The sequence below is a fragment of the Streptomyces sp. NBC_00249 genome, from assembly GCF_026342355.1.
Lineage (GTDB): Bacteria > Actinomycetota > Actinomycetes > Streptomycetales > Streptomycetaceae > Streptomyces.
The window spans coordinates 742,391-1,180,734 of sequence record NZ_JAPEMV010000002.1; the positions used below are offsets into that span (position 1 = coordinate 742,391).

431 protein-coding genes, 4 tRNA genes, 5 pseudogenes and 1 riboswitch are annotated in these 438,344 nt (G+C 71.7%); of the genes and pseudogenes, 185 read left to right on the forward strand and 255 right to left on the reverse strand.

The features are described from left to right. Nucleotides 1-877: 877 nt before the first annotated feature. Together OOK31_RS12125 and OOK31_RS12130 are read left to right on the forward strand one after the other, a co-directional pair. Nucleotides 878-1,099, forward strand: a complete 222-nt coding sequence (locus tag OOK31_RS12125; RefSeq protein ID WP_267012860.1) for a type II toxin-antitoxin system prevent-host-death family antitoxin — start codon at nt 878-880, stop codon at nt 1,097-1,099. Nucleotides 1,100-1,121: 22 nt separating this feature from the next. Continuing rightward, nucleotides 1,122-1,274 (forward strand): annotated as a pseudogene (locus tag OOK31_RS12130) (type II toxin-antitoxin system RelE/ParE family toxin); the annotation flags it as partial. A gap of 229 nt (nt 1,275-1,503) precedes the next feature. On the opposite strand, the gene OOK31_RS12135 reads toward OOK31_RS12130, so the two are convergent. Next, nucleotides 1,504-1,758, reverse strand: coding sequence for a Txe/YoeB family addiction module toxin (locus OOK31_RS12135; protein WP_168530032.1), 255 nt, complete (start codon nt 1,756-1,758; stop codon nt 1,504-1,506). Next, nucleotides 1,755-2,036 carry a type II toxin-antitoxin system Phd/YefM family antitoxin gene (locus OOK31_RS12140; RefSeq protein ID WP_267012447.1) on the reverse strand — a complete coding sequence of 94 codons (282 nt, stop codon included), beginning with the start codon at nt 2,034-2,036 and terminating at the stop codon, nt 1,755-1,757. Before OOK31_RS12140 ends, OOK31_RS12135 begins: the two co-directional genes overlap by 4 nt. 404 nt (nt 2,037-2,440) lie before the next feature. Between OOK31_RS12140 and OOK31_RS12145 the strand changes: the two genes are divergently transcribed. The 4 genes from OOK31_RS12145 to OOK31_RS39530 are packed head-to-tail and all read left to right on the forward strand — an operon-like array spanning nt 2,441 to nt 4,632. Continuing rightward, a complete protein-coding gene (locus tag OOK31_RS12145; RefSeq protein ID WP_267012448.1) occupies nt 2,441-2,827 on the forward strand; it encodes a CPCC family cysteine-rich protein in 387 nt (128 codons plus the stop codon). After that, the gene (locus tag OOK31_RS12150) at nt 2,824-3,555 is read left to right on the forward strand and encodes a HEAT repeat domain-containing protein (RefSeq protein WP_267012449.1); all 732 of its coding nucleotides are present in this window, start codon (nt 2,824-2,826) and stop codon (nt 3,553-3,555) included. Before OOK31_RS12145 ends, OOK31_RS12150 begins: the two co-directional genes overlap by 4 nt. Before the next feature lie 3 nt (nt 3,556-3,558). Continuing rightward, nucleotides 3,559-4,191 (forward strand): DUF6000 family protein, encoded by a 633-nt coding sequence (locus OOK31_RS12155; protein WP_267012450.1) that lies wholly within the window; start codon nt 3,559-3,561, stop codon nt 4,189-4,191. Nucleotides 4,192-4,245: 54 nt separating this feature from the next. After that, nucleotides 4,246-4,632, forward strand: coding sequence for a hypothetical protein (locus OOK31_RS39530; RefSeq protein ID WP_353962690.1), 387 nt, complete (start codon nt 4,246-4,248; stop codon nt 4,630-4,632). Between the two features lie 76 nt (nt 4,633-4,708). Here OOK31_RS39530 and OOK31_RS12160 read toward each other — a convergent pair whose 3' ends face one another. Genes OOK31_RS12160 through OOK31_RS12170 form a run of 3 tightly spaced genes read right to left on the reverse strand, consistent with a single transcriptional unit; the run spans nt 4,709 to nt 6,182 of the window. After that, a complete protein-coding gene (locus OOK31_RS12160; RefSeq protein WP_267012451.1) occupies nt 4,709-5,122 on the reverse strand; it encodes a hypothetical protein in 414 nt (137 codons plus the stop codon). Between the two features lie 47 nt (nt 5,123-5,169). After that, complete coding sequence (locus OOK31_RS12165) at nt 5,170-5,637, reverse strand: hypothetical protein (RefSeq protein WP_267012452.1); 468 nt, start codon at nt 5,635-5,637, stop codon at nt 5,170-5,172. Beyond that, entirely contained in the window at nt 5,634-6,182 is a 549-nt protein-coding gene (locus tag OOK31_RS12170) for an ArsR family transcriptional regulator (RefSeq protein ID WP_267012453.1), read from the reverse strand. Before OOK31_RS12170 ends, OOK31_RS12165 begins: the two co-directional genes overlap by 4 nt. A gap of 237 nt (nt 6,183-6,419) precedes the next feature. Here OOK31_RS12170 and OOK31_RS12175 point away from each other — a divergent pair, with 237 nt between their 5' ends. Beyond that, nucleotides 6,420-7,034, forward strand: a complete 615-nt coding sequence (locus tag OOK31_RS12175) for an antibiotic biosynthesis monooxygenase (protein ID WP_267012454.1) — start codon at nt 6,420-6,422, stop codon at nt 7,032-7,034. 159 nt (nt 7,035-7,193) lie between these two features. Here OOK31_RS12175 and ychF read toward each other — a convergent pair whose 3' ends face one another. Next, on the reverse strand, nt 7,194-8,282 hold the full coding sequence (gene ychF, locus OOK31_RS12180; protein WP_267012455.1) for a redox-regulated ATPase YchF: 1,089 nt from the start codon (nt 8,280-8,282) through the stop codon (nt 7,194-7,196). Nucleotides 8,283-8,431: 149 nt separating this feature from the next. On the opposite strand from ychF, the gene OOK31_RS12185 reads away from it, so the two are divergent. After that, on the forward strand, nt 8,432-8,890 hold the full coding sequence (locus OOK31_RS12185; RefSeq protein WP_267012456.1) for a DUF6542 domain-containing protein: 459 nt from the start codon (nt 8,432-8,434) through the stop codon (nt 8,888-8,890). 5 nt (nt 8,891-8,895) lie between these two features. Here the strand turns inward: OOK31_RS12185 and ppgK are convergent, their stop codons facing one another. Beyond that, entirely contained in the window at nt 8,896-9,642 is a 747-nt protein-coding gene (gene ppgK, locus OOK31_RS12190; protein WP_323188209.1) for a polyphosphate--glucose phosphotransferase, read from the reverse strand. A 21-nt stretch (nt 9,643-9,663) separates the two neighbouring features. Next, nucleotides 9,664-10,668 (reverse strand): 4-hydroxy-3-methylbut-2-enyl diphosphate reductase, encoded by a 1,005-nt coding sequence (locus OOK31_RS12195; RefSeq protein WP_267012458.1) that lies wholly within the window; start codon nt 10,666-10,668, stop codon nt 9,664-9,666. Between the two features lie 86 nt (nt 10,669-10,754). On the opposite strand from OOK31_RS12195, the gene OOK31_RS12200 reads away from it, so the two are divergent. The 4 genes from OOK31_RS12200 to OOK31_RS12215 all read left to right on the forward strand — a co-directional run bounded on the left by OOK31_RS12200 (nt 10,755) and on the right by OOK31_RS12215 (nt 14,418). Next, nucleotides 10,755-12,140 (forward strand): APC family permease, encoded by a 1,386-nt coding sequence (locus OOK31_RS12200; protein WP_267012459.1) that lies wholly within the window; start codon nt 10,755-10,757, stop codon nt 12,138-12,140. A 47-nt stretch (nt 12,141-12,187) separates the two neighbouring features. After that, nucleotides 12,188-13,426: an exodeoxyribonuclease VII large subunit gene (gene xseA, locus OOK31_RS12205; RefSeq protein ID WP_267012460.1), complete on the forward strand. Its 1,239-nt coding sequence runs from the start codon at nt 12,188-12,190 to the stop codon at nt 13,424-13,426. A gap of 61 nt (nt 13,427-13,487) precedes the next feature. Further along, the gene (locus OOK31_RS12210; RefSeq protein ID WP_267012461.1) at nt 13,488-13,727 is read left to right on the forward strand and encodes an exodeoxyribonuclease VII small subunit; all 240 of its coding nucleotides are present in this window, start codon (nt 13,488-13,490) and stop codon (nt 13,725-13,727) included. A 100-nt stretch (nt 13,728-13,827) separates the two neighbouring features. Next, nucleotides 13,828-14,418 (forward strand): malonic semialdehyde reductase, encoded by a 591-nt coding sequence (locus OOK31_RS12215; RefSeq protein WP_267012462.1) that lies wholly within the window; start codon nt 13,828-13,830, stop codon nt 14,416-14,418. Nucleotides 14,419-14,504: 86 nt separating this feature from the next. Here the strand turns inward: OOK31_RS12215 and OOK31_RS12220 are convergent, their stop codons facing one another. Next, complete coding sequence (locus OOK31_RS12220; RefSeq protein ID WP_267012861.1) at nt 14,505-15,032, reverse strand: DUF4245 domain-containing protein; 528 nt, start codon at nt 15,030-15,032, stop codon at nt 14,505-14,507. Nucleotides 15,033-15,270: 238 nt separating this feature from the next. Between OOK31_RS12220 and glpX the strand changes: the two genes are divergently transcribed. Beyond that, the gene (glpX, locus tag OOK31_RS12225) at nt 15,271-16,302 is read left to right on the forward strand and encodes a class II fructose-bisphosphatase (RefSeq protein WP_267012463.1); all 1,032 of its coding nucleotides are present in this window, start codon (nt 15,271-15,273) and stop codon (nt 16,300-16,302) included. Nucleotides 16,303-16,418: 116 nt separating this feature from the next. Here the strand turns inward: glpX and OOK31_RS12230 are convergent, their stop codons facing one another. Both OOK31_RS12230 and OOK31_RS12235 read right to left on the reverse strand, forming a co-directional pair. Beyond that, the gene (locus OOK31_RS12230; protein ID WP_267012862.1) at nt 16,419-16,751 is read right to left on the reverse strand and encodes a WhiB family transcriptional regulator; all 333 of its coding nucleotides are present in this window, start codon (nt 16,749-16,751) and stop codon (nt 16,419-16,421) included. A 241-nt stretch (nt 16,752-16,992) separates the two neighbouring features. Beyond that, nucleotides 16,993-17,664 (reverse strand): DUF1707 domain-containing protein, encoded by a 672-nt coding sequence (locus OOK31_RS12235; protein WP_267012464.1) that lies wholly within the window; start codon nt 17,662-17,664, stop codon nt 16,993-16,995. 159 nt (nt 17,665-17,823) lie between these two features. Between OOK31_RS12235 and OOK31_RS12240 the strand changes: the two genes are divergently transcribed. The 3 genes from OOK31_RS12240 (at nt 17,824) to OOK31_RS12250 (ending at nt 21,110) form a co-directional block, all read left to right on the forward strand. Beyond that, entirely contained in the window at nt 17,824-19,488 is a 1,665-nt protein-coding gene (locus OOK31_RS12240; RefSeq protein WP_267012465.1) for a fumarate hydratase, read from the forward strand. A 145-nt stretch (nt 19,489-19,633) separates the two neighbouring features. Further along, nucleotides 19,634-20,257: a hypothetical protein gene (locus tag OOK31_RS12245; RefSeq protein WP_267012466.1), complete on the forward strand. Its 624-nt coding sequence runs from the start codon at nt 19,634-19,636 to the stop codon at nt 20,255-20,257. Between the two features lie 82 nt (nt 20,258-20,339). Next, entirely contained in the window at nt 20,340-21,110 is a 771-nt protein-coding gene (locus tag OOK31_RS12250) for a glycerophosphodiester phosphodiesterase (RefSeq protein ID WP_267012467.1), read from the forward strand. Between the two features lie 81 nt (nt 21,111-21,191). Here the strand turns inward: OOK31_RS12250 and OOK31_RS12255 are convergent, their stop codons facing one another. Continuing rightward, nucleotides 21,192-22,721 (reverse strand): ricin-type beta-trefoil lectin domain protein, encoded by a 1,530-nt coding sequence (locus OOK31_RS12255; protein WP_267012468.1) that lies wholly within the window; start codon nt 22,719-22,721, stop codon nt 21,192-21,194. A gap of 107 nt (nt 22,722-22,828) precedes the next feature. Here OOK31_RS12255 and OOK31_RS12260 point away from each other — a divergent pair, with 107 nt between their 5' ends. The 3 genes from OOK31_RS12260 to OOK31_RS12270 all read left to right on the forward strand — a co-directional run bounded on the left by OOK31_RS12260 (nt 22,829) and on the right by OOK31_RS12270 (nt 27,394). After that, on the forward strand, nt 22,829-24,232 hold the full coding sequence (locus OOK31_RS12260; protein ID WP_267012469.1) for an aspartate ammonia-lyase: 1,404 nt from the start codon (nt 22,829-22,831) through the stop codon (nt 24,230-24,232). A gap of 103 nt (nt 24,233-24,335) precedes the next feature. Beyond that, on the forward strand, nt 24,336-25,055 hold the full coding sequence (locus OOK31_RS12265) for a DUF402 domain-containing protein (RefSeq protein WP_267012470.1): 720 nt from the start codon (nt 24,336-24,338) through the stop codon (nt 25,053-25,055). Between the two features lie 251 nt (nt 25,056-25,306). Continuing rightward, nucleotides 25,307-27,394 (forward strand): ATP-binding SpoIIE family protein phosphatase, encoded by a 2,088-nt coding sequence (locus OOK31_RS12270; RefSeq protein ID WP_267012471.1) that lies wholly within the window; start codon nt 25,307-25,309, stop codon nt 27,392-27,394. 74 nt (nt 27,395-27,468) lie between these two features. Here OOK31_RS12270 and OOK31_RS12275 read toward each other — a convergent pair whose 3' ends face one another. Beyond that, the gene (locus OOK31_RS12275; protein ID WP_267012472.1) at nt 27,469-29,763 is read right to left on the reverse strand and encodes a transglycosylase domain-containing protein; all 2,295 of its coding nucleotides are present in this window, start codon (nt 29,761-29,763) and stop codon (nt 27,469-27,471) included. A 243-nt stretch (nt 29,764-30,006) separates the two neighbouring features. Here OOK31_RS12275 and OOK31_RS12280 point away from each other — a divergent pair, with 243 nt between their 5' ends. Next, nucleotides 30,007-30,933: an SPFH domain-containing protein gene (locus tag OOK31_RS12280; RefSeq protein WP_267012473.1), complete on the forward strand. Its 927-nt coding sequence runs from the start codon at nt 30,007-30,009 to the stop codon at nt 30,931-30,933. Then, complete coding sequence (locus OOK31_RS12285; protein WP_267012474.1) at nt 30,930-31,208, forward strand: hypothetical protein; 279 nt, start codon at nt 30,930-30,932, stop codon at nt 31,206-31,208. The genes OOK31_RS12280 and OOK31_RS12285 overlap by 4 nt, the downstream gene beginning before the upstream one ends. Nucleotides 31,209-31,220: 12 nt before the next feature. Here OOK31_RS12285 and OOK31_RS12290 read toward each other — a convergent pair whose 3' ends face one another. Next, nucleotides 31,221-32,705, reverse strand: a complete 1,485-nt coding sequence (locus OOK31_RS12290) for a DUF2079 domain-containing protein (RefSeq protein WP_267012475.1) — start codon at nt 32,703-32,705, stop codon at nt 31,221-31,223. A 309-nt stretch (nt 32,706-33,014) separates the two neighbouring features. Here OOK31_RS12290 and OOK31_RS12295 point away from each other — a divergent pair, with 309 nt between their 5' ends. The 3 genes from OOK31_RS12295 to OOK31_RS12305 are packed head-to-tail and all read left to right on the forward strand — an operon-like array spanning nt 33,015 to nt 36,561. Further along, on the forward strand, nt 33,015-33,539 hold the full coding sequence (locus tag OOK31_RS12295; protein ID WP_267012476.1) for a PadR family transcriptional regulator: 525 nt from the start codon (nt 33,015-33,017) through the stop codon (nt 33,537-33,539). Continuing rightward, the gene (locus tag OOK31_RS12300) at nt 33,536-34,222 is read left to right on the forward strand and encodes an ABC transporter ATP-binding protein (RefSeq protein ID WP_267012477.1); all 687 of its coding nucleotides are present in this window, start codon (nt 33,536-33,538) and stop codon (nt 34,220-34,222) included. The genes OOK31_RS12295 and OOK31_RS12300 overlap by 4 nt, the downstream gene beginning before the upstream one ends. Beyond that, nucleotides 34,219-36,561, forward strand: coding sequence for an FtsX-like permease family protein (locus tag OOK31_RS12305; RefSeq protein WP_267012478.1), 2,343 nt, complete (start codon nt 34,219-34,221; stop codon nt 36,559-36,561). Before OOK31_RS12300 ends, OOK31_RS12305 begins: the two co-directional genes overlap by 4 nt. Nucleotides 36,562-36,570: 9 nt before the next feature. Here the strand turns inward: OOK31_RS12305 and OOK31_RS12310 are convergent, their stop codons facing one another. Continuing rightward, entirely contained in the window at nt 36,571-37,518 is a 948-nt protein-coding gene (locus OOK31_RS12310) for a hydrogen peroxide-inducible genes activator (RefSeq protein WP_267012479.1), read from the reverse strand. Nucleotides 37,519-37,653: 135 nt separating this feature from the next. Between OOK31_RS12310 and OOK31_RS12315 the strand changes: the two genes are divergently transcribed. Together OOK31_RS12315 and OOK31_RS12320 are read left to right on the forward strand one after the other, a co-directional pair. After that, nucleotides 37,654-38,208 (forward strand): peroxiredoxin, encoded by a 555-nt coding sequence (locus OOK31_RS12315; protein WP_267012480.1) that lies wholly within the window; start codon nt 37,654-37,656, stop codon nt 38,206-38,208. 3 nt (nt 38,209-38,211) lie between these two features. Further along, nucleotides 38,212-38,751, forward strand: a complete 540-nt coding sequence (locus OOK31_RS12320) for an alkyl hydroperoxide reductase (RefSeq protein WP_267012481.1) — start codon at nt 38,212-38,214, stop codon at nt 38,749-38,751. 73 nt (nt 38,752-38,824) lie between these two features. On the opposite strand, the gene OOK31_RS12325 is transcribed toward OOK31_RS12320, so the two are convergent. The 5 genes from OOK31_RS12325 to OOK31_RS12345 all read right to left on the reverse strand — a co-directional run bounded on the left by OOK31_RS12325 (nt 38,825) and on the right by OOK31_RS12345 (nt 44,533). Then, on the reverse strand, nt 38,825-39,499 hold the full coding sequence (locus OOK31_RS12325) for a hypothetical protein (RefSeq protein ID WP_267012482.1): 675 nt from the start codon (nt 39,497-39,499) through the stop codon (nt 38,825-38,827). Then, nucleotides 39,483-40,826, reverse strand: coding sequence for an AI-2E family transporter (locus OOK31_RS12330; protein WP_267012483.1), 1,344 nt, complete (start codon nt 40,824-40,826; stop codon nt 39,483-39,485). Before OOK31_RS12330 ends, OOK31_RS12325 begins: the two co-directional genes overlap by 17 nt. Before the next feature lie 150 nt (nt 40,827-40,976). Continuing rightward, a complete protein-coding gene (locus tag OOK31_RS12335; protein ID WP_267012484.1) occupies nt 40,977-41,714 on the reverse strand; it encodes a transglycosylase SLT domain-containing protein in 738 nt (245 codons plus the stop codon). Between the two features lie 423 nt (nt 41,715-42,137). After that, a complete protein-coding gene (locus tag OOK31_RS12340) occupies nt 42,138-43,454 on the reverse strand; it encodes a PhoH family protein (RefSeq protein WP_267012485.1) in 1,317 nt (438 codons plus the stop codon). Between the two features lie 317 nt (nt 43,455-43,771). Next, nucleotides 43,772-44,533: an isoprenyl transferase gene (locus OOK31_RS12345; RefSeq protein ID WP_267012486.1), complete on the reverse strand. Its 762-nt coding sequence runs from the start codon at nt 44,531-44,533 to the stop codon at nt 43,772-43,774. A gap of 127 nt (nt 44,534-44,660) precedes the next feature. Between OOK31_RS12345 and mgrA the strand changes: the two genes are divergently transcribed. Continuing rightward, on the forward strand, nt 44,661-45,698 hold the full coding sequence (mgrA, locus tag OOK31_RS12350) for an L-glyceraldehyde 3-phosphate reductase (RefSeq protein WP_267012487.1): 1,038 nt from the start codon (nt 44,661-44,663) through the stop codon (nt 45,696-45,698). Between the two features lie 152 nt (nt 45,699-45,850). Here mgrA and OOK31_RS12355 read toward each other — a convergent pair whose 3' ends face one another. Further along, entirely contained in the window at nt 45,851-46,573 is a 723-nt protein-coding gene (locus tag OOK31_RS12355; protein WP_267012488.1) for an A24 family peptidase, read from the reverse strand. A 91-nt stretch (nt 46,574-46,664) separates the two neighbouring features. Between OOK31_RS12355 and OOK31_RS12360 the strand changes: the two genes are divergently transcribed. The 3 genes from OOK31_RS12360 (at nt 46,665) to OOK31_RS12370 (ending at nt 49,309) form a co-directional block, all read left to right on the forward strand. Next, a complete protein-coding gene (locus tag OOK31_RS12360; RefSeq protein WP_267012489.1) occupies nt 46,665-47,033 on the forward strand; it encodes a DUF192 domain-containing protein in 369 nt (122 codons plus the stop codon). Between the two features lie 59 nt (nt 47,034-47,092). Next, on the forward strand, nt 47,093-47,710 hold the full coding sequence (locus tag OOK31_RS12365) for an SMI1/KNR4 family protein (protein WP_267012490.1): 618 nt from the start codon (nt 47,093-47,095) through the stop codon (nt 47,708-47,710). A 300-nt stretch (nt 47,711-48,010) separates the two neighbouring features. Beyond that, nucleotides 48,011-49,309 carry an extracellular solute-binding protein gene (locus OOK31_RS12370; protein WP_267012863.1) on the forward strand — a complete coding sequence of 433 codons (1,299 nt, stop codon included), beginning with the start codon at nt 48,011-48,013 and terminating at the stop codon, nt 49,307-49,309. Between the two features lie 207 nt (nt 49,310-49,516). Here OOK31_RS12370 and OOK31_RS12375 read toward each other — a convergent pair whose 3' ends face one another. Continuing rightward, a complete protein-coding gene (locus tag OOK31_RS12375) occupies nt 49,517-50,140 on the reverse strand; it encodes a hypothetical protein (RefSeq protein ID WP_267012491.1) in 624 nt (207 codons plus the stop codon). 187 nt (nt 50,141-50,327) lie between these two features. Between OOK31_RS12375 and OOK31_RS12380 the strand changes: the two genes are divergently transcribed. Continuing rightward, nucleotides 50,328-51,461: a serine hydrolase gene (locus OOK31_RS12380; protein WP_267012492.1), complete on the forward strand. Its 1,134-nt coding sequence runs from the start codon at nt 50,328-50,330 to the stop codon at nt 51,459-51,461. 23 nt (nt 51,462-51,484) lie between these two features. On the opposite strand, the gene OOK31_RS12385 is transcribed toward OOK31_RS12380, so the two are convergent. The 3 genes from OOK31_RS12385 to OOK31_RS12395 all read right to left on the reverse strand — a co-directional run bounded on the left by OOK31_RS12385 (nt 51,485) and on the right by OOK31_RS12395 (nt 54,632). Further along, nucleotides 51,485-51,808 (reverse strand): nuclear transport factor 2 family protein, encoded by a 324-nt coding sequence (locus tag OOK31_RS12385; protein WP_267012493.1) that lies wholly within the window; start codon nt 51,806-51,808, stop codon nt 51,485-51,487. 127 nt (nt 51,809-51,935) lie between these two features. Beyond that, nucleotides 51,936-52,823, reverse strand: coding sequence for a polysaccharide deacetylase family protein (locus OOK31_RS12390; protein ID WP_267012494.1), 888 nt, complete (start codon nt 52,821-52,823; stop codon nt 51,936-51,938). Nucleotides 52,824-53,048: 225 nt separating this feature from the next. Beyond that, nucleotides 53,049-54,632 carry an MDR family MFS transporter gene (locus OOK31_RS12395; RefSeq protein WP_267012495.1) on the reverse strand — a complete coding sequence of 528 codons (1,584 nt, stop codon included), beginning with the start codon at nt 54,630-54,632 and terminating at the stop codon, nt 53,049-53,051. Nucleotides 54,633-54,805: 173 nt separating this feature from the next. Between OOK31_RS12395 and OOK31_RS12400 the strand changes: the two genes are divergently transcribed. Both OOK31_RS12400 and OOK31_RS12405 read left to right on the forward strand, forming a co-directional pair. Continuing rightward, entirely contained in the window at nt 54,806-55,408 is a 603-nt protein-coding gene (locus OOK31_RS12400) for a TetR/AcrR family transcriptional regulator (RefSeq protein WP_267012496.1), read from the forward strand. 122 nt (nt 55,409-55,530) lie between these two features. Next, nucleotides 55,531-56,595, forward strand: a complete 1,065-nt coding sequence (locus tag OOK31_RS12405) for an SGNH/GDSL hydrolase family protein (RefSeq protein ID WP_267012497.1) — start codon at nt 55,531-55,533, stop codon at nt 56,593-56,595. Nucleotides 56,596-56,597: 2 nt separating this feature from the next. Here OOK31_RS12405 and OOK31_RS12410 read toward each other — a convergent pair whose 3' ends face one another. Beyond that, nucleotides 56,598-57,467, reverse strand: coding sequence for a serine hydrolase domain-containing protein (locus tag OOK31_RS12410; protein ID WP_323188213.1), 870 nt, complete (start codon nt 57,465-57,467; stop codon nt 56,598-56,600). A gap of 31 nt (nt 57,468-57,498) precedes the next feature. Continuing rightward, on the reverse strand, nt 57,499-58,509 hold the full coding sequence (locus OOK31_RS12415) for a quinone oxidoreductase (RefSeq protein WP_112446335.1): 1,011 nt from the start codon (nt 58,507-58,509) through the stop codon (nt 57,499-57,501). Between the two features lie 91 nt (nt 58,510-58,600). Here OOK31_RS12415 and OOK31_RS12420 point away from each other — a divergent pair. Further along, nucleotides 58,601-59,365: pseudogene (locus OOK31_RS12420) on the forward strand (leucine zipper domain-containing protein). Here OOK31_RS12420 and OOK31_RS12425 read toward each other — a convergent pair. Then, the gene (locus tag OOK31_RS12425) at nt 59,362-59,898 is read right to left on the reverse strand and encodes an ATP-binding protein (protein ID WP_267012498.1); all 537 of its coding nucleotides are present in this window, start codon (nt 59,896-59,898) and stop codon (nt 59,362-59,364) included. The pseudogene OOK31_RS12420 and the gene OOK31_RS12425 sit on opposite strands and share 4 nt — an antisense overlap. Nucleotides 59,899-60,117: 219 nt before the next feature. On the opposite strand from OOK31_RS12425, the gene OOK31_RS12430 reads away from it, so the two are divergent. The 4 genes from OOK31_RS12430 to OOK31_RS12445 all read left to right on the forward strand — a co-directional run bounded on the left by OOK31_RS12430 (nt 60,118) and on the right by OOK31_RS12445 (nt 63,100). After that, nucleotides 60,118-60,969 carry a helix-turn-helix transcriptional regulator gene (locus OOK31_RS12430; protein WP_267012499.1) on the forward strand — a complete coding sequence of 284 codons (852 nt, stop codon included), beginning with the start codon at nt 60,118-60,120 and terminating at the stop codon, nt 60,967-60,969. A gap of 10 nt (nt 60,970-60,979) precedes the next feature. Beyond that, nucleotides 60,980-61,177: a hypothetical protein gene (locus tag OOK31_RS12435; RefSeq protein ID WP_267012500.1), complete on the forward strand. Its 198-nt coding sequence runs from the start codon at nt 60,980-60,982 to the stop codon at nt 61,175-61,177. A gap of 177 nt (nt 61,178-61,354) precedes the next feature. Further along, nucleotides 61,355-62,149 (forward strand): SDR family NAD(P)-dependent oxidoreductase, encoded by a 795-nt coding sequence (locus tag OOK31_RS12440; protein ID WP_267012501.1) that lies wholly within the window; start codon nt 61,355-61,357, stop codon nt 62,147-62,149. A gap of 69 nt (nt 62,150-62,218) precedes the next feature. Continuing rightward, nucleotides 62,219-63,100, forward strand: coding sequence for a helix-turn-helix transcriptional regulator (locus OOK31_RS12445; RefSeq protein ID WP_267012502.1), 882 nt, complete (start codon nt 62,219-62,221; stop codon nt 63,098-63,100). Between the two features lie 153 nt (nt 63,101-63,253). Here OOK31_RS12445 and sigJ read toward each other — a convergent pair whose 3' ends face one another. Further along, nucleotides 63,254-64,195 carry an RNA polymerase sigma factor SigJ gene (sigJ, locus tag OOK31_RS12450; RefSeq protein WP_267012503.1) on the reverse strand — a complete coding sequence of 314 codons (942 nt, stop codon included), beginning with the start codon at nt 64,193-64,195 and terminating at the stop codon, nt 63,254-63,256. Nucleotides 64,196-64,364: 169 nt separating this feature from the next. Here sigJ and OOK31_RS12455 point away from each other — a divergent pair, with 169 nt between their 5' ends. The 4 genes from OOK31_RS12455 to OOK31_RS12470 all read left to right on the forward strand — a co-directional run bounded on the left by OOK31_RS12455 (nt 64,365) and on the right by OOK31_RS12470 (nt 67,723). Then, nucleotides 64,365-64,793 carry a hypothetical protein gene (locus OOK31_RS12455; RefSeq protein WP_267012504.1) on the forward strand — a complete coding sequence of 143 codons (429 nt, stop codon included), beginning with the start codon at nt 64,365-64,367 and terminating at the stop codon, nt 64,791-64,793. Nucleotides 64,794-64,901: 108 nt separating this feature from the next. Next, entirely contained in the window at nt 64,902-66,257 is a 1,356-nt protein-coding gene (locus OOK31_RS12460) for a tetratricopeptide repeat protein (protein WP_267012505.1), read from the forward strand. Then, complete coding sequence (locus OOK31_RS12465) at nt 66,254-66,622, forward strand: hypothetical protein (RefSeq protein WP_267012506.1); 369 nt, start codon at nt 66,254-66,256, stop codon at nt 66,620-66,622. Before OOK31_RS12460 ends, OOK31_RS12465 begins: the two co-directional genes overlap by 4 nt. Then, nucleotides 66,623-67,723, forward strand: coding sequence for a caspase family protein (locus tag OOK31_RS12470; protein ID WP_267012507.1), 1,101 nt, complete (start codon nt 66,623-66,625; stop codon nt 67,721-67,723). Here the strand turns inward: OOK31_RS12470 and OOK31_RS12475 are convergent. Continuing rightward, on the reverse strand, nt 67,720-68,142 hold the full coding sequence (locus tag OOK31_RS12475; protein ID WP_267012508.1) for a nuclear transport factor 2 family protein: 423 nt from the start codon (nt 68,140-68,142) through the stop codon (nt 67,720-67,722). The two genes, OOK31_RS12470 and OOK31_RS12475, sit on opposite strands and share 4 nt — an antisense overlap. A gap of 125 nt (nt 68,143-68,267) precedes the next feature. Between OOK31_RS12475 and OOK31_RS12480 the strand changes: the two genes are divergently transcribed. Then, nucleotides 68,268-68,795 carry a TetR/AcrR family transcriptional regulator gene (locus OOK31_RS12480; protein WP_267012509.1) on the forward strand — a complete coding sequence of 176 codons (528 nt, stop codon included), beginning with the start codon at nt 68,268-68,270 and terminating at the stop codon, nt 68,793-68,795. Here OOK31_RS12480 and OOK31_RS12485 read toward each other — a convergent pair. The 14 genes from OOK31_RS12485 to OOK31_RS12550 all read right to left on the reverse strand — a co-directional run bounded on the left by OOK31_RS12485 (nt 68,784) and on the right by OOK31_RS12550 (nt 79,750). Then, entirely contained in the window at nt 68,784-69,431 is a 648-nt protein-coding gene (locus tag OOK31_RS12485; protein ID WP_267012510.1) for an OmpA family protein, read from the reverse strand. The two genes, OOK31_RS12480 and OOK31_RS12485, sit on opposite strands and share 12 nt — an antisense overlap. Nucleotides 69,432-69,435: 4 nt before the next feature. Next, nucleotides 69,436-70,005 (reverse strand): hypothetical protein, encoded by a 570-nt coding sequence (locus OOK31_RS12490; protein ID WP_267012511.1) that lies wholly within the window; start codon nt 70,003-70,005, stop codon nt 69,436-69,438. Nucleotides 70,006-70,050: 45 nt separating this feature from the next. Continuing rightward, the gene (locus OOK31_RS12495) at nt 70,051-70,692 is read right to left on the reverse strand and encodes a pilus assembly protein TadG-related protein (protein WP_267012512.1); all 642 of its coding nucleotides are present in this window, start codon (nt 70,690-70,692) and stop codon (nt 70,051-70,053) included. Continuing rightward, on the reverse strand, nt 70,689-70,925 hold the full coding sequence (locus OOK31_RS12500) for a hypothetical protein (protein WP_267012865.1): 237 nt from the start codon (nt 70,923-70,925) through the stop codon (nt 70,689-70,691). The genes OOK31_RS12495 and OOK31_RS12500 overlap by 4 nt, the downstream gene beginning before the upstream one ends. Before the next feature lie 125 nt (nt 70,926-71,050). Next, a complete protein-coding gene (locus tag OOK31_RS12505) occupies nt 71,051-71,734 on the reverse strand; it encodes a response regulator transcription factor (protein ID WP_267012513.1) in 684 nt (227 codons plus the stop codon). Continuing rightward, a complete protein-coding gene (locus tag OOK31_RS12510) occupies nt 71,731-72,804 on the reverse strand; it encodes a sensor histidine kinase (protein ID WP_267012514.1) in 1,074 nt (357 codons plus the stop codon). The genes OOK31_RS12505 and OOK31_RS12510 overlap by 4 nt, the downstream gene beginning before the upstream one ends. A gap of 7 nt (nt 72,805-72,811) precedes the next feature. After that, nucleotides 72,812-73,714, reverse strand: a complete 903-nt coding sequence (locus OOK31_RS12515; protein WP_267012515.1) for a DUF5936 domain-containing protein — start codon at nt 73,712-73,714, stop codon at nt 72,812-72,814. 14 nt (nt 73,715-73,728) lie between these two features. After that, nucleotides 73,729-74,667: a type II secretion system F family protein gene (locus OOK31_RS12520; RefSeq protein ID WP_267012516.1), complete on the reverse strand. Its 939-nt coding sequence runs from the start codon at nt 74,665-74,667 to the stop codon at nt 73,729-73,731. After that, the gene (locus OOK31_RS12525; RefSeq protein WP_267012517.1) at nt 74,664-76,019 is read right to left on the reverse strand and encodes a CpaF family protein; all 1,356 of its coding nucleotides are present in this window, start codon (nt 76,017-76,019) and stop codon (nt 74,664-74,666) included. Before OOK31_RS12525 ends, OOK31_RS12520 begins: the two co-directional genes overlap by 4 nt. Then, the gene (locus OOK31_RS12530) at nt 76,016-76,384 is read right to left on the reverse strand and encodes a TadE/TadG family type IV pilus assembly protein (RefSeq protein WP_267012518.1); all 369 of its coding nucleotides are present in this window, start codon (nt 76,382-76,384) and stop codon (nt 76,016-76,018) included. The genes OOK31_RS12525 and OOK31_RS12530 overlap by 4 nt, the downstream gene beginning before the upstream one ends. 4 nt (nt 76,385-76,388) lie before the next feature. Beyond that, complete coding sequence (locus tag OOK31_RS12535; protein WP_267012519.1) at nt 76,389-76,772, reverse strand: TadE/TadG family type IV pilus assembly protein; 384 nt, start codon at nt 76,770-76,772, stop codon at nt 76,389-76,391. A 3-nt stretch (nt 76,773-76,775) separates the two neighbouring features. Continuing rightward, nucleotides 76,776-78,068: an AAA family ATPase gene (locus OOK31_RS12540; protein ID WP_267012520.1), complete on the reverse strand. Its 1,293-nt coding sequence runs from the start codon at nt 78,066-78,068 to the stop codon at nt 76,776-76,778. 8 nt (nt 78,069-78,076) lie between these two features. Then, nucleotides 78,077-78,778 carry a Flp pilus assembly protein CpaB gene (gene cpaB, locus OOK31_RS12545; protein WP_267012521.1) on the reverse strand — a complete coding sequence of 234 codons (702 nt, stop codon included), beginning with the start codon at nt 78,776-78,778 and terminating at the stop codon, nt 78,077-78,079. 39 nt (nt 78,779-78,817) lie between these two features. After that, entirely contained in the window at nt 78,818-79,750 is a 933-nt protein-coding gene (locus tag OOK31_RS12550) for a hypothetical protein (RefSeq protein WP_267012522.1), read from the reverse strand. Nucleotides 79,751-80,125: 375 nt separating this feature from the next. Here OOK31_RS12550 and OOK31_RS12555 point away from each other — a divergent pair, with 375 nt between their 5' ends. Further along, the gene (locus tag OOK31_RS12555; protein ID WP_267012523.1) at nt 80,126-81,820 is read left to right on the forward strand and encodes a chitinase; all 1,695 of its coding nucleotides are present in this window, start codon (nt 80,126-80,128) and stop codon (nt 81,818-81,820) included. A gap of 126 nt (nt 81,821-81,946) precedes the next feature. Further along, entirely contained in the window at nt 81,947-83,281 is a 1,335-nt protein-coding gene (locus tag OOK31_RS12560) for a M14 family metallopeptidase (protein ID WP_267012524.1), read from the forward strand. 58 nt (nt 83,282-83,339) lie between these two features. Here OOK31_RS12560 and OOK31_RS12565 read toward each other — a convergent pair whose 3' ends face one another. Together OOK31_RS12565 and OOK31_RS12570 are read right to left on the reverse strand one after the other, a co-directional pair. Continuing rightward, nucleotides 83,340-83,750 carry a RidA family protein gene (locus tag OOK31_RS12565; protein ID WP_267012525.1) on the reverse strand — a complete coding sequence of 137 codons (411 nt, stop codon included), beginning with the start codon at nt 83,748-83,750 and terminating at the stop codon, nt 83,340-83,342. Beyond that, the gene (locus OOK31_RS12570) at nt 83,747-84,535 is read right to left on the reverse strand and encodes an IclR family transcriptional regulator (RefSeq protein ID WP_267012526.1); all 789 of its coding nucleotides are present in this window, start codon (nt 84,533-84,535) and stop codon (nt 83,747-83,749) included. The genes OOK31_RS12565 and OOK31_RS12570 overlap by 4 nt, the downstream gene beginning before the upstream one ends. Nucleotides 84,536-84,667: 132 nt before the next feature. Here OOK31_RS12570 and OOK31_RS12575 point away from each other — a divergent pair, with 132 nt between their 5' ends. From OOK31_RS12575 to OOK31_RS12600, 6 genes are all read left to right on the forward strand, one after another. Continuing rightward, nucleotides 84,668-85,948, forward strand: coding sequence for an amino acid deaminase (locus OOK31_RS12575; RefSeq protein WP_267012527.1), 1,281 nt, complete (start codon nt 84,668-84,670; stop codon nt 85,946-85,948). Between the two features lie 16 nt (nt 85,949-85,964). Further along, nucleotides 85,965-87,554 carry an amidohydrolase family protein gene (locus OOK31_RS12580; RefSeq protein ID WP_267012528.1) on the forward strand — a complete coding sequence of 530 codons (1,590 nt, stop codon included), beginning with the start codon at nt 85,965-85,967 and terminating at the stop codon, nt 87,552-87,554. 17 nt (nt 87,555-87,571) lie between these two features. Beyond that, the gene (locus OOK31_RS12585) at nt 87,572-88,585 is read left to right on the forward strand and encodes a YdcF family protein (protein WP_267012529.1); all 1,014 of its coding nucleotides are present in this window, start codon (nt 87,572-87,574) and stop codon (nt 88,583-88,585) included. 79 nt (nt 88,586-88,664) lie between these two features. Continuing rightward, entirely contained in the window at nt 88,665-88,850 is a 186-nt protein-coding gene (locus OOK31_RS12590; protein ID WP_267012530.1) for a hypothetical protein, read from the forward strand. 120 nt (nt 88,851-88,970) lie between these two features. Further along, nucleotides 88,971-89,471: a peptidylprolyl isomerase gene (locus OOK31_RS12595; RefSeq protein ID WP_267012531.1), complete on the forward strand. Its 501-nt coding sequence runs from the start codon at nt 88,971-88,973 to the stop codon at nt 89,469-89,471. A 98-nt stretch (nt 89,472-89,569) separates the two neighbouring features. Further along, nucleotides 89,570-90,031, forward strand: a complete 462-nt coding sequence (locus OOK31_RS12600; protein WP_267012532.1) for a nitroreductase family deazaflavin-dependent oxidoreductase — start codon at nt 89,570-89,572, stop codon at nt 90,029-90,031. Between the two features lie 6 nt (nt 90,032-90,037). Here OOK31_RS12600 and OOK31_RS12605 read toward each other — a convergent pair whose 3' ends face one another. Further along, complete coding sequence (locus tag OOK31_RS12605; RefSeq protein ID WP_267012533.1) at nt 90,038-90,403, reverse strand: hypothetical protein; 366 nt, start codon at nt 90,401-90,403, stop codon at nt 90,038-90,040. Between the two features lie 197 nt (nt 90,404-90,600). Between OOK31_RS12605 and OOK31_RS12610 the strand changes: the two genes are divergently transcribed. Beyond that, nucleotides 90,601-90,966 carry a DUF6083 domain-containing protein gene (locus OOK31_RS12610; protein WP_267012534.1) on the forward strand — a complete coding sequence of 122 codons (366 nt, stop codon included), beginning with the start codon at nt 90,601-90,603 and terminating at the stop codon, nt 90,964-90,966. Here OOK31_RS12610 and OOK31_RS12615 read toward each other — a convergent pair. Next, entirely contained in the window at nt 90,939-91,685 is a 747-nt protein-coding gene (locus tag OOK31_RS12615; RefSeq protein ID WP_267012535.1) for a DUF4386 domain-containing protein, read from the reverse strand. The two genes, OOK31_RS12610 and OOK31_RS12615, sit on opposite strands and share 28 nt — an antisense overlap. A gap of 130 nt (nt 91,686-91,815) precedes the next feature. Here OOK31_RS12615 and OOK31_RS12620 point away from each other — a divergent pair, with 130 nt between their 5' ends. Then, nucleotides 91,816-92,577, forward strand: coding sequence for a TetR/AcrR family transcriptional regulator C-terminal domain-containing protein (locus OOK31_RS12620; protein WP_267012866.1), 762 nt, complete (start codon nt 91,816-91,818; stop codon nt 92,575-92,577). A 14-nt stretch (nt 92,578-92,591) separates the two neighbouring features. Here the strand turns inward: OOK31_RS12620 and OOK31_RS12625 are convergent. Next, a pseudogene (locus OOK31_RS12625) lies at nt 92,592-92,744 on the reverse strand (Appr-1-p processing protein); the annotation flags it as partial. A 678-nt stretch (nt 92,745-93,422) separates the two neighbouring features. Here OOK31_RS12625 and OOK31_RS12630 point away from each other — a divergent pair. The 4 genes from OOK31_RS12630 (at nt 93,423) to OOK31_RS12645 (ending at nt 97,459) form a co-directional block, all read left to right on the forward strand. Then, the gene (locus OOK31_RS12630) at nt 93,423-93,980 is read left to right on the forward strand and encodes a hypothetical protein (protein ID WP_267012536.1); all 558 of its coding nucleotides are present in this window, start codon (nt 93,423-93,425) and stop codon (nt 93,978-93,980) included. 737 nt (nt 93,981-94,717) lie between these two features. Beyond that, nucleotides 94,718-95,929 (forward strand): pyridoxal phosphate-dependent aminotransferase, encoded by a 1,212-nt coding sequence (locus tag OOK31_RS12635; RefSeq protein WP_267012537.1) that lies wholly within the window; start codon nt 94,718-94,720, stop codon nt 95,927-95,929. 115 nt (nt 95,930-96,044) lie between these two features. After that, entirely contained in the window at nt 96,045-96,437 is a 393-nt protein-coding gene (locus tag OOK31_RS12640) for a hypothetical protein (RefSeq protein ID WP_267012538.1), read from the forward strand. Nucleotides 96,438-96,937: 500 nt separating this feature from the next. Beyond that, nucleotides 96,938-97,459, forward strand: a complete 522-nt coding sequence (locus OOK31_RS12645; protein WP_267012539.1) for a hypothetical protein — start codon at nt 96,938-96,940, stop codon at nt 97,457-97,459. Here OOK31_RS12645 and OOK31_RS12650 read toward each other — a convergent pair. Beyond that, nucleotides 97,428-97,838, reverse strand: a complete 411-nt coding sequence (locus tag OOK31_RS12650; RefSeq protein WP_267012540.1) for a hypothetical protein — start codon at nt 97,836-97,838, stop codon at nt 97,428-97,430. The two genes, OOK31_RS12645 and OOK31_RS12650, sit on opposite strands and share 32 nt — an antisense overlap. Nucleotides 97,839-97,981: 143 nt before the next feature. Between OOK31_RS12650 and OOK31_RS12655 the strand changes: the two genes are divergently transcribed. From OOK31_RS12655 to OOK31_RS12670, 4 genes are read left to right on the forward strand one after another with little or no spacing between them, the layout of a single operon-like run. Beyond that, nucleotides 97,982-99,082: a substrate-binding domain-containing protein gene (locus OOK31_RS12655; RefSeq protein ID WP_267012541.1), complete on the forward strand. Its 1,101-nt coding sequence runs from the start codon at nt 97,982-97,984 to the stop codon at nt 99,080-99,082. After that, nucleotides 99,079-100,269 (forward strand): toxic anion resistance protein, encoded by a 1,191-nt coding sequence (locus tag OOK31_RS12660; RefSeq protein WP_267012542.1) that lies wholly within the window; start codon nt 99,079-99,081, stop codon nt 100,267-100,269. Before OOK31_RS12655 ends, OOK31_RS12660 begins: the two co-directional genes overlap by 4 nt. Beyond that, a complete protein-coding gene (locus OOK31_RS12665; RefSeq protein WP_267012543.1) occupies nt 100,266-101,909 on the forward strand; it encodes a VWA domain-containing protein in 1,644 nt (547 codons plus the stop codon). The genes OOK31_RS12660 and OOK31_RS12665 overlap by 4 nt, the downstream gene beginning before the upstream one ends. Next, on the forward strand, nt 101,896-102,528 hold the full coding sequence (locus tag OOK31_RS12670; RefSeq protein ID WP_267012544.1) for a hypothetical protein: 633 nt from the start codon (nt 101,896-101,898) through the stop codon (nt 102,526-102,528). The genes OOK31_RS12665 and OOK31_RS12670 overlap by 14 nt, the downstream gene beginning before the upstream one ends. Before the next feature lie 71 nt (nt 102,529-102,599). Here the strand turns inward: OOK31_RS12670 and OOK31_RS12675 are convergent, their stop codons facing one another. Next, the gene (locus OOK31_RS12675) at nt 102,600-104,450 is read right to left on the reverse strand and encodes a phosphoenolpyruvate carboxykinase (GTP) (protein WP_267012545.1); all 1,851 of its coding nucleotides are present in this window, start codon (nt 104,448-104,450) and stop codon (nt 102,600-102,602) included. Between the two features lie 219 nt (nt 104,451-104,669). Between OOK31_RS12675 and OOK31_RS12680 the strand changes: the two genes are divergently transcribed. Then, a complete protein-coding gene (locus OOK31_RS12680; protein WP_267012546.1) occupies nt 104,670-105,359 on the forward strand; it encodes a hemolysin III family protein in 690 nt (229 codons plus the stop codon). 5 nt (nt 105,360-105,364) lie between these two features. Here OOK31_RS12680 and OOK31_RS12685 read toward each other — a convergent pair whose 3' ends face one another. The 8 genes from OOK31_RS12685 to OOK31_RS12720 all read right to left on the reverse strand — a co-directional run bounded on the left by OOK31_RS12685 (nt 105,365) and on the right by OOK31_RS12720 (nt 117,779). Next, nucleotides 105,365-106,441 (reverse strand): hypothetical protein, encoded by a 1,077-nt coding sequence (locus OOK31_RS12685; RefSeq protein ID WP_267012547.1) that lies wholly within the window; start codon nt 106,439-106,441, stop codon nt 105,365-105,367. Between the two features lie 142 nt (nt 106,442-106,583). Beyond that, complete coding sequence (locus tag OOK31_RS12690; protein WP_267012548.1) at nt 106,584-109,001, reverse strand: galactose oxidase-like domain-containing protein; 2,418 nt, start codon at nt 108,999-109,001, stop codon at nt 106,584-106,586. Nucleotides 109,002-109,024: 23 nt separating this feature from the next. After that, nucleotides 109,025-110,209: a glycosyltransferase family 2 protein gene (locus OOK31_RS12695; RefSeq protein ID WP_267012549.1), complete on the reverse strand. Its 1,185-nt coding sequence runs from the start codon at nt 110,207-110,209 to the stop codon at nt 109,025-109,027. Between the two features lie 6 nt (nt 110,210-110,215). Continuing rightward, nucleotides 110,216-111,793, reverse strand: coding sequence for a glycosyltransferase family 39 protein (locus tag OOK31_RS12700; RefSeq protein ID WP_267012867.1), 1,578 nt, complete (start codon nt 111,791-111,793; stop codon nt 110,216-110,218). 197 nt (nt 111,794-111,990) lie between these two features. Further along, entirely contained in the window at nt 111,991-113,301 is a 1,311-nt protein-coding gene (locus OOK31_RS12705; protein WP_267012550.1) for a glycosyltransferase, read from the reverse strand. A gap of 265 nt (nt 113,302-113,566) precedes the next feature. After that, a complete protein-coding gene (locus OOK31_RS12710) occupies nt 113,567-115,621 on the reverse strand; it encodes a thioredoxin domain-containing protein (protein WP_267012551.1) in 2,055 nt (684 codons plus the stop codon). Between the two features lie 48 nt (nt 115,622-115,669). After that, the gene (locus OOK31_RS12715) at nt 115,670-116,998 is read right to left on the reverse strand and encodes a recombinase family protein (RefSeq protein ID WP_267012552.1); all 1,329 of its coding nucleotides are present in this window, start codon (nt 116,996-116,998) and stop codon (nt 115,670-115,672) included. A gap of 91 nt (nt 116,999-117,089) precedes the next feature. Then, a complete protein-coding gene (locus OOK31_RS12720; protein WP_267012553.1) occupies nt 117,090-117,779 on the reverse strand; it encodes a DUF4344 domain-containing metallopeptidase in 690 nt (229 codons plus the stop codon). 124 nt (nt 117,780-117,903) lie between these two features. Here OOK31_RS12720 and OOK31_RS12725 point away from each other — a divergent pair, with 124 nt between their 5' ends. After that, nucleotides 117,904-121,233, forward strand: coding sequence for a tetratricopeptide repeat protein (locus OOK31_RS12725; protein ID WP_267012554.1), 3,330 nt, complete (start codon nt 117,904-117,906; stop codon nt 121,231-121,233). Between the two features lie 81 nt (nt 121,234-121,314). Here the strand turns inward: OOK31_RS12725 and OOK31_RS12730 are convergent, their stop codons facing one another. Together OOK31_RS12730 and mca are read right to left on the reverse strand one after the other, a co-directional pair. Further along, nucleotides 121,315-121,560: a hypothetical protein gene (locus OOK31_RS12730; protein ID WP_267012555.1), complete on the reverse strand. Its 246-nt coding sequence runs from the start codon at nt 121,558-121,560 to the stop codon at nt 121,315-121,317. Next, entirely contained in the window at nt 121,557-122,444 is an 888-nt protein-coding gene (gene mca / locus OOK31_RS12735; RefSeq protein ID WP_267012556.1) for a mycothiol conjugate amidase Mca, read from the reverse strand. The genes OOK31_RS12730 and mca overlap by 4 nt, the downstream gene beginning before the upstream one ends. A 369-nt stretch (nt 122,445-122,813) precedes the next feature. Between mca and OOK31_RS12740 the strand changes: the two genes are divergently transcribed. The 4 genes from OOK31_RS12740 to greA all read left to right on the forward strand — a co-directional run bounded on the left by OOK31_RS12740 (nt 122,814) and on the right by greA (nt 125,726). Continuing rightward, nucleotides 122,814-123,227: a DUF4307 domain-containing protein gene (locus tag OOK31_RS12740; protein ID WP_267012557.1), complete on the forward strand. Its 414-nt coding sequence runs from the start codon at nt 122,814-122,816 to the stop codon at nt 123,225-123,227. 148 nt (nt 123,228-123,375) lie between these two features. Continuing rightward, nucleotides 123,376-124,527: a hypothetical protein gene (locus tag OOK31_RS12745; protein WP_267012558.1), complete on the forward strand. Its 1,152-nt coding sequence runs from the start codon at nt 123,376-123,378 to the stop codon at nt 124,525-124,527. An 82-nt stretch (nt 124,528-124,609) separates the two neighbouring features. Beyond that, the gene (locus tag OOK31_RS12750) at nt 124,610-125,119 is read left to right on the forward strand and encodes a cupin domain-containing protein (RefSeq protein WP_267012559.1); all 510 of its coding nucleotides are present in this window, start codon (nt 124,610-124,612) and stop codon (nt 125,117-125,119) included. Nucleotides 125,120-125,228: 109 nt separating this feature from the next. Continuing rightward, nucleotides 125,229-125,726, forward strand: a complete 498-nt coding sequence (gene greA, locus OOK31_RS12755) for a transcription elongation factor GreA (protein WP_267012560.1) — start codon at nt 125,229-125,231, stop codon at nt 125,724-125,726. Nucleotides 125,727-125,801: 75 nt separating this feature from the next. Here the strand turns inward: greA and OOK31_RS12760 are convergent, their stop codons facing one another. From OOK31_RS12760 to ilvA, 3 genes are all read right to left on the reverse strand, one after another. Further along, entirely contained in the window at nt 125,802-126,653 is an 852-nt protein-coding gene (locus OOK31_RS12760; RefSeq protein ID WP_267012561.1) for an ABC transporter permease, read from the reverse strand. Next, on the reverse strand, nt 126,650-127,618 hold the full coding sequence (locus tag OOK31_RS12765) for an ATP-binding cassette domain-containing protein (protein ID WP_267012562.1): 969 nt from the start codon (nt 127,616-127,618) through the stop codon (nt 126,650-126,652). Before OOK31_RS12765 ends, OOK31_RS12760 begins: the two co-directional genes overlap by 4 nt. Nucleotides 127,619-127,780: 162 nt before the next feature. Then, nucleotides 127,781-129,013 carry a threonine ammonia-lyase gene (gene ilvA / locus OOK31_RS12770; protein WP_267012563.1) on the reverse strand — a complete coding sequence of 411 codons (1,233 nt, stop codon included), beginning with the start codon at nt 129,011-129,013 and terminating at the stop codon, nt 127,781-127,783. 182 nt (nt 129,014-129,195) lie between these two features. On the opposite strand from ilvA, the gene OOK31_RS12775 reads away from it, so the two are divergent. The 3 genes from OOK31_RS12775 to OOK31_RS12785 all read left to right on the forward strand — a co-directional run bounded on the left by OOK31_RS12775 (nt 129,196) and on the right by OOK31_RS12785 (nt 130,505). Continuing rightward, nucleotides 129,196-129,717 carry a MarR family winged helix-turn-helix transcriptional regulator gene (locus tag OOK31_RS12775; protein ID WP_267012564.1) on the forward strand — a complete coding sequence of 174 codons (522 nt, stop codon included), beginning with the start codon at nt 129,196-129,198 and terminating at the stop codon, nt 129,715-129,717. A gap of 72 nt (nt 129,718-129,789) precedes the next feature. Then, a complete protein-coding gene (locus OOK31_RS12780) occupies nt 129,790-130,257 on the forward strand; it encodes a sigma factor-like helix-turn-helix DNA-binding protein (protein ID WP_267012565.1) in 468 nt (155 codons plus the stop codon). Continuing rightward, the gene (locus OOK31_RS12785) at nt 130,254-130,505 is read left to right on the forward strand and encodes a hypothetical protein (RefSeq protein WP_267012566.1); all 252 of its coding nucleotides are present in this window, start codon (nt 130,254-130,256) and stop codon (nt 130,503-130,505) included. Before OOK31_RS12780 ends, OOK31_RS12785 begins: the two co-directional genes overlap by 4 nt. Nucleotides 130,506-130,537: 32 nt before the next feature. Here the strand turns inward: OOK31_RS12785 and OOK31_RS12790 are convergent, their stop codons facing one another. Then, a complete protein-coding gene (locus OOK31_RS12790; RefSeq protein ID WP_267012567.1) occupies nt 130,538-131,695 on the reverse strand; it encodes a cystathionine gamma-synthase in 1,158 nt (385 codons plus the stop codon). Between the two features lie 119 nt (nt 131,696-131,814). Between OOK31_RS12790 and OOK31_RS12795 the strand changes: the two genes are divergently transcribed. From OOK31_RS12795 to msrA, 5 genes are all read left to right on the forward strand, one after another. Then, nucleotides 131,815-132,933: a hypothetical protein gene (locus tag OOK31_RS12795; RefSeq protein ID WP_267012568.1), complete on the forward strand. Its 1,119-nt coding sequence runs from the start codon at nt 131,815-131,817 to the stop codon at nt 132,931-132,933. A 130-nt stretch (nt 132,934-133,063) separates the two neighbouring features. Further along, nucleotides 133,064-134,092 carry a DUF4034 domain-containing protein gene (locus tag OOK31_RS12800; protein ID WP_267012569.1) on the forward strand — a complete coding sequence of 343 codons (1,029 nt, stop codon included), beginning with the start codon at nt 133,064-133,066 and terminating at the stop codon, nt 134,090-134,092. A gap of 43 nt (nt 134,093-134,135) precedes the next feature. After that, nucleotides 134,136-135,734, forward strand: a complete 1,599-nt coding sequence (locus OOK31_RS12805; RefSeq protein WP_267012570.1) for a M48 family metalloprotease — start codon at nt 134,136-134,138, stop codon at nt 135,732-135,734. Next, nucleotides 135,731-136,918 (forward strand): hypothetical protein, encoded by a 1,188-nt coding sequence (locus OOK31_RS12810; RefSeq protein ID WP_267012571.1) that lies wholly within the window; start codon nt 135,731-135,733, stop codon nt 136,916-136,918. Before OOK31_RS12805 ends, OOK31_RS12810 begins: the two co-directional genes overlap by 4 nt. 66 nt (nt 136,919-136,984) lie before the next feature. Beyond that, a complete protein-coding gene (gene msrA / locus OOK31_RS12815) occupies nt 136,985-137,647 on the forward strand; it encodes a peptide-methionine (S)-S-oxide reductase MsrA (protein WP_267012572.1) in 663 nt (220 codons plus the stop codon). Nucleotides 137,648-137,857: 210 nt separating this feature from the next. On the opposite strand, the gene OOK31_RS12820 is transcribed toward msrA, so the two are convergent. Continuing rightward, entirely contained in the window at nt 137,858-138,286 is a 429-nt protein-coding gene (locus OOK31_RS12820; RefSeq protein ID WP_267012573.1) for a MarR family winged helix-turn-helix transcriptional regulator, read from the reverse strand. A 133-nt stretch (nt 138,287-138,419) separates the two neighbouring features. Here OOK31_RS12820 and OOK31_RS12825 point away from each other — a divergent pair, with 133 nt between their 5' ends. The 4 genes from OOK31_RS12825 (at nt 138,420) to OOK31_RS12840 (ending at nt 141,790) form a co-directional block, all read left to right on the forward strand. After that, the gene (locus OOK31_RS12825; RefSeq protein ID WP_267012574.1) at nt 138,420-139,283 is read left to right on the forward strand and encodes an MBL fold metallo-hydrolase; all 864 of its coding nucleotides are present in this window, start codon (nt 138,420-138,422) and stop codon (nt 139,281-139,283) included. 53 nt (nt 139,284-139,336) lie between these two features. After that, nucleotides 139,337-140,107 (forward strand): SDR family NAD(P)-dependent oxidoreductase, encoded by a 771-nt coding sequence (locus OOK31_RS12830; protein ID WP_267012575.1) that lies wholly within the window; start codon nt 139,337-139,339, stop codon nt 140,105-140,107. 12 nt (nt 140,108-140,119) lie between these two features. Beyond that, on the forward strand, nt 140,120-140,488 hold the full coding sequence (locus OOK31_RS12835; RefSeq protein WP_267012576.1) for a MerR family transcriptional regulator: 369 nt from the start codon (nt 140,120-140,122) through the stop codon (nt 140,486-140,488). 237 nt (nt 140,489-140,725) lie between these two features. Further along, nucleotides 140,726-141,790 (forward strand): cobalamin-independent methionine synthase II family protein, encoded by a 1,065-nt coding sequence (locus OOK31_RS12840; RefSeq protein WP_267012577.1) that lies wholly within the window; start codon nt 140,726-140,728, stop codon nt 141,788-141,790. Between the two features lie 61 nt (nt 141,791-141,851). Here OOK31_RS12840 and OOK31_RS12845 read toward each other — a convergent pair whose 3' ends face one another. Then, the gene (locus OOK31_RS12845) at nt 141,852-142,901 is read right to left on the reverse strand and encodes an NAD(P)-dependent alcohol dehydrogenase (protein WP_267012578.1); all 1,050 of its coding nucleotides are present in this window, start codon (nt 142,899-142,901) and stop codon (nt 141,852-141,854) included. A gap of 217 nt (nt 142,902-143,118) precedes the next feature. On the opposite strand from OOK31_RS12845, the gene OOK31_RS12850 reads away from it, so the two are divergent. Beyond that, nucleotides 143,119-144,030: a helix-turn-helix domain-containing protein gene (locus tag OOK31_RS12850; RefSeq protein ID WP_267012579.1), complete on the forward strand. Its 912-nt coding sequence runs from the start codon at nt 143,119-143,121 to the stop codon at nt 144,028-144,030. Nucleotides 144,031-144,049: 19 nt separating this feature from the next. On the opposite strand, the gene OOK31_RS12855 is transcribed toward OOK31_RS12850, so the two are convergent. The 3 genes from OOK31_RS12855 to OOK31_RS12865 form a co-directional block, all read right to left on the reverse strand. Further along, nucleotides 144,050-145,018 carry a GNAT family N-acetyltransferase gene (locus OOK31_RS12855; RefSeq protein WP_267012580.1) on the reverse strand — a complete coding sequence of 323 codons (969 nt, stop codon included), beginning with the start codon at nt 145,016-145,018 and terminating at the stop codon, nt 144,050-144,052. 130 nt (nt 145,019-145,148) lie between these two features. Next, nucleotides 145,149-146,417: an Ig-like domain-containing protein gene (locus OOK31_RS12860; protein WP_267012581.1), complete on the reverse strand. Its 1,269-nt coding sequence runs from the start codon at nt 146,415-146,417 to the stop codon at nt 145,149-145,151. A gap of 144 nt (nt 146,418-146,561) precedes the next feature. Then, the gene (locus OOK31_RS12865; protein ID WP_267012582.1) at nt 146,562-146,846 is read right to left on the reverse strand and encodes a hypothetical protein; all 285 of its coding nucleotides are present in this window, start codon (nt 146,844-146,846) and stop codon (nt 146,562-146,564) included. A 164-nt stretch (nt 146,847-147,010) separates the two neighbouring features. Between OOK31_RS12865 and OOK31_RS12870 the strand changes: the two genes are divergently transcribed. Then, nucleotides 147,011-147,352, forward strand: a complete 342-nt coding sequence (locus OOK31_RS12870) for a hypothetical protein (RefSeq protein WP_267012583.1) — start codon at nt 147,011-147,013, stop codon at nt 147,350-147,352. Between the two features lie 54 nt (nt 147,353-147,406). Here OOK31_RS12870 and hutH read toward each other — a convergent pair whose 3' ends face one another. From hutH to OOK31_RS12895, 5 genes are all read right to left on the reverse strand, one after another. Next, complete coding sequence (gene hutH / locus OOK31_RS12875) at nt 147,407-148,948, reverse strand: histidine ammonia-lyase (RefSeq protein ID WP_267012868.1); 1,542 nt, start codon at nt 148,946-148,948, stop codon at nt 147,407-147,409. A gap of 192 nt (nt 148,949-149,140) precedes the next feature. After that, entirely contained in the window at nt 149,141-150,262 is a 1,122-nt protein-coding gene (locus tag OOK31_RS12880) for a sensor domain-containing diguanylate cyclase (protein WP_267012584.1), read from the reverse strand. Nucleotides 150,263-150,348: 86 nt separating this feature from the next. After that, nucleotides 150,349-151,152: an enoyl-CoA hydratase/isomerase family protein gene (locus tag OOK31_RS12885; protein ID WP_267012869.1), complete on the reverse strand. Its 804-nt coding sequence runs from the start codon at nt 151,150-151,152 to the stop codon at nt 150,349-150,351. A gap of 31 nt (nt 151,153-151,183) precedes the next feature. Continuing rightward, nucleotides 151,184-152,251 (reverse strand): adenylate/guanylate cyclase domain-containing protein, encoded by a 1,068-nt coding sequence (locus OOK31_RS12890; protein ID WP_267012585.1) that lies wholly within the window; start codon nt 152,249-152,251, stop codon nt 151,184-151,186. A 309-nt stretch (nt 152,252-152,560) separates the two neighbouring features. Continuing rightward, nucleotides 152,561-153,424 (reverse strand): biotin--[acetyl-CoA-carboxylase] ligase, encoded by an 864-nt coding sequence (locus OOK31_RS12895; RefSeq protein ID WP_267012586.1) that lies wholly within the window; start codon nt 153,422-153,424, stop codon nt 152,561-152,563. An 81-nt stretch (nt 153,425-153,505) separates the two neighbouring features. On the opposite strand from OOK31_RS12895, the pseudogene OOK31_RS12900 reads away from it, so the two are divergent. The 5 genes and pseudogenes from OOK31_RS12900 to OOK31_RS12920 form a co-directional block, all read left to right on the forward strand. Next, nucleotides 153,506-153,845: pseudogene (locus tag OOK31_RS12900) on the forward strand (helix-turn-helix domain-containing protein); the annotation flags it as partial. A gap of 307 nt (nt 153,846-154,152) precedes the next feature. Then, nucleotides 154,153-155,745: an acyl-CoA carboxylase subunit beta gene (locus OOK31_RS12905; RefSeq protein ID WP_267012587.1), complete on the forward strand. Its 1,593-nt coding sequence runs from the start codon at nt 154,153-154,155 to the stop codon at nt 155,743-155,745. Between the two features lie 29 nt (nt 155,746-155,774). Next, nucleotides 155,775-155,987, forward strand: a complete 213-nt coding sequence (locus OOK31_RS12910) for an acyl-CoA carboxylase epsilon subunit (RefSeq protein ID WP_267012870.1) — start codon at nt 155,775-155,777, stop codon at nt 155,985-155,987. Between the two features lie 104 nt (nt 155,988-156,091). Then, entirely contained in the window at nt 156,092-156,226 is a 135-nt protein-coding gene (gene mmpB, locus OOK31_RS12915) for a morphogenic membrane protein MmpB (protein WP_267012588.1), read from the forward strand. 36 nt (nt 156,227-156,262) lie between these two features. Beyond that, a complete protein-coding gene (locus tag OOK31_RS12920; protein WP_267012589.1) occupies nt 156,263-156,871 on the forward strand; it encodes a nucleoside triphosphate pyrophosphatase in 609 nt (202 codons plus the stop codon). Here the strand turns inward: OOK31_RS12920 and OOK31_RS12925 are convergent. After that, entirely contained in the window at nt 156,852-157,274 is a 423-nt protein-coding gene (locus tag OOK31_RS12925; RefSeq protein WP_267012590.1) for a hypothetical protein, read from the reverse strand. The two genes, OOK31_RS12920 and OOK31_RS12925, sit on opposite strands and share 20 nt — an antisense overlap. Before the next feature lie 383 nt (nt 157,275-157,657). Here OOK31_RS12925 and OOK31_RS12930 point away from each other — a divergent pair, with 383 nt between their 5' ends. Continuing rightward, nucleotides 157,658-159,421, forward strand: a complete 1,764-nt coding sequence (locus OOK31_RS12930) for a biotin carboxylase N-terminal domain-containing protein (RefSeq protein WP_267012591.1) — start codon at nt 157,658-157,660, stop codon at nt 159,419-159,421. 87 nt (nt 159,422-159,508) lie between these two features. On the opposite strand, the gene OOK31_RS12935 is transcribed toward OOK31_RS12930, so the two are convergent. Further along, nucleotides 159,509-160,483: a DeoR/GlpR family DNA-binding transcription regulator gene (locus tag OOK31_RS12935; protein ID WP_267012592.1), complete on the reverse strand. Its 975-nt coding sequence runs from the start codon at nt 160,481-160,483 to the stop codon at nt 159,509-159,511. A 187-nt stretch (nt 160,484-160,670) separates the two neighbouring features. Continuing rightward, nucleotides 160,671-162,110 carry an NAD(P)H-quinone dehydrogenase gene (locus OOK31_RS12940; protein WP_267012593.1) on the reverse strand — a complete coding sequence of 480 codons (1,440 nt, stop codon included), beginning with the start codon at nt 162,108-162,110 and terminating at the stop codon, nt 160,671-160,673. Nucleotides 162,111-162,294: 184 nt separating this feature from the next. Here OOK31_RS12940 and OOK31_RS12945 point away from each other — a divergent pair, with 184 nt between their 5' ends. The 3 genes from OOK31_RS12945 (at nt 162,295) to OOK31_RS12955 (ending at nt 165,348) form a co-directional block, all read left to right on the forward strand. Beyond that, on the forward strand, nt 162,295-162,732 hold the full coding sequence (locus OOK31_RS12945) for a gamma-glutamylcyclotransferase (RefSeq protein WP_267012594.1): 438 nt from the start codon (nt 162,295-162,297) through the stop codon (nt 162,730-162,732). A 119-nt stretch (nt 162,733-162,851) separates the two neighbouring features. Next, nucleotides 162,852-163,658, forward strand: a complete 807-nt coding sequence (locus OOK31_RS12950; protein WP_267012595.1) for a purine-nucleoside phosphorylase — start codon at nt 162,852-162,854, stop codon at nt 163,656-163,658. 28 nt (nt 163,659-163,686) lie between these two features. Further along, nucleotides 163,687-165,348: a phospho-sugar mutase gene (locus OOK31_RS12955; RefSeq protein ID WP_267012596.1), complete on the forward strand. Its 1,662-nt coding sequence runs from the start codon at nt 163,687-163,689 to the stop codon at nt 165,346-165,348. Between the two features lie 95 nt (nt 165,349-165,443). Here OOK31_RS12955 and OOK31_RS12960 read toward each other — a convergent pair whose 3' ends face one another. Genes OOK31_RS12960 through afsQ1 form a run of 3 tightly spaced genes read right to left on the reverse strand, consistent with a single transcriptional unit; the run spans nt 165,444 to nt 168,239 of the window. Continuing rightward, complete coding sequence (locus tag OOK31_RS12960; protein WP_267012597.1) at nt 165,444-166,094, reverse strand: hypothetical protein; 651 nt, start codon at nt 166,092-166,094, stop codon at nt 165,444-165,446. Continuing rightward, nucleotides 166,078-167,565, reverse strand: a complete 1,488-nt coding sequence (locus tag OOK31_RS12965) for a cell wall metabolism sensor histidine kinase WalK (protein ID WP_267012598.1) — start codon at nt 167,563-167,565, stop codon at nt 166,078-166,080. The genes OOK31_RS12960 and OOK31_RS12965 overlap by 17 nt, the downstream gene beginning before the upstream one ends. Then, nucleotides 167,562-168,239: a two-component system response regulator AfsQ1 gene (gene afsQ1 / locus OOK31_RS12970; protein WP_180291024.1), complete on the reverse strand. Its 678-nt coding sequence runs from the start codon at nt 168,237-168,239 to the stop codon at nt 167,562-167,564. The genes OOK31_RS12965 and afsQ1 overlap by 4 nt, the downstream gene beginning before the upstream one ends. Before the next feature lie 175 nt (nt 168,240-168,414). Here afsQ1 and OOK31_RS12975 point away from each other — a divergent pair, with 175 nt between their 5' ends. Continuing rightward, nucleotides 168,415-169,116, forward strand: coding sequence for a SigE family RNA polymerase sigma factor (locus tag OOK31_RS12975; RefSeq protein WP_267012599.1), 702 nt, complete (start codon nt 168,415-168,417; stop codon nt 169,114-169,116). A gap of 156 nt (nt 169,117-169,272) precedes the next feature. Here OOK31_RS12975 and OOK31_RS12980 read toward each other — a convergent pair whose 3' ends face one another. Continuing rightward, nucleotides 169,273-169,914 carry a uridine kinase gene (locus OOK31_RS12980; RefSeq protein ID WP_267012600.1) on the reverse strand — a complete coding sequence of 214 codons (642 nt, stop codon included), beginning with the start codon at nt 169,912-169,914 and terminating at the stop codon, nt 169,273-169,275. A 154-nt stretch (nt 169,915-170,068) separates the two neighbouring features. On the opposite strand from OOK31_RS12980, the gene OOK31_RS12985 reads away from it, so the two are divergent. Beyond that, nucleotides 170,069-170,416, forward strand: a complete 348-nt coding sequence (locus OOK31_RS12985; RefSeq protein ID WP_267012601.1) for a hypothetical protein — start codon at nt 170,069-170,071, stop codon at nt 170,414-170,416. Between the two features lie 69 nt (nt 170,417-170,485). Here OOK31_RS12985 and OOK31_RS12990 read toward each other — a convergent pair whose 3' ends face one another. Genes OOK31_RS12990 through deoC form a run of 3 tightly spaced genes read right to left on the reverse strand, consistent with a single transcriptional unit; the run spans nt 170,486 to nt 173,813 of the window. After that, a complete protein-coding gene (locus OOK31_RS12990; protein ID WP_267012602.1) occupies nt 170,486-171,388 on the reverse strand; it encodes an aldehyde dehydrogenase family protein in 903 nt (300 codons plus the stop codon). Further along, nucleotides 171,388-172,845: an aldehyde dehydrogenase family protein gene (locus tag OOK31_RS12995; protein WP_267012603.1), complete on the reverse strand. Its 1,458-nt coding sequence runs from the start codon at nt 172,843-172,845 to the stop codon at nt 171,388-171,390. Before OOK31_RS12995 ends, OOK31_RS12990 begins: the two co-directional genes overlap by 1 nt. A gap of 5 nt (nt 172,846-172,850) precedes the next feature. Further along, nucleotides 172,851-173,813, reverse strand: coding sequence for a deoxyribose-phosphate aldolase (deoC, locus tag OOK31_RS13000; RefSeq protein ID WP_267012871.1), 963 nt, complete (start codon nt 173,811-173,813; stop codon nt 172,851-172,853). A gap of 148 nt (nt 173,814-173,961) precedes the next feature. Here deoC and OOK31_RS13005 point away from each other — a divergent pair, with 148 nt between their 5' ends. Genes OOK31_RS13005 through OOK31_RS13015 form a run of 3 tightly spaced genes read left to right on the forward strand, consistent with a single transcriptional unit; the run spans nt 173,962 to nt 175,468 of the window. Then, nucleotides 173,962-174,588 (forward strand): PH domain-containing protein, encoded by a 627-nt coding sequence (locus OOK31_RS13005; protein ID WP_267012604.1) that lies wholly within the window; start codon nt 173,962-173,964, stop codon nt 174,586-174,588. Nucleotides 174,589-174,632: 44 nt separating this feature from the next. Continuing rightward, a complete protein-coding gene (locus OOK31_RS13010) occupies nt 174,633-175,199 on the forward strand; it encodes a VanZ family protein (protein WP_267012605.1) in 567 nt (188 codons plus the stop codon). A 53-nt stretch (nt 175,200-175,252) separates the two neighbouring features. Next, the gene (locus OOK31_RS13015) at nt 175,253-175,468 is read left to right on the forward strand and encodes a PspC domain-containing protein (RefSeq protein ID WP_267012606.1); all 216 of its coding nucleotides are present in this window, start codon (nt 175,253-175,255) and stop codon (nt 175,466-175,468) included. A 54-nt stretch (nt 175,469-175,522) separates the two neighbouring features. On the opposite strand, the gene OOK31_RS13020 is transcribed toward OOK31_RS13015, so the two are convergent. The 3 genes from OOK31_RS13020 to OOK31_RS13030 all read right to left on the reverse strand — a co-directional run bounded on the left by OOK31_RS13020 (nt 175,523) and on the right by OOK31_RS13030 (nt 177,968). Beyond that, nucleotides 175,523-176,275 carry a hypothetical protein gene (locus OOK31_RS13020; protein ID WP_267012607.1) on the reverse strand — a complete coding sequence of 251 codons (753 nt, stop codon included), beginning with the start codon at nt 176,273-176,275 and terminating at the stop codon, nt 175,523-175,525. Between the two features lie 132 nt (nt 176,276-176,407). After that, a complete protein-coding gene (locus OOK31_RS13025) occupies nt 176,408-176,680 on the reverse strand; it encodes a hypothetical protein (protein ID WP_267012608.1) in 273 nt (90 codons plus the stop codon). 139 nt (nt 176,681-176,819) lie between these two features. Then, entirely contained in the window at nt 176,820-177,968 is a 1,149-nt protein-coding gene (locus OOK31_RS13030) for an adenosine deaminase (protein WP_267012609.1), read from the reverse strand. Between the two features lie 113 nt (nt 177,969-178,081). Between OOK31_RS13030 and OOK31_RS13035 the strand changes: the two genes are divergently transcribed. Continuing rightward, nucleotides 178,082-178,819 (forward strand): alpha/beta hydrolase, encoded by a 738-nt coding sequence (locus OOK31_RS13035; protein WP_267012610.1) that lies wholly within the window; start codon nt 178,082-178,084, stop codon nt 178,817-178,819. A 102-nt stretch (nt 178,820-178,921) separates the two neighbouring features. Next, on the forward strand, nt 178,922-179,287 hold the full coding sequence (locus tag OOK31_RS13040; RefSeq protein WP_267012611.1) for a cupin domain-containing protein: 366 nt from the start codon (nt 178,922-178,924) through the stop codon (nt 179,285-179,287). A 15-nt stretch (nt 179,288-179,302) separates the two neighbouring features. Here OOK31_RS13040 and OOK31_RS13045 read toward each other — a convergent pair whose 3' ends face one another. After that, nucleotides 179,303-179,464 carry a hypothetical protein gene (locus OOK31_RS13045; protein WP_267012889.1) on the reverse strand — a complete coding sequence of 54 codons (162 nt, stop codon included), beginning with the start codon at nt 179,462-179,464 and terminating at the stop codon, nt 179,303-179,305. Nucleotides 179,465-179,490: 26 nt separating this feature from the next. On the opposite strand from OOK31_RS13045, the gene OOK31_RS13050 reads away from it, so the two are divergent. Continuing rightward, nucleotides 179,491-180,771 carry a transposase gene (locus OOK31_RS13050; RefSeq protein ID WP_267012612.1) on the forward strand — a complete coding sequence of 427 codons (1,281 nt, stop codon included), beginning with the start codon at nt 179,491-179,493 and terminating at the stop codon, nt 180,769-180,771. A gap of 34 nt (nt 180,772-180,805) precedes the next feature. Here the strand turns inward: OOK31_RS13050 and OOK31_RS13055 are convergent, their stop codons facing one another. Further along, the gene (locus OOK31_RS13055; protein WP_267012613.1) at nt 180,806-182,077 is read right to left on the reverse strand and encodes an acetyl-CoA carboxylase biotin carboxylase subunit family protein; all 1,272 of its coding nucleotides are present in this window, start codon (nt 182,075-182,077) and stop codon (nt 180,806-180,808) included. A 138-nt stretch (nt 182,078-182,215) separates the two neighbouring features. Here OOK31_RS13055 and OOK31_RS13060 point away from each other — a divergent pair, with 138 nt between their 5' ends. Beyond that, a complete protein-coding gene (locus OOK31_RS13060) occupies nt 182,216-183,358 on the forward strand; it encodes a helix-turn-helix transcriptional regulator (protein WP_267012614.1) in 1,143 nt (380 codons plus the stop codon). Between the two features lie 3 nt (nt 183,359-183,361). Here the strand turns inward: OOK31_RS13060 and OOK31_RS13065 are convergent, their stop codons facing one another. Then, the gene (locus OOK31_RS13065) at nt 183,362-183,505 is read right to left on the reverse strand and encodes a hypothetical protein (RefSeq protein ID WP_267012615.1); all 144 of its coding nucleotides are present in this window, start codon (nt 183,503-183,505) and stop codon (nt 183,362-183,364) included. Nucleotides 183,506-183,928: 423 nt separating this feature from the next. On the opposite strand from OOK31_RS13065, the gene OOK31_RS13070 reads away from it, so the two are divergent. Together OOK31_RS13070 and OOK31_RS13075 are read left to right on the forward strand one after the other, a co-directional pair. Next, on the forward strand, nt 183,929-185,260 hold the full coding sequence (locus tag OOK31_RS13070) for a tetratricopeptide repeat protein (RefSeq protein ID WP_267012616.1): 1,332 nt from the start codon (nt 183,929-183,931) through the stop codon (nt 185,258-185,260). Between the two features lie 322 nt (nt 185,261-185,582). Next, entirely contained in the window at nt 185,583-186,212 is a 630-nt protein-coding gene (locus tag OOK31_RS13075) for a hypothetical protein (RefSeq protein ID WP_267012617.1), read from the forward strand. Between the two features lie 7 nt (nt 186,213-186,219). Here the strand turns inward: OOK31_RS13075 and OOK31_RS13080 are convergent, their stop codons facing one another. Beyond that, nucleotides 186,220-187,164, reverse strand: coding sequence for a LysR family transcriptional regulator (locus OOK31_RS13080; protein ID WP_267012618.1), 945 nt, complete (start codon nt 187,162-187,164; stop codon nt 186,220-186,222). Between the two features lie 93 nt (nt 187,165-187,257). Between OOK31_RS13080 and OOK31_RS13085 the strand changes: the two genes are divergently transcribed. The 3 genes from OOK31_RS13085 (at nt 187,258) to OOK31_RS13095 (ending at nt 190,577) form a co-directional block, all read left to right on the forward strand. Continuing rightward, on the forward strand, nt 187,258-188,553 hold the full coding sequence (locus OOK31_RS13085; protein ID WP_267012619.1) for an MFS transporter: 1,296 nt from the start codon (nt 187,258-187,260) through the stop codon (nt 188,551-188,553). A 250-nt stretch (nt 188,554-188,803) separates the two neighbouring features. Next, nucleotides 188,804-189,472, forward strand: a complete 669-nt coding sequence (locus OOK31_RS13090; RefSeq protein WP_267012872.1) for a L,D-transpeptidase — start codon at nt 188,804-188,806, stop codon at nt 189,470-189,472. 97 nt (nt 189,473-189,569) lie between these two features. Continuing rightward, nucleotides 189,570-190,577, forward strand: a complete 1,008-nt coding sequence (locus OOK31_RS13095) for a sigma-70 family RNA polymerase sigma factor (RefSeq protein WP_267012620.1) — start codon at nt 189,570-189,572, stop codon at nt 190,575-190,577. Here OOK31_RS13095 and OOK31_RS13100 read toward each other — a convergent pair. The 12 genes and pseudogenes from OOK31_RS13100 to OOK31_RS13155 form a co-directional block, all read right to left on the reverse strand. Further along, entirely contained in the window at nt 190,473-190,805 is a 333-nt protein-coding gene (locus OOK31_RS13100; protein WP_267012621.1) for an STAS domain-containing protein, read from the reverse strand. The genes OOK31_RS13095 and OOK31_RS13100 overlap by 105 nt on opposite strands. A 186-nt stretch (nt 190,806-190,991) precedes the next feature. Further along, entirely contained in the window at nt 190,992-192,269 is a 1,278-nt protein-coding gene (locus tag OOK31_RS13105; protein WP_267012622.1) for a thymidine phosphorylase, read from the reverse strand. A gap of 119 nt (nt 192,270-192,388) precedes the next feature. After that, the gene (locus tag OOK31_RS13110) at nt 192,389-192,793 is read right to left on the reverse strand and encodes a cytidine deaminase (RefSeq protein ID WP_267012623.1); all 405 of its coding nucleotides are present in this window, start codon (nt 192,791-192,793) and stop codon (nt 192,389-192,391) included. Beyond that, a complete protein-coding gene (locus OOK31_RS13115; RefSeq protein WP_267012624.1) occupies nt 192,790-194,055 on the reverse strand; it encodes an ABC transporter permease in 1,266 nt (421 codons plus the stop codon). Before OOK31_RS13115 ends, OOK31_RS13110 begins: the two co-directional genes overlap by 4 nt. Then, on the reverse strand, nt 194,052-195,167 hold the full coding sequence (locus OOK31_RS13120; protein ID WP_267012625.1) for an ABC transporter permease: 1,116 nt from the start codon (nt 195,165-195,167) through the stop codon (nt 194,052-194,054). The genes OOK31_RS13115 and OOK31_RS13120 overlap by 4 nt, the downstream gene beginning before the upstream one ends. Then, entirely contained in the window at nt 195,164-196,804 is a 1,641-nt protein-coding gene (locus tag OOK31_RS13125) for an ABC transporter ATP-binding protein (protein WP_267012873.1), read from the reverse strand. The genes OOK31_RS13120 and OOK31_RS13125 overlap by 4 nt, the downstream gene beginning before the upstream one ends. A 291-nt stretch (nt 196,805-197,095) precedes the next feature. Continuing rightward, nucleotides 197,096-198,157 (reverse strand): BMP family protein, encoded by a 1,062-nt coding sequence (locus OOK31_RS13130; protein ID WP_267012626.1) that lies wholly within the window; start codon nt 198,155-198,157, stop codon nt 197,096-197,098. A gap of 229 nt (nt 198,158-198,386) precedes the next feature. Continuing rightward, nucleotides 198,387-199,631, reverse strand: coding sequence for an amidohydrolase (locus OOK31_RS13135; RefSeq protein WP_267012874.1), 1,245 nt, complete (start codon nt 199,629-199,631; stop codon nt 198,387-198,389). 137 nt (nt 199,632-199,768) lie between these two features. Then, nucleotides 199,769-200,911, reverse strand: coding sequence for a hypothetical protein (locus OOK31_RS13140; protein WP_267012627.1), 1,143 nt, complete (start codon nt 200,909-200,911; stop codon nt 199,769-199,771). A gap of 25 nt (nt 200,912-200,936) precedes the next feature. Beyond that, nucleotides 200,937-201,854 (reverse strand): N-acetylneuraminate synthase family protein, encoded by a 918-nt coding sequence (locus OOK31_RS13145; protein ID WP_267012875.1) that lies wholly within the window; start codon nt 201,852-201,854, stop codon nt 200,937-200,939. A 324-nt stretch (nt 201,855-202,178) separates the two neighbouring features. Continuing rightward, a pseudogene (locus tag OOK31_RS13150) lies at nt 202,179-202,646 on the reverse strand (NTP transferase domain-containing protein); the annotation flags it as partial. After that, nucleotides 202,643-204,115 carry a DUF6716 putative glycosyltransferase gene (locus OOK31_RS13155; protein ID WP_267012628.1) on the reverse strand — a complete coding sequence of 491 codons (1,473 nt, stop codon included), beginning with the start codon at nt 204,113-204,115 and terminating at the stop codon, nt 202,643-202,645. The pseudogene OOK31_RS13150 and the gene OOK31_RS13155, both read right to left, overlap by 4 nt. A 155-nt stretch (nt 204,116-204,270) precedes the next feature. Between OOK31_RS13155 and OOK31_RS13160 the strand changes: the two genes are divergently transcribed. Both OOK31_RS13160 and OOK31_RS13165 read left to right on the forward strand, forming a co-directional pair. Beyond that, nucleotides 204,271-205,275, forward strand: a complete 1,005-nt coding sequence (locus OOK31_RS13160) for a glycosyltransferase family 2 protein (RefSeq protein ID WP_267012629.1) — start codon at nt 204,271-204,273, stop codon at nt 205,273-205,275. Continuing rightward, on the forward strand, nt 205,272-206,615 hold the full coding sequence (locus OOK31_RS13165) for a polysialyltransferase family glycosyltransferase (protein ID WP_267012630.1): 1,344 nt from the start codon (nt 205,272-205,274) through the stop codon (nt 206,613-206,615). Before OOK31_RS13160 ends, OOK31_RS13165 begins: the two co-directional genes overlap by 4 nt. Nucleotides 206,616-206,640: 25 nt before the next feature. Here the strand turns inward: OOK31_RS13165 and leuE are convergent, their stop codons facing one another. After that, nucleotides 206,641-207,291, reverse strand: a complete 651-nt coding sequence (gene leuE / locus OOK31_RS13170) for a leucine efflux protein LeuE (protein ID WP_267012631.1) — start codon at nt 207,289-207,291, stop codon at nt 206,641-206,643. A 190-nt stretch (nt 207,292-207,481) separates the two neighbouring features. Here leuE and OOK31_RS13175 point away from each other — a divergent pair, with 190 nt between their 5' ends. Next, the gene (locus tag OOK31_RS13175) at nt 207,482-208,357 is read left to right on the forward strand and encodes a L,D-transpeptidase family protein (protein WP_267012632.1); all 876 of its coding nucleotides are present in this window, start codon (nt 207,482-207,484) and stop codon (nt 208,355-208,357) included. Nucleotides 208,358-208,581: 224 nt separating this feature from the next. Here OOK31_RS13175 and OOK31_RS13180 read toward each other — a convergent pair whose 3' ends face one another. Continuing rightward, entirely contained in the window at nt 208,582-209,592 is a 1,011-nt protein-coding gene (locus OOK31_RS13180) for a hypothetical protein (protein ID WP_267012633.1), read from the reverse strand. Beyond that, a complete protein-coding gene (locus OOK31_RS13185; protein WP_267012876.1) occupies nt 209,592-210,320 on the reverse strand; it encodes an RNA polymerase sigma factor in 729 nt (242 codons plus the stop codon). Before OOK31_RS13185 ends, OOK31_RS13180 begins: the two co-directional genes overlap by 1 nt. A gap of 329 nt (nt 210,321-210,649) precedes the next feature. Here OOK31_RS13185 and OOK31_RS13190 point away from each other — a divergent pair, with 329 nt between their 5' ends. The 5 genes from OOK31_RS13190 to OOK31_RS13210 all read left to right on the forward strand — a co-directional run bounded on the left by OOK31_RS13190 (nt 210,650) and on the right by OOK31_RS13210 (nt 214,827). Further along, a complete protein-coding gene (locus OOK31_RS13190; protein ID WP_267012634.1) occupies nt 210,650-211,270 on the forward strand; it encodes a 2-oxo-4-hydroxy-4-carboxy-5-ureidoimidazoline decarboxylase in 621 nt (206 codons plus the stop codon). 152 nt (nt 211,271-211,422) lie between these two features. Further along, nucleotides 211,423-211,803 carry a succinate dehydrogenase, cytochrome b556 subunit gene (gene sdhC, locus OOK31_RS13195; RefSeq protein WP_267012635.1) on the forward strand — a complete coding sequence of 127 codons (381 nt, stop codon included), beginning with the start codon at nt 211,423-211,425 and terminating at the stop codon, nt 211,801-211,803. 5 nt (nt 211,804-211,808) lie between these two features. Continuing rightward, a complete protein-coding gene (locus OOK31_RS13200; protein WP_267012636.1) occupies nt 211,809-212,291 on the forward strand; it encodes a succinate dehydrogenase hydrophobic membrane anchor subunit in 483 nt (160 codons plus the stop codon). Between the two features lie 23 nt (nt 212,292-212,314). Continuing rightward, entirely contained in the window at nt 212,315-214,069 is a 1,755-nt protein-coding gene (gene sdhA, locus OOK31_RS13205) for a succinate dehydrogenase flavoprotein subunit (protein ID WP_267012637.1), read from the forward strand. After that, nucleotides 214,069-214,827 (forward strand): succinate dehydrogenase iron-sulfur subunit, encoded by a 759-nt coding sequence (locus tag OOK31_RS13210; protein ID WP_267012638.1) that lies wholly within the window; start codon nt 214,069-214,071, stop codon nt 214,825-214,827. Before sdhA ends, OOK31_RS13210 begins: the two co-directional genes overlap by 1 nt. 160 nt (nt 214,828-214,987) lie before the next feature. Here OOK31_RS13210 and OOK31_RS13215 read toward each other — a convergent pair whose 3' ends face one another. Then, on the reverse strand, nt 214,988-215,365 hold the full coding sequence (locus OOK31_RS13215; RefSeq protein WP_267012639.1) for a hypothetical protein: 378 nt from the start codon (nt 215,363-215,365) through the stop codon (nt 214,988-214,990). After that, entirely contained in the window at nt 215,365-216,552 is a 1,188-nt protein-coding gene (locus OOK31_RS13220) for a helix-turn-helix transcriptional regulator (RefSeq protein WP_267012640.1), read from the reverse strand. Before OOK31_RS13220 ends, OOK31_RS13215 begins: the two co-directional genes overlap by 1 nt. Before the next feature lie 185 nt (nt 216,553-216,737). Between OOK31_RS13220 and OOK31_RS13225 the strand changes: the two genes are divergently transcribed. From OOK31_RS13225 to OOK31_RS13235, 3 genes are all read left to right on the forward strand, one after another. Beyond that, the gene (locus OOK31_RS13225) at nt 216,738-216,971 is read left to right on the forward strand and encodes a hypothetical protein (protein ID WP_267012641.1); all 234 of its coding nucleotides are present in this window, start codon (nt 216,738-216,740) and stop codon (nt 216,969-216,971) included. Nucleotides 216,972-217,074: 103 nt separating this feature from the next. Further along, a complete protein-coding gene (locus OOK31_RS13230; protein WP_267012642.1) occupies nt 217,075-217,218 on the forward strand; it encodes a hypothetical protein in 144 nt (47 codons plus the stop codon). Nucleotides 217,219-217,311: 93 nt separating this feature from the next. Further along, entirely contained in the window at nt 217,312-218,175 is an 864-nt protein-coding gene (locus OOK31_RS13235; RefSeq protein WP_267012643.1) for an HEXXH motif-containing putative peptide modification protein, read from the forward strand. A 3-nt stretch (nt 218,176-218,178) separates the two neighbouring features. Here OOK31_RS13235 and OOK31_RS13240 read toward each other — a convergent pair whose 3' ends face one another. Further along, nucleotides 218,179-218,745: a pentapeptide repeat-containing protein gene (locus tag OOK31_RS13240; RefSeq protein ID WP_267012644.1), complete on the reverse strand. Its 567-nt coding sequence runs from the start codon at nt 218,743-218,745 to the stop codon at nt 218,179-218,181. A gap of 247 nt (nt 218,746-218,992) precedes the next feature. Further along, the gene (locus tag OOK31_RS13245) at nt 218,993-220,816 is read right to left on the reverse strand and encodes a protein kinase (RefSeq protein WP_267012645.1); all 1,824 of its coding nucleotides are present in this window, start codon (nt 220,814-220,816) and stop codon (nt 218,993-218,995) included. Between the two features lie 191 nt (nt 220,817-221,007). Between OOK31_RS13245 and OOK31_RS13250 the strand changes: the two genes are divergently transcribed. The 7 genes from OOK31_RS13250 to OOK31_RS13280 all read left to right on the forward strand — a co-directional run bounded on the left by OOK31_RS13250 (nt 221,008) and on the right by OOK31_RS13280 (nt 226,931). Continuing rightward, nucleotides 221,008-222,132, forward strand: coding sequence for a serine hydrolase (locus OOK31_RS13250; RefSeq protein WP_267012646.1), 1,125 nt, complete (start codon nt 221,008-221,010; stop codon nt 222,130-222,132). Nucleotides 222,133-222,212: 80 nt separating this feature from the next. Continuing rightward, nucleotides 222,213-222,977: an alpha/beta fold hydrolase gene (locus tag OOK31_RS13255; RefSeq protein ID WP_267012647.1), complete on the forward strand. Its 765-nt coding sequence runs from the start codon at nt 222,213-222,215 to the stop codon at nt 222,975-222,977. Between the two features lie 177 nt (nt 222,978-223,154). Next, on the forward strand, nt 223,155-224,132 hold the full coding sequence (locus OOK31_RS13260) for an alpha/beta fold hydrolase (protein WP_267012648.1): 978 nt from the start codon (nt 223,155-223,157) through the stop codon (nt 224,130-224,132). Between the two features lie 76 nt (nt 224,133-224,208). Next, entirely contained in the window at nt 224,209-225,234 is a 1,026-nt protein-coding gene (locus tag OOK31_RS13265; RefSeq protein WP_267012649.1) for a protein kinase family protein, read from the forward strand. Between the two features lie 91 nt (nt 225,235-225,325). Then, on the forward strand, nt 225,326-225,733 hold the full coding sequence (locus OOK31_RS13270; protein WP_267012650.1) for a hypothetical protein: 408 nt from the start codon (nt 225,326-225,328) through the stop codon (nt 225,731-225,733). After that, entirely contained in the window at nt 225,730-226,155 is a 426-nt protein-coding gene (locus OOK31_RS13275; protein ID WP_267012651.1) for a thiol-disulfide oxidoreductase DCC family protein, read from the forward strand. The genes OOK31_RS13270 and OOK31_RS13275 overlap by 4 nt, the downstream gene beginning before the upstream one ends. An 11-nt stretch (nt 226,156-226,166) precedes the next feature. Next, complete coding sequence (locus OOK31_RS13280) at nt 226,167-226,931, forward strand: TetR family transcriptional regulator (RefSeq protein WP_267012652.1); 765 nt, start codon at nt 226,167-226,169, stop codon at nt 226,929-226,931. Here the strand turns inward: OOK31_RS13280 and OOK31_RS13285 are convergent. Continuing rightward, on the reverse strand, nt 226,928-228,157 hold the full coding sequence (locus OOK31_RS13285) for an MFS transporter (protein WP_267012653.1): 1,230 nt from the start codon (nt 228,155-228,157) through the stop codon (nt 226,928-226,930). The two genes, OOK31_RS13280 and OOK31_RS13285, sit on opposite strands and share 4 nt — an antisense overlap. Nucleotides 228,158-228,274: 117 nt before the next feature. Here OOK31_RS13285 and OOK31_RS13290 point away from each other — a divergent pair, with 117 nt between their 5' ends. Then, on the forward strand, nt 228,275-228,838 hold the full coding sequence (locus tag OOK31_RS13290; protein WP_267012654.1) for a MarR family winged helix-turn-helix transcriptional regulator: 564 nt from the start codon (nt 228,275-228,277) through the stop codon (nt 228,836-228,838). Here OOK31_RS13290 and OOK31_RS13295 read toward each other — a convergent pair. The 3 genes from OOK31_RS13295 to OOK31_RS13305 all read right to left on the reverse strand — a co-directional run bounded on the left by OOK31_RS13295 (nt 228,825) and on the right by OOK31_RS13305 (nt 232,128). Continuing rightward, the gene (locus OOK31_RS13295; RefSeq protein WP_267012655.1) at nt 228,825-230,381 is read right to left on the reverse strand and encodes an ABC transporter substrate-binding protein; all 1,557 of its coding nucleotides are present in this window, start codon (nt 230,379-230,381) and stop codon (nt 228,825-228,827) included. The two genes, OOK31_RS13290 and OOK31_RS13295, sit on opposite strands and share 14 nt — an antisense overlap. 107 nt (nt 230,382-230,488) lie before the next feature. Then, a complete protein-coding gene (locus OOK31_RS13300) occupies nt 230,489-231,886 on the reverse strand; it encodes a metallophosphoesterase (protein WP_267012656.1) in 1,398 nt (465 codons plus the stop codon). Further along, complete coding sequence (locus tag OOK31_RS13305) at nt 231,883-232,128, reverse strand: SCO4848 family membrane protein (protein WP_267012658.1); 246 nt, start codon at nt 232,126-232,128, stop codon at nt 231,883-231,885. The genes OOK31_RS13300 and OOK31_RS13305 overlap by 4 nt, the downstream gene beginning before the upstream one ends. 121 nt (nt 232,129-232,249) lie before the next feature. On the opposite strand from OOK31_RS13305, the gene OOK31_RS13310 reads away from it, so the two are divergent. Beyond that, nucleotides 232,250-233,500, forward strand: a complete 1,251-nt coding sequence (locus tag OOK31_RS13310) for a D-alanyl-D-alanine carboxypeptidase family protein (RefSeq protein ID WP_267012659.1) — start codon at nt 232,250-232,252, stop codon at nt 233,498-233,500. Here the strand turns inward: OOK31_RS13310 and OOK31_RS13315 are convergent. The 4 genes from OOK31_RS13315 to glyA form a co-directional block, all read right to left on the reverse strand. After that, nucleotides 233,497-234,414 (reverse strand): YihY/virulence factor BrkB family protein, encoded by a 918-nt coding sequence (locus tag OOK31_RS13315; protein ID WP_267012660.1) that lies wholly within the window; start codon nt 234,412-234,414, stop codon nt 233,497-233,499. The genes OOK31_RS13310 and OOK31_RS13315 overlap by 4 nt on opposite strands. Nucleotides 234,415-234,595: 181 nt before the next feature. Beyond that, nucleotides 234,596-235,207 (reverse strand): 2'-5' RNA ligase family protein, encoded by a 612-nt coding sequence (locus OOK31_RS13320; RefSeq protein ID WP_267012661.1) that lies wholly within the window; start codon nt 235,205-235,207, stop codon nt 234,596-234,598. An 85-nt stretch (nt 235,208-235,292) separates the two neighbouring features. Continuing rightward, a complete protein-coding gene (trpS, locus tag OOK31_RS13325; RefSeq protein ID WP_267012662.1) occupies nt 235,293-236,306 on the reverse strand; it encodes a tryptophan--tRNA ligase in 1,014 nt (337 codons plus the stop codon). A 466-nt stretch (nt 236,307-236,772) separates the two neighbouring features. Then, on the reverse strand, nt 236,773-238,044 hold the full coding sequence (gene glyA, locus OOK31_RS13330; RefSeq protein WP_267012664.1) for a serine hydroxymethyltransferase: 1,272 nt from the start codon (nt 238,042-238,044) through the stop codon (nt 236,773-236,775). 35 nt (nt 238,045-238,079) lie between these two features. After that, nucleotides 238,080-238,170: riboswitch (ZMP/ZTP riboswitch) on the reverse strand. A 100-nt stretch (nt 238,171-238,270) separates the two neighbouring features. Between glyA and rocD the strand changes: the two genes are divergently transcribed. Beyond that, the gene (rocD, locus tag OOK31_RS13335; protein WP_267012665.1) at nt 238,271-239,476 is read left to right on the forward strand and encodes an ornithine--oxo-acid transaminase; all 1,206 of its coding nucleotides are present in this window, start codon (nt 238,271-238,273) and stop codon (nt 239,474-239,476) included. 48 nt (nt 239,477-239,524) lie between these two features. On the opposite strand, the gene OOK31_RS13340 is transcribed toward rocD, so the two are convergent. Together OOK31_RS13340 and OOK31_RS13345 are read right to left on the reverse strand one after the other, a co-directional pair. Next, nucleotides 239,525-240,736: a glutathionylspermidine synthase family protein gene (locus tag OOK31_RS13340; RefSeq protein ID WP_267012666.1), complete on the reverse strand. Its 1,212-nt coding sequence runs from the start codon at nt 240,734-240,736 to the stop codon at nt 239,525-239,527. 14 nt (nt 240,737-240,750) lie between these two features. Further along, nucleotides 240,751-241,077 carry a hypothetical protein gene (locus OOK31_RS13345; RefSeq protein ID WP_267012667.1) on the reverse strand — a complete coding sequence of 109 codons (327 nt, stop codon included), beginning with the start codon at nt 241,075-241,077 and terminating at the stop codon, nt 240,751-240,753. Between the two features lie 140 nt (nt 241,078-241,217). Here OOK31_RS13345 and OOK31_RS13350 point away from each other — a divergent pair, with 140 nt between their 5' ends. Further along, nucleotides 241,218-242,036 carry a hypothetical protein gene (locus OOK31_RS13350; protein WP_267012877.1) on the forward strand — a complete coding sequence of 273 codons (819 nt, stop codon included), beginning with the start codon at nt 241,218-241,220 and terminating at the stop codon, nt 242,034-242,036. Nucleotides 242,037-242,533: 497 nt separating this feature from the next. Here the strand turns inward: OOK31_RS13350 and OOK31_RS13355 are convergent, their stop codons facing one another. Next, nucleotides 242,534-243,946, reverse strand: coding sequence for a PLP-dependent aminotransferase family protein (locus tag OOK31_RS13355; protein WP_267012668.1), 1,413 nt, complete (start codon nt 243,944-243,946; stop codon nt 242,534-242,536). Between the two features lie 46 nt (nt 243,947-243,992). Here OOK31_RS13355 and OOK31_RS13360 point away from each other — a divergent pair, with 46 nt between their 5' ends. Next, the gene (locus OOK31_RS13360) at nt 243,993-244,502 is read left to right on the forward strand and encodes a carboxymuconolactone decarboxylase family protein (RefSeq protein ID WP_267012669.1); all 510 of its coding nucleotides are present in this window, start codon (nt 243,993-243,995) and stop codon (nt 244,500-244,502) included. A gap of 15 nt (nt 244,503-244,517) precedes the next feature. On the opposite strand, the gene OOK31_RS13365 is transcribed toward OOK31_RS13360, so the two are convergent. The 6 genes from OOK31_RS13365 to OOK31_RS13390 all read right to left on the reverse strand — a co-directional run bounded on the left by OOK31_RS13365 (nt 244,518) and on the right by OOK31_RS13390 (nt 250,513). Next, nucleotides 244,518-245,450: a hypothetical protein gene (locus OOK31_RS13365; protein ID WP_267012670.1), complete on the reverse strand. Its 933-nt coding sequence runs from the start codon at nt 245,448-245,450 to the stop codon at nt 244,518-244,520. Nucleotides 245,451-245,453: 3 nt separating this feature from the next. Beyond that, nucleotides 245,454-245,825, reverse strand: coding sequence for a hypothetical protein (locus OOK31_RS13370; RefSeq protein WP_267012671.1), 372 nt, complete (start codon nt 245,823-245,825; stop codon nt 245,454-245,456). Beyond that, nucleotides 245,815-247,614 (reverse strand): hypothetical protein, encoded by a 1,800-nt coding sequence (locus tag OOK31_RS13375; RefSeq protein WP_267012672.1) that lies wholly within the window; start codon nt 247,612-247,614, stop codon nt 245,815-245,817. Before OOK31_RS13375 ends, OOK31_RS13370 begins: the two co-directional genes overlap by 11 nt. 131 nt (nt 247,615-247,745) lie before the next feature. Then, nucleotides 247,746-248,735: a malate dehydrogenase gene (locus tag OOK31_RS13380; protein ID WP_267012673.1), complete on the reverse strand. Its 990-nt coding sequence runs from the start codon at nt 248,733-248,735 to the stop codon at nt 247,746-247,748. 364 nt (nt 248,736-249,099) lie between these two features. Then, nucleotides 249,100-249,663: a DUF3017 domain-containing protein gene (locus tag OOK31_RS13385; RefSeq protein WP_267012674.1), complete on the reverse strand. Its 564-nt coding sequence runs from the start codon at nt 249,661-249,663 to the stop codon at nt 249,100-249,102. After that, nucleotides 249,653-250,513, reverse strand: coding sequence for a bifunctional methylenetetrahydrofolate dehydrogenase/methenyltetrahydrofolate cyclohydrolase (locus tag OOK31_RS13390; RefSeq protein ID WP_267012676.1), 861 nt, complete (start codon nt 250,511-250,513; stop codon nt 249,653-249,655). Before OOK31_RS13390 ends, OOK31_RS13385 begins: the two co-directional genes overlap by 11 nt. Nucleotides 250,514-250,767: 254 nt before the next feature. Between OOK31_RS13390 and OOK31_RS13395 the strand changes: the two genes are divergently transcribed. Then, complete coding sequence (locus tag OOK31_RS13395) at nt 250,768-251,358, forward strand: hypothetical protein (RefSeq protein ID WP_267012677.1); 591 nt, start codon at nt 250,768-250,770, stop codon at nt 251,356-251,358. A gap of 75 nt (nt 251,359-251,433) precedes the next feature. Here OOK31_RS13395 and purH read toward each other — a convergent pair whose 3' ends face one another. Next, nucleotides 251,434-253,008 carry a bifunctional phosphoribosylaminoimidazolecarboxamide formyltransferase/IMP cyclohydrolase gene (gene purH, locus OOK31_RS13400; RefSeq protein WP_267012678.1) on the reverse strand — a complete coding sequence of 525 codons (1,575 nt, stop codon included), beginning with the start codon at nt 253,006-253,008 and terminating at the stop codon, nt 251,434-251,436. Beyond that, entirely contained in the window at nt 253,005-253,628 is a 624-nt protein-coding gene (purN, locus tag OOK31_RS13405; RefSeq protein WP_267012679.1) for a phosphoribosylglycinamide formyltransferase, read from the reverse strand. The genes purH and purN overlap by 4 nt, the downstream gene beginning before the upstream one ends. A 253-nt stretch (nt 253,629-253,881) precedes the next feature. Here purN and OOK31_RS13410 point away from each other — a divergent pair, with 253 nt between their 5' ends. After that, a complete protein-coding gene (locus tag OOK31_RS13410) occupies nt 253,882-254,475 on the forward strand; it encodes a hypothetical protein (protein ID WP_267012680.1) in 594 nt (197 codons plus the stop codon). 386 nt (nt 254,476-254,861) lie between these two features. Here the strand turns inward: OOK31_RS13410 and OOK31_RS13415 are convergent, their stop codons facing one another. Continuing rightward, the gene (locus OOK31_RS13415) at nt 254,862-256,451 is read right to left on the reverse strand and encodes a DUF6350 family protein (RefSeq protein ID WP_267012681.1); all 1,590 of its coding nucleotides are present in this window, start codon (nt 256,449-256,451) and stop codon (nt 254,862-254,864) included. A 119-nt stretch (nt 256,452-256,570) separates the two neighbouring features. On the opposite strand from OOK31_RS13415, the gene OOK31_RS13420 reads away from it, so the two are divergent. Further along, on the forward strand, nt 256,571-258,295 hold the full coding sequence (locus tag OOK31_RS13420; protein ID WP_267012682.1) for a helix-turn-helix domain-containing protein: 1,725 nt from the start codon (nt 256,571-256,573) through the stop codon (nt 258,293-258,295). Between the two features lie 90 nt (nt 258,296-258,385). Here OOK31_RS13420 and sucD read toward each other — a convergent pair whose 3' ends face one another. The 5 genes from sucD to OOK31_RS13445 form a co-directional block, all read right to left on the reverse strand. Further along, nucleotides 258,386-259,273: a succinate--CoA ligase subunit alpha gene (gene sucD / locus OOK31_RS13425; RefSeq protein ID WP_267012683.1), complete on the reverse strand. Its 888-nt coding sequence runs from the start codon at nt 259,271-259,273 to the stop codon at nt 258,386-258,388. Between the two features lie 21 nt (nt 259,274-259,294). Continuing rightward, entirely contained in the window at nt 259,295-260,473 is a 1,179-nt protein-coding gene (sucC, locus tag OOK31_RS13430) for an ADP-forming succinate--CoA ligase subunit beta (protein ID WP_267012684.1), read from the reverse strand. Nucleotides 260,474-260,792: 319 nt separating this feature from the next. Then, nucleotides 260,793-261,899, reverse strand: coding sequence for a VWA domain-containing protein (locus OOK31_RS13435; protein ID WP_267012878.1), 1,107 nt, complete (start codon nt 261,897-261,899; stop codon nt 260,793-260,795). Between the two features lie 431 nt (nt 261,900-262,330). Beyond that, nucleotides 262,331-264,610, reverse strand: coding sequence for a DUF5682 family protein (locus tag OOK31_RS13440; RefSeq protein WP_267012686.1), 2,280 nt, complete (start codon nt 264,608-264,610; stop codon nt 262,331-262,333). Continuing rightward, nucleotides 264,607-265,713, reverse strand: coding sequence for an AAA family ATPase (locus OOK31_RS13445; RefSeq protein WP_267012687.1), 1,107 nt, complete (start codon nt 265,711-265,713; stop codon nt 264,607-264,609). Before OOK31_RS13445 ends, OOK31_RS13440 begins: the two co-directional genes overlap by 4 nt. A 134-nt stretch (nt 265,714-265,847) precedes the next feature. Between OOK31_RS13445 and OOK31_RS13450 the strand changes: the two genes are divergently transcribed. Together OOK31_RS13450 and OOK31_RS13455 are read left to right on the forward strand one after the other, a co-directional pair. Further along, nucleotides 265,848-267,194, forward strand: coding sequence for an SWIM zinc finger family protein (locus OOK31_RS13450; RefSeq protein ID WP_267012689.1), 1,347 nt, complete (start codon nt 265,848-265,850; stop codon nt 267,192-267,194). 353 nt (nt 267,195-267,547) lie between these two features. Next, nucleotides 267,548-269,149 (forward strand): DUF5691 domain-containing protein, encoded by a 1,602-nt coding sequence (locus OOK31_RS13455; protein WP_267012690.1) that lies wholly within the window; start codon nt 267,548-267,550, stop codon nt 269,147-269,149. Nucleotides 269,150-269,316: 167 nt separating this feature from the next. On the opposite strand, the gene OOK31_RS13460 is transcribed toward OOK31_RS13455, so the two are convergent. Further along, nucleotides 269,317-269,721, reverse strand: a complete 405-nt coding sequence (locus OOK31_RS13460) for a cobalamin B12-binding domain-containing protein (RefSeq protein WP_267012692.1) — start codon at nt 269,719-269,721, stop codon at nt 269,317-269,319. A gap of 209 nt (nt 269,722-269,930) precedes the next feature. Here OOK31_RS13460 and OOK31_RS13465 point away from each other — a divergent pair, with 209 nt between their 5' ends. Both OOK31_RS13465 and OOK31_RS13470 read left to right on the forward strand, forming a co-directional pair. Further along, nucleotides 269,931-270,770 (forward strand): triacylglycerol lipase, encoded by an 840-nt coding sequence (locus OOK31_RS13465; protein ID WP_267012693.1) that lies wholly within the window; start codon nt 269,931-269,933, stop codon nt 270,768-270,770. A 286-nt stretch (nt 270,771-271,056) separates the two neighbouring features. Further along, nucleotides 271,057-272,475, forward strand: a complete 1,419-nt coding sequence (locus OOK31_RS13470; protein WP_267012879.1) for a M23 family metallopeptidase — start codon at nt 271,057-271,059, stop codon at nt 272,473-272,475. Nucleotides 272,476-272,530: 55 nt separating this feature from the next. Here OOK31_RS13470 and pcrA read toward each other — a convergent pair whose 3' ends face one another. Beyond that, nucleotides 272,531-275,071, reverse strand: coding sequence for a DNA helicase PcrA (pcrA, locus tag OOK31_RS13475; RefSeq protein ID WP_267012694.1), 2,541 nt, complete (start codon nt 275,069-275,071; stop codon nt 272,531-272,533). A gap of 85 nt (nt 275,072-275,156) precedes the next feature. Here pcrA and OOK31_RS13480 point away from each other — a divergent pair, with 85 nt between their 5' ends. Both OOK31_RS13480 and OOK31_RS13485 read left to right on the forward strand, forming a co-directional pair. Then, the gene (locus tag OOK31_RS13480) at nt 275,157-275,513 is read left to right on the forward strand and encodes a hypothetical protein (RefSeq protein ID WP_267012695.1); all 357 of its coding nucleotides are present in this window, start codon (nt 275,157-275,159) and stop codon (nt 275,511-275,513) included. Between the two features lie 118 nt (nt 275,514-275,631). Continuing rightward, nucleotides 275,632-276,714 carry a C40 family peptidase gene (locus tag OOK31_RS13485; protein ID WP_267012696.1) on the forward strand — a complete coding sequence of 361 codons (1,083 nt, stop codon included), beginning with the start codon at nt 275,632-275,634 and terminating at the stop codon, nt 276,712-276,714. A gap of 35 nt (nt 276,715-276,749) precedes the next feature. On the opposite strand, the gene OOK31_RS13490 is transcribed toward OOK31_RS13485, so the two are convergent. The 3 genes from OOK31_RS13490 to OOK31_RS13500 form a co-directional block, all read right to left on the reverse strand. Beyond that, nucleotides 276,750-277,862 (reverse strand): esterase family protein, encoded by a 1,113-nt coding sequence (locus tag OOK31_RS13490; RefSeq protein ID WP_267012697.1) that lies wholly within the window; start codon nt 277,860-277,862, stop codon nt 276,750-276,752. Nucleotides 277,863-277,949: 87 nt separating this feature from the next. After that, a complete protein-coding gene (locus OOK31_RS13495) occupies nt 277,950-278,663 on the reverse strand; it encodes a response regulator transcription factor (RefSeq protein WP_267012698.1) in 714 nt (237 codons plus the stop codon). Then, nucleotides 278,660-279,949 (reverse strand): ATP-binding protein, encoded by a 1,290-nt coding sequence (locus OOK31_RS13500; protein ID WP_267012699.1) that lies wholly within the window; start codon nt 279,947-279,949, stop codon nt 278,660-278,662. Before OOK31_RS13500 ends, OOK31_RS13495 begins: the two co-directional genes overlap by 4 nt. A 131-nt stretch (nt 279,950-280,080) precedes the next feature. On the opposite strand from OOK31_RS13500, the gene OOK31_RS13505 reads away from it, so the two are divergent. Further along, nucleotides 280,081-281,400 carry a PspC domain-containing protein gene (locus tag OOK31_RS13505; RefSeq protein WP_267012700.1) on the forward strand — a complete coding sequence of 440 codons (1,320 nt, stop codon included), beginning with the start codon at nt 280,081-280,083 and terminating at the stop codon, nt 281,398-281,400. Then, complete coding sequence (locus tag OOK31_RS13510; RefSeq protein WP_267012701.1) at nt 281,387-281,635, forward strand: hypothetical protein; 249 nt, start codon at nt 281,387-281,389, stop codon at nt 281,633-281,635. Before OOK31_RS13505 ends, OOK31_RS13510 begins: the two co-directional genes overlap by 14 nt. Here OOK31_RS13510 and OOK31_RS13515 read toward each other — a convergent pair. From OOK31_RS13515 to guaA, 4 genes are all read right to left on the reverse strand, one after another. Continuing rightward, nucleotides 281,557-282,072, reverse strand: a complete 516-nt coding sequence (locus OOK31_RS13515) for a TQO small subunit DoxD (protein WP_267012702.1) — start codon at nt 282,070-282,072, stop codon at nt 281,557-281,559. The genes OOK31_RS13510 and OOK31_RS13515 overlap by 79 nt on opposite strands. Nucleotides 282,073-282,090: 18 nt before the next feature. Next, the gene (locus tag OOK31_RS13520) at nt 282,091-283,356 is read right to left on the reverse strand and encodes a hypothetical protein (protein WP_267012703.1); all 1,266 of its coding nucleotides are present in this window, start codon (nt 283,354-283,356) and stop codon (nt 282,091-282,093) included. A 102-nt stretch (nt 283,357-283,458) separates the two neighbouring features. After that, nucleotides 283,459-284,313, reverse strand: a complete 855-nt coding sequence (locus OOK31_RS13525; RefSeq protein WP_267012704.1) for a class II aldolase/adducin family protein — start codon at nt 284,311-284,313, stop codon at nt 283,459-283,461. A 137-nt stretch (nt 284,314-284,450) separates the two neighbouring features. After that, a complete protein-coding gene (gene guaA, locus OOK31_RS13530; protein ID WP_267012705.1) occupies nt 284,451-286,025 on the reverse strand; it encodes a glutamine-hydrolyzing GMP synthase in 1,575 nt (524 codons plus the stop codon). A 297-nt stretch (nt 286,026-286,322) separates the two neighbouring features. Between guaA and OOK31_RS13535 the strand changes: the two genes are divergently transcribed. Further along, entirely contained in the window at nt 286,323-286,598 is a 276-nt protein-coding gene (locus OOK31_RS13535) for a chorismate mutase (RefSeq protein ID WP_267012706.1), read from the forward strand. A gap of 280 nt (nt 286,599-286,878) precedes the next feature. Here OOK31_RS13535 and OOK31_RS13540 read toward each other — a convergent pair whose 3' ends face one another. The 7 genes from OOK31_RS13540 to OOK31_RS13570 all read right to left on the reverse strand — a co-directional run bounded on the left by OOK31_RS13540 (nt 286,879) and on the right by OOK31_RS13570 (nt 301,284). After that, nucleotides 286,879-288,627 carry a hypothetical protein gene (locus tag OOK31_RS13540; protein ID WP_267012707.1) on the reverse strand — a complete coding sequence of 583 codons (1,749 nt, stop codon included), beginning with the start codon at nt 288,625-288,627 and terminating at the stop codon, nt 286,879-286,881. Between the two features lie 180 nt (nt 288,628-288,807). Then, complete coding sequence (locus OOK31_RS13545; protein WP_267012708.1) at nt 288,808-290,589, reverse strand: GMC oxidoreductase; 1,782 nt, start codon at nt 290,587-290,589, stop codon at nt 288,808-288,810. 39 nt (nt 290,590-290,628) lie between these two features. After that, nucleotides 290,629-292,260 carry a succinic semialdehyde dehydrogenase gene (locus OOK31_RS13550; RefSeq protein ID WP_267012709.1) on the reverse strand — a complete coding sequence of 544 codons (1,632 nt, stop codon included), beginning with the start codon at nt 292,258-292,260 and terminating at the stop codon, nt 290,629-290,631. A gap of 103 nt (nt 292,261-292,363) precedes the next feature. After that, nucleotides 292,364-293,989, reverse strand: coding sequence for a serine/threonine-protein kinase (locus tag OOK31_RS13555; protein WP_267012710.1), 1,626 nt, complete (start codon nt 293,987-293,989; stop codon nt 292,364-292,366). A gap of 114 nt (nt 293,990-294,103) precedes the next feature. Continuing rightward, entirely contained in the window at nt 294,104-296,839 is a 2,736-nt protein-coding gene (locus OOK31_RS13560) for a serine/threonine protein kinase (RefSeq protein ID WP_267012711.1), read from the reverse strand. 89 nt (nt 296,840-296,928) lie between these two features. Next, nucleotides 296,929-299,427 carry a serine/threonine protein kinase gene (locus tag OOK31_RS13565; RefSeq protein ID WP_267012712.1) on the reverse strand — a complete coding sequence of 833 codons (2,499 nt, stop codon included), beginning with the start codon at nt 299,425-299,427 and terminating at the stop codon, nt 296,929-296,931. 150 nt (nt 299,428-299,577) lie between these two features. Then, complete coding sequence (locus OOK31_RS13570; RefSeq protein ID WP_267012713.1) at nt 299,578-301,284, reverse strand: glycerol-3-phosphate dehydrogenase/oxidase; 1,707 nt, start codon at nt 301,282-301,284, stop codon at nt 299,578-299,580. Nucleotides 301,285-301,569: 285 nt separating this feature from the next. On the opposite strand from OOK31_RS13570, the gene OOK31_RS13575 reads away from it, so the two are divergent. From OOK31_RS13575 to OOK31_RS13590, 4 genes are all read left to right on the forward strand, one after another. Further along, nucleotides 301,570-302,799: a nucleotide sugar dehydrogenase gene (locus OOK31_RS13575; RefSeq protein WP_267012714.1), complete on the forward strand. Its 1,230-nt coding sequence runs from the start codon at nt 301,570-301,572 to the stop codon at nt 302,797-302,799. A 193-nt stretch (nt 302,800-302,992) separates the two neighbouring features. Then, nucleotides 302,993-303,463, forward strand: coding sequence for a hypothetical protein (locus OOK31_RS13580; RefSeq protein WP_267012715.1), 471 nt, complete (start codon nt 302,993-302,995; stop codon nt 303,461-303,463). Nucleotides 303,464-303,576: 113 nt separating this feature from the next. Then, nucleotides 303,577-304,539 (forward strand): hypothetical protein, encoded by a 963-nt coding sequence (locus OOK31_RS13585; protein WP_267012716.1) that lies wholly within the window; start codon nt 303,577-303,579, stop codon nt 304,537-304,539. A 9-nt stretch (nt 304,540-304,548) separates the two neighbouring features. After that, nucleotides 304,549-306,234: a pitrilysin family protein gene (locus OOK31_RS13590; RefSeq protein WP_267012717.1), complete on the forward strand. Its 1,686-nt coding sequence runs from the start codon at nt 304,549-304,551 to the stop codon at nt 306,232-306,234. Between the two features lie 75 nt (nt 306,235-306,309). Here the strand turns inward: OOK31_RS13590 and OOK31_RS13595 are convergent, their stop codons facing one another. From OOK31_RS13595 to OOK31_RS13610, 4 genes are all read right to left on the reverse strand, one after another. Beyond that, a complete protein-coding gene (locus tag OOK31_RS13595; protein WP_030230774.1) occupies nt 306,310-307,434 on the reverse strand; it encodes a GuaB3 family IMP dehydrogenase-related protein in 1,125 nt (374 codons plus the stop codon). A gap of 163 nt (nt 307,435-307,597) precedes the next feature. Beyond that, entirely contained in the window at nt 307,598-309,097 is a 1,500-nt protein-coding gene (guaB, locus tag OOK31_RS13600) for an IMP dehydrogenase (RefSeq protein WP_267012718.1), read from the reverse strand. Nucleotides 309,098-309,282: 185 nt separating this feature from the next. After that, nucleotides 309,283-309,912, reverse strand: coding sequence for a sigma-70 family RNA polymerase sigma factor (locus tag OOK31_RS13605; protein WP_267012719.1), 630 nt, complete (start codon nt 309,910-309,912; stop codon nt 309,283-309,285). A gap of 318 nt (nt 309,913-310,230) precedes the next feature. Beyond that, on the reverse strand, nt 310,231-310,842 hold the full coding sequence (locus OOK31_RS13610; RefSeq protein WP_003948568.1) for a response regulator transcription factor: 612 nt from the start codon (nt 310,840-310,842) through the stop codon (nt 310,231-310,233). A 377-nt stretch (nt 310,843-311,219) separates the two neighbouring features. Between OOK31_RS13610 and OOK31_RS13615 the strand changes: the two genes are divergently transcribed. After that, nucleotides 311,220-311,546 carry a WhiB family transcriptional regulator gene (locus OOK31_RS13615; protein WP_045949016.1) on the forward strand — a complete coding sequence of 109 codons (327 nt, stop codon included), beginning with the start codon at nt 311,220-311,222 and terminating at the stop codon, nt 311,544-311,546. A gap of 104 nt (nt 311,547-311,650) precedes the next feature. On the opposite strand, the gene OOK31_RS13620 is transcribed toward OOK31_RS13615, so the two are convergent. Continuing rightward, nucleotides 311,651-312,559 (reverse strand): LysR family transcriptional regulator, encoded by a 909-nt coding sequence (locus OOK31_RS13620; protein ID WP_267012720.1) that lies wholly within the window; start codon nt 312,557-312,559, stop codon nt 311,651-311,653. 97 nt (nt 312,560-312,656) lie between these two features. On the opposite strand from OOK31_RS13620, the gene OOK31_RS13625 reads away from it, so the two are divergent. The 3 genes from OOK31_RS13625 (at nt 312,657) to OOK31_RS13635 (ending at nt 314,894) form a co-directional block, all read left to right on the forward strand. Further along, the gene (locus OOK31_RS13625; RefSeq protein ID WP_267012721.1) at nt 312,657-313,328 is read left to right on the forward strand and encodes an MOSC domain-containing protein; all 672 of its coding nucleotides are present in this window, start codon (nt 312,657-312,659) and stop codon (nt 313,326-313,328) included. 22 nt (nt 313,329-313,350) lie between these two features. After that, nucleotides 313,351-314,124 (forward strand): SDR family oxidoreductase, encoded by a 774-nt coding sequence (locus OOK31_RS13630; RefSeq protein WP_267012722.1) that lies wholly within the window; start codon nt 313,351-313,353, stop codon nt 314,122-314,124. 80 nt (nt 314,125-314,204) lie between these two features. Then, nucleotides 314,205-314,894, forward strand: coding sequence for an ester cyclase (locus OOK31_RS13635; protein ID WP_267012723.1), 690 nt, complete (start codon nt 314,205-314,207; stop codon nt 314,892-314,894). A 93-nt stretch (nt 314,895-314,987) separates the two neighbouring features. Here the strand turns inward: OOK31_RS13635 and groL are convergent, their stop codons facing one another. Together groL and groES are read right to left on the reverse strand one after the other, a co-directional pair. Next, nucleotides 314,988-316,616 (reverse strand): chaperonin GroEL, encoded by a 1,629-nt coding sequence (groL, locus tag OOK31_RS13640; RefSeq protein ID WP_267012724.1) that lies wholly within the window; start codon nt 316,614-316,616, stop codon nt 314,988-314,990. 133 nt (nt 316,617-316,749) lie between these two features. After that, the gene (gene groES / locus OOK31_RS13645; protein WP_008739621.1) at nt 316,750-317,058 is read right to left on the reverse strand and encodes a co-chaperone GroES; all 309 of its coding nucleotides are present in this window, start codon (nt 317,056-317,058) and stop codon (nt 316,750-316,752) included. A gap of 301 nt (nt 317,059-317,359) precedes the next feature. Between groES and OOK31_RS13650 the strand changes: the two genes are divergently transcribed. The 5 genes from OOK31_RS13650 to OOK31_RS13670 all read left to right on the forward strand — a co-directional run bounded on the left by OOK31_RS13650 (nt 317,360) and on the right by OOK31_RS13670 (nt 322,540). Continuing rightward, nucleotides 317,360-317,749 carry a DUF6234 family protein gene (locus tag OOK31_RS13650; RefSeq protein WP_267012725.1) on the forward strand — a complete coding sequence of 130 codons (390 nt, stop codon included), beginning with the start codon at nt 317,360-317,362 and terminating at the stop codon, nt 317,747-317,749. A 66-nt stretch (nt 317,750-317,815) separates the two neighbouring features. Further along, on the forward strand, nt 317,816-318,496 hold the full coding sequence (locus tag OOK31_RS13655) for a response regulator transcription factor (RefSeq protein ID WP_267012726.1): 681 nt from the start codon (nt 317,816-317,818) through the stop codon (nt 318,494-318,496). A 2-nt stretch (nt 318,497-318,498) separates the two neighbouring features. Then, nucleotides 318,499-319,917 (forward strand): HAMP domain-containing sensor histidine kinase, encoded by a 1,419-nt coding sequence (locus tag OOK31_RS13660; RefSeq protein ID WP_267012727.1) that lies wholly within the window; start codon nt 318,499-318,501, stop codon nt 319,915-319,917. Then, the gene (locus OOK31_RS13665; RefSeq protein ID WP_267012728.1) at nt 319,914-321,155 is read left to right on the forward strand and encodes an LCP family protein; all 1,242 of its coding nucleotides are present in this window, start codon (nt 319,914-319,916) and stop codon (nt 321,153-321,155) included. The genes OOK31_RS13660 and OOK31_RS13665 overlap by 4 nt, the downstream gene beginning before the upstream one ends. Then, complete coding sequence (locus OOK31_RS13670) at nt 321,143-322,540, forward strand: FtsW/RodA/SpoVE family cell cycle protein (RefSeq protein WP_267012729.1); 1,398 nt, start codon at nt 321,143-321,145, stop codon at nt 322,538-322,540. The genes OOK31_RS13665 and OOK31_RS13670 overlap by 13 nt, the downstream gene beginning before the upstream one ends. A gap of 450 nt (nt 322,541-322,990) precedes the next feature. On the opposite strand, the gene OOK31_RS13675 is transcribed toward OOK31_RS13670, so the two are convergent. Next, nucleotides 322,991-323,230 carry a hypothetical protein gene (locus OOK31_RS13675; RefSeq protein WP_267012730.1) on the reverse strand — a complete coding sequence of 80 codons (240 nt, stop codon included), beginning with the start codon at nt 323,228-323,230 and terminating at the stop codon, nt 322,991-322,993. After that, nucleotides 323,223-323,393: a hypothetical protein gene (locus OOK31_RS13680; protein ID WP_267012731.1), complete on the reverse strand. Its 171-nt coding sequence runs from the start codon at nt 323,391-323,393 to the stop codon at nt 323,223-323,225. Before OOK31_RS13680 ends, OOK31_RS13675 begins: the two co-directional genes overlap by 8 nt. 198 nt (nt 323,394-323,591) lie before the next feature. Here OOK31_RS13680 and OOK31_RS13685 point away from each other — a divergent pair, with 198 nt between their 5' ends. Next, a complete protein-coding gene (locus OOK31_RS13685) occupies nt 323,592-324,350 on the forward strand; it encodes a GntR family transcriptional regulator (protein WP_267012732.1) in 759 nt (252 codons plus the stop codon). 506 nt (nt 324,351-324,856) lie between these two features. Here the strand turns inward: OOK31_RS13685 and OOK31_RS13690 are convergent. Both OOK31_RS13690 and OOK31_RS13695 read right to left on the reverse strand, forming a co-directional pair. After that, complete coding sequence (locus tag OOK31_RS13690; RefSeq protein ID WP_323188210.1) at nt 324,857-325,741, reverse strand: polysaccharide deacetylase family protein; 885 nt, start codon at nt 325,739-325,741, stop codon at nt 324,857-324,859. Further along, a complete protein-coding gene (locus tag OOK31_RS13695) occupies nt 325,738-326,610 on the reverse strand; it encodes a polysaccharide deacetylase family protein (RefSeq protein WP_267012733.1) in 873 nt (290 codons plus the stop codon). The genes OOK31_RS13690 and OOK31_RS13695 overlap by 4 nt, the downstream gene beginning before the upstream one ends. 150 nt (nt 326,611-326,760) lie before the next feature. Here OOK31_RS13695 and OOK31_RS13700 point away from each other — a divergent pair, with 150 nt between their 5' ends. Next, entirely contained in the window at nt 326,761-327,966 is a 1,206-nt protein-coding gene (locus tag OOK31_RS13700) for a methyltransferase domain-containing protein (protein WP_267012881.1), read from the forward strand. Here OOK31_RS13700 and OOK31_RS13705 read toward each other — a convergent pair. From OOK31_RS13705 to tsaB, 5 genes are all read right to left on the reverse strand, one after another. Further along, entirely contained in the window at nt 327,963-328,619 is a 657-nt protein-coding gene (locus OOK31_RS13705; RefSeq protein WP_267012734.1) for a hypothetical protein, read from the reverse strand. The two genes, OOK31_RS13700 and OOK31_RS13705, sit on opposite strands and share 4 nt — an antisense overlap. An 80-nt stretch (nt 328,620-328,699) precedes the next feature. Further along, nucleotides 328,700-328,972 (reverse strand): hypothetical protein, encoded by a 273-nt coding sequence (locus OOK31_RS13710; protein ID WP_267012735.1) that lies wholly within the window; start codon nt 328,970-328,972, stop codon nt 328,700-328,702. Next, nucleotides 328,969-330,120 (reverse strand): tRNA (adenosine(37)-N6)-threonylcarbamoyltransferase complex transferase subunit TsaD, encoded by a 1,152-nt coding sequence (gene tsaD / locus OOK31_RS13715; protein WP_267012736.1) that lies wholly within the window; start codon nt 330,118-330,120, stop codon nt 328,969-328,971. Before tsaD ends, OOK31_RS13710 begins: the two co-directional genes overlap by 4 nt. Further along, nucleotides 330,113-330,661: a ribosomal protein S18-alanine N-acetyltransferase gene (gene rimI, locus OOK31_RS13720; RefSeq protein WP_267012882.1), complete on the reverse strand. Its 549-nt coding sequence runs from the start codon at nt 330,659-330,661 to the stop codon at nt 330,113-330,115. Before rimI ends, tsaD begins: the two co-directional genes overlap by 8 nt. Before the next feature lie 35 nt (nt 330,662-330,696). Then, the gene (gene tsaB, locus OOK31_RS13725) at nt 330,697-331,359 is read right to left on the reverse strand and encodes a tRNA (adenosine(37)-N6)-threonylcarbamoyltransferase complex dimerization subunit type 1 TsaB (RefSeq protein ID WP_267012737.1); all 663 of its coding nucleotides are present in this window, start codon (nt 331,357-331,359) and stop codon (nt 330,697-330,699) included. A 133-nt stretch (nt 331,360-331,492) separates the two neighbouring features. Here tsaB and OOK31_RS13730 point away from each other — a divergent pair, with 133 nt between their 5' ends. Then, on the forward strand, nt 331,493-332,050 hold the full coding sequence (locus tag OOK31_RS13730; protein ID WP_267012738.1) for a hypothetical protein: 558 nt from the start codon (nt 331,493-331,495) through the stop codon (nt 332,048-332,050). A gap of 33 nt (nt 332,051-332,083) precedes the next feature. On the opposite strand, the gene OOK31_RS13735 is transcribed toward OOK31_RS13730, so the two are convergent. The 9 genes from OOK31_RS13735 to OOK31_RS13775 form a co-directional block, all read right to left on the reverse strand. Continuing rightward, nucleotides 332,084-332,260, reverse strand: coding sequence for a hypothetical protein (locus OOK31_RS13735; RefSeq protein ID WP_267012739.1), 177 nt, complete (start codon nt 332,258-332,260; stop codon nt 332,084-332,086). A 139-nt stretch (nt 332,261-332,399) separates the two neighbouring features. After that, nucleotides 332,400-332,963, reverse strand: a complete 564-nt coding sequence (gene tsaE / locus OOK31_RS13740; RefSeq protein WP_267012740.1) for a tRNA (adenosine(37)-N6)-threonylcarbamoyltransferase complex ATPase subunit type 1 TsaE — start codon at nt 332,961-332,963, stop codon at nt 332,400-332,402. Beyond that, the gene (locus OOK31_RS13745) at nt 332,920-334,095 is read right to left on the reverse strand and encodes an alpha/beta fold hydrolase (protein ID WP_267012741.1); all 1,176 of its coding nucleotides are present in this window, start codon (nt 334,093-334,095) and stop codon (nt 332,920-332,922) included. The genes tsaE and OOK31_RS13745 overlap by 44 nt, the downstream gene beginning before the upstream one ends. A 17-nt stretch (nt 334,096-334,112) precedes the next feature. Further along, on the reverse strand, nt 334,113-335,249 hold the full coding sequence (alr, locus tag OOK31_RS13750) for an alanine racemase (protein ID WP_267012742.1): 1,137 nt from the start codon (nt 335,247-335,249) through the stop codon (nt 334,113-334,115). A 329-nt stretch (nt 335,250-335,578) separates the two neighbouring features. Next, nucleotides 335,579-336,991: a bifunctional ADP-dependent NAD(P)H-hydrate dehydratase/NAD(P)H-hydrate epimerase gene (locus tag OOK31_RS13755; RefSeq protein WP_267012743.1), complete on the reverse strand. Its 1,413-nt coding sequence runs from the start codon at nt 336,989-336,991 to the stop codon at nt 335,579-335,581. A gap of 21 nt (nt 336,992-337,012) precedes the next feature. Then, the gene (locus tag OOK31_RS13760) at nt 337,013-337,384 is read right to left on the reverse strand and encodes a holo-ACP synthase (RefSeq protein ID WP_267012883.1); all 372 of its coding nucleotides are present in this window, start codon (nt 337,382-337,384) and stop codon (nt 337,013-337,015) included. Between the two features lie 20 nt (nt 337,385-337,404). Further along, nucleotides 337,405-339,285: a glutamine--fructose-6-phosphate transaminase (isomerizing) gene (gene glmS / locus OOK31_RS13765; protein WP_267012744.1), complete on the reverse strand. Its 1,881-nt coding sequence runs from the start codon at nt 339,283-339,285 to the stop codon at nt 337,405-337,407. A gap of 153 nt (nt 339,286-339,438) precedes the next feature. Then, nucleotides 339,439-340,266 carry a hypothetical protein gene (locus OOK31_RS13770; protein ID WP_267012745.1) on the reverse strand — a complete coding sequence of 276 codons (828 nt, stop codon included), beginning with the start codon at nt 340,264-340,266 and terminating at the stop codon, nt 339,439-339,441. Nucleotides 340,267-340,271: 5 nt separating this feature from the next. Then, entirely contained in the window at nt 340,272-341,051 is a 780-nt protein-coding gene (locus OOK31_RS13775) for a hypothetical protein (RefSeq protein ID WP_267012746.1), read from the reverse strand. Nucleotides 341,052-341,317: 266 nt separating this feature from the next. On the opposite strand from OOK31_RS13775, the gene coaA reads away from it, so the two are divergent. Together coaA and OOK31_RS13785 are read left to right on the forward strand one after the other, a co-directional pair. After that, nucleotides 341,318-342,337, forward strand: a complete 1,020-nt coding sequence (gene coaA, locus OOK31_RS13780; RefSeq protein ID WP_267012747.1) for a type I pantothenate kinase — start codon at nt 341,318-341,320, stop codon at nt 342,335-342,337. A gap of 16 nt (nt 342,338-342,353) precedes the next feature. Beyond that, nucleotides 342,354-343,325: a TIGR00341 family protein gene (locus OOK31_RS13785; RefSeq protein WP_267012748.1), complete on the forward strand. Its 972-nt coding sequence runs from the start codon at nt 342,354-342,356 to the stop codon at nt 343,323-343,325. Between the two features lie 37 nt (nt 343,326-343,362). Here OOK31_RS13785 and glmM read toward each other — a convergent pair whose 3' ends face one another. The 41 genes from glmM to rpsL all read right to left on the reverse strand — a co-directional run bounded on the left by glmM (nt 343,363) and on the right by rpsL (nt 372,340). Continuing rightward, a complete protein-coding gene (gene glmM / locus OOK31_RS13790; protein WP_267012749.1) occupies nt 343,363-344,721 on the reverse strand; it encodes a phosphoglucosamine mutase in 1,359 nt (452 codons plus the stop codon). A 136-nt stretch (nt 344,722-344,857) separates the two neighbouring features. Continuing rightward, nucleotides 344,858-345,373 (reverse strand): 30S ribosomal protein S9, encoded by a 516-nt coding sequence (gene rpsI, locus OOK31_RS13795; RefSeq protein ID WP_267012750.1) that lies wholly within the window; start codon nt 345,371-345,373, stop codon nt 344,858-344,860. Nucleotides 345,374-345,415: 42 nt separating this feature from the next. Then, entirely contained in the window at nt 345,416-345,859 is a 444-nt protein-coding gene (rplM, locus tag OOK31_RS13800) for a 50S ribosomal protein L13 (protein WP_073912858.1), read from the reverse strand. Between the two features lie 234 nt (nt 345,860-346,093). Next, the gene (locus OOK31_RS13805; RefSeq protein WP_267012751.1) at nt 346,094-347,347 is read right to left on the reverse strand and encodes a glycosyltransferase family 87 protein; all 1,254 of its coding nucleotides are present in this window, start codon (nt 347,345-347,347) and stop codon (nt 346,094-346,096) included. 74 nt (nt 347,348-347,421) lie between these two features. Next, the gene (locus OOK31_RS13810; protein ID WP_267012752.1) at nt 347,422-349,050 is read right to left on the reverse strand and encodes an ABC-F family ATP-binding cassette domain-containing protein; all 1,629 of its coding nucleotides are present in this window, start codon (nt 349,048-349,050) and stop codon (nt 347,422-347,424) included. A 44-nt stretch (nt 349,051-349,094) separates the two neighbouring features. Further along, nucleotides 349,095-349,946 carry a tRNA pseudouridine(38-40) synthase TruA gene (gene truA, locus OOK31_RS13815; RefSeq protein WP_267012753.1) on the reverse strand — a complete coding sequence of 284 codons (852 nt, stop codon included), beginning with the start codon at nt 349,944-349,946 and terminating at the stop codon, nt 349,095-349,097. Nucleotides 349,947-350,042: 96 nt separating this feature from the next. After that, a complete protein-coding gene (gene rplQ, locus OOK31_RS13820) occupies nt 350,043-350,507 on the reverse strand; it encodes a 50S ribosomal protein L17 (protein ID WP_267012754.1) in 465 nt (154 codons plus the stop codon). Nucleotides 350,508-350,612: 105 nt separating this feature from the next. Further along, on the reverse strand, nt 350,613-351,635 hold the full coding sequence (locus tag OOK31_RS13825; RefSeq protein WP_008739666.1) for a DNA-directed RNA polymerase subunit alpha: 1,023 nt from the start codon (nt 351,633-351,635) through the stop codon (nt 350,613-350,615). A gap of 150 nt (nt 351,636-351,785) precedes the next feature. After that, entirely contained in the window at nt 351,786-352,190 is a 405-nt protein-coding gene (rpsK, locus tag OOK31_RS13830) for a 30S ribosomal protein S11 (RefSeq protein WP_003956432.1), read from the reverse strand. 54 nt (nt 352,191-352,244) lie between these two features. Continuing rightward, nucleotides 352,245-352,625: a 30S ribosomal protein S13 gene (rpsM, locus tag OOK31_RS13835; RefSeq protein WP_267012755.1), complete on the reverse strand. Its 381-nt coding sequence runs from the start codon at nt 352,623-352,625 to the stop codon at nt 352,245-352,247. 200 nt (nt 352,626-352,825) lie between these two features. Continuing rightward, a complete protein-coding gene (gene rpmJ / locus OOK31_RS13840) occupies nt 352,826-352,939 on the reverse strand; it encodes a 50S ribosomal protein L36 (RefSeq protein WP_003956441.1) in 114 nt (37 codons plus the stop codon). A gap of 61 nt (nt 352,940-353,000) precedes the next feature. Then, complete coding sequence (gene infA / locus OOK31_RS13845) at nt 353,001-353,222, reverse strand: translation initiation factor IF-1 (RefSeq protein ID WP_003956442.1); 222 nt, start codon at nt 353,220-353,222, stop codon at nt 353,001-353,003. A 140-nt stretch (nt 353,223-353,362) separates the two neighbouring features. Next, on the reverse strand, nt 353,363-354,214 hold the full coding sequence (gene map / locus OOK31_RS13850; RefSeq protein ID WP_267012756.1) for a type I methionyl aminopeptidase: 852 nt from the start codon (nt 354,212-354,214) through the stop codon (nt 353,363-353,365). Nucleotides 354,215-354,311: 97 nt separating this feature from the next. Further along, nucleotides 354,312-354,959 carry an adenylate kinase gene (locus OOK31_RS13855; protein ID WP_267012757.1) on the reverse strand — a complete coding sequence of 216 codons (648 nt, stop codon included), beginning with the start codon at nt 354,957-354,959 and terminating at the stop codon, nt 354,312-354,314. After that, nucleotides 354,959-356,272, reverse strand: coding sequence for a preprotein translocase subunit SecY (gene secY / locus OOK31_RS13860; protein WP_267012758.1), 1,314 nt, complete (start codon nt 356,270-356,272; stop codon nt 354,959-354,961). The genes OOK31_RS13855 and secY overlap by 1 nt, the downstream gene beginning before the upstream one ends. A 188-nt stretch (nt 356,273-356,460) precedes the next feature. Next, a complete protein-coding gene (gene rplO, locus OOK31_RS13865; protein WP_267012759.1) occupies nt 356,461-356,916 on the reverse strand; it encodes a 50S ribosomal protein L15 in 456 nt (151 codons plus the stop codon). 1 nt (nt 356,917) lies between these two features. Continuing rightward, a complete protein-coding gene (gene rpmD / locus OOK31_RS13870) occupies nt 356,918-357,100 on the reverse strand; it encodes a 50S ribosomal protein L30 (protein ID WP_267012760.1) in 183 nt (60 codons plus the stop codon). Next, nucleotides 357,100-357,702, reverse strand: a complete 603-nt coding sequence (rpsE, locus tag OOK31_RS13875) for a 30S ribosomal protein S5 (RefSeq protein WP_267012761.1) — start codon at nt 357,700-357,702, stop codon at nt 357,100-357,102. Before rpsE ends, rpmD begins: the two co-directional genes overlap by 1 nt. Nucleotides 357,703-357,747: 45 nt before the next feature. Further along, the gene (rplR, locus tag OOK31_RS13880) at nt 357,748-358,131 is read right to left on the reverse strand and encodes a 50S ribosomal protein L18 (RefSeq protein WP_030008471.1); all 384 of its coding nucleotides are present in this window, start codon (nt 358,129-358,131) and stop codon (nt 357,748-357,750) included. Between the two features lie 2 nt (nt 358,132-358,133). Next, nucleotides 358,134-358,673, reverse strand: a complete 540-nt coding sequence (gene rplF / locus OOK31_RS13885; RefSeq protein ID WP_267012762.1) for a 50S ribosomal protein L6 — start codon at nt 358,671-358,673, stop codon at nt 358,134-358,136. Nucleotides 358,674-358,693: 20 nt separating this feature from the next. After that, the gene (rpsH, locus tag OOK31_RS13890; protein ID WP_007265911.1) at nt 358,694-359,092 is read right to left on the reverse strand and encodes a 30S ribosomal protein S8; all 399 of its coding nucleotides are present in this window, start codon (nt 359,090-359,092) and stop codon (nt 358,694-358,696) included. A gap of 223 nt (nt 359,093-359,315) precedes the next feature. Next, nucleotides 359,316-359,501, reverse strand: a complete 186-nt coding sequence (locus tag OOK31_RS13895) for a type Z 30S ribosomal protein S14 (protein WP_003956452.1) — start codon at nt 359,499-359,501, stop codon at nt 359,316-359,318. Nucleotides 359,502-359,506: 5 nt separating this feature from the next. Then, nucleotides 359,507-360,058 (reverse strand): 50S ribosomal protein L5, encoded by a 552-nt coding sequence (gene rplE, locus OOK31_RS13900; RefSeq protein WP_030154702.1) that lies wholly within the window; start codon nt 360,056-360,058, stop codon nt 359,507-359,509. After that, nucleotides 360,058-360,369 (reverse strand): 50S ribosomal protein L24, encoded by a 312-nt coding sequence (gene rplX, locus OOK31_RS13905; protein ID WP_267012763.1) that lies wholly within the window; start codon nt 360,367-360,369, stop codon nt 360,058-360,060. Before rplX ends, rplE begins: the two co-directional genes overlap by 1 nt. A 2-nt stretch (nt 360,370-360,371) precedes the next feature. Next, nucleotides 360,372-360,740: a 50S ribosomal protein L14 gene (gene rplN / locus OOK31_RS13910; protein WP_008739701.1), complete on the reverse strand. Its 369-nt coding sequence runs from the start codon at nt 360,738-360,740 to the stop codon at nt 360,372-360,374. A 108-nt stretch (nt 360,741-360,848) separates the two neighbouring features. After that, a complete protein-coding gene (gene rpsQ / locus OOK31_RS13915; protein ID WP_267012764.1) occupies nt 360,849-361,130 on the reverse strand; it encodes a 30S ribosomal protein S17 in 282 nt (93 codons plus the stop codon). Continuing rightward, nucleotides 361,130-361,354 carry a 50S ribosomal protein L29 gene (gene rpmC / locus OOK31_RS13920; RefSeq protein ID WP_008739703.1) on the reverse strand — a complete coding sequence of 75 codons (225 nt, stop codon included), beginning with the start codon at nt 361,352-361,354 and terminating at the stop codon, nt 361,130-361,132. The genes rpsQ and rpmC overlap by 1 nt, the downstream gene beginning before the upstream one ends. Beyond that, nucleotides 361,354-361,773 (reverse strand): 50S ribosomal protein L16, encoded by a 420-nt coding sequence (rplP, locus tag OOK31_RS13925; RefSeq protein ID WP_030026326.1) that lies wholly within the window; start codon nt 361,771-361,773, stop codon nt 361,354-361,356. The genes rpmC and rplP overlap by 1 nt, the downstream gene beginning before the upstream one ends. A gap of 5 nt (nt 361,774-361,778) precedes the next feature. Continuing rightward, nucleotides 361,779-362,621, reverse strand: a complete 843-nt coding sequence (gene rpsC / locus OOK31_RS13930; RefSeq protein ID WP_008739710.1) for a 30S ribosomal protein S3 — start codon at nt 362,619-362,621, stop codon at nt 361,779-361,781. Then, complete coding sequence (rplV, locus tag OOK31_RS13935; RefSeq protein WP_007265904.1) at nt 362,621-362,968, reverse strand: 50S ribosomal protein L22; 348 nt, start codon at nt 362,966-362,968, stop codon at nt 362,621-362,623. The genes rpsC and rplV overlap by 1 nt, the downstream gene beginning before the upstream one ends. Nucleotides 362,969-363,011: 43 nt before the next feature. Further along, entirely contained in the window at nt 363,012-363,293 is a 282-nt protein-coding gene (rpsS, locus tag OOK31_RS13940) for a 30S ribosomal protein S19 (protein WP_008739713.1), read from the reverse strand. A gap of 12 nt (nt 363,294-363,305) precedes the next feature. Further along, on the reverse strand, nt 363,306-364,142 hold the full coding sequence (rplB, locus tag OOK31_RS13945; protein WP_069921522.1) for a 50S ribosomal protein L2: 837 nt from the start codon (nt 364,140-364,142) through the stop codon (nt 363,306-363,308). A gap of 39 nt (nt 364,143-364,181) precedes the next feature. Further along, a complete protein-coding gene (gene rplW / locus OOK31_RS13950) occupies nt 364,182-364,505 on the reverse strand; it encodes a 50S ribosomal protein L23 (RefSeq protein WP_007265901.1) in 324 nt (107 codons plus the stop codon). Then, nucleotides 364,505-365,155 carry a 50S ribosomal protein L4 gene (gene rplD / locus OOK31_RS13955; protein ID WP_254387363.1) on the reverse strand — a complete coding sequence of 217 codons (651 nt, stop codon included), beginning with the start codon at nt 365,153-365,155 and terminating at the stop codon, nt 364,505-364,507. The genes rplW and rplD overlap by 1 nt, the downstream gene beginning before the upstream one ends. Before the next feature lie 4 nt (nt 365,156-365,159). Then, on the reverse strand, nt 365,160-365,804 hold the full coding sequence (rplC, locus tag OOK31_RS13960; protein WP_007265899.1) for a 50S ribosomal protein L3: 645 nt from the start codon (nt 365,802-365,804) through the stop codon (nt 365,160-365,162). A 14-nt stretch (nt 365,805-365,818) separates the two neighbouring features. After that, complete coding sequence (rpsJ, locus tag OOK31_RS13965; RefSeq protein WP_003948644.1) at nt 365,819-366,127, reverse strand: 30S ribosomal protein S10; 309 nt, start codon at nt 366,125-366,127, stop codon at nt 365,819-365,821. A gap of 467 nt (nt 366,128-366,594) precedes the next feature. After that, on the reverse strand, nt 366,595-367,785 hold the full coding sequence (locus OOK31_RS13970; protein WP_267012765.1) for a hypothetical protein: 1,191 nt from the start codon (nt 367,783-367,785) through the stop codon (nt 366,595-366,597). A gap of 191 nt (nt 367,786-367,976) precedes the next feature. Further along, nucleotides 367,977-369,170, reverse strand: coding sequence for an elongation factor Tu (tuf, locus tag OOK31_RS13975; RefSeq protein WP_267012766.1), 1,194 nt, complete (start codon nt 369,168-369,170; stop codon nt 367,977-367,979). Between the two features lie 153 nt (nt 369,171-369,323). Further along, entirely contained in the window at nt 369,324-371,456 is a 2,133-nt protein-coding gene (fusA, locus tag OOK31_RS13980; protein ID WP_267012767.1) for an elongation factor G, read from the reverse strand. A 39-nt stretch (nt 371,457-371,495) separates the two neighbouring features. After that, the gene (gene rpsG, locus OOK31_RS13985; RefSeq protein ID WP_007265894.1) at nt 371,496-371,966 is read right to left on the reverse strand and encodes a 30S ribosomal protein S7; all 471 of its coding nucleotides are present in this window, start codon (nt 371,964-371,966) and stop codon (nt 371,496-371,498) included. A gap of 2 nt (nt 371,967-371,968) precedes the next feature. After that, complete coding sequence (rpsL, locus tag OOK31_RS13990) at nt 371,969-372,340, reverse strand: 30S ribosomal protein S12 (RefSeq protein ID WP_007265893.1); 372 nt, start codon at nt 372,338-372,340, stop codon at nt 371,969-371,971. A 402-nt stretch (nt 372,341-372,742) separates the two neighbouring features. Between rpsL and OOK31_RS13995 the strand changes: the two genes are divergently transcribed. Continuing rightward, the gene (locus tag OOK31_RS13995; RefSeq protein ID WP_267012768.1) at nt 372,743-375,229 is read left to right on the forward strand and encodes a YfhO family protein; all 2,487 of its coding nucleotides are present in this window, start codon (nt 372,743-372,745) and stop codon (nt 375,227-375,229) included. Here OOK31_RS13995 and OOK31_RS14000 read toward each other — a convergent pair. Genes OOK31_RS14000 through OOK31_RS39380 form a run of 3 tightly spaced genes read right to left on the reverse strand, consistent with a single transcriptional unit; the run spans nt 375,226 to nt 377,995 of the window. After that, nucleotides 375,226-376,338 (reverse strand): tetratricopeptide repeat protein, encoded by a 1,113-nt coding sequence (locus OOK31_RS14000; protein ID WP_267012769.1) that lies wholly within the window; start codon nt 376,336-376,338, stop codon nt 375,226-375,228. The two genes, OOK31_RS13995 and OOK31_RS14000, sit on opposite strands and share 4 nt — an antisense overlap. A 17-nt stretch (nt 376,339-376,355) precedes the next feature. Beyond that, nucleotides 376,356-377,051: a hypothetical protein gene (locus OOK31_RS14005; RefSeq protein ID WP_267012770.1), complete on the reverse strand. Its 696-nt coding sequence runs from the start codon at nt 377,049-377,051 to the stop codon at nt 376,356-376,358. 32 nt (nt 377,052-377,083) lie between these two features. Next, a complete protein-coding gene (locus OOK31_RS39380; RefSeq protein WP_323188211.1) occupies nt 377,084-377,995 on the reverse strand; it encodes a peptidoglycan DD-metalloendopeptidase family protein in 912 nt (303 codons plus the stop codon). A gap of 297 nt (nt 377,996-378,292) precedes the next feature. On the opposite strand from OOK31_RS39380, the gene OOK31_RS14020 reads away from it, so the two are divergent. From OOK31_RS14020 to OOK31_RS14095, 16 genes are all read left to right on the forward strand, one after another. Next, nucleotides 378,293-378,844 (forward strand): DUF6668 family protein, encoded by a 552-nt coding sequence (locus OOK31_RS14020; RefSeq protein WP_267012771.1) that lies wholly within the window; start codon nt 378,293-378,295, stop codon nt 378,842-378,844. 23 nt (nt 378,845-378,867) lie between these two features. Next, on the forward strand, nt 378,868-379,110 hold the full coding sequence (locus OOK31_RS14025) for a hypothetical protein (protein ID WP_267012772.1): 243 nt from the start codon (nt 378,868-378,870) through the stop codon (nt 379,108-379,110). Between the two features lie 163 nt (nt 379,111-379,273). Continuing rightward, nucleotides 379,274-379,561, forward strand: a complete 288-nt coding sequence (locus tag OOK31_RS14030) for a hypothetical protein (protein WP_267012773.1) — start codon at nt 379,274-379,276, stop codon at nt 379,559-379,561. Between the two features lie 17 nt (nt 379,562-379,578). After that, nucleotides 379,579-380,376, forward strand: coding sequence for a hypothetical protein (locus OOK31_RS14035; protein ID WP_267012774.1), 798 nt, complete (start codon nt 379,579-379,581; stop codon nt 380,374-380,376). Continuing rightward, nucleotides 380,366-381,568, forward strand: a complete 1,203-nt coding sequence (locus tag OOK31_RS14040; RefSeq protein WP_267012775.1) for a hypothetical protein — start codon at nt 380,366-380,368, stop codon at nt 381,566-381,568. Before OOK31_RS14035 ends, OOK31_RS14040 begins: the two co-directional genes overlap by 11 nt. A 78-nt stretch (nt 381,569-381,646) precedes the next feature. Then, a complete protein-coding gene (locus OOK31_RS14045; protein WP_267012776.1) occupies nt 381,647-381,889 on the forward strand; it encodes a hypothetical protein in 243 nt (80 codons plus the stop codon). Beyond that, complete coding sequence (locus OOK31_RS14050) at nt 381,882-382,952, forward strand: zeta toxin family protein (RefSeq protein WP_267012777.1); 1,071 nt, start codon at nt 381,882-381,884, stop codon at nt 382,950-382,952. Before OOK31_RS14045 ends, OOK31_RS14050 begins: the two co-directional genes overlap by 8 nt. Before the next feature lie 17 nt (nt 382,953-382,969). Further along, entirely contained in the window at nt 382,970-383,215 is a 246-nt protein-coding gene (locus tag OOK31_RS14055; protein WP_267012778.1) for a hypothetical protein, read from the forward strand. Beyond that, complete coding sequence (locus OOK31_RS14060; protein ID WP_267012779.1) at nt 383,212-384,282, forward strand: zeta toxin family protein; 1,071 nt, start codon at nt 383,212-383,214, stop codon at nt 384,280-384,282. Before OOK31_RS14055 ends, OOK31_RS14060 begins: the two co-directional genes overlap by 4 nt. Nucleotides 384,283-384,321: 39 nt before the next feature. Beyond that, nucleotides 384,322-385,815 carry an SCO6880 family protein gene (locus tag OOK31_RS14065; protein WP_267012780.1) on the forward strand — a complete coding sequence of 498 codons (1,494 nt, stop codon included), beginning with the start codon at nt 384,322-384,324 and terminating at the stop codon, nt 385,813-385,815. A 92-nt stretch (nt 385,816-385,907) separates the two neighbouring features. Then, nucleotides 385,908-387,320: an ATP/GTP-binding protein gene (locus OOK31_RS14070; RefSeq protein WP_267012885.1), complete on the forward strand. Its 1,413-nt coding sequence runs from the start codon at nt 385,908-385,910 to the stop codon at nt 387,318-387,320. A gap of 44 nt (nt 387,321-387,364) precedes the next feature. Beyond that, the gene (locus OOK31_RS14075; protein WP_267012886.1) at nt 387,365-389,086 is read left to right on the forward strand and encodes a type IV secretory system conjugative DNA transfer family protein; all 1,722 of its coding nucleotides are present in this window, start codon (nt 387,365-387,367) and stop codon (nt 389,084-389,086) included. Further along, nucleotides 389,083-389,463, forward strand: coding sequence for a DUF4913 domain-containing protein (locus tag OOK31_RS14080; RefSeq protein WP_267012781.1), 381 nt, complete (start codon nt 389,083-389,085; stop codon nt 389,461-389,463). The genes OOK31_RS14075 and OOK31_RS14080 overlap by 4 nt, the downstream gene beginning before the upstream one ends. A 21-nt stretch (nt 389,464-389,484) precedes the next feature. After that, complete coding sequence (locus tag OOK31_RS14085; RefSeq protein ID WP_267012782.1) at nt 389,485-390,852, forward strand: hypothetical protein; 1,368 nt, start codon at nt 389,485-389,487, stop codon at nt 390,850-390,852. Between the two features lie 28 nt (nt 390,853-390,880). Further along, nucleotides 390,881-391,324: a hypothetical protein gene (locus OOK31_RS14090; protein WP_267012783.1), complete on the forward strand. Its 444-nt coding sequence runs from the start codon at nt 390,881-390,883 to the stop codon at nt 391,322-391,324. Then, nucleotides 391,321-392,451 carry a tetrahydrofolate dehydrogenase/cyclohydrolase catalytic domain-containing protein gene (locus tag OOK31_RS14095; protein ID WP_267012784.1) on the forward strand — a complete coding sequence of 377 codons (1,131 nt, stop codon included), beginning with the start codon at nt 391,321-391,323 and terminating at the stop codon, nt 392,449-392,451. Before OOK31_RS14090 ends, OOK31_RS14095 begins: the two co-directional genes overlap by 4 nt. Nucleotides 392,452-392,534: 83 nt before the next feature. Here the strand turns inward: OOK31_RS14095 and OOK31_RS14100 are convergent, their stop codons facing one another. The 9 genes from OOK31_RS14100 to OOK31_RS14140 all read right to left on the reverse strand — a co-directional run bounded on the left by OOK31_RS14100 (nt 392,535) and on the right by OOK31_RS14140 (nt 405,034). Next, complete coding sequence (locus OOK31_RS14100) at nt 392,535-396,434, reverse strand: DNA-directed RNA polymerase subunit beta' (RefSeq protein WP_267012785.1); 3,900 nt, start codon at nt 396,432-396,434, stop codon at nt 392,535-392,537. Nucleotides 396,435-396,531: 97 nt separating this feature from the next. Beyond that, complete coding sequence (gene rpoB, locus OOK31_RS14105; protein WP_267012786.1) at nt 396,532-400,014, reverse strand: DNA-directed RNA polymerase subunit beta; 3,483 nt, start codon at nt 400,012-400,014, stop codon at nt 396,532-396,534. Nucleotides 400,015-400,611: 597 nt separating this feature from the next. Beyond that, on the reverse strand, nt 400,612-400,995 hold the full coding sequence (gene rplL, locus OOK31_RS14110; RefSeq protein WP_267012787.1) for a 50S ribosomal protein L7/L12: 384 nt from the start codon (nt 400,993-400,995) through the stop codon (nt 400,612-400,614). A gap of 110 nt (nt 400,996-401,105) precedes the next feature. Further along, nucleotides 401,106-401,636: a 50S ribosomal protein L10 gene (gene rplJ, locus OOK31_RS14115; protein WP_267012788.1), complete on the reverse strand. Its 531-nt coding sequence runs from the start codon at nt 401,634-401,636 to the stop codon at nt 401,106-401,108. Nucleotides 401,637-402,118: 482 nt separating this feature from the next. Beyond that, nucleotides 402,119-402,847 (reverse strand): 50S ribosomal protein L1, encoded by a 729-nt coding sequence (gene rplA / locus OOK31_RS14120; RefSeq protein WP_266574562.1) that lies wholly within the window; start codon nt 402,845-402,847, stop codon nt 402,119-402,121. Between the two features lie 88 nt (nt 402,848-402,935). Continuing rightward, nucleotides 402,936-403,370: a 50S ribosomal protein L11 gene (rplK, locus tag OOK31_RS14125; RefSeq protein WP_267012789.1), complete on the reverse strand. Its 435-nt coding sequence runs from the start codon at nt 403,368-403,370 to the stop codon at nt 402,936-402,938. Between the two features lie 169 nt (nt 403,371-403,539). Continuing rightward, nucleotides 403,540-404,490 carry a transcription termination/antitermination protein NusG gene (gene nusG / locus OOK31_RS14130; RefSeq protein WP_267012790.1) on the reverse strand — a complete coding sequence of 317 codons (951 nt, stop codon included), beginning with the start codon at nt 404,488-404,490 and terminating at the stop codon, nt 403,540-403,542. An 84-nt stretch (nt 404,491-404,574) separates the two neighbouring features. Next, a complete protein-coding gene (gene secE, locus OOK31_RS14135) occupies nt 404,575-404,856 on the reverse strand; it encodes a preprotein translocase subunit SecE (protein WP_030298162.1) in 282 nt (93 codons plus the stop codon). 105 nt (nt 404,857-404,961) lie between these two features. Next, nucleotides 404,962-405,034: transfer RNA gene (locus OOK31_RS14140), tRNA-Trp, on the reverse strand. A 192-nt stretch (nt 405,035-405,226) separates the two neighbouring features. On the opposite strand from OOK31_RS14140, the gene OOK31_RS14145 reads away from it, so the two are divergent. Further along, entirely contained in the window at nt 405,227-406,453 is a 1,227-nt protein-coding gene (locus OOK31_RS14145) for a pyridoxal phosphate-dependent aminotransferase (protein WP_267012791.1), read from the forward strand. Nucleotides 406,454-406,809: 356 nt separating this feature from the next. Then, nucleotides 406,810-407,829: an adenosine deaminase gene (locus OOK31_RS14150; RefSeq protein ID WP_267012792.1), complete on the forward strand. Its 1,020-nt coding sequence runs from the start codon at nt 406,810-406,812 to the stop codon at nt 407,827-407,829. Here OOK31_RS14150 and OOK31_RS14155 read toward each other — a convergent pair. From OOK31_RS14155 to OOK31_RS14200, 10 genes are all read right to left on the reverse strand, one after another. Next, nucleotides 407,819-408,235 (reverse strand): hypothetical protein, encoded by a 417-nt coding sequence (locus tag OOK31_RS14155; protein ID WP_267012793.1) that lies wholly within the window; start codon nt 408,233-408,235, stop codon nt 407,819-407,821. The genes OOK31_RS14150 and OOK31_RS14155 overlap by 11 nt on opposite strands. A gap of 1 nt (nt 408,236) precedes the next feature. After that, complete coding sequence (locus OOK31_RS14160) at nt 408,237-409,337, reverse strand: UDP-N-acetylmuramate dehydrogenase (RefSeq protein WP_267012794.1); 1,101 nt, start codon at nt 409,335-409,337, stop codon at nt 408,237-408,239. Beyond that, nucleotides 409,338-409,736 (reverse strand): DUF3291 domain-containing protein, encoded by a 399-nt coding sequence (locus OOK31_RS14165; protein ID WP_267012795.1) that lies wholly within the window; start codon nt 409,734-409,736, stop codon nt 409,338-409,340. It lies immediately after the preceding gene. A 69-nt stretch (nt 409,737-409,805) separates the two neighbouring features. Beyond that, nucleotides 409,806-411,197, reverse strand: coding sequence for a DHA2 family efflux MFS transporter permease subunit (locus OOK31_RS14170; RefSeq protein ID WP_267012887.1), 1,392 nt, complete (start codon nt 411,195-411,197; stop codon nt 409,806-409,808). A gap of 206 nt (nt 411,198-411,403) precedes the next feature. Next, nucleotides 411,404-412,012, reverse strand: a complete 609-nt coding sequence (locus OOK31_RS14175; protein ID WP_267012796.1) for a TetR/AcrR family transcriptional regulator — start codon at nt 412,010-412,012, stop codon at nt 411,404-411,406. A gap of 1,270 nt (nt 412,013-413,282) precedes the next feature. Next, nucleotides 413,283-413,711 carry a MaoC family dehydratase gene (locus OOK31_RS14180; RefSeq protein WP_267012797.1) on the reverse strand — a complete coding sequence of 143 codons (429 nt, stop codon included), beginning with the start codon at nt 413,709-413,711 and terminating at the stop codon, nt 413,283-413,285. A 1-nt stretch (nt 413,712) separates the two neighbouring features. Beyond that, the gene (locus OOK31_RS14185; RefSeq protein ID WP_267012798.1) at nt 413,713-414,165 is read right to left on the reverse strand and encodes a MaoC family dehydratase N-terminal domain-containing protein; all 453 of its coding nucleotides are present in this window, start codon (nt 414,163-414,165) and stop codon (nt 413,713-413,715) included. Between the two features lie 183 nt (nt 414,166-414,348). Beyond that, nucleotides 414,349-414,513, reverse strand: a complete 165-nt coding sequence (gene rpmG, locus OOK31_RS14190) for a 50S ribosomal protein L33 (protein ID WP_007265873.1) — start codon at nt 414,511-414,513, stop codon at nt 414,349-414,351. 88 nt (nt 414,514-414,601) lie between these two features. Continuing rightward, nucleotides 414,602-414,674, reverse strand: a tRNA-Met gene (locus OOK31_RS14195). Between the two features lie 48 nt (nt 414,675-414,722). Beyond that, nucleotides 414,723-414,795, reverse strand: a tRNA-Thr gene (locus tag OOK31_RS14200). Between the two features lie 436 nt (nt 414,796-415,231). On the opposite strand from OOK31_RS14200, the gene OOK31_RS14205 reads away from it, so the two are divergent. Together OOK31_RS14205 and OOK31_RS14210 are read left to right on the forward strand one after the other, a co-directional pair. Then, a complete protein-coding gene (locus OOK31_RS14205) occupies nt 415,232-416,533 on the forward strand; it encodes an amidohydrolase family protein (RefSeq protein ID WP_267012799.1) in 1,302 nt (433 codons plus the stop codon). Nucleotides 416,534-416,588: 55 nt separating this feature from the next. Continuing rightward, nucleotides 416,589-417,245 carry an SDR family oxidoreductase gene (locus OOK31_RS14210; protein WP_267012800.1) on the forward strand — a complete coding sequence of 219 codons (657 nt, stop codon included), beginning with the start codon at nt 416,589-416,591 and terminating at the stop codon, nt 417,243-417,245. Nucleotides 417,246-417,285: 40 nt separating this feature from the next. Here OOK31_RS14210 and OOK31_RS14215 read toward each other — a convergent pair whose 3' ends face one another. Then, nucleotides 417,286-417,726: a DUF3574 domain-containing protein gene (locus tag OOK31_RS14215; protein ID WP_267012801.1), complete on the reverse strand. Its 441-nt coding sequence runs from the start codon at nt 417,724-417,726 to the stop codon at nt 417,286-417,288. Between the two features lie 105 nt (nt 417,727-417,831). On the opposite strand from OOK31_RS14215, the gene OOK31_RS14220 reads away from it, so the two are divergent. Then, nucleotides 417,832-418,335 carry a hypothetical protein gene (locus OOK31_RS14220; protein WP_267012802.1) on the forward strand — a complete coding sequence of 168 codons (504 nt, stop codon included), beginning with the start codon at nt 417,832-417,834 and terminating at the stop codon, nt 418,333-418,335. A gap of 99 nt (nt 418,336-418,434) precedes the next feature. Here the strand turns inward: OOK31_RS14220 and OOK31_RS14225 are convergent. After that, nucleotides 418,435-418,516 (reverse strand) — tRNA-Tyr (locus tag OOK31_RS14225). A gap of 202 nt (nt 418,517-418,718) precedes the next feature. Between OOK31_RS14225 and OOK31_RS14230 the strand changes: the two genes are divergently transcribed. The 3 genes from OOK31_RS14230 to OOK31_RS14240 all read left to right on the forward strand — a co-directional run bounded on the left by OOK31_RS14230 (nt 418,719) and on the right by OOK31_RS14240 (nt 422,140). Beyond that, complete coding sequence (locus OOK31_RS14230; RefSeq protein ID WP_030163016.1) at nt 418,719-419,207, forward strand: YajQ family cyclic di-GMP-binding protein; 489 nt, start codon at nt 418,719-418,721, stop codon at nt 419,205-419,207. 250 nt (nt 419,208-419,457) lie between these two features. Beyond that, a complete protein-coding gene (locus OOK31_RS14235) occupies nt 419,458-420,885 on the forward strand; it encodes a SulP family inorganic anion transporter (protein WP_267012803.1) in 1,428 nt (475 codons plus the stop codon). 19 nt (nt 420,886-420,904) lie between these two features. Then, nucleotides 420,905-422,140, forward strand: a complete 1,236-nt coding sequence (locus OOK31_RS14240; protein ID WP_267012804.1) for an APC family permease — start codon at nt 420,905-420,907, stop codon at nt 422,138-422,140. On the opposite strand, the gene OOK31_RS14245 is transcribed toward OOK31_RS14240, so the two are convergent. From OOK31_RS14245 to OOK31_RS14305, 13 genes are all read right to left on the reverse strand, one after another. Then, nucleotides 422,104-422,649, reverse strand: coding sequence for an SMI1/KNR4 family protein (locus OOK31_RS14245; RefSeq protein ID WP_267012805.1), 546 nt, complete (start codon nt 422,647-422,649; stop codon nt 422,104-422,106). The genes OOK31_RS14240 and OOK31_RS14245 overlap by 37 nt on opposite strands. 64 nt (nt 422,650-422,713) lie before the next feature. Beyond that, on the reverse strand, nt 422,714-423,106 hold the full coding sequence (locus OOK31_RS14250) for a YccF domain-containing protein (protein WP_267012806.1): 393 nt from the start codon (nt 423,104-423,106) through the stop codon (nt 422,714-422,716). Next, nucleotides 423,103-423,966: a zinc metalloprotease HtpX gene (gene htpX / locus OOK31_RS14255; protein WP_267012807.1), complete on the reverse strand. Its 864-nt coding sequence runs from the start codon at nt 423,964-423,966 to the stop codon at nt 423,103-423,105. The genes OOK31_RS14250 and htpX overlap by 4 nt, the downstream gene beginning before the upstream one ends. A gap of 231 nt (nt 423,967-424,197) precedes the next feature. Further along, nucleotides 424,198-425,730 (reverse strand): NADH-quinone oxidoreductase subunit N, encoded by a 1,533-nt coding sequence (locus tag OOK31_RS14260; RefSeq protein ID WP_267012808.1) that lies wholly within the window; start codon nt 425,728-425,730, stop codon nt 424,198-424,200. Then, the gene (locus tag OOK31_RS14265; RefSeq protein ID WP_267012888.1) at nt 425,727-427,280 is read right to left on the reverse strand and encodes a NuoM family protein; all 1,554 of its coding nucleotides are present in this window, start codon (nt 427,278-427,280) and stop codon (nt 425,727-425,729) included. Before OOK31_RS14265 ends, OOK31_RS14260 begins: the two co-directional genes overlap by 4 nt. Nucleotides 427,281-427,318: 38 nt before the next feature. Further along, a complete protein-coding gene (locus tag OOK31_RS14270) occupies nt 427,319-429,349 on the reverse strand; it encodes an NADH-quinone oxidoreductase subunit L (RefSeq protein WP_267012809.1) in 2,031 nt (676 codons plus the stop codon). After that, nucleotides 429,346-429,705 carry an NADH-quinone oxidoreductase subunit NuoK gene (gene nuoK / locus OOK31_RS14275; RefSeq protein WP_267012810.1) on the reverse strand — a complete coding sequence of 120 codons (360 nt, stop codon included), beginning with the start codon at nt 429,703-429,705 and terminating at the stop codon, nt 429,346-429,348. The genes OOK31_RS14270 and nuoK overlap by 4 nt, the downstream gene beginning before the upstream one ends. Beyond that, nucleotides 429,705-430,331, reverse strand: a complete 627-nt coding sequence (locus tag OOK31_RS14280) for an NADH-quinone oxidoreductase subunit J (RefSeq protein ID WP_267012811.1) — start codon at nt 430,329-430,331, stop codon at nt 429,705-429,707. The genes nuoK and OOK31_RS14280 overlap by 1 nt, the downstream gene beginning before the upstream one ends. Further along, the gene (locus tag OOK31_RS14285) at nt 430,331-430,972 is read right to left on the reverse strand and encodes an NADH-quinone oxidoreductase subunit I (RefSeq protein ID WP_267012812.1); all 642 of its coding nucleotides are present in this window, start codon (nt 430,970-430,972) and stop codon (nt 430,331-430,333) included. The genes OOK31_RS14280 and OOK31_RS14285 overlap by 1 nt, the downstream gene beginning before the upstream one ends. Then, nucleotides 430,972-431,940 (reverse strand): complex I subunit 1 family protein, encoded by a 969-nt coding sequence (locus tag OOK31_RS14290; protein ID WP_267012813.1) that lies wholly within the window; start codon nt 431,938-431,940, stop codon nt 430,972-430,974. The genes OOK31_RS14285 and OOK31_RS14290 overlap by 1 nt, the downstream gene beginning before the upstream one ends. Continuing rightward, a complete protein-coding gene (locus tag OOK31_RS14295; RefSeq protein ID WP_267012814.1) occupies nt 431,937-433,118 on the reverse strand; it encodes an NADH-quinone oxidoreductase subunit C in 1,182 nt (393 codons plus the stop codon). Before OOK31_RS14295 ends, OOK31_RS14290 begins: the two co-directional genes overlap by 4 nt. Next, nucleotides 433,115-433,729: an NADH-quinone oxidoreductase subunit B gene (locus tag OOK31_RS14300; RefSeq protein WP_267012815.1), complete on the reverse strand. Its 615-nt coding sequence runs from the start codon at nt 433,727-433,729 to the stop codon at nt 433,115-433,117. The genes OOK31_RS14295 and OOK31_RS14300 overlap by 4 nt, the downstream gene beginning before the upstream one ends. Then, nucleotides 433,720-434,133, reverse strand: coding sequence for an NADH-quinone oxidoreductase subunit A (locus OOK31_RS14305; protein ID WP_267012816.1), 414 nt, complete (start codon nt 434,131-434,133; stop codon nt 433,720-433,722). The genes OOK31_RS14300 and OOK31_RS14305 overlap by 10 nt, the downstream gene beginning before the upstream one ends. Nucleotides 434,134-434,289: 156 nt before the next feature. Here OOK31_RS14305 and OOK31_RS14310 point away from each other — a divergent pair, with 156 nt between their 5' ends. The 3 genes from OOK31_RS14310 (at nt 434,290) to OOK31_RS14320 (ending at nt 438,014) form a co-directional block, all read left to right on the forward strand. Beyond that, a complete protein-coding gene (locus OOK31_RS14310; protein WP_267012817.1) occupies nt 434,290-435,456 on the forward strand; it encodes a sensor domain-containing protein in 1,167 nt (388 codons plus the stop codon). Between the two features lie 448 nt (nt 435,457-435,904). Then, complete coding sequence (locus tag OOK31_RS14315; protein WP_267012818.1) at nt 435,905-437,194, forward strand: sensor histidine kinase; 1,290 nt, start codon at nt 435,905-435,907, stop codon at nt 437,192-437,194. A gap of 160 nt (nt 437,195-437,354) precedes the next feature. Further along, a complete protein-coding gene (locus OOK31_RS14320; protein ID WP_030653505.1) occupies nt 437,355-438,014 on the forward strand; it encodes a response regulator transcription factor in 660 nt (219 codons plus the stop codon). Nucleotides 438,015-438,344 lie beyond the last annotated feature (330 nt).

Sequence of the window (438,344 nt, forward strand, 5' to 3'; positions counted from 1 at the left end):
CGAGCAGGTCTGGCCCGGTGTCCTGGACGACGTACCGCCCGCGCTGCGCCCGCTCCTGGACGAACCCGCCTTCCGGGACGAGGGCATCGACGCACCCCGGGTCACCGCCTGCCTGTGGCGGGAGCCTCACGACACGGCCTGGCGCACCGGCTCGTCCATCGCCTTCCCCGCCGGCAGCGAGGACCCGGACGGCTCCGGCTTCCTCTTCCCCCTCCTCACCGACCGCTCCCCCGAGGCCGTCCAGGCCCACTTCGAGGACTACTACGAGCGCCCCGTCCCCCTCGACGCGATCCGCCACGTCCTCGCCGGCCACCCCCTCACCCCCGCACTCGCCCGGGCCCTCAACCCGGCCGCCCTCTCGGACGAGGCACTGCTCGCCCGGATCGCCTCGCACCCCGAGGTCGCCTCCTACCTGGCCTGCGACGGCGAGTTCGACCTCGACCGCACCGACCCGATCGAGGAGATCGCCCTGCCCAACGGCCTCCCGGTGGAGCCCGTAGCGGGCTGCGGCGCGGGCGGCACCCACTACCTCTGCGGCCCGGCCACCCCCGGCGGCCCCCGCCCGGTCCTCTACACCGACTCCGAGGGCCGGGCCTCCCTCCTCGCCGAGTCCCTCGCCGAGGCCCTGACCCTGGCCGTCGTCCTCCCGTCCTGGCACGACGCCCTGGCGGGCTTCCGCCCCCCGGCCCTCAACGCCGACTACCTCGAGGACAACCCGGACCACCCCGCCACCCGCGACCGCCTCCTCACCGCCCTCCGCCTCCCCCCGGCCACCGACGAGGACGTCCTGACCCGCCTCCTCACCACAGCAGCCCGCACCCTCCCCGACGGCTACCTCCCCCACACCCCCGCCGACGAGGACTCCACCTTCGAGCCGATGCTCGAACCATCAGCCGAGGAGCGAGCCGACCGCAACGACGCACCCTCCGCGATCACCCGGCGGGGCAAGCAGCTCGCCGCCGTGGTATCGATCGAGACGCTCCGCGATTACCGGGAATGGGAAGACCGCGAGATCAACCGAATCATCAACGAGCGCATGGCGAGCCCGGCGGCCGGCATCCCGGCGAGGACGTCATGGGGAAACACCGACACGCAGTGAATGAGCACCACGCAAGTGATTACCGCACGGCCTCAGCACCACGGCTCTCGCATCCCAGCCCGACCGCCGTCGCCTCCGAGTGGGCAATTGCCGCATCAGTTACACGATCGGCAACGGAGAACTGGCGGTGGGGGTCGTCCACGTCGGACACCGATCCACCATCTACGACACGTGAACCGCTCGGTGCCGGACCACGGACCCGGCACTCCAGCACGGGGCAAGGAAACGACGCCGGAGCTCTGCGGGCTGTTGCGGACAGCAGAGGGCCTGACCCGTGCCTTCACAGGTCAGGCCAGCTCTGGGGATGCGATCAGACGTTGAAGCGGAGCGTCGAGCACAGGGCTTCGACCTGCGGAAACGTCATTTTGGAGGGCCCTCTCCCAGCATCATCCCAGCACAGGCGGTCAGTAGTGGTACCGAGCCGCGAGGATGACGATCTCCTTGTCCGTCACCAGGTAGACGAGGCGGTGCTCGTCGTCGATCCGCCGCGACCACGCCCCGGGCAGGTGGTACTTCAAAGGTTCGGGCTTGCCGATCCCTGAGAACGGGTCACGCCTGACGTCCTCGATGAGCTTGTTGATCCGGGCGAGCATCTTGCGGTCGTTCTTGAGCCAGGACGTGTAGTCCTCCCAGCCCTGATCCTCGAAGACAAGCCTCACGCGGCACCCGTACCAGCGTCCGCCGACTCCGGATCGATCAGCTCGCGCTCCGACACGTTGATGTTGGCCAGGGCGTTCTCGTAGGCCTTGAGCAGCCGACGAGCGTTCGCCGGGGATCGCAGCAGGTATGAGCCCTCGCGCAGGGCCGCGTAGTCCTCGGCCGAGACGAGCACGGCGTTGCCGTGCTTCGAGACGATCTCGATGGCCTCGTGGTTCTCGTTGACCTTCTTGATCAGCGGAAAGAGTTCCTTGCGGGCTTCGCTCGCGGTTATGGACATGTCCCGACCTCTTCCATCAAGTGGTACCTAATAACGTACCACTCTCGGCGTCTTTCGGAAGGGGGAACGACTGATGGATGGTCAGCCATGCCGGGCACCGTCCCGGCACGGGAAAAGCCAAGGGCCCACCTCCGAGGAGGTGGGCCCTTCTGGCCTGCGGGTTTACCCAGTGAGCGACGTGGTGCTCATTCACACACTCAGACGTTGAAGCGGAATGTCTGCGGGCTGATCCTGACCTGCGACGGAGCCCTATCCAGGGCCCTGACCTGGGATTTCCTCGTTGGCATGCATTGACTCCCGACGGCTGTTTACGGGTGTCCTGCGGACTGGCTGCGGACTGGATGGGTACGCCGAGGCAGAGAAATCCATGGCACACCGGCGGGACCTGCAACGAGACTGCGCAGGTGAGCGACTCCTACCCCTGTCCCTGCTGCGGGCACTGCGTGCTCGACGACATGCCCGGCTCCTACGAGATCTGCCCCGTCTGCTTCTGGGAGGACGACGGGGTCCAGTTCCGCTGGCCGACCATGGACGGCGGAGCGAACAAGGTCTCTCTGATCGAGGCCCAGCGAAACTACCAGGACTTCGGCGCCTGCGACCAGCACGGCCTCCAGTACGTCCGCCCGCCGGCCGCGGACGAGCCGCTCGACCCCGCCTGGCGCCCCATCGACCTGACGCGCGACTCCTTCGAGGACTGGGACGCGGACGAACGCGCCCCGTGGCCTGACGACCGCTCGGTGCTCTGCTGGTGGCTCCCCACCTTCTGGCGCCGCGACCACCCGGCGTCATGACCTCCCGCATCGAGCAACTCGTCCAGCAGCTCGACGGCGAGGCCGGCGCGTCCTACGACGCCCGCGCGGAACTGATCTGGATGGGCTCGGAAGCCATACCCGCCATCATCGACGGACTCCCCTCCCTCGGTGGCTTCGGTCAGCTGACTGCAATCGAGGTCTTCGAGGAGGTGGGCGACCCCCGCTGCGGCCCCGCGCTCATCGGACTGCTGGACAGCGACAACCCGACCGTCCGCGAGTGGGCTGCGATCGCCCTGGCGAGCCTGGAGATCGACGACGCGGTCGAGCCCCTGCGCCGCGCCTACCGCGCCTGCCTGGACCGGGCCACCCCGCCGGACTGGACCGAGCCCGACGGCATCCGCTGGGCCCTGACGGAACTCGGCGCCCGCAGCCCCGTCGTCCCGCCGCTCACCGCGCGCCTACGAGCCACTGCTGCGGATGACGCCCCCGGCTGGCCCTCGGCCCACTTCACCGAAATCGTCAACGACCTGGCCGACCACGCCCAGGTGATTCTCTACTGCCAGTTCTGGCGGGTGGACGCCGGCCGCACGTACGGCATCTCCGGCACCGCCCTGGACTGGGAACTCGACTGGGCCGCGCCCTGGGAGCACCTGGTCGACGAGGCCCGCACGTGGTCGCTACTGGAGGCCTCCGAAGCCCCCGTCGGCGACGACATCTTCGTCGCCCCCACCTGGATCGACCGTACCGACCTGTACCCGGAGAGGTGACCGATGCCGTCCCAGCACCCCGAGGAAATCGGCTACGGCCATGTGGTCGAGAGCTACGTGACGAGGATGTACGCGGGCCTCCCGCGCTACCTCGTACTGAACGGCGGGCGCTTCCTGAGCCCCCGGTGGTGGCACACCACCCGCTTCACCCGACACCTGCTCGATGACGCCGCCGCGATCACCGACGAGGAACTGGAAGCCCTCCTCGGGTACGAATGGCGCTCGCGCCTCACCGCCGCCTGGCTGATCGGCGTCGACCGCCGCGACCGGTTCCGGGCACGCATCGGCGACCTGCTGCTGGCCAGCGAGGTCTGCTACTCCGGCGGCGCCTACTGCTTCGCCCTGGCCCGCTTCGGCACGCACGCGGACGTCGAGATCCTCACCGCCTACCTCGACCGCTACCTCCCCCGCACCGACCTGTACTACGACCAGCCCGCCGCCCTGGGCGCCCTCCTCCGCCTCGACGCCCTCCTCGGTACCCACCACGCCGACCGCTTCACGGAGCCCGGCGGCCTCTGGGACCACTGGGTCAAAGGCGTGGGACGCCTCGGCTACCCCAGCCACACCCCCGCCGAGCTTCGCCGCTGGACGGACCTCCACTGCGACTTCGCCAACGGCTGGTCATCCCGCCCGTAATCGGGGTGTACCCGCCATTGACCCCCACTCATTCCCCACCAGGTAAGAGCGGTAATGAGCCAAACGCACACCAGGAGACACGCTCTGTCAGACGATGGAGGTGGACGAGAGCGCCAACATGTGGAGGCAGCTGACGAGCTGCGCTCACTGCACAATTGGCTTCAGGCAGACACAGACGTCCGCAGGTCGTCCTCACTGACGCTCCAGGAACACCCTCCCGAGCCCGGGCAGATGGGCGGTCTGCTGGACGTCATCCAATTGGTCTCTGACAACGGCTGGAGTGCTGCCTCCTTCGTGGTGGCACTGGCCGCTTGGAAACGAACAAGGCCCCAGGACCCGCGGATCGAGATCAGGCGGGCACGCTGCGGACTCTGCGCGGACAGCAAAGGCTGCCCAGCCCGCTCCGTCGCAGGTCAGACGGCCTTTCGCCGGACGTATTAGACGTTGAAGCGGAACGTACACTACAACGCTCCCACCTGCGGAAACGCGGTATCCGAGGGGGCCAGTCAGCACCGAATCAGCACGGGAGAACAAGCTCCCCCTGCACTCCCGGAAGTCGGACCTCCAAGATCGACGCCGTCCCGCCGGACACAGCGCACTCGTACAGAGTGATCCGATCACCCGGGGCAAGGTGACTCCACCGCACCGGGTTCAGTGGCAAGAGGCGCACCGGAGCCCGAGCGCCGGGAGGGAGGCCAGGAGCGAACTCGACCCACACCCGGGCGATGTCCAGCTCGGGCGCCCCGTCGTCCTCCCAGAAGCCTGGCGGCGCGGCCCATCCACCGCCCAGCTCCTGGAGCAGGTCGAGCGCCAGCTCCCACTCGTCGTGCGCGAGGTAGTCCCAGACATCGGAGACCGTGATGTCGTTGCCGGTGGCGACGTCTTCGGGCACCAGCAGCGAGGCGGCTTCAAGTATCCCGACGACGTCCATGCGCCGATTGTTCATGCCCTTCGAAGACCGGGCAGCCGATCGGGGCCTCAGTAGCGCGGCATGTTCGGGATCGCCTTCTCCGCGAGCTCGATGAGTGCCTCCACCTTCGCCAGGTCGGCCGCAACCTCCTGCGGCGTCACGGTGGGGGCCTCCGACGACCGGTACTCGACTTCGTTGCGCCGGGCTCGCATGCGGTTGAAGGGACGCAGGATGGACCCGAGCGGCGGGTCGAGCTGCGCTCGTACGGCCTCGTAGATGACGGTATGGCCACCACGACTGGTCGCGCGCAGCCCCTGGTTCTGCAATACCGCGGCCAATGCTCTGCGCCCGGCGTCATAGGCCAGCGTGTACGCGCCCTCCGGGTCCGTGGCCGCCAACTGTCGCGCGGAGCCGACGTGCGTACGCGCCCGGACCAGTTCCGCCTCGGCGGCCTGATGGGAAGCTGGTACGCGTTCGAGCTGGCCACCGCCGATGAGCGCATCGACCGTCGACCGGCCTTGATTCCAGCGCGTCATTGCGACTCCAGGTCAAGGTTCAGCTGGACCAGCGGACGTTCGCGAACGCTGGTGAGGAACGGATCGTCTGTAGGGGCCTCCCACACCTCGACGGAGACCCGGTGGACGTTGACCTCACGACGCAGGCGTCGGGACGCCTCCTCGGCAAGGTCGAAGAGCGCGTCGGCATCGGGGGCACCCACGACGAGGACATCCACATCGGCGGGCGGCGGCCCCGGCTCACCCTTGTACCGAGCGGCCCAAGAGCCGTAGATATAGGCCCGCTTCACACCTTCGAGTCCGGCCAGCGCATCGGTGAGCACGGGCACGGGGCCGAAGGAGACAGACATGAGCTCGCTCAGCGGACGGTACAGCGGAGTATCTGTGCGGGCCCTGACGAGGCGACTGCGCCCCACGCGCCGATCAGCCAGGATGCCCCCGCCGGCCAACCGGTCGACCTCTCGCAGGACAGCCGTGGGCGTCACGCCGACGTCAGCGGCGAGCTCGGTGATGCTGTACTCGCATTCCGGGTGGAGGAGCACGAGCGCGAGGAGCTCGCCTTGCATACGGGATCGGAGGATGGGTAGCAGGCTCGGCGACACTTTCATTGAGCGCAGGATATCAAGCGCCCAATGAAAGTAACAATTCGCATTTGGTTGCTCACCAGGAGGCATGCGCGCCCAGTGACGGCCCGCCTCTTCACCTGAATGCCCCTGCCACGTTGACCCCCATCCGCCCCGGCCATCGCATGGAGTGGGGAACATGAGCCCGCGCGGGGCCACCGGAAGGCAGGAAAGGGCGCTATGTACGTTCGCAGCATCTATGCAACGGGTGATCCGGCCGAGCTCGACGGGGTCGCCGAGGCTCTCCGGACCGACGGGCGGGCGCTGCTGTCGACGCAGCCGGGCTTTCGCGGGATGGGTCTGTTCGCCGACCGCGAGCTCGGCAAGCTCCTGGTGGGATCGTGGTGGGAGGACGAGGCCTCCCGGCAGGCCAGCTACGAGAACCTGAGCAAGCGGCGGGCCGAGATGATGGCGCCCTTCGCGCAGACCGTGACGGTCGACAACTGGGAAGCGGCGGTCGCCCGGCGCGCAGAGGAACTCGGGCCGGGCGCGGGATTCCGGCTGGTCCGCATGGACGTCGAGCCGCCCGACATCGACCTGCTGGTGGACACGTTCCGCGACACGTCACTGCCCAAGGTCCAGAAGATTCCCGGACTGGCCGGCATCTCCCTGCTCATCGACCGCGATCGAGGCAGAGCCGCCGTCGGCGCGCTCTACACCGACCGCGACGCACTCGTGGCATCCCGCGGCGCCGTCGCGGCGGTCCGCGGAGAGGCCGCGACGAAGGCCCACGTGACCACCCGCAGCCTGGAGGAATTCGAGGTGGTCCTCGCCACGGCGGTCCCCCACTCCTGACCCCGCATCCCCTCGCGCGCCGGGCCACTCGGACCGACACCGCGATTCCAAGTCAGCACCAGGTCAGCACGGGAATGCGGAAGGGGTCGGACTCAACAGAGTCCGACCCCTTCCGACCTGCACGTTTGACGAAACTACTAACACATGGTAACGAATCGACTACACGTTGAAGCGGAACTCCACCACGTCGCCGTCCTGCATGACGTACTCCTTGCCCTCCATGCGGGCCTTGCCCTTCGCGCGGGCCTCGGCCACCGAGCCGCAGTCGACCAGGTCGGCGAAGGAGATGACCTCCGCCTTGATGAAGCCGCGCTGGAAGTCGGTGTGGATGACGCCGGCGGCCTCGGGGGCGGTGGCGCCCTGCTTGATCGTCCAGGCGCGGGTTTCCTTCGGGCCGGCCGTCAGGTACGTCTGGAGGCCCAGGGTGGCGAAGCCGACGCGGCCCAGGGTGGCCATGCCCGGCTCGTCCTGGCCGACCGACTGGAGGAGTTCGAGGGCCTCGTCGTCCTCGAGCTCGATGAGCTCCTGCTCCAGCTTCGCGTTCAGGAAGATGGCCTCGGCCGGGGCGACCAGCGCGCGCTGCTCGTCCTTGAAGGCCTCGTCCGTCAGCTCGTCCTCGTCCACATTGAAGACGTACAGGAACGGCTTCGTGGTGAGGAGGTGCAGCTCGTGGAGGAGGTCACCGCGCTCGGTGCCCTTGGTGATGCCCTTCGAGAAGAGGGTGTCGCCCGCTTCGAGGATCTTCTTGGCCTCGACGACGGCCGCCAGGACGGCGACCTTCTCCTTCTGGAGGCGGGACTCCTTCGTCAGGCGGGGCTCCGCCTTCTCGATCGACTGGAGGTCGGCGAGGATCAGCTCGGTGTTGATCGTCTCGATGTCGTCCTTGGGCGAGACCTTGCCGTCGACGTGGACGACGTTCTCGTCCTTGAAGGCACGGATGACCTGGCAGATCGCGTCCGACTCACGGATGTTCGCGAGGAACTTGTTGCCGAGGCCCTCGCCCTCGGAGGCGCCGCGCACGATGCCCGCGATGTCGACGAAGTCCACCGTCGCCGGGAGGACCTTCTGCGAGCCGAAGATGCCCGCGAGGACGGCCAGACGCGAGTCCGGGACACCGACGACGCCGACGTTCGGCTCGATGGTGGCGAACGGGTAGTTGGCCGCCAGCACGTCGTTCTTGGTCAGGGCGTTGAACAGGGTCGACTTGCCGACATTCGGCAGGCCGACGATTCCGATCGTGAGCGACACGTTGGCGACTTCCCGTAGCTGGAGGGGGCGGCGGCCCGGAGTGGGCCGTCGGACAGTTTACTTTCCGATGAGCGGACGTGGTTGTACGCGTGTCCGGGAGGCCCTGAGCGGCGGCGCCCGCCTACTTTGGTCCCGTGGAGCAATACAGGATGCGTTCGGTACCTCACCCACAGGCGCGGCGCCCCCGGCCCCCCGCGGCCCGGCGGCTGCCCCGGCCGCGGCTGACCGGGCTCGGCGGCGGGCTGTTCGCCTGCGCCGCGATGCTGCTGGTCGCGGGGGTCTGCTGGCTGCTGTTCGACTCCTCGCTCTTCGTCTACGGGCTGCTCTTCCTCCCCGTCGCCGCGGCCGCCGCCCTGTGGGTCCGGCCCGCCGACCTGATCACCGCGCCCGTCTCCGCCCCGATCGCCTTCGCCGCCGGGGTGTGGCCCGTCTCGGGCGGCTCCGGCGGCTTCGGCGGGCAGCTCATGGGGGTGGTGTCGGCGCTGTCCCTGCACGCCGGGTGGCTCTACGCCGGCACGCTGGTCGCCGCCCTGATCGCCCTGGTGCGCCGGGCCGCGCTGAGCGGCCGCCGCCGGGCTGCCGCGGCCCGGCGCAGCAGTACCGCGTAGACCGACTAGGACCCGGCGTCCCGCGCCGCCATCGCCGCGCCCACGATGCCCGCGTTGTTCTGGAGCTTCGCGGGGACGACGGGCGCGCGGACGCCCTCGATCAGCGGCAGGAACTTCTCCGGTTTGCGGCTGACGCCGCCGCCGAGGACGAAGAGGTCGGGCGAGAACAGCATCTCCACGTGGGCCAGGTACCTCGACAGCCGGTGCGCCCAGCGCTCCCAGCTGAGGTCCCCGTCCTCCTTGGCCTTGACGGAGGCGCGCGTCTCCGCGTCGTGGCCCTTCAGCTCCAAGTGCCCCAGCTCGGTGTTCGGCACCAGGTGCCCGTCCCGGAAGAGGGCGCTGCCGATGCCGGTGCCCAGGGTGAGCAGCAGGACCGTGCCGGCGACCCCGCGTCCCGCCCCGTAGGTCACCTCGGCGACGCCGGCCGCGTCCGCGTCGTTCAGGACGGTGACGGGTCGGCCGCCGAGCCGGGAGGACAGCAGGGCGGCGGCGTCCAGGCCGACCCATCCCTTGTCCACGTTGGCGGCCGTGCGGGTAACGCCGTTCGTGACCACGCCCGGGAAGGTGACGCCGACCGGGCCCTTCCAGGAGAAGGCCCCGACCACCTCCGCAACGCAGCCGGCCACCCCTTCGGGGGTGGCCGGGTGCGGTGTCAGTACCTTGTGGCGCTCCTGCGCGAGCTCGCCGCGCTCCAGGTCCACAGGAGCGCCCTTGATGCCGGAACCGCCGATGTCCACACCGAAGATCTGCATGGACATACGGTACGAAAGGAGTTACTTCTCGGCGACCAGTTCGGCGGCTTCCGCACGCAGGTCCCGGCGCAGTTCCTTGGGCAGCGAGAAGACGATCGACTCCTCGGCCGTCTTGACGATCTCCACGTCCGCGTAGCCGCGCGCCGCCAGCCACTCCAGGACCTCTTCGACCAGTACCTCCGGCACCGAGGCGCCCGAGGTCAGGCCGACCGTGCCGACGCCCTCCAGCCAGGCCTCGTCGATCTCGCTGGCGAAGTCCACCAGGTACGCGGCGCGGGCGCCGGCGTCGAGGGCGACCTCGACGAGCCGGATGGAGTTCGAGGAGTTCTTCGACCCGACGACGATGACCAGGTCGGAGTCGGCGCCCATGACCTTGACGGCGGCCTGGCGGTTCGAGGTGGCGTAGCAGATGTCGTCGCTCGGCGGGGAGACCAGGAGCGGGAACTTGGTCTTCAGGGCGTCGACGGTCTCCATCGTCTCGTCGACCGAGAGCGTGGTCTGGGAGAGCCAGACGACCTTCGACTCGTCACGGACGGTGACCTTCTCGACGTCGTGGGGGCCGTCCACGATCGTGATGTGGTCGGGGGCCTCGCCGGAGGTGCCGATGACCTCCTCGTGGCCCTCGTGGCCGATGAGGAGGATGTCGAAGTCCTCGTTCGCGTAGCGGATGGCTTCCTTGTGCACCTTGGTGACCAGCGGGCAGGTCGCGTCGATCGTCGCGAGCTTGCCGCGCGCCGCCTCCTCGTGCACCACGGGCGCCACGCCGTGCGCGGAGAACATCACGATGGAGCCCTCGGGAACCTCCTCCGTCCGCTCGACGAAGATGGCGCCCTTCCGCTCCAGCGTCTGGACGACGTACTTGTTGTGCACGATCTCGTGCCGGACGTAGACCGGCGCACCGTACTGCTCAAGGGCCTTCTCGACGGCGATCACGGCTCGGTCCACGCCCGCGCAGTAGCCGCGGGGGGCGGCGAGCAGGACGCGACGGGATGCGGAAGCGGGGGCGGGAGCAGTCATACGCTCCATCGTACGGGGGTCTCCAGCAGGCCGGACGTCCCCCGTACGACACACACTTGGTCGAACGTCCATCCTGGCGATCCCCCGGAGGAACGATGGCATCCGCTACGGATTCCAGTACGGCGCCCTCCTCGGCGCTGCGGCGGAGTCTTGGCTTCCGGGACCTGGTCGTCTACGGCCTGCTCTTCATCGCCCCCATGGCCCCGGTCGGGGTCTTCGGCACCCTCGACGCGAAGTCGCACGGGGCCGTGGCCCTCGTCTACCTCGTCGCGACCGTGGCGATGGCCTTCACGGCCTTCTCCTACGCCCAGATGGTGCGGGTGGCCCCGCAGGCCGGATCGGTCTTCACCTACGCCCGCAAGGGGCTCGGCGAGGGGCCGGGCCTGATCGCCGGGTGGATGGCGATGCTGGACTACCTGCTGATCCCGGCGGTGGCGTACCTGTTCTCGGGGATCGCGATGCACGCACTGGTGCCGTCGGTCTCCCGGTGGGTGTGGACGGCGCTGGCGGTGGTGATCACCACCGCGCTGAACCTGTGGGGCGTACGGGCGGCGGCGCGGGTGGGCTTCGCGGTGCTGGCCCTGGAGATCGTGGTGCTGCTGGTGTTCCTGGTGTCGGCGGTGACCGTGCTGGTCCAGGACGGGGCCCGGCGCGGCTGGCTCTCGCCGCTGACCGGCGACGGCTCGCTGGGGTTCAGCCTGGCGGCGGTGCTGGGCGCGGTGTCGGTGGCGGTCCTGTCCTACCTGGGCTTCGACGCCATCGCCTCCTTCGCGGAGGAGGTCACCGGGGGCTCGGCGCGGGTGGCCCGGGCGGTGCTGTTCTGCCTGGCGCTGACCGGGGTGCTGTTCCTCGCGCAGACCTACCTGGCGGCGCTGCTGACGCCGGTGTCCTCGGCGGAGCTGGCGGCCGACCCGGCGGCGCAGGGCCCGGCCTTCTACGACTCCGTCGAGGCGTCGGTCGGGGTCTGGCTGCACGACCTGGTGGCCGTCAGCAAGGCCATCGGGGCGGCCTTCGCGGCGCTGGCCGGGCAGGCGGCGGCCGGGCGGCTGCTGTTCGCGATGGGCCGGGAGCGGCGGCTGCCGCGCGCCCTGTCCCGCACCTGGGACGGCACTCCGCGCGCGGCCCTGCTGGTGGCGGCCACGGTGACGCTGGTGGCGGCGGTGTGGGCGGCCCGCCGCGACGACGGGCTCGACCACCTGGTCTCCGTCGTGGACGTCGGGGCGCTGGTGGCCTTCACCCTGCTGCACGCCTCGGTGGTCGGCTGGTTCGTGGTGAAGCGGCAGGGGGGCGAGCCGGTGTGGTGGAAGCACCTGGTGGTGCCGGTACTGGGCGCGGCAGTGACGGTCGCGGTGATCGTCGAGGCCTCCCCGGCGGCGCAGATCGTGGGGGCGGTGTGGCTGCTGGTGGGCCTGGGGGTGCTGTTCGCCCAGCGCGGCCGGCCGGCCCCGGCGGACGAGGGCTCCGGCGGACCCCCTCCCTGAGGCCCCGTCCCTGAGACGCTGTCAGCCGCGCCGGTTAGCCTGCGTGCATGGCTCTCAACACGTCGGCGGACGCGCCGCTCCCGGTCGGTCAGGTCTCCCGGCTGATCGGCGGCTGGATCGACCGGCTCGGCCAGGTGTGGGTGGAGGGGCAGATCACGCAGCTGTCCCGGCGGCCGGGCGCCGGTGTGGTCTTCCTGACCCTGCGCGACCCCTCGCACGACATCTCCGTCAGCGTCACCTGCTTCCGCCAGGTCTTCGAGGAGGTCGCGGACGTGGTCACGGAGGGCGCGCGGGTCGTCGTACTGGCCAAGCCGGAGTGGTACGCCCCGCGCGGCCAGCTGTCCCTGCGGGTGACGGAGATCCGCCCGGTCGGCATCGGCGAGCTGCTGGCCCGCCTGGAGCGGCTGAAGCGGTCGCTGGCCGCCGAGGGCCTCTTCGCCCTGGACCGCAAGAAGCCGCTGCCGTTCCTGCCCCAGCTGATCGGGCTGGTCGTCGGACGGGCCTCGGCGGCCGAGCGGGACGTACTGGAGAACGCCCGGCGGCGCTGGCCGGCGGTCCGCTTCGAGGTGCGCAACGTGGCCGTGCAGGGGGTGCACGCGGTGCCGCAGGTGGTGCAGGCCGTCAAGGAGCTGGACGCCCGCCCCGATGTGGACGTGATCATCGTGGCCCGGGGCGGCGGCAGCGTGGAGGACCTGCTGCCCTTCTCCGACGAGGAGGTCGTACGGGCGGTCGCGGCCGCCCGGACCCCGGTGGTCTCGGCGATCGGGCACGAACCGGATTCCCCGCTGCTGGACCTGGTGGCCGACCTGCGGGCCTCCACCCCGACGGACGCGGCGAAGAAGGTGGTCCCGGACGTCGGGGAGGAGCTGGAGCGGGTGCGCCAGCTCCAGGGCCGGGGGCTGCGCGCCCTGCGCGGGCTGCTCGACCGGGAGGAGCGGGGCCTCGCGCACGCGCTCGCCCGGCCCGTGTTCGTCCACCCGCAGCGGATGGTGGAGACCCGGGAGGCCGAGGTGGAGGCGCTGCTGGCGCGCAGCCGGCGCACGCTGGGGCACCTGCTGGACCGGGCCGACTCGGAGCTGGAGCACACCCGCGCCCGGGTGGTGGCGCTGTCCCCGGCGGCCACCCTGGAGCGCGGGTACGCGGTGCTCCAGCGGGCCGACGGGCACGTGGTGCGGGCGCCGGAGGAGGTCACGGCGGGCGAGGTGCTGCGCGCCCGGGTGGCGGCGGGCGAGTTCACGGTCACCGTCACGGAGCCGGAGCCGGAGCCGGAGCCGCAGGCCGGCTGAACCCGACACACTCCCGCAATGAACAAGATCCACTACACCGATACGATGCGAGGGACCGGGAATGGCTGAAACCGATACGGCGCTGGGGTACGAGCAGGCACGCGACGAGCTCGTCGAGGTGGTCCGCAAGCTGGAGGCCGGCGGCACCTCCCTGGAGGAGTCGCTCGCGCTCTGGGAGCGCGGCGAGGAGCTCGCGGCGGTGTGTCGTCGCTGGCTGGAGGGTGCCCGAGCCCGGCTGGACTCGGCGCTGGCCGCCCGGGAGGCCGCGGACGGGGCGGACGGGGGCGGCCGCCCGGAGTGATCCGAGTCACCACCCCCACCATTTTAGTTGAAATTTCATCTACTTCCGCCGTAGAGTTCGAGACATCGCGCTTCACCTCCGTACAGAAGAAGGCTTTCCGATGTCTCTCGTTCTCGACGCCGCTGCTCAGGACCTGCTCTTCCGCGAGGCCCGCACCGCCAACTCGTTCTCCGACGAGCCGGTGACCGAGGAGCAGGTCCAGGCGATCTACGACCTGGTGAAGTACGGCCCCACCGCCTTCAACCAGACCCCGCTGCGCATCACCCTGGTCCGCTCCCCCGAGGCCCGCGAGCGCCTCGTGAAGCACATGGCCGAGGGCAACCAGGCCAAGACCGCCGCCGCCCCGCTGGTCGCGATCCTCTCCGCGGACAACGAGTTCCACGAGGAGCTCCCCCAGCTGCTGCCGCACTTCCCGCAGGCCAAGGACGCCTTCTTCTCCGAGCGCCCGGTCCGCGAGCAGTCCGCCCTGGTCAACGCCTCCCTCCAGGCCGCGTACTTCATCGTCGGCGTCCGCGCCGCCGGCCTGGCCGCGGGCCCGATGACCGGTCTGGACTTCGCCGGCCTCCAGAAGGAGTTCCTGGACGGCGACCACACCCCGCTGATGGTGATCAACATCGGCAAGCCGGGCGAGAACGCCTGGTTCCCGCGCTCCCCGCGCCTGGACTTCGACCAGGTCGTCACCACGGTCTGAGCCCCGCGCACACACGAAGAGGCCGCCCGCCCCGGAACCCCGGGGAGGGCGGCCTCTTCGCGTACGCATGTGCGGACAGTCGGGACCTACGGGGTCTGCGGCCCCTGCTTGAACTCCAGCGCCGCGGCCATCACGCCGAGCTGCTCGAAGGAGGCCGTCCCGGTCACCACCGTGACGTAGCCCTGCTCCCGGCGCACCAGCGCGTCGTACTTCTCGCCGTCCCAGCGCTCCCACACCTGGTCGCCGACCCGCTGGGTCTGCCCGTCGGCGTGCGCCTTCTGGGTGACCCTGGTGAGGTACTTGTCGGAGGTGTCGGTGGACTGCTCCACCGACACGTACTGCTTGTCCGGGTCCTGGAAGCCCAGGTGCCAGGCGCTCGCGTTCTTGCGCTCGTAGGTCACCGAGGTCGCCCGCCACTGCTCGGGGAGCCCCACGGGGGCCGCCACCGGGTACGGCGCCGCGCGCCGGGCCGTGAGGGCCTCCACGCGGTAGTCGACCGTACGGGTCGGGTCGGCGTCCTCGTCATGGGGGACGAAGAGGTAGATCCCCGCCACCACGACGCCGATCACCGCCAGCGACCGGACCATGTCCCAGACCGTCTGCTTGCCCTTCATACCTGCCACGCCACCCATCGTCCCGCATCACCGGCGGGCGATCACCGCCGGGGGGTGGGCGTGGCGGCCGTGTCGTGGACGCCGTACGGGCTCCGGGAGCCGCAAGATGTCCGCTCAGGCCAATCGCCTGACCGATATTCCGCTCATACGTGACCCGCTCTGCTCAATATGTCGACGTACCGATAGAGTTCCAGCACCCTCACATCCCGGCCGTCGTCGTACAGAAAGGTGCGCTCCGATGACCGAGCACAACCTGCCGCCCCAGCTCGAAGTCTCTCCCGAAGCCCCCGACCGCAACCTCGCCCTGGAACTCGTCCGGGTCACCGAGGCCGCCGCACTCGCCGCGGGCCGGTGGGTCGGCCGTGGTGACAAGCTCGGCGCGGACGGCGCCGCGGTCAACGCCATGCGCACCCTGATCTCCACCGTCTCGATGAACGGCGTCGTCGTCATCGGCGAGGGCGAGAAGGACGAAGCCCCGATGCTCTTCAACGGCGAGCGGGTCGGCGACGGCACCGGCGCCGAGGTCGACATCGCCGTCGACCCGATCGACGGCACCACCCTGAACGCCAAGGGCATGCCCAACGCCATCGCGGTGCTGGCCGCCGCCGACCGCGGGACCATGTTCGACCCGTCCGCCGTGTTCTACATGGAGAAGCTGGTCACCGGCCCCGAGGCCGCCGACTTCGTCGACATCAACGCGCCGGTCTCGGTGAACATCCGCCGCGTCGCCAAGGCCAAGAGCATGGCCGTCGAGGACGTCACCGTCGTCATCCTGGACCGCCCCCGTCACGAGGGCATCGTCAAGGAGATCCGCGAGACGGGCGCCCGCATCAAGTTCATCTCGGACGGCGACGTCGCGGGCTCGGTCATGGCGGTGCGCGAGGGCACCGGCGTCGACCTGCTCCTGGGCATCGGCGGCACGCCCGAGGGCATCATCTCGGCCTGCGCCATAAAGTGCCTCGGCGGCACGATCCAGGGCAAGCTGTGGCCGAAGGACGACGCCGAGCGCCAGCGCGCGCTGGACGCCGGCCACGACCTGGACCGCGTCCTGAGCACGAACGACCTGGTGTCCGGCGAGAACGTCTTCTTCGTCGCCACCGGCATCACGGACGGCGAGCTGCTGCGCGGCGTCCACTACCGCGCCGAGACCGCGACCACGTCCTCGCTGGTCATGCGGTCGAAGTCGGGCACCATCCGGCAGATCGACTCCACGCACCGCCTGTCGAAGCTGCGCGCGTACAGCGCGATCGACTTCGACCGCGCCCAGTAGGAGCGGGGCAGCACCGGGCGGGCCGGAGACGGCACGGCCGGGTACGACGAGAGGGGCGGCCCCGTGCGGGGGACCGCCCCTCCGGCGCGTCCGCGGGCGCTGCCCGGGCGGGCCGCTCAGCCCGCCGCTGCGATCGGGCCGGGCGCACCCGCGCCGGGAAGCAGTTCGGCGGCCCTGCGCCGCCTGCGGCCCAGGACCACGCGCCGCTCGGCGGCGGTGAGGCCGCCCCAGACCCCGTAGGGCTCGGGCTGGAGCAGGGCGTGCTCCCGGCAGGCGACCATCACCGGGCAGCGCGCGCAGACCCGCTTGGCGGCCTCCTCGCGGGCGAGCCGGGCCGCGGTGGGCTCCTTGGACGGTGCGAAGAAGAGCCCCGCCTCGTCCCTGCGGCACACCGCCTCGGCATGCCATGGGCCGTCCTCTTCCCTGGCCGGCGTCCGCGGCTTGGGCACGGCGGCCGGGCGCGTCTGAAGGGTCTGGACGGCGGCTGCCTGCAGGGACTGATGCGGCGGATGCGGCACGGTCTACTCCTGACGACGGATACGCGAGCGAGACACGATGCACCGGTCTCTACCCGCTGTACGTGCCCCTATGCACCGTGTGCCGCCGGTGGCGGGAGGTTCGACCGAAATCCGACGTACGCACGAGGCGGACGTGCACCCCGTCCGGTGACGGCCCGCGCACCGCCCGCGCTCAGCCCTCCAGCCGCTTGCGGAGCTTGAGCGCCAGGTCGACCAGACGGGCCCCGAGCTTGGGCCGGGCCTCGATGTTGCCGAGCAGGGCGAAGCCGCGGACGATCACGACGGGCGCCTGCGGGTCGGTCGCGCCGCCCTCGCCGCGCACCTCGAAGTTGCCGAGGACGCCGCTGCCGTAGCCGCGCAGGGTGACGTTCTCGGGTACGAGCACCTCGACGTTGCCCAGGACGCAGGTCACGTTGATCTCGGTGACCTGCTGCTCGAAGACGGCCTCGGTGAGGTCGATGGTGATGTCGCCCATGACCGACACCGCGCGGGTCCGCGGCCCCGGGCGCCAGCGGCCCCTGCGGGCGGAGCTGCTGCACACGGCGACGACGGTCTCCTCGGGGCCCGCGGAGGCCCCCACGGGGGCCTGGGCCGCCGGGGAGGGGGCGGGGGCGCCGGGGGCGGCCGGGAGGTCGCGCACGAGCGTGTCGAGCTCCCCGACCGTCTTGAGGGCGTAGAGGGAGTCCAGCCGCTCGGAGTGCTCCTCGGCGGTGAGCCGGCCCTCGGCGAGGGCGTCGGAGAGGATCTGCGCGATCCGGTCCCGGTCGGCGTCGGAGGCGCGCAGCTCGGCGGGTGCGGGGGCGGCGGCTGCCGCGGGGGCTGCGGGGTGCTTTTCCAGGTCCACGGGAGCCAGCATAGCGAGACACGATAGATCGCGATACTCCCCCGTAGGCGGCGAGTGAGCCTTACCTCACAGACAAAGCCCGCGCACGAGGTCCTACGCTGGACAACCGCGCTGCCAAATCGGTCGTCAGCGCTGTCTGCCGAGTGAGGAATGCCCCCAATGCCGGAGTTCGCGTACACCGACCTGCTGCCCCTGGGCGAGGACACCACCCCCTACCGGCTGGTGACAGCCGAGGGCGTGTCCACCGTCGAGGCCGACGGCCGTACGTTCCTCAAGGTCGAGCCCGAGGCGCTGCGCAAGCTGGCCGAAGAGGCCATCCACGACATCCAGCACTTCCTGCGCCCGGCGCACCTCGCGCAGCTGCGCCGCATCATCGACGACCCCGAGGCCTCCTCGAACGACAAGTTCGTCGCGCTCGACCTGCTGAAGAACGCGAACATCGCCGCGGCCGGCGTCCTGCCGATGTGCCAGGACACGGGCACCGCGATCGTCATGGGCAAGCGCGGCCAGAACGTCCTCACCGAGGGCGGCGACGAGGCGGCCCTCTCGCGCGGCATCTACGACGCCTACACCCGCCTGAACCTGCGCTACTCGCAGATGGCGCCGATCACCATGTGGGAGGAGAAGAACACCGGCTCGAACCTGCCCGCGCAGATCGAGCTGTACGCGACCGACGGCGGCGCGTACAAGTTCCTCTTCATGGCCAAGGGCGGCGGCTCGGCCAACAAGTCCTTCCTCTACCAGGAGACGAAGGCGGTCCTCAACGAGGCCTCCATGATGAAGTTCCTGGAGGAGAAGATCCGCTCGCTGGGCACGGCCGCCTGCCCGCCGTACCACCTGGCGATCGTGGTCGGCGGCACCTCGGCCGAGCACGCCCTCAAGACGGCCAAGTACGCCTCGGCGCACTACCTGGACGAGCTCCCCACCGAGGGCTCCCCCCTGGGCCACGGCTTCCGCGACGAGGCGCTGGAGCAGCAGGTCTTCGAGCTGACCCAGAAGATCGGCATCGGCGCGCAGTTCGGCGGCAAGTACTTCTGCCACGACGTGCGCGTGGTGCGCCTGCCGCGCCACGGCGCCTCGCTCCCCATCGCCATCGCCGTGTCCTGCTCGGCGGACCGCCAGGCCACCGCGAAGATCACCGCCGAGGGCGTCTTCCTGGAGCAGCTGGAGCGGGACCCGGCGCGCTTCCTGCCGGAGACCACGGACGAGCACCTGAGCGAGTCGGCGGACGTGGTCTCGATCGACCTCAACCAGCCGATGGAGACCATCCTCGCCACCCTCACCGAGCACCCGGTCAAGACCCGCCTCAGCCTGACCGGACCGCTGGTCGTGGCGCGCGACATCGCGCACGCCAAGATCAAGGAGCGGCTCGACGCGGGCGAGGGCATGCCGCAGTACCTCAAGGACCACCCGGTCTACTACGCGGGCCCCGCGAAGACCCCCGAGGGCTACGCCTCCGGCTCCTTCGGCCCGACCACGGCCGGCCGCATGGACTCCTACGTCGAGCAGTTCCAGGCGGCGGGCGGCTCCAAGGTCATGCTGGCCAAGGGCAACCGCTCGCAGCAGGTGACGGACGCGTGCGGCGCGCACGGCGGCTTCTACCTCGGCTCGATCGGCGGCCCCGCGGCGCGCCTCGCGCAGGACTGCATCAAGAAGGTCGAGGTCCTGGAGTACGAGGAGCTCGGCATGGAGGCGGTCTGGAAGATCGAGGTCGAGGACTTCCCGGCCTTCATCGTCGTGGACGACAAGGGCAACGACTTCTTCCAGAACCCGGCCCCGGAGCCGACGTTCACCCACATCCCGGTCCGCGGCCCGGGCCTGTAGCCCCGCCCGCTCCCCCCGAGGGGCCCTCTGCCGAACGGCGGAGGGCCCCTCGGGCGTTTGTGCCGAACGGCAGATGGATCACCGGACGCCCGGCGGCGAGGCTGGAGCCGTACCTGAAACGGCCCGCCCTCCAAGGGAGTTCACGATGAAGACCCGTACCCGTACCCGCGTCCTCGCCGGTTCCGTCGCCGCCGGCGCCCTGTTCGCCACCCTGATCGGCGCGGCCCCCGCCCCGGCGGCCCCGGCCGCGCCGGCCAGGCCCGCCGCCGTCCACGGGGGCGCCTCGGTCCTGTACGCCTACTCCCCCCGTGACGACATCCGCTTCACGGTCGAGGCCGTGGCGGCCCCCTTCACCCGGCCGTTCCCGGGCAAGGAGGGCAAGGACGGGTCCCCGACGGACGCCCGGGGCAAGGTGACCGTCTACCACTACTCGCCCGAGTACCAGGTGACGGGCACCTCGGAGGCCGAGGTGGACTGCCTGGTCACCGGCGGCAGGACCGCCACGGTGACGGCCGTGGTCACCAAGTCGACGGTGGGCGACGTGGGCAGGCGGATCGGGATCAGCGTCCAGGACGGCGTCCGCGGCGAGCCGGACCGGCTGGGCTTCTCCTGGGGCGTCGCCAACATCGACCCGCCGAACCTGGACCCCGACGGCAGCGTCGCCAAGCCGTCCGCGGGCACCTGCATGGCCCCGGCCCCCTTCACGGAGGTCACGAAGGGCGGCTTCAAGGTCGTCCCGGCCCCGCTGCCCCCGCTCCCGAAGGCGTAGCCGTAGCCCGGGCGGCTGCCGGTTAACGTCCGGGACACGGGGGCGGGGCCGGTCGTTCACGCGGGTTTGCGAGGATTTCCGCATGACCTTGACGTCCTCCCTCCGCAGCGCCCCCGAGATCCGGGTGGTCGCGCACCGCGGGGCCTCGTACGAGCACCCCGAGCACACCATCGAGGCCTACCGGCAGGCCGTCGCCGACGGGGCCGACGCGCTGGAGTGCGACGTGCGCCTCACCGCCGACCACCAGCTGGTCTGCGTGCACGACCGGCGCGTCGAGCGGACCTCCGACGGGCGCGGGGTGGTCTCCGCCATGACCTACGCGGAGCTGGCCGCACTCGACTTCGGGGCGTGGAAGGGGGCCGCGCACGGCGGGGCCCGGGTGCTGCTCTTCGAGGAGCTGCTGAAGCTGGCGCTGGGCGCGGGGCGGCCGGTCGGGCTGGCGGTGGAGACCAAGCACCCGACCCGCGCCGGGGGCCGGCTGGAGGCGGAGCTGGTGCGCACGCTGCGGGAGTACGGGCTGGCCGACGGCGGCTCGGGCCTCGTCGAGGTGATGAGCTTCTCCCGGACCGCCCTGACCCGGATGCACCGGCTCGCGCCGGGGCTGCCCGCCGTGTACCTGATGGAGCGGCGGCTGCGGCCGGTCCGGCCCCCGTTCGCGACCCACGCGGGCCCGGGGATCGAGCTCGTACGCCGGGATCCGGCCCTGGTGGGGCGGCTGAAGGCGAAGGGGCTCCGGGTGCGGGTGTGGACCGTGGACGAGCCCGAGGACGTGGAGCTGTGCGTACGGCTCGGGGTGGACACGATCATCACCAACCGGCCGCGTGACGTGCGCAAGCTGCTGCACGACATGTGACACCGCGGGCACCCGCTCATGGAGACACCCGGCCGGGGTGCGCCGGCCGGGTGTGGGGGGTCGTAGGGGCGGGGGCGGGGGTTACACGAAGCGCTGGTTCGCCGCGCCGTTGCAGGGCTGGAGGCGCAGCGGGTCCTTCGCCGCGGAGAGCGTCAGGCACATGCCGGGCGCGGCGGCGGGCCGCAGGGTGGCTCCGTCACGGACGAACTGCTGGTTGGCGCCGCCGTGGCAGTTCCAGATGATCAGGGCGGTGCCGGCCCCGTAGGCGGCGCCGGGGGCGTCCAGGCAGCGGTCGTGGGTGAGTTCGACGTGGACGGACTTGCGGGCGGTGTCGTACCACCAGCCCTGGTTGCGCCCGCCGTGGCAGTCCCAGCCCACGACCTTGGTCTCGTTGGCGCTGGAGCCGCCGAAGGTGTCGAGGCAGGTGCCGGTCGCCGCGTTCTTCAGGGGCTTGTACAGGTCGTCCCAGGCGCCGGCCTGGAGGACGGGGGTGCCGGTGCTGGCCGGGTCGGCGCAGGAGGCTTCGCGCAGGCCGGAGTCGTAGAGCTGGGTCAGGCAGGACGCGAAGGCGCCGTGGCCCCGGTAGTTGGGGTGGAAGGACTGGCGGGCGGTGTTCTCGTCCCACGGGAAGTGGTCGCCGAGGTCCAGGTAGAGCCCGCGGGCCCAGGTGTCCTCCATGCAGACCTCGTGGCCGTGGAAGAGCCGCGAGTTGTCCAGGAAGAGGGCGCCGGAGGTGCGGGCGGCCTCGCGCATGCCCTTCTCGAAGGTGGGCACCGCGTAGTTGCGGCCCCAGCTGGCGTCGGAGTCGTAGCCGGCGCAGCCGCCGGGGAGCTTGCCGGGGAAGCTCGGGTTGTCGTTGAAGTCGGGGCCGATGGGGCTGGGGTAGCCCATGACGACGAGCTTGTAGTCGGAGTCGGCGTAGCCGGCGTCGCGCATGACGGTCTTCAGGTCGGCGACGGTGGCCTCGACCTTGGGCTTGAGGCCGTCGACGCGGCTCTGCCAGCCGGGGCCGTACTTGGGCTCGCAGGTGCCCTGGCTGAGCACCCAGCGGGTGACGCAGTCGGTCATGACGGGGCCGAACTGGAGGTCGTCGTTGGCCCCGGCGACCAGCAGCACCATCTTGATCTTCGTGTTGCGGGCCTTCACGGCGAGGCTGTCGCTCTGCACCAGCTCGTCGGCGTACTGCTTGCTGCCGCCGATCCTGATGTTTCCGGTGTAGCCGCCGGAGCAGGCCACGTTGAAGGTCAGGTCGGCGGGGATGCCGGTGCGGTGGATCGCCGCGTCGGGCGAGCGGTGGCACTGGTTGGACGCGGTGTTGGTGGCGGGGTCGTAGTTGCCGACGCCCTCGCCCGAGATCTCGCTGTCGCCGAGCGAGATCAGGCCGGTCTTGCGCTCGGCGAGCGGGCGGATCGCCGGGTCGCCGTAGATCCTGGTGGCCTCGGCGGCCCGGATGGCCTCAAGTTCCGGCGAGAGCGGTGTGATCGAGCCGACCGCGGCGGGGGCCGCCTGCGCCATGGGGGTGACGGCGGTGGCACCCCCGAGGGCGGCCGCGACCGCCACGACCACGGCGAAGGTAGATCTGAGCCTGGGCTTCGTACGCGCACGTGCCATGAACGCCTCCCCGATATCGGTGTTACCCCCGGTATTTACTGGCCGGTAGGGGAGATGGGAACAGTCCGAACAAGACAATTGCTCAAGTTTTTGAGGAGGCTACGAAGATGACTGACGATCAGCAGCCGCAGGAGTTCCGCACCGAGCACGACTCGATGGGCGAGGTACGGGTGCCCGCGCATGCGAAATGGCGCGCCCAGACCCAGCGCGCCGTGGAGAACTTCCCGCTCTCCGGACAGCGTCTGGAGCGCGCCCACATCCAGGCCCTGGCCCGCATCAAGGCGGCCGCCGCCCTGGTGAACGCCCGGCTGGGGGTGGTGGGCGAGGAGGTCGCGGAGGCGATCCGGTCCGCCGCCGCCGAGGTCGCCGAGGGCCGTTGGGACGAGCACTTCCCCGTCGACGTCTTCCAGACCGGCTCGGGGACCTCGTCCAACATGAACACCAACGAGGTGATCGCCACCCTCGCCACCGAGCGGCTCGGGCGCGACGTCCACCCCAACGACCACGTCAACGCCTCGCAGAGCTCCAACGACGTCTTCCCGTCCTCCATCCACATCGCCGCCACCGCCGCCGTCACGCACGAGCTGATCCCGGCCCTGGAGCACCTCGCCGCCGCCCTGGAGCGCAAGTCCGCCGAGTTCGCCGACGTGGTCAAGGCCGGGCGCACGCACCTGATGGACGCCACCCCGGTCACCCTGGGCCAGGAGTTCGGCGGGTACGCCGCCCAGGTCCGCTACGGCGTCGAGCGGCTGCGCGCGGCGCTGCCGAGGCTGGCCGAACTGCCGCTCGGCGGGACGGCCGTGGGCACCGGGATCAACACCCCGCCCGGGTTCTCGGCGGCCGTGATCGCGGAGGTGGCCGCCGCCACCGGGCTGCCGCTGACCGAGGCCCGCGACCACTTCGAGGCCCAGGGGGCCCGGGACGCGCTGGTGGAGACCTCGGGGATGCTCCGTACGATCGCCGTCTCGCTGACGAAGATCTGCAACGACCTGCGCTGGATGGCGTCCGGCCCGCGCACGGGATTGGCCGAAATCAATCTGCCGGATCTCCAGCCCGGGTCCTCGATCATGCCCGGGAAGGTCAATCCGGTCGTCCCCGAAGCCGTGCTGATGATCGCCGCGCAGGTGATGGGGAACGACGCGACGGTCGCCGTGGCGGGCGCCGCCGGCAACTTCGAGCTCAATGTGATGCTCCCCGTCATGGCCCGCAACCTCCTCGAATCCGTCCGCCTGCTCGGCAACGGCAGCCGCCTGCTGGCCGACCGCACCGTGGCCGGGATCACCGCCAATGCCGAGCGGGCCAGGGAGTACGCCGAGTCCTCCCCCTCCGTGGTGACCCCGCTGAACCGGTACATCGGCTACGAGGAGGCCGCCAAGGTGGCGAAGAAGGCCCTCGCCGAACGGAAGACGATCAGGGAGGTCGTCCTGGAGTCCGGCTACGTGGAGCGCGGCGCGCTCACCCTGGAGCAGCTCGACGAGGCCCTCGACGTCCTGCGCATGACCCGGCCCTGAAAGCGGTTCCGGACAGGGGCCGAATCCGGTCGTTTCCCGTCCCCGGCCCCCTCGGTGACCTGCACCGCAGCATCCGCGGGGGCCGCCGCCCTAAGATCTGCGCATGACAGGTACCGACAGGACCGGGAGCGGCGTGACGCGGCCAGACGCGCGGGGTGGGACACAGGACGGCCGCTGGGCGCCCGGGGAGCAGATCCTGTGGCGGTACCGCGACCACGCCCCGGGCATCGACGGCCGGATCCACATCGCCCGGCCGGTGACCGTCGTACGGGACACCGACGAGCTGCTCGCGGTGTGGATGGCGCCGGGCACCGAGTGCGTCAGGCCCGTCCTCGCCGACGGCTCCGCCGTGCACCAGGAGCCGCTGGCCACCCGCTACACCGCGCCGCGCACCACCGCGCGCTCGTACTGGCGAGGCGGCGGCGTGCTGAAGCTGGCCCGGCCCGGGGAGCCGTGGTCGGTGTGGCTGTTCTGGGACCAGGGCTGGCACCTGCGCAACTGGTACGTGAACCTGGAGGAACCGCGCTCGCGCTGGTCGGGCGGGGTGGACTCCGAGGACCACTTCCTCGACATCGCCGTGTACCCGGACCGCAGCTGGAAGTGGCTGGACGAGGACGAGTTCGCCCAGGCGCAGCGCAGCGGGCTGATGGACGCGGAACAGGCGGCGCGGGTCGAGGAGGCGGGGCGTGCGGCGGTGGACGTGATCAAGGCGTGGGGCCCGCCGTTCGGCGACGGCTGGCAGGACTGGAGGCCCGATCCGGCCTGGACGATTCCGGTTCTGCCCGAGGACTGGGACCGCACCCCGGCGCATATGACCTCATGAGACCCTTGATGCGCCCCCGGGGTGCAAACGTAGGATCGTCCTCCGCCGGTCGTCCGCGGTGCGCCTCCTGGGCACCGTAACCGCAAATCACCTGCGGAGACCGGTACTTGACGGAGGTCTACGCAGAACGAGAGGTAACGAGGGGGACGCGGAAACCGGGGGTGATGGTGCCCCGGCCGCTGAGCGGGTATACCGCGACTGACCGAGTTGAGTGCAGCGCACATCGAGCGCAAACGGATGGAATTCCACGCGTGACGGAGTACCCCACCTCCCAGGAGGGCCCGCAGCCCGCCGGTGCCTCCGGCGGAGGTACGGACGAGGCAGGCCACGGCAAGGCCCCGATCGCGGCCGCCGAGGCCGTACGCACGCATGCTCAGGTTCCCGCCGCCGAGGTCCCGCGCCCGCGCGGCGGACCGTCCGGCGAGGCCTCCCCGGCCTCCGGCCACGGCCCGGCCGACGCCGATGCCGGCGCCGCGCGCAGCCGGGACGGCGAGGCCGCCCGCAACGCCGGCCGGCACGACGCCGCCGCCGGCGGTACGGGGATTGCGGGCACCGGTACCGGAGAGGTGAGCGCGGCCCGCCGCGAGGGCGACCGGCTGCGCTTCGTCGGCGCCGCCACCCGCCGGATCGCGCGCGGCATCGACCTCGACGAGATCGTCCTCGGCCTGTGCCGGGCGACCGTGCCGACCTTCTCCGACGCGATCCTCGTCTACCTGCGCGACCCGCTGCCCGTCGGCGACGAGCGGCCCGTCGGGCCCGTCGTCTTAAGGCTGCGGCGCACCGACCGGCTCCGGCCGCTCGACGACCTCACCGACAGCGGCGACGGCTCCGGGGCCACGGGGGCCGCCGGCGAGCTCGACTTCAGCCAGCTGCCGCTGGTCGGACCGCAGGGCGACCTGCCCGCGGCGGAGCTGTGCGAGATCCGGCCCGGCGGGGCCCTCGCCGAGGTGCTGCGCGGCGTCCGGCCCGTCTTCGGCTCGGCCGCGGGGGCCAGGGGCGCCCTGCCCGAACTGCTGGGCGCCGACCATCCCGTGCCACGCGGCCAGCGGGCCATCCTGGCCCCGCTGCGGGGCCGCCGGCGGGTGATCGGCGCGGCGGTGTTCCTGCGCACCCCGGACCGCGACGCCTTCGAGCAGAACGACCTGCTCGTCGCCGCCCAGCTGGCCACCCACACCGCGCTCGGCATCGACAAGGCGGTGCTGTACGGCCGCGAGGCGTACATCGCCGACGAACTCCAGCGCACGATGCTGCCCGACAGCCTCCCCCAGCCCACCGGGGTCCGGCTCGCCTCCCGCTACCTGCCCGCCGCCGAGACGGCCCGGGTGGGCGGCGACTGGTACGACGCCATACCGCTGCCCGGCAGCCGGGTCGCGCTGGTCGTCGGCGACGTCATGGGCCACTCCATGACCTCCGCCGCGATCATGGGGCAGCTGCGCACCACCGCGCAGACCCTGGCCCAGCTCGACCTGCCGCCCGCCGAGGTGCTGCACCACCTGGACGAGCAGGCCCAGCGGCTCGGCTCCGACCGGATGGCCACCTGCCTGTACGCGGTCTACGACCCCGTCTCGCACCGCATCACCATCGCCAACGCCGGCCACCCGCCGCCGGTGCTGCTGCACCTGGGCGGCCGCGCCGAGGTGCTGCGCGTCCCGCCCGGCGCCCCCATTGGGGTCGGCGGCGTGGACTTCGAGGCGGTGGAGCTGGACGCCCCGGCCGGGGCCACCCTGCTGCTGTACACCGACGGCCTCGTGGAGTCCCGGCTGCGGGACGTGTGGACCGGCATCGAGCAGCTCCGCGAGCGGCTCGCCACCACCGCGCAGCTGACCGGGCTGGACCACTCGCCGCCGCTGGAGGCCCTCTGCGACGACGTGCTGGACATGCTCGGCCCCGGCGACCGGGACGACGACATCGCGCTGCTGGCGGCCCGCTTCGAGGGGATCGCGCCCAGCGACGTGGCGTACTGGTTCCTGGACCCGGAGGAGACCGCTCCGGGCCGGGCCCGGCGCTTCGCCCGGCGCGCCCTGGCCCGCTGGGGCCTGGAGGAGCTGAGCGACTCGCTGGAGCTGCTCGTCAGCGAGGTGGTCACCAATGCCGTGCGGTACGCGGAGCGGCCGGTGACCCTGCGCCTGCTGCGCACGGACGTGCTGCGCTGCGAGGTCGGCGACGACTCCCCGCAGCTGCCGCGCCAGCGCCGCGCCCGGGACACCGACGAGGGCGGGCGCGGCCTGTTCCTGGTCAACCGGCTGGCCCGGCGCTGGGGTGCGACGCGCCTGAGCAGCGGCAAGGTGGTCTGGTTCGAGCTGGCGCTGCCGGGTCCGGGGCCGCAGGAGCGGCGCTGACGGCGCACCCCGCACGCACCACCGCCCCGCAGCGTGATCGCTGCGGGGCGGCGTTGTGTGTGCGGTGAGCGCGGTTACCGCTGCTGCGTGTTGGGGTTCGGGGGGAAGAGCGGCGGCGTCGGGTCCTTCGTCGGCGGCGTCGGGTCCTTGGTCGGCGGCGTCGGGTTCTTCGTCGGCGGCGTCGGGTTCTTGGTCGGCGGCGTCGGGTCGGGCTTGCCGGTGCCGCCGCTGCCGGTCGGGTCCGGGGTGCCCGTCGGGCGGGTGCCGGAGCTGGTCGGCGTCGGCGTGGTGCTCGGGGCCGAGGTCGTCGGGGACGCGCTGCGGGTCGGCGGCGGGGGCGGGGTGCCCATCTCGGCGTCCGAGAGGTCGAACTGGCCGGTGGTCTGGCCCTTGAGCGCGGCCAGCGTGTACGCCTGCCAGATCTGCGCGGGGAAGCTGGAGCCGCCCGCGCGGCCCTTGCCGGCGGTACCGGTCAGGGTGACCTGGTTGTGCGAGTTCGGGTCCTCGCCGAACATCGCGACGACGGTGACCAGCTCCGGGGTGTAGCCGGTGAACCAGGCGGCCACGTTGGACTCGGTGGTACCGGTCTTGCCCGCGGCCTCGTAGGCGGAGCTGCGCACGGCCTTGCCGGAGCCCTCCTCGACCACGCCGGTGAGGACCTTGGTGACGGTGTCGGCGGTCTTGCTGGTGAGGACCTGGGAGCCGACCGGGTTGACGGGCTTGAACTCGCCGTCCTTGTGCTCGGCCTTCTTGATGATGGTCGGCGTGACCTTCTTGCCGTGGTTGTCGAGGGTGGCGTAGACGCCGGCCATCTCCACGGTGTTGGCGCTCATGGTGCCGAGCGACATGGCGGGCGAGGCGGCGGGCCAGCCCTCGCGGTCGGCCATGCCGAGGGAGAGCGCGGTCTCCTTCACCTTCGCGGGCTTGGCGTCGACGAACATCTGCGCGTACACCGAGTTCACCGAGGAGTTCGTGGCCTCCTGGACGGTGATCATCGGGTCGCCGTAGTTGATGTCGTCCTGGTTCTGCGGGGCGAAGGCGGTGTCGCTGCCGACCACGGGGCGCTTGCTGGTGCCGTCGTAGAGGGCGTTCGGGGTGATCGGGCGGCCGTCCTGGGTCTTCGCGCCGGTCTCCAGGGCGCTGGCCAGCACGATCGGCTTGAAGGTCGAGCCCGGCTGGTAGTCGGTGCGCAGCGCGTTGCTCTCGGACTTCTCCGTCAGGCCCTGGCCGCCGTACATGGCGACGATGCCGCCGGTCTTGGCGTCGACGGAGGTGGCGCCGGCCTGGACGCTCTGGTCCTGGGGGCGGTCCTTGGTGTTCTTGCGGTCCAGCTTGGACTCCAGCTCGTCCTGGACTGCCTTCTCCAGGGCGGCCTGCTTCTTCTTGTCGATGTTGAGGGTGATCGTCCAGCCGCCGGCGTTGATCTCGGCGTCCTTGATGCCCTGCTTGTTCATCTCCAGCTCGGCGGCCTGGACCAGGTAGCCCTTCTGGCCGTCCATGCCCGGTCGGGTCTTGGGCTTGATGGGCTCCTGGAACTTCAGGGTCGCGCGCTTGGCCTGGTCCAGCTCGCCCATCTCGACCATGTTGTCGAGGACGGCGTTGAAGCGGATCATGACGAGCCGCTTGCCGTTGGGGCCGGCGGTCGCCCAGTCGTACTGGCTGGGGGCCTGGATGACGGCGGCCAGGTAGGCGCCCTGCTCCAGGGTCAGCTTGTCGGAGTCGACGCCGTAGTAGGCCTGGGCGGCGGCCTGGATGCCGTAGGCGTTGCGGCCGTAGAAGTTGGTGTTCAGGTAGCCGATGAGGATGTCGTCCTTGCTCATCCGCTGGTCGACCTTGAGCGAGATGATCAGCTCTCGGAGCTTGCGCGTCGCCGACTGGTCCTGGGTCAGGTAGTAGTTCTTGACGTACTGCTGGGTGATCGTCGAGCCGCCGGCCTTGCCGCGGCCGAGGGCGGTGTTGAAGACGCCTCGGCCGACACCGATCACGTCGACGCCGCTGTCCTTGTAGAAGGTCTTGTTCTCGATCGCGATGAACGCGGTGCGGACGTCCGGCGGGACCTTGTCGAACGGGACGATCGAGCGGTTCATCTTGCCGGTGGTGGCCATGACCGAGCCGTCGGCGTACTTGTAGGTGTTGCTCTGCAGGACCGCACCCTGGTTGGGGTCGGTCGGCTCGTTCACCGAGAAGTACAGGATGACGGCTCCGGCCGTCATGAGGAGGAGCCCCCCGACGAAGGTGCCGAGGATCGTCTTCCAGTTCAGGAAGCGGCGTATGCCACTGCGCTTTCCGGTCGACTTGCCCTGGCGCCCGCTCGGCGCTTTCCGCGCACCGCGCTGCTGCTGCGCCTTTCGCGCTTCTGCTCGGCCCATCGCTCCCGCTCCGCTCGATTACCCCCCCGACGTCAGCTCAGAAAACTAACACCGCAGGCTGTGACAAAGGTTGACTAACTCTGATCAATACCGGTCATTTCGGACGTGAGAATCAGCACCCACACCAATGGAACCGACGCCCATGAGACAGGAAGGGTTGCGGCGAACGCAAAAAGTGATATCACTTTGCTAGGCGTTCCGGTCGGCCACGACCGGACGCGGGACACCAAACGGGGGTAATCCATGACAGCCGCAGTGGACGCACGGCCGAGTGACGTACAGGCAAGTGGCGTACGGGAGTTCACCGCGCGCAGCGTCGGCGGCGGGCCCGCCCTGCTGCTCGGCCTGCTGGGGACGGCGGCCGGGGTCGCGCTCGTCGTCCTGGGCGCCACGGCGGACGGGGTGGCGCTCCAGGCCACGCTGATCCCGCTGGGCATCCTGCTCGTCGTCGCCCAGACGGTCGCCCTGACCGGGCTGAACATGGTGGCGCCCGGCGAGGCCCGGGTGGTCCAGCTGTTCGGCCGCTACCGGGGCACGGTCCGCACGGACGGGCTGCGCTGGGTCAACCCCTTCGCCACCCGCCGCAAGGTCTCCACCCGGGTCCGCCAGCACGAGACCTCCGTCCTGAAGGTCAACGACGCCTACGGCAACCCGATCGAACTGGCCGCGGTCGTGGTGTGGCGGGTCGCCGACACCGCGCGGGCCGTCTTCGAGGTCGAGGACTTCCAGCAGTTCGTCGAGACGCAGACCGAGGCGGCCGTCCGGCACATCGCCATCGAGTACCCCTACGACTCCCACGACGAGGGCGGGCTCTCGCTGCGCGGCAACGCGGAGGAGATCACCGAGAAGCTCGACGCCGAGCTGGCCGCCCGGGTCGAGGCGGCGGGCGTGCAGATCATCGAGTCCCGCTTCACGCATCTCGCGTACGCTCCGGAGATCGCCTCCGCGATGCTCCAGCGCCAGCAGGCGGGCGCCGTGGTGGCGGCGCGCAAGCTGATCGTCGAGGGCGCGGTGGGCATGGTGGAACTGGCCCTGACCCGGCTGGCCGAGGAGGAGATCGTGGACCTGGACCCCGAGCGCAGGGCCGCCATGGTCTCGAACCTGATGGTCGTGCTCTGCGGCGACCGCGCGGCCCAGCCGGTCATCAACACGGGCACCCTGTACCAGTGACCCCCGCAGGCGAGCCGGACGGCGGGGCGCCCCGGCCGGAACCCCGGGCCGCGCGCCCGCCGCGGGCCGCGCGGCAGGAGCGCAAGCAGGTCCTGCTCCGGCTCGACCCGCAGGTCTACGACGCCCTCGCGCGCTGGGCGGGCGAGGAGCTGCGCAGCGCGAACGCGCAGATCGAGTTCCTGCTCCGGCGGGCCCTGTCCGAGTCCGGCCGGCTGCCGGGCGGGGCCGCCCCGATCCCCCCGCGCGGCCGCCCCCGGCGTACGTCCGACTCCTGACCGCCGCCGCCTTCAGGGGCGGCGGCTCAGCAGCACGAAGCCGTCCTGTTCGGCCACGCTCGCGTAGCCGTTCGCTCGGGACCGCGCCAGGGCGATCGACTCGGCCGGAACGGACAGCGGCCAGTGCCGCCACACCGGGACCCGGGTGTCCACGATGATCCACTGCGGGCCGGGACGGCTGTCCTGCCAGCCGTAGACGCTGACGCTCGTACGGTCGGTCAGGTGCGGCACCAGGTTGTCCGAGGCCTGCACCACGGCCCCGTCCGGGATCCGGTCCATCAGCCGCTCGGCGACCGCCGCCCGGGGATCGGCCCGCCAGGTGGCGGGCTGCACCAGCTGCCACCAGGAGTACGCGGGGAGCAGCAGCAGGCAGACCCCGGCCGCGCCGAGGAGATAGCGGCGCAGGCCCGCGGGGCTGCTCCCGCGCCGGTTCAGGGCGTCCACGAAGGCCGCGAAGACGACCGGCATCAGGACCAGCGAGTAGTGGTAGCCGGTCCCCCAGTGCACGGGGTTGTCCGAGGCGAGCCGCCACACCAGCGTGGGCACGGCCACCCACATCAGCGGTGAGCGCACCGCCAGGAACAGGGTCGGCGCCAGCACCAGGACCAGGGTCGCGACCTTCGTCTCGGGGGTGAGCAGCCCGACCGTCATCCGGTACAGGGAATCGCCCGCGCCGCCCGCGGCCCCGCCGGCGGCCTCCGTGCCGTGGGAGGCGACGTAGCCGTCGAACCCCTGCGGGTGGAAGGCGGGCAGCACCACCGTCATGACCAGCAGCGCCCCGGCGGCGCCGGCCAGGGCGACGAGGATGCCGGTGCGGCGCGCGCCCGGCCCGCAGCGCCAGGCGATGACCAGCCCGATCACCGCCACCGTCAGCCCGAGGTCCTCCTTGACCAGGAGCAGCGGCAGCGCCCAGCAGGCCGCCGCCCGCATCCGCCCCTCGCCGAGCGCGGCCAGGGAGGCGGCGAGCAGCGGGACGGCGAAGGCCACCTCGTGGAAGTCGTAGCCGACGCCGCTCGCGAGGCCCCAGGACAGTCCGTAGCAGAGCCCGGTCACCACGGCGGCCGGGGCGCCCAGCGCCCGGTGCGCCCAGCGGGCGAGCGGCAGCACGCTCGCGGCGATCAGCGCCGCCTGGGCGAGGAGCAGGGTGCTCGCGGAGGGCCAGATCCGGTAGAGGGGCGCCAGCAGGGCGATGACCGGGGAGAAGTGGTCCCCGAGGACGGGGAAGTCCGGGCCCTTGATCTCGGAGACGGGCAGCCGGCCCGTCGCGTAGGAGCGGACGGCCTGCTCGAAGATCCCGAGGTCGAAGCTGCGGGAGAGGAACCGCTGGTGGGTGCGCAGGGACAGGGCCGCGTAGACGAGGAAGAGCCCGCCCGCGAGTGCCCAGATCCACCAGGGGGTGCCGGGGCGGGGGGCGGCGGGCGGCCGGTCGCGGGTGCGGGCGTCCGGTCCGGTCTGCTGCGGCGGGAGCGCGGCGGTCTCGGCGGGGGATCCGTGCATGGCGCGCCTTTCGGGATGCGGTGCCGGGCGGGGCCCGTGGGCCCTGGAGACCGGTGGACCCGGAGGCTCGTGGGCCGGCGGGCCGGGAGACCCTGGCGGGGGCGGCTCCCAAGGTGCCAGCCCCGCGGGGGCCCCGCACCGAGCCGCCCCCGGCGCCCGCGAAGTCCCCACGAATGGCCGCAGCCCCGGCTCCCGCCGGAACGGATGCCGGGCGCCGGGCGCGGCCACGGCCCGGCCCCACGACCCCGGCCCCGCCTCGACCCGGCGACCTATACACGGTGCGTATACACCACGTGTATAGTCGCCCGCATGTCCATCGGTCACACCCTGCTCGGCCTCCTGGAGGCCGGCCCGCGCCACGGCTACGACCTCAAGCGCGCCTTCGACGAGAAATTCGGCCACGACCGCCCTCTCGCCTACGGGCAGGTCTACTCGACCATGTCCCGCCTCCTGAAGAACGGCCTCGTCGAGGTCGAGGGCATCGAGTCCGGCGGCGGCCCCGACCGCAAGCGGTACGCCATCACCGACGCCGGGATCACCGACGTCGAGGCCTGGCTCGCGCAGCCCGAGAAGCCCGAGCCGTACCTCCAGTCCACCCTCTACACCAAGGTCGTCCTCGCCCTGCTGACCGGCCGCAGCGCGAACGAGCTGCTGGACACCCAGCGGGCGGAGCACCTGCGGCTGATGCGCATCCTGACCCAGCGCAAGCGCAAGGGCGACCTCACCGACCAGCTGGTCTGCGACCACGCCCTGTTCCACCTGGAGGCCGACCTGCGCTGGCTCGAACTGACCGCCGCCCGCCTCGACCAGCTCGCCCGGGAGGTACGCCCGTGACCCCCGCCGGTACCCTGCTCGCCGCCACGGACCTCCGCAAGGAGTACGGACCCACCACCGCCCTCGACGGCGTCGGCTTCTCCATCCACCCCGGCGAGGTCGTCGCCGTCATGGGCCCCTCCGGCTCCGGCAAGTCGACCCTGCTCCACTGCCTCGCCGGGATCGTCCCGCCCGACTCGGGCACCGTCACCTACGCGGGCCGCGAGCTGACCGCCCTGAACGACGCCGAGCGCAGCGCCCTGCGCCGCACCGAGTTCGGCTTCGTCTTCCAGTTCGGCCGGCTCGTCCCCGAGCTGACCGCGGTGGAGAACGTCGCCCTGCCGCTGCGTCTGAACGGCGTGAAGCGCAAGGAGGCCGAGGCGACGGCCCTGCAGTGGATGGAACGGCTCCAGGTCGAGGACACCCGCACCAAGCGCCCCGGCGAGATCAGCGGCGGCCAGAGCCAGCGCGTGGCCGTCGCCCGCGCCCTGGTCACCCGGCCCCGGGTGGTGTTCGCCGACGAGCCCACCGGAGCCCTCGACTCCCTCAACGGCGAACTGGTGATGCAGCTGCTCACCGAGGCGGCCCGGTCCGCGAACGCCGCCGTCGTCCTGGTCACGCACGAGACCCGCGTGGCCGCGTACTCCGACCGCGAGATCGTCATACGTGACGGCCGGTCCCGTGACATGGAGCGGATCATATGAACGGCCGCGCGGTATGGGCCCGCGACCTCGCCATGGGCGCCCGCTTCGCCTTCGGCGGCCGCGAGGGGTGGATCCGCACCCTGCTCACCGGCGTCGGGGTCGGCCTCGGAGTCGCCCTGCTGCTGATCAGCACCGCGATCCCCGGCGCGTTCGCCGCCCGCATCGACCGCGAGGCGGCCCGCGAGAGCGCGAACAGGTCCATCACCAACGGACCGCGCGGCGACACCCTGCTGGCCGTGAAGGTCAACCAGAACTACCACGGCCTGGACATCGGCGGCCGCCTGGTGGAGGCGGAGAGCCCCCGGGCCCCCCTCCCGCCGGGCCTGACGAAGATCCCCGGCCCCGGCGAGCTGGCCGTCTCCCCCGCGCTGGGCAAGCTGCTGGACTCCGCCGACGGAGCGCTGCTGCGCGAGCGCCTCGACGGGCGGGTCACCGAGACGGTCGGCGACGCCGGCCTGACCGGCCCCGGCGAACTCCTCTTCTACCTGGGCGGCGAGAAGCTGGAGCAGCGCGCCCCGCAGGAGTTCCGCGTCCTCGACCGCATCGGCGTCTTCGGCGCCACGGTGCGGGAGCGGAACCTCGACCCGGTGCTGACGCTCCTGGTCGTCCTGACCTTCGTGGCCCTGCTCACGCCCATCGCCGTGTTCATCGCCGCCGCCGTCCGCCTCGGCGGCGAGGGGCGCGACCAGCGGCTCGCCGCGCTGCGCCTGGTGGGCGCCGACAGCCCCATGGTGCGCCGGATCGCGGCCGGCGAGGCACTGGTCGGGTCCCTGGCCGGGCTGCTGTTCGGCGCCGGGTTCTTCCTGATCGGCCGCGGGCTGGTCGGTTCCGTCACCCTCGGCCAGCGCAGCATCTTCCCGGCGGACCTCGACCCCTCGCCGGGGCTCGTGCTGCTGGTGGCCCTCGCCGTGCCCGCCGCCGCCGTGGCGGTGACCCTGTTCACCCTGCGCGGGGTGGTCGTCGAACCGCTGGGCACGGTCCACCGGCAGACTCCGGGCCGGCGCCGGATCTGGTGGCGGCTGCTGCTGCCCGCCGCCGGGCTCGGGCTGCTGGCGACGATGCCGCGCGGCGCCGGTGAGACCGCGGGGCTCAGCCAGTGGCAGGTCGCGGGCGGTGCGCTGCTGCTGCTGGTCGGCATCACCGCCCTGCTGCCCTGGGTCCTGGAACGCGCCGTCGGGCGGCTCTCCGGCGGCCCGGTCTCCTTCCAGCTGGCCGTCCGCCGGCTCCAGGTGAGCACCGGCACCGCCGCCCGCCTGGTCAACGGCATCGCGGTCGCCGTGGCCGGGGCCATCGCCCTGCAGATGCTCTTCTCGGGCGTCGAGGACTCGTACACCAGGGAGACCGGCCAGGACCCGACGCGGGCCGCCGTCGCGGTCGTGCTGCGCGACGGCGACGGCACCCGGCTCGACACGATCGCCGGGCAGATCTCCGCCGCCCCGGGCGTCGCCAGGACCGTACCGCTGGCCACCTTCCGCGCGGCGCACCAGATCCCGGTCCCCGACATCGGGCAGCGGATCGACGTCACCGTCGGCACCTGCGAGGCGCTCGCCGAGGTCGCGGTGCTCGACTCCTGCAAAGAGGGCGACGCCTTCGTCCTGACCGCCGAGCGGGGCATCTACGGGGCCACGGCCAAGCCGGGCGACGAGCTCTTCACCGGGGACGTCAGCGGCTACGGCACCGACGGGGAACCGGCCGCCAAATGGACCTTCCCGGCAGGCGCCCGCAAGGCCCTCGGCCGCCCCGATCCCACCGGCCTCCTGCGCGAGGGCCTGCTCGTCACCCCGTCCGCCGCGCCGAAGGACCTGGGCGACGGCCGGACCGCGCGGATCTTCGTCCAGCTCGACGACTCCGTGCCCGACGCGCTGGAACTGGTCCGCACGGCCACCTTCAAGGCGGCTCCCTTCGCCACCGCCATGACGCTGAAGGAGACCTACCGGGTCTCCAGTTACGGGGCGATCCGCACCGGTCTGCTCTTCGGCGCGACCGGCGTGCTGGTCCTGATCGGCACGAGCCTGCTCGTCTACCAGCTGGAACAGCTGCGCGAGCGCCGCAAACTGCTGTCCGCGCTGGTCGCCTTCGGTACGAAGCGCTCCACGCTGGGCCTGTCGGTGCTGTGGCAGACGGCCCTGCCCGTCGGGGTGGGCGTGGCCCTCGCGGCCGTGGCGGGGATCGGGCTGGGCTCGCTCCTGCGGGCGATGACGAGCCGCCCGCTCGTCGTCGACTGGACCGTGGTGGCGACGATGACCGGCGCCGGCGCGGGCCTGGTCGTCGCGGTGACCCTGCTCAGCCTGCCGCCGCTGCTGCGCCTGGTCCGCCCCGACGGCCTGCGCACCGAGTAGCCGAAGGGCTCAGTCGGTGGGCCATACCGGGAGCGGGCGCACGGCCTCGCGCAGTGCGCCCGCGATGGCCCGGAACTCCTCCTGCCGGGCCGTGCCGCTCCGCACGGCCAGGGCGATGCGCCGCGAGGGGGCGGGCTCGGCGAAGTACCCGGTGGACAGCTGCTCGTTGCGGGTCGTCTCCAGCCGCAGCGCGGTGCGCGGCAGCAGGGTCACCCCGAGTCCCCCTGCGACGAGCTGGACGAGGGTGGAGAGACCGGCGGCGGTGGTGGTGACGTCCGCCCCGGCGGTGCGGCCGGCCTCCCGGCAGATGTCCAGGGCCTGGTCGCGCAGGCAGTGCCCCTCGTCGAGCAACAGGAGCTGCAGGCCCCGCAGTTCCTCGCGCGGGATGTCCCGGCGTCCGGCGAGCGGGTGCTCGCGGGGCGCGAGGAGGACGAAGTCCTCGTCGAAGAGCGGCAGTTCGGTGACTCCGGGGACTCCGAGCGGGACCGCGAGCAGCAGCAGGTCGAGCCGCCCGCCGGCCAGCCCTTCCAGCAGCGAGGAGGTCTGCTCCTCGTGGACCTGGAGGTCCATGCGGGGGTAGCGCCGCTGGAAGAGCCCGAGCACGGTCGGCAGCAGGTACGGGGCCACGGTGGGGATCACTCCGAGGCGCAGCGCCCCGGTGAAGGGGGCCCGTACGGCCTCGGCCTCCTCCAGCAGTCCGCCGACCGCCTCGAGCACGCCGCGGACCCGCAGGGCGATCCGCTCCCCGGCGGGCGAGAGCAGCACCTTGCGGGTGGTGCGTTCGAGCAGCTGGACGCCGAGGGCCTCCTCCAGTGCGGAGACGGCCCCGGACAGGGCGGGCTGGCTCATGCCGATGGCCGCGGCGGCGTCGCGGAAGTGCAGGTGCTCGGCGACGGCCGCGAAGGCGCGCAGCTGTGCGAGCGTCGGTTGCTTCGTTCCTCTATTACTGACAGCCACTGATAGGTATCTCCGATCGCTCGGCACAAGAGTAGCTATTTCTGTAATCAATGCAGCTGTGTCAGCATGTGAGATCCGTCCAACCCCCTCGGAAAACCCCCAAAAGGGGCACTTTCCATTCCGCAAGGAGAGTTCGTGCTCACTGTCGGTGACAAGTTCCCCAGCTACGACCTGACCGCCTGCGTCTCCCTCGAAGCCGGCAACGAGTTCGCCCAGATCGACCACAAGACCTACGAGGGCAAGTGGAAGGTCGTCTTCGCCTGGCCGCTGGACTTCACCTTCGTGTGCCCGACCGAGATCGCCGCCTTCGGCAAGCTGAACGAGGAGTTCGCCGACCGCGACGCCCAGGTCCTCGGCTTCTCCCTGGACTCGGAGTACGTCCACCACGCCTGGCGCAAGGACCACGCCGACCTGCGTGACCTGCCCTTCCCGATGATGTCCGACATCAAGCGCGAGCTCTCCACCGAGCTGGGCATCCTCGGCGAGGACGGCCTGCCGATGCGCGCCGTCTTCATCGTGGACCCGAACAACGAGATCCAGTTCTCGATGGTGACCGCCGGTTCCGTGGGCCGTAACCCGAAGGAGGTCCTGCGGGTCCTCGACGCCCTGCAGACCGACGAGCTGTGCCCCTGCAACTGGAACAAGGGCGACAGCACCATCGACGCCGGCGCGCTGCTGGCCGGTGAGTGACGGATGTCCCTCGACTCCCTGAAGTCGGCCATACCGGACTTCGCCAAGGACCTGAAGCTGAACCTCGGTTCGGTCATCGGCAACCAGGACAAGCTCTCCGAGCAGCAGCTCTGGGGCACCGTCCTGTCCTGCGCGATCGCCGCCCGCTCCCCGCGCGTCCTGCGTGAGCTGGAGCCGGAGGCGAAGGCGGTCCTGTCGGCGGAGGCGTACACCGCCGCCAAGTCCGCCGCCGCGATCATGGCGATGAACAACGTCTTCTACCGCACGCGGCACCTGCTCTCCGACCCGGAGTACAACACCCTGCGCGCGGGCCTGCGGATGAACGTCATCGGCAACCCGGGCGTGGAGAAGGTCGACTTCGAGCTGTGGTCGCTCGCGGTCTCCGCCGTCAACGGCTGCGGCCAGTGCCTGGACTCGCACGAGCAGGTCCTGCGCAAGGCGGGCGTCGACCGCGAGACGGTCCAGGAGGCCTTCAAGATCGCTTCGGTGATCCAGGCCGTCGCCGTCACCCTCGACGCCGAAGCGGCCCTGGCCGCCGAGTAGTCACCCGTACGTACGGCGACGTACGCACGACGGGGCCCCCGCAGCCGTCACCGGCGGCGGGGGCCCCGCGCGTTCACCTGCGCAGCCGGGCCATCAGGGCCCGCATGTCCTCGATCATCGCGGACTTGACCGCGTCCTCGTCGAGGGCCTCGCTCTCCACGTCGCCCCACCAGGTGACGGTCATCGTGAAGACCGCCCCGCCGTCGAGCACCTGGAGCCGGGGCTTGTCCTGCTGTCCGGTGAACGTCGCCCGCTCGCCGAGTCCGGGAACCTGCTCCGCCGGGACGGACGGCATGCGCAGGTACGGATTGACATCGGGCCCGGAGCCGAACTCCACCTCGGGGTCCGCCTTCTTGTGCAGCTCGACCAGCACCTGCCCCTCGTGGGTGAAGGGGGACTCGCCCTTCCCCCCGGTGGAGAAGCAGTACGACCAGTCCAGCGCGGCACTCTCCGCGTGACTGGGCATCCCCACCCCGAAGCCGCCGGCCACCGCGCCGACCGCCTTCAGCGGGGTCTCCGTGCAGAGCTGCTCGCTGTGCCGGTAGCGGATCGGCGGCCCGGCGTCGGCGGAACGTTCCCGCACCGCCAGCGTCCCGGCCCACACCGCGGAGGCCAGCACCATCCCGCCCAGCGCCCATACCCACGGCGCCCGTCGGCCGCGCGGGGGCGCGGTGGGGGCGTCCGGCCGGGCGTCCTCGGCGGGGCGGCCCGTGGCCCACTCCCCCTCGAGTTCAGGCTCGCTGATCATCCCCGGCCTCCCGCGCCGCCGCCCCGACCGCCGTGGCCCCGTGGGGCGCCGGCCCGGCCAGGGCCGCGGCGTGGTTGCGCTCGCGCGAGTACGCCCGCAGGTACCCGACCACCGTGTTCGTGACGGCGACCAGCGGTACGGCCACCACCGCCCCGCCGATGCCCGCGATCATCCCGCCGGCCGCCACCGACAGCACCACCGCGAGCGGGTGGACCCGTACGGCCCGGCCCAGGATGAAGGGCTGGAGCACGTGCCCCTCGATCTGCTGCACCGCCAGCACCACCAAGAGCACCATCAGCGCGATGAACGGCCCCTGCGTCACCAGCGCCACGACCACCGCGAGGGCGCCGGAGATCACGGCGCCGACCAGCGGGATGAAGGCGAAGAGGAAGATGAACACGGCCAGCGGCACGGCCATCGTCACGTCGAGGAAGTACAGCCCGAGGCCGATGAAGACGGCGTCGATGAGCGCGACGAGCACCGTGCCGCGCACGTACGCGGTCAGGGTGCGCCAGGCGCGCGGACCGGCGCCCGCGACGCCGGGGCGGGCGGCGTTCGGGACCAGGCCGAGCACCCAGCTCCAGATCTTCTTGCCGTCGTAGAGCAGGAACAGCGTCGAGAACATCGCCAGCAGGATGCCCGTCAGCACCTCGACGAGCACCGTCACGCCCTGGAGGCCGGCGGAGGTGATCTGCTCGGTGTTGGTGCCGATGGTCTCGCTGAGGTTCTTCGCGATGTCGTTGATCTGCTTCTCGGTCACGTGGAACGGACTGTCCAGTGCCCAGCTCTTCAGCTCGTTGATGCCCTCGCGGAGCCGGTTGGAGAGGTCGTCGAGGTTCTCCATGACCTGCCAGACCACGAACCAGCCGACCAGCCCGATCACGACGAAGCCCAGGATCGCGGTGACGGCCGTGGCCAGCCCGCGCGGCAGGCCGAGCCGGCGCAGCCGCACCACGAACGGCTGGAGCAGCGCGGTCACCAGCATCGCGGCGGCGAAGGCGAGGACGACCAGGCGGACTTCGCTGATCACCTTCATCAGCACCCAGAGCATCCCGGCGAGCAGCAGCAGCCGCCAGCTGGCCTCGGCGGCCACCCGCACCCCCCACGGGATGACGGTCACCGGGTCGGGCCGCTCGGGGGCGTGCGCCGGCCGCGCGGGCGCGTCCTGCGGCGCGGGGACGGGCTCCTCGACGGCCATGACGGGGGCGGGCGGCGGCGGTTCTGCAGAGGTCTCGGCCTCGACCTCGGCCCGCCGTTCGTCGAGGCGCTCCTCCATCCGGCTCAGTCTGCTGCCGAGCCGGCCGAGCCAGCCTGCCCTCTTCGCCATGTCGTTCCCTTCCCCCCGCCCACCGCGCCCGTTGCGCTCGTACGGTCACACCTCGCAAGACCGTACACGCGAGGAGCCCCGCACCGTATGACGGTGCGGGGCTCTCCGGGGTTGCCGGGGGCACGGGCTTGGGGCCCGGGCCTGGGCGGCCTAGTACCAGTCGTTGGCCTGGTGGAAGCTCCAGGCGCTGCACGGGCTGCCGTAGCGCTCGTTCATGTAGCCGAGGCCCCACTTGATCTGGGTCGCCGGGTTGGTGCGCCAGTCGGAGCCGGCCGAGGCCATCTTCGAACCGGGCAGGGCCTGGACCAGACCGTAGGCTCCCGAGGAGGAGTTCACGGCCTTGTAGTTCCAGGTCGACTCGGCGTCGATGATGTTGGAGAAGCACTGGAGCTGGCCCGCCGGGACCAGCTGCGCGGCGATGGCCTTGACCTGGGCGACCGTGTAGGAGCCCTGGACCGGGATGTCGGCCGCGTCGCGGCTGGCGGACCGGCTCGCGACCTGGCCCTCCTCGTCGCGCTCGGCCTTGGCCTTGGCCTCCAGCTCGGCCTTGGCCTTCTTGGCCTTCTCCTCCTCCGCCTTCTCGGCTTCGGCCTTCTTGGACTTGGCGTCCTCGGCGGCCTGGAGGCGGGCTGCTTCCTCCGTCGAGCGCTTGGCGTCGGCGTCGGCCGCGTGGGCGATGGCGTCGGCCTGCTGCGCGAGGGTCGCGCTCTGGACCTGGGCCTGCTCGCCGGCCGGGGTGTCGGAGAGGAGCGTCGCGCCGGACGCGGCGGTCGTCTCAAGGTCGTTGGAGGTGGAGGAGTCGCCAGTGGCGACGCCGACGACGGCGCCGACGGTGGTGACGGCGGTGGCCGAAGCCACTGCGATCCCCCGGACCGAGATCCGGCTCACACGGTGTCCTTCCAGCAGCGTCCGCAGTGACCGCGCGGGCGCGAGATTGCCCTCGTCACTGGTCTCCGTGGTGGTGCGGTCACTGGAGACGCGGGCCCGTGGGCAACTCCCCTGCGGGGGCTGCCACGTGAAATCCGGGCGGCATACGGTCATCGGCTGTGGAGTTGTGGTGCTGCGCGTATCCCACGGGAGATACAGGTGTGCCGTATGCGGGGCCTGACGGAAACCAGACTCTGCCGGACCGCGACGCCGCAGGGCAATTCCGCGTTGCGTGGGAAAGGTCACACCTGGCATGTCGCGGCTGATTGCGACAAAGGGCTGTGCGGCACGACGCCGCCCGGCTAGGCTCTCGGGCCTTTGCCGGGCGGCGCCAACTCCTCTTCCCGCTATGGGGGTTTTGACCCTTTCAGGACGGGTGTCCGGTCAGAGTGTTTCGAGCATTTCCGTGACCAGCGCGGCGATCGGCGAGCGCTCGGAGCGGGTGAGCGTGATGTGGGCGAAGAGCGGATGCCCCTTCAGCTTCTCGACCACGGCGACGACTCCGTCGTACCGGCCGACCCTCAGGTTGTCCCGCTGGGCCACGTCGTGGGTGAGCACCACCCGCGAGTTGGCCCCGATCCGGGACAGGACGGTCAGCAGGACGTTGCGCTCCAGGGACTGCGCCTCGTCCACGATCACGAAGGCGTCGTGCAGCGAGCGCCCGCGGATGTGCGTGAGCGGCAGGACCTCCAGCATCCCGCGGTTCAGCACCTCCTCGATGACCTCGCGCCCGGCCACCGCCGAGAGGGTGTCGAAGACCGCCTGCGCCCAGGGGCTCATCTTCTCGGAGGCGTCCCCGGGCAGGTAGCCGAGGTCCTGGCCGCCGACCGCGTACAGCGGCCGGAAGACCATCACCTTCTGGTGCTGCCTGCGCTCCAGGACCGCTTCCAGGCCCGCGCACAGCGCCAGCGCCGACTTTCCGGTGCCGGCCCGGCCGCCCATCGAGAGGATCCCGATCTCCGGGTCGAGGAGCAGGTCCAGGGCGATGCGCTGCTCGGCGCTGCGGCCGTGCAGCCCGAAGGCCTCGCGGTCGCCCCGTACGAGCTTCACGTTGCCGTCGGCCGTGACCCGGCCCAGGGCCTTGCCGCGCTCGGACTGGATGACCAGCCCCGTGTGCACGGGCAGTTCCGCGGCCTCCGGTACGTAGAGCCGCTCCTCGGAGTAGAGGAGGTCCACCTGCTCCCCGGAGAGGGAGATCTCGCTCATGCCGGTCCACCCGGCATCGGTGATGGCGAGTTCGGCCCGGTACTCCTCCGCGAGCAGCCCCACGGAGGAGGCCTTGATGCGCAGGGGAAGGTCCTTCGAGACGACCGTGACGTCGTAGCCCTCGGCCTGGAGGTTGCGGGCGACCGCGAGGATCCGCGAGTCGTTGTCCCCCAGCCGGAAGCCGGCGGGCAGGACGCCCGGGTCGGAGTGGTTGAGCTCGACGCGCAGGGTCCCGCCCAGATCGCCCAGCGGGATGGGGGCGTCGAGGCGACCGTAGCGGACCCGGAAGTCGTCGAGCAGGCGCAGGGCCTGGCGCGCGAAGTAGCCGAGTTCGGGATGGTGCCTCTTTGCCTCCAGCTCGGTGATCACCACGATCGGGAGCACGACCTCGTGCTCGTCGAAGCGGGAGATCGCGTTGGGGTCTGCCAGCAGGACGCTGGTGTCGAGGACGTAGGTCCGCCTGTCGGGCAGGCGGCGCTTTGTGCTGGTCACCACGGAAGGACGTACCCCCTCGGAAGAGGTCGGGCCATGAAGACCGGACCGGTCAACGGCGCCAGTGCAGGGGCCGAATTCCGGCCCTCCATTCCGTCCGTGCGAACCGCACGCTCGTCCTGGTGCAAAGGGCCTCCCGGGCGGACGGCCCTGTGCCGTCCGCTGAGACTCGACACCCGTGGATCGGGCGTCGACCTGCCAGGGTTATGCCCTCGAACATGCGCCGCCATGCCATGGCATATGACGGACGCTCGGTGAATCCCTGGTGAAGGCTTTGCGAGGGGGGCGTGCGGGACCGAGGGGGTGTCAGCTCCGCGGGATCAGGTGCCGTAGCGCCGGTGGCGGGCGGCGTAGTCGCGCAGGGCGCGCAGGAAGTCGACCTTGCGGAAGGCCGGCCAGAAGACCTCGCAGAAGTAGTACTCGGAGTGCGCGCTCTGCCACAGCATGAATCCGGACAGCCGCTGCTCCCCGCTGGTGCGGATCACGAGGTCCGGGTCGGGCTGGCCGCGCGTGTAGAGGTGCTCCGCGATGTGGTCGATGTCCAGGACCTCTGCGAGCTCCTCGAAGGAGGTGCCCTTCTCGGCGTGCTCCAGGAGCAGCGAGCGGACCGCGTCGGCGATCTCCTGGCGGCCGCCGTAGCCGACGGCGACGTTGACCGTTATGCCCTTGATGTCGTGCGTGGCCTGCTCGGCCTCCTTGAGCACGGTCTGGGTCCGCGACGGCAGGATGTCCAGGTTGCCGACGTGGTGGACGCGCCAGCGGCCGTCCTCGGCCAGCCCCCTGACCGTGTTCTCGATGATGTTGAGCAGCGGCCGGAGCTCGACCTCCGGCCGGTCCAGGTTGTCCGTGGAGAGCATCCACAGGGTGACGACCTCGACGTCCGTCTCGGTGCACCAGCCCAGCATCTCGGAGATCTTGTCGGCGCCGGCCTGGTGGCCCTGCTCCGTCGTGCCTCCGGACGCCTTGGCCCAGCGCCGGTTCCCGTCCAGGATGACGCCGATGTGCTTGGGCGACGCGTCATGGTCGAGGCGGCCTTCCACCCGGCGTGCATAGAGCCTGTACACCAGGTCGCGCAGCTTCACGATCTTCGAGCCCCTCCGTGCAATGCCCCCGTGCGAATTGCGGTCTCCCCCGAGTCCGCCACATTACTGCGCGGCGGGATGGGGTACCCAACTCGGTCTGTCACAAGTCCGTGATAGGGAGGACATCGTGACTGATAACAATCCCTATCGGGCAGAGCCCGCCCGCTACGACTCCATGGAGTACCGGCGCACCGGCCACAGCGGCCTCAAGCTCCCCGCGATCTCCCTCGGCCTCTGGCACAACTTCGGTGACGACAGGTCCCTGGAGTCCCAGCGCTCGATCCTGCGCCGCGCCTTCGACCTCGGCGTCACGCACTTCGACCTGGCCAACAACTACGGCCCGCCGCCCGGCTCGGCCGAGCTCAACTTCGGCAAGATCTTCGCCCAGGACTTCGCGTCCTACCGCGAGGAGCTGGTGCTCTCCACCAAGGCCGGCTACCTGATGCACCCCGGCCCGTACGGCGAGTGGGGCAGCCGCAAGTACCTGCTCGGCTCGCTCGACGCCTCGCTGAAGCGGATGGGCGTGGACTACGTCGACGTCTTCTACTCGCACCGCTTCGACCCGGAGACCCCGCTGGAGGAGACCATGGGCGCGCTCGCGTCCGCGGTCCAGCAGGGCAAGGCGCTGTACGTCGGCGTCTCCTCGTACACGGCGGAGCAGACGGCCGAGGCCGCGCGGATCCTGCGCGACATGGGGGTGCGCCCCCTGATCCACCAGCCCTCGTACTCCATGATCAACCGCTGGACGGAGGAGGACGGGCTGCTGGACACCCTGGAGGAGGCCGGCATGGGCTGCATCTCCTTCGCACCGCTGGCCCAGGGCCTGCTGACCGGCAAGTACCTCCAGGGCATCCCGGAGGGTTCGCGGGCCAGCCAGGGCAAGTCCCTGAACCCCTCGCTGCTGTCCGAGGACGTGGTGCGGCGGCTGGAGGGGCTGAACGAGATCGCGGCGCGGCGCGGGCAGTCGCTGGCGCAGCTGGCGCTGAACTGGGTGCTCCGGGACGACCGGATGACCTCGGCGCTGATCGGCGCGTCGAGCGTGCGGCAGCTGGAGGAGAACGTGGCCGCGCTGGCCGGCGCGCCGCTCTCGGAAGAGGAACTGAAGGAGATCGACTCCTTCGCCGTGTCCACCCCCGGCACCAACATCTGGGCCCAGCGCGGCTGACCTGCGGCGATGTCCCGGGCTTGAGGAAAGCCTGAGGAAAGGCGCGGAGAAGAAAAAACGGGCCGGTCCGTGGGGGGGATACGGACCGGCCCGAGGGGGGGGTTCCACCATAACCCTTCGTAAAGCCTGATGCGTGCATCGGCGCGAAACGATTACGCTCCGAATCCGCCCAGCAGCACTCCGGTGAGGGCTCCGGCGGCCATGAAGGGTCCGAACGCGAAGCCCGTACGGCGGCCCGCGCGACCCCGAAGGACCAGGCCAAGGCCGTATACGGCCCCGTAGAGGAGGCCGAGGAAGGCCCCCGCCACCCATACCCCCCACCCGTACCACCCAAGAGCGACCCCCAGCGCGAGCGCCAGCTTGACGTCGCCGAGGCCCATCCCGGCCGGGTTGATCAGGAACAGCACGAGGTACGAGGCCCCGAGCGCGCCCCCGCCCAGCAGCGCGAGCCGCCAGGACCCGGCGGCGCCGGGCAGCAGGGCGGCGGCGCCCAGGAGTGCGGCGGTGGCGGCGGCCAGCGGCAGGGTGAGCACGTCGGGCAGCCGGTGCACGGCGAGGTCGACGAGGGCCAGCAGGACGAGCACGGGCGCCAGCGCGGCGAACACGGCGGTCTCGGGGCGCGGCCCGAGACCGGCCGCGAGGGCCCCGCAGGCGGCCGCGCAGGCCGCCCACGCCCCACGGGGGCCGTAGCGGTGGGCGGGGCCGCCGCCCGGGCAGCGGGCCGGGCCGAGCCACCCGGCGACGGGATGCCCGTCGGGGCACCGCCCGCGCCACGGTTCCCCGGCGGGGACGGACAGCCGGTAGGCGGCGCGCGGCAGCGCCAGCCCGGCGGCGGCGCCGTACGCGACGGCGATGACGATCAGGAGTACCCGCACCCGCCGAAGGTAGCCGGGACCCTGCCGGAGATCCGCCGGATCCGGCCGATCGGGCCGCTCCGGCGCCGGGGCGCGGCCTAGGGTGGCCGCCATGACGCGGCGGTGGCGGGACGGCAAGGGGATCCTCAGGGTCGGCGCGGCGGAGCCGGGGGCGGTGGAGGTCCCGCTGGAGGTGGCGGCCTCGTACCGGGCCCGGACGCGCGGGCTGCTCGGCCGGGACGCGGTCGAGGGGGCGCTGCTGCTGACCCCGGCGGCGAGCGTGCACACCTTCGGGATGCGGATCCCGATCGACGTGGCCTACCTGGACCGGAACCTGCGGGTGCTGGCCGTGGTCACCATGCGCCCGGGCCGCCTGGGCCTGCCGCGCCCGCGCTCCCGCCACGTCCTGGAGGCGGCGGCCGGCGCGATGTCCGACTGGGGGCTGCGGGCCGGGAGCCGGGTGGGCGTCGAGACGGCCTAGGTCGACAGGCCCCTGGGCGGTAGGTTGGGGCGGTTGAGCTGGGGTCTCAGGGGAGCGGCATGAGTGAGAACGCGCGGATCAAGGCGCTGGAGCAGATCATGCCCGCGACGCACGGGGCCGACGAGGACATCGACTGGCAGGCGGCGGAGGCCGTCTGGGGTACCCGTTTCCCGGCCGACTACGTGGCCTTCATGGGGCGTTTCGGGGCCGGCTCCATCAACGGCGAGGCCAGCATCCTGCTGCCGCTGCCCAAGCCGGGCCTGCAGTGGGACCCGGCCGAGATGGCCGAGGAGACCGCCAACGCCCGGCAGGCCTGGGAGGCCGAGGGCGGCCGGGCCGCCTTCGACGTGGACCCGGAGTCGATCATCGCCTGGGGCGTCACCGGCGGTTCCGACATCCTGTGCTGGCTGACCACCGATCCCGACCCGGACCGCTGGCCGGTACTCGTCGTCGGGCGGCACACCGCCGACTCCTTCGCCGTCCATCCGTACGGCATGGCCGAATTCCTGCTGCTGCTGTGCTCGGACGAGTTCGACGTGAGCCCCGTCAGCATCACCTTCTGGGACGGCGGCCACCTCAGCTTCGTGCACTGGCGCAAGGCCCAGCGGCGCTGGCAGGAGGGCCGCAACCCCGAGACGGGCGAGCCCGACCCGTACGCGGGCGAGTTCGCCGACTGATCCCGGCCCCTTCCGCGCACCCCGCACCCTGACGCCCGTTTCCCGGCCGGAAACGGGCGTTTCGTCATGTCTACGGAAGTCTACGCGCGTCCGAATTATGGATCACATATCGGAAAACACCATCAGGAAAAGCCGTGGTTGGAGCATTCGACATAACTTCCGACCCAATGGAATCAACCGCCCTACCGGCAGGAGAGAATTCCGGCCAACGGGCCACGGAGGGACACCCCAGCCCGGAGTAACTCATAAGTAATAACGGGAATCAAAGAAAATCAGGGGTACCCACCCGTGCGACGAAGAATGTTCGGCGCGACCGCCACGGCGGCCGTGCTCGGTCTGCTGATACCACTGTCCGGCTGCGGAAGTTCCGAGGCGGGGTCGGGCGGCGACGACACGTTGCGCCTGGTCGCCGCCGAATACGGCGACAGCTCGGGCAACAGCTCCAAGGCTTTCTGGGACAAGGTGACGGGTGATTTCACCGCCGCCAACCCCGGTATCAAGGTCGAGGTGCAGTTGCTCCCCTGGGCCGACATCGACCGCGAGGTCTCCCGTATGGTCCGGGCCGGCAAGGCGCCGGACATGGCCCTCATGGGCTCGTACTCGGACTTCGCGGCCCAGGGGAAGCTGTATTCCGCGGAAGAGCTGCTCTCCATCACCGCCGAGGCGAACTTCCTCCAGCCCCTCGCCGAGGCGGGCTCGGTCGGCAACACCCTCTACGGCCTGCCCTTCGTGGCGAGCAGCCGTCTCCTCTTCTACAACCAGAAGCTGCTCGCCGACGCCGGGGTCATCCCCAAGGACAGCTCCGCCGTCTGGCAGCCGAAGAGCTGGTCGGACCTGAAGGCGGCGTCCAAGGCGCTCAAGGACAAGGGCGTGAAGACCCCCTTCGCCATCCCGCTGGGCCCCGAGGAGGCGCACGCGGAGGCGATGATCTGGGAGCTGGGCAACGGCGGCGGCTACGCCGACAGCAGCGGCAACTACAGCCTGGCCTCCGACCAGAACATCGAGGCCCTGAAGTGGGTCAAGGACAACATGGTCGGTCTCGGCCTGACCGGTCCGGTCCCGCCGTCGCAGCTCAACCGCGCCGACGCCTTCGCCGCCTTCCTGCGCGGCGAGGTCGGGATGCTCAACGGCTACCCCTCGCTCTCGCACGAGGCGAAGGCCAAGGGCATCACCGTCGGGGCCGTCTCCATGCCGGTCTCGGACATGCTGGGCGCCGGCGAGACCCCGCCGACCGTGGGCGTCGCCGACTGGATGATGGCCTTCAAGCAGAACGGCCACCGCGCGGAGATCGGCAAGTTCCTCGACTTCGTCTACTCCGACAAGAACCTGTCGGACTTCGCGGGCCGCTACCACCTGCTGCCCTCGACGGTCACGGCGTCCCGCACCCCGGCGGGCGGCGGCCTCGACAAGACCGACGAGCAGTTCCTGACGGCGCTGCGCGGCGCCCAGCTCTACCCGGTCAACGACCCGTCCTGGGTGACGGTCAGCGACACGATCAAGCGCAGCATCGGGCGTGCCGTGGAGCCGTCCGGCAACCCGAAGGCCGTCCTGGACGACATCGCCGCGAAGGCGACCGAGGCCTCGAAGAAGAAGCACTGACGGCGGACCGACAACCGACAGCAGTACGAAGTTCCGTGGGACACGGGACTTTCGCCTCGCTCCCGCACCCCATCCCGTGCGGCAGAATGACGGTGACGGCTCTTGATCCAAGGCCGTGGCCCAGTCGCCCGACGAGCGCCCACAAGGCGCACGGGGCGGCAGGCCTCCCCCCTCCCCCCCTCTTTCCCTTCCGGCTCTTCTCCCGCCTCAGATCCGGCCGTTGTCCGAGGAGAAGGCCGTCCGGTACTGCTCGCAGCTGGAGTTCCAGCGCAGCGTGCCGCCCACCGTGCCGTAGCCCGGGCGCGTGAGCGACCACTCCACCGTGTACTCGCCGGTGTCGCACGCGATCCGCGTGCCCCCCGCCACCTTCTCGCGCCCCGTCGCGGGCCGGTCCTTGAGCTCCCGGGTCACCTCCCCCGCCTTCGCGCGCTTCGCGTCGCGCAGCACGGCGTGCAGGACGAGCGGGTGCCGGCCGTCCTTGGTGGTCACCCCCTTCTTCACCAGCGTGGAGTCGGACACCGACCAGGCGAACTCGTACGAGGGCAGCCAGGCCAGCGTCTTGGGGTCGGCGACCTGCCGCTCCTCGCGCGGGGCGAACTCCGGGGCGGGCCGGCTGACCGTGTCGTACTGCACTCCCGGGTGGAAGCGGACCTGCCCCTCCACCTTGTGCATCTCGTCCTTGGTCCACATCGATTTCATCGCCTTCTCGCCCCCGGCGGGGTCCTGGAGGTACGTGCCCCCGGCGGCGGTGGCGGCGGCCTGGCCCAGGGCCGGAGCGAGGGCCGCGACGGCGGCGGCGAGGGCCAGGGCGTTGGTACGGGTGCGCTTCATACCCGCACCAACGGGACCCCTCGGCGGGCCGGAACGAGGCCGCCCACGCGTTCACCCGTACGGGAGCGGGCGGCGGACGCACAGGTGACACACTCCCGGTCCGGGCGGGAACGCGGCCGGGGCCCTCTGGTTGGCTCGGGAAGCAACACCACGCACGGTGAACGACGTACGGCTTACGGGGGACGACATGAGCGTGACAGTGAACGGCACGGTGGCGGCGGGCTGGGAGCCGGTCCGGGAGGCCTTCGCGGCCTTCGCGGCGGCCGAACCGCACTCCCCGGAGGCACAGCTGGCGGTACGTCACCACGGCCTGACCGTGGTCGACCTGTGGGCCGGCGAGGACACCGACGGGGACACCCTGAGCGGGGTCTTCTCCGTCACCAAGGGCGCCGCCCACCTGGTCGTGGCGCTGCTGGCGCAGGACGGCGTACTGGACCTGGAGCGGCCGGTGTCCTCGTACTGGCCGGAGTTCACGGGCCACGGCAAGGAGCGGCTGACCGTACGGCAGCTGGTGGCGCACGGGTCCGGGCTGATCGGCGTCCCCGGGGGCTTCTCGTACGAGGAGGTCGCGGACGACGCGGTGCTCGCGGCGCGGCTGGCCGGCGCGGAGCCGTACTGGGAGCCCGGGACGGCGTACGGCTACCACGCCTTCGTGATCGGCGCGCTGACGGGCGAGGTGGTCCGGCGGGCCACCGGCCGCTCCCTCCAGGAGGTCTACGAGGAGCGCGTGCGGGCGCCGTACGGGCTGGACCTGTACATGGGGCTGCCGCCGGAGCTTGAGGGCCGTTGGAAGCCGGTGGAGATGGCGCCGACCCCCGCCCAGCTGGAGGCGCTCGCCTCGGGCGGGCCGCTGCCGGAGCTGCTGAAGGTCGCCTTCAACTGGCACCGCGAGCCCCGGATGGACCTGGTCGCGCACGTCAACCACCCCGCGACCAGGGCGAAGGGCCCCGCGTCGGCGGGCGGAATCGGTACGGCGCGCGCGGTGGCGGCCCTGTACGCGGCGGCCGTCGGCGGGCTGGACGGCCGGCCGGCGCTGCTGAAGCCGGAGACGGTGGCCGACGTCGCCCGGCTGCACACCCCGGGGCAGGACTCGGTCACCGCCGAGCCGGACCACTTCGGGCTGGGCTTCGAGACGCAGCCGCAGGTCGGCCCCGAGGCCTTCGGGCACTCGGGCGCGGCGGGCGGCCAGGGCTTCGCCGACCCGGTCACGGGCATCGCGTACGGGTTCACGCGCCGCCGCTTCGGCCTCCCCGGCGGGCTGGCCCCGGAGAACGGACCTCTGACGGCGGCGGTGCTGGAGGTGGCTCGGGGCCTCGGCTAGGCCAGGGACGGCCTAGGCCGCGCTCAGGCCTGGCCGGTCTCGAAGCGGCTGACGCGGCCGTCGGGGGTGACGTCGAACCGCCAGGCGGTGCGCATCTCGCCCCAGGTGTCGTTGCGGTAGTCGACGACGAGGGCGCGGCCGGCGTCGGCCTCGGACGCGACGGCCATGTGGCCGCCGGAGGAGAAGATCTCCCGCTCGGTCCAGTCGGCGATGTCCCGGTCCGAGCCGTCGTCGGACATGGTGGCGTCAGGGGTGAGGGCCGCCGCGAAGGCATGCTGGTCCCCGGCGTTGACGGCGGTGACGAAGGCGCGGACGGCGGGGTCGGTGAGCTGGGCCGGGTCGATCACGGAACCTCCTGGAGCGGGCGGGCGTACGGTGCTGCGTGCGCGACCAGGGAACACCGTGGGCGGGTCCGGGGCACCGACCGTCACCCGTTCGCCGCCGGACGGCGTGTCCGGCGGGGCGGGGGTGTCGTCAGGAGGGGTCGGGGGCGGTGCGGACCGGGAAGCCGGTCGGACGGCCCTGGTCCTTCAGCCAGGCCAGTACCTGGTCGAGGGCGGTGACGGTCTGCTTGCGGTCGCCGCCGCCGTCGTGGAAGAGGATCGTCGGGCCGTTGCCTATCTCGCGCTTGACGGCGTCGACGATGGCGGCGGCGCCCGGCTTGACGAAGTCCTTGGTGTCGACGTTCCAGCCGAGCGGGCGCATCCCGTTGGCCGCGGCGATGCGCCGGCTGTCGGGGGTGAAGGCCCCGCCCGGGGCCCGGTAGTACTCGACCTTCGCGCCGCCGCCGGCCGCCTCCTCGATGAGCTTCTTCGCGTCGAGGATCTGCGCCTGCTGGTAGGCGACGGGCTTCTTGTCCATGGCGGTGTCGTGGTTCATGGTGTGGTCGCAGAGCCGGTGGCCGGCCGCGACGACCCGCTTGACCAGGTCCGGGTGGGCCTTGGCCTGCGGGCCGATCATGCAGAAGGTGGCCTTGACGCCGTGCTTGGCGAGGACCTCCAGCACCTGCGGGGTCCAGCGGGGGTCGGGGCCGTCGTCGATGGTGATGTTGACGGCGTTCCCGCCGCTCTCCGAGGCGTGGGCGATGCTGTCGGGCAGCTGCGGGCCGGGGGCGGGGGCGGCGGACTTGCCGTCGCCGCCGGGCTTTCCGTCCGCAGGGGTCTTGCCGTCCGTCTTGCCGTCCGTCTTTCCGTCGGTCTTGCCGTCCGTGGGGGTCTGGCGGGCCGCGTTCTCGGGCGGGGCGGTGGGGTGGTCGTCGACGGGGACCAGGGTCGTCACTCCCCAGATGGTCGCGGCGACGGCGGCGGCCGAGGCCCCGACGGCCAGCCGGGCCCGGAGACCGTGCTTCTGCGTACGCGTCATGTGTCCACTCCCCATCCGCCCTTGCAAGGGTTCTGTGGGTCATGACGCCTTCGTCCTCGGCAGGGGTTCCCCTCAATTGCCCCATAAATTCCAGGTAATAAGGAGTTTGAACCTTTATCGTCCCGGGTGCCCCACCCGTCACATCTCCGTCACACACGAACGGCGGGTCCGGTCCGGGAAGTTCTCCCGGTCCGGACCCGCCGTGTCACAGCCGTCCTGCGGTGCTCAGTGCGCCATGGAGTCCTGCGGTGCGGCTGCCGCCTTGGCGCCCGCGTCGCCGCCGGCCGGGGCCGGACCCGCTCCCCGCAGCGGGACCTCCTTGACGAACCAGGCCGCCAGGAAGCCCAGTACGGCGATGGCCGCGCCGAGCAGGAACGCGGAGTGCGTACCGGCGGCCACCGCGTGCTGGTAGGCGTCGCGGACGGCCTCGGGCAGCTTGGCCAGGCTCGCCGCGTCCAGCTGGGCGGAGCCGGCGGCCTGCGCGGCCTGCGGGCCGAGGCGCTCGGACATGGTGTCCGTGACCTGGCTGGTGAAGAGCGAGCCCATCAGGGCGACGCCGAAGGAGCCGCCGAGCGTACGGAAGAGGGTGGCGGAGGAGGATGCGACGCCCATGTCCTTCATGTCGACGCTGTTCTGCGCGACGAGCATGGTGATCTGCATCAGGAAGCCGAGACCGGCGCCGAGGACGGCCATGTAGAGGCCGGAGACCAGGCGCGTGGTGCCGGTGTCCATGGTCGCGAGCAGGAACAGACCGACGACCATGAGCGCGCCGCCGACGATCGGGAAGACCTTGTACTTGCCGCTGCTGGTGGTGATCCGGCCCGCGACGAGCGAGACGGCCATCATCGAGAGCAGCATGGGCAGGAGCAGCAGCCCGGAGTTGGTGGCGGAGGCGCCCTGCACCGACTGCTGGAAGAGCGGCAGGTAGAGCACGCCGCCGAACATCGCGAAGCCGACGAGGAAGCCGATCACGGACATCAGGGTGAAGTTGCGGCTGCGGAAGATGTGCAGCGGCATGACCGGCTCGGCGGCCTTGGTCTCGGCGTAGACGAACGCGGCGGTGGACACGATGCCGACGGCGATCAGGCCGATGATCTCGGCGGAGCCCCAGGCGTACTCGGTGCCGCCCCAGGTGGTGACCAGCACGGTCGAGGTGATCGCGATCGTCAGCAGGGCCGCGCCCAGGTAGTCGATCTTCCCCTGCGCCTTCTTCTTGGGGAGGTGCAGCACGGCGGTGACCATCGCGAGGGCGACGGCACCGAGGGGGAGGTTGATGTAGAAGGACCAGCGCCAGCCCATGTGGTCGGTGATGGTGCCGCCGACCAGCGGGCCGCCGATCATGGCGAGGGCCATCACGCCGGCCATCATGCCCTGGTACTTGCCGCGCTCGCGGGGCGGGATCAGGTCGCCGATGATCGCCATGACACCGACCATCAGGCCGCCGGCGCCGAGGCCCTGGATGGCGCGGAAGCCGATCAGCTGGCCCATGTCCTGGGCCATGCCGCTGAGCGCGGAGCCGATCAGGAAGATGACGATGGAGGTGAGGAAGGAGCCCTTCCGCCCGTACATGTCGCCGATCTTGCCCCAGATCGGGGTGGAGGCGGCGGTGGCGAGGGTGTAGGCGGTGACCACCCAGGAGAGGTGTTCCAGGCCGCCGAGCTCGCCGACGATCGTCGGCATCGCGGTGCCGATGATCATGTTGTCGAGCATGGCCAGCAGCATCGCGATCATGAGGGCCATCAGTACGACGCGGACGCTGCGGGGCTTCACCCCCTCGGAGTTCTCCGGCTTCATGACTGACTCACTCATGTCCACTCCCCTGGAACCGGCACTGCGGTCCTCGCGCGCTCTCGTACTTCTTCGTCGTCTCGCCCGTCGTGCACTCGCGGTCCGGGTCTTACTTGTCGACCGGCTAGTTCACTACACTGGGCAAAGTAGACCCGTAACTAGCCGGGCGTCAAGTAAGTTTTTTGGGGAGAGTCATGTCCAGCAGCTCCAGCCGCTCCGGCGGCAGCGGTCCGCAGCAGAGGCGCGGCAACACGCGCCAGCGCATCCAGGACGTGGCGCTGGAGCTGTTCGCGGAGCAGGGGTACGAGAAGACCTCACTGCGGGAGATCGCGGAGCGGCTGGACGTCACGAAGGCGGCGCTGTACTACCACTTCAAGACCAAGGAAGACATCATCATCAGCGTCTTCGACGACGTGACGCGGCCGATCGACGAGCTGATCGAGTGGGCGCAGGAACAGCCCCGGACGCTGGAGATGAAGCGCGAGGTCCTGCGGCGCTACAGCGAGGCGATGGCGGCCGGCCGCCAGCTGTACCGGTTCATGCAGGAGAACCAGGCGACGATGCGGGAGCTGAGCATCGGGGAGACGGTGAAGCAGCGGCTGTTCCGCCTGGTGGAGCTACTGCGCACCGACGAAGGTCCGCTGACGGACCAAGTGCGGTGCGTGAGCGCCCTGTTCACGCTGCACGCGGGGATGATGTTCCTCCAGCACGTGGAGGGCGACCCGGAGGAGACCCGGCAGGCGGCCCTGGAGGTCGCGACGGACCTCATCACCCAGGCACACCACCACCAGGTGTAGACGCAGGAGCGGTCGGAGTCCCGAGTCACTCCTTGGAGGGGTTTGCGCCTCGGATCGCTACTCTCTGTAATCAATTGCGCTACGTTACGTCATACCCGCCGGTCGCGACAGGTGCCCGGCGCATGACGGAAGGACGTGGCGACATGGCCATGAACGCGCGCGCCCGCACCACCGCCGGGCGGCGGATCGCCCTCGCCGCCGCGGCTACCGCCCTCACCGTGGCGGCCGCGGCCCTCACCCCCGCCTCGGCGGCACCGGGGGCTCCCGCCGCGAGCCTCGACTACGTGGCGCTCGGGGACTCCTACAGCGCCGGGGTGTTCGTCCGGCCCTGGGACGGCGGGGACGGCTGCGGGCGCTCCGAGGTCAACTACCCGCGGCAGGCGGCCCGTCGGCTGAAGGTCCGGCTCACGGACGTAACCTGCTCGGCGGCCGAGGTGAGAGCCGGGCTGCTGGAGCCGCAGACGGAGCTGAAGGGCCCGCCCTCCGTGCCGCCCCCGGGTGGCTGGGGGCCGCGGCCCGCCCAGGTCCGGGCGGTCTCCGCCGACACCGACCTGGTCACCGTCGGCATCGGCGGCAACTCCGTCGGCTTCGCCGACATCGTCCGCACCTGCGTGGAGCGCGGGCTCGGCGCCTTCGGCCTGGGCAGCCCCTGCTCGGCGCACTACTCGCGGGGCGCGGCCGCGACCGCCCTGGAGGAGCGGTTCACCACCCTGCGCACCGACTTCACCGCCCTCCTGGCGGAGATCCGGACCCGCGCCCCGAAGGCCCGGGTGGCGGTGGTCGGATACCCGGCCGTCGTGGACGACGGCGCGGGCTGCGGCTGGGGCTCCTGGCACCAGCTGGGCACCGTCGCCAAGGGGGACATGCCCTGGCTGGACTCGGTGGAGCGGCGGCTCAACGGCCTGCTGCGCGAGCAGGCCGGGCGGTCCGGCGCCGCGTACGTGGACACGTACGCCTCCAGCACCGGGCACGGGGTGTGCGCGAGCGGTGAGCAGCGCTGGATGTACGGCATCAAGGACAGCCTGACCGGCGAAGGCGCCCAGAGTGATCCGCCCGGCGAGCTCTGCCGCTCCATTCCCGCGCCGGGTGAGGCCTGCACGGTCCTCCACCCCAACCTCCGGGGCACCACGCACCAGGCGGAGCTGGTGACGCGGGCCCTGACCGAGCTGGGGGCATCCAGAATCTGAGCTCAGCGGCCGTCGCAGAGGGCCGTGACGAGGGTCTTGGACCGGTCGGCGCCGCTGGTGACGAGGCCGCCACCGGAGATGCCGATGCTCGGCTCGACGCGGTCGGTGATGTCGATCCAGATCAGCCCGAGGTCGAGGTTGCCGCGTACGTGGCCGGGCGGCAGGGTCGGGTCGCCGGGCGTCGGCAGGTAGGTGTCGGTCAGGCCGAGCGGGGTGACGATCCGGTCCCGGACCGCCTGACCGTAGGGGACGCCGCCGGCCTTCTCGATGATCATGCCGAGCAGCATGTAGTTGGTTCCGGAGTAGTGCCAGCCCTGGCCGGGCGCGAAGTACGGGGGTGCCGCCAGGCCCCAGGAGGCCAGCTCGGCGAGGGTGTGGGTGCGGTTCTGCTGGACGACCACGTAGTCCCACAGGTTGCCCTGCTTCGCCTCCAGGTAGTCGTGGATCCCGCTGGTGTGGTTGAGGAGGCGGCGGACGGTGATGGCGTTCCCGTCGTAGCTGTTGCCCTGGACCACGCCGGGGAGGTACGTCTCGACGGAGGCGTCGAGGTCGACCTTCCCCTCAGCGGCCAGCTGCATCACGATCGCCGCGGTGAAGGTCTTGGTCAGGCTGCCGACCTTGACCTTGTGCTGGGGGCCGAAGGGCAGGTTCTGGTTGATCGCGCGGGTCCCGCTGGTGACGCTCCACAGCGCGTCGCCCTCCCGGACCACGGCCGCTGCTCCCGGCGCGTTGTGGCTCGACTTGAGGATGTCGACGGCCGCCTGCGTGACGGGGTGCGGGGCCTCGGCGGCGGCGGCGGTGGCCGTGGGCCCCAGGGCTGACGGTGTCGGGGATCTTGGCGATGACGGTCGGCCATGCCCTCGACATCTCAGTCTCCAAGATCCCCGACCTCGTCACCCGCGATCAGCTCTGCGTCTCCTCGCGGCGTCCAATAGCGGCCGCATCGGGTACGACGAGCAGCTTGCCGGTGGTACGCCGAGCCTCCAGATCGCTGTGGGCCTGGGCGGCCTCGGACAATGCGTAGCGGCCCGTTACGGTGACCTCAAGCGCCTTGGAGCGCACCCACTCGAACACATCGGCGGCCCGCCGGAGCAGTTCGGACCGATCGGCGATGAAGTCCCCGAGGCTGGGCCGGATCAGGGTCAGCGAACCGCCGTGGGCGAGCCGAATCGGATCAAACGGCGGCACGGCACCACTTGCCGCGCCGAAGAGCACGAGATGGCCGCGGGTTCGCAGGCTGGCGAGGCTCGCATCGAAGGTGTGCGCGCCGACGCCGTCGAAGACAACCGGCAGTCCCTGACCGCCGTTGAGCCGCCTCACCTCGGCTGCGAGATCGTCGACTGCGGAGGAAAGGATCACCTCAGCGGCCCCGGCACGCTTCGCCAGCTCGGCCTTCGCCGTGGTCGACGTCGTGCCGATCACCCTGCCGCCGAGATGGGTGATGAGCTGGGTCAAAAGCAGCCCCATGCCACCAGCAGCCGCATGCACGAGCACCGTGTCGCCCCCCTGAACCGGGTAGGCGTCCTTGACGAGATAGTGCGCGGTCATGCCTTGGAGGAGCACGGCGGCGGCTGTCTCGAAGCCGATATCGTCGGGCAGCGGCACCAGCCGGGAGGAGTCCACGACGGCCCGCTCGGCATACGTGCCGGGAATCTCCACCCAACCGACCCGGTCCCCGACTGCGACGTCAGCGACGCCGGGTCCAACTTCGACGACCGTGCCGGCGCCCTCAGCGCCCGGGGTGAAGGGCAGCGGGAGGCTGTACCGGCCTTCGCGGTGGTAGACGTCGAGGAAGTTGACCCCGGATGCGGCGACCTCCACGACCGCCTCGCCCGGACCCGGCCGCGGCTGGTCCACCTCGGCCTCCTGCAGCACCTCGGGACCGCCCACTTCGTACACCTGAATCGCTCGCATGACCCTCCAATAACGGCTCATCCCCCACCAACCCCGTTGATGGCGATCCGATTCCCCGGCAAGCAGACCAGCCCGCCGCCCCCGCCGAGAGCTGAGACGCCTGCTTTGCACCCTGACCGAGACCGGCCGACTGCGTCTGACCCGCTGTGTGGTCGAGGACGGCTGGCCCCTGCGCCGGGCCGCCGAACGCTTCCAGGTCTCACCGACCACCGCCCAGCGATGGGCCGACCGGTACCGCGCCCTGGGCGAAGCGGGCATGGGTGACCGCTCCAGCCGTCCCCATCACACGCCGCGCCGGACACCGACCCGGACCGAGCGCCGGATCATCAAGGTCGACCGTCCACCGCGTCCTGACCCGCTACCGGCTGGCCCGCCTGACCCACCTCGACCGCGCGACCGGGCACGTCATACGCCGCTACGAACGCGAGAAACCCGGCGAGCTCGTGCACGTCGACATCAAGAAGCTCGGCAACATCCCCGACGGCGGCGGACACAAGGTCCTGGGCCGGCAAGCGGGCCGCAAGACCCGCAGGAACGCCGGCCACAGCTACCTGCACACCGCCGTCGACGACCACTCCCGCCTCGCCTACAGCGAGATCCGCGCGGACGAGAAGAAGGAGACCGCCACCGCCTTCCGGCAACGGGCCCACGCCTTCTTCACCGGCGCTGGGATCACCGTCGAACGGGTTCTGACCGACAACGGCTCCTGCTACCGCGCCCCTACCGGTCAGACATCGAACGCCGCGAAGCGTTCCCCGGCTGGCTCCACTCCTACAATCACCACCGCGGACACACCGCACTCGCAGGCAAACCACCCGCAAGCCGCGTCCCCAACCTAACGAGGCAATACACCTAGCCCAGGTACCGGGCGGCGCCGACGCGGGGCAGGCTGGCCCAGGTCCGCGTCCCGCCGCCGGGCTCCCGGGACTCCCCGAACCCCCAGGCCCCGCCGCAGTCCCGTACGACGGCCGCCATCACCCGCAGCGAGGCCCGCCGCCGGGCCTCGCAGTGGGCGGCGAGCCGGGGGTGCGGGTGGAGGGCGTGGCCGTCGTAGACGCTGAGCCGCAGCGCGTCGTCGCGGTAGCGGACGGCCAGGTAGAGGCTCCGCCCGGGATCCAACCGCCATGCGGTGGCGACCAGTTCCCCGGTGACCTGCTCGGCGCAGGGCGCGAGGGGGTCGAGCCGGTAGGCGTGCAGCACGGACCGCACGGCGGCCCGCGCGATCTGAGCACTGGAGGGGGCTCCGGGCACGGTCAGACTGCACGCGAGCGCCTCGGGCGAGGGCGGATCCCCTCCGGTGGACGCGGGTGAGGTCGGGCAGGAGAGGAAGGGGCTGGACATCGCGGACTCCCTGAAGTCGATGGTGACGGCGGTGAGTTCGATGCGCACGGATGGCTGACGCGGGGCGGTACGGGGAGCGTGGCTCGTCGCCGAGGCCCGAGGCATGCTGCGGCGATGCACTTCAACTCCCCTGCGTGAGCGGTGCACTACCCAAAGTAGCGCAGCGGGGAACATTTTTACACCGCCACAGGGAAATGTGGGCTCATTGGTCAGGGCCTGGCCCGACAGGGCAGACTGCGAACGCACAGCCAGAGGGAGGGATGACACATGGGGGCCAGACCATCCCCGACGGAGCGCCAGCGCCGACTGGGAGCAGAGCTGCGGCGGATGCGCCTGTCCGCAGGTGTCTCCGCGGAGAAGGCCGCTGGCCTGCTCGGCATCGACCGGCCGCGACTTTCCCAGATCGAGCAAGGTTCACGGGCCATCACGCTCGACCGGCTGCGCACCCTGGCCTGCAACTGCGACTGCGCGGACGAGGAGTACGTCAACGCCCTCGCGGCGATGGCCGAACCCAACCAGCGTGGCTGGTGGGACCGTTACCGGGGCTCCCTACCCGCCGGCCTGCTGGACATCGCCGAACTCGAAGCGCACTCACCCCACTTGCGGACCGCTCTGGCGGTTCACATTCCCGGGCTGCTCCAGACTTCGGACCACGCCCTCGCTATCTTCCGGGTGGCCGTACCGCCGCTGCCGGAACACGAGGTCGCACTGCGGCTGGCATTTCGCCTGGAGCGCCAGCAGATACTCGATTCCGCCACCCCCGCCAGGTACACCGGAATCGTGCACGAAGCCGCCCTGCGCATGCAGTTCGGCGGTGCGAAGGTGGCGAAGGCGCAGCTCAAGCACCTGCTTGGCAAGTCCGAGCAGGACAACATCACCGTCCTTGCCATTCCCTTCGGCGCGGGCGCCTTCCCCGGTTCCGGGCAGACGCTCGCCTACGCCGAAGGACCCGTCCCACAGCTGGACACCGTCCAGGTGGACAGCACGCACGGGCCGGAATATCTGCACGGGGATGCACAGCTGGCCAAGTACCGGGCACACCTGGACTGGATGACGCAGATCGCGCTGCCCCCACAGGAATCCCGGGACCTGATCCACTCCATCGCAGAGGAACTCTGAGGGAGCAACCATGCCTGACATCGCCTGGGAAGACCCCTACTGCGCAGAAGGGAGTGCCTGCTACCGGATCGGGGTGGACGGGGCGGGGAACAGTTACATCGCGGTCGCGGGAGCAGAGTCGGCGTACGTCACCGACTCCGCGGAGGCCCTGCGGCAGCTGATCCGCGACATCAAGGCCGGAAAGGCCGACCACCTCCTCGCCGACTGAGTGGTCGGCTCCGGAAGTCCTTCGGGGTTGATTCCGGGGCCGGGCGGTGTGTGTCGCATCGTTGGGCGTCCAGGGCGGTGGGTGGAGGCTGTCTCGGCTGCCCGCTGAAGGGGGGCCTGGGAGACCCAGGTTGATCTGGGCCTGGTTGGCCCGAAGGCTGGTGGCGAAGCTGTGGCCATGACCGACAGCAACAGTGATGTGACCGGCTTCCACGACCGTGTCGTCCTGATCACCGGCGGAACCAGCGGAATGGGCCTGGCTACCGCGCGTCTGCTCCTGGAAGCCGGCGCCCATATCGTCATCACCGGCCGCGACGATGCCCGCCTCGACCGCGCAGCCGAACAACTGGACACAGCGTCCGACCAGGGTGCCCGGTTGCTCACGGTCCGGGCCGACTCCGCCAGCCTCACCGATCTCGACCGCCTGGCCGCCCTGATCCGTGAACGGCACGGACGTCTGGACGGAGTGTTCGCCAATGCCGGGGTCGGAGTGTTCCAGCGCAGTGGCGAGGTCACTGAGCAGGACTTCGATCTCAGCGTCGACGTCAACTTCAAGGGGGTGTTCTTCACGGTCCAGAAGGTTCTGCCGCTGCTCGACGCGGCGGGTGGCGGTTCCATCGTGATCAACGCCTCGTGGACACTGCACCGGGGCCTGGCCGTCGCACCGGTGTACGCGGCCACCAAGGCCGCCGTCCACAACCTGGCCCGCACGCTGGGCAGTGATCTCGCAGGGCGCGGCATCCGGGTCAACTCGATCAGCCCGGGCTACATCGTCACCGAGATGTTCGACGCAGCCAACCCGGACCCCGCCTCACACGACGCCATCCGCTCCCAGGTGCCGCTGGGGCGGCTCGGCCAGGCCCAGGACATCGCCGAGACCGTGGCCTTCCTCCTCTCCCCGCGGTCCTCGTACATCACCGCCCAGGACATCGCCGTCGACGGGGGCCTGGTGACTGCCATCCCCGCCTCCTGACGGCGGGCGTGGCTGCCTGGCCCCGGCAGGGCCAGGCAGCCACCCATCACGACCGGCCACAATCGCCGTATGAGCACAGCTATCAACCTGGGCGAGTTCCTCCGCTCCCGCCGCTCCCTCCTGCACCCTGAAGACGTTGCCCTGCCGGACTTCGGAGGCCAGCGCCGGGTCGCGGGCCTGCGCCGCGAGGAGATCGCGCAGCTCGCCGGAGTGAGCGTCGACTACTACACCCGGATGGAACAGGGTCGCGTGCCCAACCCCTCGGGCGCGGTACTCGACGCCCTGGCCCGCGCACTGCGGCTGGACGGGGATGCCACGCGGCACCTGCACCGCCTCGCCCGACCGCAGCCCTCCGCCCGGCACGTTCCCCGGCGCCAGTCCCGGCCGCAACGCGTGCGCCCCATGCTCCAGCGATTGCTGGACGATCTGGTGGACATGCCGGCGATGGTGATGGGCCGACGCATGGACATACTGGCCTGGAACACGGCAGCGGCCGCCCTCTTCGGCGACTACGCGCCCCTGCACCGGACCGAGCGCAACATCGCCCGGATCACCTTCCTCGACGAGACGTCCCGGGAACTGTATGCCGACTGGACCTCCTGCGCCCGCGAGAACGTGGCCTACCTCCACATGGACGCGGGACGGCACCCCGAGGACCCCCGGTTGGCGAGCCTGATCGGCGAACTGTCGATGAAGAGCGAGGACTTCCGTCGCTGGTGGGCCGAGCATCCAGTGCAGGACAAGACCTCGGGAACCAAGCGATTCCACCATCCGGTGGTCGGTGATCTGGAACTGGCCTACGAGACCCTGCGCGCAACGGACGACCCCGATCAGGCCTTGATCACATATGCCGCCGAGCGGGGCAGCCCCTCGCACGACGCCCTGCGGATGCTGCTGGCCTGGGCCACTGAGGCTCCCTCCCCCGTCCCGGACGGCGACCGCGCGCGCTGACCTTCCGGGCGTCCGGGCCTCACCGCCGACGGCCCTGGCCGACCGCAAGCGCTCAGGGCGCCCCGCGGTCATGGTCCGTACCCCCGTGCACGCTTCCACCAAGCGTCCGCGCAACCGCCTCCCCACCCGGGGGAGGCGGCTACGCAGGACCGCCTAGGTCCACGCGCCGAGCTTCTCCGGGTTGCGGATCGCCCAGATGCGGCTGACGCGGCCGTCGACGAAGTCGATCGCGGCCACGGTCACCGCGATGCCCGTGTGCAGGGCGACCAGGCCGGGGCGGCCGTTGACCGTCCGCTCCACGAGCGTGAGCCCCGGCGCCTTGTCGGCGATGTGGATCAGGTACGCCGCGATCTCCTCGGCGCCCTCGACCGGGTGCAGGACGGTGCCGACCATGCCGCCGCCGTCGGCCGTCATCATGGCCTCGGGGTCGAGGAGTCCGACGAGGGCCTCGATGTCCTTCGACTCCCAGGCCTCCTTGAAGTTCCGTACCAGCGCGGCCTGTCCGGCCGCCGGGGCCGCCGTGGTGCGTTCGGCGCTGATGCGCCGGCGGCCCGAGGAGGCCAGCTGCCGGCACGCGGCGGGGCTGCGGCCGACGATCTCGGCGACCTCGGCGAAGGGGTAGCGGAAGACGTCGTGGAGGATGAACGCCACGCGTTCGGCGGGCGTCATGGCCTCCAGGACGACGAGGAAGGCCATGTTCACGGACTCGTCGAGGGTGATCCGGTCGGCCGGGTCGATCGTCTCGGCCCTGCTGTCGTCCGCCCGCCCGTTGATCCACTCCGACCGGTCGGGCAGCGGCTCGGGGATCCATGTGCCGACGTAGCGTTCGCGTCGTGCCCGCGCCGAGCCGAGGACGTCCAGGCAGACGCGGCTGGCCACCGTCGTCAGCCAGGCTCCGGGCGAGTCGATGGCCTCCTGCTGCTTGCGCGACATCGCGTACCAGCGGGTGTACGTCTCCTGCACGGCGTCCTCGGCCTCGGCGAGCGAACCGAGCAGCCGGTAGGCGAGGTTGATCAGCTGACGCCGCTCACCGACGACCACGCTCAGCTCCGGTGCGGACCGGACGCCGTTCCCTGACTCGGACAAGCTGTTCATGATCGGGACCCCCTGGTCGTTCTCGCCCGCCGCCGCTCCCGCCCCCCTCGACGAAAACCCGGCCGCGAACTGTGGGACGCCGCCTGACCTCACATTTCGCGGGCCTGCGTCGTCGGACCGGCGAGAGACTACCGACCCAGCGCCGCAAGGCAGAAGCGAGGACCACATCATGAGCGTGCAGACGACGACAACGCCCCGGGCCACCGGCTTCGTTCAGGTCTCCATAGCCCTCCAGACCCTGACGATCTTCCTCCAGGCGATCAGTGCCGGACTGCTCCTGTCCACGTCCTACGGCGAGACCCTGCACAGCGTCGGGGCGCGCGTGATGTACGGCGCGACGATGCTGTACGTGATCGCCGCGATCGTGGCGTGGAAGCGGGGCGGCGCCTCGCCCCGCCCGATCCTGTACTCGTCGGTCTTCCTCGTCCTCGCCTCGGCGCAGGTGGTGCTGGGCGTGACGCACCAGCCCGCGCTGCACGTCCCGCTGGGCGTCCTGATGTTCGGGCTGAGCGTGCTGGATCTGGGCCGGGTCCTGTTCGGCGCCGCCTCCGGGGCGGCCGGCAGCAGCGTCCGGCGTGACGCCGAACTCCCCGTGTGATCATGCCCGGACCCGGGCAAGCTGCCTCTGCCGACGAGGGACGGGGGGCCCATGGACGAGGCGGAGCAGAGGTTTCGCAAGGCCGCTGAACGCGGCGACCCGAGGGGGATGGTGCCCTTGGGGTGGGTGCTGGAGCAGCGGGGTGATCTGCGCGGGGCCGAGCAGTGGTACGGACGGGCCGCCGAGGCGGGGCACTCCGACGGGATGATCCGGCTGGCCGGGCTGCTGAAGGACCGCGGGGAGGGCGCCGAGGCCGAGAAGTGGACCCGGGCCGCCGCGGCGGCCGGGCACGCCTTCGCCATGGGGGCCCTCGGAGGGATCCTCCAGGAACGCGGCGACCTCGCCGGGGCGCTGGAGTGGTACGAGAAGGCGGCGCAGGCCGGCAGCGTCTTCGGCATGTGGAAGGCCGGGAACCTGCTGGCGCGGCGCAACGACATCGCCGGGGCCCAGCAGCTGTACCGCAGGGCGGTCGAGGCAGAGGGCAGCGCCCTGATCCGGGTCCAGGTGTTACGGGAGCTCGCGCGTCTGGCGCAGCAGCGCAACGACCCGGCCGAGGCGGAGGCGTTGCTGCGGAAGGCCTCGACGATCGTGCCGGAGGCGGAGGCGGAGGGCGTGCCCGCGGAGGAGGCCTTCGTCGTCATGGCCGAGGTGGTCACCCACACCGCGAGCCTCGTACGACAGCGCGGGGCACACGCCGAGGCCGAGGCGATGCTCCGGTGGGCCGCCACGGTCGGGCACGTCCCGGCGGCCTTCGACCTGGGCATGATGCTGGAGCAGCTCGGCAGGACGGGCGACGCCGAGGAGTGGTACCGCAAGGCGGCGGAGACCGGGCACCTGCGCGCGATGACCCTGCTGGGCATGCTGCTCGACGAATCGGGCCGGGCGGCCGAGGCCGAGAGCTGGTTCCGGAAGGCGGCCGAGGCCGGGATGCCGCTGGCGATGGACGCCCTGGGCGGGCTGCTGGAGCGGCGCGGCGAACTCACCGAGGCCGAGCGCTGGTACCGCCAGGGCGCCGACGCCGGGGTCCAGCACGCCACGATGAGGCTGGCCGTCGTCCTGCAGAAACGCGGCGGCGACGCGGAGGCCGACAAGTGGTTCCGCAAGGCGGGCGACGGCGGGGACGCCCTGGCCATGCTCAAGGTGGGAGAGCGGGCCGAGAAGGCCGGGGACCTCGCGGAGGCGGAGCGGTGGTACCTGCGGGCCGCCGAGGCGGGACACGAGTTCGGCATGTTCCACATGGGGCGGCTGCACCAGGACCGCGGTGATCTGGAGGGGGCCGAGTTGTGGCTGCTCAGGTCCGCCACCGCCGGCAGCCACAACGCCATGGCCCTGCTCGGGCTGGTGCTGGACGACATGGGACACCAGGCCGACGCGGAACGGTGGTGCCGGCTGGCGGTCGACGCCGGCAGCCCCACCGCGCTGCTCGACCTGAGGGCCGTACGGAAAGCGAAGGGGCAAGGTTGAGCGGCGAAGAGGAGGGCGCGATGCGGGCACGGGTCCGGCTGACCGGCGACGGGGCGGCCGCGGAGCTGGCCGATCTGGCGGGCTGGCTGTCGCGGGAGGACGAGTTCCGCGGCCGGGCGACGATCGAGCGGCCCTCGCCGCGCCCCGACGAGATGGGCGCGCTGGCCGACGTACTGGTGGTGGCCCTCGGCGCGGGCGGGGCGGGGACGGCCCTGGCCGCCTCGCTGTCGGTGTGGATCAGGCACCGCCGGCCGTCCGCCGAGATCGAGGTCACCGGCCCGGACGGGCGGAGCGTACGGATCACCGTGCGGGACGTGCCGGAGATGGACGTGGAAGCCGTGGTGCGCCGCGCCCTGGAGCGGTGAATGCCGCTGCCCGACCCGGTCAGATCCCGGGCGCTGCTGCTGGGGTCCAGCAGGTACACCGATCCCGATCTGCCCGATCTGCCCGCCGTGCTCAACAACGTCGAGGACCTGGCGAACGTGCTGCGCAGTCCGTGGGGGACGGCCCTGTCGGACCGGCACTGCGTGCCCAGGGTCGACGAGGAGACCCTTCCCGCCGTCGGAGCCCGGCTGGTGGAGGCGGCCGCGGAGGCGGAGGACCTCCTGCTGGTCTACTACGCCGGACACGGACTGGTGGGCCCGGACGGGGAGTTGTACCTGTCGCTGCCCGGAACCTCCAGCGATCCGTCACTGATCGCCTGGACCGGGGTGCCGTTCGGGCTGGTACGCCGCACCCTGGCGACCGCCCGGGCCGCCAGCCGGGTCCTGGTCCTGGACTGCTGCTTCTCCGGGCAGGCCATCGACCTGATGGCCGCAGACACCTCGGTGGTCTCCGGCCAGCTGGCGGTGTCCGGGACGTGCACCCTCGCCTCCTCGCCCGCGAACCGGCCGTCCCACGCCCCGTCGGCCGCGCGGTACACGGCGTACACGGGTGAGCTGCTGGACCTGCTGCACCGCGGGTCGGAGGACGCCGCGGAGTTCCTCACCCTGCTGGGCATCCACGAGCACCTGGCGCGGGCGCTGCCCGCCAAGGGGCATCCGCGCCCCGAGCAGCGCAACACCCGTACCGTCGGCAGGCTCGCGCTGGCCCGGAACCGGGCGTACACGGACACCGTGGACCCGGCCGCGATGGTCAAGGAGGGCACCCGGCTGGAGCGGATCGGCGAGCTCGGGGACGCGGCGCACTGGTACCGGCTGGCCGCCGAGGCCGGGCACACCGACGGCATGCTCCGGCTGGCCCGGCTGCTCAGCCTGCGGGGGGACGGCATACAGGCGGGCCTGTGGCGCCGTAGGGCGGCGGAGTCCGGGGATCCCGCCACGATGAACGCCCTCGGGGTCCAGGCGTGGCACACGGGGGACCTCCCGCAGGCGGAGGAATGGTTCCGCCAGGCCGCCGACGCCGGGTTCGCCGAAGCCCGCGACAACCTGCGGACGCTGCTGCGGCAGCGGGGGCGGTCGGCCTAGCCGAGGCGGCGGTCGGTGGCGGTGATCGGGACGTCGTTGATGCTGGCCTCGCGGCGGCGCATCAGGCCGTCGTCGGCGAACTCCCACTGCTCGTTGCCGTGGCTGCGCCACCACTGGCCGGAGGCGTCGTGCCACTCGTACTCGAAGCGGACGGAGATCCGGTTGCCGGTGTAGGCCCAAAGCTCCTTGCGGAGGCGGTAGTCGAGCTCGCGCTCCCACTTGCCGGTGAGGAACTCGCGGATCTCGGCGCGGCCGGTGAGGAACCGGTCGCGGTTCCTCCACACCGAGTCCTCCGTGTACGCGAGGGCGACGCGCTCGGGGTCGCGGCTGTTCCAGGCGTCCTCGGCGGCCTGCACCTTGGCGCGGGCGGACTCCTCGGTGAAGGGGGGCAGGGGCGGGCGGGTCGTCGGCTCGGACATGGCGTACCTCTCTGCGGCGGGGGGGCGGGGGGGCGGTGGAGCGGAGAACGATCGTTTTCCGCTTGCGCCGAACCCTACGAGAACGACCGTTCTCCACGCAAGGGGAATTCGGCTACGCTGCCTTCATGGACGACGAAGAGGCCCGGACCCGGCTGCTGGACGCGGCGGAGGCGCTGTTCTACTCCGAGGGCGTCCAGGCCGTCGGCATGGACCGCATCCGCACGGAGTCCGGCGTCCCGCTCAAGCGGCTCTACCGGATCTTCCCGGCGAAGGAAGCCCTGGTCACCGCCTACCTGGAGCGGCGGGACCGCCGCTGGACGGCCGGCCTGCGGGACGCCGTCGCCACAGCCCCCGACGCCCCGGTGGCGGCCGTCTTCGACTGGCTCGAGGCGTGGTTCTCGGAGCCGGGCTTCCGGGGCTGCGCGTTCGTGAACGCGTACGGGGAGCTGGGCGCGGGGCCGGCCGGGGTCCTGGACGTCGTACGCCGCCACAAGACGGAGCTGCGCGCACTGCTCGGCACCCTGACCGACTCCCCGGCCGTCGCCGACCAGCTGCTGATCCTCGTCGAGGGCGCGACGGTCGTCGCCGCCCTCACCCCCGGCCCGGACCCGGCCCGCCGGGCCCGGGAGGCGGCGGAGCGGCTAACCGCCTGAGCCGCGCGGGAAGGTGATCTCCACGCGGCGGTTCTTCTTGCGGCCTTCCTCGGTGCCGTTGTCGGCGATCGGGTAGTCCTCGCTGTAGCCGCGCACGTCGTAGGTGACGCCCTGGCTGGTGACGCTCTTCGCCAGCTCCGCCTGCACGGCGTCGGCGCGCTGCTTGGACAGTTCCTTGCCGTGCTCGTAGGTGCCTTGGTCGTCGGTGAAGCCGAAGACGCGGACGCGGGTGGCTTTCTGTTGGTTGATCTCGTTCGCGATGGCCTGTATCCGGGCGGCGGCCTGGGCGTTGAAGACGGCACTGTTCTCGGGGAAGAGGACTTCGGACTGCAGGGCCATCATGACGGTCTGGTTGGTCTCCTGCCGCCGCTGCTCACCCCCGAGATCCTCGACGACCTCCACCAGATCAAGGATCTTCGGCGGGGCGAGCGTGCCGCCCTGCGGGAGTTTCAGCCCTGGAGAGTTGGCGTCAATAGGCAGTGCCGCCGACGCCGACGGCTCGGTGCCCGGAGGAACCGAGGGCTTCACCTCGTCTGCGTAGGCAGAGGTAGCGCCGAGAAGATGTGCTCCAGCTACAACGAGTCCGGCGACCGTGATCGCAGCCGCTCCGCGGTGGTGGCGAGTCTTTCGAATCATGGCGTCACCCGGAAATCTTGATGGTTGCCGTGGCGAACGTGGGGATGGTGAAGTCAACCGTGTTGACGCTTGGCGGCGGCGCCGGGAACTGCGCGAAGAAGGGGACCGATTCCCCAGGACCGATTCGGGTGAGGCCGGTAGTGCAGGAGCACTGGCCCTCCGTGTCTCGAAGCACGTAATAGCGCTTCTTGCCCTGCCTGTCGACCATGGTGGCGCCTGCTACCGACGCCGCGCTCGCACTTGGTTCCTCCCCTCGCCAAGCTGCCGTCTCCACAAACGCTTCAGTGCCGCTGTTCTTGATCTGCCCGCTCACCGTGATGAAGTTCCCGGCGTCACGAACAGCCGAGTTGAGGTCCAAGAGGATCCCGGCCTGCCCCTTCACCGTGGCGATGACTTCCACCGGTGTCGGCGCCTTGCTCCCGTTGGGCACAGGGGCCTGCGAGGATCCCTGCTGTCCTTTACCTTCGGTGGGCTTCGGAGAGTCCCCCGGCTTGTCGCCCCCACCGCACCCGGCCAGCGTGAGGACCATGACCGCCGCAACCGCAACGGTCGCTCCCCCACGAGCCTTCACCATGCGCCGAATGCTCATCTACGCCCTGCCCTTGTCTCTCGTTCCTTTTCAGCCCACGAGTCGCACGCTGAATAGCTTCCTGCTCAGTTCACGCAGCGAACCCGGTTTCAGCGGGTCGAGCCGGACCGGATCCCCGTGGCAGCTGAATGTCACTGCCGGCGAACTCGGCGAAGGCGCGGGCGAAGCGCCCCCCGCAGGTTCCGTGGGGGTGGCACTCGGAGCAGCCACCACGGCTCCCAACACGCACTGAGCCTCGATCAAAGCCGTGGCCATGGCCGTTCCGTGCATGCCCTCCGTGCCCGGGATCACCGATTCCCCCACCGTCCTATCGGTTCTGACCGTGACAGTGAACCGAGGCACATCCGGATTGCACTCCGCCGTCGCCGCGTTCTTGGCTGCGAAGGCCTCGGCCGCCGCGCAGGCACCCTTCGCCTTCAAGAACTTCCCGGCCAAGATCTTGGTCCAGTCGTCGGGCTTCAGTGCCGCGAGATCGAGGTCGAGGAACACACCGTCCCTGGCTTCCCGCCCCGCTGCCAAAGCCGCCGCGTCCGCAGCCCCCTGGGCATCGCTTCGGGTCACCGAGGCCTGGCCGATCACAAAGAAGGCAAGCGCAGCGAAGAGCAGGCCTGCCACCACCACTACGTAGATGGGGAAGGCCTGCCCGTGATCTCGCGGCTTGCCCAATGTCACTTGCCGCCGGCCTTGATGGACTCGACCGCCTTCGCAATCTTGTTGCTGATCGCAGTCCCGATACCGGAGCCCGCGATCGCGCCGATGATGACCACGACCACCAGGATGATGCCCAGGTACTCGAAGGCGGTCTGGCCCCGGTCGAGGTTCGCGTAGCGCTTGCGGATGCGGGTCACCGTCGTGTCCGTCCATCCAGTCAGCCGGATCCTGGCCTCTACGGACGCTTTCAGCAGCGAGTTCTGTGACATGGGGGTTCCCTCCCGGGCCGGTGCCGCTGTTGGTTTGCGGACGGTACGCCGTGTCACCGGTCGTTACCAAGGGTCTCGGGGCCCAAAAGCGGACCCATTGCATGTTCCTTCTAGCCATGGCCGGTTGCTCCCGGACGGGCGGTTCCCAGCCAGTGGGCTATCGCTTCGCTGCGGGTGGTGCTGTGGAGCTTCGCGAAGATGCGGTTGATGTGGTTCTTGACCGTCTTCTCGCTGATGAAGCAGGCGCCGGCGATCTGCTGGTTGTTCATGCCGGACGCGATCAGGTCCATGATCTCCACCTCCCGCGAACTCAGCCCGAAGGCAACAGAGTTGTGCATGCGCTCCGTCGAGGATGGCACAGTTCGTTGCTGTTGCGAAGAGGCCCGGAGTTCCGTCAGGAGGGCGCTGGCCGCCGACGGGGTGAAGTGGGGGCGGCCCTGGTGGGTGTCGCGGACCGCGCGGAGGAGGTCGTCGGCGGTGAACTCGCCGTGGACGAGGTAGCCGCCCGCGCCCAGGAGCAGGGCTTCGCGGACGATGTCGGGCTCCTGGCTGTACGTCAGCATCAGGACCGGGGCCAGCCGCACCAGGTGCGGTAGCGCCGAGATGCCGTCGACGCCCGGCATCCGGACGTCCAGCAGGATCACGTCCGGCGTGTGGAGCCGGGTCAGGTGGAGGGCCTCGTGGCCGTCGCGGGCCTGGGCCACCACCTGGAGGTCCGGGGTCGTGCCGAGCAGGGTGGCGAGGCCTGCGCGGACCACCGGGTTGTCGTCGGCGATCAGGACGCGGAGGGTCATGAGGCGCCGCCGAACGGGAGGACCAGCGAGAGCCGGGTGCCGGGGCCCGCCGGGCGGGGCCCCAGGTGCAGGGCGGCGCCGATCTCCGTCGCGCGTTCGCGCATGCCGAGCAGGCCGAAGTGCCCCGGGCGGTCCGGCCCCCCGGCCGGAAGGCCGATGCCGTCGTCCTCCACCGTGAGGGTGAGGGCGTCCGCGTCGGCGGAGAGGCCGATCGCGATGTGCGCCGCACACGCATGGCGCCGGGCGTTCTCCACCGCCTCGGCGGCGAGGCGGTGGAGGTGGTGGGTCAGGGGCGGGGGAAGGGACGGGAGGCCGGTGCTCAGGGTGAGCGAGGCGCCCGGGGTGGCGGAAGTGAGGGAGCGCAGGGCCGGGACGAGGGCCGGAGCCCGGAGGTCCGTCAGGAGGGCCCGGGATTCCGCCGACGCCGTGCGGGCGGCGTCCGCGACCAGCGCGGCCTGTTCGCGCAGCCGCTCCGGGTCCGGCGTGCGGGTCAGGGCGTCCGCCGCCAGGGCCAGCCCGTGCAGGGTCTTGGACACCGAGTCGTGCATCTCCCGGGCCAGCCGCTCCCGTTCGGCCCGCGCGGCCGCCCCCCGTACGGCCTCCGCGAAGCGCGGCAGCAGCCCCCGTACCGAGGACGCCGCCGCACCGGCCACCCCGCACAGCAGGCACAGCGTGACGCCGCCCCCGAGCGCGGCCACCGCCGCCGCCTGGGCGGCCGCGTACACCGCCGAGCCCCGCCACCCGTGGACCAGCCCGGCCAGCAGCGGGGTGCCGAGCGCGACCAGGCCGACGACAGGGGTCGTGGGGCCGGCCGCCGCGAGCAGGAGTCCGGTCAAGGCCATGTCGGCCACCAGCAGCCACCGGTGGCGCAGCAGCAGCGGGCCGAAGCGCTCCCAGCCCCGGTGGAGGGCGTACGAGAGCACGAAGGTCAGGGCCAGGGCCGCCAACGCCGTGCCGGACGGGGCGAAGGGGGCGCCGACGGCGGTGATCACCAGGCGGAGGGAGAGGACCTGCCGGCAGAGGTTCCGGAGGGCGTTCGTCTCGATCCGCGGGGAGAGAACAGTAGCCATCGTCACCTCACCCGCCCCCGAGCAGCGCGCCGAAGTCCACGTTCGCGCCGTAGACGAAGCCGCAGACCAGCAGGATCAGCGTCCCCGGCAGCATGAACATGGTGACGGCGAAGGTGGCCTTGGGGACGGCCCGCGCCGCCCGCCGCCGCGCGTTCTGCGCGTCGGTGCGCCGCATGTCCTCGGCGATGGCGATGAGGGTCTCCACGATCGGCGAGCCGAGCTCCTCGCCCTGCTGGAGGGCGGTGACGAACTGCGCGACCTGCTCGGAGTCGTTGCGCCGCCGCAGTTCGTCGAAGGCCTGGCGGCGGCTGACGCCCATGTCCATCTGCTGGAGGGTGATCCGGATCTCGTCGGACCAGGGGCCCTCGTACTTGTCCGCGACCCGCTCCAGCGCCTGCCGGAAGCCGAGCCCGGCGCTGACGACGACGGCGAGGACGTCGAGGAAGTCCGGGAGTATCCGCTCGATGTGGTCCCGGCGGACCCGGATCGCCGACCACAGGCCGACCTCGATCCAGAACAGCCCGAACGCCACCATGAACAGGGCGAAGACGAGGCGGCCGTTCATCAGCATGGCGAGCGCCCCGAGCCCGCCCAGGAAGCCGTAGACCGCGCGCCGGGCAGCGTACCGGTCGATGGTGAGGCCCGCCGGGTTGCCCGCCATGTCGATCTGGCGGCGTTTGCGCGCCACCTGCTTGGGGCCCATCAGCCGCAGCACCAGCGGCGCCCAGCGGATGCCGAGGCGGTCGACGACCGAGCCGACCGCCGTCGTACGGGACGCGCCGACCTCCAGGGCCAGGGCGAGGTCCGAGGGCAGGGTGACGTCGGCGCGGTAGAGGCGGATGCCGTACAGGACGCCGAAGACGGACAGGGCGGCGCCGAGCGCGAGGAGCAGCGGTAGGTACGCGGTCATGTGTCCTCGCCCCCTCAGACGTCGATCTTCGACAGGCGGCGGATGAGGACGAAGCCCAGCGCGAACAGGCCGAGCGACACGATGACGGCGACCTGCCCGACGAACGCGCCGGTCATCCGGTCCAGGGCGCCGGGCATCATCGTGTTGACGAGCAGCAGCGAGCCCAGCCCGATGGCGGGCACCAGGTACGCGGTCACCGTCACCTGCGAGAGCTGCGTACGGATCTCCCTGCGGGTCTCCTTGCGCTGCTCCAGCGTCACCGTGAGGTTGCGCAGGCTCCCCACGATGGCCCCGCCCGCCCGCGCGGACAGGACGAGGGTGGACACCAGGACGACCAGTTCGCGCGACGGGAGCCGGTCGACGATCTCCCCGAGGGACTCCTCGATGGAGTGGCCGACGGCGAGCCGGTCGGCGACCCGGGCCAGTTCCTCCCCGGCCGGCGCCTCCAGTTCCTCCGCCGCCATGCCGATGGCCGTACGCAGGGCCAGGCCGGCCTGGGTGGCGTTGGCGAGGATCCGGGCGAGCTCGGGGAGCTGGTTGATGAAGCGTTCGGTGCGCCGGGTGCGCTGCCAGGTGAGGAAGGCGTTGGCGGCCCAGATGCCGATCAGGCCGGCGACCGGCCCGAAGAACGGGGCCAGCAGGGAGGAGGCGATCAGCCAGATCCCGGCGACGGCGAGGAGCATGTAGACGAAGAACTCGCCCGGGGTGAGGTCCAGTCCGGTGGTGGCGAGCTTCAGCTCGATGCGCCGGCCCAGCCTGGTCCGGCGCAGCCTGCGGTCCACGCCCGGGAAGCGGCGCTTGCGCCCCGACGGCGGCGGTTCGCCGCTCGCCGAGAGCCGTTCGACGAGTGCGGCGCGCTGGGCGTGGCCGGAGGAGTACGCGTGCACGCCGAGGATCACGAGCAGGCCGGCCAGCAGGGTGGCGCCGAGGGTGAGGAGGACGGCATTGGTCACAGGACGGTCCGGGAGGTCAGCGGGTCGAAGGGGTCGTACGGGTCGTCCGCCGGCGCGACCCCGAAGGCCTGGGGGATCGGCTGGCTGTGCATGTAGAGGCGCTCGGCGGTCCGGCGCGGCAGCGGGTGGTAGGCGAAGTAGCCCTGCACCCGGCCGTCGGCGCCCATGGGCTGGGCGAGGAAACGGCAGACGGTGGTGATCCGGAAGGGTTCGCGGCCGTGCGAGTCGAGGATGGAGATCTCCGTGACGCGGCGCGAGCCGTCGCCGAAGCGGGTGAGCTGGACGATGACGTTGACGGCGCTGTTGATCTGGTCCTGGAGCGCCTCGAAGGGGATCTCGACCTCCGACATGGAGGCGAGGGTCTGGAGGCGGGTGAGGGCCTCGGCGGAGCTGTTGGCGTGGACGGTGGCGAGGGAGCCGTCGTGGCCGGTGGACATCGCCTGGAGCATGTCGAGGGTCTCGCCGCCGCGGACCTCGCCGACGATGATGCGGTCGGGGCGCATGCGCAGGGAGTTGCGTACGAGGTCGCGGATGGTGATCTGGCCCTTGCCCTCCACGTTCGCCGGGCGGGATTCGAGGCGGATGACGTGTGCCTGCTGGAGCTGGAGTTCGGCCGAGTCCTCGATGGTGATGATGCGTTCGCCCTCCGGGATGAGGGCGGAGAGGGCGTTGAGGAGGGTGGTCTTGCCGGTGCCCGTGGCTCCGGAGACGATCACGTTCAGCTTCGACTGCACCAGCCCGGACAGCAGCAGGAGCATCTGCTCGTCGAGGGAGCCGAGGGCGATCATCTCGGGGAGGGTGAAGGCGCGCGGGAAGCGGCGGATGGTGAGCGTGGCGCCGGTGAGGGACAGCGGCGGGATGATGACGTTGACGCGCTCCCCGCTGGGCAGGCGCGCGTCGACCATCGGATTCGCCTCGTCCACGCGCCGGTTGACGGTGGAGACGATGCGCTCGATGGTCTGCATCAGCTGCTCGTGCGAGGCGAAGCGCAGCGGCAGCTGCTCGACCCGGCCGGCCCGCTCGACGAAGATCTGGTCCGGGCCGTTGACCATGATCTCGGAGATGGAGGCGTCTTCGAGGAGCGGTTCGAGCACGCCGAGTCCGAGGGCCTCGTCGACGACCCGGCGGATCAGCTGGGCGCGCTCGGCGGTGGACAGGACGGGGCCCTCGCGGCTGATGATGTGCCCGAGTACGCGCTCCAGGCGCGCCCGGCGCTCGGCGGGCGCGAGCGCGGACATCTCGGCGAGGTCGATCTCCTCGAGCAGCTTGGCGCGGTACGAGGAGACCAGGCGGCCGTCCTCGCGGGGGCCATGGCGGTCGTCGGGGGTGCTGACCCGGGAACGCAGGCTCACGGTCGGGCTCCGTTCGGGTCGTCGTTGGGCATGACGGCCGTTGCCGTGGCCGGCTTCGGGTCCAGTCCGGGGATGATCGAGTTGATCGGTATGGACACGCGCGCGGTGACGGCGTCGGCGTCCTTGGTCACGTCGACGTCGGCGGTGAGGCCGCCCCGGACGGCCGCCCGGCCCGCCGCCGCCCCGCCCGAGCCCTTGCGGGCCTCCACCCGCGCCGCCGTCCGCGCGGCGGTGTCGGCCTGTTCGTGGACGTAGGCGATCCAGCCGAGCTGGATCCCGCAGAGCGCGACGAACAGCAGGATCGGGACGAAACCGATGTATTCCAGGGCCACTTGGCCCCGGTCGGAGCGGATGCGTCGGCTCATGCCGTCACTCCTCCCTCTCCATCGCGGCGCCGGCCGTGCCGTCGATCTCGCCGAAGCTGAGCCCGGGGAACAGGACGGGGACCTGGAGCTTGACCGTCGCCTTGTAGACGTCGCCTTCCTTCCGGCAGTGAGGGGTCCCCATGTTCCAGGCACCCCCGATGTGTTCCCCCGCCGCCGCCGCGCACGCCCCGTCGCCCTTGACCGCGCCCGCGCGGGCCGCCTCGTCCGCGGCGTTCCCGGCCAGGGAGAAGGCGTAGCCGATCAGTACGCACTCCCACACCGCCGCGACGAGCAGCAGGATGAGGGGGACCATGCCGACGAACTCGACGGCCACCTGGCCCCGGTCCCGGGCTCCCCGGTCCCCGCGTACGGATCCGCGCGCGGCCATCCGTCAGCCCTCCCGGCCGCGCCGCAGGCGGGCCACCGGGCCGGCCGCGCGGACGGCGAGGGCCGATCCGGAGCCGCCGGAGGCGCCGCCTGCGGCGGCCTGGGCCGGGACGGACGGGTCCTGCGCGGCGGTGAGGAGGCCGAGTTCGCCCGCGAGGGTCCACAGGGCCTGCTTGACGGTGGAGCGGTTGTCGAGGTCCTGCACCCGGCCCGCGTCCACGACGGCCTGGAGTTCCTTGAAGGCGGCGGGGACGGGGGTGCGGGTGGCCCGGGTCTTGGTGATCTTCTGGATGAGGGCGGGCTGGATCTCGGTGTGCTTGCTCCAGCGGTTGACCACCATGGTGGTGTCCTCGGCCTTGCGCACCTGGAGCCGCTCCCACATCCGCACCAGCCGCTTCGCCGCGCGGACGGCGACCACGTCCGGGGTGGTGACGAGCACCGCCACGTCGGCCGTCTCCACGGCGGCGGCGTTCGCGCCCGTCACCTGGGTGCCGCAGTCGATGACGACGATCTCGTAGCGGGCGCGCAGGGCGCCGATGACGTGCCGGGCCGCCCGCTCGTCGACCTCCTCGCCCCGCTCGCCCTCGGCCGGGGCCAGCAGCAGGGCGAGGCCGGTGCGGTCGTCGTAGACCGCGTCCTGCAGGACGCGGGGCGAGATGTCCTGGATCCCGGCGAGGTCGGCGATGGAGCGGCGGAACTGCACGTCGAGGTAGGAGCCGACGTCGCCGGCCTGGAGGTCGAGGTCCACCAGCGCGGTGCGCCGCCCGGCGGCGGCCGCCGCGAGCGCGAACTGCACCGCGGTGAAGGTGGTGCCGACGCCGCCCTTGGCCCCGGTGACGGTGACGACCCGCCCGCCCGGGCCGGCCGGGGTGTCCGCTCCCCGGCCCAGGTGGCGGCGTACGCCCACGGACCACTGGGCGGCGGCCTGGACGCGGGCGGCGAGTTCCTCGTAGGCGAGGGGGAGGCTGATCAGGCCGCGCGCGCCGGAGTCCATGGCGGCGGAGAACAGGGCGGGGCCGGTCTCGGAGGAGAGCAGGACCACACCCACCGCGGGGAAGCGCAGGGCGACTTCGCGGATGAGGTCCAGGGCGGGGACGGGCCCGATCCGCTCGTGGACGAGGACCACCTCGGGGAGTTCGTCGATGGACTCCGAGGCGAGGCGGGCGAGGGTGTCGAGGAGGGTGGTGGAGTCGGGTACGGGGCCGGCGGGCTCGGCGTCGGGGAGCTGGCTGAGCAGCGCGAGGACGGCGCGGGCGGCGTCGGGGTCACCGGCGGCGGGGAGGATGCGGGTGGTCATCGGGCGGCTCACCTGTCCCCGTCGAGGGTGTACGTGCGGTCGCCCGGGGTGGGCGCGGAGTCGGTGCCGGGGGCCACCAGGGCCAGGCGGACGTGCTCGGCGAAGGACTCGGCGTAGGCGACGCGCTGGGTGTCCTTGGTGTTCAGGGCGAAGGTGATCGGGACGACCTCGGCGGGGCCCTGCTTGTTGCCGTCCTTGTCGAGGGAGGTCAGTTTGCCGACTCCGAGGACGCGGGCGTTGGGGACGATGATCACCGAGCGCGCCGGGTCGGTGTCCTTGGCGCCCTTGAAGGTGGCGATGATGTTGACCTTCGCGCCGGAGGTGATCTTGCCGGCCACGCCCGTGGCGGCGTCGACCATGATCGCGATCTCCTGCTCCCCGGGCTGGAGCTGCGGCTTGTCGACGAACATGTCCGCCTGGAGCAGCGAGCCCTTCTTCAGGGTGGTCAGCGCGATCTTGTCCTTGAGCGCGCCGAGGTCGGTGACGGCGGTGTCGGAGAGCCACCGCTTGGGGACCGTGATCTGCTCGAACTGGCCTGCGCTGAGCGCGCTGTACGGCGCGATGTCGCCCTTGACCCGGTAGGCGACCGTCTCGGCGCCGACCTTGGAGTTCACGTCGCCGATGACCACGAGGACCCCGCCGAAGGCCGCGAGGGCGCACAGGACCGACAGCAGGAGCAGGATGACGCCGCGGCGCTGGCGTGAGTTCATGGCCGTACTACCTCGCCGTTCTTCGTTCGTTCGGGCCGGTCAGGAGCGGGATCTGGAGCGGGTGCGCGAGCGGGCCGGAAGGGCCGCGGAGGCGGCCTGGGGCGGCGGGGTGGCGGGCGGGGCGGTCAGCGGGGCGGAGCAGAAGCCGCAGCGGTTGCCGATGAGCTCGAACCCGCACCAGCGGCACTCCTCGCGGCGGACCGAGGCGACGAGCTGGTAGAGCACGGACACGTCCGGGATGGCGGCGGCGAACTCGACCAGCTTCGGGGTCGCCCACCAGCCGGCCGAGTCGGCGGGCAGCGGGTTCTCCATGACGCCCTGCACCTGCCAGGCGGGCGCCAGTTCGGCGGCCACCCAGTCGGAGGTGAGCTGGCCGCGCGCGAAGGTGAGGTGCGTGGCGAAGGCCGGCCCGGGCGGCAGCACCCCGGCGGCCGGGGCGGTGGCGGCCCCCGCGCCCGAGGCGGGCGGGAGCTTGGCCAGGTGCGGGGCAGGGTGGGCGAGTACGGCGAACTGGGCGCTGGGCGACCAGGACCGGGCGTGCGCCTTGAGCCCGACGGGGACCCGGTCCAGCTTTGCGACCGTACCCAGCAGCGCGCCCGCGTAGATGTAGTGGGACAGCAGCCGGGCGGCCGAGGCGATCACCCCGGGGCTGAAGTCGCAGACGGTCAGCTGGCGCAGCTGACGGACCAGCACGGCGGTGCCCAGGGGCGGGAGGTCGAGGTCGAGGAGCGCGATCCGGTCGGTCTCCAGGATGGCCCGTACGGTGTGCAGCCGGCGGGTGGTGGCCGGCGGCAGCCAGGACGGTACGACGACGACCAGGTGGCCGTGGCGCTCCAGCAGGGCGGAGGTCTCGGCGAGCGCGCCCTCGAGGTCGGCCTCGCCGGGCGGGCGCAGGACGGCGGCGCCCGGGGTGTGCCGGTCGGGCGCCGGCAGCACCAGGTCGGCGCTGGTGACAGCAATCGCGGTCGGCACGTGAATCCCCCCGTTCACCCGTTACGCCGCGCCTCGTTCACGCGGTCGTCACGTACGCGCTCGTACTGCGCGACCGCAAACGATCGACGCTCTTCCCCCCATGCCCGAGCACCATATCCGCGTCCCCGCTGGCGGGGCAGGGCCTTGGGAATTCCTGTGCCGGAAGCACATGTCACAGGTGATCGGAAACCCGGACAACAGGGATCGGGCGTCCGTTCATTTCAAGCCACTTCGCAAAGACCCTTGACACGGGGATTGGTCTGGACCAACTTGGCCGCACCGGGAGTTGCCCCGGCGTCCGTTCACGGGGGACCCCCACTCCCCCGCTCCCGCAGCCCCGTCCCCCGCCTCCCTTCCTCCCCCCACGGAGCCCACGTGAACCGCATACGCTCCCTCGCCCTGCTGGGCGCGGCCACCTTGACCGCCGGCGGGCTGACCGCCCTCGCGGCGGGCACGGCCCAGGCCGCCGACATCAACGTCGCCCGCAACGGCGGCTTCGAGTCGGGCCTGTCCAACTGGTCCTGTTCGGGCGGCTCCGGCGCCGTCGTCACCTCCCCGGTGTTCGCCGGCGCGGGCGCCCTCAGGGCCACCCCGGCGGGCTCGGACAACGCGCAGTGCAGCCAGACCGTCACGGTCAAGCCGAATTCCACGTACACGCTGAGCACCCAGGTGCAGGGCTCGTACGTCTACCTCGGCGCGACCGGCACCGGCACCCAGGACGTCTCCACCTGGACCCCCGGCTCCGGCTCGGGCTGGCAGAAGCTCTCGACCACCTTCACCACCGGCCCGAACACCACCCAGGTCACCGTCTGGACGCACGGCTGGTACGGCCAGCCGGCGTACACCGTCGACGAGTTCAGCGTCTTCGGCCCGGACGGGGGCGGCGGCACCGATCCCGGCCCGAGCGTCCCGGGCGCCCCGGCGGGGGCCGCCGTTTCCGGCCAGAGCTCCAGCGGGCTCACCCTTTCGTGGAACGCGGTCAGCGGGTCCACCGGCTATTACGTCTATCAGGACGGCGTCCGCGTCCAGACCGTGTCCGGGACCTCCACGCCCGTCACCGGACTGGCCGCCTCCACCTCGTACTCCTTCCAGGTGAGCGCGTACAACGCGGCGGGCGAGGGCCCCAAGTCCGCGCCGGTCACCGGCACCACCACCGGCGGGGGCGGTCCGAACCCGAACCCGGCCGTCCCCAAGCACGCGCTGACCGGCTACTGGCAGAACTTCAACAACGGCGCGACCGTCCAGAAGATCTCCGACGTCTCCGCCCAGTACGACATCATCGCGGTCTCCTTCGCCGACGCCACGACCACGCCCGGCGCCATCACCTTCAACCTCGACTCGGCGGGCCTCGGCGGCTACACGGTGGCCCAGTTCAAGGCGGACGTCGCCGCGAAGAAGGCGGCCGGCAAGTCGGTCATCCTCTCCATCGGCGGCGAGAAGGGCACCATCTCGGTCAACGACTCCGCCTCCGCGAACAACCTGGCGAACTCGGCCTGGGCGCTGATGCAGGAGTACGGCTTCACCGGGATCGACATCGACCTGGAGAACGGCCTCAACCCGACCTACATGACGCAGGCCCTGCGCGCCCTGTCGGCCAAGGCGGGCCCCTCGCTCGTGCTGACGATGGCCCCGCAGACCATCGACATGCAGTCGACGCAGGGGGGCTACTTCAAGACGGCCCTGGCGGTGAAGGACATCCTGACCGTCGTCAACATGCAGTACTACAACAGCGGCGCGATGAACGGGTGCGACGGCAAGGTCTACTCCCAGGGCTCGGTGGACTTCCTGACCGCCCTGGCCTGCATCCAGCTGGAGGGCGGCCTCGACGCCTCGCAGGTGGGCATCGGGGTCCCGGCCTCCACCAGCGGCGCGGGCAGCGGCTACGTCTCCCCGGCGATCGTCAACAACGCCCTGGACTGCCTGACCAAGGGCACGGGCTGCGGCACCTTCAAGCCGTCGAAGACCTACCCGGGCCTGCGCGGCGCGATGACCTGGTCGACCAACTGGGACGCCAAGGCGGGTAGCACCTGGTCCAACACGGTGGGTCCGAAGGTCCACGGCCTGCCGTAGGCGGTAGGGGTGGGGGTGGCCGGTTTCGGCTCGGCGAAGACCACCGAGTCTTGACCAGGACATGCCACAAGAGCACGCTGTGCGCGTCCGCACGGCTACCCCCACACTCCCCACCCAGGAGAACGCATGCGGCTCCACACCCGCCGGAGGGCCGCCGTCACGGCGGCCCTGCTGGCGCTCGCGCTCGGCGCACCCGCCTACGGCATGAGCGCGACGGCAGCACCGCCGCCCGTCCCGTCCACCGCCACCGAGGACGAGGCGATCGTCCAGTACGAGATCCAGGGCCCCTCCACGGCCGCCGAACGCACCACCCTCCTCAGGACCGGCGTCTCGATCGACGAGGTGGACGCCCGCTCGGTCGTGGTCAGCGCCGACACCGCGCAGGCCAGGAAGCTCCGGGCGCTCGGCTACGAGCTGACCGCCCTGCCCGGCCCGCCGGACCGCACCGAACGCGGGGTCGCGGCGAGCCCGATGGACTTCCCGTCGGCGGACTCGCGCTACCACAACTACGCCGAGGCGAGCGCGGAGATCGACCAGCGCATCGCCCAGTACCCCGGGATCATGAGCAAGCAGGTCATCGGGAAGTCGTACCAGGGCCGGGACCTCGTCGCGATCAAGATCAGCGACAACGTGGCCACGGACGAGGCCGAACCCGAGGTGCTCTTCACGGCCCACCAGCACGCCCGTGAGCACCTGACCGTGGAAATGTCCCTGTACCTGCTCAAGGAGTTCGGCTCCAAGTACGGCAGCGACTCCCGCATCACCAACATGGTCAACGGCCGCGAGATCTGGATCATCCCCGACCTCAACCCCGACGGCGGCGAGTACGACATCGCCACCGGCTCCTACCGGTCCTGGCGCAAGAACCGCCAGCCCAACAGCGGCTCCTCCGCCGTCGGCACCGACGAGAACCGCAACTGGAACTACAAGTGGGGCTGCTGCGGCGGCTCCAGCTCCAGCAAGAGCTCCGAGACCTACCGCGGGCCCGCCGCCGAGTCGGCGCCCGAGGTCAAGGCCGTCTCCGACTTCGTGCGCAGCCGCGTCGTCGGCGGCAAGCAGCAGATCAAGGCCGCGATCGACTTCCACACGTACAGCGAGCTCGTCCTCTGGCCCTTCGGCTGGACCTACAACGACACCGCGCCCGGCCTGACCGCCGACGACCTCGCCGCGTACAAGAAGATCGGCACCAGCATGGCGTCGAGCAACGGCTACACGCCCGAGCAGTCGAGCGACCTGTACATCACCGACGGCACGATCGACGACTGGCTGTGGGGCAACCAGAAGATCTTCGCCTACACCTTCGAGATGTACCCGACCGACGCCGGCTCCAGCGGCTTCTACCCGCCCGACGAGGTCATCGACCGCGAGACCGCACGCAACAAGGACGCCGTGCTCCAGCTCCTGGAGAACGCCGACTGCATGTACCGCTCGATCGGCAAGGAAGCCCAGTACTGCTCGTAGGACCGTGTGACACGGGGCGCCCCACCGCCAGGGGGGCACCCCTTCGCCGTCGCCGGTCTCAGTCCAGGACGGCGAGCGCGTCGATCTCGATCAGCAGACCGGCCGGCAGGCCCACGTAGACCGTGGTGCGGGCGGCGGGGGCCTCCTTGAGGCCCTGCTCATCGAAGTAGGCGTTGTAGATCTCGTTCATCTCGGCGAAGTGGCCCGTGTCCGTCAGGTAGACGCGGATCATCATGACGTCGTCCCAGCCCGAGCCGCCGGCCTCCAGGACCGAGCGGACGTTCTCCAGCGTCTGCAGGGTCTGCGCGCGCAGCGTCGGCCCGGCCGGGGTCGGCGGCTGCCCGTCGACGTGCGGGAGGAAGCCGACCTGGCCGGCGACCTGGAGGATGTTGCCCTTGCGCACCCCGTGCGAGAACTTCGCCGGCGGGACGGTGTGGGTGTCGGGGATGACGGCGGTCTTCTCGCTCACGCGCTCTCCTGGTGTTCCGAGGGGGTTGGGGTGGGGGATCCGGCGGGGGTTCCCGAGTAGTCCCGGCCGACCGCGTCGGCCGTACGCCGGACCAGCGGCAGCAGCTCGAGCAGCCCGTCGGCGGTGACCACCACGGTGGGGGCCGACACCGACAGCGCGGCGACGACCCGGCCGTCGGGCCCGCGCACGGGCGCGCCCACGCAGTTGATGAACTCCTCGTGGCCCCCGAGGTCACTGGCCCATCCTTGTTCGCGTACGAGGTCCAGCTCGCGCAGGAACGCGTCGGCGTCCGGGACCGAGCGGGAGGTGTAGCGCGGATAGTCGATCCGCCCGGCCAGCGCGCGGCGGTCGGCCTCGGGCAGGTCCGCGAGCAGCAGTTTCGCGACGGCGGCCACGGTGAGGGGCACCGGCTTGCCCACGCGGGAGTACATCCGCACCGGGTAGCGGCTCTCGACCTTGTCGATGTAGAGGACCTCGTCGTCCTGGTGGACGGCCAGGTGGACGGTGTGCCCGGTGGCCTCGTTCAGCGCGACCAGGTGCGGATGCGCGATCTCGCGGACGTCGAGGCCCTCGACGGCCTCCGCGGCGAGCGCGAACAGCCGCGCGCCCAGCCGGTAGCGCCCGTCGGCCTGCCGGTAGACGAACCCGTGCGCGTGCAGGGTCCGCAGCAGGCGCAGCGCGGTGCTCTTGTGCACGCCCAGCTCCCCGGCGACCTCACCGAGCCCGGCGGGCCCCTTGGCCAGCGCGGGCAGGATCAGCAGCGCCCGCTCCACCGACTGGCTCACGCCGTACCCCTTCCTCGGCCTGCTCGCCGGAACCGCGCCCCGTTGACCGCTCGTCATCCGAGATGTTAGACACCACCTGCACCACCCGCAACGGCCGTTGCGCACATCGCAACGCGACGAGGAGGACCCCTCATGCCCAGCGACCCCGTCCAGGCCCTCGCCGACGAACCGGTCGACCACCGGTTCAAGGGGCTGCCCCCGGACGCCGAAGCCGCCGGGCTCACCGTCGGCGAACTCGCCGCCCAGGCCCGCGACCTCTTCACCGGCGGCTTCACCACCCCGGTCCTGACCCTCGACGCGGACGCGCTGGAGCACAACCTCACCGTCCTCGGCACGTACGCGAGCCGCCATGCCCTCGCCTTCGCGCCCCACGGCAAGACCTGCATGGCCCCCCAGCTGTTCCGCCGCCAGCTGGAGCACGGCGCGTGGGGCATCACCGCCGCCGTCCCCCACCAGGCCCGCGTGTACCGCGCCTTCGGGATCCAGCGCATCTTCCTCGCCAACGAACTCGTCGACCCCGCCGCCCTGCGCTGGGTCGCCGCCGAACTCGCCGCCGACCCCGCCTTCCGGTTCGTCTGCTACGTGGACTCCGTGCGCGGCGTCGAGCTGATGGACCGGGCCCTGACCGGGCAGGGCGCCGTACTCGACGTGGTCGTCGAGCTCGGCGCGGGCGAGGGCGCCCGCACCGGGGCCCGTAGCGACGACGACTGCCGGGCCGTGGCCGACGCCGTCGCCGCCACCGGCACCCTGCGCCTGGTGGGCATCGCCGGGTACGAGGCCGAGGTGCCCGGCGCCGACCCGGACAGCGTCCACGCCTACCTGCGCCGGCTCACCGGCCTCGCCGCCGAGTTCGACAAGGCCGGACGGTTCGCCACGGATCTCGAGGAGATCGTCGTCAGCGCGGGCGGCTCCGCCTGGTTCGACGCCGTCGCCGACGTCTTCGCCGAGATCCCGGAGCTGTCCCGGCCGGTCCTGAAGCTGCTGCGCTCCGGCGCGTACGTCTCCCACGACCACGGCTGGTACACCCGCCTGACCCCCTTCAACCGGATCCCCGAGGAGGGCGGACTGCGCCCCGCCTTCCGGCTGTGGACCCAGGTCGTATCCCGCCCCTCCCCCACCCAGGCCTTCGTCAACGCCGGCAAGCGCGACATCGCCTACGACCTCGGCCTGCCCGAGGCCGAACTCGTCCGCGACGCCCTCACCGGCGAGGAACGCCCCGCCGACGGCATCGGCGTCGTCAAACTCTCCGACCAGCACGCCTGGCTGGAGACCGGCTCCGCCGAGGACCTCCAGGTCGGCGACTGGGTGGCGCTCGGGATGTCGCACCCCTGCACCATCTTCGAGAAGTGGCCGATGATCCCGGTCGTTACCGCCGACGGAACCGTCACCGAATACGTCCGCACCTTCTTCTGAGAACAGGGGCACCGCCGTGGACCTGGTCGTCCGAGGGGCCCGCGTGGCCGACGGCACGGGCGGGCCCTCGTACACCGCCGACGTCGGCGTGCGCGGGGGCCGGATCGCCGAGATCGCCCGGACCGGCCGGATCCGCGGCGGGGCCCGCACCGTCCTCGACGGCGACGGGCTCGTCCTGGCCCCCGGCTTCGTCGACATGCACGCCCACAGCGACCTCGCGCTGCTCCGCGACCCGGACCACAGCGCGAAGGCCGCCCAGGGCGTCACCCTCGAAGTCCTGGGCCAGGACGGCCTGTCGTACGCCCCGGCCGACGAGAAGACCCTCGCCGGGGTGCGGACCGCCATCGCCGGCTGGAACGGCACCGGCGACGACGTCGACTTCGACTGGCGCACCGTCGGCGGCTACCTCGACCGGCTCGACACCGCCCACGGCGGCCGGGGCATCGCCGTCAACGCCGCCTACCTCGTCCCCCAGGGCACCGTCCGCGCGTACGCCCTCGGCTGGGACGACCGGCCCGCCACGCCCGCCGAGCTCGACCGGATGCGCCGGCTCGTCGCCGAGGGCCTGGAGCAGGGCGCCGTCGGCATGTCCTCCGGACTGACCTACACCCCCGGCATGTACGCGTCCGGCTCCGAACTGACCGAACTGTGCAAGGTGGTGGCCCGCCACGGCGGCTACTACTGCCCCCACCACCGCAGTTACGGCCGCGGCGCCCTCCGGGCCTACGCCGAGATGCTCGCCCTGACCCGCGAGGCCGGCTGCGCCCTGCACCTCGCGCACGCCACCATGAACTTCGGCGAGAACGAGGGCCGCGCCCCCGAACTGCTGGCCCTCCTCGACGAGGCCCTCGCCGCGGGCGCCGACCTCACCCTCGACAGCTACCCGTACACCCCCGGCTGCACCACCCTCGCCGCGCTGCTGCCCGGCTGGGCCAGCGCGGGCGGCCCCGAGGCCGTCCTCGCCCGGCTGCGCGACGACGCCACCGCCGAACGGATCCGCCACGCCCTGGAGGTGGAGGGCTCCGACGGCTGCCACGGGGTGCCGGTGGACTGGTCGGCGGTCGAGATCTCCGGCACCACCGATCCCGCGTACTCCGCACACGTGGGGACCCGCCTCGACGGCTGGGACACCGCCCGGCGGCTGCTGCTGGGCGACCGGCTCGGGCCGACGATCCTCATGCACGTCGGCCACGAGGAGAACGTCCGGGCGATCATGCGCCACCGCGTCCACACGGGCGGCTCCGACGGCATCCTGCACGGCGCGAAACCGCATCCGCGCGCCTACGGCACCTTCCCCCACTACCTCGGCCGGTACGTGCGCGAGCTGGGCGTGCTCTCCCTGGAGGAGTGCGTGGCCCACCTCTCGGGCCGCCCGGCGGCCCGGCTGCGGCTGCCCGACCGGGGCCTGGTCCGCGAGGACTTCCGCGCCGACCTGGTCCTCTTCGACCCGGAGACGGTCGCGGCCGGGTCCACGTACGAGCGTCCGCGCGCGCTGCCCACCGGGATCCCGCACGTGCTGATCGACGGGCGTTTCGTCCTGCGGAACGGGCGCAGGACGGAGGTCCTGGCCGGAAGATCGGTACGCCGTACGGGTGTTCACATGTGACATTTACGATGAACGGCATGGTCGCCGCCTTCGCCCTCCCCGCCCTTTTCCTCCTCGTCTTCTGCGTCAGCGCCTACAAGGACCGCCGGCGCTTTCGCAACGCGGTCCTGCTCGGCCTGACCTTCGTCACCTTCTCCTTCGCCCTGCTCGTCCAGCTGACGGCGCTGCCGTCGTGGGCGGCGGTCGCCGTCGTCGGGCTCGTCTTCCTCGTGCCCGCGCTCGGCAGCCTGGCGCTCGGCGTCTTCCTCGTCCGCAACGGCATGACCATGATCCGCAAGGAGGGCCGCCGCCCGGCCAACCTGCTGTCGATGCTCGCGGGGCTCGGCATCTTCGGGATGACCGCCCTGCTGATCACCATCCCGCTCCTGGACTCGGTCCTGCTCAGCGGCCTCGCCGCCACCCTCACGGCCGTCGTCGCCTACGTCTCCTTCATCTTCCTGTGCTTCCTCGGCTACGCCTTCCTCTACGGCCGGATCAAGGTCCGCGGGGACGTCGACCACGTGGTCATGCTGGGCTCCGGCCTGATCGGCGGGGACCGGGTGCCGCCGCTGCTGGCCTCCCGCCTGCGCAAGGGCCAGGAGATCTACGAGGCCCAGCTGGCCCGCGGCAGCCGCCCGCCCGTGCTCCTCACCTCCGGCGGCAAGGGCTCGGACGAGAAGGTCGCCGAGGCCCGGGCCATGGCCGACTGGCTGATCGCGGAGGGCGTCCCGGCGGAGCACATCACCCTGGAGGACCGCTCGCGGACCACCGAGGAGAACATGGAGTTCTCGCGGCAGATCATGCTCGCGCACGACCCGGACTACCGCTGCGTGGTCGTCACCAACAACTTCCACGCCTTCCGGGCGGCGATGATGGCCCGCAAGGCGGGGGTCAACGGCCAGGTCCTGGGCTCGCCCACGGCGCGCTACTTCCTCCCCAGCGCCACCATCCGCGAGTTCGTCGCCGTCTTCTGGGAGCACCGCGTGGTCAACCTGTGGATCTGCGGCGCCCTGACCGCGGCCGGGACCGGAGTCACGCTCCTCGCGCTGTGAGGCGGGCGACGCCCCGAGGTGCGTTCATGGGGCGGGGGCCGCAGGATGGGGGCCTGGGGGGCATTGGAGGAGGTACGCGATGGACAGTGAATCGGACCAGCGGCCCACCCGGTCGGACCGGCTCTTCACCGGCGGTGAGCGGCCGTACGACCCCGAGGACCTCGTGATGGCGACCGGACACGACCCGACTCCGGAGCGGGTCGAGAAGGCCCGCCAGCTGATCGAGAAGGAGGGTCCCCAGGTCATCGAGCGCTACCTGCCGTAGCGCGGCCGGACGGAACCGCTGCGGGCCACGGCCGGGGGTCGCACCCCGGGCCGTGGCCCCTTGGTGACCCTCTGCGAAGCTGAGAGGCACGTTTTCGCCCCAGAAGGGACCGGACCCGACATGCCTCAGGTGAAGCTGACCACCAGCCTCGGCACCATCGTCATCGACCTCTACGAGGAGCAGGCGCCGGCCTCGGTCGCCAATTTCCTCGGGTACGTGGAGAGCGGCCACTACGACGGCACGGTCTTCCACCGGGTGATCCCCGGCTTCATGAACCAGGGCGGCGGATTCACCGCGGACATGCGGCAGAAGCCGGTGCGCGAACCGGTCCGCAACGAGGCCGACAACGGCCTGAAGAACACCCGGTACACGGTCGCGATGGCCCGCACCAGCGTCCCCCACTCGGCGACCTCGCAGTTCTTCGTCAACACCGCCGACAACCCGGCCCTGGACCACACCGCCCCGACGCCGGGCGGATACGGCTACGCGGTGTTCGGCCTGGTCAGCGCCGGCCGGGACGTGGTGGACTCGATCGCCGCCGTCCGCACCGGGCGCGCGGGCGGGCACGGCGACATGCCGCTGGTGCCGGTGGTGATCGAGAAGGCTGCGCTGGTGGCCTGATCGGTTGTGGCGACGGCCGTGGGGTGCGCCACGGATCCGCCGCATCCAGAATCGGTGAAGGCTCGTTAGCCGTCCGGGGGCCGCCCTACGGAGGTCAGATGAACAGCGTCGCCGTCACCGTCGACTGGGACCACCCCACCGACCCGCGCCCCGGCCCCCCGCGCGAGCACGTCCGTACGTACGTCTCCAGCGGGGGCACCGACGGCCACCTGTGGCACGGGGTCCCGACGCTGCTGCTCACCACCGTCGACCGCGCCACCGGCCGGACCGTCCGCACCCCGCTGATCTACGCACGGGACGCGGGCCGACACCTGGTCGTGGCCTCCGGCGCGGGCGGCCCGCGCCACCCCGCCTGGTACGAGAACCTCACCGCCCACCCGGAGGTCAGGCTCCAGGTGGGCGCCGACGTCCTGCACGGCCGGGCGCGCACGGCGGACCCGGCGGAGCGGGAGACGTACTGGGAGGCGATGACCGCCCTGTGGCCGCTCTACGACGACTACCAGGCGCTGGCGTGGCCGCGCGAGATCCCGCTGGTGATCATCGAGGGCGGGGCCGGCTAGGCCCGGCTAGGCCTTCTTGTCGTCGGGGGCGTCGAAGCGCACCGAGCGCACCTCGAGCTTGTCGGTCGCCGCCTTGCCGTGGGCCCTCAGGCGCCACTCCGGACCGTCGCAGCTCGCGCCGAGGTAGACGGTCACGTTGGTGTCGGTCTGGTTGTGGGGGCCGTAGCCGGGCAGCTCCTTGTTGTCGCCGACGGCGTGGAGGTTGATGCACTTGCCACTGTGCGGGTCGTGCAGGGTGACCTTGCGCTCCTGCCCGTAGCCGTCCACGTACTTGTAGCTGAACTCCCCCTGCGCGGCCACGGCCGAGCCCGACAGGGACAGGACCAGGGTGAGGGCGCCGAGGCCGGCGGCGAGGGTGCTGCGGAGCTTCATGACGGGGTGGATCCCTTCTGAAGATGATCAAGGGGTGACGCCGCTCGACCCTAGGAGGGCGGGCGGCGGCGAATCGTTTCTCCCGGACCGCCGGGAGCGGCGCGCCCTCGGATCACCACTCGTTCGGGTCACATCCCGCCCCACGGATGGACCGGACCGCCCGCCATCGGCTACCAACAGGGCCAGAAGGGGGACAGTTGACCACAAACACCCAGGAGCGGGACGGCGGCCACGACGGCGGGCCCTTCCTGCTCGCGAAGGTCCTCGCGGACACGCTCGTCGCCACCATCGGCCGGCCCCGGACCGCCGGGACACCGCCCGCGACCCCCGCGGAACCCCGCCCCGCCACCTGCCGGGACTGCGGCGGGGCGGCGTACTGGCACCGCACGGTCCGGGGCAAGTGGCTCCTCGTCGAGCCCGGGGCCTTCCCCGTCCACACCGTCCCGGCGGGCCAGCGCTGGCGCATCGCCCCGGACGGCACCGCCGTCAACCTCGGCGCGGGCTCCCCGACGGACACCTGCCGGATCAGCCACTTCTACGTGTGCGCGGGGCGCGGGGGGTGAGGGGCGGGGGTGGGTGCGGGTGCGGGTGCCGGTGCGGGGGCGGGTGCGGGCTGGGGGGCCGCCTCGCCGTGGAAGCCCTTGCCGATCAGCCGTACCGCGAGCGCCACCTCCCACGCGAACACCGGGAGGGCCGCCGCCGACCCCGCCGGGGAGACCTGCTCGTAGAGCCCGAACATCACGGCCACCGCCGAGGCGCAGATCAGCGGGCCTCCGATCAGCCCGAGCACGGAGATGTACCGGGGGACGAGGCGGGAGCGGAACATCAGGAACGCCAGGAGCGCGGTGTTCACGCCGAGGGCGACATTGGGCCCGATCAGGAACGCCCAGTCGTGCAGCGCCACCAGGGCCCTGTCCACGGCCCCGGCGGATCCCGGGTCGCCGTCCTGGCGGACCGTCACCAGGGTGAGGACGGCGAGGACTCCGCCGAGGATGACGACCGCCTCCAGGGCGCGGGCGCAGACGTAGCCGAGGGCCAGCCCCTCCCCCCACCGCTTGACGACCGGGAACAGCGCCACCCCGGTACCGACGACGCAGGCCACCAGGACCAGTTCGCACAGGGCGCCCAGGAGGGCCCGGGTGCCGGCGCCGGATCCGGCGGCCAGGCCGTCCCCCGCCGCGCCGAGCAGGGGGCGGTAGAGGAGCAGGCCCGCGATCGCCGACACCTCGGTCATCAGGAACAGCACCCCCGCGACCAGCGCGGTCCTTCGTTCTGAGCTCATCATCTCTTCGCCCTCTCGACCCGCCTCTGGGAGGTGTACGCCGTACACCTCGCGGTCAATGTAGGTGTACGGCGTACACTCGTCAACCGGAAAGGGGAGCAGCCGGATGACGACGGAGCCGATGGAGCCGATGGAGCCGAAGGAAGAGCAGGGCGGGGAGGCCGCACGCCGGACCCCCCTGAACCGGGAGCGGGTACTGCGGGCCGCCGTGGCGCTCGCCGACACCGGCGGCATCGAATCGCTCAGCATGCGCAAGCTCGCGCAGGAGCTGGGCGTCGTACCGATGGCGCTGTACAAGCACGTGGCCAACAAGGACCAGCTGCTCGACGGCATGCTGGACGCCGTCGTCGGCGAGATCGACCCGCCTCAGGACGGCCCCGACTGGCAGGACGTCGTCCGCCGGCGGATCCTCTCCGCCCGGCGCGTGCTCCTGCGCCACCCCTGGACGGCCCGCGTCATCGAGTCCCGCGCCACCCCGACGCCGGCGGTGCTGGCGTACCTGGACTCGACGATCGGAACCCTCCGCGACGGCGGCTTCTCCGCCGACCTCGCCCACCACGCGATGCACGCCATGGGCAGCCGCCTGCTGGGCTTCAGCCAGGAACTCTTCGACACCTCGGGCGGGGACACCGCATCCGACCCCGCGCCCGACCCCGGTATGGCGCAGCGCTACCCGCGCATCGCGGAAATGGCCATGACGGCGGCCCACGACGGCCGGTCGGTGGTGGGCGGCTCCGGCGGCGGCTGCGACGACCAGTCCGAGTTCGAATTCGCCCTGGACCTGCTCCTGGACGGGCTGGAGCGGCTGCGGGGGCGGGGGTGGTCGTCTGCGGCGGGGGCGGGGATGGGGATGGGGATGGGGATGGGTGCGGCAGGTCCCGCTACCGGGTGAGGGGCGGGGTCCGTTCAGGACCGGTCGTAGACGGTCACCTCCACGTCCCGGGTGCACAGCGCGGCGGTGATCAACGGCTCGATGCGCGGCCAGGTCCCGCCCGCGAGCCCGCACCCGATCCGGGGCATGTGCACGCTGGCGCCCAGCTCAACGGCATGCCCGGCCAGCGCCACGAGACACCTGAGCGGCGTCATGACCCAACGGTAGGCGGGAGCACCGACAGGGGGGCGGTGCGGGGGCCGGGGTTGACGGTGCGCCCTGGGGCGGGGCCGGTGGAGTGCCGGGGGCTGCCCGCCAGTCCACTGTCCTTCCGTGTCGGGCCGGCCTGTCAAGGGCGCTCCTTCGTCGCGTCGCTACGCGATGGCCTTCGGCCACCCTTGACAGACCGACCCGCCCCGGAATGCCAAAGACTGTCGGGAAGCCCCCGAAGGAACGGCATGGGGGGAGCGAAGGGAGAGCGGCCGTCTCGGAGAAACACCTCCCGAGTCCCGGCCGGCTGCCTGCGCACACCCGGAACAACCTTCCCCGACCCTGCCGGACAGGCGGCCCCGGCCCAACCGGAGCCGGACGGCGAAAAGACCGACACCAGGACCCGAAAGGCACGCGTCAGATCGCTACGCGCTCCTGCCGTCCCGGCGTCTGCGGCCCGCCCGTGGCCGGACATAAGCCGCCCACGATCGCTACACAGCCGAGACCGTCAGGCGTCTGCGGACTGCCTGTGGCTGGACTCACGGGTCTTGGGGCGTGGACACGCATTGACGATAAGGCGACTTTAGGTAAGCCTTACCTAGCTTTCGCATGGCTGAAAGTCATCGTGCCCGCTTTCCTCTCCGGAGTCCGCCCCCATGTCGTCCCCCGCAGCCAGACTCTCCCCCCGCCCGATCCGCCTCTACGACTCTTGGTGGACGGTGGCGGCGGGGGCCCTGATCGCGCTGCTCGCGCTGGCGGCAGGGGTGTGGTGCTCGCTGCACATGCAGGCGGACGAAACGATGCACACCGTCGCGCTCTTCGCCCACCTCGCGTCGCTCGTGCTCGGCTTCGGCGCGGTGCTGTCCGCCGACTATTACGGGTTGCTCTGGGCGACCGGACGGTGCACGCTCACCGAGGTGCTCGGGGCCACCTCCCGCCTGCACGTGCCCATCTGGGCCGGCCTCGGCGGCCTGGTCTTCAGCGGGCTGATGCTGCACCCGGACGTGACGTCGCCGCTGACCCTCACCAAGCTCGCGCTCGTGGCCGTCCTGACGGTCAACGGCCTCCAGGCAGGACTCCTGGGCCGCCGCCTGGAGGCTGCCACCGACCCGGTCAGCCCCCGCCTCCTGCTGTGGGGAGGCGTCACCGCCCTCGTATCCCAGGCCTGCTGGTGGGGCTCCGTCGTCATCGGCTTCCTCAACACCAATACGTGACACCTCCCGCAGACGCCTGACGGTCTCGGCTGTGTAGCGATCGTGGGCGGCTTATGTCCGGCCACGGGCGGGCCGCAGACGCCGGGACGGCAGGAGCGCGTAGCGATCTGGCGCGTGTCTGTCGGGCTCTGCCGGAGCCTGGTGTCGGTCTTTTCGCCGTCCGGCTCCGGTTGGGCCGGGCCCGTCTCCCCGGCAGGGTCGGGGAAGGTTGTTCCGGGTGTGCGCAGGCAGCCGGCCGGGACTCGGGGGGTGTTTCTCCGAGACGGCCGCTCTCCCTTCGCTCCCCCCATGCCGTTCCTTCGGGGGCTTCCCGACAGTCTTTGGCATTCCGGGGCGGGTCGGTCTGTCAAGGGTGGCCGAAGGCCATCGCGTAGCGACGCGAACGCAGTGAGCGCCCTTGACAGGCCGGCCCGACACGGAAGGACAGTGGACTGGCGGGCAGCCCCCGGCACTCCACCGGCCCCGCCCCAGGGCGCACCGTCAACCCCGGCCCCCGCACCGCCCCCCTGTCGGTGCCCCCGCCCCACCGCCAGCGGCCCCCAAGGTGACGAGCCCCACACCCCCGCCACCCCCGCCCCGCCCCCACCCATTCCGCAGGCCGGAACGCCGGAGGGGCCGCCGTTTCAAAGGGTGGACGGCATTGGCACCCACCCATCGCGCGAAACGGGACATTTCGCTCGCGTGGCTCCCGCCCAAAAGGCTCGGCGGGCGGGCGCGTGGGCCCGTAAGCTCCCGTCATGCAGGTGATCCAGTCAACGAAACTCGCCAATGTCTGCTACGAGATCCGCGGACCCGTCCTCGAAGAGGCGATGCGGCTCGAAGCAGCAGGTCATCGCATCCTCAAGCTCAACACCGGCAACCCCGCGGCCTTCGGCTTCGAGTGCCCGCCGGAGATCCTTGAGGACATGCTCCGCAACCTGGGCACGGCCCACGGTTACGGCGACGCGAAGGGGCTGCTCTCCGCGCGCCGCGCGGTCATGCAGCACTACCAGACCAAGGGCATCGAGCTGGACGTCGAGGACATCTACCTCGGCAACGGGGTCTCCGAGCTGATCCAGATGTCGATGCAGGCGCTGCTCGACGACGGCGACGAGGTCCTCGTCCCCGCCCCGGACTACCCGCTGTGGACCGCCTCGGTCAGCCTCGCGGGCGGTACCGCCGTGCACTACCGCTGCGACGAGCAGTCCGACTGGATGCCGGACCTCGCCGACATCGAGCGCAAGGTCACCGACCGCACCCGCGCGATCGTGATCATCAACCCGAACAACCCGACCGGCGCCGTCTACGACGACGAGATGCTGCGCGGGCTCACGGACATCGCCCGCCGCCACAACCTGGTCGTCTGCTCCGACGAGATCTACGACCGGATCCTCTACGACGGCACCACGCACACCAACACCGCCGCCATCGCGCCGGACCTGCTGACGCTCACCTTCAACGGACTGTCCAAGAACTACCGCGTCGCCGGCTACCGGGCCGGCTGGATGGCGGTCTGCGGCCCCAAGAAGAACGCCTCCTCGTACATCGAGGGGCTGACGATCCTGGCCAACATGCGGCTGTGCGCCAACATGCCCTCGCAGCACGCGGTCGCCACCGCGCTCGGCGGGCGCCAGTCCATCAACGACCTGGTGCTGCCCGGCGGGCGGCTGCTGGAGCAGCGCGACACGGCGTACGACCTGCTGACGCAGATCCCCGGCATCAGCTGTGTGAAGCCGAAGGGTGCGCTGTACCTCTTCCCGAAGCTGGACCCGGCGGTCTACAAGATCAAGGACGACCGGCAGATGGTCCTCGACCTGCTGCGGTCCGAGAAGATCATGGTGGTGCACGGGACGGGCTTCAACTGGACCGAGCCGGACCACTTCCGGATCGTGACCCTGCCGAACGCCAAGGACCTCGCGGACGCGGTGACCCGGATCGGCAACTTCCTGGACGGGTACGGGCAGCCGTAGGGCAAAGCCGTGGGGCGAAGCCGCGGAAGGCTCCGGGCAGCTCGTCCGGATTCAGCTCAACTTTAGAACGGATCCAATGTAGGATGGTCTCCTGACCCACGCAGGAGGCCTCCTCATGTACGAGCCGATCCGCTCCAAGTCGGTCGTCCACCGTGTGGACGGCACCCCGGCCCCATACCCGCACAGCAGCCGCGGCGAAGCCCTCGACATCCAGCTCGCCGGGCACCTCTCGGCGCTGCTCGCCGTCACCGACGAGCTCGGACTCGACGAGAGCGCCGCGCGCATCGCCGACCAGGTGGCGCGGCTGCGCGGGTCGCTGCCGACCCGCGCCCCGCACGGCGGCAGCCCCTCCGACACCCTCGCGCTGCACCGCCGCGCCCACGACCTCGCGGCGCGCGCCCTGCTCGTCGCCGCGTCCCGCGCCGACACCGCCGTGGCGATCCTCGCCGCCGAGCGGATGGACGCACACGCCGCCGCCGACTCCGTCGACCTGGCCGGCGCCCACTGACGGCCCCGGTCCGGGGCCGCGGAGGCTCCGGACCGGGCGCCATGCCCCTGCGGGGGCGTTTTTTGTTTTTACGGGGCCTGCGGCCGGTGCGGGCGCGGTGGCGGGCCGACTTCGGCCGCCGTGTCCGGCATCCGGGCAGCTCACAGCCCCTTTCGGGACCAAGGCCCGGTCCTACCCGCACCAAATGACGACGTGGCGGCCATCAGACCCCTCCAGGCGCCTCAGATCGCTACGCGCTTCGCACGTCTCAGCGTCTGCGGCCCGTCAGGGGCTGAGTCGGCGGTCCGGGCGCCGGCAAGTTCCTGAGGGGGTGGCGGAATTGCTATCGTCGCGGGGATTGTCGGGCTGGGAGTTGGGGAGGCGTCGTGGAGGATCCGTCGGGGCGGGCGGTGCCGCCGCCGCCGTATGGGCCGCCCGGTGGGGTGGCGCCGGTTGCCCCTGGGGTGTCCCGGGTGAAGGTGTGGGCGGCCGCGGCGGCCGTCGTGAGTGCCATCGCGGGGGTGGCCAGTGCCGTTGCCGCGTTCTCGAACGGGTCGCCCTCGCCGGGGGCGGTGGCGGCGCCGCCGGCTTCCGGTGCGGTGACCGTGACCGCGCAGCCGCCGCAGAGTCCGGCCGCGCAGGGGGGCGGGGCCGCTCCCGCGCCCGCTGCCGTGCGGTGGTCGGGGAAGGTGGTGCTCGGGCTGGAGGGCGTCGACCTCACGCAGGTGCCGCCGCGCAGGGGTTCCGGGAACACCCTCGGCTACCGGCCCGCGGCCGGCCGTACCGGGTCCAACGGGATGGAGGTCAAGGGCACCGCCGCCCTGTGGACCGGGGCCGAGGCGCCCACGGCGCAGGGGTGCAAGGACCTGTTGGCCACCCAGTCGCTCTCCTCGGTCGTGGTGACGGAGGGCGACAGTGTGTGTGTCGTCGAGGAGAGTTCGCCCATTGGGGTGTTCAAGGTGAGTGCTACCAAGTACGACGAGGGGTCCTACGGGCTCATCGAGGGTGAGCTCACCGTGTGGAACCTGCGGGCGGCTCGCTGAGGCTGACGGAGGCGACCCCGCACCACGGGGTCGTCGCCGGGGGCCAGACCGGGCCGACGGCTTCCGCCTGGGCGGGGGTGGCCGGGGTGAGGCCCGGGACGCGGACCAGGGACTGGGCCGTGCGGGTGTCCGGGGTGGGGTGCTCGGCGTCGCGGAACTCGACCGTGATCAGGTAGGAGCCTTCGCCGGTGGCCTCCAGTGCGGCCAGGACGCGGTGGCTCGTCGGGTCGATGCGGCAGGACGTGACCCGGGCGGTCGGAACGACCGCCTCCACGGCGGGGCCGCTGGCCCAGACGTAGAGGGTGAGCGGGGCGAACACCAGGAGTCCCGCCAGGGCCATCAGGCCCACCAGCCAGCCCTGCCACTTCAACGCGCTCACGACCATGGGACGATCCTCCTCGGACCCCGCCCCTCCCACCAGCACCCACGGGCCCACACAGCATTTCGAAGTGGGACCGCCTGGACACCTGACGTTCATTCAACGCCGCGCGGAATGTGGGTTTCCGCGAGCACGCTGCACCCGTGAGACGCATCCTGGGAATCGCCCTGGCGGTCCTCCTGATAGGTGGCGTGATCGGCGCCATCGTCATCGGGGGCGACAAGCCCGCAGACACGACAACGAAGATCGTGCGAGGCGTCATCGGATCGGAGAAGGCCGACTTCTTCCGTGATCCCGACGTCGTCAAGGCCCTTCACGACAAGGGCTACACCGTGAAGCCGGAGAGTTCCGGCTCCTGGGCGATGGACAAGCTCCCGCTCAAGGAGTACGACTTCGCCTTCCCCAGCAGCAGTGAACCCGCGCAGGAGATCGAGGCCGCGGCGGGGGTCAAGGGGGCGCAGACCACCAAGCCCTTCTTCTCCCCGCTCGTCGTGATCGCCCGCGCCAACGCGGCCAAGGTGCTCGCCGACAGCGGGCTGGTGCGGATGAACGGGAAGAATTCCGGGACTCTGGTCATGGGGGCCTATCTGAAGGCCGCCGGCGAGGACCGCAAGTGGCAGGAGCTGCCCGGCTCGGCGCCGTACGGCGAGCTGACCGGCACGGTGTTCGTCAAGACCACCGATCCCGCCACCTCCAACTCCGGGGCCCTGTTCATCGCCGCCACCTCCAACGTCGCCAACGGCAACAGCGTGGTGGCCGACGAGGCGGGGATCGGGCGGACCGCTCCTCTGCTGCGCAAGCTGATCTCCGTCCAGGGGGCCCTGGAGCAGAGCACGGACGACCCGTTCCGGGCGTTCATCAGCGGCAGCGGCGAGCCGCTGATCCTGGCCTACGAGTCGCAAGTGGCCTCGCTCCTGATGAAGAAGCAGGCCGCCGGACAGACCGGGGACATGGTCGTGCTCTACCCGGACACGACCGTCAACTCCCCGCACACCTTCGTACCGCTGAACGAGAAGGCCAACGACCTCGGCACCCTGCTCGCCACCGACCCGAAGCTGCGCGAGCTGGCGGTGCGCCACGGGTTCCGCCCGCAGGAGGGCGTCGCCGAGTTCACCGCCGCGACCGCGCCGTTCGCCGGCTACCTCAACCCGGGGCTGACCGGTATCCGGCAGGTCGGCGCACCGACCGTGAAGGTCCTGACGGCGCTCGCGTCCCGCGCCAAGGGCCAGGGGGACACGCCATGACACTGACACCGCCCGAGAACACCCCGCTCGTCCTCACCGCGCCCGAGCCCGTCGCCCCCGTACGGCGGGAGCAGGCTTCCGGCCTGGTGCCGTTGCAGGACGGGGTGCAGGACGAGATGGCCCGCCGGGCCGGGGAGTACGTGGGCCAGCTCGCCGGGATCGACACCCGCTCCCCCGAGTTCGCCACCCGGATCGGGGAGATCGCCGGCCTCGGTTCCGCCGACATGCGCAGCGCCGCCCAGCAGTCGAACCGGATGCTGGAGCGGGCGGTGCGCTCCCTCGGCTCGGACGGGGGCGGGGACGCCCAGGCGCGGGTCGCGGGCTCGCTGGTCGAGCTGCGCCGCACCGTCGAGGACCTGGACCCGCGGGACGCGCCCGCGAAGGGGGCCCGCAGGCTGCTGGCGAAGCTGCCGGGCGGGAACCGCTTCCGGGACCACGTGGCGAAGTACGCCTCCTCGCAGGCCACCCTGAACCGGATCGTGGGCGCGCTGCGCGGCGGTCAGGACGAGCTGCGCCGTGACAACGCGGCGCTGCACACGGAGCGGGCCCGGCTGTGGGAGACGATGGGCAAGCTCCAGGAGTACGCGGTCCTCACCGAGGCGCTGGACGGGGCGGTCGAGCAGCGGATCGCCGAGGCGGAGCACACCGATCCGCAGGCCGCTGACGCGATGCGTGCGGACGTGCTGTTCCCGGTGCGGCAGAAGCACCAGGACCTGCTGACGCAGCTTGCGGTGTGCGCTCAGGGCTACCTGGCGATGGACGTGGTGCGGCGCAACAACGAGGAGCTCATCAAGGGCGTGGACCGGGCGGCGACGACGACCGTGTCGGCGCTGCGGATCGCGGTGATGCTGGCTTCGGCGCTGGACAACCAGCGCAAGGTGATCGAGCAGGTCAACGCGTTGAAGGGGACGACGGAGGAGCTGATCCGGGGGAACGCGGAGATGCTGTCGACGCAGAGCGGGGAGATCCAGCGGATCGCCGCGGACCCGGCGGTCGGTGCGGAGACGCTGCGGACGGCGTTCGCGCAGATCTACAAGACGCTGGACGCGATCGACACCTTCAAGGTGCAGGCCACCGAGAACATGGCGGCGACCGTGGAGTCCCTGACGGGCGAGCTCCGGTCGGCGTCCGAGCACCTGGCGCGGACGCGGACCGCGAGCGCCCTGGAAGGCGGGGACCGGCGATGAGCAGAGCGATGGGGCGGGGACGGCTGGCTGTCGTGGTGGCCGTGGCCGCGAGTCTGCTGGGGGCGGCCGCCTGTACGTCGGAAACACCTTCGGGGTCGTCCGGGGGCTCCGGTACTTCGGGTGGTTCCGGCGGGCAGAAGACGCAGGAGTACAAGGAGGGCCGGCTGCGGGTCCTGGCGTCCAGCGAGCTGGCCGACATGGAGCCGGTGCTGAAGGCCGCGAAGGCGGCGACCGGGGTGTCGGTGGACTTCACCTGGTCGGGGACGCTGGACGCGGCCGAGCAGGTCGCCTCCGGCAAGGCCGACGGGAAGTACGACGCGATCTGGCTGTCCTCCAACGACTACCTGCGGCTGCGCCCCGAGGCGGCGGCGAAGCTGGTGGGCGAGACCCCGGTGATGTCCTCGCCGGTGGCCCTCGGGGTGAAGCCGCAGGCGCTGGCCCGGCTGGGCTGGAAGCCGCAGGAGGTGACCTGGTCGGCGGTCGAGGAGGCCGTCGCCGCCGGGAAGCTGACGTACGGGATGACGGACCCGGTGCGTTCCAACTCCGGTTTCTCCGCGCTGGTGTCGGTGGCCTCGGGCCTGTCGGGGGCGCAGTCGGCGCTGACCGACGCGGACGTACAGAAGGCCCGGCCGCGCCTGAAGGGCTTCTTCAACGGGCAGAAGCTGACGTCCGGTTCCTCGGGCTGGCTGGCGACCGCGTACGCCAGGCGCGACGACGTGGACGCGCTGGTGAACTACGAGTCGGTGCTGAAGTCGATGAACGACCGGGCGAAGAACCCGCTGACGGTGATCCGGCCGAAGGACGGGGTGGTCACCGCCCACTATCCGCTGACGCTGCTGTCCTCGGCCCCGGCCGGGGCGCACGAGTCGGGGCGGCGGCTGACGGACTACCTGCGCGGGGACGCCGCGCAGAAGCTCATCACCGACAAGACGTTCCGGCGGCCGGTGGCGCCCGGGGTGGCGCCGGCGGCGGGGCTGGATGCCGAGAAGCGGCGCGAGCTGCCGTTCCCGGGGTCGCGGTCGGTCGCGGACGGGCTGCTGGCCTCGTACGAGAACGAGCTGCGCCGGCCCTCGCGGACGGTGTACGTGCTGGACACCTCCGGTTCGATGGCGGAGGAGGACCGGATCGGCCGGCTGCGTTCGGCGCTCACCGAGCTGACGGGGACGGGGAGTTCGGGGACGGGGCAGCGGTTCCGGGACCGCGAGGAGGTGACGCTGCTGCCGTTCGGTGACAAGGTGAAGAAGGTGCTGACGCACGTCGTCGAGCCGGGCAATCCCGGGCCGGCCCTGGACGCGATCCGGGGGGACGTGAAGGCGCTGCGCCCGGAGGGGGGTACGGCCGTGTACGGGAGCCTGAAGGCGGCCTACCAGCACCTGGGGCAGGGGAACGCGGACGCGTTCACCTCGATCGTGCTCATGACGGACGGGCAGAGCGGGGACAAGGTGCAGGATTTCGACTCCTTCTACGCCGGGCTTCCGGAGGGGCAGAAGCACACGCCGGTCTTCTCCGTGGTGTTCGGCGACTCGGACCGCAAGGAGCTGTCGCACATCGCCGAGCTGACCGGTGGCCGGCTCTTCGACGCGACCGACGGGAACGGCTCCCTGGACGGGGCCTTCGAGGAGATCCGTGGCTACCAGTAGAGCGCAGGGGCGGGGTGCGGGCGCTGTGGTGCTCGCGTACCTGGAGTCGAGGAAGAACCTGGCGGGCAGTGTGTGCGGGCTCGCCGGGCTGGGGCTGACCCTGGCGGGTGTGGCGGGCGCGTACTGGCCGGTGGTGGTCGCGGGCCTGTACGGGGCGGGCGCGCTGATCGCCCCGCCGGAGCGGGTCGACACCCCGGACTTCCCGGACCCGGCCGAGCAGCTGGGTGTCGTACGGGAGGACCTGGGGCGGCTGCGGGACTACGTCGCGGAGGTGGAGCTGCCGCCGGCCGCCGAAGGCAAGCTGGGCGAACTGCTGGACCTGTACGGGGCGTTGCTGGATCCGGGGTGGGTGGCGGACGTGCTGGCCACCGATCCGGAGGCGGTGCACACGCTGTCGCGGGCGATCCGGCTGGACGTGCCGGAGTGCGTGGACACGTACAACCGTACGCGGTGGTGGACGCGGCTGACGCCGGGCGGGGAGTCCCCGGAGCGGCACCTGGAGCGGCAGTTGTCGCTGCTGCTGGAGGAGGCGGAACGCGTGACGGCGGACCTCCGTGAAACGGAGGCCCGCCGTCAGCAGACGCACACGACCTATTTGGAAGGTCGCAGGGAACCCTAGGTCGGGGAATCCCGCGTCACCCTACGGCCGGGGACAGCCGGCCGCGGGAGTCTTCGGTGGTGCGGGGCGGTTCAGCCCAGGCGCTCGACGAGTGCGTGGTACTGGTCCCACAGCTCCTTGGGGGTGTGGTCGCCGTAGGTGTTGAGGTGCTCGGGGACCAGGGCGGCCTCGTCGCGCCAGATCTCCTTGTCGACGGTGAGCAGGAAGTCGAGGTCCTCGGCCGGCAGGTCGAGGCCGTCGAGGTCGAGGGAGTCCTTGGTCGGCAGGACGCCGATGGGGGTCTCGACGCCTTCGGCGGTGCCGTCGAGGCGGCCGACGATCCACTTCAGGACGCGGCTGTTCTCGCCGAAGCCCGGCCACACGAACTTGCCCGCGTCGTTCTTGCGGAACCAGTTCACGTAGTAGATCTTCGGGAGCTTCGCCTGGTCCTTGTCGGCGGCGACCTTGACCCAGTGGGCCATGTAGTCGCCCATGTTGTAGCCGCAGAACGGCAGCATGGCGAAGGGGTCGCGGCGCAGTTCGCCGACCTTGCCCTCGGCGGCGGCGGTCTTCTCGGAGGCGATGTTCGAGCCGATGAAGACGCCGTGGTTCCAGTCGAAGGACTCGGTGACCAGCGGGACGGCGGAGGCGCGGCGGCCGCCGAAGAGGATCGCGGAGATCGGGACGCCCTTGGGGTCCTCCCACTCGGGGGCGATCGTCGGGCACTGGGAGGCGGGGACGGCGAAGCGGGCGTTGGGGTGGGCCGCCGGGGTGCCGGACTCCGGGGTCCAGGCGTTGCCCTTCCAGTCGATGAGGTGCGCGGGCGCCTCTTCGGTCATGCCCTCCCACCAGACGTCGGAGCCGTCGGGGGTGAGCGCGACGTTGGTGAAGACGGTGTTGGCGTACATGGTCTTCATGGCGTTGGCGTTGGTGTGCTCGCCGGTGCCGGGGGCGACGCCGAAGAAGCCGGCCTCGGGGTTGATCGCGTAGAGGCGGCCGTCCTCGCCGAAGCGCATCCAGGCGATGTCGTCGCCGACGGTCTCGACGCTCCAGCCGGGGATGGTGGGCTCGAGCATGGCGAGGTTGGTCTTGCCGCAGGCGCTCGGGAACGCGGCGGCGATGTACTTCGCGTCGCCCTCGCCCTGCGGCGGGGTGAGCTTGAGGATCAGCATGTGCTCGGCGAGCCAGCCCTCGTCGCGCGCCATGACGGAGGCGATGCGCAGCGCGTAGCACTTCTTGCCGAGGAGGGCGTTGCCGCCGTAGCCGGATCCGTAGGACCAGATCTCGCGGGTCTCGGGGAAGTGCGAGATGTACTTGGTGGTGTTGCAGGGCCACGGGACGTCGGCCTGGCCCTCGGCGAGCGGAGCGCCGAGGGTGTGGACGGCCTTGACGAAGAAGCCGTCGGTGCCGAGCTCGTCGAGGACGGCCTTGCCCATGCGGGTCATGGTGCGCATGGCGACCGCGACGTAGGCGGAGTCGGTGATCTCGACGCCGATCGCGGAGAGCTCGGAGCCGAGGGGGCCCATGCAGAAGGGGACGACGTACATCGTCCGGCCCTTCATGGAGCCGCGGAAGATACCTTCCTGCCCGCTGAAGCCCCCCTCACCAGTGAAAAGGGCCTTCATCTCGGAAGGAGCCTTCCAGTGGTTGGTCGGGCCCGCGTCCTCCTCCTTCTCGGAGCAGATGAAGGTCCGGTCCTCGACGCGCGCGACGTCGGTCGGGTCGGAGGCGGCGTAGTACGAGTTCGGGCGCTTCGTCTCGTCGAGCTTCTTGAAGGTGCCCTTGGCGACGAGCTCTTCGCACAGGCGCTCGTACTCGGCCTCGGAACCGTCGCACCAGACGATGCTGTCCGGCTGGGTGAGGGCAGCGATCTCCTCCACCCAGGTGATCAGCCCCGGGTGGGTCGTCGGGTTGGAAGTGGGAGCCGCGTTGTCGCGCGCCACGATTGCTCCTTGTTGAGGGGTTTGTTTGGTGTATGCCCCGTGGGGGCTGCGACCCGGACGCTTCGCGCTCCGCTCATCCGGTGCCGACCGCACTCATCTGATCATCCGGTGCGTATGCGCATATGTCCAGGGGGCCTCTCACGTGAGCATCGCCACGTCCGTCAATCTTCCGTAAAGAGCACTAACGGAAACCTACGGACCCGTAGGTAGCATGTCGCCATGACTTCTGACGCCGCCGCCGTCGCGGCCGCACCGGCCACTGCGGAGGCGGAGCCCGAGGCCAAGCCGCTGATGCGCGGCTGGCTCCACACCGGAATGTTCCCCGCCGTCGTGATCGCGGGCCTGGTGCTCATGGCCTTCACCGACTCCACGCGCGCGCGGGTCGCCTGCGGGATCTACATCCTCACCGCGTGCCTGCTCTTCGGCGTCAGCGGCGTCTACCACCGCGGTACGTGGGGCCCGCGCGGCGAAGCGATCCTGCGGCGCCTCGACCACGCCAACATCTTCCTGATCATCGCGGGCACCTACACCCCGCTGTCCGTCCTGCTGCTCCCCGACTCCACCGGGCGGACCCTGCTGTGGGCGGTGTGGATCGCGGCCGCCGCCGGCATCGCCTTCCGCGTCTTCTGGGTCGGCGCCCCGCGCTGGCTGTACACCCCGTGCTACATCGCCATGGGCTGGGCGGCGGTCTTCTTCCTGCCCGACTTCCTGCGCGCCGGCGGTATCGCCGTCCTGGTGCTCGTGGTCGTCGGCGGCCTGCTGTACAGCGTGGGAGGGGTCATCTACGGGATGAAGCGACCCAACCCCTCCCCGCGTTTCTTCGGCTTCCACGAGGTGTTCCACTCACTGACGCTGGCCGCCTTCGTGGCCCACTACGTCGGTATCTCGCTGGCCGCCTACCAGCACTGACGGCCTCAGCCGCGCGGCCCTCCGGCCGCGTGGCCGCCGACCTTCACGCGGCCGATCCGGTTGCCGATGAGCTCCGTGAACCACATGTTGCCGTCGGGGCCCGCCGCGATGTGGAAGGGCGTGTTCTCGAGGTTCGGCGTGGGGATGGCGTACTCGGTGATCCTGCCGTGCGTCGTGATCCGGCCGATCTTGTTCTGGTTGGACTCGGTGAACCACAGGGCGCCGTCCGGGCCCTTGGCGATGCCGATCGGGCCGGTGTTGGGGGTCTGCAGCGGGAAGCGCTTGACATGCTTGCCGTCCGGCGAGATCCGCACGATCTCGTTACTGAAGCCGCTTCCGCCGTCGGTGAACCAGAGGTTCCCGTCCGGGCCGGCCACGATGTTGAAGGGCGCGCCGTCCGGGTTCGGCAGCGCGAACTCGGTGACCTGACCGCGCGGGGTGATCCGGCCGAGCTTGTTGCCGAAGGGCATCGTGAACCACAGGTTGCCGTCCGGGCCGGCCGTGATCCGGTACGGGAAGCTGTCGGGGTTCGGGAGCGGGAACTCGGTGATCCGGCCGCGCGGGGTGATCCGGCCGATCTTGTTGCCCCCGTTCTCCGTGAACCACACATTCCCGTCGGGGCCGCGGGTGATGCCGAACGGGTAGGCATCCGCGGTGGACACGGCGAACTCGGTGACCTGACCGCGCGGGGTGATCCTCCCGATCTTGTTGACGCCCGGCTCGGTGAACCACAGGTTCCCGTCGGCGCCCGTGGCGATGTCGTCCGGGAACCGGTTGGGCTCGGGGAGCGGGAACTCGGTGATCCGGCCCTTCGGGGTGATCCGCCCGATCTTGTTGGTGGTCCCCTCGGTGAACCACACGTTGCCGTCCGGCCCGCCGATGATGCCGACCGGGCCGCTGCCCGCGGTGGGGGGCTCGAACTCGGTGATCCGCCCGGTGTCGCCCACCGCCCGCCCGGCGTCGGCCGTTGCCTGCCCGGTGAGGGCGGGCAGGCCGAGGAGGCTGACGGCGAGCAGGACGGCCAGGCGCCGGCCCCGGGTGAGGCGGCGGCTGCGCGGCGGGGGCGGTGCGATCTCGTGCATGGACGCGGGCCTTTCGGGCGGGGGAAGGAGCCGCGACTCAGCGTAGAAGTGCGATCACACAGGGGTACGGGGCGACGGGCGGTCAAACGGGTTCAGTTGGCGCCGTCGCCCCGTACGGTTCAGCGGTGTATCAGCGGGTGTATCAGCAGGTGTAGCCGTCACCGTCCTGGTCGAGGCGGAGCGGGTCGCTGCCGTTGACCTTCATCCGCTTCGGGAACCGGTGCGCGGCCAGCCATTCGCAGCGGTCCTTCGTCGTCGGTTTCACCTCCGCCGGGAAGCGCGTCGGTACGCACACGCTCGCCGTTCCGTAGTGCCGGTCGCAGCCCGCCACGCTGGGCGCGACCGGGGCCGCGTCCCGCTTCGCCGGGTTCGGCTTCGGGGCGGCGAGCTCCTTGGCGAAGGTGTGCTCGTGCGCGGAGGGCTGTTCCTGGGCCGCCGCGAGCGAGGGGGCCCCGCCCAGGTGGACCCAGGTGGCGACCGAGGGGATGCCGTTCGCGTCGACACCGAAGAGCATGTACCAGCCGGGCGGCGCCAGGTTGGGATTGCTGGTGACGTTGAGGTCGATGGTCGTGTTGTTGACCACCGTCATCGGGAGGTCCACGAACCGCTGGTTGGGGTCGGAGGAGTGGGTGACGGCGGCCGGGCGGATCAGCTCCGCCTTGGCGATGGGCCGGTTGACGGTGATGCGCTGGGTGTCGCCGTAGACCCACTCGGTGTCGATGACCGAGGTGAGCTGCGGGCGGGGGCCCTTGAAGAGGTAGGGCGGGGTGTAGATGGACACGGCGTGGTTGTAGGTGCCGTTGCCCGGGTTGTCCCCGACCGACATGACCCGGCCGTCGGGCAGCAGGAACGCGCCCGAGTGGTAGGTGCGCGGGATCGGGTCGGCGGCCAGGCCCGCCTGGTAGGTGTTGCTCGCCGGGTCGAAGAACGAGGCCTCGAAGACCGGGTCGGCCCGGTCGTGGAGGCCGCCGCCGGTCTCCAGCACCTTGCCGTCGGGCAGCAGCACCGCCGAGACGTACATCTTGCCCTCGGCGCCGGTCTGCGGGCGCTTGCCCGCACCGGTGTCGACGAGGCCCTGCGGGAGGTCGGGTCCGGCCGTGTAGGCGGGGCTCGGCTGCTTCAGGTCGATGATGTCGGTGAGCCGGTTCGCGGCCGGGTTGGTCTCGTTGTTGCCGCCGCCGACGGTCAGGACGCGCTGGTCCTGCGCCGGGGGCAGCAGCACGCTCGCCGACTCGTCGCGCTCGTCCTTCTTGCGCAGTCCGGGCACGTCGGTGATCGTGTTGGCGGCGTAGTCGTAGACCGAGGCGCCCGAGCCGGCCGTGCCGTTGCCGAAGGTGTGGCTGCCGGAGTAGAAGAGCCGGCCGTCCTGCATGAGGATCATCGAGGGGTACAGGCCCCAGTACGACCAGGTCTGGTTGACCTCGTTCATCGGCAGCCACTTGCCCTGCGCCGCCGAGAACTTCTCCGCGGTGACGTTGCCCGTGGAGTCCTCCTTGAGGCCGCCGAAGGAGATCACGTCACCGTTGCCGAGGATCGTCGCCGACGGGTACCAGTGCCCGCCGTTCATGTCGTTGGTCTTCGTGTACTTCTCGGTGGCCGGGTCGAAGATGTACGAGTCCTTCAGGCCCTGGTAGCCGATCTTGCCGTCGGCGGAGGGGTAGCCCTTGTTGCCGCTCATCACCAGCACCCGGCCGTCGGCCAGCTGCACGTGCCCGGAGCAGAACATGTCCACGGGCGTCGGGATCGTCTTGACGGAGCCGGCCACCGGGTCGTAGACGGCGGAGGTGAACGTCCCGGCGTTGAACTGGGAGATGTCGTTGCCGGAGCCAGCGATCAGCAGCACCTTGCTGTTCTTGAGGACGACGGCGTGCATGGACCGCACCGGGTTCTGGGCGGCCATCACCTCCCACTTGCCCTTGGCGCACTGCTCGGCGGTACCGGTGCAGGTGGCCTGCGGCGGGGCGGCCCCCACCTCCTCCAGGGCGTAGTCGTCACTGGTGAGGCTGCCCACGCCGTAGACGGAGAGCCCCCACGCGATCTTGTCGGTGTTCGGCGGGACGGCCGGGGTACGCACCTCCGTACGCGCCCACGCGGCGCTGACCGGCGGGTTCTGCAGGTCGGTCCAGTACTGCCAGCCGGCGGTGGTGTCGTGGCGGAACACGGTGACCGACACGTCCGGGGTGTTCGACTTGTACCAGGCGGACAGGTCGTACTGCTTGCCCGGCACGACGGTCGGGGCGCAGGTGGTGTTCTCGGTGACCAGGGCCTTGCGGTCGCCGTCCACGCGGCGCGTGAGGGAGACCTTCATGGCCTTGGTGCCGGTGTGCGCGTCGGGAACGGTGGCGAAGGTGAAGTCGTTGTCGCCCCAGCCGGACTTGGACCAGCAGGAGGGCATGTCGGCGCCGGGAGCCCCGGCGGTCTCGAACCCGGGGTTGGTGAGCAGGTTGGGCGGTCCGGCCGTGGCCTGCTGCGGTGCGCTGAGCAGCAGGCCGGCGGTCATCGCCCCGACGGCTGCCAGGGCGGCCCGGCGCCCTGCCCTCCGTCGGATCTTCCTTCGCATACGGGGTGTCCTTTCGGTGCGGCTCAACTCCTGGTGACGGTCGCCGCACGTGGCCCGCGCGGCAGGTAGACGAGGGCTTCGGTGGCGGCGAAGCGCAGGACGAAGGTGGTGACCAGCGCGAGCGCCGTCGCGGGCAGGACGTCCATGCCGAATCTGCCGACGAACAGCGCGATGAGCGGGATGCGCAGGAGCAGGTCGGCGTTGGCGAGGAGCGCGAAGCGGCCGATGCGGTCCGCCCAGTGGCGGTGGCGGCGGCGGTCGCGGAAGAGGAGGGTCTCGATGAGGAGGAAGTTCCACAGGACCCCGGCCTGGTTGGCGATGACCTCGGCGGCGAGGTACTGCGTCCCGGCGTGGGTGAGCAGCCAGAGCGCGGCCAGGTTGGGGACGAAGCCGGAGAGCCCGATCAGGCCGAAGCCGATCATGCGGGCGAGGGGGGTCGCGGAGCGCAGGGCGGCCAGGTGCGCGAGGAAGCGCAGGCCCTCGCGGGCGGTGGACTTGGACTCGCCGGCGAAGCGGTCCTGGAAGACGAAGGGGACCTCGGCGGTCTTCGCGGGGCGGCAGCGGACGGCCAGCTCCAGCAGGATCTTGTAGCCGAGGGGTTTGAGGGCGTCGGCGGTGACGGCGGAGCGGCGCATCGCGAAGAAGCCGCTCATGGGGTCGCTGATGCCGCGCAGGGCGCGCGGGAAGAGCCCCTTGGCCAGCCAGGTCGCGCCCCGGGAGACGGCGACGCGGTAGCCGCCGGCGAGGCCGGCCCGGCTGCCGCCCGCGATGTAGCGGGAGGCGACGACGAGGTCGGCCCCGGTGCGTTCGCCCTCGCCGACGAGTTCGGGGACCAGGTGCGGGGGGTGCTGGAGGTCGGCGTCCATGACGACGATCCAGTCGGAGCCGGCCCGCGCGATGCCCTCGACGACGGCCCCGCCGAGGCCGCCGGTGGCCTCGGCGCGGTGCAGGACGGCCACCGGGAAGGGGCAGTCGGGGCCGGCCTTCTCGATCAGGGCCGGGGTGTCGTCGGTGGAGTCGTCGACGAAGAGCACCTCGCAGGGGAGGTGGGCGGGGAGGGCGGCGGAGAGGCGGCTCAGCAACTCCCCCACGTTGGCCGCCTCGTTGAAGGTCGGGATGATCAGGGTGACGCTGCCGGACGCGGCCTCTGCCGGAGCAGCGGCTTCCGGATCATCCAGGGCGTGCGGGGGCCACAGGTCCTCGCTCATGGTGGTTCAGCTCCCACTCTCGCGGTCGGTGCGGCGGATCTCGATCCGGTCGTCGCCCGTACCGAAGACGGCCACCACCGTCGAATGCTCCAGTGCAGCCTTCACGTTGGGCAGGTCCGCCGCATCACGACGCACGGTGGGAGAGGAGACGACGTAGTCGATGTCCCGCCAGCCGCGCGGCAGGGTCTTGGTGACGGCCGGGTCGAGGTCCGCCTTGTAGAACCAGATGGCGCCCATCCCGGGTGCAAAACCGCGGTGAACAGCGTCGAGCCAGAGCGCGTCGTCGACGAGGACGCGGGTGTTCGCCGGGTCGGCGACCTCGCTGCCGAGCCAGTCGGCGGCCTGCCGGTAGGGGGCGTTGGCATCGACGGTGAGGGCGGTGCGGTTGCCCTCGTACCAGCGCGGCAGGACGTACGCGGCGGCCGACACGGCGAGTACGCCGACCAGCGCCCAGCGCGCGTACACCAGCGCCCGGCGCTCCCCCGCCGCGCGGCGGCGGCGCAGGACGGCGTGCGTGACGCTGGCCGCGGCGGCGGCGAGGACCAGGGCCAGGAAGGGCAGGGCCTGGATCACGTACATGGCGGGGAGGTACCCGGAGGGCCGCATCGCGACGAGCGCCAGGATCACGGCGGCGAGGGCCGGTCCGGCGAGCGCGCGGGCGGTCACCGACCAGCGGACGGTGGCCAGCAGCAGCACGGCGCCGGCCAGGCCGCCCAGCGGCAGGACGGTGTCGTAGTACAGCCACGACTGGAAGACGCCGTGCGAGCCGGAGCCGGGGTCGAGGATGAAGCCGGAGCCGGGGCGGCCCATCTGGTAGGTGATGCCGTCGATCAGGGAGACGTGCCCGGCGCCGGGCAGCAGCTCGCCGTTGAGCAGGGCGAACAGCGGGTAGGCGAGCCCTATCAGGGCGCAGGCGGTAATGGCTCCGGTGACGGCGAACTTGCGGGTGTCGCGGTGGCTGTGGCGCCACATCGTCACCAGCAGCGCCGGGAGCACCACCAGCATCGTCTCCTTGGTCAGGACGGCGGTGGCGGCCGCCAGTCCCGAACCGAAGTGGTGCCACAGGTGGCGGGAGGGGGACGCGGCGAGGCAGAACGCCAGCAGCATCCACATCACGGCGAGGTTGTCGAGGAAGATCTCCCGCTGGAGGACGACGGAGAGCGGGGAGAGCCCGAAGAGGCCCATCGCGAGTCCGGCCGCCCAGCGCGGCAGCCAGAGCCGGCGCGCGAGGACGTAGATCAGTACGGAGCTGGCGGCGGACACGGCGAGCATCGAGAACCGCATCGGCGCGACCGTCATCCAGTCGGGCACCAGCAGGGACGGCAGGTACGTCAGGGCCGCGACCTGGATCCAGCCGAGCGGCGGATGGTCGTACCAGTAGGTGTAGTGGGCGAGGCCGTCGCCCTGCTGGACGGCCCAGGCCTGGGCGAGGTAGGTGCCCTCGTCGTCGCTCAGGGTCGGGAAGTTGGTGATGTTCCAGCCCTGGACGAGGACGATGACCAGGAGCAGGACCCCGCACAGCAGCAGGTCGGGGCGCGAGGAGCGGAAGCGCACGAGCGGGCGGGCCGGGGCGGGCGGGCGCACGCCGAGGCCGCCGGGGGCGCCGTGGCCGCCGGGGCCGGCGGAGCCGTCGCCGGGCAGGGGCCGGACGGGCAGGAGCTGCGCGCCGGCGGGCGGGGCGGCGGTCGCGGTGTCGGTTGCGGTGGAGGCGGCGGTCGCGGTGTCGGTCGCGGTGGCGGTCGCGCCCGGCTGGGGATCAGTGGCCGTGGGCAGGGTGGCGGTCACTGGTGGCTGTCCTCTCGGATCGCGGTGGACGTGCTGGAGGAGGTCGTCGCCCCGGTGAGGTGGGCGCCGGTGTGGCTGGTCAGTTCCCACTCGTTGCGGCCGCGCTGCTCGCGCCAGACCGCGCGGATCGCGGCGCCGGCCAGCATGACCTGGTAGAACGGGCCGCCGACGACGAGCTTGAGGTAGTGCACGAAGCGCACGCGCAGCCCGTACTGGCGGCCGAAGTCGTGCAGCCCGACGATCTCGAAGACGAAGGTCACCATCGCCGTGATCATGGGCAGGAAGGTGATGATCGCGATGCCGACCGGGACGTCGAGGAAGACGGCCACGGCGAAGTTGACCGGGATGATCACCCCGGAGGCGGCCTGCATGAAGGGCGTCATCAGCGTGTAGCGGGCCAGCCAGCGCTGGCCCCGGCCGGGCAGCTGACGCCAGTCCTTCTTCCGGTAGACCTGGAGGAAGCCCTGGTTCCAGCGGGTGCGCTGCTTGAGCAGGCTCATCAGCGAGCCCGGGGTCTCCTCGCGGGTCACCATGTCGGAGTCGTAGGCGACGACCACCTTCTTGCCGACCGAGGAGAGCCGTACGCCCAGGTCGCAGTCCTCGGCGAGGCAGTTCGCGTCCCAGCCGCCGGCCTCGCGCAGCACCTCGGTGCGGACGAAGACGGTGTTGCCGCCGAGCGGTATGAACCCCTTCTCGGCGTGCAGGTGGAGGCGGGAGCGGAACCAGAAGAAGTACTCCAGGCAGTTGCGCAGGCTGTACCAGCTGGAGTGGAAGTTGATGAGCTGCACCCCGCCCTGGACCACGTCCGCCTCGGTCGCGCGGAAGGCGTGGTCGACGTGGGAGAGCAGCTCGGGGTGGACCTGGTCCTCGGCGTCGAAGACCCCGACTATGTCGCCCCGGCAGTGCGGGAGGGCGGTGTTGAGGGCCTTCGGCTTGTTCTTCGTCTCGTGGTGGTCGACGACCACGCGGACGCGGTCCGGGGCCCCGGCGGCGGCCCGTTCGGCGACGGCGGCGGTCTCGGGGTCGTCGTGGCCGACGATCACGATGATCTCGTAGTCGCGGTGGCTCGATTCGAGCAGCCGGTCGATGGTGTGCTGGAGCACCGCCTGCTCGTGCCGGGCGGGGAGCAGGAGCGAGAACGCCAGCCTGCCGCCGCCGTCGGGGCGGTCGAAGCGGGTCGAGGCGAGCGTCTCGGGTGTGCGCCACGCGTGCATCTGCCACCACAAGGTGAAGGCGGCCACCGCGAAGAGCGCAAGCGAAATGGCAGAAATGAACACGGATGTGAACAAACCGTCCCCCACAGACATGCCGCAACCCCAGGCGGCGATCGGAAAACCCCCCGGAGGCGAGGACGGGCCCCCCGGCCCGCCGCCTCCGCTTCCCCCTTGCACGCACCCCCCAGTGCGCCGACTCGGCTGCTCCTGCTCCCGAAGCAGCCCCTACTCCCGAAGCCGCTCCTACTTCCGAAGACTTGAGCCTAGGCAGGGAACATGAAGATGAGGCGCCACCCGGATAAAAACCACGTTTCCGAGTTGATGTACGACAACCGGAATTGACGGTACTCCGGTACTTTCAGGGACGAAGCGCCCCCAACTGATCGGCGAGCTCGACCAGTTCTGTCGTAGGCCGCGCGCAGACGAAATGGCGGCAGACATACGCCGTCGGAAGGTCGCGAACGAGTGTGCGCTCGGCCAGGAGGGGGAACTCCCCGCCGCTGCCGTCCGCCAAACGCGGCAGTCCCACCGCCACGACCGCCCCGGGAGCCGTCCCCAGCAACGCCGTCCGGTGCAGCGCCGCCCGCGCCGGATCGTCCGGGTGCCCCACGACGGCCACCTCGCGCGGCCCGTCCACGAGGGCCTCCGCGACCGACAGCCCGTGCCCGATGAAGCGCGGGGCGCGCGGCCCGAGCGCGTGCACCACCCCGAGCGCCCGCTCGGCGGCGGTGCGGTGCGGCTCCGAGCCGGTGTGCGCGGCGTACGACAGCAGCGCCCCGGCGGCGGCCGTCCAGCCCGAGGGCGCCGCCGTGTCGGTGGGGTCCTGGGGGCGCCTGATGAGCTGCTCGGCGTCGTGCGCGGTGTCGTAGAGGGAGCCGTCCTCGGCGGTGAAGCGGGCCATGACCAGGTCGACGAGGAAGCCGGCGAACTCCAGCCAGACCCCCTCACCGGTGACGGAGGCCAGCGTCAGGAAGCCCTCGGCGACGTCGCCGTAGTCCTCCAGCACCCCGGCGTTGGGGCCGACACGGCCGTCGCGGCTGGTGCGGGCGAGGCGGGCCGATCCGTCCATGTGGACCCGTACGAGGAGGTCCGCCGCCTCCGTGGCCCGCTCGACCAGGTCGGGCCGCTCGAAGTAGGCCCCGCACTCGGCGAGCGCCGCGATGGCCAGACCGTTCCAGGCGGCCACGACCTTGTCGTCCCGGCCGGGCGCGGGGCGCTCGGCGCGGGCGGCCAGCAGCCGCTCCTTGATCCCGGCGAGCTGCCCGGCGTCGAGGGCGGGACCGTCCTGGGGCAGCTGGAGCACGGACTTGCCGTGCTCGAAGGTCCCCTCCTCGGTCACCCCGAAGTACGCCTGCGCCAGCTCCCCGTCCCGCTCCCCCAGCACCTCGGCGAGCTGCGCGGGCGTCCAGGCGTAGTACGCCCCCTCGACGTGCCTGCCGCTGAGCGGCTCCTCACTGTCGGCGTCCAGGGCGGACGCGAAGCCGCCCTGCTCGGTGCGCAGTTCCCGCACCATGAAGTCGGCGGTCTCCAGCGCCACGCGCCGGGCCAGATCGGAGCCGGTGGCCCGCCACAGGTGCGCGTAGACCCGGCAGAGCAGGGCGTTGTCGTAGAGCATCTTCTCGAAGTGCGGCACGACCCACTCCCGGTCCACGGAGTACCGCGCGAACCCGCCGCCGAGCTGGTCGTAGATCCCGCCCCGGGCCATGGCCTCGCACGTATCGGCGGCCATTTGCAATGCGCCCTCGGAGCCGGTCCGGGCATGGTGGCGCAGCAGGAACTCCAGCACCATGGACGGCGGGAACTTCGGCGCCCCGCCGAAGCCGCCGCGCGTGGCGTCGTACTCCCGCGTCAGCCCGAGCAGCGCCCCGGCCAGCTCCTCGGAGCCGGGCACGCCGGCCTTCCCGTAGTCCAACTGCCGCCCGGCCAGGTCCCGTACGATCCGCTGGGCGACCTCGGCGACCTCCTCGGGCCGCCCGACCCAGGCGGTCCGCACGCCTTCGAGCACCTGCATGAAGGAGGGCATCCCGTGCCGGGGCTCGGGCGGGAAGTAGGTCCCGAAGTAGAAGGGCTCGGCATCCCCGGTCAGGAACACGGTCATGGGCCACCCGCCCTGCCCGGTGGCGGCCTGCACGGCTTCCATGTAGACGGCGTCGATGTCGGGCCGCTCTTCGCGGTCGACCTTGATGTTGACGAAGTGTTCGTTCATGTAGGCGGCGGTCAGCTCGTCCTCGAAGGACTCGATCGCGAGTACATGACACCAATGACAACTGCTGTAACCTACACTCAATAGGATCGGCACACCCCGCTCACGCGCTTCCGCGAACGCCTCCGGGGACCAGGGCCACCAGTCGACCGGGTTGTCGGCATGCTGGAGCAGATACGGTGAGGTCTCGTTCGCGAGGCGGTTCGGCATGAGGTTCATCCTGCCGCACCGCCCGGCGTGCACCTCGTTACCCGGCCGTCAGGCCGCCGGTTCGGCGGCCTTGAGGCGATCGGCCCATTTCCACACCGGAACCACGCGGGAGTGGTCCCAGCCGCTGAAGCCCTTCTTCCCCGGTTTGATCACGAGGTGGGTGAAGACCGAAGCGATCACCTTCCGCTTCTCCTCGAACCCCATCCCACCCGACTGCCACCGCAGCCTCATCGGCTCCGGCAGCCGGAACCGGCCGTGCCTGCCCCCGGGGAAGAGCAGCCTCTCGATGGCCTCCTCCACGAGAGGACCGCTGATGGCGCATCGCCCACAGCCGCGGCCCGAGACGCAGATGTAGTTGTAAGGGCTCTTGCGGCTGCGGGCACTCTTACTGCCCCCCATGAACTGATCGCAACCGGCGCCGCCCGCGAGCCGCGCCCCACAGCGCAGGAATCCGCTGGCGAGATACTTCGGTCCGGTCTTTCGGTCCGTCAGTCGCGGGCCGAGAGGGCCCCGGTGCATGAAGAGGCTCCCGGCCGAGAACGTCGCACAGACAGCCGTCCACTGCTCAGGGGGGACGATGGCCTGCCATACCCCGACAAGGGGCCTCTCCGTCCTCGGGTCGATCAGCAGCTCGCCCCGGTTGGCGCGGAAGCCGCACACCCGCGGAGCGGTGATGATCTGCGTGACCGTCTGCGGATTGGGGCGCCCCCCGCGCGTACCCGTGACGCCCAGGGCGGCCCACTCTCGCGCGACCTGACCCATGGAACCACCGGCGAGACGCGCCTCGATCGCCTTGCGTACGAGCTCCGACTCCATCGGATGCAGCGTCTGCCGGTCCTCCAGCCACCCGAAAGGCCTCGGCCCACTGTGCGGCAGCCCGTCCATGGCCCGCGACCAGTGCCAGTCCTGGACCCGCCGGCTACGCATCTCCCCTTCGGCGACGGCCCCCTGGAGGGATTCGGCACCTTGCAGGAGGCCGGCCTTGCTGTACGGATCACGCAGGCCGTCCCGGCCGACGTACACGCGGCCGGGCTCCGAAGTCAGTGCCGCCATGAACCGGATGAAGTCCTCCGGCCTGCGGTAGAGCCGGTCGTCCGCGACGGCGACGACTCCACGCAGTGGGCCGGCGGCGAAGGCGTGTCCTCGGTGGAGGTCAGCGAGCAGGTGGTCGAAGCCGGGGCGTTCACGGTCGTCCCTCGTGGCGTTGCGGGCGTTGTCCGTGTAGGTGGCGACGACGACGCAGCCGTGCTCACGGGCGGTGCGTTCGTTGATGCGGTGCTGATGCCGCACCCCGCGTGCGTCCTGCTGCCGCGAGTCCTGCGAGGTGCGTGCGTACGAGGCGACCGGTATGAGGCCGTCCTCGGCGATGCGTGACATGCCGCTTTCCCCTTCGAGAGTTCGTCCGATGCTCGCTTCAACAGACGAACCAGCAGTCGGGTTACGCCCGGGCTGACGGGACGCGGGGGGATCAGCGGAGGAGCGGGGTCAGGGCTTCGGGCCAGGGGGTTGGGGGGCAGGGGGTGGTGGTGTGGGCGGCGCAGCGGTGGGAGTGGGCGCGGGCTGCGGGTGGGGCGTGTTCGTCCGTGGGGTCGGGGGGTTCCTCGGCGGCGGTGAGGTCGTAGGCGTGGGCGGCGGTGAGGAGGGCGGCGCGGCCGTCGGGGCCGGTGCGCAGGAGCATGTGCTGGGCGAAGCCGTCGGCGGCGTCCTCCTCGGCGCGGGGTGAGGCGAGGGGGAGGTCCAGGGCGTCGGCGAGGGCGTGGCCGGCCTCGTGGTGGAGGGTCTCGCGGACGAGGGCGGCGAGCTGGTCGTCGGTGAGGGGCTCGGCGGCGCGGGTGAACAGCTCGCGCTGTTCGGTGAGTTCGTCGTAGCAGAGCTCGATGCGGTGGGTGTCCGGGTCGTAGCCGCTGCCGTCGCCGGCGCAGGAGCGGGCGGTGATCGTGACCCGGTGCGGGAGGCGGAGGTAGGCGTTGAGGTCGGCTGCGGCGGATTCGGGGAGGGAACGGTCCTTCAGGAAGCGGGAGTTGGCGGTGTCGGCGGGCGAAGGGGGTTCGTAGGCGACCGCGAAGCCCGGTGCGGGCGGCTGGTGTTGGCAGGCGGTGGTCGCCGCGAGCGACAGGGTCAGCGCGCAGAGTCCGCGGATCCACCGGCTGCTGTTCACCGGGCCACCCTATGTGACCGCTTCTGCGGCAACTCCCTCTGAACTAGCTCAGATTCCCTCGCGCGGGCGTCTGTCCCGCAGGACACTTGGCGCACGTTGCACGGAGCTCTCCGAGGAGGAACCGATGCGGGACAGCCATCGTGTCGAGGCCGAGCGTCTGCTGGCCCGGGCGGTCGAGGAGCAGGCCCGCAGAGGGGCGGCGGCGGGGGCCGGCGCCGTCGACGGGGAGGCGCTGCTGGCGCGCGGCCTGGAGGCCCTGGACGGGCTGGCCTCGGCGGCGGAGGAGGAGTACGCGGCGTACGTGGCGGCCCTGGACGAGGCGGCGGCCGGGGAGCAGTCGCTCGGTGAGGCGTTCCGGCGGGGCAACAGTTCGACGGCGCTGCTGGTGACGGCGGTCGCGGCCGTCGCGGCGGCGGGGGCGGACCTGGCGTTCGGTGTGGCGGCGGGGACGGCGGTCGGTACGGGCATCGTCGTGGGCGTCGCGGGGGCGGCCACCACGGTGGCGAAGGTGACGGCCCTGCACCTGCCGGCGGCGAACCGGCGCGCCGGGGCCGCGGGCCGCCCGGGCGGGGCGGAGCAGCTGAGGTTGCAGTGGCTGACGGCGCTGGAGGTGCGGGGGATACGGCCGTTCCTGGAGCAGCAGCGGCTGGTGGCGACGGCGGTACGCGTCCCCGCGCGCGGCCGGACGGCCGGGGTGAACGGCGTGAACGGCGTGAACGGTGTGGACGCGGGTGCGGGCGGCGGGGTCAACGGGGCCGGGCGCGGCAAGGGTGGCCCTGGCGGGGGGCCGCCGCTGCGCGGGGGCGACCGCAGCGCGGAGGCCCGGCGGCGCAGCGTGCTGGAGCAGTCGTTCGGGCAGCTCCCGGACTCGGGGGCGCTGTTCTCGGGGCGGCGTGCGGAGCTGACGCGGATCGCCCAGTGGGTGCAGGCGGCGCGGGCCAGTACGGAGACCCGGCCGGTGGTCGTGGTGCTGCACGGTGAGCCGGGGGTGGGGCGTACGGCGCTGGCGCTGCGGGCGGCGCAGGCGCTGCGGGACCAGTTCCGCGGGGCGTGCGTGGTGGACCTGCGGGGTGGGACGGCTCCGGGGGAGGCTCCGTTGTCGACCCGGGAGGCGTTGCTGCACCTGCTGAACCGGCTGGGCGCGCCGCGCGAGCAGCTGCTGTTCCGTGAGGGGGCGTCGGCGGAGCAGCAGGTGCGCCGGCTCGGGGAGCTGTACCACCAGCACCTCCAGGGGCTGCCGGTGACGGTGGTGCTGGACGACGCGGTGGACCCGGAGCAGGTGCGGCTGCTGGTGCCGGAGCGGTCCGAGAGTCTGGTGCTGGTCACGGCGCGGGAGCCGCTGGAGCTGCCCGCGGACCTGGGGGCGTGGGTGCACCAGCTGCCGGTGGTGCGGCTGGCGGAGCCGGAGGCGGCGGAGGTGCTGCGGTCCGGGGCGCGGGCGGCGGGTGAGGCGGCGCCGGGGGCCGGGGCGGAGGCGGGGCTGCTGGAGCTGGGTGCAGGGCTGCCGCTGGCGCTGCGGGTGCTGGCGCCGCTGGGTTCGGCGCGGGCGTCGGACGGCGGGGGCGGCGGCGACGGTGCGCTGGAGCACGCCCTGGACCTGGCGTACGCACGGCTGCCCGAGGAGCGGCGCCGGCTGCTGCGGCGCCTGACGCTGGCGGGCCGGGCTTCGCTGGGGGCGGCCGCGGCGGCGGCGCTGGCGGGCGCGGACCGGGTGGAGGCGGGGCGGCTGCTGGGGGACCTGGAGCGGGCGGGCCTGCTGGACCTCGTACGCGGGGAGCGGTACCGGATGCACGACGCGGTGCGCGCGTACGCGGCGGCGCGGCTGGCGGCGGACGAGGACCGGGCGGAGGCGGCGGCGGCCCACGAGCGGCTGATCCGGGACTACGCGAAGCTCGCGGACTCGGTGATCCGGATGGTCGACGGGAAGATGTCGACGCGGGCGGGCCAGTTCGGGGGGCACGGTTTCGCCTCCCTGGACGCGGCGCTGCGCTGGCTGGACGACGAGTCGAGCTTCATCACGGCGGCGCTGCGGCATTCGGAGGGGGTGGACCAGCAGGCGGTGCTGGACCTGCTGGGCGCGCTGTGCGACTTCTGTCTGCTGCGCGGGGACCTGTACCGGCTGGGTGAGATCAACGAGCTGGCGCGGGCCGTGGACCAGGGCAGACTGAACCGTTCGGTGCAGTGGCGTACGGGGATCGCGGCCCGGCAGCTGGGCGAGCTGGACAAGGCCCGTACGACGCTGGCGTCGGTGGTCGACCAGTACCGGGAGGCGGAGCAGGACGCGGGCGCGGGCATGGCGCTGATCTCGCTCGGCATCACCTTGCACCACCAGGGCAACCTGCCGGAGGCGGCGGCCCGGATCCGGGAGGCGCTGGTGCTCCAGGAGCCTCAGGAGCTGGCGGGCGACCGGGCCTGGGGGCTGCACGCGCTGGCGGCGGTGGAGCGCGACCGGGCGCACCTGGCGGAGGCGATGGCGCTGCTGGAGCAGTCCCTCGCCCTGCACCGGGAGAGCGAGAGCGTGCACGGCGAGGCGTGGGCGCACTTCCAGCTGGGGCAGGTGTACCTGCGTACGGGCGAGGTGCCGAGGGCGGAGGCGGAGCTGCGCCGGGCGCTGGAGCTGTACGGGCGCACGCGCGACGACCGGGGCGAGGCGTGGGCGCTGACCCAGCTGGGCCGGGCCCGGGTGGTGGACGGGGATCCGGGTCCGGCGCTGGAGCGGCTGCGGGAGGCGCTGGCCCGGCACCGGCTGGCGGAGGACGCGCGCGGCGAGGCGTGGACCCTGTACTACCTGGGGCAGGCGTTCGAGGAGGGCGGCGAGCGCGACAAGGCGGTGCGGGAGCTGGAGCGGTCCCGGACGATGTTCTCGCGGATGCGGGACGTGTACGGGCTGGCGCACGCCCGCTACCACTCGGGCCGGGTCACCCGTGACCTGCGGGCGGCGCAGACGGGCAACCTGAAGAACTCGGGGTTCGCCCGGCAGCTGCTGGTGGACGCGCGGGCGGACTTCCGGCGCATCGGGCTGGCGCACGGGGAGGCGTGGACCTGCCTGGAGCTGGCGGTGGTGGACGCGGGCAACGGCCGGGTGGCCCAGGCGGTGGGTCTGTGCGAGGACGCGGCGCGGCTGTTCGGCTCGTACCGGGACCGGCGCGGTGAGGACTGGGCGCGGTTCCTGCGGTGCACGCTGCTGCCGTACGCGGCCCCGGCGGGCGGGGCGGGCGGGGCGGGCGCGTGGGACCCGGCCGCGGCCGTGGAGGAGGCACGGGCCGGGCTGTCCGGGCTGGCGGCGGCCGCGCACCCGTTGCGGGACGGTCGGCTGGAGGACTGCCTGGAGACGTACGCGGTGGTCCTGGGGCGCGGGGTGGATCCGGCGGAGGGCTGGCAGGCGTGGCGCCTGGGCCTGATGCCGAACCTGCACTCGCAGGAGATCATGGGCGTCCCGGTCCCCCAGGCCTGACGGTCCGCCCCGGCGCGGGGCGGGCCGCCCGCCCGCAGGGCCCCCGACGGGGCGGACCCTGCGGAGCCGTGCCGGTCGGTCCTACGGGGCCCGGTTGCCGTCGCCCGCCGGAGCGGCGGCGGCCGCGGCCGGGGCGCCCGGCTCGGGGGCCTCCTGGAAGTTCACCCGGCCCATGTGCCGGCTCATCGACTTCATCAGGCCCCACACGCCCAGGGCGAGGGCGGCGAACACGATGAAGCCCAGGATTCCCGGGGTCACCTTGTTCTTGTCGAAGGTGTCGGCGGCCAGCGGAAGGTACTGGGTGATTGCTGCCTGCGTAGCGCTCATAGCGAAGCATTCTCCCGGATGCCCGCGAAGAGGTCGGACTCGGGGAGGGAAGTGTCGACGTGCGACTTCGCGAGCTCGTACTCCTCCGTGGGCCAGACCTCCTTCTGGACCTCCATCGGGACGCGGAACCAGCCGCCGTCCGGGTCGATCTGCGTGGCGTGTGCGATGAGGGCCTTGTCGCGGATCTCGAAGAAGTCGGCGCAGGGCACGTGCGTGGTCAGGGTCCGCTCGGTGCGCTCGAACTCCTTCCAGCGCTGGAGCCACTCCCCGTAGGGGGATTCCAGGCCGCGGGCGAGGAGCGCCTCGTGGAGGGCGACGGTGCGCGGCTTGTTGAAGCCCTGGTTGTAGTAGAGCTTCTGCGGCTGGTAGGCGGCGCCGTACTCGGCCTCGGGGAACTTGTCGGTGTCGGCCGCGCCGTCGAAGGCCACCATCGTGATCTTGTGGGTCATGATGTGGTCGGGGTGCGGGTAGCCGCCGTTCTCGTCGTACGTGGTGATGACCTGCGGCTTGAAGGCGCGGATCTTCTTCACCAGCTCGCCGGCGGCCTCCTCGACGTCCGCGAGCGCGAAGCAGCCCTCGGGCAGCGGCGGCAGCGGGTCGCCCTCGGGCAGGCCGGAGTCGACGTATCCCAGCCACTCCTGCTCGATGCCGAGGATCTGGCGCGCCTCGTCCATCTCCTTGGCGCGCACCTCGTGGATGTTCTCCTCGATGTACGTGTCGCCCTGGAGCTTGGGGTTCAGGACGGAGCCGCGCTCGCCGCCGGTGCAGGTCACGACGAGGACGGGCACCCCCTCGGACACGTACTTGGCCATGGTGGCCGCGCCCTTGCTCGACTCGTCGTCGGGGTGGGCGTGGACGGCCATCAGTCGAAGCTGCTCGGTCAAGACAGGATCCTCTGCGAATCGGGCGCGACGGGTCGGCTTCTATATTGACCCCTCCCCTCGGCAAACGACGAAGGGGATTCCCCGCCCCCGCATCGGGCCCGGCGGGTACGGGGGCACGTGCTGCGGGAACGTCGGCGCGCGGGGCTGCGGCCGTCGGGATCCGGCCAGGCCTCCAGCCGTCTCCGTCCGCCCGCCGACCGGTCCGCGAGGCCCGCACCGCGCGCGGGACGGGCAGGGGTCGGGCACGGGAGGGGCGCGGGAGGGGCGCCGGACACGTGCGCGGTGGGCGGGAAGCCCGGTTCCTCCCCGGCCGGGGCGCCGTGGCATGCTCCAGTGACAGGCTTCCGGCCCCCGCAGAGAGGAACGATCATGAGCGCGGTACGCGAAGGGCTCCCCGAGGGCCGCTACGGCCGGTCGGCCGACGAGCGTGCGGACCGGAAGCTCAAGATCGTCGGCTCGGTGCTCGGGGTCGGGCTGCTGGCCGTGGTCGGCTGGATCGGCTGGGACTACGTCGGCGGGCAGACGGTCAGCGCCGAGGTGATCAAGTTCCAGATCGTCTCGGCCTCCGAGGTCAAGGTGCACCTGGAGGTCCGCAAGGACGCCTCGGTCACCGGTGTCTGCACCCTCAGCTCCCAGGACGAGCAGCACGGCGAGGTGGGCCGCGCGGACTTCACCTTCGACCAGCGCGCGAAGCGGGTGGACGAGATGGTCACCCTGAAGACCACCGGCCGCGCCACGATGATCGAGCTGGTCGGCTGCCAGGCGGCGGGCTCCGCCCGCTGACGCCTCCGCCCGGGCACCCGCGTCCCGGCCGCCCCGGCCCCGGCTCCGCAGCCCCGGGCCGTCTTTGATCACGGCCCCGTCCGCCGCCTAGCATGCACACGCCATCCCCCCGTGCCGTGTCCAGCCGACGGAAGACCCCAGACACCCCATGCGACTCCAGCGGATATTCGCCGCCACCGCCGCCCTCGCCTCGCTCACCGCCCTGGCCACGGCCTGCGAGGACCCCGCCAAGGCGGGCCCGCCCGCCACCGCCCCCACCGCGACCCCCGGAGCCACCGCCGAGGCCTCCCCGGCCGCCCAGGCCTCCCCCGCCGGGAAGGGCGCCGCGCCGGCCTCGCTCGCCGAGGCGCAGGCGTACGTACAGAAGTACACCTCCTGCGAGAACCTGAGCACGGACCCGAACGACAGCCGGGTGAACCTCGCCGGGTACATCCCCGTCGGAACCTGGTCCGTCACCGAGCGCGGCATCTGCTCGGACAAGAACGAGCACGGCGAGATCGTCTTCGACATGGTCTCGGACATGAAGGCCCACCAGCAGGCCTATAAGGACCGCATCGCGCAGCGTCTCGCCGAGGGCTACTGGGACGCCGGCCTCTACGACCAGATCGTCGTCGGCAAGAGCTTCGCGCTCACCGCGACGAAGACCGGGACCACCCTGGCCCTCGTCAAGTCCGACCTGCGCGTCCTGGTCTGCAACCCGGACTTCGCCGTGCCGGAGGGCTACAAGAAGGAGAAGGCCCTGGTCGACGGCTGCGTCCTGACCGACTTCGTCAACAGCCGGGACGGCAAGGGCAGCCCCGTCAAGGGGCCGGGCCTGCCGAGCGCGGGCAGCATCGAAGAGCTGCGCAAGCTCGTCAGCCCGCAGCCGGTCGACTGCACGGACATGCTGGTCACCGACGAGCACGTCGAGTCGATCGACTACTTGCCGGTCGTCGGCCGCGACGGCCGGAGCGCCTGGGGCGTCAAGCAGCGGGCGATCTGCGGCCAGCTCGGCGGGGAGCGGCGCGCGCACAACCTGAACTGGCTGGACACCGTCTCCGACATGAAGACCCTCCAGGCCAGGTCCAAGGCGGCACAGCTGGCCGAGGTGGGGAAGCAGCGGAAGGCCACCCAGAGCAAGCTGCTGGTCGGCACGAACATCGCCGTGGAGACCAACAGCAAGAGCATCCGCCAGGGGCTCTACAAGCTGCGGTTCCTGCGCCTGGACTGCGAGCCCGGCTTCACCGCGCCGGCCGGCGCGCGGGTGGAGAAGGCACAGGTCGAAGGCTGCGTCCTGACCGACTTCGAGCGCCCGAGCTGACAGACGGCCGCCCGGGGCGTGCGCGGCGCGCCCCGGGGGGTGTCGACTGGGGTGATCCGTCATCCGAGCCCCAGGAGCCGACATGTCGCTGTTCATCCCGGATTTCGACGACTCCGTGGTCGTCCGCGCCGCCGAAGCGGAGGAGATCCACTACGGGCCGGACTCCTCCCTGCGCCTGCTGGCCGACAGCTCCACGGGCGGCGGGTTCCTGTCCACCATGCGCGTGAGCCTGCGGGCGGGCTCCGACGGCGCCCGCCCGCACCACCACGGCCGGTCCGCCGAGATGTTCTACATGATCGACGGAACGGCCCAGCTGCTGGCCGGCGACAAGGTGGTCACCGCCGAGGCCGGCGACCTGGTCGTCGTGCCGCCCGGGCAGCAGCACGCCTTCGCCGCCGCGCCCGGGGAGAGCGCCGAGATGCTGGTGGTCATCACGCCGGGGGTGGAGCGGTTCGAGTACTTCCGGCATCTGGAAAGGATCCGGCTCGGAGAGGTGTCGCCGGAGAGCCTGCTGGACATGCAGGAGGTGTACGACACGTACTTCGCGAGCAGCGCGCCCTGGGACTCCGCGCGTGCTCCCCGGACGCAATGACACACTTCATACACATGGTGTCCTCCCCCTTTTCTTCCCGAATTGTTAGGCTCGTGGTTTCGCCCGCCGCTGGCGGCTTTGTAGTCCCCTGTACCGACGAGGAGCACCCGTGACCCAGACGAGCGAGAGCGTCACCTGGCTGACCCAGGCGGCGTACGACCAGCTGAAGGCGGAGCTGGACTACCTCTCTGGTCCCGCACGCACGGAGATCGCGACGAAGATCGCAGCCGCCCGTGAGGAGGGCGACCTGCGTGAGAACGGCGGTTACCACGCGGCCAAGGAGGAGCAGGGCAAGCAGGAGCTCCGGGTGCGCCAGCTCACCCAGCTCCTGGAGAACGCGAAGGTCGGCACCGCGCCCGCGTCCGACGGCGTGGTCGCCCCCGGCACCCTGGTGACGATCGCCTTCGACGGCGACGAGGACGACACGCTGGAGTTCCTGCTGGCCTCCCGCGAGTACGCGTCCTCCGACTTCGAGACCTACTCCCCGCAGTCCCCGCTGGGCAGCGGCGTGAACGGCAAGAAGATCGGCGAGGACGCCCAGTACGAGCTGCCGAACGGCAAGAAGGCCACGGTCAAGATCCTGGCCGTGAAGCCCTTCACCGGCTGACCCCACCCGTACGCGTACCCGTACGCGAGAGCCCCCGCCGGACCCGGTCCGGCGGGGGCTCTCGCGTTCCCGGGCTCAGACGGTCGCCGAGCGGTACTTGCGCACGGCCAGGGTGCGGAACACCACGACGATCAGCAGCGACCAGAGGACCGACGCGGTCACCGGGTGCTCCATGGGCCAGGCGTCCGACGGGGACACCCCCGGGTTGCCGAACAGCTCGCGGCACGCCTGCACCGTCGCGCTGAAGGGGTTCCACTCCGCGATGGGCTGGAGCCAGCCGGCCATGTTCTCGGTGGGTACGAAGGCGTTGGAGATGAACGTGACGGGGAACAGCCAGATCAGCCCGCCCGAGGTGGCGGCCTCCGGGGTGCGGACGGACAGCCCGATCAGCGCCCCGATCCAGGAGAAGGCGTAGCCCAGCAGGAGGAGCAGGACGAAGCCGGCCAGCGCCTTGGGGACGCCCTCGTGGATGCGCCAGCCGACCAGGAGCGCCACGATCGCCAGGACGACCATGGTCAGGGCGGTCTGTACGAGGTCCGCGAGGGTGCGGCCGGTGAGGACGGCGCCGCGGGCCATCGGCAGGGAGCGGAACCGGTCGATCAGGCCCTTGTGCATGTCGTCCGCGATGCCCGCGCCCGCTCCGGCGGTGGCGAAGGTGACGGTCTGGGCGAAGATGCCGGCCATCAGGAAGTTCCGGTAGTCGCTGGCGCTGGTCGAGCCGCCGATCATCATCGAGCCGCCGAAGACGTAGCTGAACAGCACGACGAACATGATCGGCTGGATCAGCCCGAAGATGACCATCTCGGGGATCCGGGACATCCGGATGAGGTTGCGCCTGGCGATGACCAGGGAGTCGGTGACGCTCTGGGCGATGCCGCCGCGCGGGCGGGGGGCGGCGTGTTCCGCGGTCTGCGAGGTGATGGTCACTTCGCCGCCTCCTCGTCCAGGGCCTTCTCGGCGGCGTGGCCGGTGAGGGAGATGAACACGTCGTCGAGGGTGGGGCGGCGCAGGGCGATGTCGTCGATCTCGATGCCCCGGCCGTCCAGTTCGCGGATGACCTCGGCGAGCAGCTTGGCGCCGCCCGTCACCGGGACGGTGAGCTTGCGCGTGTGCTCCTCGACGGCGGTCTCGCCCTTGCCGAAGCCGGCCAGGACGGCGCGGGCGGTGGGGATGTGGTCGCGTTCGTGGACGACGACCTCGACGCGTTCGCCGCCCGTACGGGCCTTGAGCTGGTCGGAGGTGCCGCGGGCGATGACCTTGCCCTGGTCGACGACGCAGATGTCGTGGGCGAGGCGGTCGGCCTCCTCCAGGTACTGGGTGGTGAGCAGCAGGGTGGTGCCGCCCGCGACGAGTTCCTCGATGACGTCCCACAGGGCCTGGCGGTTGCGGGGGTCGAGGCCGGTGGTGGGCTCGTCCATGAACATGACGGGCGGGCGGACGACGAGGGCGGCCGCGAGGTCGAGGCGCCTGCGCATGCCGCCGGAGTAGGTCTTGGCGGTGCGGTCGGCGGCGTCGGCGAGGTTGAAGCGTTCGAGGAGTTCGACGGCGCGGGCCTTGGCCGCCCTGGCGCCCATCTGGTAGAGCCGGCCGACCATCTGGAGGTTCTCGCGGCCGGTGAGGTACTCGTCGACGGCGGCGAACTGGCCGGAGAGGCCTATGGAGCGGCGGACTTCGTTGGGGTGCTTGAGGACGTCGATCCCGGCGACGACGGCCCTGCCGCTGTCGGGCTGGAGGAGGGTGGTCAGGACGCGGACTGTCGTGGTCTTTCCGGCGCCGTTGGGGCCGAGCAGGCCCAGCACGGTGCCTTCGGGGACATCGAGGTCCACGCCGTCCAGAGCCCGTACGTCACCGAAGGCCTTGACCAGGCCTTCGGCGTAGATGGCGCCTGGCATAAGGATGCTCCCAGTGCGAATCGAAAAACGCCTGAATGGGGATGTTCCTCCGCAAATCCTAGGTGCGGCGGGCAGGCCGCGCCCGGTGCTCCGGCACCCTAACGCGTCATATCGCGTCGCGCCACGGGTTTGTTTGTCCGGGGTGTCACCCGTGGGGTGTCCTCAGCTCATGACCCGGTAGCCCGCGGCGTGCAGGGAGCGCGCGACCTGCGCGCAGTGCTCCGGCCCCTTCGTCTCCAGGTGCAGCTCCACCTCGACCTCGGTGAGCCCCAGGCGCGGGTCGGTGCGTACGTGGCTGACGTCCTGCACGTTCGCGTCGACCGTCGACAGCACCCCCAGCAGCCCGGCCAGGGCGCCCGGCCGGTCGGTGACGCGCAGCCGCAGCGACAGGTAGCGGCCGGCCGCCGCCATGCCGTGCCGCAGGATCCGCTGGAGCAGCAGCGGGTCGACGTTCCCGCCGGACAGGACGGCGACCACCGGGCCGCCGCCGTACAGTTCGGGCTCGCTGAGCAGGGCCGCGACGGGGCTGCACCCGGCCGGCTCGACGACCAGCTTGGCCCGCTCCAGGCAGAGCAGCAGGGCGGAGGACAGGGCGTCCTCCGACACCGTCCGTACGTCGTCCAGCAGCTCGGCGATGATCGTGAAGGGCACGTCGCCGGGGCGGCCGACCTTGATGCCGTCCGCCATCGTCGTCGGGTTCTCGATCGACACCGGGTGCCCGACCTTCAGCGAGGGCGGGTACGCGGCCGCGCCCGCCGCCTGCACGCCCACGACCCGTACGTCCGGCCGCAGCGCCTTCACCGCGACGGCGACCCCGGCGGCGAGCCCGCCGCCGCCGATGCCGACGAGGATCGTGCGGACCTCGGGGCACTGCTCCAGGATCTCCAGGCCCACCGTGCCCTGCCCGGCGATGATGTCGCGGTGGTCGAAGGGGTGGATGAACACCGCGCCGGTCCGGTCGGCGTACTCCTGGGCGGCCGCCAGGGTCTCGTCGACGACCTGCCCGTGCAGGCGCACCTCCGCGCCGTACTCCTGGGTCGCGGCCACCTTGGGCAGCGGGGCCCCGACCGGCATGAACACGGTGGAGCGGACCCCCAGCAGGGAGGAGGCCAGGGCCACGCCCTGCGCGTGGTTGCCGGCGCTGGCGGCGACGACGCCCGCCGCGCGCTGCTCGGGGCGCAGGCCCGCGATGCGCACGTAGGCCCCGCGCAGCTTGAAGGAGCCGGTGCGCTGGAGGTTCTCGCACTTGAGGTGGACCGGAGAGCCGGTCAGGGCCGTCAGGTGCCTGCTGCCCTCCATCGCGGTCACCCGGGACACCCCCGACAGCATCTTCTGGGCCCCCCGCACGTCGTCGAGGATGACCTGCGGTACGGGCGTGGGCACGCGGTAGTTCATGCGGCCAGTCTGGCAGCCTGCGGCGATCACGGCTCATGGGCGAAATCACGCCATCCGGGACAGCCCCGGGGCGGCCCCGGCCACGGGCCGTATCAGTTGTCAAACACGGCGTACGTGCCGCCGTACGGCCGCGTACTCTGTCCCCCATCCTTGTCGGCCCCATGCGAAGAGAGCCCACGGCCATGCCCTCCATCCCGGCCAGTTCCGACCTGCCCGCAGCGGCCGAAGCGCCCGCCGGATCCGGTCTCCTCGACGCGCTCCAGCACCAGGTGGCCGTCTTCGCCCGCCGCGCCGAGCAGACCCGCCTGGGGGGTGTCGGCCAGGCCCGCAACTCGATGGACCGCGCCGCCTACCTGCTGCTGAACCGGCTCGACCTGGAAGGCCCGATGGGTGTGAAGGCCCTCGCCGGCGGGATGGGCATCGACTCCTCCACCGTCACCCGGCAGGTCGCCCCGCTCGTCGACGCCGGCCTGGTCAAGCGCACCTCGCACCCCGAGGACGGCCGGGCCGTGGTCCTCGCCCTGTCCCCGCGCGGGCTGGCCCGCCTGGAGGAGGTCCGCTCCTCGCGCCGCGAGCTGATGGCCCGGGTGACGGAGGGCTGGGACGAGCCGGAGCGCGAGGCGTTCACCACCCTGCTGACCCGGTTCAACCTCTCGCTGTCGGAGCTGATGGCGGCCGCCTCCGAGGGCGGCCCCGCCTCCTGACCGACCCGGCCCCTCCCGCGCCGATCCCGCCGTGTCCGACCCCTTGACCCAGGTGGTGCCACCGGCCCCACCATGTGTGCTGTGGACCGGCGTTCGGGGCGCGACCCGGAATTCGAGGCCTTCGTCGCGGGTGCGGCGGGGCGGCTGCTGCATGTCGCCGTCCTGCTGACGGCCGAGCCCGCCGAGGCGGCGCCCGCCGCCCGCCGGATCCTGGCGGGCGCGCTGGCCCGTACGTACGCGCACTGGGAGCGGCTGCGCGGGGACGACCCGTACGACCACACCCGCCAGGAGCTGTGCGCCGCCTACGCCCGGAGCGCGCGGCGGCTGCCCGCCGGTACGGGGGTGCTGGCGCGGCTGAACCCGCTGGAGCGGCTCGTCCTGGTCATGCGGATCTACGAGGGCGTCGCCGAGGAGGTCACGGCCGCCCAGCTGGGGTTGCCGCCGGAGCGGGTCGAGGCCGTGTGCAACCGGGCGGTGGCCACGATGCGCGCCCCGGAACCCGGCTCCGCTCCGGCAGAGGGTGCGCGGGGTGCCGCATGAGCGCCTACGGACGTAAGGAAGCCCAGGTCAGACAGTTGCTGGAGGGTCCGCACCCGGCGGTCCCGGCCGGGCTCGCGGCGAGCGCCGCGCACCACGGCAAGCGGCTGCTGCGCCGCCGCCGGGCGCTGCGCCGCTTCGGCTGGTGCGTGCTGTGGGCGGCGGCGGTGGCCTTCACGGTGTGGGCCGTGCTGACGCAGCCGTGGGTCACGCCGCCGAGCGACGTCTCCCCGCCCCTGGAGGGCTGGTAGGCCGGTCTCCAGGGGCCGGGCGCGGCGGGGTTCTAGCCCAGGGCCTGGGTGAGGTCCGCGATGAGGTCGTCGGCGTTCTCGATGCCGACGGAGACGCGGATCAGGTCCGCCGGGACCTCCAGGGCCGAGCCGGCCACCGAGGCGTGGGTCATGCGGCCCGGGTGCTCGATGAGGGACTCGACGCCGCCGAGGGACTCGGCGAGCGTGAAGATCTTCGTACGGCCGCAGACCGCGACGGCCTCGTCCTCGCCGCCGGCGACCTGGAAGGAGATCATGCCGCCGAAGTTGCGCATCTGCTTGGCGGCGACCTCGTGGCCCGGGTGCTCGGGCAGGCCCGGGTAGAGGACCTTGGTGACCTTCGGGTGGCGCTTGAGCACCTCGACGATCTTCGTGGCGTTCTCCGCGTGCCGGTCCATGCGCACCGCGAGGGTCTTGATGCCGCGCAGGACGACCCAGGAGTCGAAGGGGCCGGCGACGGCGCCCATCGCGTTCTGGTGGTAGGCCAGCTCCTCGCCGAGCGCCTCGTCGGCGGTGACCAGGGCGCCGCCGACGACGTCGGAGTGGCCGCCCATGTACTTGGTCAGGGAGTGCACGACCACGTCGGCGCCGAGCGCCAGGGGCTGCTGGAGGTAGGGGGACGCGAAGGTGTTGTCGACGACCAGCTTGGCGCCGGCGGTGCGCGCGATGTCGGCGACCACCGCGATGTCGGTGATGCCGAGGAGCGGGTTCGAGGGGGTCTCGACCCAGATCAGCTTGGTCTTCGGGGTGAGGGCCGCGCGGACGGAGGCCGCGTCGGAGGTGTCGGCCACCGACCACTCCACGCCCCAGCGGGAGACGACCTTCGCGAAGAGGCGGAAGGTGCCGCCGTAGGCGTCGTTGGGGATGACCACGTGGTCGCCCGGGGACAGCAGCGTGCGCAGCAGGCAGTCCTCGGCGGCGAGCCCGGACGCGAAGGCGAGGCCGCGCCGGCCGCCCTCCAGCGCCGCGAGGTTCTCCTCCAGCGCGGTGCGCGTGGGGTTGCCGCTGCGGCTGTACTCGTAGCCGCCGCGCAGTCCGCCCACGCCGTCCTGCTTGTACGTGGACACCTGGTAGATCGGGGGGACGACCGCACCGGTCTGCGGGTCCGCCGTGTTGCCCGCGTGGATCGCGCGGGTCTCGAAGCTCTGGTGCTCGTGGCTGTCGTCGCTCATGGGCCGATGCTATGCCCCGTCAGAGCCGTGGTCCTCTCCTGGCCGTACGGGGCCCGCGACCAGGGACGGCCCAGGGGTGCATTGGCCTTTCCCCCGCCGCGTCTGGTTCGCTGGGAGGTATGGAAATTCTTGTGGTCCTGACGGGGTCCGCGATTCTCGCGGCCGTGCTCGTCTCGTACATACGGGCCAGGCGGGGCGGCGCCGACGGCGGCATCCGCCGGGCCGCGCCGGGCAGCCCCGACGCCGCGGACCCCGCGAACTACGGGTTCGTCCGCGAGGAGCAGCTCGACGTCCGGCTGCCGGGGCCCGACCAGGACCTGCTGGACGCGCTCGGCAACGTCCAGCGCAGCGGGCAGTGGCAGGCGGCGTCAGGGCTGCTCGCCGGGACCCCGAAGGAGGGCGAGCAGCGCTGGCAGCGGGTGCAGTCCTTCGGCGGGGCGGCGGCGCTGGAGCTGGCGGCGCAGCCCGGGGCGGGCGCGCCCTGGCTGAAGGCCTGGCGGCTGGAGGCGGGGAAGGACGCGGGCGGCGCCCAGGTGCACGCGGAGCTGCTGGTGCAGCAGGCGTGGCGGGCCTCGGGCGGGGTCGGCTCGGCCGACCACCGGATCATGCTGGAGGAGGCGCGGGAGTCCTGCCGCAGGGCGGCGCTGCTGGCGCCGGGCGACCCGGTGCCGTTCATCACGGAACTGGCCATCGCGCGGGCGCTGCACTACCCGGAGGCGGAGTTCGACGCACTGTGGGCGAAGGTCATGGACCTGGCCCCGCAGCACATGGGCGCGCACCTGGCGGCCCTGCAGTACTGGTGCGAGAAGTGGCACGGCTCCCGGGAGAAGGCCGACGCCTTCGCGCACGCGGCGGCGGCCCGCGCCCCGCAGGGTTCGCTGCTGGCGGCGCTGCCGCTGTTCGCGGTGCACGAGCACCTGCCCGAGGTGAACCTCGTCAACAGCTTCTGGCAGAGCGCCGTGGTCACGCGGGCCGTGGAGGGCGCCCTGTTCGCGGTGCACCAGGCGCGGGCGGACGACCCGATGCTGGCGCACGTACGGCACATGCTGCTGGCGTTCCTGGTGAACATGGAGCGCTGGGCGGAGGCCGTCGAGCAGGTGCGGCACGTCGACGGGTACGTGGGCGCCCTGCCGTGGTCGGCGAACACGGAACCGGCGGCGACGTACGCGGTGTACCGGGCGCTGGCCGTGGCCGGGTACGAGGCGAACGGCGGCTCCCCGGCGACGCTGCCGCGCTGACGCGGCGGGGGCGGGGGCGGGGGCCGGGGCCGTCCTGGACCCCGCCCCACCCCGTTCCACCCCGTTCCGCCCCCAGAAGCTCTGGCCAATAAAGTTGCTGTAAGTGACGCTCAGGGCGCATGATCCGCCCGTGATCCTCAACCGTCCCGCCCGCGCGCTCGCCAACCGCTGGGCCCGCACGCGCTTCGACCCCGCCGCCTTCGGGCTCGTCCCCCGCGAGCGGCTCGACCCCCGCGCCGCCGGCCCGGAGACCGACCCCGCCCGGCGCGCCGAACGCCGCCGGGTCGCCGAGGCCGCCCACGAGGGCGAGTGGCGCACCGTCGCCGCCCACGTCCGCGCGGCCGGGGCCGACTGGGACGAGCGCTGGACCCGCCTGGAGATGCTGATCCACGTCGCCGAGGGCGACGACCGCTGGCTCACCGACTGGCGCACCGCGGAGCCCGCCGACGGGGACGCCGGCACGGTGTACGCGTACCTGCTGGTCAGGCGGGCGTGGGCGGTGCGCGGTGCGGCGTACGCGCGGGACGTGCCCGAGCAGGACATGCGGCAGTTCCAGGCGCAGCTGCCGGCCGCGATGGCCGCCGCGCAGCGCGCCGCCGACCTGGCCCCCGGGGACCCGGGCCCCTGGGTCGTCATGATCACGGCCGCGCGGGCCATGTCGTACACGCACAGCCAGTTCTCCGACCTGTGGCGCAACCTCCTGCACCGCGCCCCGCACCACGCCGCCGCGCACTGGCAGGCCCTGCAGTACTGGTGCGCCAAGTGGCACGGCACCGAGGAGCTGATGCTCGACTTCGCCGAGCTCACCGTGGCCGGCGCCCCGCCCGGGAGCATCCTGCCCGGGGTCTACCTGCACGCGCTGGACGAGCTGCGGATGCCGCTGCGCGGCGCCCGCTCCGCGCAGCGCCGCGCCGTCCTCACGGACGTCGCCGCCCGGCTGGAGACCGTACCGGCGGGCCACGAGGACCTCCCGGCGCTGCGCCACCGGCTCGCGCGACGCCTCCTCGAGGCCGGGCTGCACGAGGCCTCGCTCGAACAGTTCCGGCGGATCGGCCCGTACTGCGGCGCCGCGCCCTGGCGGGACGATCCGGCCGGTCCGGCCGTCGCCTTCGACCTCGCCCGCGGCCGCGCCGCCCACGGGGCCCGCAAGAACCGCTGAACCTCCCGTACCGCCTTCTCCGTCCCCTGGGAGATCCGTCCTGATGGGCGCTTCACTTCGCGCACTGCGCGCTCTCGTCCTGCTCTGCGGCTTCTACCTGCTGAGCCTCGTCCTGCTCGCCCTCCTCGGCCTCTTCGACTGGGCCGTGCTGAGCTGGGTGCACCACGCCGTCGCCGCGAAGATCGTCTTCGGTACGCTCCTCCTCGCCGTCCCGATCGTGCGCGGCCTGTTCATGCTCCGCGCCCCCGCGCGGGAGCCGCTGCCCGGCGTCCCCGCCACCGAGGACCAGGAGCCCGGCCTGTGGCGGGCGGTGCGCGAGACCGCCGCCGAGGTCGGCACCCGCGCCCCCGACGAGATCGTGCTGACCGACGAGGTCAACGCGGCCGTCGCCGAGGACGCCCGGCTGCTGGGCCTGCTCCCCGGCACCCGCCGCCTCTACCTGGGCCTGCCCCTGATGGCGGGCCTCGACGAGTTCCAGCTGCGCGCCGTCCTCGCCCACGAGATGGGCCACTACGCCCATCTCGACACCCGCCTGACCCCCCTCGTCGCACGCGGCAGGGACCACCTGGAGCGCACCGTCGAGCACCTCCGCGCCCGGGCCGACGGCAAAGAGGCCAAGGAGCGCGCCCGCCAGGAGAAGCGGGCGGCGAAGCGGATCGCCAAGGGCAAGAAGGCCAGGGCCGTCGACACGGAGGGCGAGGGGTTCACCTACCGCGTCATGGCCTTCGTCTACACGCTCTACGGCGCCTTCTACATGCGGGCCACCCTCGCCGGGGACCGCCGCCAGGAGCTCGCCGCCGACCTGGCCTCCGTACGCGTCGCCGGCCGCGACTCCGCCGCCTCCGCGCTGCGCGAACTGGCCGCCGTCAAGTCCGCGCACGGCTTCTACCTCGGCTCGTACGCCACCCTCGGCGTCCGCGCCGGGCTGCTGCCGCTGCCCGGCCAGTTCCACGGCGGCTTCCGCCTGCTCCTCGACGCCCGCCGCGAGGAACTGGACGAGCTGCGCACCGAACTGCCCACGAAGCCCGTGACCCCCTTCGACTCCCACCCCCCGCTCGCCGAGCGCGTGGCCCGCATCGAAGCCCTCCCGGACGACGGCCGCGCCCCCCGCGCGCCCCGCCCGGCGCTGGCGCTGCTGCACGACGCGGACGCGGCGATGGCCGCGCTGGAGCCCGTCACGCTCAGCCCCGAGGCCCTCGCCCTGGAGCGGCTGGACTGGGCGGACCTGGTCCACACGAGCCTGACCCGCTACGCCGCCCAGGACGCGGCCGGGGCCCGCGAGGCCGTCGCCGCCGAGGGCGCGGGCCCCGACCTGGCCGCCCTGCTCACCGCCCTCGACACCGACCCGCAGCTGCGCGGGCGGCTCGCCGAACGGCTCCCGAAGTCCGCGGAGGCCGCCGCGGCCACCGGCCGCACGGCCCGCGAGTACGCCCGCTCGGCCCTGCGCGCGGCCCTGGAGCTGCTGGTCACCGCCGAACTCACCCAGCGCGGCGCCGCCCGCTGGCAGCTGTCCTGGTCCGGCCCGGCCACCCTGCGCCTGCCCTCCGACGGCTTCGCGGACCGGCTGGAGGCCGCCCTCGACGCCGCCGTCCACGACGCCCCCGACACCGAACCCCTGCGAAAGCTGGTCCTCGCCCCGTGATGATCGTCCTCGCCGTCCTCGGCGTCCTGCTGCTCGCCGGCGCCCTCTACGTCTGCCGCGGCTTCTTCCTCATCGCCGTGGCGAAGTCCCTCAACGCCCGGGCCGAGGCCACCATGGCCGAGACCGCCGAGCTGAACGCCCGCACCGCCGAGCTGGAGGCCGAGACCGCCGACCTGGAGGCCCGGGCGAAGGCCTCGAAGGCCTCGAAGGCCGTCGCGCTGGGCTTCGTACCCGAGGAGGAGCTCGACACCACGCTGTGGGCCCCGCGCACGCCCGAGCGGCAGACCGTCCTCGACGCCCTGCGCGCCGGCGACTGGGAGGCCGGCGCGGCCTACGTCGAAGCCGCCGGACAGGAGTGGGAGGAGCGCTGGCAGCGGGTCGTCGCCCTCGCCGACCTGGCCGCCGAGGACGACGACGCCTGGCTGCTCGCCTGGCGCGCCGCCCGGCCCGCCGACCCGGTGGCGGCGGTCGTCGGCGCGGAGACGGGCGTACGGGTCGCGTGGAACGTCCGCGGCCGCAAGCGGGCCTCGTACACCACCCAGGAACAGTTCCGGCTCTTCGGCGAACTCCTGAACACCGCCCAGCGCGCCGCCCACGAGGCCCAGCACCTCGCCGACCCGGCCGACCCGCTCCCGTACATGGTCGAACAGCACATCGGGCACGGCCTGGGCTACTCCCACGAGCGCTACCGCGCCCTGTGGGAGCAGATCACCGCCCGCGACCCGAAGGTGCTCTCCGCGCACACCAACGCGCTGGAGTACTGGTGCCAGAAGTGGCGCGGCTCGCACGCCCTGGCCCACGCCTTCGCCGCCGAGTCCGCGGCCGCCGGTGCGCCGGGCGACCTGCTGTCCCTGCTGCCGCTGATCGCGTACTTCGAGCAGGAGCAGCACGAGCGGGACCTCCTGCCCGAGACCTGGTACCAGGAGCCGGGGATCACCGCCGCCGTGGACGCCGCCGTCCAGGACCTGGCGGAGGCCGGCCCCGGGCACCCCGGCCTGGCGCGGATGCGGCACATGCTGGCGTACCTGCTGTTCTGGCAGGACCGGGACGCGGACGCCGTCGAGCAGTTCCGGCACGTCGACGGGTACATCGGCACGGTCCCGTGGTCCTACGACCCCTCGCCGCGCCGGCGCTACCTGTACGCCCGCGACTGGGCGATCGACGTGACGACACCGGAGGCCTGATCCGGGGAATCCCGGGAATCCCGGCCCGCTCCCATCCGTTGTCTCCCGTATAAGGAGGGAATCCCCATGTTCTCGTACCGCCGCACGCCCGAGCTCCCCACCCGCGAGGAGGCCCTGAAGGGCCGCACGCAGGCACAGTTCTCCCTGCCCGAGCGCCACACGGTCCTCGGCAACCCCCTGGCCGGCCCCTACCCCGCGCACCTCGAAGTGGCCGACTTCGGCCTGGGCTGTTTCTGGGGCGCGGAGCGCAAGTTCTGGCAGACCCCCGGGGTGTGGACCACCCTGGCCGGCTACCAGGGCGGCTTCACCGAGAACCCGTCGTACGAGGAGGTGTGCTCGGGGCAGACCGGCCACACCGAGGTCGTCCGCGTGGTCTTCGACCCGGCGCAGGTCTCCTACGCCGCCCTCCTGAAGCTCTTCTGGGAGTCCCACGACCCCACCCAGGGCTTCCGCCAGGGCAACGACGTCGGCACCCAGTACCGCTCGGCGGTCTACACCCACTCCCCGGCCCACCAGGCGACGGCGGAAGCCTCCCGCGAGGCCTACCAGCGCAACCTGACCGCCTCGGGCTACGGCGACATCACCACCGCCGTCCTCCCGGCGACGGACCGCCCCTTCTGGCCGGCGGAGCCGTACCACCAGCAGTACCTGGACAAGAACCCGGCGGGCTACTGCGGCATCGGCGGCACGGGCGTCTCCTGCCCGATCGGCGTGGCCCCGGCGCAGTAGCGGCCCCCCACGCACGACCACCCCGGCCCCGGCAGGCCCGCGCCCCTGCCGGGGCCGTTGCGTGGCGCCGGGGCGCCGCCTGCCGATGGCAAGGAGTCGCGGGGCCTCCTCGGCAATACCGTCCTGGTCGGCAACGCACTGCCGTCGAGCCTCCGGCGCTCGCTGGCGTTCACCCCCGGCCAGCAACTGACCCCGGACCGCCCCCGCGCGTCAGGCCGGGGTGACGGCCCGTTCCAGGAGGCCGTGGAGGACGCGCTGTTCCTCCTGGGTGATGCCGGACAGCGGGGAGTCCACCGCGAGGAGTTCGAGCAGGCGGGTGCGCAGTGCGGTGCCTTCGGGGGTGAGGACGAGGTGCTTGGCGCGGCGGTCCGTGGGGTGGGGGTGGCGCTCGACGAGGCCCTGCTTCTCCAGCTTGTCGACCACGAAGGTGGTGTTGGAGGGTTCGCAGCTCATGCGTTCGGCGAGGTCCCGCATGGTCATCGGCCCGGTCATCTCGCGCAGCGCGGTCGCCTGGGAGGCGGTGAGGCCGAGGGTGGCGGCGCGTTCGCGTACGTGCTCGGCGATGCGCTGGGCCAGTCCGTTCACCAGACCGCACAGCTGTCGCTCCGCGATGGCCTGCTGGTCCGGTGACGTCGTCATGGCACCACCCTATCAAATCCATCAAGGCGAAACATTTACAGCTTGAATGATTCGAACTTGATGCTTATGGTTGGCGTCGCCGCCCCGGGACACCCTCAGCAGCGGCCTGACGACCCATCACAATGGAGAACCCATGCCTGAGTTGACGGCACACCAGGACACCCGGCTGAACCGCCCCTCGGGGATCCGCTCGATCCAGCTGGGCGACACGAAGGTGTCGTACGTACCGGACGGCGACGTACGCCTGCGCCCGCTGCCCCTGCTCCCGGACACCACCGACGAGGTGTGGGCCGCGCACCCGGAGTACCTGGACGCGAACGGCCACCTCGTGGCGAGCGTCGGCGCCCTCCTCGTGGAGCACGGCGGCCGCGCCCTGCTCATCGACGCGGGCTTCGGCCCCCAGACGTACGAGGCTCCCGACGGCCCCCTCGGCGTGATCCACGGAGGCGCGCTCCCGCAGAGCCTGGCCGAACTCGGCCGCACGCCCCGGGACATCGAGGCGGTGGCCTTCACCCACCTGCACTCCGACCACCTCGGCTGGGCCTTCCGGCCCGAGTTCGCCCACACCGAGTACCTGGTCGCCGAGCCGGAGTGGGCCGGGCGCGACGACCTGGAGAGCCAGGAGATCGTCGAGCGGGTCGCGGCCCTCGCCCCGCGCGTGCGGACCGTCACGGACGGGCAGGAGGTCTTCCCCGGCGTCACCGTGCGGATCACCCCCGGCCACACCGTCGGGCACGCCGAGTACGTCATCACCGGCGGCGGACGGCGCCTGATCGCCTTCGGTGACGCCGTGCACTCGCCGATCCAGATCGACCGCCCCGACTGGTCCTCGGCCTTCGACCACGACCTCGCCGCGACCGCCGGCCACCGCCGCCGCCTCGTCGCCGAGCTGGCGGAGCCCGGCACCATCGGCTTCGGCATCCACTTCGCCGACGTCGTCTTCGGGCACGTCCGCCACGACGGCGACGGCCCGGCCTGGAAGCCCCTGGACGCCTGAAAGCTCCGTGCCGCTTGACCCTGACACCGGCGGCAGGGTTGTCCGATGGGGTCATGGACACCACGCACAGCAGCGCGAGCGGACAGCGGATCATCCTCGTCACCGGCGGCGGCACCGGCATCGGCCGGGCCACGGCCCGGGCCTTCGCGGAGGGCGGCGACCGGGTGGTCGTCGTAGGACGCCGGCCCGGCCCGCTCGAAGAGACGGCGGCCGGCCACGCGGGCGCGATCCACCCGCTCCCGGACGACGTGAGCGCCCCGGGCGGGCCCGAACGGATCGTCGCGCGGGTGCTGGAGACCCACGGCCGGATCGACGTCCTCGTGAACAACGCCGGGATCGTCCGCGGCGGCCCCCTCGGCTCCCTGACCGCCGAGGACGTCTCCGCGCAGCTGGCCACCAACCTGGTGGCGCCGGTGCTGCTCACCCAGGCCGCCCTGCCCGCCCTGGAGGCCGCCGGGGGCGGGGTCGTCGTGAACATCAGCACCGCCGTGGCGCAGCGCGGCTGGCCGGGCAGCTCCGTGTACGCCGCGTCCAAGGCCGCCCTGGACTGCCTCACCCGCAGCTGGGCGGTGGAGCTGGCCCCGCGCGGGGTCCGGGTCGCGGCGGTGGCGCCCGGCGCGGTGGAGACCCCGATCGGCGAACACCAGGGGCTGAGCCCCGAGCGGCAGGCCGAGGTGCGGGCCTGGCAGGTGGCCCGGACCCCGCTGGGGCGCCTGGGGACGCCCGAGGAGATCGCCTGGGCGGTGTGCCGGCTCGCGGACGCGCGGGCCTCGTTCCTGACGGGGGTGGTGCTGTACGCCGACGGGGGCGCGTCGGTGGCCTGACAGCATGGGGTCATGCTGATCGGCGAACTGGCCCAGGCCACCGGGACCACCGTCCGCGCGCTGCGCCACTACGAGCAGTCCGGGCTGATCTCCTCGTCGCGGGCCGCGAACGGCTACCGCGTCTACGAGGACGGGGCCGCCACCCGCGTCGGGAACATCCGCACGCTCCTCGACGCCGGGCTCACCCTCGCGGACGTGGCGGTGTTCCTGCCGTGCCTGGACGGGGACGTGGCCGCCGGGCCGCCCTCCCCGGGGGCGCTGGAGGTGGCCCGGCGGCGGCTCGCCGTCCTGGAGGCCCGGGTCGCCGCGCAGACTGCGGCCCGCGACCGGCTCCGCGCGGCCCTGGAGGGGGCCGGTCAGCGCACAGACATGCGGACCTGACCGTCCGGGGCCGGGTCCCCCGGGCGAAACCGAACCGGCCGACCTGCCAAAATCGTTCGCGGTCCGCACCTCCCGCTCGACCCCAAAACCCCTGGCCAGAGCTGTCCGTGCCAGGGCGGTGACCTGCGGTGCCGCTCAGGCGGTGGGCGCGGTTCGGGCCGGCCGGGGCGACGGCGGCCGGCCGGCCGGGGCCAGTGCTCCTTGCCGGGGCCCGGCGAAGGCTCCTAGGGTCCGGCCATGAGCATCCCCACCGAGGCGATCGGCAGCATTCCCCGACCGCCCGCCCTGCAGGCCGCCCTCGCCGACCACGCCGAAGGACGCCTGGCCACAGACGAGTTGACGAAGTTGCAGGAGCAGGCGACGGCCGAGACCCTGGAGCGGCTGGAGCGGCTGGGCTCCCCCGTCCTGGTCGACGGCGAGCAGGCCAAGCCGAGCTTCGTCACCTATCCCCTCGCGGGCCTGACCGCCCTCGCCCCCGACGGCGCCGTGATCCCCTTCGCCGACGGGCACACCCGCCAGCTGCCCCGGCTGACGGCCGGCCCCTTCCGCTACGGGGTCCACGCGGACTCCTACCTGCGCAGCGCCCGCCGTCACACCGACATGCCGGTCAAGCAGGCGGTCATCGCCCCGTCCGCCCTGAGCCTGCTGTACCCGGCCGACGGCATCGAGGGCTACCCGCGCGAGGAGTTCCTGCGCGACCTCCGCGACGGGGCCGAGGCCGACATCCGGCGGTGCCTGGAGGCCGGCGCCCACGTGGTGCAGCTGGACTTCACCGAGGGCCGCCTGTCCCTCAAGCTCGACCCCAGCGGCGGCCTCCTCGACGAGTTCGTCGCCCTCAACAACGAGGTGCTCGGCCGGTTCGGGCAGGCGGAGCGCGCCCGTCTGGGCGTGCACACCTGCCCGGGCGGCGACCAGGACTCCACGCACAGCGCGGACGTCGACTACGCGCAGCTGCTGCCGAAGCTGTTCGCGCTGAAGGTCGGGAACTTCTACGTCCAGCTGGCCGGCGAGGCGGACCCGGAGCGGGTGCTGCGCATCATCGCCGACCACCTTCCGCCCGGCGCGCGGGTGTTCGTCGGGGTGACCGACCCGGTCGATCCGGTGGTCGAGACGCCGGAGCAGGTACGCGACCGCGTGCTGGCCGCTGCCCGGCACATCCCGGTCGCGCAGCTGGGCACCTGTGACGACTGCGGCTTCTCACCGTTCGCGGACGACACCTCCACCTCGCGCGAGGTGGCCTTCGCCAAGATCGAAGCCCGCGTCCGGGGCACCGCCCTGGCCTCCGAGGCCCTGGGCCTGTGATCCGCCCCGGCCCCGCCCTTCCCGGGCGGGGCCGGTCCCCCGCGGCCCTGGAGGGGGCCTCTCAGATGGTCGAGGCGTCGATGACGAACCGGTAGCGGACGTCACCGGCCAGGACCCGCTCGTAGGCCTCGTTGACCTGGGCGGCGTCGATCAGCTCGATCTCCGAGCCCAGGCCGTGCGCGGCGCAGAAGTCGAGCATCTCCTGGGTCTCGGCGATCCCGCCGATCATCGAGCCGGCGAGGGTCCTGCGGCCGGTGATGACGGAGAACAGGTTCAGGGAGACCGGCTCCTCGGGGGCGCCGACGTTCACGAGCGCGCCGTCGACCTTCAGCAGGCCCAGGTACCGGTCGAGGCCGATCGGCGCCGAGACGGTGGACAGGATCAGGTCGAAGCGGCCGGCGAGCTCCTCGAAGGTGCGCTCGTCGTTCGTGGCGTAGTAGTGGTCGGCGCCCAGCTTCAGGCCGTCCTCCCGCTTGCGCAGGGTCTGCGACAGGACGGTGACCTCCGCGCCGAGCGCGTGGGCGATCTTGACACCCACGTGGCCGAGGCCGCCGAGGCCGACGACCGCGACCTTCTTGCCGGGGCCCGCCTGCCAGTGCCGCAGCGGCGAGTACAGGGTGATGCCGGCGCACAGCAGCGGCGCGGCGACGTCCAGGGCCAGGGCGTCGGGGATGCGGACGGTGTAGTTCTCGTCGACGACGACGTGGGTGGAGTAACCGCCGTAGGTGGGCTCGCCGTTCCTGTCGTACGCGTTGTACGTGCCGGTCGCGCCCTGGACGCAGAACTGCTCCTGGCCGGCCAGGCACTGCTCACAGGTGCGGCAGGAGTCGACCAGGCAGCCGACGCCCACCCGGTCCCCGACCGCGAACCGGGTGACGCCCGGCCCGGTCTCGGCGACGACACCGGCGATCTCGTGGCCCGGGACCATCGGGAAGATGGCCTCGCCCCAGCCCTCGCGGGCCTGGTGGATGTCGGAGTGGCAGATGCCGGCGTACTTGATCTCGATGAGGACGTCGTGCTCGCCGACCGGGCGGCGCGGAATCATGACCCGCTCCAGCGGGGCCTTGGGGGCGGGGGCGGCGTACGCGGCGGCCTGGGTGATGACGGACATGGGGTGCTCTCCTCCGACGAGGACGCCGGCCTTGCGGCCTCGCGGCCTCGTGGGCCCCGGCGTCCGTTCTGCTGTGCAGCTGGTGCGACGGAGCCCACGATGCCGTGATCCGCGCGGGTCACCCAGGCCCCTGTCGTTCCTAGGACCGCCGGACCTACCACTGGGAGGGTCAGGCTCAGGCCCCCGCCCGAGGGGCCCGCCCGGGGATACTGGCCCCATGGACCAGCTTGATCAGCGAGCCGAGCTCGGCGAGTTCCTGCGCACCCGGCGCGCCCGGCTGCGCCCCGAGGACGTGGGCCTGCCCGACTACGGGCGCCACCGCCGGGTACCCGGCCTGCGCCGGGAGGAGCTGGCGCAGCTGGCCGGGGTGTCGGTGGCGTACTACACCCGCCTGGAACAGGGGCACGGGCAGAACGTGTCGGCGGAGGTCCTCGACGCCATCGCGCGGGCGCTGCGCCTGGACGACACGGAGTCCGCGCACCTGGCCCGCCTGGCGAGCCCGCGCACCCGCCGCCGCGGCGGCACCCGGCGCCCGGAGCAGGTCCGCCCGCAGCTGCGCACGCTGCTGGAGGCGATGGGCGACGTACCGGCGTACCTGGTGGGGCGGCGGCAGGACGTCATCGGCTGGAACCCGCTCGCCGCGGCCGTGTTCGGGGACTTCGGCGCGCTGCCGCCGGCGGAGCGGAACCTGGTCCGGTTGGTGTTCCTGGACCCGGCGACCGCCGAGCTGTACGCGGAGTGGGAGTGCCGGGCGTGCGAGGTGGTCAGCAACCTGCGCCTGTACGCGGGCCGGCACCCGGACGACGAGCAGCTGTCGGCGCTGGTCGGCGAGCTGTCGGTGAAGAGCGAGGAGTTCCGCCGGCTGTGGGCGGCGCACACGGTCGCGGACAGGAAGACGTACGGGGTGAAGCAGCTGCGGCACCCGCTGGTCGGGCGGCTGGCGCTGTCCTTCGAGACGCTGGCGCTGCCCGACGACCCGGCGCAGTCCCTGGTCACCTTCCACGCCGAGCCGGGTTCCCCCTCGGCGGACGCGCTGCGGATGCTGTCGTCGTGGTCGGCGGCCCCGCCGACGCCCGGACCGCAGCAGTCCCGGGCGGCCGCCCGGGGGCCCGCCGGGGAGCCCGCCTGAGCCTGGGCCCCGGGCCGGTTCAGAGCTTCAGCTGGAAGACGGCCGCGCCGCGTTCGCGCCGGTAGCCGAGGGCTTCGTTCACGGCGCGCATCGGGGCGTTCTCGTCGGCGACCGTGGTGCCGATCCGGCGCAGCGCGGGGTGGCGGGCGGCGGCCTCGGCGAGCATGCGCAGTTTGACGGCGCGGCCCAGGCCGTGGCCCCGGTGGGCGGGTACGACGACCGTGTCGTACTGGAGCGCGCGGCTGCCCGCCGGGTCCGGCAGCACCAGCACCGTGTACGCCGCGACCTCCCCGGCGGGGGTGAGCGCGGCGACGGTGGTGAGCTCCCCGCCCCGGTCCACGACCAGCTGCTGCACCGCGCGGACCCGCTCCCCTGTCCAGGGGGTGAACTGCTCGTCGCTGTCGCCGCTCGGCGCGTCCTCCATCGCCCCGTGGGCCGCCGCGGCCGCCGGGGCCCACTCCTCGGGGACGGGGCCGTGCCAGGTGATCAGCTCGTACCCGGGGGTGTCCGGGACCTCCGGGGCGGCCCCGGGCAGCTCCTGGACGTACCAGGCCATCCGCAGGACGTCGGTGAAGCCGAGGGACTCCGCGAAGGCCTGCCCGGGGCTGTCGAGGTCGGCAACGGTGGCCACCGAGGTCCGGCCCTGCGCGAGCAGCTCCTCGCGGACCCGCCGCCACAGGGCCGTGCCGACGCCGCGGCGGCGCGCGTCGGGGCGTACGGTCAGCTCCTCCAGGAACGCCGTGCCGGTGTTGCCGGCTTCGGTGAAGAGCAACAGCGCGGCCTGCCCCTCGCCGTCCTGGGCGGCCCAGTGCGCGAGGCGGCCGCGGACGGGCGGGACGGTGAGCCGTCCGGCGCACTCCACCCGGGCGGGGGCCGGCAGCCCGGGCAGGGCGGCGGCGTCGGCGGCGTGGGCGGCGACCTGCACGGCCCACCAGGCGTCGATCTCGGCCTCGGTCGGGGGCACGGACAGGCTCTTGATCATCGTCATGGACGGGACCCTAGGCGCGGGTCGGCCCGGACGCAACGAACGGCGGGGAGCCCCTTTTTCGGGGGCTCCCCGCCGCATGTCCGTCGCGCGTGCCGGTCAGCGCATGTCCGTCAGCACATGTCCGTCAGCCTCAGGCGGACGGGCCGGCCTTCCACTCCGCCCAGCTCATGTTCCAGCCGTTGAGGCCGTTGTCGGGCTTGATGGTCTTGTCCGGGGAGTTCACCACGGTGACCACGTCGCCGATGAGCGTGTTGTCGAAGAACCAGGCGCCGGGCTGGTCGGGGTCGTTGGCACCCTTGGCGTCGTTCAGGCCCACGCAGCCGTGGCTGGTGTTGACCTTGCCGAAGATCGAGTCCGATCCCCAGTAGTTGCCGTGGATGAAGGTGCCGGACGTGGACAGCCGCATCGCGTGCGGGACGTCCTTGATGTCGTACTCGCCCTTGCCCTCACTGTTCTTGAAGCCCACGGTGGAACCGTCCATCCGGGTCTCCTTGAACTTCTCGGAGATCACCATCTGGCCGTTGTACGTGGGGTTCTCGGGAGAACCGGCGGAGATCGGGATGGTCTTGAGGACCTGCCCGTCACGGGTGACCGTCATCGTCTTCGCCTTCACGTCGACGGTGGAGACCTGGCTCCGGCCGACCTTGAAGGTGACGGTCTTGTTCTGCGCGCCCTGGATGCCCGGGGCGCCCTGCACGCCCTGGAGCGCCAGCTTCAGGGTGATCGTGGAGTTCGCCTGCCAGTACTGCTCCGGACGGAAGTCCAGGCGCTGGTTGCCGAACCAGTGGCCGACGACTTCCTGGCCGCTGCTGGAGGTGACGCTGATGGCCGCCTGGACGGCCTTCTGGTCCTTGATCGGCTTGTTGAAGGTGATCGAGACCGGCATGCCCACGCCGACCGTCTCGCCCTCCTCCGGGACGAACGAGCCGACGAAGCTGTTCTCCGGGGAGAGGGTGGTGAAGGAGGCGTTCTCGTGCGCCTCGCGCCCGGCCTCGTCCTTCGCGGTCGCCGCCAGCGCGTACTTGGTCGAGCGCTTCAGGGCGGTGTCCGGCTTCCAGCTCTTGCCGTCGGCGGCGATCTTGCCCGCCACCACCGCGCCGCCCTCGGTGCTCTTCAGCTCGACCTTGGTCAGCGTCCCGTCGCTGACGGTGACGTTCGCCCCGTCGTTCAGGGCGACGTTGGTGGAACCGTCCTTGGGCGCGATCGCTATTCGGGCCTTGGAAGCGTCCTTGGCCGCCGCGGCGTCCACGTCCGCCTGCGACTTGCCCGTCTCCGAGCTGTTCCCCTGCGACTTTTCGGCACCCCCGCCGTCATTGCAGGCCGAAAGCATCAGTACGCCGCCGAGCACGGCGGACGCGGCCACCAGGGACCTTCGCCGCCGCTTGCTGTACGTCCTCACACGTCACTCCATCGTTGCCGGAAACCCCGAGGCTGCATTCCCGGGATCGGGCCGGGCAGGGGGGATCACCCCCTGCTCGTCCTGACAACGCGTTAACGACGCGGAACGGTTCCACATTCCGTTCGAATGTGTGCAACCCCACGGTCAGGCGTTGTCGGCCTCTTCTTCGAAGGCACCATCTTCCTCGTCGATGTCCCACTCCAAGGACTCGGGGTCGTATTCGACGGGTTCGCTGCTCCAGGAGGCCTGTGCGAGCTCCACCCCGGGCAGCTCCACGACCAGGTCCGTGGGGTCCACCAGGTAGGCCAGGGCCTCCGATTCGTCCTCCCGGACCGCCGCCTCGGCGTGCCCGCGCTCCTCGTCCGGCATGAACTCGTCGGCCTTGATATGGGCGAGAGCGGCCCCGGTGAGCGCGTCGGCGTCGGTCACTTCGAGGACCAAATCCACCCGAAGCCGGACGTATCGTGAGGTGTCAGAAGGGTTCATACGACGGAGAGTAAGCCCGCGACAGCCTCGACTTTCCCACGACCCGCCCCTTTCACTAGCATCTGCGCACACGGCCAATTCGCTGCTTCCGCAAGGGGGATCGCACCGTGCCCGCACGCCGACCGCTGCTCACCGCTCTCGGAGCGACCACCCTCCTCGCCGCCCTGTGGTTCGTCCCCTCGGCGAACGCCACCGCGCCGCAGGACGCGCAGGGCGCCTCCGCCGCGCCCGGCGCCGCCAACACCGGCCCCGACGCCGCCCGCACGGGCACCGTCATCGACGCCGGCGACGGGAACGGCGCCGCCGCGGGCGGCGATCCCGTCGCCACCCTCACGCTCGCCGACACCGGCAGCGTCGACACCACCCCCTACGTCCTGGGCGGCACCCTGTGCCTGGGCCTGGGGGCCGGCTTCGTCACCTTCTCCGTACGCCGCTCCCGCGCCCTGTAGACGCGACGAAGGGCCGCACCCCGACGGGGTGCGGCCCTTCGATGATCCGACGCGTCAGGCGAGGGGACCCGTCACCGGCTCCACCGCCGCGACCAGCCCGCCCGCGCGCACGAACGCGTCGGCTGCGGCCAGGTCAGGGGCGAGGAAACGATCCGGCCCAGGACCCTCGACACCCGCCGCCCGCGCCGCCGCGATGGCGGCCTGGCTGGCCGGGGCCGGGGTGAGCCCGTGGCGCAGCTCGATGGCCCGGGTGGCCGCGTACATCTCGATCGCGATGATCCGCGTCAGGTTGTCGATCGCGGTACGCAGCTTGCGCGCCGCCGACCAGCCCATGGAGACGTGGTCCTCCTGCATGGCGGAGGAGGGGATCGAGTCGGCGGAGGCCGGGACCGCGAGCCGCTTCATCTCGCTGACCAGGGCGGCCTGCGTGTACTGGGCGATCATCAGGCCGGAGTCCACGCCGGCGTCGTCCGCGAGGAACGGCGGCAGGCCGTGCGAGCGGTTCTTGTCGAGCAGGCGGTCGGTGCGCCGCTCGGCGATCGAACCGAGGTCGGCGGCGGCGATGGCCAGGAAGTCCAGGACGTACGCGACGGGCGCGCCGTGGAAGTTGCCGTTGGACTCGACGCGCCCGTCGGGCAGCACCACCGGGTTGTCGACGGCGGCGGCCAGCTCGCGGGAGGCCACCAGGGCGGCGTGCGCCATGGTGTCGCGGCCCGCGCCGGCGACCTGCGGGGCGCAGCGCACGGAGTAGGCGTCCTGCACGCGCGGGGCGGACTCCTCCTGGAAGTGCCCGGTGAGCCCGGACCCCTTCAGCACGGCGGCCATGTTGGCGGCGGAGGCGCCCTGGCCGGGGTGCGGGCGGATGGCGTGCAGCTCGGGCTGGAGGACCTTCTCGGTGCCGAGCAGCGCCTCCAGGGTGAGGGCGGCGGTGATGTCGGCGGAGGTGTACAGCTTGCCGAGGTCGGCGAGGGCCATGACCAGCATGCCGAGCATGCCGTCGGTGCCGTTGAGGAGGGCGAGGCCCTCCTTCTCGCGGAGCTCGACGGGCTCGATGCCGTGCTCGGCGAGCAGCTCGCCGGCGGGGCGGACGGTTCCGTCCGGGCCCTCGGCGTCACCCTCGCCCATCAGCGCGAGGGCGCAGTGGGAGAGCGGCGCGAGGTCGCCGGAGCAGCCGAGGGAGCCGTACTCGTGGACGACGGGGGTGATCCCGGCGTTCAGCACGTCCGCCATGGTCTGGGCGACGGAGGGGCGCACCCCGGTGTGCCCGGAGGCCACCGTCTTCAGGCGCAGGAACATCAGGGCGCGCACGACCTCCCGCTCGACGCGCGGGCCCATGCCGGCGGCGTGCGAACGGACGATGTTGCGCTGGAGCTGCGCGCGCAGCTCGGGGCTGATGTGCCGGGAGGCGAGGGCGCCGAAACCGGTGGAGACCCCGTAGACGGGCTCGGGCTTGGCGGCGAGCGCGTCGACGATCTCACGAGCGCGGCCGAGGGCTTCCAGCGCCTCGGCGGACAGCTCGACCCGCGCGTTGCCGCGGGCGACGGCGATGACGTCCTCGGCGGTGGTCCCGGACGTCCCCACCACGACAGTGTGCATATCCATATTCAGCACCCTACGGACTGAATCCCTTCATGTCACTAGCCGAACTGTCACGATCAAGCAGCCCGCGTACCCCTTACGGCGGAGCGGCAAGATCCAGCCAGATCCAACCCCGTCGGCCAGCTCCAGCCTCGCCGGCGTTTGAGGCGCGGGGGTCCGGGGGCAGAGCCCCCGGCAACGGACCCGCACCTACGACCGCCCCCGGAACCGCCGCCGCTCCCCCTCCACCTCCGCGGCAGCAGCGGCCGCGTCGGCCAGCCGCACCACCGCCGTGTCCCGCCCGGCCACCACCGGCTTCGGCGACCGCGCCGCCTTGGCCTTGTACTGCGCCGCGTCGGCCAGCCGGAACAGCCGCCGGGAGGACTTGACCGGCCCGATCGGGTCCCCGGTCGAGGCGACCCCGCACGCCACCCCGTCCCCGAGCTCCAGCTCGGCGGCCCGTACGCACACCTCCTCGGTCACCCGCACCACCTCGTCGGCGGTCGCCCCGACGCTGACCAGGCAGAACTCGTCCCCGCCGAGGCGCGCCACCAGCGCCCCCGGCAGCATGGCCCCGCACAGGCTCAGCACCGACCCGAACCGTTCCAGCAGCCGGTCGCCGGTGGCGTGGCCCAGGGTGTCGTTGACCTTCTTGAGGCCGTTCAGGTCACAGACGACCAGGCTGACCACCGCCCCGGTCCGCCGGTGCTCCTCCAGGGCCTCGTCGAGCCGCATGTCCACGGCCCGCCGGTTGGCCAGTCCGGTCAGCGGGTCGGTGAAGGCGAGCCGCCGGGCCTCCTCCAGCCGCTCGTTCTGCGCGAGCCCGGCCGCGATGACGGCGGCCAGGACGGTGGCGAACTCGGCGTCGTCCTCGTCGAAGTCGGCCATTCCCTCGTCCCGGGCCACGTACAGCTCGCCCCAGGCGCGCCCGCTCAGCACGATCGGCGCGACCACGCAGGTGCCGCGCCCGCGCCGGCGCAGGGCCTCGCCACGGCGGCCGGGCCGGTCGCCGACGGCGCTCTCCACCCAGGCGTGGGGCCCGCCGCCGCCGGCCCAGCGCTCGTGGAGGAACTCGGTGATCTCGGGGAAGTCGTGCACGGGGTAGGACTCGTCCTCGGGGAACTCCTCCTCCCCGGCCCGCCGCTCGCCCTCGTTCACGAGGACCCGCAGCCGCCCCCGCTCACGCTCCCAGGCGGAGATCGCGGCGAACGACCCGTCCATCGCCACCCGCGCACCGCGCGCGGCCGCCCGGACACTGTCCCGCGGCGCGCACGCCGCCGCCATGGCCTGCGCGAGGCCCACGACGGCCCGAAGCCGTCCGTCAACTCCCATCACCCCAGGTTAGGGAGTTTTGTCCGATTTAGTGACAATCGGCGCGACTTTCGGCGACACCAAGATCACACCAAGTAATCGGACGCCTACTCCCCGGGCCAGTTCGGCCGACGCTTCTCGTTGAACGCCGCCACACCCTCGGCCCGGTCCCCCGAGAAGGCCACCGTCCGCCAGGCCGCGTCCTCGATCTCCAGCCCGGCCGCCAGGTCCATCCCGTGCCCCAGCCGCAGCGCCCGCTTGGCCGCCCGCAGCCCGACCGGGGAGTTCGCCGCCATCGCCGCCGCCAGCTCCAGGGCCTGCGTACGGGCCTCGCCCGCCGGAGCCACCGAGTCCACCAGCCCCAGGGACAGCGCCTCGGCCGCCTCCACCCGGCGCGCCGTGAAGATCAGCTCGGCCGCCCGGGCCGCACCGACCCGGCGCGGCAGCAGCTGCGTACCGCCGCCGCCGGGGATCACCCCGACCGACACCTCGGGCAGCCCCACGACCGCCGTCTCGTCGGCCACGATCACGTCGCAGGACAGCGCCAGCTCGAAGCCACCGCCCAGCGCGAAGCCGTGCACCGCGGCGACCGTCGGCATGGGCAGGTCCAGCACGCCGCCGTACGCCCCCCGGGTGGTCGGCCGCTGGCGCACCAGCTCGGCGTCCGACAGCGAGTTCCGCTCCTTGAGGTCCGCGCCGACGCAGAACGCCCGCTCGGCGGAGGAGGACAGCACCACGGCCCGCACCGAGGCGTCGGCGGCCAGCGCCGCGCAGGCGGCGCCCACGGACCGCGCCATCTCCGTCGACACGGCGTTCATCGCCTTCGGCCGGTCCAGCACCAGCTCGGCGACCACACCGCCCTCGCCGTGGCGCCGCACCACGACGAACTCCCCGAACCGGATCTCGTCCACAGCCACGCCACACCCTCCCGGTTAACGAACGTTACGCCGGGATCTTAGGCTTCCTGCGCGTCAGCGACCAGGGCTCCACGACACCCAGACCGCGCACCGGCCGCTGCCACATCGGCTGGAGCGCGAAACGGTACGAGCCGCCGCCCTCCTCGGACTCGGCCTCCTTCTCCGAGACCGGAGCGGCCCCGGTCCGGCCCAGCTCCTGCGCCATCGCCCCGTCCACCAGCACCGCGTCCTTCGGCGCTATCGACGTCAGCCGGCTGGCCAGGTTCACGGTCGTCCCGAACACGTCGCCCATCCGGGTCGTCACCGTCCCGAAGGCGATGCCCACCCGCAGCTCCGGCATCTGGGGATCGGCCTCCATCGTCTCGATCAGGCGCAGCGCGATCTCCGCCGCCGTCGCCGCGTCGTCCGCGCAGTAGAGGACCTCGTCGCCGAGCGTCTTGATCAGCCGGCCGCCGTGCGCGGCCACCAGGTCCGCCGCCGTCGTCTCGAAGGCCTCGACGAGCTCGCCGAGCTCCTCCTCCTCCAGCCGCCGCGTCAGACGGGTGAAGCCCACCAGGTCCGCGAAGCCCACCGCGAGACGCCGGTCGACCATCTCCTCGTCGTCCGCCACCTGCACCACCCGCCCGGTCGCCGCCGCCAGCTGGCGGCGCCACACGTAGACGAGGAACTCCTCCAGCTCCGGCAGCAGCAGCTCGACCAGCGGGTACGTGACCTCCGTACGGGTCATCCCCGGCTCCGGGGGCTCCGTCAGCCCCTCCAGGAAGGAATCGATCTGCCATTCCGCCAAGCGGGCGGTGGTCTGCCCCGTGGACCGCGCCACCTGCACCGCCATCGGCTCGCTCAGCAGCCCCGCCTCCACCAGACCCGCCAGCCGCCGCAGCGCCAGCACGTCCGCCTCGGTCAGGGCCTTGGCCTGCCCGATGTCCGCGAAGCCCATGGCCCGCCAGAACCGCGAGGCCAGCTCCATCGACACCCCGGCACTCCGGGCCGCCTGGAACGGCGTGTACCGCCGCTCGGCGCCCAGGATCAGCTGCTCCAGCCGGATGGCGAGGGGATCCGCCGTCGGCTGCGCCGTGTGGTCGACCTCGTGCATGGGCGTGTGCTGATCCCGCCCGATCGGGGTACCGGGCCCGCTCACGGAGCCGGACCCGGACGGGCTGGACGTAGAGTCGTCGACGGTCAAGGGCCGCCTCCTGTCCATTCCGTACGCACTTCCGAACCGGGTGATCACCGCGGGACCGCGATCGCCTAAACCATACGGCAGGTGTGCCGTAGCTCACTCCCCCCAATCCAGCCCCGCCGACGTTTGAGGCGCGGGGGTCCGGGGGCTGGCCCCCGGCAACGGCGCCGCACCGGGCAGCGGACGTCACCGTCCACCGCCCGGCCAGGGCAAGGGCAAAGGTCAGTGCACCCCCCTCAGGTGCACCACGTCCCCCGCCCCCACCGACTCCCGCTCGCCCTCCACGGACCGGATCACCAGCCTCCCGTCCGCGTCCACCGCTTCGGCCGTCCCGGTGAGTGCCCGCCCTCCCGGCAGCTCCGCGCGGACGTGCCGGCCGAGCGTCGCGCAGCTCGCCGCGTACGCCTCCTGGAGCCCGCTCTCGGCCGGGTCCCCGCCCGCGTCGCGCCACCTCCCGTACCACTCCTCCAGCGACCGCAGCACCGCCTTGAGCAGCGGTTCCCTGTCCGTGACGGAGGCCTTCGCCAGCAGCAGCGACCCGGCGGCCGGTACGGGCAGCTCGTCCTCGGTGAGGGTGACGTTGAGCCCGATCCCGAGCACGATCCCGTCGGCGACCCGCTCCGCGAGGATGCCGCCGGTCTTGCGCTCCTCGCCCTCGACCCCGACCAGCAGGTCGTTGGGCCATTTGAGCAGCGTGTCCACGCCCGCCGCCCGCGACAGCCCGGACGTCGCGGCCACCCCCGCCAGCAGGGTCAGCCACCCCCACCGCTCCTGCGGGACGCCCGCGCCCGGCTTGAGGAGTACGGAGAAGAACAGCCCGGACCGGGCCGGCGCCGTCCAGGTCCGGTCGAGGCGCCCGCGTCCGGCGGTCTGCTCCTCGGCGACGAGCACGGCCCCCTCGGGCAGCGTCGCGGCCCGCGCCGCGAGATCGGTGTTGGTGGAGCCGGTGGCGGGGACCACCTCCAGGGAGGTCCACAGCCCGCCCTCGACGACGAGGGCCCGCCGCAGGCCCGCGGCATTGAGGGGAGGCCGGTCCAGGCTCGACCAGCGTCCTGCTGAGGCTCCGGCTGCTGCATCTGATGGCATGATCGGATTCCTTATGTCGCCGACTGTGACCCTTTGACCCGGGATTGTGTTCGGATCGTGACTGACCATAGCTTCCGGGCTGTGGGCAATTCAGTCGTTAAGAGGGCATTCAAATTCCGTTTCTACCCGGACGACGCGCAGACGACAGAGCTGTCGCGAACGTTCGGGTGCGTGCGGAAGGTCTACAACCTCGCCCTCTCCGCCCGCGCCGATGCCTGGGCGCGTCAGGAACGGGTGAGCTACGCCCAGACATCCGCGATGCTCACTGCGTGGAAGCAGACCGACGAACTCGCCTATCTGGCCGAGGTGTCCTGCGTACCCCTCCAGCAGGCACTGCGGCATCTCCAGAACGCCTTCACCGCGGGAACCGACCACCGTGACCGTGTCCCGGGACTCGGCCGGCCGCTGGTTCGTCTCGCTCGACCGCGAGGGGAACGCGGCCGTCAACCTTCTGACCGCCGGGCTGGCGGTCACTGCCTGTGGAGCGGGCACAAGACCCCGGCCGGGCTCCTCCCGGCCGGGGCAGCGCGCGGTGAAGCAGGAAGCCCCACCCGCGAGGGTGGGAACCCCCTCCTCTAAGGGCGGGGGCGAGGCCAAGCAAGCCACATTAGGTGTGTCAAACGCCGCACTGCCGAGCGCCATGCCCGCCGATACGCTACGCACCAGTAGCCAGCAGCAGTCAATCAATTGACCAGGCAGTTGACACCACACAGGGAGCCGCGACCCCGATGTCACAACCCTCAGAGCCGACCGACATGCACACGACCGCGGGCAAGCTCGCGGATCTGCGGCGCCGAGTCGAGGAAGCCACCCACGCAGGTTCCGGTAAAGCCGTCGAGAAGCAGCACGCCAAGGGCAAGCTGACGGCGCGTGAGCGGGTGGCCCTGCTGCTGGACGAGGGGTCCTTCGTAGAGCTCGACGAGTTCGCCCGGCACCGTTCCACCAACTTCGGGCTGGAGAAGACCCGGCCCTACGGCGACGGCGTCGTCACCGGCTACGGCACGGTGGACGGCCGGCCGGTGGCCGTGTTCTCGCAGGACTTCACCGTCTTCGGCGGGGCCCTCGGCGAGGTCTACGGCCAGAAGATCATCAAGGTGATGGACTTCGCGCTGAAGACGGGCTGCCCCGTCATCGGCATCAACGACTCCGGCGGCGCCCGCATCCAGGAGGGTGTCAGCGCCCTCGGCATGTACGGCGAGATCTTCCGCCGCAACGTCCACGCCTCCGGTGTGATCCCGCAGATCAGCCTGGTCGTCGGGCCCTGCGCCGGCGGGGCCGTGTACTCCCCGGCCATCACCGACTTCACGGTCATGGTCGACCAGACCTCGCACATGTTCATCACCGGCCCGGACGTCATCAAGACGGTCACCGGCGAGGACGTCGGCTTCGAGGAGCTCGGCGGCGCGCGTACGCACAACAGCACGTCCGGCGTCGCCCACCACATGGCGGGCGACGAGAAGGACGCCATCGAGTACGTGAAGTCCCTCCTCGCGTACCTGCCGTCGAACAACCTCTCCGAGCCGCCCGCCTTCCCCGAGGAGGCGGACACCGAGGTCTCCGACGCCGACCTCGAACTCGACACGCTGATCCCCGACAGCGCGAACCAGCCGTACGACATGCACACCGTGATCGAGCACGTCCTCGACGACGCGGAGTTCCTGGAGACGCAGTCGCTGTTCGCCCCGAACATCCTGACCGGCTTCGGCCGCGTCGAGGGGCACCCGGTGGGCGTCGTCGCCAACCAGCCGATGCAGTTCGCCGGCTGCCTGGACATCGACGCCTCCGAGAAGGCCGCCCGGTTCGTCCGTACGTGCGACGCCTTCAACATCCCCGTGCTGACGTTCGTCGACGTCCCCGGCTTCCTGCCCGGCACCGACCAGGAGTACAACGGAATCATCCGGCGCGGCGCGAAGCTGATCTACGCGTACGCCGAGGCCACCGTCCCCCTGATCACCGTCATCACCCGCAAGGCCTTCGGCGGCGCCTACGACGTCATGGGCTCCAAGCACCTCGGCGCCGACCTGAACCTGGCCTGGCCGACCGCGCAGATCGCCGTCATGGGCGCCCAGGGCGCGGTGAACATCCTGCACCGCAGGACCATCGCCGAGGCCGCCCCCGAGGAGGTGGACGAGGTCCGGGCGCGGCTCATCACCGAGTACGAGGACGCGCTGCTGAACCCGTACACGGCCGCCGAGCGCGGGTACATCGACGCGGTGACCCTGCCGTCCGAGACCCGGGCGCACGTGGTGAAGGGGCTGCGGCAGCTGCGCACCAAGCGGGAGTCGCTCCCGCCGAAGAAGCACGGCAACATCCCCCTCTAGCCTCTCCAGCCCTCCAGGAGGACTCAGTGGTGATCAAGGTCGTCAAGGGCAACCCGACCCCCGAGGAGCTGGCCGCCGCACTGGCGGTGGTCCAAGCGCGCGCGGCGGCGCTGGCCTCCGGCCCGTCGGGCGCGCCCCGGATCCGCGACGAGTGGGCGGCGCCCGGCCGCGTGGCGCGCCGGACCCTGCCGCAGCCGGGGCCCCGCGCGTGGGGCCGTACGTACTGGCCCGGCCAGGGCTGAGGCCCGCGCCGGGGCCGGGTGCCGGCGAAGATGGCGTGAACGGACGGTGGCGCCTGAGTACTCGTACTCAGGCGCCACCGCCGTACCGGGGCAAGGATCGGGGCATGCTCTGGTCAGACCCGAAGAACGAGCCGCCGAAGGACATGCGCGACGTCCAGGCGATGCTCCGGCGGCTGCTCGTGGTGCTCGCCCTCGCCACGGTGGTGTGCGTGTACGTGCTGGGCGTGGCCCCCTTCTAGGGGACGGGCCCAGGCGGTGCTCCGCCGCGCCCTACGATGGCCCGCATGACCGTACGCACGCTCGTCCTCGCCTCCGCCTCCCCCGCCCGGCTGAACCTGCTGCGGCAGGCCGGGCTGGCCCCGCACGTGATCGTCAGCGGCTTCGACGAGGACACGCTGAACCACGACAACCCGGCCGATCTGGCGCTGGCCCTCGCCGAGGCCAAGGCGGGCGTGGTGGCGGCCCTGCCGGAGGCGGCGGGCGCGCTGGTGATCGGCTGCGACTCGGTGCTGGAGCTGGACGGCGAGGCGCTGGGCAAGCCCGCCGACGCCGAGGAGGCCACCGCCCGCTGGAAGTCGATGCGCGGGCGTGCCGGTGTGCTGCGCACCGGGCACTGCGTGATCGACACGGCGGACGGCCGTCAGGTTTCGGCCACCGCCTCCACGACGGTCCGCTTCGGCGAGCCGACGGACGCGGAGGTGGCGGCGTACGTGGCCAGCGGGGAACCGCTGCACGTGGCCGGGGCGTTCACCCTGGACGGCCTGTCCTCGCCGTTCATCGACGGCATCGACGGCGATCACGGCAACGTGATCGGGCTCTCCATGCCGCTGTTGCGCTCCCTGCTGGGGGAACTGGGACTGTCCATCACGGACTTGTGGGCCTGAGCTCCGCGCCCGGGCGGCGCTCGTAGAGCGTCAGGGACAGCACGAGCAGGCAGAAGACCAGCATCGTCGCCGCGAAGGCGCCCCAGCCCACCAGGCCGACGGAGAGGGCGCCGAGCAGTGCGTGGGTGACGGCGGCGGCGGCGAGCACGAAGCGGGCGAAACGGCCCGGCGGACGGTCCCGCAGCCCGGCGACGGCCAGGAGCACGGCGCACAGCAGCAGGAAGGCGCCGATGGCTACCCCGAGGCCGAAAGTCACCCTCGACATGACGACCGGGTCCGAGCCGGCGATGGACATCGACTGGTTCGCGGTGGTCCGCCCCAGGACGACGTGGACGAGGACCAGCACCGCCGCCTCCGCGACGAGCACGGCCGCGGCCAGCCCGGCCACGAGTCTGCGCAGCACGACGCCCCCATCCCCCACACGCCACCAGCGTGGGCGTGTTCGACGCCCTGGAGGCTACTAACGAGTAAACCTGGGGACAAGGGGTCGGGGCGCCTTCGTTGCGGGAGTGCTCCGTGACGGCTCTCACTCAAAGAATGCATAGGCCGTTCGTAGGGACTCGACAAAGAATCAGCGGGGGCCGCTGACCCGGCGAACAGAGACCTTCGATACGCAACGGGGTTACTGTGCAGTCGGGGATCTCCCTGACCTGGGGCGACACAAGGGTTTTCCGACTCGGGCGAGCCCCGCGTCACGCTCTGTGTGGGCAAGCTCACCTCCGGGGAAGGGTCGAAAGGCCGTGTGGCCTGTCCCTAAACTCAGCTTGTTTCAAGGAGGGAGCCATCGTGCGCAAGGTGCTCATCGCCAACCGTGGCGAAATCGCTGTCCGCGTTGCTCGGGCCTGCCGGGATGCCGGGATCGCGAGCGTAGCCGTCTACGCCGATCCGGACCGGGACGCCCTGCACGTCCGCGCGGCAGACGAAGCTTTCGCGTTGGGCGGTGACACCCCGGCAGCCAGCTACCTCGACATCGGCAAGGTCCTCCAGGCAGCGGCCGACTCCGGAGCCGACGCCATCCACCCCGGATACGGATTCCTGTCCGAGAACGCCGACTTCGCCCAGGCCGTCCTCGACGCCGGCCTCACCTGGATCGGCCCGCCCCCGCAGGCCATCCGCGACCTCGGCGACAAGGTCGCCGCCCGCCACATCGCCCAGCGGGCCGGCGCACCCCTCGTCGCGGGCACCCCCGACCCCGTCTCCGGGGCCGACGAGGTCGTCGCCTTCGCCAAGGAACACGGCCTGCCCATCGCCATCAAGGCAGCCTTCGGCGGCGGCGGCCGCGGCCTCAAGGTCGCCCGCACCCTCGAAGAAGTCCCCGAGCTCTACGACTCCGCCGTCCGCGAAGCCGTCGCCGCCTTCGGCCGCGGCGAATGCTTCGTCGAGCGCTACCTCGACAAGCCCCGCCACGTCGAGACCCAGTGCCTCGCCGACAGCCACGGCAACGTCGTCGTCGTCTCCACCCGCGACTGCTCCCTCCAGCGCCGCCACCAGAAACTGGTGGAGGAAGCCCCCGCGCCCTTCCTGACCCAGGCCCAGAACGAGGAGCTCTACGCCGCCTCCAAGGCCATCCTCAAGGAAGCCGGATACGTAGGCGCCGGCACCGTCGAGTTCCTCGTCTCCGCCGACGGCCTCATCTCCTTCCTCGAGGTCAACACCCGCCTCCAGGTCGAACACCCCGTCACCGAGGAGGTCGCCGGAATCGACCTCGTCCGCGAGATGTTCCGCATCGCCGACGGCGAGGAACTCGGCTACGGCGACCCCGTCCTGCGCGGCCACTCCATCGAGTTCCGCATCAACGGCGAAGACCCCGGCCGCGGCTTCCTCCCCGCCCCCGGCACCGTCACCAGGTTCAGCCCGCCCACCGGCCCGGGCGTGCGCCTCGACGCGGGTGTCGAGTCCGGCTCCGTCATCGGACCCGCCTGGGACTCCCTCCTCGCCAAGCTCATCGTCACCGGCGCCACCCGCGAACAGGCCCTCCAGCGCGCCGCCCGCGCCCTGGACGAGTTCGAGATCGAAGGCATGGCCACCGCCATCCCCTTCCACCGCGCCGTCGTCACCGACCCCGCCTTCGCACCCACCGACGGCACCCCCTTCACCGTCTTCACCCGCTGGATCGAGACCGAGTTCGTCAACGAGATCCCCGCGTTCACGGCTCCGGCCGCGGAGGACACCGAGGACGAGCCGGGCCGCGAGACGGTCGTCGTCGAGGTGGGCGGCAAGCGCCTGGAGGTCTCCCTCCCGTCGTCCCTGGGCATGACGCTGGCCCGCACGGCCGCCGCCGGCGGTGCCAAGCCGAAGCGCCGCGCCGCGAAGAAGTCCGGTCCGGCCGCGTCCGGCGACACCCTCGCGTCCCCGATGCAGGGCACGATCGTCAAGGTCGCGGTCGAGGAGGGCCAGCAGGTCAACGAGGGCGACCTGATCGTCGTCCTGGAGGCCATGAAGATGGAGCAGCCGCTCAACGCGCACCGCTCCGGCACGATCACCGGCCTCAAGGCCGAGGTCGGCGCCTCCCTCACCTCGGGCGCCACCATCTGCGAGATCAAGGACTGACCCCGCGTCGTCCGACGACGAGGCCCCGCCCGGTCCACCCGGGCGGGGCCTTCGTCGTAGCGGTACGCCCCGCGGGGCGTAGGCCGTCTATCGCCGCCGCATGTCCGCGACGCGGGCGCGTTCGCCCGCCTGCTGCTCCAGCAGTGACGCGGGCGCGCTGCGCAGCTGGGCGGTGGGGCCGCCGCGCCGCTGTACGGGCAGCGGGGACTCCCGGCGGGGCCTGCGGCCCTGCATGCCGTCCCCGCCCGCGCCGCCGCCGTGGCCCCCGCCGGAGGCCACCGCGGTACCGGCCACGGTGATCTGTACGCCCTGGTCGGCCAGCGCCTGCAACTCGGTGGCGGCCCGGTCGTCGTGCGGCGGCGGCTCGTCGGTCACCAGCCGCGTCATCACGTCCGTCGGCACGGTCTGGAACATGGTGTCGGTGCCGAGCTTGGTGTGGTCGGCGAGGACGACCACCTCCGCCGCGGCCTGCACCAGTGCCCTGTCCACGCTCGCGGAGAGCATGTTGGAGGTGGACAGCCCGCGTTCGGCGGTCAGTCCGCTCCCGGACAGGAAGGCCCGGGAGACCCGCAGCCCCTGGAGGGACTGTTCGGCACCGCTGCCGACGAGGGCGTAGTTGGACCCGCGCAGGGTGCCGCCGGTCATCACCACCTCCACCCGGTTGGCGTGCGCCAGTGCCTGGGCGACGAGCAGCGAGTTGGTGACGACGGTCAGGCCGGGCACCCGGGCGAGCCGGCGGGCCAGCTCCTGGGTGGTGGTACCCGCGCCGACGACGACGGCCTCGCCCTCTTCGACGAGGGAGGCCGCGACATCGGCGATGGCGGTCTTCTCCGCCGTCGCGAGATGGGACTTTTGCGGAAAGCCGGATTCACGGGTGAAACCGCCCGGCAGTACCGCACCGCCGTGCCGGCGGTCGAGGAGTCCTTCTGCCTCCAGTGCCCGCACGTCCCGCCGTACGGTCACTTCGGAGGTCTGGACGACGCGGGCGAGCTCCCGGAGCGATACCGCTCCGTTGGCCCGCACCATTTCGAGGATCAATTGGCGACGTTCTGCAGCGAACACGAAACTGACAGTAACCCGGGCGACCGTCTGCTTTCAGCTCTTTGCGCCGGAATACCGAAGTTGTCCATACGGTGGGGCAACGAGTGGTATACGCGGCGGGACGGACGGGCGAACGCCCGCCCCGTACCCGCTCCCTGACCCGGCCTCCGCCCCAACCCCCGTGGGGGAAGGGGCGGTTGGCCGTAGGTCACGCCTCTCCGGCGGCCTTGCGCGTGTGCAGCTGGCGGGCGACCTCGGCGATCGAACCCGACAGCGAGGGGTACACCGTGAACGCGTTTGCGATCTGCTCGACCGTCAGGTTGTTGTCGACGGCGATCGAGATGGGGTGGATGAGCTCGCTCGCGCGCGGCGAGACGACCACGCCGCCGACCACGATGCCGGTGCCCGGGCGGCAGAACATCTTCACGAAGCCGTCCCGGATGCCCTGCATCTTCGCGCGCGGGTTGCGCAGCAGCGGGAGCTTCACCACGCGGGCGTCGATCTTGCCCGAGTCCACGTCGGCCTGGGTGTAGCCGACGGTGGCGATCTCGGGGTCGGTGAAGACGTTCGAGGAGACCGTCTTGAGGTTCAGCGGGGCCACCGCGTCGCCGAGGAAGTGGTACATCGCGATGCGGCCCTGCATGGCGGCGACGGAGGCCAGCGCGAAGATGCCGGTGACGTCGCCGGCCGCGTACACGCCGGGCGAGGAGGTCCGGGACACCTTGTCGGTCCAGATGTGGCCGGACTCCTTGAGCCGGACCCCGGACTCCTCCAGGTTCATGTTCTGGGTGTTGGGGATGGCGCCGACCGCCATCAGGCAGTGCGTGCCGGTGATGACCCGGCCGTCGGAGAGGGTCACCTCGACGCGGTCGCCGACCCGCTTGGCGGACTCGGCGCGCGAGCGCCCGATGACGTTCATGCCGCGGCGGCGGAAGACGTCCTCCAGGACGGCGGCGGCGTCCGGGTCCTCGCCCGGCAGCACGCGGTCGCGGGAGGACACCAGGGTCACGCGGGAGCCGAGCGCCTGGTACGCGCCGGCGAACTCGGCGCCGGTGACGCCGGAGCCGACCACGATGAGCTCCTCGGGGAGCTCCTCCAGGTCGTAGACCTGGGTCCAGTTCAGGATCCGCTCCCCGTCGGGCATGGCGTCGGGGATCTCGCGGGGGGTGCCGCCGGTGGCGATGAGCACCGCGTCGGCGGTGAGGATCGTCTCCGTGCCGTCGGCGGCGGTGACGATGACGTCCCGGGTGCCGTCGATGCCCTGGGGCCCGCCGAGCTTGCCGCGGCCGCGCAGGACGCGGGCGCCGGCCCGGGTCACGGAGGCGGTGATGTCGTGGGACTGGGCGAGCGCGAGGCGCTTGACGCGCCGGTTCACCTTGCCGAGGTCCACGCCGACGACGCGCGCGGCCTGCTCCAGGGGCGGGGTGTCGTCGGCGACGACGATGCCGAGTTCCTCGTACGACGAGTCGAAGGTCGTCATGACCTCGGCCGTCGCGATGAGGGTCTTGGAGGGGACGCAGTCGGTGAGCACCGACGCACCGCCCAGACCGTCGCAGTCGACGACGGTCACCTCCGCGCCGAGCTGGGCCCCCACCAGGGCTGCCTCATACCCGCCGGGTCCGCCGCCGATGATCACGATCCGGGTCACGAAAAGTCCGCCTCACGTCTACCCGGCCGGCTGCCGCCCCGGCCGGTGTTCCGGGGGGTCTCCCCGGGGGATGCATTCCGTGCTCCATTGTCCCGCACGCTTCAAGGTGCTTCGCGCCCGGTCCCGCCATCCGTGCGCCGTCCGGGCACACGGGCCGGGGCGCCCCTCCCGTACTCTCGACCTCATGTCGCTCTACGCCGCGTACGCCGGCAACCTCGACCCGCGGCTGATGACGCGCCGCGCTCCCCATTCGCCGCTGCGCGGAACGGGCTGGATCAACGACTGGCGGCTGACCTTCGGCGGCGAGCAGATGGGCTGGGAGGGAGCGCTCGCCACCGTCGTGGAGGCTCCCCGCCACCAGGTCTTCGTCGCCCTCTACGACATCGCACCGCTGGACGAGGACTCCATGGACCGGTGGGAGGGTGTCGGGCTGGACATCTACCGCCGGATGCGGATCCGCGTCCACACCCTGGACGGCGAGGAGGCGGCCTGGGTGTACGTGCTGAACGGCTACGAGGGCGGCCTGCCCTCGGCGCGCTACCTCGGCGAGATCGCCGACGCGGCCGAATCGGCCGGTGCCCCGCACGACTACGTGATGGAACTCCGCAAGCGGCCCTGCTGAGCGGCCGGGGCACGTAACGCCCGTCGGGGACCATTCGGCGGAAACGACAAGGCAACGATCCGAACACCGTGAGCTGCGCCATCTACGCGCGTAGGCCGAGAGCGGTTACGCTCGTCCGCGTGAACGCATCTGTTACCGACCCCTTCGCCGCCGCCGACGCCGCCGCCGCCCGCCTCCGCGAGCTCACCGGCGTCGAATCCCACGATGTCGCCCTCGTCATGGGCTCCGGCTGGGCCCCCGCCGCAGAGGCGCTCGGCGCGCCCGAGGCCGAGTTCCCGGTCACCGAACTGCCCGGCTTCCCGCCCCCGGCCGTCGAGGGCCACGGCGGCAAGATCCGCTCGTACAAGATCGGCGACAAGCGCGCGCTGCTCTTCCTCGGCCGGACCCACTACTACGAGGGCCGCGGCGTCGCCGCCGTCGCCCACGGTGTCCGCACCGCCGTCGCCGCCGGCTGCAAGACCGTCGTGCTGACCAACGGCTGCGGCGGTCTGCGCGAGGGCATGAAGCCCGGCCAGCCCGTCCTGATCAGCGACCACCTCAACCTGACGGCCACCTCGCCGATCGTCGGCGCGAACTTCGTGGACCTGACGAACCTGTACTCGCCGCGCCTGCGCGCGATGTGCAAGGAGATCGACGCGTCCCTCGAAGAGGGCGTCTACGTGCAGTTCCCCGGCCCGCACTACGAGACCCCGGCCGAGATCAACATGATCCGCGTCATGGGCGCCGACCTGGTCGGCATGTCCACCGTGCTGGAGGCCATCGCCGCCCGTGAGGCCGGCGCCGAGGTGCTCGGCATCTCGCTGGTCACCAACCTGGCCGCGGGCCTGTCCGGCGAGCCGCTGAACCACGAAGAGGTCCTCCAGGCCGGCCGCGACTCGGCCGCCCGCATGGGCACGCTGCTGACGCAGGTCCTCGCCCGCATCTGATCGACGTACGAGAGGTAAGGCGGAAGCAGTGCAGGAACAGGCACAGGACGACCTGATCACCCGGGCGCAGGCCTGGCTGGCCGAGGACCCGGACCCGGAGACGGCCGCGGAACTGGCCGCGCTCGTCGAGGCGGGCGACACCGCGGAGCTCGCGGACCGCTTCTCCGGCACGCTCCAGTTCGGCACCGCCGGGCTGCGCGGCGAGCTGGGCGCGGGCCCGATGCGGATGAACCGCGCGGTGGTCATCCGGGCCGCGGCGGGCCTCGCGGCCTACCTGAAGGCCCAGGGGCACGACGGCGGCCTGGTCGTCGTCGGCTACGACGCGCGCTACAAGTCGGCGGACTTCGCCCGCGACACCGCCGCCGTGATGACGGGCGCCGGGCTGCGCGCGGCCGTCCTGCCCCGGCCACTGCCGACGCCGGTCCTCGCGTACGCGATAAGGCACCTGGGCGCCGTCGCCGGCGTCGAGGTGACCGCGAGCCACAACCCTCCCCGGGACAACGGCTACAAGGTCTACCTCGGCGACGGCTCGCAGATCGTCTCCCCGGCGGACGCACAGATCGCGGCGGAGATCGAGCGGATCGACACCCTCGCCTCCGTCCCGCGGCCCGCGCAGGGCTGGCAGGACCTCGGTGACGAGGTCCTGGAGGCGTACCTGGCGCGTACGGACGCGGTCCTGACCCCCGGCTCCCCCCGGGGCGTGCGGACCGTCTACACGGCCATGCACGGCGTCGGCAAGGATGTCGTCATGGCGGCCTTCGCCCGGCACGGCTTCCCCACCCCGGAGCTCGTCGCCGAGCAGGCGGAGCCGGACCCGGCCTTCCCGACGGTCGCCTTCCCCAACCCGGAGGAGCCGGGCGCGATGGACCTGTCCTTCGCGAAGGCCGCCGAGGTGAACCCGGACATCGTGATCGCGAACGACCCGGACGCCGACCGCTGCGCGGTGGCCGTCCCGGACGCGTCCTCGCAGTCGGGCTGGCGGATGCTGCGCGGCGACGAGGTCGGCGCGCTGCTGGCCGCCCACCTGGTGCACAAGGGCGCCCGCGGCACCTTCGCGGAGTCGATCGTCTCGTCCTCCCTCCTGGGCCGGATCGCGGAGGCCGCGGGCCTGCCCTACGAGGAGACCCTCACCGGCTTCAAGTGGATCTCCCGGGTCGAGGGCCTGCGCTACGGCTACGAGGAGGCGCTCGGCTACTGCGTGGACCCCGAGGGCGTCCGCGACAAGGACGGCGTCACGGCCGCCCTGCTGGTGGCGGAGCTGGCCTCGGTGCTCAAGGAGCAGGGCCGCACCCTGACCGACCTGCTGGACGACCTGGCGATGGCCCACGGCCTGCACGCCACCGACCAGCTGTCGGTCCGCGTCTCGGACCTGTCGGTGATCGCCTCGGCGATGGCCGCGCTGCGCGCCGAGCCCCCGGTGTCCCTCGCGGGCCTGCGGGTCGTCTCGGCGGAGGACCTGAACCAGGGCACGGAGACCCTCCCGCCCACGGACGGCCTGCGCTACTACCTGGACGGCGACTACAAGGCCCGGGTGATCGTCCGCCCGTCGGGCACGGAGCCGAAGCTGAAGTGCTACCTGGAGGTCGTGGTCCCGGTGGCCGAGGCCTCCGACCTCGCGGCGGCCCGCACCCGCGGCCAGGAGATCCTGGACGCGATCAAGAAGGACCTCTCGGCGGCGGCCGGCATTTAGGCCCCGCCCCGCCCGAAGGCCCCCCGAGCTCCGGCTCGGGGGGCCTTCGGCATGCCGGGGCCGCCTGGCCCGCCGGGCCGCGGACCCCTCGGGGGTCAGGACCGCGACGGGCTCGGTGACGGCGAAGGCGACGGGCGGACCAGTTCGCCCAGGGTCGGGGCCGACTCCGGGCGCGAGCGGACCGCGTCCGTGCACTCCCAGGTGCGCGGCGGGTCGGCGTCCGGCCCGCCCAGCACCACGGGCCCCGGACCGGCCGAGACCGCGTCGCTCGCCGACAGGGTGCACACGATCTGCGCCAGCGCCACCGGCGGCAGGTCCTCCGGCCTGCGGCTGAGCCGCACCGTCCCCGCCGGGTCGCCCGTCCGCGGCGGGGACACCGTCAGCTCGCCCTGGACCCCGGTCGTGAAGCCGGCGTCCCGCTCCTCCTGCGACGGCGTCCGCTCCAGCTGCTCCACCAGCGCCTGCGCCACCAGGACCAGCGGGTCCCGCGCCGGGCGCTTCTCGGGCACCGGGACGAGCCGCTCCACGCCGACCAGCTGCGATCCGCACACCAGTTCAATCGTGGCCCGGAAGCCCTGTACCCCGCTCTGCCCGGCCGGCGGCTGCTCCGGGGTGTCGCAGGACACCCGCGACGGGGCCGGGCCCACGTCCACCGGTACCGTCGTCGCCCGGATCCCGCACCCGGTGCCCGTGAGGGCGACCAGGCCCGCCACGGCCGCCAGCGCCGCCCTACGCGTCCACGTCACCCTCGATCACCTTCCCCACGTCCACCGGCAGCCGCAGCGTGAACACGGCCCCGCCCTCGGGACCGTTCGCGGCCGTGATGTCACCGCCGTGGATGTGCGCGTTCTCCATCGCGATCGACAGGCCCAGCCCGCTGCCGTCCGACTTCGGCCGGGAGGCGCTCGCCTTGTAGAAGCGGTCGAAGACGTGCGGCAGCACCTCTTCGGGGATGCCCGGACCGTTGTCCCTGACCGCGATCACCAGCCACTCCCCCTCCACGCCCACCGACACCCGCACCGGCGAACCGCCGTGCTTGAGCGCGTTGCCGATCAGGTTGGCCAGGATCACGTCCAGCCGGCGCGGGTCCAGGCGCGCCACGATCCCGCGCCCGGCGTCGAGTTCGACGGCGTCCAGCCACGCCCGCGCGTCGATGCAGGCCGTGACCTGGTCGGCGACGTTCACGTCGTCCAGCACCAGCCGGGCCGTCCCCGCGTCGAAGCGGGTGACCTCCATCAGGTTCTCCACCAGGTCGTTCAGCCGCCGGGTCTCGCTCACCACCAGCCCCACGGCCGGCGCGATCATCGGATCGAGGTCGTCGACCTCCTCCTCCAGCACCTCGGCGACCGCCGTCAGCGCCGTCAGCGGGGTGCGCAGCTCGTGCGACATGTCGGCGACGAACCGCCGGCTCGCCTCCTCGCGCGCGCTCATGTCGGCGACCTTCTTCTCCAGCGCCTCCGCCGTCTTGTTGAAGGTGTGCGCCAGGTCGGCGAGTTCGTCCGTCCCCGACACCTCCAGCCGGTGGTCCAGCTCCCCCTCGCCGAGCCTGCGCGCCGCGTCACCGAGCCGCTGCACCGGCTTGAGGACGGTCCGCGCCGCCCCCTGCGCGAGCAGCGCCGAGCCGAGCAGCGCGAGGCCCGTGGCGATGGTCAGCGACCAGCCCAGCGCGTTGAGGTCGTCCCGCTCCGTGGCGAGGGACTTGTACATGTAGCCCGTCGGCCCGCCGCCCACGATCCGCGTGCCGCCGACCAGGTACGGGTTGCCGTTCGGCTTCGTCCGCTGCCAGTACATGTGGTACTCGGCGTCGTTGGCGGCCGTCGTCTTCTGCCGGTCGTTCACCGCGTGCTGCAGGGACCTCGGTACGTCGTCCAGCCCGAAGGAGTCCGCCCCCGCCGCGCCGAACACCTTGCGGCCGTCCTTGCGTTCGTGGACGAGCAGCACGCTGTAGCCGGGGCTGCTGCCCGCCATCAGCTCGGCGGTGCGCTGCATCTCCTCCGGCGTCGGGTCACCGGGCAGCGCCGCGGCCCGGTTCTGCATCTCCTGGCGGAAGTCGCCGAGGGCCGCGTCCTGGGTCCGGGTCAGCACCGCCTCCCGGTTGAGCCAGTACGCGATCCCGGACGCGGAGACCGCGGCCGTCAGCGCGACCAGCGCGAACACCACCAGCAGCCGCAGCCGCAGGCTGGTCCAGCGCCGGCCCGCGAACAGGGCTCTGATCACTGCGGGGAGTCCAGCCGGTAGCCGACGCCCCGGACGGTACGGATCAGCGTCGGCGAGGACGGCACTTCCTCGACCTTCGCGCGCAGCCGCTGCACGCAGGCGTCGACGAGCCGCGAGTCACCGAGGTAGTCGTGCTCCCACACCAGCCGCAGCAGCTGCTGGCGCGACAGCGCCTGCCCGGGCCGGCGGCTGAGCTCCAGCAGCAGCCGCAGCTCGGTCGGGGTGAGCTGGAGGTCCTCCCCGTTCTTCGTCACCGTCATCGCGGCCCGGTCGATGACCAGGGAACCGAAGACGGCGGAGTCGCTCGCCTCCCGCTCGCCGCGGCGCAGCACGGCCCGGATCCGGGCGTCGAGCACCCGGCCCTGGACGGGCTTGACCACGTAGTCGTCCGCGCCGGACTCCAGGCCCACGACGACATCGATGTCGTCGCTGCGCGCGGTCAGCAGGATGATCGGCAGCTGGTCGGTGCGGCGGATCCGCCGGCACACCTCGAAACCGTCGATCCCGGGCAGCATCACATCCAGCACGATCAGGTCCGGCCGCTGCTCGCGCAGCAGTTTCAGGCCGTCCTCACCCGTCGCCGCGGTGGCCACACGGTGGCCCTGGCGTGACAGGGAAAGTTCGAGGGCCGTGCGGATGGCGTCGTCGTCCTCGATCAGCAACAGGAAAGGCACGGGCTCATTCTGTCCCATCGGCCGTCGGGACTTCGACCGTCGGGCGCCACCGATCCGGCCGGGCGTGGCTGTGACAGGCCTGTGACAGTCGAAGGACACCCCGGTTATGTCCGGCGGGCAGTCTTTTGTCATCGAACCAACGGACCGAAGCAGACTCCACGACGGGGGGCGCGAGATGAACACGCTGCACAGCACCACCACCAGCGCGATTGTCACGCGGCTGCACGATGTGAACCGCCGGGCGGGTGTCCGTACGGTGCCGGTCGCCCGTCCGCGACCGGCGCACGTCACAGCCATTGACGCGAACCAGTACCAGGCGGTTCCCAGCGCCGCGCCGAGCACCCCGTCCTCCACCTCGGAGGCGGAGTTCACGGCGTACGTCCAGGAACGGCGCGCCGCGCTCTACGCGACGGCCTTCCACCTCACCGGCGACCGCCACGAGGCCGAGGACCTGCTCCAGAGCGCGCTGTTCTCCACGTACCGCGCCTGGGACCGGATCAGCGACAAGGCCGCCGTCGGCGGGTACCTGCGGCGCACGATGACGAACCTGCACATCAGCGCGTGGCGCCGGCGCAAGCTGAACGAGTACCCGACCGAGGAACTGCCGGAGACGGCCTCCGACACGGACGCGATGCGCGGTACGGAACTGCGCGCGGTCCTGTGGCAGGCGCTGGCCCGCATCCCGGAGCCGCAGCGCACCATGCTGGTGCTGCGCTACTACGAGGGCCGCACCGACCCGGAGATCGCCGAGATCCTGGGCATCAGCGTCGGCACCGTGAAGTCGAGCATCTGGCGGTCGCTGCGGCGGCTGCGGGACGACGAGGTGCTGAGCTTCGGCCGCGACGAGACGGAGTCCTTCGGGGAGCTCGTCGCCTGACAGACCACCGGCCGGGGGGCCGTCCTACGGGGGTGGGACGGTGGCCGTGGGGGAGGGAAGCGCGGGATCGGTCGGCCGGGGGTCCGACTGGTCCCGCGCTTTCATGTGTGCGCACGCCGTCGGCCGTGGGCCGACGGCTGCGTCAGCCCGTGACCGTCAGGGCTGTGCCGCGGCGCTCGCCGAGCGGTGGCGGCCCGCGGCGGCAGCCGCCAGGCGGCCCAGGGCTTCGTCGCGGCCGCAGGCGTGGGCGCCGAGCGCGGTGTGGCGGGCCACGATGCCGCGTTCGGCGCGCATCAGGCGCAGGCCCCTGCGGAGCAGGAACGGGAGGGACTTGCGGCCCTCGCGCAGGTCGCGGGCCAGGCGGCGGCGGAAGGTGGTGGAGGGGCGGCCGCGCAGGCAGATGGCGTCGGCGAGGAGCCCGAGCTCCTGGCAGCGCGCCGCGATGTCGGCGGCGAAGATCCCCTCCGCGATGAACAGCGGGGTCCGGTCGATGTCCAGGGTTTCCGTGCCGGTCCGGGAGGAGGTGGCGATGGAGTACTCGGGGACCTCCGTACGGCCCGTCGCGCACAGTTCCGCGATGGCGGCGACGGCGGCGTCCGCGTCCCAGGAGAGCGGGGAGTCCCAGTCGATGTCGGAGCTGCCCTCGACCAGCGGGAGGGTCGGGTCCGTGCCCTCCTTGTAGAAGTCGTCCAGGCGCAGTACGGGCAGCCCCGAGCGGGCCGCGAGCCTGGACTTGCCGGAGCCCGAGGGGCCGGTCAGCAGGACTACGCGCGTGGGAAGAGGAGATGAACAGCTCACGGGTCACCAGTGTGGGGCATGACCGGCGGTATCGACACACTGGAGACGAGGGCTGCGACAACCCTCACACGGCCCCCGCGGCGCCGGTTGGAAACCGGTGAGCGCACTCCACTACCCTGTGTGGCCACGCGACTACGACCACAGGCGGGAACCCATGGCACGTCACGCATCCCCCACCCCACCGAAGCGGCTCCGCTCCGCGGGCCTGACCCTGTCCATGGCCGGCGCGGCCCTGGCGATGGCCGCCGGCGGGGCGCAGGCCGGTGAGCTCGACATCCCGGCGGCCCTCGCCGGGGTCACCGACCCCATCTCGAACCTCAAGGTGAACCCGCTGGCCCACACCGGGGTGGACCCGCTGGACAACGGCGTCGCCACGAAGGTCGCCGACTTCCCGTCGGTCGGCACGGGGAAGGTCACGGGGATCCTGACGCAGGGGCCGTCGGTCGGTGAACTGCCCATGGCGGCGGCGTCCTCGCTGCTCGGGCCGGTGCTGCCGAAGTAGCGGTCGCGGACACGGGAAGGCCCCGGCAGCACGGGGGACGCTGCCGGGGCCGGTTCGTGGGGCGCCCGTCTAGTACGAGGAGCCGCCCGCGCCGATGGAGCCCGTCGGGTGCCAGACCGTCTTGGTCTCCAGGAAGGCGGTCATCCGCGCCGTGCCCGGGTCGGCGCTCCAGTCGTCCACAGGCTGTGGACGCAGGACGCGCTTGAGGTTGTCGGCGGCCGCGATCTCCAGTTCCTTGGCGAGGGCCACGTCCGCGCCCGCCAGGTCGATCGCGTTGACGTCCTGGTGGGACGCCAGGTGCGGGCCCATCTCGGAGGCCTTGCCGGACAGGATGTTGACGACGCCGCCGGGCAGGTCGGAGGTGGCCAGGACCTCGCCCAGGGACAGGGCGGGGAGCGGGTACTTCTCCGAGGTGATCACGACGGCGGTGTTGCCCGTCGCGATGACCGGGGCGATCACCGAGACCAGGCCCAGGAAGGACGAGTCCTGGGGGGCGACGACCGTGACGACACCGGTCGGCTCCGGGGTGGAGAGGTTGAAGAACGGGCCCGCGACCGGGTTGGCCCCGCCCACGATCTGGGCGATCTTGTCGGTCCAGCCCGCGTACCAGACCCAGCGGTCGATCGCCGCGTCGACGACGGCCGCGGCCTTCGACTTGGACAGGCCCTCGGCCTCGCCGACCTCGCGGACGAACTGCTCGCGGCGGCCCTCCAGCATCTCGGCGACGCGGTAGAGGACCTGGCCGCGGTTGTACGCGGTCGCGCCCGACCAGCCGCCGAAGGCCTTGCGGGCCGCGACGACCGCGTCACGGGCGTCCTTGCGGGAGGACAGCGGGGCGTTGGCCAGCCAGTTGCCCTTGGAGTCGCTCACCTCGTACACCCGGCCGCTCTCGGAGCGGGGGAACTTGCCCCCGACGTACAGCTTGTAGGTCTTGAAGACGCTCAGACGCGTCGACGACTCAACAGCACTCATCAGCGCTCACCCTTCGGGTTCGACGGGGCGAGGTAGCCCTCCAGGCCGTGGCGGCCGCCCTCGCGGCCGAAGCCCGATTCCTTGTAGCCGCCGAAGGGCGAGGTCGGGTCGAACTTGTTGAACGTGTTGGCCCAGACGACACCGGCGCGGAGCTTGTTCGCGACCGCGAGGATGCGCGAGCCCTTCTCCGTCCAGATGCCGGCGGACAGGCCGTACTGGCTGTTGTTGGCCTTGGCGACGGCCTCGTCGGGCGTACGGAAGGTCAGCACGGACAGCACCGGGCCGAAGATCTCGTCGCGGGCGACGGTGTGCGCCTGGGTGACGTTCGTGAAGAGCGTCGGGGCGAACCAGTACCCGGCGGACGGCAGCTCGCACGCCGGGGACCAGCGCTCGGCGCCCTCGGCCTCGCCGGTCTCCGCGAGCGCGGTGATCCGGGCGAGCTGCTCGGCGGAGTTGATCGCGCCGATGTCGGTGTTCTTGTCGAGCGGGTCGCCCAGGCGCAGGGTGCTCAGGCGGCGCTTGAGGCTGTCCAGCAGCTCGTCGTGGATCGACTCCTGGACCAGCAGGCGCGAGCCCGCGCAGCAGACCTGGCCCTGGTTGAAGAAGATGCCGGTGACGATGCCCTCGACGGCCTGGTCGATGGGGGCGTCGTCGAAGACGATGTTGGCGCCCTTGCCGCCCAGCTCCAGGGTGACCTTCTTGTCGGTGCCGGCGATCTGGCGGGCGATGGCCTTGCCGACCGCGGTGGAGCCGGTGAAGGCGACCTTGTTGACGTCCGGGTGCTCGACGAGGGCCGCGCCCGCGTCGCCGTAGCCGGTGAGGATGTTGACGACGCCGCGGGGCAGGCCCGCCTGGCGGCAGATGTCCGCGAAGAACAGGGCGGACAGGGGGGTCGTCTCGGCGGGCTTGAGGACCACCGTGTTGCCGGCGGCGAGCGCCGGGGCGATCTTCCACGCGAGCATCAGCAGCGGGAAGTTCCACGGGATGACCTGGCCGGCCACGCCGAGGGGGCGCGGGTTCGGGCCGTAGCCCGCGTGGTCGAGCTTGTCGGCCCAGCCCGCGTAGTAGAAGAAGTGGGCGGCGACCAGCGGGAGGTCCGCGTCGCGGGTCTCCTTGATCGGCTTGCCGTTGTCCAGGGTCTCCAGGACGGCGAGCTCGCGGCTGCGCTCCTGGATGATCCGGGCGATGCGGAAGAGGTACTTGGCGCGCTCGGAGCCGGGCAGCGCGGACCACTTCTCGAAGGCCTTGCGGGCGGCCTTCACGGCGCGGTCGACATCGGCGGCGCCGGCCTGGGCGACCTCGGAGAGGACCTCCTCGGACGACGGCGAGACGGTCTTGAAGACCTTGCCGTCGGCGGCGTCGGTGAACTCGCCGTCGATGAAGAGCCCGTAGGAGGGGGCGATGTCGACGACCGAGCGGGACTCGGGGGCCGGTGCGTACTCGAAGAGAGAAGACATGGTGATCAGTCCACCGTCACGTAGTCGGGACCGGAGTAACGCCCGGTGCTCAGCTTCTGGCGCTGCATGAGCAGGTCGTTCAGCAGGCTGGAGGCGCCGAAACGGAACCAGTGGTTGGAGAGCCAGTCCTCGCCCGCGGTCTCGTTGACCAGGACCAGGAACTTGATGGCGTCCTTGGTGGTGCGGATGCCGCCGGCCGGCTTCACACCGATCTGGATTCCAGTCTGCGCCTTGAAGTCGCGGACGGCTTCGAGCATGAGCAGCGTGTTGGCGGGGGTGGCGTTGACGCCGACCTTGCCGGTGGAGGTCTTGATGAAGTCGGCGCCCGCGAGCATGCCGATCCAGGAGGCGCGGCGGATGTTGTCGTACGTCGACAGCTCGCCGGTCTCGAAGATGACCTTGAGGCGGGCGGCTGTGCCGTCGGGGCGGACGCACGCCTCCTTCACGGCCTTGATCAGCTCGTACGTGTCGAGGTAGCGGCCGGCGAGGAAGGCGCCACGGTCGATGACCATGTCGATCTCGTCGGCGCCCGCGGCGACGGCGTCACGGGTGTCCGCGAGCTTGACGGGCAGCGCGGCGCGGCCGGCCGGGAAGGCGGTGGCGACGGAGGCGACCTTGACGTCGGCGCCGTTCAGCGCGGCCTTGGCGGTGGCCACCATGTCGGGGTAGACGCAGACCGCGGCGGTCATGGGCGTCGTGCGGTCGGTCGGGTCGGGGTTGACGGCCTTGGCGGAGAGCGCCCGGACCTTGCCCGGGGTGTCCGCACCCTCGAGCGTCGTCAGGTCGATCATCGAGATGGCCAGGTCGATGGCGTACGCCTTGGCCGTCGTCTTGATCGAGCGGGTGCCGAGGGAGGCCGCGCGGGCCTCCAGTCCGACTGCGTCTACGCCGGGCAGCCCGTGCAGGAAGCGGCGCAGCGCGCTGTCGGACGTCGTCACGTCAGCGAATGCGGTGAGGGTGGTGGGCATGGTCACCAGATGAGCATATCTACGCGCGTAGCTGCCTGTCACCCCCCTCGTGCACATCTGCGCGTGAGATCCGTCATCGGTGCGGGGACTCGGCTGGGCCGGGTGCGTGCCGGGGGGTGCCGGCGGGGCATGGTGCAGAATCGGCGCCATGACTACGCCCTCCCCCCACGAGCCGGTCTACGACGACCGGGTCTACCGCTCCCCCATGGCCGTCGTCACCGGGGTGCTGCTGCTCGCGCTCATCGGGTGGCTGTGCGGGGACGCCGTCGTGCGCGGCGAGGGGAGCACCCGGTGGACCGCGCTGGCCATCGCCCTGTTCGCCGTACCGATGACGGTGGCCTTCACCGTCCGCCCGGCCGTCTTCGCCAACGACGACCGGATGCGGGTCCGCAACCCGTTCAGGGTGATCGAACTGCCCTGGGCGGCCGTGGACGCGGTGCGCGCCGGGTACTCGGCGGAGGTGCTGGCGGAGGGGTCGAAGTACCAGCTCTGGTCGGTGCCGGTGTCGCTGCGCGAGCGCAAGAAGGCGAGCCGCAAGTTCAGCCGGCGCGACGCGCTGGGCGGCAAGGGCCTGGGGCAGGAGAACGGGCCCGCGCCCGCCGGGCCGGAGCGGGCGGCGGCCGACAAGGTCGTCGACGAACTGCGCGAGCTCGCCGAGCGCGGGGCCGCGCGGCCCGGCGCGCAGGGCTCGGTGAAGGTGACGTGGTCCTACGAGGTCATCGCGCCGGCCGTGATCGGCGCGGTGGCGCTGATCGTGCTCCTCGCCACTGGCTGAGCACAGCCGGAACCGCCGCCACCGGGGGGTGCGTCCTCGCTGGTGTGCACCGTCATGAGGGCAGCGGCAGCGCCGCCACCGCCACACAGCTCCCCCTCCGGCTCCGGATCCTGGGCGGGGCCCTGCTGGCCGCTCATCTGGTCCTCGTCGGGTGGCTCACCCTGCGGCCCCTGGACGTTCCCTGGGCGGCCGCCTCGAACATGACCTTCCTGGAGGGGATCCGGGCGGACCTCGCCTACGGGCCGCTGGAGGCGGCCCGGCGGATCGGCGAGGGTCTGGCGCTGCTGGCCCCGCTCGGGGTGCTGCTCCCGCTGGCTGGCGGGCGGCTCGCGCCGAGCCCGCTGACGGCGTGGGCCTCGCTGGCCCGGACGGCGGCCGCGGCCGTCCTGCTCTCGCTCAGCATCGAGATGCTGCAGACGGCCGTCCCGGGGCAGGTGGTCGACGTGGACTCGCTGCTGCTGAACACGGCCGGGGTGATGGTCGCGCACGTGGCCGTCGTACCGGCCCTGAGGGCCAGGCTGCGGCGCACTCAGGGGTCCACCCCGAGAATTACCAGGGTCGGCATCGGCCCGTGGACCGAGGTCCTGTCGGCGGTACCGCGCGAGTATTGAGGCATCGCACCGGGCAATTCCCCGGGGGCGATCCCATACGAAGGAGACGGACCATGAGCGCGATTACCCGCCCCCGCGACGGACGGATGATCGGTGGCGTCTGCGCCGGACTCGCGCGGCGCTTCGGGATCAAGGCCAGGACGATGCGGATCATCTTCGTCGCCTCGTGCCTGCTGCCCGGCCCGCAGTTCCTGATCTACCTGGCGCTGTGGCTGCTGCTCCCCAACGAGAAGACCGGCGCGGCCGGCGCGGCGCGGACCGCCTGGTAGCCACCGGCGGTCCCGGCCGGCCTCCGGAGGAGGCCAGCCGGTCTCCGGAGAAGGTCAGCCGGTCTTCCGGACCTTCTCCAGCTGCTTGTCGGTCACTTCCTGCGGGACCTGTGCCTTCTGGCCGGCGCCCGCCACGTTGAGGGCCATCAGCCGTGCGACGGTGTCGCCCTCGCGCACGACGACCACGTGGACCTGGGCGGAGACGCCCTCGGCGGCCACGGTCGTGGTCCAGCTGACGCTCTCGTCACCGGCGGTCTTGTACGGGACCGCCTTCACGTCCCGGTAGCTGCCGGTCTGCTTCTCGACGGTGGCGGTGAAGCCCGGGCCGCAGGCCGCGACCGCCTCGCGCAGCCGGGAGAGGAGCCGCTTGGCGTCGCTCTCGGCGTAGGAGCTGACGGAGGCGGAGACCGCGAGGCCGACCTGCTTCTGGGAGCCGATGCCCCGGTTGACGGTCTCGCGCGCGGCCGGGTCGGGCTTGTCGCCCATGATGTCGGCGAGCGGCTGGCAGGTCTTCTTGTCGGCCTGCGGCTGGCCGTCGGGGGCGTTCGGGTTCTTGCCCTGCGCGGAGACCTGGTAGCCGGGGAGGTCGCCCTGTTCGAGGGCGGCGCGCTGGAGCCCGGTGGGCGCGGGTCCCGGTGTGGCGGAGCCCGCCGGGGCGCCTGGCGCGCCCGGGGCTCCGGAGGAGGCCGCGGCGGACCCCTGGGGGCCCGGGGCCTTGCCGGTCGCGGGAGTGTCCGCGCCGGAGCAGCCCGCCACGGCGAGGAGCAGGGCGGGGATCAGCGCGACTGTCGTCGCTCGTGCCTTCATGCGCATGACCGGATACCTCATACCCCGTGCGTCGGCGGGCAGTTGGTGGTGATCGTGGCACACGGCACGGCAGAGCACACACCTGGTCGAAGGTGTGTGCGGCTGCCGTGCGCGCGTACGCATCCGGCAGCGTCAGCCGCCGAGGCCGTTCAGGGCGCCGGTGGCCGGGGCCAGGCCGCCGAGGAGGCCGGTGACGGGGGCCGCGGGGTCGCTGGCCGGCTGGCCCTCCTCGCCGCTCACGTGCTGCTGGCTGGTGGCGCCCTGGACCGCGCTCGTCACGGAGCCGGCCAGGTCGGTCAGGCCCACGGCCGGGAGGGCGGGGGCGGCGGAGGCGGCACCGGCGGCGGCGACGGCGAAGGCGGCACCGAGGGCGGCGACACCGAGAGTCTTGGCAGACTTCTTCATGAAAGATCGTCCTTGCGACGGGGAATTGAGCGGCTCCGCAAACTAGTCACTTCAAACCCCGGCCCGCAAACATCATCAAATACGAGAAAGCGCCCGGGAATTGCTCCCCCCGGGCGCTTTCAGTCCGTCATGCCGTGGCCTAGGCCGAGACGGATCCGCTGGTCGAAGCGGTCTGCCGGAACAGCCACTCGGACTTCAGCTCCGCGTAGCCGGGCTTGATCACGTCGTTGATCATGGCCAGTCGTTCATCGAAAGGAATGAACGCGGACTTCATCGCATTGACGGTGAACCACTGCATGTCGTCGAGCGAGTAGCCGAAGGTGTCCACCAGGTGCTCGAACTCGCGGCTCATGCTGGTGCCGCTCATCAGGCGGTTGTCGGTGTTGACCGTCAGGCGGAAGTGCAGCTTGCGCAGCAGGCCGATCGGGTGTTCGGCGTACGAGGCGGCCGCGGCCGTCTGCAGGTTCGAGGTCGGGCACATCTCCAGGGGGATGCGCTTGTCCCGGACGTACGAGGCCAGGCGGCCCAGCGTGACCGAGCCGTCCTCGGCGACCTCGATGTCATCGATGATCTTCACGCCGTGGCCGAGGCGGTCCGCGCCGCACCACTGCAGGGCCTGCCAGATCGACGGCAGGCCGAAGGCCTCGCCCGCGTGGATCGTGAAGTGGTTGTTCTCGCGCTTGAGGTACTCGAAGGCGTCGAGGTGGCGGGTGGGAGGGAACCCGGCCTCGGCGCCGGCGATGTCGAAGCCGACGACGCCGTTGTCGCGGTAGCGGTTGGCCAGTTCGGCGATCTCCAGCGCGCGGGCCGCGTGGCGCATCGCCGTCAGCAGGGCGCCGACGCGGATGCGGCGGCCGTTGGCCCTGGCGCGGCGCTCGCCCTCGCGGAAGCCGTCGTTGACCGCCTCGACGACCTCTTCGAGGGTCAGGCCGGCTTCGAGGTGCTGCTCGGGCGCGTAGCGGATCTCCGCGTACACGACGCCGTCCTCGGCGAGGTCCTCGGCGCACTCGGCGGCGACCCGGTACAGGGCCTCCTTCGTCTGCATGACGGCGCAGGTGTGCGCGAACGTCTCCAGGTAGCGCGGGAGGGAGCCGGAGTCGGCGGCTTCGCGGAACCAGATGCCCAGCTTGTCGGCATCGGTCTCGGGAAGGTTCTCGTAGCCGGCGTCGCGGGCCAGCTCGATGATCGTCCCGGGGCGCAGCCCACCGTCGAGGTGGTCGTGGAGGAGCACCTTCGGGGAGCGGCGGATCTGATCCGGGGTGGGCAGGTTGGGGGTCTCGCTCGTCATCTGGGCACTCTAGCTCCTACGCGCGTAGAGCACCGGCTGGCGTCAGGGGTCGATATGTAACAGAGACCGTACGGACGGGTGGCGTACACCTGTCAGTCTGAGACTGTTCCGCCATGGCACAGCATGCGCCGCCGGCGCGCGGGGCCCGCCTGGGGCGGGCAGCCGGCGCGAACGGCTCGGTCTCGACGGTCGGTACGGTCAGCACGGTCAACGGGGTGGTGCTCCTGCTCCCGGGAGCCTCCAGATTCTCCCCCGGTCCGGTGCGTCCGCTCGCGCGGGCGCTCGGCCGGGCGGGCGGGGCGCAGGGGCTGGTCACGCACACGGTCCTGCACGGGGAGGGGTCCCGGGAGGAGGCCGCGGCCTGGGCCGCGGACGAGGCGGTGCGGCGGTACGGGGACGTGCCGGTGTGCCTGGCCGGGTACGGCGCCGGCGGCGGGGCGGCGTTGCGCGCGGCCGGGCACGATGCCGTCAACTCGGTGCTGGCGCTGGCCCCTTGCTTAGCGGAGGCCCCCTCCGACGGCTCCCCTGATCCGGTGAAACAGCTCGCCGGGCGGCAGGTGCTGATCGTGCACGGCACCAACGACGCCCGCAGCGACCCGGAGTCCTCCTTCCGGCTGGCGGCGCGGGCGAAGAAGGCGAATCGTTCTACCTGCCGGTTCGAGGTGCACTCGGACGGTCACGGGCTGCGCGAGCACCAGGCGGAAGTGGTGGCGCTGGCGGTGGACTTCGTCCTCGGTGCGGTGTTCTCGGGGCGGTACTCGCGGCCCGTGACGGACGCGCTGGCGGCGCCCCCACCGCTGGGCCTGCGGATGCCGCTGGCCTCGGGGTTCGGGCGTTCGCTGCGGGGCTGATCCGGGCACCGGCCGGGGGCGGTCCGTGCCCGGCCGGGCGGGGGGTGCGCGCGTAGAGTGAGGAGTGGACTCGGGGCCGTTCTCCACGGGAGGCGATGCACCATGGCCGGACTCGTGCGCAAGAGCTTCGACAGCGCCGACGAGACGCGGCCGTTCCACGACGGCAAGGGCAGGCTGGACCTGCTCCAGACCAGCGGCGGGCCCGTCGGCCGCGCCGTGTTCGAACCGGGCTGGCGCTGGTCGGAGCACATCAAGCCGCTGGTGGGCACGGACAGCTGCAAGTCCGCGCACACCGGGTACGTGGTGAGCGGCCGCATGAAGATCGTGATGGACGACGGGCAGAGCGACGAGTACGGCCCCGGAGACTTCATGGAGGTCGCGCCCGGGCACGACGCGTGGGTGATCGGCGACGAGCAGTGCGTGGCGCTGGACTGGACGGGCTTCGGGGACTACGCGAAGCCCGCGTGAGCAACCGGCGGCCGGTCAGGCCGCCGTCAGGCGGATCGGGTTGGTGAGCGCGGCCGGAGCACCGGGCAGCGGCGGGGCCGCCGCCGGGTGGCGGACCTCGGCGCGTACGTAGGCGGAGCGGGCGGCGGTGGTGGTGGTCCCCTGACGCGGCCGGGGCCACGGTGGCAGTCGGTGCACCCCACGCCGGTGATAGGTTCTCAACTGTGAGCCAAGGCACCTTGGTCAAGCGGCAGTTCGGGCATCGCGCCCGTCTTTCGCTCTCGCGTGCCGAGGTGTCGAGGATGGATGGCCAGGCGCACGCGGCCCGCACCATGTGGAACCTGCTGCATGCCTGGTGGCGGATGATGCCCAGGGAAAAGCGGACTCTTGCGAATGCGGACGCCGCCATACGGCAGGCCCGCAAGGACATCGACTTTCTGGCCGTCCTCCCCGCACAAGCCGCGCAATCGGTGTTGAAGGCGTACTTCCAGGCGTGGAAAAACTGCTGGGAGGGTCGAGCCAACGCCCCGAACTTCAAGGGCCGCATCCGCACGGTAATGTCCGTGGACGTCCCGCAGGGCCGGGACCTGCACATCACCCGCGTGCACCGCCGCTGGGGTATGGCCAACATTCCCAAGGTGGGCCGGGTCCGCTTCCGGTGGACCAAGTGCCTACCTGTGGGCAAGCGCGCCAGTGCTGAGAACCGCATCACCGGGGCGCGGCTGGTCAAGGACGCCCTCGGCTGGCACGTCGCCTTCCGCGTCCAGACCCTGGAGACTGAGCCCAAGCCCCACCGAGGAGCGGAAGTCGGCATCGATTTCGGCATCACCGTGCCCATCGCTCTCTCGGACGGTGAGGCATACGAGCACGGCGAGTGGCTGACCGACAGGGAGAAGTCCAAGCTCCTGCATCTGGAGCGGCGCGCCGCGCGGCGCAAGGCGCACCGCAAGCCTGGCGAGCGCGCCAGTCGCCGGCTGCACCACACCTACGACCAGATCAGAGGGCTCCGCGCGAAAGCCAAGCGCAGGGCACTCGACTGGCAGCATCAGACGACCACCGCCATCGCCCGAACCTACGGCACAGTCGTCGTCGAAGCACTCGCGATCGCGAACATGGTCAAGTCCGCCAAGGGGACCATCGACGAACCGGGGAAGAACGTCGCGCAGAAGGCCGGGCTGAACCGCGCCATCAGCGGAGAGGCGTGGGGCCGGACGGTCACCATGCTGAGGTACAAGACCGCCTGGCACGGCGGCACCTTGCACAGGGTCCCGGCCCCCGACACTTCCCGGCGCTGTTCCGCATGTGGCGTTGTCACGCCCGGGAGCCGGGAGTCACAGGCCGTGTTCGTGTGCAAGAACCCGGACTGCGGGTGGTCGGGCAACTCCGACCACAACGCGGCTCGGAACGTCCTGGACCTGTACCGGAGGGGCCTCGCGCTCATCCCGGCTGCCGGGAGGGCAGTCGTAAGGCGTGGCAAGCGCGTCAAGCCCGCTACCGCAAGGTAAGCGGGAATCTCCCGGCTGCGGCAGGGAGAGCACTTCAATCAGGCCCATCGCGCCAGAATCGGGGAATCACGTGAATCCCGCGTGAATCGGGGATGAGCGGGCCCGGTCGGCCCAGCAGGCCCGCGGCCCGGTCGAGGGCGCGGGTGAGGGCGGCGGCGGTCGGGGCGGCGGCAAGGACGTACGCGTGGTGCAGGCCTCCGGTGGGGGCGCGGCGCACCGTGGCGTCCGGCGGGACCTCCAGGCGGGCGCGCACCACGCCCGGTACGGCGCGGGCCGCCGCGAGCCGGGGTGCGGCCGCCTCGGTCAGGCGCAGGCCGGGCGGGAAGTCCACGTACCGCAGTCCGGCGTGGGCGGTGCGGGGTCTGCGGGGCGGGTCGGGCAGGCCCAACCCGGAGGCGAGGGCCAGGGCGAGCACGTCGGTGCCGTGGGCCAGGGCCAGCAGCTCGGTGAGTTCCTCGCCGCCGGGGCGGGCGTGGGCCTCGACCAGGCGGGGGCCGTGCGGGGTGAGGACGACCTCGGTGTGGGAGGGGCCGTCGTGGTGGCCCGCGAGGTCGAGGACGCCGCGTACGAGGCGGCGTACGGCCTCCGCGGCGGCGGGGTCCAGGGCGACGGGGGCCTGGTGGCCGCTGGTGGTGAGGTCCGGGCCGGGGAGCCGGCGGGTCCAGCCGAGGACGCGGTGGCGGCCCTGCCGGGAGAGGGCTTCGACGGTGAGTTCGGGGCCTTCGAGGTACTCCTCGACGAGGAGGTCGGTGACCTCGGGGTAGGCGCGGGCGGCAGCCAGCGCGCCGGCCTCGTCGGCGATCAGCCGGACGGCCTCCCCGTAGCGGCCGGAGCGGGGTTTGGCCACGCACGGGTAGCCGATGAGGCGGGCGATGAAGGGGAGCAGCGAGGCGCGGCCGCAGCGGGCGAAGGAGACGGGCCGGGCGGGGTGCAGGGCGTTGGCCCGGGCCCGTAAGGAGGCCTTGTCCATCAGGGCGGTGACGGCGGCGGCGGGGGTTCCGGGCAGTCCGAGGGCCTCGTTGGCGCGGGCGGCCGCGAGGGCGGTGGCGGGGGCGAAGCCGAAGACGGCGGCGCGGCCGTCGTGGACGTCCTCCAGCCGGGCGAGTGCCGCGGTCAGGCGGGGGTGGTCGCGCCAGTCCGTCCGTACCGGCCGTACCGCCCCCTTTCGGTCGGACGGCAGCGACGGATCCGGCGCGACCACCACGGTGCGCGCGCCCGCGCGGCGGGCGGCAGCGACCTCGGCGGGGCGCGGGCTCAGCAGGACGGCGACGGGCTGGTGCCGCCGGCCGGTCGTCCCTTGCCGCATCCCGCGCTCCCCCCGTCACGCCGTGCCTCCACTGTGCCTGTTCGGTATAGGGGGAATGAGGTCGGCGACGCGTCGAGTTGTCGCCTTGCGGGAACACGAGGGGTTTATAAACGCGCACAGGCAGGGACGAATAGGCATATGCCAGCCGATGCCGAGGGAGCCGGAGCGGCCGACGGGGCCGGTCGGGCGGACGCAGCCACCTGGTCCGACGCGGCCGCTTGGTCCGACGCGGCCATCTGGTCCGACGGGGCCGCGACCGCGCACGGGGCCGATCTGAGCCCCGCCGCGCGGCGCCTCTACGCGTACGCGGTCGAGCGGCACGCCTTCACCGTGGCCGAGGCCACCGGGGCCCTGGGTGCCCGCGCGGGCGCGGCCGTCACCGAGCTGGCCGCCGCGCACCTGCTCCAGCGGGCCCCCGGCAGCGGTCCGGAGCGGTGGAGCGCGGTGGCACCCCGGGCGGCGGCGGCGCGGGCGCTGGCCCCGCTGGCGCTGCTCGTACGGGAGACGCACGACGAGATGGACCGGCTGCGGGGGCGGCTGGAGGCGCTGGTGCCCGCGTACGAGGCGGGGGCCGCGCACCGGGACCCGGGCGGGACGGGACGGCTGGAGCTGGTCACCGACCTGGGGGCGGTGCGCGGGCTGATCACGGAGCTGGCGGCGGGCTGCGAGCGGGAGCTGCTGACCTCGCAGCCGGGCGGCGGCCGCCCGCAGGAGACCCTGGAGGAGGCGGTCGGGCGGGACGAGTCGCTGCTGACGCGCGGGGTCCGGATGCGGACGATCTACCAGCACACGGCGCGCTACTCGCGGCCCACGGCGGCGTACGTCGAGCGGGTGACGGCGCTCGGCGCGCAGGTACGGACGCTGGGCGACGGGCTGATGCGGATGCTGATCTTCGACCAGCACACGGGCGTGATGGCGGTGCCGGACCGGACCGGGGCGGCGCTCGTGGTGCGGGAACCGAGTGTCGTGCACTTCATGACGGCGGCCTTCGAGCGGTCCTGGCTGGGCGCCCGGCCCTTCCCGACGACGGTCAGCCCGGAGGCGGCCCGGTCGCTCTCGGACGAGCTGCGGCAGACCATCGTCCGGCTGATGTCGGAGGGCCTGGAGGACAAGGTGATCGCCCGCCGCCTGGGCATGTCGGAACGCACCTGCCAGCGGCACATCGCGGAGATCATGCGCGCGATCGGCGCCAAGTCCCGCTTCCAGGCCGGGTACTTGCTCTCCACCGCGGCCACGCCCCGGCGGCCGGACGAGGACCCCGGGGCCGACGGACCTTCCTGAGCGTCAGATCAGGGAGGGCAGGATGCCGCGCGGCCACCGGCCGAGCCAGAACGCTGCCGCCGAGGGCCGCTCCTGGCGTTCGGTGGAGCCGTCGTGCAGCAGGTATGCAGGGCGCGGAACGACGGCGAGCCGGGGCGGGCGAGGCATCGTGCTCCTCTCGACTGCGTGCGAGTGCGGTGGGAGCGGCGTCTTCACCGGTCACCGGCCCGGCGGGGGACGTCGGGGGCGACGATCCACTCCCGCCCCCCCTCCTTCGGGCCGCAAGAACACCGCGCACGGCATGACACGCCTGCTGTACGGGTCCTCGTACGGACCGATGAACTGCACGACGGCTTCGCGATTCTGCCCGGGGTCGAACACCCGGGCACCCTCGTAGAGCCAGTCGGGCAGGTTCTGGTGGGACGTGGGGCGGGGTGGGGAGTTCACTCCTGCTCCTGCCGTTGAGGATTGGGGCCGAACACTGTCGGCCTCGCCGAAGGCCGTGATATTCAGTCAACCGCCGTGCACAGACCGTGAGTACGGTGGTGGCGGCAGCGGACCGTGAAAGCCGTGAAAGTCGGGGGGATCACCATGACGGCAGGCACTCCGAACATCGCCTTGGCCGCGCTCTTCGAGGAGACAGGCTGGTCGCGGGGCCAATTCATCCGGGCCATCGCGCGCGTGGGTGCCGAGAGCGGCATCCCCTTCGGCTACGACGAGTCGGCGGTACCGAAGTGGGTGGCGGGAAGCCTGCCGAGGAAGCAGGTTCGCCCGCTGGTCCTGGAAGCCCTGTCCCGCAGGCTCGGCCGGCCCGTCACCGGGTACGCCGCAGGGTTCACGAATTCGCACGAGCCCTCGGGCCAGTCGCCGGATACCGTGGCAGAACTGGTCGATCTCGGGAGCGCTGACATGGATCCCTCACGCAGAAGCGTCCTCGGCGCCGGGCTGTTCTCGGCCGCGGCGGTGATCCCCGGCTGGCCGGACGTACGCGACCGGTTGGAGCGCGTACAGGAGGAACCGCACACCCGGATCGGTCAGCACGAGGTTGCCGCCGTCATCTCCATGACCGAGTACATAAGCGATCTCGACGACAAGTTCGGCGGACGGATGGCCAGGCCGATGGCAGCCGCCTTCCTGGTGAACACGATCGTGCCCGCGCTCAGAGCGACTGCCGGGGACGAAGTGAAGAACGCCTTGCGCTCTGCAGCGGCCGATCACCTCTACCTGACGGGGTACATGGCCATGGACGAGCGCGAGGACGGGCTGGCACAGCGCTACTACACCAAGGCCCTCGAACTGGCCGGCACGGCGGGCGACCACCTGACCTACTGCACCACCCTGCGGGGAATGAGCGTCCAGGCCGTCGACCTCGGGCACGGCCCCCTCGCGGTGCGCCTGGCCGATGCCGCCGCGTCCGCCTCTCCTCAGGCCGGTCCCCGGATGCTCGCCTTCCTCACCGGCCAGCAGGCCCACGCCGCCGCGCAGACCGGGGACCGGACCGGCGCGCTGCTGCGGATGAAGGAGGCCGAGACGGCCATGGACAAGGCAGAGTCGAAGGCGAAGGCGTTCGGCTCCTACGACCCGTCGGCACTGAATTACCACATCGGTCAGGTGCGGTACGAGCTCGGTGACATCGCCGGTTCCATCAAGTCCATGGAGCTCGCGGACCGGCTGCGCGAGCCCGTCTACCGGCGGACCAGGGTCCGGTACAACGCGATGATCGCCGAGCGGAAGCTGGCGGTGGGCCGCCTGGAGGAGGCCTGCGTCGACTGGAACCGGGTCCTGGACGACTACCCCCTCGTTCAGTCCGGCCGGTGCGACGACCGCGTCCGGATCATGCTCTCCTCGCTCCGGCCCCATCTCGGCAACGCGCACGCCCGCGAGGCGTACGAGCGGGGCAGGACGTTGTTTCGTACTGGCTGACGTCCGCTGGGGCCATAGCCTTCAGGCCACCGCGTCTCGCCGTCCCTGGGGTGGAAGGGCGGGTACGGAGAGCCCCCGCGCAGCGGCACCGGACCACGGCCGGCACAACCGGCCCCGACCGGCGGGTCGACGGCCGGAGGCCGGCGCAGCGGCGCGAAGCCGGGGAGGCGCCCCGGCGCCGAGCCGCGCGAGCGGCGCGTGAAGAAGGCGTCATGCGTGCGATCGGCGCCAAGTCCCGCTTCCAGGCCGGGTACTTGCTCTCCACCGCGCAGGCGGCACCGGAGCGGGATCCCGGCTGAGGGCAGGCTGTTAGCCTGCGGCGATGGGACTGGACATCACCGTGGTCATGGCCGACTGGGAGCACCTGGCCCGGATACCGGCCGACGGGCGCGTGGGCGTCCTGACCGATGCCGTGTACCCGGACTTCTGCTGCGACGCGTGCTGGGACGCCGACCTCGCGGTGCGGGGCGGCTGGGTGTGGCAGCGGGGGGCGGCGTGGTGCGCCGAGTACCGGTTCTTCGGGACCACCGGTTCCTACAGCTGGCACTTCCAGCTCGCCGGGGCCTGGGAGGACATGAGGCCGTCGGCCGCGCCGGAGCTGCGGGAGGCCCTCGACGTCTTCCTGGGCGGCCTGGTGTGGGACGGCCCGGACCACGACGAGCGGGCGGACCCGTACGGGGGCCCCGCGGACGGCTTCCCGGACGACCCGGAGCCGTGGTGCCCGAAGGTGCTGCTGCTGCGCGCGCCGCAGGAGGTGCCGGCGCTCGTGCGGGCCTGGGAGGCGGCCGCGCCGCGGCTGGAGGAGCTCCGGGAGCCCTTCGCCGCCCAGGCCGACCGCCGGCCCTCCTGGCTCGACACCTTCGACGGCGCCGCCGGGCTGCTGCGGGAGTGGGGCGAGGTGGTCACGGGGGCCGGGGCGCGGGGGTGGGGGCTGGTCGGGCTGCCGTGCTGACGGGGTCTCAGAGCAGTGGTTCCAGTTCGGGGATGAGGCGGCCCCTGCGGGACAGCAGGAAGCGTTTGAACTCGGCGACCGGCGGGGTGTCCGGGTGGCCGTCCAGCCAGGCGACGCCGATCTCGCGGACCGCGCGCGGGGCGGTGACCGTCAGCTCGACGACCCCGGGGCGGGGGACGGCGGGCGGGGGCAGCAGGGCCACGCCGAGGCCCGCCGCGACGAGGCCGCGCAGGGTCTCGGCCTCCTCGCCCTCGAAGGCGACCTTGGGGGTGAAGCCGGCTTCCGCGCACAGGTCGTCGGTGATGCGGCGCAGGCCGTAGCCGGCCTCCAGGGTGACGAAGGTTTCCTCGGCGGCCTCGGCGAGCCTGATGCGTTTGCGTACGGCGAGGCGGTGGTCGTCGGGGACGACCAGGCGCAGCCGCTGTTCGTCGAGGCGCCGGGCCACCAGGTCGGGGGCGACGGGCAGCGGGGAGGTGAGGCACAGGTCGAGTTCCCCGGCCCGGAGCTTCTCCAGCATGGCTTCGCCGTAGTTCTGGACGAGGGCGAAGCGTACGCCGGGGTGGTCGGCCCGGAAGGCGCGGATCAGGCCGGGGACGGTCTCGGGGCCCAGGGTGTGCAGGAAGCCGAACGCGACCTTCCCGAAGGCGGGGTCGGCGTCCTGCTGTACGGAGCCGGCGGCGCGGGCGATCTTGTCGAGGGCCTGTTCGGTGGAGGCGAGGAAGGCGCGGCCGGCGGTGGTGAGGGCGACGGTGCGGCCCTTGCGGGCGAACAGCGAGACGCCCAGGTCCTGTTCGAGGCGGACCATGGCCCGGGAGAGGGTGGACTGCGGTACGCCCAGTTCCTGCGCGGCGCGGGTGACGTGCTCGTGCCGGGCGACGGCCGCGAACCAGGCGAGCCGGGGGGCCAGCAAACTTGTCACGGCCATGTCTTCTTCGTAACGGCTTGCCGACATCCATCCCCCTGAGCTGCACTGATGCGTGAGTGGATCGATTATCGCGAATCTGTGCATTGGACGCATGAAAAGGGGCGGGTCTACGGTCTTCGTATGCCTCCCGCTCATACCGGGGCACCCGTCATCCCGGGTGCCTCCACCGCGTCGTTCCCTCAGCCCGAGCTCCGCTCACCCGAGCCCCGCTCCCCCGGCCGCCCCGGCTACCGCCGGATGAGCCTCGCGCTCTTCGCCGCCGGTCTCGCGACCTTCGCCCTCCTCTACTCCACCCAGGCGCTGCTGCCCGCGATCTCCGCCGGTTTCGGCGTGACGGCGGGTCAGGCCAGCTGGACGGTGTCCGCGGCCACCGGCGCGCTCGCGCTGTTCGTCCTGCCGCTCAGCGCGCTGTCCGAGCGGTTCGGGCGGACCCGGATGATGACCTGCTCGATGGTGCTGGCCGTCGGCGTGGGGCTGCTCGTCCCCTTCGCGCCGAGCCTGGAGTGGCTGGTCGTGCTGCGTGCGGTGCAGGGTGCGGCGATCGCCGGGATCCCGGCCTCCGCGATGGCGTACCTGGCGGAGGAGGTCCGGCCCAAGGCGCTGGTCGGGGCGATCGGCCTGTTCGTGGCGGGGAACTCCATCGGCGGCATGAGCGGCCGCGTCGTCACCGGCTGGGCCGCGCAGGCCTGGGGCTGGCGGGCGGGGCTGGCGGCCGTCGGGGTGATGGCGCTGGTGTGCGCGGTGGCGTTCCTGGTGCTGCTGCCCCGGGCGCGGTTCTTCCGGCCTGCCTCGCTGAACCCGCGCGCGGTGGGACGTACCGTCGCCGGGCACCTGCGCGATCCGCTGCTGCTGCGGTTGTACGGGATCGGCGCGCTGTTCATGACCGTCTTCGGGGCGGTGTACACGGTGATCGGCTACCGCCTCGTCGACGAGTTCTCCCTCGGCCAGGGCGTCGTCGGCTCGATCTTCCTGGTCTACCTGGTGGGTACGGCCTCCTCGGCGGCGGCCGGGCAGCTGGTGGCGCGGGCCGGGCGGCGCGGGGCGCTGTACCTGGCCGTGACGACGACCGCGCTGGGGCTGCTGCTGTCCCTCGGGGACTCCCTCGCGGCGATCCTGGTGGGGCTGGTGCTGATCACGGCGGGGTTCTTCGCCGGGCACGCGGTGGCCTCGGCGGCGGTCAGCCGGACCGCGAAGTCGGGCCGGGCGCAGGCCTCCGCGCTGTACCAGTCCGCGTACTACCTGGGTTCCAGCGCGGGCGGCACCCTGGGCGCGCTGGCCTACCACGCCTCGGGGTGGGCGGCCACGGTCGGGATCGCGCTGCTGGCGGTGGTGGGCGTCGCCTCCATCACCCTCTACGGCTCCCACGCGGCCCGCGCCGAGCGGCGGCTCCTCGCCCCGGCGGCGACGGCACGCTGACCGGCCGGGACGTACTGCCACCGAAGGGATCCGGCCGGGTTCCGCCGTCTTTCGGCCGGATCCGGCGCTTGCGGCGATGCGAACCCGTAACGGTTACCCCTTGCCGGACCCCCTGACGAACGGGCCCGCAGACCCTACGCTCGCGTTGGCGACCCGCCGCCGCTCCGACGGCACCGGGCCGGGGGCGCCGGGCGGGGCCGGGGAGGGATCGATGGCGGAGATACGCCGGCGCGCGAGGCGCCGGGCCGCGATGGTGTTCGGCGGGGCGCTCGCACTGGCCGCGCCGATGGTGGTCGCGGGGGGCGGGGCGGCGCAGGCCGCGTCCTGCAACGTGACGACGGGGCCCTACCAGCGGCAGGTGGAACAGTTCCTGGGCCGGCCGGTGGACGGGGTGCAGTCGGCGGCCGACTGCACGGCCATCCAGTCCTTCCAGGCCACCCACGGCATCACCCCGACCATGGGGTACGCGGGCCCGCTGACCTGGCAGACGATGAGCACGATGCTGGCGCAGCGGGCGGCCGGCAAGAATCCGAACGCCGACAAGAAGTGCCCCACCAACCTGGGGCGCATCGCCTGCGTCGACCTGACGCGGCAGCTCAGCTGGATCCAGGACGGCGCGACGCTGAAGTACGGCCCGGTGCCGGTGCGCACCGGCAAGGCGGAGACCCCGACCCGGACCGGCCTGAAGAAGATCTACTACCGCAGCATCAACCACTGGTCGACGATCTACAACGTCCCGATGCCGTATTCGCAGTTCTTCGACGGCGGCATCGCCTTCCACTCCGTCACCAAGAGCATGTGGAACCCTCCGGGCTCGGGCGGTTGCGTGAACATGACGACCACCGACGCGAAGGCGTACTGGAGCATGCTGACCAACGGCGAGGACGTCTACGTGTACGGGCGCAAGCCCGGGACCTGACGGTCCCGGTTTCCGCGGCTCCCGCTCTCTGCAGCTGCCGTTGTCAGTGCCCTCGGGTAGTTTCCGAAGTGACGGAACTACCTGGGGGACGGCAGCCATGAGTGATCTCGCCACGACACCGCCGGAGGCGGACCTCGACGCCGCGCTGGTCCGCTACCGCGTCGAGCTGACCGGCTACTGCTACCGGATGCTCGGCTCTGCCTTCGACGCCGAGGACGCCGTGCAGGACACGTACGTCCGGGCCTGGCGCAGCTTCGAGAAGTTCGAGGGCCGCTCCTCGCTGCGGTCGTGGCTGTACCGGATCGCCACCAACGTGTGCCTGGACCTGCTGAACGCCGGGAACCGGCGGGCCCGCCCCATGGACCTCGGCGCCCCGCAGCACCAGGCCTCCGCCGTGCTGAACGAGCGGCCCGAGGTGACCTGGCTGGAGCCCGTGCCGGACGGCCGGGTGCTGCCGCAGACCGCCGACCCGGCGGAGATGGCGCTGGCCAAGGAGTCCGTCCGGCTGGCCTTCGTCGCGGCGCTCCAGCACCTGCCGGCGAAGCAGCGGGCCGTGCTGATCCTGCGGGAGGTGCTGGCCTGGAAGGCGGACGAGGTCGCGACGCTGCTGGACACCACGGTGGCTTCGGTGAACAGCGCCCTCCAGCGGGCCCGCGCCACCCTCGCCGGGCAGCGCGTGCGCGACAGCGACCCGGCGGACCCCCTGGACGCGGACCAGGCGAAGCTGCTGGAGCAGTACCTGTCCGCCTTCGAGGCGTACGACATCACGCGGCTCACCACCCTGCTCCATGAGGACGCGGTGCTGTCGATGCCGCCGTTCGACCTGTGGCTCCAGGGCCACGCGGACATCGCCGCGTGGCACCTGAACCAGGGCATCGGATGCAAGGGCTCCCGCCTGGTGGCGACCACGGCGAACGGCATGCCGGCCTTCGGCCAGTACCGGCCGCGCGAGGACGGTGCGCCGGGGCACGTCCCGTGGGCGCTCCAGGTGCTGGAGATCTCAGACGGGAAGATCGTCGGCCTCAACGCCTTCCTCGACACCGACCGGTGGTTCCCGCTCTTCGGTCTCCCCGAGCAGCTCGACGAGGCCCACGAGGCGCAGTAGGGCCAGCAGCCGCCCGTCGGCGCCGGTCACCCTGAAGGGGGTGCCGTGCCGGCGGGCGGTGAGCGCCATGCGCGCGAGCGCGTCGACGGTGGCGAGGCCGGGCTCGGTGACGGCCCGCACGTCGCAGACGACGTGGGCGGGGCCGTCGCGGCATGCCTCGCTGACGCGTGCGCAGAGCGCGGGGATGTCGGCCGGGGGCCCTTCCAGGGCCAGGGTTCTGATCTCCACGGGAGGATGACCGTCCCCGGCCCCGGAACTCATCGGCCGGGGGCGGGGGCCCTGTGGGGCTGGTCCCCTACCCGCCCTTCCACCGTTCCCCGGGCGCCGCCCGGCCCCGCTCCCGGGGGCCCGCCCCCAGCCCCCCGCGCCTCAAACGCCGGCGGGGCCGGGGGTGGGGCCGGGGGTGGTCGGCGGTCAGGCGATGCGGTCCAGGACGATCGGGGTGGCGGTGAAGGCGGTGCCCGCGGGGGCCACGTCGTAGCAGCCGTCCAGGGAGGCGAGGGCGTACGCGAACTTCTCCGGGGTGTCCGTGTGCAGGGTCATCAGCGGCTGCCCGGCCGTGACGGTGTCGCCCGGCTTGGCGTGCAGCTCGATGCCCGCGCCCGCCTGGACCGGGTCCTCCTTGCGGGCGCGGCCCGCGCCCAGGCGCCAGGCGCCGACGCCGACCGCGTACGCGTCGAGGCGGGTCAGGACGCCCGAGGCGGAGGCGGTGACCACGTGCTGCTCGCGGGCGACGGGCAGGGTCGCGTCCGGGTCGCCGCCCTGGGCCGCGATCATCCGGCGCCACACGTCCATGGCGGAGCCGTCGGCGAGGGCCTTCGCCGGGTCGGCGTCCTTGATGCCGGCCGCGTCCAGCATCTCGCGGGCCAGGGCGAGGGTCAGCTCGACCACGTCGGAGGGGCCGCCGCCGGCCAGGACCTCGACGGACTCGCGGATCTCCAGGGCGTTGCCGGCGGTGAGGCCGAGCGGGGTGGACATGTCGGTGAGCAGGGCGATCGTCTTGACGCCGCTGTCGGTGCCCAGGGCCACCATCGTGGAGGCCAGTTCGCGGGCGTCCTCGATGTTCTTCATGAAGGCGCCGGTGCCGACCTTGACGTCGAGGACGAGCGAGCCCGTGCCCTCGGCGATCTTCTTCGACATGATCGAGGAGGCGATCAGCGGGATGGCCTCGACGGTGCCGGTGACGTCGCGCAGCGCGTAGAGCTTCTTGTCGGCGGGGGCCAGGCCGTCGCCCGCCGCGCAGATGACGGCGCCGGTGCTGTCGAGGACGCTGAGCATCTCCTCGTTGGACAGCAGGGCGCGCCAGCCGGGGATGGACTCCAGCTTGTCCAGGGTGCCGCCGGTGTGGCCGAGGCCGCGGCCCGACAGCTGCGGCACGGCCGCGCCGCAGGCGGCGACGAGCGGGGCCAGCGGGAGGGTGATCTTGTCGCCGACGCCGCCGGTGGAGTGCTTGTCGGCGGTGGGGCGGGAGAGGGAGTCGAAGTTCATCCGCTCGCCGGAGGCGATCATCGCGGCGGTCCAGCGGGCGATCTCGGCGCGGTTCATGCCGTTGAGGAGGATGGCCATGGCGAGCGCCGACATCTGCTCGTCCGCGACGACCCCGCGGGTGTACGCGTCGATGACCCAGTCGATCTGCTCGGGGCTCAGCTCACCGCGGTCCCGCTTGGTCCGGATGACGGAGATGACGTCCATGAGGTGACTTCCTTCTACGCGCATAGAGATGAGGGAGGAGTTCAGGTTCAGGTTCGGGGGGAGACGGCGGGGAAGACGACGGCCCTCCGCCCGGCAGGGGCGGAGGGCCGTCACCGCGGCTATCTCAGGTGGTCGGGCCCGAAGGCCTGCGGCAGCATCGCGCTCAGCGGCAGGATCCCGGCCGGTGTGTCCACCAGCAGGTCCGGGCCGCCGAACTCGTAGAGCAGCTGGCGGCAGCGCCCGCACGGGACGAGGCTCTCGCCCTTGCCGTCCACGCACGTGAAGTGGGTGAGACGGCCGCCGCCGGTGGCCTGGAGGGAGGAGACCAGGCCGCACTCGGCGCACAGGCCGAGCCCGTAGCTGGCGTTCTCGACGTTGCAGCCGGTCACGACCCGGCCGTCGTCCACCAGCGCGGCGACGCCGACCGGGAAGCCCGAGTAGGGCGCGTAGGCGTGGGACATCGCTTCTCGCGCCGCCACCCGCAGGGCTTCCCAGTCCACGGCTGCCGTGGGGTCCGGGGTCACTTGCCCTGGCCCTTGCGGTACGGCAGGCCGTCCGCCTTCGGCATGCGCAGGCGCTGCGCGGAGAGCGCGAGCACGAGCAGGGTGGTGAGGTACGGGGCCGCGTCCACGAACTGGCTCGGAACCTGGTCCGTCAGGGCGTACCAGACGAAGAGGCCCACGGCGCAGACGCCGGAAATGGCGGCCGGGACGTACTTCTTCTTGTACACCTGCCAGGCCGCGGCGAGCACCAGCAGGATGGCGACCAGCAGCAGCATCGCGTGGACGTTCTCGGCGCCGCCGCGCAGCTTGAGGCTGTCGGTGAAGCCGAAGAGGCCCGCGCCGAGCGCCATGCCGCCCGGCATCCAGTTGCCGAAGATCATCGCGGCGAGACCGATGTAACCGCGGCCGCCGGTCTGGCCCTCCTGGTAGATCGGGCTGGCGACCTCGGAGAGGAACACGCCGCCGAGGCCCGCGAGGGCGCCGGAGACGATCACGGCGATGTACTTGTACTTGTAGACGTTGACGCCGAGGGACTCGGCGGCCGTCGGGTTCTCGCCGCAGGAGCGCAGGCGCAGACCGAAGGCGGTGCGCCACAGGACCCACCAGGTGCCGGGGATCAGCAGCAGCGCGAGGACGGTCAGCAGGGACAGCTCGGTGACCAGGCCGCCGATGACGCCGGCGAGGTCGGAGACGAAGAACCAGTGCTTGCCCTGGAGGGTGGTCATCCAGTCGGACAGCCCCGGCACGGTGATCTTGTAGATCTCCTCGACGCGCGGCGACTGCTTGGAGGAGCCGCCGGGGGCGTCCGCGAAGGTGAAGTTCGACAGGTACTGGGTGAAGCCCAGGGCCAGGATGTTGATGGCCACACCGGAGACGATGTGGTTGACGTTGAAGGTGACCGTGATGATCGCGTGCAGCAGGCCGCCGACGGCGCCGCCGGCGATGCCGACGAGCACACCGGTCCAGGGGCCCCACTGGTAGCCGGCCCAGGCACCGAACCAGGTGCCGAGGATCATCATGCCTTCGAGGCCGATGTTGACGACGCCCGCGCGTTCGGCCCACAGGCCGCCGAGGCCGGCGAGGCCGATCGGCACCGCGAGGGAGAGGGCGCCGGAGACCTGGCCGACGGAGGTCAGGTCCTCGGCGCCACTGATCAGGCGGACCAGCGAGACGAGCGCGAGGCCGCCGGCGACGATCAGCAGGATCATGGGCAGGGTGAGCTTCTTGCGGCCGCCCGGCTTCTGGGGGGCGGCGCTCGTCGCGGAAGCGGTGCTGGTGCTCACGCCGCGACCTCCTTGTCGGTCTTGATGGCGTGGCCCGCGGCCAGTTCCTCGCCGACCTTCTGCTGCTGGCGGCGGATCCCGTAACGGCGGACGAGCTCGTAGGAGATGACGACCGCGATGACGATCAGGCCCTTCATGATCGTGCCGATCTCCTTCGCGTACCCGGCGGTGTCGAGGGAGGCCGAGGCCTTGTCGATGAAGGCCATCAGGAACGCGGCGAAGAGGATGCCGACCGGGCTGTTGCGGCCGAGCAGCGCGATGGTGATGCCGGTGAAGCCGACACCCACCGGGAAGGACAGGTTGTACGTGTGGGTCTCGCCCAGCAGCTGCGGCATGCCCGACAGACCGGCGACGGCGCCCGAGATGAGCATCGAGGTGATGATCATCTTCTTGGCGTCCACACCGGAGGCCTGGGCGGCGGACTCGCTGGCGCCGGTGGCGCGCAGGTCGAAGCCGAAGCGGGTGCGGTTGAGCACGAACCAGTAGACGACGCCGAGGGCGAAGGCCACGAAGGTGAAGCCGTAGATCTCCAGGCCGTCACCGACGGACAGGGCCGGGAACCAGCCCGACTCGGCGATGTCGCCGGTGGTCAGGTCGTTGGAGCCGGGGGGCTGGACGCCGAGGTTCTTCGGCAGGATCAGCCAGGCGATCAGGCTGGTCGCGATGGCGTTCAGCATGATCGTGGAGACGACCTCGCTGACCCCGCGCTTGGCCTTCAGGACGCCCGCGATACCGGCCCAGAAGGCACCGGTGAGCATCGCGACGAGCACGATCAGCAGGATGTGCAGCGGCCCCGGCAGGGTCACGGCGGTGCCGACCACGGCGGAGATCATCGCGGCGAGGCGGTACTGGCCGTCGACGCCGATGTTGAAGAGGTTCATCCGGAAGCCGATGGCCACGGCCAGGGCCGCCAGGTAGTACGTACCGGCCTGGTTCAGGATCAGGACCTGGACGTCCTCGTAGCCGGCGTTCTCCACCATCAGGCGCAGCGGCTCGATCGGGTCCACGCCGGTCGCGGCGAGCACGACCATGGTCAGTACGAAGGCGCTGACCAGCGCGAGCACGGGGCCGGCGAAGGCGAGGAGCAGCCGGTCCTTGTCGAATTTCTTCATCGGGCCTCGTCCTCCGGTGCTGCGGTACCCGTGTCGGTACCGGCGGCGGAGTGGTTGTCGGTTGCTTCCAGGTGCCCGGAGGCGGCGCCCGTCATGGCGGTGCCGAGTTCCTCGGGGGTGACGGTCGCGGGGTCGGCGTCCGCGACCAGGCGGCCGCGGTAGATCACGCGCAGGGTGTCGGACAGGCCGATCAGCTCGTCCAGGTCCGCGGAGATCAGCAGGACGGCCAGACCTTCGCGGCGGGCGTCGCGGATCGCGTCCCAGATCTGCGCCTGCGCACCGACGTCCACACCGCGGGTGGGGTGGGCGGCGATGAGGAACTTCGGGTTGTGGCTCATCTCGCGGCCGACGATCAGCTTCTGCTGGTTGCCGCCGGAGAGGGAGGCCGCGGTGACCTCGATGCCGGGCGTGCGGACGTCGTACTCGCGCACGATCCGCTCGGTGTCCTTGCGGGCGGCCTTCAGGTCGAGGATGCCGCGCTTGGAGTTGGGCGCCTCGGTGACGTGGCCGAGGATGCGGTTCTCCCACAGCGGGGATTCCAGCAGCAGGCCGTGGCGGTGGCGGTCCTCGGGGATGTACCCGATGCCGCCGACGCGGCGCTGGCGCACCGGGGCCTTGGTGATGTCCTTGCCGTCGAGGGTGATGACGCCCGAGTCGGGGGTCAGCATGCCCATGAGGGCCTCGATGAGCTCGGTCTGGCCGTTGCCCTCGACGCCGGCGATGCCGAGGACCTCGCCCTTGTGGATGGTGAGGCTGATGTCGTCGAGCAGCCGGCGGCCCGCCGCGACGTGCTCGTGCAGGTCCGCGTCGGAGGGGGCCAGGGGCTCGGGAGTCAGGGTCTCCGGGGCGGTGGCGACGATGCCGCTCTCGACGACGGTCAGCCGCTCGACCTGGAGCATCGGGACGGTGGTGACCGTGGACTCGCGGGTCTCCGGGGAGGGAAGCTCCGCGCCGACCATCAGCTCGGCGAGCTGCTTGGTGGTCGCCTTCTTCGGGTCGGCGGTGCCGACCGTGGTGCCGCGCCGGATGACGGTGATGTCGTCCGCGACCTTCAGGACCTCGCCCAGCTTGTGCGAGATGAAGATGACGGTGAGGCCTTCGGCCTTGAGCTCGCGCAGGTTGTCGAAGAGGGCGTCCACCTCCTGCGGCACGAGCACGGCGGTCGGCTCGTCGAGGATGAGGGTCTTCGCGCCGCGGTAGAGGACCTTGAGGATCTCCACGCGCTGGCGGTCGGCGACACCGAGGTCCTCGACGAGGGCGTCGGGGCGGATCCCGAGGCCGTACGCGTCCGAGATCTCCATGATCTTCTTGCGGGCCTTGGCCCCGATGCCGTGGAGCTTCTCGCCGCCGAGGACGACGTTCTCCAGGACGGTGAGGTTGTCGGCGAGCATGAAGTGCTGGTGCACCATGCCGATGCCGCGGGCGATGGCGTCGCCGGGGCTGGTGAAGGAGACCTGCTCCCCGTCGATGGCGATGGTGCCCTCGTCCGGCTTCTGCATGCCGTAGAGGATCTTCATCAGGGTCGACTTGCCGGCGCCGTTCTCGCCGATCAAGGCATGGACCGTGCCCTTGCGGACGGTGATCGCGATGTCCTTGTTGGCGACGACGCCGGGGAAGCGCTTGGTGATGCCGTGCAGTTCTACGGCGGGGGGCGGGCTGGACGCGTTGATGACGCACTCTCCTTGGCGCGGAAGGAGCTGGAAAAGCCAGAAGGACCGGCTCGGCAGGGGGGACAGGGCGGGGAGAGAAGGTATCGCGTCCACGATGCCTCTACGCGCGTAGCACTGTCGAAAGTGAAAACTTGCGGCCAACTGACCACAAGTGAACACGGACTGGAGGAGTGAAGGGGGCGGACGCGGTCCGGGGCCCGGGAGCGGTCGAGACCGCTTCCGGACCCCGGAGACCACGACTACCGGTCAGAGACGGCCTTACGGCGCGGTCTTGACGGTGATCTTCTTCGCGATGATGTCGGCCTTGGCCTTCTCCACCGCGGCGATGACGTCGGCCATCTTCTTGTACTCGGGGTTGGAGTCGGCCAGGCCGACGCCGTCCTTGTCCAGGCCGTAGCGGATCTCGCCGACGGTGGGCTTGCCGTCCTTGACCGACTTGACCAGGTTGAAGACGGAGTCGGAGACGTCCTTGGTGACCGAGGTCAGGATGTGCTCCTTGTACTTCGCCAGGCCCGCCTGGTTGTACTGGTCGGAGTCGACACCGATGGCCCACTTGCCCTTGCCGGCAGCGGCCTCGATGGCACCGGAGCCGGCCAGGCCCGCGGCCGCGTAGACCACGTCGGCACCGCCGTCGATGAAGCCGTTCGCGGTGGCCTTGCCGAGGTCGGGCTTGGAGAAGCCCTCGAAGTTCGGCGGCTGGCTCAGGTAGTGCGACAGCACCTTGGCGTTCGGGTTGGTGTCCTTGACACCCTGGGTGAAGCCCGCCTCGAACTTCTTGATCAGCGGAACCTCGACACCGCCGATGAAGCCGACCGTGCCGGTCTTGGACACCTTGGCGGCGGCGACGCCGGCCAGGTAGGAGCCCTGCTCCTCGTTGAAGACGAGGTTGGCGATGTTCGGGCCGGTCACCGAGGTGTCGTCGATGATGCCGAACGTGGTGTTCGGGAACTTCGGCGCGACCTTCTTGATGGCCGGGGCGTAGGAGAAGCCGACGCCGATCACCGGGTTGTTGCCCTTGCGGGCCAGCTCGGTGAGGCGCTGGACCTTGTCGGCCTCACCCTCACCCTCGGTCGGCTCGGCCTCGGAGCCGTCGACCTTGAGCTCCTTCTTGGCCTGCTCGAGACCGGCGTACGCGGCGTCGTTGAACGACTGGTCACCACGACCGCCGACGTCGTAGGCGATGGCGGCGCTGGCGGCGGCCTTCGCGGTGCCGTCAGCGGCGGGGGTGTCCGAGGACTTCTTACCGCCACAGGCGGTGGCCGAGAGGGCCAGCGCCGCGGACGCGATGCCCACGGTGGCGATCCTGGTGATCCGGCGCAAGGGGAGGCTCCTTCAAAACCGACCGAAGCGCCACGACCGGCGCTGGTTTCGCGGCGATCGTAACGCGCGTAGATGTCAGTTAAAGGCCCGTTCATGAGTCGTTATCGGATCGTCGCGAACCGGACAGTGACCGATCGGTAACCGCACATGGGTCCAGCCCTTGTGTATCAAGGGCTGGACACCTTCGACGGCAGCTCCGCCGATGTCGTAAGGACCTTTGCCGGATCTTTTAGGAAACGGGGCTCGAACGCCGTCCGTCGAGCAGTGCGGCGGCCGTGAAGAACTCCACGCCGAAGCCGATCGCGGACTCGTCCACGTCGAAATCGCCCCGGTGCAGGTCCCGCTTGGCGGTGTCACCGGGCTTGCGGACCCCGAGCCGGGCCATCGCGCCGGGGACGTGCTCCAGGTACCAGGAGAAGTCCTCCCCGCCCAGGCTCTGCTCGGTGCCCTCGACCGACTCGGCCCCGCACCGGGCCGCCATCGCCTCGCGCAGCAGCTCGGTGACGACCGGGTCGTTCACGACCGGCGGCACCCCGCGCACGTGGTTGATCTCGAACTTGGCCCCGTGCATCGTGGCGACCTCGTCGATCGCCGCGTGGATCTGGTCGGGGGCCTCGTACCAGGCGTTGAGGTCGAGGCAGCGGATCGTCCCGGACAGTTCCGCGTGCATCGGGATGACGTTGCAGGCGTGCCCGGCCTCGATCCGGCCCCAGGTCACGGACATGCCCGAGCGGGCGTCCATCCGGCGGGTCAGCAGGGCCGGTACGTCGACGGCGACCCGGGCGGCGGCCGTCACCAGGTCGGTGGTCAGGTGCGGGCGGGCGGTGTGCCCGCCGGAGCCCGACAGGCTGACCTCCAGGCGGTCGCAGGCCGAGGTGATCGGGCCGGGCCGCAGACCGAGCCGCCCCGCGTCGACGCGCGGGTCGCAGTGCACCGCAATAATCTTGCCCACGCCGTCCAGCACCCCGGACTCGATGGCCTCGCTCGCCCCGCCCGGCAGCACCTCCTCGGCAGGCTGGAACAGCAGCCGCACCGGCCGGGGCAGCAGCCCCCGGCGGTCGAGGTCGGCGAGGACGAGTCCCGCGCCGAGGACCACGGCGGTGTGGACGTCGTGGCCGCAGGCGTGGGCGCGGTCGGGGAAGGTCGAACGGTAGGAGACGTGCGTCTTGGCGTCCGGGATGGGGAGGGCGTCGATGTCCGCGCGCAGGGCCAGCATGGGACGTACGCCGTCCCATGAGCCGACGTCACAGATCAGCCCCGTCCCCGACTTCAGCACCCGGGGGCGCAGGCCGGCTTTCTCCAGCCGGGCCTTGATCACCGCGGTGGTGCGGAACTCCTGGTGTCCTAGCTCGGGATGCATGTGCAAGTCCCGGCGGAAGGCGATCAGTTCGGCACGCAGGTGGTCCGGAAGCTTGCCGGGCAGCTCGGGCCGGTCGGGCTTGCCGGGCAGGGCGGTCAGGGACTCGCGGGACATCAACTGGTTCACCCGTTGAAGGGTAGGCGTACGAATGGGTCAACTGGCTGGAGATCACCAAAAGTTCATGCCGTTAGGGGAAAGAAACCCGGCCTCTGGACGCATGACCGTATGCGTCCGGGGGTACACTCGCGCGCTCATCCGGCCGCAGGGGCCGCCTGGGCGGGGAGTCTGCGCACATCGCGGGCCGTGTCCGTGACCCCGGCGAGGAAGCTGCGGGCGCGCGGGGAGGCGGCGGCCGTGAGCCACGCCGGGTCGATATCGCATACCGCCACGGTCACGCCAGTACCGGTCAGGGCGTAGGGCAGTGTGTGGACGACCGTGGACGGAAAGCTGACGATCGTACGGCCGATGGGTCCCCGACGGGCGATCAGCTCCAGCGGCAGGTCCGGGCGTACGATCTCCAGCCCCGTGGCCTCGCTGAGCGCGCGCAGCTTCTCCGGGGCCTCCCGGCGGTGCGCGAAGTACCGGGTCACGCCGTGCTCCCGGGTCAGGGCGCACACCGCCTCCAGGTAGCGGGCCGGATCGACCACGCCCGTCTCCACGAGGGAGGTGCCGACCAGGTCGGTGCCCTTGGTCAGGCGGGGCGGGCCGAAGCGGGAGCGGGTCCAGGCGAAGTCGTTGACCCGCAGCTCCGTACCGGGCAGCGGCTCGACGGGCATCGAGGTGAACAGCTCCACCCCGCGCCCGCCGCGCGGGGTCAGCCGGCGCCGGGCGGTGCCCGACACCGGGGCGTACACGAGCTCGCGCACCCGGGCCGCGGCCCCGCCGCCGGAGCGGTGCCAGCGGCGCAGCCGCTCGCCGCGGCCGAGCTGTGCGACGAACTCCATGGTGGCGGTCCCGTCGTCCACGACGACCAGCTCGGCGGCCCGCGCGGGGACCAGCAGCAGCTGCACGAAGCGGGAGAAGGGGTCACCGACCACGATCCGCTCGGCCCGGCGGACCGCGCCACCGAGCGCGGCGAGGGCCTTGAACGGGGCCCCGGAGCCGCCCCGGGCCTCCTGCCAGTGCACGGCGTGGCCCTCGTCGCGGGCGATCCCGGCGATCCGGCGCAGCTGGCCCCGGGACATCGGGTCGACGGGCGGCAGGACGACGATGCGCAGCCGGCCCGATGCCCCGGGGCCGGCGGGCGACCCGTCCCGGCCCGCGAGGGGGCCGGGCTGGGCCGGGACGGCGGTCAGCAGCGGCCCGCGCCCACGGTGGGCGTGCGCCCACTCCAGCACGTTCAGGAGCTGGACCGGACTCTCTACGAAGGCCAGGGTGGAGGCGGGAGGGTTCACCAGGTACTCCGCTCTTGGAGGAGGTTCAGACGGCGGCCGGGACCGGGCCCTGGACGCGGCGGAGCTTCTTCATGGGGCCGAGCTCGGACTCGTAGACGCGCTTGACGCCGTCGCCGAGGGCGGTCTCGATGGTGCGGATGTCGCGCACCAGGCGGGTGAGGCCGCCGGGCTCGACGGAGGCGGCCTGGTCGGAGCCCCACATGGCGCGGTCGAGGGTGATGTGCCGCTCGACGAAGGCGGCGCCGAGGGCGACGGCGGCCAGGGTGGTCTGCAGGCCCGTCTCGTGGCCGGAGTAGCCGATCGGGACGTTCGGGTACTCGTCCTGGAGGGTGTTGATCACCCGCAGGTTGAGCTCCTCGGCCTTGGCCGGGTAGGTGGAAGTGGCGTGGCAGAGCAGGATGTTGTCGCTGCCGAGCACCTCGACGGCGTGCCGGATCTGCTTCGGGGTGGACATGCCGGTGGACAGGACGACGGTGCGGCCGGTGGCGCGCAGGGCGCGCAGGAGTTCGTCGTCGGTGAGGGAGGCGGAGGCCACCTTGTGGGCGGGGACGTCGAACTTCTCCAGGAAGGCGACGGCCTCGGTGTCCCAGGGGGAGGCGAACCAGGCGATGCCGCGCTTGGCGCAGTGCTCGTCGATGGCGAGGTAGTCGGCCTCGCCGAACTCGACGCGGTGGCGGTAGTCGATGTACGTCATCCGGCCCCAGGGGGTGTCGCGCTCGATGTCCCACTGGTCGCGCGGGGTGCAGATCTCCGGGGTGCGCTTCTGGAACTTGACGGCGTCGCAGCCCGCTTCGGCGGCGGCGTCGATGAGGGCGAAGGCGGTGCCGAGGTCGCCGTTGTGGTTGATGCCGATCTCGCCGACCACGTAGACCGGGTGGCCGGGGCCGGCGGTCCGGGAACCGAAGGTGCGCAGGCGGGAGTTGGCGGTGGCGTCGACGCTCATGGCGGGAGGTGTCCTTCGTTCGGTGCGTGGGGTCTGGTCGAACAGGGGGGCGAGGAGGCGGGCGCGGGCCAGGTCGTGGGGGTCGTCGATCTCCAGGACCCGCGCCGGGTCGGCGGTGACGGGCAGGGTCCGCCCGAAGAAGCGGTGCCGGGCGCGGCGGAAGCCGGGGACGGCCATGGCGTAGGCGGCGCCGGTCTCCAGCAGTTCGGCGGGGCGGTCCTGGCGGCGGGGGCGGTACGAGGCCTCGTGGTTGACCCCGCTCCCGGAGCCGTCGGGTGCGGTGCGCCAGAGGAAGCCGTGGAAGGGGGCCGCCGTCAGGGCCGAGTCGGCGGCGCCCGAGGCCACGGCGGCGGCGACGGACTCGACGTCCGAGGGGGTCAGGAAGGGGCTGGTGCACTGGACCAGGAGGACCACGTCCACGGTGAGGGAGTGCAGTTCCTCGAAGGAGGCCAGGGCGTGCAGGACGGCGGCCTCGCTGCTCGCGGTGTCCCCGGAGAGCGCGGCGGGGCGGCGGATCACGTCGGCGCCGGCGGCGCGGGCGGCGGCCGCGACGGACTCGGAGTCGGTGGAGACCACCACGTCGGTGACGGTGGGCGCGGCCCGGCAGGCCCGCACGGCCCGCGCGACGAGCGGCACACCGCCGACGTCCGCCGTGTTCTTCCCGGGCACCCCTTTGGAGCCGCCCCGGGCGGGGATCACGGCCAGCACCCTTGCCCGGGCGGGCGGTACGGGATCGGGTGCGGTGGGATCGGGTGCGGCGGCGTCCCGCGCGGCGGGCCGGCGGGGGGTCACAGTTCGCCCAGGCGGCGGATCGCCGGGGCCACGCGCTGGACCCCGTGCCGGTAGGCGCCCCGGGCGGCTTCGCGCAGGTGGGCGCGGAGCCAGCGGCGGGCCGCCGACTCCCCCGCGCCCCGCCGGACGGCGCCGGGCAGCGGGGTCCCGTCGGGGGCGAGGTGCTGGCGGGCCAGGATGCCGGGGAGGTATCCGGGGGCGGTGGCGAGCGTGTAGTACGGGTCCACGGGCGGCAGCTGCCCGGCCGCGAGCAGCTCGTCGAGCCGCGCGCGGGCGGCGGCGTGGGCGTCGTGGGCGTCATGGGCGGCGTACGGGGGCGCGGCGGCGGGATCGCCCGGGGGCGTGGCCGTCGAGGCCGCGGGGGCGGTCCCCGCCGGGGGCCCGGGGCGTGGCGGGTGGGCGCCCCGGGAGGTGGGCGTCGCCGGCCGGACGCCCTGGGTGGCGAGCCAGCGGGGGGACGGGGTCGGGAGGTGGCCCGTGTCCAGGTGGTCCCAGGAGGTCAGGCAGCCGGAGCCGAGGAAGTGGTGGTTGCCGAGGGTCTCGCGGATGCCGAGGTCGGTCAGGACGGCGGTCGGGATGCCCCGGTGCAGGGATTCGAGGGCCGCCGTGGAGGAGACCGTGACCAGCAGGTCGGCGGTGTCCAGCACCTCGCCCATGTTCCCGTACACCAGGCGGCAGTTGGGCGGGAGCCCGCCGGGGAGGCGGTCGGCGAGGCGCTGGTAGGGGTGTTCCTCGAGGTGCGTGGTGTGTTCCCCGGGGCGGCTGCGCAGCTTGACCAGGACCTCCCGGTCCTGGTGCAGCCGCGCGTGCCCGGCGGCCCGCGCCAGCAGGTACGTACGGTCGGCGCGGCTTTCGGGCACCGAGGGCTGCACCGCGAAGACCACCCGGTGGGCCCGGCCGCCGGCGCTCTCGTACGGGGCTCCGTCCAGGAACGGCAGGGCGGTCTCGGTGACGGCGGCCGCCGCCGCGCCCACCCCCTCGTAGACGGCGCGGAAGCGCTCCGCGTCGTGGCGGGAGTTGGCGAGGACGAGGTCGGCCCCGTGTCTGAGGAGCAGCCCGTCGGCGAGTTTCTCGTAGACGACCCCGACGTAGCCGGTGACGAGGACGGGCCGGGCGGCGGGCTCGGGCCACAGGGCGCGGACCCCGTGCAGGACCGCCTGGACGGCGCCGCCGACGAGGGCGAGCACGACCACGTCGTACCGCTCGCGCCGCAGCTCGGCGAGGAAGTCGGCGCAGGTCACCTCCGTCGCCCCGCCGGCCCCGACCTCGCCGAGCTGGCGCGCGGTGGGGGTGGCCCGGCCGCGCAGCAGGTAGCCGGTGACCTGGTGCGGCCCGGTGTCGGGGGCGAGGCGGCGGGCGGTGAGGGCGCCCCATTTCCAACGCGTGTCGGAATCGGCGAGTACGGCGATACGGAGATCGGCTCGACTGCTGCTGAGTGGCACTGGCACCCGGCAGAAGCTATTCCGCATTTCCGGTGATCGGCCCAACGACCGCACAACGGAGGGTTAACAACCCGTCGACGAAATGCGAAAGCGTACGGGTTAACGCGCCCGCCCCGCGTCGTTCACATGGAATCCTCGTCCGGGCCATGGTGAATGAGTCGCCGCCGCCTAATCTCTCGCGGGTGCTCAAGCTCTCCGTCGTCGTGCCGTTCTACAACGTGCAGACATACGCACCCGATGCCCTGAAGAGTCTCGAACTCAACGCCCGCGAGGATTTCGAGTTCCTGCTCGTCGACGACCGTTCCACGGACGGGACGCCCGGGCTGCTGGAGCGCGCGGCCGCCGCGCTCCCCGGGGCGGTGCACCTCAGACGGGACCGCAACGGCGGGCTGGCCACCGCCCGCAACACCGGCCTCGACGCGGCGCGCGGGGAGTACATCGCCTTCCTGGACGGCGACGACTGGTTCGCGCCGGGCCACCTGGCCCGTACGCTGGCCGCCATCGAGGCCCTGAGCTGCGATTTCGTCCGCACCGACCATGTGCAGGTGACGGGCCGGACCCGGAGCGTGCAGCGTGTGCCGTACGGCCCGCAAGGGGTCGTGGGCGATCCGCGCGCCGGGATCCTGCCGGCCTCGCGGGCCACGGCGGTCGACTATCCGTACGCCTGGGCGGGGATGTACCACCGGCGGCTGCTGGACCGGGGGCTGCTGCACTTCACCGACGGTCTGCGGACGGCCGAGGACCGGCCGTGGATCTGGCGGCTGCACCGCGGGGCCGCGTCCTTCGCGGCGGTGGGAATGCCCGGGATCTTCTACCGGCGGGGGATTTCCACCTCGCTCACGCAGATCGGGGACGAGCGTCAGCTCGATTTCATTCGAGCATTTGATCAAGTAATCGAAGACACGTCCCGGGACCGGGAATCCGAACTCCTGCTCCCCAAGGCCGTCCGTACATATTGCGCGATCATCGCGCACCATATCGGCTCCATCGAAAGGTTCGAACCGGCCGTGGCGAAAAAACTCCGCGTCATGAGCGCGGCCGCGCTCGGGCGCATGCCCCGGCCCGTCCTCGAACAGGCCCTGGACTCGATGGACGCCGAACGCTCCGCGCTGCTGCGCAAACTGCGCCGCCGCACCCCCGCCGCCGGAGCCCCCGGAGCCCCCGGCCCCACCGGAGCCGCCGCGTGAGCACCGGACGCGTCACCCAGGTCTTCCTCGCCTCGACCCTCTACGGGACGGCCACCCTCGCCGCCGCCCTCGACGCGGGCGCCTTCCCGCCCGCCGGCCGCCGGATCCTGCTGACCAGCAACCACTCCCTCACCCCCGAGATCACCCCGGGCATCGAGGCCATGCCGGGCTTCGCCGCGCTGCGCACCCGCTTCGACGAGGTCCTCGACTGGAACGCGGTGACCGCCCCGCAGCACCCGAGCACCTGGGCCCCGCGCCCCGACGACGTCCCGATGTGGGAGCGGCAGCTGCGCGTCCTGTGGGGGCTGGGCGAGGACCGGGTCGAGCTGGTCGTGGAGTCCCTCCAGGTGCCGCCCGCGCAGAGCCTGTGCCAGCTGTTCCCGGGCGCCGCGATCGACGTGTACGCCGACGGACTGATGTCCTACGGCCCCACCCGCTTCCGGCTCGACCCGCAGATCGGCATGCGGGTGCGCCGGGTGCTCCACCTGGACCTGGTACCGGGTCTGGAGCCGCTGCTGCTGACCGAGTTCGGCGTACGCGCGGAACTGGTCCCGGCGCCGGACTTCCTGAAGGTGCTGGCCGAGCTGGCGGGCCTCCCCGACCAGCCCGCCTACGCGCCCGGCGAGCCGGGGACGGCCCCCGCCCTGCTGCTGGGGCAGTACCTGTCGGCGCTGGACCTGATGTCCGCCGTCCAGGAGGAGGAACTGCACGTCGCGATGGTGCGCGGGGCCGTCGGACGGGGCCACCGGGAGCTGGTGTTCAAACCGCACCCGTCCGCCCCCGCCGCGTACTGCCTGCGTGCGGAGGCCGAGGCGGAGCGGCTCGGGGCGCGGCTGACAGTGCTGCGCGAGCCGGTGCTCGCCGAGACCCTCTACCAGCGGCTGCGCCCGGCACTGGTCGTGGGCTGCTTCTCGACGGGGCTGCTGACCGCGCGGGCCCTGTACGGGATCCCGGTGGCGCGGACCGGGACGGCGGACATACTGGCCCGCCTGGCCCCGTACCAGAACAGCAACCGGATCCCGCTGACGCTGGTGGACGCGCTGGTCCCGGAGCTGGCGCGGGAGGAGGCGGCGCACGAGGACCCGGCCGACCTGCCCGGGCTGGTCACCGCCGTCGGCTTCTCGATGCAGCCCCGGATCCTCGCGGAGCGCCGGGCGGAGGCGGAGGGCTACCTGGTCCGGCACCTGACCGAGCGCACCTGGCGGTACTTCAAGCGCCGGCGGCTGACCACGCTGGGCCTGCCGGGCGGGATCCCCGCCCAGCTGTCGTTCCTGCCGCGCAGCCCGGCCGTGCGCCGGGTGGTGCACCGGCTGCGGAGGGGCCTGCGCCGGGTCAGTTAGGCCGTCTCTCGGCCGACGGCCGGGGTCAGCTGACGGCGAGCTTCGCCGCGAAGCCCAGGAAGATCACGCCCGCCGCCGAGGTGGCCCCCGCCGCGAGGCGCTTGCGGCGGCGGAAGGCGGCCGACAGCCGGGTGCCGGTGAATATCAGGGTGGACAGGTACAGGAAGCTGACCAGCTGGGAGACGGTGCCCAGCAGCAGGAAGGACAGCGCCGGGTAGGAGTAGTCGGGGTCCACGAACTGCACGAAGAAGGACAGCAGGAAGAGGATCGCCTTCGGGTTGAGCAGGCTCACCACCAGCGCCCGCCGGAACGGCCGCTCGGCGGTGCCCGCCGGCTCCTCCCCGGCCGGGGCCTCCTCGTGGCGGGACCCGCGCCCGCGCCACATCGTCCAGGCACCGCGCAGCATGCCCACGGCCAGCCAGCCCAGGTATCCGGCGCCGAGCACCTTGACCACGGTGAACAGCAGCGGGCTCGTCTGGAGCAGGGCTCCCGCGCCGACGGCGGCCAGCACCATCAGCACGGTGTCTCCCGTGAACACCCCGGAGGCCGCCTTGTAGCCCTCCTTCACCCCGCGCCGGGAGGCCACGGAGAGCACGTAGAGGGAGTTCGGCCCGGGCAGCAGCACGATCAGCGCCACGGCAGCGAGATAAGTCGGAAGATCTGTCACACCCAGCATGGGCAGGAGTGTCCCACAGGGTCACTCCTGTCACGCCAGTGATTTTCGTCCCGCCGGGCCCTCCCGGGCTGGTAGAACGTCCCCTCGACTGCCTCTGGTCACAGAGACGCAACATCTCGGGTCCGGCCGCAACTCTCCATGGCTCTCAGGCATCACCTAGATACACGACGTTGAATTCGGGGGATACGCCATGCAGCGCCAGAGAGTCATCATCCGCACCTTGGGCCTGGCGACGGCCGTCGCGCTGGCCGCGACCGCCTGCGGGCCGCAGAAGTCCGGTGCCGGGGCGGTCGCTCCGTCCGCCGCGTCACCCAGCGCTCCGGCCTCGGCCTCCCCCTCCTCCGACGGCAAGCCGGGCGAGTCCTCGCCCGCGCCGTCCCCCTCGCAGCCGCAGTCCCCTTCGGCGTCCGCATCGGCCCCGGCTTCCCCCGGCGTCAAGCCGATCATGGCGAACGGCGACGAGAGCGACCAGATCCGCGACCTCCAGGCCCGGCTGCGCCAGCTCAAGCTGATGTCGACGGCCCCGACCGGCTTCTACGGGTCGAAGACCACCTCGGCGGTGAAGACCTTCCAGTCGCAGCACGGGCTGCCCGGCACGGGCTCCGTGGACGAGGCCACCTGGCAGAAGGTGCAGGGCCTCAGCAAGCAGCCGACGGAGGAGGAGCTGCGTCCGCCGACCACCAACGAGGTGGACGCCCCGGACCCGCGCTGCATGCAGGGCCGCGTCATGTGCATCAGCAAGGAGAGCCGCACCCTCGCCTGGATGATCGACGGCAAGGTCGTCTCCACGATGGACGTGCGCTTCGGCTCGGAGAACACCCCGACCCGCGAGGGCGAGTTCAAGGTGGGCTGGAAGGCCAAGGAGTGGACGTCGACGATCTACCACACGTCGATGCCGTACTCGATGTTCTTCAGCGACGGCCAGGCGGTGCACTACTCGTCGGACTTCGCGGCCCGCGGCTACGCGGGTGCCTCGCACGGCTGCGTGAACGTCCGGGACAAGGGGAAGCTGTCGGCGCTGTTCGACCAGGTGCAGGTCGGCGACAAGGTGGTCGTCTACTGGTGATCCACCGGTAGGACGTTGAGGGCGCGGGCAGGGCCGGGGGAACGTGCCCCGCCCGCGCCGGTTGCGCAGAGCCCAGGGGTACGGGGGGAACCCCGGCTCATGCGCGGCCGATGACCAGTCGGCTCGATATGTACTGCGCCGCCGGTTCGAAAAGTGTTACTGGCTCCGCACGGGCATGTTTCCGGGGACCTGCCGGAGCGTCCCGGCCCGGTGCCTAGGGCCCGTCAGCGGGTGCGGAAGCCGAGCCCGCCGCTCTGGGTGACCGGCGACGGGCTGATGACGGCGCTGCCCTGGTCGGCGGATCCGCCCTGCGGGGCGGTGCCCCGGGGGCTGCCGTCGAGCTGGGTGTCGCAGAAGCGGGAGACCTTCGCGAGGGCGCCCGCGAGTTTGACGAGGCGTTCGCGGCGGGAGTCGGTGATCTTGCCCGACTTGTAGTCCCGGCACAGCTCGGCCGGTCTGGCCTGGGCGTCCTTGTCCTTCTCCTGCTGCTGGTCCTGGTCCTTGCCGCCGGTGATGCCCTGGCGGTCGATGGACTTGTCCCGGCTGCCGTCCGTACCCGCGGTCGCGGGCGGCGCCTCCGACACGGAGGCGGCCCCCGACCCCGTGCCGGGAGTGATGCGGATCTCCTCGCCCGGGATCCGCGACGCCCCGGTGCCCGACGGGGCGAACGCCTCCGGACTGCCACTGGCGCCGCCCCCGTACTGGGGGGTGAGGAGCGGCTGCGGGATCAGGGTGGGGCCGGCGGTGTCCCCGGCGGGGGGCTGGTCCGTGTCGGCGCTGACCGAGACGGCCGGAGCGGGACCGGCCGTGTGGTGGGCGCCGCGGTCGAGGAGTCCGCTGCCGGCGACGGCGGCGAACCCGCCGACCGCGACCCCGGCCAGGGCGGCGGCCAGCCCGAACCGTACGGGCGTGCTGCTCCGCCGCTGCGCGGGGATCCGTACGGGCGGTACCGGGGCCAGGTCGATCAGGGGTTCGTGCGCGCGGGCGTCGCCGGCGGGCAGGTCGCGCGTCGGCGCGGGGCCGCGGGCGGCACGGAACGCGGCCAGGGCGGCGGCTTCGCCGGGCAGTTCCCCTCCGGCGTGCCGGGGCGGGGCCAGGGCGTCCAGGGCGGCACGCAGACGGGCGGCCTCGGCCCGGGCCCGGCGGTCGTCGCCCTGTGCGGGGCCGGCCGTCTCTCCGCGCAGCAGGCGGTCCGCCGCGGCGCCGTCCAGCCACCCCTTGTGCTCGTCGGCCATCACATGTCCTTCTGCGTCCGCCAACGTGAATGCGTCACACCGGTTCGTTCCACGAGCTCCGCGGCCCTGGCGCGCTGCGCCGGTACGCCGTCGAGGTCGCCCTCCCGCGTCTGGCCAACGGCATTATGGCCGACCCTCGCGCGGGAATCCGCTTCGTTTCCCGTCCCGTGACCGCCGGCCTCGGCGGCGAGCAGTTCGGCGAGCTTCTTCAGTCCGCGGTGCGCGGCGGTGCGGACGGCGCCGGGACGCTTGCCGAGGGTCTCGGCGGCGCTCTTGGCGTCGAGGCCGACGACGACGCGCAGGACGACGGCCTCGGCCTGGTCCTGCGGGAGCTGGGCTATGAGCGCCATGGTGCGGCCGGTGGAGAGGGCCTCCATGGCCTCGCCGGCGGTGTCGCAGTCGGCGGCGCGCCCGGTGAGCTCGGTCTCGTCGCCGCCGATGGCGGGGCGGCGGCCGCGCATGCGGATGTGGTCGAGGGCCCGGTTGCGGGCGATGCGGGCGGCCCAGCCGCGGAAGCGGTCGGCGTCGCCGGTGAAGGAGTCGAGGTCGCGGGCGATCTGCAGCCAGGCCTCGGAGGTCACGTCTTCCGCGTCGCCGTCACCGACGAGCGTCCGGACATATCCGAGCAGGCGCGGGTGCACGGCGCGGTACACAGTCCGGAACGCACTCTCGTCGCCGTCCTGTGCCGCGAGCACCGCGGCGGTCAGCTCCGCGTCGTCCCCCAGCAAAGTCCCCAACCCGTTCGACGTCCTGTACGTGTGGCGCAAATCCGCACGTTACGGCTTTCACGTACCTCTCGTCCACGAGTTGTACAACCAGCAACCAACCCTGCGCGGAGCGAGGTGTGACACAAAACGCACCCGAGGCGCTGACAGGAGTACGGGCTTGTCGCACGAGTCCGTGACGGATGGCGACCGGGGCCTCTCCTGTGGGGGGTGGCGGCCTCGGTCGCCCTCCCCTCTTCTGCCGGGTCCTACGCGTCCCCCGTCATCCTTTCGGCTCACTTCCGGGTGAAATCCTCACACGGGTACGGCACACGGTGTCGGAGATCGCTAGCGTGGCGGTACACCCGCGCCGCGCCCCGAGGAGACCTCCGCTGTCCAGCCCCCTTCCGGCACAGGTCCGCGGCCCGGCCTCCACCCCCGCCTCCGGGCTGACGCGGCTGAACTCCCTGCCGTACGAGAGCGCCCGCGCCGCCCTGCTGCACTGCTGCGGCAGCCGCCGCTGGGCCCACCGGCTGGCCGCCCACCGCCCCTACCCCGACACCCCGTCGCTGCTGGCCGCGGCGGACGAGGCCGCGTACGACCTCTCCCAGGCCGACCTGACGGAGGCCCTGGCCGGGGAGTCCTCGGCGGAGCTGGGGCACGGCGCCCCGTACGCCGCGCTCCTCGCCCTCGACGCGGCGCGCGCGGAGTACGAGCGGACCTTCGGGCACGCCTTCGTGATCTGCCTGGACGGCCACCCGCCGGAGGAGCAGGTGGACCAGCTGCTGGCGGCGATCCGCCGCAGGATGGCTCACGAGGTGGACGAGGAGCGCTCGATCTCGGCGGACGAACTGCGGCTGGTGGCCCGGTCCCGGCTGGTCCGGCTGCTGGACACGCTGGCCGGTCTGGGCGGCGTAGGGCCCGATGGGGGGCCGTCCGGGGCCGATTTCGGGCTATTCGCCCCTGTGGGATAGTCCGTCCGTGCCTGTTTGATCACACCGATGGACCCGGCGCAAGGGAACCGACAAAGCGTCGCTACGATGTCCGGGGCCGGAGGACCGTACCCGGCCGGGCCCGACCGACAAAGAAGCCGGCTGGCCCCCGCCCCGCTTCCGGAGGGTTTTCCGTGCCGGCTGGAACGTTGTACCGCGGCCGGGAAGGAATGTGGTCCTGGGTGGCTCATCGAGTCACCGGCGTCCTCATTTTCTTCTTCCTGTTCGTACACGTCCTCGACACCGCTCTCGTCCGCGTCTCCCCTGAGGCGTACGACGATGTCGTGGCTACCTACAAGACTCCGATCGTCGCGCTGCTGGAGTACGGCCTCGTCGCCGCCATCCTGTTCCACGCGCTCAACGGTCTCCGTGTCATCGCCGTGGACTTCTGGTCCAAGGGCCCGCGCTACCAGAAGCAGATGCTCTGGTCCGTCGTCGGCGTCTGGGTCGTGCTGATGGCCGGGGCCGTGTACCCCGTGCTGCACCACGCCTACCTCGAACTGTTCGGGAAGTGACACGCATGTCCTCTGACACTTCTTTCGAAAAGGGCATCGGTGACGTGGAGGGCGTGTCCCTCTACGACGTCGACAACCCGGCGCCGTACATCGAGGCCCCGCGCAAGCGGACCGGCAAGACGCCCCGCTCGACCCGCGGGAACTTCGAGATGGTCGCGTGGCTCTTCATGCGCCTCTCGGGCATCGTGCTCGTCGTCCTCGTCATCGGCCACCTGCTGATCCAGCTGGTGCTGGACGGCGGCGTCTCCAAGATCGGCTTCGCCTTCGTGGCCGGCCGCTGGGCGTCCCCGTTCTGGCAGGTCTGGGACCTGCTGATGCTGTGGCTGGCCATGCTGCACGGCGCGAACGGTCTGCGTACCGTCATCAACGACTACGCGGAGCGCGCCAACACGCGGCTGTGGCTGAAGGGCCTGCTCTACACCGCCACGGTGTTCACCATCCTTCTGGGCACGCTGGTGATCTTCACCTTCGACCCGAACATCCGCTAGGCAACGGGGCTGAGGCGAACCAAATGAAGATCCACAAGTACGACACCGTGATCGTCGGCGCCGGTGGCGCGGGCATGCGCGCCGCCATCGAGTCGACGAAGCGCAGCCGCACCGCCGTGCTGACGAAGCTCTACCCCACCCGCTCCCACACGGGCGCCGCGCAGGGCGGCATGGCCGCCGCGCTCGCCAACGTGGAAGAGGACAACTGGGAGTGGCACACCTTCGACACGGTCAAGGGCGGTGACTACCTGGTCGACCAGGACGCCGCCGAGATCCTGGCGAAGGAGGCCATCGACGCGGTCCTCGACCTCGAGAAGATGGGCCTGCCGTTCAACCGCACCCCGGACGGCACCATCGACCAGCGCCGCTTCGGCGGCCACTCCCGCAACCACGGCGAGGCCCCGGTCCGCCGGTCCTGCTACGCCGCGGACCGCACCGGCCACATGATCCTCCAGACGCTGTACCAGAACTGCGTCAAGGAGGGCGTGGAGTTCTTCAACGAGTTCTACGTCCTGGACCAGCTCCTGGTCGAGGTGGACGGCGTCAAGAAGTCGGCCGGCGTGGTCGCGTACGAGCTCGCCACCGGCGAGATCCACGTGTTCCAGGCGAAGTCCGTCATCTACGCCTCCGGCGGCACCGGCAAGTTCTTCAAGGTGACCTCCAACGCGCACACCCTCACGGGTGACGGCCAGGCGGCCTGCTACCGCCGCGGCCTGCCGCTCGAGGACATGGAGTTCTTCCAGTTCCACCCGACGGGCATCTGGCGCATGGGCATCCTGCTGACGGAGGGCGCCCGCGGTGAGGGCGGCATCCTCCGCAACAAGGACGGCGAGCGCTTCATGGAGAAGTACGCGCCGGTCATGAAGGACCTCGCGTCCCGTGACGTCGTCTCGCGCTCCATCTACACCGAGATCCGTGAGGGCCGCGGCTGCGGTCCCGCCGGTGACCACGTGTACCTGGACCTGACGCACCTGCCGCCGGAGCAGCTCGACGCGAAGCTCCCGGACATCACCGAGTTCGCGCGCACCTACCTGGGCATCGAGCCGTACACGGACCCGATCCCGATCCAGCCCACCGCGCACTACGCCATGGGCGGCATCCCGACCAACGTCGAGGGTGAGGTCCTCATGGACAACACCACCGTCGTCCCGGGCCTGTACGCGGCCGGCGAGGTCGCCTGCGTGTCGGTGCACGGCGCGAACCGCCTGGGCACCAACTCGCTGCTCGACATCAACGTCTTCGGCAAGCGCTCCGGCATCGCCGCCGCGAAGTACGCGCACGAGAACGACTACGTCGAGCTGCCGGAGAACCCGGCGCAGCAGGTGATCGACCTGGTCGAGCAGCTGCGCGACTCCACGGGCAACGAGCGGGTCGCCGACCTGCGTCTGGAGCTCCAGGAGACGATGGACGCGAACGTGATGGTCTTCCGTACGGAGCAGACCATCAAGACCGCCGTCGAGAAGATCGCGGAACTGCGCGCGCGCTACAAGAACGTGTCCGTCCAGGACAAGGGCAAGCGCTTCAACACGGACCTGCTGGAAGCCATCGAGCTGGGCAACCTGCTCGACCTGGCCGAGGTCATGGCCGTGTCCGCGCTCGCGCGCAAGGAGTCGCGCGGTGGTCACTACCGCGAGGACTACCCCAACCGCGACGACGTCAACTTCATGCGCCACACCATGGCGTACCGCGAGGTGGACGGCAACGGCACGGACTCGGTCCGGCTCGACTACAAGCCCGTCGTCGTCACCCGCTACCAGCCGATGGAGCGTAAGTACTGATGGCCACCCCCACCCTGGACAAGATGGAGGCGGCGGCCGCCGCCTCGCCGTTCATCACGGTGACCTTCCGGATCCGCCGGTTCAACCCGGAGGTCTCGGAGGAGTCGACCTGGCAGGACTTCCAGGTCGAGATCGACCCGAAGGAGCGCGTGCTCGACGGTCTCCACAAGATCAAGTGGGACCTCGACGGCACGCTGACCTTCCGCCGCTCCTGCGCGCACGGCATCTGCGGCTCCGACGCGATGCGGATCAACGGCAAGAACAGGCTCGCCTGCAAGACGCTGATCAAGGACATCAACCCGGAGAAGCCGATCACCGTCGAGGCCATCAAGGGCCTCACGGTGATGAAGGACCTTGTCGTCGACATGGAGCCCTTCTTCCAGGCGTACCGCGACGTCATGCCGTTCCTGGTCACCAAGGGCAACGAGCCGACGCGTGAGCGCCTGCAGTCCGCCGAGGACCGCGAGCGCTTCGACGACACCACCAAGTGCATCCTGTGCGCCGCGTGCACGTCCTCGTGCCCGGTGTTCTGGAACGACGGCCAGTACTTCGGCCCGGCGGCGATCGTCAACGCGCACCGCTTCATCTTCGACTCGCGCGACGAGGCCGGCGAGCAGCGGCTGGAGATCCTGAACGACAAGGACGGCGTGTGGCGCTGCCGCACGACCTTCAACTGCACCGACGCGTGCCCCCGTGGCATCGAGGTCACGAAGGCCATCCAGGAAGTCAAGCGCGCACTGATCACCCGCCGCTTCTGACCTTCCTGACGCCTCTCTCGCACGGCTCGGCCCTGACGGGCCTCCCCGGCTTCGAGAGGCTGCGCCGGACTCCGTCCGGCGGTCTCGGCTGAGGCCGCCGGACCACCGAAGGCCCCGTACCCGGACACGTTCCGGGGCGGGGCCTTCGGCGTGCTCGCTCTCAGACGGTCTGCTCGATGTGCTCGAAGATATCGGCGTCCGTCTGCTGCTGCCACTCCGGCAGCGCGTCCCAATCGGCCACGTAGCCGGGCTTCGGATCGTCGATGTGCTTGTGGATCTGCGCGGTCCAGCACAGCGCGACGAACCGGCCCTTCTGCTCGCGGCTGAGCTTGTCGGTCCGGCCTCCGCTCACCCGGACGAAATCGCGCACCTGGCCGTACACGGCCGCAGCGGATTCCCGTTCCCACTCCGGAGTTTCGTCCCAGGACGCGATATAGCCCGGCTTTGGCTCACCCGGGTAGTGCTTCTTCACGCCGGCGATCCACGCTTCGCGGAAGGTCCGGCCGTTCTCGACGGTCGTCACGTGATGCTCCTTCATCAGGGGGCGCCGATGTGCTGGGCAAATCGACGCAGGCCCGGGATATCGCCGTTGAGGGTCAGCAGCTCGCTGGCGATGGCACGGACCTTCGGGCGGCGCACCTCCTCCGGCGCGTACTTCTCCATCGCCCGCAGCGCGGAAAATGCGCGCCCCGGCTCGCCTTCGTCCTTGAATACCCGGCAGACGTCCATCATCATCCGGGCCCGGCGCTCCGCGTTCGGCAGCCGCAGCGGATCAACCTGGGACGCGTACCTGAGGGCCTCGCCACCCTCGCCGAGGGCATGGTGGACGCTGATCCGGAAAAGCCTCGTGTGGTCGGGACTGAACACGCCCGGGATGTAGAGCTTCCTGGTCTCGGTCTCCTTCCGGGACGCGGTTTCCTCGGCCTCGCCCAGGAACCCCAGGGCCTGGCCTTTCCAGCCTGCCTGGGCCGAACTGTAGGACGCGGTGAGAAGGAGCACGCCGCGCATGGCCAGGTGATCCGGAGAACGCTCGTCCAGGTTCGAGACAGCGGCCTGGAGTTGGTCCACAGACGCCTCGTACTCACCGGCCCGGCGCATCGAGATGGCCATGGAATGCGCGGCCTCACCCATGATCACCGGGTTCCCCGACATACGGGCATGGGTGCGTGCCCGGTCTGCGGCGATCCAGGCGTACTGCTGATGATTCTTGATCGCCAACTGGGCCAGCAGGACGTGCGCGCGTGCCGTGACGTCATGAGCACCCGAGGCAGAAGCAGCCGAAATGAGGCGAGGCAGGTTCTTCCCGAGCCTCACGTACTGCGCCTCATGAAAGAGATCCCTGGCCTGGGCGAGCCCGGTGACCAGGGCTTCCCGTGAGACTGGCTGTGCTTCGGGGAGATGGAAGATGGAGCGCTCGACCAGGGCGCGGGAATCCCCCTCCGCGAACGCCGGCGAAGGGAGCGCGACGGACAGCCCTGCTCCCAGCCCCAGGGCCAGCATTCGGCGTCTGTGCAGCACGTCATTTCCTCCAAGCCCCACGTCTTCACCGGACAGCCCAAGGAGATCACAGCAGGCGCCGAGCGTGTCGTCATCTGGGCGGACCTTGTTGCTCTCCACTCTCGACACCCATGACGCGGAGTATCCGACGGCCTTGCCGACGGCCCCCTGCGACATCCTCCTGGCATTCCGAGCTTGCCGCAGCACTTCCCCCAGCGAATCGCCCATGCACAGAGTGTGCCGATCCGCGCACAGGCTTTGCAGGCCCTTCGTCAGACATAGTCCGAACGGGCCCGGCCGCGTTGACTGTTCATCACGCCGCCCCCGCTGGGCGGTTGGTCCCGCTGCGTCCCTCCGATGACAGGAGCGAAGAAGTTCATGCACCGCACCGAGACGGAGCCGGAGGACGCGACGTGATCAGTGCTCCCCGCCCCGCCGCGCACCAGAAACTCCCGCCGTGGCTGCAAGAAGGCGCCCGGGTCTTCGACCCCGGCCGGGAACGGGAGGCCATCGTCCAGTTCATCGGCGACTACGAGGACCCGGCCACACGCCGCTTCATGAAGAACGCCGTCTTCCTGCGACCCGAAGGCGGCGGCCGGGAATGGATCGTCGCCCCGGAGGCCCTCCGCCCGGCAGACGCCCGCTGACCCCCACAGACTCCCGCCTCGTGTTCCTACGGCCCGGGGCGGGTCACGACCTCCGGCCGGAGTCCCCGGCGGGAGAACTCAACCAGATCCAGGAGGAATCATCATGAGCGAGAAGAACGAGACAGCGGCCACCGAGACCAACGTCAAGCAGGCGGACACCATCCGTGACAACGTCGCCGCTTTCCGGGGCGAGGACAACGTCTCGATGATGGGCGGCTGGACCGACGCGGCCCCCGCCGCCGAGTAGCCTCCGCCGCGCGCACCTGTCCCATGGCGTGCCCCGGGCGAGCGCAATTCGTCCGGGGCACGTTTCCAGCCTCTCATCGAACAGGAGCATTCCGTGCGCTTCCTCAACGTGCACCACGCCCGCGAGACGATCGGCCGCCTGGCCCATGCCCTGGACGGTGGACACCCCTCGCCCGACGACCTGCCCGCGGCCTACCGCCGCAGCATCGCCGGCATGCGGCCTATCGCGCCGCCGGCCGCCGGTATCCGTCTGTCCTTCAAGAACGACCCGTGGGGCCGCAACCTGGTCGGTAACAAGACCTTCGAGAACATCTTCGAGGGTCTGACCCCCACCCCCGAAGACCAGCGCGTCCAGTGGGGCCGCGACTTCAAACGCGCCGTCGTCTACACACGTGACCTGGTACCGGACCTCGGCGCCCTGGTGGACCTGGTCGTCACAGACGCCGTCCTGTTCAGCTCGGCCAACAAGGGCGGCGGCTCCTCCTCTCACCTGCCCGGCCTGATCAGCATGAGCCCCGGCGACGACTGGACCGTCCACGACTTCGCCGATTCCCTCGTACACGAGGCGGTCCACCTGAACGTGTTCCTCGCGGACATGGCCTACCGCCTCTACACCCGGCCCACGAAGGAGCTCGGGGCCGACGGGTACCAGGTCGTATCAGCGGTGAAGTTCGGGCAGATGCGCCCGCTCGACAAGGCGTTCCATTCCGCTGTGGTGGCCCCGCCTCTGATGTTCATGCAGGCCAAGCGCGGGGAGACGGAGCTGGTCGACAAGTTCCGCGCCTCGCTGCGTGAGTGCACTGACGGCCTTCTGAACAAGATCGAGTACTTCACTCCGTACGGGCAGCTCCTCGTCCAGGAACTGCGAGCGTTCACCGACGACTACGACATGGACCGCGTCGCCGAGTCGATCTCCGGCCAGGACTTCGCGCACTGGGACCTGGCCGGCGCGGCCTGACGGCTACAGCTCCAGGCTGATCCCGGCGTCCCGTGCAAGGGCCAGGGCCAGGTCCAGCGCCCCCGGCCCCTGCACGGCGGCGCCCCTCATGTGTGCGGCACCGCCCACGTCCGTGAGTGTGCAGTCCTCGAACCGCACACGCTGGATCTGGACGTTGCCGAACTGGGCGCCGGTCAGGTCGCACGACCTGAACAGCACGTCGCGCAGCTCGGCGAACTGGAAGTCGGACTGCGACAGATTGCAGCCCTCGAACAGGACGGCCTTGAACTTGGAGTGCCTCCACAGCGACATGTCCGCCCGGGTGCTCTCGAACCTCACGTCGTTGAAGTGCGATTTCGACCAGGAGGCACCGGTCAGCCGACTGGCGGCGACCTCGGCGCGCACCAGTGAGGTGTCCTGGGCCCGCAGCGTCGCGAAATCGCAGGTCTGGAAGACGGTGTCGGAGAACACGACCTGTCGCAGGCCCGCCCCCGTGAACCGTACGCCTTCGAACCGGGACTGCTCGACCTCCACCAGCTCGACCGCGTGGCCGGCGAGCACGTCACCGCTGTACTCCACCCCCCGGATCATCGCGTCCTCCACGAGGGCGTCATCAGGATGCCGGGCAGGACGGAGAGATGCCGGGAGACGCGACTTCTGGGGGTTCCTCGGGCGCACTGCGGTCACGGAGGGCATGGCGCCGGAGCCTAGCAGCGGGAACACGCCCTCGAACCGGAGTCCACCCCCATCGGGTGAGCCGACACCCCGACCGTCCCGATGCCTCTGCGGGCGAGCCCGCACCCGGTCCGTGTTCCGGGGGCGGGGCCTTCGGCGTGTCCTAGACCGGGCTCCAGCGCTGGGAGGCCTCGCCGGCGCACCGCGATGTGTTCAGGCCGCCCGCCATGGGGAGGTCGAGGCAGCCGCCGCCGAGGTCGGAGCGGAGGCTGCCGTCGGGGCCGGTGCGCCAGATCCGGCCGATGTCCTGGGCGCAGTCGCCGACGAAGACGGCCTGGCCGAGGCCGTTGGAGTACAGGCACGCGCCGGACTGCTCGTTGACCAGCTTGAAGCTGCCGTCGCCCCGGCCGCGTACGGTCCAGCGGGCGGAGCCGTCCGAGCAGGAGCCGTGGTCGGAGGAGCCGTAGACCTGGGTGATGCAGTCGCCGTTGTCGCCGTTGCGGTAGCGGTGGGTGCCGGAGGCGGGGGGCGGCGGGGCCGGGGCGGGCGGCGGGGCGGCCGTGGTCTTGCCGCCGCCGGAGCCGGTGGAGGTGGAGGTGGAGGGGCCGCCGGAGCCGCCGCCGTTGCCGGTCGCCGGGCCCGGGTTCGGGCCCGGGGCGGGGGTGTTGCCGGGGCCGCCGGACGCCGCCGGGGGCTGGGGCGTGGCCGAGGCGGCCTGGGCCGGGTCACCGCTCGGGGAGGCCGAGGGGGACGGCGTACCGGACGGGCCGGCGGAGGAGGGGGCCTGGGCCGGTGCCGACGGGTTGGCGGGCGCCGAGACCGAGGCGGGCGGGGAGCCGGCCGGTCCCGCCTGGGGTGAGCCGGTGTGCGGCAGGTACTGGATGGCCAGGGTGGTGCCGCCCGCGACCACGACGACGGGGAACACGGCGAGCAGGACGCGGGTGCGGCGGCGTTCGGGGCGCCGCTTCGGCTGCTCCGTACGCGGCTCGGCCACCACCGGCTCGGGCGCGGGGACCGCCTCCGGCTCCGGCTTCGTGCCCGCGAGCGGGAGGGTCGGTACGTCGACGTCCTGGACGTCCGCCGCGAAGGCGGCCCGCTCGAACAACCGCCCGCTGATGGCGTCCGGCCACAGCGGGGTGGTGAACGGCCCGCGCCGGGAGGCCCGTTCGAGGAGCTGGGCGGCGGTGGGGCGGTCCTCGGGGTCCTTGGCGAGGCAGGTCCCGACGAGCTCGGCGAGGTCCGCGTCCAGCTCGCGCAGGGGCTCCAGATCCGGTTCCTCGTGGACGATGCGGTACAGCACGCCGTGCCCCGACTCGTCGCCGAACGGCGGCTGCCCGGACGCCGCGTACGCGAGCACCGAGCCCAGCGCGAACACGTCGGTGGCGCCGCTCTGGCCCTTCTTGCCCGAGGCCTGTTCGGGCGCCATGTAGGCGGGGGTGCCGACGACCATGCCGGTGCGGGTCAGCTGGCTCTGCTCGGCGGCCCGGGCGATGCCGAAGTCGATGAGGGTGAGCCCGTCCGAGGTCAGCATGACGTTGGACGGCTTGAGGTCCCGGTGCACCATGTCCAGCGCGTGCACCTGCGCCAGGCCCGCCGCGGCCTCCTTGAGCAGCAGCCACAGGGCCCGCGCGGGCAGCGGGCCGCCGTGCAGGTCGACGGCCTCCCGCAGGGTGATCCCGGGGACGTAGGCGGTGGCGAACCACGGGGGCCGCGCGGTGCGGTCGCTGGCCAGCAGCGGGGTGGTGGCGCCGGCGGGCAGCCGGGCGAGGTTGTCCAGCTCGTGCCCGAAGCGGCGTACGAAGTCCGCGTCCTCGCCGACGACGGAGGAGAGCAACTGCTTGACGGCGACGTACCGGCCGTCCTGGACCCCTAGGTACACCCGGCCCATTCCGCCGGCCCCGAGACGTCCCGCCAGCGGTATCGGACCGATCCGGCGCGGATCGTCCGCCTCCAGCGGCTCCGCCCCGCTCCCCGTCAGCTCTAACACGTCAGCCCCGTCAGTATTGGAATCAGTTTCCGGAAATCTACCCGACGCCCGTGCGGGGCCAACGGCCCGCGGCCGTCCGGGATTTGGACTCGTCCCGTCCGGCGGGGGCGGCGCAGGTCAGGGGCGCCTCAGGGTCGGGTGGGGGGCGTCCCCGATGGTGTGGCGATCTTGCCGGCGGCAGGCTTGCGGACATGACGAACCCCGTGAACTCCACCCGCCGCTCCGCCCGTTGGATCTCCCTCGCCGTCGCCGGCGCGGCCGTCGCCTCGCTCGCCGGGGCCGCGCTGCCCGCCTCGGCCGCCTCGGCCGCCGAGCGGCAGCCGGCCCCGCAGGTGGGCGTCGGCACGCTCCACGAGCGCCACCCCGTCGACGCGGCCGCGCTGGCGAAGCTGATGGCCCCGGACGACATCGCGAACGGCACGACGGTGCGGGTGACCGGGCCCGGAGTCCGCTTCAGAGAGACGGCCGGGCCCGTCTCCGCGGACCCGGCCGCCTCGGTCCGGATCGGCAGCATGACGAAGATGTTCACCTCCACCGTGGTCCTCCAGCTGGTCGCCGAGGGCCGGTTCGCCCTCGACACCCCGATCCGCGAGATCCTCCCCGAGACCGTCCCGGCGGACTGGGCCCCGATCACCGTCGGCCAGCTGCTGAGCCACACCAGCGGGCTGCGCGCGCCCTGCGAGCCCCTGGACGACAACACCGGCCTCACCCCGGAGCGCATCGTCCACGCCTGGACGAGCTGCCCGACGAAGCCCGAATTCCCGGTCACCGGCCAGCAGTACAACGGCGGCAACTACTTCCTCCTCGGCCTCGCGATCGAGAAGGCCACCGGGAACTCCTACGCGGACGAGGTGCAGCGGCGCATCGCCCGCCCGCTCGGCCTGCGCCACACCTACGTCCCCCGGTCCGGGGACCAGGCCATGCCGACCCCGTCGCTGGCCGCGCCCGAGCCGAAGGACCCGTGGGCCTGGGCCGAGGGCGGCATGATCTCCAACGCCCCCGACCTGGAACGGTTCATGAAGGCCCTGCTGGGCGGCCGGCTGCTGCCGCCGGCCCAGCAGGCGCAGCTCTTCGTCAAGTCGAAGCTCCCGAAGATGCAGGCGCTGCCGTACAGCGCGGGCGGGCTGGCGTACTACACGCTGAGCGACGGCACCGAGGTCTGGGGCAAGACCGGCAGCATGGCCGCGTACACGAGCGGAGCCTTCGCCACCGCCGACGGGAGCAGGGTCGTCACGTACTCCTTCCTCCCCAAGCCGGGCGTGACGCAGAACGCCGCCATCGGCCGGGTCGTCGGCCTCGTCGAAGCGGCCCTCTGAGCAGGCCCCGGGCGGAGCGCCCGGCCGCCCGTGCCGGAAACGGGCTGGCGGAAGGGGCGCCGCACCGGCAGGATCCGGCCATGATCCTTTCTCATGATGTGGACGGGCCCGCCGACGGTCCCGCGGTCGTCCTGCTGCACTCCTCCGTGTGCGACCGGCGGATGTGGGACCCCCAGTGGGGCCCGCTCGCCGAAGCCGGATTCCGGCTGATCCGGGCCGACTTCAGGACCTGCGGGGACAGCCCCGCCGCCGTGGCCCCGTACAGCGACGGCGGGGACGTCCTCGCGCTGCTGGACTCCCTCGGCATCGGGCGGGCCGCCTTCGTCGGCTCCTCCTACGGCGGCCGGGTCGCGCTGGGGCTCGCCGCCCTGCACCCGGAGCGGGTGTCGCGCCTGGCCCTGCTCTGCCCGGCCCGGCCCGGGCTGCGGCCGGACGGCCCGGAGGTCCGGGCGTTCGGGGAGGCGGAGGACGCCCTGGTGGCCGCCGGTGACCTGGAGGGCGCGGGCGAGCTGACGGCCCGCACCTGGCTCGGCCCGGACGCCGACGGGGCGGCGCGCGCGGCCGTACGGGAGATGGCGGTCGGCAACCTGAGGGGCGCCCTGGCCGCCACCGGGGACCACGAACTCCCGGAGCCCCCGGTCGACCTGACCACCGTCACCGCCCCCACCCTGGCCGTCGGCGGCGCCCACGACCTCCCCGACTACCGCCGCATCCCGGCCGACGTCGCCGCGCTCGTCCCGGGCGCCACCCACCTGGAACTCCCCTGGGCGGGCCACCTGCCGTCCCTGGAGCGCCCGTCGGAGATCACCGCCCTCCTCCTGGACTTCCTCCACCCGATCCGGTGAACCGGGCGCCTTCGGACCAGCTCCTGGAGGCGGGCGGCCCGCCCAGGAAGCAGCCGAAGCCGGCCGGGCCGGAGGCCTGAATCCGCAGGACGGGACCTGGCCGAAAAAAATCGGCTGCGGCTTCGTGAGCCCGCCCCTAGCGTCGTACTCGCCAGTAACTTACGAGGCGGGAGCGACATGAGTGACATCGGCAGCGCCGCAGGGCAGTCACGGCGCAAGGTCCTGAAGGCGGCAGCGGCAGGGGCCGGGACGGTCGCCGCCGTGGGGGCCGGGGCCTCCGCCGCGCGCGCGGACGGGGGCCGGCGCGGCGCCCCGACCTTCGTCCTGGTCCACGGCTCCGGGAGCAACTCCTACGGCTGGGCGCCCACCGCCGCCGAACTGGGCCTGCGCGGGCACCGGGTGGTCGCCGTCGACCTCCCCGGGCACGGCCCCGGCGCCTACTTCCCCGCCTCCTACCAGGCCCCGCAGGACCTTCAGCGGCTGCGCACCGAGCCCTCGCCGCTGGCCGGGGTCACCCTGGCGGACTTCGCGGAGCACGTCACCCGCGTCGTGCGCACCGCGCACCGCAACGGCCCCGTGATCCTGGTCGGCCAGAGCCTCGGCGGGGCGACCATGAGCGCCGTCGCCAATCAGGTTCCCGAGCTGATCGCGCACCTGGTGTACGCCTCGGCGGTCTGCCTGACCCGGCACGTCTCGATGGCGGAGCTGATGACCACCCCGGAGGCGGCCACCAGCGCCATGTTCCGGCTCCCCGTCGTGCCGACACCGCCGGAGCTGGGCGTCGGCCGGGTCAACTGGCGCAGCGCCGACCCCGAGTTCTTCGCCGTGGCCAAGCAGGCCCTCGCCGCCGGCTGGCCGGACGAGCGGGTGCGTACGCTCCTCAACATCCTGGAGCCCGACGAGTCGGCGGCCATCAGCGTCAGCGACGCCCGGGGGCTGCCGGAGCGCTGGGGCAGGGTGCCGCGTACGTTCCTGCGGTTCACCGAGGACCGCGTGATCCCGCCGGCCCTGCAGGACCTGATGATCCGCGAGGCCGACGCGGCCACCCCGGGCAACCGTTTCCGCGTCCGCTCCCTGCCCGCGCCGCACGTCGGCCCGCGCGACGCGGCCGTCTGGGCGGACGAGCTGGAGCTCGTCGCCCGGCTGTGCCGCTAGGCCGTCTCCGCGCGGGACATGAGGACCGCTCGAAAAGGGCGTCGGGCCGGGCGGAACCCGTGGGTAGGGTCCGCGCATGCACAGCGACCGCCTGACGGACCACCTGACCGTCTCCACCGCCCTGTCCCTGCTCAGTGATCACCGGCTCGCCGGCACGGTCGCCGCCGCCACCCCGCTCGGGGCGGGGATCGGCGGCCGGTCGGGGGAGCTGGACGTGGGCGGGACACGGGTGTTCGTGAAGCGGGTGCCGGTGACGGACGCCGAGCTGCTCCCCCGCACCCTGCGCTCGACGGCGAACGTCTTCGGGCTGCCGCTCTTCTACCAGTACGGGGTGGGGTCCGCCGGGTTCGGGGCGTGGCGGGAGCTGGCCGCGCACGTGACGACCACGCACTGGGCGCTCGGGGGCGCGTACGACGGTTTCCCGCTCCTGTACCACTGGCGGCTGCTGCCCGACTCCCCGCCCGCCGGGTTCGTGGACGGCTTCGGCGGGATCGACGGGGCCGTCGCGCACTGGGAGGGTTCGGCGGCGGTGCGGCGGCGGCTGGAGGCGATCGGGGAGGCCTCGTACAGCCTGGTGCTGTTCCTGGAGTACGTGCCGCACCGGCTGTCCGACTGGCTGGCGGGGCGGCGCGATCCGGTGGCCGAGTTCCCGTGGGTGGCGCAGGCGCTGACGCGCGGGGCGGAGTTCATGCGCTCGCGCGGGATGGTGCACTTCGACGCGCACTTCCACAACGTGCTGACCGACGGGCGGATGCTCTACTTCGCGGACTTCGGGCTGGCCCTGAGCGAGGGCTTCGACCTGGCCCCGCAGGAGCGGGAGTTCCTGTCGGCGCACCTGGGCTACGACCGCGCGTACACGGCCGCGCACCTGCTGCGGTACCACCTGCCGGCGGCCGCCCGGGGCGGGCTGGAGCACGAGGCGCTGCTGCGCGCGTGGGTGGCGGGGCGGCGGCCGGGGTCGGTGCCGGCGGGGGCGGCGGGGGTGCTGGACCGGCACGCGGGGGCTTCGGCGGTGCTGGACGAGTTCCACCGGCGGCTGGTGGAGGAGTCGAAGCGGACGCCGTACCCGGCGGGGGCGCTGGCCCGGCACGAGCAGCCGTAGAAGCCACGTCGCCCGTTCGCTTGAACCTGTTCAAAAAGAGGTCTACAGTCAACGACGTCAGCAGTTGAACATGTTCAAGGGGGCTGGGGCAATGGACCTCACCGTGGTCGCGTACGTCATCTACCTGCTCATCAGCATCGGTCTCACCGTCTGGGTGGCCCGCACGCTCAGCCGCAACGGCCGGGTCTTCATCGGCGACGTCCTCCAGGGCAACGAGAAGCTCGCGGACGCGGTCAACCACCTCCTGGTGGTCGGCTTCTACCTCGTGAACATCGGCTTCGTGACCCTCTACCTGCGCTCGGGCGAGACGATCCTCGAAGCGCGCGGCCTCTTCGAGGCGCTGTCGGTCAAGCTCGGCGTCGTCCTGCTGGTCCTCGGCTTCATGCACCTCGGCAACGTCTGGGTGCTCAACAAGATGCGCCGGCGCGGAATCATGGAGCGCCAGCAGACCCCGCCGGTCGCCCCCCAGGGCTTCACCGCTCCGGCCGGGACCTGGTGACGGGGACAGTGACGGCCACCCGGCACCTGACCGTCCTCTACGACGCGAACTGCCCGGTGTGCGTGCACATCCGGCACTGGCTGCTCGCGCAGCGACAGCTCGTACCGCTGCGGCTGGTGCCCGCCGCGTCCGCCGAGGCCTGGCGGCGGTTCCCGGAACTCGCCCACGCCGAGACGCTGAAGCAGATCACCGTGGTCGGGGACCGGGGGCAGGTGTGGACGGGGACGGACGCCTTCATCGTGTGCCTGTGGGCGCTGGCCGAGCACCGGCCGAAGGCCAACTGGCTCGCCACCCCGGCCGGTCGGCCCTTCGCGGCGGCGGCCATGCACACGGCGGCCGCCGTCCGGCACGCGGTACGGACCAATGGTGAAGCGGAGCCCGGAGAACCGGCCTGTGACGACCAGTGCTCCACACCCCGATAAGGTCGGACACCGTGACAGATCAGAAGGCGCCCAAGAGCGAGCAGACCCGCACGCTCATCCTCGAAACCGCGCTCCGGCTCTTCCAGGAGCGCGGCTTCGACAAGACGACCATGCGGGGCATCGCCAAGGAGGCGGGGGTCTCGGTCGGTAACGCGTACTACTACTTCGAGTCGAAGGAACACCTGGTCCAGGGGTTCTACGACCGGATCGGCGCGGCCCACCAGGCGGCGGTCCGGCCGATCCTGGACAACGAGACCGATCTGCAGAAGCGGCTCGCGGGCGTACTGACGAGCTGGCTCGACATCGCGGCCCCGTACCACGAGTTCGCCTCGCAGTTCTTCAAGAACGCGGCGGACCCGGAGAGCCCCCTCAGCCCCTTCTCCCCCGAATCGGAACCGGCGCGGAAGACGGCGATCGACATGCACCGCGAGGTGCTGGCCGGGGCGAAGACCAAGGTGCCGGCGGAACTGGCCGACGTGCTGCCGGAGCTGATGTGGCTCTCGCAGATGGGCCTGGTCCTGTACTGGGTCTTCGACCGCTCGCCGAACAGCGAGAAGACGCGGCGGCTCGCGGAGCGCGGAGCGCAGCTGACGACGCGGGGCATCATCCTGGCGCGGTTCCGGGTGCTGCGGCCGCTGGTGCGCGAGGTGCACGAGCTGTTCGCGGACTTCCTGCCGGGCATGGCCCAGACGGCGGTCTCGCGCGGCAAGCGGGCGTCGGACCCGGACGCGGGGCCGAAGGCGGGCCCCGAGGTGGGTCCGGAGGACACCGTTTAGCCCAGGACCAGCAGGGTCGCGACGGCGGGGCCGAAGGCTCCGCCGAGCTGGTAGCAGAGGGTGAACAGGCCGATGGCGCTGGGCCGCTGGGCCTCCTCGGAGGCGGCGGCGACGGCCTGGGTCGACAGGATGGCGTTGGCGGAGCTCGCGGTGAGGACCCCCGCGGCGGTGGCGGCCAGCAGCAGCGGGCCCCCGTCGGCCAGGATCCCGGTGAGCGCGGCGAGGGTGCCGAGCGCGAGCAGGACCGTACGGATCGTCGCGCGGCTCATCCGGGTGGAGGCGGCGGCGAGCGGCCAGGACAGCGCGGACCCGGCGAGCAGCGCGACGAGCTGGCCGGTGCCGGCGGAGACGGTGTCCCATCCGGCACGGTCGGCGAGCAGCCGGGCCACCGAGAAGAGCAGGGTGAAGTAGGACGCCGACAGCAGCAGCGCGAGGAGCGCCGGGACCACGAAGGCGGGGCGTCGCAGCAGGGCGGCGGGCACGAACCCGTCGGGGCGGCGCCGGATGTGCGCGGCGAGCAGGACACCGGCGGCGAGGGCCCCGCCGAGGGCGGCGAGCGGCGCGGTCGGGAGCAGGACGAGGGCGGTGGCGAGCGCCGTCAGCAGCGCGGCGCCCCGGGCGTCGAAGCGGCCCGGCGCGGGCGGGGTCCCCGGCCCGGCGTGGCGGATGACGGCGGGAATCGCGAGCAGGGAGAGCGCCGAGGCGGCGAGGGCGAGCCGCCAGGAGGCGGCTTCGGCCAGGGCCCGGCCCAGCAGCGGTCCGGCGGCGCCGAGCATGCCGAAGCCGGCGCTGATGACGCCCATCCGGCGGGCGGTGCCCGCCAGGCTGATGGCGACCGCGACCAGCCCGGCCCCTCCGGCGGCCTGCCCGCAGCGGCCGAGGAGGGTGAGCGGCAGCCAGGGCGAGGCGGCGACGAGCAGGGTCCCCGCCACGACGAGGAGCCCGGACAGGCGGAGCACGGCGGGTACGCCCCGGCGGCGCAGCAGGCCCGCGAGGAGCGGGGTGCCGACGGCGGTCGCCCAGCCGAAGGCGGTGAGCATCCAGGCGGCGGCCTTCGCGCCGACACCGAGGGAGGCTGCCATGTCGGGGAGGATCAGCACCGGCGCGTTGGCCCCGGCGGCGAGCGGGGTGGCCAGCAGGGCGAGCCACAGGACGGGGACGGGGCCCCGTACGGCGGCGGCCGCGCCTCGGCTCCCGGTACCGGCGGTGGTGGTGGTGACAGTCATGGATGACCCACTCCCCTTCACGTCTCAACCTTGACAATCTCAACGTTGAGATAAAAACAGGCAGACTGCTTCAACGTCAAGTGTCTTAACGTTGAGACATTCGCGTAGAGTGGCCCCATGAAGAACGACGGCATGAAGAACGACACCGTGGCCACCTTCATCGGCCAGTGGGAGGCGGAACGCCCCGACCTCGCCGAAGCCCTCCGGCCCGTCGAGGTGCTGGCCCGGATCCAGCGGATGACGCGGATCATCGACAAGCAGCTGAAGACCTTCATGGCCGGACACGGCCTGGAGGTCGGCGAGTTCGACGTCCTCGCCAGTCTGCGCCGCTCGGGCCCGCCGTACGCGCTGACGGCCGGGGCCCTGATCCCCGCCGCCATGGTGACCTCGGGCGCGATCACCAACCGGATCGACCGGCTGGAGGCCAAGGGGCTCGTCGAGCGGGTCCGCGACGACGTCGACCGCCGCTCGGTCCGCATCCGCCTCACCGCGGCGGGCCTGGAGACCAGCGGGAAGGTCATGGAGGAGCACCTGCGGCACTACGCCGAGCTGCTCGCCCCCCTGGACCGCGAGAGCGCCGACCGGCTGGCCGACGCCCTGCACGTCCTGCTGCTGGCCCACGGAGACACCTTCGGGGCGGCCGGAGCGGCGGACGCGACCGGGGCCCCTACAGCCAGTTGAGCTCCCACAGGCGCCACACGCCCGTGCCGTCGGAGAGGTACTGCGCGCCGGTGACGGCGTCGCGGGACATGACGTAGTCCTTCTTCTGCCAGATCGGCAGCATCGGGACGTGCTGGGAGACCAGCCGCTGGAGCTCGCGGAAGTCGGCGGCGGCCGCGCCCCGGTCGGAGTAGGACTGGGTACGGGTGATCAGCTCGTCGACGAGCTTGTCGGAGAAGCCGTTGTTCATGCTGGAGTCCGCGCCGACCAGCGGGGCGAGGAAGTTGTCCGCGTCCGGGAAGTCGGCGATCCAGCCGATCGTGTAGGCGTCGAACTCCCCGGCGGCGTACGCCTTCTGGAAGTCCTCCCAGGCCTCGACCGGCTTGATCTTCAGCTGGAACAGGCCGGTCGACTCCAGCTGCCGCTTGATCTCCTCCGCCTCGGCGACGTTCGCGCCGCGCTGGTTGACGCCGAGGGTGACCGGGACCGGGGCGGTGATCCCGGCGTCCTTGAGGAGCTTGCGGGCGGCCTGGCCGTTGGGCGAGGGGTAGGCGTCGAAGAAGGGCGTGCTGTGTGCGGCGACGCCCGCCGGGACCAGGGAGTAGAGCGGGGTGACCGTGCCCTTGTAGATGTCCCCGGAGATCTTGGAGCGGTCCAGCACGGCCGCCACCGCCTGCCGGACGGCCGGCTTCGCCGTCGTGGAGCCGGGGCGGGTGTTGAAGACGACGCTACGGGTCTCCGTGCCGCCGGAGGCCTGGTAGCGGGTGTCCTTCATGCCCGGGTTGAGGCCCGCGAGCACTGCGGGCGGCATGTCCCGGTGCGCCACCTCGACGCCGTGGTCGCGCCAGGCGCGGTCCAGCTGCGCGGAGTCCTTGAAGTACCGGACGGTGACCAGCGCCCGGGCGGGCTTGCCCTGGCCCTTGTAGGCGGGGTTGGGCTTCAGCTCGGCGCTCTTGCCGGTCTCGTACCCGACGAGGGTGTACGGGCCCGAGCCGTCGACCTCGTTCTCCTTGCGCAGCGCCCTGGCCGGGTACTTGTCCCGGTCGACGATCGAGGCGGCGCCCGTGGCGATCTTGAAGGGGAAGGTGGCGTCGCGGGCGGAGAGGTTGAAGGTGACGGTGCGGCCGTCGGCCCTGACCGACTCCAGGGTGTTGAAGAGCGGGGCCGGGCCCTGGTCGGAGTTGATCTGCTTGATGCGGTCGAAGGAGAACTTCACGTCCTCGGCGGTGACCGGGCGGCCGCCGGCGAAGGTCAGGTCCGGGCGGAGCTCGCACTGGTACGTGGTCAGCTTCTGGCCGACGAACTTGCAGGCGGAGGCGGCGTCCGGGACGGGGGTGTCGGAGCCGGGCCGGATGGTCAGCAGCGACTGGTAGACGTTGCTGAACAGGGCCCAGGAACCGGCGTCGTAGGCCCCGGCCGGGTCGAGGGCCGAGACCACGTCCGTGGTGCCGACGCGGATCGGGGACCGGCCCTCGTCGTCGGTCGGCAGGAGCTGCCAGCCGCCGACGGCGGCGACCCCGAGGACCAGTCCGGCCGCGACGATCTTCAAGCGGACAGACCGCATATCAGGAACCCCGCTATCCGAACCGAACCGTCCGACTATCGGACTGTCGGCCACCCAATCACGGAATTTCAGCCACCGGAAGGGTCGTTATGTGCCGTCGGAGCCGGTCACGCCTGGTATGAGGCGAGTTCCACGACGGTGATGTCGGACGGCGCCCCGACCCGCACCGGCGGACCCCACGCGCCCGCGCCACGGGACACGTACAGCTGGGTGTCGCCGTAGCGCTCCAGGCCCGCGACGGTCGGGTTCGCCAGCTCGGCGAGGTACTTGCCGGGCCACAGCTGGCCGCCGTGGGTGTGGCCGGAGAGCTGGAGGTCCACGCCGTGCCGGACGGCCTCGTCGATGACGATGGGCTGGTGCGCGAGCAGTACGGAGGCGCGGGACCGGTCGCGGTCGCCGAGGGCCGCCCCGAAGTCGGGGCCGTGGCCCTCGCTCTCGCCCTGGACGTCGTTGACCCCGGCGAGGTCGAAGTACGGGAGCTCGCGGCGGGCGTTCTCCAGCGGGACCAGACCGAGCTCACGGACGTGGTCCACCCACTGCTGGGCGCCGGAGAAGTACTCGTGGTTGCCGGTGACGAAGTAACTGCCCAGCCGCGAGGACAGTCCGCGCAGCGGTTCGGCGGCGGGGCCGAGGTCGCGGACGTCGCCGTCGACGAGGTCGCCGACGATCGCGACGAGGTCGGGCTGCGTGCGGTTGATCGTGGCCACGATGCGGTCGGTGTGGGCGCGGCCGAGGATCGGGCCGAGGTGGACGTCACTGACGACGGCGATCCGGAACCCGTGCGCGGCACGGGGCAGCCGGGCGAGCGGCACGGTGACCCGCTTGACGCGCGGCCCGCGCAGCACCCCGTACGTCCCGTTGGCGACGACCCCACCGGCCGCGAGCGCCGCCGCCCCGCCGACCACCCGCGAAACGAACACCCGCCGGCTGACTCCGTCGGGGCCCTGCGGGGCCGTTCCCCTCCCCGCCCCTTCCCGCACCTGGGGCTCCGCCCCAGCCCCCGCCACGCCCGCGCCCGCGGCGGGCGAGCCGAATTCCAGCCCCTCCGGCGATTGAGGAGCGGGGCCCGCGGCCGTACCCACCCGGGCAGGGACCTGGCCCGCGCCGCCGCCCTCCCCCGCCGGGGCGGTGCCGCCCGCGGCGGGCGAGCCGGAATCCAGCCCCTCCGGCGATTGAGGAGCGCGGCGGGCGAGACGGCGGAGCCAGAGGTGGCGGGCCGGTTCGGCCACGAGCATGGCCAGGGTCAGGTACAGCAGCACCGCGAGCCACATGTACCCCGGCCACGCCACCAGCCGCTCCAGCCAGAACGGCGCCCCGGCCCGCCCCGCCGTCAGCGCGGCCAGCGCCAGCAGCGGCAGCGCGAAGGCCAGGACGGTGCCCGCCCGGCGGGCCGCGCCGCCCGCGCGGGTCGTGTCACGGACCAGCCGGATCCACAGCCACCGGTGGACGAACCCCACGAGCACCAGGGCGGCCAGGACAGCCGCAATCACCACGAATACGGTCATCGTGATTCACGCCTCAGCGCGCGGACCCCGCGCAACCCGATCACACCAACGGCCGTCCCCAGGAGAAATGACGTCACCGCGAGGAGAAGGTGGACCCAGAAGTAGGCCGTAGGGTCCCCCGCCGTGTCGAAGGCCAGACCACTGCCGTTCTTCCACAGGTTCCGGACGAAGGACACCCAGATGAACCAGCTCCACACGCCGAAGGCGAGCAGGAACCAGGAAGCGGCGCGGCTGAGTTTCATGTCCCCAGTATCGGATTCGTCCCCAGGACGGACGCGCCGGGGTGGGCCGTACCGGGGGTGGTTGTCCCCGGTTGGCCGGTCCACGACGCCGGACAGCCGATCGGGATGTACTTTCACCTGCGTGTCTGCCAAGAAGACCGCGCTGACGGTCCTTTCCGCCGCGCTCCTGGTCCCCGCGATGCTCGTGGCGCCCGCCCACGCCGCCCCGGCCCCGGCCGCCCCGGCGGACGGCAAGGGCCGCCCCCGCAAGGCGCCCGCGCCCCCCGCGTCGATGTCCACCGTCGGCGGCGCCGCCCTCGGGCAGCCCGGCACCCAGGTGAACCTGCTGCCCGGAGCCCCCGCCCTGCCCGCGAACCTGACGGGGCGTTCCTGGATCGTGGCGGACGCCGAGTCCGGGGAGGTCCTGGCGGCCTACAACTCCCACTGGCGGCTGCCCCCGGCGTCGACCATGAAGATGCTCTTCGCGGACACCGTGCTGCCGAGCCTGCCCAAGGACCAGGTCCACAAGGTCACCGACCAGGATATGGACGGTGTGGGTCCCGGCAGCAGCCTCGTCGGGGTGAAGGAGGACCACGAGTACACGGTCCACGACCTGTGGCTCGGCGTGTTCCTGAAGTCCGGCAACGACGCCGTGCACGTTCTTTCGGCCATGAACGGCGGCATCGACAAGACCGTCAAGGACATGCAGGCGCACGCCGAGGAACTCCAGGCCCTCGACACCCACGTGGTCTCCCCGGACGGCTACGACGCCCCCGAGCAGGTGTCGAGCGCCTACGACCTCACCCTGATCGCCCGCTCCGGACTACAGAAGCAGGACTTCCGCGAGTACTGCGGAACGGCGACCGCGCAGTTCCCCGGGCGGCAGGAGGCGGGCAAGCCGCGCGAGTTCTTCGAGATCCAGAACACCAACCGGCTGATGACGGGCGCCGGCGGCATCAGCCCCTACAAGGGCATCGCCGGGGTGAAGAACGGCAACACCACCATGGCCGGCGCCACCTTCACCGGCGCCGCCCAGCAGGGCGACAGGAAGCTGCTGGTCACGGTGATGAACCCGGACGGCGGCGGCGCCAACTCCGTCTACGAGGAGACCGCCGCCCTCCTCGACTGGGGCTTCGCGGCGGCCGGGAAGGTCCGGCCCGTCGGGGAGCTGGTGCCGCCGAAGAGCGCGGACACCACCTCGCACGGCTCCCCCGCCCAGTCCCACGAGAACGGCGGCAACGGCCCCACGGCGGCGGGCGACGACTCGGGCAGCAGCGGCGTCGGCACGGCCCTCGGCATCGCGGGCGGGGCCCTGGCCGTCCTGGCGGGCGGGGCGTTCGTCGTGAACCGCCGCTGGCCGCGCGGCCGCCGCGGCCCGGGCGGCAGGCCCTAGGCAGGCCGGGACTCCGACTCGGGAGCGGGCACCCCGTCCTCCCCCGCCTCCGCCGCCTCGTCCCCCTCGTCGCGGGTGGCCGTCCACGCCGCGCAGTACAGCAGCAGCTTCGCCGTGAAGTTGATCCACAGCAGGAGCGCGATCGGCACGCCGAAGGCCCCGTACATGCTCTTGCCCGCGATCTCCCTCATGTAGCCGCTGAGCAGCAGCTTCAGCAGCTCGAACCCGGCGGCGCCGATCAGCGCGGCCTGGATCAGCCGGAAGCGCGGCGGGTCGACGCCGGGCAGCAGGGTCAGGACGTAGAGGAGCAGCAGGAAGGCGGCCAGTACACCGACGAGGAAGGCTCCGCCGCGCAGGAACACTCCGCCCCAGCCGTCGCGCGGGACGCCGAGGGCCTCGCCGAACTTGCCGACCGCGCTCGACCCGATGATCGAGGCCGCGGCCGAGCCGATGCCGGCGGCGCCGAGCCCGAGCAGGACGAGGGCGTCCTTGCCCTTGCGGACGATCGGGTTGCCCTGGTCCTCGTCGTCCTTGTCCCAGACGGCGCGCAGGCAGTCGCGCATCGAGCCGACCCAGCCGATGCCGGTGAACAGGAGCAGCGCGCCGGCGACGAGGCCGACGGTGCCCGCGTTCGCGACGAGGCCCTCCAGGTCGAGCTGGTCGGAGATGCCGGGGACCTGCTCGGCGAGGTTCTTCTGGAGCCGGTCGAGCTGCTGCTGGCTGAGCAGCGCCGCGCCGACGGCGGCGGCCACGGTGATCAGCGGGAAGAGCGCGAGGAAGCTGATGAAGGTGATCGCGGCGGCGAGCCGGGTCCAGTGGACCCGGTCGAGCCGCTCGTAGGAACGCCACGGATGGGTTCGCGTCGCGGCGCCCACCAGCGGCCCGATCACCGGGAGTTTCTTCAGCCAGTCCATGGGGTCACCGTAAATGAGCTGCCGGAAATAGCCTGGATTGCCGCTTTTGGGCAGTACGGTCGTCGATTGTGACTTTTCGCCCTACGGTTCGTCCCCCGGTCCGTCCCGCGGTCCGCCCGTTCCACGCCCTGGTCCTGCGCAGGCTCCGGTTCCATGCCGCCCGGACCCTGCGACCGCTGCGTCAGGAGCGCCGCACGACCGTGACGGTGGCCGAACCTGACTGCGCGGGCACGCCCGCGGCGCCGACCGGGCCGGCCGGGCCCGTCGGGCCGTTGCCGAAGGGGTACTCGCGCAGTTTGCGCCAGACCCCGTCCGAGCCCTGCTCGTAGAGCGCGAAGCCCTCGCACAGCCACTCGGCGGCGTAGTCGGCGAGCTCGGCGAACGCCCGGTCCATCGCCTCCTCGGGGATCCCGTGGGCGACGGTGACGTGCGGGTGGTACGGGAAGGCCAGCTCACGGCTGAGGGGCCCCTGCGGGTCCCGGACCTGCCCCTGGAGGCGGGTACAGCCCGGGGCGCCCTCGACGAGCTGGACGAAGACGACCGGCGAGAGGGGGCGGAAGGTTCCCGTCCCCTCCAGACGCATCGCGAACGAACGGAAGGCCCCGGCGACCTCGGCCAGGTGCCGGCGGATCCCGGGCAGCCGGTCCGCCTCCACCTCGGTCGGCGGTACGAGGGTGACGTGCGTGGGGATGCCGTGCGCGGCGGCGTCCCCGAAGCCGGCGCGCAGCTCCTGGAGCTGGCTGCCGTACGGCTCCGGGACCGCGATCGAAACGCCGAGCGTTACGGTCCCCACGTGGGTCTCCTCCGTGTCTAGGGGTAGGTGCTGCCGCTTCAGTGTGGCGGCAGCACCCCCTTCGCCGCCAGGGGCCTTCTTTCCGTCAGTGCTTGGCGGGCAGGAAACCGAGGCGGTCGTAGGTCTGCGCCAGGGTCTCGGCGGCGACCGCACGGGCCTTCTCCGCGCCCTTGGCCAGCAGGGAGTCCAGGGTCTCCGGGTCGTCCAGGTACTCCTGGGTGCGCTGCTTGAAGGGTGTGACGAAGTCGACCATCACGCCGGCGAGGTCCGTCTTGAGCGCGCCGTAGCCCTTGCCCTCGTACTTGGCCTCCAGGGCCGGGATCGTCTCGCCCGTGAGGGTGGAGTAGATCGTGAGCAGGTTGCTGACGCCGGGCTTCTTCTCGGTGTCGAAGCGGATCTCCGCCTCGGTGTCGGTGACCGCGCTCTTGATCTTCTTCTCGGTGACCTTGGGCTCGTCGAGGAGGTTGATCAGGCCCTTGGGAGACGGCGCGGACTTCGACATCTTGATCGTCGGGTCCTGGAGGTCGTAGATCTTCGCGACCTCCTTGACGATGTACGCGGCGGGCAGGGTGAAGGTCTCGCCGAAACGCTGGTTGAAGCGCTCCGCCAGGTCACGGGTCAGCTCGATGTGCTGGCGCTGGTCCTCGCCGACCGGGACGGCGTTCGCCTGGTAGAGGAGGATGTCGGCGACCTGCAGGATCGGGTACGTGAACAGGCCGACGGTCGCGTTGTTCGCACCCTGCTTCGCGGACTTGTCCTTGAACTGGGTCATCCGGCTGGCCTCGCCGAAACCGGTGATGCAGTTCATGACCCAGCCCAGCTGGGCGTGCTCCGGGACGTGGCTCTGGATGAAGAGCGTGCAGCGCTCGGGGTCCACGCCGGCCGCGAGGAGCTGCGCGGCGGAGAGACGGGTGTTCGCGCGGAGATCCTTCGGATCCTGCGGCATCGTGATCGCGTGCAGGTCGACGACCATGTAGAAGGCGTCGTGCGTCTCCTGCAGGGCGACGTACTGGCGGATCGCTCCGAGGTAGTTCCCGAGGTGGAACGAACCGGAGGTGGGCTGGATGCCGGAGAGCGCGCGAGGACGATCAGAAGCCATGCCCTCATTCTCTCAGGTGCGGGGGCGGACTCCGGCCCTGCGGTGGCCGGAAACCGGCCGGTCCCGCTGGTGCGGGGGCGGTGGGTGGTGGGCGCGGCCGGTGTACCCGGCGGTAGCGGCCCGACCGGATCTTGCCCCGGCCGAGCGACCGCTTTGGGACGCGCCGCTGCGCCGGCCTCCGGCCGTCGGTGGTGGGGCGGGGCCGGTTCGGGTGGCCGAGGCCCGTCTGTCGTCTGCGGACCGTTGCCGCTGCGCGGAGCGGGGTCCCCTACCCGCCCTTCCACCGTTCCCGCCTCAAACGCCGGCGAGGCTGGAGGTACCCACCGGCACCTGAACGCCCACACCGGCAAAATCCAGCCCCGCCGGCGTTTGAGGCGCGGGGGTCCGGGGGCTGGCCCCCGGCAACGCACCCGCACACGAACAACTACGCCCCGCAAATTCCAGCCCCGCCGGCGGTTGAGGCGGGTCAGGACAGCGGGAGCCCAGGGGCGGGGTGGGCGGACATGAGGGTGGTGACCTCCGACCGGATGACGGTCAGCGCGGCTTCGTCCGAGGCGGCGGCCGCGTCCACCGCGCGGGAGATCCAGTCCGCGACCACCGGCATGTGCGCGGCGGTGAGCCCGCGCGAGGTCAGGGACGGGGTGCCGATGCGGATCCCGGACGGGTCGAACGGCTTGCGCGGGTCGAACGGGACCGTGTTGTAGTTCACGACGATCCCGGCCCGGTCCAGCGCCTTGGCCGCGACCTTCCCCGGCACCCCCCGCGAGGTGAGGTCCATCAGGATCAGGTGGTTGTCGGTGCCGCCCGAGACGAGGTCGAAGCCCCGGCCCAGCAGGGCCTGCGCCAGCGCCTTGGCGTTGGCGACGACCGCGTGGGCGTAGGCGGTGAAGGACGGCTGAGCCGCCTCGTGGAGGGCTACCGCGATGCCGGCGGTCGTCTGGTTGTGGGGGCCGCCCTGGAGGCCCGGGAAGACCGCCTTGTCGATGGCCTTCGCGTGCTCCTCGCGGCACATCAGCATCGCGCCGCGCGGCCCGCGCAGGGTCTTGTGGGTGGTCGTGGAGATCACGTCGACGTGATCGGCCGGGGAGGGGTGCGCCCCGCCGGCGATGAGGCCGGCGATGTGGGCGACGTCCGCGACGAGGATCGACCCGGCTTCGGCGGCGATCGACGCGAAGGCCTCGAAGTCGATGGTGCGCGGCAGGGCCGTACCGCCGCAGAAGAGGATCTTCGGGCGTTCCTTGAGGGCCAGGTCGCGGACCTCGTCGTAGTCGATGCGGCCGTCGTCGGCGCGGACGCCGTACTGGACGCCCCGGAACCAGGAGCCCGTCGCCGAGACGCCCCAGCCGTGGGTGAGGTGCCCGCCCATCGGCAGGGCCATGCCCATGACGGTGTCGCCGGGCTTCGCGAAGGCCAGGTAGACGGCGAGGTTCGCCGGGGAGCCGGAGTACGGCTGGACGTTCGCGTGGTCCACCCCGAACAGGCCCTTGGCCCGTTCGACCGCGAGCGCCTCGACGCGGTCGATGTTCTGCTGGCCCTCGTAGTAGCGGCGGCCCGGGTAGCCCTCGCTGTACTTGTTCTGCAGCACCGTGCCGGAGGCTTCGAGCACGGCCGCGGACACGTAGTTCTCACTGGGGATCAGCCGCAGCGTCTCCGCCTGGAGGGTCTCCTCCGCCGTGACGAAGGACGCCAGTTCGGGGTCGGTGGAGAGCAGGGCGGGGTGACGGTGGTTCGCGCTCATGGCGGTTCCTCCGGGGTCGATGTCAGTTCTCGTCCCCGCGAGGCCCAGGCGAGCGGCCCTGTGTGCGGTCCTGCGCGCACGACTCCCCCGGAGTTGGTTCTCCGTACGCCAGTCGCCGTGCGTACCGCACACCTTAGCGGGCGCGTCGCGCGGAAGGTTTCTCCGCCCACGATCCGAGCGACGATAGGAAGGACGCCACCCACGTCACACGACGATCGGAGACCCCGTGTCGAGAACTGCTGCTGCCATCCGCTCCGCCGACGAACACAGTGCGCACAACTACCATCCCCTCCCGATCGTCGTGGCCTCGGCGGAGGGCGCGTGGATGACGGACGTGGAGGGCCGCCGGTACCTCGACATGCTCGCCGGGTACTCGGCGCTCAACTTCGGGCACGGCAACCGCCGCCTGATCGACGCGGCCCGCGCCCAGCTGGAGCGGGTCACCCTCACCTCGCGCGCCTTCCACCACGACCGCTTCGCCGACTTCTGCACCGAACTGGCCGCGCTGTGCGGCAAGGACATGGTGCTGCCGATGAACACGGGCGCGGAGGCCGTGGAGACGGCGGTGAAGACGGCGCGCAAGTGGGGTTACGAGGTCAAGGGCGTCCCGGACGGGCACGCCAAGATCGTGGTCGCCGCCGACAACTTCCACGGCCGGACCACCACCATCGTGTCGTTCTCCACGGACCACGACGCCCGCGACCACTTCGGGCCGTACACCCCCGGCTTCGAGATCGTCCCGTACGGGGACCTCACCGCCCTCGCCCACGCCGTCACCGAGAACACCGTGGCCGTGCTGCTGGAGCCGATCCAGGGCGAGGCGGGGGTGCTGGTGCCGCCCGCCGGATACCTGGCGGGCGTACGGGAACTGACGCGCGAGCGGAACGTCCTGTTCATGGCGGACGAGATCCAGTCGGGCCTGGGCCGCACCGGGAAGACCTTCGCGTGCGAGCACGAGGAGGTCGTGCCGGACGTGTACATCCTCGGCAAGGCGCTCGGCGGCGGCGTGGTGCCGGTGTCGGCGGTGGTCGCCGACCGGGACGTCCTCGGGGTGTTCCGGCCCGGCGAGCACGGCTCCACCTTCGGCGGGAACCCCCTCGCCTGCGCGGTCGCCCTGGAGGTGATCGCGATGCTGCGCTCCGGCGAGTACCAGCAGCGGGCCACCGAGCTGGGCGACCACCTGCACCGGGAGCTGAACCTGCTGGTCGGCGGGGGCGCGGTGACCGCCGTACGCGGCCGCGGGCTGTGGGCGGGCGTGGACATCGACCCGGCGCGCGGCACGGGCCGGGAGATCTCCGAGAAGCTGATGGAACTGGGGGTGCTGGTGAAGGACACCCACGGGTCGACGATCCGGATCGCGCCGCCGCTGGTGATCAGCAAGGAGGACCTGGACTGGGGCCTGGACCAGCTGCGGTCCGTCCTCGCCGGCTGACGGGAGGGGCGGGGGCCCCGCGCCGGTGGCGCGGGGCCCCTAAGCCGCTTAGAGGATGACGTGGGGCAGGAAGCGGGCGTACTCGTCGGTGACCGGGCCCGCCGATTCGCGGATGCCGAGTCCGGCCGCCTCCTCCTCGACCACCCAGGCGCCGAGCACCACGCGGTTGCCGTCGAAGTCGGGCAGCGGGGCGAGGGCCTGGAAGACGTACGTCTCCCCCTCCTCCGGGGTGAAGGGCTCGCCGGCCTCGCCGTCCTCGCCGGCCCCGTGCAGGGTGACCCCGGCGCCCTCGCGGCCCAGCAGGGGCTTGGCCGCGTAGCCGCTCGCGCCCGGACCGGCCAGTTCGCGCGGGCCGTCGAGGTAGGCGGGCAGCAGGTTCGGGTGGTCCGGGAAGAGTTCCCACAGGATCGCCAGCAGCGCCTTGTTGGCGAGCAGCATCTTCCACAGCGGTTCGATCCAGGCGGTGGTGCCGGAGCCGCCGCCGTGGTCGTAGGTGCCCAGGACCTGCGGGCCGAACTCGTCGGTGGCCAGCCACTCCCACGGGTAGAGCTTGAAGCAGCTGCGGATGAAGCGGAGCTTCTCGTCGACGAACCGGCCGGAGAGGCTGTCCCAGCCGATCTGCTCCACCGACATGGCGTGCGTCTCCAGGCCGGCCTGTTCGGCGGTCTCCTGGAGGTACGCGACCGTCATCAGGTCCTCGCCGAGCTCGTCCGTCTCGGAGTGCGCGAAGTGCAGCGGGCCGGGCGGGAGCAGCTCCGCCTGGCGGCGCCAGGCCTCGACGAGCCGCTCGTGGAGGGAGTTCCACTGGTCGGCGCCGGGGAAGCGCTCCTCCATCCAGAACCACTGCGGGCTCGCCGCCTCCACGAGGGAGGTGGGCGTGTCGGCGTTGTACTCCAGCAGCTTGGCGGGGCTGTCCGGGCCCTCGTAGCGCAGGTCGAAACGGCCGTAGAGGGAGGGCTGTTCGGCGCGGCGGCGCCAGGACTCGGCGATGAGCGCGGCGAGCTTCGGGTCGGTGATGCCGAGGTCGGCGAAGCGGTCGTGCTCGACGATGTGCGCGGCGGCGGCCAGGCACATGGCGTGCAGTTCCTCGACGACGTCCTCCAGCGCCTCGACCTCGGGGAGGGTGAAGGAGTAGTAGGCGCTCTCGTCCCAGTAGGGGCGCAGGGAGTCGTCGGGGTAGCGGGTGAGGGGGTAGATCAGTCCCTGCTCCTCGACGGTCTTCTGCCAGTCGGGGCGGGGCTCGATGGTGTGCCGCTGCATGGGTTCCGGTTTCCTCAGCCGCCGGAGGAGCCGGAGCTGCTGTGGCCGCCGATGCCGCCGCGGGTGACGGCGGACTTGTCGAAGCTGCCGCCGGTCACCTTGCCCTTGGTGACGGAACCGCCGTAGTAGTACGAGCCGGTGCCGCCGCTCTTGCACTCCTTCATGTTCAGGTGGTCGAGGGAGGAGCGGGACGCGCAGCGCTTGTCGGGCTCGTCGCTGCTGCCGCAGGCCACGAGGGTGGCGGCGAGCAGGCCCATGCCGCCGAGGGCGACCGCGCCGGAGCGCATACGGCGTCGGGTGGTGGCTGTGGTGCGGGTGGTGCCGGTGCTGCTGTCGTCCATGGCTGGTTTCGCTCCCCCTGGGTGGCGTGCTGCCGACAGACTAGAGCGGGGGCCCCGGGGTTTGGAATCCGGCCACCGTCACGCCCTTGTCACGGCCGTGACGGGGCTACGGGCCCTAGAGTCGATCCGTGTTGATTGGGATGGTTTGCGCACTCGGTGCGGCGGTCTGCTTCGGTACGGCCTCCGTGCTCCAGGCGGTGGCGGCGCGGGCGGCCGAGCCGGGGACCGGCTCGGGAGTGGACACCGCGCTGTTCCTGCGGGCGCTGCGGCAGTGGCGCTACCTCGCGGGGCTCGGGCTGGACGGCATCGGCTTCGTCCTCCAGATCATCGCCCTGCGGCACATCCCCATCTACGCGGTGGGGGCCGCGCTGGCCGCGAGCCTCGCGGTGACGGCGGTGGTCGCGGCGCGGCTGCTACGGGTACGGCTGTCGCGGCTGGAGTGGGGCGCGGTCTGGGTGGTGTGCGCGGGGCTGCTGATGCTCGGGCTGGCCTCCGGGGAGGAGGGCTCCGGGACGGGGTCGCTCGCGCTGAAGCTGGGACTGCTGGGGGTGGCGGGGCTGGTGCTGGTCGTGGGCGCGGCGGCCGGGCGGCTCCTGGGGCGCTCCCGCGCGCTGGTACTCGGCCTGGCCGCCGGGACGGGCTTCGGGGTGGTGGAGGTGGCCGTACGGCTCATCGACTCCGTCTCGGTGGCGGAACTGCGCAACCCGGCGCTGTACGCGCTGCTGCTGGGCGGGGCGGCGGGGTTCCTGCTGCTCACCTCCGCGCTGCAGCGGGGGTCCGTCACGGCGGCTACCGCCGGGATGGTGCTGGGCGAGACGGTCGGCCCGGCCGTCGTCGGCGTGGCGTGGCTCGGGGACCGGACGCGGGAGGGGCTGGGGTGGCTGGCGATCCTCGGCTTCGCCGTTGCCCTGGCCGGGTCCCTGGCCCTGTCCCGCTTCGGCGAGCCTTCCTCTTCTTGACGCGCCGCTCGCGCGGTGCGGCCCTGGCGGGCCTTACCGGCTTCGCGCCGCTGCGCCGGACTCCGTCCGGCGGTGGGCCGGGCGGGGCCGGTTCGGGTGACCGGGCCCGTCTGTCGTCTGCGGACCGTTGCCCGCTACGCGGGGCGGGGTCCCCTACCCACCCTTCCACCGTTCCCGCCTCAAACGCCGGCGAGGCTGGATGGGCGTGCCTCACTACACGGCGCTCCGCGCCCGCGCCTCAAGCGCCGGCGGGGCTGGGAGTGGACCTGCACCCGAACGGCTACGCCGGCCAAAATCCAGCCCCGCCGGCGTTTGAGGCGCGGGGGTCCGGGGGCTGGCCCCCGGCAACGGGCCCGCACCCGACCAGCGACCCCGGCCAAACCCAGCCCCGCCGGCGTTTGAGGCGCGGGGGTCCGGGGGCTGGCCCCCGGCAACGGACCCGCAGACGGATGGCTGCGCCGGCCCGCATCCAGCCCCGCCGGCGATTGAGGCGGGGGTCAGGGGAGGGTCGACGTCAGGGCCGTCAGGGTGGGGGTCCAGGTGCTCGGGGGTGGGGTGCCGTAGCCGACGACCAGGGCTTCGCGCGGCGGCATCGTCGACGCCGGGTGGCGGTACCGCGCGAGCCCCTCCAGCGCCAGGTCCTGCCACGCGGCGGCCTGGATCACCGACCGCTCCGTCCCGGCCGGAAGGTCCAGCACCGCGTGCAGCCCCGCCGCGATCCCGGACACGGGCACGCGTCCGGCCAGCGCGGCCACGAGTTCGTCCCGGCGGCGCCGGTACCGCAGGCGCATGCCGCGCACGTGCCGGTCGTAGGCCCCGGAGGTGAGGAACTCGGCGAGGGTCAGCTGTTCGACCGCGCTGGACGTCCAGTCGATCCGGCCCTTCGCCTCCAGTACCTCGTCCACGAGGTCCGGCGGAAGCACCATCCAGCCCATCCGCAGCCCGGGGGCGAGGGATTTGCTGGCCGTGCCGAGGTAGACCACGCGGTCGGGGTCCAGGCCCTGGAGCGCGCCGACGGGCTGGCGGTCGTAGCGGAACTCCCCGTCGTAGTCGTCCTCCAGGATCAGGCCGCCCGAGCTGCGCGCCCAGTCCACCGCCGCCGCCCGCCGCTGCGGCGTCAGCGCCACGCCGGTCGGGAACTGGTGCGCCGGCGTCAGCAGCACCGCGCCCGTGCGGGGGCCGAGCGCGGCCAGGTCGCCGGTGCGGGCCCCGGCCTCGTCCAGCGGGAGCGGGCGGGTCCGCAGTCCGGCCCCTTCCAGCAGCTGCCGGTGGATGTCGAGGCCGTACCCCTCGACCGCGACCTCCCGCACCCGGCGCCCCTTCAGGACCTGCCCGAGCAGGGTCAGCGCGTGCACGAAGCCGGCGCACAGCACGATCCGGTCGGGGTCGGTGTACACCCCGCGCGCCCGGGCCAGGTACCCGGCGAGCGCCTCGCGCAGTTCCACCCGGCCGCGCGCGTCCACGGCGTACCCGAAGGCCGCGTCGGGGGCGACGGCCAGGGCCCGGCGGGCGGCCGTGAGCCAGGCGGTGCGCGGGAAGCCGCTCAGGTCGGGGGTGCCGGGCACCAGGCTGTACGCGGGGCCCCGCCGGGCGGGCCGGTGCGCGCGGGCGGTCCCGGCGGGGCGGCGCGGGCGGGCCCGTTCGGCGACCCGGGTGCCGGAGCCCTGCCGGGCCGTCAGCCAGCCTTCGGCGACGAGTTCGGCGTACGCCTCGGCGACGGTGTTGCGGGCGATGCCCAGGTCGGCGGCGAAGGACCGCGAGGACGGCAGTCTGGTCCCGGGCGTCAGCCGCCCGCTGCGCGCGGCCTCCCGCAGGGCCTCGGTGAGCGCGGCCCGCAGCCCGCGGGTGCCCGCCGCGGCCGTGAGGTCCAGGTGCAGGTCGGCGCCGAAAGTGGCCCAAGATCCGGTCATGGACATGGACCATAACGGTGGGCCGCCCTGTTCCTAGGGTGGAGTCATGAGCAACCACACCCACACCCCCGACGGACTCGCCGCCGAACACGCCCCCCGCATGCAGATGGCCAAGCTGGCCCCCGAGTTCTACAAGGCCGTCATCGGCATGGAGATCGCCGCGAAGAAGGGCCTGGACCCGGCGCTCGTCGAGCTCGTCAAGATCCGCGCCTCGCAGATCAACCACTGCGCCTTCTGCCTGGACATGCACACCAAGGACGCCCTCGCGGCGGGCGAGAGCGTCGAGCGGATCGTGCTGCTCGGCGCCTGGGAGGAGTCGCGGCACTTCTACACCGAGAAGGAGCTCGCGGCGATCGAGCTGACGGAGGCCGTCACCGTCCTGACGGACGGCTTCGTGCCCGACGAGGTCTACGAGCGGGCGGCGAAGCAGTTCGAGGAGCGCGAGCTGGCGCAGCTGATCGCCGTCATCGCGACGATCAACGTCTGGAACCGCATCGGCGTCACCACCCGCAGTACCCCGGGGCACTACACCCCGGGGATGTACAAGCAGGGCTGAGCCCCCCGCCCCCGCTCACTCGGGGCGGAAGGTTTCCACCGCCGCCGTCAGGTTCGTGCGGGTGACCGTGCTGTCGGCGGCGGGACCGGCCGCCAGCAGCGCCCAGCGCGTGCCGTCGGCGGTGGGGACGATCCGTTCCATGCCGCGGCGTCGGCCGTGGGACTCGGCGCTGTCGTACTCGTAGACCAGCTCGCAGGCCCCGTCGGGAACCGGGGCGAGGAAGACCTCCCGGTAGGCGGGGGTCCCGTCGGAGAGGCGCTGCGAGGACAGGCGCAGCAGCTCGCAGGAGCCCGTCGACGCGGACTCCGTGATCCGGAAGATCTGGATCAGCGCGCTGCGGTCGCCCGGCCGGCGGTAGAAGGTTCCGTTGCCGGTCTCGTCGTAGCTGCGCTCCCAGCCGGTGGGGACGGCGACGGAGAAGCCGTCGCTACGGACCACCGTGTGGCCGGGGCCGGCGGAGGGGCTCGCGGAGGCGCTGGGGCTGCCGGAGGGCGCGGCGGAGCCCGTACCCGTGCTCGGGACCGGTCCCGGTCCCTGGCCCGACGGGGCCGCCGAGGCGGACGGCGGCTGCGCGGCCGGGGCCGGGGTGTCCTTGCCGCCGAGCAGCATCCAGGCCGCGACGGCGCCCCCGCCGACGACGGCCGCGACGAGCCCCACGAGCAGCGGGGTCCGCCACTCCTGCCGCCCGCCGGGGCCGCCCGGGCCGGGCGGCGGCGGGGGCGGAGGCGGGGTCGGCTCCGGGGGCCACGCGTCGTAGCCGTACGGGGACGGCGGAGTCGGCGGCAGGGGCGGCAGCGGGCCCGGCTGCGGACCGGACTGCGGGCCCGGCTGCGGACCGGACTGCGGGCCCGGCTGCGGACCGGACTGCGGGCCCGGCTGCGGCGCCGGCGGGTGCCATTCCCAGCGCTGCGACTGCGGGTTCCAGCGGGCGCCGTCGGGCGAGGACACCGGTCAGCCCCCCAGCGAGGACAGCAGCCCGGCCAGGGCGGTGGCCGCGCCCACCGTCTCCACCAGCGGGGCCCAGCGCGTCAGCGCCCCGCGCAGCCGCGCGGGCAGGCCGGCCCGGATCTCCTCGGCCCCCTCCAGTTCCGCGTCGGCCTCGTCGAGTTCGGCGTCGAGGGCGGTGCGCCCGTCGCTGCGGGGCAGCCGCAGGAGGGCGGCACGCAGGTCGCGTACGGCCTCCAGCAGCTCCTCGGGACCGGGCGCGGGCGTCCCCGTACCGCCGTGGTGGACGGTGTTGGTGTGTCCGGTGCCGCCGATGCTGAAGGCGCTGCCGCTGACCTCGCCGATCGACACCGAGGGCTCGTCTCCGTCAGTGACCACTGCCGCTCCCCCTGTTGCTCGAACCGCCGCCGGCGGTGTTGTGGTGTCCGGAGCCGCCGACGCTGAAGGCGCTGTCGTTCACGGACTGGATGAAGACCCCGCCGGCGGCGACGGTGACCGCGCGCTGCGCGAACTCCTCGGTGTACCAGCCGGCGTCGTGCAGGGCGACGGTAACGCCCCGGACCACCCGGTCCTGAATGGTTTTCAGGTACCGGTCGATGTCCATGAGGTGGAAGAGCGAGCCGTTGTCCTCGGCTGCGATCTCCCGTACCGACAGACCCGGCCCCTCCGGGCGGGCGCCGCCGTGGCCGCCGGTCGCGATCCGCCACCAGCTGGCGGCGCCCCGGGCGAGGGTGACGACGGAGCCGGAGACCGAGGAGGGGGTGGCCGCGACGGCCTCGGCGGCCTTGCCGAGCCAGTTGTTGTTCAGGTGGCGCTGGGCGTCGGCGTCGGCGTTGTGGAAGGTGGTCCGTACGGGCAGCAGCAGGTGCGGGGCGACTTCCAGCATCAGCATGTGGCCCTGGGTGTGGACCCGGACGAAGACGGTGACGCCGAGGTTCTCGTCCCAGCCGCCGACGCGGACGCGCAGGAAGTACCGGCGGCGCTCGCCGCCCTCCTCGATCGCGCCGGCCAGGTGCTCGGCGAAGTGCGCCTCGGACAGCGGCGCCCCGTCGCGGTGCGGCAGTCCGCCCGCCGGGAGGAACACGCACTGGTCGACGACCAGGGCGCGCAGCCGGTCCAGTACGGCGTCCGCGGCCTGCGGGGAGCCGTGCGGGGACGGGACGCGCAGGTCGTGCAGGAACGGCTCGATGCGCCGCACGATGTCGGCGTTGGTGAGGGGGTCGGGCGTGCGGCCGGGGGCGAGGTCCTCGCGGGGGCGCAGTTCGACGGACAGGTGCCAGGGCCGGTACGCCTCCCCCGACCCGGTGAAGGGGTCGTTGATGTTGTACATGATCAGCGGGGAGTGCTGTTCGCGCCGGATGCGGCCGCTCACCCGGGCGAAGCGGGCGCCCTGGGAGCTCTCGGCGGGGTCGCCCTCCCGCTGGGCGTAGCGGGCCTCGGAGAGGTCGGTGGAGATGATGCGGGCGGCGTGTCCGCGCTGGAGTCCGACGGCGGTGACGACGGCGGCGTACACGGCGGGCACCCACCACACGAGCGCCCGGTCGGCGAGCGTCGGGGAGGAGCCGGAGGAACCGGAGGATCCGTAGTCGTCGTATCCGCCGTAGCCCGAGCCGCTCGAGCCGCTCGAGTCGTCGAGGAGGGAGACGCCGGGGAGGAGGAAGGAGCCGAGGTTGCCCAGTCCGCGCAGGGAGCCGGCCACGGCCACCCAGAAGCCGACGAAGACGACGATCAGCAGCCACCAGGCGTAGATCCGGACGATCAGCGACAGGAAGCGCAGCAGCAGTGCCTCCCGCGCCTTGAGCCATCTGCCGAGGCTCAGGAGCAGGAAGGGGGCGACGACCAGGACGAGGATGCCGCCGGTCAGGACGAAGCCGACGAACCAGGCGCCGAGGACTCCGGCGGCCCAGGCGAGTTCGACGCGGCGGGCGCGCAGGGCGTGGGCGAGGACGCGGGTGGCGTCGAACCCGTAGGAGGGGGCGGCGATCCGCTCCTCGTGGACGAAGAGTTCGTCGATGACCTGGTCGCGGTAGGTGGCGTCGAGGTAGGTGCCCGCGCACAGGAACCGGCCTGCGTCGCTGGTCTGCGGATTCACGGGGGGCCGGCCGTGGAGCGGGTCCGGCCCGCCGCCTCCGCCGGTGGACTGAGGGGGGATCAGGGGCTCGGTCACCGGCCGACCTTATTTTCCACCTACATCATTCGACAGGTGTAAACCCGCCAAAGCGCCCCTGCCTGGTTTGGCAGGGGCGCAAAGGCGTTCGCAGAGATCAGGCGATCCGATCAGACGGTCGGATCAGGTGATCAGATCAGGCCGAGCTCGCGGACCGCGTCGCGCTCCTCGACGAGCTCCGCCACCGACGCGTCGATGCGCGTACGGGAGAACTCGTTGATGTCCAGGCCCTGGACGATCTCGTACTTGCCGTCCTTGGTGGTGACGGGGAAGGAGGAGATGATGCCCTCCGGGACGCCGTAGGAGCCGTCCGACGGGATGCCCATCGAGGTCCAGTCGCCCGCGGCGGTGCCGTTGACCCAGGTGTGCACGTGGTCGATGGCGGCGTTGGCGGCCGAGGCGGCCGAGGACGCGCCACGGGCCTCGATGATCGCGGCGCCGCGCTTGGCGACGGTCGGGATGAAGGTGTCGGCCAGCCACAGCTCGTCGCCCACGACCTCGGCGGCGTTCTTGCCGGCGATCTCCGCGTGGAAGATGTCCGGGTACTGGGTCGCCGAGTGGTTGCCCCAGATGGTGAGGCGCTTGATGTCGGAGACGGCGGCACCGGTCTTGGCGGCCAGCTGCGAGATCGCGCGGTTGTGGTCCAGGCGGGTCATCGCGGTGAAGCGGTCGGCCGGTACGTCCGGGGCGGCGGCCTGCGCGATGAGCGCGTTGGTGTTGGCCGGGTTGCCCACGACCAGGACCTTGATGTCGTCCGCGGCGTGGTCGTTGATGGCCTTGCCCTGCGGCTTGAAGATGCCGCCGTTCGCGGCGAGCAGGTCACCGCGCTCCATGCCCTTGGTACGCGGGCGGGCGCCCACGAGCAGCGCGACGTTGGCGCCCTCGAAGCCCTTGTTCGGGTCGTCGAAGATGTCGATGCCGGCGAGCAGCGGGAAGGCGCAGTCGTCGAGCTCCATGGCGGTGCCCGCGGCGGCGTTCATGCCCTGGGGGATCTCCAGGAGGCGCAGCCTGACCGGCACGTCCGCGCCGAGCAGGTGGCCGGACGCGATGCGGAAGAGCAGGGCGTAGCCGATCTGGCCGGCGGCGCCGGTCACGGTGACATTCACGGGAGTGCGGGTCATGGCCTTCTCCGTTAGACAGCTGGCGGTGGGGCGTACCCGCCCCATGTGCTGAATCCCGTGCGCCGGGACCCGTGTTCCGGGCCCGGGATGCCGGGAGGACGCCGCTTCCCTGTCCTGTGAATCTTGACGTGAAGAGACATCCGCGGTCAGGCTATCCGACCCGCGGGGCCCCGCACCCCCCGGTCCCTGTGGTCCGTCGCACACGGACCCCCCGGATCGAAGGTTCCGCCGCTCCCGCGGCCCTGTTCCGCACGGAAGACCTCACCCGTCCGGCGGCCCCACGGATCTGACGCCGACGTCGCCCGCCGGGCGGGTACGGGGACCCGCCCGGCGGTCGCGGCGGCGCGGGGCGATCTGCCGGAGCTCAGCGGACGGTGAAGCGGACCGCGCTCTCCAGGAAGGGGACCTCCAGCCACGGCTTGGGCTCCATCACCAGCGCGAGCAGCGTGATCGCCACGCCCAGCACCCCGTACGTGAGCATGTCCGTGAAGCGGGAGCGCACCGCGAGCATCCCCACCGAGGGCAGCAGCCGCCGCAGTACCGCCGCCGCGATCAGCGCGACCCCGATGATCAGGCAGCCGACCCGCGGGTGCCCCATAGCCGTGGCCAGCAGCCCCGCCGCGGTGGCGGCGAGGACGCTGAGCATCGGCCACTGGCGGGCGGGCGCGGAGACGGCCCCCGGGATGGCCCGGCCGCCGCCCTCGGGGCGGGCCGTGTCCTGGGTGACGGACGGGAAGCGCCGGGACTTCGCGGCGGCCCGCGGCCCGGCGGCGGTGGCTGCGGCTGCGGCTCCTACGGCTGGGGCTGCGGCCGTCGCGGCTTCCGGCTCCTCCGGCACCCGGGCGGCGGGCTTCGCGGGGGCTTCCGTACCGTCGGTGCCGCCCGTACCGCCCGCCTCCCCGGTGCCCGGGCCCGGTTCAGCCCGCACTGGTGGTCCGTTCCGCCGCCTCGACGACGTTCACCAGCAGCTGAGCCCGGGTCATCGGGCCCACACCGCCCGGGTTCGGGGACATCCAGCCCGCCACCTCGGCGACGCCCGGGTGGACGTCCCCGACGATCTTGCCGTTCTCGTCGCGGCTGACGCCGACGTCGAGCACGGCCGCGCCCGGCTTCACGTCCTCCGGCTTCACCAGGTGCGGGACGCCGGCCGCCGCGACGACGATGTCCGCCTGGCGCAGCAGCCCGGACAGGTCACGCGTACCGGTGTGGCACAGGGTCACGGTGGCGTTCTCGGACTTGCGGGTGAGCAGCAGGCCGATGGACCGGCCGACGGTGATGCCCCGGCCGAGGACGACGACGTGCGCGCCGTTGATCTGGACGTCGTGGTGGCGCAGCAGCTCGACGATCCCGTACGGGGTGCAGGGCAGCGGGCCCGGCTCGTTCAGGACCAGCTTGCCCAGCGACATGGGGTGCAGGCCGTCCGCGTCCTTGGCGGGGTCCATCAGTTCCAGGACGCGGTTGGTGTCGATGCCCTTGGGGAGCGGGAGTTGGACGATGTAGCCGGTGCAGTCGGGGTTCGCGTTCAGCTCCCGCACGACCTCCTCGATGTCCTCCTGGGAGGCGGTGGCGGGCAGTTCGCGCTGGATGGAGGCGATGCCGACCTCGGCGCAGTCCTTGTGCTTGCCGTTGACGTACCAGCGGCTGCCCGGATCGTCGCCGACCAGCAGGGTGCCGAGACCCGGGGTGATGCCCCGGGCCTTCAGCGCCGCCACTCGGACGGTCAGTTCGGACTTGATCGCGGCTGCGGTGGCCTTGCCATCGAGAATCTGGGCGGTCATGCGGGCATCCTCCCGGATGGAGCGGCCCCGGTTCCAGTCGGGTGGACACCGGGCCGGACGGTTGATTGCACTTGCACAACAAGTGTGGCGCGCCCCGTGAACCGGCTGGACAATCCCGGTCCGTCCGGACCACGATGACCGCACAGCACGATGTCGGAAAGAGTGCCGCGGGCAGTGCCGGGGGGCGGACCGCATAACGCAGGTGTCCTCCACGCCTGCCGTGCGTCCCCGCACTTCACGGAGGAAACACCCAGATGAGCTTCGGCGACCCGAACAACCCTTACGGGCAGCAGCCGCAGGCCCCGCAGGGCCAGCCCGGTTACGGCTACCCGCAGCAGGCCCCGCAGGGCGTCCCGGCCCAGGGCGGCTACGGCTACCCGGCCGGCGCGGCGCAGGCGTACCCGGGTGGCTACCCGGGCGGCCCGGTCACGATGCCGGGCGGGGTGAAGGCTGCGCGCGTCATGCTCTGGGTGATCGCCGGTCTCCAGGTCATCGGCATCGGCGTCCTCTTCGCGGCGATCGCGCTGATCCAGAAGCTGAAGGACGAGCCGGAACTCCAGGGCAACGCCCAGTTCGAGGACATGGCCAAGCTCGGCTCCGGCGTGCTGTACGCGCTGATCGCCCTGGCCGTGGTCTACATGATCGCGTCCATCGTGCTGGCGATCCAGATGGGCAAGGGCGGCAACGGTGCCCGTATCGGCACCATCGTGTACGCCTCGCTCGGCCTCGTGCTGAGCCTGTACCCGTTCTTCCCGCTCAGCCTGGTGCACCTGGTCCTGCTGATCCTGATCATCGTCTTCGTGGCGAAGTCGGACGGCGCAGCCTGGTTCAACCGCCAGCGCTGACCCGCTGACGGCAGTACCTACGCGAAGGCCGCGTCCCGCAGTGCGGGACGCGGCCTTCGCCGTGTTCGGGGCCCGTCAGTGGAAGAAGTGGCGGGTACCGGTGAAGTACATCGTCACGCCGGCCTTCTTCGCGGCCTCGACGACCTGCTCGTCACGGACCGAACCGCCCGGCTGGACGACGGCCTTGATGCCCGCGCCGGTCAGGATCTCCAGCCCGTCCGGGAAGGGGAAGAACGCGTCGGAGGCGGCGTACGAGCCCTGCGCGCGCTCGGCGCCCGCCCGCTCGACGGCCAGCTTCGCCGAGTCCACGCGGTTGACCTGGCCCATGCCGACGCCGACCGAGGCGCCGTCCTTGGCGAGCAGGATCGCGTTGGACTTCACGGCGCGGCAGGCCTTCCACGCGAAGGCGAGCTCGGCCAGCTCCTCGGCCGACAGCGCGTCGCCGGTGGCGAGGGTCCAGTTGGCCGGGTCGTCGCCCTCGGCCTGGAACAGGTCGCTCTGCTGGAGCAGCGCGCCGCCGCTGACGGGCTTGAGGTCGCCCGGCTGGTGCGGGGTGCCGTCCACCTTCAGGACGCGGATGTTCTTCTTCTTGGCCAGCACCTCCAGGGCGCCGTCCTCGTAGGCCGGGGCCGCGATGACCTCGGTGAAGATCTCCGCGACCTGCTCGGCCATGGCCACGGTCACCGGGCGGTTGACGGCGATGACGCCGCCGAAGGCCGACAGCGGGTCGCAGGCGTGCGCCTTACGGTGCGCGGCGGCGACGTCGGAGTCCACGGCGATCCCGCACGGGTTGGCGTGCTTGATGATCGCGACGCAGGGCTCTTCGTGGTCGTAGGCGGCCCGGCGGGCGGCCTCGGTGTCCACGTAGTTGTTGAAGGACATTTCCTTGCCGTGCAGCTGCTCGGCGTTGGCGATGCCGCCCGGCTGGCCGTCGGTGTAGAGGGCGGCGGCCTGGTGCGGGTTCTCGCCGTAGCGCAGGATCGACTTGCGCTCCCAGGCTCCGGCCAGGAACTCGGGCAGCGCGCCCTCCTCGCCCTCCGGGGCGTACGCGTTCGTGAACCAGGAGGCCACGGCGACGTCGTACGCGGCGGTGTGCTGGAAGGCCTCGGCCGCGAGCCGCTTGCGGGCCGTCAGGTCGAAGCCGCCGCCCTGGGCGGCCGCGATCACGTCGGCGTAGCGGGCGGGGCTGGTGACGACCGCGACCGAGGGGTGGTTCTTGGCGGCGGCGCGGACCATCGACGGGCCGCCGATGTCGATCTGCTCCACGCACTCGTCCGGGGTGGCACCCGACTGGACGGTCGCGAGGAAGGGGTACAGGTTGACGATCACCAGGTCGAAGGGCTCGACGCCCAGCTCGGCGAGCTGGTTGCGGTGGTCCTCCAGGCGCAGGTCGGCGAGGATGCCGGCGTGCACGCGCGGGTGGAGGGTCTTGACGCGTCCGTCGAGGCACTCGGGGAAGCCGGTGAGCTCCTCGACCTTGGTGACGGGCACACCGGCCGCCGCGATCCTGGAGGCGGTGGACCCGGTGGAGACGAGCGCGACGCCCGCCTCGTGCAGGCCGCGGGCCAGCTCTTCCAGTCCCGTCTTGTCGTAGACGCTGACGAGCGCACGACGGATCGGCCGCTGGGTGGTGGTCTCTACGGCGGTCACTGGATTGTTACCTTTCGTCCCTCAATGCGGTAGCCGTGCCGGGCCAGGCGCCCCACGACGTCGACGAGCAGCTGGCGCTCGACTTCCTTGATGCGCTCATGGAGCGCGGCCTCGTCCTCCCCGTCCCGGATCTCGACCACACCCTGGGCGATGATCGGACCGGTGTCCACGCCGCCGTCCACGAAGTGGACCGTGCAGCCGGTGACCTTCGCCCCGTACGCGAGGGCGTCGCGCACCCCGTGCGCGCCGGGGAAGGCCGGGAGGAGGGCGGGGTGGGTGTTGATGAACCGGCCGCCGAAGCCGTCGATGAAGCTCTTGCCGACGATCTTCATGAAGCCGGCGGAGACGACGAGGTCCGGCGCGTGCGCGGCAGTGGCCGCGGTCAGCGCCGCGTCCCACTCCTCACGGCTCCCGTAGGCCTTGACCGGGCACACGAAGGTCGGGATGCCCGCCTTCTCCGCCCTTTCGAGGCCGGCGATGTTCTCGCGGTCGGCCCCCACGGCGACCACTTCCGCGCCGAAGCCCTCGGCTCCGCCGGGGTGCGCGTCGATGGCGTCGAGCAGGGCCTGGAGGTTGGTGCCGGAGCCGGAGACCAGCACGACCAGGCGGGAGGCGGGCATGGAGGGGCCCTTTCTTACGGGAATGCCGTTGTTCGTCTTGTGTGATCGCATGAAACTTCGGGGTACCGATATACGGGGAACCATACGAAGCCACCGACCGCCTGCAACGATACCGGCACACCGGACCGCCCCCGAGGGACGGGGGGACGGCCGGGCGGTAGCGTCTGGCGTACAAGCCGCACACGACGCGGTACGCGCCGCCGCACGACCGGCGCGCGCCGTGCCCACGAGAGCAGGGGAAGTAACGCACCCGATGCCGGACCGCCGTCAGCCCGACCCCTCGACCGACGACAACCCCTTCGCGGCGCCGCCGGAGGACCGGCCCGACCAGCCGTGGCAGCCCCGGCAGCCGCAGCAGCCCCAGGGCGGCGGCCCCGGCCCGTCGGAGCCCGGCGGCCCCGAGGGGCCGGCCCGGTGGGACCCGATGGACCCGCTCCAGCGGCGGGCGCGGTACGCGCTGCTGGCGGGCATGTGGGGCTTCTTCTTCGGGATCTTCGGCATCCCCTCGGTGGGGCTGCTGCTGGGCGCGCTCGCGATGTACTGGGGCATCAGCGCCCTCCGTGGCCGCCCGGCCACCGAGGCCGACCCGGCCACGGGCACCCCGCCCGGCCCCGGCGGCCTGGCCGCCCTCGGCCCGGCGGCCCGCCCGCAGCGCGCGGCGGCGATCAGCGGCCTGGTCACGGCCTCACTGGCCCTCCTCCTGGCGGGCACCTCGTACGCGGTACAGCTGACGTACAAGGACTTCTACGTCTGCCGCGAGGACGCCCTGACCCGCACGGCGGAACTCCAGTGCAACGACCTCCTCCCGGACAACTTCCTGGGCAAGATCCTCAAGGTCCAGCGCTAACCCACTCAAGCCAAAACCCAGCCCCGTCGGCCCCATCCAGCCCCGCCGCCTCCATCCAGCCCCGTCGGCCCCATCCAGCCCCGCCGGCGTTTGAGGCGCGGGGGTCCGGGGGCTGGCCCCCGGCAACGGCGCCGCACCCGAACGGCTACGCCCGCCCAAACCCAGCCCCGCCGGCGTTTGAGGCGCGGGGGTCCGGGGCGGAGCCCCAGGGTCTTTCAGCCCCGCCGGCGATTGAGGCGCGGGGTCCGGGGCGGAGCCCCAGGGTCTTTCAGCCCCGCCGGCGATTGAGGCGCGGGGTCCGGGGCGGAGCCCCAGGGTCTTTCAGCCCCGCCGGCGATTGAGGCGCGGGGTCCGGGGCAGCGCCCCGGCAGCGGCGCCGCACACGATCACGGCGAGGACCGCCGCCGGGCCAGCACCCGCGCCCCCACCACCGGCGGCAGCAACGGCCCGGCAGGATCCACGGCAGCCGCAGGCTCGGGCACGGGCTCGGGCACGGCCGCCGGAACCGGGGCCGAGACCGGGGCCGGGGCCGGAGCCGAGACCGGAACCGGGGCCGGGGCCGGGGCCGGAGCCGGGGCCGGAGCCGGAGCCGGGGCCGGAGCCGGAGCCGGAGCCGGGGCCGGGGCCGGAGCGACCAGCGGATCGGCGGCCAGCCGAAGCGCCTCCCACCGAAGCTCCCGCACCCCCGGGTCGTGCCACCCGTCCGGCTCGACCCCCCGCACCGGCCGCGTCCGAAACGCGTGCACCCCCACCGCCACCGGCACGGCCAGCGCCAGCGTCCACCCGGCCGCCGCGGCCCCGACGGCCCACCACACCGGCCCGAAGCTCGCCAGCGCCCGCGACCCCAGCGGCCCGGCGGAGGCCGCCGCCAGCCCGGCCACGGCCAGCCCGCACACCACCGAGCCCAGCGCGGCCGTCAGCGCCGTCTCGCCGAGGGTGACCTCCCGCGCCCGCCGCACCGCGAACCACCCCACGACCAGCCCGGCGGCCACCGGCACTCCGGCCGCCGCCCACGTCACCGGCGTCCCCGCCCCTTCCGGCGGCAACGCCGCCAGCAGCGGGAACCCGGGCAGCGCGGCCTGTCCGCCGAAGCCGAGCGGGGTCGCCACCGCCCCCGAGCCCAGCGCGAAGCCGGGCCCGAGCCCGTAGGCCGCGCCCCACACCATCGCGTTCGGGATCAGCGCCAGCGCCAGCAGCAGGACCGCGAACCGTCCGGACCACACCCCGGTCAGCGTCAGGAACGACGACTGGACCTCCCCGGCGTGCCACGCCAGCGAGGCCCCGACGAGCAGTCCTCCGCCGCCCAGCAGGACGAGGACCCCGGCCGCGCCGGAGCGCAGCGCCAGCGCGTAACGGGGGCGCGCGACGGCCTTCCGTACGCCCCCTGGAACCCAGTCCGGCAGCGGCCCCAGCGGGCACCCCTTGGCTTCCCACACCCCGCCCGCGGCGGCCGGCAGCGCCACCAGCGGGACGTGCCAGGCGGCGCTCAGCGGATCGGCCGGCATCGGGCCGCCCGCCGCGTACACCGTGGCCAGCGCCGCCACAGAAAGGTATCCGCAGGTCACGGCGGAGAGGATGACACCGGCCGACAGCACCTCGTCCCCCTCCTCCCCGCCCCCGGACGCGCTGCCCAGCCGGGCCGCCCTGCGCACCAGCAGCACGGGCAGCGCGACCAGCAGCAACGGGATCAGGCCGACGGGCGCCGGCACCCCGGAGAGGGTCTCGTAGCGGATGAGTTCGGTGCCGTGGGCCATCAGCCACAGCCCGGCGGCGAGGTGCAGCGCGCCACCGGGACCGCTGTCCGGGTAGGGGGAGCTGATCCACAGCACGGTCACGAGCACGGCGAGGAAGCCGAGCCCCAGTCCGGCGGCCAGGGCGCCGCCCAGCACACAGGCGGCGGCTGCCGGTGAACGGCGTCGCGCGCCGGCCCGCGGGGCCGTCGGCAACGGGGTCCCGCGTTCGGTCACTTGGGTCACCCCGCCATGGTGCCAACGACACGCGCTATGGGCGGGTAACAGGCGAATGCCCGTGGTGTCGCCCAATATACGTTTATGTACTTTTTCGCCCAGGGCTGCCGGGTCACGGGGAGCGTGGCATGACACAAGACGTCGAGACGGCCTCCGGCTCGGAAGAACTGGGCCTCCCCTCCCCCAAGGAGCGCCGCCGCCTGCGCGAAGCCGGCGGACTGACGCCCGAGGAACTGGCGTCGGAGGTGGGGGTCACCCCGACCACCGTCCGCTCCTGGGAGACGGGCCGCACCGAACCCCGCGGGCGCAAGCGCGAGGCGTACGCGAATCTCCTGGCCCGCATCGAGGACCCCGGCCCCCTGCCCTCCCCGACCCCGCCGCACCGCCCGGCCCAGGCGGACCACCCGGCCCACCCGGACCGCCCCCACCGGACGGCCCACTCCCGCCCGGACCAGGCCGAACTGACCGACCGTCCGAGCCGCACCACCGGCCACCCCGACCCGGGCGCCGAGGCCACCTCCCACCCCCCGGCCGGCCCACGCGCCGCCGCCCCCGGCGGGTCCGCGCGGCCCGGCGGGGCGCACACCCGGCCCGCGCCGGCGGCCGAACGCGCCGCCAAACCACCCGTGAGCATGGTCCGCCACGAGAGCAGAGCCACCGTCAGGACCGGTACGGGCAACGGCCCGTCCGCCCCTGCCTCCCCGGCCCCGCCCGGCCCGGAGCAGCCCCCCGGACCGGACCGGCCGGCCGCCCCCGAGCCGTTCGGGCCCGCGCCCACCACCCAGGCCCCGATCGGCCCCGAGCCGACACCCCGGCCGGACCGGGCCGCCCCACACCCGGAGGTCACCCCCGAACAGCCCGCCCAGGCCCCGACCGGACCCGCCCCCACCGCCGAACAGCCCGCCCGGGCCCCCGCCGCAGCCCCCGCCGAAGCCCCCGCCGAAGCCCCCGCCGAAGCCCCCGCGAGGAACTCCGCCGACCCCGCCGCCGAAACCCCCTCCCCCGAAGGCCCCGCCGAAGCCCCCGCCGCGCCCGCGGTCCTCCGCCCCACCGAGGCCTTCGACGCCCTCTACGCCTACGCCGCCCCCGCCCTCGTCCGCCAGGCCTACCTCCTCACCGGCCGCCGCGTCCTCTCCCAGGAGGCCGTGGAGCGGGCCTTCCAGCGGGCGTGGGAGCAGTGGCCCAGCGTCGCCACCGACCCCGACCCGGTCGGATGGGTGCGCGCGGTCGCCTACGAGTACGCCCTCTCCCCCTGGCACCTGCTCCGGCGGGCCCACAAGCACCCCGACAAGCCCCCGGCCGAGCCCGCCGACCGGATCATGCTCGACGCGATGCTGGCGCTGCCGCCCGTCCACCGCCGCACCGTGCTGCTCTACGACGGCGTCGGCCTCGACCTGCCCGACACCGCCGCGGAGACGGAGGCGAGCACCCCCACCGCGGGCAACCGCCTGCTGGGCGCGCACGCCGAACTCGCCGACCGGGTCCCCGAACTGGCCGGCGTGGCTCCCGGGCAGCGGTCCGCGCTGCTGCGGGAGCGGCTCGGCGCCCTCCGGCCCTCCGTACGCCTGGAGCCGCGCCCGGCGCAAGCCATCCGTACCGGCACCGAACAGCGGGCCCGGCGGTGGACGCGCGCCGCGGTCGGGCTGACGGCGGTGATCGCGGTGGCGACGGGCTACACCGCCTTCACCGCCCCGGACCGGTACGAACCCCCGCGCGCGCCCGGCGCCAGCGTCTCCGGGGTGCCGCCGCACAGCGGCCCCCAGCGGCTGACCGACCAGAGCCGGGAGCTCCAGGACAAGCTGCGCGCCGATCCGGCCGCCGGTCCCGCCAGGCTCTCCCCCGAGGTGGAGTGAGAAAAGGGCGTGGCCCGCACCTCCCGAGGGGTGCGGGCCACGCCCGTGTGCGCTCGCGCGCGTGTCCCCGTACTCGCGTACGGAGTGCGACTACTGGGCGGCGAGGATCTCGCGCGCCAGCTTCGCGGTCTCGGTCGGCGTCTTGCCGACCTTGACGCCGGCGGCCTCGAGGGCCTCCTTCTTGGCCTGTGCGGTGCCAGAAGAGCCGGAGACGATGGCGCCGGCGTGGCCCATGGTCTTGCCCTCGGGGGCGGTGAAGCCCGCGACGTAGCCGACGACCGGCTTGGTGACGTTCTTCGCGATGAAGTCCGCCGCACGCTCCTCGGCGTCGCCGCCGATCTCGCCGATCATGACGATCAGCTCGGTGTCCGGGTCGGCCTCGAAGGCCTCCAGGGCGTCGATGTGCGTGGTGCCGATGACCGGGTCGCCACCGATGCCGACGGCGGAGGTGAAGCCGATGTCGCGCAGCTCGTACATCATCTGGTAGGTCAGCGTGCCCGACTTGGACACGAGACCGATCTTGCCGGGCTTGGTGATGTCGCCCGGGATGATGCCGGCGTTGGACTGGCCGGGGGTGATCAGACCCGGGCAGTTCGGGCCGATGATCCGGGTCTTGTTGCCCTTGGCGGTCGCGTACGCCCAGAAGGCGGCGGAGTCGTGCACCGCGATGCCCTCGGTGATGACGACGGCCAGCGGGATCTCGGCGTCGATGGCCTCGACGACGGCCGCCTTGGCGAACGCCGGCGGGACGAAGAGGACGGAGACGTTGGCGCCCGTCTTCTCCATCGCCTCGGCGACGGAACCGAAGACCGGGACCTCGGTGCCGTCGAAGTCGACGGTGGTGCCGGCCTTGCGCGGGTTCACGCCGCCGACGATGTTGGTGCCGTCAGCCAGCATCAGCTTGGTGTGCTTCATGCCCGTGGCACCGGTCATGCCCTGGACGATGACCTTGCTGTCCTTGTTGAGGAAGATAGCCATGTGAGTCTGTGACCTCTGCCCTTACTTCGCAGCCGCGAGCTCGGCGGCCTTGTCGGCCGCGCCGTCCATGGTGTCCACGCGCTGCACCAGCGGGTGGTTGGCGTCCGAGAGGATCTTGCGACCCAGCTCGGCGTTGTTGCCGTCGAGACGGACGACGAGGGGCTTGGTGACCTCTTCGCCCTTGTCCTTCAGCAGCTGGAGCGCCTGGACGATGCCGTTGGCGACCTCGTCACAGGCGGTGATGCCACCGAAGACGTTGACGAAGACGGACTTGACGTCCGGGTCGCCGAGGATGATCTCGAGACCGTTGGCCATGACGGCGGCGGAGGCGCCACCGCCGATGTCCAGGAAGTTGGCGGGCTTGACGCCGCCGTGGTTCTCGCCGGCGTAGGCGACGACGTCGAGGGTGCTCATGACGAGACCCGCGCCGTTGCCGATGATGCCGACCTCACCGTCGAGCTTGACGTAGTTGAGGTTCTTCGCCTTGGCGGCGGCCTCCAGCGGGTTCGCGGCCGCGTGGTCCACGAACTCCTCGTGGCCCGGCTGGCGGAACTCGGCGTTCTCGTCGAGGGAGACCTTGCCGTCGAGCGCGATGACGTCGCCGTTGGCGACCTTCGCGAGCGGGTTCACCTCGACGAGGAGCGCGTCCTCGGCGATGAAGGTGGCCCACAGGGTCACGAGGACCTCGGCGACCTTCTCGGCGACCTCGGCCGGGAACTTCGCCAGGGCGACGATCTCGCGGGCCTTCTCGATGGTCACGCCCTCGTTGGCGTTCACCGGGACCTTGGCGAGCTTCTCCGGGGTCTCCTCGGCGACCTGCTCGATGTCCATGCCACCCGCGACCGAGGCCATGGCCAGGAAGGTGCGGTTGGTGCGGTCCAGCAGGTACGAGACGTAGTACTCCTCGAGGATCTCGGGAGCCGTCTCGGCGATCATCACCTTGTGGACCGTGTGGCCCTTGATGTCCATGCCGAGGATGTCCGTCGCACGGGCGACGGCCTCGTCCGGGGTCTGCGCCAGCTTGACGCCGCCGGCCTTGCCGCGGCCGCCGACCTTCACCTGGGCCTTGACGACCGACTTGCCGCCCAGCTTCTCGGTGGCCTCGCGAGCCGCCTCAGGCGTGTCGATGACTTCACCGGCCAGCACCGGTACACCGTGCTTGGCGAAGAGGTCCCTCGCCTGGTACTCGAACAGGTCCACGCGCGTCCGTCCCTTGTCTTCAAAGATTCGCAGTGATTCGCGGTTGTCTGCTATCTGCGTGGGCGTGCCGCGAGGGCATCGTGACGGCGCTGTCACAGGGGAGGCGCACACGGTGACCGTGGACGCGGCATGTCCGTCTCGCAGGTTATCCCTGTGGGACGTAGGTCCCTAAATCAGGGATCACACCTGAGCGGTGATACCTGTCACAGATCACCTCACCGTTGAGCTGCGTCTTCGTGTGATCTGCCGATTCCTCCCGGCCCCGCCGACGCGATGCCCCGGGGGTGGCCGGGGGATGGGCGCCGGGTGGGCGGGGCGGTCACGGCACCGGCAGGGGCCGCTTCTCCAGGGCCGCCGCCATCACCTCCGGGAAGAGGTCGGGGGTGCAGGCGAAGGCGGGCGCCCCGAGCGCGGCGAGCGCCGCCGCGTGCTCGCGGTCGTAGGCGGGGGCGCCCTCGTCGGACAGCGCCAGCAGGGTCACGAACTCCACCCCCGCCGCCTTCATCGCGGCCACCCGCTTCAGCATCTCGTCGCGTATGCCGCCCTCGTAGAGGTCGCTGATCAGGACGACGACCGTGTCGGCCGGGCGGGTGATCTTGGACTGGCAGTAGGCGAGGGCGCGGTTGATGTCGGTGCCGCCGCCGAGCTGGGTGCCGAAGAGGACGTCGACGGGGTCGTCGAGCTGGTCGGTCAGGTCCACCACGGCCGTGTCGAAGACGACCAGACGGGTGGCGATCGACCGCATGGAGGCGAGGACCGCCCCGAAGACGGAGGCGTAGACGACGGAGGCCGCCATCGAACCCGACTGGTCGATGCAGAGCACCACCTCCTTCTTCACCGCCCGGGCGGCCCGGCCGTAGCCGACGAGCCGCTCCGGCACGACCGTGCGGTACTCGGGCAGGTAGTTCTTCAGGTTCGCCCGGATGGTCCGGTCCCAGTCGATGTCGTGGTGGCGGGGGCGGCTGATCCGCGCCGAACGGTCCAGCGCGCCCGTCAGGGTGGCCCTGGTGCGGGCCGCGAGGCGCTTCTCCAGCTGCTCGACCACCTTGCGGACCACGGCGCGGGCCGTCTCCTTGGTGGTGTCCGGCATCGCCTTGTTCAGCGACAGCAGCGTGCCGACCAGATGGACGTCGGGCTCGACGGCCTCCAGCATCTCCGGCTCCAGCAGCAGCGCGGCCAGGCCGAGGCGCTCGATGGCGTCCCGCTGCATGACCTGGACGACCGGGCCGGGGAAGTACGTACGGATGTCCCCGAGCCAGCGCGCCACGTGCGGCGCGGACCCGCCGAGCCCGGCGGACCGCTCCCCCGCCGTACGCCGGGAGCCGCCGCCCCCGCCGTAGAGGGACTCCAGCGCCCCGTCCATCGCCGCGTCCCGCCCGGCCGGCGCGTACCCCGTCCCGTCGGCCTCACCCCCACCGAGCACCATCCGCCACCGCCGCAACCTCTCGCCCCCGCCGGCCTCCCCGTGCCGGGCGGCAGCGTCGCCGGCGGACCGGGCTCCCGGCGCGCCGACCACCCCACCGCCGCCCGGGGCGCCCGCGTCGTCCAGCTCCCCGCCGCCCGTGCCCACGGCCACCGTGTCCGCCGCCTCCACCAGCTTGTCCGTACCGCTCATCCGCCCTGTCCCCCCTCAGCTCGTCCTGCTCGTCGTACGGGCCACCCGCCGGCCCTACCCCGCATCCCTTCCGCCCCTGACGGACCTCGTCCCCTCCCCCACCACCCGGCCCAGCTCACGCCCCCCCTCCAGCGGCTCCGCCCCGCAGCCCCTTCCCACCCCGGCGTGCCTCCTGCCCCTTTCCCGGCCGCCCGGCCCAGCTCGCGGGCCCGCCCGACTCCCCTCTCCCGCCCGGCCAGGGCCTAGGCGGCCGTGAGGAGGAGGTGGGCCACCTCCTCGGCCGCCGCCGCGCGGGCCGGGTCCAGGTCCGGGGCGAAGCCTTCGGGGGCTTCGCCGGAGCCGGCCGGGGACGTGCGGCCCGGGCCGCGCCGGACCAGTTCACCCAGGGTCCGTCTCACGCCCGGCTCGTACGCCCCGAACGTGCGCCGCAGCAACGGCAGTACGTCGATGAACGCCTCCTCCGGCACCGCCACCAGCCACGCGTCGATCAGGCCCAGCAGCCGCTCGTCGTGGACCAGCAGGGTGCCGCCGCCCGCGCCGCCGCCCGCGAAGCCTTCGATCCAGCCCGCCGCGTCCGCCGGGGCCGAGGCCCGGGAGAGGGCCAGCCCCATCAGCCTGGCCGTCTCCCCGGCCGGGATCCGGCCCTCGTCCAGCAGCAGCCGGGCGGCCCGGCCGCGTATCGGCCCGGGCACGCTGTCCCGCCCGGCGAGCGTCGCCAGCACCGCCGACCAGCGCTCCCGCAGCCCCCCGGCCTCCTCCGCGTCCGCGAGCAGCCCGATCGCCCCGTGCACCGCGTCCACGTGGCGCCGCAGGTCCGCCGCCCCGTCCGCGTCCAGCCCGGCCGCGCAGGCGGGCGGCAGGGCGACGCAGATCCGCTCGGCGAGCCCGGCCGCGACCGCGCCGAGCGCCGCCGCGTCCGTACCGCGTACGTCGCCGTACCGCAGCGAACGGGCCAGCGCGGGCAGCGCCTTGGCGAGCCCCGCCACATCGGTGTCCAGCGCCGCCCGGTCGGCGAGGGCCCGCAGCACGGCGGGCAGGGCCTGCGACAGCCCGGCCAGCAGGCACCGCTCGGCCAGCGCCGTGACCTCGCCCAGCTCCACGGCCCCGGCGGCGTCCGCCTCCGCCTTGGCGGTGGCGGCCCCCAGGACGGTGGTGCCCCAGATGCCCGCCTCGGCGACCCGCACCGACAGCTCCGGCTCCCAGCACAGCCGCCAGGTCTCCCGGAAGGTGCCGGTACCGCTCCGGGAGGCGGTGGGGACGCCCCAGTCGATCCCGAGCAGTCTCAGCCGGTGCAGCAGCAGGGACTTGGCGGAGTCGGTGTCCTTGCGCAGGTCGAGTTCCAGCTCGCGCCGCTGCGCCTCGGCCTTGAGCCGCAGCGAGCGCTGACAGCGGGCGAGGTCCCGCTGGAGCGGGACGACGGGCGCGCCGTCCGGCACCTCGCCCAGCACGTCCCCGACGACGAGCCGGTCCTCGACCAGCGCGAGCGGCACGTCGGAGCCGTCGCACATCACGGCGCGGACCGCCTCCAGAGTTTCGGTGAGCCCCGGCAGCGGGCGCCCGCGCACCGCCGCGAGGGTCTCGGCGAGCCGGACGGCCTCGATGACGTGCGCCGGGGAGACCTGCCGGTCCTCCTCCCGCAGCAGCCCGGCGACCTTCGTCAGCCACCGCTCGACCGGCCGGTCCCGGGCCGCGAAGAGGTGTGCGTACCAGCCGGGTGAGGTGATGCCGGCGCCGTAGCCGCCGGCCCGGGCGAGCCTGCGGTGGGTCCACGGCACCCAGGTGGTCTCCACCTTGGTCCGCGGCAGCCCCGCGAGGAGCGCCCGGTCCGCCGCGACCGTGGCCTTGGCGCGCAGGGCGGGGACGTGCCAGGCGCCGCACACCACCGCGAAGTCCTCGCCGAACTCCCGGCGGGCGGCGCGCATCTTCTGCCGCATGTGCGCCTCGCGGACCAGGTCCCGGGGCCGGCCGCCGTCCCCGTAGGTCTCGCGCAGGGCGCCCATGGCCTCCGCGAGGGCCTCGAAGGCGGCGAGCGGGTCCGGGACGGCGCCGGTGCCGCGGTGCTCGACCACGTCCTCCCACCAGCGCTCCGGATCGTCGTACCCGGCGGCCTGGGCCAGCACCCCGAGCGGATCGACCCGTACGGAGTCCCCCTCCGCCTCCCCTCCTTCCGCGCCCTCCTCCGCGCCGCGCGCGGCCAGGGTGTGTGCGGCCGGGAGGTCGATGAAGCGGACCGGGACGTCGCGGGCCTGCGCCCAGCGGATGGCCACCCACTCCGGGGAGAAGGAGGCCAGCGGCCAGAAGGCGGCCCGGCCCGGGTCGTCCGCCGCGTGGGCGAGGAGGGCGACGGGCGGGCGCATGCCCGGTTCGGCGGCCAGCGGCAGCAGCGCGTCCCCCTCGGGCGGCCCCTCGATGAGCACGGCCCGCGGCCGGGCCGCGTCCAGCGCGGCCCGGACCGCCCGCGCGGAGCCGGGCCCGTGGTGGCGCACGCCCAGCAGCAGGGGGCCGGTGGCGGCCGGGCTCATGCCGTCACCTCCCGGCAGGCGCGGTAGAAGTCCTTCCAGCCGTCCCGCTCGCGGACCACGGCCTCCAGGTACTCCTGCCAGACCACCCGGTCGGCGGCCGGGTCACGGACGACAGCGCCGAGGATCCCGGCGGCCACGTCGGACGGGCGCAGGACGCCGTCCCCGAAGTGCGCGGCGAGCGCCAGCCCGCCGGTGACCACGGAGATGGCCTCGGCGGTGGAGAGGGTGCCGCTGGGCGATTTCACCTTCGTCCGGCCGTCGTCGGTGACGCCGTCGCGCAGCTCGCGGAAGACGGTGACGACGCGGCGGATCTCCTCCAGCCCCTCGGGCGCGGCCGGCAGGTCCAGGGCGCGGCCCATCTGGTCGACGCGGCGGGCGACGATGTCGACTTCGGCGTCGGCGGTGGCGGGCAGCGGCAGCACCACGGTGTTGAAGCGGCGGCGCAGGGCGCTGGAGAGCTCGTTGACCCCGCGGTCGCGGTCGTTGGCGGTGGCGATGAGGTTGAAGCCGCGTACGGCCTGCACCTCCTGGCCCAGTTCCGGTATGGGCAGGGTCTTCTCGGACAGGACGGTGATGAGGGTGTCCTGGACGTCGGCGGGGATGCGGGTGAGTTCCTCGACGCGGGCGGTCATGCCCTCGGCCATGGCGCGCATGACGGGGCTGGGGACGAGGGCCTCACGGCTGGGGCCGTGGGCGAGGAGGCGGGCGTAGTTCCATCCGTAGCGGATGGCTTCCTCGGGGGTGCCGGCGGTGCCCTGGACGAGGAGGGTGGAGTCCCCGCTGACGGCGGCGGCGAGGTGTTCGGACACCCAGGTCTTGGCGGTGCCGGGGACGCCGAGGAGGAGCAGGGCGCGGTCGGTGGCGAGCGTGGTGACGGCGACCTCGACGATGCGGCGCGGGCCGACGTATTTGGGTGTGATCACGGTTCCGTCGGCGAGGGTGCCGCCGAGCAGATAGGTGGCGACGGCCCACGGGGAGAGCTTCCAGCGGGCCGGCCGGGTCCGGTCGTCGGCGGCGGCCAGGGCTTTCAGTTCGTGCGCGAAGGCGTCTTCGGCGTGCGGTCGCAGCGCCTGGGCGCCGGTGTCGTTCGCGGGCATGGTCATGGTCCCCCTCCAATGCTCGGCAGCCGTTCCCGACTGCTGTGTCCACGGTGCACCATGCCACTGACAACGCCCCTTGCTGGCTCCGTTGTTGCAGGTCAGAGCGATTGTCAGTGGGGGTCTCTACGGTGGTTCACATGACTGAGCAGCAGGTCCGCTGGACGGCGGAACAGGTACTGGCTCTGGCTCCTGACGAGGCGTCACGCAAGGCGGGGGGCAGGCTGGGCGCGGCGGGTCCGTGGTCACAGACCGGAGGTTCCGCTTCCGGTGCGGTGTGGGGGTTGTGCAAGGGCAGCGGCAGCACGCCGTACCGGACGGTCGTGGACCTGACGGGGCCCGCGTACAAGTGCTCCTGCCCGAGCCGGAAGTTCCCGTGCAAGCACGCGCTGGGGCTGCTGCTGCTCTGGGCGGCGGAGGGGGTGGGCGATCCGGCCGAGGCGCCGGACTGGGCGGGGGAATGGCTGTCCGAGCGGGCGGCGAAGGCCGTACGGGCCACCGCGCGGCCGGCCGGCCCGGTCGACGAGCAGGCGGCCCGGCGCCGGGCCGAGCGGCGTGCGGAGCGGATCGGCGCGGGGGTCACCGAGCTGGAGCAGCGGCTCGTGGACCTGATCCGCGGCGGACTCGCGGGGCAGGAGCAGGCGGGGTACGCGGGGTGGGAGGAGACCGCGGCCCGGATGGTCGACGCCCAGGCACCCGGACTGGCGTCCCGGGTAAGGGAGTTGGGGGCAATACCCGGTTGCGGGCCCGGCTGGCCCGCCCGGATGCTTGAGGAGTTCGCGCTGCTGCACCTGCTGGACAGGGCCTGGCTGGGGGTGTCCGGGCTGCCGGAGCCGCTGGCCGCGACCGTCCGGAGCCGGGTCGGGCTGCCGTCCCCGGCGGGGGGCGAATCCGTCCGGGACCGCTGGCTCGTACTGGCCCAGTACGACTCGGTGTCCCCGGACGGCCGCCTGACCACCCGCCGGACATGGCTGTGGGGGCTGGGGAGCGGACGCCCGGCCCTGGTGCTGGACTTCGGCCCGCCCGGGCGGCCGCCGGAGCTGGCGCTGCCCGTCGGGCTGGTGCTGGAGGCGGAAGCTCGCTTCCGGCCCGGATCTGCGGGACTGCGGGCGGACCTCGGGGAACGCTCCGCGGCCGCGGCGCCGGCCACCCGGATCCCGTCCGGGGTGGGTACGGCCGCGGCCCTGGAGGCCTACGGGACCGCGCTGCGGCAGGACCCGTGGCTGGAGTCCTGGCCGGTGGTGCTGGGCCCGGTGATCCCGATACCGGGGGAAGCGGGCGAGGGTCCCTGGCAACTCGCGGACGCGGAGGGGGCGTCCGCGCTGCCGGTGGCGCTCGCCGGGGGCGGTTCGCGGGCCGGACTGTGGCAGCTGGCCGCCCTCTCGGGCGGCGGCCCCGTCACGGTCTTCGGGGAGTGCGGCCACCGCGGCTTCACCCCCCTGACGGCCTGGCATCCGCGCACGGCGGAGGCCGTCCCGCTGGGGTAAGGGGGACGGGGGAGAGAGGGGAGAGGAACGAGAGGAACGAGAGGAACCAGGGGAGACCAGGGGGGACCAAAGGGGGGAACGGGGGGACGCGCGGGGGCGCGTAGCGGGACGACGGGGGTGGACGAAGCCGGTGAGCCGGTGCGGTACGGGCCGGACCCGTCCGCGTACGCCTGCCGTCGGCAGGTCATCGATCGCTTGGAGCGACGGCGCGGGGGCGCCGTCGTGGGGGACGAGTGAGCCGGGGGGCATCCGTGGACGACAACCACGCCAGCTGACGCATGCCCCGGTCCCGCACAGGGGGCGGGACCGGGGCACGGCACCGAGCACGACGAGGACGAGGGAGGGGACCGGTGATGGACGCCGACGAGGGCATACGGAACACGCGGGAGAAGACGGACGGGCAGGCGGCGCCCGGGGACTGGGAGGAGCTGGTCGCCACCGCCCTGCTGGGCACCGCACGCCGGGGCGGCTCCCCGGAGGCACTGCTCGACGCGGCGGCCGTGCGGACCGTGCGCCGCCGCGCCGGGCTGCGGCCCGCCGAGGCAGCGCGGCGGCCGCAGCCGGCGCCGCGCGATCCGCGCCCGGCGCCGCCGGAGGCCGCCCGGCGGCGGCTCGCGCAGCTGCTGGCCGGCCGGACCGCGGCCGGCAGCGGCGGCGGCCGCCGGGGAGGGGCCCCGGATCTGACGGAGCTGCTCCCGCAATGGCTGGCGACGGCCGGGCGGTACGGCTACCGGGCGCCGTCCGCGCTGGTCCCGGCGCTGCTGGACGCCGCCCGGGCCCGGACCGACCTGCGCCCGCAGGCACTGGCCCTGGCCGGGGCGCGCGGGCTGTGGCTGGCCCGGCTGAATCCGGACTGGCGGTTCGCACTGCGGGGCGCGGCGGGCGGCGCGGGGGAACTGCCCGATCCGGCCGACGGGGCCGCGGTGGAACGACTGTGGGAGGAGGGGCTGTTCGCGGAACGGGTCGCGCTGCTGGGCGCCGTACGGGCCCACGACCCGGCGGCGGCGCTCCGGCTGCTGGGCACGACCTGGGCCACCGAGCGGGCCGAGGACCGGCTGATGTTCCTCGACTCCCTGCGGGCGGGGCTGTCCGCGTCGGACGAACCCTTCCTGGAGGCGGCCCTGGCCGACCGGAGCCGCAACGTCCGCTCGACGGCCGCCGAGCTGCTGTCCGCGCTGACCGGTTCGGCGCTGGCCGGGCGCATGGCGGAGCGGGCGCTGGCCTGCGTCGGCCCGGGGGTGGTGGACCCGCCGACGGAGTGCGACGCCGGAATGCTGCGCGACGGGGTGGTCAAACGGCCGCCGGCCGGGCGCGGCGAGCGGGCCTGGTGGCTGGGCCAGCTGGTGGAGGCGGCCCCGCTGTCCTGCTGGCGGGAGCGGTTCGGGGGGCTCGGCCCGGCGGAGATCGTGGCGCTGCCGGTGGCGGAGGGCTGGGCGGAGGAGCTGCACGCGGCGTGGTGCCGGGCGGCGGTGCGCCAGCGTGACGCGCGGTGGTCGAAGGCGCTGCTCGGTCCGGCGTCCGCGCCGCCCGCGGCGGGCCCGGGAACGGCCTCGCTGGCGGAGCGGGCCAAGCTGCTGGAGACCCTGCCCGAGGAGGAACGGGCCGAGTGGGTCGCGGAGTTCGTACGGGCGCACGGGCTGTCGGAGGCGTTCCAGCTGCTCGGCGTGTGCGTGGTCCCGTGGGCGGGGGCGCTGGGCCGGGCGGTGGTGGACGCGCTGGACGCGGCGCGTGAGGCGGGCAGTTACCCGTGGAGCTTCAGCGGGGTGATGGGGCTGGCGGAACGCTGCCTGGATCCGGCGGAGGCGGGGCGTCTGGAGGCCGCGGTGGCCGCCGCCGACGATCCTCCGGAGGGGTCGTCGGGGGCCGCCGCGTATTGGGCGGAGGCCTTTCAGCGGCTGGTGGCCACGCTTCGGCTCCGCGCGGCCATGCTCGAGGAGCTGGCGCCGGCCGTCTGATCCCCTGCCCTGGCCGGGCGGAGCTCAGTACCCCGCTGCGCGGAGCTGCTCCCCGCCCCGCCCTTCCTCCGTTCCCGCCTCAGGCGCCGGCGCGGCTGGAAGGACCTGGGGCTCCGCCCCAGACCCCGCGCCTCAAACGCCGGCGGGGCTGGATTTCGCCGGCGTGGTCAGGGCTGGCGGACGTGGGTGTTGACCCAGTCGACGATGGCGGTCGTCGTGGCGCCCGGGGTGAAGATCTCGGCGACGCCCTTGGCCTTCAGGGGGGCGATGTCGTCCTCCGGGATGATTCCGCCGCCGAAGACCTTGATGTCGGCCGCGTCGCGCTCCTCCAGGAGCTCGATGACGCGCGCGAACAGCGTGTTGTGCGCCCCCGAGAGGATCGAGAGGCCGATGGCGTCCGCGTCCTCCTGGATCGCGGTGTCCACGATCTGCTCGGGCGTCTGGTGGAGGCCGGTGTAGATGACCTCCATGCCCGCGTCCCGCAGCGCACGGGCGATCACCTTGGCGCCGCGGTCGTGGCCGTCGAGACCCGGCTTGGCCACCACCACACGGATCGGACCGGTCACACCCATCGCACTGCCTCCCGAGTGAACGAACGTTAAGTACAGCATCGCGCACCGCACCGTTTCACGGTCAACCACGAGGGGGAAATCACACGTGGGACGCCGTTGATTCACCATCGCCCAGCCGCCCCGTCACCGCGCCGACAGCCGCACGGCACGGTGGCGGGGCTGCGTCGGCAGTGCGGCCCCGCACCCAAGAGGTCCAGGGGAGGCCGTCGATGGGGCTCACGCTCGTGCCGCAGCCCGTGTCCCGTTCGGGGGCCGCGCTGCGGGCCGCCGTCCTGGAGGCGGTGGTGCTCACCGGACACCTGCTCCTCTATCCCACCGGGATACGCGAGGAGCGTCCCACCGCCGCCCGGCACACCGGGCAGCTCCCGCCCGTGCTGCTGCTGCACGGGTTCACCGACAACCGGTCGGTCTTCGTCCTGCTGCGGCGCGCCCTCGGCGCGGGCGGCCGGCGGCGCGTGGAGACGTACAACTACTCGCCCTTCACCCGCGACCTGCGGGTCACCGCCCGCCACCTGGCCCGCCGCGTCGAGGAGCTGTGCGAGCGCAGCGGGCAGGACCGGGTGGACCTCGTCGGCCACAGCCTGGGCGGGCTCGTCGCCCGGTACTACGTCCAGCGGCTCGGCGGCGCCGCGCGCGTGCGGACGCTGGTCACCCTCGGCACCCCGCACTCCGGCACCCGGGCCGCCCCCTTCATGGACGCGCACCCCCTGGTCCGGCAGATGCGGCCGGACTCCGAGGTGATGGCCGAGCTCCGCGCGCCCGCGCCCGGCTGCCGCACCCGCTGCGTGGCGTTCTGGAGCGAGTTCGACGCACTGATGGCCCCGACGGGGACGGCCCGTATCGAGCATCCGGACCTCGACGTGACGAACGTGCAGGTCACCGGTATCGGCCACCTCGCCCTCCCGGTGCACCCCGCCGTCATCACGGCTGTCCGCCGCACCCTGGACGGCCCCCTCGCCGACGCCGCGACCACCGCGCAGGCTTCCCCGCACCCTGCCGGAAGCACCGAAAACGGAACCGGAACCGAGGGCCGGAGCCTGGTCGTCTGAGGCACCGGGGCGACGCGTGCGCCCTACCTCATCCATGACATCGGATCGAACGAATTTCGAACTCAAGGCCAAGGCTCGGTGTTCCGGCGACCGAAAGGCGGCCGAATGCCCGGTTCCCGCAAGTCCGAAACCCTCAGAAGATTGTCGTTGCCAGTAACCGCCGGGTACAGTCACGCCACTGCTCTCCTCCGGTGAACCTCGAGTTCCCCGGCCACCCAGGCCCCACACTGCCGAGGCGAAAGAGAAGTTGGTGAACGACCGCCCGACGTCGGGCCAGTACCCCGATATGGGGTACGACGGCCTTTCCACCACCACTTTCGCTGGTGACCAGTCCTACGTTTCCTACGAAACGCAGGGCCAGGGCTATCAGTACGTCACGGACTACGCCGCTTCCGGCAGTTACGACCCCTACGGTTCGTACCAGTCCACCGGCACGTACGACACCACCGCGTGGACCGCGCAGGAGACCTACCTCTCCACCGTCCCGAGCCAGAGCCTCCCCGCGGACGGCACCGGTTCCTGGGACTCGAGCGCCTGGAACACGCAGGGCACCGACTTCCAGCCGACCTCCTTCGGGTACGAGTCCACGGGCGCCGAGCAGACCGGCCACTGGACCCTCCCCGGCTACGGGCAGGACACCGGCACCTACGACGCCACCGCCTGGAACGGCGGCCTGACGACGGACCAGCCCGAGCAACCGGAACAGCTGGAACAACCGGACCAGGCGTACGCGTACGAGGCCACGACCCTCGTCCCGGTCACCGTCGACGAGGACGGGACGGAGCCGGCCGGGGACACGTTCGACGACGAGTTCGCGGACGGCGTGCACCACATGCTCACGCAGACCATGCCCGTGACACCCGCCGACTCCGGCTCCGAGCCCCGCCCGGAGCCCCGCTCCGCGCGCCGGGCCGGCGGCAAGAACGCCACCGCGAAGAACGCCTCGGCCAAGAACACCGCCGGCAGCCGGCGCCGCAGCCCCGCCAAGCGTTCCGCCCTGCTGACCGTCGCCGTTCCTTCCGTCTGCGTGATGGGCGTCGCGGGAGTCGCCGCCGCCTCCGTCGGCGGACTCACCGGCGCCGAGAAGCCCGCCGACGAGCCGACCACGATGGCCGCCGCCGACCCGGCCTCGGTGAAGCCGGTCGCCGCGAACAACAAGCTCGACACCCAGCTGGCCGCGCTCAGCGCCGACGCCGGGGACTTCGCGGACCGCGCGAGCCGCACCCAGGAACGCATCGACCTCCGCACGCGCCAGGAGGAAGAGAAGAAGAAGCGGGCCGAGGAGGCCGCGGCCAAGGAGGCCGCCCGCCCCAAGTTCGCCGTCCCCGTCGCCCAGCGCGGGCTCAGCGCCTCGTTCGGCCAGGGCGGCGGCATGTGGATGTCCGTCCACACCGGCATCGACTTCCCGGTCTCCTACGGAACCCCGGTCATGGCCGCCACCGACGGCACCGTGCGCACCCAGTGGAACAGCGCCTACGGGAACATGGCCATCGTGACCTCGCCCGAGGGCACCGAGACCTGGTACTGCCACCTCAGCAGCACCAAGATCCGGTCCGGCAAGGTCAAGGCCGGTGAGGTCATCGCCTACTCCGGCAACTCCGGCAACTCCACCGGCCCGCACCTCCACTTCGAGGTGCGGCCGGGCTCCGGTTCCCCGATCGACCCCCAGGCGTGGCTGGGCAGCCACGGCCTGGACGCGTCGTAGGCCAACGGCCTCCCGCTAGGGCCCTTCCGCCAAGGCCTTCCGTTACGGCCTTCCGTTACAGCTTCTGCACGGGCGCGTAGCGCAGCAGCAGCCGCTTCGGCTTGTCGTCCCCGAAGTCGATGGTGGCCTGCGCGTCCGCGCCGGCGCCCCGGACCTCCATGACGGTGCCCAGCCCGAACTGGTCGTGCGTGACACGGTCCCCGACGGTCAGGGCGATGACCGGCTTGTCGGCCGCCCGGCGCGTGGCGAAGCCGGAGGGCCCGGACTTCGTACGGGACGAGGACAGGAAGGCTTCGGGCGAGGTCCCGAACGAGGACTTGCCCGAGCCGCCGCCCGAGGACGACCCGTAGCCCGAAGAGCCGTAGCCCGAGCCGCGCACCGGTCCCGCCGGCTTCTGCGCCGCGCCGGTGCGCTTCCACTGGAGGTACTCGGCCGGGATCTCCTCGAGGAACCGCGACGGCGGGTTGTACGAGGGGGTGCCCCAGGCGCTGCGCATCGAGGACCGGGTCAGGTACAGCCGCTCGCGCGCCCGCGTGATGCCGACGTAGGCGAGGCGGCGCTCCTCCTCCAGTTCCTTGGTCTGGCCCAGCGCGCGCATGTGCGGGAAGACCCCGTCCTCCATGCCCGTCAGGAAGACCACCGGGAACTCCAGGCCCTTGGCGGTGTGCAGGGTCATCAGCGTGATGACCCCGGAGCCGTCCTCGTCCTCGTCGGGGATCTGGTCGGAGTCGGCGACGAGCGCGACCTGTTCCAGGAACTCCGCGAGGGTGCCCGGGCCGGGGGCCGGGGTGCCGTTCTCGGCGGCCTCGGCGGTCGCGGCCTCCCGGGCCTGCTCGAACTCGAGGGCCACGGCGGCGAGTTCCTGGAGGTTCTCGATGCGCGTCTCGTCCTGCGGGTCGGTGGAGGCCTGGAGCTCGGCGAGGTAGCCCGTACGCTCCAGCACCGCCTCCAGCACGACGGCCGGACCGGCGCCGGAGTCGACGATCGTGCGGAGCTCCTCCATCAGGACGTTGAAGCGCTTCACGGCGTTCGTCGAACGGGCGGCCATGCCGAAGGCCTCGTCCACGCGGCGCAGGGCCTGCGGGAAGGTGATCTTCTCGCGCATCGCGAGGGCGTCGATCATCGCTTCGGCGCGCTCACCGATGCCGCGCTTGGGCACGTTCAGGATGCGTCGGAGCGGGACGTTGTCCTCGGGGTTCGCGAGGACGCGCAGGTACGCGAGGACGTCGCGGACCTCCTTGCGCTCGTAGAAGCGGACGCCGCCGACGACCTTGTAGGGCAGTCCGACGCGGATGAAGATCTCTTCGAACACTCGGGACTGGGCGTTGGTCCGGTAGAAGATCGCGACGTCGCCGGCCTTGGCGTCGCCCGCGTCCGTCAGCCGGTCGATCTCGTCGGCGACGAACTGGGCCTCGTCGTGCTCGGTGTCCGCGACGTAGCCGGTGATGACGGCGCCGCTGCCGGCCTCGGTCCACAGGTTCTTGGCGCGGCGGTTCTCGTTGCGCTCGATGACCGCGTTGGCGGCGGAGAGGATCGTCTGCGTGGAGCGGTAGTTCTGCTCCAGCAGGATCGTCTTCGCGTCCTTGTAGTCCTCCTCGAACTGGAGGATGTTGCGGATGGTGGCGCCGCGGAAGGCGTAGATCGACTGGTCGGCGTCACCCACCACGCACAGCTCGGCGGGCGGCAGGTCCGGGTAGCCGGGGCCGACCAGCTCGCGCACGAGCGTGTACTGGGCGTGGTTGGTGTCCTGGTACTCGTCGACCAGCACGTGCCGGAAGCGGCGCCGGTAGTGCTCGGCGACCTCCGGGAAGGCCTGGAGCAGGTGGACGGTGGTCATGATGATGTCGTCGAAGTCGAGGGCGTTGGCCTCGCGCAGCCGCCCCTGGTACATCGCGTACGCCTGGGCGAGGGTCTTCTCGAAGCCGTCGGCGGCCTGTCCCGCGAAGGCGTCCTCGTCGATGAGCTCGTTCTTGAGGTTCGAGATCTTGGCGTTGAAGGCCTTCGGCGGGAACTTCTTCGGGTCGAGGTCCAGGTCGCGGCAGACGAGCGCCATGAGGCGCTTCGAGTCGGCCGCGTCGTAGATCGAGAAGGAGGAGGTGAAGCCGAGGCGCTTGGACTCGCGGCGCAGGATGCGGACGCACGCGCTGTGGAAGGTGGACACCCACATGGCGTTCGCGCGGGGGCCGACGAGGCTCTCGACGCGCTCCTTCATCTCACCGGCGGCCTTGTTGGTGAAGGTGATCGCGAGGATCTGGCCGGGGTGGACGTGACGCGCGGACAGCAGGTGGCCGATGCGGTGGGTGAGCACCCGGGTCTTGCCGGAGCCGGCGCCGGCCACGATGAGCAGCGGGGAGCCGGCGTGGACCACGGCGGCGGCCTGCTGCTCGTTCAGCCCGTCCAGGAGCGTCGCCGGGTCGATGACGGGGCGGGGGGCGCCGTCACGGTAGTAGGCGTCCCCGCTCATGGGTACGTCGAAGTGGCCCCCGAAGAGGTCGTCCGCGCCCGGCTCGGGGGCGGCGTGTTCCTCGGGCGGCGGGGGGACCTCGTCGGAGGGGCTGAGGTCGGCCAGGAAACTGTCGTCAAAGAGGCTGCTCATCGCCTTCCGAGTCTAGAGGGCGGGACCGACAGCCGGTCCCGCCCCCGGAAAATCGGGCTGAGGGGCGGCCCGTACGCTCGACCGCATGACCGTTCTCACCAATGTCTTCGTCGGCCTGCACATCATCGGCATAGCCTCCCTCCTCGGCGGCTTCCTGACCCAGATGAAGGCGATGGGCGCGGGCACCGCCCGCTTCGTGCCCGCGATGCTGCACGGCGCGCTCACCATGCTCGTCACCGGGGTCCTGCTGGTCGGCTTCCGTGAGATGGGCGACGGCGCCCCGCTGAACCACGTCAAGATCGGTGTGAAGCTGGCGGTCCTCTTCGTGGTCCTCGCCCTCGTCTACGTCAAGCGCGACGAGGAGCGCGTCGACAAGGCCCTCTTCGGCGCGGTCGGAGGACTGACCGTGATCAATATCTTTATCGCCGTCCTCTGGCACTGAGCGGTCGGCTCCGGTCATCACCGGTCGGACAAGAGCAGTTCGGGCCAACTCGACATCCTCCCGTTACCTTCAGGTTTAGCGTCCTCCCCCAAGACCGACGGAAGGACGTGAGGCCCCCGTGGCCAGTCATCGAAAGCCCAGGCAGCGCCCGTTCTCCGGCGGCACCGTACGGACCGCCGCCACGCTCGCCCTCGCGGGCGCTGCCACCGCCACCGCCTTCGAAGGCACCTCCCAGGCCGAGCCCCAGCTCAGCCCCGCCCAGGTCAAGGCGGAGGTCGACCGGCTCTACGGGGAGGCCGAGGCGGCGACCGAGCGGTACAACGGGGCGAAGGAGAAGGCCGACGAGGCCGAGCGGGCGCTGACCGGCCTGCGCGACGAGACCGCCCGCAAGGCGGACCGCCTGAACACCGCCCGCGGCGCACTCGGATCGCTCGCCGCCGGCCAGTACCGCAGCGGGGGCCTGGGACCCGCCCTCCAGCTGGCCATGGCCACCGACCCGCAGGACTACCTCGACCGGGCCGCCCTCCTCACCCGGGCCGGCGACCGCACCGCCGCCGAGGTGTCCTCCGTACGCCGTGGCCTCGACGAACTCTCCGGGATGCGCGACAAGGCCGCCGGTCAGCTCGCGGACCTGCGCGCCCGCCAGGGCGAACTCGCCGAGCAGAAGGCGCTCATCGAGGGCAAGCTCGACACCGCCCAGCAGCTGCTCGCCCGGCTCACCGCCGAGGAGCGGGCGGCCTACGAGGCCCAGTCCGGCGGCGGCCCCGCCCCGGCCCCCGGTGCCGGCGCCGGCACCGGCCCCGCCGCCCCGCACGGCCGGCCCGCGCCGGCCCCGCCGCCGCCCGCCGACGGCTCCCGCGCCGCCCGCGCGGTGGCCTTCGCCCACGGGGCGATCGGTGCGCCGTACGTGTGGGGCGCGACGGGCCCCGGCTCCTTCGACTGCTCGGGGCTCACCCAGGCCGCCTGGCGCTCGGCCGGGGTGTCCCTGCCGCGCACCACCTACACCCAGATCAACGCCGGCCGGCGGGTCTCCCGGGACCAGCTGGCCCCCGGTGACCTGGTGTTCTTCTACTCCGGGGTGACCCACGTCGGCATGTACATCGGCAACGGCCAGATGATCCACGCCCCGCGCCCCGGCTCCACGGTCCGGGTGGCGCCGGTCGACTCGATGCCCTGGGCGGGCGCCTCCCGCCCGGCCTGAGCCGGCGCCAGGTCGTCTCTTCCGGAAGAGCCGGCCTACGGCGCCTTGACGGTCTTGGTGAGCCAGTCGAAGGTCTGCGGCAGCTGCTTCGACCAGGACTCGAGGTTGTGGCCGCCGGTGACCTTCTCCGCGTGCACCGTGGTCGGGGCCTGCGCGATGCCCTTGAGGTCGGTGCCGGACAGGTAGCCGTCGTGCTCGGCGCCCGACATCCACAGGGCGACGGCGGGCGGCGTGGGCGCGGTCTTGAGCAGGTGCTTCAGGTTGTGGGTGCGGCGCAGCTCCGGGTCCTGCGCGACCAGCGACGAGGGCTCCTGGCCGGGGTCGTTGTAGCCGGAGAGGGAGACGGCGGCGCTGTAGCGGTCGGGGTGCAGGACCGCCAGCTTGGCGGCGCAGTAGGCGCCGGCCGAGTAGCCGGCCACGCCCCAGGTGCGGGCCTCGTCGGAGGCCCGGAAGTTGTCGGTGACCATCTTGCGGACGTCGACGCTGAACCAGCTGTCCGCGTTGACCTTGCCGGTGATGTTGGCGCAGCCGGTGTCGGCGTTGCCGAGGAGCATGGCGCGCGGCGAGACCAGGATGAAGGGCGCCACCTTGCCCTCCTTCATCAGGGGCTCCAGCACCTCGTGCGCGTGCAGCCCCTGGAACCAGGACTTGCCCGTCCCCGGTATGCCGGGGATCAGCTCGACGACCGGGAACTTCTTGTCCTTGTAGGCCGGGTCGTCGTACTGCGGGGGCAGCCACACCATGACGTCGCCCTTGACCCCGGAGATCTTCCCGTCGAGTTCGGTCTTCTGGACCCGTCCGCCGAGCCCTTCGACGGGCTCGAACTTCTGCCGGACCTTGGGTTCTTCCCTGACCTGCTCGGCCTTCTTCCCGCCGAGCCCGTCCGGGCCGAGGTCGGGGGCGGCGGTGACGTACTTGCCGGTGCCGAACAGGTCGCCCCAGGAGGCGTAGAAGTTCATGTCCCGGTTGACCGCGACGAACACCAGGGCCACGGCCGTGACCTGCGCGAACACCAGCATCAGGCCGCGGGCGGCGACGCGTACGACGGCGGGGCCGCGCACCTTGCTCCACACGAGCAGGGGCAGGACGACGGCGATCGCGGTCAAGGCGACCGCCGTCGCGAAGAGGGGGGTCCCCGTCAGGCTCATCACGCCACCCAAGAGTCCGGGGCGCCCCCGTCCGGTTGCCCCCGGCCCCTGCGTCGTGGATCACACGGGCGGGCGCGCGCGGGAATCTCAGACCAGGCGGCGGGCGGTGGCCCAGCGGGTCAGTTCGTGGCGGTTGGAGAGCTGGAGCTTCCTGAGGACCGCCGAGACGTGCGATTCGACGGTCTTGACCGAGATGAACAGCTGCTTGGCGATCTCCTTGTACGCGTACCCGCGCGCGATCAGCCGCAGCACCTCGCGTTCGCGCTGGGTGAGCCGGTCGAGGTCCTCGTCCACCGGCGGGGCGTCCGTGGAGGCGAAGGCGTCGAGCACGAAGCCGGCCAGGCGCGGCGAGAACACCGCGTCCCCGTCCTGCACCCGGAACACGGAGTCCACCAGGTCGGTGCCGGTGATGGTCTTGGTGACGTAGCCGCGGGCGCCGCCCCGGATGACGCCGATGACGTCCTCGGCGGCGTCCGACACCGACAGGGCGAGGAAGCGCACCGGGTTCTCGACGGCGCCCATCAGCGGGGCGCAGCGGCGCAGCACCTCGACGCCGCCGCCGCCGGGCAGGTGCACGTCGAGGAGCACCACCTCGGGGCGGGTCGCGGTGATCACGGTGACGGCCTGGTCCACGTCGGCGGCCTCGCCGACGACCTCGACCCCGGTCCGCTCCGTCTCCCCGATCTCGGCCTGCACACCGGCGCGGAACATCCGGTGGTCGTCGACGAGCACCACCCGCACACGCCTGGCCTCGGTCCCGGTACCGGTCCCGGTACCGGTCACACCGTTGTCCTCGCTCATGCCGCCCTCTCCATCTCCAGCTCGACTACCGTGCCGCCCTCGGGCGCGGACCGCAGTACGGCGGTCCCGCCGTTGCGCTGCATCCGGCCGATGATCGATTCTCGTACGCCCATGCGGTCGTCCGGAACCGCGTCGAAGTCGAAGCCCGGTCCGCGGTCCCGTACGGACACGAACACCGTGGGTCCGTCGACCTCCGCGTACACCTGGACGGGTCCGCCCTCGCCACCGTACTTGGCGGCGTTGACCATCGCCTCGCGCGCGGCCTGGATCTGTGCTCCCAGCTTGTCGTCGAGGGGGCAGTCCCCGACGACGACCACCTCGATGGGGACTCCGTGGTGGTCCTCCACCTCGGCGGCGGACTTCTTCACCGCCTCCGCGAGGGTGGCGGGCTCCTCGGCCTCGTCCTTGCCGGTGCCCTCGGGCTTGTACAGCCAGTTGCGCAGTTCGCGTTCCTGGGCCCGCGCGAGGCGGCGCACCTCGCCGACGTCCTCGGCGTTGCGCTGGATCAGGGTGAGGGTGTGCAGGACCGAGTCGTGGACGTGGGCGGCGACCTCGGCGCGTTCCTGGGCGCGGATGCGCATGAGGCGCTCCTCGGAGAGGTCCTGGGTCATCCGGATCAGCCAGGGTCCGGCGAGCAGGGCGATCCCGACGAGGACGGCGAGGGTGGCGGTGAGGACGTTGCCGAGCTGGGCGGCGGAGCCCCGTACGACGATGAAGACGGTCAGGCCCACGCCGACGAGGAGGACTCCGGCGAGGGCCCGGACCACCTGGAAGAGGCGGCCGTGCTTGCCGGGGCCGGGCCGCCAGTGGGCGCGGCGGGCGTTGTCGGCCTGGCGCCAGACGAGGACGACGCCGGCGCCGACGAGCAGCGTGGGCCAGATGTAGCGGCCGTTCTCGCCTCCGACGCGCAGCTGGGAGACGAAGATGCCGACGCCGACGGCCAGCGCGATCAGCCCGGACACGGCGCCCTTGTCGGGTTTGCGCAGGCGCCGGGTGCCGTCGGTGAGGGTCTCGAAGAAGGAGTGGTGTCCGGTGCTGCCGCCCACGCCGAGCGGTACGAACACCCAGAACGCCGCGTAGAGCAGCACCCCCAGCCCGTCCCCGAACATGAACATGCCCAGGAAGGCGAGGCGGACCCAGAGCACGGGCAGCCCGAGGTGTCCGGCGAGGCCGCGCGCGACTCCGCCGAGCATCCGGCCGTCGGCGCTGCGGTAGAGCTTGCGCGTCGGGTGGTCGTCGGCGTCCGGTGCGTGCGGGCTGCGGGGAGCGGTGACTGCTGCGGGCATGACACCTAGGGTCACATGCGGGGGCGGGCCCGGACATCAGGGCGTTCCCCCAGTTCGGGCCGGGGGATATCAGGGTTGCGCCAGGGTCGGGCCGGGTGCCGCGCGGCCCGGCGGGCCGTCACCATGGACACATGACCGATGCACACGACGCCCCGCCGGTGGATCCGGGGGCACCCGCTCCGGAGGACGACCGTCCTCCCCTGCGCCGCAGCAAGCACGACAAGGTCCTCGCGGGCGTGTGCGGCGGTCTCGGCCGGTACTTCGACCTCGACCCGCTGGTGTTCCGGATCGTCCTCGGCGTGCTCGCCGTGACCGGCGGCGTCGGTCTGATCTTCTACGGCTTCGCGTGGCTGCTCCTGCCGCAGGACGGCGAGGAGGACAGCGAGGGCAAGAAGCTGCTGACGGGCCGCGTCGAGGGGGCGACCCTCGCGGCGGTGTTCGGCGCGCTCGTGGGCTGCGCCCTGTTCCTGACGATGATGGACAACGGGGTGATGGGCTTCTTCTCGGTCCTGGTCATCCTCGCGCTCGGCGGGGCCTCGTACTGGTCCCAGCGCCACCGTCACGCCGCCGCCCCCGAGGCCGGCTCCCCGGACCCGGAGCGGCCGGCCGCGCCCCGGCCGGCGCCGCCCGAGACCCAGGCCCCGCCCGTGCCCGGCAGCCCGTCCTGGTGGCGGGACCCGCTGGTGAAGGACGGTACGACCGGCCCGGTCGGCTCCACCGGCTACCTGTGGGGGCCGGACGACACGGCCGAGCCGGCGCGGGCGGCGCGGGGCGGGGGCCCGGCGAAGCGGCGTACGGGCGTACCGGCGGCCGTGCGGGGCGCGGGCATCGGCGGCCGGGTGTTCGTCCTGGCCTTCTTGGCGGGCGCGGGCTCGACGGCGGCGGTGTGGGAGGGCAGCAGCCTCTCGCACGCCCTCCAGATCGGCTTCGCGTCGGCGCTGGCGGTCTTCGGACTGGGGCTGGCGGTCAGCTCCGTGAAGGGCCGCACCGGTTTCGGCACGATCCTGCTGGCGCTGATCACGGCGGGCCTGCTCGCGGGGGCGGCGGTCCTGCCGCGCGAGATCTCCACGGACTGGCAGGACGTGAACTGGCGTCCGGCGGCGGTGGCCGACGTACGGCCCGTCTACACGGCGGGCACCGGGCTCGCCACCTTGGACCTGAGCCGCCTGGACGTGCCCAAGGGCACCATCGTGTCCGTCCGCGCCTCCATCGACGCGGGCCGGCTGAAGGTGGTCGTGCCCCGGGAGGTGACCGCGCGGGCCGACATCTCGATCCGCGTGGGCGACATCCAGCTGCCGGGCGACCGCGGCGGCCAGGTCCGGATCAAGGACGGCGGGGAGACCCGCCGGGCGGACCTGCCGCCCACCCCCGGCACCGAGGCCGGCGGGACGATCGAGCTGCGTCTGGAAGCGGGCGTGGGACAGGTGGAGGTGGACCGTGCGGTTTCATGAGTTCCAGCCGGGACGGCTGCTGGCGGGCCTGATCCTGGTCACGGCGGGCGTGCTGTACCTGCTCGACGCGAGCGGGCAGGCCGACCTGCCGTGGTTCCTCGTGGTCCCGATGGCCGTGGGCGGCCTGTGCCTGTCCGCCGTCGTCGGGATGACGACCTACGCCGTACGGCGCGACCGCCGGGACGTCAGCGACGCGTCGGGCGAGCGCCGCAGCAGCGAGTCCAACGACAGGTAGGGCGCCCCGGCGAGGATCAGCGGGGTCCAGGCCATCAGGTAGATCAGGTCGTTGCCGTAGTAGTACGGGGTGACCGCCCAGGAGACCGTGAGCCACAGGCTGAGCGAGATCAGCGCTCCGCCGGTGGCCGCGATCCGGGTCAGCAGTCCGGCGAGGGCGCCGAGGCCCACCAGGATCTCGCCGATCGCCAGGCAGACGGCGAAGCCGACGGGTGCCTTCAGGGCCAGGTCGACCAGGGCGGGGATCGCGGAGGTGTCGCGCACTCCGCGCATCAGCTCGCCGATGGAGCCGTTGCCGGTGGCGGACAGGAACGCGGAGTCGGTCAGCTTGTCGAGACCCGCGTAGACGAAGGTCACGCCGAGGAAGATCCGCAAGGGGAGCAGTGCGTACCGGGCGGCCTGGGCGCGCTTCCCGGCGAGGGCGTCAGTTCGGGTCACGCCCCATGCATACCCCGTTCACTCGGCCACGTCGATGCCGTAGCGGTTGGATTCCACTCCTGCGGCGGTCACCACCTGGATCTCGGTGCGGCCCGGCTCGACCTCCGCGGGCACCGGTACGGTCAGCACCGCGTCCGACGGGTTGCTGAACCCGCCCGCCACCGGCACCAGCGGCACGTGGACGTGCACCGCCCCGATCCGCACCACCAGCCGGGCCAGCATCTCCGGGGTCTGCGCCCCGGGCGGTACGAAGCCCACGCCCCGGATCTCGATGTCGTCCCCCGGCCGGACGGCCGCGTCCAGGTCGCCCGGTTCCCTGCGGCGGACCACCGACAGCACGAGGGGCCGGCTGCCCTCGGCGTACTTCGCCGCCAGGTAGACCACCGCCGACAGCGCCACGAGCAGCGCGAGCGACCACGGCAGCCGCGGCAGCCGGTCGGGGAAGCGGGCCAGCGACACCGCCGCGAAGGCCAGCACCACCGTCGAGACCAGCACGTACTGGGCGTCGGTGAAGCTCCCCCGGCCCGCGTCGTCGGTCAGCAGGTCGGCCCCCGAGGGGCGGTCCGCCGGGAGCTTCTGCAGCCGCTGCCCCATGATGCGTACGGTGACCACCCGGCGCACCAGCACCGCCACGCCCGAGGTCAGCCCGAGCACGGCCAGCAGCGGCAGCGCCCGGCCGAGCGCCAGCCCGGCGTAGAGGGCGTCGCGCTCAGGCCCGGGCGAGGAGGCCGCGAGCCGCAGCGCGGGCAGCAGCGCGGCGAAGGCCACGAGGACCAGCCAGGCCGCCGGGACGGCCTTGGAGGTGGACAGCCGGTTGTCCTCGCCGACCAGCGGGGCCAGCAGCCCGCCGCGCAGCGTCTGCGCGCGGGCGGCCATCGTGAGCAGCCCGGCCAGCACCACGGCGGCCAGCAGCCCGGCGGTGCGGGTGGTGGACCAGCCGGTGCCGAGCGCGGTGCCCACCTGGACGACCAGCAGCACCCCGGCGGCGATCCACAGGGCGAGGACGGCCCGCCGCGACAGCAGGTACAGCCAGGAGTGCCCGGCCTCCCGGCCCCGGTCGGCGACCGTGCGGGCGGACAGGGTCAGCTCGTCGGAGACCCACTGGCGGGAGGCGCCGTGCGAGTGGGCGACGGCGGACGGTACGCCCTGGCCGGCGGCGAACTCGTCGCGTCTCTCCAGGAAGGCGGCGACCGCCCGGCGATGGCCCTCCCGGGCTCCGTGGGGGCAGTCGTCGCAGGTGCAGGCGCCGCCGTGGGTACTTCGGGGGATCTCTTGGACAGCCACGTGCGTGCCGCCTCTCTGAACTCCGGTGCAATGCCAGCGAATTGTGCACCACTGCGGCAGTGCTCCGGATTGCGCACGATGTCAGAGCAGGTGATTAACCGTTCATGATGTTGACGCCACCCCCGGCGCGGCCTCCGGCGAGGTCCCCGGCACCGGCCCCGGCGCGGCCTCCGACGGCGCCCCCGGCGCGACCCCGGACGGAGCCCCCAGGACCGCATCCCGCAGCGGCTGGTAGCTCACCCACGCGGCCAGGTCCGACCCGAACCGCTCGCGCACCGCCACCGCCGCCCGGTGCTCGACCGGCACCGGCTTCCCGGCCGCCCGCGCGAGCAGCTGCGTCCGCGCCGCCCGCTCCGCCGCGTGGAACCACCACAGGGCCGCCTCCACCGAGTCCCCCACCGTCAGCAGCCCGCGCCCCCGCAGGATCAGCGCCTTGTACGGGCCCAGCGCGACCGCGATCCGCCCCGGGTCCCCGTCGCCCACGAACTCGTCCAGCAGCGCGTGGTCCTCGTAGAAGGCGCAGGCCTCCTCGGTGACCGGGGCCAGCAGCTCGCCGAGGCAGGCCAGCGCCGTGCCGTACGGCCCCTGCGCGCGCACCACCGCCACCAGCCCGGGGCGCTGCCGGTGGACGGCCGCGTGCACGCCGAAGGCCAGCTGGTTGACCCGGCGCTCCCCCTGGAGCACCCGCCCCTCCCCGTCAACGAGCAGCAGGTCGGCCGCGGTCAGCCCGCCCGCCGCCCGCCCGAAGGGGTTCACCCAGTAGCAGTCCGCGAACTCCGGGTCCCGTACGGAGACCAGGGCGCCCACCCCGTCCTCGTAGCCGAGCCGCCCCAGCAGCCGCAGCGCTTCGGCGAGGCGCTCCTTGCGGTGCGCGCGCGCCTGCCCGGCGGTGGCGAACACCGGCGGCATCTCGAAGCGCAGCCGCTCCACGGGCACGGGTGCGGGTCGCTCGGCCATGGCCCTCCCTCAAGGTCACCGGTTCGCGGCGCAAGGTACCGGCGGCCGGGCGAAGAGGCCATAGACGCGGCGAAGCCGCCGCTCCCTCGGGGAACGGCGGCTCCGTCACGTACGTACGTACGGCGTGCGGGTGGGGACTACTCCCACTCGATGGTGCCCGGCGGCTTGCTCGTGCAGTCCAGGACCACACGGTTCACGTCCGGCACCTCGTTGGTGATGCGGGTCGAGATCTTCGCGAGCACCTCGTACGGCATGCGCGTCCAGTCCGCGGTCATCGCGTCCTCGGAGGAGACGGGGCGCAGCACGATCGGGTGGCCGTAGGTACGGCCGTCGCCCTGGACGCCGACGCTGCGGACGTCCGCGAGCAGGACGACCGGGCACTGCCAGATCTCCCGGTCCAGGCCGGCCGCGGTCAGCTCGTGGCGGGCGATGGCGTCGGCCTCGCGCAGCAGGTCCAGGCGCTCCTTGGTGACCTCGCCGACGATGCGGATGCCCAGGCCCGGGCCCGGGAAGGGCTGGCGCTGGACGATCTCCTCGGGCAGGCCGAGCTCCTGGCCGACCATCCGGACCTCGTCCTTGAACAGCTGGCGCAGCGGCTCGACGAGCTCGAACTCGATGTCGTCGGGGAGGCCGCCCACGTTGTGGTGCGACTTGATGTTGGCGGTGCCGGTGCCCCCGCCGGACTCGACGACGTCCGGGTACAGGGTGCCCTGGACGAGGAAGGCGACCGCGGGGCCGTCCTCCTGGAGGATCTCCAGCTGCGCCTGCTCGAAGACGCGGATGAACTCACGGCCGATGATCTTGCGCTTGGTCTCCGGGTCGGAGACCCCGGCCAGCGCGTCCAGGAAGCGCTCCTGGGCGTCGACGACCTTCAGCTGCACGCCGGTGGCGGCGACGAAGTCCTTCTCGACCTGCTCGGTCTCGCCCTTGCGCATCAGGCCGTGGTCGACGTACACGCAGGTCAGCTGGGAGCCGATGGCCTTCTGGACGAGGGCCGCGGCGACCGCGGAGTCCACGCCGCCGGACAGGCCGCAGATGGCGCGCTTGTCGCCGACCTGCTCGCGGATGGCCGCGACCTGCTCCTCGACGATGTTGCCGGTGGTCCAGGTGGGGGCGAGGCCCGCGCCGCGGTAGAGGAAGTGCTCCAGGATCTGCTGGCCGTGCGTGGAGTGCATGACCTCGGGGTGGTACTGGACCCCGTACAGCTTCTTCTCGTCGTTCTCGAAGGCCGCGACCGGGACGACGTCCGTCGACGCGGTGACGGTGAAGCCCTCGGGGGCGGCGGAGCAGGCGTCGCCGTGGGACATCCACACCGACTGCTGGTCGGGGGTGCCCTCGAAGAGGGTGGAGCCGGCCTTGGAGACGGCCAGCGGGGTGCGGCCGTACTCGCGGGCGCCGGTGTTGTCGACGGTGCCGCCGAGGGTCACGGCCATCAGCTGGAAGCCGTAGCACATGCCGAAGACGGGGATCCCGGCCTCGAAGAGCGAGCGGTCCAGCTGCGGGGCGTTCTCCTCGTACACGGAGGAAGGACCGCCGGAGAGGATGATCGCCTTGGGGTTCTTGGCCAGCATCTCGGCCACGGGCATCGTGCTGGGGACGATCTCGCTGTAGACCCGGGCCTCACGGACGCGGCGGGCGATGAGCTGGGCGTACTGCGCGCCGAAGTCGACAACGAGGACGACGTCCGGTGCGGCGGAGGGTGCTACTGGCACGGGGCGGCCTTCCGGCGGAAAGAGGGTGTTGTGTTGTCGATTCTAACGGGGGACGGGTACCCGCCTTCGTCTCACCATCCGAACCGGCTTGGCCGGGAGGGGGACGGAAGGTCATAATCCGTCTCATGCGCAAGCAGCTGAGCTTCCTCTTTACCTATGGCACCGGCCGGTCCGGTCGCCATGGGTCCTCGTGATGCTCGCTTGAGCCACTGATTTCCCGGAGCGCCCCGGTCCGACAGGACCGGGGCGCTCCTGCGTTTCCCGCTCCTGTCGGCCACGAACCCACAGGAGAACCCCATGAGCACGACCACCACCACCGCCGCCGTCTCCCCCGAGCAGCTGATCGCCGGATCCCGGGAGCGGATCGACGCCCTCGACGACCGGATCATCGGGCTGATCCAGGAGCGGATGGCCGTCTCCGCCGTCATCCAGGAGGCCCGGATCACCTCGGGCGGGCGGCGGGTGCACCTCTCGCGCGAGATGGAGGTCCTCGCGCACTGGAGCGACGCCCTCGGCAAGCCCGGCACCACGCTCGCGATGACCCTGCTCGAGCTGTGCCGCGGGCGCGTCTGAGGCCTGGGCGCCCGTTCGTCACCCGTCCGGACCGTGACCGGCCCGCGGGAGGCTTCGTTGGGGGGATTGTCCGTGCCAGCCAGGCGCGGATCCGCACCACCACGCGTGGCTCCGCGGGAGCGATGAGACGTGACGCCCGACGGCGCGCGTCGTGGGACCTCGCTCCCTCGTACGACCGGACGGCAGGGGACAGCAGCCCGGTCACCCAAAAAACGGCCGGCCCGGGGGACGCCCCGGGCCGGCCGTTCTGCTGTGCTGCCGTTCTCCGTCCGCTACGCCGCTACGCCGCCCCGCGCGTCCGGCGCCGGAAGGCCAGGTACAGCGCACCGCCCGCCGCCACCAGCGCGGCCCCGGCGCCGCCGACGAGCAGCGCGGTGCTCCCGGTGGAGGCCAGCCGGCCGCCGCCGCTGCCCGTCGAGGAGCCGCCGTTCGGGGTGGCGCCGCCGCTGGGCGTCGTGCTCGGCGAGGGCGAGGCCGTCGCGGAGCCGCTCGGGGTGGGGGTGGCGCCCGTGGGGCCCGGGGTCGGGGTGACGGGGCGGGTGGGGTTCGCCACGAGCAGGCCCAGGTTGTTCACCAGGACCGGGTCGAAGGCGTGCCGCTGGGGCGCGCCCTGCGGGCCGGGGGCGCCGACCGTGACCGCGCCCTTGGCGTCCGGGACCACCTTGTCGATGCGCAGCTCGAAGGGGAACTCGATCCGCTCCGACTCCAGCACCGAGCGGCCCGTGGCGCAGAGGTAGCGGGAGGTGTCCCCGGTGGTGGCGGGGCGGCAGGCGGCAGGCGCCTTCGTCGCCGTCACGCCCTTCGGGAGCAGGACCTCGGCGACGGCCGCGGGGGCCTCGGAGCGGGGGTCGTACACCCAGGCCGGGCCGAGGTTGCGTACGGCGACGGCGGCCTTGACGGTGGTTCCGGCCTTGCCCTTGACGGACAGGACGTCGGCCGCGAAGTCGGCGGTGTTGCGCACCGCGAAGTCGAAGGTGCGCCGGTTGTCGGCCGGGTTGAGGTCCGGGCCGCGCAGGGCGGGGGTGAGCTCCGCCGCGCGCTTGCGGGCGGTCAGCTTGCGGCCGTCGGCCGGCTTCTTGTTCTCGGCGGACCCGCCGGGCGTGGCCTGGCCGGACTGGCCCGACTGGCCGGACTCGGCGGTCTTGGACTCCTCCGGGGTCGCGGCGCCCGCATTCGGGCGGGAGCCGGCGCCCGGGTAGATCCCGTAGCCGAGCTGCTCGGTGAGGGCGTGCCCGGTCGCCTTGAGGTGCAGGGGGCTGTCACCGGCGAGTTCGTAGCTCGACTTCGCCTCGAAATCGCCCTCGACGGTGCAGACCGCCTTGGTCGAGGTGCGGCCGGCGCGGTAGACGCAGTTGTCGTACCGCTCCACGAACTCCATGCCGCGGGTGGCCTCCAGCTCCAGGACCACGCCCTTCGCCGGCTGTGTGCCGTTGTTCCTGAACGCGAGGGGCAGGGGCTGGCTCTCGCCCGGATTCGGGTCGCGCTTGAGGTTCATCGCCCCCATGACCAGGTCGGGGCCGCCGACCTGGATGGCGGTGGCGACCGGCCGGACGGTGGCGCCGGGGGCCGTGCCGGTCACGGTGATCTGTCCGGCGGCTCCGTCCGCAGCGCCGGCGGCGGCGAACGCCTCCAGGTCGATGCCGGGGGCGGCGCCCTGGCGGGGGCCCTTGTCCGTGCAGACGAGGGTGGTGGGGGTGGGGGTCGTGCACCTGTTCGCGGTCGCGGCGCCGTTCGCGGTGGCGGCGGCCTTCTCCCGTACGGTCGCCACCCCCGCGATCCTGGCGAGGTCGACGGTGAAGGTGAACTCTCCCTCGAAGGCGACGGAGCTCGCGGCCGGTCGCTCCAGCCGGTAGGCCAGTGCCACCGTCTGCGGGGAGCCCGTGGCCGGGTGCGGCGTCAGGGCGATGGGGGCAGGTCCGGCCAGGGAGAACACTGGTTCCGTGGGGCCGGTGGCGTGGGCCGGGCCGGCGGTCAGCCCGGCGGCCGCGAGACCACAGGCGGCGGCCAGCAGGGGGATGCGCTGTCTCATGCGTCCTTGACCGCCGGACCGCCGCGACAGTTGCACGGGGCACCATGTGACCGACACCACAGCCCCGGGCAAAGGATTCCGGTACAACCTTCTCCGGCGACCGCCAGTCCACTCATGTACCGCGGTGAGTACCGCGCTCGGAGGGGGAGCGCGGTGCTCACCGGGGTCATGGCCCCGGGGTCAGTGATCGGACTCCGGTTGCCTCGGCGGCACGGGCGGCACCGCCAGGAACGGCAGCCGCAGCGCGCCGAAGGCCTCCTTCGGGACCGCCGGCCGGTTCGGCTCCACCGCCGCGAGGCGCGCGTACGCCGCCCCCTGCTCGGGCCGCGTGTCCGCCTCTCCCTTGTTGGGCCAGTACGACATCGCCCGCTCGGCCTGCGCCGTGATCGTCAGCGACGGGTTGACCCCGAGGTTCGCGGACACCGCCGAGCCGTCGACCACCGAGATGCCCGGGTACCCGTAGAGCCGGTGGTACGGGTCCACGACCCCCTCCGCCGGTGAGGCGCCGATGGGGCAGCCGCCGAGGAAGTGGGCGGTCAGCGGGGTGCCCATCAGCTCGCCGATGTTGCTGCCGGGGAAGCCGTTGATCTCCTCGGCCAGCAGCGTCGCCGCGCGCGTGGCCTCGGCGATCTGCACCGGGTTGGGGGCGCCGTGGCCCTGGCGGGCGGTGAGCAGGCCCTTCCCGGGGCCGCCCGGTCTGCGGTAGGTCGTCAGGGAGTTGTCCAGGGACTGCATGACGAGCCCGATGATGGTCCGCTCCGACCAGCGCCGGTTGGACAGGGAGCGCGCCAGCTGGAGGGGGTGGCGGGCGGTGCGGGTGAACCAGGCCCGTACCCGGTGCGCGCTGTAGGGCACCTGGAGGATCGTCATGAACCCCATGGCGTTGGAGCCCTTGCCGTAGCGGACCGGCTCGATGTGGGTGTCGGCGTCGGGGTGGACCGAGGAGGTGATGGCCACGCCCTTGGTGAAGTCGGCGCGGGCCTGGGCGCCGTGGCGCCTGCGGTAGCGGCGGTCGTCGGTCTGGGCGCCGACCAGGCCCTCGGAGTTGGTCCGGGTCAGCTCGCCGAGCCGGTCCGAGAGGCGGGACAGTTCGCCCCGGTCCTTCATGGTGTGCAGCAGGGTCTGGGTGCCGTACGTGCCCGCCGCGACGACGACGTACCGGGCGCGCAGCACCTTCGCCCGGCCCGTGCGGCGGTGGTCGGTGGGGACGGTGCGGACGCGGTAGCCGCCCTCGGGGTGTTCGGCGAGCGCGGTGACGGTGGTCATGGGGTGGATGACGGCGCCCGCCCGTTCGGCGAGGTGCAGGTAGTTCTCGTTCAGGGTGTTCTTCGCGCCGTGCCGGCAGCCGGTCATGCACTCGCCGCACTCGGTGCAGGCCTTGCGGGAGGGGCCGGCGCCGCCGAAGTACGGGTCGGCGGCCTCCTGCCCGGGCCGGAGGCGGGGCTGGCCTTCGGCGTCGTCGCCGTCGCCGAAGAAGACTCCGACGGGGGCCATGTGGAAGGAGTCGCCGACGCCCATCTTCTCGGCGGCCGCCTTGAGGTGGACGTCGGAGGGGGTCAGCGTCGGGTTGAGCCGGACGCCGAGCATCCGCTTGGCCTGGTCGTAGTACGGGGCGAGTTCGTCCCGCCAGTCGGTGATCGACGCCCACTGCCGGTCCTCGAAGAAGGCGGTGGGCGGCACGTAGAGGGTGTTGGCGTAGTTGAGCGAGCCGCCGCCCACCCCGGCGCCCGCGAGCACCATCACGTTGCCGAGGAGGTGGATGCGCTGGATCCCGTACAGCCCGAGGGCGGGCGCCCACAGGTAGTTGCGCAGGTCCCAGCTGTTCCTGGGCAGGCTGTCGCGGGTGAAGCGGCGCCCTGCCTCCAGGACGCCGACCCGGTAGCCCTTCTCGGTGAGCCGCAGTGCCGAGACCGACCCTCCGAAGCCCGATCCGATGACGATGACGTCGTAGTCGTACGACACTGCGTGTGCCTCCCGGTCGGTCGTGTCTAGGTCACAGCACTAGCGGAACCGCAGTGCCTTCAGGACCTTGAGGCTGCGGGTCATGAACTCGGCGTACTTCGCGTCGTCCATGCCCAGCGAGGGCGCCATCGGCAGCAGCCGCTGGTGGGCGACGGTCTGTGCCTCGGTGTATTTGAGGATGCCCTCGGAGCCGTGCCGGCGGCCGAGGCCGGACTCCTTCATGCCGCCCATGGGGGCCTGGGCGCTGCCGTAGGCGGGGGCGTAGCCGTCGTTGATGTTGACGGTGCCGGTGCGCAGGCGTGCGGCGACGGAGTGGCCCCGGCGGGCGTCCTTGGTCCAGACGCTGGAGTTGAGGCCGTAGGGGGTGGCGTTGGCCAGGGCGACGGCCTCGTCCTCGTCTGTGAAGCGGTAGACGGACACGACCGGGCCGAAGGTCTCCTCGGCGCAGACGGCCATCGGGGCCTCGACCCCGTCGAGGATGGTGGGCTCGTAGAAGAGCGGGCCGATGTCGGGGCGGGCCACGCCCCCGGCGACGAGGGTGGCGCCCTTGGCGACGGCCTCGTCGACGTGCCGCTGTACGGTCTCCAGCTGGCGGGTCCCGACGAGGGAGCCCATGTCGGCCCCGTACGCGAGGGAGTTGCCGAGCCGCATGGCCTTGGTGCGGGCGGCGAAGCGCTCGACGAAGGCGTCGGCGACCGAGGCGTGCACGTAGAGCCGCTCGATGGAGATGCACAGCTGGCCGGCGGAGGAGAAGCAGGCGCGGACGGCTCCGGCGGCGGCCTTCTCCACGTCGGCGTCGGCGAGGACGAGCATGGCGTTCTTGCCGCCGAGTTCGAGGGAGACGCCGACCAGGCGGGCGGCCGCGCCCTGGGCGACCTCGCGGCCGGTGCGGGTGGAGCCGGTGAAGGAGACGTAGTCGGCGTGCCGGACCACCTCGGGGCCGACGACGGGGCCCTCGCCGAGGACGATCTGGAAGACCTCGGCGGGCAGTCCGGCCTCGATGAGCAGGTCGCGGGCCCACAGGGCGGTCAGCGCGGTCTCCGTGTCGGGCTTCATGACGACGGCGTTGCCGGAGACGAAGGCGGGCAGGGCGTCGCCGACGGAGAGTTCGAGGGGGTAGTTCCAGGGGGCGATCTGGCCGACGACCCCGCGCGGCTGGCGCAGTTCGGTGACCTTGGTGAGGGTGGGCATGGCGCCCGTGTGGCCCTTGGGGCGCAGGTAGGCGGGTGCCTTGCGGCCGTAGTGGCGGGCCGCGACGGCGACGGCCTGGACCTCTTCGTGGGCGTGCAGGCGGGCCTTGCCCGTCTCCAGCTGGATGAGGTCGAGGACCTCGGCCTGCCGGGCGAGCACCAGGTCGTGGAAGCGCAGCAGCACGGCCGCGCGGCGGCGTACGGGGACGGCGGCCCAGGCGGTCTGGGCGGCGCGGGCCTTCGCGAAGGCGGCGGCCACGTCCTCGGGACCGGCCTCGGGGAGCTCCGCCAGCTTCTCCCCGGTGAAGGGGGTGTGGTTGGCGGTCCGGCCGGAGCCGATCACTCCGCGGGTCAGCCGGGCGACCAGCCCGGAGGTGACCACGTCGGCGGCGCTGCGGGCACCGGCCGGGGCCGGGGCGACCGGGTTGGTGGGCTGCGGTACGGCGCGGAGAGGGGCGGCGGGGGCCTGCGAGTCCGTCATGGCGGTGAGCGTATTCCGCCCGGAAGCCTTTGGGTACCCGTGGGTAACCGGATTTTGCCAAATCTGCCAGCGATTGCTGGCGCGATCGTGCGACCGGCGTGGCTCAGTTCTTGCGCGGCGGGGGCGCCCAGCCGCTGAGCACCGTGTCGAACTGCTGGCGGATCCGGCTCCACTCCCCCGCCGGCCCCGACATGTACACCGCGTACTCGGCGCCGTCCGGGCCGATGTACATCTGGTCGATGGCCCGGCGAGGCCCGGGGTGGGACACCTTCTCCGTCCAGCTGAACTCCCACAGACCGCTCAGGGGGGTGTCCCGGAAGGTGTTCGGGCGCAGGATCTCCCGCTTGTACTCCATCCGCTCCTTGACCTGCTTCTCCAGGTCCAGGAGGTGCGCGTACGGGTCCTTGTGGTCCGGGGTCGGGTCGACGGCGATCCGGATCAGGTGCTTGCCGTTGTCCGGGGTGTAGTCGATCTGGTTGCCGTCCATCTGGCGGTTCCAGCCCTCCGGGACGAACAGCGTGAAGCCCGCCGGGTCCACGACCCGCTTCCAGCCGGCGGGCACCGCCGTACCGGGCTTGGTGTCGCCGCCCGGGGTCGGCTTGTCGCTGACACCGGCCGGCTTGTCCGCGGAGCCGCCGCCCTCGTCCTTGCCGTCCAGGTACGTCAGTACGCCGAACACCCCGCCGCCGCCGAGCAGCGCCGCGACGAGCGCCACGGCGGCGGCCCGCTTGAGCCGCCCCGGCGGCCGCCCGGCCGGGGCCGGCGCGGACTCGGGCAGGGCGGTGGTCGCGCCGGACGCGGGGGCGGGCGCGGGCGTGGGCGTGGGCTCGGGCTCGACGGGGGCCCGCTCCTCGGCGCTCACCGCGCGCGTGGGCACGTACGCCTGCGCCGCCTTCGGCTCGCGGCCCTCCATCGCCTCGATCAGCATCCGCTCGGCCTCGGCGGCCGACGGCCGCTCCGCCGGGTCCTTGCGCAGCAGCGCGGTGATGACCGGTCCGAGGGCGCCGGACTGGCGCGGGACCGGCGGCTCGTCGTTGACGACGGCCTGGAGGCTGGAGATCGGCGAGGTCCGCCGGAACGGCGAGCGCGCCTCGACGGCCGTGTAGAGGGTGGCGCCGAGCGACCACAGGTCGGAGGAGGGGTCGGGGGCGCCGCCCGTGACCCGTTCCGGGGCCAGGTAGTCGATGGAGCCGACGAGTTCGCCGGTGCGGGTGATCGACGAGTCGCCCTCGATCGCGGCGATGCCGAAGTCGGTGAGCAGCACCCGGCCGTCCTTGGCCAGCAGCACGTTGCCCGGCTTCACGTCCCGGTGCAGGACACCGACCGCGTGCGCGGCGCGCAGGGCGCCCAGGACGTGCAGGCCGATCCGCGCCGCCTCACGGGGCTCGATCCGCCCGGCCGCCTTCGCGGCCTCCGCGAGGGAGGGGCCGTCGATGTACTCCATGACGATCCACGGCCGGTCGTCGTGCTCCAGCACGTCGTGGACGGTGACCACCGCGGGATGCTGGATGCGGGCCGCGGCCCGCGCCTCCTTCTGCGTACGGGCGTGCAGGACGTCCCGGTCGGCCTGGGCGACGTACAACCCCGCCGTCAGCTCCTTGACCGCGACCGTTCTGTGCAGCAGCTCGTCGTGCGCGCGCCACACCTTGCCCATGCCGCCGCTGCCGATGGGCTCGACGAGCCTGTAACGGCCCGCGAGCACCGCGCCCGCGCCTGTCTGCTGTTCCACGAAATCCCGCCGCTCTGTGCACTCCCGGTCAGATTACGGAGCCCGCGGCCGAAGCCGGAACCACGCGGGGCCGCAACGACCGCACTGTGACGCAATCGCCGTAATGACTGCCCGTCAGCCACCCGCCTTGTAACTCGCCGTGGCCTTCTCGAAGACGTCGGTCACCTTGTCCGTCTCGTCCTTCGGGCCGGTCACCATCACCACGTGGTAGGTGCCGCCGAGCGCCACGACGAAGTTACGGGCGAGGACGCTGCGGCCCGTCGAGTCGATCCACGTGTAGCGGCCGGTGACGCGGAGCTGGCCGGCGACCGTGGTGCTCTTGACGTCGCCCGACTCGGCCCAGGTCGAGTTGCGCCACGGCGAGAGCTCCGGCTCCTTGTCCTGCTGGTAGCCCTTCGGGTCCGGGTTGCCCTCGACGCGGTCCCGGCCCGGGACCACGACCAGGGTGAACTGGCCCTGCGTGTAGCGGACCTGGCCCGCCTCGTTGATGCCCCGGCGGTCCCAGCCCTTGGGGACGGCGATCGTGAAGTGCTCCGGGTCCCGCTCCAGGGTGTAGCCCTCGGGGGCCGGGCCCGGGACGTCGGTCTGCGGGGCGGGCTTGGACTGCGGGGTGCCGGACGGGGGCGGGGCCGTGGTCCGGTCGGGGGGCTTCGGGGCCGCGGCGGTCGGCCCGCTCGGGCTCTCCGCGGCCGTGGGCTGCTGGCCCTGGTCCCGGGTGTCGGCCGCGCGCGGCATGAACAGCACCGCGTACGCCACCGCCGCCGCGAGCACGGCCAGCACCCCGACCAGCAGGGTCCGGCCGAGGGAGCGGGGCTTGCGGGGCGCGGCCGGGTTGCGGTGCCGGCCGTGCAGGTCGCCGCGGCGGCGTACGACGGGCAGCCGGGCGGGATCGGGCTCCGGCAGCGGGAGCGCCGCGAAGTCCCCGTCGGGCTCGGGCGCGGAGCGCACCAGCGAACGGAGCCAGCCGCGGAGCTCCTCGAAGTCGGGCCGCTCGGTCGGGTCCTGGCGCAGCAGGGACTCCACCACCGGGCGCAGCGGGCCGCACTCCTCGGCGAAGGCGGGGGGCTCGGCGCAGACCATCTCGACGAGCTCCGCCACGCTGTCCTCGGGGTACGGGGCGTGGCCCTGGACGGCGCGGTAGAGCAGGGCGCCGAGCGCCCACAGGTCGGTGGCCGGGCCGACCGGCGGCGCGAGCTGCCAGTGGCCGTGGACGGGGCCGGCGGCCTGCTCGGGGGCCCAGCGCTCGGTGACGGCCCCGACGACGGCCATCCGGGTCTGCCGGGCCCGCTCGGCGTCGAGTCCGGTACGGGGGCCACTGCCGACGCTCCAGCCGTCGGAGCCCCAGGCGTCGGCGGGCCGGCGGTCGGCGGTCGGGCGGTCGGCGGTCCAGGCGTCGATGGTCCGGCGGTCGGTGGTCCCGCCGGCGGTGCTTCGGCCGTCCGGCGGGGCCGGGGCTCGGGGCGGGGCGGGAGCCGGGGCCTGCGCGCGGGCCTGCGGCAGGGCGGGGGCCGGGGGCGGGGTGTGCGGCGGGGGGTCGGCCTGGTGGTAGCCCTGCGGGAGGGCCAGCTGCGCGGGCAGCACGGGGCGGGCCGGCGCGGACGGGGCCGGCTCGGGGCGGGGCCGCGCGTGCGGATACGGCGGGCCGGGGTGGGGGTCCGGCTCCGGGGCCGGGTCCCCGTGCGGGCCCTGCTGTGCGTGCGGGTCCGGGTCCGGCTGCGGCTCCCGGTGCTGGTCCGGCTGTCCCTGCGGGTCCGGGTCCCCGTGCGGGTCCTGCTGTGCGTCCGGCTCCGGCTCCGGCTCCGGCTCCGGCTGGGGTTCGGACGGGCGGCGGGGGGCGGCCCCGTGCCAGGGCGTGCCGGCGGCGGTGTCCGGTCCGCCGTACGGGAAGGCGTACTCCTGCGGGAGGTTGGCCCCGGTCGGCGGCAGCTGCGGCACCACCACCGGCCCGCGCTCCTGCGCCACCTTGGCGGTGGCGGCCCTGGTCCCGGCCCGGTACGCGGCGACGGTCCTGGCGCGCGCGGTGGCCTCCGCCTCGGCCCGGTCCGTCGCGGGCTGCCGGGGCGGCGGGAGTTCGGCCGGCCCGGCGGAGGGCTCGGCGGGGGACTCGGCGGGCTCCGGGACGATGTGGTCCGCGTAGCGCGGCCCGGTCGGCCCGGTGTCGTACCCCGGTGTCACGAGCGGCGCGTACACGGGCGCGGGCGTCGGCGCGGGCGCCCGCTCCCAGCCGAGCGGGGCGGGCTCCGGCTCGGGCTCGCCGGGGTCGTCGAACTGCTGCGGCGGCACGGGGTCGTACCCGCAGAGGGCTTCCTCGGCGGCGCCCGCGGCCAGCCCGGTCAGGACGACCCGGCCGTCATCGCATATCAACACCGTCCGGACGGTGATGTTCCCGTGTGTCCAGCCGTGCGCGTGCAACACCCGCAGGGCCGTCAGGACGTCGGAGGCCACCTCCGCCGCCCGGTAGGGGCTCAGCGGTTCGTCGGCGATCAGTGCGGCCAGCGGCCTGGCGGGGACGAGTTCGCTCACTATCCACAGTGAACCGCCCTCCGCGAACACGTCGAAGACCTGGTCGAGGCGCGGGTGGTCCGGTACGGACGCGGCGGCCTGCGCGGCCGCGATCGCCCTGCGCACGGCGGGCAGTTCCGCGGCCGGGCGCCCGGCGCCCGACGCCGCCCCGCGGGTCCCGTCCAGCAGCTCCGCGTCCACGACCTCCGGCAACGGCACCTGCCGTACCAGGACTTCCTGCCCGCTGCGGGTGTCGAAGGCCCGGGTCTCGATCAGCTCGTACTCGTCGGACGGGGGCAGCGGCAGACGGTAGCGCTCGGCCAGGATCCGGCCCGCGTAGTCCTCCACATCGCCTCCCCCGAGTGCGGCGGGCCCCCCATGGCCCCGCTACACGATACGACGCCCGGGGCGCGCGTGCCCCGGCCTTGGGAGGACCGTCAGCCCAACGACTGGAAGGTCTGGAACGCCGTGTTGCGCAGCTGCGTGCATTCGGGGCCGTCCCACTGGTCGGCGGGGCAGCTGATCATGATCGCGTAACCGTGCTTGGCGTCCGCCTTGAAGCCGCGGTTGAGCACCCGGACCTTGATGCCCTGCTGCTCCCGCTCGAACTCCCAGTCCGCGACGGTCGGGTAGCCGCGGTAGTCCACCGAGTCGATGCGTATGAGGCGGTAGCCCTTGCTGCTGGCGGCCACGCTCGGCGCGAGTTCGGCCCAGGCGGCGCGGGCGTCCTCGCCCGGGGTCTCGGTGAAGTCGACCTGGACGCGGGGGAAGCCGTCGTCGCGGGTGTATATCGCGCCGGAGTTCTTGCCGGCGGTGCCCGTCTGGTGGAAGCCCTCGGGCATCGCCATCGAGAAGCGGTACCGGAGGTCCGTCACCGTGCTGTACCCGGCGGGCAGTGCGCTGCCGGGGCCGCCACCCGGGCTGGCCCCCTGGCCCTGGCTCTGGCCCTGGGTCTGGCCGCCCTGGGACTGGCCGGGATCGGGGCTCGGGGACGTGCCGCCGCCGGACGCGGACGGGGTGGGGGTGGCACTGGGCGAGGAACCGGCGCTCGCGGCCGGCGAGTTGCCCGGGGCGACGGCGGAGGGGGAACGCCCTGCGGACGCGGACGGGCCGGGGCCGCCCTTGCCCTGGTCCTTGCCGCCCTTGTCCTTGTCGTCACCGTTGACCATGTACGCGATCAGCGAGCCGAGCACCGCGAGGGCCACGACCACGCCGGCTATCGCGAGCACGATGGTGCGGCGCGGCATCACGTCGGTGAGGGGTGCCACGGGCGCGGAGGGCCGCGCCGGCGGGGCCTCGGCGGAGGACGCGGCCGCGGTGGCCGCGGCGGCGGCCGCCGCCTTGCGGGCCGACTTCAGGGCGGCGCGGGTCCGCTCGCGCTGTTCGCGCTCGCGCCGCTCGCGTTCCTTCTTCGCCGCCTTCTCGGCGGCCTTCTCCGCCTCGGCCTCGGCCTTCGTCAGCGAGATGGGCCGGGTCTCCTCCACCGCCGGGACGGGCACGGGGGCGGGCGTCGGCTCGGGCTCGGGGGCGTTGACCACGGCGGTGAGCATCATCCGGGCGCGGTCGTCGTCGATGCGGTGGGCGGGGTCCTTGACCAGCAGGCCGTAGATGACCTCGGTCAGCGGTCCGGCGTTCTTCGGCGGGTCCACCGGCTCGGTCATCACCGCGGTGAGGGTGGCGAGCGCGGAACCCTTGTCGTACGGGGGCACCCCTTCGACGGCGGCGTACAGCAGACCGCCGAGGGACCACATGTCGGCGGGCGGGCCGGGTTTCTGGCCGCGTGCGCGCTCGGGGGAGATGTAGGAGGGGGCGCCGACGAGCATGCCGGTGGAGGTGATGGAGGGGTCGCCCTCGACCTGCGCGATGCCGAAGTCGGTGAGGACGACGCGGCCGCTGCCGGCGATGAGCACGTTGGACGGCTTCACGTCGCGGTGCAGGATCCCCTGGCGGTGCGCGGCACGCAGCACGTCGAGCACGGCGAGGCCGACCTCGGCGGCGCGGCGCGGGGTGAGCGGGCCGTTCTCCCGGACGAACTCGGCGAGCGAGGGGCCCTCGATGAGCTCCATGACGATCCACGGCCGGGCGTCCTCGTCGACCACGTCGAAGACGGTGACGGCACCTTCGCTGCGGATCCGTGCGATGGCCTTGGCCTCGCGGAGGGTACGGGTGATCAGTCGGCGCTTCTCGTCCTCGTCGACGCCGCTACCGAAGCGGAGTTCCTTGACGGCGACCGTCCGGCCGAGGACCTCGTCCTCGGCGCGCCACACGGTGCCCATGCCGCCCTTGCCGAGCACGGCCCCGAGCCGGTACCGCCCGGCGAGCAGCCGCCCGGTCTCCTTGCCGTCCACGCCCTTCCGCTTCGCGGCGGGCTTCGCGTCCTCAGGCGCCGCCTCCGCCGGTACGGCCTTACCGGCCCCGGCCGCAGGCTTCGACCCCGCCGGGTCCTGCGCGGCAGACGCACGGTCAGCAGGCACGGCCTTCGCCGCAGCAGACTTCGAACCGTCGGCAGGCTCCGCGTCCTCAGGCTCCACCGCGGCCTCGGCGGCAGCGGGCACAGCCTTGGCCCCTGCGGGCTTCGCTCCGTCAGCAGTCGCCGCCGTGGCGCCCCGCTTGGACGCGGGCTCGGACTTGCCGCCCCGGGATGCGGGCTTCGGGTCCGCAGCCGAGGGATCGGACTCCTCCGCGGCCGCCGGCTTCGTGTCCTCGGGGACAACGGCCTCGGCGGGCGCGGCCCGCTCCGTGCCCGGCCCGGGTTCCGCCTGCGGCGCCGCAGGCGAACCGGCAGGCGACCCGGCGGCCCGAGACTTCGGTACGGGCATAGCCTCGGCGGTGAGTTCCGCCTCCGGCGACCCCGCCGGGGACGCGGTGGTGCCCGCGCCCTCCGGCTTCGCCGCAGGCGCCCCCGCAGGGGACTCCGTGTGCTCCGGCTTCGACATGCGTCCCCTCTGCGATCGTGCAGCCTGCCCCGGCTGCCCCGGCAGCCGCCGGGGGGCACGGTAACCCACCCCGGCAGAAACCTCATTGTTGCTCACTCCGCATCGGACGGAAGCCCCGGGTCCGACGGTTCCCCCTTCCGCATTGCGGAGTTACAACGGGACGATGTCGGGGGCCCCGAGCCGCGCCGCGTCCGCCGTCTGGTCGTCCGGCTGGCGTTGGGACTCGCGTTCGGCCTGGACCCGCTTCTCGTAGTGCTCGACCTCCTTCTCGATCTGCTGCTTGTCCCACCCCAGCACCGGAGCCATCAGTTCCGCGCATTCCCGCGCCGACCGCGTCCCCCGGTCGAAGGTCTCGATGGAGATCCGGGTCCGCCGCGTCAGCACGTCGTCGAGGTGTCGCGCCCCCTCGTGCGAGGCGGCGTAGACGATCTCGGCGCGCAGGTAGTCGTCCGCACCGGACAGCGGCTCCCCCAGCCCCGGATCGGCCGCGATCAGGTCGAGCAGCTCCTCCGTCAGCGATCCGAACCGGTTCAACAGGTGCTCCACCCGCACCACATGGAGGCCGCTGCGGGCGGCGATCCGGGCCCGGCCGTTCCACAGGGCCCGGTATCCCTCCGCGCCCACCAGCGGGACGTCCTCCGTCACGCACGCCGCGACCCGCTGGTCCAGCCCGTGCACCGCCTCGTCGACCGCGTCCTTGGCCATGACCCGGTACGTCGTGTACTTGCCGCCCGCCACGACCACCAGCCCCGGCACCGGGTGGGCCACGGTGTGCTCGCGCGAGAGCTTGCTCGTCGCGTCCGACTCCCCGGCCAGCAGCGGCCGCAGGCCCGCGTAGACGCCTTGGACGTCGTCGCGCGTCAGCGGTACGGCCAGTACCGAGTTCACGTGTTCGAGCAGGTAGTCGATGTCGGCGCTGGAGGCCGCCGGGTGCGCCTTGTCGAGGTCCCAGTCGGTGTCGGTGGTCCCGACGATCCAGTGCCGGCCCCACGGGATCACGAACAGCACGGACTTCTCGGTGCGCAGGATCAGCCCGGTGCTGGAGTGGATCCGGTCCTTGGGGACGACCAGGTGGATGCCCTTGGAGGCCCGTACGTGGAACTGTCCGCGCTCCCCGATCAGGGCCTGGGTGTCGTCCGTCCACACCCCCGTCGCGTTCACGACCTGCTTCGCGCGGATCTCGTACTCGCCCCCGCCCTCCACGTCGCGCACGCGCGCGCCGACCACCCGCTCGCCCTCGCGCAGGAAGCCGACCACCCTCGCCCGGTTGGCGCAGTGCGCCCCGTACGCGGAGGCCGTGCGCACCAGGGTGGCGACGTAACGGGCGTCGTCCATCTGGGCGTCGTAGTACTGCAGGGCGCCGACCAGCGCGTCCTTGCGCAGCGCCGGGGCGATCCGCAGGGCCCGTTTGCGCGAGAGGTGCCGGTGGGTGGGCAGGCCGCGCCCGTGGCCGCTGGAGACGGACATCGCGTCGTACAGGGCCACGCCCGAGCCGGCGTAGAACCGCTCCCAGCCCTTGTGCTGGAGCGGGTACAGGAAGGGCACCGGCTTCACGAGGTGGGGTGCGAGCCGCTCCAGGAGCAGTCCGCGCTCCTTGAGCGCCTCCCGTACGAGGGCGAAGTCGAGCATTTCCAGGTACCGCAGGCCGCCGTGGATGAGCTTGCTGGAGCGGCTGGAGGTTCCCGACGCCCAGTCACGCGCCTCGACCAGGCCGGTCGACAGGCCTCTGGTCACGGCGTCGAGGGCGGTCCCCGCGCCGACCACGCCGGCGCCGACGACCAGCACGTCCAGTTCCCGTTCGGCCATCCGGGCGAGGGCCTCGGCCCGTTGCGCCGGTCCCAGTGTCGCTGTCCTCACGGCTGCCTCCCGTTGGTGCGGGCCGAACCCGCTCGATGCGGGTGATCGGTGATCCCGCTCACATCTCCCGTTTCATGATTCTGACCGGCCGCACCGACATGGGCCACCGCCTGTGGACAACACAACGGTAGCCACCACCCCACAATGCGACATATCTGTCATATATACGCCTAGTCTGACATTGCGCCAGCTCCGACCGGACCCCGGACACCCCTCCGGACCCCCGGTCCACGGCACCTGCGCGCACCGCCCCCTCATGTCAGGGAAGGGAAGGGACGGCCCCCCATGCCCGCAGATCTCGCCGTCATCGGACTCGGCCACCTCGGCCTCCCCCTCGCCCAGGCGGCCGTCGCCGCCGGAATCGAGACCGTCGGCTACGACAGCGGTCCGGCCACGGACAGCACCCTCACCGCCGCCGAGATCCGCCGCATGTCGGCGGCCGGCTTCCGGGTCACCACCAACCCCGCCGAACTCGGCCGCGTCCGCACCGCCGTCATCTGCGCCCCCACCCAGCTCGGCGCCGACCGCGCCCTCGACCTGTCCGCCGTCGGCGAGGCCGGCCGCACCCTCGCCGCCCGGCTGCGCCCGCACACCACCGTCATCCTCGAGTCCGCCGCTCATCCGGGGGTCACCGAGGACTACCTGCGGCCCGTCCTCGAAGCCGGCTCCGGGCTGCGCGCCGGGCGCGACTTCCACCTGGCCTACTCCCCCAGCCGCCTCGACCCCGGCAACCGCACCCACGGCATCTCCAACACCCCCCGGGTGATCGGCGGCCTCACCCCCGCCTGCACCGAGTCGGCGCACGCCTTCTACGCCCGCCTCACCGAGAAGGTGGTGCGCGCCCGCGGCCTGCGGGAGGCGGAGACCGTGCAGCTCCTGGAGACGAACTACCGGCACGTCAACATCGCCCTCATGAACGAGATGGCGGTGCTGTGCCACGACCTCGGCGTCGACCTCTGGGACGTCATCCGCTGCGCCGAGACCAAGCCCTACGGCTTCCAGGCCTTCCGCCCCGGCCCCGGCGTCGGCGGCCATGGCGTCCCCCTCGACCCCAACTACCTCCCCCACACCACCCGCACCCCCGGCCACCCCCTGCGCATGGTGGGCCTGGCGCAGGAGATCAACAACCGGATGCCGCAGTACGTCATCCAGCGCTCCGCCACCCTGCTGAACGAGCACGGCAAGTCCGCGCGCGGCGCCCGCGTCCTGCTGCTCGGTGTCACGTACAAGCCCGACCTCGCCGACCAGGAGGGCTCCCCGGCCCGCGAGGTCGCCAGCCGGCTGCTCGACCTCGGGGCCCTGATCAGCTATCACGACCCGTACATCGCGGGCTGGCGGGTCCGCGACCAGCCCGTGCCGCGCGCCGATTCGCTCTACGAGGCCGCCGCGAACGCCGATCTGACGATCCTGCTCCAGCACCACCGGACGTACGACCTCCAAGGCCTGGCGGTGAAGGCCCAGTTGCTGCTCGACACCCGCGGGGCCAGCCCGGCCGGCGCCGCCCACCGCCTCTGACCCGCCCGGCCCGGCCGCGACGCAGCAGGTCACGGCCGGATCCCGGTCCGGTCACGGCATGCCCCACAGCCGGTCACTCGACCGAAATCCACCCCGCGGACGACGCACCGCCCTGCTAGCCTGCGGCGTCACTTATCCCGCACTTACGCCCGACGGGCACACGTGCGTCCGCTTTCCCTGGGGGGATTCCCGCATGAGCCAGAACTACCAGCCGCCCGCGCCCTCGCCCTACACCGCGGCGCCCGCCCCGGCCCCGGCCCGCAGCAACGTCGGCCTCGGCATCCTCGCCGGCGTCGTGGCCGCCCTGGTCGCGGCCGGCGCGTACGGCGGCATCATGCACGCCATCGAGCGCCAGGTCGGCTACGCCGCCGTCGGCGTCGGCATCCTCGTCGGCCTCGCCGCCGGCAAGGCGGGCGGCAAGAACCCGGCCCTGCCCTTCGTCAGCGCGATCCTCTCGCTCGGCGCCGTCTACCTCGGCCAGCTGTTCTTCATCGCGCTCGTCGTCGCCGACGTCAACAAGGTCGGCCTGGCGGAGGTCCTCGACAAGACCGGCGTCGCCGGCCTGAACGACATCTGGAAGGAGTCCGTCGAGGCGATGGACTACCTCTTCCTCGCCATCGGCGGCTTCATCGCCTTCGGTGCCGCCAAGAAGGTCAACGACTGACCCTGCGTGCCCCGTACGCGGCACTGAGCAGGCACGACGCGATCCGATGCGTCGTCGGACACAGACGCGAAAGCCTCTGCCGCAACGCATCGGAACGATCATATGATCCGCCCGTGCCTGCCACCCCGCCTCCCGATCGGCCCCTCCTCGACCCCGCCCTCGCCTTCCCTGCCCTCGCGCCGCTGCGCGCGGCCACGGTGGCCGGGGACTGGGACGCCCTCGCCACCGCCTTCGAAGCGATCCCCGACGAGGACGACCGCACCCTCGCCTGCCGGGTCGTCGCCGAGACCACCCGGAGCCAGCTCTTCCTGCGGCTCACCGCCGAACGCCTTCCCCGCGATCCGCTGGCCCGGACCCTGTACGCCGCCCGGCTCACGACGATGGGCTGGGAGGTCCGCACCGGCGCGCGGGCCGCACACGTGGCGGCCGAACGGTTCGAGGAGTTCCACGGCTACCTGCGGCGGGCCGAGCGCCTGCTCATCGAGGTCTGTGCCGAGCACCCCGGGTACGCCCTCGCCTGGCACCTGCGCACGGTCACCGCGCGCGGACTCGAACTCGGCCCGAGCGAGACCCGCCGCCGCTACGACCGGCTCACCGAACACCACCCGCACCACTTCTCCGCCCAGAGCCAGCTGCTCCAGCAGCTGTGCCCCAAGTGGGGCGGCAGCTGGGAGGCCGCCGAGGCCTTCGCCGCCGAGTGCCTCGAGCAGGCCCCGCCCGGCTCTCCCGCCGCCGCGCTCGTCGCGATCGTCCAGCTGGAGCGCTGGCTGGCGCTCGCCGAGACGGATCACGACGACGCCGAGGAGTACGTCGAGGACCGGGCCCGGCACGCCGCGCTGACCCAGGCCGCGGCCGCCTCCGTGCTCCACCCGGACTTCGACTCCGCGCGCCCTCACTCGGTCACCGCGCACGGGGTCTTCGCCGCCGTGCACTGCCTGGCGCGCCGCTGGGACGAGGCGGCTCCGCACTTCCGCGCCCTCGGCAACCGGATGAGCGCGTTCCCGTGGGAGTACCTCGGCAGCGACCCGGTCCGCGAGTTCACGACGCACCGCAAGATCGCACTGCCCGACGGCTGAGGGAGCCCCATGATCACCGAAACCTCCGTCGACGGCGTCCGCACCGTCCTCGCCCACCGGCCCGGCCCCGTCACCGCCGGCCTGCTCTTCCGTGTGGGCCGCGCCGACGAGACCCTCGCCACCAGCGGGATCACCCACCTCGTCGAGCACCTCGCCCTGCACCGCCACGGCCTGAGCGACCTGCACTACAACGGCGCCACCGCCTCCGCCTGGACCCACTTCCACGTCACCGGCACCCCCGCCGACGTCGTCGAGTACCTGGGCGGTGTCTGCGCCTCGCTACGGGACCTGCCCATGGACCGGCTGGAGACCGAGAAGGAAATCCTGCGCACCGAGGCCGCCGGCCGCGGCCGCGGACCGGGCCACCATCCGGCCCTCTGGCGCTACGGCGCCCGGTCGTACGGGCTGACGAGCTACGCGGAAGCAGGCCTGACCGGGCCCTCCGGGCTGACCGGGGAAGCCGTACGCGGCTGGGCCGAACAGTGGTTCACCCGCGAGAACGCCGTCCTGTGGATCACCAGCGACGCGGTCCCCGAAGGCCTCGACCTCACCGCGCTCCCCTCCGGCAGCCGCCGTCCCGCCCCCGCCGCCACCTCGGCACTGCCCCGCACCCCCGCGTACTTCTGCGGAGAGGACGGCGCCGTCGTCCTGACGGCCGTCCTCCCCCGCTCCACCGAGGCCTCGCTCTTCGCCGACGTCCTCGGCAAGGAACTCTTCCGCGCCCTGCGCCAGAAGGGCGGCTACTCCTACGTCGCCACCGCCGACTACTCGGTGCGCGACGGCGGGTCCGCCACGCTCACGGCCTTCGCCGACGCCCTGCCGGAGAAGCAGGACGCCGTGGTCGGCGGATTCGTCGACGTCGTCGCCGCCCTCCGGGCCGGCCGGATCGCGCAGGCCGATCTGGACTCCGTACGGTCCGCCCGGCTCGCCCTGTTCGACGCCCCGGAAGCGGACGCGGCCCTCCTGCCCGCCCACGCCCTGGACCTGCTCCTGGGCAACCCCGGCCAGACGAAGGAGGAACTCCGGGCCGAGATCGAGGCGGTCACCACCGGGGACCTGCGGCGGGTGGCCGAGGAGATGTGGGCGGACGCCCTGATGCAGGTGCCCCGCCGCGGCGTGGAGTGGGCGGGCCTGACCTCCGCGCCGCAGCACTCCGACCACGCGGTCGACGGCCGCCGGCTGTCGATGCGCGGCGACGACCGCTTCGCGCTGGTGGTCGGCGAGGACGGCATCAGCCTGCTCGACAGGGGCCGTCCGACCACCGTCGCCTACGAGGACTGCGTCCTGATGCAGGTCTACCCGGACGGCGGGCGCCACCTCGTCGGAGGGGACGGCTTCACCCTGACCGTCGAACCCACCCTCTTCAAGTTCACCGAAGCCGACCTGGCCCCGCTGGACGCCGGGGTACCTCCGGCCTCGGTGATGCGGATGCCGCCCCGCGCCCCCGAGCTGCTCCCGAAGCCGGTCAAGCGGGTCGAGCTCTCGCCGCTGGCCCCGTACATCGGGCTCTGGGTGATGCTCTCCCTGCTGACCGGGCTGCTCACGTGGGGCGCCCTCATGGCCGAGCTGCACGCCCCGGCGGGCCCCGGGGCGGACCGGGTGCTCATCGGCGGCTTCGCCGCGGTCTGGGCCCTGTGCGTGATCCCGACCGTCCGCACCCTGCTCAACATGCGCGCCTATCGCCGCCAGGGCTGACGCCCGACGCCGCACACGCCGGAAGGCCGGCACCCCACCCGGGGCGCCGGCCTTCCGTACGTCACGTCACACGGTTCAGCGGCGGTGCTGCGAGTCCGCGACGGTGACCTCGACCCGCTGGAACTCCTTGAGCTCGCTGTAGCCGGTGGTGGCCATCGAGCGGCGCAGCGCGCCGAAGATGTTCATCGAGCCGTCCGGGCTGTGCGACGGGCCGGTGAGGATCTCCTCGGTGGTGCCGACCGTACCGAGGTCGACCTTCTTGCCGCGCGGCACGTCCTCGTGGACGGCCTCCATGCCCCAGTGGTTGCCCTTGCCGGGCGCGTCGGTGGCACGGGCCAGCGGGGAGCCCATCATCACGGCGTCGGCGCCGCAGGCGACGGCCTTCGGGATGTCGCCGGACCAGCCCACGCCGCCGTCGGCGATGACGTGGACGTAACGGCCGCCGGACTCGTCCATGTAGTCGCGGCGGGCAGCGGCCACGTCCGCGACGGCGGTGGCCATGGGGACCTGGATGCCGAGCACGTTGCGCGTGGTGTGCGCGGCGCCGCCGCCGAAGCCGACGAGGACACCGGCCGCGCCGGTGCGCATCAGGTGCAGGGCCGCGGTGTACGTGGCGCAGCCGCCGACGATGACCGGGACGTCCAGCTCGTAGATGAACTGCTTGAGGTTCAGCGGCTCGGCCGCGCCGGAGACGTGCTCGGCGGAGACGGTGGTGCCGCGGATCACGAAGATGTCCACGCCCGCGTCGACGACGGCCTTGGAGAACTCGGCGGTGCGCTGCGGGGAGAGCGCGGCGGCGGTGACGACACCGGAGTCGCGCACCTCCTTGATGCGCTGCCGGATCAGGTCCGCCTGGATGGGCGCGGAGTAGATCTCCTGGAGGCGGCGGGTCGCGGTCTCCTCGTCCAGCTCCGCGATCTCGTCGAGCAGCGGCTGCGGGTCCTCGTACCGGGTCCACAGACCTTCGAGGTTCAGCACGCCGAGGCCGCCGAGCTCGCCGATGCGGATCGCGGTCTGCGGGGAGACCACCGAGTCCATGGGGGCGGCCAGGAAGGGGAGCTCGAAGCGGTACGCGTCGATCTGCCAGGCGATCGAGACCTCCTTCGGGTCCCGCGTACGCCGGCTGGGGACGATGGCGATGTCGTCGAAGGCGTACGCCCGGCGGCCGCGCTTGCCGCGCCCGATCTCGATCTCAGTCACGTGTGGTGGCCTTTCCTGTGGGTCTGCCCGTCCAGTATCCCCGAACCCCGGGGACGCGCGTTCCGGTGACCGCTGTACGGACGGCTGCGATGCTCCGAACGACGTGCGCGGGCACGCCGAAGGGGCGGACCCGGCCGGGCCCGCCCCTCAGGTGTCGCGTCGGTCAGCCCTTGCGGGAGTAGTTCGGCGCTTCGACGGTCATCTGGATGTCGTGCGGGTGGCTCTCCTTGAGGCCCGCCGAGGTGATCCGGACGAAGCGGCCGCGGTCCTGGAGCTCGGGGACGGTGCGTCCGCCGACGTAGAACATCGACTGGCGCAGGCCGCCGACCAGCTGGTGCACGACCGCCGACAGCGGGCCGCGGTAGGGCACCTGGCCCTCGATGCCCTCGGGGATGAGCTTGTCGTCGCCGCCCACGCCCTCCTGGAAGTAGCGGTCCTTGGAGAAGGACTTGCGGTCGCCGCGGGACTGCATCGCGCCGAGCGAGCCCATGCCGCGGTACGACTTGAACTGCTTGCCGTTGATGAAGAGCAGCTCGCCCGGGGACTCCTCGCAGCCCGCGAGCAGCGAGCCGAGCATCACCGTGTCGGCGCCCGCGACCAGGGCCTTCGCGATGTCGCCGGAGTACTGGAGGCCGCCGTCGCCGATGACCGGGACGCCCGCGGCCTTGGCGGCCAGGGAGGCCTCGTAGATCGCGGTGACCTGCGGGACGCCGATGCCGGCGACGACGCGGGTGGTGCAGATGGAGCCGGGGCCGACGCCGACCTTGATGCCGTCGCAGCCGGCGTCGATCAGGGCCTGGGCGCCGTCGCGGGTGGCGATGTTGCCGCCGATGACGTCCACCGAGGAGTTCGACTTGATCTTGGAGACCATGTCGCCGACCAGGCGGGAGTGGCCGTGCGCGGTGTCGACGACGATGAAGTCGGCGCCCGCGTCGATCAGGGCCTGGGCGCGCTCGTACGCGTCGCCGGCGACGCCGACGGCCGCGCCGACGAGGAGGCGGCCGTCCTTGTCCTTGGCGGCGTTCGGGTACTTCTCGGCCTTGACGAAGTCCTTGACCGTGATGAGGCCCTTGAGGATGCCCGCCTCGTCGACCAGCGGAAGCTTCTCGATCTTGTGGCGGCGCAGCAGCTCCATGGCGTCCACGCCGGAGATGCCGACCTTGCCCGTGACCAGCGGCATCGGGGTCATGACCTCGCGCACCTGGCGGCTGCGGTCCGACTCGAAGGCCATGTCGCGGTTGGTGACGATGCCGAGCAGCTTGCCCGCCGGGTCGGTGACCGGGACGCCGGAGATGCGGAACTTCGCGCAGAGCTCGTCGGCCTCGCCCAGGGTCGCGTCGGGGTGCACCGTGATCGGGTCGGTGACCATGCCGGACTCGGAGCGCTTGACCAGGTCGACCTGGTTGGCCTGGTCGGCGATGGAGAGGTTGCGGTGCAGAACGCCGACGCCGCCCTGGCGGGCCATCGCGATGGCCATGCGGGCCTCGGTGACCTTGTCCATGGCGGCGGACAGCAGCGGAACGTTCACGCGGACGTTGCGCGAGATGAGGGAGGAGGTGTCGATCGCGTCAGGCGACATGTCCGACGCGCCCGGCAGCAGCAGCACGTCGTCGTAGGTCAGTCCGAGCGTGGCGAATTTGTCGGGCACTCCGTCGGCGGTCATGACACCTTCCCAAATGGTCTTGCTCAGCGGGGATGTCCATGCTAACGGGATACCGACGCGTCTCATTCCACGACCAAGGTCAACCGTGATTTTCGTGGCTTCCTACAAGGTATTCGGCCTACGGAAGCGCGCCCGAGCGACCCCGCGCACCGACAAGGCGCACGGGACGGCCACCGGACCGCCGCTCACTGCTCGGCGAGCGCCCTCAGACGGCTCAGCGCCCGGTGCTGCGCGACCCGCACCGCGCCCGGCGACATCCCGAGCATCTGCCCGGTCTCCTCCGCGGTCAGCCCGACGGCCACCCGCAGGACGAGGAGCTCGCGCTGGTTCTCGGGCAGGTTGGCGAGCAGCTTCTTGGCCCAGGCGGCGTCGCTGCTGAGCAGCGCCCGCTCCTCCGGGCCCAGCGAGTCGTCGGGCCGCTCCGGCATCTCGTCCGAGGGCACGGCCGTGCTCCCGGGGTGCCGCATGGCGGCCCGCTGGAGGTCGGCGACCTTGTGCGCGGCGATGGCGAAGACGAAGGCCTCGAAGGGGCGCCCGGTGTCCCGGTAGCGGGGCAGCGCCATCAGGACGGCGACGCAGACCTCCTGCGCCAGGTCCTCGACGAAGTGACGAGCGTCACCCGGCAGGCGCGACAGCCGCGTGCGGCAGTAGCGGATGGCGAGGGGGTGCACGAAGGCCAGCAGGTCGTGCGTGGCCTGCTCGTCGCCCTCGACCGCGCGGCGTACGAGCGCGCTGACGGCCCCGGCGCCACCGCTCTTGGCGGCGCTGGTGGGGCCTGTGGCCGCGGGGGACCCCGGGGCCTCGTCGTCGCGCATCAATCCATGGTGCCTTGGCGCCGGAGCATTCGCGGCACCGCGGTCCGTGTTGTGCATCGAAGCGTTATGAGCGGGTGCGCCGGAACTCATCATTTGCGCCCTCCCCTCCGCTCGGCCCGAATCGTCGTCCCCGAGGACGCGACCTCTCCAAGAATGCGGCACACCCTCAAGGATGCGGCATCGCGCCCGAAGCGACACGTCCCCCGGATCCTGCCCCGCCAATCCCCGGCGGAAAGCCGGGTGCGGCGGGGCGGCGTGCCGCCCCGCCCGCCGGTGGCGGACGGGACCGCCCGGGGCAGCCGGTCTTCGGTCCCGCCGTCAGCGGACGAGGCCCCAGCGGAAGCCGAGCGCCACGGCGTGCGCCCGGTCCGAGGCGCCGAGCTTCTTGAACAGACGGCGGGCGTGCGTCTTGACCGTGTCCTCGGAGAGGAAGAGCTCGCGCCCGATCTCCGCGTTGGACCGGCCGTGGCTCATGCCCTCCAGCACCTGGATCTCGCGCGCGGTGAGCGTGGGCGCGGCGCCCATCTCGGCCGAGCGGAGCCGGCGCGGGGCCAGCCTCCAGGTCGGGTCGGCGAGGGCCTGGGTGACCGTGGCCCGCAGTTCGGCGCGCGAGGCGTCCTTGTGCAGGTATCCGCGGGCGCCGGCGGCGACCGCGAGGGCCACGCCGTCCAGGTCCTCGGCGACCGTCAGCATGATGATGCGGGCGCCCGGGTCGGCCGACAGGAGGCGGCGGACCGTCTCGACGCCTCCGAGGCCGGGCATCCGGACATCCATCAGGATCAGGTCGGAGCGGTCGGCACCCCAGCGGCGGAGGACTTCCTCGCCGTTGGCAGCCGTCGTCACACGCTCGACGCCGGGCACGGTGGCAACCGCGCGACGGAGCGCCTCTCGGGCAAGCGGGGAGTCGTCGCAGACGAGGACGGATGTCATGACCGCCCTCCGCAGCTGCTGATGCGCGTCACCTTGAGCCTCCAGGCTGGTACGTATCGTCACCTGTGCGGTCGATGCCCTCGGACACCTGTCCGGGAACTTCTTGGTTCAACCGCCTTCGCACTCTCAACGATGGTCACTCGAAAGAGTTACGGGTTGGACGAACACCTTCGGCACTCTACGTGAGGAAGCGATCACCGCGTGGGAGCCACGAGTCATCCGTCCTCCATCTGGAGCTATGCCCTATTTGGCGGCTTTCCTTCCGTTTGCCATGTGTCTGAGGCTAGATTCCCAATGAGTCATATTTACATCTACTACGACAGTAGGTGTGGAGACATGGACCGCAACCGCCTCAGTACCGGCACAGAGGACTACCAATGGCAGATTTCTCCCGCCTCCCCGGACCGAACGCCGACCTCTGGGACTGGCAGCTGCTGGCTGCCTGCCGCGGAGTCGACAGCTCCCTGTTCTTCCACCCGGAAGGCGAGCGCGGAGCGGCCAGGAGCGCGCGCGAGGCCTCGGCTAAAGAGGTCTGCATGAGATGCCCGGTGCGCTCGGAATGCGCCGCGCACGCACTCGCCGTCCGTGAGCCCTACGGGGTGTGGGGCGGCCTCACCGAGGACGAACGCGAAGAGCTGATGGGCCGCGCACGCCACCGCCTGATCCCCGCCTCCAGCACGATCGGCCCCATCACCCCGCACTGACCCGGCCCCGACGCCGGCCGCATGAAGGAACGTTTCTCCTGCTCCAGGTACGACACACCGGCCGGGCGTGTCGCACCTGGGGCAGGGGCCGCGGCCGCGCACCGTCAGCGCGCGGCGGCCCGCACCAGCTCGCCCAGGGTCGCCGCCACCGCCGGTACGCGCGCCAGGTCCGGCAGCGTCAGCGCCACGACCTCCCGCTCCACGGCCGGCTCCACCGCCAGGGTGCTCACGCCCTTGGCCCGTACGGACTCCACCGCCAGCTCCGGCAGCACCGCGACCCCGAGGCCGGCCCCGACCAGCCCGACCACGGCCGGGTAGTCGTCGGTGGCGAAGTCGATGCGCGGGGTGAAGCCCGCGCCCTCGCACACCTCCACCAGGTGGCGGCGGCAGCGCGGGCAGCCCGCGATCCAGGGCTCCTCGGCCAGCTCGGCCATGCCCACCCGCTCCGCGCCCGCCAGCCGGTGCCCCTCGGGGACCAGCCCGACGAGCCGGTCGGTCAGCAGCGGGGTGACCACGAGGTCCTCCCATTCGGCCGCGGTGGCGGACGTACCGCTCTCGCCGCCGTAGCGGAAGGCCAGCGCGAGGTCGCAGTCGCCCTCGCGCAGCATCTCCACCGACCTCGGCGGCTCCGCCTCGACCAGTGAGATCCGGGTGCCGGGGTGCGCGGCGCGCATCGCGGCCAGCGCGGTCGGCACCAGCGTGGAGCTGCCGCTCGGGAAGGACACCAGGCGGACCCGGCCCGCGCGCAGCCCGGCGATGGCCGCGACCTCCTCCTCGGCGGCGACGAGCCCGGCCAGGATCCCGGCGGCGTGCCGCACGAGGGCCTCGCCGGCCTGGGTGAGCCGCATCTCGCGGCCCGTACGGATCAGCAGGGGGGTGCCGGCCGACTGCTCCAGCGCTTTCATCTGCTGGGAGACGGCCGGCTGGGTGCAGCCGAGCTCGCGGGCGGCGGCGGAGAAGGACCCGGTCCCGGCGACAGCGCGCAGAACCCGGAGATGACGTGCCTCGATCACCCTTCGAGTATAAGCCCGGCTTTGACCGCACCGTGAATATCCGACGGCACCTTTGGGTGGGGCTCCGCCAGTCCGGTGACAGCGCTAGCGTGGCGGTATGCACCTGATCTCCGTGAACCTGGGCCGGGCCACGGCCGCCGACTACACCGACGCGGAGGGCGGGGTGACGGGCATCGGCAAGCGGCCCGTACCCGGGCCGGTCCACGTGCGGGCCCCCGGTCCGAAGGCGACCGGCCTCGGCAGCGGGCTCGCGGGCGACGCCGTCTGCGACCGGCGCCACCACGGCGGGGACCACCAGGCGGTGTACGCGTACGCCCGCGAGGACCTCGACTGGTGGCAGCGGGAACTGGGCCGCGAGCTGTCCGGCGGCCTCTTCGGCGAGAACCTCACCACCAGCGGCGTCGACCTGAACGCGGCGCTGCTCGGCGAGCGCTGGCGGGTCGGGGCGGACCTGGTGCTGGAGGTGGCTTCGGCGCGGATCCCCTGCCGGACCTTCCAGGGCGCGCTGGACGAGCCCCGCTGGGTCCGGCGGTTCACGGAGGCGGTCCGTCCGGGCGCGTACCTGCGGGTGGTCGAGGAGGGCGAGGTCTCCCCCGGCGACCGGGTCGAGGTGCTGAGCCGTCCGGACCACGAGGTGTCGGTGGCGTTCTGGTTCCGCGCCTTCACCACGGAGCGGGAGCTGCTGCCGCGGACCCTGGCCGCCGGTGACGCCATGGAGCCGGAGGCTCACGAGACCGTACGGGCCTACCTGCGCAGGCACGGCGGCTGACGCGGGGAGCTAGGTTGCGCCTATGACGACTGCGTTGATCACAGGATCCACGGCGGGCATCGGCGCCGCCTTCGCCCGCCGGCTCGCCGCCCAGGGACACAACCTCGTACTGGTGGCCCGCGACACCGAGCGGCTGGCCGAGCAGGCCACCGAGCTGCACGACCGGCACGGCATCGAGGCCGAGGTGCTGGCCGCCGACCTCTCGACCGACGCGGGCATCGAGTCGGTCGAGGCCCGGCTCGGGGACCGTACGCACCCCGTGGACCTGCTGGTCAACAACGCCGGCTTCGGCAACAAGGGCCGTTACCTCGAGGTGTCGATGGCCGACGAGCTGGCCATGGTCAAGGTGCACGTCGAGGCGGTGCTGCGGCTGACCTCGGCGGCCACCGCCTCGATGCGCGAGCGCGGCCGGGGCGGGGTGGTGAACGTGGCCTCGGTGGCCGCCTTCGTCCCGCGCGGGACCTACGGGGCCAGCAAGGCCTGGGTCGTGCAGTTCACCCAGGGCGCGGCGAAGGACCTGGCGGGTTCCGGGGTGCGGCTGATGGCGCTGTGCCCCGGTTTCGTACGGACCGAGTTCCACCAGCGGGCCGGGATGGGCACCGACAACATCCCGGGCTGGCTGTGGCTGGACGCCGACAAGCTGGTGGCGGCGGCGCTGGCGGACCTGGCGCGGGGCAAGACGGTGTCGATCCCGGACCCGCGGTACAAGGCGTTGATGGGCGTGGTGAAGCTGACGCCGCGCGGGCTGCTCGGCGGGGTGTCCTCCCGTACGGGGCGCAAGTACGGTCCCCAGTAACCCTCGTACTCACCAGTAAACCGGCCGACTGGGCGAAACCTCCCTAAAATGGACTTGCCCCATCCAGCCCGGGAGACACCATGACATTCGTACAGATAATCGATTACAAGACCAGTCGGCAGGATGACCTCAATCAGCTGCTCGACCGGTACGTCTCGCAGAGCCAGGGCAAGCGCACTGTCACCCACAGCATCATGGGCAAGGACCGCGAGAACGAGAACCACTACGTGGAACTGGTCGAATTCCCCTCGTACGAAGAGGCCATGAAGAACTCTCATCTCCCGGAGACGGACAGGATGTTCCAGGAGATGGTGGCCCTCTGTGACGGGATGCCCAGCTTCACCAACCTGGACGTCGTCCGGGACGAGCACCTCAACACGATGCTGGTGAACCGGATGTACGACGAGCTCGCGATGAAGGGCGACATGTCCGTCGCCGAGGAGATCTTCGCGTCGGACTACCGCGACCACGACATCAGCAACCCCGAGGACAAGATCGGGCCCGCGGGCATGCGCGAGGACGTGAAGATGTGGCGGGGCGGCTTCGACTTCACCTTCACGCGGGACGCCCAGATGGCGCAGGACGACTACGTCACCACGCTGTGGACCTGGACCGGCAAGCACAAGGGCGAGTTCATGGGCATCGCCCCGACCGGCAAGTCCTGCACGATGACCGGCACGACGGTCTTCCGGTGCGAGGACGGAATGATCAAGGAAGGCTGGTGGCACTACGACGCCATGGGCCTGATGCGCCAACTGGGTGCCATGTAGCCCCCGCAGACACGCCCTCACACACGCCCTCACACACGGGAAGGCCCCGTTCCGCAGATGCGGAACGGGGCCTTCCTTCAGTGCGGGGCGCGATCAGTGGCTGTGGCCGTGACCGTGGCCGTGACCGGCGTCGGCCTCTTCCTCGGCCGGCTTCTCGACGACCAGGGTCTCGGTCGTGAGCAGCAGGGAGGCGATGGAAGCGGCGTTCTCCAGCGCGGAGCGGGTGACCTTGACCGGGTCGATGACGCCGGCCTTGACCAGGTCGCCGTACTCGCCGGTGGCGGCGTTGAAGCCCTGGCCCTTGTCGAGCTCGGCGACCTTCGAGGTGATGACGTAGCCCTCGAGGCCGGCGTTCTCGGCGATCCAGCGCAGCGGCTCGACCGCGGCGCGGCGGACGACGGAGACGCCGGTGCCCTCGTCGCCGGTCAGGCCGAGGTTGCCCTCGAGGACCTTGACGGCGTGGACGAGCGCGGAGCCACCGCCGGAGACGATGCCCTCCTCGACCGCGGCGCGGGTCGCCGAGATGGCGTCCTCGAGGCGGTGCTTCTTCTCCTTGAGCTCCACCTCGGTGGCGGCGCCGACCTTGATGACGCAGACGCCGCCGGCGAGCTTCGCCAGGCGCTCCTGCAGCTTCTCGCGGTCCCAGTCGGAGTCCGTGGACTCGATCTCGGCCTTGATCTGGTTGACGCGGCCCGCGACGTCACCGGCGTTGCCGCCGCCGTCGACGATGGTCGTGTCGTCCTTGGAGATGGTCACGCGGCGGGCGGAGCCCAGCACGTCCAGACCGGCCTGGTCGAGCTTGAGGCCGACCTCCTCGGCGATGACGGTGGCACCGGTGAGGGTGGCCATGTCCTGGAGCATCGCCTTGCGACGGTCACCGAAGCCGGGGGCCTTGACGGCGACCGCGTTGAAGGTGCCGCGGATCTTGTTGACGACGAGGGTGGAGAGCGCCTCGCCCTCGACGTCCTCGGCGATGATCAGCAGCGGGCGGGAGCCGCCGGCCTGGATGACCTTCTCGAGCAGCGGCAGGAGGTCCTGGATGGAGGAGATCTTGCCCTGGTTGATCAGGATGTACGGCTCGTCGAGGACGGCCTCCATACGCTCCTGGTCGGTCACCATGTACGGCGAGAGGTAGCCCTTGTCGAAGGCCATGCCCTCGGTGAACTCCAGCTCCAGGCCGAAGGTGTTGGACTCCTCGACGGTGATGACACCGTCCTTGCCGACCTTGTCCATCGCCTCGGCGATGAGCTCGCCGACCTGCGAGTCCTGCGCGGAGAGCGCGGCCACGGCGGCGATGTCCGACTTGTCCTCGATCGGGCGGGCGGTCGCGAGGAGCTCCTCGGACACGGCCTTGACCGCGGCGTCGATGCCCTTCTTCAGGGCGGCCGGGGAGGCGCCGGCGGCGACGTTGCGCAGACCCTCGCGGACCAGCGCCTGGGCCAGCACGGTGGCGGTGGTGGTGCCGTCACCCGCGATGTCGTTGGTCTTGGTCGCCACCTCCTTCACGAGCTGCGCGCCGAGGTTCTCGTACGGGTCGTCGAGCTCGACCTCACGGGCGATGGTGACACCGTCGTTGGTGATGGTCGGCGCGCCGAACTTCTTGTCGATGACGACGTTGCGGCCCTTGGGGCCGATCGTCACCTTGACCGTGTCGGCCAGCTTGTTGACGCCGCGCTCGAGGGCGCGACGGGCGTCCTCGTCAAACTTCAGAATCTTCGGCATGGGAGCGGTTCCGCCCTCTCGTTGCGATCCTCGGCCGCTCACCGCGACCGCATGGAAACGAACTACGCCCCTCGCCGCCCGGCATCAGCAGGGGTGACCAGGGGCGTAGCTCAAAGCAAAACTGGAGAAGTGATTACTTCTCGACGATCGCGAGCACGTCGCGGGCCGAGAGGACGAGGTACTCCTCGCCGTTGTACTTCACTTCGGTGCCGCCGTACTTGGAGTACAGGACGACGTCGCCGACGGTGACGTCCAGCGGGAGACGCTGGCCGTCCTCGAAGCGGCCCGGGCCCACGGCAAGGACGACGCCCTCCTGGGGCTTCTCCTTCGCGGTGTCCGGGATGACCAGGCCAGAGGCCGTGGTCTGCTCGGCGTCGAGCGGCTGGACCACAATGCGGTCCTCGAGCGGCTTGATGGCAACCTTGGAGCTGGTGGTCGTCACGATCCGACCTCCCCCTTCGGAGATCCGGGGTTAACTGTCTGAGGTGGCGACCAGGTCGATCCGTCGTCGCGGGTGCCGGATCTGCCTGTCGCTGTGTTGGCACTCACCAGGGGCGAGTGCCAGATGCGACACTATTCCGGCGATTAGCACTCGGTCAAGCGGAGTGCCAATCCTGCTCCTGGCGGGTCGTGATCCCGCCATCGTGTTCCGGCCACCGGCCGCCCCCGATCCCGGTCCGGCGGGCCCGGCCTGAGTACCCGTACTCAGGCGCCCGCGGCGAGCGGCGGCGGACACTGCGGCCATGACAACGCAGACACACGAGGGCGGCGCCCGCACCGGATCCGACTGGGTGGCCGACATCGCGACGGCGCTGATGGTGCTGCTCCTGGAGGCCATGGCCGTGGCCGTCGGCCTCTACGTGGCGCTCGTGGCCGCCTGGGACCCGGACGGCACCGACGAGAACGAGGTCGTGGTCATCAGTTCGCTGATCGGCGGGATCCTGCTGACCGCCCTGGTCTCCGCGCTGGTCTCGCACCGCGCCTTCCGCCGCCGCGCCCCCGTCACGGGCGTCGTCCAGGCGCTGGTCTGCGCGGCACTGGTGGTGGGCGCGGCCGCCATGGTCTTCGCGGTGAACGACACCCCGGAGCCGCGGAAGCCGGCCCTGACGACGTATCTGGACACCGACGGGTAGCGCTCCGACGAGTAGCACTGGGGTAGCTCCGACGGGTGATTGCGGGCGGTATGTCAGAGTTGACCGATGCGCATCCTGGTGGTCGAAGACGAAGAAGGCCTGGCCGAATCCCTGCGGCGCGGCCTCGGCACCGAAGGCCATCTCGTCGAGGTCGCCCACGACGGCCACCGGGGGCTCGACCTCGCCCTCACCGGCGGCCCGTACGACGTGGTCCTGCTGGACCTGATGCTGCCCGGGCTCGGCGGGCACGAGATCTGCGCCCGGATGCGCGCCCACGGCGACCCCACCCCCGTCCTGATGCTGACCGCCCGGGACGGCGAGGGGGACGAGGCCGAGGGGCTCGACGCCGGCGCCGACGACTACCTCACCAAGCCCTTCTCCTTCGTCGTCCTCGGCGCCCGCCTGCGCGCCCTCGCCCGGCGCGCCGCCGCCCCCGAGCCCGCCGTCCTGCGGGCCGGGGACCTCCTCCTCGACCCGCAGGACCGGCGCTGCCGCCGGGGCGGGCAGGACGTCGAGCTCACCGCGCGCGAGGTCGGCGTCCTCGCCTGCCTGATGGCCCGGCCCGGGCGGGCCGTCGCCAAACAGGACATCCTCGACGAGGTCTGGGACGCCCCGCACGGCATCGACCCGAACATCGTCGAGGTGTACGTCTCCTCCCTGCGCAGGAAGATCGACGCCCCCTTCGGCCGGCGCTCCATCCTCACCGTCCACGGGACCGGCTACCGGATGGCGCCCGACGGTGGCTGACCGTGGCTGACGGAATCCACTGGCGCGGCCGTGGCCCGCGCGGGCGGCGCAGCCTGCGCGCCCGGACCGCCGCGGCCGCCGCCCTCGCCATGGCCGCCGTGCTGGCTGCGGGCGGACTGTGGCTGTACGCCCTGCTGCGCGCCAACCTCCTCGACAACACCACCGGCCGCACCGAGCTCGCCGCCCGCAAGGTCGCCGCCCAGCTCGACGCCGGGACCCTGCCGCCCGACGGCCGGCTGCCCGCGCCCGAGGGCGGGGTGGACCTGGTCCTCGTACGGGACGGGCAGGGCCGGACCGTCGCCGCCAGCGGGGACCCCGCCACCACCACCCCCGGCCTCGACGCCGTACGGCCCGGGCCCGGGAACGACTCCCGCTCGGCCGTGCTCCCGCCCGCCGGCCCCGGCGCGCAGCGGCGCGTGGTGGTCGCGGTCGAGGCCCCCGGACCGCCGGGCGCGCACGCCCCCCGCACCGTGTACGGGATGACGGTGCTCGGCGACGTCGACGACGCCACCCGCGCCATCGCGGCCGGCCTGCTCGCCGGAGCGCCCCCGCTGATCGCCTTCGCGGCGGCCCTCGCCTGGTGGGTGACGGGGCACGCGCTGCGCCCCGTCACCGCCATCCGCACCGGGCTGGCCTCGGTCACCGCGAGCGAGCTCGGCCGGCGGGTGCCCGACCCCGGCGGGGCCGACGAGATCGCCCGCCTCGCGCGGACCGTCAACGACACCCTCGACCGGCTGGAGCGCTCCGACGCCCGGCAGCGGCAGTTCACCGCCGACGCCTCGCACGAGCTGCGCAACCCCCTGGCCGCCGTCCGCTCACGGCTGGAAGTCGCCCTCGCCGTGGAGCGGCCCGACCGGGAGTCGGTGGCGGCCGCGCTGGCCGAGACCGAACGGCTCCAGCGCATCGCCGCCGACCTGCTGCTGCTCGCCCGCCTCGACGGCGGACCCGCGCCGGGCCGCGCCGAGCCGGTGGACCTGGCGCTGCTGGCGGCGGAGGACGCCGCCCGGCGGCCCGCGCCCCGGGTGCCGCTACGGCTGGACGCGCCGGCGCCCGTACCGGCGTACGGGGATCCGGCGCGGCTGGAGCGGGCCCTGGCCAACCTCGCGGACAACGCCCTGCGGTACGCCCGGTCCGGGGTCACCGTCCGGGCGCGGGAGCGGGACGGCTGGGCGGTGCTGGAGGTGGCGGACGACGGCCCGGGCATCCCGGAGGCGGACCGCGGCCGGCTCTTCGAGCGGTTCGTACGGCTCGACGCGGACCGGGGCCGGGCGGGCGGCGGCACCGGGCTGGGCCTGGCCATCACCCGGGAGATCGCGCGGGCGCACGGGGGCGACGTACGCGCGCTGGGGGCGCCGGGCGGGGGCGCGCGCCTGGTCCTCAGGATTCCTTCAGCGCGGGTGGGCCAGCATCGACAGGCATGAGCGCGCACCGGAGGAAGACCGTCCGCCGCCGGCCCACGCCCCGCCGTGCCGTCCGGGGGCTCCTGATCGGGGCCTGCGTCCTGACGGTGGTGGCCGGGGGCTCCGCCTGGTACGTCTACCGGGACCTCGCCTCCGGGATCGGCAGCTCCAAGGCCCTGGAGGGCGCCGAGAAATCGGCGTACGGCGATACGAACATCCTGCTCATCGGCCTGGACAGCCGCCGCGACCAGAACGGCGAGCCGCTGCCGGAGGCCGTCCTCGACCAGCTGCACGCGGGCAGTTCCGACATCGGCGGCTACAACGCCAACACGATGATCCTGCTCCACGTACCGGCCGACGGGGGCCGGGCGAAGGCCTTCTCGATCCCGCGCGACGACTTCGTCGACATACGCGGGATACCGGGCGCGCCCGGGCACGGCAAGGACAAGATCAAGAAGGCGTACGGACTGGCGAAGGCGGCCGCGGAGGAGCAGCTGTCGGCGCGGGGGGTGAAGGACCGGCGCGAGCTGGAGCGGGAGGGGCGCGAGGCGGGCCGCAAGGCGCAGATCGAGACGGTGCGCGGCTTCCTGGGCGTCCCGGTCGACCACTTCGCGGAGCTGAACCTCGCCGGTTTCTACCACCTCGCCGAGGCGCTGGACGGCGTACCGGTGTGCCTGAACAAGGCGGTGAAGGACAGGTACTCGGGCGCCGACTTCCCGGCGGGCCGCCAGACCCTGGACGGGCGGCAGTCGCTGGCCTTCGTCCGCCAGCGGCACGGGCTGGACGGGGGCGACCTGGACCGGACGAAGCGGCAGCAGGCCTTCCTGGCGGGCGCGACGCAGAAGCTGAACTCGGCCGGGACCTTCACGGACCCGGTGAAGCTGATCAAGCTGATCGACACGGCGAAACAGGACGTCGTGACGGACGCGGGGTGGGACCTGCTGTCGTTCGTGAAGCAGGCGAAGAACCTGTCGGGCGGGAAAGTGCAATTTTCGACACTCCCCGTCGAGGGGTTCGGAAGGAACCATGGGGAGGACATCAACGTCGTAGATGATATGAAGATAAAGCGCCTCATTGCAGAGCAGATCGGTCCGCACCGTACGCAGACCACTGCGACCCCGAGTGCACCGGGCGCCGACTCCTCATCCCCGCCGCAGACGCCCGAACCGCCGCGGCCCCAGCCGCCCCGGCCCTCACCGCCGCCGGAGCCGGCCCCGCGGAGCACCATCGACGGCGGCGGCGTCCCGTGCGTGGACTGAGGCCCCTGACGGTGGCCGGCGCCAGACGCCGCACCGAAGCATTGCTGCTCGTCCTCGTCATCGGCATCGCTGTTTTCGGCCATGTGAGCGCGGGCCTGGCCATGAACGGCGAGCTGCCGCAGCAGCTCACCAGCTTCGTCATCAGCATGACCCTGCTGTCGCTGGTCGGTCACCTGGGCATCCGCCGGTTCGCGGCGTACGCGGATCCGCTGATCTTCCCGCTGGCCATGCTGCTGACCGGGCTCGGACTCGTCCTGATCCACCGGCTCGACCAGGGGTACATCGAGCGGTACAACTCGGACGCCAACGCCCCCGGCCAGCTCCTGTGGACGGTGGTCGGGGTCGCCGCCTGCATCCTGGTCGTGGCACTGCTGCGCGACCACCGGCTGCTGCAGCGCTTCATCTACATCACGATGGCCCTCGCGCTGGTGCTGCTGATCGCGCCGGCGTTCTTCGGCGCGGACACGTACGGCGCGAAGCGCTGGATCATCCTCTTCGGCTTCTCGCTCCAGCCGGGCGAGTTCGTGAAGATCATGATCGCGATCTTCTTCGCGGGATATCTGGTCATCCACCGGGACTCCCTGGCCCTGACCGGCCGCAGGTTCCTGGGCATGCGCCTGCCTCCGATGCGCCAGCTCGGCCCGATCATCACCGTGTGGATCGTCTCGATGCTCGTGCTGGTCTTCGAGCGCGACCTGGGCACCTCGCTGATCTTCTTCGGCGTCTTCGTGGTGATGCTCTACGTCGCCACCGAACGCACCAGCTGGATCGTGTGCGGTCTGGTCATGGCGGCGGTGGGCGCCTTCGTGGTCGGCTCGACCGAACCGCACGTGAAGGCCCGCGTGGCGGCATGGCTCAACCCCCTCTCCTACTACTGGCAGGACCGCCCGCCGGGCGTCACCTCCGACCAGTCGGCGCAGGCCCTGTTCAGCTTCGGCACGGGCGGCGTCTCGGGCACCGGGCTCGGCATGGGCCACCCGGAACTCATCAAGTTCGCGGGCCGCAGCGACTTCATCCTCACGACGGTCGGCGAGGAACTCGGCCTGGCCGGAGTCATGGCCGTCCTCTTCCTCTACGCCCTCCTCGTCCAGCGGGGGCTGCGCATGGCCCTGGCCGCCCGCGACCCCTTCGGCAAACTCCTCGCGGTGGGCCTGGCCTCGGCGCTGGCCCTCCAGGTCTTCGTGGTGGCGGGCGGCGTCACGGGCCTCATCCCCCTGACCGGCAAGGCCCTCCCCTTCCTGGCGAAGGGCGGCTCCAGCCTCCTGGCCAACTGGATCATGATCGCCCTCCTCCTCCGCATCAGCGACAGCGCAGAACGCCAACGCGAAGCCGACGCCCTCGGGCCGGCGGAAACTACGATCACGCCGGTGCTGGTGGGGCGGTAGGGGGGGGCGGGGGCGGGCTCACGGCGCGGGCACGCCATCTCCCCCTCGACCCCGAGGGGCGGGGCCGGGCTCGGCGGGATGCCGCGGGGCGGTCTCAGGGAGGGGTTGGGGCTTTCCCGTCAGTCTCATCGTCCTTCCGTGTCGGGCCGGCCTGTCAAGGGCGCTCCTTCGTCGCGTCGCTTCGCGATGGCCTTCGGCCACCCTTGACAGACCGTCCCGCCCCGGAAAAACGAAGACTGCCGGGAAACCCCCAAAGAAACGGGACGGGGCAGGAGAGGGGAGGAGCGGGTCAGTCAGGGATGCGGCGGGCGAGCTCCGGCCGGCATCCACCCATCCGGGCAGATCAGAGTCCCTTTCCGGACCAGGGCGCGGCCCTACCTGCACCAAATGACGACCAGAAGACCATCAGCACCCCACAGGCGCGTCAGATCGCTACGCGCTCCTCATCTCTCAGCGTCTGCGACCCGTCTCGGGCTGGTCATAGGCGGACTCCACGTTGCCGACGGCGGTGGTGAATTCGCGACCCGATGCGGCCCGGATGTAGGCCAGTTGCACCCAGTGCTCGCGGGCGAGGGAGTCCGAGACGTTCTCGTTGATCACGGCCATCAGCTCACCCTCGGCGCCGGACGCGATATCGCGGACGCGGTGGCGCAGGAGCTGGTGCGGCACGTACTCGTAGCGCTCACTCATCGGGCACCTCCTCGAAAGTGTCGAGGAAGCGTTCCCAGCCGGCCAGCGCCCGGTCGAGGAGATCGGCGCTCGGCTCGACCGCCGCAGCCACCCTCGACGAGGGGGCGTAGTCGATTTCGACTCTGGGCTCGGAGGCCGCCGTGTCGACGGGAATCTGGCGCATGCAGATCACTCCTCAGTCATGAGACCACTTCGCGAGCAACTTCTCTAGAGATGTCTCCACTACAGCCGATGCCAGCCCGTCCGTCAATGCATCTCTAGAGATGTCTACGGGCGGGGGTAGGTAAGTCCCACCGCTGGTGCATGCAGGGGCGGACCTCTGGCCCTAGGGTGTCTAGAGAGGAGAAGGAGTGATCGGTTCATGACCAGCCAGGGCAGTGCCCGTCAGCCGAAGTACCAGCGGATCGCTGATGCGCTGAGGACGGCTATCCAGTCGGGCGAGTACGGCCCGGGCGACCGCCTGCCAGGCGAGAACGACCTCATGGCCACGTACGACGTCGCCCGGATGACCGCACGTCAGGCCCTCGGCGTACTCCAGAACGAAGGCCTGGTGGAGGCACGGAAGGGTGCCGGCGTCTTCGTCCGCGCCTTCCGGCCCTTGCGGCGGCGCGGCCTCCAGCGGCTGGCGCAGGAGCAGTGGGGCTCAGGGCGCTCCATCTGGTCCGCCGACACCGAGGATCGAGAGCTCGTCGTCGATCAGATCGAGGTGCGTGAGGAAGAAGCGAACAATCGGGTCGCCGGCGCCCTCGGCGTTGCTCCTGGCACTCCGGTGTGGGTGCGCGGCCGCCGCTTCGTGCTCGATGGCAAGCCCGTGCTCTTCGCGACATCCCACCTCCCGTCGGATGTCGTCGCCGACTCCGCGATCACTCAGCACGACTCCGGGCCCGGCGGAACCTACGCACGCCTCGCCGAACTGGGCCACAAGCCGGTCCACTTCCGGGAGGAGATCCGCTCCCGGATGCCCTCGGCAGTCGAGGCCGAGCGGCTGTCGCTCTCCATGGGCACACCTGTCATCCAGATCGTCCGCACCGCATTCGCCGAGGACGGACGTGCCGTCGAGGTCAATGAGATGACCCTGGACTCCGCTTCCTACGTACTGGAGTACGACTTCGACGCCTAGACGGCCGTCGTCCGATGAGTCTCGCGGTCAGCCGCTGAGACGAGAGAAGCGCGTAGCGATCGTGGGCGGCTTACGAACGGCCCAGGCGGACTGCAGACGCTGAGATGTGCGAAGCGCGTAGCGATCTGACGCGTCGGGAGGGGGTGATGGCCTTCTCGTCGTCATTTCGTGCGGGTAGGGCTGTGCCTTGGTGCGGAAAGGGGCTCTGAGCTGCCCGGATGGGTGGATGGCGGCCGAAGGCAGCCCGCCGCATCCCTGACGAGGCCGCTCCTCCCCTTCTTCCCCCCCGTCCCGTTCCTTTGGGGGTTTCCCGGCAGTCTTCGTTTTTCCGGGGCGGGACGGTCTGTCAAGGGTGGCCGAAGGCCATCGCGAAGCGACGCGAACGCAGTGAGCGCCCTTGACAGGCCGGCCCGACCCGGAAGGACGATGAGACTGACGGGAAAGCCCCAACCCCTCCCCGAGACCGCCCCAGGGTGGAACCCGACCCCGACCCCGACCCCGCCCCCCTACAGGTAGTCCTCCAGGCGACCGATCCGGTAGCCCTGTTCCTGGATGCGCTGGAGCATGTGGGTGGTCATCTGGGTTTCCGTCGTGCCCTTGAGTTCCGAGGGGCCGCGGAAGTGGGCCAGGATGATGTCGCCCGGTTTGAGGGCGGAGCCCTCGGCGTACTGGAAGTTGTTTATCTGCATCGACGTGCGCCACAGGACGACCGAGGAGGCTCCGCACTCGGAGGCGGCCTTGAGGGTGTCGTCGTTGTAGTTGCCGAACGGCGGGCGGAAGAGGGTGGGGCGCTTGCCGAAGCGCTTCTCCAGGTTTTCCTGCTGGCCGCATATCTCCTTCTTCTGCGCCGCGAAGGGCAGGGTCCGGAGGTTCGGGTGGGTCAGGGTGTGGTTGTTTATCGTGCTGCCCGAGCCGTTGTCGCGGAGCTTCTCGAAGTGTCCGTAGTCCGACGAGGCCACGTTGTGCGTCAGGAACATGCTGATCGGCAGCTTCAGATCAGCGGCCATCTTCAGGAACTCGGGGTCCTTCTCGGCGCCGTCGTCGAAGGTCAGGAAGACGACCTTGTCGGTCGCCGGGACGGGTATTCGGTCCACCACGGCGGCCTTGCCCGGGGCGGCCTTGGGGAGTTGCGGCTTCTGGGCGGGCTTGGGGGCGTACTCGACGGGGGCCGTCAGGCCCCACTTCTTGTACGCCTGGTCGCCCGCGGAAGCGGGAGGGGCCGCGGCGGACGGTGCGGACGGGGACGGGGACGCCGACGGCGCCACCGGGTCCGGCACCGCCTTGCGGCCCAGCCTCTCGATGGGATCCACGCTGTTCCCGCACCCCGTCAGGGACAGCGCGAGCGCGCCGGCCGTCAGCGTCCCGGCTACCAACCGGCGCGCGTGCTTCACAGATAATCCTCCAGCCGAGCCACGGCGTACCCCTTGTCCGTGACGGTCTTCATGACATGACGGATCATGTCAGGCATCGTGCCCTTCCAGTCCTCCCGGCCCCGGAAATGGGTCAGGATGATGTCGCCGGGATGGAGGTCGCGGTCCCACTCCCGGTAGTCCATCCGGTTGGTGAAGGCCTCGGCGTTCCACAGCGGGACCGACTTGATGCCGCAGGACTTCGCCGCGCGCAGCGTGTCCTGGTTGTAGTTGCCGTACGGCGGGCGGAAGAGGGTGGGCCGCTTGCCGAACTGCTTCTGGATCGTGTCCTGCTGGCCGCAGATCTCCTCGCGCTGCTTCTCGTACGAGAGTCCCGGCATGTAGCGGTGGTTGAGGGTGTGGTTGTTCAGGGTGACGCCCGCGGCCTGCATCTGCTTGAAGTACGCGTAGTTGTCGCGTACGAGGTAGTCGCTGAGGAACGCCGTGTACGGGATCTTCAGCTCCTGCATCATCCTGACGAACTCGGGGTCCTTCTCGGCGCCGTCGTCGATGGTCAGGAAGACGACCTTCTCCTCCGTCGGGACGGTGGTGAAGACCGGCGGGAGTTCGTCCTGGTCCTCCACCTCGAAGCCGTCACGGGTGGTGATCTCGGGCTTCGCCTTCGGCGCGGCCGGGGCCAGGAGCGGCACCTTGGCCAGGCCCCACTTCTTCGCCACCGCGATCCGTGCCTGCTGGGCCGCCTTGAGCTTCTCGGCGGAGTTGGCGAGGGCGCCCGCCGCTCCGGAGCCGGCCTCGCCGGCGGCGCCGGCCTTGGTCTTGGCCGGTGTGCCGGAGTCCGAGGCCCCGCATCCGGTACCCAGGGCCGCGACCAGCAGTGCGGCCAGGGCCACCCCGTACCGGCCGCGCGGGTGCGCCGCGGACCGGTGACCAAACTGCGCAGTATTTCCCTTTTGTCGTACAAGCTGCATAGCAGCGGATCTTTCCATCGCACAGCACCCGGCCCCGGACGACACCACGGCCGGAGTCCGCCCTTCCACCGACTGGCCCACAATGGACCGGTGACCCCCGAAGACTTCGCCGCGCTCCTCACCCCCGAGGGCCGCGCCCTCCTCGACTCGCTCCGCGACTTCGACCCCGCGCAGGAGCTGGCCGTGGCCACCCGGCTGCGCCGTGAGCACCCCGCCGCGCTGGTGTCGGCGGCGCTCGGGCAGGCCCGGCTGCGGCAGCGGGCGGTGGCGAAGTTCGGGGCCGAGGACGCGTACCGGATGTACTTCACGTCCGGCGGCGGGGAGATGGCCACCCGCGCGTCGGTGGCCTCGTACCGGGCCGGGCGCCTCGCGGAGCTCGGCGTACGGAGCGTCGCGGACCTGTGCTGCGGGATCGGCGGGGACGCGCTGGCGCTGGCCCGGCTGGGGATCCGGGTGCTGGCCGTGGACCTCGACCCGCTGACCGTCGCCGTCGCGCGCGCCAACGCCGAGGCACTGGGGCTGGCCGACCTGATCGAGGTCCGGGAGTCGGACGTGGCGGCGGTGGACGTGTCCCCGTACGACGCCGTCTTCCTCGACCCCGCCCGCCGGAGCGGGCGCGGCCGCGTCTTCGACCCGGAGTCCTACTCGCCGCCGCTGTCCTGGGCCGTGGAGACGGCCCGTACGGCGAAGGTCGCCGCCATCAAGATCGCCCCCGGGATCCCGCACGAGGCGGTCCCCGCCGAGGCCGAGGCCGAGTGGATCTCCGACCACGGGGACGTGAAGGAGGCCGTGCTGTGGTTCGGCACCGCCCCCGGCACCGTACGGGCCACCCTGCTGCCGGGGCCGCGCGAGCTGCGCACCGCCGACCCGCTGCCTGATCCCGAGGCGGGTCCCGTCGGCCGCTACCTCTACGAACCCGACGGGGCGGTGATCCGCGCACACCTGGTCGCGGAGGTGGCCGAGGCGCTGGACGGCCGGCTGATCGACCCGACCATCGCCTACATCACCGCCGACGAGCTGCGCGCGACCCCGTACGCGACCGCGTACGAGATCACCGATGTACTGCCCTTCGGCCTGAAGAAGCTGAAGGCCCTAATGCGCGAGCGCGGGGTCGGCGTCCTGACGGTGAAGAAGCGCGGCTCGGCGATCGAGCCGGAGGAGCTGCGCAAGAAGGTCAAGCCGCAGGGCCCGAACGCGGCGACGGTCTTCCTGACCCGTGTGGCCGGGGCCCCGTCGATGCTGATCGGCTCCCCGGCGAAGCCGCCGGCCGAGGGCTAGGCCGCGTCCGAGAGGATCCGCCCGGGCCGGTCCTGGCCGGCCGGCGGGCGGAAGGCGCGGACCGCCCAGCGGTAGTGGGCGCCGGCCTTGGCCAGGCCCAGCAGGGCGGTGATCCACAGGATCATGCCGAAGCCCATGATGTACGCGACCTCGCCGTACGTGTCCTCGCCCGGCGTGGCTCCGGCGGCGGCGCCGAAGGCCACCCACAGCCCGACCGCGCCCAGCGCGAGGGAGGCGAGCAGCCACACCAGGCTCCGCGCGGGGGCGCGCAGCCGGGCGTCGGCGGCCGGGTCACGGCCGGCCTCGACCCAGGCGCACAGCAGGTGCCGCACGCGCCGTTCCTGCCGGGCTCCGGAGGCGAACCAGAAGCCGGCGGGCACGAGCACCCCGGCCCCGATCACGGCGTAGACGATGCCGAAGAAGGCCGAGATCAGGTCGCCCTCCTCGAAGGACATCACGGCCATGCCGAGGAAGGTCCAGCCGAACGCGAAGACCGCCGCGACCGTCCAGAGCAGCAGCAGCCGTCCCAGGCCCAGGCTGCGCCGGCTCAGGTCCTCGAGGAAGCGCGCACGGTCGGCCCGTACGACGGTCTCGTCCATCCACTGGCGCAGGTGCGCGGGCGGCGGCGGAGGCGGGAGCTCACGGCTAGGCATGCGCATGACGATAGCGGCAGCCCCTCCAGACCCGCCGGAGGGCTCCTCGACCACCGCCGCAGACCACCGCGCAAGCGGCTTCAGGCTCCCGAGACCTCGACCGACTCGAACCGCCAGCGGTGCACGGGGCGGGTGATCAGGTCCGCGGCCGGCTCCGGCAGTTCGGGCAGCTCCGCCGCCACCCCCTCGGGGGCCTCCCACCAGGTCACCACGAGCACCCGGTCCTGCTGGGCGCGCAGCACCTCGCGGCGCACCGGCTCCCGGGCCAGGACCTGCGCACGGGCCCACTCCAGCAGCTCGGTGCCCCGGCCGGCCACGGCCCGGGCCTCCCACATCAGCGCGACGGTGCTCACGAGTAGAGGTTGTCCTTGCTGAGCTCGTGCACGTGGTCGTGGTCGTGCCCGCCGTGGCTGTGACCGTGGCCGTGGCCATGACCGCCGTCGCCGTGGTCGTGCGCCGTCCCCGGTACGTGCGGGTCCGTCACCGGCAGCGAGGAGTCCGCGGACAGGTCCCAGTCGGAGGCCGGACGGTTCCGCTTGACCATCTCCGCGCCCAGCGCCGCCACCATCGCGCCGTTGTCCGTGCACAGCTTCGGCCGCGGCACGCGCAGGATGATCCCCGCGTCGTCGCAGCGCTCCTGCGCCAGCGAGCGGAGCCGCGAGTTGGCCGCCACACCGCCGCCGATCATCAGGTGGTCGACGCCCTCGTCCTTGCACGCCCGGATCGCCTTGCGCGTCAGCACGTCCACCACGGCCTCCTGGAAGGACGCCGCCACGTCGCGCACCGGCACCTCCTCGCCCGCCTTCCGCTTCGCCTCGATCCAGCGGGCGACGGCCGTCTTGAGCCCGGAGAAGGAGAAGTCGTACGCCGCGTCGCGCGGCCCCGTCAGCCCGCGCGGGAAGTGGATCGCCTTGGGGTCGCCCTCACGCGCGAGCCGGTCGATGACCGGGCCGCCGGGGAAGCCGAGGTGGAGCACGCGGGCGATCTTGTCGAAGGCCTCGCCCGCCGCGTCGTCGATGGTCGCGCCCAGCGGGCGGACGTCGCTCGTGATGTCCGGGGCCAGCAGCAGCGAGGAGTGCCCGCCGGACACCAGCAGCGCCATGGTCGGCTCGGGCAGCGGGCCGTGCTCCAGCTGGTCGACGCAGATGTGCGAGGCGAGGTGGTTGACCCCGTACAGCGGCTTGCCCAGCGCGTACGCGTACGCCTTCGCCGCCGAGACGCCCACCAGCAGCGCCCCCGCGAGGCCGGGACCGGCCGTGACCGCGATGCCGTCGAGGTCGCGGGCGCTGACCCCGGCCTCCTTCAGGGCGCGTTCGATGGTCGGGACCATCGCCTCCAGGTGCGCCCGGGAGGCCACTTCGGGTACGACGCCGCCGAAGCGGGCGTGCTCGTCGACGCTCGACGCGATGGCGTCGGCCAGCAGGGTGGTGCCGCGGACGACGCCGACGCCGGTCTCGTCGCAGGAGGTCTCGATGCCGAGGACGAGCGGTTCGTCAGCCATGGGTCTCACTGCTCTCAAGGTCTTCAGGTGTCTCGGGGTTCTCAGGTGTCTCAGGTGTCTCAGGTACTGCCTGCGCCTCGGGCGTTCTCGCCTGCGCCGGGTCGGTCAGCCGCATGACCAGCGCGTCGACGTTGCCGGGCTGGTAGTAGCCGCGCCGGAAGCCGATGGGCTCGAAGCCGAAGCGCTCGTAGAGCCGCTGGGCGCGGGTGTTGTCCACCCGCACCTCCAGCAGCACCTCGGCGCATTCGAAGGCGGTGGCGGCCCGCAGCAGTTCGGTGAGGAGCCGGGCACCGAGCCCGGTGCCCCACTGGTCGCGGGCGGCCGCGATGGTCTGTACGTCGCCCAGGTCACCGGCGGCGGCGAGCCCGGCGTAGCCGACGAGGCGGCCGGTGTGCGGGTCCTCGGCGACGAGGTAGCGGCGGGTGGCGTGCGGGCCGCGCGCGTGGGCGAGCTCGGACCAGAACATCCCGGCGGACCAGGCGTCGTCGGGGAAGAGCTCGTGCTCCAGTTCCAGTACCGGCTCGATGTCCCACCAGCGCATCTCGCGGAGCACGGCGGTCACGGCGGTCACGGCGCTCACTTCGGGGTGACCACCTTGTAGTTCTTCGGCACCTCGGCGTCGGGCCGGCGCAGGTAGAGCGGGGTCGCGGGGAGGAACTCCGCGCCCGCCTCCAGCCGGTGCGCCGCCAGGGCGGCGAGCGCCGCGGCCGACTGGTGCACGGGCCCGCGGGCGTCGGGGAAGACCTCCGGGTACAGCTGGGCGCCCTGGCCCACCGCCGGCAGGCCGGCGACGCGCTCGGCGATGTCCGCGGGGCGGTCCACGGCGGGCTCGCCGGTCCGGGTGAGCGGGTCCTCGTAGCGCGCCCAGTAGACCTCCTTGCGCCGCGCGTCGGTGGCGACGGTGAAGGGGCCCTCGATCCCGGCGGCGCCGGCCGCGTAGGCGAGGCCGTCGAGGGTGCACAGGCCGTGCACGGGGACGCCGAGGACGGCGGCGAAGGTGGAGGCGGTGACGAGGCCGACGCGCAGCCCGGTGTAGGGGCCGGGGCCGACGCCGACGACGATGCCGGTGACGGCTTCGAGCTTCACCCCGGCCTCGGCGAGGACCTTGTCCACGGAGGGCAGCAGGAGCTCCCCGTGGCGGCGGGCGTCGACCTGGTTCGACTCGGCGAGGACGGACTCCCCGTCGTGCAGGGCGACGGTGACGGCGGGCGTGGCGGTATCTACGGCGAGCAAGAGCACGCGAACAGCCTACGACTCCCCGGCCCCGGGGCCTTGCGGCCGGTCAGTACCGGGCCCGGCTGCTACCTTTCGACCGGGGACCGTCCCAGGCCGGCAACCGGCCCGCAACGCAGGCGCGGAGAGGTGGAGCAAGGTGTCACGCAGCAGCTCGGGAATCGTGGCCGGGCTCACGATCGCGGCGGTCGCCGCCATCGGCTTCCTCGGCTACCAGGCTTCCGCGACGGCGCCCGCGCACCCCGCGAAGACGGCTCCGCAGGCCCCGGCGGCCCCGCAGCAGCAGGCCCCCGCCAAGCAGGACCCGGCCAAGCCGGCGGCGGTGCCGGCCGACTCCGGGACGGGTACGCGCGTCGTGTACTCGGTCTCCCAGAAGCGGGTCTGGCTGGTCCCCGAGGACGGCAGCCTGCCGAAGACGTTCACGGTGATGCCGAGCACGGTGCACCCGGTGACCGGTACCTACGTGGTGGGCTCGCGCTCCGGATCGGTCACCGGTTCGGACGGGGTGCCGATCGAGCACGTCGTACGGTTCGCCAGCGCGGACGGGGTCGCGGTCGGTTTCAGCGCCCGGGTGGACGGCGCGATGCCGGAGCCGGACGCCACGAAGAAGACGGGCGGCATCCGCATGACGCGCGCCGACGGCGACGCCATGTGGGCCTTCGCGACGATCAGCTCGAAGATCGTCGTCGTTCCCTGACCTTCGCCCACACCCGTTCACCCGAACGTGGGATCAGGCCGCTTCCGACTCGGGGGCGGCCTGATCCGCGTGCAGGGCCGCTTCGGCGGCGACTTCCGGCCGCTCCGCCGGGCGCGTGGGCGGCGTGGACACCGCCGTGGCGGCCACGCCCGCCGCGAGCAGGGCCCGCATGGACACGACGGGCGCTCGTTCTGCTCCTGCTGTCGACATGGCTGCCTCCTGGGACCCCGGGACGCTGTACTTAGGTACACCTAACCAGCGCTCGGTACCATGTCATCACGCGACGCTGCGCCAACGCAATATTTTCCCGACGCCTTGTCGGTACGTTTCCCCGCGAGCCGCCCCGGGCCTACCGCGCGGTCTGCCCCGCCAGGTCCTCCAGCCCGGCCGCGGCCCAGCGCGCGCCGATGCCGCGCACCGCGACCTCGCGCACGTCGTCCAGGACCTCCTCGTGGCCGACCGCCCGCCCGATGACCACGTGCAGCCGGTCGTCGGAGAGCTCCTCCACCTTGCCGTCGCCCCACTCGACGACGACCACGGACTCGGGCAGCGAGACGTCGAGGTCCAGGTCCTCCATCTCCTCCAGCCCGCCTCCGAGCCGGTACGCGTCCACGTGCACCAGCGCCGGACCTCCGCCCAGCGGCGGGTGCACCCGGGCGATCACGAAGGTCGGGGAGGTCACGGCCCCCCGCACGCCCAGTCCCTCGCCCAGGCCGCGGGTCAGGGTGGTCTTGCCCGCGCCGAGCTCGCCGGTCAGCAGGACGAGGTCGCCGGGGCGCAGCAGGCCGGCGATGCGACGGCCCAGCTCCTGCATGGAGGCGGGCGAGTCGACGGTGATCAGGGTTTCGGCGGCGGCCTCGGCCAGGACCTCAGCCGCCGGGCTGCGCGGCGCTTCCCGCGGTACTTCTTCCATGCGCCCCAACGTTAGCCGCTGCGGGCAGGGCTCCGGCGCGGGCCAGCAGGCCGGTCAGCAGCTCGGTCACGGTGTCCGGGCGCTCCAGCATCATCAGGTGCCCGGTGTTCTCCAGCACCACCAGCTCGGCGGCCGGCAGCTGTTCCTTGACGACGACGCTGTGCCCGGGCGGGGTGATCATGTCCCGGTCGCCCGCGACGACGGTGACGGGGACGTCCGCGAACCGCTGGAGGGCGGCGGTCTTGTCGTGGGTCTGGAAGGCCGGGTAGAACTCGGCGACCACGTCGATGGGGGTGGCCTCGATCAGCCGCTCGGCGAAGCGCGCGACGGCCGGGTCCACGTCCTCGGAGCCGAACGAGTACATCTTGATCATGCCGGCGAAGAGGTCGGCGGTGGCCCGGCGGCCCTTCTCCACCAGTTCCACCTGGGAGCCGAGGGCCTTGAGCACCCCGGGCACCAGGCGGCGCAGCGCGCCCACGCCGACGGAGGGCAGCCCGTACGTCACCTCGTCCAGGCCGCCGCTGGAGGTGCCGACCAGGGCCACTCCGAGCACGCGGTCGCGCACCAGCTCCGGGAACTGGTCGGCGAGGGCCATGACGGTCATCCCGCCCATGGAGTGGCCGACGAGGACGAGCGGGCCCTCGGGGGTGGTGGCGTCGATGACGGCCTTGAGGTCGCGGCCGAGCTGGTCGATGGTCAGCGGCTCGCCGTCGGCCTGGGCGAGGCCGCGCATGCTGCGGCCGTGGCTGCGCTGGTCCCAGTAGACGGAGCGGAGCACTCCGCGCAGGGCGGCGCGCTGGAAGTGCCAGGAGTCCTGGCTCAGGCAGTAGCCGTGGCAGAAGACGACGGTGGGCTCGGGCGGGGCCTTGCGCCGCAGCCGCCGCTTGCGGCCGTCGGGCTCGGGCAGTTCGTCGACCTCGTAGTACAGCTCGGTGCCGTCCTCGGCCCGGCAGCTGCCCTCGGTGCCGCGCAGGGAGCCGTAGTCCCCGGTCGCGTCCAGCGCGAGGCGCGCCTTCATGCGGATGCCGCGGCCCACGGTGATCCGTTCGACCGCGACACCGGCCGCGGCGCCCGCCGCTATGACACCGATGGCGGCGCCCGCCCAGCCGGCCTTGCGCCAGTTCTCGCTCACGACGTCGCCGTCCTCACTCAGCCGCCCAGGTACACCCGGGGCACCCGACCTCCGATACGGGTGACGATCTCATACCCGATCGTGTGCGCCGCTTGAGCCCAGTCCTCGGCGGTGGGTTCGCCGCGTTCGGCGTCGCCGATGAGGACGGCCTCGTCGCCCTCGCGGGCGAGGTCCTCGCCCAGGTCGACGACGAACTGGTCCATCGCGATCCGGCCGGCGGCGTGGCGGACCTTGCCGCCGATCAGGACCGGGCCGCGGCCGGAGGCGGCGCGCGGAAGGCCGTCGGCGTAACCGGCGGGGACGAGGGCGAGACGGGTCTCGGACCCGGTGACGTAGTGGTGGCCGTAGCTCACCCCGTGCCCGGCGGGGACGGTCTTGACCAGCGCGAGGGTGGCCTTGAGCCGCATGGCGGGACGCAGGCCGAGCTGGGCGGGGGTGCCGAGCTCGGGCGCGGGCGAGACGCCGTACAGGGCGAGGCCGGGGCGGACGAGGTCGAAGTGGCTCTCGGGGAGGGTGAGGGTCGCGGGCGAGTTGGCGATGTGCCGGACCTCGGGGTCGACCCCCTCCTTCTCCGCGTAGGCGAGCATGTCGCGGAAGGCGGAGAGCTGGAGCTGGATGGAGGGGTGGCCGGGCTCGTCGGCGCACGCGAAGTGCGACCAGACGCCGGTGACCCGGACGCTGCCCTCGGCCTGGGCGGCGACGGCCTCGCCGACCAGCTCGGCCCAGTCGGCGGGCTGGCAGCCGTTGCGGCCGAGGCCGGTGTCGGCCTTCAGCTGGATCCGGGCGGTACGGCCGGCCGCGCGCGCGGCCTCGCGGACCTCGCGCAGGGCCCACAGGGCGCTCACCGAGACGTCGATGTCGGCCTCGACGGCCTCCCGCCAGGGCCCGCCGGGGGTCCAGAGCCAGCACAGCATCCGCCCCTCGATCCCGGCGGCGCGCAGGGCGAGCGCCTCGTCGGGGGTGGCGGTCGCGAGCCACGTGGCGCCGGCCTCCTGGGCGGCGCGGGCACACGGGACGGCCCCGTGCCCGTAGGCGTCCGCCTTGACGACGGCCATCAGCTGGGCCCGCGGCGCCCGCGCGCGCAGGGCGCGTACGTTGTGCCGCACGGCGTCAAGATCGATCTCGGCGTACACGCGCATCGCTGTCTCGTTCATCGCGCACAGTCTCTCAGAACCCCCACCTACCCCCTGATCTGCCCACACCCCCAGCCCCACACCCCGGCCCCGCCGCCCCGATCCAGCCCGGCCGCCCGAAACCCGGCCCCGCTACCCCTCCACCCCGCCGCACCCCTCCAGCTCGCCGCCCCGATCCAGCCCCGCCGGCGTTTGGGGCGCGGGGGTCCGGGGGCGGAGCCCCTGGCAACGGCGCCGCACCGGCCGGGGTCCGGGCGCAGCCCGGCGAACGGAGGAAGGGCGGGGCGGGGAGTCAGCCCGCGCAGCGGCACCCACCCGCCCCCGGCACGGGCCCCGCACCCCGGACGGCCTCACACCCCCGCGACGTCGCGCCAGGCGCCCGGCAGCGCGCCGGCCACCTCATGGGCCAGCACCGGCGCCCCGCCGGCGCCCCGCCGCCCGGCCAGCCCGTGCAGATACGCGGCCACCGCGCCCGCATCGGCCCCGCCCAGCCCCGCCGCCAGCAGCGACCCGGCCAGCCCGGACAGCACGTCCCCGCTCCCGGCGGTGGCCAGCCACGGCGTCCCGGTCGGGTTGACCCGCACGGGACCGGCCGAGCCCGCACCCCCGCCGGACACCAGCGTCGTCGACCCCTTCAGCAGCACGGCCGCCCCGTACCGCCCGGCCAGCTCCCGTACGGCGGCCAGCCGCCCGGCCTCGACCGCTTCCCTCGGCACCCCGAGCAGCGCCGCCGCCTCCCCCGCGTGCGGGGTCAGCAGGGTCGCCGCCCGGCGCCCCCGCACCACCTCGGGGTCCAGCCCGCGCAGCCCGTCCGCGTCCACCAGCACCGGTACGTCCCGGTCGGCGAGCGCCCCCGCGACCTCCGCGGCGCGCCCGGCGCCGAGCCCCGGGCCGACCACCCAGGCCTGCACCCGGCCCCGCCCGACGAGCACTTCGGGGTAGTGCGCCAGTACGGCGTCCGCCGCCGGGCCGACGTACCGCACCGCGCCCGCGCCGCCCCGCAGTGCCCCGGCCACGGCCAGCACCGCCGCGCCCGGGTACTGCTCCGACCCGGCGACGATCCCGACGACGCCCCGCCGGTACTTGTCGCTGGACGCCGTCGGCGCGGGGAGCAGCGCCGCGACGTCGGCGTGCTGCAGGGCCTCCGCGTCGGGGGAGGAGGGCAGTTCGAGCCCGATGCCGACGAGCCGTACGGCGCCCACCCGCGAGGCCCCGGGGTCGATCAGCAGCCCCGGCTTGTACGCGCCGAAGGTGACCGTGACATCGGCCGACACCGCCGGGCCCGCGACCTCCCCGGTGTCCGCGTCGACCCCGCTGGGCAGGTCCACCGCGACGACGACCGCCCCGGCGGGGATCCGCCCGGCCAGGGCCGCGGCCGCCGGGCGCAGTCCGCCGCGCCCGCCGATGCCGACGAGCCCGTCGAGTACGAGGTCGGCCCGGGCCGGGACGGAGTCCGCGAGGCGGCCTCCGGCGGCCCGCAGCGTGGCGAGCCCGCCGGGGTGCACGCGCTCGGGGTCCAGCGGTACGGCCGTCACCCCGGCCCCGCGCCGGGCGAGGCGCGCGCCCGCGTACAGGGCGTCGCCGCCGTTGTCCCCGGGTCCGACCAGCAGGACCACCCGGGATCCGTACACCCGCCCGAGGAGCCCCGCGCACACGGCGGCCAGCCCGGCGGCCGCGCGCGCCATCAGGGCGCCCTGCGGCAGCCGTGCCATCAGCTCGCGCTCGGCGGCCCGTACGGTCTCCACGCTGTAAGCAGTACGCATGGCACCAGCGTGCCCGAAGGGCTATCCCTCGGCGATGACCACGGCGGACGCGACGCCGGCGTCGTGGCTGAGGGAGATGTGCCAGGACGTCACCCCGAGGGCCTTCGCCCGCGCTTCGACCGTCCCGGACACGCGCAGCCGGGGCTGCCCCGTCTCCTCGACGTACACCTCTGCGTCGGTCCACAGCAGCCCGGCGGGCGCGCCGAGCGCCTTGGCCAGTGCTTCCTTGGCCGCGAACCGGGCGGCGAGCGAGGCGGTTCCGCGCCGCTCGCCGCTCGGCAGGGTCATCTCGGAGTCGAGGAAGAGCCGCTGGGCCAGGCTCGGCGTCCGCTCCAGCGCGGCGCCGAACCGCTCGATCTCCGCAACGTCAATCCCCACACCGACGATCACCAGAACAACCCCGTCTACGCCAACTACTCCACCGTCACCGACTTGGCGAGATTACGCGGCTGGTCCACCTCGTTGCCGCGCGCCGTGGCCAGCTCGCACGCGAACACCTGCAGCGGCACCGTCGCCACCAGCGGCTGGAGCAGGGTCGGGGTGGCCGGGATCCGGATCAGGTGGTCGGCGTAGGGGACGACCGTCTCGTCGCCCTCCTCCGCGATCACGATGGTCCGCGCCCCGCGCGCCCGGATCTCCTGGATGTTCGACACGATCTTGTCGTGCAGGACCGAACGGCCGCGCGGCGAGGGGACGACCACGACCACCGGGAGGTCCTTCTCGATCAGTGCGATCGGTCCGTGCTTCAGCTCGCCCGCCGCGAAGCCCTCGGCGTGCATGTACGCGAGCTCCTTGAGCTTGAGCGCGCCTTCCAGTGCCACCGGGTAGCCGACGTGCCGCCCCAGGAACAGCACGGTGTTCTTGTCGGCGAGGGAGCGCGCGAGGGCCCGTACGGGCTCCATCGTCTCCAGGACGGTGTCCACGGCCGCGGCGATGTCCGACAGTTCGCGGATCACCGCCTGGATCTCGTCGCCCCACTTCGTGCCCCGTACCTGCCCGAGGTACAGGGCGACCAGGTAGCAGGCGACCAGTTGCGTCAGGAACGCCTTCGTCGAGGCGACGGCGACCTCGGGACCGGCGTGCGTGTACAGCACGGCGTCCGATTCGCGCGGGATCGTCGACCCGTTCGTGTTGCAGACGGCCAGCACCTTGGCGCCCTGCTCGCGCGCGTGCCGCAGCGCCATGAGGGTGTCCATGGTCTCGCCGGACTGCGAGATCGCGATCACCAGCGTCCGCTGGTCCAGGATCGGGTCGCGGTAGCGGAACTCGCTGGCCAGCTCCGTCTCGCACGGGATGCGGGTCCAGTGCTCGATGGCCAGCTTCGCGATCATGCCCGCGTGGTACGCCGTACCGCACGCCACGATCACGACCTTGTCGACCTCGCGCAGCACCGAGTCGGGGATGCGCACCTCGTCGAGGGTCAGCAGGCCGCTCGCGTCGATCCTGCCCAGAAGGGTGTCGGCGACAGCCTTCGGCTGCTCGGCGATCTCCTTGAGCATGAAGTAGTCGTATCCCCCCTTCTCGGCCGCCGAGGCGTCCCAGTCCACGTGGTACGCGCGCACCTGCGCGGGCGCACCGTCGAAGCCGGTCACCGAGACCCCGTCGCGGCGGAGCTCGACGACCTGGTCCTGCCCCAGCTCGATCGCGGACCGGGTGTGGGCGATGAACGCGGCCACGTCCGAGGCGAGGAAGTTCTCACCCTCTCCAACGCCCACCACCAGGGGGGAGTTCCGGCGGGCGCCGACCACCACGTCCGGTTCGTCGGCGTGCACGGCGACCAGCGTGAAGGCGCCCTCCAGCCGCCGGCACACCTGCCGCATCGCCTCCGCGAGCCGACCGCCGCCGGCCTCCCGGGCCCCGGCCCCGGGCGCGAGCTCCGCGAAGTGCTCCGCCAGCAGGTGCGCCACGACCTCGGTGTCCGTCTCGGACTCCAGCCGGTGCCCGCGCCCGGCCAGTTCGGCGCGCAGCGCGGCGAAGTTCTCGATGATGCCGTTGTGCACGACGGCCACCCGCCCGGAGTTGTCCAGGTGGGGATGGGCGTTGACGTCGGTGGGACCGCCGTGGGTCGCCCACCGCGTGTGCCCGAGTCCCGTGGAGCCGAACGGCAGCGGGTGCCCGACGAGTTCCTTCTCCAGGTTGACCAGCTTGCCGGCCTTCTTGACGTTGGCGAGGCCCCCGTCGGCGAGGACGGCGACACCCGCCGAGTCGTAGCCGCGGTACTCCAGCCGCTTCAGTCCGGCGATGACCACATCGAGCGCCGACTGCGCTCCTACGTAACCCACAATTCCGCACATAGGCCGCAGCGTACGCCGTGGCCGGCCGTCCGCCCGGTACCTGAACAAGACGAAAACCCCGCTCCGGCGAATGCGCCGGAGCGGGGTTGACGGTCGTTCGAACGGCCCTGCGCACGCCGTGAAGCACGCCGCTGCGCACGCCGTGACGCGTGCTCAGCCGAGCTTGCCCACCTGCGCGTCGACCACGGCACCCGGCAGGTCGACCTCACCGGACGGCCGGGCCGCGTAGAAGTTCACGAGGGTGCCGCCCTTGCGGGCCACCACGACCTCGGTCTCGTAGCTCTCCCCGCCCGACTCGGCCCGCACGGAGTACGCGACGGCCTCGTCGGCACGTCCCGCGCCCACTCCGGCCCCGGACCCGGTGGGTACGGCGACCGGGACGACCTCGGTCACCCGCACCGTCCTGCCGCCACCGGTCGCGGAGTAGCCCCCCTCGCAGGCCGGGCCCGCGGCCCGGACCTCGGCGAGGTGCTCCCCGGCGCGGTCGCCCGCGTACGAGCCGAGGGTCACCACCGTCACGGTCGAGCTGGCGGCGTCCAGCGCGGCCTGCCCGCGCTCGCGCTCGGTGGCTCCGGCGGGCAGCGGCAGCGATTCGGCCACCACGGAGGCCCGGGCCCAGCCGGTGCGCCCGGCCGGCAGGAAGCCGACGGCCGCGTAGGCCAGCGCCCGGCACTCGGGCCGGTCGACGCCGGGCAGGGCGCCGTCCTGCGTCCCGGCGGTGATCAGGTGTCCCCCCAGGTCCCCCTGCGCGAGGACCGCGGCGGCCGGCTGCCCGTCCGCCCCGCGGGCCTTCGGCAGGGAGGCGGAGACCACGGCGGAGCCGGAGGGCCCGCCCGTGGCTGCCCCGGCCGCGGGCGCGCACCCGGCGGCCAGCACGGCCAGCGGCGGCAGCAGAAGAAGCGGCAGGAGCGGCGCGTGCCAGGTCAGCGGCACCGCCGCCCCGCTCGTGAAGGTACGTCGTAGCCGTACCGGTCCCCCCACCCGCGTCAGCCGATCTTCTTGGCCTGCGCCTCGACGACCGGCTTCGGCTGGGTGGCCGTACCGGCCACGCTGACGGAGAAGAAGCTGGCCAGGGTGTTGCCCTTGCGCACGACGACGAACTGCATGGTGTTCTTGTCGCCGTCCTTCAGGTCCAGCACCGTGTTGAAGGCGAGGGCCTCGTCACCGGCGGTGACCGGGGCGGAGGGGGCGACCTTCTCGACCTTGGTGGGCTCCCCGTCGACGGTGACCGTGTAGCCGGCGGCGCAGGCCGTGGTCGCGGTCTTCAGCGCGGCGAAGGCCTCCTCGGCGCCCTTGCCGTCGTAGGAGCTGAGGATCACCGACGTACGGGTGATGCTGAGGCCGCCCTTGATCGCGTCGAGCTTCTCCTCGACGGTCGCGTTGTCGGCCGGCTTCTTCGGCTTCTCCAGGGCCGCGATGCCCGCGGTGCCGACGGGGGTGCCGAGCGCCTTGTAGCTCTGGAGCTGGATCACCGGCTTGCAGTCGGCCTTGTCGCCCTCGTACTTCTGCGCCTGCCCGGCCTTGGCGGCCTTGTCCTCCTCGACGGTGAACTCCGGCAGGTCGGCCTGGGCGACGAGCAGCGCGGTCAGCTCCGCCGCCGACTTCGCCTTCGCACCCGCGGCCGGGGCGCTCGCCGAGGCGGCGGGCTTGCCCTCCGGCTTCGCGTCGGCCTTGGTGTCCGAGTCGGAGCCGCAGGCGGTGGCCAGCAGGCTCAGGGACACCGCGGAAGCGGCCAGGACGGAACGACGGACAAGAGCGGTACGCACGAAAGGAACTCCCCCGGGAAACGGACACAGCGCAGCGCAGATCGGCACGGCGGTGCGAACAATGTACGCCCCGCTTCGATCGCGTGATCGGCATTTTTGGCGCGGCCCCCGAATCGTGATCCGCACGAGACTCCGCAGGCTTCCGATCGATACCTGCTCGCGTACAACCCTCCGTCCCCGGCCCCCACCCGCCCCTGCCCGCTCTCCCCCGCCCACGTGACCGACCCCACCACCCACAACCGCCCCCGAGCCCCGACAATGGCGGTGTGATCACATCGCCGACGCGTTGCACGCCGGACCGCGCAACGGAGCGCACCGGCCCCCGCCGGGCTCCCGACGCCTCCCCGTACGTCGACCTGACCCGCGCCGAGTGGAGCGCCCTGCGCGAGCGCACGCCCCTGCCGCTCACCGCGGAGGAGGTCGAGCGGCTGCGCGGCCTCGGCGATGTCATCGACCTCGACGAGGTACGGGACGTCTACCTCCCGCTCTCGCGCCTCCTCAACCTGTACGTCGGCGCCACGAGCACCCTGCGCGGCACCGTGAACACCTTCCTGGGCGACGCCGCCAACGGCCACGGCGCCCAGCAGGGCACCCCCTTCGTCATAGGGGTCGCCGGTTCCGTCGCCGTCGGCAAGTCCACCGTGGCCCGTCTGCTCCAGGCCCTGCTGGCCCGCTGGCCGGAGCACCCGCGCGTGGAGCTGGTCACCACGGACGGCTTCCTGTACCCGATGAAGGAGCTCCAGCGCCGCGGCCTGACCTCCCGCAAGGGCTTCCCGGAGTCCTACGACCGGCGCGCGCTGACCCGCTTCGTCGCGGACATCAAGGCGGGCAAGGACGAGGTCACGGCCCCGGTCTACTCGCACCTGATCTACGACATCGTCCCCGACGAGAAGCTCGTCGTGCGCCGCCCCGACATCCTGATCGTCGAGGGCCTGAACGTCCTGCAGCCCGCGCTGCCCGGCAAGGACGGCCGGACCAGGGTCGGTCTCGCCGACTACTTCGACTTCAGCGTGTACGTGGACGCCCGCCCCGAGGACATCGAGCGCTGGTACCTGGGCCGCTTCCGCAAGCTGCGCGAGACCGCGTTCCAGAACCCGTTCTCCTACTTCCGCAAGTACACCCAGGTCTCCGAGGAGGAGGCCCTGGAGTACGCGCAGACGATGTGGCGGACCATCAACAAGCCCAACCTCCTGGAGAACGTGGCCCCCACCCGCGGCCGCGCCACGCTGGTCGTGCGCAAGGGCCCGGACCACAAGGTGCAGAAGCTGAGCCTGCGCAAGCTGTGAGCACTAGGGTGCGGCCATGCTGCATCTGAGGATGATCACCCCGCACCACCTCACCGAACAGGTCGTCGAGCTGATCGACCAGACGGTCGGCACCACCCACCTGGTCGTGCTGACGGGCGCGGCCCGTGAGCCCGAGGGTGACGTGGTCATGTGCGACGTGGCCCGCGAGGCGGCCGACGAGCTGCTCCAGGAGATGCGCACGCTCGGCATCGGTCAGTCCGGCTCGATCGCCGTCGAGAACATCGACCTGTCGATCTCCCGGCGCGCGGACGCGGCGGAGGAGGAGGCTCCGGGCGAGGCCGCCGACGCGGTGATCTGGGAGCAGCTGGCCGAGTCCACGCACGAGGAGTCGACCCTCACGATCACCTTCAGCGTGTTCCTGATCGTCGCCACGATGATCGCCGCCTGCGGTGTGGTCCTGGACAACGCGATCCTGATCGTGGGCGCGATGGCGGTGGGTCCCGAGTTCGGGCCGCTGGCCGGGATCTGTACGGGTCTGGTCCAGCGGGAGCCGAAGCTCGCCGCCCGCTCGATGTTCGCCCTGCTGGTCGGCTTCGCGGCGGCGATCGTGGCCACGACCGTGTTCAGCCTGGTCATGAACGCGCTGGGGCTGTTCCACGCCGGGATGCTCGACAACCCCCGGCCGAACACCAGCTTCATCTGGCAGCCCGACCCGTTCTCCTTCGTCGTGGCGCTGCTGGCGGGCGTGGCCGGGATGCTGTCGCTGACCTCGGCGAAGTCCGGGGCGCTGGTCGGCGTGGCGATCTCGGTGACCACCGTGCCGGCCGCCGCCAATGCCGCCGTGGCGCTCAGCTACGGGGAGTTCGGCCAGATGTGGGGTTCGGCGCTGCAGCTGCTGCTGAACCTGTGCGGCATCATCCTGTCGGGCACGCTCACCCTCATCGGCTGGAAACTGCTGTGGCGCACCCAGCAGGGCCGGATGACCCGGCCGCCGGGTGCGCCACAGCACAACTTCAAGAAGCGCTGACCGCCGGAGCGGCCGGGCGAGATCCGGAAGAGCCGGCCTAGCCCAGCGCCGATTTCACGACGTCGGCCAGCCGGCCGGCGACGGCGCGCGCCTGCTCGATGTCGGCGGCCTCCACCATCACCCGTACGAGCGGCTCCGTACCGGACGGACGGAGCAGTACCCGGCCGGTCGCGCCCAGCTCGCGCTCGGCGTCGGCGACGGCCGCGGCCAGCTCGCCGGAGGTCCTGACCCGGGACTTGTCCACGTCGGGGACGTTGATCAGGACCTGCGGCAGCCGCTCCATGACCCCGGCCAGCTCGGCCAGCGGGCGCCCGGTGGCCGCGACGCGCGCCGCCAGCAACAGGCCGGTCAGGGTGCCGTCGCCGGTCGTCGCGTGGTCGAGGATGATCACGTGGCCGGACTGCTCGCCGCCCAGCGCGTAGCCGTGCTCCTTCATCGACTCCAGCACGTAGCGGTCGCCGACACCGGTCTGCACGACCTGGATGCCCTCGCCCTCCATGGCCAGCTTGAAGCCCAGGTTGGACATGACGGTGCCGACCACGGTGTTCTCCCGCAGCTGGCCCGCCTCGCGCATGGCCAGTGCGAGCACCGCGAGGATCTGGTCGCCGTCGACCTCGGCGCCGGTGTGGTCCACGGCCAGGCAGCGGTCGGCGTCACCGTCGTGCGCGATGCCGAAGTCGGCGCCGTGCTCGACGACGGCGGCCTTCAGCAGGCCCAGGTGGGTGGAGCCGCAGCCGTCGTTGATGTTCAGGCCGTCGGGCTCGGCGCCGATCGTGACGATCTCCGCGCCCGCGCGGGTGAAGGCCTCGGGCGAGACGTAGGCGGCCGCGCCGTGAGCCTCGTCGAGGACGACCTTGAGGCCTTCGAGACGGTTCGGGAGGACCCCGATGAGGTGGGCGACGTACTTGTCGAAGCCCTCGGTGTAGTCGGAGACGCGGCCGACGCCGTCACCGGTGGGCCGGTCCCAGGGGGCGCCCGTGCGGTGCTCCTCGTAGACGGACTCGATGCGGTCTTCCAGGTCGTCGGCGAGCTTGTGGCCGCCGCGCGCGAAGAACTTGATGCCGTTGTCGGGCATCGCGTTGTGGCTGGCGGACAGCATCACGCCGAGGTCGGCGCCCAGCGCACCGGTGAGGTACGCCACCGCCGGGGTGGGCAGCACACCGACGCGCAGGACGTCCACGCCGGCGCTGGCGAGGCCGGCGACGACCGCGGCCTCCAGGAACTCGCCCGACGCGCGGGGGTCACGGCCGACGACGGCCGTGGCGCGGTGGCCCGCGAAGGTGCCCGCCTCGGCCAGTACGTGCGCGGCCGCCACGGAGAGGCCGAGCGCGAGCTCGGCCGTCAGATCCGCGTTGGCGACGCCTCGTACACCGTCCGTCCCGAAGAGTCGTCCCACTGTTGTCCTCCCGAGTTCACGCTTCGCTTTGTGACCGCATGTGACAGGTATGTGCCGCTTATGGCGGTAAACGAACCGCCCCGGCAGCACAGAGAGTGCTGCCGGGGCGGTTTCGTTGCAGAACAGCAGGCGCAGATTAACGCTTGCTGTACTGCGGAGCCTTACGGGCCTTCTTGAGACCGGCCTTCTTGCGCTCGACCGCACGGTCGTCGCGGGAGAGGAAGCCGGCCTTCTTCAGCGCCGGGCGGTTGTTGTCCACGTCCGCCTCGTTCAGCGCACGGGCGACACCGAGGCGCAGGGCACCGGCCTGGCCGGAGACGCCGCCACCCGAGATGCGGGCGATGACGTCGTAGCGGCCGTCAAGCTCGAGGAGCTTGAAGGGCTCGTTGACTTCCTGCTGGTGCACCTTGTTGGGGAAGTAGTCCTCAAGGGTGCGACCGTTGATCTTCCACTTGCCGGTGCCCGGAACGATCCGGACGCGGGCGATGGCGTTCTTGCGACGGCCCAGGCCGGCGGCCGGCTGGGGGTCGCCGAAGCGGCCGGCAAGCGACTCGGAGGTGTAGTCGCCCTCGACGACGACCTCGGACTCGGTGGTGTACTCCTCGACGCCCTCGAACTCTTCGACGGGGGTCTCGGCGGTGGTCTCGGCCACGATGCTCCTCAGAATTTTCTACGTCTTAGGGGGTGGCCGGAACTACTGCGCGACCTGGGTGATCTCGAACGGCACCGGCTGCTGGGCAGCGTGGGGGTGCTGGTCGCCCGAGTAGACCTTCAGCTTCGAGAGCATCTGACGGCCCAGGGTGTTCTTGGGGAGCATGCCCTTGATGGCCTTCTCGACGGCCTTCTCCGGGTTGTTCGCCAGGAGGTCGTCGTAACGCACGGAGCGGAGACCACCCGGGTAGCCGGAGTGGCGGTACGCCATCTTCTGGGTCGCCTTGTTGCCGGACAGGTGAACCTTGTCGGCGTTGACGATGATGACGAAGTCGCCCATGTCCATGTGGGGGGCGTAAGTCGGCTTGTGCTTACCCCGCAGGAGGGCAGCGGCCTGGGTCGCCAGACGGCCGAGGACAACGTCCTGGGCGTCGATGACGAGCCACTGGCGCGAGATGTCGCCGGGCTTGGGGCTGAACGTACGCACGCGTATGCCTTCGCTTCTTCAGTGGTGGGTCATCCCCGGGGGGTGAGCCCGAGGGACGGGTCCTGACATGGGTCACCACGGACGATCACGACAGCCCTGGTTCACATCGGGGACGCAACCCGTGTGTACCGCTGGTCATCGGCCCGGTGGACCGGCGTAAGGCAAATTCACGTGAGAATGAGCAAGCCAATACGCATAACGAACCAGCAGGGTACCCCTGAAGACCTGGAAGGGTCAAAACGCGGTCCGCGATCCCGTCTGGACGGGGGTAGCGGCGCACTCCGGTTCGGTCCTGGGTGGGGACCCCGTAGTTCGTACGACTTCCAGGGTAACCCGGCCGGACGGCGACGCACGCCACCCGAGGAGCCCCGCGAGCCCGCACAGCGCCAGACAGTCGCGGAACGCCCGCCGCTTGTGCTCGAACTCCGAGGGCCACGGGATGCCCCCCAGCTGGGGCACCAGGGCCGCCCAGAACCAGGGCGAGCGCGGCGCCGACCCCTCCCGCACCCCCGAAGCCAGCAGCAGCGGCAGCACCACCAGCAGGTAGTGGTCGAAGGACGGCCGGGACACCAGGAACGCGGCGAGCATCACCATGCAGGCCGTCTCCGCCAGCCGCAGCTCCCCGCCGTCGGCGTCGTCCGTACGCCGCCACCGCTCCCGTACGGCCCACAGCCCGGCCAGCGCCGCCGCGCCCGCCAGCACCACCGCCACCGGCTGCGGCACCCCCAGCCGGGGCAGCACCGCGATCGGCGAGGCGTCCCAGGGCAGCGCGTAGGCGTCCTGCCCCTGGAAGAGGAACGGCAGCGTCTTGGTGAAGAACAGCGTCGGGCTCGGCATCAGCAGCGCCCCCGCCAGCGACATCCCGGCGGGCACCAGCACCGCCGCGGCCAGCCCCCGCCACTGCCGGGCCAGCACGAACAGCAGCCCGACCGGCACCAGCATCGGCTTGCAGGCGATGGCCAGCCCCACCACCAGCCCGGCCGCGCCCCAGTTCCGCCGGTGCGCGCACAGCAGGGCCACCGGCAGGGCGGCCGCCGAGACCGCCGTCCAGTTCCCGATCAGCACGAGGTTCAGATACGGCTTGTAGGCGAGGGCGAACAGCCCGAGCCCCCCCACCGCGAACCGCGAGCGCACCGGCACCGAGAACAGCCGCAGCGCCGCCCACCAGCCCAGACCCACCAGCCCCGTCATCCCGAGCGGCAGCAGCCAGCGCAGCACCACCTGCGGCAGCAGCGCCTCCGGGACCGCCATGAGCACGGCGCTGGGCAGGTACAGGAAGCGCTTGTCCTCGTACGGGGACACCCCCGCGAGCAGCGCGTCCGCCGCCTTGACCACGAAGGCGTTGTCCGAGCCCCAGTTCGACCGCAGGCTCGTCGAGACGGCGACGGTCAGGAGGATCAGGAGCGAGACCAGCCGCCAGGACCGCGGCGCCGGCTCCAGCAGCCAGGCGATCCGCCGGTCGGCGGGGGACGGACGGTCCCACTTCAAGAACCAGATGCTAGGCCGCAGCCCCACAACACCCTCCCCCTCGACCGTGCCCGCGTCAGAACCGCCGCCCGGCCTCAGCGCTTGCGCTCGACGCGCCGCTCGTCCCAGACGGGCTCCTGAGTCTCCCGCACGACACCGTCCGAACCGAAGACCAGGTAACGGTCAAATGTGCGCGCGAACCAGCGGTCGTGCGTGACGCACAGCACAGTGCCGTCGTACGCCTCCAGGCCTTCCTGGAGGGCCTCCGCCGACTCCAGGTCGAGGTTGTCCGTCGGCTCGTCCAGCAGCAGCGCCGTGGTGCCGGCCAGCTCCAGCAGCAGGATCTGGAAACGTGCCTGCTGGCCGCCGGAGAGCTTCTCGAAGGGCTGCTCGCCCTGGCGCTCCAGCTCGTAGCGGCGCAGGGCGCCCATCGCCTGGCCCAGCGGCTTGGCCGCCTCCGTCCACAGGATGTCGACGAGGGTGCGGCCGAAGAGCTCCGGGTGCGCGTGCGTCTGCGCGAAGTGGCCCGGGAGGACCCGCGCGCCCAGCTTCCAGTCGCCGGCGTGCTTGACGTCCTCACCGGCCAGCAGACGCAGGAAGTGCGACTTGCCGGAGCCGTTCGAGCCGAGGACCGCGACCCGCTCCCCGTAGAACACCTCCAGGGAGAACGGCTTCATCAGGCCCGTGAGCTCCAGGTTCTCCACGGTCAGCGCCCGCACGCCGGTCCGGCCGCCCTTGAGCCGCATCCGGATGTCCTGCTCGCGCGGCGGCTCCGGCGGCGGGCCGGCCTCCTCGAACTTCTGGAAGCGGGTCTGCATCGCCCGGTACCGCGAGGCCATGTCGGGGCTGGAGGCGGCCTGGTTGCGCAGCCGCAGCACCAGGGCCTTCAGGCGGGCGTGCTCCTCGTCCCAGCGCCGCTTGAGCTCCTCGAAGCGCGCGAAGCGCTCCTTGCGGGCCTCGTGGTACGTCCCGAAACCGGCGCCGTGCACCCACACGTCGCTGCCGGTCGGGCTCGCCTCCAGGCTGATGATCTTCTCGGCAGCCTGGGTGAGCAGCTCCCGGTCGTGGGAGACGAAGAGCACCGTCTTGCGGGTGGCCTTCAGCTGCTCCTCCAGCCAGCGCTTGCCCGGGACGTCCAGGTAGTTGTCCGGCTCGTCGAGGAGCAGCACCTCGTCGGGCCCGCGCAGCAGCGCCTCCAGGACCAGCCGCTTCTGCTCACCGCCCGACAGGGTGCGCACCTCGCGGAACTGCGCGGAGTCGTACGGGATGGCCAGCGCGGCCATGGTGCAGACGTCCCACAGGGTCTCCGCCTCGTAGCCCTGGACGTCGGCCCAGTCGCTGAGCGCCTGCGCGTACGCCATCTGCGCGGCCTCGTCGTCGACCGTGAGGATCAGGTGCTCGGCCCGGTCCACGGCCTTGGCGGCCTCCCGGATCCGCGGCTGGGACACCGACACCAGCAGGTCCCGTACGGTCGTCTCGTCCCGGACGGAGCCCACGAACTGCGACATCACCCCGAGCCCGCCGCTGATGGCGACGCCGCCGCCGTGCGGCTGGAGCTCGCCGGAGATCAGCTTGAGCAGGGTGGTCTTGCCGGCGCCGTTCGCCCCCACCAGGGCCACCACCGACCCCTCCCCCACGCGGAAGGAGACGTCGGGGAGCAGGACCCGCCCGTCGGGAAGGTAGTACTCCAGGTGGTTGGCTTCGAGATGTCCCATGCCGGGCATTCTCCCGGTCCGGCGGCGATCCACCCAACCGGATTAGGCGGCGGTCAGCAGCAGCCGGCCCCGGGCAGGGTGCGCATGTTCCGCGCCTCCTTGCTGCGGGCGGCCAGCAGCTCGTCCGCCGGGTAGCCGACCTCCTCCAGGGTGAGCCCGTGCGGCTTCACCACGTGCACCGAGGAGTCCCGTACGGCGGCGGCCAGCACCTGCCCCGGCCACTCCACCGGCCGGTGCCCGTCACCGACGTGCAGCAGCGCGCCGACCAGCGAGCGGACCATGTTGTGGCAGAAGGCGTCGGCCCGCACCGTCGCCGTGACGATCCCGTCCGCGTCCCGCACCCAGCTGAGCTGCTGGAGCGTACGGATGGTCGTGGCGCCCTCGCGCTTCTTGCAGTACGCGGCGAAGTCGTGCTCGCCCAGCAGCGCGGCGGCGGCCTCGTTCATGGCCTCCACGTCCAGGGGCCACTGGTGCCACAGCACGTGCCCGCGGCGCAGCGGGTCCACGCCGGCCTGGTGGTCGCCCACGCGGTAGGCGTAGCGGCGCCAGATCGCCGAGAAGCGGGCGTTGAAGCCCTCGGGGGCCTCGGCGGCCCGCCACACCCGTACGTCGTGCGGCAGGCGGCCCGCGAGGCGGCGCAGCAGCTTGTCGTGGTGCTCGGCCCACACCTCCTCGGCCAGGTCGAACTGCGCGACCTGCCCGCGCGCGTGCACCCCGGCGTCGGTGCGCCCGGCGACGGTCAGGTCGACGGGCTCCCCCAGCCTCATCACGGTCTGCAGGGCGCTCTCCAGCTCGCCCTGCACGGTCCGCAGCGTCCGCTGCTTAGCCCAGCCGGAGAAGTCCTTGCCGTCGTACGACAGGTCCAGCCGCACCCGGACGTGCCCGGGCTCCACCTCGTCACTCACGTGACAGATCCTCTCAGAGATGCGGGAATGCAGAACGGGCCCGCCCCGGGAAGGGGCGGGCCCGTTCAGAGCCGTTCAGCGTGATCCCGGAGGGGATCAGGCCTCCTTGGTCTCCTCGGCGGCGGGAGCCTCGACAGCCTCCGCCTCCTTCACGGCGCGCTTGGTGGCGGCCTCGGCCTCACCAGTGGCCTGCTGGGCGACCGTCAGGGCCTCGACCAGCTCGATGACGGCCATCGGGGCGTTGTCGCCACGACGGTTGCCGATCTTGGTGATGCGCGTGTAACCACCGGGGCGGTTCTCGTAGCGCGGGGCGATCTCGGTGAACAGCGTGTGCACGATGCTCTTGTCCGTGATCGTCTGCAGCACCAGGCGACGGTTGTGGATGTCGCCCTTCTTGGCCTTGGTGACCAGACGCTCGGCGTAGGGACGCAGGCGACGGGCCTTGGCCTCGGTGGTGGTGATGCGGCCGTGCTCGAAGAGCGCCTTCGCGAGGTTCGCGAGGAGGTGCTTCTCGTGCGCGGCGGAACCGCCCAGGCGGGCACCCTTTGCGGGACGCGGCATTGTTACTCCTTCAAATCTGCACCGGCCGTGTCAGGTACCGGTGACAGTTCCCTCAGGCGGTCGCGAGAGGGGGGTGTGGGGGGCGTGAGCCCCCCACAAGCTCTTCTAGTACTGCTCGGTCTCGACGAAACCGGCATCCGCGTCGTCGTCCGCGCCGAACGCGTCGGCCGCGGCGGTCGGGTCGAATCCGGGCGGGCTGTCCTTGAGGGCCAGGCCCATGCCGGCCAGCTTCGCCTTGACCTCGTCGATCGACTTCGCACCGAAGTTGCGGATGTCGAGCAGGTCGGCCTCGGAGCGGGCGACGAGCTCACCCACGGAGTGGATGCCCTCGCGCTTGAGGCAGTTGTACGAGCGGACCGTGAGCTCGAGCTCCTCGATCGGCAGCGCCAGATCGGCGGCCAGGGCCGCGTCCGTCGGCGAGGGGCCCATGTCGATGCCCTCGGCGTCGATGTTGAGCTCGCGGGCCAGACCGAACAGCTCGACCAGGGTCTTGCCGGCGGACGCCATGGCGTCACGCGGGCGCATGGCCTGCTTGGTCTCGACGTCGACGATCAGCTTGTCGAAGTCGGTGCGCTGCTCGACTCGGGTCGCCTCGACCTTGTAGGTGACCTTGAGGACCGGGCTGTAGATGGAGTCGATCGGGATGCGACCGATCTCCTGGCCCAGCTGCTTGTTCTGGACGGCGGAGACGTAGCCGCGACCGCGCTCGACGGTCAGCTCCATCTCCAGCTTGCCCTTGCCGTTGAGCGTGGCGAGGACCAGGTCCGGGTTGTGCACCTCGACACCGGCCGGGGGCGCGATGTCAGCAGCGGTGACCAGGCCGGGACCCTGCTTGCGCAGGTACATCACGACCGGCTCGTCGTGCTCCGAGGAGACGACCAGCTGCTTGATGTTGAGGATGATGTCGGTGACGTCTTCCTTGACGCCCGGCACGGTGGTGAACTCGTGCAGGACGCCGTCCACGCGGATGCTGGTGACAGCGGCACCCGGGATGGACGACAGGAGCGTACGGCGCAGGGAGTTGCCGAGGGTGTAGCCGAAGCCCGGCTCGAGCGGCTCGATCACGAACCGCGAGCGGTACTCGTCGACGACCTCTTCGGTCAGCGAGGGACGCTGAGCGATAAGCATGTCTGTGTTCCTTCAGTCGTGGACGCCCACTATTTGACGCCCGACGGTGTGCAGCACGGGGCTGCGGACTACAAGGGTACGGGCGGTACGTCCCCCGCGAAGGGAACGCACCGCCCGGACACTCAAAGACGCACAGGTGCGTCCGCTGCGTCAGACGCGGCGGCGCTTCGGCGGGCGGCAGCCGTTGTGCGGGGTGGGGGTGACGTCCTGGATCGAGCCGACCTCGAGGCCGGTGGCCTGGAGGGAGCGGATCGCGGTCTCACGGCCGGAGCCGGGACCCTTGACGAAGACGTCGACCTTGCGCATGCCGTGCTCCTGCGCGCGGCGGGCGGCCGACTCGGCGGCCATCTGCGCGGCGAAGGGGGTGGACTTGCGCGAGCCCTTGAAGCCGACGTGGCCGGCGGAGGCCCAGGAGATCACGTTGCCCGAGGGGTCGGTGATCGAAACGATGGTGTTGTTGAACGTGCTCTTGATGTGGGCGTGCCCATGAGCGACGTTCTTCTTTTCCTTGCGGCGCACCTTCTTGGCAGCGCCCTGACGACCCTTGGGGGGCATCTCTTACTCCTACGGGAGGTGGTCGGTCCTACAGCGCAAGACCGCTGAACAGGACTACTTCTTGCCCGGCTTCTTCTTGCCGGCGATCGCGCGACGCGGGCCCTTGCGGGTACGCGCGTTGGTGCTGGTGCGCTGACCGTGCACCGGGAGGCCGCGACGGTGGCGGATACCCTGGTAGCACTGGATCTCGATCTTGCGACGGATGTCGCCCTGGATCTCGCGGCGGAGGTCACCCTCGGTACGGAGGTTGGCGTCCACGTACTCGCGGATCTTGACGAGGTCCTCTTCGGCCAGGTCACGAACGCGGGTGTTCGGGTTCACGCCGGTGGAGTCGAGGATCTCCTTGGACCGGGTGCGCCCGATACCGAAGACGTAGGTGAGTGCGATCTCCACACGCTTTTCGCGCGGGATGTCAACACCGGAAACGCGTGCCATTCAATGGCTCCTGTGTGTTCGGGGGTCTTCCGCAAAACCACTCCCGACCGCCGACCAACCCGAAGTGGGTGATGGTACGTCCGGGTCCCCGGCCCCCGCCGGAGGTGCCGCCGGCCCCTCTCAGGGCTGGGCGGGTTCTGCGTATGTACGTTTTCTTACGTCGCGCGAAGAACTGCGGAAGGCAGGTCGGTCGGCGTGCGTCAGCCCTGGCGCTGCTTGTGGCGCAGGTTGTCGCAGATGACCATGACCCGACCGTGACGGCGGATCACCTTGCACTTGTCGCAGATCTTCTTGACGCTCGGCTTGACCTTCATGTTGGTGAGGTTCTCCGGGTCAGTGCCACCACCCCGCGTGAGCGGGATGCGGGGGCAAGATCTACTTGTATCGGTAGACGATCCGGCCACGCGTCAGGTCGTACGGGGAGAGCTCCACGACAACCCGGTCATCAGGGAGGATGCGGATGTAGTGCATGCGCATCTTGCCGCTGATGTGCGCGAGGACCTTGTGACCGTTCTGGAGTTCCACCTTGAACATCGCGTTCGGGAGGGACTCGATCACGGTGCCCTCGATTTCGATGGCACCTTGCTTCTTGGCCACGCTTCGCCTTTCGAATCGGCTACCTTGATCGGCTCGAGTGCGCCCATGCAGGCATGGAAGTGCACGAGAGCCGACGAGTCAGTCTACGTCAGGGCACCCAGAAAGACGAATCCGGAAAGTTTGCCCCAGAGTCTAGATCATTACCCCAGCGGATCGGGCGCGGTGGTAACCCCGTACTCCGCGAGCTTCGCCTTGCCGCAGTCCGGGCTGGTCAGGACGATGGGGCCGGCCTCGGTCAGGGCGATGGAGTGCTCCCAGTGCGAGGACCAGGTGCCGTCCGTGGTGATGACCGTCCAGTCGTCGGCCAGTACCTCCGTCTGGGCGGTGCCCAGGGAGACCATGGGCTCGATCGCCAGGCACAGGCCCGGGACCAGCTTGATGCCCTTGCCCCGCTTGCGCGAGACGTAGTTCAGCAGGTGCGGGTCCATGTGCATCTCGGAGCCGATGCCGTGGCCGCCGTAGTCCTCGATGATCCCGAACTTGCCGAGGCTGTGCTCACCGGTGGTCGGGCGGGGCTGGCGCTTGATGTACGTCTCGATCGCCTTGGAGATGTCCACGAGGCGGTTGCCGAGCCGCATGGCGGCGATACCGGCCCACATGGACTCCTCGGTCACCCGGGACAGCTCCAGGAGCTCAGGCGCGTGTCCAGTGCCCACGAAGGCGGTGTAGGCGGCGTCGCCGTGCCAGCCGTCCACGATCGCGCCGGCGTCGATGGAGATGATGTCGCCGTCCTTGAGGACCGTCTTCTCGTCCGGGATGCCGTGGACGACGACCTCGTTCACCGAGGTGCAGATGGTCGCGGGGAATCCGCCGTATCCGAGGAAGTTCGACTTGGCCCCGGCGTCCGCGATGACCTTGCGGGCCACCATGTCCAGATCCAGTGTCGTGGCGCCCGGCACGGCCGCCTCCCGGGTCGCCGCGTGGATCGCGGCGACGACCAGTCCCGCCTCGCGCATCTTCGCGATCTGCTCGGGGGTCTTGATCTGGACCATGGGGAAACAGCCTTCCAGCTTCGGATCAGAGTCTTCTCAACAGTACGGCCGCGGTGCCCTGAGGACACCGCGGCCGTATCTGCTCACTACGGGGGTACTACTTCTTGAGGGCGTCCATCGCCCGCTTGGTGATCTCGTGCACCTCACCGAGGGCGGCGATCGTCACCAGCAGGCCCTGGGCCTTGTAGTAGTCGATGATCGGCTCGGTCTGCGTGTGGTAGACCTCCAGCCGGTTGCGGACCGTGGCCTCGGAGTCGTCGTCGCGCTGGTACAGCTCGCCGCCGCAGGTGTCGCAGACACCCTCGGTCTTCGGCGCGGCGTACGTGACGTGGAAGACGTGCGCGGACTCCTTGCGGCAGATCCGGCGGCCGGCGATGCGCTTGACGACCTCGTCCTCCTCGACCTCCAGGTCGAGGACGGCGTCGAGCTTCATGTTCTCGGCCTGCAGCATCACGTCGAGGGCCTCGGCCTGCGACACGTTGCGCGGGAAGCCGTCGAGCAGGAAGCCACCCGCGGCGTCCGGCTGCTCCATGCGGTCCTTGGCCATGCCGATGGTGATCTCGTCGGGGACGAGGTCACCGGCGTCCATGAACGCCTTCGCGCGACGGCCCAGCTCGGTGTTCTGGCTGATGTTGGCGCGGAAGAGGTCGCCCGTGGAGATGTGCGGGATCGACAGGTTCTCGGCAAGGAACGCGGCCTGCGTTCCCTTGCCCGCACCGGGGGGTCCGACGAGGACGATTCGCATCAGCGGAGGAACCCTTCGTAATTGCGCTGCTGGAGCTGGCTCTCGATCTGCTTCACGGTTTCCAGACCGACACCCACGATGATGAGGATGCTCGTCCCGCCGAACGGGAAGTTCTGGTTCGCCCCGAAGCCCGCCAACGCCATCGTCGGCACAAGAGCGATGAGACCCAGGTACAGCGACCCCGGCCAGGTGATGCGGTTGAGTACGTAGCTCAGGTACTCGGCGGTAGGCCGGCCGGCGCGGATGCCCGGGATGAACCCACCATACTTCTTCATGTTGTCAGCAACTTCCTCGGGGTTGAACGAGATCGCCACGTAGAAGAACGCGAAGAACACGATCAGGAGGAAGTAGGTCGCGATGTAGTACGGGTGGTCGCCCTTGACGAAGTGCTTCTGGATCCAGGTGGCCCAGCCCGCGGTCGAGCCGCTGAACTGCACGATCAGAGCCGGGATGTACAGCAGCGACGAGGCGAAGATGACCGGGATGACACCGGCCTGGTTCACCTTGAGCGGGATGTAGGTGGACGTACCGCCGTAGGCACGGCGGCCGATCATGCGCTTCGCGTACTGGACGGGGATCCTGCGCTGCGCCTGCTCGACGAAGACCACCAGGGCCACCATCGCCAGACCCACCAGGATGACCACGCCGAACTCGACCCAGCCATCAGCGATCTTGCCCTGGAGCTTGATCGTCCAGAGAGCGCCGACGAAGCCGGCCGCGATCGAGATGAACATGAGGATCGACATGCCGTTGCCGATGCCGCGGTCGGTGATGAGCTCACCGAGCCACATGACGACGCAGGTGCCGGCGGTCATCGTGAGGACCATGACGACCGTGGTGAAGATGGAGCGGTCCGGAACGATCTCGGAGCGGACGGGGCAGGTCCCGAACAGAGCGCCGGTGCGCGCGGTGGCGACCAGGCCGGTGCCCTGCAGGATCGCGAGCGCGACCGTCAAATAGCGCGTGTACTGAGTGATCTTCGCCGTGCCGGACTGACCCTCTTTTTTGAGGTTCTCCAGCTTCGGGATGACCACGGTCAGCAGCTGCAGGATGATGCTCGCCGTGATGTACGGCATGATGCCGAGCGCGAAGATCGTGATCTGCAGCAGCGCACCGCCGCTGAACATGTTGACCAGACCGAAGAGGCTGTTGCTGCTCCCCATCTGGTCCACACAGATCTGAACGTTCTTGTAGCTCACGCCGGGGACCGGGATGTGGGACCCGAGCCGATACAGCACGATGATGGCGAGCGTGAAGAGCAGCTTCTTGCGCAGGTCGGGCGTCTTGAACGCCCGGGCGAACGCGGTGAGCACGGTGCCTCCTGCGACCCCCGCGCTACTGCGTCAGAGGTGACGGTCTGAGGGATCGACGAATACGTACAAGCAAAGGTGCACGCCACCTTACCGGCGAGTGTGCCCCCCGTGGAACGACCAACCGGGGATGCCCCTTATGTGAGGCATCCCCGGTCGGGTTTCTAGCTATTTGTCACAAGAGTTTCGTCTTAGACGAGCTCGGTGACGGTGCCGCCGGCAGCGGCAATCTTCTCCTTGGCGGAGCTGGAGACGGCGTCAACCGAAACCTGCAGCGCCACGGAGATCTCGCCCTGGCCCAGGACCTTGACGAGGCTGTTCTTGCGAACCGCGCCCTTGGCGACCAGGTCGGCCACCGTGACCTCTCCACCCTCGGGGTAGAGAGCGCCGAGCTTGTCCAGGTTCACGACCTGGAACTCGGTGCGGAACGGGTTCTTGAAGCCCTTGAGCTTCGGCAGACGCATGTGGAGGGGCATCTGCCCACCCTCGAAGCGCTGCGGGATCTGGTAGCGGGCCTTCTGGCCCTTCGTACCACGACCGGCCGTCTTACCCTTCGACGCCTCACCACGACCGACACGGGTCTTCGCGGTCTTGGCACCGGGGGCGGGACGGAGGTTGTGGGCCTTCAGCGGGCTGTTCTCAGCCATGTTAGTCAACCTCCTCAACCGTCACGAGGTGGCGGACGGTCTGAGCCATTCCGCGGAACTCGGGGCGGTCCTCCTTGACGACGACGTCGTTCAGGCGCTTGAGCCCGAGCGAACGCAGCGTGTCGCGGTGGTTCTGCTTGCTGCCGATGTACGACTTCGTCTGCGTGATCTTGAGGCGGGCCATTAGACACCCGCCCCAGCACGCGCACGGAGCAGAGCCGCGGGAGCGACGTCCTCGAGGGGCAGACCACGGCGAGCCGCGATCTCCTCGGGACGCTGCAGGCCCTTGAGGGCCGCCACGGTCGCGTGCACGATGTTGATCGCGTTCGAAGAGCCGAGCGACTTCGACAGGATGTCGTGAACGCCGGCGCACTCCAGAACGGCGCGCACCGGGCCACCGGCGATAACACCGGTACCGGGGGCGGCCGGCTTCAGCAGCACGACGCCCGCGGCACGCTCGCCCGTGATCGGGTGAGGGATGGTGCCCTGGATGCGCGGAACCTTGAAGAAGTTCTTCTTGGCTTCCTCGACACCCTTGGCGATGGCCGCGGGAACTTCCTTGGCCTTGCCGTAACCGACACCTACGGTGCCGTCACCGTCGCCCACCACGACCAGCGCGGTGAAGCTGAAGCGGCGACCACCCTTGACAACCTTGGCGACGCGGTTGATCGCGACAACGCGCTCAACGTAAGCGGTCTTCTCGGCGGCAGGGCCACCGTCGCGACCCTTCCGGTCCCGCCGCTCGCCGCCACCGGCACCGCTTCCGCGGCGCTGGGGTCCAGCCATTGGATTACCTCTCTCTGTTACGTCCGTGAGTCCCGGAACCGGGGCTTAGAACTTCAGCCCGGCTTCGCGGGCGGCGTCAGCCAGAGCGGCAATGCGCCCGGCGTATCGGTTGCCACCGCGGTCGAACACGACGGTCTCGACACCCGCGGCCTTGGCACGCTCGGCGACGAGCGCGCCGACAGCCTGGGCCTGCGAGCTCTTGTCGCCTTCGCCACCGCGGATCGAAGCGTCCAGGGTCGACGCCGACGCCAGGGTGTGACCCTGGAGGTCGTCGATGACCTGAGCAACGATGTTGCGGTTCGAACGCGTCACGACGAGGCGCGGACGCTCCGCCGTACCCGAGACGTTCTTGCGGATGCGGATGTGGCGGCGAGCCTTGGCAGCGCGCTTGTACGCGTCGCCCTTGGCGATCTTCACACCGTATGCCATGGCTACTTACCAGCCTTTCCGACCTTGCGGCGGATGACTTCGCCGGCGTACTTGACACCCTTGGCCTTGTACGGGTCGGGCTTCCGCAGCTTGCGGATGTTGGCGGCGACCTCGCCGACCTTCTGCTTGTCGATGCCCTCGACCGTGAACTTGGTGGGCGACTCGACCTTGAAGGAGATGCCCGAGGGCGCCTCGATCAGGATCGGGTGGCTGTAGCCAAGCTGGAACTCCAGGTCGGAGCCCTTCGCGGCGACGCGGTAACCGACACCGCTGATCTCGAGAGCCTTGACGTAACCCGTGGTCACGCCGGTGATCATGTTCGCCACCAGCGTGCGGGACAGGCCGTGCAGGGCCTTGTTCTGACGCTCGTCGTTCGGGCGGGTGACGTTCAGAACGCCGTCCTCACCCTTGACGATCTCGATCGGCGCGGCGACGGTGTGGGCGAGGGAACCCTTGGGGCCCTTCACCTCGACCGTGCGGCCGACGATGGTGACGTCCACACCGGCGGGAACCTGGATGGGGAGCTTGCCGATTCGCGACATTGCTTTTCCTCCGTTCCCGACTACCAGACGTAGGCGAGGACTTCCCCACCTACGCCCTTCTTGCCTGCCTGCTGGCCGGTCAGGAGACCGTGGGACGTGGAGATGATCGCCACGCCCAGGCCGCCGAGGACCTTCGGCAGGTTGGTGGACTTCGCGTACACGCGCAGACCGGGCTTCGAGATCCGCTTGATGCCCGCGATGGAGCGCTCACGGTTCGGCCCGAACTTCAGCTCGAGGACGAGGTTCTTGCCGACCTCGGCGTCCTCGACCTTCCAGCCGGTGATGAAACCCTCCTGCTTGAGGATCTCCGCGATGTGCGACTTGATCTTGCTGTGCGGCATCACGACGGTGTCGTGGTACGCCGAGTTAGCGTTACGCAGACGAGTGAGCATGTCTGCGATCGGGTCAGTCATGGTCATGAAGTGGCCTTCGGCCTCTCTCGCCGGGGTTTCCTGTATGCGCCATCCCTCTCCCCACTCAGAGGCGGGACGGGTGCGGCGCGGGGACCTACGGCGTAGTAAGTCGTTATGGGCGGCGGACGCCCAACCACACAAGCCTAAGGCATGCGCGGCCGGGCATCCGCCGACCAGATGCTTACCGAGAGTGCCTGGTACCGCTCAAGTCCTTACGGACGAGAGGGAGTTACCAGGAGCTCTTGGTCACGCCCGGCAGCTCGCCACGGTGAGCCATCTCACGAAGGCACACGCGGCACAGGCCGAACTTGCGGTACACGGAGTGGGGACGACCGCAGCGCTGGCAGCGGGTGTACGCACGCACACCGAACTTGGGCTTGCGGGCAGCCTTCGCGATGAGAGCCTTCTTCGCCATCTCGCTTACGCCTCCTTGAAGGGGAAGCCGAGGTGACGAAGGAGCGCGCGGCCCTCAGCGTCGTTGGTCGCCGTGGTGACCACGGTGATGTCCATACCCCGGGTACGGTCGATCTTGTCCTGGTCGATCTCGTGGAACATGACCTGCTCCGTGAGACCGAAGGTGTAGTTGCCACGGCCGTCGAACTGCTTCGGCGACAGACCACGGAAGTCACGGATACGCGGCAGCGCGAGCGACAGCGTACGGTCCAGGAACTCCCACATGCGGTCACCACGGAGGGTGACGTGGCAGCCGATCGGCTGACCCTCGCGCAGCTTGAACTGCGCGATGGACTTGCGGGCCTTCGTGACGGCCGGCTTCTGACCGGTGATCGTCGTCAGGTCGCGGATCGCGCCGTCGATCAGCTTCGAGTCACGGGCGGCGTCGCCGACACCCATGTTCACGACGATCTTGACGAGACCGGGGATCTGCATGACGTTCTCGTAGGAGAACTCCTCACGCAGCTTGCCCGCGATGTCCTCGCGGTACTTCGTCTTGAGACGCGGAGTGGTAGCCATCAGATGTCCTCACCCGTCCGCTTGGCAACGCGGATCTTGTTGCCCTCGTCGTCGAAGCGGTAGCCGACGCGGGTGACGACCTTCTTGCCGTCCTTCTCCACAACCAGCTGAACGTTGCTGACGTGGACCGGGGCCTCGGTGATCACAATGCCACCGGCCTGGTTCTGCGCAGCCTTGGTGTGCTTCTTGACCCGGTTGACACCCTCGACGAGGACGCGGTCGTTGGCGGGGAAGGCCGCGATGACCTTGCCCTGCTTGCCCTTGTCCTTACCGGTGATGACCTGAACCAGGTCGCCCTTCTTGATCTTCATGCTTACAGCACCTCCGGCGCGAGCGAGATGATCTTCATGAACTTCTTCTCGCGCAGCTCACGGCCCACCGGGCCGAAGATACGGGTGCCGCGAGGGTCGCCGTCGTTCTTCAGAATGACGGCGGCGTTCTCGTCAAAGCGGATGTACGAGCCGTCCTGGCGGCGACGCTCCTTGACGGTGCGAACGATGACCGCCTTGACGACGTCACCCTTCTTCACGTTGCCACCGGGGATCGCGTCCTTGACGGTGGCGACGATGACGTCACCGATGCCCGCGTAGCGGCGACCGGAACCACCGAGAACACGGATGCAAAGGATTTCCTTGGCACCAGTGTTGTCGGCGATACGCAGTCGCGACTCCTGCTGGATCACGTGTATCTCCTGTTTGTCTGCCGGTTCCCGGCGGGGGCCTCACACTCCGAAGAGCGGCGGCCCCCACCGAGCCTGGCGGAACGAACCTAAGGGAAACCCCTCAGGTGCTTACTTGGCCTTCTCGAGGATCTCGACGATGCGCCAGCGCTTGCTCGCCGACAGCGGACGCGTCTCCATGATGAGGACGCGGTCGCCGACGCCGGCAGCGTTCTGCTCGTCGTGCGCCTTGAGCTTGTTCGTACGGCGGATGACCTTGCCGTACAGCGCGTGCTTCACGCGGTCCTCGACAGCGACGACGACGGTCTTGTCCATCTTGTCGCTGACGACCAGACCCTCACGGGTCTTGCGGAAGCCGCGGTCAGTCGTCTCAGTCACGTTGTTCTCGCTCATCAGGCGCTCTCCACCGTCTCGATACCGAGCTCACGCTCGTGCATCAGGGTGTAGATGCGAGCGATGTCCTTACGGACGGACTTGAGCCGGCCGTTGTTCTCCAGCTGACCCGTGGCCGCCTGGAAACGGAGCTTGAACAGCTCCTCCTTGGCCTCGCGCAGCTTGCCAACGAGCTCCTCGTTGCCGAGCTCACGCAGCTCGGACGCCTTGGTTCCCGTCGCCATCACGACTCACCTGCCTCGCGCCGAACAATCCGGCACTTCATCGGAAGCTTGTGAGCAGCGCGGGTGAGCGCCTCACGAGCAATCTTCTCGTTCGGGTAGGACAGCTCGAACATGACCCGGCCCGGGTGCACGTTGGCGATCCACCACTCGGGAGAACCCTTACCGGAACCCATGCGGGTCTCGGCAGGCTTCTTGGTGAGCGGGCGGTCCGGGTAGATGTTGATCCAGACCTTGCCGCCACGCTTGATGTGGCGGGTCATCGCGATACGAGCCGCCTCGATCTGGCGGTTCGTCACGTACGCCGGGGTCAGCGCCTGGATGCCGTACTCGCCGAACGAGACCTCAGTACCGCCCTTGGCCATACCACGGCGCTTCGGGTGGTGCTGCTTGCGGTGCTTGACCCTACGAGGGATCAGCATGTCGGTCAGGCCTCCGTTCCGGTGCTCTCAGCCGGAGCGGCGGCGGGAGCGTCGGCCTTGGGGGCCTCGGCACCAGCAGCCTGCTGCGGCTTGCGGCCACCACGGCCGCCGCGCTCGCCACCACGGCCACCACGGCCGGCGGGACGGTCGCCAGCGCCCTGCGCGCCACGGGCCGGGCGGTTACCCGCACGGGCCGCAGCGTTCTCGGCGCGAACCTCGGCGATGTTCTTGACGTCGCCCTTGTAGATCCAGACCTTCACACCGATACGGCCGAAGGTGGTCTTGGCCTCGAAGAAGCCGTAGTCCACGTTCGCGCGGAGGGTGTGCAGCGGCACACGGCCTTCGCGGTAGAACTCGGAGCGGGACATCTCGGCGCCGCCGAGGCGGCCGCCGCACTGGATCTTGATGCCCTTGGCGCCGGCCTTCATCGTGCCCTGCATGCTCTTACGCATGGCGCGACGGAAGGAGACGCGGGAGGAGAGCTGCTCGGCAACGGCCTGGGCAACCAGCTGGGCATCGAGCTCGGGGTTCTTGACCTCGAGGATGTTCAGCTGGACCTGCTTGCCCGTGAGCTTCTCGAGGTCACCGCGGATGCGGTCGGCCTCGGCGCCACGGCGACCGATGACGATGCCCGGACGAGCGGTGTGGATGTCCACACGCACGCGGTCACGGGTGCGCTCGATCTCAACCTTCGAGATGCCGGCGCGCTCCATGCCGGACGTCATCATCCTGCGGATGGCGACGTCTTCCTTGACGTAGTCCTTGTACAGCTTGTCGGCGTACCAACGCGACTTGAAGTCGGTGGTGATGCCGAGCCGGAACCCGTGCGGGTTTACCTTCTGGCCCATTACCGGGAACCTTCCTTGCTGCTGACGACCACGGTGATGTGGCTGGTCCGCTTGCGGATCCGGTAGGCACGGCCCTGGGCACGCGGACGGAACCGCTTCAGGGTCGGGCCCTCGTCCACGTACGCCTCGCTGATGACCAGCGTGGAGGCGTCCGGGTGGTTGTAGTTGTGTGCGGCATTGGCAATGGCGCTGTCCAGCACCTTGCCAACCGGCACGCTCGCGGCCTGCGGGGCGAAACGCAGGACCGCCTGAGCCTCCGTGGCATCCATGCCACGGATAAGGTCCACCACTCGGCGGGCCTTCATGGGCGTGACGCGGATGTACCGCGCCTGGGCCCTGGCTTCCATGGTTGTCCCTTCGGTGTAAGTCATAGTCGTAACCACCCCGCCTTTAGCGGCGCTTCGACTTCCGGTCGTCCTTGACGTGGCCGCGGAAGGTGCGAGTCGGCGAGAACTCGCCGAGCTTGTGGCCGACCATCGACTCGGTGACGAACACCGGGACGTGGGTCTTGCCGTTGTGCACCGCGATGGTGTGACCCAGCATGCTGGGGATGATCATCGAGCGACGGGACCAGGTCTTGATGACGTTCTTGGTGCCGGCTTCGTTCTGGACGTCCACCTTCTTTACGAGGTGGTCGTCGACGAAGGGCCCCTTCTTGAGACTGCGCGGCATCTAAACCCGCTCCTAGCGCTTCTTGTTCGTCTTGCGGCGGCGGACGATGTACTTGCTCGAAGCCTTCTTCGGCGAGCGAGTACGACCCTCCTTCTGACCCCACGGGGAGACCGGGTGGCGACCACCACTGGTCTTGCCCTCACCACCACCGTGCGGGTGGTCAACCGGGTTCATCGCGACACCGCGGACGGACGGGCGAACGCCCTTCCAGCGCATGCGGCCGGCCTTGCCCCAGTTGATGTTCGACTGCTCGGCGTTGCCGACCTCGCCGACCGTGGCGCGGCAGCGCGCGTCGACGAGACGGATCTCACCGGACGGCATACGAAGGTGGGCCATGGTGCCCTCCTTCGCCAGCAGCTGCACGGAGGCACCAGCGGAGCGGGCGAACTTCGCGCCGCCACCGGGACGGAGCTCGATCGCGTGGATCGTGGTACCGACCGGGATGTTGCGGAGCGCGAGGTTGTTGCCCGGCTTGATGTCGGCCGTGGGGCCGTTCTCAATCCGGTCGCCCTGCTTCAGGCTCTTCGGCGCGATGATGTAGCGCTTCTCGCCGTCGGCGTAGTGCAGGAGCGCGATGCGCGCGGTGCGGTTGGGGTCGTACTCGATGTGCGCGACCTTGGCCGGCACGCCGTCCTTGTCGTGACGACGGAAGTCGATCACGCGGTAGGCGCGCTTGTGTCCACCACCCTGGTGGCGAACGGTGATCCGACCGGTGTTGTTACGGCCGCCCTTGCTGTGCAGGGGGCGAACCAGCGACTTCTCCGGCGTGGACCGCGTGATCTCGACAAAGTCGGCGACGCTGGAGCCACGACGGCCCGGGGTCGTCGGCTTGTACTTGCGGATACCCATTTCTCAGTCCTCGTCCGATTCCGGACGACTAGACCTCCGTTAGGAGGCCTGGCCGCCGAAGATGTCGATACGGTTGCCCTCGGCAAGGGTCACGATGGCGCGCTTGGTGTTCGCACGCTTGCCGAAACCGGTCTTGGTCCGCTTGCGCTTACCCTGACGGTTGATCGTGTTGACCCCGGTGACCTTGACCGAGAAGACCGCTTCCACGGCCTGCTTGATCTGGGTCTTGTTGGCGCCGGGCGCGACGATGAACGTGTACTTGTTCTCGTCCAGCAGCGCGTAGCTCTTCTCCGAGACGACCGGCTTGATCAGCAGGTCGCGCGGGTCGGTGAAGGTCTTGCTGGTAACGGTCGCCTCAGACATCAGGCGTCGCTCCCTTCGGTCTCATCGGCCTTGGGGCCAGACACGAAGGACTCGAACGCGGTCTGGGTGAAGACCACATCGTCGGAGACGATCACGTCGTACGTGTTCAGCTGGCCCGGCTCCAGGATGTGAACCTGGGGCAGGTTGCGGGCGGACAGCCACGCGGCCTCTTCGCTGCGGTCGACGACCAGGAGCAGGTTCTTGCGCTCCGAGATCTTGCCGAACAGCGTCTTGGCGGCCTTCGTGGAGGCGGCACCCTCGACCACGCCGGTGACGACGTGGATGCGGGAGTGACGCGCACGGTCCGAGAGGGCACCGCGGAGGGCGGCGGCCTTCATCTTCTTCGGGGTCCGCTGGGAGTAGTCACGCGGCTGCGGGCCGTGGACGACGCCACCGCCGACGAACTGCGGAGCGCGGGTGGAACCCTGGCGAGCGCGGCCGGTGCCCTTCTGGCGGTACGGCTTGCGGCCACCACCACGGACTTCGCCACGACGCTTGGTCTTGTGCGTGCCCTGACGGGCAGCAGCCAGCTGGGCGACAACGACCTGGTGGATCAGCGGAACGCTGGTCTTCGCGTCGAAGATCTCCGCGGGGAGCTCGACGGTACCGGCCTTGTCGCCTGCCGGCGAAAGGATGTCAATGGTGCTCATTACCTCAAGCCCCCTTGGCCGCGGTACGGACCAGGACGAGGCCGCCGTTCGGACCGGGGACCGCACCCTTGATGAGGAGCAGACCCTTCTCCGCGTCAACCGCGTGGATGGTCAGGTTCTGGGTGGTGACGCGCTCGTTACCCATACGACCGGCCATGCGCATGCCCTTGAAGACACGCCCAGGGGTGGCGCAGCCACCGATCGAACCGGGGGAGCGGTGCTTGCGCTGCACACCGTGACCGGCGCCGAGGCCCCGGAAGTTGTGCCGCTTCATGACACCGGCGAAGCCCTTGCCCTTGCTGTTGCCCGTGACGTCAACCTTGACGCCGGACTCGAACACCTCAGCAGTGATCTCCTGGCCGAGCGTGTACTCGCTGGCGTCGGAGGTGCGGAGCTCCACCAGGTGGCGGCGGGGGGTGACGTCGGCCTTGGCGAAGTGGCCCTTGAGGGGCTTGTTCACCTTGCGCGGGTCGATCTCGCCGAAGGCGATCTGGACCGACTCGTAGCCGTCGATGTCGTTCGTACGGACCTGGGTAACGACGCAGGGTCCGGCCTTGACCACGGTGACCGGGACGACACGGTTGTTCTCGTCCCAGACCTGGGTCATGCCGAGCTTCTCGCCCAGGACGCCCTTGATCTGCTTTGCCATCTTCTCGACGCCTCTCAGAGCTTGATCTCGATGTCAACGCCGGCCGGAAGGTCCAGGCGCATCAGCGAGTCAACGGTCTTGGGCGTCGGGTCGAGGATGTCGATCAGGCGCTTGTGCGTGCGCATCTCGAAGTGCTCGCGCGAGTCCTTGTACTTGTGCGGCGACTTGATGACGCAGTACACGTTCTTCTCAGTGGGCAGCGGCACCGGGCCTGCGACCGACGCACCAGTGCGGGTCACCGTCTCGACGATCTTCTTCGCCGAGGAGTCGATGACCTCGTGGTCGTAGGCCTTGAGCCGGATGCGGATCTTCTGTCCCGCCATGGCTACTCCGTAGTCCTGTCTGTATGTGGAACGCTCTGGCTCCCGGTCGGCTGCGGGATCAAGTCCCGCCGCCTCTCCTCCGACCCACGCGGTCGGGCGTGTCGCACTCCCTCTACAGAAAATCCCCATACGGAAATTCCCTCATCGAAGGGGGTGCGGTCCCTGGACCGCGCATCGGGGGAGAAACACCCACCGAGTGCCTGGTGGGCACCGTGCTGACACTTCCCAGAAGATTCCCGTACGTCCGTCCCCATTGCTGCCCCGAAAGGCAGATTAAGGACGACGAGTACTGTGGGACTCGCTTCCGGTCCTCCCGGCGGGAGGCGCACAGCATCGGCACTCAGCCGAGCAACTTGAGTAGTCTGCCATACGAGACACGTACCTGGCCAATCGGGCGGAAGAGAATACCCCGCCGGGCGATCACGTCAAACTGCGGCACGCGATTCCCCCGGCGGGCGCCTCCCAGGTCAGGACCGGGATACGGTCCCGCAGCCCTCCTGCGGCAGGGCGTCGATGCCCTTGGTGCGGTCGTACGGATCGACCGGCGTTCCGGAGGGTGCTGGTCCGCCGACCGGGTCCGAGAAGAACGACGGGTGCAGGTAGCCGTCGTACCGGTCACAGGCACTGTTCGCGATGTCGCGCTGGAACCGGTACAGCCACAGCTTCCCCGGGGTCCCCTGCCACTTGCGCAGGTCCGCGACGGTGAAGGTGGCCTCGCGGCGGACGATGGTCCGTGCGACGTCCTCCGGATTGCCCTTGACCTTCACGAAGGGGTAGACGAAGGAGTAGTCCACCTTGACCGCGGCCTGTCCCGGCTCCGCCCCCGGCTCCACCCACATCCGGCCCCGCACCTTGACCACGTCGCCGACGGGCTTCAGCTCGGCCGGGTCGTACCGGGTGAACCAGTCGAGCGGGTCCTGGTCCTCGGCGGGCTTCTCGTAGGCCGCCGCCACCTCCTTGGAGGTCTTCTCGTCCCGCGGGTCCAGCAGGGCCAGTGCGGCGGCCGGGCGCTCACCGCGCAGGGTCGCCGGGTCCAGGTTGGCGGCGACGAGGAACTGCTTCGCCTTCGCGAGGGCGTCCGCGACGCTCTCCTTGGACACCCCGCCGACGGACTCGGCCTGCGGGACCTCGATACCGGCGGCGCCATCGGCCCACTGGAGGGCCGGAGAGCCCCGGAAGGGCTCCTTCAGGGTCGGCCGGTCCGGGTACCCCTGCGAGGGCGCGGCGGTCGGCCGTACGGACTCCCCGGGCAGCGGCGCGGCACTCTTGGCGTCCTGGCGGGCCGCGGTCTTCCCCGTCAGCCGGTCGATCACCAGCTCCGGCCGCAGGGCGACCAGCGCCAGCCCCGCGATGAGCACGATGGCCGCGGTGGCCTTGAGCCTCCTACGGCCCCTCCCCCGGGCTTCCATCTCCTGCCAGGCCGGCCCGGTCCGCCACCCCGGCGGATCGTTTCGCCTGGGCTTCGGCCGACGCCCGAACCGCCCGCGCCCGGCGGCCGCCGCACGCTCCTCGTCCTCGCGGCGGAGCCGCTCCGTCACCATCCGGGCCCTCGCCGAGGGCTCCTTGGGCGCGTCCGCGGCCTCCGCGGCCACCTGCTCGCCGAACCGCGCCCACTCCTCGTCGGAGATGCCCGGCCGGCCGTCGTCCTGCTGTGCCACTCTTCCACCCCTGAAAACCGCTACCTGCTACCTGCTACCTGCGCCGATCTGCTGCGGAGCCTCTCACAGGGCGCTGACACCACGGCGCGGGGGTACGCCGAAGGGCCCCTCCCCCACCGCCGGAGCGGAGGGAAGGGGCCCCTCGTCGAACATGGTGCCCGCTCGCGCGGACTACCAGGTCAGAACACGAATTACTTCGTGATCTTGGTGACCTGGCCGGCGCCCACGGTACGACCACCCTCACGGATGGCGAACTTCAGGCCCTCTTCCATCGCGACCGGCTGGATGAGCGCGACCGTCATGTCGGTGTTGTCACCGGGCATGACCATCTCGGTGCCCTCAGGCAGGGTCACAACGCCCGTCACGTCCGTGGTACGGAAGTAGAACTGCGGGCGGTAGTTGTTGAAGAACGGGGTGTGACGGCCACCCTCGTCCTTCGACAGGATGTACGCGGCGGCCTCGAACTCGGTGTGCGGCGTGACCGAACCGGGCTTGATGATGACCTGGCCGCGCTCGACGTCCTCGCGCTTGATGCCACGGAGGAGCAGACCGACGTTCTCGCCCGCCTGGCCCTCGTCGAGCAGCTTGCGGAACATCTCGATGCCGGTGACCGTGGTGGTGGTCTTCTCGGTCTTGATGCCGATGATGTCGACGGTCTCGTTGACCTTCAGGACACCACGCTCGATACGACCGGTGACGACGGTGCCACGACCGGTGATCGTGAAGACGTCCTCGACCGGCATCAGGAACGGCTGGTCGACGTCACGCGGCGGGGTGGGGATCGACTCGTCGACGGCCTTCATGAGGCCGAGGAGCTTCTCGCCCCACTCCTTGTCGCCCTCGAGCGCCTTCAGCGCGGAGACCTGGACGACCGGCAGGTCGTCGCCCGGGAAGTCGTAGTCGGAGAGCAGCTCACGAACCTCGAGCTCGACGAGCTCCAGGATCTCCTCGTCGTCCACCATGTCGGCCTTGTTCAGGGCGACGACGATGTACGGAACGCCGACCTGGCGGGCCAGGAGCACGTGCTCCTTGGTCTGCGGCATCGGGCCGTCGGTGGCGGCGACCACGAGGATGGCACCGTCCATCTGCGCGGCACCGGTGATCATGTTCTTGATGTAGTCCGCGTGACCCGGGCAGTCGACGTGGGCGTAGTGACGCGCCTCGGTCTGGTACTCGACGTGCGCGATGGAGATGGTGATACCGCGCTGGCGCTCCTCAGGAGCCTTGTCGATCTGGTCGAAGGCCGAGGCCTCGTTCAGGTCCGGGTACGCGTCATGCAGCACCTTGGTAATGGCGGCCGTGAGGGTCGTCTTACCGTGGTCAATGTGACCGATGGTGCCGATGTTGACGTGCGGCTTAGTCCGCTCGAACTTCGCCTTCGCCACGGGGGTCCTCCTGGAGAGTGGTTCTGTACGCCTTACAGATCGGCGCCAGGTGATCTTTGCTGGAAAGCCGGCCGGTCCCCGGGGCAACGAGAGCGTGGCTCCTGTTGCCCCAGAGGCTGCCGGTGACAAGCCTAAAGCGTGTACTCGGAAGAGTTACTCGCCCTTGGCCTTCGCGATGATCTCCTCAGCGACGTTCCGGGGAACCTCGGCGTAGGAGTCGAACTGCATCGAGTAGCTGGCGCGACCCGAGGTCTTGCTGCGGAGGTCTCCGACGTAGCCGAACATCTCCGAAAGCGGCACGAGGCCCTTCACGACGCGAGCGCCGTGACGCTCCTCCATGGCCTGGATCTGGCCACGGCGGGAGTTGATGTCGCCGATGACGTCACCCATGTAGTCCTCGGGCGTGGTGACCTCTACGGCCATCATCGGCTCCATGAGCACGGGGGACGCCTTGCGCGCGGCCTCCTTGAAGGCCTGCGAACCGGCGATCTTGAACGCGAGTTCGGAGGAGTCGACCTCGTGGTAGCCGCCGTCGAGAAGCGTGACGCGGACGCCCGTCATCTCGTAGCCGGCCAGGATGCCGAACTGCATGGCTTCCTGCGCACCGGCGTCGACCGAAGGGATGTACTCCTTCGGCACGCGGCCACCGGTGACCTTGTTCACGAACTCGTACGCCGGACCATCGGCGTCCGTGATCGGCTCGATCGCGATCTGCACCTTGGCGAACTGACCGGTACCACCGGTCTGCTTCTTGTGGGTGTAGTCGTGACGGTCCACGGTGCCGCGGATCGTCTCGCGGTACGCGACCTGCGGCTTGCCGACGTTGGCCTCGACCTTGAACTCGCGCTTCATACGGTCGACCAGCACCTCGAGGTGCAGTTCGCCCATACCGCCGAGGATGGTCTGGCCCGTCTCCTCGTCCGAGTGAACGTGGAAGGAGGGGTCCTCCTCCGCGAGACGCTGGATGGCTACACCCAGCTTCTCCTGGTCACCCTTGGACTTGGGCTCGATGGCGACCTGGATGACCGGGGCCGGGAAGTCCATGGACTCCAGGATCACCTGGTTCTTGTCGTCACACAGCGTCTCACCGGTGGTGGTCTGCTTCAGGCCCATGACCGCGACGATGTCGCCGGCGCCCACCGAGTCGATCTCCTCACGCTTGTTCGCGTGCATGCGGTAGATCTTGCCGATGCGCTCCTTCTTGCCCTTGACGGAGTTCAGCACCGCAGTGCCGGCCTCCAGGCGGCCCGAGTAAACCCGGACGAAGGTGAGCTTGCCGAGGTGCGGGTCGCTCATGATCTTGAACGCCAGCGCCGCGAGGGGCTCCTCGTCGGAAGGCTTGCGCTTCACGACGACCTCGGGGTCCTTGACGTCGTGGCCTTCGATGGCCTCGATGTCCAGGGGCGAGGGCAGGTAGCGGACGACGGCGTCGAGCAGGGGCTGGACGCCCTTGTTCTTGAACGCCGTGCCACAGAACACCGCGGTGATCGTGGGCTCGCCCTTGCCCTTGCCGGAGCCGAGGATGATGCGACGGACGGCGGCGTGCAGCTGCTCGACGGAGGGCTCGGTGCCCTCGAGGAACAGCTCCATGATCTCGTCGTCGTTCTCGGCGACGGTCTCGACCAGCTTGCCGCGCCACTCTTCAGCAGCCTCGGTGTGCGTGGCCGGGATGTCGACGATGTCGTACATCTCGCCCTTGGTCGCCTCGGCGGACCAGACGAACGCCTTCATGGTGACCAGGTCGACAACGCCCTGGAAGTCCATCTCGGCACCGATGGGGAGCTGCATGACGATCGGAACCGCACCGAGGCGGTCCTTGATCATCTCGACGCAGCGGTGGAACTCGGCGCCGGTGCGGTCGAGCTTGTTGACGAAGCAGATGCGCGGCACGCCGTAGCGGTCCGCCTGACGCCAGACAGTCTCGGACTGCGGCTCCACGCCGGCCACACCGTCGAAGACGGTGACGGCGCCGTCGAGCACGCGGAGCGAACGCTCCACCTCGACGGTGAAGTCGACGTGACCCGGGGTGTCGATGATGTTGATGGTGTGGTCAACATCTTCGAGCGGCCAGTGGCAGGTCGTAGCGGCAGACGTGATGGTGATACCACGCTCCTGCTCCTGCTCCATCCAGTCCATCGTGGCAGCGCCGTCGTGGACCTCACCGATCTTGTACGACACACCGGTGTAGAACAGGATGCGCTCGGTGGTGGTCGTCTTGCCCGCGTCGATGTGGGCCATGATGCCGATGTTGCGCACCTTGGCCAGGTCAAGCGAAGTGGTAGCCATATCGGCTCAGTCTTCTCTCGGTCTCGATGTGGGTTGGGACTACCAGCGGTAGTGCGCGAAGGCCTTGTTGGACTCGGCCATCTTGTGCGTGTCCTCACGCTTCTTGACGGCAGCGCCAAGACCGTTCGAGGCGTCGAGCAGCTCGTTCATCAGGCGCTCGGTCATGGTCTTCTCACGACGGGCGCGGGAGTAACCCACGAGCCAGCGGAGGGCCAGGGTCGACTGGCGACCCGGCTTGACCTCGACGGGAACCTGGTAGGTCGCGCCACCGACACGGCGGGACTTGACCTCGAGGGACGGCTTGACGTTCTCCAGCGCGCGCTTCAGCGTGATGACCGGGTCGTTGCCGGTCTTCTCGCGGAGGCCTTCCATGGCGCCGTAGACGATGCGCTCGGCGGTGGAGCGCTTGCCGTTCAGGAGGATCTTGTTGATGAGCGAGGTCACCAGAGGAGATGCGTAGACCGGGTCGATGATGACCGGGCGCTTCGGGGCGGGGCCCTTACGAGGCATTCTTACTTCTCCTTCTTGGCGCCGTAGCGGCTGCGGGCCTGCTTGCGGTTCTTGACAGCCTGGGTGTCAAGCGCACCGCGGATGATCTTGTAACGAACACCCGGCAGGTCCTTCACACGGCCACCACGCACGAGCACGATCGAGTGCTCCTGCAGGTTGTGTCCCTCACCCGGAATGTAAGCGGTGACCTCGATGCCAGAGGTCAGACGCACACGCGCGACCTTACGCAGCGCCGAGTTCGGCTTCTTCGGGGTGGTCGTGAACACTCGCGTGCAGACGCCACGACGCTGGGGCGAAGCCTCAAGCGCGGGGGTCTTTGTCTTCTCGACCTTGTCCTGCCGGCCCTTCCGGACCAGCTGCTGGATCGTAGGCACTACTTCTCCGGTTTCTGTGTGCCGTGTAGTGAAGCTAACCTGGAACTTTGCCGACCCACGCGGTCGGGTGTGTCGGATCCGGCGGACCTCCGCGCAAGCACGGAAACGCATGGATCGCAGTGGCCGAATACGGGCTCGCATGCGGTTGATGGACACGCACGGGAGCCCAGGCACACCCCAGGCACAAGGTCTGAGCGTACCCACCGCATCCACTCCGGTCAAAACATAAGCGGCGCCACCACCGGCCCCACAGCCCCGCAGCTCAGGCGCCGCACGGGCGCAGCGCCTTCGAGGCGGGGTGGCCGTGCGTTGGTCACACCGGCGTGGTAGGGCGGGCGAACTACACTTCCAGCGAATCGCAGCGGGTCAGTCCAGATGCGCACAAGTGCCAGGAGAAGGACATTGGGGACGGTCAGTACCGAGCCGACGACGCCGGACCGCCTGCCCCCCGCAGGCGGCGACGTGTGGGAGCCCCGCCGCCGGCGCCCGCGCCGGGATCAGGTGTACGGGCCCCTGCTCGCCTTCCTCATCACCTCGGCCGCGTTCTGCTCCGCCTGGGTGGCGCGGGGGGCCTTCCCCTTCGGCAACACCGGCCGGGCCATCAACGACCAGGCCAACCAGTACGTGCCCTTCCACCGCGCCCTGTGGGACCTGGTCCACGGCCAGGCCGCCGGCGACGTCCTCTTCAGCTGGCGCGGCGGCTTCGGCCAGCAGTTCCTGTCCGACTACCACACGTACCTCGGCAATCCGTTCTCCTGGCTGGCCGTACTGGTGCCGCGCGCCCACGTCGACCTGGCCGTCTTCGTGATCACCCCGATCACCATGGGTGCCGCCGCCGCGCTGATGACGGTCTACCTCGGCAAGGTGAACCCCGGGCCGTGGTGGCAGCGCGGTGTGCTCGGAGCGACGTACGGGCTGTGCGGGTGGGCACTCAGCGACGCCTCGTACATCCCCATGTGGCTGTGGGGCCTGGTCGCGTTCCCGATGCTCGCCATCGCCGTCGAGTGGTGCCTGAACGAGCGCCACTGGCCAGGCGTGGCCCTGCTGGTCGCGCTCGCCTGGCTCGGGAACTTCTACACCGCGATGATGGCCACGATGGCCGCCTGCGTGCTGCTCGCCATCCGCCTGATCATCTGCGAGATGTCGGGCAGGCAGCGGCTGCGCATCGTGTGGCGGGCCGCGACAGCCACCGGGACCGGGATCCTGCTCACGCTCCCCTTGCTCCTGCCGTCCTTCATGTCCAGCGGAGCCGCTCAGCCCACCAAGGCCGCCGCGTTCGACCCGGTGCGGATCGACGTCTTCCTCGCCGGCATGCTCCCGGCCACCCACCTGTGGGGCGGCCGCCCACGGCTCTACGTGGCCTCGCTCGCACTGATCCTGGCCGGCACCTTCCTCTTCAGCAGCGGCATCAGGAGGAAGGTCCGCCTCGTGTGGGCGGCCGCGACGGTGCTCGTCGTCGCCTCGTTCCAGTTCCCGCCCACGCAGTACGTCTGGCACGGGCTGGCCGTGCCGAACGGCAACCCGTACCGCGAGGCCTTCGTCTTCAGCGGGATGCTGGTGATCCTCGCCTGGCTGGCGCTGTCCACCCGGCCGCGCCCGCTCCACCTGGCCCTGGTCACGGCACTCCTGGTCGCAGCCGCCTTCGTGCTCCGGCACACCGACGACTTCGGCGGCTGGACCTGGCCCGCGGTGCTCGTCGGGGGCGGTCTCTCGCTGCTCTCGCTGCTCCTGCTGCGCCTCGGCGAGAAGCGCCGGGCGCTCATCCCGGTGGCGGCCGTCCTGATGGTCGGCGTGGTCTTCGCGGAGTCCACCGTCGCCGCGGCCAACGCCGACGCGCGGCGGGCCCGGGAGCGCTGGGCGAAGCCGGCGGCGACCTCCGGCCAGTCGATCACCCGGCACTTCGAGGCCGTCCGAGGGGTGGACGGCTGGCCCGCCTACCGGACGGACTCGGGCGCGCCGCAGACCTCGTACAACGACGCCCTCGCCCTCCAGGCCGAGGGCCCGCAGTACTACAGCAGCTACCTGCCGGAGGTCACGTACCGGGCGCTGGAACCCCTGGGCTACGGCTACAAGAACGACGGCCGGACCTTCTTCGGCGCCGACAACCCGGTGCTCGACGCGATCTTCTCGATCGGCGCGCGGGTCCGCCCGGGCGCGACGCCGGGCAGCTGGACGGGCTCGAAGTTCCCCGCGCCGCCCCTGGTGACGGTCCGCCCCGCGGCCCCGTACGCCTCCCCCAACCCGGCGGACAGCGTGTACGCCCGCCAGGAGACGGTCCTCGGCGCCACGGTCTACGAGGTCCCCGAGGTCACCCGGGCGGGCACCCCCACCGCTCAGACGTACGCCGCGCAGTGCACCCCCGGCGCGCAGGCCTACTGGTACTCCCCCGAGCTCTACGGCACCCTGCGTGCCGGCGCCACCCTGCTCCCCCTGGAGGACCGCATGAGCGGCGTCCTCCCGCTGGGCCCGGTCCCGGCGTCGGGCCGCGTCGAGGTCACCGTCGACACCCGGACCGAGGGCGCCACCGCAGGCGCCCACCCCGTCGGCTGCCTGGACCGCCCGGCGCTGGACGCGGCGGTCGCCCACCTCACCGCCACCGGCGCCACGTCCGTCAGGGCGGGCGGCCACACGATCGAGGCCACCCTCCCGAAGGGCACCACCGGCACCGCCGTCCTCGCGACGACGAACATCCCGGGCTGGCAGTGCTCCACCCCGCCGACGGACTTCCACGGCCTGGTCGCGCTCCCGCTGGCCCCGGGGACGGAGCGGGTCTCCTGCACCTTCACGCCCAAGGGCCTCGCCCCCGGGCTCGCGGCCGCCGCCCTGGCCCTGCTCACCCTGGCCTCGGTGACCACGGCGACCGCCGTACGCCGGCGGCGCCGGGGCTAGGCCTTGCCCGCCCGCTCCTCCAGCCGGCGCATCCGGGCACGGGCCGACTCCAGCTGGGCCCCGTCGGCGGCGGGCAGCGCGGACCAGAGCGCGATCAGGTCGCGTCCCGTCCGTATCCCCTCGGCCGGGTCGGCGATCTTGAGCCAGGCCGCCGCCGCGTTGAGCACGCTCTGCAGGGCCTGCGGATCGTTGCGGCCGCTGCGGATGCGGGCGATCTCAAGGGATCCCTGGAAGGCCCGGCGGGTGTCTCCGGCGACGAAGGCGACGTAGGCACTGAGCTCGCGCAACTGCAACACCTCGGGCGACTCCGCGCCGAGGCGTTCGGCCGCCGCGCTCACGCTCTGCTGCGCGAGGGTGGCGGCCCACTCGATGCGCCCGAGCTGGAGCGCCTCCTGGATCCGCGCCCCGGGACCGGCGACCAGGTCGTCGACGGGGTGCGCCGGCGCGGGGGCCGGGGGCGGGGGCGGGGATACGGGTGCGGGCGGGGGCGCGGGAAGCGGTGCGGGCTGCGGGGCGGGCGCGGCTTGAGCCACCGGCACCGGGGCCGGGGCGGGCGCCGGGACGGGCACGGGCGCCGGGGCGGGCGCAGGCACGGGAACCGGCGCGGGCGTGGCTGCCGGTACAGGGGTCGCAGCCGGAACCGGAACCGGAACGGGCGTCGGCTCCGGTGGTGCCGGCGCCTGCTTCTCCAGACGGATCGGCTCCTCCACCTCCGCCACGGGCTCCGCCACCGCCATCGCCACCGGCACCTCCACGGCCGGCGTCCCGACCGGCGGCCGCACGACGGCCACCGGCGCGACGCCGGGAAGCAGCTCCGGCTGGGCGGTGAAGTGGCTGGAGCCGTCCTCCAGCACCTGGATCCGTACGACGAAGGCGATGCGCTCGTCCGTCACGGTCGCGAGGACCGGCGCACCGGTGGACAGCACCTGGCGGTGGAGGTAGTCGAGGACGGCGTCCTGCGGCTCTTCCCCGACGCCCGCGACGACGGGCCTGCCCGCCACCTCCGCGTACCCGGCCCCGGTGATCCGTACGTCGACGGCCACGGGAGCCACGTAGCCGGGAGACGGGGCCGGCTCCGGCTTCCGGCCTCGGCGACTGAATAGGGACATGGGTTCCTCGGCTCTGCTCAGCGTGCGGTGGTGGAGGGGGAAGGGGAGGGGGAGGAAGCGGCGGGGGACGAGGAACTGCTCGGCACCGCGCTCGGCGGGGTCGCGGCCGGGGTGACCGTGATGCCCGCGACCTTCCAGCCGGCCGGGCCGGCGAGGGTCAGTTTCACCACGGCGGTCAGCCGTGGCCCGGGGCCCGTCCAGCCGTCACGGCCGTGGGCCTTGCCGTCGACGTAGAAGGTACGGAAGGAGGCGCCGGCTGTGCCGCCCGGGCCCTGGTCGTCGTCGTCCTCGGTGATCGCCAAGGTCATCCACGCCTTGTGCTCCGCCCACGTCGCCCACTCCGAGCCGCTGCCCGCGCCGGGGCGGTAGTCGCGCTCGGCCTTCGCCTGTTCCTCGGTGAGGTAGGGGAGCGCCCGGAGGTTCGCGTCCTGCGGCCCGTTGTCGTACGCCGTGTCGTAGCCGTAGGCCGTCGCCAGCCAGGCCCGGGCGACCGCGTTCGGGTCGGAGGGGTCCGGCGCCGGGACGGGCTGCACCTTCGCCTGCGCGTCGAGCGGCTTGCCCGGCGGAACCGGGGCCTTGGTCTCGAAGGACGGGAGCGCGGACGGGGCCGCCGGGTCGACGGCCTTGTCGTCCCGCAGGTCGCGCAGACCGCATCCCGTCAGGAGCGCGACGCCCGTCACCGCCGCGAGTACCGCGCCGAGTGCTCTGCGCACGCCGGTCACCCCTTCCCTCTCCTGCCGCCCGCTCATTTGCCGATCCAGGGGGCGGGGTTCACGTATTCGCCGTTCTGCTGGACCTCGAAGTGGAGGTGGGCGCCCGTGGAGTAGCCCGTCGAGCCGACGAGGCCGACCACGGTCCCGACGCCGACCTGCTGTCCGACGCCCACGTTCAGTGCGGACATGTGGTTGTAGGTCGTCGAGATCTGCGCGCCGCCGATGGTGCCGTGCGAGATGATGACGCGGTTTCCGTAGGCGGGGTTCCAGCCCGCGAAGGTGACGGTGCCCTCCTTGGCCGCCAGCACCGGATTGCCTTCGCCGATGCCGAAGTCCATGCCGGTGTGCAGCTTGTGGACGCCCGTCACCGGGTGGACGCGCATGCCGTAGGGCGAGGTCACCGGCGCGTTGCTGCGCAGGGGCATGGCCATCTGCTGGCCGGCGGGGATGGTGCCACCGCCGGGGTCGGTCGCGATCGCCGTGTACTTGGCCATGGCGTTCTTGATGGCGACGACGTAGCCCTGGGTCTCCCGGTACGGGGGTATGCCGCCGTACTTCTCGATGGCGCCCGGTCCCGCGTTGTAGGCGGCGAGGGCGAGGTCGAGGGTGGGGCCGCTGGCTATGCCGCGCTGCTTGTAGCGCTCGACGTCGCGGGCCAGGGCGCAGTCGTAGCGGCCCTGGGCCATGATGGCGTCGCCGGGGTCGAAGGGGTCTATTCGTCCGTTGCCGTCGTCGTCCTTGCCCCAGCCGACCCAGGTGCCGGGCATGAACTGGGACAGGCCCTGCGCGCCGACGGGCGAGGTCCTGCCGTTGATCCAGCCGGACTCGGCCTCGATCTGCGCGGCGATCACGGGTGGGGTGATGGTCGGGCACATGGAACCCGCCTTCAGCACCCAGGCCACGTACTCCGGTGGGACGTTCTTCGGGTTCAACGCCCCGCCCACGGCAGCCGATCCACCATCGGCTTCGCCACCACTGACACCCACGAAAAGGACGAAAGGCATCATGACGGCCGCAACTACGGCGCCACCCACCCACATGACCGCGCCGCCAGCCTCTTCAGACATCACTCCCCCGTCGACATGTTCCAATGCCGTTTACCGATGCGAGTCTCCTGGGGAGCCGCCCGGTAGAGGGTCACGAGACTGTCACAAACAATCCCCAGAGATTCGCACTAAGTTGTCGATGCAGGACGCTACGCGAGTTGGCGGGCGGGCGTCGACACGGGGGGAGTTGAAGCCATGAATCAGAAAACACCAGGTGGTCCGGAGATCTGGATCCGCGGTCCGGTCGGAGCGGCGGCCGCACCGGCCGACATCTCCACCGCATCTCCACAACCCTTTGCGGACAACGGAATTACGGCCTCCGCACCCCCTCAGGAGCCCTCGTCCTTCAGCTGGATGAGCGCCCACGGCGGCGCCGGCGCGACCACGCTGGCCACGGTGTTCGGCGGGTACGACGCCGGATCCCGGTGGCCCGATCCGGCCACGGGAGGGCCCGGACGGATCCTGCTGGTGGCCCGCACGCACGCTTCAGGACTCCAGGCCGTGTCACACGTACTGGATATGATCCGACGGGATGAACAGCCGCCAGGAACAGTCCTCCAGGCCGTGGTTCTCGTCGCTGATGCCCCTGGCCGCCTGCCACCGGAACTGGCCAAGCGCATCAAGGTGATCGGCTCGGTCGTCGAGATCCACCGGGTCCCGTGGGTGCCGGCCTGGCGCATGGGCGACCTGTCCGGATCCGCGCCCCGGGAGACGTCGGGGCTGTCCAAATTGCTCAACAGTCGATGACGGCCACCGAGAGGGGAAACGCAATGGAGTGGATGCTGGCGGTCGGCGGGAATGTCACCGCCCCCCTCAACGACGTGCTCAGCTGGATGGCCTGGCTCGTGTCGGCGGCCGGGGTGATGGGCGTACTGATCGTCGGCTCCCGCATGGCGATCGCACTGCGCGCGGGCAACGGTGACGAACACCTCGCCCAACTGGCGACGGTCCTGGGCGCATGCATCCTCGGCGCCACGGCAGGACCCGTCGTCGGTTTTCTGCTCTCCGGCTGAAGCCGTATCGCCGACGGAATTTGTCCCGGACCGGTCACGAGCTGGACTCAACTGATCGCTTCGCGGGCCATCCCTGCCATGATGCCGTCGGCAATTGAATCTCAATACCGTTGACGCTTTGACCATTTGGGTCGGCGTCGCACATTACCCAGGGGGATTTGTCATGTTCAGCAAGGTCCGTGATGCCGCCGTCATTCTCGCGGCCGACGTCCCGAAGCCCGGAATGAACGCCCCGCCGGAGCTCACCACCAAGGTGAACAACGTCCTCGGCATCGTCGCCTGGGCCGGCACCGCGGCCGGCGTGGCGGGCGTCCTGATCACCGGCGCCATGATGGCGATATCGATGCGCCGCGGCGAGGGCTCCGAGCACATGGGACGCCTCGGCATGGTCCTGGGCGGCTGCGTCCTGGTCGCCACGGCCGGCCCGCTCGTCTCGTTCGTCTTCAACTGATCCGGGGAGGCTGACCGATGAGGACTTCGGGAGGATCCCGTGGCAGTAGCGGCGAGTGGCAGAAGCCGTTCTGGCAACAGCGCGGCTGGTTGATCTCGGCCGCGTTCCTGCTGTCGATGTTCCTGATCGGCGGCTTCGTCCTGCTGACCGGGGAGGACTCCAGCAGCAACACCGGGCAGCCCCAGCCGTCCACGCCGAAGGCGAGCGGCAGCTCGTCCGCAACCCCGTCGGCGGCGCCGTCGGGCTCGACGGAGAGCCGCCCGGCGGGGTGCAGCACGAACGACGCGGACCAGAACGTCCCGAACCAGAGCCCCGCGGACGTGCAGTGGAAGACGTACCAGACGGACCTGCTGCCCGCCTCCCCGAGTGCCGGCCCGCTGAAGGTCGACGGCCCCGTCTGGTCCTGCTTCGCCCACACCCCGCTCGGCTCGGTGATGGCGTTGCACGCCATCGGCCCGAAGCTGGGCGGCTCCGACTGGAAGACGGTCACCGAGAAGCAGCTGGCCAAGGGTCCCGGCAAGGACCAGTTCGTCGCCAAGCGCTCGAAGGTGGCCGACAAGAACAAGACGGGGGCGCCTGGCAGCAACGCCAGCTACCTCGGCTTCAAGATCCTCACCTACTCGAAGGACCAGGTCACCACCATGCTCCTGCTCCGCTCGGCGGACGGATCGTACGGCGCCGTGACGGAGTCCGTCGTCTGGGAGGACGGCGACTGGAAGCTGCGCCCGACGCTGACCGGATCGGTCACGGAGAGCATGACGGCGGTCGGCGGTCCGGAAGGGTTCGTCCTCTGGGGGGGTAGCAGTGGCTCTTAACTTCCCCGACCCTGGCGGCATCATCAGCGGCATCGGCGAATGCATCGGTGACCCCGCCGACTGCCTCAAGGACGGCGTCAAAGGGGTGGGCGGCGCCATCGCCAACGGCGCCGTCGGCGCCTTCGCCCAGGCGATCGGTCACGCGGTCAGCGAGATCCTCAAGAGCCTCAACGGCGTCTGGCTGAAGGTCGGCGACGGCGCCACGCTCAACCCCCAGAAGGGCACCGGACTCGCGGCCATCATGAGCGAGACGAGCTGGATCGTCGGCTACGTAGCCGTCGCGTCCGTCCTCTTCGCCGCGTTCCGGATGGCCTACGAACGCAAGGGCCAGTCCATGCAGCAGGCGTTCATGGGGATGTGGAAGGTCATCCTCGTCAGCGCCATGGCGCCGGTGATCGCGCAGGCCCTCTACGCGGCCTCCGACGCCTACGCCCAGGAGGTCTACGGCAAGGCCAACCTCGGGAAGACCGCTGAGCAGCTGGTCGGCTTCGAAATGATCAAGAGCCCAGGCATGATGATCATCTTCGGCATCCTGGTCATGTTGTCCAGCTTCATCCAGATCATCCTGATGTACATCAGGCTCGGCGTACTGATCATGCTGATCGGCACCCTCCCCATCGCGGCGGCGTCCTCGATGACCGGCTGGGGCGACGGCTGGTGGAAGAAGCACATCGGCTGGACCACGGCGTGGCTCCTCTACAAACCGGCCGCCGCGCTCATCATCTATTCGGCGACGTCCATGACGCAGGACAAGCAGAGCCTGGACAGCGTGATCGCCGGTATGGGGATGCTGATCCTCTCCGTCTTCGCCCTGCCCGCGCTGCTCAAGCTCGTCGTCCCCGCGACGGCCGCGCTCGGCAGCTCGTCCGGCGGAACCATCGCGATGAACTTCGCGAGCAGCGTCGCCTCCGGCGCCATGGACATCGCCAGCGGGGCCGCTGGCGGCGGTGGCGGTGGAGGCGGTGGAGGTGGCGGCGGCGGCGGTGGCGGCGGTGCCCCCCAGGGCTCCCCGTCCGCCGGCGCCGGTTCCTCGGCGGCGAGCGGCGCCGGCGGCGGCGCAGCCGCGGCAGCGGGCCCTGCGGGCGTCGCGGTCCAGGCCGCGGTAGTAGTCGCCAAGGCGGGCATGGACGCGGCGAAGGAAGTCGTGGGCTCGCTGGACGACAACGACGGTATGAAGGGCCACAACCAGTAGCCGTAGGAGCGGGGACGCGCGGCAGCGGCCACGCGTCCCCGCTTCCGGCGTACTGACGCCCGCACGAAAGGAACACCGATGACGGACAAGCCTTCCCTCCGCGCCTACTTGAAGCGCTACGCGCAAGGCGGCATCCCCCGCGAGGAAATGATCGCCACCGTCGCCGCGTGGGACTTCGAGGACGAGATCCGGGACGAACTCGTCATCGAACCCATCCGCCAGGACAACACGTTCGAGATCGTCTACACCGCAGTGGTGCTCGACCAGATCACGCGCGCGGACCTCCAGGACATCGAACGGCAGATGGACGCCCATGGCTGACCTCACCGGGACCGCCGGCCTGCCAGGGGAGTACGCCCAGCTCTACGCGGCGTTGCAGGAGCGCATGAAGCGGGGCGGAGACCTCTCACCGGGGCCGACGGACACCGCTTCCCGGTTCCGTCAGGGAGGCCGCTGGGACCCTGCCCGCGGAGCCATGCACGACGAGATCATCGATGCCTTCAAGGCCAAGTACGCCGATCACCCCCGTGGGGGCCGCGCCGTACTGATGACGGCGGGGGCTCCCGGCGCCGGCAAGGGCAGCACGCAGGACAACCTCGCGCTCTGGCAGTCCGAGGCCTCGGAGCTCGGCCGCCAACTCTCCTCGATACACGGCCTGGACATCAAGGACTACGTCGTCCTGAACCCGGACGACTTCAAGGAGGACCTGTTCAAGGCCGGGGGCCTGCCACCGCTGTCTCCCGAGGACCTGCGGCTGCCCTTCGGACGTGAGCTCACCCCGGCCGAGATGTCCGGCCTCCTGCACACCGAGGCGTCCGTACTCCGGGACCGGTGCGAAGCGTGGGCGCGCAAAGAGGGTTACAACCTCCTCTACGACGCCACCCTCGCGAACGAGCCGAACGCCGCGGCGCTCCTCCAGAGCCTCAGCGACGACAAGTACGCGCAGCGCGTGATCCTCTCGGTCGAGGTGCCCCATGACCTGTCCGTGGCCCAGAACGCCGGGCGCTGGCACCAGGGGCGCGTCGAGTTCGAGCAGGGAACCAACGCGTACGGCGGGCGGATGTCCCCCGAGGGCATGATCGACTCCCTCTACGGCAAGGCCACCACCGGGCGGGGGCACTCCATCAGCCGGGAGAACTCCCAGCAGCTCACCGAACGCGGGCTCGCCACGGGGCTGATCACCGCCGATCGCGGGGTCTTCACCCCCACCACCGCTCAGGCGCAGGGGGCCACCTTCCAGCGCGGCGAAACCACCCTCGGCATCGCCGCCGCCGGCCGCCTCCGCTCCGCCCAGGGCACCGCCACCCGCACCACTCCCGTGGCGCAGACCCCGGCCCCCCGCCTCCCGGGCCAGACCCCGCCCGCACCCGGCCGCACCCGTTGACCCGTAAGGAACCACCGATGACCGAGAAGCCCTCCCTGCGCGCGTACCTCAAGCGCTACGCGCAAGGCGGCATCCCCCGCGAGGAGATGCTCAGCACCGTCGCGGCCTGGGACTACGAGGAAGACGACTTCGACCCGGAGCACATCGAACCCACGCACCAGGACAACACGTTCAAGGTCCTCTCCGGCGCCGCTCTGCTCGGCGACATCACCGACGACGACTACGAAGAGATCCACCGTCGGCGCCGGCTGCGGTCGGCATGAACGAGGTGTACCAGCACCTGTACCAGGTGCTCCAGACGCGCATGGGGCCGAACGGCAACCTTTCGCCGGGAAGCCGGAACGCCACCTACACGGTCCATACGACCAACAACGAGTGGACCCGCGAGCGGCGTCAGCTGCACCGTGCCGTCCTGGAGGAGTTCAAGGCGAAGTACGGCGACCGCCCCCGCGACGGGCGGGCCGTCCTACTGACGGCGGGCGCACCCGGCGCGGGCAAGGGGTCGGCGCAGGCCAATCTCGCGGAGTGGCAGCAGGAGAACTCCGAACTCGGCCGCGCCCTGGCGGACGCCCACGGTGTGGACCTGAAGCACTACGTCCCCTTGGACCCGGACGAGTTCAAGGTCTCCATCTTCGAACACGGCGGCCTCCCCACCCTGGACGCCGAACTCATGGCACTCCCCTACGGCCGGGAGCTCTCGCCCTCCGAAATGGCGTCCCTCATCCACGAGGAATCCGCCTACCTCCAGGACAACTTCGAGGTCTGGGCCCGTAGCCAGGGCTACAACCTGCTCTACGACGCCACCCTCAAGAACCTGGACAAGAACACCCTCCTTCTGGGAGACCTCGGCAGCGTCGGCTACGAGCAGCGGGTCATCCTCTCCGTCGAGGTACCCCTGGAGCAGTGCCTCGCGCAGAACGCCGACCGATGGATGAACGGTCGCATCAAGCACGAGGAGGGTGACCCCGACTACGCCTACGGCGGCCGCATGGCCCCCGAGGGCATGATCAAGAACTTGTACGCCCAGAGCAGCACCGGCCGCGGCCACTCCATCGGCCGCGAGAACGCCGAAAAGCTCGCCGACAAGGGCCTCGCCACCGCGCTCATCACCACCGACCGCGGCACCTTCCCCACCCAGGCCACCGCCCCCACCCAGGCGGCCGTCTTCCAGCAGGGCGACACCCGCGTCAGCATCGCCGCCGCCGGCCGCCTCCGCTCCACCCAGGCCACCGCCACCCAAGCCACCGCCACCCGCACCACACCCCCCGCGCAGACCACCGCGCCCACGCTCCCCCGCCAGACCCCGCCCGCCCCCGGCCGCACCCGCTGACGGGCACCCCGCACACCCGAACACCCCGAAAGGAAACCCATGGCCACCGAATCCATGGCGCGGCCTACCTACGGAAACTGGCGACGCCCCCGCAGGCCCGGCCTCGGGCCGCTCGGTCTGCTCGGGACCGTCGTCGCGTTCGGCGGGCTCGTGGTCGTGCTGCTCGCCTCGCTGATCTCGCTCGCCGCCGCCATCACGGTGCTCATACCGCTCGGGCTGTTCGTCCTGCCCCTCGCGCTGCGCACCGCCGACGGCCGCAACGTCTACCAGATGGCGGCCGTGCGGATCGGGTGGATGAAGCGCAAGGCGAACGGCTCGCACACCTACGTCTCCGGCCCGCTGTCGCGGCGTACGGGCGGGCACTTCTCCCCGCCCGGCATGCTCGCCCGCGTGAAGATGCTGGAGGGCCGCGACGCCTACGGCCGCTCCTTCGGCGTCCTGCACCACCCGGGCCGCAACCTGTACACGATCGTCCTGTCCTGCGAGCCGGACGGCGGTTCCCTCGTCGACCCGCAGCAGGTGGACATCTGGGTGGCGTCCTGGGGCGACTGGCTGGCCCGTCTCTCCCACGAGCCCGGCCTGCGCGGCGCGCAGGTCGTCGTGGAGACGGCGCCCGACACCGGGACGCGGCTCGCCGCCGAGGTGCTGCCGCGGATCGTGCCCGACGCCCCGCCGGCGGCCCGCGCCGTGATGGAGGAGGTCGTGGCCCGCTACCCGTCCGCGTCCTCCGAGATGCACACGTACATCGCCCTCACCTACGGCGCCGTGCCCGGTCCGCGCCGTAAGCAGGAGGACGTGATCACCGACCTGTCGATGCGCCTGCCCTCCCTGCTGTCGGGCCTGGTCGCGGCCGGCGGCGGCTCGGCCTCGCCGCTGTCCGCGGAGCAGATCTCGGAGATCGTCCGCGTCGCCTTCGACCCGGCGATCGCCCCGGACATCCTGAACGTCCGCGCGGAGCAGGGCTCCACCGGTGTGCAGTGGCACGACGCGGGTCCGGCCGTCGCGGTGGAGACCGTGGACGGCTACAAGCACGACTCCGGGGTGTCGCGGACCTGGATGCTGACGCTGGCCCCCCGAGGCACCGTCCGCTCCAGCGTGCTGCGCGGTCTGCTGGAGCCCGCGCAGGGCACCCGCCGCAAGCGCGTCTCGCTGGTCTACCGGCCCATCGACCCGGGCACGTCGGCCCGGATCGTGGAGGCCGACCGCCGCTCGGCCCACTTCATGGCCGGCTCCCAGCGCGGCCTGGTCCAGGCCCGCGCCGCGTCCGAGATGCGCGCGGCCGAGCAGACGGCCGCCGAGGAGGCGTCCGGCGCCGGCCTCGTCGAGTTCTCGATGATGCTCACGGTCACCGTCGCCGACGAGGAGCAGCTGGCCGACGCGTCGATCACCGTACGCAACCTCCAGGCGTCCTCCCGCATCCTGATGCGCCCCGCCGACCGCATGCAGGCGGCCGCGTTCACCTGCACGCTGCCCGTCGGCCTGCTGCCGTGGGAGCACACCCTCATCCCGTACCAGCTCAGGGAGACCCTGTGAGCAAGAAGCAGCCGCAGGCGCCCCGGCCGCCACGGACACCCGTTGTGCCGTCCCGCGGCTGGCCCGGTCCGGGCGGCGGGCAGGTCGCGCACATGGACCCGCCGTCGATGTGGCGTGCCACCACCGTGCAGGCGTGCGGGCTGTGGCCGTTCGCCGCGGGCTCCGGCGCGCCGATGACGGGTGTGCCGCTCGGCCAGCACCTGCACACCGGGGCGACGGTGTGCGGGGACCCGATCTCCTGGTTCACCCGGGCCCGGTACATCTCCAACCCGTCGCTGTTCATGCTCGGCATGCCCGGCCTCGGCAAGTCCACCCTGGTCAACCGGATGCTCATCGGGATGACGGCGACCGGTGTGGTCCCGCTGGTCCTCGGCGACCTGAAGCCGGACTACGCGGACACCGTGCGGGCCCTCGGCGGTCAGGTGATCTCCATCGGCCGCGGCGTCGGCGGGATCAACGTCCTCGACCCGGGCGCCATGGGCGAGGCCGCCGACCGGATCGGCGGGGAGGCCGGCCGGGTGCTCCAGGCGGAGGCCCACGGCCGCGTCCTGAACATGGTCGCGGCGCTGATCACCATCATGCGCGGGCGCCCCATGGACGACCACGAGCAGTCGGTGCTGTCGGCGTGCCTGCACCACCTCAAGGAGCGCGCCACGCCGGGCAAGCCCCCGCTGCTGCCCGACCTCCTGCGGGTCCTCGACGAGGGCCCGGACCGGGTCCGCGCGGTCACCCTGGACCGCGGCAACCAGGAGCGGTACCAGGAGGCCGTCGACCCGCTGCACCGCTCCCTGATCGGCATCCTGGACGGCCCGCTCGGCGACACCTTCGCCACGGAGACGTCCACCCGCATCAACCCCAACGCGCCCGCCGTGTGCGTGGACATCTCCCGCATCGGTGAGGCCGACACCCAGCTGACCGCGGCGGCGATGCTGGCCGCCTGGTCGGACGGGCTCGGCACCGTCGCCGCGGCGCACGCGCTGGCCGACGCGGGCCTGGCCCCGCAGCGCTGGTTCTTCACCGTCCTCGACGAGCTGTGGCGGCCGCTGCGCGCCGCCTCCGGCATCGTGGAGCGCATCGACGCCCTGACCCGCCTGAACCGTTCGCTCGGTCTCGGCGACGCCAAGATCACCCACACGCTCAAGGACGCCGAGGCCCTCGGCAGCGAGTCCGACCGGGCGAAGGCCCGCGGCTTCGTGGAGCGCGCCGGGATGGTGGTGTGCGCGGGGCTGCCCCGTACCGAGATGGAGGAGCTCGGCAAGGTCATCGGCATGTCGGAGCGGGAGATCGACCTGGTCTCGTCCTGGTCCTCCCCTCCCGGCTGGGCCAACCCCACGGCCAACTCCGAGCCCCCCGGCCGCGGCCGGTTCCTGATCAAGGTCGGCGGCCGGCCGGGCATCCCCATCAAGGTGGCCATCACCGAGACCGAGAAGAACCTGCACAACACGAACAACCGCTGGACCGAGGCCGACAAGGTGCCGCTGATCAAGCCCAGGGAGGGGCAGTGATACCCCGTACTCCCAAGAGGAAGGGCAGCGGTTCCGCGGAGGACATGCTGCCCTGGCTGGCCGTCGGTGCCGCGGCCGTCGTCTTCGTCGGCTTCCTGTCCGCCTGGCTGGGCGGCAGCCTCGGCGCGGCCGCGGCGGGCGCCGGCTGGAACCCTCCCCCGTTCGCCCTGAGCACCCTCGCCACCCTGGTCCAGGACGGCCCGGCAGCGATCTGGCCCGGCGTCTCCCCCGCCATGTCGGGCGCCGGCATCGCGGTGACGTTCGGCGTGCTCCTGGGGCTGGTGGTGGCCCTGGTGCTGCTGGTCCGTAAGGGCCTCGGCAGCTCCGACGGCCTCGCCGGCCGCAAGGAGCTCGCCTCCATGCTCCCCAAGGGTGCGGCGGCCCGTGCGCTGGAGCTGCGCCCGCAGCTGAAGAAGCTCACGAACGGCGGCAAGCTCACCCCGGACGACACCGGCAACCTGCTGGGCAACCTGGAGCCCCACGGCCCCGAGCTGCGCTCCAGCTACGAGGACGTGGAGCTGGACCTGATGGCCCCCCGGGCCGGCAAGTCCACCGGCATCGCCGTCCCCCGCGTCCTGCGCGCCCGCGGCAGCGTCCTGCTGACCTCGAACAAGTCGGACGTCTACAGCGTGACCCGCGCCGAACGCGAACGCGTCGGCCAGGTATGGACGTTCGACCCGCAGGGCATCGCCCACACCCCCCGAGCCCTGTGGTGGGACCTGCTCGCCGACGCCCGCGACATCGAGGGCGCCCGCCGCCTCGCCGGCCACTTCGTCAGCGCCGTCAACGACGACGCCTCCAAGCGCGACTTCTGGATCTCCGCCGCGCAGAACACCCTCACCGCCCTCTTCCACGCGGCCAGCAAGGGCGGCCGCAGCATCGAAGAGGTCCTCGGCTGGCTCGCCGACCCCGCCGACCGCACCCCCATCGACCTGCTGCGCGACGCCGGCATGACGGCCCTCGCCGAGCAGCTGCGCGGCACGATCCAGGGCGCCGTCGAAACCCGCGACGGCATCTACGAGACGGCCCGCCAGTGCGTGGCCTGCCTCCTGGACCCGCGGATCGTGGCCTGGGTGAGCCCCGACCCGGTCCTCCCGGAGTTCCGTCCCGACCACCACGTCCTGGGTACGGACACCCTGTACCTGCTGTCCAAGGACGGCGGCGGCTCCGCCGCAGGCGTGATCGCGGCCGTCGCCGACTCCGTCCTGCGGGCCGGTGTCCGCGCCGCCGAACGGATGGGCGGCCGGCTCGACCCCCCGATGACCGCCGTCCTCGACGAGGCCGCGAACGTCTGCCGGATCTCCGACCTGCCCGACCTGTACTCGCACCTCGGCTCGCGCGGCATCAACATCGTGACCCTGCTGCAGAGCTACCGCCAGGGATCCCGGGTGTGGGGCGAGGCCGGCATGGACGCCCTCTGGGGCGCCTCGACGATCAAGCTGCTCGGTGCCGGCCTCGACGACGCCGACTTCGTGGAGAAGATCTCCAAGCTGGTCGGCGAGCAGGACGTCAGCACCGTCAGCGTCTCGCGCACCAAGGGCAGCCGGACCCGCTCGACCTCGTACCGGCTGGAGCGGATCCTGCCCGCGGACCAGATCCGCGCCCTGCCCAAGGGCACGGCGCTCCTGCTGGCCACCGGTGTCCGGCCGGCCCTGATCCGGCTGCGCCCCTGGTACAAGGAACCGGGCGCCGAACGCATCTCCGCGGCCGCGAAGGCCGAGGTCCAGGCCATCACCGCCCGCGCAGCGAAGGAGCTGTCCCGATGAGCACACCCGCCGACGCCGGCCAGGTGCCGCCCTTCATCCTCTACCTCGACGGCAAGGCGTACGAGGAGGAGATGGAGCTGCTCGTCACCTGGGTCCACGCCCTGCTCCTCCCCGTCTACGGCCGCGAGGTGACCTCCTCCACCCCCTGGTGCCCGCGCTGGTGGGAGCACCTGGAGGCGGTGGCCCGGCTGCACGGCCTGTGGCTGGCCTGGCAGGAGCACACGGACCCGGCCGCCGGGCCCAGCGGCCCCGCGCTCTGGCACCGCGACCACCTGGGCGCCGTCATGGGCGAGCTGCGCAGCTCGACCGGGCCGTTCGCCGGCTGCAAGGAAAGATCCCACCGGGCCAAGGCGGCCCCGGTGGTCGAGGCGTTCTGACTCACGGAAGGGAGCGCGGCTGTGCGTAGGAGGAACGCGGTGGCGGGAGCGGCCCTGGCGGGAACGCTCCTCGCCGGATGCGGCTTAGGCGAGGGCAAGGCCCCGGCCCCCGCGCGGAGCGACGCGAAGGCATCCGCAAGCCCGGCCCCGTCCGCCCAGGGCGTCACGGTCCAGCTGGCGGCGCCGCCGGCGTACGCGGCCGACCAGGGCTGGCAGCAGACACTGAACTGGATGCCGCAGAAGTACAGTTCCAAGCCCCCGGTCGCGGTCGGCGCCCGCACGGACGTCGTCGCGTACGTCACGGTCTCCGAGGACGGCTACGTCACCCAGGCCCGCCAGGCCTCGACCGGACGGATCCTGTTCACCGGCAAGCCCTGGCAGCCCCCCACCTCCATGTCGGAGGCCGGGAAGTACGGGTACGACGGCGACTCGGTGGAGCTGCCCTCGGTCGCGACGGCCGTCCAGGACGGCCGCGAGTACGTCGTGACCTGGGCGCACGGGATCCTCGGCGGGGACGCCCTCAACGAGGGCAAGGAGGTCGTCCGCCTGACGGTCTACCCGGCGGACGCCTCCGGCGACGCCGTGGCACCCGTGCGCGAGATCGACGTCCCGGTCCGGACGAGCGGCCCGAACGGCAACAACCCAGAGAGCGACCTCCGCGTCGAGGACCACGGCACGGGCCTCCAGGTCCACTGGACCGGCCCCACCAACGGCACCGTGGCCGTGAACCCGGCGACGGGCGCGATCGACACCTGCGGCGACTCCTGCCCCCTGGGGCGCGGGGAAATCAGGACCGGCAAGGGCTGGCTGGTCCAGGACAGCTACGGGTCCTTCCGCGTTCCCGGAGCCTGGACCGCCTTCGATTCGCCCCCGCCGGGTGCGTCCACGAAGAGCCAGGTCAGCGTGAACGGCTTCTACCGGTCCACCACGCGCGGCCACGTCTTCTCGTCCTGGCACACCCCGGCCGAGAAGACCCTCTCCCCCCTCACGGCCGTCCACGACGCGACCACCGGGCAGGTGGAGACGAGCATGCCCTGCGAGATGAAGCACGGCGGCGCCGTCGCCTCCCCCAACGGCCGCTTCATCGCCGACGGCACCGCGGCCTTCGACCTCCAGCGCCGCCAGGGCACCTGCCTGAGCGCGAACGAACAGCGCAAGCAGGGCCTCTTCGTCAAGGCGGTCACCGACACGGGCACCGCCTACGGAACCCTCGGCAACGGAACCGGCGACACCGCCACCGCGGAGGCCGACCTCGCCAGTGGCAACGGCACCCCCAAGCTCCTCCCGCCCGGCACCGTCCTGCCCACCTGGGCGCTGAAGGACACCGGCGTCTTCCTGACGGCCGGCCCCACCGGCGGACTGCTCGTCTCCGCCCTGAAGCACAAGTGAAGCGACCCACCTGACCATGGAGAGACACATGGATCTACCGCAGATCGCACAACTGTTCCGATGGCAGCACCCCCTCGCCGGCGAGGCCCACGCCCTGCTGCGCGCCGCGTACGACCCGGCCACCGGCCAGGCCGTCGCCGTGGTCTCGGAGCTCGCCGACAACCCGGACGACCGCGGGATCACGTACGACTTCTCGTCCGTCGCGGAGGCAGCCCTGCCCCTGCTCCGCGCGAAGCTGAGCCCTCAGCTCAGCTCCGTCCTGTGGATCGCACACTTCGGCGACTTCTCGTACCACTACGTCCCGGGGCCCGAGTCGTTCACCGCGGTCGGCCTCAAGGTGACCGGGAACGGCTACGCGGACGACCTCCAGGGCGACCGCCGCCTGACCGAGGCCGAGGTGACCGCCCTGTTCGGCGGGCAGCCGCTGGCACCGGTGGCGGAGGTCCTGGCCGGACTGGACCCCCTGACGTGACGGAACTGGTCTCGGGCCGGGACGTCCTGCGCCAGGCACGCGAGCTGTACGGGCACTACCAGGAGATCGTCCAGCCCCGGGAGCAGAAGGTCGCGATCATCCGGTTCACCCCGGCCCCGACCGACCCGGCGGACTGGCAGATCCGTCTGGAGGCCTCCCGCGTGTCCGCCGAGCAGAAGGTGAAGGCCTTCGAGCACCTCGGCTTCCAGGCGGACCACGTGATCCTGCCGCCCGGCGTCGGCCGTGCGGAGTTCGCCGCCGTCCTGGACCACTACAGCCAGGACGCGGCCACGCGCTCGATCATCGTGCAGTTCCCGCCGCCCCCCGAGCTGGCCCCGCTCGTGGCCCGCATGGACCCGGCGAAGGACATCGACGCCCTGCTCAAGGACCGCTCGCCGTACGCGGCCTGCGCCACCGCGGAAGGCATCTACCGGGTCGCCGAACCCTTCGCCCAGGACAAGCCGTCCATCGCCGTGGTCGGCAGCAACGGCTTCGTGGGCCAGGGCGTCGTCGGACTGCTCCGGGAGAACGGCCACGACCCGATGACCCTGGACTACGGCGACGACCTGCGCCAGGTCCGCGACGCCGACATCGTCATCTCCGTGACCGGCAACCCCGGAATCCTGGGCCCCGACCACATCCAGCCCCACCACCGGGTCGTGATCGACTCCGGTTTCGTCCCGCAGGCGGACGGCAGCGTACGGGGCGACATCCGCCCCGAGGCAGCCGGGATACCGCAGAACATCACCCCCGTACCCGGAGGTATCGGGCCGGTCGAGATGGCCACCCTCATGGAACGCGTGGTCCGTCAGGAGGTGGACCCGAACGTCACCCCGTGGAAGGTCACCCCCGGCCCGTTCCTGGACCGCACCGAGTTCGCCGCAGCGGCCACCGCCGCGAGCGCGCCGACCGCGAACGCCCCCGCTTCGAACGCCCCCGCCGCCACCTCGCCCACCGCCCCCGGCCAGGTCTCGGTCGCCACGGCCGCCCGGCTGCGCGGAGGCGGGGCTCCCCCGGCCGTGCCCGGCGTCCCGGCCGGGCCGCCCCGGATCCCCGGCCAGCAGCCGGCCCCGGCCCGCCCCCAGCAGCCGCAGCAGCCCCAGCAGGGCAACGGCCAGACCCGCTGACCCCGCGGGCCCCGTACACAACGCCGCAGGGCGGTCACCCTCTCGGGTGACCGCCCTGCGGTTATTCACTGCTCTCTAGGACCTCAGCCGTTGTACGGGCCGTAGTCGTAGTCCTCCAGCGGGACAGCCTGGCCGGAGCCGGTGCCGAAGGGCGAGTAGTCGATGTCGTCGTAGCCGACGGCCGAGTACATCGCGGCCTTGGCTTCCTCGGTGGGCTCGACCCGGATGTTGCGGTAGCGGGACAGACCCGTACCGGCCGGGATGAGCTTACCGATGATGACGTTCTCCTTGAGGCCGATGAGGCTGTCGGACTTGGCGTTGATCGCCGCATCCGTCAGGACTCGGGTCGTCTCCTGGAAGGAGGCGGCCGACAGCCAGGATTCCGTCGCCAGCGAGGCCTTGGTGATACCCATCAGCTGCGGACGGCCGGAGGCGGGGTGACCGCCCTCGGTGACCACACGACGGTTCTCGGTCTCGAACTTCGAGCGCTCGACGAGCTCGCCCGGCAGGAGCTCCGCGTCGCCGGACTCGATGATCGTCACGCGGCGCAGCATCTGCCGGATGATGATCTCGATGTGCTTGTCGTGGATCGACACGCCCTGCGAGTTGTAGACCTTCTGGACTTCGCCGACCAGGTGGACCTGGACGGCACGCTGGCCGAGGATGCGCAGCACGTCGTGCGGGTTGGTGGCACCCGCGGTGAGCTTCTGGCCCACCTCGACGTGGTCGCCCTCCGACACGACGACCTTGGCGCGCTTGGAGATCGGGAACGCCGTCTCCTCGCTGCCGTCGTCGGGCGTGATGACGATCTTCTTCGTCTTCTCGGTCTCCTCGATCCGCACGCGGCCGGCGGCCTCGGAGATCGGGGCGACACCCTTCGGGGTACGGGCCTCGAAGAGCTCGACGACACGCGGCAGACCCTGCGTGATGTCGTCACCGGCCACACCACCGGTGTGGAAGGTACGCATCGTCAGCTGGGTACCGGGCTCACCGATGGACTGGGCGGCGATGATGCCGACCGCCTCACCGATGTCGACCAGCTTGCCGGTGGCCAGGGAGCGGCCGTAGCAGAAGGCACAGGTGCCGACCGCGGACTCACAGGTCAGGACCGAGCGGGTCTTGACCTCCTCGACACCGTTCGCGATGAGGGCGTCGATGAGCACGTCACCGAGGTCCACGTTCGCCGGCGCGATGACCTTGCCGTCGATGACGACGTCCTCGGCCAGCATGCGGGCGTACACGGAGGTCTCGACGTCGTCCGCCTTGCGGAGGACACCCGTCTCGTCCTTGGTGCCGATCTTGAGCTTGAGGCCGCGCTCGGTGCCGCAGTCCTCCTCGCGGATGATGACGTCCTGCGAGACGTCCACCAGACGACGGGTGAGGTAACCCGAGTCGGCGGTACGCAGGGCGGTGTCCGCCAGACCCTTACGGGCACCGTGCGTGGAGATGAAGTACTCCAGAACGGTGAGGCCCTCACGGAAGGACGCCTTGATCGGACGCGGGATGGTCTCGTTCTTCGCGTTCGACACCAGACCACGCATACCGGCGATCTGTCGCATCTGCATCATGTTTCCTCGGGCACCCGAGTCAACCATCATGAAGATGGGGTTCGTCTTGGGGAAGTTCGCGTTCATCGCCTCGGCAACCTCGTTGGTCGCCTTGGTCCAGATCGCGATGAGCTCCTGCGTGCGCTCGTCCTTGGTGATCAGACCGCGCTCGTACTGCTTCTGGACCTTCTCGTCCATCTCCTCGTAGCCCTTGACGATGGCCTTCTTGGCCTCGGGCACGACGACGTCGGAGATGGCCACGGTGACGCCCGAACGGGTCGCCCAGTGGAAGCCGGCCGCCTTCAGGTTGTCGAGCGTCGCCGCCACGATGACCTTGGGGTAGCGCTCCGCCAGGTCGTTGACGATCTCGGAGAGCTGCTTCTTGCCCACCGAGTAGTCGACGAACGGGTAGTCCTCGGGCAGCAGCTCGTTGAAGAGCGCGCGGCCCAGAGTCGTCTTCAGACGGAACTGGTCGCCCGGCTGGAACTCCTGCTCGCCCTCTTCGGCGACCGGGGCCACCCAGCCGCGCGGCGGGATGGTGCCCACCGGGAAGCGGATGTCGACGGCCGACTGGAGCGCCAGCTCACCGTTGTCGAACGCCATGGTCGCCTCGGCGGTCGAGCCGAACGCACGGCCCTCGCCCTTGACGTCACGGAGCTCGCCGTCGGTGGTCAGGAAGAACAGACCCAGCACCATGTCCTGGGTCGGCATGGTGACGGGACGACCGTCTGCCGGCTTCAGGATGTTGTTCGAGGACAGCATCAGGATGCGGGCCTCGGCCTGCGCCTCTGCCGAAAGCGGCAGGTGCACGGCCATCTGGTCACCGTCGAAGTCCGCGTTGAACGCGGTGCAGACGAGCGGGTGGATCTGGATGGCCTTGCCTTCGACCAGCTGGGGCTCGAAGGCCTGGATGCCGAGGCGGTGCAGCGTGGGCGCACGGTTCAGGAGGACCGGGTGCTCGGCGATGACCTCTTCGAGCACGTCGTAGACGACCGTGCGGCCGCGCTCGACCATGCGCTTCGCGCTCTTGATGTTCTGCGCGTGGTTCAGGTCGACCAGGCGCTTCATCACGAACGGCTTGAAGAGCTCCAGCGCCATGGCCTTGGGCAGACCACACTGGTGCAGCTTCAGCTGCGGACCGACGACGATCACGGAACGCGCGGAGTAGTCCACGCGCTTACCGAGAAGGTTCTGACGGAATCGACCCTGCTTGCCCTTGAGCATGTCGCTCAGGGACTTCAGCGGACGGTTACCGGGACCGGTCACCGGGCGACCACGACGACCGTTGTCGAAGAGGGCGTCCACGGCCTCCTGGAGCATGCGCTTCTCGTTGTTCACGATGATCTCGGGGGCACCGAGGTCGAGAAGGCGCTTCAGGCGGTTGTTGCGGTTGATCACACGGCGGTACAGGTCGTTCAGGTCGGAGGTCGCGAAGCGGCCACCGTCCAGCTGCACCATCGGACGAAGGTCCGGCGGGATCACCGGCACGCAGTCCAGAACCATGCCCTTGGGCTTGTTGCTGGTCTGCAGGAACGCGGAGACGACCTTGAGGCGCTTGAGCGCACGGGTCTTCTTCTGGCCCTTGCCGGTACGGATGATCTCGCGGAGGCGCTCGGCCTCCTCCTCGAGGTCGAAGGACTCCAGGCGCTTCTGCAGCGCGGCGGCGCCCATGCAACCGTCGAAGTACGTGCCGAAGCGGTCACGCAGCTCGCGGTAGAGCAGCTCGTCGCCCTCGAGGTCCTGGACCTTGAGGTTCTTGAAGCGGGCCCACACCTCGTCGAGGCGGTCGATCTCGCGCTGGGCGCGGTCACGGAGCTGCTTCATCTCGCGCTCGGCACCTTCGCGCACCTTGCGGCGTACGTCGGCCTTCGCGCCCTCGGCCTCGAGCTCGCCCAGGTCGGTCTCGAGCTTCTTGGCCCGGCCTTCGAGGTCCGCGTCACGGCGGTTCTCGATCTGCTGGCGCTCGACGGAGACGTGCGCCTCCAGCGACGGCAGGTCGCGGGTGCGGCGCTCGTCGTCCACGAACGTGATCATGTACGCGGCGAAGTAGATGACCTTCTCGAGGTCCTTCGGCGCGAGGTCCAGCAGGTAGCCAAGACGCGACGGAACGCCCTTGAAGTACCAGATGTGGGTGACGGGAGCGGCAAGCTCGATGTGGCCCATCCGCTCACGACGCACCTTGGCGCGCGTGACCTCGACGCCGCAGCGCTCGCAGATGATGCCCTTGAAGCGGACACGCTTGTACTTACCGCAGTAGCACTCCCAGTCCCGGGTAGGACCGAAGATCTTCTCGCAGAAGAGTCCGTCCTTCTCGGGCTTGAGGGTGCGGTAGTTGATGGTCTCCGGCTTCTTGACCTCGCCGTGCGACCAGGTTCGGATGTCGTCCGCGGTGGCAAGGCCGATCCGCAGCTCGTCGAAGAAGTTGACGTCGAGCACTGTGCGTCAATCCCTCTTTCGGGGTCGAGTCTCAATCATGGTCTGAACGGTCCCGGGGATGACGGGGGGCTCTTGAGCGAGCCCCCCGTCAGGCCCGTCAGACCTCTTCGACGCTGCTCGGCTCACGCCGGGACAGGTCGATACCGAGCTCCTCCGCCGCGCGGAAGACGTCCTCGTCGGTGTCGCGCATCTCGATGGACATGCCGTCCGAGGACAGCACCTCCACGTTGAGGCAGAGCGACTGCATTTCCTTGATGAGCACCTTGAAGGACTCGGGAATGCCCGGCTCGGGGATGTTCTCGCCCTTGACGATGGCCTCGTAGACCTTCACTCGGCCGGTGACGTCGTCGGACTTGATGGTCAGCAGCTCCTGGAGGGCGTAAGCGGCGCCATAAGCCTCGAGCGCCCACACCTCCATCTCACCGAAGCGCTGGCCACCGAACTGCGCCTTACCACCCAGCGGCTGCTGCGTGATCATCGAGTACGGACCGGTCGAACGGGCGTGGAGCTTGTCGTCGACCAGGTGGTGCAGCTTGAGGATGTACATGTACCCGATCGAGATCGGGTCCGGGAACGGCTCACCGGAGCGGCCGTCGAACAGACGCGCCTTGCCGGACGGGAGGACCAGACGGTCACCGTCGCGGTTCGGGATGGTGTGCTCGAACAGGCCGGCGAGCTCGTCCTCACGGGCACCGTCGAACACCGGGGTGGCGACGTTGGTACCGGGCGCGACCTTGTCGGCACCGATGACCTTCAGACGCTCGGCCCACTCCTCACCGAGGCCGGAGACGTCCCAGCCGCGGCTGGCGAGCCAGCCGAGGTGGATCTCCAGGACCTGTCCCGGGTTCATTCGGGACGGGACACCCAGCGGGTTGAGGATGATGTCGACCGGCGTGCCGTCTTCCAGGAAGGGCATGTCCTCGATCGGAAGGATCTTGGAGATGACACCCTTGTTGCCGTGACGGCCGGCGAGCTTGTCACCGTCGGTGATCTTGCGCTTCTGGGCGACGTAGACGCGGACCAGCTGGTTCACGCCCGGAGGAAGCTCGTCGCCCTCCTCGCGGTCGAAGACGCGGACACCGATGACCTTGCCGATCTCACCGTGAGGGACCTTGAGCGAGGTGTCACGCACCTCGCGGGCCTTCTCACCGAAGATCGCGCGGAGCAGGCGCTCCTCGGGGGTCAGCTCGGTCTCACCCTTGGGCGTGACCTTGCCGACGAGGATGTCGCCGGCGACGACGTCCGCACCGATGCGGATGATGCCGCGCTCGTCGAGGTCGGCGAGGACCTCCTCGGAGACGTTCGGGATGTCCCGGGTGATCTCCTCGGGGCCCAGCTTGGTGTCACGGGCGTCGACCTCGTGCTCCTCGATGTGGATCGAGGAGAGGACGTCGTCCTGCACGAGGCGCTGCGACAGGATGATCGCGTCCTCGTAGTTGTGACCTTCCCAGGGCATGAACGCGACGAGCAGGTTCTTGCCGAGGGCCATTTCGCCCTCTTCGGTCGCGGGACCGTCGGCGAGGACCTGCGCCTCGATGATGCGGTCACCCTCGTTGACGATGACCTTCTGGTTGACCGAGGTGCCCTGGTTCGAGCGGGAGAACTTGGCGACGCGGTACGTGGTGTACGTGCCGTCGTCGTTGGCGACGGTGATGTAGTCGGCCGAGACCTCCTGGACGACACCGTCCTTCTCCGCCTTGATCGAGTCACCGGCGTCGACCGCACAGCGGTACTCCATGCCGGTGCCGACGAGCGGCGCCTCCGCCTTGATGAGCGGAACGGCCTGGCGCATCATGTTCGCGCCCATGAGGGCGCGGTTGGCGTCGTCGTGCTCGAGGAAGGGGATCATCGCGGTCGCGACGGACACCATCTGGCGCGGGGAGACGTCCATGTAGTCGACGTCGTCGCCGGCGATGTAGTCGATCTCGCCGCCACGACGGCGAACCAGAACGCGGTTCTCCGTGAAGCGCATCTCGTCGTTCAGGCCGGCGTTGGCCTGGGCGATGACGAAGCGGTCTTCCTCGTCGGCCGTCAGGTAGTCGACGTCGTCGGTGACGACGCCCTCGACGACCTTGCGGTACGGGGTCTCCACGAAGCCGAACGCGTTGACGCGGCCGTAGGAGGCGAGCGAGCCGATCAGACCGATGTTCGGGCCTTCAGGGGTCTCGATCGGGCACATGCGGCCGTAGTGCGACGGGTGCACGTCACGGACCTCGAAGCCTGCCCGCTCACGGGACAGACCACCGGGACCCAGAGCCGAGAGACGACGCTTGTGCGTCAGACCCGACAGCGGGTTGTTCTGGTCCATGAACTGCGACAGCTGGCTGGTGCCGAAGAACTCCTTGATGGAGGCGACGACCGGCCGGATGTTGATCAGGGTCTGCGGCGTGATCGCCTCGACGTCCTGGGTCGTCATCCGCTCGCGGACGACGCGCTCCATACGAGCCAGACCCGTACGGACCTGGTTCTGGATGAGCTCGCCGACGTTGCGCAGACGACGGTTGCCGAAGTGGTCGATGTCGTCGGTCTCGACGACGATCGAACGGCCCGACTCACCGGTGGTCTCGGTCTCGCCCGCGTGGAGCTTCACGAGGTACTTGATCGTCGCGATGATGTCGTCGGTGGTGAGCACACCGGCGTCCAGCGGCTCGTCCGCGCCGAGCTTCTTGTTCACCTTGTAGCGGCCGACCTTGGCGAGGTCGTAGCGCTTCGGGTTGAAGTAGAGGTTCTCGAGCAGCGTCTGAGCGGCCTCGCGGGTCGGCGGTTCGCCCGGACGCAGCTTGCGGTAGATGTCGAGCAGCGCGTCGTCCTGGCCCTGAGTGTGGTCCTTCTCCAGGGTGGCGCGCATGGACTCGTACTCGCCGAACTCCTCGAGGATCTGCTCGGTGGTCCAGCCGAGAGCCTTCAGGAGGACGGTGACGGACTGCTTGCGCTTGCGGTCGATGCGGACACCGACCATGTCGCGCTTGTCGACCTCCATCTCCAGCCAGGCACCCCGGGAAGGGATGATCTTGGCGGAGAAGATGTCCTTGTCGGACGTCTTGTCGATGGAGGAGTCGAAGTAGACACCAGGGGAACGGACAAGCTGCGACACGACGACACGCTCGGTGCCGTTGATGACGAAGGTGCCCTTGTTGGTCATGAGCGGGAAATCGCCCATGAAGACCGTCTGAGACTTGATCTCACCGGTCTCGTTGTTCGTGAACTCGGCGGTGACGAAGAGCGGCGCCGCGTACGTGAAGTCGCGCTCCTTGCACTCGTCGACCGAGTTCTTCGCCGGCTCGAACCGGTGGTCGCGGAACGTCAGCGACATCGAACCGGAGAAGTCCTCGATCGGCGAGATCTCCTCGAAGATCTCTTCCAGACCGGACTTGGTGGGAACGTCCTGTCCACTCTCGAGCGCCGACTCGACGCGAGACTTCCAGGCGGCGTTGCCGAGCAGCCAGTCAAAGCTCTCGGTCTGCAGCGCCAGGAGGTTCGGAACCTCGAGGGGCTCCTTGATCTTTGCAAAGGAGATGCGCAGCGGGGCGGTGCTGGCACCGTTGTTCGTATTGGTCGAGGCGTTGCGCGAGGCGGCCAAGAGGGGGTCCTTCCGAGGGCTCGGACTCACTACGCGCGTACCGGTCCCAGCCGACACAGAAGACAGAGCCTCCCCAGCCGGCCAAAAGACCAGGTCAGGGCGTATCAATCAGATGTGCTCGAGCGTGGGCATGACCCTGGCGACGGGCAGGGGTCAGCTAACAGGCAGCGCAAAGGGTCAGTGTAGCCACTCGGCTCACTGATGTCCAGACCAGGTTTCCGGAAACCGGCAACAGGCCTTCCCCATGTCGATCCACCAACACCGTGTTCGACCAACACGGCGCCCAACGCTGCGCGCCCCTCATTCACAGAGCGCGTATCAGTACTGCCCTCTTCGTAGTCGATCCATGCCTCGGATCCCGAATCGAGCTGTCCGAGCTGTCCGAGCTGGCGACGGGTCTGAGAATTGCGCGCCGTCGGCCGTTCGTCAAGGGCCCGTGCTCCGAGCGGATCATCTCTGGACCCTGCTTCGAGGCAACGATGATCACCCTACTCCCCAACGAGACCAGGGCAAGTCAGGCACTGGGAGTACGCCAAAGGGCGACCACCCTTACGGGTGATCGCCCTTGGCTGAGGCCGTCAGACGGCCTCAGAGGTGTTACTTGACCTCGACGGAAGCGCCGGCGGCCTTGAGGGCCTCAGCGGCCTTCTCAGCGGCTTCCTTGTTGGCCTTCTCGAGGACCGGCTTCGGGGTGCCGTCGACGAGGTCCTTGGCCTCCTTCAGACCCAGGGAGGTCAGCTCACGCACGACCTTGATGACCTGGATCTTCTTCTCGCCCGCACCGGTGAGGATGACGTCGAACTCGTCCTTCTCCTCGACCTCGACGGCACCGGCGCCCGGGGCACCCGGGGCGGCAACGGCGACGGCCGCGGCGGCGGTGACGTCGAACTTCTCCTCGAAGGCCGTCACGAAGGCGGCGAGGTCGATGAGGGTCATGTCCTCGAACTGGGCGAGGAGTTCGTCCTGGGTGAGCTTCGCCATGATGGGCGATCCTTCCACTAATTCGGCAGGTGCCGGATGTATAGAGAGGCGGGCGTAACGGCCCGCTACGACCCGCGCACTAGGCGGCGCGGATCAGTGCGCGAGCCGAATTACTCGGCACCGCCCTGCTCGGCGAGCTTGACGCGAAGCGCTTCCGCGGTGCGGACGAACTTCGACGGCAGCGCCTGGAAGAGCGAGGCAGCCTGGGACTGCTTGCCCTTGAACGCGCCGGCCAGCTTGCTGAGCAGAACCTCGCGGGACTCGAGGTCCGCGAGCTTCTTGATCTCATCGGCGGACAGCGCCTTACCGTCAAGGACACCGCCCTTGATGATGAGGTTCGGGTTCTCCTTGGCGAAGTCACGAAGACCCTTCGCCGACACAACCGGGTCACCGGTGATGAAGGCGGCGCCCGTCGGACCGGTGAACTGGTCGTCGAGCGAGGTGATCCCGGCGTTGTTGGCCGCAATCTTGGTCAGCGTGTTCTTCACCACGGCGTACTGGGCGTTCTCACCGAGCGAACGACGCAGCGTCTTGAGCTGCGCGACGGTGAGACCCCGGTACTCGGTCAGCACAACGGCGTTCGAGCTGCGGAACTGGTCCTCAAGCTCGGCTACCGCAGCAGCCTTGTCGGGCCTTGCCATAGAGCGTCGGCCTCCTTCCGGGTGATGAGGACCGCTCAGAAGGGGCTGGACAAACAAAACGCCCCGGCGCAAGCGCACGGGGCATGGCTCAACCGGAACGAATCCGGGAACTTTTCCACGAACACCTGCGCAGGACGTCCGCTCGCAGCGGATCCTTCGGCCACCGCACCCTTGCGAGCACGGCAACGACCAGCGGTCTTTGGCTTCTCGACGAGAGTACGCGAAGGGTTCGAGCCAAGGCAAATCGCCTCCGCCCCGGCCCTCCGTCACCCCGCCGGACCCGGCCGTCCGGCTGGCGGACGGGGCCTGTGCGCCCGGCGGACGGGGCCTGTGCGGCCGTGGCGCCCGCCCGGGACCGGACGGGCCGGATGCGGGGTTCTTCCCCCGCGGACGCGAAAGGGCCCCCCACCGCCCCGTGAGGGGTGGTGGGGGGCCCGTTCAGCCGTTCAGTGAGCCGTCAGGCTCGGACCGAGCCCTGAGGCTCAGACCGCGGCCGGGTCTTCCTCGACGAGGAGGTTCCGGGTGCGGTTGGAGTCCAGCTGGATGCCGGGGCCCATCGTGGTGCTGAGGGCGGCCTTCTTGATGTAGCGGCCCTTGGCGGCGGACGGCTTCAGACGGATGATCTCGTCCAGGGCCGCCGCGTAGTTCTCGACCAGCTGCTCATCGGAGAAGGAGACCTTGCCGATGATGAAGTGCAGGTTCGAGTGCTTGTCGACGCGGAACTCGATCTTGCCACCCTTGATCTCGGTGACAGCCTTGGCGACGTCCATCGTGACGGTGCCGGTCTTCGGGTTCGGCATGAGGCCACGGGGACCGAGCACGCGGCCGAGGCGGCCGACCTTGCCCATGAGGTCCGGGGTGGCCACAACGGCGTCGAACTCGTTCAGGCGGTTGCCCTTGGCGATCTCGTTGATCAGCTCGTCGTCGCCGACAATGTCGGCGCCGGCGGCTTCCGCGGCCGCAGCACGGTCACCGGTCGCGAAGACCAGGACCCGGGCGGTCTTGCCGGTGCCGTGCGGGAGGTTCACGGTGCCGCGGACCATCTGGTCGGCCTTGCGCGGGTCGACACCCAGGCGGAAGGCGACCTCGACGGTGCTGTCGAACTTGGTCGCGGAGGTCTCCTTGGCGAGACGGACGGCCTCGAGCGGGGCGTACTGCTTCTCCCGGTCGATCTTGGCGTCCGCAGCGCGGAGAGTCTTGCTGCGCTTCACTTCTGCTCCTGTGTTGTGGCTTCAGGCGTGGAGTCGTGGTGCGGACCAGCGCTTGGTCCTACCACTGTGGTGCTGAGGGGGGCTGAAATCAGCCTTCGACCGTGATGCCCATCGAACGCGCGGTGCCGGCGATGATCTTCTCGGCGGCGTCGATGTCGTTGGCGTTCAGGTCGGGCATCTTGATCGTGGCGATCTCGCGGACCTGGTCACGCGTGAGCTTCGCGACCTTGGTCTTGTGCGGCTCGCCAGAGCCCTTCTCGACACCGGCGCTCTTCAGGATGAGGCGCGCGGCCGGCGGGGTCTTGGTGACGAAGGTGAAGGAGCGGTCCTCGTAGACCGTGATCTCCACCGGCACGACCATGCCACGCTGCGACTCGGTCGCGGCGTTGTAGGCCTTGCAGAACTCCATGATGTTGACGCCGTGCTGACCGAGCGCGGGGCCGACCGGCGGAGCCGGGTTGGCCGCACCGGCCTTGATCTGGAGCTTGATAAGCCCCGTGATCTTCTTCTTCTTGGGAGGCATTGCTCTCTCCGGGTCCTAGTGAGAGTTTTCGCCGCCAACCGGTCATCCGGATGGAGGCATACCGCACCACGATAACGGGTATCGGCGCGGGGCTAAAAACCGAGCAGGTCAGACCGCCCTTCACGGGGCGGTCTGACCTGTCCGGAAGCGTCGCTTCAGAAGATCTGGATCAGTTCTTCTGGATCTGGTCGAAGCTGAGCTCGACCGGGGTCTCGCGGCCGAAGATCTCGACGAGGCCCTTGACCTTCTTCGAGTCCGGGTTGATCTCGTTGATCGTCGCCTGCAGCGTGGCGAACGGGCCGTCGGTGACGGTGACCGAGTCGCCGACCTCGAAGTCCAGGACCTCGATGGTGCGCTTGACGGCGGGCGCGGGCAGGCCGGCCTCTTCGGCAGCCTGCTTGGCGGCCTTCTCCTGCGCCTCGGGGGCGAGCATCTTGACGATCTCGTCGAGGGTCAGCGGGTACGGGTCGTACGCGTTGCCGACGAAGCCGGTGACGCCAGGCGTGTTGCGGACGACGCCCCAGGACTCGTTCGTCAGATCCATGCGGACGAGAACGTAACCGGGCAGCTTGTTCTGCCGGACGTTCTTGCGCTCGCCGTTCTTGATCTGGACGATCTCTTCCTCGGGCACCTCGGCCTGGTAGATGAACTCCTCGACGTTCAGCGAGACGGCACGCTGTTCGAGGTTCGCCTTCACGCGCTTCTCGTAGCCCGCGTAGGTGTGGATCACGTACCACTCGCCCGGGAGCAGGCGCAGCTCGTCGCGGAGGGCCTGGATGGGGTCGACCGGCTCGGCGTCCTCGACGGGGGCGGCCTCCTCGGCCTCCTCCTCATCCGCGTCGGCCTCGTCGTCAGCAGCGGCCTCGTCGTCGCCGGTCTCGGCGTCGTCGTCGGCGTCGGTGTCGTCGCCCTCGTCCGCGGACTCGTCGTCCTCGTCGGCCTCAGCCTCGACGTGCGCAGCCTCGACGTGCATCGCGGCGGTCTCCGCGGCGACGCCCGCCTGGGCTTCGTCGGCGAGCTCGACTTCGTCGCGGTCCGCGTCCGCCGCCTCGACGATGTCGAGCGCGTCCTCGACGGACTCGACGGAGTCGGGGCTCGCGTTCAGGTTCGGGTCAGACACGGTGGCTGCTTCTTCCTGGATACAAAAGGTGGTCGAACATGCGAAAACGGGCGGCACCCATCAAGGCGCCGCCCTCCGCGGGGATCAGCCGAAGACGAACTTGATGGCTTCCTGGAACCCATAGTCAATCACGGTCACCAGACCGATCATGATGACGACGAAGACAATCACCACGGTGGTGTACGTCGTGAGCTGGTTACGAGTGGGCCATACGACCTTGCGGAGCTCCGCGACGATCTGGCGGTAGAACAGCGCGAGACGGCCGAGAGGGCCCTTCTTGCCGCGCTTGCCGCCCTTGCGGGCCTTCTTCTCGCGAGTGTCGTCCTCGGCGTCAGGCATGTCGATGGAGCCCAGGGCGTCCGTCACGTCTCTCACCTGAATCCGGGTCGTGGCCGTAGCCGCGCCCGGTTGCGCCGCACGGCGTTGCATCGAAGTACGTACCTGCGCACACATCCGAGAAGGAGTGTGGAGCAGGGCCGGAGGGACTCGAACCCCCAACCGCTGGTTTTGGAGACCAGTGCTCTACCAATTGAGCTACGACCCTTTGCGTTCCCCAACCTACCGCATCCGAGCGAGTGCACGGAGTGCTCGCGCTCTGGGGCGGCTGGTGAGGACCAACGACAGGTGAGTGTACGTGGTCCAGGCCCTGACGTCGAACAGAAGACATCCGGACCTGCTCCGTCCGGTAACTGAAACGGTGTGCGGGGCTTCTGGAGCGTCTGGGACGATTGGCCGCATGACCTCTGCAACGCCTTCCTCCGAGCGCCGGGTGTCCGCCCGTATCGGCGCCATTTCCGAGTCCGCCACCCTCGCCGTGGACGCCAAGGCCAAGGCCCTCAAGGCCGCCGGGCGCCCGGTCATCGGCTTCGGCGCGGGCGAGCCCGACTTCCCGACCCCGGACTACATCGTCGAGGCTGCGGTCGAGGCCTGCCGCAACCCGAAGTACCACCGGTACACGCCGGCCGGCGGTCTGCCCGAGCTGAAGACCGCCATCGCCGCCAAGACGCTGCGCGACTCCGGCTACGAGGTGGACGCTTCCCAGGTCCTGGTGACCAACGGCGGCAAGCAGGCCATCTACGAGGCCTTCGCGGCGATCCTCGACCCGGGCGACGAGGTCATCGTCCCGGCTCCGTACTGGACCACCTACCCCGAGTCGATCCGCCTCGCGGGCGGTGTCCCGGTGGAGGTCGTCGCCGACGAGACCACCGGCTACCGCGTCTCCGTCGAGCAGCTCGAGGCGGCCCGCACCGAGCGCACGAAGGTCGTCCTCTTCGTCTCCCCGTCCAACCCGACGGGCGCGGTCTACAGCGAGACCGACGCCGAGGCGATCGGCCGCTGGGCCGCCGACAAGGGCCTGTGGGTCCTCACCGACGAGATCTACGAGCACCTCGTCTACGGCGACGCGAAGTTCGTCTCCCTCCCGGCGATCGTCCCCGAGCTCGCCGACAAGTGCATCATCGTGAACGGCGTCGCCAAGACGTACGCGATGACCGGCTGGCGCGTGGGCTGGATCATCGGCCCGAAGGACGTCGTCAAGGCCGCGACGAACCTCCAGTCGCACGCCACCTCCAACGTCTCCAACGTGGCCCAGGTCGCGGCGCTCGCCGCCGTCTCCGGCAACCTGGACGCCGTCCACGAGATGCGCACCGCCTTCGACCGCCGCCGCCAGACGATCGTGCGGATGCTGAACGAGATCGACGGCGTGTTCTGCCCGACCCCCGAGGGCGCCTTCTACGCGTACCCGTCGGTCAAGGAGCTGCTCGGCAAGGAGATCCGCGGCAAGCGCCCGCAGACCTCCGTCGAGCTCGCCGCGCTGATCCTGGACGAGGCCGAGGTCGCGGTCGTCCCGGGCGAGGCCTTCGGCACCCCGGGCTACCTGCGCCTCTCCTACGCCCTGGGCGACGAGGACCTGATCGAGGGCGTGTCCCGCCTCCAGAAGCTCCTGGCGGAAGCCAAGGCCTAGGCCTCCGGCGGCCCCGCAGCCACCCCCTGAGCGGCGCCTCCCCCACCCCGGGGAGCCGCCGCTCAGGCGTTCCCGGCCCGGCCCGCCTCCGGTGCCGCTGCGCGGGGCGCTCACGTCCAGGCCGACGCCGACCAAATCCAGCCCCGCCGGCACACGATCCAGCCCCGCCGGCGTTTGAGGCGCGGGGTCCGGGGCGGAGCCCCGATCTTTCAGCCCCGCCGGCGATTGAGGCGCGGGTCGGGGGCGGAGCCCGGGGCCCCGCGCAGCGGCAGCGAAGCCCCGCTCTCGCGTTCGAGCAAGCCCCCGAAAGGTAAAACCCCCTCCCGCCGAGCGCAGCGGTACGGCAGGATCACCAGATGGAGCACGCACGCGATCTCACGCTTCTGCCCAAAGCCCACCTGCACCTGCACTTCACCGGCTCGATGCGCCCGTCGACCCTGCTGGAGCTCGCCGACAAGTACGGCGTGCGGCTGCCCGACGCCCTGACCGCCGGGGAGCCACCCAAGCTGCGGGCCACCGACGAGCGCGGCTGGTTCCGCTTCCAGCGCCTCTACGACGCCGCCCGCTCCTGCCTGCGCGAGCCCGACGACATCCGCCGCCTGGTCCGCGAGGCGGCCGAGGAGGACGTACGGGACGGCAGCGGCTGGCTGGAGATCCAGGTCGACCCGACCTCCTACGCGCCCCTCCTCGGCGGGATGATCCCGGCCGTGGAGATCATCCTGGACGCCGTGGACTCCGCCTCCCGCGAGACCGGCCTCGGCATGCGGGTCCTCATCGCCGCGAACCGCATGAAGCACCCCCTGGACGCCCGCACCCTCGCCCGCCTCGCCGTCCGCTACGCCGACCGCGGCATCGTCGGCTTCGGGCTCTCCAACGACGAGCGCCGCGGCATGGCCCGCGACTTCGACCGGGCCTTCGCCATCGCCCGCGAGGGCGGGCTGCTCGCGGCCCCGCACGGCGGCGAGCTCACCGGCCCGGCCTCCGTCCGCGACTGCCTCGACGACCTCCACGCCTCCCGCATCGGGCACGGAGTCCGGGCCGCGGAGGACCCCCGGCTGCTCCAGCGGCTCGCGGACCGGCAGATCACCTGCGAGGTCTGCCCGGCCTCCAACGTCGCCCTCGGCGTGTACGAGCGGCCCGAGGACGTGCCGCTGCGCACCCTCTTCGAGGCCGGGGTGCCGATGGCGCTGGGCGCGGACGACCCGCTGCTGTTCGGGTCGCGGCTCGCGGCCCAGTACGAGATCGCCCGCCGCCACCACGGCTTCACCGACGCGGAGCTCGCCGAGCTGGCCCGCCAGTCGGTGCGCGGCAGCGCCGCGCCCGACGACGTACAGGCCAAGCTGCTGGCCGGGATCGACCACTGGCTCACCGGGTGAGCCGCAGGTCCCCCTGGTAGCAGTCGGCGCGGACCCGCCGACCGTCCTGGAAGCCGATCTCCAGGTGCGTACGGCCCCGCTCGGGCAGCGCGAACTCGGCCACCGAGGCCACGGTCTGGCCGAGGTGGCTCAGGAAGGGGTGTTCGCCGAGGTCCTCGCCGACTTCGACGCGGCCCCACTCCCCCATGTCGTACGGCTCGTGGGGGGCGGCGGACTCGACGATGAGGCACTGGTCGGACCCGGTGGTGATCCGCGTGGAGTCGCCGACGCTGTCGATCAGCCAGACGTCGAGCGGGGCCTCGGAGCGCTCGCCTTCGCAGATGTGCCAGGACGCGACGACACGGCAGATCTCGCGTCCCACCAGGCGCGTGGGGTCCGTACCGGCCCCGTGCAGGGGGCAGTGCATGTCAGATGCGGACGCCGACCGTCACCGGCTCGTTGACGAGGGTGACGCCGAAGGCCGCGTGGACTCCCGCGACGACCTCCCGGGCCAGTGTGAGGAGGTCCTCGGTGGTGGCCTCGCCCCGGTTGGTGAGGGCGAGGGTGTGCTTGGTGGAGATGCGGGCCGGGCCGGTGCCGTAGCCCTTGGTGAAGCCGGCTTTGTCGATCAGCCAGGCCGCGCTGGTCTTCGTACGGCCCTCGCCGGCCGGGTAGGCGGGCGGGGCGGTGTCGGGGCCGAGGCGGTCCTGGGCGCGGGCGAGGAAGGCGGCGTAGGCCTCGTCGGTCAGGATCGGGTTGTGGAAGAAGGATCCGGCGGACCAGGTGTCGTGGTCGGCGGGGTCGAGGACCATGCCCTTGCCGGCGCGCAGCCGAAGGACGGTCTCGCGGGCGGTGGCGGCCGGGACGCGGTCGCCGGCCTCCACGCCGAGGGCGCGGGCCGTCTCCGGGTACTTGACCGGCGCGGAGAGGCCCCCGGCGTCCTCCAGGGCGAAGCGGACGCGCAGGACGACGTAGCGGTCGGGCTGGTCCTTGAAGGTGCTGTTGCGGTACCGGAAGTCGCACTCGGCGGCGCTGAGGGTGACCGTGGCGTCGGTGGTGCGGTCGTAGGCGACGACCTCGGTGATGGTGTCGCAGACCTCCTGGCCGTACGCCCCGACGTTCTGGATCGGGGTGGCGCCGGCCGAGCCGGGGATCCCGGCGAGGCACTCGATGCCCGCGAGGCCGGCCTCGACGGTGCGGGCGACGGCGTCGCTCCAGTTCTCGCCGGCGGCGAGCTCCAGGGTGGTGCCGGTCAGGGTGTAGCCGGTGGTCGCGATGCGCAGGGCGGTGCCGGCGAAGCCCTGGTCGCCGATGACCAGGTTGCTGCCGCCGCCGATGACCAGGAGCGGGGTGCCGCTCGCGTCCGCCGCGCGGACGGCGTCGACGACCTCGGCGTCGGTGGTCGCGGTGACCAGCCGGGCTGCGGGGCCGCCGAGGCGGAAGGTGGTCAACGGGGCGAGGGGGGCATCGTGGAGTTCCTGCACGTGGACAAGAGTACGGTCCGTCCCCCTCGCTTCCCGGCGGGGCACTCAGTAGGCCTGCTTCTGCTGGGCCAGACGGCGCTCGGCCTCCTCCCAGCTGATGGGGAGCTCCTCGGCGCGCACGGTCCAGAAGGTGAAGGCCGACTCCTTCGTGAAGGCGGCTGCGGCCCGGGAACTGCTGCGGTGCGGCTCGCTGCGGGCGAAGCGGTGGAGCGCGCCCTGGTCCTCCCAGGCGGAGAGGGTGAGGAAGGTGCGCCGCGGGACGCGGGCGCGCAGGGCGACGCCGTGGGCTCCGGGGGCCTTGCGGATCTGGCCGAGGATGCCGGGCGCCTTGAGGAGGAACTTCACGGCGCCGAGGAGGGTGGCGGTCTCGAAACGGGAGGCCATGACGTAGACCTCGGCGCCGGGAGCGGGCCGGCTGGGCGTGGACCAGGGGATGTCGGGCATGACGGGCGCTCCTTCGCGATGAGCGGTCGTACGGAACTTCGTGCGCGGGCGGGGGGCCGGGTCGGGGGCTCAGCGGGCGGCGGGGACCTTGTCGAGGGTCCGCCCAGGGGCCGGGGCCGGGGCCGCGGCCTTGCGGCCCCGGGGCAGGAGCAGGGCCAGCCCGGCGGCGAGGGCCACCACGGCGGCGCCGATCCACAGGGCGGGGACGGTGCCGTCGGTGAAGGTCTGCGGGGTCTCGTAGCCGCCCCGGGCCGAGAAGACGGAGGCCAGGACGGCCACCCCGAGAGCTCCGCCGACCTCGCGGAGGGCGCTGTTGGTGCCGGAGGCCTTGCCCTGGTCGGCGGGGGTCACGGTGGACATCAGCACGTGGTTGGCGGGGGCGAAGTAGAGGGACATGCCGATCCCGCTGAGGATCAGGGCGGGGAGCTGGGTCCCGTAGGAGAGGTCGGTGCTCAGGACCGCCGCGAACCAGCCGAGGCCGAGCGCCTGCAGCGCCAGCCCGGCGACGACGACCGGCCGGCCGCCGATCCGGTCGGACACGATGCCCGCGATCGGGGCGACCACCAGCGCCATGCCGGTCCAGGGGAGCATCCGCAGCCCGGCCTGGGTGGGCGAGTAGCCGGCGACGCCCTGGAGGAACTGGCTGAGCAGGAAGATCGACCCGAACATCCCGAGGTACATCAGCAGGCTGGCGAGGTTGATCCCGAGGAAGCCCCGGTCGCGGAAGAGCCGCATGGGGAGCATCGGGTTCGCGCTGCGGAAGCCGTGGCGGACGAACCCGCCGATGAGGGCGCTGCCCGCGATCAGGCCGGTGAGGACGGGAGCGCTGGTCCAGCCGTGGGCGTTGGCGTTGACCAGTCCGTAGACGACGCCGAAGAGACCGCCGCTGATGAGGAGGGTGCCGGGGAGGTCGAGGCGGGAGTTCGGGGCGGTGGACTCGGCCAGGCGGAGGCGGACGAGGGGGATCAGGGCGAGGCCGACGGGGACGTTCAGCCAGAAGATCCACTGCCAGGAGATGTGCTCGGTGAGGCTGCCGCCGATCAGGGGGCCGCAGGCGACGGCCAGTCCGCCGACGGCTCCGTAGACCCCGAGCGCCATGCCCCGCCGGGCCGCCGGGACGGCGACGGTGAGCAGGGTGAGGGAGAGCGGCATCATGATCGCCGCTCCCACGCCCTGCACGGCGCGGGCGGCGATCAGCCCGTCGATCCCGGAGGCGAGCGCGGCAGCGGCGGAGGCGCCGGTGAAGAGCACGAGCCCGGCGATGAAGAGCCGCCGGCGCCCGAAGCGGTCACCGAGGGCGGAGCCGAACATGAGCAGGACGGCGAAGGTGACGGTGTAGGCGTTCACCGTCCACTCCAGGTCCTCCAGCTTCCCGCCGAGGTCGGCCCGGATGGCGGGGAGGGCGGTGGTGACGACGAGGTTGTCGAGGGCGGCCATGAAACTGGCGACCCCGGTGAGCACGAGCGCCCAGACGGCGGGGGCACGGAGGCGGGTCTCTTGCTGGTCCTGGGTGGGTTCCTGGGTGGGTTCCTGGGTGCGTTCCTGGTTCACGATTCCCCCTGAAGATTGTTAGTTAGTTATTGCTGACTAACTTCAGCGGACAGAAAAAACCGCTGCTGGGGCCGACGCGCGGGACGGAATGTGGCCCGCACGCCCGCACGCCCGCCTCACTGCGCGACGGAGACTTCCCGGGCGGCTTCGCCCCCGGCCTCACCGGAGGACTCCTCCGCCTTGTCGGGCGGAAACAGCCCCTCCCAGATGCGGTGCCCGGAGGGGAAGCCCATGGCGGAGAGGGTGTTGATGAGCATCCCGTAGGCCATGAAGGTGGTGGTCTCCTCGACGTCACCGCCGAGCGGCACGGAGACGGTGTCCCACAGCTCCAGCCAGCCGGCCCGTACGAGCTCACCGAGCTCGTGGTCGCCGGCCGCCTCGGCGGCGGCGACGGTGACGTACATCTGGAGCTGCATCTGCAGTACGTGCGGATCCTCGGCGATCAGCCGCGTGTAGGCGTCCGCCATGGCGGTCAGGGCCTCTTCACCGCCCAGACCTTCGCCCGCCTCGGCGAAGACCCGCCGGGTGGTCTCCATGCAGCGGGCGGCCGCCGCGAGGAAGATGGCCTGCTTGTTCGGGAAGAGCCGGAACAGGTACGGCTGCGAGACACCGACCCGCTTGGCGATCACCTCGGTGGACGTCCCGTAGTAACCACCCCGGGCGAACTCCCGAACCGCCGCCCGAATGACGCTCTCACGCCGCTCTTCTGCGCTCATCCTGACCATGCAACGAAGTTAGTACTCAATCACTAACTACGTCAAGGGGGGTGGGGCGGGGGCTGGGGCTGCGGGGTTGGCGGTCCGCCCTCGGGCGGTCTCAGGGAGGGGTTGGGGCTTTCCCGTCAGTCTCATCGTCCTTCCGTGCCGCGCCGGCCTGTCAAGGGCGCTCCTTCGTCGCGTCGCTTCGCGATGGCCTTCGGCCACCCTTGACAGGCCGGCGCGGCACGGAAGGACGAAGACTGCCGGGAAACCCCCAAAGAAACGGGACGGGGCGGAAAGAGACAGGGGCGGCCCCGTCTGGGAGGGGCGGGCAGACTCCGGCCGCCAGACACCCATCCGGGCAGCTCACAGCCCTGATCCCGGGCCGAGGGGCGGCTCTACCCACACGAAATGACGACGAGAAGGCCATCGGGAGCGGGGAGACGCGCCGGATCGCTACGCGCTTCGCACGTCTCAGCGTCCGACGGCCGTCTGAGGCTGGTCATAAGCCGCCCACAACCGCTACACGCCTCCCTGATCACGCGACCGCAGGTCGCATCGCCCATGGACGGCGGAAGACGGTGAAGGAAGGCGAAGGAAGGCAATCGGAGACGTCGTGGGGTGGTGGAGGGGGATAGACGGAGTCTGAGGACGAAAAGACTGGCGGCAGACTCCGCCAAGGGCCTTCGGCCGGCCCAAACACCTCTCAGCGCGCCCCATCACACCCACCAGGCGACCCCCACCGCCCCCAGGACGCCCACGAGGCCCCAGGAGGCCCACGGGACGCCCCGCTCTCCCCCACCCAAGACGGTCTTGCCAGCCGCTGAGACGTGAGAAGCGCGTAGCGATCGTTGGCGGCTTATGACCAGCCCCAGACGGCCGCCGGACGCTGAGAAATGAGGAGCGCGTAGCCATCTGACGCGCCTCCCCGCTCCGGATGGCCCTCTGGTCGTCATTTCGTGCAGGTAGAGCCGCCCCTGGCCCGGGATCAGGGCTGTGAGCTGCCCGGATGCCTGGGACGGCGGCCGAAGACCGCCCACCCTTCCCTGACGGGGCCGCTCCTCTGCTCTTCTGCCCCGTCCCGTTCTTTTGGGGGTTTCCCGGCAGTCTTCGTTTTTCCGGGGCGGGACGGTCTGTCAAGGGTGGCCGAAGGCCATCGCGAAGCGACGCGAACGCAGTGAGCGCCCTTGACAGGCCGGCCCGACACGGAAGGACGATGAGACTGACGGGAAAGCCCCAACACCTCCCTGAGACCGCCCGAGGGCGGAAGCCACCCCCGACCCCGCCCCGCCCGCCCTCAGCCCAGCTGTACGACCGCCCGGGACATGCCCAGGACCTTCTGGCCCGCGCTCATGGCCGTCAGGTCGACCCGTACGCGGTTGTCGTCCAGCTTGGCGGCGACCTTGGCCGTGACGTCGATGCGGGCGCCCTCGTCGTCGTTCGGGACGACCACCGGCTTGGTGAAGCGGACGCCGTACTCGACGACCGCGCCCGGGTCGCCCACCCAGTCGGTCACCACGCGGATCGCCTCGGCCATGGTGAACATGCCGTGCGCGATCACGTCCGGCAGTCCGACCTCCTTGGCGAACTTCTCGTTCCAGTGGATCGGGTTGAAGTCACCCGAGGCACCGGCGTAGCGGACGAGGGTGGCGCGCGTCACGGGGAAGGACTGCGCCGGCAGCTCGGTGCCGACCTCGACGTCTGCGTACTGGATCTGCGCGGTCATCTCAGGCCTCCTCAGGGGCGCGGGACACGAGCTTGGTCCACGCCGTCACGACGTGCTCGCCGGATTCGTCATGGACCTCGCCGCGGATGTCGACGATGTCGTTGCCCGCGAGGGACTTCACGGCCTCGATCGTGGAGGTGACGGTGAGCCGGTCACCCGCCCGCACGGGGCGGACGTAGGAGAACTTCTGGTCGCCGTGCACGACGCGGCTGTAGTCCAGCCCCAGCTGCGGGTCCTCGATGACCTGGCCCGCGGCCGCGAAGGTGATGGCGAACACGAAAGTCGGCGGGGCGATCACGTCCTGGTGACCGAGCGCCTTGGCGGCATCGGGGTCGGTGTAGGCGGGATTTTCGTCACCCACCGCAACCGCGAATTCGCGGATCTTCTCCCGGCCGACCTCGTACGGCTCGGTGGGCGGGTAGGTCCGCCCCACGAAGGTCTGGTCGAGGGCCATGGCTCACTACCTCCTGTTGAAGGGACACGAAAGACACAAGACACGCAGACACGCAGACACGCATGAGCGTTCGTACCGGCCCAGTCATACCGGATCTGGAACCGGTGCAGAAACGACACAAGGCCGCCCCCCAATGAAGGGGACGACCTCATGACGGTGCCTATATTTGAGACTTCGCCAGGATCAGCGGGTCTCGCGGTGCGCGGTGTGCGAGTTGCAGCGCGGGCAGTGCTTCTTCATCTCCATGCGGTCCGGGTTGTTACGCCGGTTCTTCTTGGTGATGTAGTTCCGCTCCTTGCACTCCACGCAGGCCAGCGTGATCTTCGGGCGGACGTCGGTGGCAGCCACGTGAGTGCTCCTTGACGGACAGTAGGACGGATGAACGCATAAAAGAGTAGCCGATCGGGAGACCGACCCCGCAATCGGCTACTGGGTGTAGCGGCGACCGGACTTGAACCGGTGACACAGCGATTATGAGCCGCTTGCTCTACCGACTGAGCTACGCCGCTTTGATGAGATCCGTTCCCCACCCGAGGGTGGGGAACCTCTCTCACCAGAGCCCCAATGCGGAATCGAACCGCAGACCTTCTCCTTACCATGGAGACGCTCTACCGACTGAGCTATTGGGGCGAGCGATGAAGACATTACACGGTTGCGCGCCGATCGCCCAAATCCTTTGGGGGGACTGGGCTCGGGAGGGGTCGGCCCGGGATTGCCGATCAGTGCCCAGGGGCCTCTCGACCCGTTTTCCGGCCCTTTTGTGGCCGGTGTCACAGCCGCACCACCCCGCACTCCGCTCCCCCGGCTCCCCCCGGTTCCTCCGGCTCCCCCGCCCTTCGTTTCCCCGGCCCTCGGACGCCCTCTGAAGTTCTCCGCAGCCCCAGGCGGCCTCCCCGCGCGGGCGTGCCCGTTTCCGCCGGGGCGCGTGGGCACCACACCGGTACGACTATTGCGCTCTTCCGCGAACCGGGGACCCCCGCGCCCTAGGCTCTGAGCACGCTGCGTGATCTTGGGCCGCGGGCTGCGGCCACGGCACAGGAACCGCCCGAGCCACCGCAGGAGCGCGATGTCCGACAGCCAGCCGCAGCAGCCGTCCCACTCCCCGCGCAATCCTCACGGGGGCCCCGCCCGCAACCCGGCCCGCAACCCCGCCGGCGGGCCCGTCCCCGAGGCCACCGGGCTGCTCCTGGCGGGGGCCCGGCTCACGGACGGCCGGACCGTCGACGTCCGGCTCGGCGGGGGGCGCATCCAGGCCGTCGGCACCGCGGGCAGCCTGCCCGCCCCCGCCCTGTCCCGGGTCGACCTGCGCGGCTACCTGCTCCTGCCCGCCCCGGCCGAGCCGCACGCCCACGGGGACACCGCCCTGACCGCCGACGGCGAGGGGCCCGTCTCGTACACCCCCGACGAGGTGCAGCGCCGCGCCACCGAGGCGGCGCTGCTCCAGCTCGGCCACGGAGCCACCGCCGTGCGCTCCCACGTCCGGATCGGCGACGTGCACGGCCTCGGCCCGCTGGAGGCCGTCCTGCAGGCCCGCCGGTCCCTGCGCGGGCTCGCCGACCTGACCTCTGTGGCGGTGCCCCGGCTGCTGACGGGGGTGGCCGGTGCCGACGGGCTGGCCATGCTGCGCGACGCCGTCAAGATGGGCGCGTCCGTGATCGGGGGCTGCCCCGACCTGGACCCCGACCCGACGGGCTTCCTCGAAGCCGTCCTGGAGCTGGCCGCCGAGCACGGCTGCCCGGTGGACCTGCACACGGACGGTGACGACCCGGGCCGCCTCTCCCGGCTCGCGGCGATGGCCGGCGGGCTGCGCCCCGGGGTGACCATCGGGCCCTGCGGGGGTCTGTCGCGGCTCCCGCTGGACGTGGCCGCCCGCGCCGCCGACCAGCTGGCGGCGGCCGGGGTGCGGGTGACCTGCCTGCCCCAGGGCGACTGCGCCGCGCTGGAGCGGCGCGGGCTGCGCACCGCGCCCGTACGGCTCCTGCGGGCGGCCGGGGTCCGGGTCGCCGCCGGCAGCGGGGCGCTGCGGGACGCCGGCAACCCGGTCGGCCGGGGGGATCCGCTCGAAGCGGCGTACCTGCTGGCCTCCCAGGGCGGGCTGCGTCCGGCGGAGGCCTACGAGGCGGTGAGCGCCGCGGCCCGCGAGGTCATGGCGCTGCCCGAGGTGCGGGTGGAGGCGGGTTTCCCGGCGGAGCTGCTCGCCGTGCGCGGGGAGCGGATCGCGGGCGTGCTCTCCCTCGCGTACAGCCGGATCGTGATCCACCGGGGGCGGGTGGTAGCCCGGACGAGTGCCGTACGGGAGTACTGCGACTCGGCGGTCGCGGTGGCCCTGGACCTGCCCAGGCAGGGCCGTACGGAGCCCGGCCCCTGAGCGTGGCGGGCGAGGTTCGCGGGCGGCGGAGCCCGGGTCGTCGTACGGTCGGGACATGCGCATCGTCATCGCGGGTGGACACGGTCGAATCGCGCTGCGGCTGGAGCGTCTGCTCGCCGCGCGCGGGTACGAGGTCGCGGGGATCATCCGCGACCTGGAGCAGGGGGACGACCTCCGGGAGGCGGGCGCCGAACCGGTGCTGTGCGACCTGGAGTCGGCTTCCGTCGAGCACGTCGCGGGGATCCTCCAGGGCGCGGACGCGGCCGTCTTCGCGGCCGGGGCCGGTCCGGGCAGCGGTTCCGCGCGCAAGGACACCGTGGACCGGGGTGCGGCGGTGCTGTTCGCCGATGCCGCCGAACGGGCGCGCGTACGCCGTTTCCTGATGGTCTCCACGATGGGCGCGGACGCGCGGCACGGGGGTGACGAGGTGTTCGACGTCTATCTGCGGGCGAAGGGCGAGGCCGACGACCATCTGCGGACCCGGCTGGGTCTGGAGTGGACGATCCTGCGGCCGGGGATCCTGAGCGACGATCCGGGTGCGGGGCTGGTCCGGCTGGAGGCGCGGACCGGCCGGGGTCCGGTCACGCGGGACGACGTGGCGGCGGTGCTGGCGGAGCTCGTGGAGACCCCGGCGACGGCCGGGCTGACGCTGGAGCTGGTCTCGGGGTCGACGCCGGTCGCGGTGGCCGTGAAGGACATGGCGGGCAACTGAGCCGCCCGCGTCCTTGTGGGGCGGTCGTGGTGAGCGTGTGTCAGAACTCGGCTTCCACCTTGTCGTCGGAGCGGCCGACGGAGTCCTGCTGGAACTGCTTCTCGTAGGCCTTGCGGATCCGTTCGACGCGCGCTCCGCGCTCGTCGGCCTCCGCCTCGGGGTAGAGCAGCACGACCTCGTAGGAGGTCTCGCGGACGATGGTGCCGTCCCCGGCGCGCCATTGGCCGTACCCGTCCTGGAGGGTGAGTCCTTCGGGGAAGGCGGGGGTGATCTCGCGGTCCAGGAACCGCATGAACTCCTGCTTGGCGACGGGGTCCCGGCCGTCGGGTCGCTGCGCGCCGAAGTAGAGCCGGGTCTCCCGGTAGGGCTCCCCCGCATGGCTGTGCAGTGCCGCTCCCACCAGGGCCGGGATGCCGGCGCCGAGGAGGGCGATCAGGACGCCGCCCCCGGCCTTGCCACGTGTGTCCGATGTCCATTTCACGCCCCGTGAACGACGGGCCGCCCTCATCGGTGCGCGGGAGTGGCCCGATAGGGTCACCCCCGATCGGGCCGCAGGGGGCGGCCGTGTGGAGCACCGGGGTGGGGCATGGGCGACGGGAACTGGCAGGTCGGCGCGGCGGAGGGCGGTCGGCTGGCGGCCCGGTGGTGGAAGTGGGCGCTGTCCGCGCCGGCCGATCAGAGCCCGGTGGCCGACACCACGGGCGCGTACGCGGGCCGGCGGCAGCCGCAGGACGTGTGGTTCCTGGCGGGCACCTACGGCGGGCGGGTGGTGCGGCGTTGCAGCATTCCGGCGGGGCGGCGGCTGTTCTTTCCCGTGCTGAACACGCAGCGGATGGTGGTGCCGTTCGTGACGAAGCCCTGGCGGATGGAGATCACCCGGGCCTCCGCCGCGCTGAACAGCTCTCCCCTGGACGTGAGCGAGTTCGCCTCGCCGGTGTTCCAGATCATGGGGATACCGCGGGTCGCCTGGGGTCTGTGGTGCGCGCTCGATCCTCTTCCGCCGGGCCAGTTCGTCCTGGAGATCGACGCTTCGGCCGCCAACGGCTTCTGGGTGGACACCACCTACCACTTGACGGTGGAGGCCGCGTAGAGCGGCGGCACGGCCTGTCGGCGGGTGGGCCTGTCGGCGGGTATGCGAAGAAACCCCCGTCCACTGCGTTTCCGCAGATGAACGGGGGTTCCACTCGCGTGGCGGCGCCAGGATTCGAACCTGGGTAGGCAGAGCCGACGGATTTACAGTCCGTTCCCATTGGCCACTCGGGCACACCGCCATGGGATGTCGCGCAGTTCCTCCGCCTTGCGGCGTTGTTCTGCGGCAACGACGTAAACGATACCTGATGTGCGGGGGTGGTTCGCCACCGGATTGATCAGCCCCCCACGCGGGCGCGGTGGCTAGGCTTTGCCGAGCGGACCGGGGATGTCCGGCCGCGCCCTCCGGGGCACACCACAGCCGACTTCAAGGAGCCACAGCACATGGCCGACTCCAGTTTCGACATCGTCTCGAAGGTCGAGCGGCAGGAGGTCGACAACGCCCTCAACCAGGCCGCCAAGGAGCTCTCGCAGCGTTACGACTTCAAGGGCACGGGCGCCACCATCGCCTGGTCCGGCGAGAAGATCCTCATGGAGGCGAACTCCGAGGAGCGCGTCAAGGCGGTCCTCGACGTGTTCGAGACCAAGCTGGTCAAGCGCGGGATCTCGCTGAAGGCGCTCGACGCCGGCGAGCCGCAGCTGTCCGGCAAGGAGTACAAGATCTTCGCCTCCATCGAGGAGGGCATCTCCCAGGAGAACGCCAAGAAGGTCGCGAAGATCATCCGGGACGAGGGCCCCAAGGGCGTCAAGGCCCAGGTCCAGGGTGAGGAGCTGCGCGTCAGCTCCAAGAGCCGCGACGACCTCCAGGCCATCCAGGCCCTCCTCAAGGGCAAGGACCTGGACTTCGCGATCCAGTTCGTGAACTACCGCTAGTCGCCGCTGCGCCGTCGGGCACAACGGGGGCAGATCGCCGGGGCCTTCCCCGGCGGCCGCCCGCGTTGTGCCCTTCGTCGTTCTGCCAGGACTTCGGACTTCGGGCTTCGGGCTTCGGCGCCCGGGAGGGTGTGTGCCCGGCGTGAGCGGCGCACACTCCTTCGCGGCCCCCTTGTGATCACTAGGCGCGGGCCGGTGCGCCCACCAGGCTGGGGATGACAACCATCACCGTGTGGCAGGGGGTTCTCGCATGCCTGGGGCCGACAGTTTCCGCGAAGACTTCGGGGCGTCCGTCGTCGTCGCGCTGGTCGCGCTTCCCCTCTGCGTGGGGGTGGCCGTCGCCTCCGGTGTGCCCGCCGAGCTGGGGATCGTCACCGGAGTGGTCGGCGGTCTGGTCACCGGCTGGTTCCGGGGCAGCTCGCTCCAGGTCAGCGGGCCGGCGGCGGGGCTGACCGTGCTGGTCTACGAGGCCGTGAGCACCTACGGCCTGCCCGCGCTCGGGGCCCTGGTGCTGGCCGCCGGGCTCTTGCAGGTGGGCATGGGGGTGCTGCGGCTCGGGCGGTGGTTCCGGGCGATCTCCCTGGCCGTGGTGCACGGGATGCTGGCCGGGATCGGGCTCGTGCTGATCGCCGGGCAGCTCTACGCCCTCGGCGGGGTGGACGCTCCCGGGAAGACCCTCGCCAAGCTGGGCGGGGTCCACGTGCTGGGGGCGCAGGCCGACTGGACCGCGGTGGCCCTGGGCGCGGGGACCATCGCCCTCCTCGTGGCCTGGCCGCGAGTGCCGGCCCGGCTGCGGGTCCTGCCGGCGGCGCTCGTCGGGGTCGGCGCCGCCACGGCGGTGGCGGCGGTGCTGCGGCTGCCCGTGGAGACGGTGAGCGTGACCGGGGCGCTGGACGCGGTGGCCCCGCCGGGCTGGGAGGAGTTCGGGGTGCTGGCCTCCGTGGGGGCCGTCGGCACGGTGGTCGCGCTCGCGCTGATCGCCTCCGCCGAGACCCTCTTCAGCGCGGCCGCCGTCGACCGGATGCACGACGGGCCGAGGACCGAGTACGACCAGGAGCTCATCGCCCAGGGCGTCGGCAACACCGTCTGCGGGCTGCTCGGGGCGCTGCCCATGACCGCCGTCATCGTGCGCAGCGCCGCGAACGTGGAGGCCGGGGCGCGCACCCGGGCCTCGCGGGTGCTGCACGGCGGCTGGCTGCTGCTGTTCGCGGTGGCGGTGCCCCAGGTGCTGGAGGTGGTTCCGCTGGCCGCGCTCGCCGGGGTGCTGCTGCACGCCGGGTGGAAGCTGCTGCCGGCGCGGGCGGTGGCCTCGCTGTGGCGGACCCACCGGGGTGAGGCGGTGGTCCTCGTGGCGACGGCCGCCTCGATCGTGGCCACCAGCCTCTTCGAGGGGGTGCTGGTCGGCCTGGGGCTCGCCGTGGCGAAGGCGGCCTGGGAGACCTCGCACGTGCACATCGAGGAGGTCTGGGAGGGCGAGCGGCTGTGTGTCCGGGTCGTGGGGAACGCGAGTTTCCTGCGGCTGCCCAAGCTCCTGGACAGCCTGGAGGCGCTGCCGCACGGGCCGTCGGTGCGGCTCGACCTGAGCGGGCTGCGGCACATGGACCACGCGTGCCTGACGGCGCTGGAGGGCTGGGAGCGCAAGCGGATGCCGCTTCCCGGCCGGGAGGGCGTCATCTAGCCCCGTTACCCTCCCGCCCGTGGACAACGAACTGAACCGCACCCTGGGGGTGTCCGACGCCGTCGTGGTCGGGCTCGGCGCGATGGTGGGCGCCGGCATCTTCGCCGCGCTCGCCCCGGCGGCCCGCGCGGCGGGCGGCGGGCTGCTGGCCGCCCTGGCGGTGGCCGCGGTGGTGGCCTACTGCAACGCGCACTCCTCTGCGCGCCTCGCGGCCCGCTACCCGTCATCGGGCGGTACCTACGTGTACGGGCGGGAGCGGCTCGGCCCCTTCTGGGGGTACCTGGCCGGCTGGGGGTTCGTGGTCGGCAAGACGGCCTCCTGTGCGGCGATGGCCCTGACGGTCGGGGCGTACGTGTGGCCCGGGCAGGAGCGCGCGGTGGCCGTGGCGGCGGTGGTGGCGCTGACCGCCGCGGGCTACGGCGGGGTGCAGAAGTCCGCCCGGATCGCCCGGTGGATCGTGGCGGCGGTACTCGCGGTGCTGGCCGGGGTCGTCGTGGTGTGCCTGGGCTCGGGCACGGCCGACGCGGGGCGGCTCGCCGGCGGTGACTGGGGTGCGGCCGGGCTGTTGCAGGGCGCCGGGCTGCTGTTCTTCGCCTTCGCGGGCTATGCCCGGATCACCACCCTGGGCGAGGAGGTGCGTGATCCCGGGCGCACGATCCCGCGCGCGGTACCGCTCGCGCTGGGGATCGCCCTGTTCGTGTACGCCGCCGTGGCGGTGGCGGTGCTGTCGGTGCTCGGCGCCGACGCGCTGGCGGGGTCGACGGCCCCGCTGGCCGACGCGGTGCGCGCGGCCGGGTGGCCCGGACTGGTCCCCGTCGTCCGGGCGGGCGCGGCGCTGGCCGCGCTGGGTTCCCTGCTGGCCCTCGTGCTCGGGGTGTCGCGCACGGCCCTGGCGATGGCCCGGGACGGCCATCTGCCGCGCGCCCTGGCCGCCGTGCATCCCCGGCATCAGGTGCCGCACCACGCGGAGCTGGCCGTGGGTGCGGTGGTGGCGGTGCTCGCGGCCACCTCCGATCTGCGGGGCGCGATCGGTTTCTCCTCCTTCGGAGTGCTGGCCTACTACGCGATCGCGAACGCTTCCGCGTGGACTCTCGGTTCAGCTGTCAAGGGGCGGGCCGTGGCAGCGGTCGGGCTGTCCGGCTGTGTGGTGCTCGCCTGTGCGCTGCCGCTGGCGTCGGCGGTCGCCGGGGCTGCGGTGCTGGCGCTGGGCGCGCTGGCCTACGGGGTGCGGGGCCGGATCAGATCCGGGATCTGAACTCGGGCCAGGGGCGCCAGTTCCAGGTCGTACTCCTCCCCCGCCGCGGACTCCTCGCAGAACCACGCGGTGCCGTCGAGCCAGCCGCGCAGCCAGCCTTCGAGGCTGGGGGTGTCGATGGACCAGGCGAGCTCGGGTTCCCCGGAGTTCGGGTCGAACAGGAGGACCTGTGCGGTGTCGGAGCGGCAGTCCACGCAGGCGTACAGGGCGCAGCCGAAGTCGGCCACCGGCAGGACGCCTTCGGGCCAGCGCCAGCCGGAGGCGCGCTGTGCCTCGTACGCCTCGACGGCGCGGCGCAGCGGCAGGAGGCCCCGCTCCGGGCCGAACCCGCCGTCGCCGACGCGGGTGTAGAGCGCGGCGAGCAGCGGGGGGAGCGGGAAGCCGAGTATGAGGGCGGCCCGGGTGATGTCCGTACTGCCCAGGGGTGTGGGCAGGGTCCCTCCGCTGCGGCGCGCGGAGGTGCGTACGCGGTCTGCGACTTGCTCCAGCAACTGCTCGGTGTCGTTCATGTGTTCATGGTGGCCCACCCCACCGACATTCGTCCCACCCTGTGGATAACCCTGTGGGGCGCTGTCAGCGGGAGGCGAAGGGGGCGTCCGTGGGGACGATTTCGCGGCCGAGCGGGAGCAGGGAGAGGGGGACCATCTTGAAGTTGGCGATGCCGAAGGGGATGCCGATGATCGTGACGCAGAGCGCGATGCCGGTGACGATGTGGCCGATGGCCAGCCACCAGCCCGCGAGGACCAGCCACAGGACGTTGCCTATGCAGGAGCCGGCGCCCGCGTCGTGTCGCTCGACGGTGGTGTAGCCGAAGGGCCAGAGGGCGTAGAGGGCGATGCGGAAGGCCGCGATGCCGAAGGGGATGCCGATGATCGTGATGCAGAGGATGAGGCCGGCCAGGCAGTAGCCGAGGAACAGCCAGATCCCGCTGAGCACGAGCCAAATGACGTTGAGGATGGTTTTCACTGGCTGCTGCCTGCCATCTGTTCGAGCCGGGCGATGCGCTCGGCCATCGGGGGATGTGTCGAGAACATCTTGGACAGTCCTTCGCCCGGCCGGAAGGGGTTGGCGATCATCATGTGGCTCGCCGTCTCCAGGCGGGGCTCGGGGGGCAGCGGGAGCTGCTTGGTGCCCGCGTCGAGCTTGCGCAGGGCGCTGGCCAGGGCGAGGGGGTCGCCGGTGAGCTGGGCTCCGGAGGCGTCGGCCTCGTACTCGCGCGAGCGGCTGATGGCGAGCTGGATCACGGACGCGGCCAGTGGGCCGAGGATCATGATGAGCAGCATGCCGAAGAGCCCCGGGCCCTCGTCGTCGTTGGAGCGGCCCACCGGGATCAGCCAGGCGAAGTTCACCAGGAACATGATCACTGAGGCGAGGGCTCCGGCGACCGAGGAGATGAGGATGTCGCGGTTGTAGACGTGGCTGAGCTCGTGGCCGATGACTCCGCGCAGTTCGCGTTCGTCGAGGATGCGCAGGATGCCTTCGGTGCAGCAGACCGCGGCGTTGCGCGGGTTGCGGCCGGTGGCGAAGGCGTTGGGGGCTTCGGTCGGGGAGATGTAGAGCCGTGGCATGGGCTGGCGGGCCGAGGTGGAGAGCTCGCGCACCATGCGGTACAGCTCGGGGGCCTCGAACTCGCTGACGGGCCGGGCGCGCATCGCGCGTAGAGCCAGCTTGTCGCTGTTCCAGTACGCGTAGGCGTTCGTCCCGAGGGCGACGAGGACGGCGACGATCAGGCCGGCCCGTCCGAAGAAGCTGCCGATGAGGATGATGAGTGCGGACATCCCGCCGAGGAGTACGGCGGTCTTCAGCCCGTTGTGCCGGCGGTGCACGGTACGCCCTCCAAGTGGTGCGGCGGGGGACCCCGTCCAGGAACTGAGGGTCTTCGGTCCAGTGGACCCTTCCTTCCTGGTCAACGCGAGGTGAGGGCGCCTGGTTCCCAGGGCACGGCCGGGCCGCCGCCCCTGTGGCCTTGGCGGAGGGGCGGCGGAGGGCGTTGCTCCGTACGGGTCGGTACGTACGGACGACCGCGTACGGGTGAGCCCGTACGGGTGTGCCGGCGGCTACTGCGGGAAGAGGGTTCCGGCGGCGAAGCGCAGGACGAGCTGCGGGGCGCCGGAGAGGACCAGGGCGGTCACGGCGGTGAGGACGACGGCCGCCACGACCGGCCAGGGGGCCTTCGCGGGGGCGGGGGCGGCCTCGGCAGCCCCCTCCTCGGGGGTACGGAAGAGGAGGGCCGTCCAGCGCAGGTAGTAGTACAGGGCGATGACGACGTTGACCGCCATCACCACGGCGAGCCAGCCGAGGCCCGCGTCGACGGCGGACCGGAAGACGGTGACCTTCGCGAAGAGGCCGACGATGCCCGGCGGCAGGCCGGCCAGGCAGAGCAGGAAGAAGGCCAGCGAGAGGGCGGCGAGGGGCCGCTCGGCGTACAGGCCGCGGTAGTCGCTGATCCGGTTCAGCGGCTTCGTACGGGCGACCAGCGCGGCCACGGCGAAGGCGCCGAGGTTCACGACCGCGTACATGAGGGCGTAGGCGACGGTGGAGCCGATCTGGTCGCGGTCGGAGTACGCGGCCGCGGCGATCGGGACCAGCAGGTAGCCGGCCTGGCCCACGGAGGACCAGGCGAGCAGCCGTACGGCGCTGTTCGGGCGGTCGGCGGACTGGCGCAGGGCGGCGGCGTTGCCGAGGGTCATGGTGAGCGCGGCGAGGACGGCCAGGGCCGGGCCCCAGATGTCGGAGTACGCCGGGAAGGCGATCACGGTGACGAGGATCAGGCCGGTGAAGCCGACGGCCTTGCCGATCACCGAGAGGTAGCCGGCGACGGGCAGCGGGGCGCCCACGTAGGTGTCGGGGACCCAGAAGTGGAAGGGGACGGCGGCCGTCTTGAAGGCGAAGCCGACGAGGGTGAGCGCGACGCCCGCCATGGCGAGGGTGTCGAGCTGCCCGGGGACCTCTTCGAGCCGGTCGGCGACCTGGGTGAGGTGCAGGGAGCCGGTGGCGGCGTAGACGAAGCTGACGCCCATCAGGGACACGGCGGTGGCGGTGACCGAGGAGAGGAAGAACTTGAGGGCGGCCTCGGAGGAGAGGCGGTCGCCGCGCCGCATGCCGACGAGGGCGAAGGCGGGCAGCGAGGCGACTTCGAGGGCGACGATCAGGGTGGCGAGGTCGCGGGCGGCGGGCAGCAGGGCCGCGCCGGCGGCGGAGGAGAGCAGCAGGAACCAGTACTCGCCGGCCGGCATGCGTGCGTCGCGGACGGCGGTGACCGACAGCAGGGCGGTGACCAGGGCGCCGGCGAGCACGAGGAACTGCACGACGAGCGCGAAGTGGTCGGCGGTGTAGCTGCAGGCGGACGGGTCGCCGGTGAGGCAGAAGGTGGTGCGTGCGCCGGAGCGCAGCGGCAACAGGGTGGCGATCGCCGCGGCGAGTCCGGCGACGGAGATCCAGCCGAGGAGCGGCTTGCTCCGCTCGGGCACGAAGAGGTCGGCCACCAGGACGAGCAGGGCGACGGCGGCGGTGATGACCACGGGCGCGATGGCGAGCCAGTCGACGGACTGGACCAGGTTCGAGGGCGCCAGGGCGGCGAGGGCCGTCATGAGTTGCCTCCTGCGAGGAGCTTCTGGACGGCCGGGTCGGTGAGGCCGAGGAGGACCGCGGGCCACAGGCCGGCGAGGACGGTGAGGGCGACGAGCGGGGTCCAGGCGGCGAACTCGTAGCGCTGGACGTCCGCGAGGGAGATCTCGGGACCGGCCTTCGGGTCGCCCATGCAGACGCGCCGGACGACGATCAGCAGGTACGCGGCGGTGAGCAGGGTGCCGAACGCGCCGACGGCCATGTAGGTGAGGAAGGCCGGTCGGGACAGGCCCTCGGCCGGGTCGAACGCGCCGAACAGGGCCAGCATCTCGCCCCAGAACCCGGCCAGGCCGGGCAGGCCGAGGGAGGCGACGGCGGCGAAGGCGAGGAGGGCGCCGAGGCGGGGGGCGCGGCCGTAGAGGGCGGCGCCGGTGGCTCCGGCGAGGGTGTCGAGGTCGCTGCTGCCGTAGCGGTCCTTGAGGGCGCCGACGAGGAAGAAGAGGAGGCCGGTGATCAGGCCGTGGGCGATGTTGGCGAACAGCGCGCCGTTGACGCCGGTGGGGGTCATGGAGGCGATGCCGAGCAGGACGAAGCCCATGTGGCCGACGGAGGAGTACGCGATGAGGCGCTTGAGGTCGCCCTTGCCGCCCTTGCGGGTGAGGGCGAGGCAGGCGAGGGATCCGTAGACGATGCCGACGGCGGCGAAGGCGCCGAGGTACGGGGCGAAGGTGTGCATGCCGTCGGGGGTGACGGGGAGCAGGATGCGGACGAACCCGTACGTGCCCATCTTCAGCATGACGCCCGCGAGCAGCACCGATCCGACGGTGGGGGCGGCGGTGTGGGCGTCCGGCAGCCAGGTGTGCAGGGGCCACATCGGGGTCTTCACGGCGAAGCCGGCGCCGATGGCGAGGACGGCCAGGAGCTGGGTGGTGTGGGACAGCCCGCGGCCGTTGTCAGAGGCGAGTGCCACCATGTCGAATGTGCCGCTGTCCAGTCCGATCAGCAGCAGTCCGAGGAGCATGACCACGGAGCCGAGGAGGGTGTACAGGATGAACTTCCAGGCGGCGGCCTGCCGCTGAGCACCGCCCCAGCGGGCGATGAGGAAGTACATCGGGATGAGGACCATCTCGAAGGCGAGGAAGAACAGCATCAGGTCGAGCACGGCGAAGGTCGCGAGGGTGCCGGACTCCAGGACCAGGAGCAGGGCGACGAAGGCCTTCGCGGAGGGGCCCGCGGGGAGCTTGAAGTAGCTGTACACCGCGCAGAGGAAGAACAGCAGCGCGGTCATCAGGAGGAGGGGGAGCGAGATGCCGTCGACGCCGAGGTGGATCCGGATGTTCAGCGCCTGGATCCAGCTGATGTCCGTCGTCGCCTGGAAGCGGGACGGTGCGTCGTGGTCGAAGCCCAGGGTGAGGGCGATCGCCGCGGCGAGGATGACTCCGGTGACGGTCACGCCGTGGCGCAGGACCGCCTGTTCGGGGCTCCTGCCCTTGAGTCCGGGCGGGGCCGGCAGGAGGGCCGCGACGGCCCCGAGGAGCGGTGCGGCCACGATGAACGCCAGAAGGAACTGCATCACGGACGGGCTGATATCAATCACGGCTGACTCACGGCTCACGATCCGGCGTTGACGTTGGCGAGGACGGCGGTGGCGATCGCCAGGACCACGGCGCCGGCGAGCAGGGCGCTCAGGTAGCTCTGCACGTTGCCGGTCTGGGCTCGGCGGACGAGGGCGCCGAGCAGCCGGGGGCCGGTGCCCGCGCCGCGGACGTACGTGTCCACGACCTCGCGGTCGAGGAAGCGGACCAGGCTCGCGGCCGCCCGGGTGGGGCGGACGAAGAGCCGGTCGTAGACGGCGTCGAGGTGGAAGCCGTCGGCGGCGTGGCGGTGCAGGGGGCCGAGCAGGGCGACCCCGGGGTCGGGCGCGGAGCCTGCGGGGACGACGGGGTGGTCGTGGGTCACCTCGGCCACCTCGGGGGTCTCGGCGGCGGACCGGGCGGCCGCCACGGAGGCGGGGACGCCTTCTCCGGTCGCGGGGGCGCCGGCGGGGGTGCCGGTGCGGGCGGCGGAGGCGGCCTTGGCGGTGGCGCGCTGCCACAGGGCGTAGGTGAGCATCACGCCGATGAGGGCGGCACCCGTGCCGAGGACCGAGGTGGTCACGGACGGGGTGAGCTCCTTGCCGTCGAACCAGTCGGCGAGGGGGCCGACGGCGAGGCCGAAGGCGATCGAGGGGATCGCCAGCAGCCACAGCACGCCGGTCATGGCGACGGGTTCCTTGCCGTGGTCGGGGGCGGAGGCGCCCCGGCCGCGGAAGGCCATCAGCCACAGCCGGGTGGCGTAGGCGGCGGTGAGCAGCGCGGTCAGCACACCGGCGACGAGCACCAGCCAGCCGGCCGCGGTCGGGGCGAGCTCGGAGTGTCCGGTGGCGGTGTGCTCGGCGGCGACGAGGACGGCTTCCTTGGAGAAGAAGCCGGCGAAGGGCGGGATGGCGGCGAGCGCGAGCAGCGCGATCGTCATCGTCCAGAAGGCGTCGGGGATGCGCTTGGCCAGGCCGTCCATCCGGGACATGGCGGCCAGGGAGTTCGTACCGGCGGCATGGATGATCACGCCCGCGCCGAGGAACAGGAGCGCCTTGAAGGCGCCGTGCGACAGGAGGTGGAAGACGGCGGCGGAGCGGTCGCCGACGGCCAGGGCGCCGGTCATGTAGCCGAGCTGGCCGATCGTGGAGTAGGCGAGGACCCGCTTGATGTCGTCCTGGGCGAGGGCGGCGAGGGCGGAGCCGATCATCGTGACGGCCGCCATGGCGGCCATGACCACCAGTGCGGCCTGGGAGGCCGCGAAGACGGGCAGGAGGCGGGCGATGAAGTAGACACCGGCGGCGACCATCGTCGCGGCGTGGATCAGCGCGGAGACCGGGGTGGGGCCCGCCATGGCGTCGGGGAGCCAGGTGTGCAGCGGGAACTGCGCGGACTTGCCCGCGACGCCGGCCAGCAGGAGCAGCGCGATCAGCGTCGGGTGGTCGAGGCCGCCCGCGGCGACGGTGCCGAGGATCTTGGTGATCTGGAAGGAGCCGGCGTCGGCGGCGAGCGCGAACAGTCCGATGAGGAAGGGGACGTCACCGAGCTTGGTGACGAGGAAGGCCTTGAGGGAGGCGGAGCGGGCCGCCCCGGTCTCCCAGTAGTGGCCCACCAGGAAGTAGGAGCAGATGCCCATGACCTCCCAGCCGACCAGCAGCACCATCAGGTCGCCGGAGTAGACGACGAGCAGCATCGCGGAGGTGAAGAGGGAGACGAGCGCGGCGTAGGAGGGGTAGCGCGGGTCCTCGCGCAGGTACGCCGTCGAGTACAGCTGGACGCAGGTCGCGACGACGCCGACGAGGACGGCGACGAGCACGGCGAAGCCGTCGAGGTGGAGCGAGAGCTCGATCGGCACCGAGCCGGTCGGGGTCAGCTCGGTCGCGGTGTCGATGGCCGGGCCACCGCCCTGGCGGACGGCGACGAGCACCGCCAGCACGGCGGTGGCCAGCGCCGGCAGCACCGCGAGGGGGCGGACGAAGCCGGGGGCGGTCCGGCCGAGGAGCAGGCCGGCCACCGCGCCGAGGAAGGGCAGGAGGGGAACGAGGACCGCGAGGGTCGTGGTGCTCACGCGGCGACCTCCGGCCGGGCAGTGGTTTCGTCGGACCGGCCGGGTTCACGGCCCTCGGCGGTGTCGCGCAGCTTGTCGACGTCCGAGGTGCCCCGGTTGCGGTACACCATCAGCACGATCGCGAGACCGATGCCGATCTCGGCGGCGGCGATGGCGATGGTGAAGAGGGTCAGTGCCTGGCCTGCGTGCAGGGTGTCGCGCAGCCAGACGTCGAAGGCCACCAGGTTGAGGTTGACGGCGTTGAGCATCAGCTCGACGGACATCAGGACCAGGATGGCGTTGCGCCGGGCGAGCACTCCGTAGAGGCCGGTGGCGAAGAGCAGGGCCGCCAGAACGGCGGGGTACGCGAGGTGCATCAGCGCTGGCCCTTCTCGGCGCCCTGGTCACCGGCGCGGGCGGCGGCGTCGGCCGCCTCCTCGGCGGGGGTGTTCCTGCGGGAGAGCACGATCGCGCCGATCAGGGCGGCGAGGAGGAGCACGGAGAGCGCCTCGAAGGGCAGCACCCAGTGCTGGAAGAGGATCTCACCGGAGACCTTGGTGGAGCCCTGGGCGGGGCCGTCGAGGTCGATCCAGGTGGTGCGGAAGGCGTCGACGACCACCCAGACGAGCGCGGCGCCCGACACGGAGGCGACGCCTAGGGCCACCCAGCGGTTGCCGGAGTCGGCGTCCGGGGAGCGGCCGATGGGGGCCCTGGTGAGCATCAGCCCGAAGAGGAGGAGGACGACCACGGAGCCGAGGTAGATCAGTACCTGGACCCAGGCGATGAACTCGGCGGTCAGCAGCAGGTACTCGACGGCGATCCCGCCGAGCGCGACGACCAGCCAGAGGGCGGCGTGCACGAGCTGCTTGGTGGTGACCGTGATGACGGCCGCGCCGAGGGTGGCGAGGCCGACGAGGAGGAAGGCGATCTCGACGCCGGTCGGGGAGAGGAACCCGGGACCGGCCGGTGTGGTGGCCGCGGCGAGGTGGGCGGCGTACGTCATCACGCGGTCCCTCCCGTCGGGGTGTCGGGGGTGGCGGGCGGGGTCGGCGGGGCGTCCGGGGTTGCCGCGGCGTCCGGGGTTGCCGCGGCGTCCGGGGCCGGGGTGGCGGCGGCGGCTGCTGCGGCGGCTTCGGCCTTCTCCACGGCCTTGCGGGCGGCGGCGACCTCCTTCGGCTCCTCGGCGGCCGGGTCCAGGGCCGGCGGGGCCGGGACCGTCCACATCCACTCGCGCAGCTTGTCGCGCTCGTGGGTCAGCTCGTGGATGTCGGTCTCCGCGTACTCGAACTCCGGCGACCAGAAGAGGGCGTCGAAGGGACACACCTCGATGCAGATCCCGCAGTACATGCAGAGGGAGAAGTCGATGGCGAAGCGGTCGAGGACGTTGCGGCTGCGCTCGCGGCCGCCGGGGGTGGCGGCCGGCACCGTCTCCTTGTGGGAGTCGATGTAGATGCACCAGTCGGGGCACTCGCGGGCGCACAGCATGCAGACCGTGCAGTTCTCCTCGAACAGGCCGATGACCCCGCGGGAGCGGGGCGGGAGCTCGGGCTGCACCTCGGGGTACTGCGCGGTGTGGGAGCGCTTCGTCATCGTGCGCAGGGTGACGGCCAGGCCCTTGGCCAGGCCGGATCCGGGGATGGGCATTACTGGATCGCCACCTTCACGATGCCGGTGAGCGCGATCTGGGCGAGCGCGAGGGGGATGAGCACGGTCCAGGCGAGCTTCTGGAGCTGGTCCTCGCGCAGGCGCGGGTAGCTCACCCGGAGCCAGATGACGACGAAGGCGAGGACGGCCACCTTCAGGAGGGTCCACACCCAGGCGAGGTCGTCGCCGCCGAAGGGGCCGTGCCAGCCGCCGAGGAAGAGGACGGTGGTCAGCGCGCAGAGGACGACGATGCCGGCGTACTCGGCGAGCAGGAACAGCGCGAAGCGCAGCCCGGTGTACTCGGTGTACGCGCCGAAGATGATCTCGGAGTCGGCGACGGGCATGTCGAAGGGGGGCCGCTGGAGCTCGGCGAGGCCGGCGGTGAAGAAGACGAGCGCGCCGATGATCTGCCAGGGCAGCCACCACCACTCGAAGGCGTTCACGATGCCGGGCAGGGACACCGTCCCCGCGGCCATGGCGACGGAGGCGGCGGCGAGCAGCATCGGCAGCTCGTAGGCGAGCAGCTGGGCGGCGGTGCGGAGGCCTCCGAGCAGGGAGAACTTGTTGGCGGAGGCCCAGCCGCCCATGAGGCTTCCGAGCACTCCGATGCCCATGACGGCGAGCGCGAAGAAGAGGCCGGCGTCGATGACCTGGCCGACCGCGCCTTCGCCGGGGCCGATGGGGATGGCGAGGAGGACGAGGAGGTACGGCAGCAGCGCGACGGCGGGGGCGATCTGGAAGATCCGCTTGTCGGCGCCGGCCGGGACGATGTCCTCCTTCTGCGCGAACTTCACGCCGTCGGCGACGAGCTGGGCCCAGCCGTGGAAGCCGCCGGCGTACATGGGGCCGAGGCGGCCCTGCATGTGCGCCATCACCTTGTGCTCGGCCTGCCCGACGACGAGCGGGAGCACGAGGAACACGGCGAAGACGACGATCAGTCGCAGGGCGACGTCGAGGACATCGTTCACGCGTCGCCTCCGGTGGTGGTGTCGGGATCGGGGTCGGGGTCGGGCTTGGGGGCCGGGTCCGGGGACGGCGGGGCCGGCGGGGTGGCCGGGGGCTCCTCGAAGGCGGGCTTCGGGTCGTGCCAGGGCGCGTCGGGGCTCCGCGGGGCCGCGCGCGTGGGAGCCTCCGGCTCCGGCCCGGGGGTCTGGCTCGCGGAGCCGTCCGCGACCGAGCGGGTGCGGCGGGCCGGGCGCGGGGTGTCGGTGGCGTCGGCCGGGGCTTCCGGTGACGGGCCGGGCGGGGTGGTCTCGCTCGCGGAGCCGTCCGCTGCCGCGGGAGTGGCGCCGGGCGGGGTCGCCTGGCTCGCGGAGCCGTCCGCGACCGAGCGGGTGCGGCGGGCCGGGCGCGGGGTGTCGGTGGCGTCGGCCGGGGCTTCCGGTGACGGGCCGGGCGGGGTCGCCTGGCTTGCCGAGCCGTCGGAGACCGAGCGGGTGCGGCGTACCGGGCGGGCCGGGGTGTCCGCGCCCTCGGTCGGGGTGTCCGGGCGGGGGCGGCGGGCCGGGCGGTCGGCGGCGGCGCCGGCTGCGCGGGGGGTGCGGGCCGGGCGGGCGGGGGCCGGGGGGAGCTGGCCCTTGAGGGGGCCCCACTCGTTCGGGTCCGGCACGCCGGGCGGGAGCATCTGGCGCCGCTTCGGCGCGTCGGGGTCGTGGGCCTCGCCCGGCTCCTTGGCTCCCGGCCAGGCCTTGGCCACGCGGGCCGCCAGGACGAAGTCCTTGCGCAGCGGGTGGCCCTCGAAGTTCTCGGGGAGGAGGAGGTGGACCAGGTTCGGGTGGTCGGTGAAGACGACCCCGAACATCTCGAAGGTTTCCCGCTCGTGCCATTCCGCGCCGGCGTAGACCGCGACGGCCGAGGGGAGGGAGGGGGAGGTGTGCGGGACCGTCGTGCGCAGCAGGAGGCGGCGTACGCGGTGGTTCTCCAGGGAGACGACGTGCGCGCAGATCCGGAAGCCGGTGCCGGGCTCGTCGACCGCGCTCAGCCAGTCGAAGAAGGTGCAGCCCAGCTTGTCGCGGGCGATTTCGAGGGAGGAGATCCAGGAGCCGACCGGGACGTCGACCGTCAGGACGTCGTAGGCGAAGCTGCCCACGGCCTCGGCGCCGAAGACGGTGGCGGCGCCGTCGGGGAGGGAGTCGTAGAGGTTCACGCGTCCGCCCCCGGGGTGCTGGGGGGTGCGATCAGGCCGCTGGTGAGCTGGGAAACGGAAGGCGTCGCCGCGTACCGGTCCGCCAGGGACTCTCGAGCGATCTTCTCCTGCAGTTTGAGGATTCCCTGGAGGAGGGCCTCGGGGCGCGGCGGGCAGCCGGGCACGTAGACGTCCACCGGGATGATCTGGTCGACGCCCTTGGTGACCGAGTACGAGTCCCAGTAGGGGCCGCCGCAGTTGGAGCAGGCACCGAAGGAGATGACGTACTTCGGCTCGGGCATCTGCTCGTAGAGCCGTTTGACGGCCGGGGCCATCTTGTCCGTGACGGTGCCCGAGACGATCATCAGGTCGGCCTGGCGGGGGCCCGGCGCGAAGGGGATGACGCCGAGGCGGATGAAGTCGTGCCGGGCCATGGAGGCGGCGATGAACTCGATCGCGCAGCAGGCGAGGCCGAAGTTGAACACCCACAGGCTGTACCGGCGGCCCCAGTTCAGGACCACCTTCATCGGCTCCGGGGCGAGGCGGGAGAGCACTCCCAGGCGCTTGGGCTCCGGGAGGAGAACGGGCTGGACGGGCTGGTCTGCGCCGTCCACCTGCGGTGTCACGTCCATTCGAGGACGCCCTTCTTGTACGCGTAGAGCAGGCCGACGGCCAGGAACCCGAGGAAGATGAACATCTCCACCAGGGTCGTGGCGCCGTAACCGGCGGCGGCGAACACCGTCGCCCACGGGAAGAGGAAGATCGAGTCGACGGCGAAGATGACGTAGAGGAAGGCGTAGACGTAGTAGCGGACCTGGGTGTGCGCCCAGCCCTCGCCCACGGGGTCCACGCCGCACTCGTAGGTCAGCAGCTTCTCGGGGGTCGGGACCACGGGCCGCAGCAGGCGGCCGGCGCCGAAGGCCACGGCGACGAAGAGCACGCCGAGGACCGCCAGCAGGCCGACGACCGAATAACTCCGGAAGTAGTCCGCGGCGATCACGGTCACGGTCACGGTCGAAACCGTCGGGTCGGACACGTCCGTTCCTCGCTCCTCGGCCACTGTCGACGATCAGGGTGATCTGGTACGGACGGGAGTCTAGGGCCTGGTCCGCACAGGGTGGGGTTATCCCCCGTTCACTGGCGCCTGGCTGCCCCATGGCATCGGGCAGGCGGAATTGGCAGGCTGTGCCGCATGACCGCGAACGATCAAGCCGACGCTCCTCCTCCCGTACGTCCCGTGTTCGACGCGGTCACGTGGAGGGAGATCGCTTACCTGCTGAGCAATCTGCCGGCAGCGCTGATCGGTTTTGTTTACACCATTGTCATGGTTTCGGCGGCCGGTGGCCTGTCCGTGACCGCGATCGGACTGCCGCTGCTCGCGTGCGTCCTGTGGGGGGCGCGGCAGCTCGGGCGCTTCGCGCGGGCCCGCGCGCGGGGGCTGCTGGGCGTGCGGGTGGCCGAGCCGACGCCGCTTCCCGGGCCGAAGCGGTCGGGCGGGTTCTTCACGTGGCTGTGGACGGGCATCAAGGACCCGGTGGGCTGGCGGACCGTGCTGTACGAGCTGGTCCGGCTGCCGTGGGGGGTGCTGACCTTCACCGTCACGTTGACGGGGCTGATCGTGCTGTGGCCCGTGCTTCCGTATGTGGTGCGCGGGCTGTCGAACGTGGACCGGGCGATGGTGCGGGGCCTGCTGTCCCCCTCCGACGAGCTGGAGCGGCGGATCGCCGAGCTGGAGACGGGGCGGGGTGTGGTCGTGGACACGGCGGCGGCGGACCTGCGGCGGATCGAGCGGGACCTGCACGACGGGGCGCAGGCGCGGCTGGTGGCGTTGGCGATGGGGCTGGGGCTGGCGAAGGAGAAGATGGCCGAGGATCCGCAGGCCGCGGCGCGGATGGTGGACGAGGCGCACGGTGAGGTGAAGGTGGCCCTCCAGGAGCTGCGGGACCTCGCGCGGGGGATCCATCCGGCGGTGCTGACCGACCGGGGGCTGGACGCGGCGCTGTCTTCGGTGGCGTCGCGGTGTCTGGTGCCGGTGAAGGTGGCGGTGGATCTGCCGGGGCGGCCGGCGGCGGCGATCGAGGGGATCGCGTACTTCGTGGTGTCGGAGCTGCTGCAGAACGTCAGCAAGCACGCGGGGGCGCGGGGCGCGAGCGTCGAGGTGTGGCGGGCGGGGGTGCGGCTGCTGGTGCGGGTGTCCGACGACGGGCGGGGCGGGGCGCGGGTGTCCGGGGGGACGGGGATGGCGGGGCTGGCGGAGCGGCTGCGGGCGGTGGACGGGGTGTTCGTCGTGGACTCGCCGGAGGGCGGGGGCACGGTGGTGTCGGCGGAGCTGCCTTGGCGGGACCGCGATCGGGGGTAGCCCGGGCTGTGGGTGGGGGCGGGGTCGGGGACGGGGTGGGGTGCCGTCCGGGATAGGCATGATTTATGGCGCCCCCTCCGCAGCTGCGTTGGTGCGGCGGTACCGCGCGCCAACACATCACGTTTTACATCCCGGACGACACCCCACCCCGTCCCCGACCCCTCACGTCTCACGTCTGTGATCCGGTCCCGCCCATTCCAGCCTCGCCGGCGTTTGAGGCGCGGGGTCTGGGGCGGAGCCCCAGGTCTGTGAGCCGCGCCGGCGATTGAGGCGGGAACGGGCGAAGGGTGGGGCGGGGAGAGCTCCGCGCAGCGGGACACGTCCGGGGGCGCCCGGCCCGGGGTGGGGTTAACCCCCGGGGGGAGACGCCGATGCGCCGCATGGTGGCGGCGTAGGGCCGCGCGGCAGGGTGGGGGGTACGGGCCGATACGAAGGGCAGGGCGGGATCATGGGCGACGGCAAGGGCTGGCCGGCGGTGTTGCGGGAGCCGGTGGCGGGGCGGACCTGGCGGGAGTTCGGGTACCTGTTGGTGGGGCTGCCGCTGAGCGTCGTCTACTTCTCGCTCGCCGTCACGGGCGTCGCCCTCGGCGCGGGGCTGCTCGTCACCTTCATCGGGGTGCCGGTGCTGGCCGGGGTGCTGGCGATGTGCCGGGGCTTCGGGCGGGTGGAGCGGGGCCGGGTGCGGGGCCTGCTGGGGGTGGCGGTCGCGGAGCCGGCCCCGGTGCGGGCCGCCAAGGGCGGGGCGCTGGGCACGATGGTGGCGCTGCTGAAGAGCGGTAGCGCGTGGCGCCACGTGCTGTATTCGGTGGTGCACCTGCCGTGGGCGGTGTTCTCGTTCTCGCTGGCGCTGGTGCTGTGGGCCGCCGGGTGGGGGTACATGACGTACCCGTTGTGGTTCTGGGTGTTTCCCGCGTTCACCGACCAGCCGGGTCTTCAGCTGTTCCAGAATGATGATTATTCGTTCTATCTCGACTCACCGTTGGCGGTGGGGGCCACCTGTTTGATCGGGCTCGCCCTGACCTTGGCCACCCCGTGGGTGATCCGGGCGCTGGCCACCGTCGACCGGGTGCTGGTCGGTGCGCTGCTGGGGCCGTCGCGGCTGGACAGCCGGGTCAGTGAGCTGGAGTCGGACCGGGGTGTGGTCGTGGACACGGCGGCCGCGGACCTGCGGCGGATCGAGCGGGACCTGCACGACGGGGCGCAGGCGCGGCTGGTGGCGCTGGCCATGGACCTGGGGCTGGCCAAGGAGAAGATGGCCGAGGATCCGCAGGCCGCCGCGCGGATGGTGGACGAGGCGCACGGTGAGGTGAAGGTCGCCCTCCAGGAGCTGCGGGACCTCGCCCGGGGGATCCATCCGGCCGTGCTCACGGACCGGGGGCTGGACGCGGCGCTGTCGTCGGTGGCCTCGCGGTGCACGGTTCCGGTGCGGGTGACGGTGGACCTGCCGGGGCGGCCGGCGGCGGCGATCGAGGGGATCGCGTACTTCGTGGTGTCGGAGCTGCTGCAGAACGTCAGCAAGCACGCGGGGGCGCGGGGCGCGAGCGTCGAGGTGTGGACGTCCGGCGGGCGGCTGCTGATCCAGGTGTCCGACGACGGGCGCGGCGGGGCGGACCCGTCCGGCGGTACGGGTCTGGCCGGGCTCTCGGAGCGGCTGGACGCGGTGGACGGGGTCCTGGTCGTGGAGTCCGTGGAAGGGGAGGGCACGACCGTGAGTGCCGAGCTGCCCTGGCGGGTCTGAGGTCCCGAAACTCCCTCCGTACACCCATCTGTTGGCCCGGACTGGGCCCTGTCCGGGCCTTCGAGCTGGGATGCTTGGCCGTGCCAGGCATGACCCGCCACGGGTGGCGGGTCGCGGATGACGGATGGAACGCGGGAGCTGCTGAAACGTGGAAGACAGGGTGCGGGTGGTCATCGCCGAGGATTCAGTGCTGCTCCGTGAGGGCCTGACCCGGCTGCTGACCGACCGGGGGCATGACGTCGTCGCGGGCGTCGGGGACGCGGAAGCCCTGATCAAGACGGTGGCGGACCTGGCGGCGGAGGACGCACTGCCGGATGTGGTGGTGGCGGACGTACGGATGCCCCCGACGCACACCGACGAGGGCGTACGGGCAGCCGTGCGGCTGCGCCGCGACCACCCGGGCATAGGTGTGCTCGTGCTGTCGCAGTACGTGGAGGAGCAGTACGCCACCGAACTGCTGGCCGGTTCCAGCACCGGGGTGGGGTATCTGCTCAAGGACCGGGTGGCCGAGGTGCGGGAGTTCCTCGACGCCGTCGTACGGGTGGCGCGGGGCGGTACGGCGCTGGACCCGGAGGTCGTGGCCCAGCTGCTGGGGCGCAGCCGCAAGCAGGACGTCCTGGCCGGTCTGACCCCGCGCGAGCGCGAGGTTCTGGGCCTGATGGCGGAGGGGCGGACCAATTCGGCGGTGGCGAAGCAGCTGGTGGTGAGCGACGGCGCGGTGGAGAAGCACGTCAGCAACATCTTCATGAAGCTCGGCCTGTCCCCGAGTGACGGGGATCACCGGCGTGTACTGGCGGTCCTCACCTACCTGAAGTCTTGATCAACTGACACCCTGTCAGTTGAGGTGGGACGGCGAGGGCGGCGGTCGCCGGCCGGAGGGTTTGGGATATTTCGCGTAGAGCACGACGTCTGTCGGACAGACCGCCCCGAAACGGGCGGTCCAGCATGCGGGCGGCCCAGGGACGAACATCCTCACGGACGTAGGGTTGGCCTTGGGAACGAGCGCCCGCCTCGAAGGAGGTCCAGTTCAGTGACCAGCCAGGTCAGTACTCCGGCCGAGCAGGCCGACGGGGCCGGAGGGTCCATCGGAGGGCAGCGCAGCGCGCCGCAGCCCGGTGGGACCGGCAAGGAGATCCGTCGCGTCGACCGC

Bases quoted from the DNA above. Each gene is read 5' to 3' on its own strand.
- OOK31_RS12125 (WP_267012860.1), top strand. From the start codon at position 878: ATGCTCGAACCATCAGCCGAGGAGCGAGCCGACCGCAACGACGCACCC.
- OOK31_RS12140 (WP_267012447.1), bottom strand. From the start codon at position 2,036: ATGTCCATAACCGCGAGCGAAGCCCGCAAGGAACTCTTTCCGCTGATC.
- OOK31_RS12150 (WP_267012449.1), top strand. From the start codon at position 2,824: ATGACCTCCCGCATCGAGCAACTCGTCCAGCAGCTCGACGGCGAGGCC.
- OOK31_RS12155 (WP_267012450.1), top strand. From the start codon at position 3,559: ATGCCGTCCCAGCACCCCGAGGAAATCGGCTACGGCCATGTGGTCGAG.
- OOK31_RS39530 (WP_353962690.1), top strand. From the start codon at position 4,246: ATGAGCCAAACGCACACCAGGAGACACGCTCTGTCAGACGATGGAGGT.
- OOK31_RS12160 (WP_267012451.1), bottom strand. From the start codon at position 5,122: ATGGACGTCGTCGGGATACTTGAAGCCGCCTCGCTGCTGGTGCCCGAA.
- OOK31_RS12165 (WP_267012452.1), bottom strand. From the start codon at position 5,637: ATGACGCGCTGGAATCAAGGCCGGTCGACGGTCGATGCGCTCATCGGC.
- OOK31_RS12170 (WP_267012453.1), bottom strand. From the start codon at position 6,182: ATGCAAGGCGAGCTCCTCGCGCTCGTGCTCCTCCACCCGGAATGCGAG.
- OOK31_RS12175 (WP_267012454.1), top strand. From the start codon at position 6,420: ATGTACGTTCGCAGCATCTATGCAACGGGTGATCCGGCCGAGCTCGAC.
- OOK31_RS12185 (WP_267012456.1), top strand. From the start codon at position 8,432: ATGCGTTCGGTACCTCACCCACAGGCGCGGCGCCCCCGGCCCCCCGCG.
- ppgK (WP_323188209.1), bottom strand. From the start codon at position 9,642: ATGCAGATCTTCGGTGTGGACATCGGCGGTTCCGGCATCAAGGGCGCT.
- OOK31_RS12195 (WP_267012458.1), bottom strand. From the start codon at position 10,668: ATGGAGCGTATGACTGCTCCCGCCCCCGCTTCCGCATCCCGTCGCGTC.
- OOK31_RS12200 (WP_267012459.1), top strand. From the start codon at position 10,755: ATGGCATCCGCTACGGATTCCAGTACGGCGCCCTCCTCGGCGCTGCGG.
- xseA (WP_267012460.1), top strand. From the start codon at position 12,188: ATGGCTCTCAACACGTCGGCGGACGCGCCGCTCCCGGTCGGTCAGGTC.
- OOK31_RS12210 (WP_267012461.1), top strand. From the start codon at position 13,488: ATGGCTGAAACCGATACGGCGCTGGGGTACGAGCAGGCACGCGACGAG.
- OOK31_RS12215 (WP_267012462.1), top strand. From the start codon at position 13,828: ATGTCTCTCGTTCTCGACGCCGCTGCTCAGGACCTGCTCTTCCGCGAG.
- OOK31_RS12220 (WP_267012861.1), bottom strand. From the start codon at position 15,032: ATGAAGGGCAAGCAGACGGTCTGGGACATGGTCCGGTCGCTGGCGGTG.
- glpX (WP_267012463.1), top strand. From the start codon at position 15,271: ATGACCGAGCACAACCTGCCGCCCCAGCTCGAAGTCTCTCCCGAAGCC.
- OOK31_RS12240 (WP_267012465.1), top strand. From the start codon at position 17,824: ATGCCGGAGTTCGCGTACACCGACCTGCTGCCCCTGGGCGAGGACACC.
- OOK31_RS12245 (WP_267012466.1), top strand. From the start codon at position 19,634: ATGAAGACCCGTACCCGTACCCGCGTCCTCGCCGGTTCCGTCGCCGCC.
- OOK31_RS12250 (WP_267012467.1), top strand. From the start codon at position 20,340: ATGACCTTGACGTCCTCCCTCCGCAGCGCCCCCGAGATCCGGGTGGTC.
- OOK31_RS12255 (WP_267012468.1), bottom strand. From the start codon at position 22,721: ATGGCACGTGCGCGTACGAAGCCCAGGCTCAGATCTACCTTCGCCGTG.
- OOK31_RS12260 (WP_267012469.1), top strand. From the start codon at position 22,829: ATGACTGACGATCAGCAGCCGCAGGAGTTCCGCACCGAGCACGACTCG.
- OOK31_RS12265 (WP_267012470.1), top strand. From the start codon at position 24,336: ATGACAGGTACCGACAGGACCGGGAGCGGCGTGACGCGGCCAGACGCG.
- OOK31_RS12275 (WP_267012472.1), bottom strand. From the start codon at position 29,763: ATGGGCCGAGCAGAAGCGCGAAAGGCGCAGCAGCAGCGCGGTGCGCGG.
- OOK31_RS12280 (WP_267012473.1), top strand. From the start codon at position 30,007: ATGACAGCCGCAGTGGACGCACGGCCGAGTGACGTACAGGCAAGTGGC.
- OOK31_RS12290 (WP_267012475.1), bottom strand. From the start codon at position 32,705: ATGCACGGATCCCCCGCCGAGACCGCCGCGCTCCCGCCGCAGCAGACC.
- OOK31_RS12295 (WP_267012476.1), top strand. From the start codon at position 33,015: ATGTCCATCGGTCACACCCTGCTCGGCCTCCTGGAGGCCGGCCCGCGC.
- OOK31_RS12305 (WP_267012478.1), top strand. From the start codon at position 34,219: ATGAACGGCCGCGCGGTATGGGCCCGCGACCTCGCCATGGGCGCCCGC.
- OOK31_RS12320 (WP_267012481.1), top strand. From the start codon at position 38,212: ATGTCCCTCGACTCCCTGAAGTCGGCCATACCGGACTTCGCCAAGGAC.
- OOK31_RS12325 (WP_267012482.1), bottom strand. From the start codon at position 39,499: ATGATCAGCGAGCCTGAACTCGAGGGGGAGTGGGCCACGGGCCGCCCC.
- OOK31_RS12330 (WP_267012483.1), bottom strand. From the start codon at position 40,826: ATGGCGAAGAGGGCAGGCTGGCTCGGCCGGCTCGGCAGCAGACTGAGC.
- OOK31_RS12360 (WP_267012489.1), top strand. From the start codon at position 46,665: ATGACGCGGCGGTGGCGGGACGGCAAGGGGATCCTCAGGGTCGGCGCG.
- OOK31_RS12365 (WP_267012490.1), top strand. From the start codon at position 47,093: ATGAGTGAGAACGCGCGGATCAAGGCGCTGGAGCAGATCATGCCCGCG.
- OOK31_RS12370 (WP_267012863.1), top strand. From the start codon at position 48,011: ATGTTCGGCGCGACCGCCACGGCGGCCGTGCTCGGTCTGCTGATACCA.
- OOK31_RS12375 (WP_267012491.1), bottom strand. From the start codon at position 50,140: ATGAAGCGCACCCGTACCAACGCCCTGGCCCTCGCCGCCGCCGTCGCG.
- OOK31_RS12380 (WP_267012492.1), top strand. From the start codon at position 50,328: ATGAGCGTGACAGTGAACGGCACGGTGGCGGCGGGCTGGGAGCCGGTC.
- OOK31_RS12390 (WP_267012494.1), bottom strand. From the start codon at position 52,823: ATGACGCGTACGCAGAAGCACGGTCTCCGGGCCCGGCTGGCCGTCGGG.
- OOK31_RS12395 (WP_267012495.1), bottom strand. From the start codon at position 54,632: ATGAGTGAGTCAGTCATGAAGCCGGAGAACTCCGAGGGGGTGAAGCCC.
- OOK31_RS12400 (WP_267012496.1), top strand. From the start codon at position 54,806: ATGTCCAGCAGCTCCAGCCGCTCCGGCGGCAGCGGTCCGCAGCAGAGG.
- OOK31_RS12405 (WP_267012497.1), top strand. From the start codon at position 55,531: ATGACGGAAGGACGTGGCGACATGGCCATGAACGCGCGCGCCCGCACC.
- OOK31_RS12415 (WP_112446335.1), bottom strand. From the start codon at position 58,509: ATGCGAGCGATTCAGGTGTACGAAGTGGGCGGTCCCGAGGTGCTGCAG.
- OOK31_RS12430 (WP_267012499.1), top strand. From the start codon at position 60,118: ATGGGGGCCAGACCATCCCCGACGGAGCGCCAGCGCCGACTGGGAGCA.
- OOK31_RS12435 (WP_267012500.1), top strand. From the start codon at position 60,980: ATGCCTGACATCGCCTGGGAAGACCCCTACTGCGCAGAAGGGAGTGCC.
- OOK31_RS12440 (WP_267012501.1), top strand. From the start codon at position 61,355: ATGACCGACAGCAACAGTGATGTGACCGGCTTCCACGACCGTGTCGTC.
- OOK31_RS12445 (WP_267012502.1), top strand. From the start codon at position 62,219: ATGAGCACAGCTATCAACCTGGGCGAGTTCCTCCGCTCCCGCCGCTCC.
- sigJ (WP_267012503.1), bottom strand. From the start codon at position 64,195: ATGAACAGCTTGTCCGAGTCAGGGAACGGCGTCCGGTCCGCACCGGAG.
- OOK31_RS12455 (WP_267012504.1), top strand. From the start codon at position 64,365: ATGAGCGTGCAGACGACGACAACGCCCCGGGCCACCGGCTTCGTTCAG.
- OOK31_RS12460 (WP_267012505.1), top strand. From the start codon at position 64,902: ATGGTGCCCTTGGGGTGGGTGCTGGAGCAGCGGGGTGATCTGCGCGGG.
- OOK31_RS12470 (WP_267012507.1), top strand. From the start codon at position 66,623: ATGCCGCTGCCCGACCCGGTCAGATCCCGGGCGCTGCTGCTGGGGTCC.
- OOK31_RS12475 (WP_267012508.1), bottom strand. From the start codon at position 68,142: ATGTCCGAGCCGACGACCCGCCCGCCCCTGCCCCCCTTCACCGAGGAG.
- OOK31_RS12480 (WP_267012509.1), top strand. From the start codon at position 68,268: ATGGACGACGAAGAGGCCCGGACCCGGCTGCTGGACGCGGCGGAGGCG.
- OOK31_RS12485 (WP_267012510.1), bottom strand. From the start codon at position 69,431: ATGATTCGAAAGACTCGCCACCACCGCGGAGCGGCTGCGATCACGGTC.
- OOK31_RS12490 (WP_267012511.1), bottom strand. From the start codon at position 70,005: ATGGTGAAGGCTCGTGGGGGAGCGACCGTTGCGGTTGCGGCGGTCATG.
- OOK31_RS12505 (WP_267012513.1), bottom strand. From the start codon at position 71,734: ATGACCCTCCGCGTCCTGATCGCCGACGACAACCCGGTGGTCCGCGCA.
- OOK31_RS12510 (WP_267012514.1), bottom strand. From the start codon at position 72,804: ATGGCTACTGTTCTCTCCCCGCGGATCGAGACGAACGCCCTCCGGAAC.
- OOK31_RS12515 (WP_267012515.1), bottom strand. From the start codon at position 73,714: ATGACCGCGTACCTACCGCTGCTCCTCGCGCTCGGCGCCGCCCTGTCC.
- OOK31_RS12530 (WP_267012518.1), bottom strand. From the start codon at position 76,384: ATGAGCCGACGCATCCGCTCCGACCGGGGCCAAGTGGCCCTGGAATAC.
- OOK31_RS12535 (WP_267012519.1), bottom strand. From the start codon at position 76,772: ATGGCCGCGCGCGGATCCGTACGCGGGGACCGGGGAGCCCGGGACCGG.
- OOK31_RS12540 (WP_267012520.1), bottom strand. From the start codon at position 78,068: ATGACCACCCGCATCCTCCCCGCCGCCGGTGACCCCGACGCCGCCCGC.
- cpaB (WP_267012521.1), bottom strand. From the start codon at position 78,778: ATGAACTCACGCCAGCGCCGCGGCGTCATCCTGCTCCTGCTGTCGGTC.
- OOK31_RS12560 (WP_267012524.1), top strand. From the start codon at position 81,947: ATGCGGCTCCACACCCGCCGGAGGGCCGCCGTCACGGCGGCCCTGCTG.
- OOK31_RS12575 (WP_267012527.1), top strand. From the start codon at position 84,668: ATGCCCAGCGACCCCGTCCAGGCCCTCGCCGACGAACCGGTCGACCAC.
- OOK31_RS12585 (WP_267012529.1), top strand. From the start codon at position 87,572: ATGGTCGCCGCCTTCGCCCTCCCCGCCCTTTTCCTCCTCGTCTTCTGC.
- OOK31_RS12590 (WP_267012530.1), top strand. From the start codon at position 88,665: ATGGACAGTGAATCGGACCAGCGGCCCACCCGGTCGGACCGGCTCTTC.
- OOK31_RS12595 (WP_267012531.1), top strand. From the start codon at position 88,971: ATGCCTCAGGTGAAGCTGACCACCAGCCTCGGCACCATCGTCATCGAC.
- OOK31_RS12600 (WP_267012532.1), top strand. From the start codon at position 89,570: ATGAACAGCGTCGCCGTCACCGTCGACTGGGACCACCCCACCGACCCG.
- OOK31_RS12605 (WP_267012533.1), bottom strand. From the start codon at position 90,403: ATGAAGCTCCGCAGCACCCTCGCCGCCGGCCTCGGCGCCCTCACCCTG.
- OOK31_RS12615 (WP_267012535.1), bottom strand. From the start codon at position 91,685: ATGAGCTCAGAACGAAGGACCGCGCTGGTCGCGGGGGTGCTGTTCCTG.
- OOK31_RS12620 (WP_267012866.1), top strand. From the start codon at position 91,816: ATGGAGCCGAAGGAAGAGCAGGGCGGGGAGGCCGCACGCCGGACCCCC.
- OOK31_RS12630 (WP_267012536.1), top strand. From the start codon at position 93,423: ATGTCGTCCCCCGCAGCCAGACTCTCCCCCCGCCCGATCCGCCTCTAC.
- OOK31_RS12635 (WP_267012537.1), top strand. From the start codon at position 94,718: ATGCAGGTGATCCAGTCAACGAAACTCGCCAATGTCTGCTACGAGATC.
- OOK31_RS12640 (WP_267012538.1), top strand. From the start codon at position 96,045: ATGTACGAGCCGATCCGCTCCAAGTCGGTCGTCCACCGTGTGGACGGC.
- OOK31_RS12660 (WP_267012542.1), top strand. From the start codon at position 99,079: ATGACACTGACACCGCCCGAGAACACCCCGCTCGTCCTCACCGCGCCC.
- OOK31_RS12665 (WP_267012543.1), top strand. From the start codon at position 100,266: ATGAGCAGAGCGATGGGGCGGGGACGGCTGGCTGTCGTGGTGGCCGTG.
- OOK31_RS12680 (WP_267012546.1), top strand. From the start codon at position 104,670: ATGACTTCTGACGCCGCCGCCGTCGCGGCCGCACCGGCCACTGCGGAG.
- OOK31_RS12685 (WP_267012547.1), bottom strand. From the start codon at position 106,441: ATGCACGAGATCGCACCGCCCCCGCCGCGCAGCCGCCGCCTCACCCGG.
- OOK31_RS12690 (WP_267012548.1), bottom strand. From the start codon at position 109,001: ATGCGAAGGAAGATCCGACGGAGGGCAGGGCGCCGGGCCGCCCTGGCA.
- OOK31_RS12695 (WP_267012549.1), bottom strand. From the start codon at position 110,209: ATGAGCGAGGACCTGTGGCCCCCGCACGCCCTGGATGATCCGGAAGCC.
- OOK31_RS12705 (WP_267012550.1), bottom strand. From the start codon at position 113,301: ATGTCTGTGGGGGACGGTTTGTTCACATCCGTGTTCATTTCTGCCATT.
- OOK31_RS12710 (WP_267012551.1), bottom strand. From the start codon at position 115,621: ATGCCGAACCGCCTCGCGAACGAGACCTCACCGTATCTGCTCCAGCAT.
- OOK31_RS12715 (WP_267012552.1), bottom strand. From the start codon at position 116,998: ATGTCACGCATCGCCGAGGACGGCCTCATACCGGTCGCCTCGTACGCA.
- OOK31_RS12725 (WP_267012554.1), top strand. From the start codon at position 117,904: ATGCGGGACAGCCATCGTGTCGAGGCCGAGCGTCTGCTGGCCCGGGCG.
- OOK31_RS12730 (WP_267012555.1), bottom strand. From the start codon at position 121,560: ATGAGCGCTACGCAGGCAGCAATCACCCAGTACCTTCCGCTGGCCGCC.
- OOK31_RS12740 (WP_267012557.1), top strand. From the start codon at position 122,814: ATGAGCGCGGTACGCGAAGGGCTCCCCGAGGGCCGCTACGGCCGGTCG.
- OOK31_RS12745 (WP_267012558.1), top strand. From the start codon at position 123,376: ATGCGACTCCAGCGGATATTCGCCGCCACCGCCGCCCTCGCCTCGCTC.
- OOK31_RS12750 (WP_267012559.1), top strand. From the start codon at position 124,610: ATGTCGCTGTTCATCCCGGATTTCGACGACTCCGTGGTCGTCCGCGCC.
- OOK31_RS12765 (WP_267012562.1), bottom strand. From the start codon at position 127,618: ATGCCAGGCGCCATCTACGCCGAAGGCCTGGTCAAGGCCTTCGGTGAC.
- ilvA (WP_267012563.1), bottom strand. From the start codon at position 129,013: ATGAACTACCGCGTGCCCACGCCCGTACCGCAGGTCATCCTCGACGAC.
- OOK31_RS12775 (WP_267012564.1), top strand. From the start codon at position 129,196: ATGCCCTCCATCCCGGCCAGTTCCGACCTGCCCGCAGCGGCCGAAGCG.
- OOK31_RS12780 (WP_267012565.1), top strand. From the start codon at position 129,790: ATGTGTGCTGTGGACCGGCGTTCGGGGCGCGACCCGGAATTCGAGGCC.
- OOK31_RS12785 (WP_267012566.1), top strand. From the start codon at position 130,254: ATGAGCGCCTACGGACGTAAGGAAGCCCAGGTCAGACAGTTGCTGGAG.
- OOK31_RS12790 (WP_267012567.1), bottom strand. From the start codon at position 131,695: ATGAGCGACGACAGCCACGAGCACCAGAGCTTCGAGACCCGCGCGATC.
- OOK31_RS12795 (WP_267012568.1), top strand. From the start codon at position 131,815: ATGGAAATTCTTGTGGTCCTGACGGGGTCCGCGATTCTCGCGGCCGTG.
- OOK31_RS12805 (WP_267012570.1), top strand. From the start codon at position 134,136: ATGGGCGCTTCACTTCGCGCACTGCGCGCTCTCGTCCTGCTCTGCGGC.
- msrA (WP_267012572.1), top strand. From the start codon at position 136,985: ATGTTCTCGTACCGCCGCACGCCCGAGCTCCCCACCCGCGAGGAGGCC.
- OOK31_RS12820 (WP_267012573.1), bottom strand. From the start codon at position 138,286: ATGACGACGTCACCGGACCAGCAGGCCATCGCGGAGCGACAGCTGTGC.
- OOK31_RS12825 (WP_267012574.1), top strand. From the start codon at position 138,420: ATGCCTGAGTTGACGGCACACCAGGACACCCGGCTGAACCGCCCCTCG.
- OOK31_RS12830 (WP_267012575.1), top strand. From the start codon at position 139,337: ATGGACACCACGCACAGCAGCGCGAGCGGACAGCGGATCATCCTCGTC.
- OOK31_RS12835 (WP_267012576.1), top strand. From the start codon at position 140,120: ATGCTGATCGGCGAACTGGCCCAGGCCACCGGGACCACCGTCCGCGCG.
- OOK31_RS12840 (WP_267012577.1), top strand. From the start codon at position 140,726: ATGAGCATCCCCACCGAGGCGATCGGCAGCATTCCCCGACCGCCCGCC.
- OOK31_RS12845 (WP_267012578.1), bottom strand. From the start codon at position 142,901: ATGTCCGTCATCACCCAGGCCGCCGCGTACGCCGCCCCCGCCCCCAAG.
- OOK31_RS12850 (WP_267012579.1), top strand. From the start codon at position 143,119: ATGGACCAGCTTGATCAGCGAGCCGAGCTCGGCGAGTTCCTGCGCACC.
- OOK31_RS12855 (WP_267012580.1), bottom strand. From the start codon at position 145,018: ATGACGATGATCAAGAGCCTGTCCGTGCCCCCGACCGAGGCCGAGATC.
- hutH (WP_267012868.1), bottom strand. From the start codon at position 148,948: ATGCACACTGTCGTGGTGGGGACGTCCGGGACCACCGCCGAGGACGTC.
- OOK31_RS12880 (WP_267012584.1), bottom strand. From the start codon at position 150,262: ATGGGAGTTGACGGACGGCTTCGGGCCGTCGTGGGCCTCGCGCAGGCC.
- OOK31_RS12890 (WP_267012585.1), bottom strand. From the start codon at position 152,251: ATGCACGAGGTCGACCACACGGCGCAGCCGACGGCGGATCCCCTCGCC.
- OOK31_RS12895 (WP_267012586.1), bottom strand. From the start codon at position 153,424: ATGCCATCAGATGCAGCAGCCGGAGCCTCAGCAGGACGCTGGTCGAGC.
- OOK31_RS12905 (WP_267012587.1), top strand. From the start codon at position 154,153: ATGTCACAACCCTCAGAGCCGACCGACATGCACACGACCGCGGGCAAG.
- mmpB (WP_267012588.1), top strand. From the start codon at position 156,092: ATGCTCTGGTCAGACCCGAAGAACGAGCCGCCGAAGGACATGCGCGAC.
- OOK31_RS12920 (WP_267012589.1), top strand. From the start codon at position 156,263: ATGGCCCGCATGACCGTACGCACGCTCGTCCTCGCCTCCGCCTCCCCC.
- OOK31_RS12945 (WP_267012594.1), top strand. From the start codon at position 162,295: ATGTCGCTCTACGCCGCGTACGCCGGCAACCTCGACCCGCGGCTGATG.
- OOK31_RS12975 (WP_267012599.1), top strand. From the start codon at position 168,415: ATGAACACGCTGCACAGCACCACCACCAGCGCGATTGTCACGCGGCTG.
- OOK31_RS12985 (WP_267012601.1), top strand. From the start codon at position 170,069: ATGGCACGTCACGCATCCCCCACCCCACCGAAGCGGCTCCGCTCCGCG.
- OOK31_RS12990 (WP_267012602.1), bottom strand. From the start codon at position 171,388: ATGAGTGCTGTTGAGTCGTCGACGCGTCTGAGCGTCTTCAAGACCTAC.
- OOK31_RS12995 (WP_267012603.1), bottom strand. From the start codon at position 172,845: ATGTCTTCTCTCTTCGAGTACGCACCGGCCCCCGAGTCCCGCTCGGTC.
- deoC (WP_267012871.1), bottom strand. From the start codon at position 173,813: ATGCCCACCACCCTCACCGCATTCGCTGACGTGACGACGTCCGACAGC.
- OOK31_RS13005 (WP_267012604.1), top strand. From the start codon at position 173,962: ATGACTACGCCCTCCCCCCACGAGCCGGTCTACGACGACCGGGTCTAC.
- OOK31_RS13015 (WP_267012606.1), top strand. From the start codon at position 175,253: ATGAGCGCGATTACCCGCCCCCGCGACGGACGGATGATCGGTGGCGTC.
- OOK31_RS13020 (WP_267012607.1), bottom strand. From the start codon at position 176,275: ATGAAGGCACGAGCGACGACAGTCGCGCTGATCCCCGCCCTGCTCCTC.
- OOK31_RS13025 (WP_267012608.1), bottom strand. From the start codon at position 176,680: ATGAAGAAGTCTGCCAAGACTCTCGGTGTCGCCGCCCTCGGTGCCGCC.
- OOK31_RS13030 (WP_267012609.1), bottom strand. From the start codon at position 177,968: ATGACGAGCGAGACCCCCAACCTGCCCACCCCGGATCAGATCCGCCGC.
- OOK31_RS13035 (WP_267012610.1), top strand. From the start codon at position 178,082: ATGGCACAGCATGCGCCGCCGGCGCGCGGGGCCCGCCTGGGGCGGGCA.
- OOK31_RS13040 (WP_267012611.1), top strand. From the start codon at position 178,922: ATGGCCGGACTCGTGCGCAAGAGCTTCGACAGCGCCGACGAGACGCGG.
- OOK31_RS13055 (WP_267012613.1), bottom strand. From the start codon at position 182,077: ATGCGGCAAGGGACGACCGGCCGGCGGCACCAGCCCGTCGCCGTCCTG.
- OOK31_RS13060 (WP_267012614.1), top strand. From the start codon at position 182,216: ATGCCAGCCGATGCCGAGGGAGCCGGAGCGGCCGACGGGGCCGGTCGG.
- OOK31_RS13065 (WP_267012615.1), bottom strand. From the start codon at position 183,505: ATGCCTCGCCCGCCCCGGCTCGCCGTCGTTCCGCGCCCTGCATACCTG.
- OOK31_RS13070 (WP_267012616.1), top strand. From the start codon at position 183,929: ATGACGGCAGGCACTCCGAACATCGCCTTGGCCGCGCTCTTCGAGGAG.
- OOK31_RS13075 (WP_267012617.1), top strand. From the start codon at position 185,583: ATGGGACTGGACATCACCGTGGTCATGGCCGACTGGGAGCACCTGGCC.
- OOK31_RS13080 (WP_267012618.1), bottom strand. From the start codon at position 187,164: ATGTCGGCAAGCCGTTACGAAGAAGACATGGCCGTGACAAGTTTGCTG.
- OOK31_RS13085 (WP_267012619.1), top strand. From the start codon at position 187,258: ATGCCTCCCGCTCATACCGGGGCACCCGTCATCCCGGGTGCCTCCACC.
- OOK31_RS13090 (WP_267012872.1), top strand. From the start codon at position 188,804: ATGGTGTTCGGCGGGGCGCTCGCACTGGCCGCGCCGATGGTGGTCGCG.
- OOK31_RS13095 (WP_267012620.1), top strand. From the start codon at position 189,570: ATGAGTGATCTCGCCACGACACCGCCGGAGGCGGACCTCGACGCCGCG.
- OOK31_RS13105 (WP_267012622.1), bottom strand. From the start codon at position 192,269: ATGGACGTCATCTCCGTCATCCGGACCAAGCGGGACCGCGGTGAGCTG.
- OOK31_RS13120 (WP_267012625.1), bottom strand. From the start codon at position 195,167: ATGAAGAAATTCGACAAGGACCGGCTGCTCCTCGCCTTCGCCGGCCCC.
- OOK31_RS13135 (WP_267012874.1), bottom strand. From the start codon at position 199,631: ATGTCCCGCGAGTCCCTGACCGCCCTGCCCGGCAAGCCCGACCGGCCC.
- OOK31_RS13145 (WP_267012875.1), bottom strand. From the start codon at position 201,854: ATGAGCGTCGACGCCACCGCCAACTCCCGCCTGCGCACCTTCGGTTCC.
- OOK31_RS13155 (WP_267012628.1), bottom strand. From the start codon at position 204,115: ATGCGGAATAGCTTCTGCCGGGTGCCAGTGCCACTCAGCAGCAGTCGA.
- leuE (WP_267012631.1), bottom strand. From the start codon at position 207,291: ATGCTGGGTGTGACAGATCTTCCGACTTATCTCGCTGCCGTGGCGCTG.
- OOK31_RS13175 (WP_267012632.1), top strand. From the start codon at position 207,482: ATGCAGCGCCAGAGAGTCATCATCCGCACCTTGGGCCTGGCGACGGCC.
- OOK31_RS13180 (WP_267012633.1), bottom strand. From the start codon at position 209,592: ATGGCCGACGAGCACAAGGGGTGGCTGGACGGCGCCGCGGCGGACCGC.
- OOK31_RS13200 (WP_267012636.1), top strand. From the start codon at position 211,809: ATGTCCTCTGACACTTCTTTCGAAAAGGGCATCGGTGACGTGGAGGGC.
- sdhA (WP_267012637.1), top strand. From the start codon at position 212,315: ATGAAGATCCACAAGTACGACACCGTGATCGTCGGCGCCGGTGGCGCG.
- OOK31_RS13210 (WP_267012638.1), top strand. From the start codon at position 214,069: ATGGCCACCCCCACCCTGGACAAGATGGAGGCGGCGGCCGCCGCCTCG.
- OOK31_RS13215 (WP_267012639.1), bottom strand. From the start codon at position 215,365: ATGAAGGAGCATCACGTGACGACCGTCGAGAACGGCCGGACCTTCCGC.
- OOK31_RS13220 (WP_267012640.1), bottom strand. From the start codon at position 216,552: ATGGGCGATTCGCTGGGGGAAGTGCTGCGGCAAGCTCGGAATGCCAGG.
- OOK31_RS13230 (WP_267012642.1), top strand. From the start codon at position 217,075: ATGAGCGAGAAGAACGAGACAGCGGCCACCGAGACCAACGTCAAGCAG.
- OOK31_RS13240 (WP_267012644.1), bottom strand. From the start codon at position 218,745: ATGATCCGGGGGGTGGAGTACAGCGGTGACGTGCTCGCCGGCCACGCG.
- OOK31_RS13250 (WP_267012646.1), top strand. From the start codon at position 221,008: ATGACGAACCCCGTGAACTCCACCCGCCGCTCCGCCCGTTGGATCTCC.
- OOK31_RS13255 (WP_267012647.1), top strand. From the start codon at position 222,213: ATGATCCTTTCTCATGATGTGGACGGGCCCGCCGACGGTCCCGCGGTC.
- OOK31_RS13260 (WP_267012648.1), top strand. From the start codon at position 223,155: ATGAGTGACATCGGCAGCGCCGCAGGGCAGTCACGGCGCAAGGTCCTG.
- OOK31_RS13265 (WP_267012649.1), top strand. From the start codon at position 224,209: ATGCACAGCGACCGCCTGACGGACCACCTGACCGTCTCCACCGCCCTG.
- OOK31_RS13270 (WP_267012650.1), top strand. From the start codon at position 225,326: ATGGACCTCACCGTGGTCGCGTACGTCATCTACCTGCTCATCAGCATC.
- OOK31_RS13285 (WP_267012653.1), bottom strand. From the start codon at position 228,157: ATGACTGTCACCACCACCACCGCCGGTACCGGGAGCCGAGGCGCGGCC.
- OOK31_RS13290 (WP_267012654.1), top strand. From the start codon at position 228,275: ATGAAGAACGACGGCATGAAGAACGACACCGTGGCCACCTTCATCGGC.
- OOK31_RS13295 (WP_267012655.1), bottom strand. From the start codon at position 230,381: ATGCGGTCTGTCCGCTTGAAGATCGTCGCGGCCGGACTGGTCCTCGGG.
- OOK31_RS13300 (WP_267012656.1), bottom strand. From the start codon at position 231,886: ATGACCGTATTCGTGGTGATTGCGGCTGTCCTGGCCGCCCTGGTGCTC.
- OOK31_RS13305 (WP_267012658.1), bottom strand. From the start codon at position 232,128: ATGAAACTCAGCCGCGCCGCTTCCTGGTTCCTGCTCGCCTTCGGCGTG.
- OOK31_RS13315 (WP_267012660.1), bottom strand. From the start codon at position 234,414: ATGGACTGGCTGAAGAAACTCCCGGTGATCGGGCCGCTGGTGGGCGCC.
- trpS (WP_267012662.1), bottom strand. From the start codon at position 236,306: ATGGCTTCTGATCGTCCTCGCGCGCTCTCCGGCATCCAGCCCACCTCC.
- glyA (WP_267012664.1), bottom strand. From the start codon at position 238,044: ATGAGCGCGAACCACCGTCACCCCGCCCTGCTCTCCACCGACCCCGAA.
- OOK31_RS13340 (WP_267012666.1), bottom strand. From the start codon at position 240,736: ATGCAGCGGCACACCATCGAGCCCCGCCCCGACTGGCAGAAGACCGTC.
- OOK31_RS13345 (WP_267012667.1), bottom strand. From the start codon at position 241,077: ATGGACGACAGCAGCACCGGCACCACCCGCACCACAGCCACCACCCGA.
- OOK31_RS13350 (WP_267012877.1), top strand. From the start codon at position 241,218: ATGGTTTGCGCACTCGGTGCGGCGGTCTGCTTCGGTACGGCCTCCGTG.
- OOK31_RS13355 (WP_267012668.1), bottom strand. From the start codon at position 243,946: ATGACCGGATCTTGGGCCACTTTCGGCGCCGACCTGCACCTGGACCTC.
- OOK31_RS13360 (WP_267012669.1), top strand. From the start codon at position 243,993: ATGAGCAACCACACCCACACCCCCGACGGACTCGCCGCCGAACACGCC.
- OOK31_RS13380 (WP_267012673.1), bottom strand. From the start codon at position 248,735: ATGACCCGCACTCCCGTGAATGTCACCGTGACCGGCGCCGCCGGCCAG.
- OOK31_RS13390 (WP_267012676.1), bottom strand. From the start codon at position 250,513: ATGACCGCCCAGATTCTCGATGGCAAGGCCACCGCAGCCGCGATCAAG.
- OOK31_RS13395 (WP_267012677.1), top strand. From the start codon at position 250,768: ATGAGCTTCGGCGACCCGAACAACCCTTACGGGCAGCAGCCGCAGGCC.
- purN (WP_267012679.1), bottom strand. From the start codon at position 253,628: ATGCCCGCCTCCCGCCTGGTCGTGCTGGTCTCCGGCTCCGGCACCAAC.
- OOK31_RS13410 (WP_267012680.1), top strand. From the start codon at position 253,882: ATGCCGGACCGCCGTCAGCCCGACCCCTCGACCGACGACAACCCCTTC.
- OOK31_RS13420 (WP_267012682.1), top strand. From the start codon at position 256,571: ATGACACAAGACGTCGAGACGGCCTCCGGCTCGGAAGAACTGGGCCTC.
- sucD (WP_267012683.1), bottom strand. From the start codon at position 259,273: ATGGCTATCTTCCTCAACAAGGACAGCAAGGTCATCGTCCAGGGCATG.
- OOK31_RS13435 (WP_267012878.1), bottom strand. From the start codon at position 261,899: ATGGTGCTCGGTGGGGGTGAGGCCGACGGGACGGGGTACGCGCCGGCC.
- OOK31_RS13440 (WP_267012686.1), bottom strand. From the start codon at position 264,610: ATGAGCCCGGCCGCCACCGGCCCCCTGCTGCTGGGCGTGCGCCACCAC.
- OOK31_RS13445 (WP_267012687.1), bottom strand. From the start codon at position 265,713: ATGACCATGCCCGCGAACGACACCGGCGCCCAGGCGCTGCGACCGCAC.
- OOK31_RS13450 (WP_267012689.1), top strand. From the start codon at position 265,848: ATGACTGAGCAGCAGGTCCGCTGGACGGCGGAACAGGTACTGGCTCTG.
- OOK31_RS13455 (WP_267012690.1), top strand. From the start codon at position 267,548: ATGGACGCCGACGAGGGCATACGGAACACGCGGGAGAAGACGGACGGG.
- OOK31_RS13460 (WP_267012692.1), bottom strand. From the start codon at position 269,721: ATGGGTGTGACCGGTCCGATCCGTGTGGTGGTGGCCAAGCCGGGTCTC.
- OOK31_RS13465 (WP_267012693.1), top strand. From the start codon at position 269,931: ATGGGGCTCACGCTCGTGCCGCAGCCCGTGTCCCGTTCGGGGGCCGCG.
- OOK31_RS13470 (WP_267012879.1), top strand. From the start codon at position 271,057: ATGGGGTACGACGGCCTTTCCACCACCACTTTCGCTGGTGACCAGTCC.
- pcrA (WP_267012694.1), bottom strand. From the start codon at position 275,071: ATGAGCAGCCTCTTTGACGACAGTTTCCTGGCCGACCTCAGCCCCTCC.
- OOK31_RS13480 (WP_267012695.1), top strand. From the start codon at position 275,157: ATGACCGTTCTCACCAATGTCTTCGTCGGCCTGCACATCATCGGCATA.
- OOK31_RS13490 (WP_267012697.1), bottom strand. From the start codon at position 277,862: ATGAGCCTGACGGGGACCCCCCTCTTCGCGACGGCGGTCGCCTTGACC.
- OOK31_RS13495 (WP_267012698.1), bottom strand. From the start codon at position 278,663: ATGAGCGAGGACAACGGTGTGACCGGTACCGGGACCGGTACCGGGACC.
- OOK31_RS13500 (WP_267012699.1), bottom strand. From the start codon at position 279,949: ATGCCCGCAGCAGTCACCGCTCCCCGCAGCCCGCACGCACCGGACGCC.
- OOK31_RS13505 (WP_267012700.1), top strand. From the start codon at position 280,081: ATGACCGATGCACACGACGCCCCGCCGGTGGATCCGGGGGCACCCGCT.
- OOK31_RS13525 (WP_267012704.1), bottom strand. From the start codon at position 284,313: ATGGCCGAGCGACCCGCACCCGTGCCCGTGGAGCGGCTGCGCTTCGAG.
- OOK31_RS13535 (WP_267012706.1), top strand. From the start codon at position 286,323: ATGAGCACGACCACCACCACCGCCGCCGTCTCCCCCGAGCAGCTGATC.
- OOK31_RS13540 (WP_267012707.1), bottom strand. From the start codon at position 288,627: ATGAGACAGCGCATCCCCCTGCTGGCCGCCGCCTGTGGTCTCGCGGCC.
- OOK31_RS13550 (WP_267012709.1), bottom strand. From the start codon at position 292,260: ATGACGGACTCGCAGGCCCCCGCCGCCCCTCTCCGCGCCGTACCGCAG.
- OOK31_RS13565 (WP_267012712.1), bottom strand. From the start codon at position 299,427: ATGTCGAAGCCGGAGCACACGGAGTCCCCTGCGGGGGCGCCTGCGGCG.
- OOK31_RS13575 (WP_267012714.1), top strand. From the start codon at position 301,570: ATGCCCGCAGATCTCGCCGTCATCGGACTCGGCCACCTCGGCCTCCCC.
- OOK31_RS13580 (WP_267012715.1), top strand. From the start codon at position 302,993: ATGAGCCAGAACTACCAGCCGCCCGCGCCCTCGCCCTACACCGCGGCG.
- OOK31_RS13590 (WP_267012717.1), top strand. From the start codon at position 304,549: ATGATCACCGAAACCTCCGTCGACGGCGTCCGCACCGTCCTCGCCCAC.
- guaB (WP_267012718.1), bottom strand. From the start codon at position 309,097: ATGACCGCCGACGGAGTGCCCGACAAATTCGCCACGCTCGGACTGACC.
- OOK31_RS13605 (WP_267012719.1), bottom strand. From the start codon at position 309,912: ATGCGCGACGACGAGGCCCCGGGGTCCCCCGCGGCCACAGGCCCCACC.
- OOK31_RS13610 (WP_003948568.1), bottom strand. From the start codon at position 310,842: ATGACATCCGTCCTCGTCTGCGACGACTCCCCGCTTGCCCGAGAGGCG.
- OOK31_RS13615 (WP_045949016.1), top strand. From the start codon at position 311,220: ATGGCAGATTTCTCCCGCCTCCCCGGACCGAACGCCGACCTCTGGGAC.
- OOK31_RS13625 (WP_267012721.1), top strand. From the start codon at position 312,657: ATGCACCTGATCTCCGTGAACCTGGGCCGGGCCACGGCCGCCGACTAC.
- OOK31_RS13630 (WP_267012722.1), top strand. From the start codon at position 313,351: ATGACGACTGCGTTGATCACAGGATCCACGGCGGGCATCGGCGCCGCC.
- OOK31_RS13635 (WP_267012723.1), top strand. From the start codon at position 314,205: ATGACATTCGTACAGATAATCGATTACAAGACCAGTCGGCAGGATGAC.
- groL (WP_267012724.1), bottom strand. From the start codon at position 316,616: ATGCCGAAGATTCTGAAGTTTGACGAGGACGCCCGTCGCGCCCTCGAG.
- OOK31_RS13650 (WP_267012725.1), top strand. From the start codon at position 317,360: ATGACAACGCAGACACACGAGGGCGGCGCCCGCACCGGATCCGACTGG.
- OOK31_RS13655 (WP_267012726.1), top strand. From the start codon at position 317,816: ATGCGCATCCTGGTGGTCGAAGACGAAGAAGGCCTGGCCGAATCCCTG.
- OOK31_RS13665 (WP_267012728.1), top strand. From the start codon at position 319,914: ATGAGCGCGCACCGGAGGAAGACCGTCCGCCGCCGGCCCACGCCCCGC.
- OOK31_RS13675 (WP_267012730.1), bottom strand. From the start codon at position 323,230: ATGAGTGAGCGCTACGAGTACGTGCCGCACCAGCTCCTGCGCCACCGC.
- OOK31_RS13680 (WP_267012731.1), bottom strand. From the start codon at position 323,393: ATGCGCCAGATTCCCGTCGACACGGCGGCCTCCGAGCCCAGAGTCGAA.
- OOK31_RS13685 (WP_267012732.1), top strand. From the start codon at position 323,592: ATGACCAGCCAGGGCAGTGCCCGTCAGCCGAAGTACCAGCGGATCGCT.
- OOK31_RS13705 (WP_267012734.1), bottom strand. From the start codon at position 328,619: ATGCCTAGCCGTGAGCTCCCGCCTCCGCCGCCGCCCGCGCACCTGCGC.
- tsaD (WP_267012736.1), bottom strand. From the start codon at position 330,120: ATGGCTGACGAACCGCTCGTCCTCGGCATCGAGACCTCCTGCGACGAG.
- rimI (WP_267012882.1), bottom strand. From the start codon at position 330,661: ATGCGCTGGTGGGACATCGAGCCGGTACTGGAACTGGAGCACGAGCTC.
- OOK31_RS13735 (WP_267012739.1), bottom strand. From the start codon at position 332,260: ATGTCGACAGCAGGAGCAGAACGAGCGCCCGTCGTGTCCATGCGGGCC.
- tsaE (WP_267012740.1), bottom strand. From the start codon at position 332,963: ATGGAAGAAGTACCGCGGGAAGCGCCGCGCAGCCCGGCGGCTGAGGTC.
- alr (WP_267012742.1), bottom strand. From the start codon at position 335,249: ATGAACGAGACAGCGATGCGCGTGTACGCCGAGATCGATCTTGACGCC.
- OOK31_RS13755 (WP_267012743.1), bottom strand. From the start codon at position 336,991: ATGCGTACTGCTTACAGCGTGGAGACCGTACGGGCCGCCGAGCGCGAG.
- glmS (WP_267012744.1), bottom strand. From the start codon at position 339,285: ATGTGCGGAATTGTGGGTTACGTAGGAGCGCAGTCGGCGCTCGATGTG.
- OOK31_RS13785 (WP_267012748.1), top strand. From the start codon at position 342,354: ATGCTGCATCTGAGGATGATCACCCCGCACCACCTCACCGAACAGGTC.
- OOK31_RS13810 (WP_267012752.1), bottom strand. From the start codon at position 349,050: ATGCCCGGCATGGGACATCTCGAAGCCAACCACCTGGAGTACTACCTT.
- rplQ (WP_267012754.1), bottom strand. From the start codon at position 350,507: ATGCCGCGTCCCGCAAAGGGTGCCCGCCTGGGCGGTTCCGCCGCGCAC.
- OOK31_RS13825 (WP_008739666.1), bottom strand. From the start codon at position 351,635: ATGCTTATCGCTCAGCGTCCCTCGCTGACCGAAGAGGTCGTCGACGAG.
- rpsK (WP_003956432.1), bottom strand. From the start codon at position 352,190: ATGCCCCCCAAGGGTCGTCAGGGCGCTGCCAAGAAGGTGCGCCGCAAG.
- rpsM (WP_267012755.1), bottom strand. From the start codon at position 352,625: ATGGCACGCGTTTCCGGTGTTGACATCCCGCGCGAAAAGCGTGTGGAG.
- rpmJ (WP_003956441.1), bottom strand. From the start codon at position 352,939: ATGAAGGTCAAGCCGAGCGTCAAGAAGATCTGCGACAAGTGCAAGGTG.
- map (WP_267012756.1), bottom strand. From the start codon at position 354,214: ATGGTCCAGATCAAGACCCCCGAGCAGATCGCGAAGATGCGCGAGGCG.
- OOK31_RS13855 (WP_267012757.1), bottom strand. From the start codon at position 354,959: ATGCGAATCGTCCTCGTCGGACCCCCCGGTGCGGGCAAGGGAACGCAG.
- rplO (WP_267012759.1), bottom strand. From the start codon at position 356,916: ATGGCTGAGAACAGCCCGCTGAAGGCCCACAACCTCCGTCCCGCCCCC.
- rpmD (WP_267012760.1), bottom strand. From the start codon at position 357,100: ATGGCCCGCCTCAAGATCACGCAGACGAAGTCGTACATCGGCAGCAAG.
- rpsE (WP_267012761.1), bottom strand. From the start codon at position 357,702: ATGGCTGGACCCCAGCGCCGCGGAAGCGGTGCCGGTGGCGGCGAGCGG.
- rplR (WP_030008471.1), bottom strand. From the start codon at position 358,131: ATGGCATACGGTGTGAAGATCGCCAAGGGCGACGCGTACAAGCGCGCT.
- rplF (WP_267012762.1), bottom strand. From the start codon at position 358,673: ATGTCGCGAATCGGCAAGCTCCCCATCCAGGTTCCCGCCGGTGTGGAC.
- rpsH (WP_007265911.1), bottom strand. From the start codon at position 359,092: ATGACCATGACTGACCCGATCGCAGACATGCTCACTCGTCTGCGTAAC.
- OOK31_RS13895 (WP_003956452.1), bottom strand. From the start codon at position 359,501: ATGGCGAAGAAGGCTCTCATCGCGAAGGCTGCCCGCAAGCCCAAGTTC.
- rplE (WP_030154702.1), bottom strand. From the start codon at position 360,058: ATGGCTACCACTCCGCGTCTCAAGACGAAGTACCGCGAGGACATCGCG.
- rplX (WP_267012763.1), bottom strand. From the start codon at position 360,369: ATGAAGATCAAGAAGGGCGACCTGGTTCAGGTCATCACCGGTAAGGAC.
- rpsQ (WP_267012764.1), bottom strand. From the start codon at position 361,130: ATGAGCGAGAACAACGTGACTGAGACGACTGACCGCGGCTTCCGCAAG.
- rpmC (WP_008739703.1), bottom strand. From the start codon at position 361,354: ATGGCGACGGGAACCAAGGCGTCCGAGCTGCGTGAGCTCGGCAACGAG.
- rplP (WP_030026326.1), bottom strand. From the start codon at position 361,773: ATGCTGATCCCTCGTAGGGTCAAGCACCGCAAGCAGCACCACCCGAAG.
- rpsC (WP_008739710.1), bottom strand. From the start codon at position 362,621: ATGGGCCAGAAGGTAAACCCGCACGGGTTCCGGCTCGGCATCACCACC.
- rplV (WP_007265904.1), bottom strand. From the start codon at position 362,968: ATGGAAGCCAGGGCCCAGGCGCGGTACATCCGCGTCACGCCCATGAAG.
- rpsS (WP_008739713.1), bottom strand. From the start codon at position 363,293: ATGCCGCGCAGTCTCAAGAAGGGGCCCTTCGTCGACGACCACCTCGTA.
- rplB (WP_069921522.1), bottom strand. From the start codon at position 364,142: ATGGGTATCCGCAAGTACAAGCCGACGACCCCGGGCCGTCGTGGCTCC.
- rplW (WP_007265901.1), bottom strand. From the start codon at position 364,505: ATGTCTGAGGCGACCGTTACCAGCAAGACCTTCACCGACCCGCGCGAC.
- rplD (WP_254387363.1), bottom strand. From the start codon at position 365,155: ATGAGCACCATTGACATCCTTTCGCCGGCAGGCGACAAGGCCGGTACC.
- rplC (WP_007265899.1), bottom strand. From the start codon at position 365,804: ATGGCAAAGCAGATCAAGGGCGTCCTGGGCGAGAAGCTCGGCATGACC.
- rpsJ (WP_003948644.1), bottom strand. From the start codon at position 366,127: ATGGCGGGACAGAAGATCCGCATCCGGCTCAAGGCCTACGACCACGAG.
- fusA (WP_267012767.1), bottom strand. From the start codon at position 371,456: ATGGCTACCACTTCGCTTGACCTGGCCAAGGTGCGCAACATCGGCATC.
- rpsG (WP_007265894.1), bottom strand. From the start codon at position 371,966: ATGCCTCGTAAGGGCCCCGCCCCGAAGCGCCCGGTCATCATCGACCCG.
- OOK31_RS14000 (WP_267012769.1), bottom strand. From the start codon at position 376,338: ATGTCCCTATTCAGTCGCCGAGGCCGGAAGCCGGAGCCGGCCCCGTCT.
- OOK31_RS14020 (WP_267012771.1), top strand. From the start codon at position 378,293: ATGAATCAGAAAACACCAGGTGGTCCGGAGATCTGGATCCGCGGTCCG.
- OOK31_RS14025 (WP_267012772.1), top strand. From the start codon at position 378,868: ATGGAGTGGATGCTGGCGGTCGGCGGGAATGTCACCGCCCCCCTCAAC.
- OOK31_RS14030 (WP_267012773.1), top strand. From the start codon at position 379,274: ATGTTCAGCAAGGTCCGTGATGCCGCCGTCATTCTCGCGGCCGACGTC.
- OOK31_RS14035 (WP_267012774.1), top strand. From the start codon at position 379,579: ATGAGGACTTCGGGAGGATCCCGTGGCAGTAGCGGCGAGTGGCAGAAG.
- OOK31_RS14045 (WP_267012776.1), top strand. From the start codon at position 381,647: ATGACGGACAAGCCTTCCCTCCGCGCCTACTTGAAGCGCTACGCGCAA.
- OOK31_RS14050 (WP_267012777.1), top strand. From the start codon at position 381,882: ATGGCTGACCTCACCGGGACCGCCGGCCTGCCAGGGGAGTACGCCCAG.
- OOK31_RS14055 (WP_267012778.1), top strand. From the start codon at position 382,970: ATGACCGAGAAGCCCTCCCTGCGCGCGTACCTCAAGCGCTACGCGCAA.
- OOK31_RS14060 (WP_267012779.1), top strand. From the start codon at position 383,212: ATGAACGAGGTGTACCAGCACCTGTACCAGGTGCTCCAGACGCGCATG.
- OOK31_RS14065 (WP_267012780.1), top strand. From the start codon at position 384,322: ATGGCCACCGAATCCATGGCGCGGCCTACCTACGGAAACTGGCGACGC.
- OOK31_RS14070 (WP_267012885.1), top strand. From the start codon at position 385,908: ATGGACCCGCCGTCGATGTGGCGTGCCACCACCGTGCAGGCGTGCGGG.
- OOK31_RS14075 (WP_267012886.1), top strand. From the start codon at position 387,365: ATGCTGCCCTGGCTGGCCGTCGGTGCCGCGGCCGTCGTCTTCGTCGGC.
- OOK31_RS14080 (WP_267012781.1), top strand. From the start codon at position 389,083: ATGAGCACACCCGCCGACGCCGGCCAGGTGCCGCCCTTCATCCTCTAC.
- OOK31_RS14090 (WP_267012783.1), top strand. From the start codon at position 390,881: ATGGATCTACCGCAGATCGCACAACTGTTCCGATGGCAGCACCCCCTC.
- rplL (WP_267012787.1), bottom strand. From the start codon at position 400,995: ATGGCGAAGCTCACCCAGGACGAACTCCTCGCCCAGTTCGAGGACATG.
- rplJ (WP_267012788.1), bottom strand. From the start codon at position 401,636: ATGGCAAGGCCCGACAAGGCTGCTGCGGTAGCCGAGCTTGAGGACCAG.
- rplK (WP_267012789.1), bottom strand. From the start codon at position 403,370: ATGCCTCCCAAGAAGAAGAAGATCACGGGGCTTATCAAGCTCCAGATC.
- OOK31_RS14145 (WP_267012791.1), top strand. From the start codon at position 405,227: ATGACCTCTGCAACGCCTTCCTCCGAGCGCCGGGTGTCCGCCCGTATC.
- OOK31_RS14150 (WP_267012792.1), top strand. From the start codon at position 406,810: ATGGAGCACGCACGCGATCTCACGCTTCTGCCCAAAGCCCACCTGCAC.
- OOK31_RS14155 (WP_267012793.1), bottom strand. From the start codon at position 408,235: ATGCACTGCCCCCTGCACGGGGCCGGTACGGACCCCACGCGCCTGGTG.
- OOK31_RS14165 (WP_267012795.1), bottom strand. From the start codon at position 409,736: ATGCCCGACATCCCCTGGTCCACGCCCAGCCGGCCCGCTCCCGGCGCC.
- OOK31_RS14175 (WP_267012796.1), bottom strand. From the start codon at position 412,012: ATGGTCAGGATGAGCGCAGAAGAGCGGCGTGAGAGCGTCATTCGGGCG.
- OOK31_RS14180 (WP_267012797.1), bottom strand. From the start codon at position 413,711: ATGACCGCGCAGATCCAGTACGCAGACGTCGAGGTCGGCACCGAGCTG.
- OOK31_RS14185 (WP_267012798.1), bottom strand. From the start codon at position 414,165: ATGGCCCTCGACCAGACCTTCGTGGGGCGGACCTACCCGCCCACCGAG.
- OOK31_RS14205 (WP_267012799.1), top strand. From the start codon at position 415,232: ATGTCCGACAGCCAGCCGCAGCAGCCGTCCCACTCCCCGCGCAATCCT.
- OOK31_RS14210 (WP_267012800.1), top strand. From the start codon at position 416,589: ATGCGCATCGTCATCGCGGGTGGACACGGTCGAATCGCGCTGCGGCTG.
- OOK31_RS14220 (WP_267012802.1), top strand. From the start codon at position 417,832: ATGGGCGACGGGAACTGGCAGGTCGGCGCGGCGGAGGGCGGTCGGCTG.
- OOK31_RS14230 (WP_030163016.1), top strand. From the start codon at position 418,719: ATGGCCGACTCCAGTTTCGACATCGTCTCGAAGGTCGAGCGGCAGGAG.
- OOK31_RS14235 (WP_267012803.1), top strand. From the start codon at position 419,458: ATGCCTGGGGCCGACAGTTTCCGCGAAGACTTCGGGGCGTCCGTCGTC.
- OOK31_RS14245 (WP_267012805.1), bottom strand. From the start codon at position 422,649: ATGAACGACACCGAGCAGTTGCTGGAGCAAGTCGCAGACCGCGTACGC.
- OOK31_RS14260 (WP_267012808.1), bottom strand. From the start codon at position 425,730: ATGACGGCCCTCGCCGCCCTGGCGCCCTCGAACCTGGTCCAGTCCGTC.
- OOK31_RS14265 (WP_267012888.1), bottom strand. From the start codon at position 427,280: ATGCAGTTCCTTCTGGCGTTCATCGTGGCCGCACCGCTCCTCGGGGCC.
- nuoK (WP_267012810.1), bottom strand. From the start codon at position 429,705: ATGCACCTCGCGTACCCCGCCGTTCTGGCGGCCCTGCTCTTCGCCACC.
- OOK31_RS14280 (WP_267012811.1), bottom strand. From the start codon at position 430,331: ATGACGTACGCCGCCCACCTCGCCGCGGCCACCACACCGGCCGGTCCC.
- OOK31_RS14285 (WP_267012812.1), bottom strand. From the start codon at position 430,972: ATGCCCATCCCCGGATCCGGCCTGGCCAAGGGCCTGGCCGTCACCCTG.
- OOK31_RS14300 (WP_267012815.1), bottom strand. From the start codon at position 433,729: ATGGACGTGACACCGCAGGTGGACGGCGCAGACCAGCCCGTCCAGCCC.
- OOK31_RS14310 (WP_267012817.1), top strand. From the start codon at position 434,290: ATGACCGCGAACGATCAAGCCGACGCTCCTCCTCCCGTACGTCCCGTG.
- OOK31_RS14315 (WP_267012818.1), top strand. From the start codon at position 435,905: ATGGGCGACGGCAAGGGCTGGCCGGCGGTGTTGCGGGAGCCGGTGGCG.